The 461,373-nt window shown below is 33.7% G+C and carries 382 protein-coding genes and 1 tRNA gene (1 of these 383 running past the window's edge); 213 read left to right on the top strand and 170 right to left on the bottom strand.

From position 1 onward, the window contains the following. Positions 1 to 1,030 carry the 3' portion of a sodium/sugar symporter gene (locus QMG60_RS04995; RefSeq protein ID WP_057115558.1) on the top strand. The gene continues 656 nt to the left of window position 1, outside the view, so the window shows 1,030 of its 1,686 coding nt (coding positions 657-1,686); the start codon falls outside the window, past its left edge; its stop codon occupies positions 1,028 to 1,030. A gap of 189 nt (positions 1,031 to 1,219) precedes the next feature. Then, positions 1,220 to 1,999 carry an SDR family oxidoreductase gene (locus QMG60_RS04990; RefSeq protein WP_057115557.1) on the top strand — a complete coding sequence of 260 codons (780 nt, stop codon included), beginning with the start codon at positions 1,220 to 1,222 and terminating at the stop codon, positions 1,997 to 1,999. 139 nt (positions 2,000 to 2,138) lie between these two features. Here QMG60_RS04990 and QMG60_RS04985 read toward each other — a convergent pair whose 3' ends face one another. Further along, on the bottom strand, positions 2,139 to 3,032 hold the full coding sequence (locus QMG60_RS04985; protein WP_281867082.1) for an AraC family transcriptional regulator: 894 nt from the start codon (positions 3,030 to 3,032) through the stop codon (positions 2,139 to 2,141). Between the two features lie 170 nt (positions 3,033 to 3,202). On the opposite strand from QMG60_RS04985, the gene QMG60_RS04980 reads away from it, so the two are divergent. The 5 genes from QMG60_RS04980 (at position 3,203) to QMG60_RS04960 (ending at position 8,099) form a co-directional block, all read left to right on the top strand. Next, the gene (locus QMG60_RS04980) at positions 3,203 to 4,855 is read left to right on the top strand and encodes an altronate dehydratase family protein (protein ID WP_281867081.1); all 1,653 of its coding nucleotides are present in this window, start codon (positions 3,203 to 3,205) and stop codon (positions 4,853 to 4,855) included. A gap of 37 nt (positions 4,856 to 4,892) precedes the next feature. Further along, a complete protein-coding gene (locus tag QMG60_RS04975) occupies positions 4,893 to 5,657 on the top strand; it encodes a glucose 1-dehydrogenase (RefSeq protein WP_281867080.1) in 765 nt (254 codons plus the stop codon). Between the two features lie 102 nt (positions 5,658 to 5,759). Next, complete coding sequence (locus tag QMG60_RS04970) at positions 5,760 to 6,620, top strand: fumarylacetoacetate hydrolase family protein (protein ID WP_281867079.1); 861 nt, start codon at positions 5,760 to 5,762, stop codon at positions 6,618 to 6,620. A gap of 4 nt (positions 6,621 to 6,624) precedes the next feature. Then, entirely contained in the window at positions 6,625 to 6,960 is a 336-nt protein-coding gene (locus QMG60_RS04965; protein WP_281867078.1) for an L-rhamnose mutarotase, read from the top strand. A gap of 533 nt (positions 6,961 to 7,493) precedes the next feature. After that, complete coding sequence (locus tag QMG60_RS04960) at positions 7,494 to 8,099, top strand: hypothetical protein (protein WP_281867077.1); 606 nt, start codon at positions 7,494 to 7,496, stop codon at positions 8,097 to 8,099. Between the two features lie 227 nt (positions 8,100 to 8,326). Here the strand turns inward: QMG60_RS04960 and QMG60_RS04955 are convergent, their stop codons facing one another. Continuing rightward, positions 8,327 to 9,577 carry a tryptophan 7-halogenase gene (locus QMG60_RS04955; RefSeq protein ID WP_281867076.1) on the bottom strand — a complete coding sequence of 417 codons (1,251 nt, stop codon included), beginning with the start codon at positions 9,575 to 9,577 and terminating at the stop codon, positions 8,327 to 8,329. A 101-nt stretch (positions 9,578 to 9,678) separates the two neighbouring features. Here QMG60_RS04955 and QMG60_RS04950 point away from each other — a divergent pair, with 101 nt between their 5' ends. The 34 genes from QMG60_RS04950 (at position 9,679) to dusB (ending at position 43,164) form a co-directional block, all read left to right on the top strand. Continuing rightward, positions 9,679 to 11,199, top strand: a complete 1,521-nt coding sequence (locus QMG60_RS04950) for an aromatic amino acid ammonia-lyase (RefSeq protein WP_281867075.1) — start codon at positions 9,679 to 9,681, stop codon at positions 11,197 to 11,199. Between the two features lie 38 nt (positions 11,200 to 11,237). Next, positions 11,238 to 12,467 carry a WG repeat-containing protein gene (locus QMG60_RS04945; RefSeq protein WP_281867074.1) on the top strand — a complete coding sequence of 410 codons (1,230 nt, stop codon included), beginning with the start codon at positions 11,238 to 11,240 and terminating at the stop codon, positions 12,465 to 12,467. A gap of 9 nt (positions 12,468 to 12,476) precedes the next feature. Next, the gene (gene fabG, locus QMG60_RS04940; RefSeq protein WP_057115547.1) at positions 12,477 to 13,208 is read left to right on the top strand and encodes a 3-oxoacyl-ACP reductase FabG; all 732 of its coding nucleotides are present in this window, start codon (positions 12,477 to 12,479) and stop codon (positions 13,206 to 13,208) included. An 83-nt stretch (positions 13,209 to 13,291) separates the two neighbouring features. After that, a complete protein-coding gene (locus QMG60_RS04935; RefSeq protein WP_057115546.1) occupies positions 13,292 to 14,527 on the top strand; it encodes a beta-ketoacyl-[acyl-carrier-protein] synthase family protein in 1,236 nt (411 codons plus the stop codon). Beyond that, a complete protein-coding gene (locus QMG60_RS04930; protein WP_057115545.1) occupies positions 14,520 to 14,774 on the top strand; it encodes a phosphopantetheine-binding protein in 255 nt (84 codons plus the stop codon). The genes QMG60_RS04935 and QMG60_RS04930 overlap by 8 nt, the downstream gene beginning before the upstream one ends. Continuing rightward, the gene (locus QMG60_RS04925; RefSeq protein ID WP_281867073.1) at positions 14,774 to 15,658 is read left to right on the top strand and encodes a lipid A biosynthesis acyltransferase; all 885 of its coding nucleotides are present in this window, start codon (positions 14,774 to 14,776) and stop codon (positions 15,656 to 15,658) included. The genes QMG60_RS04930 and QMG60_RS04925 overlap by 1 nt, the downstream gene beginning before the upstream one ends. A gap of 225 nt (positions 15,659 to 15,883) precedes the next feature. Continuing rightward, a complete protein-coding gene (locus QMG60_RS04920) occupies positions 15,884 to 16,786 on the top strand; it encodes a dialkylrecorsinol condensing enzyme DarA (RefSeq protein WP_281867072.1) in 903 nt (300 codons plus the stop codon). Positions 16,787 to 16,803: 17 nt separating this feature from the next. Further along, positions 16,804 to 17,937 (top strand): beta-ketoacyl-ACP synthase III, encoded by a 1,134-nt coding sequence (locus QMG60_RS04915; protein ID WP_281867071.1) that lies wholly within the window; start codon positions 16,804 to 16,806, stop codon positions 17,935 to 17,937. Further along, positions 17,937 to 18,368, top strand: a complete 432-nt coding sequence (locus tag QMG60_RS04910; protein ID WP_281867070.1) for a hypothetical protein — start codon at positions 17,937 to 17,939, stop codon at positions 18,366 to 18,368. Before QMG60_RS04915 ends, QMG60_RS04910 begins: the two co-directional genes overlap by 1 nt. 4 nt (positions 18,369 to 18,372) lie before the next feature. Next, entirely contained in the window at positions 18,373 to 18,840 is a 468-nt protein-coding gene (locus tag QMG60_RS04905; RefSeq protein ID WP_281867069.1) for an ABC transporter permease, read from the top strand. Positions 18,841 to 19,162: 322 nt separating this feature from the next. Continuing rightward, positions 19,163 to 19,567, top strand: a complete 405-nt coding sequence (locus QMG60_RS04900) for a hypothetical protein (RefSeq protein ID WP_281867068.1) — start codon at positions 19,163 to 19,165, stop codon at positions 19,565 to 19,567. Beyond that, a complete protein-coding gene (locus QMG60_RS04895) occupies positions 19,567 to 20,565 on the top strand; it encodes a BtrH N-terminal domain-containing protein (RefSeq protein WP_281867067.1) in 999 nt (332 codons plus the stop codon). Before QMG60_RS04900 ends, QMG60_RS04895 begins: the two co-directional genes overlap by 1 nt. A 6-nt stretch (positions 20,566 to 20,571) precedes the next feature. After that, positions 20,572 to 21,324, top strand: coding sequence for an ABC transporter ATP-binding protein (locus QMG60_RS04890; protein WP_281867066.1), 753 nt, complete (start codon positions 20,572 to 20,574; stop codon positions 21,322 to 21,324). Next, positions 21,314 to 22,597: an ABC transporter permease gene (locus QMG60_RS04885; protein WP_281867065.1), complete on the top strand. Its 1,284-nt coding sequence runs from the start codon at positions 21,314 to 21,316 to the stop codon at positions 22,595 to 22,597. The genes QMG60_RS04890 and QMG60_RS04885 overlap by 11 nt, the downstream gene beginning before the upstream one ends. Further along, positions 22,572 to 23,021 (top strand): acyl-CoA thioesterase, encoded by a 450-nt coding sequence (locus tag QMG60_RS04880; protein ID WP_057115534.1) that lies wholly within the window; start codon positions 22,572 to 22,574, stop codon positions 23,019 to 23,021. The genes QMG60_RS04885 and QMG60_RS04880 overlap by 26 nt, the downstream gene beginning before the upstream one ends. A 301-nt stretch (positions 23,022 to 23,322) precedes the next feature. Then, positions 23,323 to 24,471, top strand: coding sequence for a beta-ketoacyl synthase N-terminal-like domain-containing protein (locus tag QMG60_RS04875; RefSeq protein ID WP_281867064.1), 1,149 nt, complete (start codon positions 23,323 to 23,325; stop codon positions 24,469 to 24,471). A 32-nt stretch (positions 24,472 to 24,503) separates the two neighbouring features. Then, a complete protein-coding gene (locus tag QMG60_RS04870; RefSeq protein ID WP_281867063.1) occupies positions 24,504 to 24,986 on the top strand; it encodes a hypothetical protein in 483 nt (160 codons plus the stop codon). 2 nt (positions 24,987 to 24,988) lie between these two features. Next, positions 24,989 to 25,606, top strand: coding sequence for a 3-oxoacyl-ACP synthase (locus QMG60_RS04865; RefSeq protein ID WP_281867062.1), 618 nt, complete (start codon positions 24,989 to 24,991; stop codon positions 25,604 to 25,606). Between the two features lie 2 nt (positions 25,607 to 25,608). Continuing rightward, positions 25,609 to 25,866: a phosphopantetheine-binding protein gene (locus QMG60_RS04860; protein WP_012023174.1), complete on the top strand. Its 258-nt coding sequence runs from the start codon at positions 25,609 to 25,611 to the stop codon at positions 25,864 to 25,866. A gap of 154 nt (positions 25,867 to 26,020) precedes the next feature. Next, entirely contained in the window at positions 26,021 to 27,217 is a 1,197-nt protein-coding gene (locus QMG60_RS04855) for a beta-ketoacyl-[acyl-carrier-protein] synthase family protein (protein WP_281867061.1), read from the top strand. Continuing rightward, positions 27,217 to 28,278 (top strand): beta-ketoacyl synthase N-terminal-like domain-containing protein, encoded by a 1,062-nt coding sequence (locus QMG60_RS04850; protein WP_281867060.1) that lies wholly within the window; start codon positions 27,217 to 27,219, stop codon positions 28,276 to 28,278. Before QMG60_RS04855 ends, QMG60_RS04850 begins: the two co-directional genes overlap by 1 nt. A 92-nt stretch (positions 28,279 to 28,370) precedes the next feature. Beyond that, positions 28,371 to 29,051 (top strand): polysaccharide deacetylase family protein, encoded by a 681-nt coding sequence (locus QMG60_RS04845; protein ID WP_281867059.1) that lies wholly within the window; start codon positions 28,371 to 28,373, stop codon positions 29,049 to 29,051. A gap of 123 nt (positions 29,052 to 29,174) precedes the next feature. Further along, positions 29,175 to 29,801 (top strand): outer membrane lipoprotein carrier protein LolA, encoded by a 627-nt coding sequence (locus QMG60_RS04840; protein WP_281867058.1) that lies wholly within the window; start codon positions 29,175 to 29,177, stop codon positions 29,799 to 29,801. Continuing rightward, positions 29,767 to 30,402, top strand: coding sequence for a hypothetical protein (locus tag QMG60_RS04835; RefSeq protein ID WP_281867057.1), 636 nt, complete (start codon positions 29,767 to 29,769; stop codon positions 30,400 to 30,402). The genes QMG60_RS04840 and QMG60_RS04835 overlap by 35 nt, the downstream gene beginning before the upstream one ends. A gap of 37 nt (positions 30,403 to 30,439) precedes the next feature. Beyond that, complete coding sequence (locus tag QMG60_RS04830) at positions 30,440 to 31,039, top strand: porin family protein (protein WP_281867056.1); 600 nt, start codon at positions 30,440 to 30,442, stop codon at positions 31,037 to 31,039. Positions 31,040 to 31,044: 5 nt separating this feature from the next. Next, positions 31,045 to 31,653 (top strand): porin family protein, encoded by a 609-nt coding sequence (locus QMG60_RS04825; RefSeq protein ID WP_281867054.1) that lies wholly within the window; start codon positions 31,045 to 31,047, stop codon positions 31,651 to 31,653. 5 nt (positions 31,654 to 31,658) lie between these two features. Beyond that, positions 31,659 to 32,030, top strand: a complete 372-nt coding sequence (locus tag QMG60_RS04820) for a 3-hydroxyacyl-ACP dehydratase (RefSeq protein ID WP_134138840.1) — start codon at positions 31,659 to 31,661, stop codon at positions 32,028 to 32,030. Positions 32,031 to 32,032: 2 nt separating this feature from the next. After that, positions 32,033 to 32,518, top strand: a complete 486-nt coding sequence (locus QMG60_RS04815) for a hypothetical protein (protein WP_057115522.1) — start codon at positions 32,033 to 32,035, stop codon at positions 32,516 to 32,518. A gap of 16 nt (positions 32,519 to 32,534) precedes the next feature. Further along, positions 32,535 to 33,704 carry a DUF2062 domain-containing protein gene (locus QMG60_RS04810; RefSeq protein WP_281867052.1) on the top strand — a complete coding sequence of 390 codons (1,170 nt, stop codon included), beginning with the start codon at positions 32,535 to 32,537 and terminating at the stop codon, positions 33,702 to 33,704. 95 nt (positions 33,705 to 33,799) lie between these two features. After that, positions 33,800 to 37,483 (top strand): 1-acyl-sn-glycerol-3-phosphate acyltransferase, encoded by a 3,684-nt coding sequence (locus tag QMG60_RS04805; protein WP_281867050.1) that lies wholly within the window; start codon positions 33,800 to 33,802, stop codon positions 37,481 to 37,483. Next, entirely contained in the window at positions 37,480 to 38,997 is a 1,518-nt protein-coding gene (locus QMG60_RS04800) for an NAD(P)/FAD-dependent oxidoreductase (RefSeq protein WP_281867048.1), read from the top strand. The genes QMG60_RS04805 and QMG60_RS04800 overlap by 4 nt, the downstream gene beginning before the upstream one ends. A gap of 7 nt (positions 38,998 to 39,004) precedes the next feature. Continuing rightward, entirely contained in the window at positions 39,005 to 40,669 is a 1,665-nt protein-coding gene (locus QMG60_RS04795) for a C45 family peptidase (protein ID WP_281867047.1), read from the top strand. Further along, positions 40,666 to 41,952, top strand: a complete 1,287-nt coding sequence (locus QMG60_RS04790) for an AMP-binding protein (protein WP_281867045.1) — start codon at positions 40,666 to 40,668, stop codon at positions 41,950 to 41,952. Before QMG60_RS04795 ends, QMG60_RS04790 begins: the two co-directional genes overlap by 4 nt. A 219-nt stretch (positions 41,953 to 42,171) precedes the next feature. Continuing rightward, on the top strand, positions 42,172 to 43,164 hold the full coding sequence (gene dusB, locus QMG60_RS04785; RefSeq protein WP_057115981.1) for a tRNA dihydrouridine synthase DusB: 993 nt from the start codon (positions 42,172 to 42,174) through the stop codon (positions 43,162 to 43,164). A gap of 40 nt (positions 43,165 to 43,204) precedes the next feature. On the opposite strand, the gene QMG60_RS04780 is transcribed toward dusB, so the two are convergent. The 23 genes from QMG60_RS04780 to QMG60_RS04670 all read right to left on the bottom strand — a co-directional run bounded on the left by QMG60_RS04780 (position 43,205) and on the right by QMG60_RS04670 (position 65,981). Then, positions 43,205 to 43,807, bottom strand: a complete 603-nt coding sequence (locus tag QMG60_RS04780; protein WP_281867043.1) for a hypothetical protein — start codon at positions 43,805 to 43,807, stop codon at positions 43,205 to 43,207. Positions 43,808 to 43,827: 20 nt separating this feature from the next. Further along, on the bottom strand, positions 43,828 to 45,255 hold the full coding sequence (locus QMG60_RS04775; RefSeq protein ID WP_281867042.1) for an MATE family efflux transporter: 1,428 nt from the start codon (positions 45,253 to 45,255) through the stop codon (positions 43,828 to 43,830). A gap of 172 nt (positions 45,256 to 45,427) precedes the next feature. Next, a complete protein-coding gene (locus QMG60_RS04770) occupies positions 45,428 to 46,627 on the bottom strand; it encodes an FtsX-like permease family protein (RefSeq protein WP_281867041.1) in 1,200 nt (399 codons plus the stop codon). 1 nt (position 46,628) lies between these two features. After that, positions 46,629 to 47,021, bottom strand: a complete 393-nt coding sequence (rbfA, locus tag QMG60_RS04765) for a 30S ribosome-binding factor RbfA (RefSeq protein WP_057115514.1) — start codon at positions 47,019 to 47,021, stop codon at positions 46,629 to 46,631. Positions 47,022 to 47,159: 138 nt separating this feature from the next. Further along, complete coding sequence (locus QMG60_RS04760) at positions 47,160 to 48,440, bottom strand: peptidoglycan DD-metalloendopeptidase family protein (RefSeq protein WP_134138827.1); 1,281 nt, start codon at positions 48,438 to 48,440, stop codon at positions 47,160 to 47,162. 24 nt (positions 48,441 to 48,464) lie between these two features. Continuing rightward, positions 48,465 to 49,244 (bottom strand): DUF4292 domain-containing protein, encoded by a 780-nt coding sequence (locus tag QMG60_RS04755; RefSeq protein WP_134138825.1) that lies wholly within the window; start codon positions 49,242 to 49,244, stop codon positions 48,465 to 48,467. Between the two features lie 12 nt (positions 49,245 to 49,256). Next, complete coding sequence (locus QMG60_RS04750; RefSeq protein ID WP_281867039.1) at positions 49,257 to 50,609, bottom strand: tetratricopeptide repeat protein; 1,353 nt, start codon at positions 50,607 to 50,609, stop codon at positions 49,257 to 49,259. A gap of 43 nt (positions 50,610 to 50,652) precedes the next feature. After that, positions 50,653 to 51,669, bottom strand: a complete 1,017-nt coding sequence (locus tag QMG60_RS04745; RefSeq protein WP_057115510.1) for a sugar phosphate nucleotidyltransferase — start codon at positions 51,667 to 51,669, stop codon at positions 50,653 to 50,655. Between the two features lie 84 nt (positions 51,670 to 51,753). Continuing rightward, a complete protein-coding gene (gene dut / locus QMG60_RS04740; protein WP_057115509.1) occupies positions 51,754 to 52,188 on the bottom strand; it encodes a dUTP diphosphatase in 435 nt (144 codons plus the stop codon). Positions 52,189 to 52,216: 28 nt separating this feature from the next. Then, the gene (locus QMG60_RS04735; RefSeq protein WP_057115508.1) at positions 52,217 to 53,677 is read right to left on the bottom strand and encodes an oligosaccharide flippase family protein; all 1,461 of its coding nucleotides are present in this window, start codon (positions 53,675 to 53,677) and stop codon (positions 52,217 to 52,219) included. A gap of 95 nt (positions 53,678 to 53,772) precedes the next feature. Then, the gene (locus QMG60_RS04730) at positions 53,773 to 54,219 is read right to left on the bottom strand and encodes a GNAT family N-acetyltransferase (RefSeq protein WP_281867038.1); all 447 of its coding nucleotides are present in this window, start codon (positions 54,217 to 54,219) and stop codon (positions 53,773 to 53,775) included. A 567-nt stretch (positions 54,220 to 54,786) separates the two neighbouring features. Then, complete coding sequence (atpG, locus tag QMG60_RS04725) at positions 54,787 to 55,650, bottom strand: ATP synthase F1 subunit gamma (protein ID WP_281867037.1); 864 nt, start codon at positions 55,648 to 55,650, stop codon at positions 54,787 to 54,789. Positions 55,651 to 55,729: 79 nt separating this feature from the next. Continuing rightward, the gene (atpA, locus tag QMG60_RS04720; protein ID WP_057115505.1) at positions 55,730 to 57,307 is read right to left on the bottom strand and encodes a F0F1 ATP synthase subunit alpha; all 1,578 of its coding nucleotides are present in this window, start codon (positions 57,305 to 57,307) and stop codon (positions 55,730 to 55,732) included. A 38-nt stretch (positions 57,308 to 57,345) separates the two neighbouring features. Continuing rightward, positions 57,346 to 57,879, bottom strand: coding sequence for an ATP synthase F1 subunit delta (gene atpH, locus QMG60_RS04715; protein ID WP_113677015.1), 534 nt, complete (start codon positions 57,877 to 57,879; stop codon positions 57,346 to 57,348). Between the two features lie 4 nt (positions 57,880 to 57,883). Further along, the gene (locus tag QMG60_RS04710) at positions 57,884 to 58,384 is read right to left on the bottom strand and encodes a F0F1 ATP synthase subunit B (RefSeq protein ID WP_026727280.1); all 501 of its coding nucleotides are present in this window, start codon (positions 58,382 to 58,384) and stop codon (positions 57,884 to 57,886) included. Positions 58,385 to 58,474: 90 nt separating this feature from the next. After that, positions 58,475 to 58,675 (bottom strand): ATP synthase F0 subunit C, encoded by a 201-nt coding sequence (atpE, locus tag QMG60_RS04705; RefSeq protein WP_026727281.1) that lies wholly within the window; start codon positions 58,673 to 58,675, stop codon positions 58,475 to 58,477. A gap of 33 nt (positions 58,676 to 58,708) precedes the next feature. Next, positions 58,709 to 59,884 (bottom strand): F0F1 ATP synthase subunit A, encoded by a 1,176-nt coding sequence (atpB, locus tag QMG60_RS04700; protein ID WP_281867036.1) that lies wholly within the window; start codon positions 59,882 to 59,884, stop codon positions 58,709 to 58,711. Between the two features lie 118 nt (positions 59,885 to 60,002). After that, complete coding sequence (locus QMG60_RS04695; protein WP_281867035.1) at positions 60,003 to 60,395, bottom strand: hypothetical protein; 393 nt, start codon at positions 60,393 to 60,395, stop codon at positions 60,003 to 60,005. Between the two features lie 57 nt (positions 60,396 to 60,452). Then, on the bottom strand, positions 60,453 to 60,680 hold the full coding sequence (locus QMG60_RS04690; protein WP_057115500.1) for an AtpZ/AtpI family protein: 228 nt from the start codon (positions 60,678 to 60,680) through the stop codon (positions 60,453 to 60,455). After that, the gene (locus QMG60_RS04685) at positions 60,661 to 61,056 is read right to left on the bottom strand and encodes a polymer-forming cytoskeletal protein (RefSeq protein WP_057115499.1); all 396 of its coding nucleotides are present in this window, start codon (positions 61,054 to 61,056) and stop codon (positions 60,661 to 60,663) included. The genes QMG60_RS04690 and QMG60_RS04685 overlap by 20 nt, the downstream gene beginning before the upstream one ends. Positions 61,057 to 61,058: 2 nt before the next feature. Next, positions 61,059 to 63,671, bottom strand: coding sequence for a tetratricopeptide repeat protein (locus QMG60_RS04680; RefSeq protein WP_281867034.1), 2,613 nt, complete (start codon positions 63,669 to 63,671; stop codon positions 61,059 to 61,061). A gap of 88 nt (positions 63,672 to 63,759) precedes the next feature. After that, complete coding sequence (locus tag QMG60_RS04675) at positions 63,760 to 64,455, bottom strand: ABC transporter ATP-binding protein (RefSeq protein WP_057115497.1); 696 nt, start codon at positions 64,453 to 64,455, stop codon at positions 63,760 to 63,762. A 65-nt stretch (positions 64,456 to 64,520) separates the two neighbouring features. Further along, entirely contained in the window at positions 64,521 to 65,981 is a 1,461-nt protein-coding gene (locus QMG60_RS04670; RefSeq protein WP_281867033.1) for a DUF5687 family protein, read from the bottom strand. 128 nt (positions 65,982 to 66,109) lie between these two features. Between QMG60_RS04670 and QMG60_RS04665 the strand changes: the two genes are divergently transcribed. Together QMG60_RS04665 and QMG60_RS04660 are read left to right on the top strand one after the other, a co-directional pair. Next, positions 66,110 to 67,162 (top strand): ferredoxin--NADP reductase, encoded by a 1,053-nt coding sequence (locus tag QMG60_RS04665; protein ID WP_281867032.1) that lies wholly within the window; start codon positions 66,110 to 66,112, stop codon positions 67,160 to 67,162. A gap of 264 nt (positions 67,163 to 67,426) precedes the next feature. Further along, positions 67,427 to 67,840 carry a hypothetical protein gene (locus tag QMG60_RS04660; protein WP_057115494.1) on the top strand — a complete coding sequence of 138 codons (414 nt, stop codon included), beginning with the start codon at positions 67,427 to 67,429 and terminating at the stop codon, positions 67,838 to 67,840. On the opposite strand, the gene QMG60_RS04655 is transcribed toward QMG60_RS04660, so the two are convergent. Then, positions 67,829 to 68,836, bottom strand: coding sequence for a glycosyltransferase family 9 protein (locus tag QMG60_RS04655; protein WP_281867031.1), 1,008 nt, complete (start codon positions 68,834 to 68,836; stop codon positions 67,829 to 67,831). The genes QMG60_RS04660 and QMG60_RS04655 overlap by 12 nt on opposite strands. Before the next feature lie 40 nt (positions 68,837 to 68,876). Then, on the bottom strand, positions 68,877 to 69,482 hold the full coding sequence (locus QMG60_RS04650) for a DUF4254 domain-containing protein (RefSeq protein ID WP_057115492.1): 606 nt from the start codon (positions 69,480 to 69,482) through the stop codon (positions 68,877 to 68,879). Between the two features lie 110 nt (positions 69,483 to 69,592). Between QMG60_RS04650 and upp the strand changes: the two genes are divergently transcribed. After that, positions 69,593 to 70,246: a uracil phosphoribosyltransferase gene (gene upp / locus QMG60_RS04645; RefSeq protein ID WP_281867030.1), complete on the top strand. Its 654-nt coding sequence runs from the start codon at positions 69,593 to 69,595 to the stop codon at positions 70,244 to 70,246. Here the strand turns inward: upp and QMG60_RS04640 are convergent. Continuing rightward, entirely contained in the window at positions 70,241 to 71,170 is a 930-nt protein-coding gene (locus QMG60_RS04640) for a DUF6427 family protein (RefSeq protein ID WP_281867029.1), read from the bottom strand. The two genes, upp and QMG60_RS04640, sit on opposite strands and share 6 nt — an antisense overlap. A gap of 141 nt (positions 71,171 to 71,311) precedes the next feature. Here QMG60_RS04640 and QMG60_RS04635 point away from each other — a divergent pair, with 141 nt between their 5' ends. Next, on the top strand, positions 71,312 to 71,542 hold the full coding sequence (locus QMG60_RS04635) for a hypothetical protein (protein ID WP_029271378.1): 231 nt from the start codon (positions 71,312 to 71,314) through the stop codon (positions 71,540 to 71,542). A gap of 44 nt (positions 71,543 to 71,586) precedes the next feature. Here the strand turns inward: QMG60_RS04635 and purD are convergent, their stop codons facing one another. After that, positions 71,587 to 72,861 carry a phosphoribosylamine--glycine ligase gene (purD, locus tag QMG60_RS04630; RefSeq protein ID WP_281867028.1) on the bottom strand — a complete coding sequence of 425 codons (1,275 nt, stop codon included), beginning with the start codon at positions 72,859 to 72,861 and terminating at the stop codon, positions 71,587 to 71,589. Between the two features lie 133 nt (positions 72,862 to 72,994). Here purD and QMG60_RS04625 point away from each other — a divergent pair, with 133 nt between their 5' ends. From QMG60_RS04625 to QMG60_RS04610, 4 genes are all read left to right on the top strand, one after another. Continuing rightward, complete coding sequence (locus QMG60_RS04625; protein ID WP_281867927.1) at positions 72,995 to 74,305, top strand: phenylacetate--CoA ligase family protein; 1,311 nt, start codon at positions 72,995 to 72,997, stop codon at positions 74,303 to 74,305. Between the two features lie 41 nt (positions 74,306 to 74,346). After that, positions 74,347 to 74,877: an ORF6N domain-containing protein gene (locus tag QMG60_RS04620; RefSeq protein WP_281867027.1), complete on the top strand. Its 531-nt coding sequence runs from the start codon at positions 74,347 to 74,349 to the stop codon at positions 74,875 to 74,877. 280 nt (positions 74,878 to 75,157) lie between these two features. Then, the gene (wecB, locus tag QMG60_RS04615; protein WP_281867026.1) at positions 75,158 to 76,246 is read left to right on the top strand and encodes a UDP-N-acetylglucosamine 2-epimerase (non-hydrolyzing); all 1,089 of its coding nucleotides are present in this window, start codon (positions 75,158 to 75,160) and stop codon (positions 76,244 to 76,246) included. Further along, a complete protein-coding gene (locus tag QMG60_RS04610) occupies positions 76,246 to 77,433 on the top strand; it encodes a glycosyltransferase family 4 protein (RefSeq protein ID WP_281867025.1) in 1,188 nt (395 codons plus the stop codon). Before wecB ends, QMG60_RS04610 begins: the two co-directional genes overlap by 1 nt. A 54-nt stretch (positions 77,434 to 77,487) precedes the next feature. Here QMG60_RS04610 and QMG60_RS04605 read toward each other — a convergent pair whose 3' ends face one another. The 10 genes from QMG60_RS04605 to QMG60_RS04560 all read right to left on the bottom strand — a co-directional run bounded on the left by QMG60_RS04605 (position 77,488) and on the right by QMG60_RS04560 (position 89,628). Continuing rightward, the gene (locus QMG60_RS04605) at positions 77,488 to 78,471 is read right to left on the bottom strand and encodes a UDP-glucuronic acid decarboxylase family protein (protein ID WP_057115485.1); all 984 of its coding nucleotides are present in this window, start codon (positions 78,469 to 78,471) and stop codon (positions 77,488 to 77,490) included. A 1-nt stretch (position 78,472) separates the two neighbouring features. Beyond that, entirely contained in the window at positions 78,473 to 79,597 is a 1,125-nt protein-coding gene (locus QMG60_RS04600; RefSeq protein ID WP_281867024.1) for a glycosyltransferase, read from the bottom strand. Continuing rightward, positions 79,584 to 80,777, bottom strand: coding sequence for an O-antigen ligase family protein (locus QMG60_RS04595; protein ID WP_281867023.1), 1,194 nt, complete (start codon positions 80,775 to 80,777; stop codon positions 79,584 to 79,586). Before QMG60_RS04595 ends, QMG60_RS04600 begins: the two co-directional genes overlap by 14 nt. Then, a complete protein-coding gene (locus QMG60_RS04590) occupies positions 80,774 to 81,565 on the bottom strand; it encodes a glycosyltransferase (protein ID WP_281867022.1) in 792 nt (263 codons plus the stop codon). Before QMG60_RS04590 ends, QMG60_RS04595 begins: the two co-directional genes overlap by 4 nt. Further along, positions 81,558 to 82,565 carry an O-antigen ligase family protein gene (locus tag QMG60_RS04585; protein WP_281867021.1) on the bottom strand — a complete coding sequence of 336 codons (1,008 nt, stop codon included), beginning with the start codon at positions 82,563 to 82,565 and terminating at the stop codon, positions 81,558 to 81,560. The genes QMG60_RS04590 and QMG60_RS04585 overlap by 8 nt, the downstream gene beginning before the upstream one ends. Before the next feature lie 1,677 nt (positions 82,566 to 84,242). Beyond that, on the bottom strand, positions 84,243 to 84,779 hold the full coding sequence (locus QMG60_RS04580) for a hypothetical protein (RefSeq protein ID WP_281867020.1): 537 nt from the start codon (positions 84,777 to 84,779) through the stop codon (positions 84,243 to 84,245). A 50-nt stretch (positions 84,780 to 84,829) separates the two neighbouring features. After that, positions 84,830 to 85,810, bottom strand: a complete 981-nt coding sequence (locus tag QMG60_RS04575; RefSeq protein ID WP_281867019.1) for a hypothetical protein — start codon at positions 85,808 to 85,810, stop codon at positions 84,830 to 84,832. Beyond that, positions 85,811 to 87,499, bottom strand: a complete 1,689-nt coding sequence (locus tag QMG60_RS04570) for a hypothetical protein (protein WP_113676991.1) — start codon at positions 87,497 to 87,499, stop codon at positions 85,811 to 85,813. It abuts the gene before it with no gap. A 126-nt stretch (positions 87,500 to 87,625) separates the two neighbouring features. Next, a complete protein-coding gene (locus QMG60_RS04565) occupies positions 87,626 to 89,110 on the bottom strand; it encodes a GH3 auxin-responsive promoter family protein (RefSeq protein ID WP_281867018.1) in 1,485 nt (494 codons plus the stop codon). 11 nt (positions 89,111 to 89,121) lie between these two features. Then, positions 89,122 to 89,628: a peptidase gene (locus tag QMG60_RS04560; protein ID WP_281867017.1), complete on the bottom strand. Its 507-nt coding sequence runs from the start codon at positions 89,626 to 89,628 to the stop codon at positions 89,122 to 89,124. 212 nt (positions 89,629 to 89,840) lie between these two features. Here QMG60_RS04560 and QMG60_RS04555 point away from each other — a divergent pair, with 212 nt between their 5' ends. The 9 genes from QMG60_RS04555 to QMG60_RS04515 all read left to right on the top strand — a co-directional run bounded on the left by QMG60_RS04555 (position 89,841) and on the right by QMG60_RS04515 (position 99,778). Further along, complete coding sequence (locus QMG60_RS04555; RefSeq protein ID WP_057115473.1) at positions 89,841 to 90,017, top strand: twin-arginine translocase TatA/TatE family subunit; 177 nt, start codon at positions 89,841 to 89,843, stop codon at positions 90,015 to 90,017. Positions 90,018 to 90,243: 226 nt separating this feature from the next. Then, positions 90,244 to 90,912, top strand: a complete 669-nt coding sequence (locus tag QMG60_RS04550) for a twin-arginine translocation signal domain-containing protein (protein ID WP_281867016.1) — start codon at positions 90,244 to 90,246, stop codon at positions 90,910 to 90,912. A 35-nt stretch (positions 90,913 to 90,947) separates the two neighbouring features. Next, positions 90,948 to 91,457, top strand: a complete 510-nt coding sequence (locus QMG60_RS04545; protein ID WP_134138802.1) for a tail fiber protein — start codon at positions 90,948 to 90,950, stop codon at positions 91,455 to 91,457. Positions 91,458 to 91,478: 21 nt separating this feature from the next. Continuing rightward, entirely contained in the window at positions 91,479 to 92,000 is a 522-nt protein-coding gene (locus tag QMG60_RS04540; protein WP_281867015.1) for a tail fiber protein, read from the top strand. Positions 92,001 to 92,108: 108 nt separating this feature from the next. Continuing rightward, the gene (locus QMG60_RS04535; protein WP_348773906.1) at positions 92,109 to 92,561 is read left to right on the top strand and encodes a tail fiber protein; all 453 of its coding nucleotides are present in this window, start codon (positions 92,109 to 92,111) and stop codon (positions 92,559 to 92,561) included. A 13-nt stretch (positions 92,562 to 92,574) separates the two neighbouring features. Next, a complete protein-coding gene (locus QMG60_RS04530; RefSeq protein ID WP_281867014.1) occupies positions 92,575 to 93,069 on the top strand; it encodes a GNAT family N-acetyltransferase in 495 nt (164 codons plus the stop codon). A gap of 27 nt (positions 93,070 to 93,096) precedes the next feature. Further along, positions 93,097 to 93,396, top strand: coding sequence for a hypothetical protein (locus tag QMG60_RS04525; protein WP_281867013.1), 300 nt, complete (start codon positions 93,097 to 93,099; stop codon positions 93,394 to 93,396). Positions 93,397 to 93,419: 23 nt separating this feature from the next. Further along, positions 93,420 to 98,270 carry an Ig-like domain-containing protein gene (locus QMG60_RS04520; protein ID WP_281867011.1) on the top strand — a complete coding sequence of 1,617 codons (4,851 nt, stop codon included), beginning with the start codon at positions 93,420 to 93,422 and terminating at the stop codon, positions 98,268 to 98,270. A gap of 104 nt (positions 98,271 to 98,374) precedes the next feature. Beyond that, positions 98,375 to 99,778 (top strand): glycosyl hydrolase family 8, encoded by a 1,404-nt coding sequence (locus QMG60_RS04515; RefSeq protein WP_281867010.1) that lies wholly within the window; start codon positions 98,375 to 98,377, stop codon positions 99,776 to 99,778. Positions 99,779 to 99,876: 98 nt separating this feature from the next. Here QMG60_RS04515 and QMG60_RS04510 read toward each other — a convergent pair whose 3' ends face one another. Then, complete coding sequence (locus QMG60_RS04510) at positions 99,877 to 102,000, bottom strand: Tex family protein (RefSeq protein ID WP_281867009.1); 2,124 nt, start codon at positions 101,998 to 102,000, stop codon at positions 99,877 to 99,879. Positions 102,001 to 102,115: 115 nt separating this feature from the next. Between QMG60_RS04510 and QMG60_RS04505 the strand changes: the two genes are divergently transcribed. Then, the gene (locus tag QMG60_RS04505; RefSeq protein WP_057115464.1) at positions 102,116 to 102,385 is read left to right on the top strand and encodes a DUF1294 domain-containing protein; all 270 of its coding nucleotides are present in this window, start codon (positions 102,116 to 102,118) and stop codon (positions 102,383 to 102,385) included. A 155-nt stretch (positions 102,386 to 102,540) separates the two neighbouring features. On the opposite strand, the gene rpiB is transcribed toward QMG60_RS04505, so the two are convergent. Both rpiB and QMG60_RS04495 read right to left on the bottom strand, forming a co-directional pair. Then, on the bottom strand, positions 102,541 to 102,972 hold the full coding sequence (gene rpiB / locus QMG60_RS04500) for a ribose 5-phosphate isomerase B (RefSeq protein WP_281867008.1): 432 nt from the start codon (positions 102,970 to 102,972) through the stop codon (positions 102,541 to 102,543). A gap of 776 nt (positions 102,973 to 103,748) precedes the next feature. Further along, complete coding sequence (locus QMG60_RS04495; RefSeq protein ID WP_057115462.1) at positions 103,749 to 103,982, bottom strand: DUF2007 domain-containing protein; 234 nt, start codon at positions 103,980 to 103,982, stop codon at positions 103,749 to 103,751. Between the two features lie 110 nt (positions 103,983 to 104,092). Between QMG60_RS04495 and rnr the strand changes: the two genes are divergently transcribed. The 3 genes from rnr to QMG60_RS04480 are packed head-to-tail and all read left to right on the top strand — an operon-like array spanning position 104,093 to position 107,660. After that, complete coding sequence (rnr, locus tag QMG60_RS04490; protein WP_281867007.1) at positions 104,093 to 106,273, top strand: ribonuclease R; 2,181 nt, start codon at positions 104,093 to 104,095, stop codon at positions 106,271 to 106,273. Between the two features lie 26 nt (positions 106,274 to 106,299). After that, the gene (locus QMG60_RS04485) at positions 106,300 to 106,968 is read left to right on the top strand and encodes a head GIN domain-containing protein (protein ID WP_057115460.1); all 669 of its coding nucleotides are present in this window, start codon (positions 106,300 to 106,302) and stop codon (positions 106,966 to 106,968) included. A 14-nt stretch (positions 106,969 to 106,982) separates the two neighbouring features. Further along, the gene (locus tag QMG60_RS04480; protein WP_057115459.1) at positions 106,983 to 107,660 is read left to right on the top strand and encodes a LysE family transporter; all 678 of its coding nucleotides are present in this window, start codon (positions 106,983 to 106,985) and stop codon (positions 107,658 to 107,660) included. A gap of 190 nt (positions 107,661 to 107,850) precedes the next feature. Here QMG60_RS04480 and QMG60_RS04475 read toward each other — a convergent pair. Next, positions 107,851 to 107,921, bottom strand: a tRNA-Cys gene (locus tag QMG60_RS04475). 94 nt (positions 107,922 to 108,015) lie between these two features. Continuing rightward, positions 108,016 to 108,375, bottom strand: a complete 360-nt coding sequence (gene folB / locus QMG60_RS04470) for a dihydroneopterin aldolase (RefSeq protein WP_129745791.1) — start codon at positions 108,373 to 108,375, stop codon at positions 108,016 to 108,018. A gap of 107 nt (positions 108,376 to 108,482) precedes the next feature. Here folB and QMG60_RS04465 point away from each other — a divergent pair, with 107 nt between their 5' ends. The 5 genes from QMG60_RS04465 (at position 108,483) to QMG60_RS04445 (ending at position 113,317) form a co-directional block, all read left to right on the top strand. Then, entirely contained in the window at positions 108,483 to 110,600 is a 2,118-nt protein-coding gene (locus QMG60_RS04465) for a glutamine--tRNA ligase/YqeY domain fusion protein (protein ID WP_281867006.1), read from the top strand. A gap of 1,133 nt (positions 110,601 to 111,733) precedes the next feature. Beyond that, positions 111,734 to 112,213 carry a hypothetical protein gene (locus tag QMG60_RS04460; protein ID WP_281867005.1) on the top strand — a complete coding sequence of 160 codons (480 nt, stop codon included), beginning with the start codon at positions 111,734 to 111,736 and terminating at the stop codon, positions 112,211 to 112,213. Between the two features lie 80 nt (positions 112,214 to 112,293). After that, complete coding sequence (locus QMG60_RS04455) at positions 112,294 to 112,620, top strand: YtxH domain-containing protein (protein WP_057115454.1); 327 nt, start codon at positions 112,294 to 112,296, stop codon at positions 112,618 to 112,620. A gap of 86 nt (positions 112,621 to 112,706) precedes the next feature. Further along, positions 112,707 to 113,057: a competence protein gene (locus tag QMG60_RS04450; RefSeq protein WP_134138790.1), complete on the top strand. Its 351-nt coding sequence runs from the start codon at positions 112,707 to 112,709 to the stop codon at positions 113,055 to 113,057. Between the two features lie 5 nt (positions 113,058 to 113,062). Beyond that, complete coding sequence (locus QMG60_RS04445) at positions 113,063 to 113,317, top strand: DUF6327 family protein (protein ID WP_281867003.1); 255 nt, start codon at positions 113,063 to 113,065, stop codon at positions 113,315 to 113,317. A 20-nt stretch (positions 113,318 to 113,337) separates the two neighbouring features. On the opposite strand, the gene QMG60_RS04440 is transcribed toward QMG60_RS04445, so the two are convergent. Next, the gene (locus QMG60_RS04440) at positions 113,338 to 114,321 is read right to left on the bottom strand and encodes an SPFH domain-containing protein (protein ID WP_057115451.1); all 984 of its coding nucleotides are present in this window, start codon (positions 114,319 to 114,321) and stop codon (positions 113,338 to 113,340) included. Between the two features lie 133 nt (positions 114,322 to 114,454). Next, positions 114,455 to 115,960 carry a glutamate--tRNA ligase gene (gene gltX, locus QMG60_RS04435; RefSeq protein ID WP_281867002.1) on the bottom strand — a complete coding sequence of 502 codons (1,506 nt, stop codon included), beginning with the start codon at positions 115,958 to 115,960 and terminating at the stop codon, positions 114,455 to 114,457. A gap of 163 nt (positions 115,961 to 116,123) precedes the next feature. Here gltX and QMG60_RS04430 point away from each other — a divergent pair, with 163 nt between their 5' ends. Both QMG60_RS04430 and ybeY read left to right on the top strand, forming a co-directional pair. After that, the gene (locus tag QMG60_RS04430) at positions 116,124 to 119,534 is read left to right on the top strand and encodes a hypothetical protein (protein ID WP_281867001.1); all 3,411 of its coding nucleotides are present in this window, start codon (positions 116,124 to 116,126) and stop codon (positions 119,532 to 119,534) included. Continuing rightward, the gene (gene ybeY / locus QMG60_RS04425; protein ID WP_281866999.1) at positions 119,531 to 119,950 is read left to right on the top strand and encodes an rRNA maturation RNase YbeY; all 420 of its coding nucleotides are present in this window, start codon (positions 119,531 to 119,533) and stop codon (positions 119,948 to 119,950) included. Before QMG60_RS04430 ends, ybeY begins: the two co-directional genes overlap by 4 nt. Positions 119,951 to 120,567: 617 nt before the next feature. Here ybeY and QMG60_RS04420 read toward each other — a convergent pair. Further along, positions 120,568 to 120,690, bottom strand: coding sequence for a hypothetical protein (locus tag QMG60_RS04420; protein ID WP_281866998.1), 123 nt, complete (start codon positions 120,688 to 120,690; stop codon positions 120,568 to 120,570). Between the two features lie 98 nt (positions 120,691 to 120,788). Here QMG60_RS04420 and mnmG point away from each other — a divergent pair, with 98 nt between their 5' ends. The 5 genes from mnmG to QMG60_RS04395 all read left to right on the top strand — a co-directional run bounded on the left by mnmG (position 120,789) and on the right by QMG60_RS04395 (position 127,857). Further along, complete coding sequence (gene mnmG, locus QMG60_RS04415) at positions 120,789 to 122,660, top strand: tRNA uridine-5-carboxymethylaminomethyl(34) synthesis enzyme MnmG (RefSeq protein ID WP_281866997.1); 1,872 nt, start codon at positions 120,789 to 120,791, stop codon at positions 122,658 to 122,660. Positions 122,661 to 122,984: 324 nt separating this feature from the next. Then, entirely contained in the window at positions 122,985 to 123,833 is an 849-nt protein-coding gene (locus QMG60_RS04410) for a class I SAM-dependent methyltransferase (RefSeq protein WP_281866996.1), read from the top strand. A gap of 220 nt (positions 123,834 to 124,053) precedes the next feature. After that, positions 124,054 to 124,638 (top strand): OmpH family outer membrane protein, encoded by a 585-nt coding sequence (locus tag QMG60_RS04405; RefSeq protein WP_057115446.1) that lies wholly within the window; start codon positions 124,054 to 124,056, stop codon positions 124,636 to 124,638. A gap of 101 nt (positions 124,639 to 124,739) precedes the next feature. Continuing rightward, on the top strand, positions 124,740 to 127,019 hold the full coding sequence (locus QMG60_RS04400) for a helix-turn-helix domain-containing protein (RefSeq protein ID WP_281866995.1): 2,280 nt from the start codon (positions 124,740 to 124,742) through the stop codon (positions 127,017 to 127,019). Between the two features lie 76 nt (positions 127,020 to 127,095). Further along, a complete protein-coding gene (locus QMG60_RS04395) occupies positions 127,096 to 127,857 on the top strand; it encodes a hypothetical protein (protein WP_281866994.1) in 762 nt (253 codons plus the stop codon). 41 nt (positions 127,858 to 127,898) lie between these two features. On the opposite strand, the gene QMG60_RS04390 is transcribed toward QMG60_RS04395, so the two are convergent. Together QMG60_RS04390 and QMG60_RS04385 are read right to left on the bottom strand one after the other, a co-directional pair. Further along, positions 127,899 to 128,339, bottom strand: a complete 441-nt coding sequence (locus tag QMG60_RS04390; protein WP_134138777.1) for a hypothetical protein — start codon at positions 128,337 to 128,339, stop codon at positions 127,899 to 127,901. 123 nt (positions 128,340 to 128,462) lie between these two features. After that, positions 128,463 to 129,434, bottom strand: coding sequence for an SPOR domain-containing protein (locus QMG60_RS04385; RefSeq protein WP_057115442.1), 972 nt, complete (start codon positions 129,432 to 129,434; stop codon positions 128,463 to 128,465). Between the two features lie 237 nt (positions 129,435 to 129,671). Here QMG60_RS04385 and dprA point away from each other — a divergent pair, with 237 nt between their 5' ends. Next, positions 129,672 to 130,772: a DNA-processing protein DprA gene (gene dprA / locus QMG60_RS04380; RefSeq protein WP_057115441.1), complete on the top strand. Its 1,101-nt coding sequence runs from the start codon at positions 129,672 to 129,674 to the stop codon at positions 130,770 to 130,772. A gap of 258 nt (positions 130,773 to 131,030) precedes the next feature. Here dprA and trpS read toward each other — a convergent pair whose 3' ends face one another. Next, on the bottom strand, positions 131,031 to 132,005 hold the full coding sequence (trpS, locus tag QMG60_RS04375) for a tryptophan--tRNA ligase (RefSeq protein WP_281866993.1): 975 nt from the start codon (positions 132,003 to 132,005) through the stop codon (positions 131,031 to 131,033). 264 nt (positions 132,006 to 132,269) lie between these two features. On the opposite strand from trpS, the gene QMG60_RS04370 reads away from it, so the two are divergent. Together QMG60_RS04370 and QMG60_RS04365 are read left to right on the top strand one after the other, a co-directional pair. Further along, positions 132,270 to 132,647, top strand: a complete 378-nt coding sequence (locus QMG60_RS04370) for a GxxExxY protein (RefSeq protein WP_281866992.1) — start codon at positions 132,270 to 132,272, stop codon at positions 132,645 to 132,647. A 156-nt stretch (positions 132,648 to 132,803) separates the two neighbouring features. Then, positions 132,804 to 133,550 carry a lysophospholipid acyltransferase family protein gene (locus QMG60_RS04365; RefSeq protein ID WP_281866991.1) on the top strand — a complete coding sequence of 249 codons (747 nt, stop codon included), beginning with the start codon at positions 132,804 to 132,806 and terminating at the stop codon, positions 133,548 to 133,550. Between the two features lie 548 nt (positions 133,551 to 134,098). Here QMG60_RS04365 and recA read toward each other — a convergent pair. The 4 genes from recA to QMG60_RS04345 all read right to left on the bottom strand — a co-directional run bounded on the left by recA (position 134,099) and on the right by QMG60_RS04345 (position 137,435). Continuing rightward, positions 134,099 to 135,106 (bottom strand): recombinase RecA, encoded by a 1,008-nt coding sequence (gene recA / locus QMG60_RS04360; protein ID WP_057115437.1) that lies wholly within the window; start codon positions 135,104 to 135,106, stop codon positions 134,099 to 134,101. Between the two features lie 157 nt (positions 135,107 to 135,263). Beyond that, positions 135,264 to 135,773: an acyl-CoA thioesterase gene (locus tag QMG60_RS04355; RefSeq protein ID WP_134138772.1), complete on the bottom strand. Its 510-nt coding sequence runs from the start codon at positions 135,771 to 135,773 to the stop codon at positions 135,264 to 135,266. Between the two features lie 122 nt (positions 135,774 to 135,895). Then, positions 135,896 to 136,279 (bottom strand): hypothetical protein, encoded by a 384-nt coding sequence (locus QMG60_RS04350; RefSeq protein WP_057115435.1) that lies wholly within the window; start codon positions 136,277 to 136,279, stop codon positions 135,896 to 135,898. Positions 136,280 to 136,286: 7 nt separating this feature from the next. Further along, on the bottom strand, positions 136,287 to 137,435 hold the full coding sequence (locus QMG60_RS04345; protein WP_281866990.1) for a DNA polymerase III subunit delta': 1,149 nt from the start codon (positions 137,433 to 137,435) through the stop codon (positions 136,287 to 136,289). 433 nt (positions 137,436 to 137,868) lie between these two features. Between QMG60_RS04345 and QMG60_RS04340 the strand changes: the two genes are divergently transcribed. The 12 genes from QMG60_RS04340 to QMG60_RS04285 all read left to right on the top strand — a co-directional run bounded on the left by QMG60_RS04340 (position 137,869) and on the right by QMG60_RS04285 (position 170,529). After that, positions 137,869 to 138,321 (top strand): hypothetical protein, encoded by a 453-nt coding sequence (locus QMG60_RS04340; RefSeq protein ID WP_057115433.1) that lies wholly within the window; start codon positions 137,869 to 137,871, stop codon positions 138,319 to 138,321. A 189-nt stretch (positions 138,322 to 138,510) separates the two neighbouring features. Beyond that, on the top strand, positions 138,511 to 139,803 hold the full coding sequence (locus QMG60_RS04335; protein ID WP_057115432.1) for a hypothetical protein: 1,293 nt from the start codon (positions 138,511 to 138,513) through the stop codon (positions 139,801 to 139,803). A gap of 102 nt (positions 139,804 to 139,905) precedes the next feature. After that, the gene (locus QMG60_RS04330; protein ID WP_281866989.1) at positions 139,906 to 140,313 is read left to right on the top strand and encodes a hypothetical protein; all 408 of its coding nucleotides are present in this window, start codon (positions 139,906 to 139,908) and stop codon (positions 140,311 to 140,313) included. Then, positions 140,310 to 141,743, top strand: coding sequence for a gliding motility protein SprC (gene sprC, locus QMG60_RS04325; protein ID WP_281866988.1), 1,434 nt, complete (start codon positions 140,310 to 140,312; stop codon positions 141,741 to 141,743). Before QMG60_RS04330 ends, sprC begins: the two co-directional genes overlap by 4 nt. Position 141,744: 1 nt before the next feature. Next, complete coding sequence (locus QMG60_RS04320) at positions 141,745 to 146,316, top strand: type IX secretion system membrane protein PorP/SprF (protein ID WP_281866987.1); 4,572 nt, start codon at positions 141,745 to 141,747, stop codon at positions 146,314 to 146,316. A 133-nt stretch (positions 146,317 to 146,449) separates the two neighbouring features. Next, on the top strand, positions 146,450 to 163,879 hold the full coding sequence (locus QMG60_RS04315; RefSeq protein WP_281866986.1) for a T9SS type B sorting domain-containing protein: 17,430 nt from the start codon (positions 146,450 to 146,452) through the stop codon (positions 163,877 to 163,879). 43 nt (positions 163,880 to 163,922) lie between these two features. After that, complete coding sequence (locus QMG60_RS04310) at positions 163,923 to 164,903, top strand: type IX secretion system membrane protein PorP/SprF (RefSeq protein WP_057115977.1); 981 nt, start codon at positions 163,923 to 163,925, stop codon at positions 164,901 to 164,903. A 157-nt stretch (positions 164,904 to 165,060) separates the two neighbouring features. Next, positions 165,061 to 166,248 (top strand): phosphoglycerate kinase, encoded by a 1,188-nt coding sequence (locus QMG60_RS04305; protein WP_281866985.1) that lies wholly within the window; start codon positions 165,061 to 165,063, stop codon positions 166,246 to 166,248. Positions 166,249 to 166,358: 110 nt separating this feature from the next. Further along, positions 166,359 to 168,167: a LysM peptidoglycan-binding domain-containing protein gene (locus QMG60_RS04300; RefSeq protein WP_281866984.1), complete on the top strand. Its 1,809-nt coding sequence runs from the start codon at positions 166,359 to 166,361 to the stop codon at positions 168,165 to 168,167. Between the two features lie 46 nt (positions 168,168 to 168,213). Then, entirely contained in the window at positions 168,214 to 169,182 is a 969-nt protein-coding gene (locus tag QMG60_RS04295; protein WP_057115427.1) for a DUF4837 family protein, read from the top strand. Between the two features lie 130 nt (positions 169,183 to 169,312). Beyond that, positions 169,313 to 169,954 carry a DUF1579 domain-containing protein gene (locus QMG60_RS04290; RefSeq protein WP_057115426.1) on the top strand — a complete coding sequence of 214 codons (642 nt, stop codon included), beginning with the start codon at positions 169,313 to 169,315 and terminating at the stop codon, positions 169,952 to 169,954. A 128-nt stretch (positions 169,955 to 170,082) separates the two neighbouring features. Next, positions 170,083 to 170,529, top strand: coding sequence for a GNAT family N-acetyltransferase (locus QMG60_RS04285; RefSeq protein ID WP_057115425.1), 447 nt, complete (start codon positions 170,083 to 170,085; stop codon positions 170,527 to 170,529). Positions 170,530 to 170,560: 31 nt separating this feature from the next. Here QMG60_RS04285 and QMG60_RS04280 read toward each other — a convergent pair whose 3' ends face one another. The 3 genes from QMG60_RS04280 to rnpA form a co-directional block, all read right to left on the bottom strand. After that, on the bottom strand, positions 170,561 to 172,198 hold the full coding sequence (locus QMG60_RS04280) for a S41 family peptidase (protein ID WP_057115424.1): 1,638 nt from the start codon (positions 172,196 to 172,198) through the stop codon (positions 170,561 to 170,563). A gap of 5 nt (positions 172,199 to 172,203) precedes the next feature. Continuing rightward, entirely contained in the window at positions 172,204 to 173,055 is an 852-nt protein-coding gene (locus QMG60_RS04275; RefSeq protein WP_281866983.1) for a DUF4349 domain-containing protein, read from the bottom strand. Positions 173,056 to 173,125: 70 nt separating this feature from the next. Then, positions 173,126 to 173,530 (bottom strand): ribonuclease P protein component, encoded by a 405-nt coding sequence (gene rnpA / locus QMG60_RS04270; RefSeq protein ID WP_281866982.1) that lies wholly within the window; start codon positions 173,528 to 173,530, stop codon positions 173,126 to 173,128. A gap of 125 nt (positions 173,531 to 173,655) precedes the next feature. Here rnpA and QMG60_RS04265 point away from each other — a divergent pair, with 125 nt between their 5' ends. From QMG60_RS04265 to QMG60_RS04255, 3 genes are all read left to right on the top strand, one after another. Then, positions 173,656 to 174,402: a lysophospholipid acyltransferase family protein gene (locus QMG60_RS04265; protein WP_057115421.1), complete on the top strand. Its 747-nt coding sequence runs from the start codon at positions 173,656 to 173,658 to the stop codon at positions 174,400 to 174,402. Positions 174,403 to 174,447: 45 nt separating this feature from the next. Continuing rightward, complete coding sequence (locus QMG60_RS04260) at positions 174,448 to 175,440, top strand: acyl-ACP desaturase (protein WP_057115420.1); 993 nt, start codon at positions 174,448 to 174,450, stop codon at positions 175,438 to 175,440. Positions 175,441 to 175,622: 182 nt separating this feature from the next. Beyond that, positions 175,623 to 176,276: an HD domain-containing protein gene (locus tag QMG60_RS04255; RefSeq protein ID WP_281866981.1), complete on the top strand. Its 654-nt coding sequence runs from the start codon at positions 175,623 to 175,625 to the stop codon at positions 176,274 to 176,276. A gap of 388 nt (positions 176,277 to 176,664) precedes the next feature. Here the strand turns inward: QMG60_RS04255 and QMG60_RS04250 are convergent, their stop codons facing one another. The 4 genes from QMG60_RS04250 to QMG60_RS04235 all read right to left on the bottom strand — a co-directional run bounded on the left by QMG60_RS04250 (position 176,665) and on the right by QMG60_RS04235 (position 179,901). Next, the gene (locus QMG60_RS04250; RefSeq protein ID WP_281866980.1) at positions 176,665 to 176,787 is read right to left on the bottom strand and encodes a FeoB-associated Cys-rich membrane protein; all 123 of its coding nucleotides are present in this window, start codon (positions 176,785 to 176,787) and stop codon (positions 176,665 to 176,667) included. A gap of 6 nt (positions 176,788 to 176,793) precedes the next feature. Next, a complete protein-coding gene (feoB, locus tag QMG60_RS04245) occupies positions 176,794 to 178,893 on the bottom strand; it encodes a ferrous iron transport protein B (protein ID WP_057115417.1) in 2,100 nt (699 codons plus the stop codon). Further along, positions 178,893 to 179,132, bottom strand: coding sequence for a FeoA family protein (locus QMG60_RS04240; RefSeq protein ID WP_026982352.1), 240 nt, complete (start codon positions 179,130 to 179,132; stop codon positions 178,893 to 178,895). The genes feoB and QMG60_RS04240 overlap by 1 nt, the downstream gene beginning before the upstream one ends. 103 nt (positions 179,133 to 179,235) lie before the next feature. Beyond that, positions 179,236 to 179,901 carry an SCO family protein gene (locus QMG60_RS04235; protein WP_057115416.1) on the bottom strand — a complete coding sequence of 222 codons (666 nt, stop codon included), beginning with the start codon at positions 179,899 to 179,901 and terminating at the stop codon, positions 179,236 to 179,238. Between the two features lie 225 nt (positions 179,902 to 180,126). Between QMG60_RS04235 and QMG60_RS04230 the strand changes: the two genes are divergently transcribed. Further along, on the top strand, positions 180,127 to 182,187 hold the full coding sequence (locus QMG60_RS04230; protein ID WP_057115415.1) for a M13 family metallopeptidase: 2,061 nt from the start codon (positions 180,127 to 180,129) through the stop codon (positions 182,185 to 182,187). 293 nt (positions 182,188 to 182,480) lie between these two features. Here the strand turns inward: QMG60_RS04230 and QMG60_RS04225 are convergent, their stop codons facing one another. Next, positions 182,481 to 182,879 (bottom strand): c-type cytochrome, encoded by a 399-nt coding sequence (locus QMG60_RS04225; RefSeq protein ID WP_281866979.1) that lies wholly within the window; start codon positions 182,877 to 182,879, stop codon positions 182,481 to 182,483. 2 nt (positions 182,880 to 182,881) lie between these two features. Then, a complete protein-coding gene (hemB, locus tag QMG60_RS04220) occupies positions 182,882 to 183,874 on the bottom strand; it encodes a porphobilinogen synthase (RefSeq protein ID WP_057115413.1) in 993 nt (330 codons plus the stop codon). Between the two features lie 279 nt (positions 183,875 to 184,153). Between hemB and QMG60_RS04215 the strand changes: the two genes are divergently transcribed. Together QMG60_RS04215 and QMG60_RS04210 are read left to right on the top strand one after the other, a co-directional pair. Then, positions 184,154 to 184,786, top strand: coding sequence for a hypothetical protein (locus QMG60_RS04215; protein ID WP_281866978.1), 633 nt, complete (start codon positions 184,154 to 184,156; stop codon positions 184,784 to 184,786). 2 nt (positions 184,787 to 184,788) lie between these two features. After that, positions 184,789 to 186,621, top strand: a complete 1,833-nt coding sequence (locus QMG60_RS04210; RefSeq protein ID WP_281866977.1) for a hypothetical protein — start codon at positions 184,789 to 184,791, stop codon at positions 186,619 to 186,621. A 62-nt stretch (positions 186,622 to 186,683) separates the two neighbouring features. Here QMG60_RS04210 and QMG60_RS04205 read toward each other — a convergent pair whose 3' ends face one another. From QMG60_RS04205 to hemA, 10 genes are all read right to left on the bottom strand, one after another. Beyond that, on the bottom strand, positions 186,684 to 187,571 hold the full coding sequence (locus QMG60_RS04205; RefSeq protein WP_281867926.1) for a fructose bisphosphate aldolase: 888 nt from the start codon (positions 187,569 to 187,571) through the stop codon (positions 186,684 to 186,686). Between the two features lie 93 nt (positions 187,572 to 187,664). Continuing rightward, on the bottom strand, positions 187,665 to 188,603 hold the full coding sequence (locus QMG60_RS04200; RefSeq protein WP_281866976.1) for a DUF4421 family protein: 939 nt from the start codon (positions 188,601 to 188,603) through the stop codon (positions 187,665 to 187,667). A gap of 102 nt (positions 188,604 to 188,705) precedes the next feature. Then, entirely contained in the window at positions 188,706 to 189,173 is a 468-nt protein-coding gene (gene tnpA / locus QMG60_RS04195) for an IS200/IS605 family transposase (protein ID WP_057115409.1), read from the bottom strand. A gap of 760 nt (positions 189,174 to 189,933) precedes the next feature. Continuing rightward, positions 189,934 to 190,848 (bottom strand): oxygen-dependent coproporphyrinogen oxidase, encoded by a 915-nt coding sequence (hemF, locus tag QMG60_RS04190; protein WP_281866975.1) that lies wholly within the window; start codon positions 190,846 to 190,848, stop codon positions 189,934 to 189,936. A gap of 5 nt (positions 190,849 to 190,853) precedes the next feature. Next, on the bottom strand, positions 190,854 to 191,234 hold the full coding sequence (locus QMG60_RS04185) for a hypothetical protein (protein WP_281866974.1): 381 nt from the start codon (positions 191,232 to 191,234) through the stop codon (positions 190,854 to 190,856). 12 nt (positions 191,235 to 191,246) lie between these two features. Beyond that, positions 191,247 to 191,927 (bottom strand): hypothetical protein, encoded by a 681-nt coding sequence (locus QMG60_RS04180; protein ID WP_281866973.1) that lies wholly within the window; start codon positions 191,925 to 191,927, stop codon positions 191,247 to 191,249. A gap of 73 nt (positions 191,928 to 192,000) precedes the next feature. Beyond that, positions 192,001 to 193,026, bottom strand: a complete 1,026-nt coding sequence (gene hemE / locus QMG60_RS04175; protein ID WP_281866972.1) for a uroporphyrinogen decarboxylase — start codon at positions 193,024 to 193,026, stop codon at positions 192,001 to 192,003. 137 nt (positions 193,027 to 193,163) lie between these two features. Next, entirely contained in the window at positions 193,164 to 193,829 is a 666-nt protein-coding gene (locus tag QMG60_RS04170; protein ID WP_281866971.1) for a uroporphyrinogen-III synthase, read from the bottom strand. Continuing rightward, the gene (hemC, locus tag QMG60_RS04165; protein ID WP_281867925.1) at positions 193,829 to 194,755 is read right to left on the bottom strand and encodes a hydroxymethylbilane synthase; all 927 of its coding nucleotides are present in this window, start codon (positions 194,753 to 194,755) and stop codon (positions 193,829 to 193,831) included. Before hemC ends, QMG60_RS04170 begins: the two co-directional genes overlap by 1 nt. 113 nt (positions 194,756 to 194,868) lie before the next feature. Further along, a complete protein-coding gene (gene hemA / locus QMG60_RS04160) occupies positions 194,869 to 196,119 on the bottom strand; it encodes a glutamyl-tRNA reductase (protein ID WP_057115974.1) in 1,251 nt (416 codons plus the stop codon). Between the two features lie 227 nt (positions 196,120 to 196,346). Here hemA and QMG60_RS04155 point away from each other — a divergent pair, with 227 nt between their 5' ends. The 7 genes from QMG60_RS04155 to QMG60_RS04125 all read left to right on the top strand — a co-directional run bounded on the left by QMG60_RS04155 (position 196,347) and on the right by QMG60_RS04125 (position 202,583). Further along, positions 196,347 to 197,219, top strand: coding sequence for an AraC family transcriptional regulator (locus QMG60_RS04155; RefSeq protein WP_057115402.1), 873 nt, complete (start codon positions 196,347 to 196,349; stop codon positions 197,217 to 197,219). 346 nt (positions 197,220 to 197,565) lie between these two features. Further along, the gene (gene hemH, locus QMG60_RS04150) at positions 197,566 to 198,579 is read left to right on the top strand and encodes a ferrochelatase (RefSeq protein ID WP_281866970.1); all 1,014 of its coding nucleotides are present in this window, start codon (positions 197,566 to 197,568) and stop codon (positions 198,577 to 198,579) included. 13 nt (positions 198,580 to 198,592) lie between these two features. Continuing rightward, on the top strand, positions 198,593 to 199,162 hold the full coding sequence (locus tag QMG60_RS04145; RefSeq protein WP_281866969.1) for a hypothetical protein: 570 nt from the start codon (positions 198,593 to 198,595) through the stop codon (positions 199,160 to 199,162). After that, positions 199,163 to 199,711 (top strand): CopD family protein, encoded by a 549-nt coding sequence (locus QMG60_RS04140; RefSeq protein ID WP_057115399.1) that lies wholly within the window; start codon positions 199,163 to 199,165, stop codon positions 199,709 to 199,711. It begins immediately after the preceding gene. Between the two features lie 138 nt (positions 199,712 to 199,849). Beyond that, positions 199,850 to 201,265: an ATP-binding protein gene (locus QMG60_RS04135; protein WP_134139637.1), complete on the top strand. Its 1,416-nt coding sequence runs from the start codon at positions 199,850 to 199,852 to the stop codon at positions 201,263 to 201,265. A gap of 10 nt (positions 201,266 to 201,275) precedes the next feature. Then, the gene (locus QMG60_RS04130) at positions 201,276 to 202,058 is read left to right on the top strand and encodes an enoyl-CoA hydratase-related protein (RefSeq protein ID WP_057115397.1); all 783 of its coding nucleotides are present in this window, start codon (positions 201,276 to 201,278) and stop codon (positions 202,056 to 202,058) included. A 123-nt stretch (positions 202,059 to 202,181) separates the two neighbouring features. Next, positions 202,182 to 202,583, top strand: coding sequence for a hypothetical protein (locus QMG60_RS04125; protein WP_281866968.1), 402 nt, complete (start codon positions 202,182 to 202,184; stop codon positions 202,581 to 202,583). Between the two features lie 86 nt (positions 202,584 to 202,669). On the opposite strand, the gene QMG60_RS04120 is transcribed toward QMG60_RS04125, so the two are convergent. The 4 genes from QMG60_RS04120 to QMG60_RS04105 all read right to left on the bottom strand — a co-directional run bounded on the left by QMG60_RS04120 (position 202,670) and on the right by QMG60_RS04105 (position 206,138). Beyond that, positions 202,670 to 203,011 carry a hypothetical protein gene (locus QMG60_RS04120; RefSeq protein ID WP_281866967.1) on the bottom strand — a complete coding sequence of 114 codons (342 nt, stop codon included), beginning with the start codon at positions 203,009 to 203,011 and terminating at the stop codon, positions 202,670 to 202,672. Between the two features lie 34 nt (positions 203,012 to 203,045). Continuing rightward, on the bottom strand, positions 203,046 to 203,699 hold the full coding sequence (locus QMG60_RS04115) for a metal-dependent transcriptional regulator (protein WP_057115394.1): 654 nt from the start codon (positions 203,697 to 203,699) through the stop codon (positions 203,046 to 203,048). A 103-nt stretch (positions 203,700 to 203,802) separates the two neighbouring features. Continuing rightward, positions 203,803 to 205,671, bottom strand: coding sequence for an Nramp family divalent metal transporter (locus tag QMG60_RS04110; RefSeq protein ID WP_281866966.1), 1,869 nt, complete (start codon positions 205,669 to 205,671; stop codon positions 203,803 to 203,805). A 74-nt stretch (positions 205,672 to 205,745) separates the two neighbouring features. Next, complete coding sequence (locus tag QMG60_RS04105) at positions 205,746 to 206,138, bottom strand: transcriptional repressor (RefSeq protein ID WP_134138732.1); 393 nt, start codon at positions 206,136 to 206,138, stop codon at positions 205,746 to 205,748. A gap of 93 nt (positions 206,139 to 206,231) precedes the next feature. Here QMG60_RS04105 and QMG60_RS04100 point away from each other — a divergent pair, with 93 nt between their 5' ends. The 7 genes from QMG60_RS04100 (at position 206,232) to QMG60_RS04070 (ending at position 213,062) form a co-directional block, all read left to right on the top strand. Beyond that, positions 206,232 to 206,585, top strand: coding sequence for a MerC domain-containing protein (locus QMG60_RS04100; RefSeq protein WP_281866965.1), 354 nt, complete (start codon positions 206,232 to 206,234; stop codon positions 206,583 to 206,585). Between the two features lie 10 nt (positions 206,586 to 206,595). Beyond that, a complete protein-coding gene (locus tag QMG60_RS04095; protein WP_281866964.1) occupies positions 206,596 to 207,501 on the top strand; it encodes an NAD(P)/FAD-dependent oxidoreductase in 906 nt (301 codons plus the stop codon). Positions 207,502 to 207,804: 303 nt separating this feature from the next. Continuing rightward, on the top strand, positions 207,805 to 210,057 hold the full coding sequence (locus tag QMG60_RS04090; RefSeq protein ID WP_281866963.1) for a TonB-dependent receptor: 2,253 nt from the start codon (positions 207,805 to 207,807) through the stop codon (positions 210,055 to 210,057). Positions 210,058 to 210,199: 142 nt separating this feature from the next. Beyond that, positions 210,200 to 210,664, top strand: a complete 465-nt coding sequence (locus tag QMG60_RS04085) for a thioredoxin family protein (protein ID WP_281866962.1) — start codon at positions 210,200 to 210,202, stop codon at positions 210,662 to 210,664. Positions 210,665 to 210,682: 18 nt separating this feature from the next. Then, a complete protein-coding gene (locus QMG60_RS04080; RefSeq protein ID WP_281866961.1) occupies positions 210,683 to 211,846 on the top strand; it encodes a lycopene cyclase family protein in 1,164 nt (387 codons plus the stop codon). Positions 211,847 to 212,077: 231 nt separating this feature from the next. Further along, positions 212,078 to 212,509, top strand: a complete 432-nt coding sequence (locus tag QMG60_RS04075; protein WP_281866960.1) for a metalloregulator ArsR/SmtB family transcription factor — start codon at positions 212,078 to 212,080, stop codon at positions 212,507 to 212,509. A 142-nt stretch (positions 212,510 to 212,651) separates the two neighbouring features. After that, positions 212,652 to 213,062 (top strand): BrxA/BrxB family bacilliredoxin, encoded by a 411-nt coding sequence (locus QMG60_RS04070; RefSeq protein WP_057115385.1) that lies wholly within the window; start codon positions 212,652 to 212,654, stop codon positions 213,060 to 213,062. Between the two features lie 827 nt (positions 213,063 to 213,889). Here QMG60_RS04070 and QMG60_RS04065 read toward each other — a convergent pair. The 3 genes from QMG60_RS04065 to QMG60_RS04055 are packed head-to-tail and all read right to left on the bottom strand — an operon-like array spanning position 213,890 to position 219,456. Then, positions 213,890 to 215,254, bottom strand: a complete 1,365-nt coding sequence (locus QMG60_RS04065; RefSeq protein WP_281866959.1) for an efflux transporter outer membrane subunit — start codon at positions 215,252 to 215,254, stop codon at positions 213,890 to 213,892. Beyond that, complete coding sequence (locus tag QMG60_RS04060) at positions 215,251 to 218,397, bottom strand: multidrug efflux RND transporter permease subunit (RefSeq protein WP_281866958.1); 3,147 nt, start codon at positions 218,395 to 218,397, stop codon at positions 215,251 to 215,253. Before QMG60_RS04060 ends, QMG60_RS04065 begins: the two co-directional genes overlap by 4 nt. Before the next feature lie 3 nt (positions 218,398 to 218,400). Next, a complete protein-coding gene (locus tag QMG60_RS04055) occupies positions 218,401 to 219,456 on the bottom strand; it encodes an efflux RND transporter periplasmic adaptor subunit (RefSeq protein ID WP_057115382.1) in 1,056 nt (351 codons plus the stop codon). Between the two features lie 370 nt (positions 219,457 to 219,826). Between QMG60_RS04055 and QMG60_RS04050 the strand changes: the two genes are divergently transcribed. After that, positions 219,827 to 221,185: a rhodanese-related sulfurtransferase gene (locus QMG60_RS04050; RefSeq protein WP_281866957.1), complete on the top strand. Its 1,359-nt coding sequence runs from the start codon at positions 219,827 to 219,829 to the stop codon at positions 221,183 to 221,185. Between the two features lie 101 nt (positions 221,186 to 221,286). On the opposite strand, the gene QMG60_RS04045 is transcribed toward QMG60_RS04050, so the two are convergent. The 7 genes from QMG60_RS04045 to QMG60_RS04015 form a co-directional block, all read right to left on the bottom strand. Continuing rightward, positions 221,287 to 221,829: a hypothetical protein gene (locus tag QMG60_RS04045; protein WP_134138717.1), complete on the bottom strand. Its 543-nt coding sequence runs from the start codon at positions 221,827 to 221,829 to the stop codon at positions 221,287 to 221,289. 19 nt (positions 221,830 to 221,848) lie between these two features. Continuing rightward, on the bottom strand, positions 221,849 to 223,192 hold the full coding sequence (locus tag QMG60_RS04040) for an ankyrin repeat domain-containing protein (RefSeq protein ID WP_281866956.1): 1,344 nt from the start codon (positions 223,190 to 223,192) through the stop codon (positions 221,849 to 221,851). 28 nt (positions 223,193 to 223,220) lie between these two features. Further along, entirely contained in the window at positions 223,221 to 224,402 is a 1,182-nt protein-coding gene (locus QMG60_RS04035; protein WP_281866955.1) for an ankyrin repeat domain-containing protein, read from the bottom strand. Between the two features lie 214 nt (positions 224,403 to 224,616). Further along, entirely contained in the window at positions 224,617 to 225,465 is an 849-nt protein-coding gene (locus tag QMG60_RS04030) for a DUF2262 domain-containing protein (RefSeq protein WP_281866954.1), read from the bottom strand. 373 nt (positions 225,466 to 225,838) lie between these two features. Next, positions 225,839 to 226,588 (bottom strand): hypothetical protein, encoded by a 750-nt coding sequence (locus tag QMG60_RS04025; protein ID WP_281866953.1) that lies wholly within the window; start codon positions 226,586 to 226,588, stop codon positions 225,839 to 225,841. A 98-nt stretch (positions 226,589 to 226,686) separates the two neighbouring features. After that, on the bottom strand, positions 226,687 to 227,106 hold the full coding sequence (locus QMG60_RS04020) for an Imm70 family immunity protein (RefSeq protein ID WP_281866952.1): 420 nt from the start codon (positions 227,104 to 227,106) through the stop codon (positions 226,687 to 226,689). A 3-nt stretch (positions 227,107 to 227,109) separates the two neighbouring features. After that, positions 227,110 to 227,370 (bottom strand): hypothetical protein, encoded by a 261-nt coding sequence (locus tag QMG60_RS04015; protein WP_057115375.1) that lies wholly within the window; start codon positions 227,368 to 227,370, stop codon positions 227,110 to 227,112. 270 nt (positions 227,371 to 227,640) lie between these two features. Between QMG60_RS04015 and ricT the strand changes: the two genes are divergently transcribed. The 6 genes from ricT to QMG60_RS03985 all read left to right on the top strand — a co-directional run bounded on the left by ricT (position 227,641) and on the right by QMG60_RS03985 (position 234,049). Beyond that, positions 227,641 to 229,032, top strand: coding sequence for a regulatory iron-sulfur-containing complex subunit RicT (gene ricT / locus QMG60_RS04010; protein WP_281866951.1), 1,392 nt, complete (start codon positions 227,641 to 227,643; stop codon positions 229,030 to 229,032). Beyond that, on the top strand, positions 229,016 to 229,495 hold the full coding sequence (locus QMG60_RS04005; protein WP_057115973.1) for a gliding motility lipoprotein GldH: 480 nt from the start codon (positions 229,016 to 229,018) through the stop codon (positions 229,493 to 229,495). Before ricT ends, QMG60_RS04005 begins: the two co-directional genes overlap by 17 nt. A gap of 10 nt (positions 229,496 to 229,505) precedes the next feature. After that, positions 229,506 to 231,812 carry a transglycosylase domain-containing protein gene (locus tag QMG60_RS04000; RefSeq protein WP_281866950.1) on the top strand — a complete coding sequence of 769 codons (2,307 nt, stop codon included), beginning with the start codon at positions 229,506 to 229,508 and terminating at the stop codon, positions 231,810 to 231,812. A 165-nt stretch (positions 231,813 to 231,977) separates the two neighbouring features. Continuing rightward, positions 231,978 to 232,679 carry a CoA transferase subunit A gene (locus tag QMG60_RS03995; RefSeq protein WP_057115372.1) on the top strand — a complete coding sequence of 234 codons (702 nt, stop codon included), beginning with the start codon at positions 231,978 to 231,980 and terminating at the stop codon, positions 232,677 to 232,679. Between the two features lie 111 nt (positions 232,680 to 232,790). Then, entirely contained in the window at positions 232,791 to 233,444 is a 654-nt protein-coding gene (locus QMG60_RS03990; protein WP_134138709.1) for a 3-oxoacid CoA-transferase subunit B, read from the top strand. A gap of 173 nt (positions 233,445 to 233,617) precedes the next feature. Beyond that, on the top strand, positions 233,618 to 234,049 hold the full coding sequence (locus QMG60_RS03985; protein ID WP_281866949.1) for a hypothetical protein: 432 nt from the start codon (positions 233,618 to 233,620) through the stop codon (positions 234,047 to 234,049). A 133-nt stretch (positions 234,050 to 234,182) separates the two neighbouring features. Here QMG60_RS03985 and QMG60_RS03980 read toward each other — a convergent pair whose 3' ends face one another. Next, complete coding sequence (locus QMG60_RS03980; protein WP_057115369.1) at positions 234,183 to 234,713, bottom strand: DUF6646 family protein; 531 nt, start codon at positions 234,711 to 234,713, stop codon at positions 234,183 to 234,185. A 51-nt stretch (positions 234,714 to 234,764) separates the two neighbouring features. Then, positions 234,765 to 235,499 carry a metallophosphoesterase family protein gene (locus QMG60_RS03975; RefSeq protein WP_057115368.1) on the bottom strand — a complete coding sequence of 245 codons (735 nt, stop codon included), beginning with the start codon at positions 235,497 to 235,499 and terminating at the stop codon, positions 234,765 to 234,767. A gap of 139 nt (positions 235,500 to 235,638) precedes the next feature. Between QMG60_RS03975 and dinB the strand changes: the two genes are divergently transcribed. Together dinB and QMG60_RS03965 are read left to right on the top strand one after the other, a co-directional pair. Further along, positions 235,639 to 236,721, top strand: a complete 1,083-nt coding sequence (gene dinB / locus QMG60_RS03970) for a DNA polymerase IV (RefSeq protein ID WP_281866948.1) — start codon at positions 235,639 to 235,641, stop codon at positions 236,719 to 236,721. A gap of 98 nt (positions 236,722 to 236,819) precedes the next feature. After that, positions 236,820 to 237,320 carry a PAS domain-containing protein gene (locus QMG60_RS03965; RefSeq protein WP_057115366.1) on the top strand — a complete coding sequence of 167 codons (501 nt, stop codon included), beginning with the start codon at positions 236,820 to 236,822 and terminating at the stop codon, positions 237,318 to 237,320. A 113-nt stretch (positions 237,321 to 237,433) separates the two neighbouring features. On the opposite strand, the gene QMG60_RS03960 is transcribed toward QMG60_RS03965, so the two are convergent. The 11 genes from QMG60_RS03960 to QMG60_RS03910 form a co-directional block, all read right to left on the bottom strand. After that, entirely contained in the window at positions 237,434 to 239,038 is a 1,605-nt protein-coding gene (locus QMG60_RS03960; RefSeq protein WP_134138706.1) for a fumarate hydratase, read from the bottom strand. A 73-nt stretch (positions 239,039 to 239,111) separates the two neighbouring features. Next, on the bottom strand, positions 239,112 to 239,858 hold the full coding sequence (locus QMG60_RS03955; protein WP_281866947.1) for a hypothetical protein: 747 nt from the start codon (positions 239,856 to 239,858) through the stop codon (positions 239,112 to 239,114). 18 nt (positions 239,859 to 239,876) lie between these two features. Further along, positions 239,877 to 240,554: a hypothetical protein gene (locus QMG60_RS03950; protein WP_281866946.1), complete on the bottom strand. Its 678-nt coding sequence runs from the start codon at positions 240,552 to 240,554 to the stop codon at positions 239,877 to 239,879. A 22-nt stretch (positions 240,555 to 240,576) separates the two neighbouring features. Then, positions 240,577 to 242,016, bottom strand: coding sequence for a nucleoside recognition domain-containing protein (locus tag QMG60_RS03945; protein ID WP_057115362.1), 1,440 nt, complete (start codon positions 242,014 to 242,016; stop codon positions 240,577 to 240,579). Positions 242,017 to 242,254: 238 nt separating this feature from the next. Further along, on the bottom strand, positions 242,255 to 243,328 hold the full coding sequence (locus QMG60_RS03940; RefSeq protein WP_281866945.1) for a winged helix DNA-binding domain-containing protein: 1,074 nt from the start codon (positions 243,326 to 243,328) through the stop codon (positions 242,255 to 242,257). Positions 243,329 to 243,417: 89 nt separating this feature from the next. Next, positions 243,418 to 244,131 (bottom strand): 3'-5' exonuclease, encoded by a 714-nt coding sequence (locus QMG60_RS03935; RefSeq protein ID WP_057115360.1) that lies wholly within the window; start codon positions 244,129 to 244,131, stop codon positions 243,418 to 243,420. 92 nt (positions 244,132 to 244,223) lie between these two features. Next, positions 244,224 to 244,700: a methylated-DNA--[protein]-cysteine S-methyltransferase gene (locus QMG60_RS03930; RefSeq protein WP_134138699.1), complete on the bottom strand. Its 477-nt coding sequence runs from the start codon at positions 244,698 to 244,700 to the stop codon at positions 244,224 to 244,226. A gap of 156 nt (positions 244,701 to 244,856) precedes the next feature. After that, positions 244,857 to 245,678: an SDR family oxidoreductase gene (locus tag QMG60_RS03925; RefSeq protein WP_281866944.1), complete on the bottom strand. Its 822-nt coding sequence runs from the start codon at positions 245,676 to 245,678 to the stop codon at positions 244,857 to 244,859. Between the two features lie 161 nt (positions 245,679 to 245,839). Continuing rightward, a complete protein-coding gene (locus tag QMG60_RS03920) occupies positions 245,840 to 248,230 on the bottom strand; it encodes a M28 family peptidase (RefSeq protein WP_281866943.1) in 2,391 nt (796 codons plus the stop codon). A 16-nt stretch (positions 248,231 to 248,246) separates the two neighbouring features. Continuing rightward, complete coding sequence (locus QMG60_RS03915; RefSeq protein ID WP_057115356.1) at positions 248,247 to 248,594, bottom strand: hypothetical protein; 348 nt, start codon at positions 248,592 to 248,594, stop codon at positions 248,247 to 248,249. Further along, entirely contained in the window at positions 248,591 to 250,120 is a 1,530-nt protein-coding gene (locus QMG60_RS03910; protein ID WP_057115355.1) for a bifunctional GNAT family N-acetyltransferase/carbon-nitrogen hydrolase family protein, read from the bottom strand. Before QMG60_RS03910 ends, QMG60_RS03915 begins: the two co-directional genes overlap by 4 nt. Positions 250,121 to 250,297: 177 nt before the next feature. Here QMG60_RS03910 and ssb point away from each other — a divergent pair, with 177 nt between their 5' ends. Further along, positions 250,298 to 250,630 (top strand): single-stranded DNA-binding protein, encoded by a 333-nt coding sequence (gene ssb, locus QMG60_RS03905; RefSeq protein ID WP_057115354.1) that lies wholly within the window; start codon positions 250,298 to 250,300, stop codon positions 250,628 to 250,630. A gap of 267 nt (positions 250,631 to 250,897) precedes the next feature. Here the strand turns inward: ssb and QMG60_RS03900 are convergent, their stop codons facing one another. The 10 genes from QMG60_RS03900 to metG form a co-directional block, all read right to left on the bottom strand. Further along, positions 250,898 to 251,590, bottom strand: a complete 693-nt coding sequence (locus tag QMG60_RS03900; protein ID WP_281866942.1) for a DUF2461 domain-containing protein — start codon at positions 251,588 to 251,590, stop codon at positions 250,898 to 250,900. A gap of 87 nt (positions 251,591 to 251,677) precedes the next feature. Beyond that, positions 251,678 to 251,863 carry a hypothetical protein gene (locus tag QMG60_RS03895; RefSeq protein WP_029271150.1) on the bottom strand — a complete coding sequence of 62 codons (186 nt, stop codon included), beginning with the start codon at positions 251,861 to 251,863 and terminating at the stop codon, positions 251,678 to 251,680. Positions 251,864 to 251,942: 79 nt separating this feature from the next. Then, positions 251,943 to 252,461 carry a ferritin gene (locus QMG60_RS03890; protein WP_057115352.1) on the bottom strand — a complete coding sequence of 173 codons (519 nt, stop codon included), beginning with the start codon at positions 252,459 to 252,461 and terminating at the stop codon, positions 251,943 to 251,945. A gap of 213 nt (positions 252,462 to 252,674) precedes the next feature. Then, on the bottom strand, positions 252,675 to 253,799 hold the full coding sequence (locus tag QMG60_RS03885) for an OmpA family protein (protein ID WP_281866941.1): 1,125 nt from the start codon (positions 253,797 to 253,799) through the stop codon (positions 252,675 to 252,677). Positions 253,800 to 253,978: 179 nt separating this feature from the next. Beyond that, a complete protein-coding gene (locus QMG60_RS03880) occupies positions 253,979 to 255,373 on the bottom strand; it encodes a hypothetical protein (RefSeq protein ID WP_281866940.1) in 1,395 nt (464 codons plus the stop codon). A gap of 32 nt (positions 255,374 to 255,405) precedes the next feature. Continuing rightward, positions 255,406 to 256,035, bottom strand: a complete 630-nt coding sequence (locus tag QMG60_RS03875) for a chloramphenicol acetyltransferase (RefSeq protein ID WP_281866939.1) — start codon at positions 256,033 to 256,035, stop codon at positions 255,406 to 255,408. Next, complete coding sequence (locus QMG60_RS03870) at positions 256,035 to 256,742, bottom strand: HAD family hydrolase (RefSeq protein ID WP_057115348.1); 708 nt, start codon at positions 256,740 to 256,742, stop codon at positions 256,035 to 256,037. The genes QMG60_RS03875 and QMG60_RS03870 overlap by 1 nt, the downstream gene beginning before the upstream one ends. A gap of 133 nt (positions 256,743 to 256,875) precedes the next feature. Continuing rightward, a complete protein-coding gene (locus QMG60_RS03865; RefSeq protein ID WP_281866938.1) occupies positions 256,876 to 257,763 on the bottom strand; it encodes a DMT family transporter in 888 nt (295 codons plus the stop codon). Between the two features lie 127 nt (positions 257,764 to 257,890). Continuing rightward, complete coding sequence (locus tag QMG60_RS03860) at positions 257,891 to 259,321, bottom strand: hypothetical protein (protein WP_281866937.1); 1,431 nt, start codon at positions 259,319 to 259,321, stop codon at positions 257,891 to 257,893. Between the two features lie 205 nt (positions 259,322 to 259,526). Then, positions 259,527 to 261,662, bottom strand: a complete 2,136-nt coding sequence (gene metG, locus QMG60_RS03855) for a methionine--tRNA ligase (RefSeq protein WP_281866936.1) — start codon at positions 261,660 to 261,662, stop codon at positions 259,527 to 259,529. A gap of 592 nt (positions 261,663 to 262,254) precedes the next feature. Between metG and QMG60_RS03850 the strand changes: the two genes are divergently transcribed. The 3 genes from QMG60_RS03850 to QMG60_RS03840 all read left to right on the top strand — a co-directional run bounded on the left by QMG60_RS03850 (position 262,255) and on the right by QMG60_RS03840 (position 264,473). Then, complete coding sequence (locus QMG60_RS03850; protein ID WP_057115344.1) at positions 262,255 to 262,482, top strand: CDGSH iron-sulfur domain-containing protein; 228 nt, start codon at positions 262,255 to 262,257, stop codon at positions 262,480 to 262,482. A gap of 134 nt (positions 262,483 to 262,616) precedes the next feature. Next, positions 262,617 to 263,753: a DUF664 domain-containing protein gene (locus QMG60_RS03845; protein ID WP_281866935.1), complete on the top strand. Its 1,137-nt coding sequence runs from the start codon at positions 262,617 to 262,619 to the stop codon at positions 263,751 to 263,753. Positions 263,754 to 263,906: 153 nt separating this feature from the next. Then, positions 263,907 to 264,473 carry a hypothetical protein gene (locus QMG60_RS03840; protein ID WP_281866934.1) on the top strand — a complete coding sequence of 189 codons (567 nt, stop codon included), beginning with the start codon at positions 263,907 to 263,909 and terminating at the stop codon, positions 264,471 to 264,473. Between the two features lie 44 nt (positions 264,474 to 264,517). On the opposite strand, the gene QMG60_RS03835 is transcribed toward QMG60_RS03840, so the two are convergent. Next, positions 264,518 to 264,967: a protease complex subunit PrcB family protein gene (locus tag QMG60_RS03835; RefSeq protein WP_057115341.1), complete on the bottom strand. Its 450-nt coding sequence runs from the start codon at positions 264,965 to 264,967 to the stop codon at positions 264,518 to 264,520. Positions 264,968 to 265,264: 297 nt separating this feature from the next. On the opposite strand from QMG60_RS03835, the gene QMG60_RS03830 reads away from it, so the two are divergent. The 9 genes from QMG60_RS03830 (at position 265,265) to proC (ending at position 274,671) form a co-directional block, all read left to right on the top strand. After that, on the top strand, positions 265,265 to 265,804 hold the full coding sequence (locus QMG60_RS03830) for a hypothetical protein (RefSeq protein ID WP_281866933.1): 540 nt from the start codon (positions 265,265 to 265,267) through the stop codon (positions 265,802 to 265,804). Between the two features lie 132 nt (positions 265,805 to 265,936). Continuing rightward, positions 265,937 to 266,854, top strand: a complete 918-nt coding sequence (locus QMG60_RS03825) for a hypothetical protein (RefSeq protein ID WP_281866932.1) — start codon at positions 265,937 to 265,939, stop codon at positions 266,852 to 266,854. A 158-nt stretch (positions 266,855 to 267,012) separates the two neighbouring features. Further along, positions 267,013 to 268,284, top strand: coding sequence for a serine--tRNA ligase (gene serS, locus QMG60_RS03820; RefSeq protein WP_057115337.1), 1,272 nt, complete (start codon positions 267,013 to 267,015; stop codon positions 268,282 to 268,284). 89 nt (positions 268,285 to 268,373) lie between these two features. Next, entirely contained in the window at positions 268,374 to 269,234 is an 861-nt protein-coding gene (lgt, locus tag QMG60_RS03815) for a prolipoprotein diacylglyceryl transferase (RefSeq protein ID WP_281866931.1), read from the top strand. 30 nt (positions 269,235 to 269,264) lie between these two features. Then, positions 269,265 to 271,046: a tetratricopeptide repeat protein gene (locus QMG60_RS03810; protein WP_281866930.1), complete on the top strand. Its 1,782-nt coding sequence runs from the start codon at positions 269,265 to 269,267 to the stop codon at positions 271,044 to 271,046. A 118-nt stretch (positions 271,047 to 271,164) separates the two neighbouring features. Then, positions 271,165 to 271,476, top strand: coding sequence for a DUF4286 family protein (locus tag QMG60_RS03805; protein WP_281866929.1), 312 nt, complete (start codon positions 271,165 to 271,167; stop codon positions 271,474 to 271,476). Positions 271,477 to 271,663: 187 nt separating this feature from the next. Further along, on the top strand, positions 271,664 to 272,449 hold the full coding sequence (gene rsmA, locus QMG60_RS03800) for a 16S rRNA (adenine(1518)-N(6)/adenine(1519)-N(6))-dimethyltransferase RsmA (protein ID WP_281866928.1): 786 nt from the start codon (positions 271,664 to 271,666) through the stop codon (positions 272,447 to 272,449). Further along, the gene (gene mgtE / locus QMG60_RS03795) at positions 272,433 to 273,782 is read left to right on the top strand and encodes a magnesium transporter (protein ID WP_057115332.1); all 1,350 of its coding nucleotides are present in this window, start codon (positions 272,433 to 272,435) and stop codon (positions 273,780 to 273,782) included. The genes rsmA and mgtE overlap by 17 nt, the downstream gene beginning before the upstream one ends. 112 nt (positions 273,783 to 273,894) lie before the next feature. After that, positions 273,895 to 274,671: a pyrroline-5-carboxylate reductase gene (proC, locus tag QMG60_RS03790; RefSeq protein ID WP_057115331.1), complete on the top strand. Its 777-nt coding sequence runs from the start codon at positions 273,895 to 273,897 to the stop codon at positions 274,669 to 274,671. A 79-nt stretch (positions 274,672 to 274,750) separates the two neighbouring features. Here the strand turns inward: proC and QMG60_RS03785 are convergent, their stop codons facing one another. The 3 genes from QMG60_RS03785 to nhaA are packed head-to-tail and all read right to left on the bottom strand — an operon-like array spanning position 274,751 to position 276,877. Next, positions 274,751 to 275,167, bottom strand: coding sequence for a cytochrome c (locus QMG60_RS03785; RefSeq protein WP_281866927.1), 417 nt, complete (start codon positions 275,165 to 275,167; stop codon positions 274,751 to 274,753). Positions 275,168 to 275,214: 47 nt separating this feature from the next. Continuing rightward, on the bottom strand, positions 275,215 to 275,721 hold the full coding sequence (locus QMG60_RS03780; RefSeq protein ID WP_281866926.1) for a hypothetical protein: 507 nt from the start codon (positions 275,719 to 275,721) through the stop codon (positions 275,215 to 275,217). Positions 275,722 to 275,731: 10 nt separating this feature from the next. After that, positions 275,732 to 276,877: a Na+/H+ antiporter NhaA gene (gene nhaA / locus QMG60_RS03775; protein ID WP_281866925.1), complete on the bottom strand. Its 1,146-nt coding sequence runs from the start codon at positions 276,875 to 276,877 to the stop codon at positions 275,732 to 275,734. A gap of 221 nt (positions 276,878 to 277,098) precedes the next feature. Between nhaA and QMG60_RS03770 the strand changes: the two genes are divergently transcribed. The 4 genes from QMG60_RS03770 (at position 277,099) to QMG60_RS03755 (ending at position 279,776) form a co-directional block, all read left to right on the top strand. Next, positions 277,099 to 278,049: a 2-hydroxyacid dehydrogenase gene (locus QMG60_RS03770; protein WP_281866924.1), complete on the top strand. Its 951-nt coding sequence runs from the start codon at positions 277,099 to 277,101 to the stop codon at positions 278,047 to 278,049. 170 nt (positions 278,050 to 278,219) lie between these two features. Beyond that, entirely contained in the window at positions 278,220 to 278,498 is a 279-nt protein-coding gene (locus QMG60_RS03765) for a TM2 domain-containing protein (protein WP_281866923.1), read from the top strand. 196 nt (positions 278,499 to 278,694) lie between these two features. Next, positions 278,695 to 279,066: a DUF805 domain-containing protein gene (locus QMG60_RS03760; protein WP_281866922.1), complete on the top strand. Its 372-nt coding sequence runs from the start codon at positions 278,695 to 278,697 to the stop codon at positions 279,064 to 279,066. 236 nt (positions 279,067 to 279,302) lie between these two features. Continuing rightward, positions 279,303 to 279,776: a hypothetical protein gene (locus tag QMG60_RS03755; RefSeq protein ID WP_281866921.1), complete on the top strand. Its 474-nt coding sequence runs from the start codon at positions 279,303 to 279,305 to the stop codon at positions 279,774 to 279,776. 117 nt (positions 279,777 to 279,893) lie between these two features. Here the strand turns inward: QMG60_RS03755 and QMG60_RS03750 are convergent, their stop codons facing one another. Beyond that, the gene (locus tag QMG60_RS03750) at positions 279,894 to 281,696 is read right to left on the bottom strand and encodes a lysophospholipid acyltransferase family protein (RefSeq protein WP_281866920.1); all 1,803 of its coding nucleotides are present in this window, start codon (positions 281,694 to 281,696) and stop codon (positions 279,894 to 279,896) included. 118 nt (positions 281,697 to 281,814) lie between these two features. Here QMG60_RS03750 and QMG60_RS03745 point away from each other — a divergent pair, with 118 nt between their 5' ends. The 3 genes from QMG60_RS03745 to QMG60_RS03735 all read left to right on the top strand — a co-directional run bounded on the left by QMG60_RS03745 (position 281,815) and on the right by QMG60_RS03735 (position 284,918). Continuing rightward, positions 281,815 to 282,576, top strand: coding sequence for an exodeoxyribonuclease III (locus QMG60_RS03745; protein ID WP_057115321.1), 762 nt, complete (start codon positions 281,815 to 281,817; stop codon positions 282,574 to 282,576). A 104-nt stretch (positions 282,577 to 282,680) separates the two neighbouring features. Further along, a complete protein-coding gene (locus tag QMG60_RS03740) occupies positions 282,681 to 283,625 on the top strand; it encodes an OmpA family protein (RefSeq protein WP_281866919.1) in 945 nt (314 codons plus the stop codon). A gap of 255 nt (positions 283,626 to 283,880) precedes the next feature. Next, entirely contained in the window at positions 283,881 to 284,918 is a 1,038-nt protein-coding gene (locus QMG60_RS03735; protein WP_281866918.1) for an aldo/keto reductase, read from the top strand. Positions 284,919 to 285,021: 103 nt separating this feature from the next. Here the strand turns inward: QMG60_RS03735 and QMG60_RS03730 are convergent, their stop codons facing one another. After that, positions 285,022 to 286,986: a biosynthetic peptidoglycan transglycosylase gene (locus QMG60_RS03730; protein WP_281866917.1), complete on the bottom strand. Its 1,965-nt coding sequence runs from the start codon at positions 286,984 to 286,986 to the stop codon at positions 285,022 to 285,024. A gap of 267 nt (positions 286,987 to 287,253) precedes the next feature. On the opposite strand from QMG60_RS03730, the gene QMG60_RS03725 reads away from it, so the two are divergent. Continuing rightward, complete coding sequence (locus QMG60_RS03725; protein WP_281866916.1) at positions 287,254 to 287,739, top strand: DUF6252 family protein; 486 nt, start codon at positions 287,254 to 287,256, stop codon at positions 287,737 to 287,739. Between the two features lie 81 nt (positions 287,740 to 287,820). Here the strand turns inward: QMG60_RS03725 and radA are convergent, their stop codons facing one another. The 4 genes from radA to panC all read right to left on the bottom strand — a co-directional run bounded on the left by radA (position 287,821) and on the right by panC (position 291,782). Beyond that, positions 287,821 to 289,182: a DNA repair protein RadA gene (gene radA / locus QMG60_RS03720; protein WP_281866915.1), complete on the bottom strand. Its 1,362-nt coding sequence runs from the start codon at positions 289,180 to 289,182 to the stop codon at positions 287,821 to 287,823. After that, positions 289,182 to 290,336: an alpha/beta hydrolase-fold protein gene (locus QMG60_RS03715; RefSeq protein ID WP_057115312.1), complete on the bottom strand. Its 1,155-nt coding sequence runs from the start codon at positions 290,334 to 290,336 to the stop codon at positions 289,182 to 289,184. The genes radA and QMG60_RS03715 overlap by 1 nt, the downstream gene beginning before the upstream one ends. Positions 290,337 to 290,538: 202 nt before the next feature. After that, on the bottom strand, positions 290,539 to 290,889 hold the full coding sequence (panD, locus tag QMG60_RS03710; RefSeq protein ID WP_008465481.1) for an aspartate 1-decarboxylase: 351 nt from the start codon (positions 290,887 to 290,889) through the stop codon (positions 290,539 to 290,541). 14 nt (positions 290,890 to 290,903) lie between these two features. Continuing rightward, positions 290,904 to 291,782, bottom strand: a complete 879-nt coding sequence (gene panC / locus QMG60_RS03705; RefSeq protein ID WP_134138659.1) for a pantoate--beta-alanine ligase — start codon at positions 291,780 to 291,782, stop codon at positions 290,904 to 290,906. Between the two features lie 77 nt (positions 291,783 to 291,859). Here panC and QMG60_RS03700 point away from each other — a divergent pair, with 77 nt between their 5' ends. From QMG60_RS03700 to QMG60_RS03640, 13 genes are all read left to right on the top strand, one after another. Continuing rightward, on the top strand, positions 291,860 to 292,666 hold the full coding sequence (locus tag QMG60_RS03700; protein ID WP_134138658.1) for a glycogen/starch synthase: 807 nt from the start codon (positions 291,860 to 291,862) through the stop codon (positions 292,664 to 292,666). Positions 292,667 to 292,687: 21 nt separating this feature from the next. Then, complete coding sequence (locus QMG60_RS03695; protein ID WP_281866914.1) at positions 292,688 to 294,310, top strand: DUF4270 domain-containing protein; 1,623 nt, start codon at positions 292,688 to 292,690, stop codon at positions 294,308 to 294,310. Positions 294,311 to 294,319: 9 nt separating this feature from the next. Then, positions 294,320 to 296,170, top strand: a complete 1,851-nt coding sequence (glmS, locus tag QMG60_RS03690) for a glutamine--fructose-6-phosphate transaminase (isomerizing) (protein ID WP_057115308.1) — start codon at positions 294,320 to 294,322, stop codon at positions 296,168 to 296,170. Positions 296,171 to 296,477: 307 nt separating this feature from the next. Next, positions 296,478 to 299,309, top strand: a complete 2,832-nt coding sequence (locus tag QMG60_RS03685; protein WP_281866913.1) for a TonB-dependent receptor — start codon at positions 296,478 to 296,480, stop codon at positions 299,307 to 299,309. An 85-nt stretch (positions 299,310 to 299,394) separates the two neighbouring features. After that, positions 299,395 to 300,921 (top strand): SGNH/GDSL hydrolase family protein, encoded by a 1,527-nt coding sequence (locus tag QMG60_RS03680; RefSeq protein ID WP_281866912.1) that lies wholly within the window; start codon positions 299,395 to 299,397, stop codon positions 300,919 to 300,921. 236 nt (positions 300,922 to 301,157) lie between these two features. Next, a complete protein-coding gene (gene atpD / locus QMG60_RS03675) occupies positions 301,158 to 302,669 on the top strand; it encodes a F0F1 ATP synthase subunit beta (protein WP_057115305.1) in 1,512 nt (503 codons plus the stop codon). Positions 302,670 to 302,751: 82 nt separating this feature from the next. Continuing rightward, positions 302,752 to 303,033 carry a F0F1 ATP synthase subunit epsilon gene (locus tag QMG60_RS03670; protein ID WP_057115304.1) on the top strand — a complete coding sequence of 94 codons (282 nt, stop codon included), beginning with the start codon at positions 302,752 to 302,754 and terminating at the stop codon, positions 303,031 to 303,033. A gap of 207 nt (positions 303,034 to 303,240) precedes the next feature. Then, positions 303,241 to 303,489 carry a hypothetical protein gene (locus tag QMG60_RS03665; protein WP_281866911.1) on the top strand — a complete coding sequence of 83 codons (249 nt, stop codon included), beginning with the start codon at positions 303,241 to 303,243 and terminating at the stop codon, positions 303,487 to 303,489. A 201-nt stretch (positions 303,490 to 303,690) separates the two neighbouring features. Then, positions 303,691 to 304,329 (top strand): NAD(P)H-binding protein, encoded by a 639-nt coding sequence (locus QMG60_RS03660; RefSeq protein ID WP_281866910.1) that lies wholly within the window; start codon positions 303,691 to 303,693, stop codon positions 304,327 to 304,329. 77 nt (positions 304,330 to 304,406) lie between these two features. Next, positions 304,407 to 305,543, top strand: coding sequence for a pyridoxal phosphate-dependent aminotransferase family protein (locus QMG60_RS03655; RefSeq protein WP_281866909.1), 1,137 nt, complete (start codon positions 304,407 to 304,409; stop codon positions 305,541 to 305,543). A 72-nt stretch (positions 305,544 to 305,615) separates the two neighbouring features. Further along, on the top strand, positions 305,616 to 306,479 hold the full coding sequence (locus tag QMG60_RS03650) for a TraB/GumN family protein (RefSeq protein ID WP_281866908.1): 864 nt from the start codon (positions 305,616 to 305,618) through the stop codon (positions 306,477 to 306,479). Between the two features lie 7 nt (positions 306,480 to 306,486). After that, the gene (locus tag QMG60_RS03645) at positions 306,487 to 306,990 is read left to right on the top strand and encodes an RNA polymerase sigma factor (protein ID WP_057115299.1); all 504 of its coding nucleotides are present in this window, start codon (positions 306,487 to 306,489) and stop codon (positions 306,988 to 306,990) included. Next, entirely contained in the window at positions 306,980 to 307,594 is a 615-nt protein-coding gene (locus QMG60_RS03640) for a DUF2975 domain-containing protein (protein ID WP_057115298.1), read from the top strand. The genes QMG60_RS03645 and QMG60_RS03640 overlap by 11 nt, the downstream gene beginning before the upstream one ends. 46 nt (positions 307,595 to 307,640) lie before the next feature. Here the strand turns inward: QMG60_RS03640 and QMG60_RS03635 are convergent, their stop codons facing one another. Beyond that, on the bottom strand, positions 307,641 to 312,722 hold the full coding sequence (locus QMG60_RS03635; protein WP_281866907.1) for a T9SS sorting signal type C domain-containing protein: 5,082 nt from the start codon (positions 312,720 to 312,722) through the stop codon (positions 307,641 to 307,643). A gap of 278 nt (positions 312,723 to 313,000) precedes the next feature. Between QMG60_RS03635 and QMG60_RS03630 the strand changes: the two genes are divergently transcribed. From QMG60_RS03630 to QMG60_RS03610, 5 genes are all read left to right on the top strand, one after another. Next, positions 313,001 to 313,483 carry a regulatory protein RecX gene (locus QMG60_RS03630; protein ID WP_281866906.1) on the top strand — a complete coding sequence of 161 codons (483 nt, stop codon included), beginning with the start codon at positions 313,001 to 313,003 and terminating at the stop codon, positions 313,481 to 313,483. A 405-nt stretch (positions 313,484 to 313,888) separates the two neighbouring features. Further along, positions 313,889 to 318,052 carry a T9SS sorting signal type C domain-containing protein gene (locus QMG60_RS03625; RefSeq protein WP_281866905.1) on the top strand — a complete coding sequence of 1,388 codons (4,164 nt, stop codon included), beginning with the start codon at positions 313,889 to 313,891 and terminating at the stop codon, positions 318,050 to 318,052. Between the two features lie 129 nt (positions 318,053 to 318,181). Further along, on the top strand, positions 318,182 to 321,259 hold the full coding sequence (locus tag QMG60_RS03620; protein ID WP_281866904.1) for a T9SS sorting signal type C domain-containing protein: 3,078 nt from the start codon (positions 318,182 to 318,184) through the stop codon (positions 321,257 to 321,259). 152 nt (positions 321,260 to 321,411) lie between these two features. After that, positions 321,412 to 325,266, top strand: a complete 3,855-nt coding sequence (locus QMG60_RS03615) for a T9SS sorting signal type C domain-containing protein (RefSeq protein WP_281866903.1) — start codon at positions 321,412 to 321,414, stop codon at positions 325,264 to 325,266. Positions 325,267 to 325,748: 482 nt separating this feature from the next. Beyond that, a complete protein-coding gene (locus QMG60_RS03610) occupies positions 325,749 to 330,848 on the top strand; it encodes a T9SS sorting signal type C domain-containing protein (protein WP_281866902.1) in 5,100 nt (1,699 codons plus the stop codon). A 47-nt stretch (positions 330,849 to 330,895) separates the two neighbouring features. On the opposite strand, the gene QMG60_RS03605 is transcribed toward QMG60_RS03610, so the two are convergent. From QMG60_RS03605 to QMG60_RS03590, 4 genes are all read right to left on the bottom strand, one after another. Then, positions 330,896 to 331,762, bottom strand: coding sequence for a cupin-like domain-containing protein (locus QMG60_RS03605; RefSeq protein ID WP_057115287.1), 867 nt, complete (start codon positions 331,760 to 331,762; stop codon positions 330,896 to 330,898). Between the two features lie 80 nt (positions 331,763 to 331,842). After that, entirely contained in the window at positions 331,843 to 332,931 is a 1,089-nt protein-coding gene (bioB, locus tag QMG60_RS03600; RefSeq protein ID WP_281866901.1) for a biotin synthase BioB, read from the bottom strand. A 173-nt stretch (positions 332,932 to 333,104) separates the two neighbouring features. Then, entirely contained in the window at positions 333,105 to 333,542 is a 438-nt protein-coding gene (locus tag QMG60_RS03595) for a hypothetical protein (protein WP_057115285.1), read from the bottom strand. A 117-nt stretch (positions 333,543 to 333,659) separates the two neighbouring features. Beyond that, entirely contained in the window at positions 333,660 to 334,589 is a 930-nt protein-coding gene (locus tag QMG60_RS03590; protein WP_281866900.1) for a bifunctional riboflavin kinase/FAD synthetase, read from the bottom strand. A 243-nt stretch (positions 334,590 to 334,832) separates the two neighbouring features. Here QMG60_RS03590 and QMG60_RS03585 point away from each other — a divergent pair, with 243 nt between their 5' ends. Beyond that, the gene (locus QMG60_RS03585; protein WP_281866899.1) at positions 334,833 to 337,466 is read left to right on the top strand and encodes a reprolysin-like metallopeptidase; all 2,634 of its coding nucleotides are present in this window, start codon (positions 334,833 to 334,835) and stop codon (positions 337,464 to 337,466) included. Positions 337,467 to 337,543: 77 nt separating this feature from the next. On the opposite strand, the gene QMG60_RS03580 is transcribed toward QMG60_RS03585, so the two are convergent. Next, entirely contained in the window at positions 337,544 to 338,227 is a 684-nt protein-coding gene (locus tag QMG60_RS03580) for a phosphoribosyltransferase family protein (RefSeq protein WP_281866898.1), read from the bottom strand. A gap of 98 nt (positions 338,228 to 338,325) precedes the next feature. On the opposite strand from QMG60_RS03580, the gene QMG60_RS03575 reads away from it, so the two are divergent. From QMG60_RS03575 to QMG60_RS03555, 5 genes are all read left to right on the top strand, one after another. Next, positions 338,326 to 339,867: a glycine--tRNA ligase gene (locus QMG60_RS03575; protein ID WP_281866897.1), complete on the top strand. Its 1,542-nt coding sequence runs from the start codon at positions 338,326 to 338,328 to the stop codon at positions 339,865 to 339,867. Positions 339,868 to 340,144: 277 nt separating this feature from the next. Then, complete coding sequence (locus QMG60_RS03570; protein ID WP_281866896.1) at positions 340,145 to 340,963, top strand: LytTR family transcriptional regulator DNA-binding domain-containing protein; 819 nt, start codon at positions 340,145 to 340,147, stop codon at positions 340,961 to 340,963. A 175-nt stretch (positions 340,964 to 341,138) separates the two neighbouring features. Continuing rightward, on the top strand, positions 341,139 to 341,384 hold the full coding sequence (locus QMG60_RS03565; RefSeq protein WP_134142779.1) for a hypothetical protein: 246 nt from the start codon (positions 341,139 to 341,141) through the stop codon (positions 341,382 to 341,384). Positions 341,385 to 341,734: 350 nt separating this feature from the next. Next, on the top strand, positions 341,735 to 343,537 hold the full coding sequence (locus QMG60_RS03560) for an ATP-binding protein (protein ID WP_281866895.1): 1,803 nt from the start codon (positions 341,735 to 341,737) through the stop codon (positions 343,535 to 343,537). Then, positions 343,527 to 344,225 carry a response regulator gene (locus QMG60_RS03555; protein WP_057115277.1) on the top strand — a complete coding sequence of 233 codons (699 nt, stop codon included), beginning with the start codon at positions 343,527 to 343,529 and terminating at the stop codon, positions 344,223 to 344,225. The genes QMG60_RS03560 and QMG60_RS03555 overlap by 11 nt, the downstream gene beginning before the upstream one ends. A 92-nt stretch (positions 344,226 to 344,317) precedes the next feature. Here QMG60_RS03555 and thiL read toward each other — a convergent pair whose 3' ends face one another. Both thiL and QMG60_RS03545 read right to left on the bottom strand, forming a co-directional pair. Then, positions 344,318 to 345,364: a thiamine-phosphate kinase gene (thiL, locus tag QMG60_RS03550; RefSeq protein ID WP_057115276.1), complete on the bottom strand. Its 1,047-nt coding sequence runs from the start codon at positions 345,362 to 345,364 to the stop codon at positions 344,318 to 344,320. A gap of 89 nt (positions 345,365 to 345,453) precedes the next feature. Further along, a complete protein-coding gene (locus QMG60_RS03545; protein WP_281866894.1) occupies positions 345,454 to 349,506 on the bottom strand; it encodes a choice-of-anchor L domain-containing protein in 4,053 nt (1,350 codons plus the stop codon). 279 nt (positions 349,507 to 349,785) lie between these two features. On the opposite strand from QMG60_RS03545, the gene QMG60_RS03540 reads away from it, so the two are divergent. Next, complete coding sequence (locus QMG60_RS03540) at positions 349,786 to 350,265, top strand: DinB family protein (protein WP_057115274.1); 480 nt, start codon at positions 349,786 to 349,788, stop codon at positions 350,263 to 350,265. Positions 350,266 to 350,313: 48 nt separating this feature from the next. Here the strand turns inward: QMG60_RS03540 and QMG60_RS03535 are convergent, their stop codons facing one another. The 5 genes from QMG60_RS03535 to QMG60_RS03515 all read right to left on the bottom strand — a co-directional run bounded on the left by QMG60_RS03535 (position 350,314) and on the right by QMG60_RS03515 (position 355,701). Then, positions 350,314 to 351,273: a YafY family protein gene (locus QMG60_RS03535; protein ID WP_281867924.1), complete on the bottom strand. Its 960-nt coding sequence runs from the start codon at positions 351,271 to 351,273 to the stop codon at positions 350,314 to 350,316. A 118-nt stretch (positions 351,274 to 351,391) separates the two neighbouring features. After that, positions 351,392 to 352,009 carry an outer membrane beta-barrel protein gene (locus QMG60_RS03530; protein ID WP_057115273.1) on the bottom strand — a complete coding sequence of 206 codons (618 nt, stop codon included), beginning with the start codon at positions 352,007 to 352,009 and terminating at the stop codon, positions 351,392 to 351,394. A 262-nt stretch (positions 352,010 to 352,271) separates the two neighbouring features. Beyond that, entirely contained in the window at positions 352,272 to 354,068 is a 1,797-nt protein-coding gene (lepA, locus tag QMG60_RS03525; protein ID WP_057115272.1) for a translation elongation factor 4, read from the bottom strand. Between the two features lie 161 nt (positions 354,069 to 354,229). After that, positions 354,230 to 354,931 carry an NUDIX domain-containing protein gene (locus tag QMG60_RS03520; RefSeq protein ID WP_281866893.1) on the bottom strand — a complete coding sequence of 234 codons (702 nt, stop codon included), beginning with the start codon at positions 354,929 to 354,931 and terminating at the stop codon, positions 354,230 to 354,232. Positions 354,932 to 354,984: 53 nt separating this feature from the next. Then, positions 354,985 to 355,701 carry an NUDIX domain-containing protein gene (locus QMG60_RS03515; RefSeq protein ID WP_057115270.1) on the bottom strand — a complete coding sequence of 239 codons (717 nt, stop codon included), beginning with the start codon at positions 355,699 to 355,701 and terminating at the stop codon, positions 354,985 to 354,987. A 577-nt stretch (positions 355,702 to 356,278) separates the two neighbouring features. Here QMG60_RS03515 and QMG60_RS03510 point away from each other — a divergent pair. From QMG60_RS03510 to QMG60_RS03460, 11 genes are all read left to right on the top strand, one after another. Continuing rightward, the gene (locus tag QMG60_RS03510) at positions 356,279 to 359,365 is read left to right on the top strand and encodes a TonB-dependent receptor (RefSeq protein ID WP_281866892.1); all 3,087 of its coding nucleotides are present in this window, start codon (positions 356,279 to 356,281) and stop codon (positions 359,363 to 359,365) included. A gap of 12 nt (positions 359,366 to 359,377) precedes the next feature. Next, on the top strand, positions 359,378 to 360,958 hold the full coding sequence (locus tag QMG60_RS03505; protein WP_057115268.1) for a RagB/SusD family nutrient uptake outer membrane protein: 1,581 nt from the start codon (positions 359,378 to 359,380) through the stop codon (positions 360,956 to 360,958). Between the two features lie 17 nt (positions 360,959 to 360,975). Next, positions 360,976 to 361,830: a hypothetical protein gene (locus QMG60_RS03500; RefSeq protein WP_134142772.1), complete on the top strand. Its 855-nt coding sequence runs from the start codon at positions 360,976 to 360,978 to the stop codon at positions 361,828 to 361,830. 137 nt (positions 361,831 to 361,967) lie between these two features. Then, positions 361,968 to 364,466: a glycoside hydrolase family 2 TIM barrel-domain containing protein gene (locus QMG60_RS03495; protein WP_281866891.1), complete on the top strand. Its 2,499-nt coding sequence runs from the start codon at positions 361,968 to 361,970 to the stop codon at positions 364,464 to 364,466. Positions 364,467 to 364,596: 130 nt separating this feature from the next. Then, positions 364,597 to 366,996, top strand: a complete 2,400-nt coding sequence (locus QMG60_RS03490) for an alpha-xylosidase (protein WP_281866890.1) — start codon at positions 364,597 to 364,599, stop codon at positions 366,994 to 366,996. 272 nt (positions 366,997 to 367,268) lie between these two features. Then, complete coding sequence (locus tag QMG60_RS03485) at positions 367,269 to 369,275, top strand: glycoside hydrolase family 97 protein (RefSeq protein ID WP_281866889.1); 2,007 nt, start codon at positions 367,269 to 367,271, stop codon at positions 369,273 to 369,275. A 141-nt stretch (positions 369,276 to 369,416) separates the two neighbouring features. Further along, complete coding sequence (locus tag QMG60_RS03480; RefSeq protein ID WP_281866888.1) at positions 369,417 to 370,973, top strand: glycoside hydrolase; 1,557 nt, start codon at positions 369,417 to 369,419, stop codon at positions 370,971 to 370,973. Positions 370,974 to 371,064: 91 nt separating this feature from the next. Next, positions 371,065 to 373,302, top strand: coding sequence for a glycoside hydrolase family 3 C-terminal domain-containing protein (locus QMG60_RS03475; RefSeq protein WP_281866887.1), 2,238 nt, complete (start codon positions 371,065 to 371,067; stop codon positions 373,300 to 373,302). Positions 373,303 to 373,389: 87 nt separating this feature from the next. After that, positions 373,390 to 374,883 (top strand): cellulase family glycosylhydrolase, encoded by a 1,494-nt coding sequence (locus QMG60_RS03470; protein WP_281866886.1) that lies wholly within the window; start codon positions 373,390 to 373,392, stop codon positions 374,881 to 374,883. A 112-nt stretch (positions 374,884 to 374,995) separates the two neighbouring features. Continuing rightward, positions 374,996 to 376,942 carry a sialate O-acetylesterase gene (locus QMG60_RS03465; RefSeq protein ID WP_281866885.1) on the top strand — a complete coding sequence of 649 codons (1,947 nt, stop codon included), beginning with the start codon at positions 374,996 to 374,998 and terminating at the stop codon, positions 376,940 to 376,942. A 298-nt stretch (positions 376,943 to 377,240) separates the two neighbouring features. Next, positions 377,241 to 379,637 carry a glycoside hydrolase family 95 protein gene (locus tag QMG60_RS03460; protein ID WP_281866884.1) on the top strand — a complete coding sequence of 799 codons (2,397 nt, stop codon included), beginning with the start codon at positions 377,241 to 377,243 and terminating at the stop codon, positions 379,635 to 379,637. Positions 379,638 to 380,014: 377 nt separating this feature from the next. Here QMG60_RS03460 and QMG60_RS03455 read toward each other — a convergent pair whose 3' ends face one another. Continuing rightward, a complete protein-coding gene (locus tag QMG60_RS03455; protein ID WP_281866883.1) occupies positions 380,015 to 380,566 on the bottom strand; it encodes a CvpA family protein in 552 nt (183 codons plus the stop codon). A gap of 242 nt (positions 380,567 to 380,808) precedes the next feature. On the opposite strand from QMG60_RS03455, the gene QMG60_RS03450 reads away from it, so the two are divergent. The 4 genes from QMG60_RS03450 (at position 380,809) to QMG60_RS03435 (ending at position 383,422) form a co-directional block, all read left to right on the top strand. Continuing rightward, on the top strand, positions 380,809 to 381,165 hold the full coding sequence (locus QMG60_RS03450) for a hypothetical protein (protein ID WP_057115259.1): 357 nt from the start codon (positions 380,809 to 380,811) through the stop codon (positions 381,163 to 381,165). A gap of 173 nt (positions 381,166 to 381,338) precedes the next feature. Continuing rightward, entirely contained in the window at positions 381,339 to 381,788 is a 450-nt protein-coding gene (locus QMG60_RS03445; RefSeq protein WP_281866882.1) for a hypothetical protein, read from the top strand. An 83-nt stretch (positions 381,789 to 381,871) separates the two neighbouring features. Then, positions 381,872 to 382,891 carry a phenylalanine--tRNA ligase subunit alpha gene (locus tag QMG60_RS03440; protein WP_057115257.1) on the top strand — a complete coding sequence of 340 codons (1,020 nt, stop codon included), beginning with the start codon at positions 381,872 to 381,874 and terminating at the stop codon, positions 382,889 to 382,891. 123 nt (positions 382,892 to 383,014) lie between these two features. Beyond that, the gene (locus QMG60_RS03435) at positions 383,015 to 383,422 is read left to right on the top strand and encodes a hypothetical protein (protein ID WP_057115256.1); all 408 of its coding nucleotides are present in this window, start codon (positions 383,015 to 383,017) and stop codon (positions 383,420 to 383,422) included. A 145-nt stretch (positions 383,423 to 383,567) separates the two neighbouring features. On the opposite strand, the gene QMG60_RS03430 is transcribed toward QMG60_RS03435, so the two are convergent. From QMG60_RS03430 to QMG60_RS03420, 3 genes are all read right to left on the bottom strand, one after another. Next, on the bottom strand, positions 383,568 to 384,563 hold the full coding sequence (locus QMG60_RS03430) for an NAD(P)H-dependent glycerol-3-phosphate dehydrogenase (RefSeq protein ID WP_057115255.1): 996 nt from the start codon (positions 384,561 to 384,563) through the stop codon (positions 383,568 to 383,570). Positions 384,564 to 385,071: 508 nt separating this feature from the next. Beyond that, the gene (locus tag QMG60_RS03425) at positions 385,072 to 386,229 is read right to left on the bottom strand and encodes an iron-containing alcohol dehydrogenase (RefSeq protein ID WP_281866881.1); all 1,158 of its coding nucleotides are present in this window, start codon (positions 386,227 to 386,229) and stop codon (positions 385,072 to 385,074) included. A 170-nt stretch (positions 386,230 to 386,399) separates the two neighbouring features. Beyond that, the gene (locus QMG60_RS03420; protein ID WP_166669335.1) at positions 386,400 to 387,161 is read right to left on the bottom strand and encodes a type 1 glutamine amidotransferase domain-containing protein; all 762 of its coding nucleotides are present in this window, start codon (positions 387,159 to 387,161) and stop codon (positions 386,400 to 386,402) included. A gap of 85 nt (positions 387,162 to 387,246) precedes the next feature. On the opposite strand from QMG60_RS03420, the gene QMG60_RS03415 reads away from it, so the two are divergent. From QMG60_RS03415 to QMG60_RS03360, 12 genes are all read left to right on the top strand, one after another. Continuing rightward, entirely contained in the window at positions 387,247 to 388,152 is a 906-nt protein-coding gene (locus QMG60_RS03415) for a LysR family transcriptional regulator (protein WP_281866880.1), read from the top strand. A gap of 78 nt (positions 388,153 to 388,230) precedes the next feature. After that, entirely contained in the window at positions 388,231 to 388,587 is a 357-nt protein-coding gene (locus QMG60_RS03410; protein WP_057115251.1) for a PKD domain-containing protein, read from the top strand. A 110-nt stretch (positions 388,588 to 388,697) separates the two neighbouring features. Next, on the top strand, positions 388,698 to 389,390 hold the full coding sequence (locus tag QMG60_RS03405; RefSeq protein WP_134142757.1) for an NUDIX domain-containing protein: 693 nt from the start codon (positions 388,698 to 388,700) through the stop codon (positions 389,388 to 389,390). Positions 389,391 to 389,464: 74 nt separating this feature from the next. After that, the gene (gene prs, locus QMG60_RS03400; protein WP_281866879.1) at positions 389,465 to 390,298 is read left to right on the top strand and encodes a ribose-phosphate diphosphokinase; all 834 of its coding nucleotides are present in this window, start codon (positions 389,465 to 389,467) and stop codon (positions 390,296 to 390,298) included. Positions 390,299 to 390,463: 165 nt separating this feature from the next. Next, positions 390,464 to 390,796 carry a hypothetical protein gene (locus tag QMG60_RS03395; RefSeq protein ID WP_057115248.1) on the top strand — a complete coding sequence of 111 codons (333 nt, stop codon included), beginning with the start codon at positions 390,464 to 390,466 and terminating at the stop codon, positions 390,794 to 390,796. A gap of 2 nt (positions 390,797 to 390,798) precedes the next feature. After that, a complete protein-coding gene (locus tag QMG60_RS03390; RefSeq protein WP_281866878.1) occupies positions 390,799 to 391,668 on the top strand; it encodes a hypothetical protein in 870 nt (289 codons plus the stop codon). 38 nt (positions 391,669 to 391,706) lie between these two features. Beyond that, the gene (locus QMG60_RS03385) at positions 391,707 to 392,789 is read left to right on the top strand and encodes an adenylosuccinate synthetase (RefSeq protein ID WP_281866877.1); all 1,083 of its coding nucleotides are present in this window, start codon (positions 391,707 to 391,709) and stop codon (positions 392,787 to 392,789) included. Between the two features lie 181 nt (positions 392,790 to 392,970). Beyond that, complete coding sequence (locus QMG60_RS03380; protein WP_281866876.1) at positions 392,971 to 393,519, top strand: RNA 2'-phosphotransferase; 549 nt, start codon at positions 392,971 to 392,973, stop codon at positions 393,517 to 393,519. Positions 393,520 to 393,539: 20 nt separating this feature from the next. Further along, positions 393,540 to 394,379, top strand: a complete 840-nt coding sequence (locus QMG60_RS03375; RefSeq protein WP_281866875.1) for an ADP-ribosylglycohydrolase family protein — start codon at positions 393,540 to 393,542, stop codon at positions 394,377 to 394,379. A 3-nt stretch (positions 394,380 to 394,382) separates the two neighbouring features. After that, on the top strand, positions 394,383 to 395,114 hold the full coding sequence (locus tag QMG60_RS03370) for a metallophosphoesterase family protein (RefSeq protein ID WP_281866874.1): 732 nt from the start codon (positions 394,383 to 394,385) through the stop codon (positions 395,112 to 395,114). 8 nt (positions 395,115 to 395,122) lie between these two features. After that, positions 395,123 to 395,404, top strand: a complete 282-nt coding sequence (locus QMG60_RS03365) for a hypothetical protein (RefSeq protein WP_134142748.1) — start codon at positions 395,123 to 395,125, stop codon at positions 395,402 to 395,404. A 10-nt stretch (positions 395,405 to 395,414) separates the two neighbouring features. After that, positions 395,415 to 396,884, top strand: a complete 1,470-nt coding sequence (locus tag QMG60_RS03360; RefSeq protein ID WP_281866873.1) for a nicotinate phosphoribosyltransferase — start codon at positions 395,415 to 395,417, stop codon at positions 396,882 to 396,884. Between the two features lie 175 nt (positions 396,885 to 397,059). On the opposite strand, the gene QMG60_RS03355 is transcribed toward QMG60_RS03360, so the two are convergent. The 5 genes from QMG60_RS03355 to QMG60_RS03335 form a co-directional block, all read right to left on the bottom strand. After that, entirely contained in the window at positions 397,060 to 397,764 is a 705-nt protein-coding gene (locus QMG60_RS03355) for a hypothetical protein (RefSeq protein WP_281866872.1), read from the bottom strand. Next, complete coding sequence (nadD, locus tag QMG60_RS03350) at positions 397,765 to 398,346, bottom strand: nicotinate (nicotinamide) nucleotide adenylyltransferase (protein WP_057115242.1); 582 nt, start codon at positions 398,344 to 398,346, stop codon at positions 397,765 to 397,767. 110 nt (positions 398,347 to 398,456) lie between these two features. Next, positions 398,457 to 399,029, bottom strand: coding sequence for a guanylate kinase (gene gmk, locus QMG60_RS03345; RefSeq protein WP_057115241.1), 573 nt, complete (start codon positions 399,027 to 399,029; stop codon positions 398,457 to 398,459). 86 nt (positions 399,030 to 399,115) lie between these two features. After that, positions 399,116 to 399,976, bottom strand: a complete 861-nt coding sequence (locus QMG60_RS03340) for a YicC/YloC family endoribonuclease (protein WP_057115240.1) — start codon at positions 399,974 to 399,976, stop codon at positions 399,116 to 399,118. A 93-nt stretch (positions 399,977 to 400,069) separates the two neighbouring features. After that, a complete protein-coding gene (locus tag QMG60_RS03335; RefSeq protein WP_281866871.1) occupies positions 400,070 to 400,417 on the bottom strand; it encodes an ArsC/Spx/MgsR family protein in 348 nt (115 codons plus the stop codon). A 79-nt stretch (positions 400,418 to 400,496) separates the two neighbouring features. On the opposite strand from QMG60_RS03335, the gene QMG60_RS03330 reads away from it, so the two are divergent. Further along, positions 400,497 to 400,952, top strand: a complete 456-nt coding sequence (locus QMG60_RS03330) for a DinB family protein (protein ID WP_281866870.1) — start codon at positions 400,497 to 400,499, stop codon at positions 400,950 to 400,952. 31 nt (positions 400,953 to 400,983) lie between these two features. Here the strand turns inward: QMG60_RS03330 and QMG60_RS03325 are convergent, their stop codons facing one another. The 14 genes from QMG60_RS03325 to uvrC form a co-directional block, all read right to left on the bottom strand. Beyond that, positions 400,984 to 401,475 carry a septal ring lytic transglycosylase RlpA family protein gene (locus QMG60_RS03325; RefSeq protein WP_281866869.1) on the bottom strand — a complete coding sequence of 164 codons (492 nt, stop codon included), beginning with the start codon at positions 401,473 to 401,475 and terminating at the stop codon, positions 400,984 to 400,986. Positions 401,476 to 401,565: 90 nt separating this feature from the next. Then, positions 401,566 to 401,988 (bottom strand): hypothetical protein, encoded by a 423-nt coding sequence (locus QMG60_RS03320; RefSeq protein WP_134142743.1) that lies wholly within the window; start codon positions 401,986 to 401,988, stop codon positions 401,566 to 401,568. A 104-nt stretch (positions 401,989 to 402,092) separates the two neighbouring features. Further along, entirely contained in the window at positions 402,093 to 405,374 is a 3,282-nt protein-coding gene (locus tag QMG60_RS03315) for a carboxypeptidase regulatory-like domain-containing protein (protein WP_281866868.1), read from the bottom strand. A gap of 319 nt (positions 405,375 to 405,693) precedes the next feature. Further along, complete coding sequence (gene pgi / locus QMG60_RS03310; RefSeq protein ID WP_281866867.1) at positions 405,694 to 407,337, bottom strand: glucose-6-phosphate isomerase; 1,644 nt, start codon at positions 407,335 to 407,337, stop codon at positions 405,694 to 405,696. Positions 407,338 to 407,449: 112 nt separating this feature from the next. Beyond that, the gene (locus tag QMG60_RS03305; protein WP_281866866.1) at positions 407,450 to 407,782 is read right to left on the bottom strand and encodes a hypothetical protein; all 333 of its coding nucleotides are present in this window, start codon (positions 407,780 to 407,782) and stop codon (positions 407,450 to 407,452) included. A 29-nt stretch (positions 407,783 to 407,811) separates the two neighbouring features. Then, positions 407,812 to 408,432 (bottom strand): hypothetical protein, encoded by a 621-nt coding sequence (locus QMG60_RS03300; protein WP_281866865.1) that lies wholly within the window; start codon positions 408,430 to 408,432, stop codon positions 407,812 to 407,814. A gap of 36 nt (positions 408,433 to 408,468) precedes the next feature. Then, the gene (locus QMG60_RS03295) at positions 408,469 to 409,689 is read right to left on the bottom strand and encodes a peptidoglycan DD-metalloendopeptidase family protein (protein WP_134142734.1); all 1,221 of its coding nucleotides are present in this window, start codon (positions 409,687 to 409,689) and stop codon (positions 408,469 to 408,471) included. Positions 409,690 to 409,713: 24 nt separating this feature from the next. Next, on the bottom strand, positions 409,714 to 410,655 hold the full coding sequence (locus tag QMG60_RS03290; RefSeq protein WP_281866864.1) for a tryptophan 2,3-dioxygenase family protein: 942 nt from the start codon (positions 410,653 to 410,655) through the stop codon (positions 409,714 to 409,716). Further along, on the bottom strand, positions 410,655 to 411,425 hold the full coding sequence (locus tag QMG60_RS03285) for a DUF3108 domain-containing protein (RefSeq protein ID WP_057115968.1): 771 nt from the start codon (positions 411,423 to 411,425) through the stop codon (positions 410,655 to 410,657). Before QMG60_RS03285 ends, QMG60_RS03290 begins: the two co-directional genes overlap by 1 nt. 298 nt (positions 411,426 to 411,723) lie before the next feature. After that, positions 411,724 to 412,884, bottom strand: coding sequence for a 4-hydroxyphenylpyruvate dioxygenase (hppD, locus tag QMG60_RS03280; RefSeq protein ID WP_134142731.1), 1,161 nt, complete (start codon positions 412,882 to 412,884; stop codon positions 411,724 to 411,726). Between the two features lie 218 nt (positions 412,885 to 413,102). After that, the gene (locus QMG60_RS03275; protein ID WP_281866863.1) at positions 413,103 to 414,260 is read right to left on the bottom strand and encodes a homogentisate 1,2-dioxygenase; all 1,158 of its coding nucleotides are present in this window, start codon (positions 414,258 to 414,260) and stop codon (positions 413,103 to 413,105) included. Between the two features lie 313 nt (positions 414,261 to 414,573). Continuing rightward, on the bottom strand, positions 414,574 to 416,931 hold the full coding sequence (locus tag QMG60_RS03270; protein ID WP_281866862.1) for a patatin-like phospholipase family protein: 2,358 nt from the start codon (positions 416,929 to 416,931) through the stop codon (positions 414,574 to 414,576). A gap of 60 nt (positions 416,932 to 416,991) precedes the next feature. Continuing rightward, complete coding sequence (locus QMG60_RS03265) at positions 416,992 to 417,459, bottom strand: hypothetical protein (RefSeq protein WP_281866861.1); 468 nt, start codon at positions 417,457 to 417,459, stop codon at positions 416,992 to 416,994. Between the two features lie 78 nt (positions 417,460 to 417,537). Then, on the bottom strand, positions 417,538 to 419,337 hold the full coding sequence (uvrC, locus tag QMG60_RS03260; protein WP_057115225.1) for an excinuclease ABC subunit UvrC: 1,800 nt from the start codon (positions 419,335 to 419,337) through the stop codon (positions 417,538 to 417,540). A 135-nt stretch (positions 419,338 to 419,472) separates the two neighbouring features. On the opposite strand from uvrC, the gene QMG60_RS03255 reads away from it, so the two are divergent. The 3 genes from QMG60_RS03255 to QMG60_RS03245 all read left to right on the top strand — a co-directional run bounded on the left by QMG60_RS03255 (position 419,473) and on the right by QMG60_RS03245 (position 422,964). Then, on the top strand, positions 419,473 to 420,453 hold the full coding sequence (locus tag QMG60_RS03255; protein ID WP_057115224.1) for a succinylglutamate desuccinylase/aspartoacylase family protein: 981 nt from the start codon (positions 419,473 to 419,475) through the stop codon (positions 420,451 to 420,453). Beyond that, on the top strand, positions 420,440 to 421,009 hold the full coding sequence (locus QMG60_RS03250) for a 5-formyltetrahydrofolate cyclo-ligase (protein WP_281866860.1): 570 nt from the start codon (positions 420,440 to 420,442) through the stop codon (positions 421,007 to 421,009). Before QMG60_RS03255 ends, QMG60_RS03250 begins: the two co-directional genes overlap by 14 nt. Before the next feature lie 407 nt (positions 421,010 to 421,416). Next, the gene (locus QMG60_RS03245; protein WP_348773905.1) at positions 421,417 to 422,964 is read left to right on the top strand and encodes a VWA domain-containing protein; all 1,548 of its coding nucleotides are present in this window, start codon (positions 421,417 to 421,419) and stop codon (positions 422,962 to 422,964) included. A gap of 81 nt (positions 422,965 to 423,045) precedes the next feature. Here the strand turns inward: QMG60_RS03245 and QMG60_RS03240 are convergent, their stop codons facing one another. The 8 genes from QMG60_RS03240 to QMG60_RS03205 form a co-directional block, all read right to left on the bottom strand. Continuing rightward, on the bottom strand, positions 423,046 to 423,792 hold the full coding sequence (locus QMG60_RS03240; RefSeq protein WP_281866859.1) for a tetratricopeptide repeat protein: 747 nt from the start codon (positions 423,790 to 423,792) through the stop codon (positions 423,046 to 423,048). A 105-nt stretch (positions 423,793 to 423,897) separates the two neighbouring features. Further along, complete coding sequence (locus QMG60_RS03235; protein WP_057115220.1) at positions 423,898 to 425,643, bottom strand: BatD family protein; 1,746 nt, start codon at positions 425,641 to 425,643, stop codon at positions 423,898 to 423,900. Between the two features lie 107 nt (positions 425,644 to 425,750). Further along, positions 425,751 to 426,524, bottom strand: coding sequence for a tetratricopeptide repeat protein (locus QMG60_RS03230; RefSeq protein WP_281866858.1), 774 nt, complete (start codon positions 426,522 to 426,524; stop codon positions 425,751 to 425,753). Positions 426,525 to 426,563: 39 nt separating this feature from the next. Then, on the bottom strand, positions 426,564 to 427,598 hold the full coding sequence (locus QMG60_RS03225) for a VWA domain-containing protein (protein WP_281867923.1): 1,035 nt from the start codon (positions 427,596 to 427,598) through the stop codon (positions 426,564 to 426,566). 173 nt (positions 427,599 to 427,771) lie between these two features. Continuing rightward, positions 427,772 to 428,773 (bottom strand): VWA domain-containing protein, encoded by a 1,002-nt coding sequence (locus tag QMG60_RS03220; RefSeq protein WP_281866857.1) that lies wholly within the window; start codon positions 428,771 to 428,773, stop codon positions 427,772 to 427,774. Continuing rightward, a complete protein-coding gene (locus tag QMG60_RS03215) occupies positions 428,773 to 430,410 on the bottom strand; it encodes a hypothetical protein (protein WP_281866856.1) in 1,638 nt (545 codons plus the stop codon). Before QMG60_RS03215 ends, QMG60_RS03220 begins: the two co-directional genes overlap by 1 nt. Positions 430,411 to 430,474: 64 nt before the next feature. Then, positions 430,475 to 431,338, bottom strand: a complete 864-nt coding sequence (locus tag QMG60_RS03210) for a DUF58 domain-containing protein (protein ID WP_281866855.1) — start codon at positions 431,336 to 431,338, stop codon at positions 430,475 to 430,477. 79 nt (positions 431,339 to 431,417) lie between these two features. Beyond that, positions 431,418 to 432,422, bottom strand: a complete 1,005-nt coding sequence (locus QMG60_RS03205) for a MoxR family ATPase (RefSeq protein WP_177211766.1) — start codon at positions 432,420 to 432,422, stop codon at positions 431,418 to 431,420. Positions 432,423 to 432,635: 213 nt separating this feature from the next. Here QMG60_RS03205 and QMG60_RS03200 point away from each other — a divergent pair, with 213 nt between their 5' ends. The 3 genes from QMG60_RS03200 to QMG60_RS03190 all read left to right on the top strand — a co-directional run bounded on the left by QMG60_RS03200 (position 432,636) and on the right by QMG60_RS03190 (position 435,721). Continuing rightward, positions 432,636 to 433,511 carry an aldo/keto reductase gene (locus QMG60_RS03200; protein WP_057115216.1) on the top strand — a complete coding sequence of 292 codons (876 nt, stop codon included), beginning with the start codon at positions 432,636 to 432,638 and terminating at the stop codon, positions 433,509 to 433,511. A 201-nt stretch (positions 433,512 to 433,712) separates the two neighbouring features. Further along, positions 433,713 to 434,468, top strand: a complete 756-nt coding sequence (locus QMG60_RS03195; RefSeq protein ID WP_281866854.1) for an SDR family NAD(P)-dependent oxidoreductase — start codon at positions 433,713 to 433,715, stop codon at positions 434,466 to 434,468. Between the two features lie 107 nt (positions 434,469 to 434,575). Further along, the gene (locus QMG60_RS03190) at positions 434,576 to 435,721 is read left to right on the top strand and encodes an ATP-binding protein (RefSeq protein WP_281866853.1); all 1,146 of its coding nucleotides are present in this window, start codon (positions 434,576 to 434,578) and stop codon (positions 435,719 to 435,721) included. 125 nt (positions 435,722 to 435,846) lie between these two features. Here QMG60_RS03190 and QMG60_RS03185 read toward each other — a convergent pair whose 3' ends face one another. After that, a complete protein-coding gene (locus tag QMG60_RS03185) occupies positions 435,847 to 436,590 on the bottom strand; it encodes a DUF3298 and DUF4163 domain-containing protein (RefSeq protein WP_281866852.1) in 744 nt (247 codons plus the stop codon). Between the two features lie 104 nt (positions 436,591 to 436,694). Between QMG60_RS03185 and QMG60_RS03180 the strand changes: the two genes are divergently transcribed. Next, a complete protein-coding gene (locus QMG60_RS03180) occupies positions 436,695 to 437,837 on the top strand; it encodes a cystathionine gamma-synthase (RefSeq protein WP_281866851.1) in 1,143 nt (380 codons plus the stop codon). Positions 437,838 to 437,924: 87 nt separating this feature from the next. Here the strand turns inward: QMG60_RS03180 and QMG60_RS03175 are convergent, their stop codons facing one another. Further along, the gene (locus tag QMG60_RS03175; RefSeq protein ID WP_057115211.1) at positions 437,925 to 438,719 is read right to left on the bottom strand and encodes a hypothetical protein; all 795 of its coding nucleotides are present in this window, start codon (positions 438,717 to 438,719) and stop codon (positions 437,925 to 437,927) included. Between the two features lie 322 nt (positions 438,720 to 439,041). Here QMG60_RS03175 and gdhA point away from each other — a divergent pair, with 322 nt between their 5' ends. From gdhA to QMG60_RS03150, 5 genes are all read left to right on the top strand, one after another. Next, positions 439,042 to 440,385 carry an NADP-specific glutamate dehydrogenase gene (gene gdhA, locus QMG60_RS03170; RefSeq protein ID WP_057115210.1) on the top strand — a complete coding sequence of 448 codons (1,344 nt, stop codon included), beginning with the start codon at positions 439,042 to 439,044 and terminating at the stop codon, positions 440,383 to 440,385. A 127-nt stretch (positions 440,386 to 440,512) separates the two neighbouring features. Continuing rightward, entirely contained in the window at positions 440,513 to 442,795 is a 2,283-nt protein-coding gene (locus QMG60_RS03165) for a T9SS type A sorting domain-containing protein (protein ID WP_281867922.1), read from the top strand. A gap of 136 nt (positions 442,796 to 442,931) precedes the next feature. Then, positions 442,932 to 443,645, top strand: coding sequence for a DNA repair protein RecO (gene recO / locus QMG60_RS03160; protein ID WP_281866850.1), 714 nt, complete (start codon positions 442,932 to 442,934; stop codon positions 443,643 to 443,645). 130 nt (positions 443,646 to 443,775) lie between these two features. Beyond that, positions 443,776 to 447,177, top strand: coding sequence for an isoleucine--tRNA ligase (gene ileS, locus QMG60_RS03155; RefSeq protein ID WP_281866849.1), 3,402 nt, complete (start codon positions 443,776 to 443,778; stop codon positions 447,175 to 447,177). Between the two features lie 7 nt (positions 447,178 to 447,184). Further along, positions 447,185 to 447,565, top strand: a complete 381-nt coding sequence (locus QMG60_RS03150; protein WP_057115206.1) for a TraR/DksA C4-type zinc finger protein — start codon at positions 447,185 to 447,187, stop codon at positions 447,563 to 447,565. A 240-nt stretch (positions 447,566 to 447,805) separates the two neighbouring features. Here the strand turns inward: QMG60_RS03150 and QMG60_RS03145 are convergent, their stop codons facing one another. Together QMG60_RS03145 and QMG60_RS03140 are read right to left on the bottom strand one after the other, a co-directional pair. Beyond that, positions 447,806 to 448,186, bottom strand: coding sequence for a hypothetical protein (locus QMG60_RS03145; protein ID WP_057115205.1), 381 nt, complete (start codon positions 448,184 to 448,186; stop codon positions 447,806 to 447,808). A gap of 33 nt (positions 448,187 to 448,219) precedes the next feature. Then, positions 448,220 to 448,576: a roadblock/LC7 domain-containing protein gene (locus QMG60_RS03140; RefSeq protein ID WP_057115204.1), complete on the bottom strand. Its 357-nt coding sequence runs from the start codon at positions 448,574 to 448,576 to the stop codon at positions 448,220 to 448,222. Between the two features lie 180 nt (positions 448,577 to 448,756). On the opposite strand from QMG60_RS03140, the gene QMG60_RS03135 reads away from it, so the two are divergent. From QMG60_RS03135 to QMG60_RS03105, 7 genes are all read left to right on the top strand, one after another. Further along, complete coding sequence (locus QMG60_RS03135) at positions 448,757 to 448,972, top strand: hypothetical protein (RefSeq protein ID WP_057115203.1); 216 nt, start codon at positions 448,757 to 448,759, stop codon at positions 448,970 to 448,972. A 120-nt stretch (positions 448,973 to 449,092) separates the two neighbouring features. Further along, the gene (locus tag QMG60_RS03130) at positions 449,093 to 449,689 is read left to right on the top strand and encodes a lipoprotein signal peptidase (RefSeq protein ID WP_281866848.1); all 597 of its coding nucleotides are present in this window, start codon (positions 449,093 to 449,095) and stop codon (positions 449,687 to 449,689) included. Between the two features lie 142 nt (positions 449,690 to 449,831). Beyond that, positions 449,832 to 452,990 carry a UvrD-helicase domain-containing protein gene (locus tag QMG60_RS03125; protein ID WP_281866847.1) on the top strand — a complete coding sequence of 1,053 codons (3,159 nt, stop codon included), beginning with the start codon at positions 449,832 to 449,834 and terminating at the stop codon, positions 452,988 to 452,990. Between the two features lie 82 nt (positions 452,991 to 453,072). Then, positions 453,073 to 454,266 carry a glycine C-acetyltransferase gene (kbl, locus tag QMG60_RS03120; protein WP_281866846.1) on the top strand — a complete coding sequence of 398 codons (1,194 nt, stop codon included), beginning with the start codon at positions 453,073 to 453,075 and terminating at the stop codon, positions 454,264 to 454,266. Positions 454,267 to 454,379: 113 nt separating this feature from the next. Continuing rightward, positions 454,380 to 455,843: an OmpA family protein gene (locus QMG60_RS03115; RefSeq protein WP_281866845.1), complete on the top strand. Its 1,464-nt coding sequence runs from the start codon at positions 454,380 to 454,382 to the stop codon at positions 455,841 to 455,843. Between the two features lie 63 nt (positions 455,844 to 455,906). Then, on the top strand, positions 455,907 to 458,669 hold the full coding sequence (locus tag QMG60_RS03110) for a PD-(D/E)XK nuclease family protein (protein WP_281866844.1): 2,763 nt from the start codon (positions 455,907 to 455,909) through the stop codon (positions 458,667 to 458,669). A gap of 331 nt (positions 458,670 to 459,000) precedes the next feature. Further along, a complete protein-coding gene (locus tag QMG60_RS03105) occupies positions 459,001 to 459,195 on the top strand; it encodes a hypothetical protein (protein WP_281866843.1) in 195 nt (64 codons plus the stop codon). Between the two features lie 6 nt (positions 459,196 to 459,201). Here QMG60_RS03105 and QMG60_RS03100 read toward each other — a convergent pair whose 3' ends face one another. After that, the gene (locus tag QMG60_RS03100) at positions 459,202 to 459,345 is read right to left on the bottom strand and encodes a hypothetical protein (protein WP_157848493.1); all 144 of its coding nucleotides are present in this window, start codon (positions 459,343 to 459,345) and stop codon (positions 459,202 to 459,204) included. Between the two features lie 287 nt (positions 459,346 to 459,632). Between QMG60_RS03100 and QMG60_RS03095 the strand changes: the two genes are divergently transcribed. Together QMG60_RS03095 and QMG60_RS03090 are read left to right on the top strand one after the other, a co-directional pair. Beyond that, on the top strand, positions 459,633 to 459,953 hold the full coding sequence (locus QMG60_RS03095; RefSeq protein ID WP_281866842.1) for a hypothetical protein: 321 nt from the start codon (positions 459,633 to 459,635) through the stop codon (positions 459,951 to 459,953). A gap of 19 nt (positions 459,954 to 459,972) precedes the next feature. Continuing rightward, positions 459,973 to 460,347 (top strand): hypothetical protein, encoded by a 375-nt coding sequence (locus tag QMG60_RS03090; protein ID WP_057115195.1) that lies wholly within the window; start codon positions 459,973 to 459,975, stop codon positions 460,345 to 460,347. 81 nt (positions 460,348 to 460,428) lie between these two features. Here the strand turns inward: QMG60_RS03090 and QMG60_RS03085 are convergent, their stop codons facing one another. Next, the gene (locus QMG60_RS03085; RefSeq protein ID WP_281866841.1) at positions 460,429 to 461,205 is read right to left on the bottom strand and encodes an alpha/beta hydrolase; all 777 of its coding nucleotides are present in this window, start codon (positions 461,203 to 461,205) and stop codon (positions 460,429 to 460,431) included. Between the last annotated feature and the right edge of the window lie 168 nt (positions 461,206 to 461,373).

Genomic DNA, 461,373 nt, shown 5'->3' with positions numbered 1-461,373 from the left:
CGAAGGATTCAAAGTATTAATGACTGAGGCGCCTGAGCATTTCAAAATGATTATTCCAAAACCAACTGCAGCTTCTTCTCAATTAGAAATTGATAAATATTTGACTTTCCCAGGTTTGATGTCTTACCTTGCTGGTATCTGGATTATCAACTTAAACTATTGGGGCTGTAACCAATACATCACGCAAAGAGCACTTGGAGCAGATTTACAAACAGCTCGTACAGGAATCTTATTTGCTGGTATGTTAAAATTATTAATGCCGCTTATCGTAATGCTTCCTGGTATTGCTGCTTACGTTTTATACACAAACGGACATTTACCTCAATTAGTTGGAGGAAAAGACGGAGCTTATTCTGCTGTATTAACTTTCCTTCCAACAGGATTAAAAGGTCTTTCTGTTGCGGCTTTAACGGCTGCGATCGTAGCTTCTTTGGCTGGAAAAGTAAACAGTATTTCTACAATTTATACATTAGATATTCATAAAAAATATATTCAAAAAGAAGCTGGAGAAAAGCAACAGGTAAACATTGGTAGAATTGCCGTTTTTGCTGCAATGCTTTTAGCCGTTCTATTTACTTGGAATGACGTTTTAGGAATCGGTGGTGTCGGCGGATTTACATACATCCAAAAGTACACTGGATTCATCAGCCCTGGAGTTTTTGCTATGTTCTTCCTTGGTATGTTCTGGAAAAGAACTACTGGTGCAGCAGCAATCGTGGGTGTAATTTTAGGATTCGCATTGTCAGTTTTATTCAACGAATACGCTCCTGCATTATTTGGAAACGATACACTTTTATACACAGCTTATCCTAACGGAAAAGGAGCTTTCGAAATTCCGTTCCACATTTGTATGGGATTATCATTCTTCTTTACTATGTTAGTGATGATCTTGATGAGTTTCGCTGGTCCAAAAGTAAACCCTAAAGCATTCGAAACAGAACCAGGAATGTTTAAAGTTAAACCGCAGACAACAGTCTTAATCGTAATTACATTATTGATTATTGTGGCGCTTTATGTTAAGTTCTGGTAATAAATTATCAGTTCTATTCTCTCTATTTTTACAGCTGTTGTTTGTCATGAACAACAGCTGTAAATTTTTAAAAAAAGTTCTAACACATAGAAATAAAAGCCACGAATTAATTTTCTAAATAAAAAATTCGAGTTAATTCGTGTAATTCGTGGCAAAAAAAATCGCAATAAATTATAATACATAAAAATCATGCAGTTATCATTAACCCAAAAAATCATTATCGTTACTGGAGGCGCAAAAGGAATTGGTTTAGGAATCGTTAAAGTTCTAGCCGAAGAAAATGCAATTCCGTTTATCGTTGGACGTAACGAAAATGATAACATCAAAGCCGTAGAAGAATTAAAAGCCATTGGAAAAGAAGCGCATCAAGTTGCTGCCGATCTTACCAAACCTGAAGACTGTAAAAAAGCCGTTGAAGCCGTAATCGCAAAATTCGGCAGAATTGACGGACTTGTAAATAACGCCGGCGTTAATGACGGTGTTGGATTAGAGAATGGAAATTATGAAGATTTCGCTGCTTCGCTTCATAAAAATTTAGTGCATTATTATTTAATGGCACAGCATGCGCTTCCATATTTGAAAGAATCAAAAGGAGCAATTGTAAATATTGGTTCTAAAACTGCCGAAACAGGACAAGGCGGAACCTCAGCGTACGCTGCTTCAAACGGAGGAAGAAATGCTTTAACCAGAGAATGGGCCGTTGAATTATTAAAATACAGCATTCGTGTAAACGCTGTAATTGTAGCAGAATGTTACACACCGCTTTACGAAACGTGGATTAATACTTTTGAAAATAAAGAAGAAAAATTAGCCGCAATAACTAAAAATATTCCGCTAGAAAACAGAATGACAACGGCAGAAGAAATTGCTAATATGGTGGTTTTCTTATTGTCTGAAAAATCAAGTCATACTACTGGACAGATTATTTATGTAGATGGCGGTTATACCCATTTAGATCGATCTATTTAAAATATTTTTTTTGCCACGAATTACACGAATTAACTAGAATTTTTTATTTAGAAATTAATTCGTGGAAATTGGTGTAATTCGTGGCTATATTTTTTATTTCACGCATATCTAGCAGATTGGGCAGATTTAAAAAATCCCTTTAATCTTTATAATCTGTGGCAAAACTCATCTTCGCATTATTTTTAAAATCAGATGGCGTTATTCCTTTAACTTTTTTGAAAAGTTTATTAAAATTTGAAGCTGTTTTATAACCGCATTCGTATGCAATTTCAGACATACTTTTATCGGTTTCCAGCAACAATTTACAGGCATTTGAGATTCTGATTTCGTGCAGATAATCCACAAAATTTTTCTTTGTTTTAACTCTGAACATTCTGCAGAAAGAAGTCCGAGTCATATTCGCGACAGCGGCAATTTCTTCTAAAGAAATATTCTTCTTGTAATTTTTATTCACATATTGAAAAACTTCTGAAAGACGATCTACTTTTGAATCTTTCTGCATCAAAGAATAAATTTCGTCATTGATATAGATCGTATCCTGACTTTCTGAAAGAATAGACAAAATCTCAAAAAGTCCGACAATTACCTCAAAGTCTTTTTTTGAAACTAACTTCTCCAGTTTTTTAGCAATCTGCTTATTGGTTTTTCCGATAATCGAAATCCCTTTTCCAGCCTGAAAAAAGAGTTCGTTGATTTTTTGGGTTTCTTTTAATTCGTAAAAAGTCGGTCCGAAAATATCTTTATGAAAATATACGACAATCGAATTGGCTTTTAAATCTTCAATTCCCTGATAATATTTCTCGTCATTTAGCCAAACGTGCGGAATATCAGAACCTAAAAAAACCATATCGCCGGGTTCAAATGGCATTACCGAATTTCCGATAATTCGCTTGCCATAACTCTCTTTTACATACACCAATTCTAATTCGGGATGAGAATGAAAGGGCGCTTGAAAAAAAGGCTCAACACGATTTAATACCGAAACTTTTGTATTGAGATAAGACGCTATTTTGGTTTGTTCCAATTTCATCATGCAAAGATAATTAAAGATTATACACGGATAATATTAGACTAATAATAAAAGGCTAAAAAAACTAATTTTATTTTTCGTTTACTGCCCAAATTTTAGGGAAATCAAAGTGCTTAACTTCTTCCCTAACTACAGAAAACGACAACACAAAAAAGAAAAAAAACAACAAGACAATGCTTGATACAACTAAAAAATTAGTGGTAAAACTGCATCCAGACGATAATGTTCTGGTAGCTTTAACCGACTTGCCAAAAGGAGAATCTATTCTTTTTGAAAACGAAACTTACGTTTTACAAGACCTCATCAAAGCCAAACATAAATTCTACATGCAGGACATGAAGCAGGGAGAAGAAGTAAACATGTACGGTGTTTTGGTCGGAAAAGTACAATGCGATGCGGCAAAAGGGAGTTTAATGACGACCGAAAACTTAAAACACGCCGCAGATCCCTACGCTTACAGAAACGCTTCTTACGAATGGAATGCCCCTGATGTTTCTAAATTTGAAAACAGAACTTTTAAAGGTTACAAAAGAAAAGACGGACGTGTTGGAACAGCCAATTACTGGCTTTTTGTTCCGACGGTTTTTTGTGAAAACAGAAATCTTGATGTTATTAAAGAAGCATTACACAAGCAATTGGGTTATGCTGTAACAGACAAATACAATCAATTTACGCACGAATTACTGGAAGGTTATTTGAACGGAAATGACATTAATGATATTAATATTGAATTAAATCCGACTCCAAAAAACAAACGTGTTTTTGAAAATGTAGACGGAATTAAATTCTTAAATCACCAAGGCGGCTGCGGTGGAACGCGTCAGGATGCTTCTACTTTGAGTGCTTTACTAGCTTCTTATGCCAATCATCCAAACGTTGGTGGAATCACGCTTTTGAGTCTAGGATGCCAGCATTTACAAGTTCAGGATTTTGTAAATGATGTAAAAAGACAAAACCCAGAATTTGACAAACCGTTGTTTATTTTTGAACAGCAGCAGACAGAAAGCGAAGAAGTTTTGATTACCAATGCCATCAAAAAGACTTTTGAAGGTTTAATTGAAATCAACCAATATGAAAGAACTGATGCGCCTTTGAGCGATTTATGCATTGGTGTAAAATGCGGCGGAAGCGATGGTTTCAGCGGTGTTTCTGCAAATCCTGCTGTGGGTTACACATCTGATTTAGTAGTGGCTTTAGGCGGAAAAATTCTTTTGGCCGAATTCCCAGAATTATGCGGCGCTGAACAGAATTTAATTGACAGATGTATTACGGAAGATAAAGCCAAAAAATTCATAGATTTAATGGAATCTTATGATGAACTGGCGCATAAAGTGGGTTCTGGTTTTCATATGAATCCGTCACCAGGAAACATCAAAGACGGATTAATTACAGATGCTATCAAAAGCGCTGGAGCAGCCAAAAAAGGCGGCACTTCTCCTGTTGTTGATGTTTTAGATTACACCGAATTGGTTACAAAACCAGGATTGAGTTTAGTTTGCACACCAGGAAATGATGTGGAAGCAACAACTGGAAAAGCGGCTTCTGGAGCAACTTTAATTTTATTTACTACTGGATTAGGAACTCCGACAGGAAACCCAGTTTGTCCTGTAATTAAGGTGGCGACAAACTCTGTTCTAGCAACAAGAATGAAAGATATTATCGATATTGACTGCGGACCAATTATCAGCGGTGAAAAATCTATTGAAGAAATGGGCGAAGAAATTTTAGAATATTGCATCAAAGCAGCAAGCGGCGAAATTATTCCGAAAGCAGTTCAATTAAACCAAGACGATTTTATTCCGTGGAAACGCGGCGTATCTTTGTAAAAGACTATTAAAAACAACTCATAAAAATTTATATCAAATGTTTTCATTACAAAATAAAAAAGCAATTATCACTGGCGGAGGAAGCGGAATTGGAAGAGCGATTTCAGTTTTATTTGCTAAACAGGGAGCTGAAGTTCACATTTTAGAATTGACTGAAGAAAGTGCAAAAGAAACGGTTGCAGAAATAAAATCAAACGGCGGAAATGTTTTCGCACATGCCTGCGACGTTTCGAACCACGAACAAGTGAAATCAACTTTCGAGAAAATCGGAAATATTCATATTCTGGTAAACAACGCCGGAATTGCTCACGTTGGAAAAGTAGACACGACTCCAGAATCTGATTTTGACCGTATTATGAATGTAAACGTAAAAGGAGTTTACAACTGTCTTCACGCATCGATTCCTGCACTTAGAAGCTCTGGCGGAGGTGTAATTTTAAACTTGGCTTCTATTGCCTGCTGGGTTGGAATTCCTGACCGTTTTGCTTATTCTACTGCAAAAGGAGCGGTTATGGCCATGACTTTATCAGTTGCAAAAGATTATTTGAATGATAAAATCAGATGTAATTCTATTTCTCCTGCAAGGGTTCATACGCCTTTCGTAGACGGATTTATTGCTAAAAATTATCCAGGAAAAGAAGAAGAAATCTTCGAAAAATTATCTCAATCACAACCAATCGGACGTATGGGAAAACCAGAAGAAATCGCAACTTTAGCATTATTCTTGTGCAGCGACGAATCGTCTTTCATCACAGGTTCAGACTACCCAATTGATGGCGGATTCATCAAATTGAACAACTAAAATATTAAAAAAAAAAAACATAGCCACGAATTACACAAATTTCCACAAATTTTAATTCGAGAAAATTCGTGTAATTCGTGGCAAGAAACTAAAAATTAAAATATGAAACTTATAAGATTTGGAGAAGAAGGAAAGGAAAAACCAGGTGTTTTACTAAATGATAAAAGATATGATGTTTCGTCTATCGTAACAACAGATTACAACGAAGCTTTTTTTGAAAATGACGGATTAGCAAAATTAGAAGAAGCTTTAAAAAACAATCCATCTTTACCAGAAGTTAGTGATTCAGTACGTTTGGGTTCGCCGGTTGCGCGTCCTTCAAAAATTATCTGCATCGGATTAAATTATGTAGATCACTGTGAAGAAACTGGCGCTGCAATTCCAGAAGAACCAATTATTTTCTTCAAATCTACAACTTCTTTATGCGGGCCAAATGATAATTTGATCATCCCAAAAAACAGCGAAAAAACAGACTGGGAAGTAGAATTGGCTTTTGTTGTAGGTAAAAAAGCGAGCTATGTTTCTGAAGAAGATGCACCAAATTATATCGCAGGATACTGTCTTTTAAACGATTACAGCGAGAGAGCTTTCCAGATCGAGCGTGGCGGACAATGGGCAAAAGGAAAAGGTTCTGATACCTTTGCTCCTCTTGGACCAATTATGGCAACTCCAGACGAAGTGGGTGACGTAAATAACCTAAAAATGTGGCTTACTGTAAACGGAAAAACATTCCAAAACAGTAACACTTCAAACTTGATTTTTAAAATTCCATTCTTGGTTCATTATTTAAGTCAGTTTATGACCTTGCTTCCTGGCGATGTTATTAGTACAGGAACGCCTCCGGGAGTTGGTTTAGGAATTAAACCAGATCCAATTTACATTAAAGCAGGCGACATAATCGAATTAGGAATCGAAGGTTTAGGCACAAGTAAGCAGACTGCTGTAGCTTATCAACAAAAATAAAATTATGGCAGCTCAAAAATTTTGTCTTGCACTAGACTTAAAAGACGACGCAGATTTAATTGCAGAATACAAACACTTGCATGAAAATGTGTGGCCAGAAATAAAAAAAAGCATTCAAGATGCTGGAATTTTAGTTTTGGATATTTATTGCACAGGAAATAGACTTTTCATGATCATTGAAGGCGACGAAAATTTCTCTTTTGAGAAAAAAGACAAAGCCGACGCTGCAAACGAAAAAGTTCAGGAATGGGAAACTTTAATGTGGAAATTTCAGCAAGCACTTCCTTGGGCAAAACCAGGACAAAAATGGATTTTGATGGATAAGATATTTGAATTGTAATTGATTAAAAATATTCCGTTAGGAATATCTCATCGGTAGAAAAAAATATTATCGTTTTGCATTAATGTCCTGTAGGGACATCTGATTTATAAAAATATATGTACCCGTCAATTAATCAAACGTTCCTACGGAACGTTCAACCGTAACTCAAATTTAATTTCTACCGACGAGACATTCCTACGGAATGAATCTAGAAACGTTTTTTTTTGATAAACAAAGCCCTGATTATTCAGGGCTTTTTTCTTTTTGAATATTTAGTAATACTCTATGTTGGCTATCAAATGATCGTGTATTTTGACAAACGGATATTTTTCATTCCAGACATACACTGCCGAACAAAACCAATTTTTCTTTTTAAATCTGCATTTCCCCAGCTGATAGAAAAACAAATTTTAAAAATAAAGCGGATTTCCAATTGGAATCCGTTTTTTGTTTTTGAAAAAAATAACAATAATATTTTAACATGAAATAAATTATTATTCATCCTTTTGATTACTTTTAGCAGCTAAAAATAAACCTCAATTAACCAAAAAATGAAAAAATTAATTATTGCATGCTTACTTATTTCTGGAGCCGCATTTGCTCAAGATATGAATGTAGTGAAAGGAAACTTTGACTTTTTAAAAGATCAAAAAGAAATCAACACAGAATTTGATTATAGTAATTTTACTATGATGAAAGAAAACAAACCGGAATCACAATATGTTGAAGAGCATATAGCCGATTTAGACAAAAAAGCAAAAGGAAATGGAAATCTTTGGCACAAAAGATGGGTTGTGGCAAAAGATCAGATCTGGACTCCTAAATTTTTAGAAATCGGAAATATTGTAATGACAAAAGCTGGTAAAGAGGTGAATTTTCAGGAAGGACTAAACACACCTTACACTTTAATTGTACAAACCGTTTGGATTTATCCAGGATGGGATGCAGGAATTATGAAACAGCCGGCAAAAGTTACTACCAATTTAAAGTTTGTTGAAACAGCAAATAAATCAAATGTCTTATTAGAAATTTCAAGTGTAGATGCACCTGGAGATCAATATGGTAGTAATTTCAATAACGAAAGCAGAATTGGAGAAGGATACGCAAAAACAGCAAAATCATTATCCAAACTTTTATTAAAAAAAGCTTTTAAATAAAAATCTCAAATATTCCGCAGGAATATCTCATCGGTATAAAAAAATATTGTCGTTTTGCATTAATGTCCTGTAGGGACATCTGATTTACGGAAATAATATACCTGAATCGATTAATCAAACGTTCCTACGGAACGTATTATCGCAATTCAAATTTCATATTCTACCGACGAGACATTCCTACGGAATAAATCTAGAAAATGAATTATCTTTCTATAAAAAAGCCCTGATTATTCAGGGCTTTGTTCTTTTTGCATATTTAGTAAATACGCCATATTGGCTATGACATGATCATGTTTTTTCACAAACGGATTTTCTTCATTCCATACATAACCCGCCAGAACAGAACAAATTTTTTCTTTCACATCTGGATTTTCTGGCTGATGGAAGAATAAAGTCTGAAGATTTCCAGTATACCATTCTTTCACGTAAGTGGTAAAAACTGCAATTCCGTTTTTCATGTATTGGGTAAATTCAACTTCCCAGTCAACAGGAATTCCCTGCGATTCTTTCAAATATAATTTTGCCGCCAGCATTCCAGATTCGGTTGCAAAGGCAACTCCAGAAGAAAAAACTGGATCTAAAAATTCAGAACTATTTCCAGTCAACGCAAAACCATCGCCGTACATTCTTTTTACCGCTCTTGAGTAGTTTTCTAATTTAACAGGTTCGAACAAAAATTCAGTTCCTTTAAATCTTTTAATATAATAATCAGACTTCTGAATAGCATTTTTCAAAGCCTCAGCATTATCTTTATTTTCAGAAAGCGAATTGATAAAATCTGTCGGACCAACAACTCCCAAACTTGTATTTCCATTCGAAAACGGGATTACCCAAAGCCATACTTCTGTTTCCAAAATATCAAAAGAAATCTGAGTCCCTTCCTCTCCTTCTGGTCTGTTAATATCTTTTACATGCGTAAAAATAGAAGAATGCGGATCTAATTTCGAAGGCGTATCCAAATCTAAAAGCCTTGGAAGAACACGACCATATCCGCTAGAATCAATTATGAATTTAGCGTGAATCTCTTTTAAGTTCCCGGCTGCATCTTTTACAATGGTTTTTGAATTCTTTCCTTCAAAAGAAACTTCTAAAACCTCTGTTTCAAACTCCAAATCAATTCCTTTACGCACAATTTCCTGTGCCATTGTATTATCAAAATCAGCACGAGGAACCTGCCAGGTCCAATCCCACCCTTCACCAAATTTTTTACTAAAATCAAAAACACAAATTTCTTCTCCTCTAATAAAACGAGCTCCTAGTTTTTTCTCGAAGTTCATCGCATCCAGTGCCTCAAACAATTCTGCCTCAGCAAAATGGTCCATAACACGAGGAATAAGACTTTCGCCTACTACCAGTCTCGGAAACTTCGTTTTTTCTACAACTTTAACCTTAACATTGTTTTTAAAAAGATAGGATGCCGAAACACAACCAGATGGTCCTGCACCAATCACTAAAACATCAACAAACTCCTTTGTCATATTAGAATTATTATCATTAATTAACCTACATTTGCCTACATCAAAATAACTACATTTATTTTGATAAATAAAATTAAATTAGCACAACCAAAATCGATTTAATGAATACAATTAATGAATATTTAAGTTTAACGGAATTTGAAGCCATAATATTTGGAAATCAAAAAGTTAAAATTAGTGATGTCGTTCTAAACCGCGTAAACGAGAGTTTTAACTTCTTAAAAGAATTCTCAGGAAACAAAGTTATATACGGAGTAAATACTGGCTTTGGTCCAATGGCTCAATATAGAATTAAAGAGTCTGATCAAATTCAATTACAATATAATTTAATTAGAAGCCACTCTTCTGGAACAGGAAAACCATTAAGTCCTGAGTGTGCAAAAGCTGCAATTTTAGCAAGATTAAATACTTTGTCTTTAGGAAATTCAGGAGTTCATTCTTCTGTAATTCATTTAATGGCAGAATTAATCAATAGAGATATTACGCCCTTAATTTTTGAACACGGCGGCGTGGGTGCCAGCGGTGACTTGGTACAATTATCACATTTAGCTTTAGTGTTAATTGGTGAAGGCGAGGTTTTTTATAAAGGAGAAAGAAGACCAACACCAGAAGTTTTCGAAATTGAAGGTTTGAAACCAATTCAAGTAGAAATTAGAGAAGGTCTGGCATTAATCAACGGAACTTCTGTAATGACAGGAATTGGAGTTGTAAATGTTCATTATGCTCAAAAATTATTAGATTGGTCGTTAAAAGCTTCTTGTGCAATTAACGAATTGGTTCAAGCTTATGATGATCATTTCTCAGCAGAATTAAACCAAACCAAACGTCATAAAGGACAACAGGAAGTGGCAGAAAGAATGAGAAAAAATCTTTCTGACAGTACTTTGATCCGCAAAAGAGAAGACCATTTATATTCTGGTGAAAATACCGAAGAAATCTTCAAAGAAAAAGTTCAAGAATATTATTCACTAAGATGTGTGCCTCAAATTTTGGGACCTGTTTTAGAAACTATAAATAATGTAGCTTCTATTTTAGAAGACGAATTTAACTCGGCAAATGACAATCCAATTATAGACGTAAAAAACAAACACGTTTATCACGGAGGAAATTTCCACGGAGATTACATTTCGCTTGAAATGGATAAACTGAAAATCGTTATTACCAAATTAACGATGCTGGCAGAACGTCAATTGAATTATTTATTGAATTCAAAAATCAACGAAATCCTTCCTCCATTTGTAAACTTAGGAACATTAGGATTTAATTTCGGAATGCAGGGAGTACAATTCGTTGCAACTTCAACAACTGCCGAAAACCAAATGCTGTCAAACCCAATGTACGTTCATAGTATTCCAAATAACAATGACAATCAAGACATTGTAAGTATGGGAACAAATGCTGCAGTAATCACATCAAAAGTTATTGAGAATTCTTTTGAGGTTTTGGCTATCGAATTAATTACAATCGTTCAGGCAATTGATTATTTAGGACAAAAAGATAAAATTTCGTCTGTTACTAAAAAATGGTACGACGATGTTCGCAATATAATTCCAGAGTTTAAAGAAGATCAGGTAATGTATCCTTTTGTGCAAAAAGTAAAAGATTATTTGATAAACAGTTAATTCTGTACTTCACATTATTAATATTGAATCTTAAAATCATGAAAAAAACATTTATTTTTTTGTTGCTGTGCTGCATTCAATTTGTTAATAGTCAAGAATTGGCATTAGTTAAAAAGAATTCAAAAATTGGATATATTACCAAAGACGGTTCTTTTAAAATTGAGCCTCAATACAAATCTGCCAGAAGCTTTTCTGAAGGATTGGCTGCTGTTGAAAATGGCGGAAAATGGGGTTTTATTGACACGAAAGGAAGCTGGATAATTCCTGCCTCTTTTGATGATGCAAAAGATTTTAACAGCGGAATTGCCATTGTAAAAACAGGAAAAGAATGGGTTTATATTGATAAAAAAGGAGAAATTCAAAAAGCTCCTGCTTCTGAAAAATTATTTGATTTTAGTAATGGAGTTGCTTTCATCAGACAAAACAATAAAGTTGGTTTGATTAACAATAAAATGACGGTTGTATTAGAACCAAAATACGATCAGATTAAACCTTTTGAAAATGGTTTTGCAAGAGTTGAACTCAACAAAAACTGGGGAATCATAAATACCGATGGAAAGGAAGTAGTTGAACCTGCTTACGCTGAAATCGGAAATTATTTCAAGAACACAACTTGGGCGAGAAAAGATAAAACTTTCGGATTAGTAAGTTCTGGAAAATTTATTCCAGTTGATGGAGCTGAAAAAATCTGGGATTTTGAAACCCAAGATTTGACGTATGCCAAAAAGAACGGAAAAATTGGATATATCGATTTAAAAGGAAATTGGGCAATTCTTTCAATTTATGATAAAGGAAAAGCTTTCTCTAAAAATCTAGCGCCAGTTTTGGTTGGAAAAAAATGGGGATTCATTAATCCGAAAGGAGAATTTGTTATTGAACCAACTTACAGTGATGCAGAAGTTTTTAGTATAAACGGCTTGGCTCCAGTAAAAGAAAGCAATTGGGGATTTATCAACGAATCTGGAAAACTGGTAATTCCAACACAATACGGCATCACTACAAATGCTATTATTGCGATGTTTGTACAGCAGGATAAAGGATTTATTGATGGTGTTGCGAGAGTAAAAAACGAAGGAAAATGGGGATTCCTTAAACCAGACGGAACTGTATTAAGCAACCAATGGTTTGAAAATGCTGAATTATTTTCAAAATCAGCAGAAAAACCTCAGTCAGCATCTGCTCCAGCTGAAGCCCCAAAACAAGAAACAAAAACAACGAAATCTGCTGCTAAATCGACTACGAAAGCAGCAGCTAAGAAAAAGAAATAAATTTCACTTATGAAGTGTGTATTAGTAACAGGCGGTTCGCGAGGAATCGGAAGTGCTATTTGTAAAAAACTAGCCGTAGAATCTGATTATCATATTCTGATTAACTATCATTCGAATCAAACAGCTGCCGAAGAAACATTACAAGAAATACAAAAATTAGGCGCAACAGGAGAAATTTTAGGTTTCGATGTTTCTAATTTTGAACAAGTACAAAACGTTTTAACGCAATGGCAGGAAGCAAATCCTGAAAAATTAGTTGAAGCAATTGTAAACAATGCCGGAATTACAAAAGACGGGCTTTTTATGTGGATGACTCCCGAAGACTGGAACGGCGTTTTGAATACAAGTGTAAACGGTTTCTTTAATGTGACACAATTTTTTATTCAAAAAATGCTACGCAATAAATATGGCCGAATTGTAAATATGGTTTCGGTTTCTGGAGTAAAAGGAACTGCGGGACAAACCAATTATTCGGCAGCAAAAGGCGCAATTGTAGCAGCAACAAAAGCTTTGGCTCAAGAAGTGGCAAAAAGAAATATTACAGTAAATGCTGTTGCCCCTGGTTTTATCAGAACTGATATGACAAGTGAGCTGGATGAAAAAGAATTATTAAAGCTGATTCCGGTAAATCGTTTTGGAGAAGCCGAAGAAGTTGCAGATTTGGTAAGCTTTTTGATTTCTAAAAAAGCAAGCTATATTACTGGAGAAATTATCAATATAAACGGCGGAATATATTCTTAAAGAATAGTATGTTTGCGAGATTATTTTAAGATTTTAAACATAGAAAATTACACTTTAAGGATAAAAAATTACTTTGAAAGACGATGAATAGAAGAGTTGTAATTACTGGAATGGGAATTTATTCTTGTATCGGAACTTCTTTAGACGAAGTAAAAGATTCACTATACCAAGGAAAATCTGGTATTCAGTTTGATTCTGAACGTAAAGAATTTGGTTTCCAATCAGCTTTAACAGGAATGGTTCCGAAAGCCGATTTAAAAAATTTACTGACTCGCAGACAGCGTATGAGCATTGGTGAAGAGACCGAGTATGCTTATATGGCAACTATAGAAGCATTGAAAAATGCAAATATTGATGATGCTTTTTTTGATGAGCATGAAGTGGGTATTATGTACGGAAACGACAGCGTTTCTAAAGCAATCATTGATGCAACAGATATTGTACGAGAAAAAAAAGACACAGCCTTAATTGGTTCTGGAGCAATTTTTAAATCGATGAATTCTACCGTAACAATGAATCTTTCGACGATTTTCAAACTTCGCGGTATCAATCTTACTGTGAGTGCAGCCTGCGCAAGCGGTTCGCATTCCATCGGATTAGCCTATTTTTTAATAAAAAGCGGATTTCAAGATATTATAATTACCGGCGGTGCACAGGAAATTAATAAATATGCCATGAGCAGTTTTGACGGACTTGGCGTTTTTTCTAACCGAGAAAGCGATCCTGAAAAAGCCTCAAGACCTTTTGATAAAGATCGTGACGGATTAATTCCGAGTGGCGGCGGCGCAACTTTGATTCTTGAAAGTTATGAGTCTGCAATCGCAAGAGGTGCCAATATTATTGCAGAAATCGGCGGTTACGGATTTTCTTCAAACGGCGGGCATATTTCAACTCCAAACGTTGAAGGGCCTGCAACAGCAATGAAACGTGCACTTGATGATGCAAAATTAAATGCTTCGGACATTGAATACATAAACGCTCATGCAACCTCAACACCTGTTGGAGATGCAAACGAAGCAAAAGCTATCTTTGAAGTTTTTGGAGAAAAAAATCCTCCTGTAAGTTCTACAAAATCAATGACAGGCCACGAATGCTGGATGGCAGGAGCCAGCGAAATAATCTATTCTACCTTAATGATGCAGCATGATTTTATTGCTCCAAACATCAATTTGGAAAATCCAGATGAAGATGCTTCAAAATTAAATTTAGTTAAAACTACGTTAAACAAAAAATTTGACATATTTTTGTCCAATTCTTTCGGTTTCGGAGGAACCAACTCTGCGTTGGTGGTTAAAAAGTTTAAATTGAACGATGAATAAAGAAGAGATTATAGCAAGAATTAATGGTTTTTTGGTTGATGAATTTGAAGTAGACAATGACGATATTGAACCAGATGCTAATTTAAAAGACACACTTGGATTAGACAGTTTAGATTATGTTGATCTAGTCGTTTCTATCGAATCTAATTTTGGTGTAAAACTGGTTGAAGCTGATTTTGTCGGAATTGCTACTTTTCAGAATTTCTATGACCTAATCGAAACTAAACTAAAAGCCAAAGCTGTTTAATGAGTCAATGGGATGGCAAATCAAAAGGAACAGTTTTAGGTTATAAAATATTCGTTTTTTTGATTCAAAAAGCGGGTGTCAAAGCCGCTTATGTCTTACTTTATTTTGTCGCTTCCTATTATTTTTTATTTCTAAGAAAAAGCAACAAAGCCATTTTTTATTATTTTAAAGAAAGGCTGCAATATTCCAGTTTCAAATCCAAGAAAATGGTTTTCAAAAGTTACTACACTTTTGGACAGACTATTATTGATAAAATTTCGATTTCTGCTGGTCTCAGAAATAAATTCACTTACGAATTTGACGGAATCGAAACGCTTAAAAAGCTCCTTGCCGAGAAAAAAGGCGGCGTTTTGATTAGCGCGCATGTCGGAAATTTCGAAATTGCAGAACATTTTTTTGGAGAAATAGATCTTGATTTCCAAATCAATCTAGTCACTACAGATTTAGAACATTCTGCGATTAAGAATTATTTAGAAACCGTTACCCAAAAACCAACCGTTAAATTTATCATCATTAAAGAAGATTTGTCTCATATTTTTGAGATCAATGCTGCTTTGGCCAATAACGAATTGGTTTGTTTTACTGGTGATCGTTATTTTGAAGGCACCAAATCTTTATCTGAAAACTTTCTTGGAAAAGAAGCAAATTTCCCAGCTGGTCCTTTTCTAATTGCTTCAAGACTTAAAGTTCCTGTAGTTTTTGTTTATGTAATGAAAGAGCCCAATCTGCATTATCATTTATATTCAAGAGAAGCAGAAGTAAAACACCGCGATGAAAAAACACTTTTAAAAGAATATGTAAAAAGCGTTGAAAGTATTCTAAAAAAATATCCCCTTCAATGGTTTAATTATTTCGATTTTTGGAATGCTTTTAAAGGTTCATAGCTGCAAAGGCTAAAAGTTGCAAAGGTTTTTTTGAAAAAATAATTTTTACAAATCTTTTAATCTGTGGTAAAAACTAAAAATCATTTTTTGGAAGTTAAACCCAATTAACTACAAATGGTAAAAAATTCAGGAATTAGCGACAAACAAAACTTTGCGCATCAAATAAGAAAATTCGTTTAAATAAATTTACCTATTTTTGCTAACCACCAAAGCGAAAAAACCCAAATGAAAAATGTTCTCATAATTTATTATTCTCAGTCGGGGCAACTGGAATCTATTGCAAGAAACATTGCAAAACCATTTCTAAACTCAGAGAATATAAATCTCACTTTTCACGAAATACAATTAGAAAAACCATTTCCTTTTCCGTGGAATAAAGATTCTTTTTTTGATGCTTTTCCAGAGTCGTTTTTACAGATTCCGACAGCATTAAAACCTGTACCAGAAGAAATTTTAAATACAAAATTTGATTTGGTACTTTTTCATTATCAGGTTTGGTATTTATCGCCATCAATTCCGATTAATTCATTTTTAAAAAGTGATGATGCAAAGAAAATTTTAAATAATACGCCTGTTGTTACAATCAGCGGTTCTAGAAACATGTGGATCATGGCGCAGGAAAAAATTAAAGTTCTGCTGAAACAAGCAAATGCAGATTTAGTTGGAAACGCCGCTTTGGTAGACCGCGTTGGAAATTTAATCAGCGTGATAACAATTGTAGAATGGATGTTTTCTGGTGTTAAGAAAAAGTATCTCGGTATTTTTCCGCTGCCAGGAGTCTCAGAAAAAGACATACAAGAGTGCAGTCAGTTTGGAGAAATCATATTAGATTCCTTAAACAATAACAATTTTGCTAATTTACAACCAAAATTAGTCGAAGCTGGAGCTGTAAAAATAAGTTCATATTTAGTGACTGTCGACAAAACAGCCAATAAAATTTTCAATAAATGGTCAAATATCATTTATAAAAATCAAAAAAACCGAAAACAGCTTCTTAAAGTATTTAATGTTTATTTATTCCTTGCGATATGGTTAATTTCACCAATAGTGTATATATTGCACCTTATTACCTATCCGCTTAAGTTAAAAACTATAAAAAAGGAAACTCAATATTATCAAGGAGTTTAGAAGACGAAATTTAGATTATGTTTGAAGTATATATTACAAAAGCTGCAAAATATTTGCCAAATGACGCTGTTTCTAACGATGAAATGGAAGCTTATTTAGGACTTATCAACGATACTGCCTCAAAAGCAAGACGTATTATTTTGCGCAATAATAAAATTACAAGCCGATATTATGCTGTTGATAAAGATGGAAAAAGCACTCACAGCAATGCCGAATTAACAAAAAATGCAATTTTGCCGTTATTCGATGAAGATTTTACGCCTCAGGATTTAGAAGTACTTTCATGCGGAACCTCAACTCCGGATATTTTCCTGCCTTCGCACGCTGCGATGGTTCATGGTTTATTAAAAAACAAATCGGTAGAATTAAACTCTTCAACAGGAGTTTGCTGCGCTGGAATGAACTCTCTTAAATTTGGTTTTCTTTCCATACGCTCTGGAAATTCAAAAAATGCAATCTGCACAGGATCAGAAAAAGTTTCAACCTGGCTGAATGCCCAAAAATACAATCACGAAGCAGACAATTTAAAAAGTCTGGAAGAACAGCCAATTATTGCTTTCAAAAAAGATTTTTTACGCTGGATGTTATCTGACGGAGCTGGTGCTTTTCTTTTAGAAAATAAACCAAGAGGCCCAATTTCACTAAAAATAGAATGGATGGAAGCTTTTTCGTATGCTTACGAATTAGAAACCTGCATGTACGCCGGAGGTGATAAATTAGAAAACGGAGAAATCAAATCATGGAGCGATTACGCACCAGAACAATGGTTGAACGAATCTGTTTTTTCTATCAAACAAGACGTTAAATTATTAGACGAATTTATCTTGTCAAAAGGTGCCGAAAGCATGAAAGATGCGATGGACAAAAACAATATCAAGGCTGACGACGTTACTTATTTTATTCCTCACGTTTCTTCTAACTTTTTTGTGGAAGGATTGAAAAAAGGATTAACAGAGAAAGGAATTGGAATGAGTGATGATAAATGGTTTATGAATCTTTCGAGAGTTGGTAATGTGGGTTCTGCCTCTATTTATTTGGCTTTAGAAGAATTAATGAATTCAGGAAATTTGAAAAAAGGAGATCACATTCTTTTATCAGTTCCAGAAAGCGGAAGATTTTCTTTTGCATATGCATATTTAACAGTTTGCTAATGGAAACAATGGCGCTTCTAGAAAAAGAAATGGTAGAAAATTTATTGCCGCAAAAGTTCCCTTTTGTGATGGTTGATGCTATGCATTCTTATACTGAAACTTCTTTGGTTTCGGGTTTGAAAATTCAGCAGGACAATATTTTCGTCAACAACAATACTTTTCTAGAGGCTGGTTTAATAGAACATATGGCACAATCTGTGGCACTGCATACTGGTTATCAGTTCTTTTTAAGAAATGAAACTGCACCAACTGGCTATATTGGTTCTATTAAAGAAATTGAAATTAAAAAACTTCCAGCGTTAAACGAAACCATTCAATCTGAAGTAACGATTTTGCAGGAATTTGCAGGAATTACTTTGGTAAATATCGTGACAACTTTAAATAATGAAGAAATTGCAAACGGACAGATGAAAACTGTTTTAGCAAAATAATATTATGATCGTGAATACTGGAGTTGACATACAAAATTATTTACCGCACCGAGCACCAATGCTTATGGTAGATTTGATTTTGGATATTGATGCCAACTTTGTAGAAACCATTTTTTTGATAAAAGAAGACAATATTTTTGTTGAAAATAATGTTTTTATCGAAGCCGGTTTAATCGAAAATACGGCGCAGACCTGCTCGGCCATTGTTGGAAAAAAATACTTTTTTGACGAAGACGGAACAGAAAATGAGAACGTAAATGTAATTGGATTTATCAGTGCCTTAAAAAATGTAAAAATTCATTCGCTGCCAAAAGTCGGCGATACCATAATTACCAAAGCAGATTTAGTTTCAAAATTCGCTGGCGACGATTACACTTTATGCACAATGAACTGTAAAAGTTCTGTCGAAGACCAGTTACTTTTAGAATGCGAAATTAACTTGTTTATTCAAAAAACAGTTTCGGTTGGATAATTCAAAGAAAATTATTTTGCATCTAGTAATTCGAATCGGAATTTTGATTCTTTTACTTGGTTTGGTTTTCTTATTTTGGCATTTTACTTACGACCCTCATAAACTTTGCGACGAAAACGGACATAAACATGTAGATGGCGGTTTAGGATTTTTTATCATGCTTTTTTTAATCACTCAAATGTTTTATTTGGGATTACTAATAGAAATGATTTATTTATTTGTGAAGAAACAGCGAATTTTAGCATTCGCAAATCTCGGATTTTTAATAATTAGTTTATGTATAGTTTCTATCTGTATGTTTCTAATAAATTAAATTAGCACTATGGAAAAAGATAAAGTACCTCAAGATAAAAGTAACTTAACAAAAAATAACGTCAAAGAGCTTTTGTACGCAACTGATGAAAATGGCAATTACACCACAACCTTAAGTACTGGCTGGGAGCCAAAAACAATTGCATTATCGAATTCTATCGATGAAATAAACGAGCGTATTTCTGAAGCTAAACAACAAGTTTTAAGTGGTGAAGCAAGTCCGATTGTTTATTTTATGGAAGTCAACAAAATGGATCTTACAATTTTAGCCAGTTATGTCGGAATGTGGAAATGGCGCGTAAAAAGACATTTTAAACCTGAAGTTTTTGCCAAACTAAACGACAAAATCTTGAAAAAATATGCGGATACTTTTGAAGTATCAATTGAAGAATTAAAAAACAGTATCACCAAATAATGGAATTATCTTTCACACATCATCAGTCTGCTCATTGTGAGAATGGAGTAGCGTCGAATCTGCTAAAAAACAGCGGACTAAACATCAGCGAACCGATGGTTTTTGGTATAGGATCCGGATTATTTTTTGTATATCTGCCTTTTATAAAAGTCAATTATGCACCTGCGATAAGTTATAGAACTTTGCCGGGACAGATTTTCAATAAAGTTGCGAATCGATTAAATCTAAAAATAAAAAGACAAAAATTTTCTTCTGTTGCAAATGCAAATAAAGCTTTAGACGAAAATTTAAAAAATAATATTCCAACCGGTTTACAAGTTGGCGTTTACAATTTAAGTTATTTTCCTGACGAATATCGTTTTCATTTCAACGCACACAACTTAGTCGTTTACGGAAAAACCGAAACTGATTATTTAGTGAGCGATCCTGTTATGGAAACCGTAACCACTTTAACGCACGAAGAATTAGATAAAGTTCGTTTTGCAAAAGGAGCCTTTGCACCTCGCGGTCAAATGTATTATCCAATTCAGGTTCCAAGCAACGTTGATTTGAAAAGTGCCATCATTAAAGGAATCAAAAATACCTGTCGCGATATGCTTGCGCCAATGCCAATTGTTGGTGTTCGAGGCATCAAATTTGTTTCAAAGCAAATTAGAAAATGGCCAATCAAACATGGAACCAAAAAAGCCAATCATTATCTGGCACAAATGGTTCGTATGCAGGAAGAAATTGGAACTGGAGGCGGTGGTTTCCGTTTTATTTATGCGGCATTTTTACAGGAAGCTTCGGTTATTTTAAATAATGAAGAATTAAAAGATCTGTCTAAAGAAATGACAAAAATTGGCGATTCATGGAGAGATTTTGCGGTTGAAGCATCCAGAATTTACAAAAACAGAAGTGCCAAAGAAGACGCTTACAACACCATTGCCGATGAACTTTTGGACATTGCCAACAGAGAAGAAATCTTTTTCAAAAAACTAAAAAAAGCCATCAGCTAAGATATTTTGCAATCCATAATTAAAATAGAATCACTTTCGAAAAAGTACAAAGATGCAGACCAGTATTCTTTGAACAATGTTTCGCTAAATATAAATGAAGGAGAAATTTTTGGACTTCTGGGTCCAAACGGCGCCGGAAAAACAACCTTAATTTCGATGCTCTGCGGATTGGTTAAACCGACTTCGGGTCATTTTACTATTGATGGTTTAGATTATCAGCATCATTCTTCAAAAATTAAAAAAATCATAGGTGTTGTTCCTCAGGAATATGCCTTATACCCTACTCTTACAGCAAGAGAAAACCTGCATTATTTTGGAAGTATGTACGGTTTAAAAGGTTCAGATTTAAAAGATAAAGTAATCGAAACTTTAGATCTTTTGGGTTTACTAAAATTTGCTGATAAAAGGGTAGAAACCTTTTCGGGCGGAATGAAACGCCGTGTCAATTTAATTGCTGGAATTCTGCACAAACCAAAAGTTTTATTTTTAGATGAACCAACCGTTGGTGTTGATGTTCAGTCTAAAAATGCTATTATCGATTATCTAAAAGTGTTGAACGAAAACGGAACCACTATTATTTATACTTCGCATCATTTGGCTGAAGCCGAAGATTTCTGCACCAATCTTGCCATTTTAGACCGAGGACAAATTTACGCCAAAGGAACACCTTCAATTTTAATCAATTCTGTTGAAGAAGCCCGAAATCTCGAAGACGTTTTTATTTCATTAACCGGTAAAGACCTGAGAGATGATATATAAAATTTGGATGTCTATTGTAAAAGAATTTTTACTGCTTAAACGCGATTTAGGCGGTTTGATTATTCTGTTTATCATGCCTTTGGTTCTGGTCATTACCGTTACATTGATTCAGGACAGCACTTTTAAAAAAGTCAGCGATTCTAAAATCCCGATTTTATTGGTTGACAACGACAAGGGTTCTGTTTCTAAAACTGTTTTTGATAATTTAGAAAAAAGCGATTTGTTTAGCGTTGTTACAAAACTCGACGATAAAACGATTACGGAAGATGTTGCCAGAGAAAATGTTTACAAAGGCAAATTTCAATTGGCAATTGTAATCCCAGAAAATTTAAGTTCTGATTTACAGGCAAAAGTGGATCAAAATGTCGAAAAAATTGTAAGCAGTTTAGGCATGACCGATAGTACTGCTGCCAGCGAACCTCAACGAATTATAAAAGAAAAAGAAGTAAAACTGTATTTTGATCCGGCGGTTCAAATGAGTTTTAAAAATGCGGTCATGAGTTCAATCGACAAAATGATTTCGCAAATTGAAACTAAATCTATTTACACGACTTTTCAAAATCAGCTTGGAGAAGGAAATGCGCAATTTGAACAAAAAAGTTTCATTTCATTTAAAGAGATCATTCCGAAAATAAACAACAAAGAAGTTCGTCCAAACTCAGTGCAGCATAATGTTCCGGCGTGGACACTTTTTGCGATATTTTTTATCGTGATTCCGTTATCTATTAATATTGTAAAAGAAAAATCGCAGGGAACATTTGTTCGACTAAGAACCAATCCGGTTTCGAATTTAGTCGTGATTATCGGAAAAACCATTACCTACTCTATCATTTGTATGATTCAGTTTTATATGATGGTTGCCGTTGCAGTGTTTTTATTTCCATCAATCGGACTTCCATCTTTAAATATTGAGGGCCATTTAGCTTTAATGAGCGTTGTGGCGCTATTTTCAGGATTTGCCGCAATTGGATTCGGAATTTTATTGGGAACCGTTGCGAGCACTCAGGAACAATCAGCTCCGTTTGGTGCAACGAGTGTAATCATTCTGGCCGCAATTGGCGGAGTTTGGGTTCCGGTTTTTGCCATGCCGAAAATCATGCAGATTATTGCCAAATCATCTCCGATGAACTGGGGATTAGACGCTTTTTATGACGTTTTACTTCGTAACGTTTCTTTCCTCGAAATCATTCCAAAAATAAGTTTGTTATTTTTGTTTTTCATTCTTACAACATCCATCGCATTATTTTATGACAAAAAGAAAAGAACAGTATAACGAAGCCACAGACTTAACCGTTTCGCACGAAATCAGAATTCGTTTTAACGAAACTGATCCGTTGGGAATTGTTTGGCACGGCAATTATATTACCTATTTTGAAGATGGACGAGAAGCGTTTGGACGTAAACACGGACTTACTTATCTGGATATTGGAAATACAGGTTACACAACACCAATAGTAAAATCAAAATGCGAACATAAATTGTCTTTGCGCTACGGCGATGTCGTAACAATTGAAACAACAGTTGTTGACACGCCCGCAGCCAAAATGATTTATCGTTTTAAAATTATTGACGAAAAAGGTGAAGTAGCGTGTACGGGAGAAACCGTTCAGGTTTTTTTAGATAAAGAAGGAAATTTAATGCTTACGAATCCGCCTTTTTATGAGGAATGGAAACGAAAAGTGGGGTTATTGAAGTAGAACACGGATTTCACGAATTAGCACTAATTTATTTTAGTTTTCCGTTTCCTGCAAGGTTTTAAAAACCTTGTAGGTATAAATTGAAAATCATAAAAATCTGCAAAATCTTCGTGTAAGCTTTTTTAGATAACGCTTTAAATAAAAATACCTACAAGGTTTTGAAAACCTTGCAGGAATAAAAACAACATAAAATCTGCTTAATCTGCAAAATCTGCGTGAAACCTTTTTTTTAAGATGAGGCTTTAAAATAAAATATCTACAAAGTTTTAAAAAACCTTGCAGGAGAAATCGAGATCATAAAATGTTAAGAGAAATATACATCACAGAAACAAATTGTATCACGCCGTTAGGTTTTGATGTTGAGTCCAATATTGAAGCGATTCTTCGTGGTGATTCAGGAATTCAGCTTCACAATGACATTTCTTTGATGCCGAATTCATTTTATGCTTCAATCATTTCTGATGAAAAAATAAACAGTGCCTTTGCAAAAATCAGTACTGAAACCCAATATTCCCGTTTAGAGAAAATGATGATTTTGGCTTTAGAGCCGATTATCAAAAATGCTGGAGTTGAATTAAATTCAAAAACGGCTTTTATACTTTCTACTACGAAAGGAAATGTTACGGCTTTAAAAGACAATTCTGAAGCAAGTTTTAATAACGCACATTTAGATGTTTTAGCAAAAAACATTGCCGATTTCTTCCATTTTCAAACACAGCCAATTGTAGTTTCAAATGCCTGCGTTTCTGGAATTTTAGCCGTTTCAATTGCTAAAAGAATGATTCAGTCTGAACTTTATGACAATGTTTTTGTGGTTGCCGGCGACGAAGTTTCAGAATTTGTTTTGTCTGGATTTAATGCTTTTCAGGCGATGAGCGATCTGCCATGTAAACCGTATTCTAAAAACAGAACCGGAGTAAGTTTAGGCGAAGCAACCGCTGCGATTTTAATTTCGGCGGAAGCCAAAAATGCCAAAATAAAAATAATTGGAGACAGTTCGATAAACGATGCGAACCATATTTCAGGTCCGTCAAGAACGGGCGAAGGTTTGTTCAGAAGTATCCAGAATGCTTTGAAAGAAGCCCAGATCGAAGCTAATAAATTAGATTATATTTCAGCACACGGAACCGCAACGCCATTTAACGATGAAATGGAAGCGATTGCATTCAGCCGTTTGGGTTTACAAAATGTTCCTGTAAATAGTTTAAAAGGATTTTACGGTCATACACTTGGCGCTTCGGGACTATTGGAAACAGTAATCGCGATTGAATCTGCGAATCAAAATACACTTTTTGAATCGAAAGGTTTTGATGAAATTGGCGTTAGTGAACCTATCAATGTGATTGAGAAAAATGAAGAGGCGACTATTAAATATTTTTTGAAGACAGCTTCTGGATTTGGAGGTTGTAATACGGCTGTGGTTTTTGAAAAGATAAAATCCAACTTGTAAATTTTCCTTACAAGTTCAAAATTTAAATATTTATGAATTTAGATCAATCCCTTTTTAAAAAAGCTTTAAAAATTCAAGGTTTTGATTTTAAAAATGATGTAGTAAAAGTAACGGATAAAATTATTGAATTTCTTGAAAACTTAAATTTATCTAAAGACTTAATAACTTTTTTTAAAACATTTTCCTTTAGAGAAGAAATCAATTTTGGAAGCATATATTTTAATTGTGTAAACAGAATTAGAATAGAAAATCTTGAAGAGGAGAACAAAGAAATTTATAAAAAAGATTTGTTAATAATTGGTTCAGGTGCAAATGGTGATCCAATTGTGGTAAATACTAAAACATTGAATGTTGGATATATTTTTCATGACATTCTTTGGGAAGAAGAAAATATTGAAGATTTAAATAAAGTTTATATTGATCTCAAAATGAGTATTGGAACTTTTTTTTATAAATCAGTAACAGAAAAAGTTTTTCCTATTGATGCTTATGAAGCGGAAGATTACATAAAATAACAATGGCTCAAAACAAAACCTACATACAATCCTATATCACCATCCAAAACAACGAAATTGTTTTGAACGGAACTTCTGTATTCAAAATTGAACCTACAGATTTTGCTGATTTCTCTAAACAAGCGTACCGTAATTTTGAAATGCAATATCCAAAGTTTTTCAAAATGGATGCTTTGAGCAAACTTGCTTATTTAGGATCAGAATTGCTTTTGAGTCCGATCACTTCAAATGAAGAGGAAAATAATATTGCTTTGGTTTTGGCCAATAAATCGTCAAGTTTAGATACCGATATAAAATATCAGGAATCAATTTCAGACAAAGAAAACTATTTTCCGAGTCCGGCGGTTTTTGTTTATACACTGCCAAATATTTGTTTGGGCGAAATAAGTATACGCCATCAGCTTAAAAGTGAAAATTCTTTCTTTATATTTGATGCTTTCAATTCTGAGTTTTTGTGGAACTATTCAGGGATTTTGTTAAACACAAATAAAGCTGATACCGTTCTTTGTGGCTGGGTTGAATTTTTTAACGACAATTATAAAGCTTTTCTTTGCACGATCAGCAAAGAAGAAAACGAAAAATATACAAACGAAACTATCAATACATTATACAATAAATAATCATGGAAGCATTAAAAGAAGAATTAAAAAATAAAATCATTACGACTTTAAACCTTGAAGATATCACAATCGAAGACATTGCTGATAACGATCCTTTGTTTGGAGACGGTTTAGGTTTAGACTCGATTGATGCGCTTGAATTGATCGTGATTTTAGATAAAGACTACGGAATTAAATTAGTAGATCCGAAAGAAGGAAAAACAATTTTCCAGTCTATCGAAACTATGGCGGCTTACATTAGCGCGAATAGAACAAAGTAAGACTTACTTAGACTTGCTTAGACTTACTTAGATTTTTAGACTTCTTAGACAGAAGTTAAAAGTCCAAAAATCTAAGAAGTCTGGAATCTAAAAATCTAAGCAAGTCCAAAAAAATCTAAGAAGTCTAATAATCTAACAATCTAAGCAAGTCTAAATGAAAGGTGTTGCAATAACGGGAATGGGAATTATTTCTTCGATCGGAAATTCGGTTGAAGAGAATTATCATTCGTTAATCGAAAATAAAATCGGGATTTCCCGTATCTCCAATATTTCGACAGTTCATGCAGATGTTATTAAAGTTGGTGAAATCAAAAAAACCAACGATGATCTCATCGCCGAATTGAACTTAAACAGCGATAATAATTTTTCAAGAACCGCTATGATTGGTACTTTGGCAGCCAAACAAGCTGTTGAAAATGCCGGCATAACCTCAATCAACGAATTTAGAACGGGACTTATTTCGGCTACAAGTGTGGGCGGAATGGACATGACGGAGAAACATTATTACGATTATTTCGAAAAACCGGAACTCGTAAAATATATTACGTGTCACGACGGCGGCGATGTTGCAGATAAAATTGCCGAAGAACTGGGTTTAAAAGGAATGGTAACGACAATCAGCACGGCTTGTTCTTCTGCAGCAAATGCGATTATGCTGGGCGCGCGATTGATTAAAACCGGAAAATTAGACCGCGTTATTGTGGGCGGAGCCGATGGTTTGGCAAAATTCACGATCAACGGATTTAAGACTTTGATGATTTTATCTGACGATTACAATAAACCTTTCGACAATAACAGAAAAGGATTAAACCTTGGAGAAGCTGCTGCTTTTTTGGTTTTAGAATCGGATGAGATTGTGGAAAAACAAAATAAAAAAGTGCTGGCAAGAGTTTCTGGTTACGGAAATGCAAACGACGCTTTTCACCAAACTGCTTCTTCAGAAAATGGAGACGGTGCATATTTGGCGATGAAAAAAGCGTTTGAAGTTTCGGGATTAAAACCTTCTGAAATTGATTACATCAACGTTCACGGGACAGCAACGCCAAATAACGATTTGTCTGAAGGAAGAGCTTTACGCCGCATTTACGAAAATGAGACAGTTCCAGATTTCAGTTCTACAAAACCATTTACGGGACATACTTTAGCGGCTGCAGCTGCGATCGAAGCGGTTTATAGTGTTTTGGCAATCCAAAATAATGTCGTTTATCCGAATTTGAATTTTGAAACGCAGATGGAAGAATTCGATTTGACACCGCAGACTTCCTTAAAAAATAAAAATATCGAACACGTTTTATCTAACTCTTTTGGATTTGGAGGAAATTGTTCAACCCTTATATTTTCAAAAAGCTAATGAAAAAAACATATATAAATGGAGTAGGCTGTATTTCGACTCAAAAAACATTTGATACTGTTTTTTTAGAAGAAGCCGTTGTCAATCATGATGAAAATGTACTGGCGATTGTTCCGCCGGCATACAAAGAATATATTTCGCCTGCTGCAAGCCGACGCATGGCAAAAGGCGTAAAAAACGGAATTGTAGCTTCGGCCTTAGCTATTAAAGATGCGAATGTTGAAAACGTTGACGCTATTATTACCGGCACAGGTTTAGGATGTATTGAAGATTCTGAAAAATTCCTGAAAAGCATTCTGGATAATAAGGAAGAGTTTTTAACACCAACTTCTTTTATTCAATCAACCCATAATACTGTTGGTGCGCAAATCGCTCTTTTACAGCAATGTAAAGGTTATAATTTTACGTACGTAAACGGAGCAGTTTCTTTTGAATCGGCTCTTCTAGATGCTAAAATGCAGATTGAAGAAGACGAAGCCAATTCGATTTTAGTGGGCGGTGTTGATGAAAATGGTGAATATACAACTGCTCTTTTCAAATTAAACGGCCGTATTAAAGCAGACAATACCGCTCCGTATGATGTTTTAACTTCGACAACAAGTGGTGCAGTTTATGGAGAAGGCGCTAGTTTTTTTGTGTTGGAAAACGAAAGAAAAGAAAGTACATACGCTGAACTTTTGGATATTGCGATTGTAAATACGCTGGCAGAAAATGAAATTGAAGCGGAAATTACATCTTTCTTAAAGTCAAATAATCTGGAAATTTCAGATGTTGATGCTTTGGTTTTAGGATTTGACGGAAATGCAACTTTCGAAAATTATTATAAAAACTTGGCTGAAAATGCTTTTGCCCAAACACCTGTTTTGTATTACAAACATTTGAGCGGCGAATACGATACTGCTTCGGCTTTTGCTTTTTGGATGGCTGCTAAAATTTTGAAAACACAGGAAATTCCGGAAATTATAAAAGTAAATTCGGCTGCAAAACCGGCTTATAAAACCATTTTATTGTACAATCAATTAAACGGGAAAAATCATAGTTTTACGTTACTGTCAAAATGATAACGCATAAAAACATCTCGATATTTTTTATCCTTTTACTGCTTTTCATGTTTCTTGTGAACTTTTTGATGGCAATAAATATATGGTGTTATTTGGCAGTAATTTTTCTTTGGATTGTGATTAACGCTGTTGGTTCTTCGAGAATTTCTTCTAATTATCATGTTAAGGCTTTTTGTCATAATCCGTCCGAAACCCAAAAGAAAATTGCTTTAACTTTTGATGACGGTCCTAGTGAATTTACTTTGGAAGTTTTAGCGCTTCTTAAAAAATATAACGTTAAAGCCACTTTTTTCTGTATTGGGAAAAATATAGAAAAGCATCCTGAAATTTTAAAACAAATTATTGCCGATGGCCATTTAGTTAGCAATCATTCTTACAGTCATTCTAAGTTTTTTGATTTTTATAATGCGAAACAAATTGCAGCTGAAATTAAAAAAACAGATGCGCTTCTGGAAAAATATACTTCAAAAAAAATCAATTTTTTTCGTCCGCCTTATGGAGTTACGACGCCATCGATTCGAAGGGCTTTAAACATAACCGGACACAAAGTTATTGGCTGGAATATTCGTTCGCTTGACGGAGGAACAAAAAATAAGGAATTGATTTTCAACCGAATTATAAAACGGGTTTCTCCCGGCGGAATCGTACTTTTGCACGACACGGCTTCACACTCGGTTTTGGTATTGGAACAGTTTTTGCAATTTTTAGAGCAAAACAGTTATGAAGTGATTTCGATTGAAGAACTTTTGAATCTTAAAGCTTATGGAAATTGAACACGGATGAAACAGATTCGCAATCGCGAAAACGCGGATAAAAACGGATTTTTATTCAATAAAATAATCTGTGTGAATCTTTTTAATCAGTGGCAAACAAATTAAAGCACATTTTTGAAAAATATGAAAACTAAAATAGCACTACTAATTCTTTTTATATCAGGCAGTTTATTTGCACAGGAGCAAAAAATGACAGCTGCAGAAATAGCACAGTTTAAAGAAGATGTAAATGTAGTTTCTAAAAAAATAAAGACCTTAACAACTGATTTTGTTCAATATAAACATTTGGATTTTTTATCTAAAGACATTGAAACTTCGGGAAAAATGGTTTTTAAAGAACCTGCACTTCTGCAATGGCAATATAAAAAACCATACAACTACAGCATTACTTTCAAAAACGGAAAGATCCTGATTAACGATGAAGGAAAGAAAAGCGCAGTTGATATTGGAAACAGCAAAATCTTCGCAAGAATCAATAAATTAATTGTGGGAAGTGTGAGCGGGAATATGTTTGACGACAAAGAATTTACAATTTCGTATTTTAAGTTGAAAGGTCAGAATCTGGCGAAATTCATTCCGAAAGATGCTACGCTGAAAAAATACATCAAACAAATTGAACTGACTTTTGATAAAGAAGAAGCAACAGTGGTTCAGGTAAAATTATTAGAATCATCTGAAGATTATACCCGAATTGTATTTAAAAATAAAGTGATCAATGCAAAAATCGACGATTCAGTTTTTACTAATTAATTGCTTTCTGGCAATTGTTCTGGTTTCTTGCGGTTCGGTGACAAAAAATTACACTCCAAAGAAATTAGACAAAACGGCTGTAGAGGTTCCTTATTTTTCAGACTCAAAAACCGATTATGTTTATAAAACCAATATTAGTGTTTACGGAAATGAATTGTCTGGAATTTTTATTGCCAAGAAAATAAACGACACTACACACCGAATTGTTTTTACGACAGAATTCGGAAACAAATTAATGGATTTCGAAATTTCAGAAACCGATTTTAAAGTCAATTCAATTGTATCAGAATTAGATCGAAAAATCTTGATTAATACTTTAAAAGAAGATTTTCGATTACTTTTAAAGAAGGAATATTTGATTCAGGAACAATTTGAAAATGAATCAGCTGACATTTATAAATCGGCAGATGGAAAACGCGATAATTATATTTTCATTTCCAAAAAAGATCAAAAACTAGAAAAGATCGTTCATTCTTCCAAAACAAAAGAAAAATTTACACTGCTTTTCAATTCAGAAAACAATATTTTTGCTGAGAAGATTCAAATTATTCATCAAAATATTAAGCTTAAAATTGAGCTGAATTACTTTAAATCAGAATAGAAAATTAAACTAACCATAAAACTAAACTAATCCAAAGATGAAAAAAATAGCCTTAATTGCATTCGTATTATTTATCGGGGTTCAATCATCTCAAGCACAGGTAAAAGTTAATCCAGGGCTTAGAGGCGGTTTAAATATATCGACATTAACTAATATTGATGATAATAATTCTAAAACAGATTTTTATGTTGGTGGATTGGTAGATATTAAATTTAATAAATTTTTCACTTTACAACCTGAGATAACTTACTCAAGACAAGGTGATGAAGGAAGAGAATATTTTGACAACGGCAGTTATCGTAATGTAAATTATGAACTAAATTATATAACGTTTGGAGCTGTTGCAAAGTTTAATTTTAATGGAGGAGGTTTTCATGTATTGGCAGGTCCGTCTTTAGATGTAAAAGTTGGTGATAATTACATTAATACTACTCCAGAAGATTTTGACCTTGCAATAGTTGGAGGTGTTGGTTATACATTGCCAAACGGTTTGACTTTTGAAGCTAGAATCAAACAAGGATTAGTTGATATTTACGGTTATGATGGTATTGATTATGACGATGATTACTATTATAATGATGTGATTTTGAATCAGGTTTTTCAAATTGGAATCAGCTATACGTTTAAGACAAAATAAAAAACATGAATAAAAGAATATTTTTTGTTGCTGTTTTTTTTGCAGTTTTAAGCATCCAAGCCCAGGTAAGTGTTAAGCCAGGTTTAAGAGCTGGATTTAATTTTTCAACAATTTCTGAAATGCATGCCAATTATAAAACTGATTTTTATGCTGGTGGTTTTACAGAGATTAACATAACGAAACATTATGCGCTTCAACCTGAGATCAATTACAGCAGACAAGGTTCTAATGATGTTGAACGAAAATATTTTGATGAAAATACGCAGACAAACAAAACTGAATATTTAGATCTGGAAATAAATTATTTGTCGCTTTCTGTAATAAATAAATTTACTTTAGCACAAGGAATACAATTTCAGGCGGGGCCAGCTCTAGATATTTTGTTGAATGATAATCTTGCGGTTAGAAAAGCGCAAAATGATCTAGGTGTGGTTTTAGGTGTTGCTTATGCCCTGCCGTCTGGTTTGACTTTTGAAGCTCGATTTAAAAAAGGTCTTCTAGATGTTTTGAGCAGTGATTATTATCAAAATGACTCCAATAATTATTATTTATTTGGGGATTATAATACAAATATTAATTTTCAATTAGGAGTTTCCTATTCGTTTGGAAAATAGAAATTATGGTTTTAAAAGATTTTTATAAAGTACTATCAGAAGAAAAAGCTTCTGATTCAAAATATAATATTACGATTTTAATCAATGAAAAACATGAGGTTTTTAAAGGACATTTCCCTGGAAATCCTATTATGCCTGGTGTTTGCATGATTCAGATTATCAAGGAACTGACAGAATCTATTACAAAAAGTTCATTGATGATTCAGTCTTTGGCAAATGTAAAATTCATGGCGCTGATTAATCCTGAGGTAACTCCGGAATTGCGTTTAGAGCTTGATGTTACCATTACTGAAGACGATTTGGTAAAAGTGAAAAACACGACTTACTTTAACGACACTACTGCTCTTAAACTGAGTACGGTGTACAAAAAAATATAATTATGAAACTATTATTGACATTACTTTTATGGGTAAATTTTGCTGGAACGCCAGATTTGGCTTCTATTCGCAAAATGTATACTGATGTTGCAAAATCTGAAAATAATGCTAAAGATTTTGTAGAAAAACTTTCTGGAGTTTCAAATAATGATGATAAAATTTTGGTGGCTTACAAAGCAGCTTCAATTTTATTAGATTCTAAGTTTGAAAATATTTTGGGAAATAAAATTTCTCGTTTTAAAGAAGGTGCAAAACTTCTTGAATCTGTTATTGCCAGCGATCCTAATAACATCGAAATCCGAATGATTCGTCTTAGTATTCAGGAAAATGTTCCAGGAATAACAGGTTATAAGAAAAACATTAAAGAGGATAAAAAATACATTGCTGCACACTATGCAGAACAAAATGCTTCTTTGAAAGAATACTTAAAAGATTTTGTTTTGCAATCTAAAAGTTTTTCTGCTAAAGAGAAACAATTCGTGAAGTAAGCTCAATAAAAACCTCATGAAATCAACGCACGAATTGCTGAATTCGACTAGCTTTTGTGTTATTGTACCAACTTACAATAACCAAAAAACACTAAAAAAAGTACTGGATTCTATTTTAGATTTCACCTCAAATGTTATTATAGTCAATGACGGCTCAACCGATTCGACAAGCGAAATACTAAAACAATATTCGCAGCTGACGCAAATTCATCATCCTAAAAATTTAGGAAAAGGACGTGCGCTTCGAAATGGTTTTAGAAAAGCGTTCGAATTAAATTTTGAATATGCCATCACGATAGATTCTGACGGACAGCATTTTGCTGCAGACATTCCGATTTTTATTGAAGCCATTCAAAACGAACCAAATGCACTTTTGATTGGAAGCCGTAACATGACGCAGGAGAATGTTCCAAAGAAAAGCAGTTTTGGAAATAAATTTTCTAATTTCTGGTTTAAGTTTGAAACTGGAATCAAGCTCGAAGATACACAATCTGGATTTCGATTATATCCTTTGCGATTGCTTCCGAAACGTTTTTACACCAATAAATTTGAGTTTGAAATCGAAGTAATTGTGCGCGCTGCTTGGAAAGGAATTGTGGTAAAAAATATTCCGATTCAAGTTTTGTACGATCCAGCCGAAAGAGTTTCTCACTTTCGTCCGTTTCGAGATTTTACCCGAATCAGTATTTTGAATACGGTTTTGGTAACCAATGCTTTGTTATATATTAAGCCTCGAGATTTCTTTAGAAGAGCAAAAAAAAAAGGTTTTAAAAAATTCTTTCTAGAAGATATTTTAGAAAGCAGCGATTCTAATTTTAAAAAATCGGCCGCCATTGCTTTGGGAATTTTTATTGGACTTTCTCCCTTTTGGGGATTCCAGACTATTTTGCTTTTTACTTTTGCCGCAATTTTTCGACTGAACAAAGTAATCGCATATTTAACTTCTAATGTGAGTTTTCCCCCTTTTATCCCCTTTATTATTTACGGTTCTTTGAAAGTAGGAAGCTTTTTCGTTTCCAGCGATGCACCGCTAATTTTAGATAGTTCTATGACATTTGATGATATTCAAAAAAATGCTGCACAATATATCGTCGGAAGTCTTATTTTAGCAACCGTTTCGGCACTATCAGTTGGTCTTATTAGTTATTTACTTTTAACGGCTTTTAGTAAAAAACGCATCAAATAAAATTTATTTATTTTCGCCACGAATTTCACGAATTAGCACAAATTAATTCGGGGAAATTAGTGAAATTCGTTGCAAAAAAATTTTAAACCTAAACCATGCATCAATACTTTTATGCCATTCATTTATTTGTAAATCGAAGAAAGTCTCTTTCGGTTTTTTTGGCTGTTTTGATGCTTTTAGTTTTCGGATTTTTTGCTTCACGATTAAAGTTTGAAGAAGATATTACCAAACTTATTCCAACAAACGACAAAACAGATGTTACGGCAAAAGTGCTCAAACAATTAAACTTTGCCGACAAAACTACCGTAATTTTCAAACTCGAAAAAAACGGTTCGGCAGATGATTTAAAAGAAATGGCTACTGCTTTTTCAGACAGCGTTTCTAAATCCTGCAAACCTTTTATAACTGGAATTCAAGGAAAAATCGACGAAGAAAATATTCAGGAAACCATTGATTTTGTTTACAACAATCTGCCTCTTTTTCTAGATGATAAAGATTATCAAAACATTCAGCAGAAGTTAGAAAAAGACAGCATTGCAGCAACTGTTCAGGGAAATTATAAATCTATTATTTCTCCTTCAGGATTTGTTACCAAAGACTTTATTTTGCAGGATCCGCTTGGGATTTCTTTTATTGCTTTAAAAAAGTTACAGCAATTAAATATTGGTGATGATTTTACTTTGGAAAATGGTTTTGTAATGACGATAGACAAAAGGAAATTATTGCTTTTCATCACTTCGAATATTCCTTCGAGCGAAACGGAAAAAAACACCATTTTTGCCGAAAAGCTCAAATCGATTCAGGAAAATCTAAATCAGAAATTTAAAGGGAAAACTTCAATCAGTTATTTTGGTTCTGCTTTAATTGCCGTTGCAAACGCCAATCAAATTAAGAGCGACATTATTTTAACAACATCTATTGCGATGTTTACTTTAATGTTGATTCTGATTTTATTTTATCGTAAGATTTTAATTCCGCTTATTATTTTTCTTCCAACTCTTTTTGGAGGTTTGTTTGCAGTTGCTTTTTTATATTTCGTCAGAGAACAAATTTCTGCAATTTCATTAGGAATTGGTTCTATTTTATTGGGAATTACTATTGATTATTCTATTCATATTCTCACACATTACAAACACAACAGCGATGTAAAAACTTTGTACAAAGACATTACAATGCCTGTTATCATGAGCAGTTCTACAACTGCTGTTGCATTTTTATGTCTGCTTTTTGTAAAATCTGATGCGCTAAATGACCTCGGAATTTTCGCTGCTGTTATTGTTATGGCAAGTGGAATTTTTTCACTTTTAATTGTTCCTCATTTATACAAACCAAAAGAAAATCCCGCAGAGCACAATAAAAATGTGATCGATAAAATAGCTCATTTTTCTTTTCACAATAATAAAATCTTAATCGGATTGTGCGTGATTATAACTATTATCTGTTGCTTTACTTATAACGACGTTGGTTTTAATAACGATTTATCACAGCTGAATTTTATTCCGAAAGACATTAAAGCCGCCGAAAAAGAATTGGAACAAAGTACCAGTTTAACTTCCAAAACCATTTATGTCGCTTCGTACGGAAAAAGTATGGAAGAAGCTCTGGAGCATAATACTAAACTATTTGGAGATTTATCAAAAGAAAAACAGCAGGATAAAATTTTAAATTTCAGTTCAGTTGGCGGTATTGTACTTTCACAACAAGCTCAAATTGAAAAAATTAATAAATGGAATTCATTTTGGACTTCTCAGAAAAAGCAATTCATAAAATCAGAATTAATTGCTGAAGGCGCTAAACTTGGATTTAAACCTACAACTTATAATTTATTTTTTGATCATTTAGATTTTGATTTCAAACCTGTTTCTGCTGCTGAGTTTTTAAAAATCAAAGCACTTCAATTACAAGAATTTATAACTGAAAAAAATGGTTTTTATACCATTTCAACTTTAGTAAAGGTCGCGCCTGAGCAGCGAGATGCTTTTGTAAAATCAGCTTCAGCAAAAGAAAACATAATTGCAATCGATCGCCAGCAGATGAACGAAACGTTTTTCAGCACTTTAAAAACCGATTTTAATTCACTTGTCAATTATTCTTTCGTTGCCGTAATTCTAATTCTATTTTTCTTTTTCAGAAGAATCGAATTGGTTATCATCAGCTGTATTCCAATTGCTTTAACTGGAATTGTAACCGCAGGAATTATGGGCATTTTCGGCATTCAAATGAACATTTTCAGTATGATTGTCTGTACTTTGATTTTCGGTCACGGAGTCGATTTCAGTATTTTTATGACGAGCGCATTACAAAAAGAATATTCCACCGGCGTTAACGAAATTGCAGTTTATAGAACGTCAATTATCTTGGCGGTTATTACAACGATTTTAGGAATTGGTGCGATGATATTTGCCAAACATCCTGCATTGACTTCAATTTCAGCAGTTTCTTTAATTGGAGTTTTTGCCGCATTGATTATTACGTTTATTTTCTATCCGATTTTATTCAAGCTGTTTTTATCAAATCGCCCTAAAAAAGGAAATCCACCTTTTCAATTGAGAACTTTTGTCCATGGCGTAATTTCGTTTGCTTATTATGGTTTGGGCGGAATCGTAATGTCGATTTTTAGCTTTACCATTATGCCAATTTTGCCTTTCAGCAAAAAATCAAAAATGAAAGCGTTCCGATACGTGATTTCAAAATTCATGAAATCGGTATTGTATTCCAATCCGTTTATACGCAAAAAAGTCATTAATAATTTTAATGAAACTTTCGAAAAACCAGCTGTAATTATTGCCAATCATTCGTCGTTTATAGACATTTTGACAATTGGAATGCTGAGCCCTAAAATTATTTTCTTGGTTAGCGACTGGGTTTACAACTCCCCTATTTTTGGCGGTGTCGTTAGAAAAGCAGGATTTTATCCCGTTTCTGAAGGTCTGGAAGGAGGTGTTGAACACTTACGAAAAAAAATAAACGAAGGATATTCATTAATGGTTTTTCCAGAAGGAACACGATCCGAAAATAATGTGATTAAACGCTTTCACAAAGGTGCTTTTTTCCTTGCAGAAGAATTTAATTTAGATATAATTCCGATTGTCATTCACGGTGCTTCAGAACTGATTCCGAAAGGTGATTTTGTCATTCATCATGGAAATTTGACAGTTAATATCTTGAAGAGAATTAGTCCTGATGATTCCTCATTTGGAAAAAATTATACCGAAAGAACCAAACAAATTAGTTTATTCTTTAAAGCAGAATATCGTAAAATTCGCCAAGAACTTGAAGGTCCAGATTATTTCAAAAAAATGCTGATCGCCAGTTATGATTATAAAGAAATTGAAATTGGCAACAGCGTAAAAGAAGATTTAAAGCAAAATCTGGAAACCTATTATAACTTAAATAAGCACATTCAGCCAAAAGCAAAAATCCTGCATTTAGGAAATGATTACGGACAACTGGATGTTTTACTAGCTTTGCAGGAACCGCAGCGAAAAATATTTTCTTTTATTAATGAGGAAGAAAAATTGCTTGTCGCAAAAACGAATTATATCGTTACAAAAAGAAAAATATCATATTTGGATCAATTGGAACCTGCATTTGAAAATCAATATGATGTGCTTTTAATTTCTGACGAAAGTTACAAAAACGACCTTGAAAAAGGATTTCGAAACGTTTCTTTTATAATTTTAGTAAATTGTCCGAATTTAAAAAATCAGATTACAAATTCAAATTTTGAAATAGTTTCAGAAGAAAAGGGTTTACTTGTTTTAAAGAAAAAAGAATGAAAAAGCAGTACGATGTAGTAATCGTTGGCAGCGGTTTAGGCGGATTGGTTTCTGCTGTTATTCTGGCAAAAGAAGGCTACAGCGTTTGTGTGCTCGAAAAAAACAATCAGTACGGGGGAAATCTTCAGACTTTCGTAAGAGATAAAACCATTTTTGATACGGGAATTCATTATATCGGAGGTTTAGGCGAAGGCCAAAATCTTCATCAATATTTCAAATATATTGGAATAATGGATCATTTGAATCTGAAAAAATTAGACGAAAATGGTTTTGATATTATTTCTTTTGAAGATGATAAAACCGAATATCCGCATGCGCAGGGTTTCGAAAATTTCATTCAACAATTAACAAATTACTTTCCCGAAGAAAAAGAAAATCTCTTCAATTACTGCCAAAATATAAAGGAAGTCTGCAGGGCATTTCCACTTTACAATTTAGAATCGGAAGGAAAATATGATGATGAAATTTTAGCGCTTAATGCGAAAGAAACCATCGATTCTTTTACTCAAAACGAAAAATTGAAAGCCGTTTTGGCTGGATCCAATTTTCTTTACGCTGGAATTGCCGATAAATCTCCATTTTATGTTCATGCGCTTGTTGTCAATTCGTATATAGAAAGTTCATGGCGCTGTGTAAATGGAGGAAGCCAAATCACGAAACAATTGCTCAAACAACTCAAAAAGTACGGCGGCGAATTTTTTAAACATAAAGAAGTAATCCAATTTGAAGTTGAAAACCAAAAGGTAAATTCGGTTAAAATGAAAGACGGAACCGAAGTTTCTGGAACGTATTTCATTTCTAACATCGAACCTAAGACGACTTTGAAAATGGCGGGTCAGGAAAATTTCAGAAAACCGTTTTTCAATAGAATTCAAAATCTGGAAAATGTCTTTTCAGCTTTTAGTCTTTATATTGTTTTTAAACCCAAAACTTTCAAATACATCAATCATAATTATTATCATTTTAAAAGTCAAAATGACGTTTGGACCGCGCATGATTACGATGAAAATTCATGGCCAAAAACCTTTATGGCTTCTATGAATCCTTCTAAAAAAGACGAAGAATGGGCAGACGGAATGACCTTTTTAACTTATATGAAATATGAGGACGTTAAAACTTGGGAAAACACTTTTAATACCACTTTTGAAGAAAATGAACGAGGCGAAAATTACGAGGAATTCAAAGCTAAAAAAGCGGCAAAATTTTTAGAAGAAGTTGAAAAGAAATTTCCTGGAATTAAAGACTGTATTAAATCGGTTCATACTTCGACCCCGCTTTCGTACCGCGATTATATTGGCGGCGACGGCGGTAATATGTACGGTTATATTAAAGATTCTAATAATCCGATGAAAACTTTAATTCCCACAAAAACTAAACTAGAAAATCTGTATCTTACGGGCCAAAGTATCAACATGCACGGTGTCTTGGGCGTTACGGTTGGAGCTGTTTTAACCTGCTCTGAGATTGTAGGTAAAGATTATCTGCTGGAAAAAATTAAAAAAGCATCTGAATAATTGAATCATGAAAAGCCGAATTATATATTTCTTCTTTCTCGGTTTTTTAAGCTTGCTGACTTCTTGCGGTACATCAAAATCAAAACATCATAAACCAGATATTACGGCTTACAATTCGGCAAAACCCGTTGTTGAAAAAGTAACAGACAGCACATTTATTTCTGGAACAAATTCCTTTTTAAAAAATAAACAAGGTCTTTGGGAATTGTATGTAGAAGGCGATCCGCTGGAAATTGGTTTGACAACCGGCGCTTTAACCGACTCGCTTTTGCAAAAGCAGCAGCGTATTTTTTTCTCTAAAATCACCGATTTTATCCCGTCCAAATTGCAGCAGAAAATGCTTCGCCAGTTTTTAAAATGGTACAATCGCAAATTGTATTTGAATGTTCCAAATGAATATCAAACTGAAATTTACGGCGTTTCGCAATATACTTCGAATGAGTTTGATAATATCGCACCGCAATATCAGCGCAGTTTATATTTACACGCGGCGCACGATATTGGGCACGCGCTTCAAGATCTGGCTTTAGTTGGCTGTTCTTCTTTTGCGGCTTGGAACGAAAAATCGGAAGACGGCAATTTAATTCTGGCGCGTAATTTTGATTTTTATGTGAATGACGCTTTCGCGGAAAATAAAATCGCAGCCTTTATCAAACCAAAAGAAGGATTTCCGTTTATGATGGTTACCTGGCCGGGAATGATTGGAGCCGTTTCTGGAATGAATTACGAAGGATTAGCAGTAACGATAAATGCTTCTAAATCTAAAATTCCGCTGAGCGCGAAAACTCCAATTTCGATTTTGACACGTGAAATTTTACAGCACGCCAAAAATTTAGACGAAGCTATCGCCATTGCAAAAAAGAGAAAAGTCTTTGTTTCTGAATCGATTATGGTTGGAAGTGCCAATGATAGTAAAGCGATTTTAATTGAAGTTTCGCCCAATAAAATGGATGTTTACGATGTTCCTAACAGTGATCAATTAATTTGTTCGAATCATTTTCAAGGCGATGCTTTTGCAGCTGATAAAAGAAATCTGGAACAAATTGCAAACAGCCATTCTGAATATCGTTACGAAAGAATGCAGGAATTACTGTCTGCAAATCCGAAAGTAAATCCAAAAATTGCTTCAGAAATTCTTCGAAATAAAGACGGTTTACAAAACATTTCTTTAGGATATGGAAATGAAAAAGCACTAAATCAGCTCTTAGCACATCACGGAATTATTTTTAAACCGAAAGAAAAATTAGTATGGGTTTCGGCAAATCCGTATCAATTGGGGGAATTTGTCTGTTATGATTTGAAAACTGTCTTTGGTGAAAATAGAAATAAGACAGAATCTTTTCAAAGTAAAAATCTGAATATTGCCAAAGATTCTTTTTTAGAAACAACTGCTTATCAGAATTTTAAAAAATTTAAAGTTGAAGATCATAAAATAGATTCGCTTCTTGAAAAGAAAGAAGTGATTTCTCCAGAGTTCATTCAAAATTATCAATCGTTAAACCCCGATTATTGGGTTGTATATTATAAGGCAGGATTGTACTTTTACCAAAAAAAGGAATATCTGCAGGCTAAGCTTAATTTTGAAAAAGCTTTAACCCTTGAAATTACTACAGTTCCTGATAAAGAAAAGATTGAAAAATATTTAAAAAAAGTCAAAAGAAAATTACAATGATTCCAGCAATAGAAAAAGATTCTTTAGAAGAGATTAAAATTTTTCAAGAAAAAAAATTAGCCGAACTTCTAGCTTACATCAGTCAAAATTCTCCTTTTTACAAAAGACTTTTTGCTGGAAAAAATATTGATATTTCTAAAGTAAAAACATTAGAAGATTTACAATTTCTTCCGGTTACAACGAAAGAAGATTTACAGCAATACAACGATGATTTTTTGTGTGTGCCGCAGCAAAAAATTATCGATTATGCCTCAACTTCTGGAACTTTAGGCGATCCTGTAACTTTTGGTTTAACGGATTCCGACTTAGATCGACTGGCGTATAACGAAGCGATTTCGTTCGCCTGCGCTGGAATTGCAGAAGGAGATGTTGTACAGTTAATGACCACAATTGACCGAAAATTTATGGCTGGTTTGGCTTATTTTTTAGGTCTGAGAAAGTTGAAAGTCGGCGTAATTCGTGTTGGTGCTGGAATTCCAGAAATGCAGTGGGATTCTATTTTAAAATACAATCCAAGTTATTTAATTACAGTTCCATCTTTCCTTTTAAAATTAATTGAATACGCTGAAGCCCACGGAATTGATTATAATAATTCGAGCATAAAAGGCGCAGTTTGTATTGGAGAATCGTTAAGAGAACAAGATTTTTCGATGAATATTCTATCCAAAAAAATTACTGATAAGTGGAATATTAAGTTATTTTCGACTTATGCTTCTACCGAAATGAGTACTGCTTTTACAGAATGTGAACACGGAAAAGGCGGACATCATCATCCTGAATTGATTATTGTTGAAGTTTTGGATGAACATAATCAGCCTGTAAAAAATGGAGAAACCGGCGAACTTACTTTTACTACTTTAGGAATTGAAGCCATGCCATTGCTACGTTTTAAAACTGGCGATATTGTACAGCTTCATGACGAGCCTTGTGCCTGCGGTAGAAATACTTTGCGGGTTGGTCCAGTTGTCGGCCGTAAAAAACAGATGATAAAATACAAAGGAACAACGCTTTATCCACCAGCAATGAACGATGTTTTGAGCAGTTTTGATAATATCGAAAATCATCTTATCGAAATTTCAACCAACGATTTAGGCACAGACGAAATCCTGATTAAAATTGCTGCAAAAAATCAAACTCCCGAGTTTCTTCAGGAAATAAAAGACCATTTTAGAGCCAAACTAAGAGTAACTCCAAAAATAGAATTTGCTTCAAAAGAAGTTTTAAACCCGCTAGTTTTCAATCCGATGAGTCGAAAACCTATTCGATTTTTTGATTATAGATAATTTTTTAGGTTCAAAGTTGCAAAGGGACAAAGGGACAAAGGTTTCTTAATAGCTTGATAAAAAAGCCTTTGAAACTCTGAAACTCAATTAGAGACAAAGTTGCAAAGGTTTCTTAAAAAACTGATAAAAAAACCTTTGTCCCTTTGCAACTCTGAACCTTTGAACCTCAATTTGGTTCAAATTAAACGAAATGTTGTAATTTTGCAAAAAATTACGAAGATGGTCAAGATTGGCAACATAGAATTACCTGAATTTCCTTTATTACTCGCTCCGATGGAAGACGTCAGCGATCCGCCGTTTCGCAGATTATGCAAAGCGCACGGGGCAGACATGATGTATTCTGAATTTATTTCGTCGGAAGGATTAATTCGTGATGCTATAAAAAGCCGCATGAAGCTGGATATTTTTGATTACGAACGTCCTGTCGGAATTCAGATTTTTGGCGGCGATGAAGAAGCGATGGAAATGTCATCTAAAATTGTTTCGACAGTAAAACCAGATTTAGTGGATATCAATTTTGGATGTCCAGTAAAAAAAGTAGTTTGCAAAGGTGCTGGAGCGGGAGTTTTAAAAGATGTTGATTTGATGGTACGTTTAACACAAGCGGTTATTAAAGGAACTGATTTGCCTGTTACCGTAAAAACTCGTTTAGGCTGGGATGAAAACTCAATTAATATCGATGAAGTTGCCGAAAGACTTCAGGATATTGGCGTTCAAGCTTTAACGATTCACGCCAGAACCCGCGCGCAAATGTATAAAGGTCATTCTGACTGGTCACATATTGCACGTGTAAAAAACAACCCAAGAATTACAATGCCTATTTTTGGAAATGGCGATATTGACAGCCCAGAAAAAGCATTACAATATAAAAATGAATACGGAATCGACGGAATCATGATTGGCCGTGCGGCGATTGGATATCCGTGGATTTTTAACGAAATCAAGCATTTCTTTAAAACTGGCGAGCACTTGCCTGCTCCAACGGTTATTGATCGTGTTGAAGCTGCTAGAAATCATTTAATGTGGTCAATGGAATGGAAAGGTGAACGTTTGGGAATTGTAGAAATGCGTCGTCACTATACGAACTATTTCAAAGGAATTCATTCCTTCAAAGAATTCAAACAAAAATTAGTTACAACTGATGCTCCTGAAGATTTATTTGCTGTTATGAAAGAAATTGAACAGGTTTATGCGGGATATGAATTTGTTTAAATATAAAAAAAGACCTTCAATTGAAGGTCTTTTTTTATACTTATATCAATTCAACTTTTGTGAAAATTAAAAAATCTACTGCATTATTTAAGGAAAGAAATTTAAGCCTCAACTTATCATTAACTATATTTAGAAAACGATGTTTATTCCATTCTTCACCTGAATGCCATCCTGAAAGAAAAAAACCATCAATATTCTTAGGTATTTCATTCTTTTTTAAAACTGGTACACTGTGAATATACTTCTCGTATTTTGATTGAGAGAAATCTATACAATTTATAATAGTTGAAAAATTTAGCAAGCTATAGCTGACATCAAAATCTCCCTGTAATTCAATAGGAACAAACTCAATCCCATTAATGTTTTCGCAGAAATTTTTCGTTAGTAAATCATTTTTGAATAGTATTTTATGATAAGATACTTCGCTGAAGTCAGGAAGTTTTTTCTTGAATAAATCTTTTGGACTTAAGATAACATTCCCATCATTATTTAACAATTTAATTTTTAAATCTCCTTTATGAATAGGGAATTTAATTTCGTTAAACTGCACATCTTTGTCTAAATATAAAAGACTTTCAGAAAATATTCCAAATTTTTTCCAAAAATTACTCTCTCCTTTTATTCGAACTTCAAAATAATCCATTAAACAAAAATATCATTAATTTAAACTTGAGTTCTCTTCCACTTCCCTCTCTTATAGAAAAAGATTCCGGCTAAAGTAATCGCAGTTTCAGCAACAGGAATTGCAATAAAAACTCCCGTTGGTCCCATATTAAAATGTTTTGCCAACACATACGCCAGTGGAATTTGGAACAGCCAAAACCCAAAGAAATTAATTCCAGTTGGTGTCCAGGTATCTCCCGCTCCATTGAATGTGTTTATTAAAACCATTCCTATTCCGTAGAAGATAAAACCGATGCTCATAATTTGAAGTGCTTCGACAGCAATCGTTTTTACCATTTCATCATTGGTGAAAAAGGATATTATATATCTCCCAAAAGCAAGCGTAATAACCATAATTGTCGCCATGAAAATCACATTATAACGCGCAGTTGTATAAACCGATTTTTCGGCACGTTCAATTTGTTTGGCGCCTAAATTCTGTCCAACCAAAGTCGCTGCAGCATTACTTAATCCCCAAGCTGGGAGAATAAAAAACATCATAATTCTCAGTGCCGTTTGATAACCTGCAGAACCATGATCGCCACCAGTTGTTGCGACTAATTGTGCTAAGAAAATCCAGCTGCAAGAAGCAATTACAAATTGCAGAATTCCAGGAGCCGCGATTTTTACTAATGCCTGAATTTGTTTAAAATCTGGAACAAAATATGGAATCTTAATTTTTAAAATTCCATTTCCAAAAAACAAATGATAAACCTGATATAAAACGCCGATGCTTCTTCCGAAAGTTGTTGCCAAAGCAGCGCCAACCAATCCGAAAGCAGGAATTGGCCCTAAACCGTTAATTAAAATTGGACATAAAATAATATTGCAGATATTGGCAATCCAAAGACTTTTCATGGCGATTGCCGCATTTCCTGCACCGCGAAAAATTCCGTTAATCAGGAACAAAAGCATAATGCATAAACTAGATCCAATCATAATCTGTGTGAAGTGGAAACCATGTTCAGCTGCTTCAGGAGATGCTCCCATTAATAGCAGAATATCTTTGGCATAAATAATTCCCAAGATACTCATAACGCTGTTTACAGCAATTGCGACAATGATCGCCTGCATTCCTGCTTTTGCAGCCGCGACTGGATCTTTTTCTCCAATTCGTCGTGCTACAACTGCGGTTGCCGCCATACTCATCCCGATTGCAAGAGAATATATAACTGTTAGTACAGACTCGGTTAATCCAACGGTTTGAATAGCAAAACTGCTATGCTCTAAATGTCCGACAAAATATAAATCGACCAGAGCAAAAACCGATTCCATCATCATTTCTAAAACCATCGGAATGGCCAATAGAATAACGGCTTTTTTTATACTTCCAGAAGTATAGTCAAATGATTCGTCGCCATTTAAGGCTTGTTTTAATGTGGTAAAAATTTTAGAAAATAAACTTTTCTTTATAGATGTTTCTGTCATGATATTTTAGGATAAATGATAAAATTCGTCCAGATGCTCTATGATCTGAACTAAAAAAATAAAAACGTAAGTATCCTAATTATTCTAAAAAATAAAGTAGGATTAGGCAGAAACAATCATATGCTGTAGATTTTCAAGGCGGTAAATATAAGTAATATTTTTAAAGAAGAAATTAATCCAGCAATTTTTTGCTTACTCGGCTGCTTGCAATTAATGAGGCTACAAATCCAAGTATCACAATAGTTGTCATTACAATTAGAACATTTTCTAGTGAAAAAACAACTGGATAAGCTAATGTTGGCGTAATCATTATCAGTTCATATTGCTGCTGTAATATCACTAGGATTATACCCAAAATAAGTCCGATTAAGCCACCAAAAAAGCTTAACAAAGTTCCTTGAAGCAGAAATATTTTTCTAAGATTATTGATTTCTGTTCCGAGATTAAAAAGTGTTTTAAGATTTCCTTTCTTCTCTAAAATCATCATAATCAATGCTCCTACTAAATTAAAAAGAGCCACGATTATCACCAAAGTAAAAATCAAATACACTACTATATTTTCGGTATTCAGCATTTTATATAAAGATTCGTTTAATTGCGCTCTGTTTTTTAACGTAATTTTATTTTTAAAAATAGCATTGAGCTGAGTCTTTACTGCATTTTCATCTGCATTTTCTTTGAGTTTAAATTCAATTCCAGAAATTTGATTGGTTTTATACATTAATAATTCTTGTACTAAACCTAAATCTGCAAACACATACTTTGAATCTAAATCTTCGCTTATAGAATAAATCCCAACAGGCAGGACATCGGTTTTATTGAAAGCTTCTTCCGGATTTTCGATTGCACCTTTTCCAGGTTTTGGGGCAAAAATCTGCAACGGATTCTCAAAATCGAGAATTCCCATAGAAAAATTCTGAGCTAAACCGTATCCAATCACAACTTGATAGCTGTCTGGTTTGAGCCATTGACCGTTGTACAATTTTTTCTTAATATCATTGACAACTGCATAATTGCTATCAACTCCTTTTAGATAAGTAACTTGCTGTTTATCTTTAAACAAAAATAAAACACGCTCTTCTATAATTTTGGTGTAAGAAGCAACGCCGTTAATTTTCTTAATCTGACTTTCCTGATCTGGTGTGATTAAAAATGATTTTCCGTAAGTGCTCACCAGTTTTAAATCGGGATCAATTTCGTTTGTAAACGAAAGGCTAAAAACTTTTAATCCGCTGAAAACAGATAAAACCACAAACAAAGCCATCGTGCCAACAATGATTCCCATGCTGGCAATGCGGTTAATAATATTGATAGCATTGTTTTTGCTGCTGCTAAAAATATAACGTTTGGCTATGTAAAGGGGGAAATTCAATTTATGATTTTCTTCTTTTTTCTAAAAGATCACGATTCTCTATTGGGTTTTCTTTTCCAGCTAAAGCATTGTCGATTTTTTCGATATAATCTAAAGAGTCATCGATAAAGAATACCAAGTTTGGTACACGACGTAATTGCAAACGTACACGTTGTGATAAATCGTGTTTAATCAATGTTGTATTTGATTTGATCCCTTCTAAAGTTTCTTGTGCTTTTTCTTGAGGAAAGATGCTTAAATATACTGTTGCCACAGATAAGTCTGAAGTTACACTAACTTTGGATACCGAAATTACCAGATTAGTAATTCCGTTTTTTCGCACTTCACCTTGCAAAATGTCAACCAGATCTTTCTGAATAACACCGCCTATTTTTTTCTGTCTATTTGTTTCCATACTGCAAAAATACTATTTTTAAATTCAATCGTATAATTTCAGCTTAACGAAAGCAGTAATTTCTATTTAGGATAAGTTCAATTTCAGATTAATTTTTCTATTTCATAAAAAAAGGAGCAAAAAAGCTCCTTTTAAATTTTATCTGTTTTGTAACCATCCTTCTGGATTATTATTTGATGTATTTTGAAGAATTAAGAATTTAATAATTGTTTTTCCAGTGTCTCCACTTGTTCTTACTTTTCCAATACTTTGTTTCACTTTTACTTTATCACCTTGCTCAACAGACACCGAACTTAGGTTTTGGTATACCGTAAAATAATCTCCATGTTGAATAAAAACGGCTCTGTTTACAGGAGACAATGCAATAACTTTTGATACCACTCCCTCAAATACTGCTCGAGCTGTTGCTCCTTGTTCTGTAGTAATCTCTACTCCTGAATTATGAACAGTTAAAGAAGGATAAAGTGGATGCGGCTGATCTCCATAACCAAGCGATATAAATCCTTTTTCCACTGGCCAAGGCAGTTTCCCTCGGTTTGCTTTAAAATCTGCTGCTAAAATTTTACCCTCTGGCGTTAATGTAATTTTATCTGATGAATAACTTTTAGTTGTTGACGCCTCTGCTTTTTCTGCTTCGGTAGCTTTTCCCTCGGCTATTTTTCTACGTCTTTCTTCTTCAGCTCTTTGATTCGCTAATCTAATTTGTTCACGAATAAGATCTTTGATTTTTGCATCAATTCTTCTAGATTCCTGCTGTTTGGCTTTTGTATCAGCAATAATTTTATTTTTGTCTTTTTTAATCGTGTTAACAAGCTTTTGCTGTTCTTTCTTTTCTTCTTCTAAGCTTTTCTTTTCTTTTTCATTCTCAGCAATAATTTTTTTCTTAACTTGTCTTTGTCCGTCAAGTTTTGAATTGTAATCTACTAATTCAGCGGTTTTAGACTGAATTTCTAAACCTTGATTTTTTCTGTAATTCGTATATTGTTTTAAGTATTGCGCTCTCTTGTAAGCCTGCAAAAAACTTTCTGAAGATAAAATAAACATTGCTCTACTCTGTTCAGAACGGCTTTTGTAGGATTTCAAAATCATTTTTGCATAATCCTCTTTTAATACTGCCAATTCTTTTTTGAGCTTATTTACCTTAACCTGATTAATATACATATCGTTACTCAGGATTTTTTCCTGTTTAGCGGTTGTATTAATTAATTTCTCTTTTAATTTGATTTTGTTTGCCTGAATTAAATATTCATTCACAGCAGATTTCTCTTTTTTTCGAACAGACTGAAGCATCTTTTCATTGTCTCGGATTTCCTGTTGAATTTGAGCTTTACGCTGCTCCAGTTTTTCTTGCTGTGAATCCTGTGCCCATATAAATGTAGTGGCACAAATTAAAACTAGGCTTAGGAGAAATTTTGGCATGTTTCTATTTTTATTTTTGCAAATTTATTTAATTGTAACTTTTTTATACCCACTTGGAACACTATATGGGAAAGAAAGTTCTTCGTTAAATGAAATATTATTGTAATTCAAATTAATACTTGTTTTTCCTTTTGGCTGTACCGCATTTATTTCGATACTTGTTGGAAGCGTTCCTTGATCAAAAGTTTTACTATCTGAATACGCTATCTGTAAATTTCTATTTTCAGATGGTTGTGAAATCTCTTCTTTCTGAATTAAATATTTTTCGCCATCTAAGAAGAATGTTTTTTTCAAATTAGCGTCTTTTTCTTCATCCAGTCTAAAAAGGTTTTCTACAATTGTCTGCGTATATTTTCCTTTTCTTAAATCGTCAAAAGCTTCTCCAACCAATAAGTTTTGAACTTTACTGTAATCTAGATCTGTTCCAAGCCATTTACTTAAGCTTGTAAAATCTCCTTCATAATAAGTGCTGTTTATTTTTTCATAATAACTTACTGCAGAAGGTGTTATTAATGCTTTCGCCATTGTAATTCCTAAAAAGCGAACACTTATTAAAATCTGTTTGTCTTTTTCGATTCTAATTTCGGCAGTTACATTTTGACTTTGCTTTTCATCAACATATTTTGCGCTTGCCTTAATATATAAAGTAGAAAAATCTAGTTTATTATCGTAATGTTTTTCGATTATTTTCTTGTCTTCTTTTGGCGCAATTGTCTGGCTTGTATTACCTTGTACTGCAACGGCTTTCGATTTACACGAAATTACAGCAGTAGAAAGTATTAATAGTATTATATATCTTTTCATCTCAATTCTCTTTTACTTTTTTTTCTTTAATAATTCATTTGCCTTCAAAAAGTATTCCTCTTTTTTCTTTGCATCTCCCAATCCATTATATGCCTCTCCTAATTGAATATTAAAATTTGCTTCTAGTTTTACATCATCAACAACATAATCCAAACCCATTTCTAAAACGGTTTTTGCATTTTTAAATTGCTTTTGCTGATTGCTTCCTAAACCTGCATAGTAATAAAACTGTGCCTGACTCGGATACACTTCAATCAACATCATCGCTCTTTTTGTCATTGGATCAAACTGTTTGGTCTGCGAATAAGCTTCCAGCAATAACATATTGGTTTCAAGATCTGTATCTGAATGCGCGCTTAAATCTTTTTCATAATATTTAATCGCATTTTCAAATTGACCTTTGCTATGGTAAAACTTTCCTATTTCTTTTGCAACATCAACTTCTTTATCGTTGTCAAAATAAGCAATTGCTTTTTCTAAATCTGGAGCATACTGCGGATTTTTGTTTACATAAATCAAAAATTCGTTCAAAGTTCTATGTTTGATTTTTGAATCAATTTTTGAACTTGCTAAAATCACATTCATTGATTTTATGGCTTTATCCGCTTGATTGGCATCCAAATATGTTTTGAATAAACTCACTTGAGCCCATTCTGAATTCGGAATTTCTTTTGCTAATTGTTTCGCAACCTCGAGTGATTTCTCGTTTTCATTATTTTTTGAATATAAGAAAATAAGATTCACATAATTGGATTCTTCTTTTGGATCTTTTTTAATCTGCTGAACCAAATTGTCAATTTCAGCATTTTGATATTTCCCCTGCGATAAAATTTGAGCTTTGTAAATTTCACGATCGGCAGACTTTCCGAACTTATCATTCATTTCGTTAATCGCAGTCAAAGCTTTGTCGTACTGATTTGTTATCATATATAATGAAATCAAATCGTCTTTGTACTCTTCGTCAAAAACTATTATTTTTTGAATGGTTTCAATTGCCAGCGGATAATTTTTTGTCTCGTAACTTACATCATAAATCCCAAGCCAAAACCATTTATTTTTAGGATCCAGCTGCGTAGCTTTTTCAAAAGCATCTTGTGCGTTTCGATATTCTTTGAGTGCCAGATAATTTTTTCCTAATTCAAAATAAGCCACTGCGTCATTGGGTTTTAGTTTGATACATTTCTCCAATGACACAATAGCTTTATCATAATTTTCAATTCCTTTTTGTTTTAATGATTCATAAAATGAGTCTTGATATTCATCTGTTGCCATAGCAATATCTTCGGGTTCTGTCTGTGCAAAAACCGAAACCGATGTGCTGAATAAAGCAAAAAACAAAACTGTAAAAACTCTTTTTTTGATCATTATAAAAATTACATTTTAAACAAAAACGAAATTTTATCCCTATTTATTCTAAAACTGAATAATCTCCAATACTTACACTAGTAAATTTACCATCATAACTTACATGATTACCAATCATTGCGTTATCTAAGTTAGCATTTTTAATTTGAGAATACGTTTGAATTAAGCTATTTTTAATAGTACTGTCAATTATGTGGCAACCTTTTCCAACTGAAACATTTGGACCAATTGTTGAATTTTTCAAGACAACATTTTCTCCAATATAACACGGCGGAATAATTGTAGCGTTTTCTAGTTTCACGTCATAATCAACTAAATGTTCACCGTCGTTATGTAAAAAACCTAACATTCTAGTATTGGTTTCGACAGTAACATCTTTGTTTCCACAGTCCATCCATTCGTCAACACTTCCAGTTTTAAAAACTTTACCGTTGGCCATCATGGCTTTGATTCCATCATTAATCTGATATTCTCCTCCATTTTGAATATTATTATCCAAAACATTTTGAAGTTCATTTCTTAAAACTCCAACCTCTTTAAAATAATAAATCCCGATAACTGCTAAATCACTTACAAACTCTTTTGGCTTTTCAACCAATTCTATAATTTCATTATTTTGGTTTAGTTTCACCACACCAAAAGCTTCCGGCTGTTCTACTTGTTTTACCCAGATTACAGCATCTGCTTCAGGATCTAATTCAAAATCAGCTCTAATCAAAGTATCTGCATAAGCAATTACAGCTGGACCAGACAGAGAATCTTTTGCACACATAATTGCATGACCTGTTCCAAGCGGTTGATCTTGACGATAAATTGAAGCTTTTGCTCCTAAACCTTTGGCTAAATCTTCTAAACTTTTTACGACATCATCTCCAAAAAAAGCTTCGTCGCCTAAAATAAATGCAACTTCTTCAATAGGGTCTTTTAATATTTTAGCAATATCTTCAACTAAACGATGTACAATAGATTTTCCAGCAACAGGAATTAATGGTTTCGGAACCGTTAGTGTATGAGGCCTCAATCTCGATCCGCGGCCTGCCATTGGCACAATTATTTTCATTCTTTATTTGATTTTTATGGGAAGATTAAAAAATCTTCATTGGGTTTGGTCTTTCTTTTTTTAATTTTTCCGAATTACAGAAAACTATTTAACTCCAGTACTTCCAAAGCCTCCTTCACCTCTTGATGTTTCAGAAAGTGTTTCAACTTCAATCCATTCTGCTCTTTCGTGTTTTGCGATAATCAACTGCGCAATTCTTTCGCCATTTTCAATTACAAAATCATCATTAGATAAATTTACTAAAATTACTCCTATTTCTCCTCTGTAATCTGCATCAACAGTTCCTGGCGAATTTAAAACTGTTACTCCTTTTTTAGCAGCTAAACCGCTTCTTGGTCTAACCTGGGCTTCATAACCAATTGGTAATTCAATAAAAAGTCCTGTTTTTACAATAGCTCTTTCTAAAGGTTTTAACGTAATTGGTTCTAAAATATTGGCACGTAAATCCATTCCTGCAGAAGCAATGGTTTCGTAATTTGGTAAATCATGCTGCGATTTATTGATAATTTGTATTTTCATTTTTAAATATAAAATTTTTAATCCCGGCTTACTTTCTCTTCAATATTCCTTTTATAGTATCTTTTTCAAAGTGGTAAACTAAATACATAAAAGCTAAAAGAAGTGGAATTCCAACATAATATTTTTCTCTAAATCCATAAAATGAAATTATCGAAAATAATATCGAAACGCCTAAATAAGCGCCAATCTTGTTCATGTCGTAAGGAATAGGATAATACTTATTTCCTAATATATAAGAAATAAGCATCATGCTGCCATAAGCCGAAATAGTCGCAATTGCTGAACCATAATAGCTGTATTTTGGAATTAAAAAATAATTTAAAACCAAAGTAACAATAGCACCTACAATAGAAATGTAGGCACCAATTTTTGTTTTATCTGTAAGTTTGTACCAAACCGATAAGTTGTTATAGATACCCAAAAAGAAATTCGCCAAAATAATAAGCGGTACAACTTTCATTGCTTCCCAATAGGATTTATTATCTAGTAATAAGTATTTTAAAACATCTGCAAAAACTATAACTCCTAATAGAATCAGCGAACCCAATATCACAAAATATTTGGTAATTACGGCGTAAGTCTGTGGAGCATTTGCATTTTTTGCGTGGCTGAAAAAGAATGGTTCGATTCCTAATCTAAATGCTGTTGCAAAAAGAACCATAAATAAACCTAACTTGTAACAAGCAGAATAAGCTCCAACTTCAGATTTTGCCAAATTTTCTGGAAGCAAATACCCTAATAAGATTTTATCAAAATGTTCGTTGACAGCAAAAGCCAATCCTGCAACCAAAATAGGAAGTCCGTATTTCATCATTCTTCTCCAAAGTTCCGGATCAAATTTTCGTCCAAGCGAAAGATAATTAGGAGAAAGAACTATAAAAGTTGCTAAACTCGCCAAAAGATTTGCAATAAAAATATAAGCGATCTGGAAATTTTCGACATATAAATTATCCCAAACTGAATTAGGGTTTGAGGCTGCTAATTTTGGCAGGTACATTAAAAAGAAAATATTCAGTAATAAATTGATTACCACATTTCCAATTTTAATTGCTGCATAAACCATTGGCCTTTGGTTCGCTCGTAATTTAGAAAATGGAATTAAAACCAATGCATCCAAAACCAAAATCCAAACCGTATAGGTAACATACTGAACATCTACTTCTGCTAAACTTGCTAAAGTGTTTCTAAAGATTAAAGCAACAAATAGAAAAATAATTGATGTCCAAAAAATCGAAATTGTAGAAGTCGCTATTACATTTTTCTTATCTTCTTCAGCACTATAAAATCTAAAAAAAGCGGTTTCCATTCCGTAAGAAAGAACTACGTTAAAGAAAACCATCCAAGACAATACTATCGACACCTCGCCATATTCGGCAGTAGGTAAAATTCCTGTATATAATCTCACTAATAAAAAACTCAGCATTCTCGGTAAAACTGTTGCCAGTCCGTAAATTGCTGTTTGCTTGAATAGATTTTTATATAATCCCAAAATATAATTGTAATAATGTTTGTAAGACAAAAATAACCATTTCTTTTGTTTAATGGTGCTTTTGTTTGATGCAATAAAGAAAAGTTCTAACTCTTTTACACCGTCATTTTCTTTTCATCCAAAATTTTCACGAAATGAAATCCTCTTGGGGCGTAACCTTGATTGTAATAAAATCTGTGTGCTCCAAAATTTCCAGTAAATGCATCTAATACAATACTGCTGCAATTTAATTCTATTGCTTTTTTCTCGATATAATCAGTGAGTAGTTTTCCAATTCCTTGAGATCGATATTCTGGATTAACAACAAAATTATCAATTTCGAGATATTTGCCTGTCCACAATTTTGTTGCCGACCAGCATCCTGTAATTCCTAAACATTTATTATTTTCAAAAACGCCAATTTGAGTATAATTATGCGGAATCATCTCCAAAAGAAAAGATTTATATTTTTCTAAAGTGATATTGGGATATAGAAATCTGATGGTTTCAATTTGAGCCAGCATTTCTTCAATCGTAGTAATTTCAAGTATTTGTAAAGCCATTTTAATAGAATAGAATTCAAAATTAATTATTTTTTCTGAGCCATTTATATAATAACCAGAACACTAACATGTGAAATATATAAATTTAAGTTAAAAATTATGTAACTTTTTTTAAACAGTGTTTTCTTAAATTTGCTTCATAGGGATTGAGAAAGCTAAATACAACCCTTATAAAAAAGGAAGCACTGGGACTAATAAAGCTTGTTTGTTCCCATAAAAGACAAAGCACAAGGGATTGATTCTGCTGTATTGTAACCCTTTAAAAAACAGAGCACTGGGACTAATAAAGCTAGTTTGTTCCCATAAAAGACAAAGCACAGGGATTGATTCTGCTGAAATGTAACCCTTAAAAAAACAGAGCACTGGGACTAATAAAGCTAGTTTGTTCCCATAAAAGACAAAGCACAGCAGAGTTATCTGTCAATTTTTTATAAAATGGTAGTGATTCTCAAATTTTGAATAATCTGAGAATCACCATTTTATAAAATTATTATTAAAAAAGAAAAAACTTCCATAAAAGAAAAAGCCAGCTTTCGCTGGCTTTTTCTTTATATAATATGAATTGATTTATCCATTTAAAGCTTCTGCTCCACCAACAATTTCTAAAATCTCACTAGTAATAGCAGCCTGACGCGCTTTATTGTAAGTTAATTTCAATTGGTTTCTCAACTCAGTTGCATTATCTGTAGCTTTATGCATAGCAGTCATACGTGCTCCATGCTCAGAAGCAAACGAATCACGAATACCTTTATACAATTGCGTTTTTAAAGACTTAGGAATTAAAGTCAATACGATTTCTTCTTTACCTGGTTCAAAAATATAATCTCCAGAAGAAGCTGCTGTACCAGTAGTATTAATAGGAGCTAACGGTAAAAACTGTTCTACTTGAACGATTTGAGTTGCTGCATTTTTAAACTGATTGTAAACTAATTCAATTCTATCGTATTCTCCAGATAAAAATTTCTCAGTCAAATTATCTGCAATTCCTGCAACATTTTCAAAAGTTAAATGATCAAAAATTGCATTATGATGACCGTGAACTTTATGAGTTTTGTTTAAAGCATCATTTCCTTTTTTACCAATAGCAAAAACATCAACTTGCTTTCCAGCGTAAAACTCTGTACGGTTTTTAATCTCTTTAATAATATTTGAATTGAATGCACCACATAAACCTCTGTTAGAAGTTATAGCTACAAGCAATACTTTTTTTACTTCACGTTGTGTTGTGTAATCTCCTCCAACTTCACCTTCAAGTGTAGCAGAAAGATCTTGCAATAACTCCGTTAATTTCTCGGCATAAGGACGCATTGCAGTGATTGCATCTTGTGCTTTCTTAAGCTTTGCAGCAGAAACCATTTTCATAGCCGATGTAATCTGCATCGTCGATGAAACGGAAGTAATTCTATTACGGATTTCCTTTAAATTTGCCATCTATTAATTAGAAAATGTGACAATTTGAAAATTAGATAATTAGAACTAAGTCTTATTATCTAATTTACTTATTATCTTATTAGTTATATTTTGCTGAGATTTCTTTTGCTGCTTTTTCGATAACATCTGTAATGCTGTCATCTAATTTACCAGCTTTCAACGCGTTAAGCGTATCTTTATGTTTACTGTTTAAGTAAGCTAAGAAATCAGCTTCAAATTCTTTTACTTTTTCTACAGGAACGTTTCTTAACAAGTTTTTAGAACCAGCGTAGATAATAGCTACTTGGTTTTCAACTGTATAAGGATCATTTAAACCTTGTTTCAAGATCTCAACGTTTCTTTTTCCTTTTTCAATTACATTTAAAGTAACAGAATCTAAGTCAGAACCAAATTTAGCGAAAGCTTCTAATTCACGGAATTGAGCTTGGTCTAATTTTAAAGTTCCAGAAACTTTCTTCATAGATTTAATTTGAGCATTACCTCCAACACGAGATACAGAGATACCTACGTTAATTGCAGGACGAACCCCAGAGTTGAACAAATCTCCATCAAGGAAAATCTGACCATCTGTAATCGAAATTACGTTTGTTGGGATATATGCAGAAACGTCACCAGCTTGAGTTTCGATAATTGGTAAAGCAGTTAATGAACCACCACCTTTTACGATAGATTTGATAGAATCTGGTAAATCGTTCATGTTTTTAGCGATACCATCATCAGCAATTACTTTACAAGCACGCTCTAATAAACGAGAGTGTAAGTAGAAAACGTCTCCAGGATAAGCCTCACGTCCCGGTGGTCTTCTTAATAAAAGAGAAACCTCACGGTAAGCAACAGCTTGTTTAGATAAATCATCATACACGATAAGTGCTGGACGACCAGAATCTCTAAAGTACTCTCCAATTGCAGCACCAGCGAATGGAGCATAAACTTGCATTGGAGCTGGGTCAGAAGCATTTGCAGCAACGATAACTGTATAAGCCATTGCTCCTTTTTCTTCTAACATTTTAGCGATTCCTGCTACAGTTGAAGCTTTTTGCCCAATTGCAACATATATACAGAATACAGGTTTTCCTGCATCGTAGAATTCTTTTTGATTTAAGATTGTATCGATACAAACAGTTGATTTACCTGTTTGACGGTCACCAATAACAAGCTCACGTTGTCCACGACCAACTGGGATCATAGCATCAACAGCTTTTACACCTGTTTGTAATGGCTCAGTTACTGGCTGACGGAAGATAACACCAGGTGCTTTTCTTTCTAAAGGCATTTCGTATAAGTCACCACCGATTGGTCCTTTTCCATCAATTGGAAAACCAAGAGTGTTAACAACACGTCCTACCATTTGCTCACCTACTTTAAGAGAAGCAATACGTTGAGTTCTTTTTGCAGTAGATCCTTCTTTAAGTCCTGTTGATGGTCCTAATAATACAACCCCAACATTATCCTCTTCAAGATTCAATACGATACCTTCCATACCGTTATCAAATTCTACTAACTCTCCATATTGTACATTAGACAGCCCGTAAACACGAGCAATACCGTCTCCAACTTGAAGTACTGTTCCTACTTCCTCTAGCGTAGCACCAGATTCAAAACCTTCTACTTGCTTTCTTAATATTGCTGAAATTTCAGCAGGTTTGATTTCCGCCATCTTAATTTATAATTTAGACACTTTTTGTGTTATAAAAACTAATTACTTAACTCTCTTTTTAATACTTGTAATCTGTTTGCAACAGAAGCGTTGTATTGATTATCGCCTATTCTTAAAATAAATCCACCAATAATTGAAGGATCTACTATATTTTCAATTGTAATTTTTTTGTCTGATAAAGTTGCAACTTTTGCTAAAACCTTAGCTTCTAAAGCAGCATCCATTGGAATGGCAGTTGTAACTTTCGCTACTTCAACACCATTACTTTCATCAAACAATTTATTGTATTCTAATGCGATTGCATTAAGAATTTCAAATCTTTTGTTTTCAAATAATAAATGAAATAATCCTTTTGTTACTCCATTTACATCTGCGAAAACTTCTAGAAGAGCACTTTCTTTAACTTCAACTTTTGTTGTTGGGTTTTGGATAAAGGTACTCAATTCTGTATTAGTATCGATTGCTGCTGCAATTGATTTCATATCGTTATTGACAGCTTCGGCAACACCTTTAGAGTTTGCTAAGTCTAGAATTGCTTTTGCATAACGAATTGCTGCTCTTGTACTTGCCATAATCTTAGTTTAACTTTACGTCACCTAACATTTTCTCAACTAATTTAGTTTGAGATTCTTTGTTAGATAATTCTTCTTTCAATAATTTCTCAGCAATACTTAATGATAAAGTTGAAACTTGAGATTTCAATTCTGCCATTGCAGCATTCTTTTCGCTTTCGATAGCAGCTTTAGCTTGTTCGATCATTTTTTGACCAGCCTCTTGTGCTTCGTTTTTAGAATCAGCAATCATTTTCTCTTTCATTTCACGAGCTTCTTTTAGCATCGCGTCACGTTCTGCACGAGCTTCATTCAAAATTCTTTGATTGTCAGCTTGTAAATTTTCCATTTCTCTCTTTGCGTTTTCAGCAGAAAGCAATGCATTTTTAATACCTTCTTCTCTTGCAGTAATAGACTCCATAATTGGTTTCCATGCAAATTTCACCAAAAGTAAAATTAATACTAACAAGATTAAAGCTTGCCAAAAGAATAAACCGAATGAAAAATCGTTAATTAACTTATCCATTTTATACTATATTAAAATATTTAATTTCTTTTTTTAAAAGGTAACAACACCTTTAACCAACCGTTAAAGATGTTGTTAGTTTTTTCTTTATTAGTTTTTTCCTAAGATCAAAGCAGCAAATGCTAAACCTTCTAATAAAGCCGCGATAATAATCATCGCAGTTTGAATTTTACCAGCAGCTTCTGGCTGACGAGCAATAGCGTCCATAGCAGATCCACCGATTTTACCTAAACCTAAACCTGCACCGATTACTACTAAACCAGCACCTACTAAAGTTGGAATTGTTCCCATAACTATTTATATATATAAAATTAAACTTCTAAATTAAATAATTGCTGTTTCATCTTCGTGGTGGTGAGCATGATCATGATCCTGAACAGCCATACCAATAAATAGTGATGATAACATCGTGAAGATAAACGCTTGTAAAAATGCAACTAAAACTTCAATAACAGAGATAAACAATGTTAAACCTAATGAGATTGGCAAATCTGCTGCTAAATTTTTACCTACGAAAATCATAGCGATCAAACTCATAATTACTACGTGACCTGCAGTAATGTTTGCATACAAACGAATTAATAATGCAAATGGTTTTGTTAATGTTCCTAAAACTTCAATTGGTGCTAAAATAATTTTCATTGGAACTGGTACTCCTGGCATCCAGAAAATGTGTCCCCAATAATCTTTGTTTGCACTAAATTGTGTAATGATGAAAGTAAATGCTGCTAAACAAACTGTAATAGCGATGTTACCTGTAACGTTAATTCCTAGTGGAGTCATTCCTAATAAGTTTAACAACCAAACAAAGAAAAATACAGTTAATAGGTAACCCATATATTTACGGTATTTTTTCTCACCAATATTAGGAACAGCGATTTCGTCTCTAATAAAAATAATAAGTGGTTCTAAAACTCTACCAAATCCAGTTGGGATTGGTCCTTTTTTATATGATCTTGCTAAAGCAGTAAACATTAAAAATAATAGTACTGCAACGAAAAGCATTGACACTACATTTTTTGTAATAGAAAAATCTAATGGTTTTTCATTTTCTGGATGTCCGTGCTCATTAAAATTAATTGTGCCGGCAGCATCTGTTTTGTAAATTTTACCGTGAACTAATTTGTAAAAGTTTCCGTCAACTTCTGCAACTGCTTCACCGTGGTGTAATTTTGAAGAAGAGAAAATTTTCAATCCTCCATCAATAAGTATAACTGGTAATGAAAAACCATAATGTTTGTTTTCTTTCTCATCTGAGAAGAAAACAAAATCGTGAGAATCTTGTAAGTGATGATCAATAAAAGCGTCCACTTTTGCTTTTGGATCAAGAGCAGCATGCTCTCCTTCCTCAGGGGCATTGTGTGAAACTACTTTCTCTTCATGAGCTGTTTCAGTTTGAACATGCGTTGAGTCATTCTCTGGATTTGCAAAACCCATAATTGGTAGAGAAGCTACAAAAGCGGCAAGAATAAAGCTGAGCGGTTTGTTTGAAATCACCATATCGTGGAAAATCTTATTTTTTTACGTTTCTAAAATTTGGTGCAAAGGTACATTTTTTATTAATATTCAAAAGGATATGAAAAATTATTTTTAAACCTTGTTTTAAAGAATTGTTATTTTAACGCTTTTCATTTAATAATCGGACAGTTAAAAGCGTCTGAAATAACAAAAACAGCACAAATGTTATAAAAAAACTAATCTTTTCAACATCGGTTTCTCCAGTTTTGATTTTTAAAATTGGCTGCAGAATTAAATATCCCAATAACATTTGTGCAAAAGTTCCAAATAAGAACGTCATCCCGACGATTTCAAAATTCTTCTTTTTTACTATTAATAATATAAGGTATAATAAAGCCGAAATTCCGAAGAAGAATAAATACTGTAATTCTAAACTGTAATGAAAGTTTTGAATATTAATTTCACAAAAAAAGAAAATTGCTTTGTGTAGAATATAAGCTGTTAAAGCAAAACAAAATAAATAAAATACCGGTTTGTAATTTTTTAAAAGCATTTGAGATAATTTTTGCGCAAAGATGCAACTTTTATCTTAAGCTGTTTTTACTAAAAACTACTTTGTCTTATTAATATCGTTTACCTGGCGAATTACATTATATAATGCGACTCCAACTCCAAGCATAACAAAAATGGTATTGTAATATACTTTGGGACTTGGATGCTTTTCGTCAAGCCAAGTTCCAAAGTAAGAGAATACAAAAATAATAACTCCCATTTGAAAAGGAATATTAATAAATGCAAGCCATTTATTTCTTCTATTATTATTCGGTTCCTTTTCCATCTTTTAGGGTTACTTCTTTATTATGAGTAAGCATGGTACAGGTTGCTGTAAAATCGGCTCCTGGTTCTATAGAAAGTTTTCCTACTGCTACTTCTCCATGTATTTGAGCAGTCGATTTAATATTAAGGATTTCAAGAACTTTTATTTTTCCATGAAATTCTCCTTCAATATCCGCATTATTACAAATAATTTCTCCTTTGACAGCTCCTTTTGCGCCTATTACAATTTTTCCTTGTGAAGTAAAATTTCCAATCAATTCGCCGTCTAATCTAAAATCGGCTTTTGACACTATGTCTCCTACTATCGATGTTCCTTCTACAATACGATTTGTTTTTCCTAATTGCTCTGTTCCGCTTTTTTTTACTTTTTCAAACATTATTATGGGGTTTTTGGGGTCAAATAGGCTTCGAGGTTCTTTTTAATTTGAACCACTTTGTAATTATCTGTTGATATAATAACAGCAGGATGTGCAATTTTATATTTTTTGTCATCTCTCAAAACTCCCGCAACATCTTTAGCATAAGCTTCAGATTTTAAACCATGAATAATTACAAAACTTTCAGATTGATTGTATTTATCAAAAGAAGTTGTTAAGCGTTCAAAATTTTCAACTAATAAAAATACTCTAATCGCTTCTTCAATTTGTTTAAGCGTTTTAGTATCACTATTAGGAACTGCATATAAAATTTTCCAGCTTTTGTTGTCTACTGTTGTAAAATTTAATCTTTCTAAAGCCGGCACTTGTTTCTCTAGAATTTCTCTTGCATTTTTACCCTCTTCACTATTCGGATAATTATCGGCTACATTTTCAAGTCCTTTTTTATAAGCTTCTAAACCATTTACTTTTCCTAAAGTATTGGCTTTTAATAATTCATATTTCGAAACGATATCATCTCCAGAATATTGATTGATCAAATTATCAATATTGGCTAAGACTTCATCAAATTTTTCTTCTTCAAAAAGTTTATACCATTTTTGGTATTCTTTGTCTGGACTTGAGTTAGGATCTTCTGCTCTATTATTTAAAATTTGAGCATATCTTGAAGTTGGATATTTAGATGAAATTTCTGCTTTTATCTCTTCTGCTCTTTGTGGATTTGTAATTTGGTAAATTTTATACAAATTATACATCGTCGGCAATACCAGTTTTTCTTCTGGATTGTTGCGCAGTAATTGTTCTAGTTTATCACTAGCCAAATTATATTCTTTAAACTTCTCCTTATATATAAGTCCTAATTGGTAGTATGCAAAATTACGTTCTATACCAATACTGTCCATTGCTGGCTGTGACGTAGGAAGTTGTTTTACATAATAGGCTACAGTATATTTTTCTGCAACCACTGTATCTTGTAAAGCATTTGCAACATCTTTAGTATTGATGGTATCGTTCATTGCATCGTTGTTAGCAGATTTTATTCCTGCCAATCTCCAGTTGCCGCCCAATGTTCTATTACCCCACATTTTTTTAAATTGCAATTTTCCATAAGCAACCGTTGTTGGATTATAGAAATAAAATGTGCTTCCGTTTTCATTTGCTCCAGGAGGCATTCCTACTCCCTCTGGTTCTACAGGTTTTCCTAAAGACTGTGGATTTACAGCTCCATTTCCTGAAATCTGTGCCTGGGAGTTTAAGTCGATATTTGCTAAACGCTCTTTTTCTTTTTCTTCTAAAAGTCGTTTGGCTTCATCTTTCTTTTTTAACTCTGCAATATAATTTTCGAAATAAATCTTTTTCTCAGTTGCCGGCAGATTGTATACCTTAATTATACTATCATTGCGTTTTGCAATAGCTTCGTACTTAATTACATTATCAAGGTTTTTTCTGTTTTTTTCTATAAAGGCGTATTCTCTGGTTTTAGGATCTAATTTCACCAATGTACTGTCATAATATTTAGCAGCCATTGTATAATTTGTATTTTTAAAATACATGTTCCCAATGTTTCTGTATGCAGAAGCCACCAAATATGGATCTTTTGATTTTCTTCCTAAAGACTTGTTATAAAACTTTAAGGCATTTTCTTGATCTTTCTTTTTATCATAAAAAACTCCCATTTCGTAAAACAGCACATCATAATAAGGGCGATTCTCTCGGTCAGTAACAAGTTTATTAAACATTTTTAAAAAGATGGTATCATTATCTTTTTCATAATCATACAACTGTGCTTTTTTAGCGTACGCGTGCATCATATATTTACGATCTGCTTTTCGATTCAAATCGATTACACCATCATAAAAATAAATTGCACTGTCCCGTTTTCCTTGTTCCTGATACATTTGGCCAAGAATAAAACGGTATCTAGCTCGCTCTTCATTCTTTCTTGTAAATTCCTCAGCAATTCTTAGTTTGGCAACAGCACTATCTTTTTCTTCTAAATTTATAAAAGCTTCAGCCAGAAGAGCATTAGCATCAGCGTAAGTCTGTTTGTCTAAATCTATATTTTTGAGCAGCAGCTTAATGTTTTTTAACGCAATGGCATCGTTACCTAAACGCATATTGGTTTTTTCGCGCCAGATTTTAGCAGTATAAATATTATTGCTGTTCGGATATTTGTATAAAATATAATTGAATGCTTCAACTGCAGGAATAAAACGCTGATCGTAATATCTTGCTTTTCCGAGCATTAAATACGCTTCGTCAATTTGTGAATTTCTTTCCCTGCCTCCAATATTCATGGAGTGTTTTTGAATGGCTTTGGTCGCTTTTGTTTCTGCGCGCTCAAAATCTGGATTTTTAGCTTTTTCTCCTTCAGAAAAATTTTCGTCAAACTGCATTTTTTCAATTGGCAGTAATTTCCAAAAATTATCTTGATCATTGGCTTGAATAGATTTTAAGCCTTTATCTAGACCAATTCCTCCATTGTACAAAATATTATATTTCGTGCCAACAGAATGCGAAGTTCTAGACAAAAAGGTATTTTTTTTGGTAGAACAAGCTATCAAAAAGAATAAAAAAACGAAAGTAAAACTATATTTAAGAGTATTCTTTTTCAATAGAAAAGAGTTTAAAACAGATAACTACTAAAAATCGATTTTAGTATATAGACTTGTAAAAATACGCTTCTTTTTGTAATCTAAAAACTTATACCGCAAAAAACGATTCTAGTTCCTGCAAGGTCTCTTTTGAAGTTTTGATATCCTTTACAATTTCTCCTTTATTAAGGGCTACAATTCGGTCGCAAACCTCTACTGTATGCTGTAAATCGTGGCTTGAAACTAAAACCGTAACATTTGGATTATCTGCTAGATCTTTGATGATTTTTTTTAACCTGCTGACAGTAGTTGGATCTAAATTGGCAAAAGGCTCATCTAAAATAATAACTTCTGGATTACCTATAAGTGTAGCAATTATACCTACTTTTTTCTGATTTCCTTTAGACAAGTCTCTTAGATACTTTTTATTTTTTAAAATTTCTCCATTAAAAAATTCTTCATGCTGAGCTAATAAAGCATCAACATCAGCTTTATTTTGATTGCGAAGATCTCCAATAAAATAGAAATATTCTTCTGGTGTTAAATAGCCGATTAAGAAACTTTCGTCAAGAAATGAGCCGGTAAAAGATTTCCAATTTTCACTTGTATTTACCTGAATATTATTGTTATGAATACTTCCTTTTGAGGGTTGAATTAAATCTAAAAGAAGGCTGAAAAATGTGGTTTTTCCTGCGCCGTTGTTTCCTACTAATCCGAAACTTTGTCCTTTTGGAATTTCAAGATTTTCTATGTTTAAAACTGTTGTTCCGTTATAATTTTTTATAAGTTGATTTACTTGTATCATTTTAATTTTAGATTTTAGATTGTTGATTTTAGATTTCTAATTGATGATTATCAAATTGGCACATTTTAACTTTTTTGTTTATAAGCATTTATTGTACTGTACTTTTCGATTTTGTATCTTTTTTCGATTAAAGAAAAAACCTTATCTCTAAAAATAAATCCTAAAACACCTGCACCAGCCACTAACCCTAATCCAAGATTTTTGTTGTTTAGATAAAGTCCGATTGAGTACAGCGCTAAAGGCAGTAAAATTTTTGGCAGCGAAAGAAGCATAGCATTAACATTGAACGCTTTTTTATCTCCAAAAGCTCCGCCGGCGTTGCTTAAATCGATTGGCGTTTTGGTAAATGCACCGCCTAAAAGAACTAAATGCGAGTTGACTCCTATATTATAAATTGCTCCAACGACAATAGTTAAATACACTTCCCAGCCGTAAAAAAGATAAAACGAAGCCAGAATTGTAGAAATGAAAGTTGCAATAACAATCAGCCACCACTTAGAGGTAATGTAACCACGATACGGAACATTTTGTGTCATCAATAATTGATAATAAGAACTATCCCAGCTTGGCACAAACTGACCAAATACAAACAAGAATCCGCCTGAAACAAATATGCCCGCAAAAATGTGCATTACTGCTGGTTGATGCGAGTTTGCAAAAAATATTAATCCATAAAATAAAAAGAGAAAACTCATAAAAATAGTAGTTTTCGATCTCTTATTTCTTTTGATGAGTTTAATATCATTTTTAAGAAATGTCCCCAAGGTTCCAAATTGATTCAGCCAAGTAAGATTTTCTGTCGAAGCAATGTCTTGTTTTACAGATAATCCAGCATCTAGATATAAATTTTTCTTGAAGTATTTAAAAGTAAAAGCATGCAGCACGATTAATACTAAAATCGGAATTAAAAACACTCCTTCTATGTCGTAAAAATTTTGAAAAAACGGAGTTGTAAAAGTCGTAATATCAAACAATTTATAATATTGTGCTCCTGCTAAAGCCAGAATCAATACTACAAAAACAGCAAATAATTTATCGATATTACTTAATATAATATTCAAAAAGTTATTGATGTAAATTATGGCCATAATTCCCAAATGCCAGAAAACAATTCCAACAACATCATATCCGTTCAAAATTAATACAACCGAAAACGGAATAAAAAATAAGGCATGCACCCAATTAAAAAAAGACAAAACTGTTTTGCCTAAAGAAAAATGCACAATCGTTGGTTTTTTAAAGGGTAAAACTAATAATGGTTTGATATTTAAAACTGGGATTGACTGCAGTAACAACCTAATTATCAAATCGAATAGAAAATAATAAATCAGAAATTTGTTAATGGTTACTAATGGTTCTAATTTCATGTCCTTTAAAACATAAAATGCTCCAACTCCCATTCCGATAAAAATTAATGAAAAATAGATCATTAAAAATCCAATTATAATTTTCATTGTTAGGTTTTTACCAAAAGATGCCGATCTAATAAAGGCCTTCCATTCTAGGTAAATAAACTTCTTAATCATGGTTTATAGTTTTAGTTTCTGTGTAGTAAGAGATCAAATGTAGGAAAACGTTACAAAAAAAGTTAAAAAAAATAATTTCGTGCTAATCATTTAACACTGGTTTGCTACTTTTGCAGAAAAATTCTAACATGCCTTCATTCTTAAAACTTATAATTAAAGAGGTAAAACGCGAAACTGCAGATGCTGTTTCTATACTTTTTAATGTTCCCGAAGAACTAAAACCAGATTATAAATTTATAGCTGGTCAATATATAAACTTAAAATTAACTCTTGATAACCAAGAAATTAGACGTGCTTATTCTATTTGTTCTGCACCAGACAGCGGCGAATTAAGAATTGCTGTCAAAGCTGTAAAAAATGGTCTTTTTTCTCAGTTTGCCAATACAAAATTAAAATCAGGAGATGTTCTTGAAGTGGGTCAGCCAGAAGGAAAATTTACTTTTGAGCCTGATGCTGAAAGACAAAAAAATTACGCCGCATTTGTTGCAGGAAGTGGTATTACTCCGGTTCTTTCTATCATAAAAACGGTTTTAAAAAATGAGCCAAAAAGTTCATTTGTATTGGTTTATGGAAATAGAACTCCAGAAAACACTATGTTTCATCAAGAACTTCATGATTTACAATTACAATATGTAGGCAGATTTTTTGTGCATTACGTATTTAGTCAGGCAAAAGCTGAAAATGCTTTGTTTGGAAGAATTGAAAAATCTGCTGTGAATTTTGTTTTAAATAACAAACATAAAGAACTTGAGTTTGATAAATTCTTCTTGTGCGGACCAGAAGAAATGATCAATACTGTTTCTGATGTTTTGAAAGAGAAAAACGTAAAAGAATCTGCTATTAAATTTGAGCTTTTTACTTCTTCTTCTGAAGAACACATAATTCAAGGTTCTCAAGAAGGGCATACAAAAATTACGGTTTTGGTAGACGATGAGGAAACTACTTTTGAAATGTCTAAAAAACAGACTATTCTAGATGCTGCTCTAAAACAAGGAGTTGATGCTCCGTATTCTTGCCAAGGCGGAATTTGCAGCAGCTGCTTAGGACGTGTTACTGCAGGATCTGCCGAAATGACTAAAAATTCTATTTTAACAGACAGCGAAATTGCCGAAGGATTAATTTTAACTTGTCAAGCGCATCCAACTTCTGAAACTATTTATGTTGACTACGACGATGTTTAGTATTTAGAAATTTCAATATTAAAAAATCCAAATTCCAAATAAAACTGGAATTTGGATTTTTTTTGACTTATTATAAATGTTATAATTTTTTACAAAATGAGAATGAAAGATTGGGTATTAATCTCCATTTATTATAAAACCAATTTTTAATTGAAAAATTGCTGAATTTTTATTATATTAGGGGTGAAATTATGGTAATCGCAATCTATGCATATTGCTCTATTACTAAATAAAATTTGTCAACACATTTAAATATTAAATATTATGGCAACGCATCACTACCTTCGTTTATCTTTTATCGCGCTTTTTGTAATCACATCCCTTATTTGCGTTTACTTCATAATTAAAAAACAACGAAATAAAAAAGGACCAAAATTACTGTCTAAAGAAAAATATGACTCAACAATGAGTGGAAAAATGACAGAAGTAAAAGTTTCTGATCATAATTTTTTTAATATCTGGCCTTATGTAAGTAAGTTAAAAGCGGCTAACATACTATCCCGAAAAATTAAAGAATCTCAATTGGTACATAAAGTCTATAGAAATTCAACAGAAGATTTTGAACATATTTTGCTGTCTACAGAAAAAGAAAATCATTTTGTTGTAATTGTTGCTAATAGAAACAAAAAGAAAACAATTGGATATTTCCTCTATGATTTTAATGGATTATATGCTTAACTGAATTTTCTCTACTATATCTTTTGGAGAAATACTTCTCATTGCATCTTCGTAACCTTCAACAACTTTATTTCCGTAAACAGAAGTTGGCAGTTGAGGATATTGATTTCTGTCTGAAGTTAAAGCATTTTCTAAACTTTGATTAAAGGGTAAAAATCCTGCGTACGGATGCGTAGCCCCCCAGAGTGTAATAACTTTAACGCCGAGCATTGCCGCAATATGTGCATTTCCAGAATCCATAGAAAGCATAACATCTAGATTGCTTATCAATTGTAATTCCTGCTGAAATTTAATTTTCCCAGCCATATTAATTACATTTTCATACTGCTGCGAAAGTGAATCTAAAATCTCGATTTCTTTTTTTCCGCCGCCAAAAAGTAAAATTTTATAAGCTGAATTTTCAGCTAATTTTGCTACAACTTCTTTCATTAAATCTATTGGATAAACCTTAGAATCATATTGTGCAAAAGGTGCAATTCCAATTAATTTTTGATTTTTTCCGCCGATGATTTCTAAAATTTCGGCACTTAAAACTGCTTTTTCAGGAAAACTCGGATTGGATAAATCTAACGGAAAACCAAGTTCTTCAAACACTTTTGAATGTCTTTGGAACATCGTTGGCAATTGTTTAAAAATCTTATTCTCGGCTCTTGTTAATTCTTTTTTTCCTTCTCGGCCTTTGTCTACAGTTGCTCTTTTTTTTCCGCTTAAAGCGAAAAGTAAGCTCACAACTTTAGATCTCAATACATTATGAAGATCTGCAAAAGCATCAATTTTTAGTTTTTTTACGTCGTTATATAAACGTACAAGTCCAAGAAATCCTTTGTGTCTTTTTTTTTCATCAAACGCAAAAAATTCCAAATTTGGGATTCCATCAAAAAAAGGTTTGAAAAAAGGACGGGAAATAACTGTCAATTTCACCGTTGGATATTGTTTTACGAAAGCGCGTAAAACAGGAACCGTCATGGCGACATCTCCCATTGCGGATAGTCTCATGACGGCTATATGCTTAATTTTGCTAGACAAGTCTGCCAAATTATTTTTTATTTTGATATAAAACTGGATTCAATTCATCATCATTGTACATTTTCATTTGTTTGTACACTTTCATGAATTTATCACCATTTTCAATATCTGTCAATAATTCTTCAATTGCTGTAGATAAATCTGTTCTTTGTTCTAAAAGAATATTTAATTTTTCCTGGCATTTATCTCTATGTTCTTGTGAAGCTTCTGCACGAGTTGCTTCTTCATTCATGTGATAAATTTTTAAAGCTAAAATAGACAATCTATCAAATGCCCAAGCAGGACTTTCAGAGTTGATTTTTGCTCCGTCTTTTACTTTTACATCACTGTATTTTTGTAAAAAATAGCTGTCGATATATTCCACCATATCAGTACGTTCCTGATTTGAGGCATCAATTCTTCTTTTTAAAGTCAAGGCTGCAACAGGATCAATTTGCGGATCACGAATAATATCTTCAAAATGCCATTGAACAGTATCAATCCAATTTTTCAAATATAATAAATGTTCAAACTTATCTTTTGGATAAGGATTATTAATCGGCTGATCAACATTATCAAATTGATGATAATCTTTGATACTTTGCTCGAAAACAGAATATGCTAATTTTGAAAACATGTTTTTATTTTTTTATAAAACAAAGATACTTTTTATACTTTTATAGTTTGAAAAAAACTACTAATTTTTCAATTCTTCTTAAAAAACTATTGATCTACTAAAAAAATATTATGAAAATTCATTATATCTCTGAGAATAACAGTGTATTAAATCATTTTCTAGGACAAATTAGAAATGTAAATGTGCAGAACGACAGTATGCGTTTTCGTAGAAATATTGAACGCATTGGAGAAATCATGGCCTATGAATTGAGTAAAATTTTGCCATACAAAAATGTTGATATTCAAACGCCTCTCGGCATTAAAAAAACAACAGAAATTGAAACAGATTTAGTTTTATGCCCAATCCTAAGAGCTGGATTACCACTTCATAACGGTTTTCTAAATTATTTTGACCACGCAGAAAACAGCTTTGTTTCGGCCTGCAGATATCATCCTAATAATGATGATGAGTTCGAAATTTTGGTTGAATATCAGGCTATTTCAAACTTAAACAATAAAACGGTTTTACTTCTTGATCCAATGCTCGCAACGGGTCAGTCTATTGTAGCGGTTCACAAAAAATTAGTCGAAAATGCAGCTCCTACAGAAATTCATATTGTAGTGGTTATTGCCGCACCAGAAGGCGTCGCTTATCTAGAAAAAAATCTTCCGGATAATTGTCACTTATGGGTTGCTTCTTTAGACGAAAAACTAAATGAGAAAAATTACATTGTTCCTGGTCTTGGCGATGCTGGAGATCTGGCTTACGGAAGTAAATTATAATTGAGAAAAGAATGTAAATAAACTGCAGACAATCAACACATAATATACAATTTCGTTGTTCAATTTTTGCTGCATATATTCAACATGACTTGTTGCCATAATTGCTAATGGTGCGATACTGAACAATAATAAATCATTGCTCTTATTTGGTGAAATGATATACACAAAAGCCGCAATAAAAAAGCAGGCTACAATTTTCTTATAAGAAGAATGAACAATCTGCGGTCTGTTTGATAATGTCATTAACATCGAAGTAACAAAAAATAAGGCAACGGCGGTATATATTGAAAGTGCTCCGTTTTCGTAATTATTTTTAAAATAATCGATTCTAAAATCAATTACAGCTCTTTCTTGAAAAAATGCGATGGCATCGATATGGAATATTAAAGATGTCATATAAAACAATACTGCTACTGCTAAAAATGCAATAAAAGGCAAAACCCAGTTTCTATAATCTCTCGAAACATGAAAAACAATTGATATAAAAACCAATATTAAAAAAAGTACGCTCCAAAATTGAAATAAAGAAGCTACAAAAATCCAAAATGATGCATCAAATATTTTTTCTTTTGATGCTTTGAGAGATTGAAGTGAAATCAGCCTTCGAAGTGCCAATAAAATAAAAAAGTTCGCATAAATAACATTTGGATTGTTAAATATGGTTGGAAAAAACAAAAGAAATAATAAATAGAAAAGTATCGCGTAACCATTGTCTTTACTGAGTCCGTTCTTTTTTACAATAAAATTTATCATAAAAAAAGAAGCCAAAATAAAGCATAACAAACTCACTTTTTGGAAAGCCAAAAAATAAGAAGTAACCCAAGATGGGTCTTTAATTTGGAACATAAAAAAGAAAACCAGTATTAAAATTACGACCAATGAATAATTTAATGGTGTAGATTTTTTAAAAACACTTGTTATCATAAGGATATTTTATACTTTTGTGATTGTAAAGATAATACTTGTTTAAAATGAAAACCGAACAAGTTGAAAAAAGATTCTATCATTTGAATTTTATCTTCAAAGCGTTACACAACAATAAATAACATATAATTTTAAAAAATTATGACAGCTTTTTTTGAAGGAATACAATACTTATTCGTTAACATTTTGTTTGCTCCTCTTGACTTTTTACGTCGTTTGGAATTAATTACATGGTTTGGTGCAAACACAATTAACTGGATTTTCATGATCATCTGTGCATGCGCAATCGTTTATTGGATTAAACAATTACGTATTTTTGATGACGCTGGAACAGAAAACCAAGATACAACGGCTCATTCATTTTTAAAATAAAAAAACCAAACCCTTTAATTAAAAAGGGCTTGTGAATTTATTTTTTAGATTAAATCAAAACCGATATCTTTTCTAAAATACATCTTATCAAAGCTTAGTTTATCTATGTTTTGGTAAGATTTTTTTATGGCCTCCTGGAAATTATCTCCGTAAGAGGTTACAGCAATTACACGTCCTCCATTAGTAACGACATTTTCGTTATCTAATTTTGTTCCTGCATGAAAAACTATAGAATCTGTAACATTTTCTAATCCAGAAATTACTTTTCCTTTTTCGAAATCTTCAGGATATCCGCCAGAAACTACCATAACTGTTGTAGCACTTCTTGGATCAATTTCTAAATTAAAATCACCCAATTTTTGATCTGCAACAGATAAGAACAATTCTACTAAATCTGATTTTAATCTCGGTACAACTACTTCTGTTTCTGGATCTCCCATTCTTACATTGTACTCAATAACAATTGGTTCGTTTTTCACATTGATCAAACCAATAAATACAAAACCTTTATATTCGATTCCGTCTTTCTGGAAACCTTCTATTGTTGGTTTTACGATTCGAGTTTCGATTTTTTCCATCAAAACAGCATCTACATAAGGAACTGGAGAAACCGCTCCCATTCCACCTGTGTTTAAACCTGTATCTCCTTCTCCAATTCGTTTGTAATCTTTTGCCGTTGGAAGAATTTTGTAATTTTTTCCGTCTGTTAAAACGAAACAGCTTAATTCGATTCCGTCCAAAAATTCTTCGATTACCACTTTTGAACTTGCTGTACCAAATTTTGCATGAACAAGCATGTTGCGTAATTCTGTTTTTGCTTCTTCAAGATCTTGAATAATCAAAACTCCTTTTCCTGCTGCTAATCCGTCTGCTTTTAAAACGTATGGAGGTTGTAAAGTTTCTAAAAATTCACATCCTTTTTCAACTGTTTCGGCAGTAAAACTATCATAAGCTGCAGTTGGAATATTATGTTTCATCAAGAATTCTTTTGCAAATTCTTTACTTCCTTCTAATTGTGCCCCTAATTTAGATGGCCCAATAACCGGAATATGTTTTAAACTTTCGTCGTTTTTGAAAAAATCGTAAATACCTTTTACCAATGGATCTTCAGGTCCTACGACTACTAAACTTATATTTTCTTTAAGTACTAAAGCTTTTACAGCTTCAAAATCTGTCGCAGATATTGCCACATTTTCAGCAATGGCAGCAGTTCCTGCATTTCCAGGTACTACAAAAAGTTTTTCGCAAAGCGGACTCTGAGTCATTTTCCATGCAAATGCATGCTCCCTTCCGCCCGATCCCAATAGTAAAATTGTCATGGTGTTGTTGTATTTAGTTGTGGTGCAAAAATAATTGCTTTTGAACGTAAAAAATAATTAAATCTTAAAAAGTTCGTGATTCTTCTCTGTTAGTAATTGGTAAATATTATTTTTGATGAAAATTATCCTTAAAATGATTCGTCTTTTTGATTTTTCCCTTCGATTGAACGGCTTTCCGATAAAGAAAGCGAAAGTAGAATTGGATCGAATCGTGAATTTATCCGAAGAAGAATATGCTTTGTTCCTTGAAAATAAAAAAAAGGAAATTGTTGATTTTCATTTAAAAAATAATTCTTTTTACCAGAAATTAGTCGGAAATACAGATATTCAAAACTGGGAAGATCTGCCAATTTTAAATAAACAAAATCTACAAAAACCGCTTGAAGAAAGACTTTCAAACGGTTATTCAAAGAAAAACATTTACCTCAACAAAACTTCCGGATCAAGCGGAACGCCTTTTGTTTTTGCCAAAGATAAATATTCGCACGCTTTAACCTGGTCTTCAATCATGATGCGTTTTGGATGGTTTGGAATTGATTTTAACCATTCTTATCAGGCACGCTTTTATGGCATTCCGATGGATTTTATTGGATATCAAAAAGAGCGTATTAAGGACTTCATGACACATCGTTTCCGATTTCCCGTTTTTGATTTATCTGATGAGATTCTCGAAAAATTTCTAGAAAAATTCAAATCGAAAAAATTCGATTATATTAATGGTTATACAAGTTCTATTGTTTTATTTGCGAAATATCTGGAAAAGAAAGATATCATTTTAAACAAAGTCTGCCCAACTTTAAAAGCTTGTTTTCTCACTTCGGAAATGCTTTTTGAAACAGATAAAAAACTGTTAGAAAAACAATTCGGAATTCCGATTATCAGCGAATATGGAGCGTCCGAATTGGATTTAATTGCTTTTGAAAATCCTGAGGGAGAATGGCAGATAAATTCTGAAACACTTTTTGTCGAAATTTTAGATGAAAATGATAAAGTTCTCCCTTACGGGGAAGAAGGCCGACTTGTCATTACTTCACTATTCAACAAAGCAAATCCTTTTATCAGATATGAAATTGGCGACATCGGAATTCTTGATGAAAAAAGTACTGCTAAAAAACCAATTTTAAAAAAATTAATTGGACGAACCAATGACGTTGCGATTTTACCAAGCGGTAAAAAATCTCCAGGCTTAACCTTTTATTACGTTACCAAAAGCATTATTGAAGATGATGGAAACGTAAAGGAATTTATTATCAAACAAACTCATTTAGATACTTTTGAAATTGAATATGTTGCTGAAAAAGAATTGGATTCGGCACAAATTCAAAAAATAAAAGACGCGATTGATTTATATTTAGAACCCAATTTAAACTTCACTTTTACCCGAAAAACGGTTTTAGAAAGAACCAATCGCGGGAAGCTAAAACAATTTAAATCGCATTTATAATATAAATAAAATCTTACATTTGTTTTTTTATTTAAAAACTCATGAACGATCAATCTTTATTTTCTGAAGAAACAATTTCTAATAAAATATATTTTATCCGCGGACAAAAAGTGATGCTGGATCGTGATTTGGCTTTGCTTTATGGAATAGAAACTAAAGTTTTAAAACAATCCGTTAAAAGGAACTTATCGAGATTTCCAGAAGATTTCATGTTTGAACTTATTAAAACAGAATATGATTCTCTAAGGTCACAATTTGTGACCTTAGAGAAAGGAAGAGGTAAATATCAAAAATATCTTCCTTTTGCTTTCACTGAACATGGCGTTTTAATGCTATCTAGCGTTCTAAAAAGTGACAAAGCAATTCAAACCAATATTCAAATCATGCGTATATTCACGAAAGTGAGACAAATGCTTTTAGATACAACTGAAATTAAAGTTGATATTCTTCAGATTCAGAAGAAGTTAGAAAATCATGATAAAAATATTGAATTGGTTTTTTCTTATTTAGATGAATTAACGGAGAAAAAAGAAAATGAAAATAAAAGAGTCAAAATAGGATACAAAAAATAAGTTTTTAAATCTTGAAGTCGCAAATTGCGACTTCAAGATTTAAAAACTTAACTTTAAACTTACTGAAAATGAACAGCATTCTTTAAGATTACAAATTGTGATTTTAAAGAGTCCAAAAATTAAATAATTGGAAGTCACAAATTGTGACCTCCAATTCTGATTAGATTAATTTACGAGATTCTCCAAAAAATCACATCTACACTTAGAAGAAAATCTTTCAAACTATCTAGAATCCAATTTAAACTTTACTTTTGCCAAAGAAAGTTTTTAGAAAGAATCTATGAAAATTACCATTATTGCAGGTGCACGGCCAAACTTCATAAAAATAGCCCCGATTATTAATGCTGTGAAAAGTAAGCAGAATGAGGGTTTTGATGTTTCATTTCGTTTGGTTCACACTGGTCAGCATTATGATAAAAACTTAAGTGATACTTTTTTTGAGGAATTAAATATTCCTCAGCCAGATGTTAATTTAGAAGTAAAAAGCGGTTCTCAGGCCGAACAGACTGCAGCAATTATGATTGCTTTCGAAAAAGAATTACTTCAAAATCCTTGTGATTTGGTTTTAGTTGTAGGCGATGTAAACTCAACAATGGCCTGCTCTATCGTGGCAAAAAAATGTAATACAAAAGTTGCACATGTCGAAGCCGGAATTCGTTCTGGAGATTTAACAATGCCCGAAGAAATCAATAGAATGCTGACGGACAGTATTACTGATTACTTTTTTACAACCTCAACATCAGCTTCAGAAAATTTATTAAAGTTAGGTTCAGATCCAGAAAATGTGCATTTTGTGGGGAATGTGATGATCGATACTTTATATCAAAATATCAACAGAATTACAGCGCCAGATTTTTGGAAGGAACATCAATTACAAGAGAAAAACTATATCATTTTAACGTTGCATCGTCCTGCAAACGTTGACGAAGTTTCATCACTTATTGATTTACTTTACGGAATTGATTTATTAGTGAATGACAAAAAAATAATTTTCCCAATTCACCCAAGAACGCAGGCAATTTTGAGTGAAAGCAAAATCGAGTTTAAAAACATCATTTTTGTTTCGCCTCAAGGTTATTTAAATTTCATGTATTTAATCAAAAACAGTTTTGCCGTTATTACAGACAGCGGTGGAATTTCTGAAGAAACAACTGTTCTTGGAATTCCATGTTTTACTATGCGTGATAATACTGAAAGACCTGAAACAGAAACTATTGGTTCTAATACCATTGTGGGAACATCTTTAAAAAATCTGCAAAAGGTTTTTGGTTCATTTTTACAAAACGGTGCCAGAAAAAGCGGTATTCCAGAATTATGGGATGGAAAAGCTTCTGAGAGAATTGTTTCAATTTTATTGGAAAAGAAATAATGAACGACATTTTAATTATATCCAATTATTATCCTCCTGAAAAAGGTGCAGCTGCTAATCGAATTGAACAATTGGCTTTGAAATTAAACCAAAACGGATATGAAGTTTCGGTGATTTCTCCTCTTCCAAATTACCCAAAAGGCGAACTTTTTCCAGAATATAAAGGCAAATTTTCGGTTACAGAAAAAATTCAGAATATTACTTTAAAACGTCTTTGGATTTATCCAAGCAACAGCTCTAACATTTTTAAAAGAATTGTTTCGACATTATCGTTTTCAAGTGTTTTGTTTTTTTATTTATTATTTGCTAAAACACCTAAAAAAGTAATTGTACAATCGCCGCCGTTGCTGTTGTCTTTTGTTTCTGTTTTTGCTCTATGGATCAAAAGGAAAAAAATAATTTTGAATGTTTCAGATCTTTGGCCAACTGCTGCCATTGAACTTCAGGTTTTGAAGAAAAACAGTATTTCGCATAAAATGCTTCTTTTTATAGAACGTTTTATTTACAAAAAAGCAACGCATATTTTTGGTCAGTCTAATGAAATTATTGATCATATTCATTCTATTTTTCCAAAAAAGAAATGCTTTTTATATCGCAATTATCCAGATCATTTTATAGAAAATGTTATTCCTGAAAACGATAATTCTAACGAACCAATAAAATTGTTTTATGCCGGATTGTTAGGAGTTGCTCAGGGCGTTTTTGAGCTCATTCAACAATTGAATTTAGAAAATCTGAATATCGAATTGCATATTTTTGGAGATGGTGCCGAGAAAGCCCAAATCGTAAATTATATGAATGAGAATCCGATGCAGAAAATTATCTTTCACGGAATGTTAGACCGAAATGTCCTGCACGAAAAACTGATGAGTTTAGACATTGCTCTTGTTCCTCTAAAAACAAGAATTTACGGTTCTGTTCCTTCAAAAATATTTGAATACAGCGCTTTAGGATTTCCTATTCTTTATTTTGGTGGTGGCGAAGGAGAATCAATTGTCGAGGAAAATAATTTAGGCTGGGTTGTTCCTGTGGAGGATTTTGAAGGTTTAAACGTCGCTTTGCAAAAGATTTCAGCAACTGGAAAAGATAAAATTCAAAGCATGAAAAAGACAATTTTTCTGCATGCAAAAAGCAATTTTAATCTGGATCAGCAAATGAAAAATCTAATTGAGAATGATGCTTTTTAAGCAAAATATTATAAATGAAAAAGGGGAAATATTATTAGAATATTTCCCCTTTTTTTATTTTATATAACTCGAAAAATCTTTGTGTTCTTCTTTTGAAAGTTCTTCTTTCGAAAGTGACCTGAAATAATCGTAAGTGATTTTCATTCCTTCAGAACGACTTACTTTTGCTTCCCAGCCTAACAATTCTTTTGCTTTTGTCGTGTCTGGCTGACGTTGTAATGGATCATTTATTGGTAATGGATGATATACTACTTTCTGGTTTGTTCCGGTCAGTTTTATAATTTCTTCTGCAAAATCTTTAATCGTAATTTCATCTGGATTTCCAATATTTACTGGATATACATAATCTGAATGTAATAATCTAAAAATACCTTCAACTTGATCGTCTACATAACAGAAAGAACGCGTTTGTGAACCATCGCCAAAAATCGTTAAATCTTCACCACGTAAAGCCTGACCGATGAATGCCGGAATTACACGACCATCGTTTAATCGCATTCTTGGTCCATAAGTATTAAAAATACGCACGATTCTGGTTTCTACTCCGTGAAAAGTATGATATGCCATTGTTATAGATTCTTGGAAACGTTTTGCTTCATCATAAACACCTCGAGGTCCAATTGTATTTACGTTTCCGTAATATTCTTCGGTCTGCGGATGCACTAACGGATCTCCATAAACTTCAGATGTTGACGCAATTAAAATTCGTGCTTTTTTTACTCTCGCCAATCCTAATAAATTATGCGTTCCAAGAGATCCTACTTTTAAAGTCTGAATTGGAATTTTTAAATAATCGATCGGACTTGCCGGCGAAGCAAAATGCAAAATATAATCTAAATCACCTGGAACATGAACAAATTTTGTAATATCATGATGATAAAACTCAAAGTTTTCTAACTTGAATAAGTGTTCGATATTTTTAAGATCTCCAGTAATTAAATTATCCATTCCAATAACAAAATATCCTTCTTTGATAAATCTGTCACATAAATGCGATCCTAGAAATCCTGCAGCTCCGGTGATAAGTATTCTTTTCATATTATTTTAATTGCTCTCTGTAAATAGATTCCAGATCCTTTATTTTTTTATAAATGTTGTGGTGTTTTTCAAATGTGTCTTTTGCATTTTTTGAAAACTCATTATACAATTTTTCGTCTTGAAGTAAAATTCTAATTTTTTGACTAAACTCTATTGTATTATTTTCTTTAATGCAATAACCGTTATAATCATTTATAATTAAATCCCTATTTCCATCACAATCAGATACCACACTCGGAATTGACAAAGCTAAACTTTCAATAATAGAATAAGGAAGTCCTTCATATCTAGCAGTAGAAAGATAAATTTTGGATTTACTAATAATATTTAAAACATCTTCTCTAGTTGTCCAGTTCAACAATGTGACGTTGTTTTTTAAATTTAGTTTTGCAATTAAATTTTCCACTTGTTTAAGATGATCGGCATGATGTCCTACTCCTAAAATTACCAAATGTACATCTTCTATTTTATTAACTTCATGTAGAACATTTATTAATTCTTCAATATTTTTTTGATAACATGGTCTTCCTACGGTACAAAGATATTGGTCCGGCCATGTTTTTGGTATCGATAATTCTAAAATTTTATCGATTGGTTCTATCGCATTGTTAAAAAGATTTGTTTTTGATTTTGGAAAACCAACTTCATTTATCGCTCTGTTCAATTCGGATTGTGAAGAAGCCAATAATACTGTATTTCCTTTTGAAAGCAATTTTTCGATTTTTAAAAAAAATGCTTTTTTAGTTTTACCCTCTGCACTTAAAAAAGAAAAAGCCTGCGGCGTATGCAAAACTTTTATGCCTGTTAAAAAACCAACAACTCTGCCTATTACACCTCCTTTAGTACTATGTGAGTGTATTAAATCTGGTTTTTCTTTACGAATAATTTTCCAAGCTTTTAAAATTGCTTTTAGATCATCAATAAAAGAAATCTCTCTGTAAATTGGCAGCTGATAATCAACAACTGGTTTAGAATCTTTATCTACAAAATTATCCTTAATGTCAGAATCACTATGAATTACAATATTTTCAAAATTTATAGTATCTAGATTGTGAAGTATCTGTCTCAACGAAACGTCAACTCCTCCTACTGAATGTAGAACATGTGCTATTTTAATTTTCTTCATTTGGTTTTGTCTGCAGCAAAATTAGTATAAATATACCAAACAAATAGCACCCAAATTGTCGGTAAAATATGTTCTCTACTATAAAAAAAAGCAAAAAAGAAATAGCTGTCGCAATTTTAAAAAAATCCAATTTTACTTCTAAAAACAATTTAATAAAAAAAGCAATAAATAAAAGAAATGCTATAATGCCGCCTATTAAATAAAAGTCAATGAATTGATTATGCGAATTGAACTTTTCTGATAAAAAATATTCTTTTTTGGATTGATTTTCAATGCTTGATGCATAACAATCAAGAAAATGATTTTTAATTGTTTCATATCCATCAAAACCTGTTAGAGCGTTAAAATCGTCTAGCTTTGTCATTTTATAGGCACAATTCCAAATTACAATTCTTGGCTCATAATCTGAAGCTTGCTGTAAAGATTCTTCAAAATTATTTTTTATAAAAAACCGTTCGCGAATGTTTTTATTGGATATAATTATACTTGCAAACAAAATTATTAATGCTAAAGCGTAGAGAATCTTATTGTACCATTTTACTTTAAAATAAAATAAAAAATAAATTCCAGCAATCACAAAAATGGTGATAATAGAAATTCTGGCTGATATCAATAAAATAAATGCTAATAAAGCGATTGAATTAAATATATAAAGAATACGCCATTTCGATATGCTGATAGCTTTTTCTAATGCTAACAAAAAACCAAGCACAGCAATAAAGCCAATATACGGACGCTCTAAAAGAAGTAACTTATTAACCTCAGCTGTATTAGAAAAAGGCAGAATTCCTGTTTGAAAAAAGAATATCGATATTAAAAATACAGAGACTAAAACACACGCATTAATCCCTATCAGAATAACTGCTTTTAAAGTTTTTATATCTTCAATTTTGTTTAACAGAATATAAATCCAAAACAGTAATAATAATCCTTTATAAACCCTAAAGTCCAAAGATAAATTATTATAAAATGTCGATTTTATTATAAGATAAAGCAACAAGAACAACAGAATACTTTTTGCAGAAAAATTGGGTTTAAATACCTTAAAATCAAAGTCTATAAAAAATAAAATTGTTAATACAATAAGACCAATGTTAGGTAGTGCTTTCGAAAAGAAAAGCACTAAGATCATAAAGTAAACTGTATAATTATATAGATCCTTCTTGATTAGGCTTTTCATTTTTTTACTTTTTTTAGAAACAAAATAAAACGATAAGGAAGAATCAATAATATGTAATTTCTAATTAATCCGTAGATCGGATAAAAACCAAAATAAAAATTCTGCTTTATTATAGTAATTCTGCTTAAAACTTGTTGTTTCCTCTTTTGTAATGATATACCTTTTTCGTTAATCTCTATTTGAGTGAGATATTCGGCAATATTTGCCATTTTATAATACTTCGAAATAGTGAAGAAAAAAGCATAATCTTCTGCAGATTTATATTGAGTAGGATAATAACCAATTGTGTCTAATATTGAACTAGAAAACATTATAGCGGGATGTATAAGCATTGAATTGAAATACATTTTCTTTTCTATATCTTCATGATTTAAAGGAAGATTAATTGCATATAAGAATTTATCGTTACAATCTACAGCCAATACGTTGGAGCCGACAATTTTAATTTCAGGGTTTTTCTCTAAAAATTGAGACTGAATTTGGAATCTTTTGCCCAAACAAACATCGCCGCAATCTAATCTCGCAATATATTGGTATTGTTGACTCTGAGCTATTTTTAATCCATGATTCAGTGCTGATTCTATTCCTTCATTCTTCTCTGAAATTTTATAAAGGATTTTTCCATTGGCTTTAAAACTTCCATCAATCAGCTCTTTTTCCAATTTTATTGTACTTCCATCATCCACAATTAATACATCCAAATTTTCATCTGCATCTATTGATTTTAGAGATTTTAACAAACCTTCGATATTATTATAATATGGAATTAAAACCAGAATTTTATTCATCTCTTAAGTTTAATGGTTTGTATCTCAATCGAATCAAAACAGCCAAATTCAGCCATACGCCATACATTCTAAAAGTATCGATTTGAAGCCAATTTATATATAGTCCGATAAGAGAAATCAAAATAATTATTAATAAAATCTTTTCATCACCTTTTGCTTTTTTCAGCAGTAAGCTGGCTTCTCGCAAAGAAAAATAAAGCAGCATTAAGAATAAAATAATTCCAATTAAACCTGTTTCGGCAAGCAATCTTGTGTAAATATTATATCCCGGCGGAAAAGATCTCTCGTTTTTGTTTTTATAGAGAAGTTCAAACTCATAGTTATTTCTTGTTGCCCAGGTCGGATAATGGGTACGAATATGATATGCCTGTTGTCCAAAACCTACACCAATAATAGGATTTTCCAGAAAAACCTGAAATGCCGCATACTGCATACCAAATCTTGACTGATTGGATACATTTTTGGTCAGGTTCTTTTTAAAATCTAAAGAATTGGCTTTTTCACTTATTGATTTTACTATTTTCTCTCCATTAAAAAGAAGTAAAAAACAAAAAACCAATCCAAATCCCAAGAGAGATTTTACGATATAAGATTTAAAACGCGGGTCTTTATACAAAAAAGTACAAAATACAAACAGCTGAATAACAACTACAACAAGTCCTGTTCTGGAGCCTGAAAAATAGGTTAAAAATAAAACTGCAAATGCTGGCAGAAACTTAAATGGGCTTTTATGAGTTAGAATATAACTAAACATCCAGCCCGAAATGGTTATAAGATAAATAGCCAAAAATGGAGGCTCGTAAGCAATAGATGAGATTCTTCCGGCAGAATGAAGGGAAACTTCTAAAAAAGGCAAATAACTAAATAATTTTAAAGCAGGATAAAAAGTTCCGAAGCCAAAAATTACAACCAGAGTTTCTAAAAATCCGTAAGCAAATGCAACAATTAATGAAAGTAAAAAAACCTTTCTAATCTTAAAAAGAATATCAGAAACTTTCATTTTATAAATCACATTCCAGTAAAGTAAAAAGAAAACAATACAAGAAAGAAGCAAAGAAAAATACTGTCTTAAAAACCGATTGAAACCAGTAGTGTGCTTAAAATAATTGGAAAAAACAGTATTTCCATTTAACAAAGTCGTTGTAAAACACCAAAGCAAAAAGAATACTAATAATTGAAAAAGGGTGCTTTTATAAGGGATGGATATTTTTTTTTGTGCTATACTTTCAACAATTAATACCAAAAAACCTAAAAGAAAAAAAAGAGCACCAGATTCTGTTTTAAATTCACCCAAAAAAGAAATGCCTTTATATTCATTAAATGAAAAAAAGAAAAGCCCTATATAAAAGAGAAATGTATATATTTTTGATAACGGCGTTTTCATTACTTCTCGTTTTTAATTTGATTATAAAGTAACTGTTTACAAATAAGACTTCGTAAAAACCAGACAATAATTATGTTTACAGTTATCATCTCTATCGAATCAACAAAAATAAAAGTAAATAATAAAATCAGGACTGTAATAATAACAATTAATAAGTTCGATTTTCTCAGTGTTTCAATAGATGTTTTTGCTTCAAATGCCGCGCTTATAGACGAGGCATATAATCTTACTATTCCTGTAATTAATAACAAGATAATAATGCTTATATAGTGTTCGAAAGGAAAATTAATTATTTTAAAATAACGAATTAAAAATGTAATTGAGCATAAACCAACTGCCATTATAACGCCAAATAAAATCACTTTTTTTAAAAACCGTTGAAAATCGCTTTTTTTAAAATTGGTCTTAAAATGAATTAATTGTTTGAATCCGATATAGCTTTGAATAATAGAAAATGGCGCCAGAAAGAAAGTGCTCAGATAAAAGAAATCTCCAAATTTCTCAAATGTGTATTTATGTTCTACAATAAAACGATCTGCAAAAATTATTAAGGAGAAAGAAGATATGGAGATAAAAAAATGAAACGAAGATTGAAATAACTGTCTGTTTGTTCTCTCTATACTAAAATTAAATTGAATCTTTTTGATGATATAAAAGAGATAAAAAATAAAAGAAAGTATCATAATCAACGAAATTATATTTAGGAATAAATAGAAGTCCGAATAACTATAAATTAAATATACTGCTGAAAGAAAAAACATTCCTATTTTCCAGCTATTTGACAAAAGCTGAGATAATACAAAGTTTGAGTTTAATCGTAATACGGAGAATAAAAACGTTGATCCGATAATACTTAAACTCGAAAAAAATAAAAAAACAGGATTAATAGTAATTTCTTTATACCAATGCTTGAAAAGTAATGTTCCTGTTAAAGCGGAAAAAAGAGTAAAAAATAGACTTAAATAAAGTAATGTTCTTTGAGTACTTATCTTATTTTTTGTTTCGGGAATAGAAAAACGTAGAAAAACCTGCTCCGTACCAAAGTTTCCAAACACATATATAAAAGAAAAATAGGTAATAAAAACAGATAAGTATCCGTAAAGTTCTGGGCTTAGAATCTCTTTCATAAAAATATTCGAAGCAAAAAAACTTAATGCTCCAAACATCAGTACAATCAACGATGCATGCTGAAAAAAATATTTACGAAATAAAATTATCAATATACTTTATATTAAAAAGGTTAACTCATAAATAATGAATTAACCTCTATGTTTATCTTATAACTATTTCTGGCTATAATTTGGTGTTTTCTATTTTTTCAAGCTCAACATATATTGCCGGTTTTGTATTAAAAATTGGGTCATAATTACCCTCTTTTTCTGTAAAAGAAGCTGTGCCTGTTGCTTCATCAAAATTTATAAACTCATTTGGAGTAAAATATTTTAATAAATCTCTTTGTTCAATTTTAAAAGTTCTGCCGCTGTAGCTCAATGCTATCGAATTGATTTTTATTGGCTGCTGGTCTTTTTTAGAACTTATATCAAAACGAATATCGTTTGGTAAAATTCCTTCAGGAATACTAAAAGTAACCGTTTGTGCTTCTGATTTTCCTTTTACGCCATTATAAACCGTGTTCTTCTCATCAAAATACGCTATTGATGCATCCTTGTAAAAAAGAATTAATTCATCATCTTTTTGTATGTTTAAATCAACAATTACATCAAAAGTATTTGCTTTAACCTCTTCTACGGGTTCTTGTACTTCTTTATTTTTACAAGAAATGAAACATACAAGAGCAATTAAATTTATTAAGATAGATTTATTATTCATTATTTTAATTTTTGACAAATGTAATTTTTTTGATTAATAATCTGAAAATTTTAAACAGTCAAAATACGTGATTGGTTTCTATAAAAACTAATAAAGATTCGAAGCAAAATAAATCCTAAAATAAAAGCTAAGGGTAAGATAATTTTTAAACGTCCTTGAAATACTTCAGACTCTTTGTTTAGCACGACACTGTTTTCTTTTATAATCTTATCATAACTTATCAGTTCAATTTTATGATTTCCCTGTTCGTTAATCAATGTCTCTTTTGTTTTAATAATATCATTTAACTGCGTATTTTCATTATAGTACACCAGTTTATCGCTTTTAGCACTATTATTTGTAGATTTAGAAAAATTATTTAAAACACCATCTATCTGTTTGATTATAGTATCATTTTGTTTCATTTTTAACTCTACATTCTTGTAAATCTGCTTTTGTATTTTATTAAAGTGATCGGAATCATTAAAATACGTCAAAAGTGGTTTAATGAGTTTATCTTCAGATGTTTTGCTGTTTGTAACTAAAATTATCGTTTGATAAGTATAATTTTTACTTGTAATATTTTCTTGAAGAACCTTATTGATATCACCATCTTCTGCCATCAATTTGATCAATTCAAAATTTTCAGGCTTATTTTGAATAAAATTATAAACATCTGCAATAGGTTTAATTTCTATAGATTTTACATCATTAGGTTTTTCAATTCCTAAAGTATTCTTCAAGAATAATGTATCTTTTTCTTTAATTTTAGAATCAATCAGATCAATTTTAGAATACAAATAATCAGTACTTCCAAAATTTGGCGATACTATAAGTTGATGCTGATATTTTTTCTGCGTTTTATCTAAAATCATTCCAACAACAAAACCAGCCACAACTAATACTAAAACAATAATCCAGTTTTGCACAAAAAACTGAATTCCATTAAAAATAGAAATTTTAAGAGATTCCAAAAAATTGCTTATCTTTTGTGAAATCTGGGATAAATCAATCTCTTGATCTTCTGAATTGTGGGGTACTTTTGTACTCATTTACACTGGTTCTTTTATATTGAAAATCTGTTCAAGAATTTTTATTGTAATCAAATAAGTTGGTTTTACTCCTGTTGTTCCTAATCCGCCTGATGCTAATGTACTTCCTGTTTCTAATGGATTGTCTGAAGCGTAATAAGCATAACGAACTTTAATATCATGCGGCACACTTTTTCTAATTTTAGATGCCGACTGAATTGCTTTTTGATAATAAGATCCTTCCATTTCAAGGCCGATTACACCCCAAGTTGATTCATGGAAAAATTTTAATAAATCTCTATTTTGTAAAGATGTTCCAAGAACGGTAACCATCGCACCTTCATAAATGTCAATATCATTTCCTTCAAACATAGCGCCTGTAAGTTCATTTTCGAAGAAATAATTATCTGCTGTACCCTCGTTTATATGTGCCGTCGGGATCATGATATCTCCTTTTCCACCTTCTAGAATTCCTGCTTTACCCATAATAGAAACCGATTTTACATTTAGTAAAGTCTCCTTTTTAAATGGTTTCAAAAGTTCATCGATAGTTTCATAAGCTTGTTCTCCAAAAGCATAATCCATAACAATGATAACTGGTTTTTCTTCGTCGATATTAGCATAAGAAAATGCCGTTTTCGACCAGTCAATTTTGGCCGTATCAAAAATCTGAACGTCGATATTGGTCCCAGAAGTATCTGGAAGCGAAATCATTCCGTTTTTAAGAGCCAATTCTTCAACTTGCCCTCTAATTTCTTTTGATCCTGAACTGCTTAATTCTTCGTAAATAAAGAAATCTGTTTTTCCTTTAAATTTTGTTTTTAATAAAGGCGTTGCAAAAATCGAATTCATTACACTGTGCATATTCGCACTAATGACGTGAATTGGTCTTTTCAGCAAATCGTTTGCTTTAAGAACTTCTTTGATATTTGTTGCCCAGATTTCTCCATGAATATGGTGTCCTAAACGCTCGCGTAAAACCGGACTAAATGTAATTGTACGCTTATTATTCTCAACAATTTCTTCGATTGCTAATTTTCCTAACCAATAAATAACGTGCAGGAAACGATCTGGTGCATTTTCAGAACCAAAAGCATCGTAAATATCCAAAACTTCTTCGAAAGTTCTTGCTAAAATATTAGCGACGTGCGAAATAGCTTTTTCTTTTTCAACTTGAGAAAGCTTTTTGGTCTGCATAACAGCTTGCTCCAATTTTTGCCAGTCGCGAGAAACTTCTCCTCCGTCATCAATTAAAACTCTGTTTTTAATTTTATGAGATTCAATAAAAATGAAAGTCAAATGCGTTAGAATATCATAAATATCAGAACGTCCGCGCGTAATTTCTACGTTCATTTGTTCTTCGTCGATTCTGTAGCAGTTTCTTCTTCTTTTTGGAGGAACAATTGCCTGAAAATGCGATTTAGAATATCCTTCATCTGACGTTAAATTGATAAAACGGCATTGTTCAATTCCGATTGGAAGACGCTCAATCACGTATAAAAGTCCGTTAAGTTCTACTTTTTCTTCGGCTATATTTCCGTAGATTTCAGGACGTAATGCTAATAATGATTCGCGTAAGCTGTCGCCAGAAACTCCCATTGGTTTATAAAAACCACGGTTGAATAAATGGCGCATTGTAATGTACATTTTTTCTATCGCTGCAGATGATTCCTGCGCTCTAGATCTTGATATATGTTTGGTTTCTTTCATGCTTTTTTATTTTAAAATCTTCTTTCATGAAGAAGATTTAAGTATTTTAATTAAACGAAAGTAGGAATTTAATATATAATTTCGGTCAACCTTTATTTAACAAATTGTTAGAGAGATAAATAAATTTTATTTCAAATTATCCGCAATCTCCCTATTATTAGACAATCTCGGAATTTTATTCTGTCCTCCTAATTTTCCCTGCGATTTCATATAATCCTGAAATCCATTTTTAGAAACTTTAGTAACCACGACTTTTCTTAAAACATTTCCGGTAATCAAATCATCGTAATAAATGTTTTGCTTTCGCATTGAATTGTCAATAGTTTCGGCAAAAACTTCCATGTTTTCTGGTTCGTTTTCGAATTCTATAAGCCATTCATGATACGGAAGTCCGTTTGAAGGATTAATCTGGGGTGCAACCGTGAATTCGTTAATTACAATATTAGTCGATGCAACGGCTTCTTTCATTGCATTTTCTACTTCATTGGCAATCACGTGTTCTCCAAAAGCAGAAATATAATGCTTGATACGGCCAGAGACTATAACACGGTATGGAGATAAAGATGTAAACTGAACTGTATCACCAATATTATAACGCCAAAGCCCAGCATTTGTAGAAATAATCAAAACATAATTTACTCCTATTTCTACTTCTCCAATTGTCAGCACTTTTGGGTTTTCTTCAAAAAACTCATCTGCTTTTATGAACTCGTAGAAAATTCCTGAATTCAACAATAAAAGCATTCCTTTTTCTTTCTGAGAATCCTGATAGGCAAAAAATCCTTCAGAGGCCGGAAATAATTCTATACTATCTACCTTTCTGCCAATCATGTTTTCGAACTTGGCACGATATGGTTCGTAATTAACGCCTCCGTAAATAAACAGATTAAAATTTTTAAAAATATCGCCTATTTTCTTCCCGTCGCTTTTTTGCTGCAAACGTTCAAAATACATCTGAACCCAAGACGGAATTCCAGAAATAACCGACATATCCTCTTTAATGGTTTCGTCTACAATTGCATCTACTTTGGTTTCCCAATCTTCAATGCAATTGGTTTCCCAAGATGGCATTCTATTTTTCTGGAGATATTTAGGAACAAAATGCGCTACAATTCCAGAAAGCCTCCCAAATTTGATTCCATATTTTTCAGTCAGAATAGGGCTTCCCTGCAAAAAGATCATTTTTCCGTCAACAAAATCGGCATTTCCGGTTTCATGAACATAATGTAAGATGGCATTTCGAGCAGCTTCAATGTGATAGGGCATGGATTCTTTCGTCAGCGGAATAAATTTTGCGCCCGAAGTTGTTCCCGAAGTTTTAGCAAAATATAAGGGCTTTCCTTTCCATAAAATATCTCCTTCTCCTTTTACAACTTTTTCTATATAAGGTTTTAAATCTTCATAATCTCGTACCGGAACATTTTTCTGAAAATCTTCAATTGTATTTATTTCATCAAAACGATGGTCTTTACCAAAACTTGTTCCTTTTGCCTCTTTTATTAATTTCTTAAAGATTTTCTGTTGGGTTTCGACTGGTTTTTGTGCCCAAGTTTGTGTTTGATGGTATATTTTACTAGCAAATAATTTTGCCGCGATTCCTTTAATTGACATTTGATGTGGTATTATTTTTTGTCACTTTTCTTTTTGTCCTTCGATTTGGTGTTTTGTTCCTTTTCAGTTGCTGCGACTTCTTCTCTTAATTTAATTTCAGCACCAGAAGCTTTCATGTTTAAATCTGATGGATCTACAACTGTTTCTGCTAAAATAGAATCTTTGTTAAATTTTGAATATTCTAATTCTCCTTTTAATACTTTTTGAACTCCTTTAATATAAGCTTCATTTTGTTTTAAAGCTGTTTCTAGTGAATCTGATTTAATTGCCAATTTCGTAGCATTTCTTTTTAATTCGGTAGAAGAATATCCTGGAATAAACTCGCGAAGCGGTGTAAAGGCTATTATGAAAGTTGTAATTAGAATTAAAAAAATACCTCCTAAAGTAAATGTCACAAAAACATTCATTAAAGTAAGTCTAAAGGAAAATATTTCTTCAAAAGTATCTTCATTCAAAACTACCAGCCGATTTTTGATGAACAATTTTTTCCTTAGATTTTTCTTTTTTTTCTTAGCCATTATACTTCTTTATTCAAGCAAATATAGTAATTAATCATATTGATAATGCCCCGTTAATTTCTCCAAATTTGCTTAATATAGCATTTTATAAAATATTTAACGTGGTATAAGACAAATATTTTAAACCAAAAATACTTTTAGTTCGTATATTTCTATATACCTTTGCGGTGAAAACTTAATAATCAATTTGCTTCGGCATTAAATATACAGTCATGGGAAGATTAGGTCTTACAGAAATCCTTGTTATAGTAGGTATTGTGATATTACTTTTTGGAGGTAAAAAAATTCCAGAATTAATGAAAGGTTTAGGAAGTGGAATTAAGGAATTTAAAAACGCTGCTAAAGACGATCAACCTGCTGCTAAAAAACAAGAGGAAGAAACAAAATAGTAACCTTCAACTTATTAATGAATCCCAGACTATAATTATAGTCTGGGATTTTTTTGTGCTAAAAATCCAAGTAAATACAAAATTTTAGCTTATAAGTGTTTTCTTTAAAAAATAAAAAAAACAACGTAGTTATACGGTTTTTATTGTTCTTTTAACATAATTTTATCATTTGCATTTTTCTTTTACTTATTTTTATCAAGAATTTGTAACTGATAAGCAGATAATTATGATTAATTCAACACGTAGGAGTTTTATAAAAAACGTTGGCATTGCAGGAGCTGCAACATTATTCAGCAGTTCTCTTATTGCCCAAAATACATTTACAGACTTTTGGGATTTAAAGCATTCAAATGAGGAAAATATTCTATCAAAGTTTTTAAAATTATCCGCTTCAAGTACTTTTCAACTTGACCATTCTTTGCAGGAATGCTATACTAAAGGTATTATAACTTGGCAAAAAAATGGATATGAAGCAGTTTCAGATGTTTGTTACAGTTCTCAGGATGGTTTTTTAAAAATGTTTCCAATGCATCTTCATACCGAAACAACTGGAAAAATAGATGATGTTTTATTGTGTTTTGGAAAAAATGAAAACGGCGAATGGAAAGCTGTAAAATCTTTATCAGGTTTTGATTTGGAAGCGATTTCTCATGCAATGACAGAATTAAAGAAAAATAATCCTAATGTTGATTTATCAAAATATTTATTTCCTGCTCCAACGCAGCAATTAAATCCGTATTCTTTTGATACACAAAAAGGAAGCGTTTCTTTGCAAACTATTTTAGCTTCAGATCAAACTTCAACAAAAATTATCATAAAAGAAGGTAGTTCTATTGTATATCAAAAAGAAGTTATTTCTCAGCATAAGCTTACTGTTAATTCTTTTTTGATTTAAAAAAAATCTTCTTTAACCTATAAATAGTCAAAATTATGGCACAACCTTTTTTAGGAGAAATACGCATCATGTCATTTAACTTTGCTCCAAAAAACTGGGCGATGTGTAATGGACAGCTTTTACCGATAAATCAAAACCAAGCTTTGTTTTCATTATTGGGAACGATGTATGGTGGAGATGGAAGAGTTAATTTTGCTTTACCTAATTTACGCGGCAGGACCCCTATTCATTTTGGAAATGGACATATTATTGGTGAACAAGCTGGCGAATATGCACATACCTTAAATATTTCTGAGCTGCCACAGCATACTCATGCCTTGAAGGTGAAAACAGATGCAGTAAATACAAATATTCCTGCTTCTGCAAATTATTTAGGAAATACAGCTCCAAATTTAGTTTATAGCGGCCAAAGTCAAAATTTTACTGCTATGAACTCTGGATCAATTACAAATGTGGGTGGAAGTCAGGCACATTTAAATATGCAGCCTTTCTTAACGTTGAATTTTTGTATTTCGTTAGTAGGTATTTTTCCAAGTCAAAATTAAAATAATTAGAAAAAATTAGATATGTCACAACCTTACATTGGTGAAATCAGAATGTTTGCGGGAAATTTTGCTCCTAACGGATGGCAATTTTGTGAAGGACAAATTCTCCCTATTTCGGAAAATGAAACGCTATTTCAATTAATTGGTACTACGTATGGAGGTGACGGCCAAAGTACATTTGCACTACCCGATTTAAGAGGCAGAGTTCCTATACATACCGGTAATGCTAATTATGGTACAAACTTTACATTAGCAGAAACAGGTGGTGCTGAAGAAGTGACTCTTACTGTTAATCAAATTCCTGCGCATAGTCATTCATTATTGGCGGCAACAGATTTAGCAGATACTGCAAGCGCTGCAAGCGCTCAATTAAGTACAACTCCGCCGGGAAGTAAAATGTATTCAAGTGCTACTCCTACAACAGCTCTAAATTCAGCTGTAATTACTCCGGTTGGAGGTAGTCAGCCACATACTAATTTTCAGCCGTATTTATGTATCAATTTTATTATCTCGTTGTTTGGAATATTTCCCATCCAAAATTAGAACTTAAAATTTAATTCTTTTTAGTAAAATATAACAATATAAACTATGGATCAATTTGTTGCCGAGATACGCCTGTTTCCATTTAACTTTGCACCCACAGGTTGGGCTATGTGTAATGGCCAATTATTACCCATATCTCAAAATACAGCACTTTTCTCTTTACTGGGGACAACTTATGGAGGTGATGGAAAAAGTAATTTTGCATTACCCGATTTACAAGGGAGTGTACCAATGCACCCCGGACAAGGTCCGGGTTTATCATTACATAATTTGGGAGAAATTGGTGGATCTGAAACGGTTACTTTACTAGAATCTGAAATTCCATTGCATACTCATTCATTAATGGCGGCTACTTTAAATTCTCAATCAACTTCTCCCGCTAATAATAGTTTAGGTCGAGGTAATCCTATAAGAGTTTATACTAATGCTGGTACAGATGCTCTTATGGGAGAAAAGACAATTGCTACCAGTGGATCGAGCATCCCTCACAATAATATGATGCCTTATTTGACAATGAATTTTTGTATCGCTCTTCAAGGAATTTTTCCTCAAAGACCCTAATTTTATTAATGATTTGGAATTAGAAATAAAAGATATTGATTTTCGCAGCATTGAGGAAATGGACATGCCACTTCTTCGTGAAATATATGGCAGTACACGTCAAGAAGAATTAGATAAAGGAACGAATTGGAATGATGAACAAAAAAAGCTTTTTATTGACCAGCAGTTTTATTCTCAACATCAATATTATCAGAAAACTTTTTTAAAAACTAAATACTATATAATTGAAAAAGAGAATATACCAATCGGAAGATTATATATTGATTTTTCTTTTGAAAACGAAGGGATTAAAATTATAGACATTACAATATTACCAGAGTGGCGAAATAAAAGTATTGGCAGCTCTATTTTAAAAGAAATTTTGAAAAAAGCGGCTGATCATAATCGAAGTGTAGAGATACATGTAGAAGTTTTTAACCCTGCGATGGAATTATACAAAAGATTAGGATTTAAAAAAATAAGCGAAACAAATGGAGTTTATCATTTAATGGAATGGACCTCTAAATAATTGAAATATAACGACTAACTATACTCTATGGATATAACTTTACTCTCTGTAAATAACTTTAATTCATTACTTAATACAATTTTTGTCATTAAAATTTCGGAAGAAGTTCAGCTTGACGCGGAATTAATTTCGGCAACAGAATTCAACAGTTATTCTCCCTTAGAAAGAACTCCATTTTCTTTAGTTTTTCGTACTCAACAAAAAGATGAATATTACGAGCAGGGTATTTTTAATGTAATCCACCCTCAAGAAGGCAATTTAGAATTATTTCTGACTCCACTTGGTTTTGATGAAGTGGGAATGAAATATGAAGCAGTATTTTCTTAATCAGGCAATTTAAAGCAAAAAAAATGAAAAATAACAAACTCTTAGTTGTAATAATATTATTAGGATTTCTAAGCTTCGGTATGAAATACAATAGTATTATCAAGAAAAATGTTGTTGCCCCTATAGTTGAAAGTTTAGCAAAAGCTGAAATAACTTTTATTAATCAAAAAGAAGAAAAAAATAAAAGTAAAAAGCCCGAGATTAAGAAAATCCAGAAAACTACCTCTGCAGTTGCTGCAACTGTTACTGTAACAAATGCTGTAGCTGTAAATGGTGGTGGAAATGCACAACCTGGTTCTCAGCTTGATTATACTATTACAATTGCAAACACGGGCGCAGATGATGCATTAGGAACCACTTTTCAGGATATATTAGATTCAAATTTAACCTTAGTGCCTAATTCTTTTAAAGCCACTCCAATTGGTAATAATGATTCTTATTCTTGTATAGGAAATGTTGGTATTACTGTAAATGCTGCACAAGGAGTTTTAGTAAATGATATAAGTCCAGACGGAACAACTTTAACCGCTAGTGTTTTAACTAATCCGACAAACGGAACTGTTAATCTGGCATCAAATGGCTCTTTTACTTATAATTCTAATGCAGGATATTCTGGAGCGGATAGTTTTACTTACACTGTAACAACTGGAAGCGGAAAAACCTCAACAGCCACAGTAAACATTACTGTTACTACACCTATCATATTTGTTAACGGAGCCGCTGCAACAGCAGGAAACGGTACTTTGGCTACACCTTATAAAGCTTTAAGCAGTATTACAGGTACAAGCGCAAATCCCATTTTTATATATAGTGGAACAGCTCTTGGAACTTTGAATTTAAATAATGATCAAAAAGTAATTGGCCAAGGTGCGGCGCTAAGTTTAGTTTCTATATTAAGCCTTACAGTGCCAAGTTATAGTAACACACTCCCTTCAACAGCAGGAACAAATCCTATTATTGCAGGGATCAATTTAAAAGCAAATAATGATATTCAGGCTGTAGCAATGACTGGAACCTTGTCTGGGTCTGCTGTTGGTAATTTAAAAATCAAAAATGCTACGATTAGTGTAACAAATGGTCAAGCTGTAAGTATTGGTAATGCAAGTACAGCAAGTACCATAGATTGCGTTTTTCAAAGTATTTCTTGTAATAATACTGTAAAAGGAATCTCGGTTACAAATGCTGCAGGAAATTTTCAAATAACAGGAACTGGAACTACAGCAGGATCTGGAGGTACTATTTTAAATATTCAAGATAGAGGTGTTGAATTTATTTCATGTGCCAATATCTCACTTAAAAACATGAATTTTACGAATGCAAATAGTTCAACTTCAATCGCAAGTAATCCAGAAGATGATAACAGCAGTTCTTTTGGAGCGATGTTTTTTAAATCTATTTCTGGTGGTGTTACTTTAGATAACATTGCTATTACAGGAACAACTAATTCTATGGGTATTAACCTTAATAATGTTACTAATTTTGCTTTAAGTAATAGTACATTAACTGGTTGCGGAAGTTATAATGGCGGAAATGTAAATGTCGGCGGAATATTTGCTCTTAACTTAAAAGGAACTTGCTCCATAACCAACACAAATGTAAATGACTCTTGGGGACGAGGCTTTTTTGGATTTAATGGACTTCTTTCTCAGAATCCAAATCTTTCATTGGCCGTTACAGGATGTCAATTTAAAAATTCTTTCAATAAATCAAACGGAGATAGTAACTTTATTTTTCAGGCTAAAGGGAGCACCATTAACAATTTAGTTTTTAAGAAAAATGATTTTTCGAATTCTAAAAGTACTGGTTTAGCACTAAACTTTTATGGAACATCTTCAAATACTGTACAAATAGGTGGTAATAATGCTGCTACAGATGCAAATACTATAAATGCAGCAACCTCTAGTCCAGGAAGCAGTGGTTTATCATTACAAGTAAATGAATCTGCAACTGTAAATTATAATATTATAAACAATACTATAAAATCAAGTTATAATGCCCTTTATACATGCAATGTTGGAAATCAAGGATCTGGAACTGTTAAAGGACGAATAAATAATAATATCATTGATGCAGGTGGTATATCATCTTCTACTACTGCAATTACTGTTTCTGCATACGGAAGTGCCAAACATATTACTGAAATAATTGGTAACACCATTACCAATGCTGGTACTTATGGTATTTCTTCTGAGGCAAATGATAATAATATAGTAAGTACTGCTAGAATCGATGCTACAATTAAAAATAATAACATATCGCTTATTAACGGTGGCTATGCTCATATAGCAATAGTATCTTATGCTGATAATAATGCAAGTAACATGATAAGTGCTGCCAATATAACAGGAAACATAACAAACGCTCCTACTGGATTAATAGCAGGAACATTTGATGTTGTCTCTCAAGGTACAAATTCTCAAGTAATATTGCAGGGTACAGCTGCCTTTGTTCCTGGAACAAATTTTACCAATAATTCTGTGCAGCTAAAAACATTCTGGGACGCAAATAATAGTACTGGGACAGCATTACATGAGCCTCCATATACTGGAAAAATAGTTTCAGGTACAGTTACTGCTCCTGACAATGCTTCAGCTTCAAAAATGGCTCCTACTCAAACCGTTCCTACAGAAGAAACAGATCCAACAGTAGAAACTGTTGCTGCAAATCTTCAAAACAATAATTCAGTTACTGCAAAAAGTGCATCTGCTGCTGCAACTGCAACAACACTTTCTGCTGGACCATTTACTTTACCAGCAGGAAAATCTACAGTAATTACATTTAGTGCAACAATTAATGCTGCTGCGACATTACCACAAAACACTTGTTCTGTTACAAATCAAGCGACGGTAAGTGGTTCAAATTTTGCAACGGTAAATTCAAATATCACTACCACATCGATCAAACCAGCAAATGCTACAGTTACTACTGATACACAAAATATTACTTGTTTAGGAAGTACTGCAGTTACTTTGAATGCTGTTTGCCCGCTTAATACAACTGCTACTTGGTATACTGCAATGACTGGAGGAACAAGTTTTGCAACTGGAGCTTCCGTTTCAGCAACTCCAACGGCAAATAATACAACTTACTGCGTAGCGTGTGAAACTGCATATTGTGCTAGTGACAGAGTTTTGGTAAAAACGGTTACTGGTACACCTTCCACTGCTTCTCCACCAGAAAATGTAGTCGCGTGTGATACTTACAAATGGAGTGTAAATGGAACAACTTATACTAGTTCAGGTACATATACATCGACTGTAGGCTGCGATACTAAAACGTTGAATTTAACCATAACACCTTCTACAACTTCTGCACCAGAAAATGTAGTTGCATGTGATACTTATAAATGGAGTGTTAATGGAGTAACTTATAATAGTTCTGGTACATATACAGCAACTGTTGGCTGTGATACTAAAACATTGAATTTAACCATAACACCTTCTACATCATCTCCTGTGGAAACAATTTCTAGATGTGATTCATATACTTGGCCTGTAAATGGACAAACATACACAGCTTCTGGTACTTATACAGATAAGATAGGTTGCGATACAAAAACTTTAGCATTAACAATAACTAATACAACGAATTCTACACAGACAGAATCTGTTTGTGACAGTTACACTTGGCCAGTAAATGGAGAAACATACACAACTTCTGGAACATACACAAAAACTGTAGGATGCGATACTAAAACTTTAGTATTAACAATAACTAATACTACAAGCTCTACCCAGACAGAATCCGTTTGTGATAGTTATACTTGGCCTGTAAATGGGGTAACATACACAACTTCTGGAACATACACAAAAACTATTGGTTGTGATACTAAAACTTTAGTATTAACAGTAACTAATGCAACAAATTCTACGCAGACAGAATCCGTTTGTGACAGTTACACTTGGCCTGTGAATGGAGAAACTTATACAACTTCTGGAACATACACAAAAACTGTAGGATGCGATACTAAGACTTTAGTATTAACAGTAACTAATACTACAAGTTCTACGCAGACAGAATCTGTTTGTGACAGTTACACCTGGCCTGTGAATGGGCTAACATACATAACTTCTGGAACATACACAAATACTGTGGGATGTGATACTAAAACTTTAGTATTAACAATAACTAATGCAACAAATTCTACGCAGACAGAATTAGCTTGTGACAGTTACACTTGGCCTGTAAATGGGGTAACATACACAACTTCTGGAATATACACAAATACTGTGGGATGTGATACTAAAACTTTAGTATTAACAATAACTAATGCAACAAATTCTACGCAGACAGAATTAGCTTGTGACAGTTACACTTGGCCTGTGAATGGGGTAACATACACAAATTCTGGAACTTACACTTATAGTGCTGGCTGTGATACTAAAACGTTACAATTAACTATCAACAATGCATCTGCCATTTTAAAATCTGTAAGTTTAAATTCAGGAATATTAACATCTGATCATGCAGGAGCCGTATACCAATGGTATAAATGTCCAAATACATTATTAGCTAACGAAAACAATCAATCCTTTACACCATCTGTTGTTGGAGAATATAAGGTTGAAATTACAGTGGCAGGCTGTACAATTGTTTCAGATTGTATAAATGTATCAACATTAGGTGTTGATGATTTTAAATCAGCCGAATTTAGAATGTATCCTATTCCAAGTAAAGGAATATTAAATATTGTAACTAAATATAATGGAAATTATATCATTATTGATGCTTCTGGTAAAATTGTAAAATCAGTAAATCTAGATTCAGATATTCTAAATACAATTCACATAGAAAATCTTTCTGATGGTGTTTATTTAATTAAAAACAGCAATCATAATACATTTAAAGCTCAAAAATTTATTCTAAAAAAATAATATATTTTAATATTTAAAGCAGCCCCGAATTAAAATTTAATTCGGGGTTTTTTATATCTAAAAAATCTTACTTTTAGAGTCCCTAAATCTATTAAACAATAATTATGAAAAACCTACTTCTAATTACTGTTGCTTTTTTGTGCCTCAAAAGTAATGCACAAAAGCAGCCGTTTCCTGCCAATGTTGTTTTTGCAAATGGCTTAATGCCTTCGCCCAAAAACAGCCAAGATGTCAAAAACAATTATGATCTTTGGAAAACCAATTTTGTTGAGCCTTGTTCTAACGGAAGATACAGAGTAAAATTTGATGATCCATCTCAAACCGTTTCTGAAGGAATTGGTTATGGAATGTTATTATCTGTTTATAAGGCAGACAAGGACCTTTTTGACGGACTTTGGTTGTATTACAAAGACAATTTAAACGGCAACAAAGTAATGAACTGGAAAATTAATGGCTGTTCTGGAGCTATTGGTCAAAACGGAGCTACAGATGCCGAGCTTGATGTTGCATTTGCCCTTATCGTTGCCGATTATCAATGGGGAAGCAGTGGAATCATTAACTACAAAACCGATGCGACTGCTTTAATTTCTGCTATTAAAAATTATGAAGTGGAAGCCAATACTTATGTTTTAAAACCTGGAGATCAATTCGGCGGTAGCCAAATCACAAATCCTTCTTACTTCTCACCTGCTTATTACAGAGCATTTGGAGTTTTTACAAATGATGTCGTTTTTTGGAATCAGGTTGCAGCGAAATCTTATACAGTTATTAACAATAATCTTACTGTAAACAATGCTGTTGGAGGATTAGTTTCGGACTGGTGCGAAGCTTTTGGCGCTTATTCTGCTATAGCTGCAGCAAACGGATATAACAATGCCGGAAAAAGTTATACGTATGATGCTGCCAGAACGCCTTGGCGTATTGCGGTTGATTATTTATGGTATGGAAATGCCGATGCCAAAACGTATGCTAAGAAATCATCTGATTTTGTTCGCGTTAATCTTGGAGGTTCCACAAATATTAAAGATGGTTACAATCAAAACGGAACAGTAAGCGGCCAATGGCACAATGCTACTTTTGTGGGTGCATTTGCCTGTGCTGCAATGGCTGGAGAAAATCAAGCGCATTTAGATGCTTCTTACACCGATTTAAAAAACCTCAACGAACCAAACAGCTACTTCAATCACACCCTAAAAACATTATATTCTTTTTTACTAACTGGTAATTTTTATCTACCTCCAACTGCTACTTTGTACAATGAAAATTTTGATATTGAAAAATCTACTGTTACGCTTTTTCCAAATCCGAGCGCTGATCGAATCACAGTTAGTGCACCTGGGAAATCTACTATCTCGATAATATCTCCTTCAGGGAGTGTTATTCATCAACAAAAAACAACTTCAGAATTGACAGAAATAAATCTAACTAACCAAGCGCGAGGAGTTTATTTGGTAAAAATATCCAATGATGATTTTAAAAACATTACCAAAAAAGTGATTTTGAAATAGTCTCAAAATAAAAACTCCCAAATTACAATTTGTAATTTGGGAGTTTTTATTTAAAGATTCCAAACGGTTTGGAATTTGGAATTTCAAAAATTGGAATTTTATAAAATCATCGTCAGCTGAATCCTTTTTCTATCTTCATCAACCTCAGTAACCTTTACATCAACATGCTGATGTAATTTTACAACCTCGTTTACATCGCTTACAAATCCAGCTTTTAACTGTGAAATATGTACTAAACCGCTTTCTTTAATTCCGATATCTACGAAACAACCAAAGTTGGTAATGTTATTCACAATTCCAGGTAAAATCATTCCTGTTTTCAAATCTTTGATTGATTTTACATTGGCGTCAAATTCAAAAACCTTAGCCGACTTTCTTGGGTCTAAGCCAGGCTTTTCCAGCTCTTTTATGATGTCTTTTAGCGTAAGCAAACCAATTTCAGGTGTAATATAGTTTTCGGCCTTAATAAGCGCTGTTTTCTCTTTATTAGCAATTAATTCGTTTACAGAAATTTTCAAATCTTTTGCCATTTTCTCCACAACTGGATAAGCCTCTGGATGCACCGCCGAATTATCCAGCGGATTTTTAGCATTTGTAATTCTAATGAACGCTGCTCCTTGTTGATAAGCCTTATCTCCCAAACGAGGCACTTTTTTCAACTGTTTTCTGTCTTCAAAAGGTCCGTTTTCAGAGCGGTATTGTACGATGTTTTCTGCCAGCTTCTCTCCTATTCCACTCACATAACTCAGTAAATGTTTACTTGCGGTGTTGATGTTAATTCCAACCGAGTTTACGCAGCGAATTACGGTGTTATCCAATTCTTCTTTTAATTTCGTTTGGTCAACATCGTGCTGATACTGACCTACTCCAATGGCTTTTGGGTCAATTTTTACCAATTCGGCTAAAGGATCTGAAAGCCTTCTTCCGATAGAAACCGAACCACGAACCGTTACATCATAATTTGGAAATTCTTCCCTCGCAATTTTGGAAGCTGAATAAACTGAAGCTCCAGCCTCAGAAACTATAAAAACCTGCACTGGTTTGTCGAACGCGATTTTTTTGATGAAAAATTCGGTTTCGCGCGAAGCAGTTCCATTTCCAATAGAAATCGCATCAATTTGATAGGCATTTACCATCGAACGGATTTTTTTAATCGCCATAGTTTCCTCATGTTGAGGCGCGTGCGGGTAAATCGTTTCGTTATATAACAAATCGCCTTTTTCGTCCAGACAAACTACTTTACAACCGCTTCTAAATCCTGGATCGATTGCCAGAATACGTTTTTCTCCCAAAGGCGGCGCCAATAATAACTGTCCTAAATTGTTAGCAAAAACCTGAATGGAATTCGCATCGGCTTTTGCTTTTGCTTCCTGCAGTGTTTCGTTTCCAATTGCTGGGTTTAGTAAACGTTTGTAACTATCCTCAATTGCTAACTGTAAATGAGCAGTTGTGCTATTTTGTTTTTTAATAATGATTTCGTCAATAACATCGTAAGCATCGTCGATATCAACATCTATTTTCATTTTAATAAAACCTTCATTTTCAGCGCGAAGCATGGCCAATAAACGATGCGCCGGCGCTTTTGTCAAAGGCTCTTCCCAATCAAAATACTGACTGAATTTTTGTGCTCCTTCTTCTTCCGCTTTCTTTTTTACGACTTTGGTTGCAATTGTAGCTTTTCGCTGATATAATCTACGAAGCTGTTTACGAACATAAATATTTTCGTTAATCCATTCTGCCACAATATCTCGTGCGCCTTGCATTGCCGCTTCTTCATTAATCACATTTTCATTAATGTATTGTGTTGAAACAAAATCGACATCTACATCACTTTCAGACATTATGATTTTTGCCAAAGGCTCTAAACCAAACTCGCGGGCAACATCTGCTTTTGTTTTTTTCTTCTTTTTATACGGAAGATAGAAATCTTCAATTTCCTGCAGATCAAAACTATCTACAATCTTTTTCTTCAAATCCGGCGTGAGCGCTTTTTGTTCTTCTATAGATTTTAGGACAGCCTCTTTACGTTTTACAAGTGTATCATAATCTTTCTGCAATTTTGCAATCTGCTCAATTACAATTTCATCAAGATTACCAGTCGCGTCTTTTCGGTATCTCGAAATAAACGGAATTGTACAATCTTCCTCTAATAATTTTACGGTGTTTTGAATGCTGACTGCAGGTGCCTGAACAGATTTGGCAATGAATTGAATATTAGTCATATATTTAATGAAATAATTTCTTAATTACAACATGATATAATTTACTTGTTAAAACGATTTGTAAATTCATCAATGATTCGGCTAAAATAATATCTTTGTTTTTAATTTTACACCAATGGAAATTTTTTTACTCTATTTTTTATTTATAAATATTGTCCTTTTTATTCTTGCTGGATACGATAAATATCTGGCTCGAAAAAATAAACGAAGAATTCCTGAAAATACTTTGTTTTTTCTTCAAACAATTGGCGGAACAATAGGTTTATTAACAGCTATGTTTTTCTTTAAACATAAAACGAGTAAAACTTCATTTATTGTCAAATTCTTATTGATTCTTTTACTACAAGTTGTTTTAATTTACTTCATGCTAACTCAAAAAATATAGATATTAACATTGTTAATAACCTTAAAAAGTATAATTTAAAATAAATTCAATATATTGAATGTAAGTACTTTAAATAAAAAAACCGGATGAATTTTAAAAATCCGCCCGGCTTGTTTATTTACATTGGTGCGAAGCACCCGATTTTTTTTGACTTTTTACGAACAAGCAATCTTATTAACTCTGTTTTGATGTCTTCCGCCCTCAAAAGCTGTTGTCAGGAAAGTTTCAACGATTTCAACTGCTTGATGAATAGAAGTAAAGCGCGCCGGAATACTTACAATATTAGCATCGTTATGCAAACGTGTCAAATAAGCAATTTCCTTAGTCCAGCATAAACCAGCTCTCACTTTCGGATGTTTATTAACAGTCATTGCAATTCCGTTACCGCTTCCGCAGATCACAATTCCAAAATCAGCTTTTCCTTCAGATACATCATTTGCAACAGGATGCCCAAAATCTGGATAATCTACAGAAGCATCAGTATCAGTTCCGTAGTTCGTTACTTCATATCCTTTTGATTTAAGCATTTCAACAATTGCTTTTTTATATTCTGGTCCAGCGTGGTCGTTTCCTATCGATATTTTCATTTTCTATACTATTAAGTTGTGTAGTACAAATTTACTCAATTAATAAATGGTTGCCACGAATTACACCAATTTTCACAAATTATTTTCTTTTTGAATACTATATAAACATTCCAATAGAAATCGTGTACATTCGTGAAATTCAAAGCAAAAAGCTTAGAACATAACTTACGTAATATCAAATATTTACCACTTATTAACAATTTTGATAACTTCATAAGTATCTCATAATCAATAAAGAATAACCAGAATATTTGTTAAAATTTTAGGGTGTTAATAGGAGTTTGTAATTCGTTGATATTCAGTTAACTTTAAATTAACAGAAACTGTTAATAAGTTCGAAAAGAAAATTAGAAGTTTTTTTTGGTTGTGTCAAAAAAAAACCTAATCCAAAACTGGAATCAAAAATCCTAATAAAGTTTCGGGAATTTTTAGAAAAGTTATCAATATCAAAAATGCCATTTTCAACAAATATCAACATATGAACTTATCTACAAAATCAATTCATTTTTGGTTGTCAACCGTTGTTAATTAAAATACAAAAAGTCTTATAAATTAATCTTTTAGCTAAAAATAACTATGTTGATAACTCAAAATAACTAAGAGAAACTTCATTTCAATACTTTTAAAAATAAATTTATTCGACATATTAACACACTATAATAACCAACAATTTTTTTTAAATTTTTAAAAATCTTTTTTGTTGTATTTAATATATGTTGAAAACTAAAAAAGTTTAAAAAGAAAAAAATTGAATTTAGTTTGAAAAAAGAATCTCTTTAAACGATTTTGAGAGGATTGTTTAAGTTGTCAAGGATTTCCTGAACTTGTTCGAAATCGTTGGGATGAACTTTGAGTTTGATTCCACCCAGCGCCGAAGTGTACATTGGAACGACTGAAAGTGTCATTTCGTTTTCGAAAAAATAAGGGATTTGTTCTTGTTCTAGTAAGTGTTTGAGAACCACTGTTTCGTGCTGATAATTGAATATGGCGATGGTCTTAAAGCTTTCCATATGAGGTGTTTTTGTAAATGTACGAAAAGTTATATTTTTAATAATTCTATTTGTTAAAAAGTATTATCTGATTTCTTATTTGTAATTTTAAACCTTATAAGAAAAGATATATGAGTAAGAAAATTAGAAAGCCGATAAAAAAAGAGAAAGATTTCTCTGGAAAAATAATAAAGATTTTATCGCAAAATGCTAATAAACCATTCAATTATAAACAAATAGGAGCAAAGCTTGAACTTGATGATACTAATAGCAGGAATCAAATTATAAAAGAATTAAAAATTCTAGCTTCGCAAAAGAAAATTATAGAAACAGAACCTGGAAAGTATCTAGTAAAAGCCGAAAGTCAGGATTATTACGAAGGAACAATAGATATGACGAGCAGAAAAACGGCATATTTTATTTGTCCAGATTTTGCAGAAGATGTTTTTATTCCGACCAATAATTTGAATCGTGCATTAGATAAAGACAAAGTAAAAGTCTATGTTTATAATAGAAGAAAAGGTAAAAGACCTGAAGGTGAAGTAATTGAAGTTGTAGAAAGGGATAAAACAGAATTTGTTGGTGTAATTGATATGCAGCCAAATTTTGCATTTGTTTCTACTGCAAATCCTAAAATGTATACCGATATTTTTATTCCGAAGGATAAAATTGGTGAAGCAGAAAACGGTGATGTTGTTTTAGTTAAGATCGAAGATTGGCCAAAAAGAGCTGACAGTCCGTTTGGATCTGTAATTAAAGTTTTAGGAAAACCTGGAGAACACAATACTGAGATTCACGCTATTTTAGCGGAATATGGACTTCCATCAGATTTTCCGGTAGAAGTAGAGGTTTATGCACAAAAAATAGATACTTCGATCCAGGAATCTGAAATTGCGAAACGTCGTGATATGCGTGATACGCTTACGTTTACGATAGATCCAAAAGATGCAAAAGATTTTGATGATGCCTTGTCTTTCAAAAAGTTAGAGAATGGAAACTTCGAAATTGGAATTCACATTGCCGATGTTTCTTATTATTTGGAAGAAGGTACAATCTTGGATGATGAAGCTTATCAAAGAGCTACTTCTGTTTACTTAGTAGATAGGGTAGTGCCAATGCTTCCTGAAGTTTTATCTAATTTTGCCTGTTCACTTCGTCCGAATGAAGAGAAATATACATTCTCTGCGATATTCGAAGTTTCTCCAACTGCACAAGTTATCAACCAATGGTTTGGAAGAACAGTAATTTATTCAGATCAGCGTTTTGCTTACGAAGAAGCACAGTATATTATTGAAACAAAAGATAATACAATTCCAGTTGATGTTTCAATTACTGGAGAATCTTATGTTGTTTCAGATGAAATTACAGAAGCAACTTTAAAATTAGATGAATTAGCGAAGATTTTAAGAAAGAAAAGAATGCAGAATGGTGCAATTTCTTTTGATAAAGTTGAAGTGAAATTTAATTTGGATGCAGAAGGTGAACCAGAAGGAGTTTACTTTAAAGTATCTAAAGATGCCAATCATTTGATTGAAGAATTTATGCTTTTAGCCAACAGAAAAGTGGCTGAATACATTGGAAAACAAAAGAAAACATTTGTTTACAGGATTCACGACGAACCAAACGAAGACAAATTAATTGCGATGCAAACCGTAATTGCTAAATTTGGTTATAAAATAGATTTCCGTAACAAAGGCGATATTTCAAAGTCTTTGAATGCATTGATGGAAGAAGTAAATGGTAAAAAAGAACAGAACTTAATTGACACTCTTGCGATTAGAAGTATGAGTAAAGCCAAATATTCTACAGATAATATTGGTCATTACGGTTTAGCTTTTGATTATTACAGCCATTTTACATCGCCAATTCGTCGTTATCCAGACGTTATGGTACACCGTTTGCTACAGTATTATCTGGATGGTGGAGCTTCTGTAGACGAAGAAGTGTACGAAACAAAATGTCTGCATTGTTCCAATATGGAAAGTTTAGCGACAAATGCTGAGCGTGACAGTATTAAATACATGCAGGTTAAATACATGCAGGATCATCAGGACGAAGAATTTTTGGGAGTTATTTCAGGAGTTACAGAATGGGGAATTTATGTTGAAATTGTTTCTAACAAATGCGAAGGAATGGTAAGAATCAGAGAAATAAAAGATGATTACTATACTTTTGATGAAAAGCAGTATGCTTTAGTTGGAGCAACTTCAAACAGTATTTTACAATTAGGAGATGAAATTTATGTTAAAGTAAAAAATGCTGATTTAGTTAAAAAACAATTGGATTTTCATTTTTTAAGAAGAGCAGAATAAAGTTTAATTTTAAAAAAAATAAAAGTATGAAAAAGTTAATTATAGGAGCTGCAATTTTATTTGTTCAAATGTCTTTTGGTCAGGTTACCAAAGAGTTAGGTGAATTCGATACCGTAAAAGTTTACGATAAGTTAAGTGTAAAATTAGTTCAATCTTCAGAGAATAAAGTTGTTATAAAAGGAGCAAGAGAAGCAGAGGTTGAAGCTGTCAATAAAAATGGAATATTAAAATTAAGAATGCCTTTTCCTAAACTATTATCAGGAAATGATTTAGATATTACTTTGTATTACAAAAGAATAGAATTGATTGATGTTAATGAAGGAGCAGAAGTTACAAGTAAAGAAACACTAAAAGCAACTTCGTTTAAAGTAAGTGCGCAGGAAGGTGGAAAAATTAATGTAGATTTGAATGTTGATAAGTTAAAAGTAAGTTCAGTTTCTGGTGGAGAAATCACTGCAACTGGTAAAGCAGATAACCTTGATGCCAGTTTAGGAGCCGGTGGTTATTTCCTTGGAAGTAAATTAGCGACTTCTCAGACTAATGTAAGCGTTTCTGCGGGAGGAAAAGCTGATGTTAATGCTTCGACCTTAGTTGATGCAAAAGTAAGCGCAGGAGGCTCTATTTACATTTATGGAAAACCAAAGCAAATAAATCAAAAAACAGTTTTTGGAGGTAAAATCGAAGAAGTAAAATAACAAGTTGTATTTTGATGGTAAATGATATTTTGGCTGGACTGCCATGGGGACTTTTTCTAAGTTTTATGGTAGGTCCAGTATTTTTTATACTACTAGAAACCAGTATTACAAAAGGATTCAGAGCAGCAATTGTCTTTGACTTCGGTGTAGTTCTAGGTGATATTTTTTTTATAGCTATCGCGTATTTAGGAAGTTACAGATTAATTCAGAGTTTAAAAGATAAACCAGCTTTGTTTATTTTTGGAGGAATAATAATGCTGGCTTATGGTATAATTTCTTTCGTTCGTTTAAAAAATGAAGAAAAAATAGACGATGAAGAAATTGATCGTGATATCATCAAAAGAAACTACGGAAGTCTATTTATAAAAGGCTTTTTACTCAACGTTATAAACATTGGAGTATTAGGTTTTTGGCTGGCTGTTATCATTTCTGTAGGACCAAAATTAGAAATGCAAAACTCAAGAATGATTACTTTTTTTACATCAGTTATCATTACTTATTTGCTGGTTGATTGTCTTAAAATAGTATTAGCCAAACAATTAAAATCTAAAATGACACCAACTAATATCGTTAAAATCAAAAAAGGAATTAGTATTGTTTTAATGGTCTTTGGAGTTGCTTTAATCACACAAGGATGGTTTCCAAAAGAAAAAGAAATGGTTAAAAATGCTTTCGAAAAAATAGAAAAGTAGTTGTTAATAACTCAAAAATATAAAATTAAGCCTCTGAATTTCAGAGGCTTTTTTGTGTTTATAAGTCCTTGCGAGGAACGAAGCAATCTCACTACTATAGATTATAAATGTTGATATACTTAGTGAGATTGCTTCGTTCCTCGCAAGGACAAGACATAAAAAAACCTTCAAATTGCTTTGAAGGTTTTAGAGGCATCGTCCGGATTCGAACCGGAGTAGGAGCTTTTGCAGAGCCCAGCCTAGCCGCTCGGCCACGACGCCATTGCTTGAACGGATGGCAAAAGTAACTAAAATCTTTAAATTTCAAAAGTTTCATATGAACTATTTTGAAAAAATACGATTTTAAATAAAATAATTACTTTCTAATTTCTGTCATTTTTATAGTAACTGACTCAACATCACCACCAATAGGAGGATTAATTTTAGAAACCCAAACTGTTGTTTTTTCTACAGTTTCTATCTCTGCCAGCACACGAATATTGATTCTTTTGGCTACATGTTCTAGTAAATGCGAACGAATTGCCATTTCTTCGGTAACAATTTTGTTCAAATGAACGTAATCAACAGTGTCTAAAAGATGATCTGTTTCAGCCGATTTCTGAAGATTTGTTTTTATTTTTAGATCTACAGTATAGTCAGATCCTATTTTTCCTTCTTCAATTAAACATCCGTGGTATGAAAAAGTGCGAATGTTTTTAAGTTTAATGATTCCCATTTTTATCTTGTTTCAAGTTTAAAGTTTCAGGTTTTGCGCTAGTTAAATGACTTTAAACCTGAAACCTGAAACCTTTTTTTTATCTTTGCTAAAATTACTATAAAATAATGGCATCAGAAGAGAAATCACTCAATTTTATTGAACAAATCATAGAGGAAGATTTAAAATCAGGTCTTTCGCAAACTAAACTTCATTTTCGTTTTCCACCAGAACCAAACGGTTATTTACACATTGGGCACGCTAGTTCTATTGCTTTAAATTTTGGTTTAGGTATTGATTATCAGTCACCTGTAAATTTACGTTTTGACGATACAAATCCAGAAAAAGAAGAGCAGGAATTTGTTGACGCCATTAAAAAAGACGTTGAATGGCTGGGTTATACCTGGGCAGAAGAACGTTATGCTTCTGATTACTTTCAACAATTATACGATTGGGCTGTTTTATTAATTAAAAAAGATAAAGCCTATGTTGATAGCCAGTCTTCTGAAGATATGGCCATTCAAAAAGGAACGCCATCAACAGTTGGGACAGATAGTCCATACAGAAATCGTTCTGTTGAAGAAAATTTAGATTTATTCGAAAGAATGAAAAACGGTGAATTTGAGGCTGGTACACATATTCTTCGTGCAAAAATAGACATGAAATCAACTAATATGTTGATGCGTGATCCTATCATGTACAGAATTTTACATAAGCATCATCATAGAACTGGAGATGCCTGGAAAATTTATCCAATGTACGATTGGGCACACGGACAAAGTGATTATTTAGAAGAAATCTCACATTCATTTTGTACACTTGAATTCTTGCCTCACCGTGAATTATACGATTGGTTTTTAGACCAGATTTTAGATGAAAATAAACTGCGTCCGAAGCAAAGAGAATTCGCTAGACGTAACTTATCACATACCGTTGTTAGTAAGAGAAAATTACAGCAACTAGTTAAGGAAAAGCATGTTAACGGTTGGGATGATCCTAGAATGTCAACAATTTCTGGGTTAAGAAGACGTGGTTATACAGCAGCATCTTTACGTAATTTTGCCAACACAATTGGAATTGCAAAACGTGATAATTTAATTAATGTATCGGTTTTAGAATTTTGTATTCGTGAAGATTTGAACAAAATTGCACCTCGTGTAATGGCTGTTTTAGATCCGGTAAAATTGGTAATTACCAATTATCCAGAAGGTAAAGAAGAGTGGTTAGAAGCTGAAAATAACCAGGAAGATAAAAATGCAGGTTTCAGAAAAGTGCCTTTTTCACGTGAATTATACATCGAAAGAGAAGACTTTTTAGAAGAAGCTCCAGCTAAATTTTTCCGTTTGACTTTAGGAAAAGAAGTTCGTCTTAAAAATGCTTATATCATTAAAGGTGAATCTGTTATAAAAGATGCAGAAGGAAATATTACTGAAATTCATGTTACTTATGATACCGATTCTTTAAGCGGAAGCGGGACAGAAGCAAGCCAAAGAAAAGTATCTGGAACATTACATTGGGTTTCTATTCAACATGCGCTTGAAGCAGAAGTTCGTTTATACGATCGTTTGTTTACAGATGAAGCTCCAGACAGTTATAAAGAGAAAAATTTCTTAGATTTTGTGAATCCAAATTCATTAGAAATTGTAACTGGATATGTTGAACCAAGTTTAGCTACAGCTCAAAATGAAGATAAATTCCAGTTTCAACGTTTGGGTTATTTTACTGTTGATAAAGACTCAACTGCTTCAAAATTAGTGTTTAACAAAACTGTTGGACTAAAAGATGCTTGGGAAGAAAAAGGTAAAAAAGAAGAAAACAGCATTAATAATTCGTTAAAAGAAATCAACAAATATTTTAAAGTTGAAAGTAAACCAGAACGTATTGCAATTGAAAGTGCAATAGGGGAGAACATTAAAAATGTTACTAGTTTTTCACTTTTACAGAATTCTTTAAAGAAGAATATCAATAATAATAAGGCTTCGTTGTTATTTGCTCAATTTATTTTGAAATATGGAAGTTGGAAATCAACAGATTTTGAAGAAGAAGATATCAAAAAATTATATTCAATGTCTTTAAAAAGTGAATCAACTTATGTTCGATCTAAAGCATTATTAAATTTGAGAGATATCGAAGAAGTAAGTTTCAAAAATCAATTTGATGATGAAATTTTAAAATTATATTCAAATCCTCCCAAAAATGCATCGGAGAGAGAAATTGAAATTCTTGCCGAGATGGTAAAAAAATAAAATAATTAGAATCTATGGAGAAGCGCTTTTTAAAAGCGCTTTTTTTATTATATATGAAACTTATTAAAATATTAAAACCTATAATTTTTATAAATTAAAAACAGCTTTCATAAATTAATTTTAAAGCATTTTTTTTAATCTTCCACCTCATTAATCTTATTTTAAAAGATCTTTTATTACAAGTCTTTATTTTAAATTTTACTTTTTTTACCACCTATTTTACATTTTTTGAGCCAGATTTTTTTCTTTAAAAATTTTTAAATGAAATTCTGGTATAATTTTTAATGTATTTTAAATTATAAAATAGTGTTATCGCTATTTTATATATGATAATTTATTTTTATTATTATTAAAATTGATGTGTATAATAAAAAATATAGATTTTATAAATTAAAATTGACTTTCATAAATTTATTATAAGAGGCTTTTTAAATTTATCCATCTCTAGAATCCTATTTTTTAAATTGATTGAAATTCGCTGCTTATTTTAAGTTTTGATTTTTTTGACCCAATTTTTACCTTCTACTAACTTTTTTATTTTTTCATAATGTAAAACCGATTTTTATTATATAAATTAATTTGATTAAAACTTTAAAATGATAGTTTAATTTAATAATTAATATAATTGATTAAAATTATATTAATTATAGTTTTTATATATTAGAAATAGCTTAAATAAATTAATTTTAACGCATTTTTTTATTCAAGTTGATATGTAACTCGTTTTTTGATTTATTGTTTATTTATGAGCTTTATTTTAGTTTTAGCTGTTATTTTTGTCAGTTTAACGGGTTGTTAACATACAATTGTTTATAAAGTTGCTACTTTTAACTCAATACCAAAAGTCAGAGATGATTTTTATAAAAATTAAAATTTGCCGTTAAAGAAACTAAACTGAAATTTATTGTTTTTAAAAACTCGTAATTTTTACAACAGTAAATCTTCAAAATTGATTTCTTGAAAAGACAATTTTATGTTCTCATTTTTATTATGATGTAATCCTGATAATATTTCGCGTAAAAGGTATTTTTCAAATTGTATCATAATGTACAAAATTCCATAATGTTGAATTTGTGTTAAGCTTTAGTTTTTAAATTTCAAATCTGATCATTTTTAATTTAAATCTAATTATCATGAAAATTTTATATTTTACGCTAGCAATGTTATTTGCAAATGTTGCAATTTCACAAACACATCAAATTACAAAACATAATGGTGAACAACTTGATGTTAATTTCATAAAAAACGAAAATGGTTTAATTTATTATTCACTAAACGGAAGTTCAGAAGAAATTAAAATTAGCAAACATGCTGTTTCATCAATTACGAATAAGCAAACCAAACAAACTCAAAAAATTTCTGATAAAATAATAGTAGATTCAAAAGACGATTACAAAATGGTAACTGTTCTGCCTCAGGAAAAGACAATAGGACTGAAGCAAGCTGCTAGTTTTACTGGTGTCTCGACAAGGACAAAAGGTGAACCGCCAATTGCAAACCAGAAACAAACTGCTATGAGAATAAAATCTAAGTCGGCTTCAAATGGTTCTCCTTTTGTGAGTATTGTTGAAAAAGGTGATGGAAAATATGAAGCAGTTACTTATGTGTATTAATTCTATTGTTAAATTTTGAATTTTACTGTTTAGCATTTTAAAAAAGAACTATCTTTATTAATCACTTAAAAAGAAATATTATGTCTAATAATTCAAATACAATTGCAGCAATTTTAGCTGGTGCTGCAGTAGGAGCGGCAATCGGGATTTTATTTGCTCCAGAAAAAGGATCAAAAACCCGAGCTAAAATTAAAGAAGGAATTGATGATGCAAAACATAATTTGCAGGATTCATTTGAAGCAAGTTCTGAAGTACTACGTGAAAAATTCACAGGTGCAACAAAAAATCTTGATGGAACTTTGAATGATTTACTTTCAAATGTAAGTCATAAGACAGAAGAAGTGATCACTTTTTTAGAATCTAAATTGGCTGATTTAAAAGCACAAAACGCTAAACTTCAAAAATAAAAATCTATTAAATTGTACAAGAAGCACTTAACTTGCTTATTTTTATAAGACAGTTTTGTGCTTTTTTTATTTTAAAAAATCTAGTTATGGCTTTTGAAGAGTTAAAAGAAAACACCGAAAAAATTCAGGATCAGACTAAAGTTTACATCGACAGTCATTTGGCCTATTATAAACTTTGGGGTTTTAAAGTTGCAATGAAATCAACAACGCTAATTTTTAAATTCACGTTGATATTATTGTGTTTTAGTATGGTTTTGATTTTTGGATCTTTTGCAGCAGCCTATGCTTTTGGAGATTTGTTAGGCAGTAATGCTCTAGGATTTTTAGCAGTAGGAGGGATCTATCTATTATTTACTATTTTACTTTTCTTTATAAAAGATAAAATGGTTGAAGGACCAATTTTAGAAAAGTTTTCAGAAATATTTTTTAACGATTGAGAATTATGGAAAAGAAAAAATACTCATCTTATGCTGAAATTGACAGAGATTTAGAAATCTTAAAATTGGAAAAAGATATCAATTATCAGAAATTGGTTTTAAGTTTTCAGAGAACAAAAGAAAGCATAACTCCGCAAAATATTGTAAACGGATTTGTTTCATCGTATACAGATTATTTTAAAAATTCGTATCCGCAAATACTTCAATCTATAATACCATTTGTTATCAATTGGTTTACCAATAAAAAAAGAGGCCGTTAAGCCTCTTTTTTATTTTACAATTATTGTTGAACATCTGGTTGAATATCATCTTCATAACCAGATTGAGGTTTTATTTGTTTTGGTTTTTCTACTTTTTTATTATTTTTCTTCATCATTTCGCCAACTTGGTTAGAAGCTGAAAAAGAAGCAACCATATTATTCAACATGTCACTTCCGGCTTGTGGTGAGTTTGGTAAAAGAATCAAGTTAGAGTTTGTATCAGATCCGATAGATTGTAGAGTATCATAATGTTGTGTAACCACAATTAAGGCAGATGCTTCTTGAGAATTAATTCCAACATTGTTCAAAACTTCAACACTTTCTACAAGACCTCTAGCAATTTCACGACGTTGATCTGCAATACCTTGACCTTGTAAACGTTTACTTTCTGCTTCTGCTTTTGCTTTTGCAACGATTCTAATTCTTGAACTTTCTGCTTCAAATTCTGCTGCAGTTTTTTCTCTATCAGCAGCATTAATTCTGTTCATTGCATTTTTTACCTGGATATCTGGATCAATATCAGTGACCAAAGTATTGATAATATCATAACCGTAAGTAGTCATTGCTTCATTCAATTCTCTTTTTACCGCAATTGCAATATCATCTTTTCTTTCAAAAACATCGTCCAGTTTTAGTTTCGGAACTTCGGCACGGACAACGTCAAAAACGTAAGCCGTAATCTGATCGTGTGGATATTCTAGTTTGTAAAATGCATCATACACTTTATCCTGAATTACTTTAAACTGAACTGAAACTTTCATTTTAATAAAAACGTTGTCTTTAGTTTTAGTTTCGATGATAACATCTAATTGCTGGATTTTAAGATTTACACGTCCGGCCAATCTATCTACCAACGGAATTTTAAGTTGTAATCCTGAATTTCTAACACTCTGAAATTTTCCGAATCTTTCTATTATGACAGAACTCTGCTGTTTTACTGTAAAGAAAGAAGACATGAAAATGAAGAATGCCAATACTAAAAAGATAATTAATCCTGTACCCATGGTTATAAAATTTATGTTTATGATTTTGGTAAATTACGAAAATTCTTCTAAAATAAAATTTTTAGACATTAAAAAAACGCTAAGAACATTTGTGATATGTTTCTTAGCGTTTCAATTTTAATTCGAATTCTAATTATAAAGTCGCTATCGCTTTCTGAATTCTAGAAATAGTTTCTTCTTTTCCAATGATTTCAACAATGTCAAATAGGTGAGGACCTTTAAGTGCTCCAACCAAACTTAAGCGGAAAGGCTGCATAACTTTACCCATTCCGATTTCGTTTTTAGTTAACCAATCTTTTACAATTGCTTCGATATTTGCAGAATCAAAACCATCAATATATTCTAGAGTAGAAATCAATTCTTGCATTAAAGCTGGAGTTTCTTCTTTCCAGTTCTTGCTTGCTTTTTCATCATAAGATGTTGGAGCTTGGAAAAAGAAATCTGTTAGATCCCAAAATTCAGAAACAAAATGCGCTCTTTCTTTTATTAATGAAACAATTCTTGTGATGTCATATTTAGAAATGTCAATTCCTTTTTCCTGTAAAATAGGAGTGAAGGCTTTAGCTAAATCTTCGTCATTTTGTTTTACTAAATATTGGTGATTGAACCATTTGTTTTTCTCTGGATCAAATTTAGCTCCTGCTTTATGCACTCTGTTCAAGTCAAAAGATTGAGCTAATTCTTCTAAAGAAAATAATTCTTTATCAGTTCCATCATTCCATCCTAATAAAGCGAGGAAGTTGACAACTGCTTCTGGGAAAAATCCTTTTTCTCTGTAACCAGAAGAAACTCCTTCTTCAGTTTTCCATTCTAGAGGAAATACTGGGAATCCCATTTTGTCACCATCTCTTTTAGACAATTTACCATTTCCAATTGGTTTCAAAATCAAAGGCAAATGAGCAAATTCTGGAGCTTCCCAACCAAATGCTTTGTATAATAAAACGTGAAGCGGCATAGATGGCAGCCATTCTTCGCCACGAATAACGTGTGAAGTTTCCATCAAATGATCATCTACAATATTAGCTAAATGATAAGTTGGCATTCCATCACTTTTAAACAAAACTTTATCATCCAAAAGATTAGTTTCAAACTTCACATCTCCACGAATAATATCTTTCAAATGTAAAGTTTCATCAACCGGAGTTTTAAAACGGATTACATAATGCTCTCCATTTGCAATTCTTTTAGCAGTTTCTTCTGCAGAAATTACTAAAGAAGTATCTAATTTTTCACGATTGTGATGATTGTAAATAAATGTTTTTCCTTCAGCTTCGTGTTGTTTTCTATGTGCATCTAAAGCTTCAGGAGTATCAAAAGCATAATAAGCCCAGCCAGAATTTATTAATTGATCGGCATATTGCTGGTACAAATCTTTACGTTCGCTTTGTCTGTATGGACCAAATTTTTCATTTTTCCCTACAGTTTCTTCAGGAGCAATTCCTAACCATTCAAGTGCTTCCATAATGTAAGCCTCTGCACCAGGAACAAAACGAGTCTGATCTGTATCTTCAATTCGAAGATAAAAAACACCGTTATGTTTTTTTGCAAATAAATAATTAAATAGGGCAGTACGAACTCCGCCAATATGTAATGGTCCAGTCGGACTTGGTGCAAAACGCACGCGAACTTGCTTTGACATTTGTTTAAAATTTTGTTGCAAAGATACAACTTTAGATAAATCCCAATTTTTTAAAATTCCAAATTCCAAACACAGTGAATAGTTGGAATTTGGCATTTAATTTTTTGGAATTTGAATCTTTATAATTACTACTTTTATAGGTTATAATTAAAACAGATTTATTTTGAAAACAACATCTGCTATATACCAGAAGCTCGAGGCTTTCATTAAGAAATATTATACCAACGAACTGATAAAAGGAATGCTTCTTTTTACTGGTTTTGGATTATTGTATTTTTTATTTACGCTTTTCGTAGAGTACTTTCTATGGTTAAAACCTTTAGGAAGAACTTTTCTATTCTGGTTATTTATTGCCGTTGAAGTTTTCCTTCTGGTTCGATTAATTATTTTCCCTTTGTTTAAATTATTTAAACTTCAAAAAGGAATAGATTATACTCAGGCCTCTAAAATTATTGGAAATCATTTCACAGAAGTAAGTGATAAACTAACTAACTTTTTACAATTATCAGCTGATAATAATGCTGAAAGTTCTGAATTGGTTTTGGCTTCGATAGAACAAAAAGCAAATTCTTTACAGCCAATTCCTTTTGGAAATGCCATTAATTTTAAAGCCAATAAAAAATATCTGCCATTGGCTTTGGTTCCAGTTTTGCTTTTTGCAGTGTTTTATATTTCTGGAAATAGCAATATTATTTCTCAAAGTTTGAATAGAGTAGTGCATTTCAATTCTGCATTTTTACCGCCAGCTCCTTTTAAGTTTGTGGTTTTAAATTCTAATTTGCAAGCAGAACAAAACAAAGATTTTGTGATCAAAATGGAATCAGTTGGGAATGTTGTTCCAGAAAATGTAATGATCCATATTGGTGATGAAAGTTATTTTATGGAATCTTCACAGCCAGGAAAGTTTGAATTTAAAGTAGAAAAACCAGCAGAAAATATTAGCTTTTCTTTTGAAGGAAATAATGTTACTTCTCAAGAATATGAATTGAAAGTTATCACTGTTCCATCAATTGCAAACTTCGAAATGATTTTGAATTTTCCTTCTTATCTAAAGAAAAAATCAGAGACCATTCAAGGAACTGGAAACGCAATTGTACCTGAAGGAACAACGGTAACTTGGAAAATGAATACCAAATCGACTCAGGAAATTATATGGAAAAGAGATAATGAAGTTTTTAGATTTAATAAGATAGAAAATGACTTTAAATTGGCTAGGAATATTAGTCAAAATACAGAATATCAAATTCTTACGTCAAATGATAAGGTTAAAAACTACGAAAAACTAGATTATCAGCTGTCTGTTATTAAAGATCAGTTTCCAACCATCAATGTTGGTCCAGCACCAGACAGTTTAAAGCTGGATAAGAACTATATTTTAGGAAGATTAGGTGATGATTACGGACTTTCAAAACTACAAATTGTATACTACGAACGTAACAAACCTCAGTCTGCTAAGCGTGGAAACATTCCGGTAAAGGCTGGTGTATTTGATCAGTTTGTTTTTAATTTTCCAAGTAACCTTCCGGTAGAAGAAGGAGTTTCATATGAATACTATTTTGAAGTTTTTGATAACGATGCACCGCATGGTTTTAAGAGTACAAAGTCTTCAACATTTTCAGATCGTGTAGCTACAACAGATGAAATTCAAGATCAAGAATTGCAACAGCAAAATCAAAATATTAATAGTTTATCTAAATCTTTAAAGAACCAAAACAAGCAGATTTCAGAAATGGATAAGCTTCATAATACTGGAAAAGAAAAGGATAATTTAGAGTTTAAAGATCAGCAGAAGATCAATGATTTTATCAAACGTCAGAAACAACAAGACGAAATGATGAAACAGTTTTCTGAAAAAATGAATCAGAACTTAGATAAATTTAAGGATGATAAGAAAGATAAAACAGCTGAAGATTTACAAAAACGTTTAGATAATGCACAAAAAGATTTAGAAAAGAATCAGAAATTATTGGACGAATTGAAGAACTTAAACGATAAATTAAACAGTGAAGAACTGTTTGATAAGATGGAAAAGTTCAAGCAAATCAGCAAAAACCAATCTCGTAATTTAGAACAATTGGTTGAGTTGACCAAGCGTTTTTATGTTTGTAAGAAAGCAGAACAAGTTGCTGAGAAACTAAATAAACTGTCAGAACAACAGGAACAGTTATCTAATAAAGAGAAAGAAAATACGAAAGAGAAGCAAGATGAAATCAATAAATCTTTTGATAAGATTCAAGAAGATTTAAAAGATTTGAAAGAAGAAAACAAGACTTTAAAGAAACCTTTGGATATTCCATCTGATGCTTCAAAAGAGAAAGATGTAGATAATGATCTTCAAAAAGCTTCAGAAGAATTAAGTAAAAAGAATACTTCTTCGGCTAAGCCAAAACAGAAAAGTGCTTCAAAGAAAATGAAAAGCATGGCTCAGGAAATGCAGAGCGAAATGGAAGGCGGCGAGCAAGAACAGATGGAAGAAGATGTAGCAATGCTTCGTCAGATTCTAGACAACCTTTTGGCATATTCTTTATCACAAGAAGATGTAATGAAACAGTTTAAATCTATGAAATTAGGTTCATCTGCATTTACAAAAAACATTAAAATTCAGCAGAATTTAAAACAACAATTCAGACATGTTGATGATAGTTTGTTTGCACTTTCACTACGTAATCCAAAAGTAGCTGAAGACGTAACCAAAGAAATTGGCAACGTACAATACAACATGGATAAAGCTATAGAAACTTTAACTGACGTTCAAATTCCAAGAGGAGTTTCACACCAGCAATATGCAGTTTCATCTGCCAATAAGTTAGCCGATTTTCTAAGTGATTTATTGAATAATATGCAGATGTCTATGTCTAAACCGGGTGCTGGAAAACCTAAACCTGGAGACGGACAAGGAATGCAACTACCAGATATTATTCAGAAACAAAAAGGACTTGCTGATAAAATGAAAGAAGGAATGAAACCAGGTCAAAAGCCTGGTGATAAACCTGGGGAAGGTCAAGAAGGAAAGTCTGGTCAAGGACAAAGTGGAAAAGGAAAAGAAGGTCAGGGTAAAGAAGGGCAAGGTAACAAAAGCGGTGATAAAGGTTCTTCTGGTAAAGATGGAAAAAGCGGTAAAGGAGAAAAGGGAGATAAGAATGGAAATGAAGGTGAAGATGGAGAAGGAGATGCAGAAGCTATAATGGAGATATACAAAGAACAGGTTAAACTTCGTGAAGCTTTACAAAAAGAATTAGCGAGGAAAGGTTTAGATTCTCAAGGCAAATCTGTAATCGATCAAATGAAGCAATCAGAAAAGCAAATTTTAAATAAAGGATTTAAGAATGAAAACCTGCAGCGTATCTTAAATATTCAACAAGAATTATGGAAACTAAACAACGCAGTTCAGCAACAAGGACAAGATACACAAAGGCAATCTGAAACCAATAAAGCTGAATTTAGTAATCGTTCGAATGTTTTACCAAGTTCATTATTGGAATATTTAAACAGTGTAGAGATATTAAACAGACAATCACTACCTTTGCGCTCGAATTTTAATCAAAAAGTTCAAGAATACTTTAATACAAAATGATAAATTTTAATTACGAAACTGATTTTACTTTAGGAGACGAGCAGGCTTTTAGTGACTGGCTTAGTGCTGTGATTGTTTCTGAAAAGAAAAAAGAAGGAGAGATCAATTATATATTTTGTGATGATGAATATCTACATAAGATCAATGTTGAATATCTAGATCACGATACACTTACAGATATTATTAGTTTTGATTATACTGTTGGCAACGAGTTAAATGGAGATATTTTTGTATCTGTGGAACGTGTTGCAGATAATGCTAAAGACTTCAATGTTTCGTTTGCTGAAGAATTGAAAAGAGTACTTTCCCATGGGATACTTCATTACTGCGGTTACAAAGATAAAACGGATGAAGATGCTCAATTAATGAGAGCAAAGGAAGAAGAAAAAATGAAGATGTTTCACGTGGAACAGTAATTAAATCTCTTTTTTATTTTTCAATGTTCCACGTGAAACGTTTTAGTTTTTAATTTTTAATTTTTAAGAACGTTCCACATGAAACATGTTTATAGGAAATGAAAGTTTTTTATAACGTTCCACGTGGAACGTTGAAGTAATGAATTCAATAAAAGATTAAATCGTTCCACGTGGAACATGATTCTTGATAGGTTTTTAGAAGTAGAGAATGGAAGTTTAGGAAATGTTTCACGTGAAACATTTCGTTTTAAAGATTGTGTTTTCAAAGTCTGTTTTGAAGTTCTATTTTGAAGTTCTATTTTGAAGATTCTATTTTGAAGATTCTATTTTGAAGATTCTATTTTGAAGATTCTATTTTGAAGATTCTATTTTGAAGATTCTATTTTGAAGATTCTATTTTGAAGATTCTATTTTGAAGATTCTATTTTGAAGATTCTATTTTGAAGATTCTATTTTGAAGATTCTATTTTGAAGATTCTATTTTGAAGATTCTATTTTGAAGATTCTATTTTGAAGATTCTATTTTGAAGATTCTATTTTGAAGATTCTATTTTGAAGATTCTATTTTGAAGATTCTATTTTGAAGATTCTATTTTGAAGATTCTATTTTGAAGATTCTATTTTGAAGATTCTATTTTGAAGATTCTATTTTGAAGATTCCAGTTTGAAGATTCCAGTTTGAAGATTCCAGTTTGAAGACTCCAGTTTGAAGACTCCAGTTTTGGAATTTGGAATTTCATAGATTGAAAATTAAATATGCGTTCCACGTGGAACAAGGAAAAATATAAATGTAATTCTAAAAACCGCGTTAGCGGTTTTTGGAGAATAATAAAACAAAATGTTTTTAGAAGAATACGATGTTATTGTGGTGGGTGCAGGCCATGCTGGTTCTGAAGCTGCGGCTGCGGCGGCAAATTTGGGATCGAAAACTTTATTGGTTACAATGAGTTTGCAAAACATTGCACAAATGTCTTGTAATCCTGCGATGGGTGGAATTGCAAAAGGACAGATCGTTCGAGAAATTGATGCGCTTGGTGGATATTCAGGAATCGTTTCAGATAAGACAGCGATTCAGTTCAAGATGCTGAACAAATCAAAAGGACCTGCAATGTGGTCGCCAAGAGTTCAAAGTGATAGAATGCGTTTTGCTGAGGAATGGAGAATGATGTTGGAGGGAACTCCAAATCTTGATTTCTACCAAGAAATGGTAAAAGGACTGATTATTGAGAATGGAAAGATAAAAGGAATTAGGACTTCACTTGGTGTGGAGATTCGTTCCAAATCTGTTGTTTTGACAAATGGTACCTTTTTGAATGGTTTGATTCATATTGGAGAAAAACAATTCGGTGGAGGAAGAGCAGGCGAAAGTGCTGCAACTGGAATTACCGAGGATTTGATTAAAGCAGGTTTTGAAGCTGGAAGAATGAAAACAGGAACGCCGCCTCGAGTAGATGGACGTTCTTTGGATTATTCTAAAATGAATGAAGAAAAAGGAGATGCGAAGCCATCGAAATTTTCGTATTCAGATATGACAGCTCCATTAACACATCAGCGTTCTTGTTACATGACGTATACGTCATTGGATGTTCATGATATTTTGAGAGAAGGTTTTGATCGTTCCCCAATGTTCAACGGAAGAATCAAAAGTTTAGGTCCAAGATATTGTCCATCGATTGAGGATAAGATAAATCGTTTTGCAGATAAAGAGCGTCATCAATTATTTGTGGAGCCAGAAGGATGGAATACTTGTGAAGTTTATGTAAACGGATTTTCAACTTCGCTTCCTGAGGATATTCAATTTAAAGCGCTTCGTTCTGTTGCAGGTTTTGAAAATGTAAAATTCTTTAGACCTGGTTATGCTATAGAATATGATTTCTTTCCGCCGACGCAATTGAAACATACTTTGGAGACAAAGTTGGTAGAGGGATTATATTTTGCTGGACAAATAAATGGAACAACTGGATATGAAGAAGCAGCTTCTCAAGGTTTGATGGCTGGAATAAATGCACATTTAAAAGTGCACGAAAAGGATCCGTTGATTTTAAAACGTGATGAAGCGTATATTGGAGTTCTAATTGATGACTTAATTACCAAAGGAACTGAAGAACCATATCGTATGTTTACATCTAGAGCAGAATATAGAACATTGTTGCGTCAAGATAATGCCGATTTCAGATTGACTCCAATGTCGTACGAAATTGGTTTAGCTTCTGAAGATCGTTTACGCAGAATGGAACAGAAATTAAATGAATCTGAAAAGATGGTTTCGTTCTTCAAAGAAACGAGTGTTAGTGTTGCAGAAACAAATCCAATTTTGGAGGCGAAAGAATCTGCTCCAATTACACAAGGAGATAAAATGTTTAAAATTTTCTCTCGCCCACAAGTTGAATTAGAGGACATGGTGAAATTTGAAAAAGTGGCATCATATATTCAAGAAAATGATTTGGATGAAGAAATTGTTGAGCAAGCAGTTATTCAAGTGAAATATTCTGGTTATATCGAGAAAGAAAGAAATAATGCTGATAAACTAAATCGTTTAGAGGAAGTAAAGATTCCAGAGAATTTTGACTATAACAAAATTAAATCAATGTCTATTGAAGCAAAACAAAAATTAAGCAAGATTCGTCCTGTAACTATTTCTCAAGCTTCAAGAATTAGCGGAGTATCACCCAGTGATATTTCCGTGCTTTTGATTTATATGGGAAGGTAGTCTAATTTTAGATTGCAGATTGTTGATTTTAGATTTTTTTTTAATTTGTATTATAAATCTAAAATATGAAATGTTCCACGTGAAACCTTTTACAAAATAAATAATCTAATTTATCATTTCACAATCTGAAAAAGACATATTTTCGAGTGTAATATTTTCTAAAACTTGTGCAAAATAAGATTAGCAATTATGTTGAATATTAAATCTCGTGAGAACGAAAAGAATTTAAAAGAATAAAATAAAAAAACTAAAAATCCTAAAAGCGATAAAATTTCGTTTTTAGGATTTGCTATAAATTAAACCCAATATCTATAAAATTTAAAAATGGACGTTTTAAACAAAAAACACTTTCTAACTGTAAAAGACCATTCTGTTTCAAAAGAAATTTTTGATTTGTATTACGATGAAGAATTAGATATGCTAATTACTTCGCCACAGCCCGAACTTCAAAATTTAGGTAAGTATTACGAAAGTGAAGATTATATTTCGCATACCGACAACAAACGTTCTTTATTTGAAAAAGCTTATCATTTTATAAAAAATATTGCACTTCAAAACAAATTGAATTTAATTAATAGCGAACAACCTAAAAAAGGTAAACTTCTGGATATTGGAGCTGGAACCGGAGATTTTCTTTTAACAGCAAAAAATTATGGCTGGGAAACAATTGGAGTAGAACCAAGCGAAAGAGCAAAGAATATTGCCAAACAAAAAGGAATTTCATTTGTTGAAGAAATCGACAGTTTAGAAAATAACTCTTTAGACGTGATAACAATGTGGCATGTTTTAGAACATGTGCCAAATTTAGAATTTCAGATTCAAGAATTGAAGCGTTTATTAAAACCAACTGGAACATTAATTGTTGCGGTTCCAAACTACAAATCGTTTGACGCAAATCATTATCAAACTTTTTGGGCAGCTTATGATGTGCCCATTCACTTTTGGCATTTTTCAAAAAAATCAATTCAGCTGCTTTTTGAAAGAGTAGATATAAAATTAGAAAAAATACTTCCAATGAAGTTTGATTCATTTTACGTGAGTCTTTTATCAGAAAAATACAAAACAGGAAAGATGAATTACATCAAAGCATTTTTCATTGGTTTGAAATCAAATTGGAAAGCTAAAAAAACAAACGAATTTTCATCACACATTTACGTGTTGAAAAATAAATAAGATTTTATAAAGCTATTTTGCCCTCGATGGGTGATGGCTTTTTTAGGTTAAAAAAATCGTAAAAAATGCGATTTTATTCTAATAGTATCAGATTATTGTAAATATTTTTTCAATAAATAAAAACAATATCATAAAATTTGCGCATTTTTTAAACTTTATGCTGATGCTATTGATTTTTTTATATTTTTGTCTTCAATACTTAAAAATAGAATTAAAAAAAATGAAAAAAGCATTAGTTATTATCGCACTTTCAGTTTTCGCAGTTTCTTGTAATAAAACAGCAGAGGTAAAGGAAGTAAAAACAGCTTACGTGGATACTTCGGTTTTGATGAAAGAGTACACTGAGGCAAAAGATTTAGAGGCAAAATACAAAGCTCAAGCGGAAGAAAAAGGAAGACAATTACAAGCTGAAATTTCACGTTTTAAACAAGACGCTGCTAATTTTCAAAGTCAAGCGCAGGCTAATGGTCAAGCATGGGCACAGCAAAGAGGTGCTGAATTGCAAAAAAGAGAGCAGCAATTAGGATATGCTCAACAAGCACTAGCACAACAATTACAACAAGAAAGTGGTGTAGAAATGGATTCTCTTGTTAGTGGAGTTAAAAAATTCATCAAAGATTACGGAAAGAAAAACGGTTATTCTTACATCTACGGAACTGGAGATGCTGCAAGTATTTTGTATGCTGAAGATAAATATGATATTACAAAAGATATTATTAAAGCATTAAATGATAAATATAAAGCAGAGCCAAAAACAGATGCAAAACCAGCAGCTGAAGCTAAAGAAGGCGAAGCAAAAAAATAAAACTACCAAACTAACTAAATTACTGAAAACCTAAATCCACTAAGATTTAGGTTTTTTCTTTTTATAAAAATGCGGTAATTTTATTTTTTAATACAAGCCCAATGCAAAACGTTTCAGAAGCGGCAGCTTACACTTTACAATTCATCAATCAGACGCAAAAATCTATTTTCCTTACTGGTAAAGCAGGAACAGGAAAAACTACGCTTTTACGCGAAATTATTGCCACAACCCACAAAAATACGGTAGTAGTTGCCCCAACAGGAATCGCTGCCTTGAATGCAGGTGGAGTAACAATTCACTCGATGTTTCAACTTCCTTTTTCAGCCTTTATTCCGTCTTACGAGGGGAATGCGCAATTTACAGACACGGTTAAGTTTGAAAATAAAGAATCGCTTCGCCGTCATTTTAAGATGAATAACGTCAAAAGAAATGTAATTCGAAATATGGAGCTTCTGATAATTGATGAAGTCAGTATGCTTCGCGCAGATTTATTGGATGCAGTTGATTTTATGATGCAGTCTGTGCGACGAAACAGCCAAGCTTTTGGAGGTGTTCAAGTTTTATTTATTGGAGATTTATTACAGTTACCGCCGGTTATTCGCGATGAAGAGTGGAGAACTTTGAAAAATTACTATCGAGGAAAATTCTTTTTTCATTCGCATGTGCTGCAGCTCAATCCGCCGATTTATATCGAGTTGTCTAAAATTTATCGCCAGACAGACGATATTTTTATTTCGGTTTTGAATAATCTGCGAAATAACCAGATTACACCAGAAGACGTTGCGGTTCTAAATCAATATGTTAAGCCCGATTTTGATTTCAAGGAAAACAAAGGCTACATAACGCTTACAACGCATAACGCTAAGGCAGATTCTATTAACTCACAGTCAATCAATGATTTACATGGTAAAGAGTATATATACACGCCATTTGTTGTGGGCGATTTTCCAGAAAAGATTTTCCCAGTCGAAGAAGAATTAAAATTGAAAGTCGGAGCACAAATCATGTTCGTTAAGAATGATTTGTCTTTCGAAAAAAGATATTTCAACGGAAAAATGGGTGTAATCAAATCACTTTCAGACGAGGAAATCTTTGTTCATTTTCCAGAAGAGAATATGACACTTGAAGTGGAAAAGTACGAATGGAAAAATATTCGGTACAAAGTCAACGAACAGACAAAAGAAATCGAAGAAGAAGTTTTAGGCACATTTGCGCATTATCCCATCAAACTTGCTTGGGCGATTACGGTTCACAAAAGTCAAGGTTTAACTTTCGACAAAGCTGCGCTCGATGTATCGCAAGTTTTTCTGCCGGGACAAGCCTATGTTGCACTTTCGCGTTTGCGTTCGTTAAACGGGCTTATTTTGCTTTCTCCGATGCAGATGAATGGCATTTCGAACGATCAAGATGTGATGGATTATGCTTTGAACAAAGCAACAGAAGAAATTTTGAAAAACTCACTGCATTTTGAAACCAAGAATTTTATTCATAACTATTTGATAAACAGTTTTAATTGGACAGAACTCGCGCAGGAGTGGCGCAATCATCGTTTTAGTTATAACGAAAATGCGACAGGTTCAGAAAAATCAAAGCATACCGTTTGGGCACATAAGCGTTTAGACACAATCGAACAGCTTTTAGAGCCTTCCCAGAAATTCATCATTCAGCTGAATAAAATTTTCAACAAAGAAACGGTTGATTTATTTTTTGTGAAAGAAAGGGTAGAAGCCGCCTATGATTATTTTTTCAAACCAATGGACAAATTGGTCGATGATTTGATTTATAAAATTGCAGAAATCCAAAAATTTAAAAAAGTAAAAGAATTTTATGAAGAGCTGCATTTTTTAGAAGATCTCCAGACAAAAGCAGTTTTGAGATTGTTGAAAGCAAAATTGTTGATCGAAGTTATGGTTTCTGGCGAAGCAATCTCCAAAGAAAAGCTTTCATCTCCATTTATTAGAAATTATAAAAGCAATAAAGCCGAAAGGATTCGTGATGAGCTTAAAATAACAAATACAGACATTTTTAGAACCGAAGAACCCGTTGTTCGATACAAACCAGCTAAAGCAGATAAAAATGAGCTTAAAACGGCTAAAAAAACAACAGTCGAAGAAACGTATGATTTGTGGCTGGAGAAAAATTCTGTTGAAGATATCGCAAGAATGCGTAAATTGAATGTTCAAACTATAGAAGGACATTTGATAAGACTTATCCAAGCGAAGAAAATTGAAATAACGGATGTTTTACCTTATGATAAAATTTTGGCTTTGAGAGAAGCGTTTGAGTTTTATCAAGAAGAATCTCTAAGCGGTTTGAAAGAAAAACATGGAGATGAATTTACCTGGGATGAACTAAAAATGTTCAAAGCCAGCATTAATTGATTTTCGAGACGTCCCACGTGAAACATCATTTTCGTTTTTCAAAATACTTATTTATAACGCATTAAATTATTTTGATATGAAAATAGTCAGATTGTTTTTAATTTATTTTATGTTTTGTGCTTTGAGCATGAGCGCACAGGATTTGAAACCTGAATACCAAAAAATTATTTCGAAATTTATTTCAGAGGTAAAGAGCGGTAATAAAACAGCTGTTTCCAATCGGATAAAATTTCCATTAAAAAGAGATTCTCCAATTCCAGCGATAAAAAATAAAACGGACTTTGTTAAAAAATACAATCAAATTTTCGACCCGATTTTAGTTGAAAAAATTAGCAAATCAGATCCTGCAAAAGATTGGTCGGAAATGGGTTGGAGAGGAATTATGCTGAATCAAGGAGATTTGTGGATTGATACTGATGGAAAAATCATCAGCATAAATTACCAGTCAGAAGCAGAGAAAAAATTAAAAAATTCGCTGATTGCTTCTCAGAAAAAAAATGTAAACAGTTCGATTTCAGATTTCAAACAACCTGTTGCGGTTTTAGAAACGTCAAAATTTCGAATCAGAATCGATGATTTAGGAAATGGCAAATATCGCTACGCTTCTTGGTCAATCAAACAAAAAATGACAGACAAGCCAGATTTAGTAATTGAAAATGGAGTTTTCTTTGCCGATGGAACAGGAGGGAATCATCATTACGAATTTAAAAAAGGTGATTTTAGATATGAATGTCATTTTATCGTTTTGGGCGAAAAAAATTCGGCGCCTGCGGCGTTAATTGTATATCAAGCCGAGAAAAAAATTCTATCACAAGATGCAAAAATTGTTTCACGATAAACATTAAAAAAGCCTAATTCGTTATGAATTAGGCTTTTTAATTAGATTGCTGAAATCACTTTTTCAAGTTCTTTTTCCTGAGTAATTTGAGTCAGTTTAAGCTTCTGAATGTTGACCTCATTTTCTTTAGTTTTGATTCTCTGCTTTTGAATTTCTTCATCAGAAATTGAAGATGTTGTAATCTTGTTTTCAATTTTCTGATTAGCAAGTTCAAGTTTGCTGATTTTTTCCTTCGTCGATTTCAAATTGTTTTCAGATTTCGAAAGGTTTTTCTTTTTGCTTTCCAGTTCTTTCTGCTCCTTCTTCAGCTGTTCAATTTTGTCATCCAATCTTTTATAATTTTCTTTTAAGATTTTTTGCGTTTCAGCTTCTGTTTTTTTTAGCTCTAAATTTTGAGCATTGTTACTTTGAATTTGCTGTGCAAAAAATGACTGCGAATTAAGCAATAATAAGAATACTAGGGTTTTGAAGATTTTATTCATTTTGTTTTAAATTTTTACGGGACGAATTTATTCGAAGGAATCTTCAAAAAGTGCCAGTCAAATTTTTTAAAACAACAGAATAGGACAAAAAAAATCCCGTTCAAAAGAACAGGATTTTTAAAATTATAAGTTTTCGACCAAGATCCAGGCTTGTGGATTTTCGCCTTTTTGTATTTCTTTCTGAGCTACTTCAGCTTCTTTCATTGTAGCATAACTTCCGTATAAAACCGGAAACAAACCGTGCTTATTTTCTTTTAGCATTCTAGCTTTAAAACCATCTTTAATTAATTGATTATAAGCTTTTCTAGCATTTTGTTCGCTTCTAAAAGCACCGGCCATAATGTGGTATGGCATTGTTGGCTCAACAGTTTCAACTTTAGCAGAATCTACAGAAAGCGTAACAGCTGGAAGCGGACTTTTGATAAAAAATGTTGCTTCTTGAATTTTGTCTTGTACTTTTTTCTGAACCGATTTTTCTACCAAAAGGGTTTGGTTATCAATTTGGTTTTGGTACAATGGATAACCGATGCTTCCTGTAATTCCAAGTCCTAAAACTAGAATAGCAGCATATCTTAAGAATGAATTTGAAGATTTAGTCTGTTCTTCGTTTTCATATAACAAAACAGCGTCTTTTTCTTTTGCCGCAATCTTTTCGATTTTTTTCTCGAAAATTTCTTTTTTCACAACTGGAGAAACAAAAGGACTTAATCCGAAAGAAGTAGCCAAATAGTTAGTTTGATCGTTTGGTCTGAAAACAATATTCCCTTCAGAATTTAAACGAAGCTCTCCAATGTTTTTTAAAAGAATAACACCATTTTCATCTAAAGTTTTTTTCCAATTTAAAACCTCAAAAGCAATTGCGCTAACTGCAAAACCATAAGATGTTTTTTCAGCTTGAGCAATGTGATTTGCCAGCAATCCGTCATTATTTTTGATACGGCTGTTGAAAGAAATGGTTTTTTTTGGAGGAAAAAACGAATTAGTGCTCTCATTCAGCTGAGCCGAATGAATTTCGGTTAAAAATGCACCAAATCCTGGAACCGTTACACACTGATAACGATACAATAACTGCGAGATATATACTTCGATTTTCATAGTAACAAAGTTATGCATCGCTTATAGTTATCAAAATTTTATTCACAATTTTTATTAACAATTCACAATTATTTTTAGACAATTCGTTTTCAAATATTTAGCTCAATGTTTTGGCTTAGTACAAAAAGTAAATAGATTTTAATTCTAAAATTTATTAAGAAATTACTTTGTTTTAATGATATTTGCGCCTCCTAAAAAGTAAAATTATTTTTTCTATTTTACATAATGTTTTAAAAGATGACCGATCAAGAATTGTTTTATTTATTAGCCCTGCTAAAGGTTGATGGAGTGGGTGATATAATGGGTAAAAAGCTGCTCCATTCATTTGGCAGTGCTCAAGCTATTTTTAATGCAAAAAACAATCAACTAGCAGCAGTTGACGGAATTGGAACGGTTTTATTGAAGAACTTAAAAGATAAAAGTGTTTTTGAAAAGGCTCAAAAAGAATTAGAATTCATACAAAAGAACAATATTCAGATTTCTTGTTTTAAAGATGAAAGCTATCCCGAAAGATTAAAGCATTGTATTGATGCGCCAATTTTAATTTTTACAGCTGGGAATATTGATCTTAAAAACAAGAAAATAATCAGCATTGTCGGTACTCGGCAGATTACTTCGTATGGAACTGAATTTTGTAAAAAACTGATCGAAGATTTGGCGCCCTTAGACCCTATAATCGTCAGCGGATTTGCTTATGGTGTTGATATTGTTGCACATCAAGCCGCGATGGATTATAATTTGCAGACCATTGGAGTTTTGGCTCATGGTTTAAATCAAATCTATCCCAGAACGCATAAAAAGTACATGGCAAAAATGGAGGAGAACGGCGGCTTTATAACTGAATTTTGGAGCGATTCTAATCCTGATAAAGAAAAATTTGTACGCCGAAATCGAATTGTAGCAGGAATGACCGAAGCAACAATTGTAATCGAATCTGCAGACAAGGGAGGTTCGTTAATAACGGCAAATATGGCCAATGAATATAATCGTGATGTATTTGCTGTGCCTGGAAGAGTTACAGACAAATACAGTCAAGGCTGTAATAATTTGATTAAAACTCAGAAAGCTAATCTATTAACAGATGCAGCCGATTTGATTTATATGTTGAATTGGGATATTAAAGAAAAATCAAAAAGTATTCAGAAACAGCTTTTTATAGAACTAGAACCTGACGAACAGAAGATCTATGATTTTCTTCAAAAAAACGGAAAAGAATTGCTAGACATTATTGCTGTTAAATGTGATTTTCCAATTTATAGAATGTCGGGAATTTTAATTAATATGGAACTTAAAGGCTTAATACGACCACTTCCTGGAAAACTTTTTGAGTCAATTTAACGCAGAAAATCTTATTTTTTATTTTTGAAGTGTTTGTACAATTTGTAAAGTATAAAAATCAGTAATAACCCAAATAGGATATTTAAGATTTGAAATAAATAGGGCGGCACATCATAATCTTCAATATATTTATTCATCTTTTTATTATTTAAAAGATTAATATAGATGAAGTTACAAAAAAATATTCAGATATTTAACAAAAAAAACGTTGACCAGTTTTGAAACTTGATCAACGTTTTAATTTATGAAATTTAAATTTTATTTTGCGAAACCAAGTACTTCGCGAACTTTTGCTAAAACACCATCGGCAACAACAGAAGCTTTTGCTGCACCTTTTTTCAATAGAGCATCTACCTCTTCAAGGTTATTGATGTAGTAATTGTATGTTTCTCTTTCAGTTTTAAATTTCTCAGTAATCAGTTCAAACAAAGCTTGTTTGGCGTGACCGTAACCATAATTTCCGCCTAAATAATTGGCTCTCATTTGTGCAATCTGTTCCTCATTTGCTAATAAAGAATAAATAGCAAATGCATTACAAGTATCTGGATTTTTTGGATCTTCAAGCGGCGTACTGTCAGTTTCAATACTCATTACTTGTTTGCGTAATGTCTTGTCATCCAAGAAAATATTAATAATATTATTAGCAGATTTACTCATTTTTCCTCCATTTGTTCCAGGAATCAGCATTATGTCTTCTTGAATTTTTGCTTCAGGAATTACAAAAGTTTCGCCCATTTGATGATTAAAACGAGAAGCGACATCGCGAGTGATCTCTAAATGCTGCAGTTGATCTTTTCCAACGGGAACAAATTCAGCATCATACAATAAAATATCTGCAGCCATTAACATCGGATACGTAAATAGTCCAGCATTAACATCGTCTAAACGATCCGCTTTATCTTTGAAAGAATGTGCTAAAGTCAATCTTTGGAAAGGGAAAAAACAGCTTAAATACCAAGTCAATTCAGTAGTCTGCACCACATCAGATTGTCTGTAGAAAGTCACTTTTTCAGGATTTAAACCACATGCAAGCCAAGCCGCAGCCGTGCTGTAGGTGTTTTCTCTTAAAGTTTTTCCGTCTTTAATCTGAGTAATCGAATGTAAATCAGCAATAAACAAAAAAGATTCGTTATCCGGATTGTTTGACAATTCGATTGCTGGAATAATTGCTCCTAATAAATTTCCTAAATGCGGTGTTCCTGTACTTTGAACACCCGTAAGTATTTTTGCCATTCTAGATTTTTTCTGAAATGCAAATGTCGTGATGTTTTTTTTAACCGCAAAGTGTGCAAAGGTTTATCGCATTGTTTTGTTTTTTTGTGAGTCATTTTAACGCAGAGCGCGCAAAGGGTTTTCGCAAAGGAAAGAGGTTTTATTTCTTTGAGAGATTGCTTTGCAATAAGTTCACTAAGCTTTATCTTCTGTAAAGTAGTCTGAATTAAAACCATTCAATTAAATTATAAGAAAATATTTATAATTTTGATTTTTTTTTAGATTATGACAGAAAACGAAATATCAAATATTGTAATTGGGTTAGCTATTGAAATTCATAAAAAACTTGGACCAGGTTTATTAGAAAATGTGTATAAAGAATGTTTGTTTTATAAGATTAAACAAAAAGGTCTTCTTGTCGAAAAAGAGAAAGCTTTGCCATTAGTTTTTGAAGAAGTAAAGCTGGATTGTGGCTATCGTATTGATTTGCTTGTTGAAAACAAATTTCTAATCGAGGTAAAAAGCGTAGAATCACTTACCGTTAACCATTTGGCACAAACATTAACCTACTTGAAGTTAGGAAATTTTAAACTTGGTTTATTGGTAAATTTCAATGAAAGTCTTTTAAAAAATGGTATTAGAAGAGTTGTAAATAATTTATAAATAAAGCTTTGCGAACTTGTTGCAAAGCAATCTCTCAAAGAAATAAAACTTCTTTCCTTTGCGAAGCCCTTTGTGCGCTCTGCGTTAAAAAAGCAACGAGCTTAGGAAAATAAAAAACTTTATTAAATTCATTTCTGTTTTCTTACTTTTGAAACTATGAAAATATTTAAAATTGCTTTTTGGGTTTTATGGCGCATTTGGTTTTACATTTTAATGGCCATTCCGATTTTGATTATGCTGCCGTTTTTACTGACTTCTATTATCTCAGAGAAAGGTTATCCCTATTTTTTTAAAATGGCTCGGATTTGGGCTAAATTCATTCTTTTCGGAATGGGTTTTTACTATACCGTAAAACGCGAACAGAAGCTCATTAAAGGCAAAAGTTATATGATTGTGGCCAATCATACCTCAATGACAGATATAATGCTTATGCTGGCCATAATTAAAAATCCGTTTGTTTTTGTTGGGAAAAAAGAGCTTGTGAAGATTCCGCTTTTCGGATTTTTCTATAAAAGGACCTGCATTTTGGTTGACAGAAGTTCTTCAAGAAGTAAAAATGAAGTTTTTAAAAGAGCTCAAAGCCGTTTAAATCAAGGTTTAAGTATTTGTATATTTCCAGAAGGCGGCGTCCCAGACGATGAAAGTATTTTGCTCGATGAATTTAAAGACGGGGCTTTCAGACTAGCAATAGATCATCAAATTCCGATTGTTCCAATAGTTTTTGCCGATAATAAAGAACGTTTTTCGTATACTTTTTTAAGCGGAAGTCCTGGCAGAATGAGAGTTAAAGTTCTTCCTTTTATAGAAACAAAAAATTTGACCATTGATCATAGGAAAGAACTTAAAGATCAGGTTCGAAATATAATTTACGATGGTTTGGTTGATTTCCAGAAGACCAAATAAATATAAAAGCCGATAGATTTAAGAAATCTATCGGCTTTTGTTTTTGAATTAAAAACCCCCCATTTTTATTCAAAAGTTATCTATGAATTATTTTTTCAGAAATAAAACGCAATACTTTTTTAAATTTCAATTTGGTTTTTCTTCGGTTTTTATTGTACAACAATTCTATTTTTTCTTTCATGGCTAAAAATATTAATGGTTGATAATAAAGAGTTTAAATTAATAACTCAAGTTAATGTCACATTATTATAGATAGAGAAAAATAAAAATGGTTGCGTCAAAATTGGAAAAAAAAGTAAAAAAAATTTGATAAAACCCGTCAGTATGAATTACTAACGGGTTTTAATTCAAATAACCAACCAATTTAAATTCTAAAAAAGCCTCAAATTGATATATGGCTTACCAATTTGGAAACCCTGCTTTTTTTAATAGATGCACTTTTGTCGAAAAGGTTGCGTCAAGTTTTTATTTTTATTTGAATAAAAAAATCCTGACAGATTTTATAGTCTATCAGGATTTAGATTAGTCATTTTTTGACTTATATGAGATTAAGCGTTTGCTAATTCTTTAATATGTTCTTTAATTTTAACTTCAAGTTCGTCAGCAAGTTCTGGATTATCTTTAATTAAAGTTTTAACAGCATCACGACCTTGTCCTAATTTTGTATCGCCATAACTGAACCAAGATCCTGCCTTTTTAACGATGTCAAATTCTACAGCTAAATCTAAAATTTCTCCTGTTTTAGAAACTCCTTCTCCATACATAATGTCAAATTCGGCAGTTTTAAAAGGCGGGGCAACTTTATTTTTAACAATTTTAACTTTAGTTCTGTTTCCAATTACATTTTCACCGTCTTTGATTTGTGCAGAACGACGAATGTCTAGACGCACAGAAGCGTAAAATTTAAGTGCATTACCCCCAGTTGTAGTTTCTGGATTTCCGAACATTACACCAATTTTTTCACGAAGCTGGTTGATAAAGAAAACAGTACAGTTTGTTTTGCTGATAGTTCCAGTAAGTTTTCTCAAAGCCTGAGACATTAGACGAGCATGAAGACCCATTTTTGAATCTCCCATTTCACCTTCGATTTCGCTTTTTGGAGTCAACGCTGCAACCGAGTCAATTACGACAATATCAATTGCTCCAGAACGAATTAAGTTCTCTGCAATTTCTAAAGCCTGTTCACCATTGTCCGGCTGAGAAATAATTAAATTCTCGATATCAACATTTAGTTTTTCTGCATAGTTTCTATCAAAAGCATGTTCCGCATCGATAAAAGCAGCAATACCTCCAGCTTTTTGAGCTTCTGCAATAGCATGAAGCGTCAAAGTAGTTTTACCAGAAGATTCTGGTCCGTATATTTCAATAATTCTTCCTTTAGGATAACCATTCACTCCAAGAGCTAAATCAACGCCAAGTGAACCAGAAGAAATCGTTTCTACCTCCACAATGGCTCTGTCGCCCATTTTCATTACGGTTCCTTTTCCGTAGGTTTTGTCAAGTTTGTCAAGCGTTAATTGTAACGCTTTTAATTTGGCTTCTTTGTCTGAACTCATCTTTTTATTAAGTGTCTAAATTGTTATTTTCTTTCAAACAAAAATCAAAAAGAGCAAATAACTTCCTGGTTTTTATTTGTGACTTGTAATTTGGTAAAATTAGTTCTTTTTTTTGAAGTTAATTGTCCCAAATTGTATCAAATTTGCACAAATTGTACTATAAAAATAAAGCCTTTAATTCTGTTGCATCAGATGGTTTTATCTTTCCGGCAAGTAATAAACTCAGCTGTTTACGACGAAGCGCCGCGTCAAAACGTTGTATTTCTAGATCGGTTTCAGGTACAATCGCAGGTACTTCAACTGGTCGTCCAGTGTCGTCTACAGCAACAAAAGTATAAATTGCTTCATTTGCTTTGGTTCTGTTTCCAGATTCGCGGTCTTCTACCCACACATCAATAAAAACTTCCATAGAACTTTTGAATGATCTTGAAACTTTTGCTTCTACCGTTACAACGCTTCCAAGCGAAATAGCTCTGTTAAAAGCAACGTGATTTACAGAAGCCGTAACTACAATTCTACGTGAATGTCTGCGGGCAGCAATACTTGCAGCGCGATCCATTCGGGCTAATAATTCGCCGCCAAAAAGATTGTTTAAAGGATTAGTTTCGCTCGGTAAAACTAAATCAGTTAAAATAGTTAGAGATTCTGAAGGATGTTTTGGATTCATTTTCTTAATAATAAAATTTTGTTTGGATGCCCAATAATTGGACTTTTTTGCCACAGATTAAACAGATTAAAATCTGTTAGAATTTGTGAAATCTATTGCTAACTTTAAAATATTTACGGTTGTTAATTCAACCAATAAACTGCCATTACAGCCGGTATAAAATATATGACAATGGTTCTCGCGCCATCGTAATCTTTTGCTAGTCTTTGTCCGAAAAGCATCATTAAGAGACAAATACATGAAAATATAGCTCCATAAAAACCAAATTCTCTTCCGTTATTTGTTAGCAATTGAATACCGCCGACAACACATAAGATTCCCGAAATTAATTCTAATATCAGTAAGTGTAAAAGAGCGAGCGGTACTTGATTTTTTAGTGGTGTTTTGGCAAAATGTTCTTTAAGCCAAGTTACATTATCATTCCAATAAAAAATTTTTTCGTAGCCCGATTGTAAAAAAGTTAAGGCTAAAAATGCCAAAAGTAAGATTGAAGCAACATTGTTCATTTGAAATCTATTTTTTATGAATTAAACGAGTTAGTTTGATAGATAAATCGGTTAGAATTATTTTTGCATTTCCGTTTCTTTCAATATGGTACATGGCATCTGAAAGTTCTTTAAAAATTTCGTGAATGTTGTTTCCATTTACAAAAGGCGCAAAATTTTCGAGTTTAAATTTATCAACTTTTGGTTCTATGTAAACTAAACTCGGCGCTTGATAATTTAACATCAGAGCTTGTCGGAACATTTCGATACAATACTGTATGAATTTTTTCTGGCTTTCGCGTCCAAGCGCAGCGATTTGCTCGCTCCAGGAAATTAAATCCTGAATGGCTGCTGCATTTCCTTTTGCTCTAAAAGCTGCTCGAACCCAATTTACAAACCATTGTTCAAACGGAAATTCGTCATCATCTTCTTTTAATAAATGCAGTGCTTTGCTAAAATTACCCTGCGCTTGATGCGCAATTTTTTTAGCTAAGTTCGGATCTATATTTTCTCGTGCAACCAAAGCTTCGGCTATAACTTTTTCAGGAAGTCCGTTAAAGTGAATTACTTGGCAGCGCGAACGAATGGTTTGAATAATATCTTCTTCATTTTCAGAAATCAGAATAAACATGGTTTTATCTGACGGTTCTTCTAAAAGTTTCAAAAGTTTATTAGAAGCGGCGATATTCATTTTATCGGCCATCCAGATAATCATGATTTTATAACCGCCTTCATAAGATTTCAAAGCAAGTGATTTTAACACTTCCTGCGCATCTTCAACACGAATCTCTCCCTGTTTGTTTTGTACACCAAGAATTTTATACCAATCGAACAAACCACCGTAGGGCATTTCTTGAATGAAACTGCGCCAGTCTTGTATAAAATCTAAACTTTTGGGTTTGGTTTTTACATCTTCGGTAGTAACGGTTGGATAAATAAAATGCAGATCTGGATGTGAAATGTTTTCAAACTTAAGATTACAAGAATCGTTTCCGTTTGAATTTTCGTCGCCTGTATTACTGCATAAAATGTACTGGGCATAAGCAATGGCAGTGATTAATGTGCCACTTCCTTCTGGACCAACGAATAATTGTGCATGCGGGATTCTACCAGAAGCAGCACTTTTTATCAAGTGGCTTTTGATGTAATCTTGACCTAAAATTTGAGAAAATTGCATGGAGCAAAGATAGAAGAAAATGATGTAGTCAAAAATTTTACAGATAAGATTATTTCGTAGTTATAATTTTGAAATTACAAACTCATTTTTCGATTTTTTTCGGATGACTTTCGACATAATTTTGTTAATAAATGTCTCAACCTGAGCAGATATCAAGATTTTTTTGTTAATATTTTTTTTCAAAAAACGCGAAACGTAAGTATTTTTTTATTATTTAAAAGAAAGGATTCGTTTTTTTTATAGCGATTATCTTACGGTTTAGATTTTAACAAATTTAACAAAAAGCACGTTAAAACGCACATTTTCTCGACATAACACTGGTTTTTAAGGTTTTTTTAAGGTTTTTTTTTGAAAAAAAAAATCATTAGAGTTGTAATTTAAGTTAATTTATATATTTTTGTTTTTATCAACAACCAATTATAAATAAGAATCTATGAAAGGGAAAATTACTCTGTTAAGTGCACTTTTTATCTTAACTACTGCAGCCGTTTCGGCACAGGCAAAAAACGCACCAAGAAGTATTATTAGTACAACAGCTCTTATTCGTAAATACCATGATCAAAAAGAATTGAGCGGTATGCAAAAAGGAGAACTTTTGGAATTATACATTGAGCGTATCAAGGTTCTTGTAAAAACCCTTCCTTACATTGCTTTGGTTACAAAACCTGGAGTTACTATGGCCGATCTTGGTATTCCAGACGATAACGAACACAAAAAAGTTTTAGATGCTCAGGCAGTTGGTACATCAACATTTTTGGATACTACAGTAGAATTCCAAAGAAAAATGATGCCTTACTCTGATAAAGGAAATCTAATCGCTGCAATCTTGTTCTACGAAAGTACATTGAAATCATTACACGAGTTCAACGATTTGAACGAAATGTAATAAAGATATTTTTTTTAAAACCTTTTTCGAAATGTTTACGTAGATGGATGAAATCTATTTGAACATTCTTGAGAAACAAAATAAAAAAAAACTCATTCTCGAGGGTTCTGATAATTTCGGAAAACTCGAGAGGAGTTTTTTCATTTACGCATACCCAAATTTATTATTAACCGTAATACCCCCCTTATCATGAAAAAAATTACTCAATTAATCTGCGTTCTTTTGACAGTTACGAGTATGAGTGCTCAACAAGAGAAAGGAATTATGGGCTACAACAATTGGTTAAACAATTGGACTGAGTTTAAGCCTAACAAAGTGGACTATGGAGAAGCAAACCAAATTTTAGCAGGAAATATTTCTGTTAATACTAAATTGCTGAAAAGAAATATCTACGTTTTGCAAGGAAACGTATATGTTACAAACAATGCTGTTTTAACTATTGAACCAGGAACTTTAATTATTGGTGATTTCGAAACAAAAGGAACATTGGTAGTTACAAAAGGTGCACAAATTGTTGCAGACGGTTTAGAAACAGATCCAATTGTATTTACTTCAAACCGCAGCATGAAAAAAGCTGGAGACTGGGGTGGACTTGTAATTCTTGGTGATGCTCCAATTAATAAATTTGGAAATGTAGGTTCTTACAACCTTGATCTTGACCCAACTCTTACTACTTACGGTGGAGACAACGTAGCTTCAAACTCTGGAATTTTAAGATTTGTTAGAATCGAGTTTGCTGGTAAAAAAGTAAAAGGTTTAGATACATTTAACGGTTTAACTATTGCAGGTGTTGGTAATAAAACGATTATTGACAATGTAATGGTAAGCTACTCTGGAGGAGATTCATTTGCTTTCTTCGGTGGAGATGTTAATGCTTCTAAATTAGTTTCTTATAAATCTATCAACGACGACTTTAAATTTACACAAGGTGTACAATGTCGTTTATTCAACTCTTTAGCAGTTAGATCTTCTTACTTATCAAGTAACAAAGACGGATCTCGTTGTATGGAGGTGAAATCTTATGAGAAAAAGAACGAAACAGACTTTACAAAAAAACAAACTCTCGTAGCTGCTACAAATATTACTATGCTTAATGACAGTGAAAATATCAAAGCTGATATTCAAGCAGGGTTAGTAAAAGAATGTGTATATGTTGCAGAAGCTGCTTCTCTTGAATTAAAGCGTAGTGTAATCTCTGGTTTCAATCCTGCTGTTTTATTAGACAGTAAAATTGAAATCAACGATGCTAATCTTAAAAAAATCAAATTTGAAGAAATGTACTTCAACTTATGTAACGGAAACATCTTTACAGAGTACAATTCTAATAATGAAGATTTAGAGAGCTGGTATGGAAATAGCGTGTTTTTTAACGTTTATTCTCAAAGCAGTAACAATGAAACATTCATTGATATCGCAAACCCTAAAAAACCAGATTTCAGATTACAACTAGGAAAAATCACGGCTTCAAGCGGCAATAGATAAATAGATTTCGATTTTTATTTCCACGCGTAAATTTTATTAATAAAGTCCCCAGACACAATTTATGTATCGTCTCTAACGGACCCAAATAAAGATCAAAACATAATGGTATCTACGAAAAAATATTTTTTATATATAATATTTTTGGTTTCGCCTATTTCGTTAACTCTATATGCACAGAATACAGCAGAAAAACCTACAAAGGCTGCTGGTTCTGAGTGCACATTAACTTTAGGTAATGTTAACCAAAATAATACTAATGCTGTAATTGAAAACAGCAATTCAGATAAATTTAATCAGTTTATAGTAGGGATGTCCAACCCCAAGGACAGCCTTACTATAGTAGCTGAACCAAATACTGTATCTGACGAATGTCAGGAAAATTCATCGCTTACAGCAACTTCAATTCTTGCAAAAGATATAATTGAAAACTACAAGTATGATTTTTCTGAAACATTCATTGATATTTTGTTTTTTGAGCGTATAGACTTAGCAAGAACACGCACTATATGATTCAAAAAATTACTTTATCTTTTACTAAATTTTTACTTTTATTTAGCATTTTGTTCTTTGCTAAATCGAATTCTTATGCGCAAACTATAGTGCCTCAAACATTTGATGGTTTAGAAAAGCTTTGTGCTGGAAATTCGTTTAATGAATTTTATGCTAGTTTCAGTTATATAGATTTTCCCGCAGGTACTACTTTTGTAGTTGAGCTTTCAGACGCTGCGGGAAATTTTACTTCTCCTATTGCTACGACACTGCTACAGACAATCGATGTTTCTGCTACTCAAAAAACAATTAAATACGCAGTGCCAACAGATTTAGTTGGTTCTGACATCTACAGTTTAAGAGTGAAAAGTTCAACTGGAGTTACTAGTACGAGATTTAAAAATTCTTTGGGAAATACTTCTTTTCCTGCTTATTTTAAACAATTCGAAGGTCCTTTCTTTATTAATAACAAAAGTGATGTCGCTATGATTTGTTCTGGCGGTAATTTAACACTTTCTATTAGTTCAGAATCACCTTCTCCTGCCAGTATCGCTAATATCAAATACAAATGGTATAAAGACGATGTTCTAATAGCAGGACAAAGTTCTAAAGAGATAGTTGTAAACAGTACAGGAAAATATTATGCAGAGATTGATTACGGACAATGTTCTGATGTAAACTTTAGTTCTAATCGTGTCAATGTCACTTCTTCTAGCAGCGGTTCTGCTGTTACAATCGATTCAAGCTTAGGTAACCCATTTTGTGCCAGCGGTACAGGAACGGTTTTAACAGCAACTTCAGGAAATAGTTATGTTTGGAAAAAAGACGGAGTAGTTATAGCAGGTGCAACAAATCGTACGTATTCAACAAATGAATCTGGAGTTTATACTGTCGAAGTAGATTTTGGAGGATGTAAAGCTACAGGAAGTATTAATCTTCAAAGCAACGGATTTGAAGCAAGCATAGATGCTCAAGATGGATATAAACTAAGTGAAGGTGAAACATTAACGGTTAATGTTACAACAGATGCTACAAATGCTACTTTCGAATGGTACTTAAACAACAATTTAATTGCTGGAGAAACAGGAAGTTCATATGTGATATCCGTAAAAGGTAATTACAAAGTAAAAATTTCTCAAGCCTCTGGTTGTATTGCAAACAGAGAGTTTTCATTTAAAATTAATGGTGATTCCGGACCGTCAACAGTTATTCCAAATATCATAAAGTTGAGCGGGATGAATCCGTATTGGAATATTCCAGATGAATATAAGAATGCTTCTACCAGTGTAATTATTATTAGTTCAAACGGAGATAAGGTTCTCGATGTAGTGAATTATCAAGGCGATTGGCCTCAAAACAATATAGATTTTAAAAATGTAAATCCCGTTTATTACTATGTCATTAAAGGCGACACAGGTGAAAAAAAAGGATCAATAACTGTGATAAAATAATATGAAGAAAATTTTACTATTCATCACTTTATTTTACGGTTTTTCAAATGTACTCTATTCTCAAAATGCTTCTGAGGATGGAGTTGTTTCGTTTTCATTACCTATCAGAAATTCTTTAAAGTTTAATAGATATTTAATTAACCCAACATTCAGTTTTGTTCGAGAAACAAATCCATATATAAGCTTTTATAATAAGAGACAATGGGTTCAGTTTGATGATGCTCCACAGACTTATATTGCCAATTATTCTGGACGTATCAAAGAAAATGATGCTTTTGCAGTTGCATTATTTCAACAAAATTATGGATTAATGACTGTTTTTGGAGGTGTTGTCAATTTTGCGCACAACATTGTTCTTCAAGAAGACAGTAATTTGACTTTTGGTTTAAATGTTGGTGCTTACCAAAGCGGTTTAAATACAGGAAAAATTATCTCAGACGATTCAGATATTCTAACTGGAGAATTTCCTAAAAGTACACTTCTTACCGTAAATCCAGGTATTAACTATGGTACAACTTTTCTAGATTTCGGATTGTCGATCAACAATTTAGTGCTTTACAATTTTGGGTCCGGAATGGTTAAAGATGATCCAGAAAGAGCAATTGAACTTCATGCAATGTACACTGGGTACATTGACAGCTATGGATTTTTTGACAGAAGTAAATTTTCAGGTATTTTAAAAACAGAGATTAAAAAAGACAAAACAGTTATTTCCGGACTTGGTATGTTGACTCTTCAACAAGGAGTTTGGGCACAAGCAGGTTACAACACTTTATATGGAGTTTCAGCGGGACTTGGGGTTAATATTTCTCCAAGCATTGCTATTGAATATAACTACGAAAGAGGAATGGGCAATTTCTCAAACCTAGGCGGATCACACGAATTTGCCATTGCCTATAAATTCAAAAACAGAAATTATTATTACGGAGATGATGATGAAGGATCATTGATTGATCCATCTAAACCAAAGCCAGTACCTGCAAAACCAAAATCAGAAGCAACTCAAGTTAACAGAACTGAGATTGCTGAAAAGAATAGACTGGCAGCCGAAGCAAAAGCAAAAGCCGATGCTGAAGCAAAACAAGCCAGACTTGCCGCTGCAGAGAAAGTTAAGGCAGATGCCGAAGCTGCTGCAAAAGCAAAATTAGAAGCTGACAACAAAGCTAAAGCAGATGCTGAAGCTATTAAGATAAAATTAGCGGCAGATGCAAAAGCAAAAGCCGATGCTGCTGCTGCTGCGAGAGCACAAACAGCCACAGCAAATAGAGCAGTTGCTGCAACACAAAAAACTGCTGCACAATTGGCTGCTGATAAAGCAAGAGCAGATGCAGAAGAACGTAGAATAAAATTAGCTGCAGATAATAAAGCTAGAGTGGATGCTGCTGCCGCTGCAAGAGCACAAGCCGCTGCAAACAAGCCAGGAGCAACTGCAGCACAAAAAACACAAGCACAACTTGCAGCTGACAAAGCGAAGGCTGATGCAGAAGCAATGAAATTAAAATTAGCTGCAGACGCAAAAGCAAAAGCTGATGCTGAAGCTGCCGCAAAAGCGAAAGCTGCTGTTGCAACTCCGCAAAAAACACAGGCACAACTTGCAGCTGACAAAGCTAAGGCAGACGCGGAAGCAATGAAATTAAAATTAGCTGCAGATGCAAAAGCAAAAGCCGATGCTGAAGCTGCTGAGAAAGCAAAAGCTGCCGCTGCAAAACCAGTAGCCGCTCCGCAAAAAACAGCTGCACAATTAGCTGCAGATAAAGCAAAAGCAGATGCAGAAGCTGCTGCTAAAGCAAGGTTAGCCGCTGCTGAAAAAGTAAAAGCTGATGCCGAAGCTGCAAGACAAGCTAGACTGGCAGCAGCAGAAAAAGCTAAGGCAGATGCTGAGGCTGCAAGATTAAAATTAATTGAAGATAATAAAGCGAAAGCAGAAGCTGCTGAAGCAAAACGTAAAGCCGATGCAAAAGCGAAAGCAGAAGCTGCAGATATGCAGTCAATTCTTGCTGCCGATGCAAAAGCGAAAGCAGACTCAGATGCATTACAAGCTAGATTAGCTGCAGAAGCAAAAGCAAAAGCCGCAGCTGAAGCAAAAACTAAAGCATCTATTGATGCTGCTAATAAGGCAAAAGCTGCTGCAGATGCAAAAGCAAAAGCTGCAGAGGAAGCTGCTCTTAAAGAAAAATTAGCTGCTGATGCAAAAGCAAAAGCAGATGAAGAGGCTAGACAAGCTCTAATTGCTGCCGAAGCAAAAGCAAAAGCCGATGCGGAAGCATTAAAATTGAAACAAGCAAAAGATGCTCGTCAAGCACAATTAGCTGCAGAAGCAAAAGCGAAAGCAGATGCTGAAGCACTTCAAGCGAAACTTGTTGCAGATGCAAAAGCGAAAGCCGATGCCGAAGCTGCAGCAAAAGCAAAATTAGAAGCAGATAATAAAGCAAAAGCGGAAGCCGAAGCACAACAAGCAAGACTAGCGGCAGAAGCTGCGGCAAAAGCCGATGCTGAAGCTGAAAAAGCTAGATTGGCTGCAGATGCAAAAGCAAAAGCAGATATGGAAGCTCTACAAGCAAAACTAATTGCTGACGCCAGAGTTAAAGCCGATGCTGAAGCAACTGCAAAAGCAAAAGCAGAAGCAGAAGCGAAAAAATTACAAGAAGCGGAAGAGGCACGTCAAGCTAAATTAGCTGCAGATGCGAAAGCAAAAGCTGACGCCGAAGCGTTACAAGCTAAACTTGCTGCCGACGCAAAAGCGAAAGCAGATGCAGAAGCATTAAAAGCACAACAAGCTGCTGAAGCTAAAGCAAAAGTTGAAGAAGAAGCACGTCAAGCTAAATTAGCTGCCGACGCAAAAGCAAAAGCTGACGCAGAAGCATTACAAGCTAAACTTGCTGCGGATGCCAAAGCAAAAGCAGATGCAGAAGCATTAAAGGCACAACAAGCCGCAGAAGCTAAAGCAAAAGTTGAAGAAGAAGCACGTCAAGCTAAATTAGCTGCAGATGCCAAAGCAAAAGCGGATGCGGAAGCATTAGAAGCTAAACTTGCCGCTGATGCTAAAGCAAAAGCAGATATGGCTGCTCTTCAAGCAAAATTATTGGCTGATGCAAAAGTTAAAGCAGACGCAGAAGCTACAGCAAAAGCGAAAGCAGATGCAGAAGCGAAAAAATTACAAGAAGAGGAAGAAGCGCGTCAGGCTAAATTAGCGGCCGATGCAAAAGCAAAAGCGGATGCTGAAGCAGTAAAAGCACAACAAGCTGCTGAAACTAAAGCAAAAGTTGAAGAAGAAGCACGTCAGGCTAAATTAGCTGCCGACGCAAAAGCAAAAGCTGACGCAGAAGCATTACAAGCTAAACTTGCTGCGGATGCCAAAGCAAAAGCAGATGCAGAAGCATTAAAGGCACAACAAGCCGCAGAAGCTAAAGCGAAACTTGATGAAGAAGCGCGTCAAGCTAAATTAGCAGCCGATGCCAAAGCAAAAGCAGATGCTGAAGCATTAGAAGCTAAACTTGCCGCTGATGCAAAAGCGAAAGCAGATATGGCTGCTCTTCAAGCAAAACTTCTTGCCGATGCAAAAGCGAAAGCTGATGCAGAAGCTACAGAGAAATTAAAAGCGGAAGAAGAAACAAGAAGACTTAGAGAAGAAGAAGATCGTCAGGCAAAATTAGCAGCAGAAAAAGCGAAAGCCGATGCAGAAGCAGCTGCTCTTGCAGCTTCAGCTAAAGATGCTACTGCTAAAGCAATTGATGATTTGACGAAATCTATTGATGATACAAGTAAAACACAAAATGATTTATTAGCACAATTCACAGCAACTGTTGCTAATAAACAAAAAGACTTAAGTGATTTAAAAGAAGAGAATGATTTAAGTGAAAAAGGAATTTATAGAGAGCCAAAACCTTTCAAAAGTGTTGCGGCAGAAAACAGTCAGATTGAAGCTTTAAAATTACAGATTGCTGAAGCAAATAACAGCATGAAAAATGAAATCAATAAGCTGACTAATCTTTATAACGAGAGACTTAAAAAATTCCCTAAAAACGATCCGTTAAACAAAGCGTATCTGGATAAGATAAACGAACTGAAAGCGGCTCAATTAAGAATGGAAAAAGAAGGCGCTGCATTATTAGCCGACTTAGAGCGTATTAAAACAGAGACAGAAATTGAGCGTAAACGTAGAATTAAACGTGCAGCTTACGAGAATGATCAAGGAAGATACGCGCAGGACATTGCTGCTCTTAAACGTATTAAAGAAACGACTAAATTAAGCAGTACCCCATTGACGGCAAATGATTTTGATTTTGGTGAAGAGCAGTCAAATATGCAGATTATTAAGAATATTAAAAATTCTGATAGTGGTTATTATTTAATTATTGCGGTGCATAACAGTGTAGAGAAACGTGATGAGTTCTTGACTAAAGCGGTTGCTTCAGGACGTTCAGATGTAAATTTCTTTTACAATGTAGCCACAAGTAAATACTATATCTATTACGAAAAGTATGATGGTTTACAAGAGGCAACCAAAGCATTAGAAGCGAAAGGAACTAAACCATATAACGGCAAAATGGCTATAGTAAAAGTTGAGAATTAGAAGAAGAATTAATTATATAGATGCGGCTTCTTTGAAAAAAGAAGAGGAACATAAAGTAAATTTTAATAAAGAGTATATGCTGTTTTTTAAATGCCCCTTTAAAAAACAGCCGTTAAACTGAAACCATAGAAAAATGAAGAAACCTACTACTTTAAAATTAGTTTTAGCTGTATTACTTTGTATTCAAAGTTTTGTTATTTACTCTCAAAAGAATTTCACCCCTCGTTTTGATACGAGTTTAAAAGGAGATATGCTTTTGATTGGTAACAATATTTTGAATAGAGATGTTAAGGATAATGAGCGTGCGAACGATGCCTTTAATGCAACAAACCAAAACAACAACGACCTTAACATGCAATATATTGACATCGATGGTGATGCCAGTACATTTAGTTCAAGTTCGGCAAAATTAACAATTCCAACAGCAAGCAGGGAATGTTATAAAGTTGTTTACGCTGGACTTTATTGGGCTGGTATTTACAGCAAAGGATCAGTTGATGATAAAACGGTTAACAGAAGTAACCTGGGTTCTATTAAAATTAAACTACCCAATCAAACCGCTTATACTGATATTACGGGTCAGTTGATTTATGACTATTACCCTTCTACTTCAAATGGTGATCAGATGCCTTACGCATATTATTACGATTTGACATCATTAGTACAAGGACTAACAGATCCAGAAGGAACTTATACAGTTGCAAATATTATTTCGGCAAGAGGAAAAATCAATGGAGGTTTTTCTGCTGGTTGGAATTTATTTGTTGTTTATGAGGATCCTAAATCTTCAGCAAAATACATTACTACGTTTGATGGTTTCAGATGGATTCAGGCTAGTAGTGGACCAGTAACTTATAACATTTCAGGTTTTAAAACGATCCCAACAGGTACTGTAAAAGCAAAATTAGCTTTTGCGGCTTTAGAGGGAGACGTTAACTTAACAGGTGATAGATATTCTATTAATAACACTGATATTTCAACCGCACAACGTCCGATTGACAACTTTTTTAATAGTACAATTAATGATACTAATGGACCTTTCACTGACAGAACTCCTGCCAGTGGAAATACTTTAGGTTTCGAAGCAGGTATTCTGAATGTTCCCAATCCCGCAACCTCGGCAAACCCAGGAGGAAGTGTCATTAAAAATAACGATACTTCGGCACAGTTAAAACTTACGACAAGTGGAGATGGTTATGGGCTATTCTTTAATGCATTCAATGTTGAAATTATTGAGCCAAAAATTGTTTTAACCAAAATTGTAAAGAATGCCAAGGGAGATAATATTGGTGGTCAAAATGTTACGTTAGGACAACAATTAAATTATGAAATTGGTTTTAAAAATACAGGAAATGATAATGCAACATCATTTACTATTAGAGATCAATTGCCTATAAATATTATTTTTAATTACCCGGCAGATATTGTTTCATTGCCAACCGGAGTAACTGTTCAAAGTTATAACGCAGCTACAAGAAACATTGTTTTCAAGGTTGATAATAGTGTGGTTAAAATTGGTGACCCTGAAAAGGTAATCAGCTTTAAAGTTCAGGTTGTTCCAGATTGTCATATGTTAAGTGAGGCTTGTTCTAATAGTATTGACAACTCTGCATATGCAACTTACAAAGGAACACAGAATACAGCTTTCACAATTTCTGATGACCCGAGTGTTAATACCAATACAGGATGTATCTTAGTTCCAAAAGCAACTAACTTTTTAGTAGGGGTTGACGGATGTAAGTATACAGACAACGTTACGCTTTGTGGTGATAGTATTAATCTAACTGCAGCAAATGGTTATAGTGATTATACTTGGTATAGCGATGAAGCACGTACAAAAGAGATAGGAAAAGGACAAGTATTGAATGTAAAAAATCCTGGTACTTATTATGTGTACAATTTGGCTGCTGCTCCTTGTAGATCAATTTATCAGTCATTTGTTGTAACGAGATTTGGTAATACTGTAGAAAATCCGGTAATACCTTTTGCAGATCAGGTGGTAACTTGTTCAAATGATGGAAAAAAATTGCCAAACATTTTCTTATGTGGTGGAAACGCTTCGAAAGTAATTACATTAAATATTTCGGATGCGACAAGTATTGTTTGGGAAAAATTAAATGAAGCAAGCTGTACAGCAGTAACAAATCAAAATTGTGCTAATGAAAGTGCTTCATGTAAATGGACTACTGTAAAAAGTGGACCAAGTTATACTGCGAATCAGGCAGGACAATTTCGTTTAACATTAAACTATGCTGGAGGATGCTTTAACCGTTTTTATTTTAATGTATACAGCAATTCTTTAACACCAACAGAAACTCATAAGGATATTATTTGTGGTGCTCCTGGAAGTATTACAATTGGCAGCGTTCCTGCAGGATACGAATATGCTATTAGTACGGATCCTAACGGAACTCCTGGTGCTTATCAGACTAGCAACGTATTCCCAATAACTTCTCCAAATTCATATACTGTTCATATCAGACAGATTGGCGTAACTACTAATCCTTGTATTTTTACTGTTCCAGGTATTTTGATCAGAAGCAGAGATTTAAGCATTAGTACAGCGATAACTCAGCCAACATGTAAAACAGATAAAGGAAGTATTAAAGTTGGTGCACAAAATATCGACCCACAATACTATTATTATATCTACACTAGTGGAGGTACTTTGGTAAATAGCTTTGGGCCAACATCAAATTCAGATTATACCTTTGCAAATTTATCATCAGGAGATTATGATATTAGAGTTACTAACGGACCAGTAGGTGCTACACCAGCGCCGTTTTGTGATAAAACGGTAAGAGTTACTGTAAATCCGGTTCCAGCAGGATTAACTCCAACGGCAGCTCTAACCGTTCCGTTGACAGCTTGTGCTAATGGAAAAATAGTAGTAACAACGACAGGTGGAACTGCACCGTATTATCATTTTATAAACGGATCAAGTTCATTCCAATTATCAAATGAAATCGCTGTTACAGGACCTGGCAAATATGATATTAGAGTTGTTGATGCTAATAATTGCAGCGGAACAACATCTATTACAGTTACTGCAAATCCGAAACCAACATATACTGTAACTGCAGCTGAGATTAACTGTAGTGGCGGAACTTCTCAAATTAACGTAAATGTTACTAATGCTAATGGATATACTTTAGAATATAGTATAGATAATGGCGCAACCTTTAGTAACAATCCTGTATTCCCTAATGTTGCTGCAGGTGGTTATAATGTTGTAGTACGTTATACAATGTCAGGAGTAACTTGTACTGATCCTGCGACACCAATTACGATCACAGCTCCAGCAAATGCTTTATCAGCATCAGCGGGTGTTTCTGAATTGGCAGGCTGTGATCCTTCTGGTAACGGATTTGGTAAAGTAAGAATTACAAACCCTCAAGGAGGAACAGCTCCTTATACTTATAGTTTTGATGGAGGTACAAGCTATGGAGCTTCAAACGAAGCTTATGTTGCTCCAGGAACATATACACTTTACATTAAAGATTCTAAAGGCTGTATATACAGTATGCCAGGAGTGATTTTAGATCCAAAACCTGCTGACCCAACAATATCTGTTGCTCCACCAGTTTTTAACTGTAACGGAACAGCAACAAGTACGGTTACGGTAACAAGCGGCGGAGGAAATAATTATGCTTATGAGTACTATATAGATAACGTACTAAATACAAATACACCTTCGAATGTATTTGTTAATGTTCCATCTGGTGCGCATACTATTTCAGTAAAATATAATTTAACTTCAGTACCTACTTATAGTAATTTATTATTAGAAGATTTTGGTTCTGGTGGAACCACTACAACTCCAGGTATTGCATCAGCATATTGTTTCAATGACCAAAGAGTTAATCCTCCTTATACTTGTTCATTAAACGGAACACCAACTCGTTCTGTAGAAGACAACCAATATTCTGTTACAAGTTTCTTCTGGAGAAACGATAACGCTTGGTATCACTTTAAAGATCACACTACAAATGGAGCCGATGCAAACGGAAGATATTTATTAGTAAATATTGGAGGGGCTGCAGGTCCTTACGGAGTTCTTTATAGTAAACCAATTATTGATGTTATCCCAAATCAACCTGTAATGGTTTCCTTGTATGTAGGAAATTTATTAAACACAGGTACGAATGGTGCAGCTCCAATTGTTAGGTTTGAATTAGTAGATTCAGCAGGACAAGTTGTAGCTACTGAGGATACGGGTAAAATCGCTGAAGCAGCAAACGATCCGAACAGAACAAAGTGGGTTCCTATTAATATTTCATTGAATCCAAAAAACAATACCAATCTAACATTCAGGATTCGTTCTGGAAGTATTGAATACGGCGGAAATGATATTGTTATTGATGATATTTGGGTACGTCAGATTCCTAAAACATGTATCACTCAAAAAGATTTCCCAATTGTTATCGACACTAATAAAGCATTTACTGCTTCAGTAACTGGATTTAAAGATGTTACATGTAATGGAAAAAATGATGGAGAAATTACTATTTCTGCTCAAAACTTTAATCTTCCTTACGGATTCGATTATTCATTAGATAATGGAGCAACTTGGGTAAACTCTAAAGTTTCTCCTGTTACTGCCAGCGGTTTGAATAGTGGAAATTATAATATTAGAGTACGTTTTGATGCTTCTCCTTCAACATGCGTATTTCCATTAACCCAAGAAGTAAAATCACCTACGGCTTTAACAGTTACAGCACAGGTTACAACTCAGCCTACTTGTACAAACGGAGCTTCGATTACCGCAACAGGTAATGGAGGTACACCAAGTTATCAATATGAATTAAGAGATTCTACGGGTACAACAGTTATAGTTCCGTTTCAAAGTTTAAATATATTTACAAATGTGGCCACAGGTTCTTATACGGTAGTTGCACGTGATTCAAATTCATGTACTTCTCCTGCATCAGTTCGTGTAGACATTAATGCACCAACACCTCCTACTGCAACATTGGCGGCTAGTTCAGATTTATGCTACGATACAGTTAATCGTTCAACGCTTGTGGTAAATGTTACAGGAGGAAAAACACCTTATTCTTATAGTTTAGATGGTGCACCGGGTCAGACTTCAAATACATTTACAAATGTTGGTCCTGGAGCACATTCAATTATTGTAACAGATGCTAACGGTTGTATTGCTCCTGCAATTTCGAATATCGTTATTGCAAACGAATTAAAAGCAGAAGGAAATATTACTAAACCATTAGATTGTATTACTAATAATGCAGAAATAACACTTACAGTCACAGGCGGTGTAGGTCCTTTCACATACGAAGTAGCAGTAAACGGAAGTGCTACTTATACAGCTATTCCATCTAATATTTACACAGCATCTTCAGCTGGAAGTTATGTGTTTAGAGTAACAGATTCAAAAGGATGTATTGTTGTTAGTGTTCCGGTTGTAGTAGATCCTATTACAAATCCTACTGCGACAGCAAACAAAGTAGATCCTGCTTGTAATAATGGTACTGATGGTCAGTTTACTGTTATTCCAGCAGGTGGAGGTGGAGCACCTTACACTTACAGCTTTAACGGAAGTACAACTTTTGGTACAAGTCCTACACTTACAGGTCTAAATGCATTTGTAGGTTCAGTTAACACGAGAAATTACACATATCAAGTAAAAGATAATAAAGGCTGTGTATCTCCAGTTTATACTATAACATTAAACAATCCTTCTCCGGTTGTAGCAAGTGCTTCAGCGGCGGCAAACACAACTTGTAGCCCAACGACTGTAATTACAGTTTCTGGTGCGGGTGGCTCAGGAACTTATACTTATAGTTTTAACGGAAGTGCAACTTATACAAGTACTAACACACTTTCTGTTACCAATACAAGCAGTGCACAAACTATTACATATTCTGTAAAAGATTCAAAAGGATGTATTAATACAAAAACAATTAATATTCCGGCATTTAATCCGCCTACATCTCTTACGTTCTCTACACCAGCAGGTATTACATGTAACACTACAACAACTAGTATTACATTAACAGCTGTTGGAGGTGTTGCACCATTTACTTATGCCGTAACAGCTGGTCCAACTTCACCTGCTGCAAATAACACAGGTACATTTACAGGATTAGTTCCTGGAAATTATTCTTTTAGAGTAACTGATGCTAACGGATGTACTGCAACAGGTTCTAGAACAATTGATGCAGCTCCTGCAATTACGGTTTCTGGATCAAAAACAGATGAATTATGTTTCAATGCAAACAACGGTACTGCAACATTCAACATTGGAAACCCAAGTAGCTCAGGAAACTTTACATACACATTGACTCCAAATTCGGGAACTGCTACTAAATCAGGTAATACTGTAACAGTAACAGGTTTAGCTGCGGGTACATATACTTTAGTAGCCAGAGATATTACTACAGGATGTACTTCTAATACAGCTTCTGTAACAATTAGTGCTGCAACTGCAATTACTTATAATGTAACAGCTACGAAGATCAATTGTAAAACAACAAAAGCTACTTTAACATTTACAGGTTTAACAGGCGGAACTCCTGGATACACATATGCTTATGCCGCTAGTCCTTCAACTGTACCAAGTACAGCTTATGGAACAGGTGTTGAAGTGGATACTGCAGTTCTTACTACATCAATTGATGTTTATGTTAAGGATAATAACAATTGTACAGTAAAAAGAACGATTACAATTCAATCTGAAAATGTTCCGACAATTGATACCCCTGCATCACAATGTTATACAGGAACTCCAATTAATATTACGATTACGGGTACTTATGTAGGAACTCCAACTTATAGTAAAGATGGTATTTTCTATCAGCCGTCACCTAATTTCAGTTTAACTCCGGGTACTTACACATTAAGCATCAGAGATGGTTTTGGTTGTGATGTTTCAACTACTTATGTTGTAGCACCTCAATTAACAATTACTCCGACAATTGTACCGGATGTTACTTGTACTCCAAACACCACAATTAGTTTAGCTTCTTCTGGTGGTACGGGAACTCGTACGTATGCAGTTTCATTTAATGGAGGAACTTACACTACAACGACAAGTCCTTATGTGGCAACTGCAACAGGAACTTATAAATTTAGAGTTACAGATTCTTCAAACCCTGTTTGTCAGGCAGAAACTGCTGATATTCCGGTCACATTAAAACCAACTACATTAACAATTACAACTAGTAAAGTTGATGTATCATGTAATGGTGGAAATACTGGAGCAATTACTATTACAGCAACTTCAGGAAAAGCACCGTTTACATATAGTGTGAGAAGAGGGGGAACTCTGATTTCTACAACTCCGACAACTACTGGTTTAATTGCAGGTACTTACGATATTTTAGTAACTGACGCTTTAGGTTGTACTTCAGCTGCGACATCTGTTGTAATTTCAGAGCCAACAGCATTAAATACAAACGCTACTGCAACAACTTTCAGTTGTGATACTAATAATGCAAAACAATCTGCTGTTGTAACAATTGTTGTTCCAACAACGGGAACTGCGCCATATACATATAGTTTCAACAATGGATCATTTACTTCTGTGAACACATTAACAGTAGTTGATAATGGTACAAATCAAACTATTTACTATGCTGTTAAAGATGCAAATGGATGTATAATGGCGACAAAATCTATTGTTATTGATAGATTAAATCCGCCAGCAATTGCTTCTGTTGGTACAACTCCAATTTATTGTGCACCTGCAGCAAGTACTACTAGTACAGCAACTGTAAATGTTACTGCAGGAACAGGAATTGCACCATTTATATACGAAATTGTTTCTGGCCCAACTACGGCACCATCAAATGCTACAGGATCATTTGCTGGATTAGCATCTGGAAATTATATATTCAAAGTAACAGACGCAAGGGGATGTTATGATACATTCCCAATAAACATTGCTCCGGCAGTTCCTATGATTGCTTTAGCAACTAAACTGAATGATGTTTATTGTAATGGAGGTTCAACAGGAACTATTCGTTACAATGTAAGCGGATTTGCTTCTACATATAGTTACGTAGTTAATAGCGGAACACCTGTAACAGGTCAGTCTGCTGCTGTATTTACACTTCCTAATTTACCACAAGGAACTTACAGCGTTGTGTTTACAGACGAAACTACAGGATGTACTGTTCCAACATCAATTACTATTAGTCAGCCTGCAACTGCACTTTCGGCAACTGCAGCTTATGTTAATGCAAACTGTAATATTCCAACAGCAAAAGTTACTATTACTGCAGCTGGAGGAACACCTGGATATCAGTATTCATTCAGTAACAGTAATACTGTAGCTGGAACATATGATACAGCAAATTCTGCTAATTTAAATCCGGCACTTACATGGTTTGCATGGGTGAAAGATTCTAACGAATGTACAGTAGTTTTACCATTAACTTTAACAACAGATACAGCTCCAAGCGTAACAGCTTCAGTAACCAATCAGTGTATAGCTTCAGGAAATACTTTCCAAATTGTAGCTACAGGTTCAAACGGAGTTGCTCCTTACACATATTCAATTAATACTGGCGCAGCGCCAAGTCCGGCAAATACATTTACAGTAACTGCAGGTACTTATACAATTACTATAAAAGATGCCAATAACTGTACAAGTACAACAACTGTAACAGTTAACGATGCCATGATTGGTACATCGATTTTAACAAAAGATCTTACTTGTGCTACACCAACAGATGCTAGTATTACAGTTTCTGTAACAGGTGGTGCAGCGCCGTTTGGATACAGAGTTAAAGTTGGCGCAGGAACCTATACAGGTTCACCAATTGCTTTTACGGGAACATCATTCCCATATACAACGTCAACAGCAGGAGTATATCAATTTGAAATTACTGATGCTAATGGTTGTACAAAAGAAACAAGTACTGCTACGGTATCAGATTATGTACCAGTGGCTGTAACAGTTGCTAAGGTTGATCCTACATGTAATGGTTATTCTGATGGTACAATACGTTTTACAAACCCTATTGGTGAAGCACCTTTCCAATATAGTATTGATAATGGAGTTACTTTCGGAAATTTAGCTACTTATGGTGGTTTAGCTTCAGGAACTTACAATTATGTGGTTAGAGACAATAAAGGATGTGAATACCGTAATAGTATTACATTAAATAACCCTCCTCCAATAGTAATGAATATTGTTGTTCATGGCATTACTTGTAACTCTACTACACCAGGAAGTTTTGATGTAAATGTTGTGTCTGGAGGAACAGCTCCTTACATATATCATTTATACAATAATTCTATGACGGAAATTGGTACTTATACTGCAAATACTGCAAATGCAGCTATTGCACATAATTTCCCTGGATTAACTTTTGGAGATTATTATATCAATGTTGTAGATGCAAATGGTTGCGAATTCAAAAGCAGTAAATTAAGAATTCAGCCTCCACCATACTTACAGTTAAACGGAACAGTAGTTGGCGCCACTTGTGCTGATGGTATTTCTGTTGAAGTTGGAGTATTTGGAGGAACGGGTGTTGCACCATTCACATACACAATTTATGGAGTTGGTACAACTTCTGGTTTAACTCCAGCAACTTCTTATACATTTACAGGCTTAGATCAAAATACAAATTATGTTTTTGAAGTTGTGGATGCTAACGGATGTCCATCTTACTATGAGATGAAAACTCCAAAAATTTCTAACCTTGAAATTAATCCTTTAACAACTACGAATGTTACATGTAATGGTGCTGCGAATGGAATTATTAATTTCACAGTATCTAACTACAATGCAACAAGATTAGATTTTGAAGTTAGAGACAACTTGACAAATTTACCAATTGTACCACCTGTTAATGGATCAGCTACTGGTCTAACAGGTTCAGCATATAATGGAACACTTACAGGATTAAGACCAGGAAATTATGCTCTTTATGTAAAAGAGTTTGATGGAACATTGTGTTCTACTACTGAAGTTTTTCAAATAACAGAGCCAGTTCAACCGCTTGATGCAATTATAACAAATACTGTTAATGCAAACTGTGATGATCCAGCTCAAGTGACTATTAAGGTTACTGGTGGTACAGGACCTTACACATTTGCTTCAGCAGTAGCTCCAGCTACTCCATCAGTTTTTGCTGCTGGAAATGTATTAAGTTTAGATCCAGGGCCAACAGGTGCAAATGTAAACTGGAATATTATTGTTAAAGATGCTCAAGGTTGTGAGTTCCCATTAAACACAACAATCATTAAAGATCCAAGTCCAGTAATTAGTTTAAGTGTAGCTAATAATTGTGCGGCTGAAGGTGCTTTTGGAGTTGTTGTTAGCGAAACTGCTGCGGGAGTAGGAGCTTATTCAATTAAAGTGGATACTGGAGTATTTGTAAGCATTCCAGGATTGCCATATACAGTTACCAATTTAAGTTCAGGATCTCATACAATTACCATTAAAGATGGAAATGATTGTACAGATACTAAGACTATCAATATTAATGCGCCATTAAAATTAATCCCTGAAAAGACAGCATTGCCAAGTTGTGTGGTTAATAATGGTGTAATTACATTAACTCCATCTGGAGGAACAAACTCTTATAGTTATAGTATTACGCCAATGCATCCAAGTATTGTAATTTCAGGAAATACAATTTCTGGACTTAGAGCAGATACTTATACTATTACAATGACCGACAACGGAAATCTTTGTACTACAACAGCAGAGGTAACTTTACCAGCAGGTACTCCTGTAACATTTGATGCTGTTGTAACTGATGTTTCTTGTTTCAACGGAACTAACGGAAAAATTGAAGTTAATTTATTGCCTTCAAATGACAATCCAACTTATACTTATGCGATTTCACCAGCTCCAGTTGGATATGTACAAACGGGTAATGTATTCTCTAGTTTACCACAAGGAGTTTATGATATCACGGTTACATCTGGCAGAGGTTGTACTTTAACAAAACAATATACTGTAGGTCAGCCAGCAATTTTAGATGCTACGCCTGCAATTACAGCTTATGCATGTAATGCAAGCAATGCTGCTCAGCCTGCGGTTATAACAATTACAGCTACTGGAGGAACATCACCATACAGATTTAATTTTGATGGAGGTGCAACATATTATACTGATAATACGACTCAGGTACCAGTTAGTACATCTGCTCAAACAGTTAACTATTATGTAATAGATGCTAATGGATGTAAAACTAACGGAACTACTATAGTTGCTCCATATCAGCCATTAACAAATATAAGTTTCGCTTTAACTACAGCTCCTATTTGTCCAACAAATGTGGCTGATGTTACCTTGACTGTAACAGGAGGATATACTCCATATGCGAAATATGAAATTATTTCACCGATAACATTAGATAATGGAAACAACGCAACTTTTGTTGGCTTAGCTCCAAATACTTACTTATTTAAAGTTACAGATGCTAATGGTTGTTCTATTGAAAGACCTTACAAAGTAGAACCGGTTATTCCGATTGACATTGTTCGTACATCTGCAAATAATGTGAGTTGTAACACTGCAAACGGAACAGATAATAATGGTTCAGCTACTTTCACAGTTTCAGATTTCAGCGCAAGCGGTAACTATAATATCGTAGTAACTACTAATCCGGCTGCATTGTCTTATAATGCTCCAACTGTTGCAGCAGATGTAATTACATTAACAGGTCTTGAAGGAGGTACTTACACAGTAACTGTTAACGATATTACAACAACTTGTTCTAAATCTGCAGATGTTACTATTACAATGCCGGCTCCAATCACATTTACTGCAACGGCTAGCAAAGTATTCTGTTCTGATGATGAGTCTGAAATAACAGTTACAAATGTTACTGGCGGAACTGCTGGTTACACTTATGCTGTAGTTAAAGCAGGTGATCCTGCACCAACAACATTTGGAGGAAGTTCAGTTCTTACTGTAGATACTAATTTAACAGATCTTTCTTGGGATGTGTATGTACAAGATGCAAATCTTTGTATTGCAGGGCCAATAAATGTACCTGTAACTTATAATGTTGCTCCACGTCTTAATTTACCAGCACAGCAATGTTTTGTTGGTTCTAATTTAACAGTTGATTTAGATGCATTATCTACAACTTATAATGGAGTAAAATCATTTACTGTAAACGGAACAATTTTAACAGGAACAACAGCAACGTTTAGTGCTCCTGGAACATACAAAATTATCTTAACTGATGATAATGGATGTCCTGATGAAGTAGATTATATCATTCAAGAACAATTAATTGCAAGTGCTTCAGTAACAAAAGATCTATACTGTGCAGCTCCTGTTAACGCAACAATCGATGTTACGATTGCTGGTGGTGTAGGACCATATACATATCAAATGTATCATAACTCAGTGGCGACAGGACCAGTAACAGGTGTTACAGGAAACTTTACGGCTTCTGTGGCAGCAGATGGAGATTATTATTTTGTAATTACAGATAGTAATGCACCAACATGTTCTGTAACAACTACTACTGTAACAGTAAATCCAACAGTAACTCCAACACTTGCTGATTCACATATTAATGTAAGCTGTTTTGGATTTAATAACGGAAGTTTGACAGTTGTTCCAACAGGTGGCCGTCTTCCTTATACATTTGCATTGACAGGACCAGTTGTTAACACGACAGGTGATGCAACAGGAAATTACACAGGATTGATTGCAGGAACATATACTGTAGTTGCAACTGATTCTAAGAACTGTGTTTCGGCACCAGCAACTATTGTAATTACTGAGCCAACTGAATTAACAGCTATCCATGCAATTACTCCAAATACAACATGTAGTACAACTACTTCCATAGTTGTAACTGCAACAGGCGGTACTATTGACTATAGATATAATTTCAATGGTCAAGGTTATGACACAGCTAATACTTTCTCAGTAGTTAATGATGGATCAATTCCTTCTGTAACTTACACTGTGAAAGATGCTAATGGTTGTGAAACTGCTCCAGTAACAGTACCAATTGTACCACTAAACAAACCAACAGATTTAACATTCAATGCATCTGTAGTAACTTGTTTGGCTACAACTAGTACAGTTGATGTTACAGCTACAAATGGAGTTGGCTCATTAACTTTCGAAATCATTGAGTTTAACGGAACAGCTACAACAGCTTATGCTCCGGTTAATACAGCAGATAATACTGTTCCAGCAAACTTTACAGGATTAGTACCTGGAGATTACATGTTCAGAGTTACAGATTCTAACGGATGTACTTACGAAGAATTATTACCAATCGCACCAGTTACAAATATTGTTGTAAATGGTCAAGTGATTGCTGATATGACTTGTAATACAACAAATGACGGTCAAGTAACTTTCACAGTTTCGGATTTTGCGGGAAGTTATACTTATACAATTGACAAAGACGGTGTTGGATTTCTTCCTTCAACTTCAACAAGTGCAAACACAATTCCATTAACTGGTCTTTCTTTTGGTCAGTATACTATTAATATAACAGACAACGCAACAGGTTGTACAGCAACTGCTATGGCAGAAGTAAAACAACCAACAGTAGTTATAGTTTCTCTAGTAGACAATGTTAATGCAAATTGTAAAACTGGTGCTGTAGTAACAGTAGCAGGTAGTGGTGGAAACCCTGGATACACCTATTCATTTGTTCACGCAGGTGATCCGGCAGGAACATATGATGCAGCTGACACAAGAGAATTAGATGCAACTGTACCTGCATGGGATGTTTATGCACAAGATGCTAATGGATGTATTTCTGCTCCATATAGAGTGAATATCATTATTGACCCACTTCCATCAGGATTTACAGCAGCAGCTGTATCTCAATGTCCAAATGCTACTACAGGAACTTATGATATTGTAGTTACACCAGGAACAGGTATGGGACCATTTGAATATAGCATTGGTTCAGGATTCCAATCTGGACTTACATTTACAGTAAGTGTTCCTAAAACTTATGATCTAACAGTGAGAGATAGATTCGGATGTGAATTTGTATTCAACGCAGCCGTAACTATTTTAGAGCCATTAGACATTCAAAATACGGTTGTAGATTTAACAACTTGTGCTAACGGTGACGGAAGCGTAAGTGCTTCGGCTACAGGTGGTACTGGTAACTACAGTTATACAATTGACGGAACTACAACTGTAACAACTACTCCGGCTACATTCGGTGGTTTATCAGCTGGTTCACATACAATTGTGGTTACTGATTTGACAACAGGTTGTACAGAAGATGTAACTTTTAAATTAGACCCAGCAACTCTAGTAACAGGATTTGATGCTGTAGCTACGCCGGTAACTTGTTTTGGAGGAAATGACGGAACAATCATAGCTTCACTAGACGCTCCAAGTGCAGGTATAAACGATAACCCTGTTTATATGTACAGCTTAAACGGAGGTACTCCTCAGACTAGTCCAGTATTTACAGGATTAACTCAAGGAAGTTATACTGTAACAGTTACTTCTGGAAGAGGATGTTCTGACAGTAAAACTGTTCAGGTTATCGAACCAGCATTGATAGTTGTTCCTAACCCTGCCGTTGCTCAATACGGTTGTACTACAGATAATACAAGCAATTTTGCAACTATTACTGTAACAGGTGTAACAGGAGGATCAGGAACTTATGCTAATTATGAATTCATCAGAAATGGTGTCGTAGTTTACAAAGGTTCTAACAATGTTTACACAGAAACAGATTATCAAGGCGGATCATATACTGTTAATGTTTACGATAGTAATGGATGTATAGGGTCGAATGCCGGAACATATGTAATTAATCCGTTTATTAGTTTAGACGATATTACTGTTAATGTTACAAATGCAATTACTTGTAATAACGGAGAAAACATTACAGTTACAGTTGCAACAACTGGAGGAACAGCAAACTTAGAATATGCTATTACTGATGGTTCAGGAAATGCAGTTGCTGGAAATCCAAATAATGCATCTGGTATCTTTACTAATTTACCTATCGGAAATTACATTGTAAGTGTTACTAATCTTGATACAAACTGTATAATAAAAGCAGTACACTATGTTAACGACCCAAATACTTTCCAAATTAATGCAGTTGCTGCAAGTGCACATATTTGCTACGGAACAGCTGATGGACAGGTTACTTTAACTTTCGTTGACAGACAGCCAACTCCAACAGACGAGGCAGGTGCATTTAACTATGTTATCACAGGTCCTGTTTCAAGCACAGGAACAACAACAGGTGCAGTAACTACAATTTCTAATTTAACAGCTGGTCAGTATACAGTTAGTGCAACATTAGTTGGAAGTCCTTATTGTACAGTAGCAACATTATTTACAATTGAACAGCCTGCAGCACAATTGGCAGTGACGACAACTCAATCAGAAATTACTTGTAACCCAGGTAATAATGACGGTGAAATCTACGCTTCTGCAGCAGGTGGATGGGATACTAACTATCAATATCAATTAGTTCTGAACGGAGCTGTTGTAGTTGATTACTCTGCTCAATATGCCTTTACAGGATTATCAGCAGGAACGTATACTATCAATGCTAAAGACGGAGAAGGATGTATCGCAACAACAACAGCGACATTAATAATTCCGACTCCAATTTCATTCACTGCTACGCCAAGTGCTACAATGTTATCATGTTTTGGTGATAGAAATGCTACCATAACAGTTTCTTTACCAACAGGTGGTCAGGGAAGTAATTATATGTACACTCTAAACAGTACGATCGGAACAGATATCGTATCTTCAGGACCACAGGCATCAAATGTTTTTGACGGTCTTGGTGCTGGAACATATACAATAAAAGTTACGGACGGATTTAATTGTGAAGCAACTTCTGCAACGATTGTTATTACAGAACCAACAGAAGTTATTCCAAGTTTAGTTTTAGCTTCAACTCAAACATGTAATGTTCAGTCAACACTTACATTAAGTGCAACTGGAGGATTAGCACCATATAGCTATAGCTCAGATCCTAATTTTGCCACTACTACTGGTACATTTGCTTCATCGGTTACTTTCTCAGTGCCAGTTGGAACATATCAGTATTATGTAAAAGATGCGAATAACTGTATTAGTTTTATTTCTAATGAAATTAAGATTGATCCTTTAGTTCCTCTAACAGTGGATTTAGATATTACAAACGCTGTTGTAAAATGTACAGGTGAAGCTACTGGAGTTATCGTTGCTGACGCAAAAGGTGGTTTAGGAAACTACGTTTATACATTAGAAAATACAGCCGGAGCAATAGTTCAGGGGCCACAAAATAATGGTAGATTCGAGAATCTTGTAATTGGAACTTACAGAGTAAAAGTAGATAGTGGAGATTGTAACCAAACTTCAGTAAATGCTACAATTACAGAACCAGCCGCTGCTTTAACTGCAGTATTTACACCAACAAACGTTTCTTGTTTCGGTGAAAACAACGGTAAAATTGTTGTAACAGCTGCAGGTGGTACAGGGACTATTAAATATGCGATCTCACCAGACTTAAATCAGTTTGATTTGATCAGTACATTTGATAGACTTGCGCCAGGTACTTATACAATTATTGCACAAGATGAAAACGGATGTTATGTAAGAGCTGATATCGAAATTACTCAACCAAATCCGGTTGTAGTAACAGAAGTACCAAACTCTATGATTCCTGAAGTTTGTGATGGTGATAAAGACGGTGCATTCAGTATTGAAGTAAGAGGAGGAACAGCTCCTTACAGTATCAGTTTAGATAATGAAAAAGGACCATTTACTCAAGGAACTGCTACACAAACAATATTTGATTTTACAGGTTTGAATGGTGGTAAGCATACAGTTTATGTTAAAGATGTACAAGGCTGTATAGTTGAGTTCGTTGAAAACATGCCAGATGCTGTAATTCTTAACCCAACTGCTGAGGTAACATATGACTGTGTGAACAATACACAAGCCAATATGGTTGTGGTGACAATTGATGCTTCAATTACAAACCCTGCAGATGTTGATTATTCATTAGATAACAATGGTACTTACCAGCCAAGCAACATCTTTACAAATGTTCCTGCTGGTGATCACTTCATCGTTGCAAGACACACTAATGGTTGCGAAGTGCCAACTCCAATCTTTACTGTCAATGCAGTTGATCCTTTAGCTTTAATTGACGTAACAAACCAAAGCAAAGATATCAACACATTAGAAGTAAAAGCTTCTGGAGGTGTTGCTCCTTACGAGTATAGTTTCAACGGAGAGTCATTTACATCATCTAACACTTATAGAATCTATAAAACAGGTGATTACCAAGTGATCGTAAGAGACAAAAACGGTTGTGAGGCAACAATAACTGTTCACGGTATATTCTATGATTTCTGTATGCCAAACTATTTCACACCAAACGGTGACGGACAAAATGATACTATTGGTCCAGATTGTGGTGCATTAGCATACAAAGAATTGACATTTGATATTTATGACAGATATGGTAGAGTAGTAGCGAAATACCACGTTGGTCAAAAATGGGATGGTAGATACCATGGCAGTGAATTACCAACAGGAGATTACTGGTATGTTCTTAAACTAAATGATCCAAAAGATAATAGAGAATTTGTTGGACATTTCACTTTATACAGATAACAAAATTATAGCCCCAATGATGTTATCTAAAAAATTTATTACAATGAAAAAGTTTATTTTATCCTTAGTACTCATGGCTGTAACAACAAGTTACAGCCAAGAGTTAAACCTACCAGTATTTACCCAGTATTTGGCTGATAACCCTTTTATTCTTTCGCCTGCTTATGCTGGTATTGGAGATAATCTCCGTATTAGAGCCAATGGTTTAACACAGTGGGTCGGAATCAAAGATGCACCAGATAACCAATCATTGTATGCAGATTTTCGAATTTTAGATCGTTCCGGAGTAGGGTTGTCTTTATACAATGACAGCAATGGTAATACAAGACAAACAGGAGCAAAAGTTTCCTTTGCACACCACCTTATCTTAGATTATTACTCAGAGCAATATCTTTCTTTCGGTATTTCATATAACTTTAATAGTTTCCGTATTGAAACAGGCAATTTTACAGGAGATGTAAATGGTGTTCCAGTAGCATTAGATCCTTCGATAACAGACAATCGTTACAATTCAAACAACAACTTTGATATTAGTGCTTTGTATCGTAACAAAGGATTCTACTTCAGTTTTAATGCCAATAACGTTTTAAAGAAAAACGTTGATAAGTATAGAGGAGTTGAGCCGGATTTACTTTCAAACTTTCAAGTATATTCTGGATTTACATTTAGAGATGGGGAAAACAGAAGAATTGAATACGAACCATCAGTTTTCTTGCAGTATTTTGCGAGTGACCAGCGTTCGACAACCGACCTTAACTTCAAATACAGACGTTACAATCGTTACGAAGATTACTATTGGATTGGAGTTTCTTACCGTTTCTTAAATGACCAGTTTCCTAAGCCTTTGGCAGCAGGACCAATGGCAGGTTTTATGAAATCTAAATTCTATTTTGCGTATTCGTACCAATTTATGTTTAACGGACTTGGGACTTACAATTCTGGAACCCACTCGATAACAATTGGATTTGATTTCTTACAATCTATCAGTAACTGTCCTTGTACACAGAGTCCAGTTCACGATTAAACAAGTATTTTTATCATTTTTAATAATTAATTTGTTTATTTTCATAATTTACAACGTTTTCGTTTTTATTGATCGATTATTTTTGCTTTTTTGAAATTTATAGTACTGTAAAAGTTCTATATTTGTTATTCTTTCAAAAAATTAAAAAAATTAGCAGATGAAAACTTTAAACGATTTCGATTTTAAAAATAAAAAAGCAATTATCCGTGTAGACTTCAACGTGCCGTTGGATGAGAATTTTAATGTTACAGATACAACACGTATTGAGGCTGCAAAACCAACTATTGACACAATCTTAGGGCAAGGCGGAAGCGTGATCTTAATGTCTCATTTAGGCAGACCAAAAGGAGCAGAAGAGAAATATTCTCTTAAACATATTTTAAAAACAGCTTCTGATATTTTAGGAGTTGAGGTAAAATTTGCTGAAAACTGCGTTGGAGAACCAGCTCAGACTGCAGCAAAAGATTTAAAACCAGGTGAAGTTCTATTATTAGAAAATTTACGTTTTCACGCAGAAGAAGAAGCTGGAGATGTAGCTTTTGCTAAAGAATTAGCTTCTCTTGGAGATATTTATGTAAACGATGCATTTGGTACAGCTCACAGAGCGCATGCATCAACTACAATTATTGCACAATTTTTTCCAAACGATAAATGTTTCGGAACTTTATTGGCCAAAGAAATTGAGAGTTTAAACAAAGTACTTAATAACAGTGAAAAACCTGTTACTGCTGTTCTTGGAGGTTCTAAAGTTTCATCTAAAATCACAGTAATCGAAAATATCTTAGATAAAGTTGATCACATGATTATTGGAGGTGGAATGACATTTACTTTCATTAAAGCCCAAGGCGGAAAAATTGGTGAATCTATCTGTGAAGACGATAAATTAGATTTAGCTCTTGAAATTTTAAGATTAGCAAAAGAAAAAAACGTTCAAGTTCATATTCCAGTTGATGTTATTGTTGCAGATGATTTCTCAAACAATGCTAATACTCAGGTTGTAGATGTAACTGCAATTCCTGACGGATGGCAAGGTTTAGATGCAGGTCCAAAATCTTTAGAGAACTTCAAAAAAGTAATTTTAGAGTCAAAAACAATTCTTTGGAATGGTCCATTAGGAGTTTTTGAAATGGAAACTTTCTCTAAAGGAACTATCGCATTAGGAGATTATATTGCCGAAGCTACAGAAAATGGTGCATTTTCTTTAGTAGGAGGTGGTGATTCTGTTGCAGCAGTAAAACAATTCGGATTTGAAGATAAAATGAGCTATGTTTCTACTGGTGGCGGGGCTATGCTTGAGATGTTAGAAGGAAGAGTTTTACCTGGAATTGCTGCAATTTTAGACTAAAATATCACAATTAACATTTTTTTACATAGTTTTCTTCAATAAAGGGCTTAGATTTGCAAAAATACAGTTCCTATAATTCTTTGAGTTACAGAATTTTAAAAAAATGTTATATGATTGTAAAGAAAATATCCTTAGTGGTTACAGCTTTGTTCTCTATGTCGATGTTCGCGCAGGAATCTGCAGAATTTTCTAGAGAGATAAAGCAAGACATTAAGTTGTCGTATTTAGATTCTATCAAAAGCACATTCAAAAGAGACCAGTTAGCTACAAAAGTTGATAGTTTATGGATGAATGAATTAGTTAGTCTTGACATTTATGACGATTTAACAAAAGACATTCAAACAATTAATAAAGATGTCACTGTCGATGAAGAACTGCCAACAGAATTGCTCAAACAGCGTTTAGCGGCAATGAATCAGAAATCACCTTTTGAGATAGAATACAATCAAGGTTTAGAAAATATAATAAAGTCATTTCTTAAGAACCGTAAAAAATCGTTTTCTCGATTAATGGCTTTATCAGAATATTATTTCCCAATCTTCGAGGATGCTTTTGCCAAACAAAATGTTCCTTTGGAAATAAAATATTTAGCCGTTGTAGAATCTGCTTTAAATCCTAAAGCAGTTTCTAAAATGGGCGCCACGGGACTTTGGCAGTTTATGTACGGAACCGGAAAACAATACGCTTTAAAAATCGATTCTTACATCGATGAAAGAAGTGATCCTCTTAAAGCTACAGCCGCATGTTCTGAATACATGACCAAAATGTTCAATATTTTTGGTGACTGGGAACTGGTTTTAGCATCTTACAATTCAGGTCCTGGAAATGTTACCAAAGCAATTCGTCGTTCTGGCGGAAAAACTAAATATTGGGACATTCGCAATTACCTTCCAAAAGAAACTCAAGGTTATGTTCCCGCTTTCTTAGCAACAATGTATCTTTTTGAATATCATAAAGAACACGGAATTAACCCAGAAAGAGCTGTTGTTAAAAACTTTGAAACAGATACAATAGCAATTAAAAATCAAATGTCTTTTAAACAACTTGCTGATTTATTAGACATGCCGCAATCTCAGATTCAGCTTTTAAATCCATCTTATAAAATGAATGTCATTCCTTTCTATCAAGGAGAACAACATTTTATTCGTCTTCCAAAAGATAAAATAGCAACATTTGTTTCCAACGAAAATCAAATTTATGCTTACGTTAAGCACGATACAGAATTTAGATCAACATCATCAAGACTTGCAGTAAAATACGCTCCAAAAGCTAAGCCGGCAGCTAAACCTGCAGCAATTGACAATAGCGATTACGAATTTTACAAAGTTAGAAAAGGAGATAATTTAGGAGCAATTGCATCAAAATATAATGTGAGTATTAGTGAGTTAAAAAAATGGAATAACATTAAAACTAATGCAGTTGCAGTTGGAAGAAGTCTTAAAATTAAATCTGAAGAAACTGCTCCAGTTAAAACAAATCCAGTTATAGACAAAGAAGAAGCAATTGCATCTGCAGATGATAAAGAAAAATCAACTACAGTACCACAAGACTATGTTGTAGCTGCTGGAGATAATTTAGGAAGTATTGCCAAAAAATTCGGTATGACTATTGCGGAGTTAAAAGAACTTAATAATTTAACTTCAAATAATATTGGTTTAGGAAAAACGCTTATTATTTCAAAAGCGTCTCCAATAATAGAAGAGCCGGCTTCAACAGCAATTGCATCAACTTCAGTTGATTCATTCAAGAAAAAAGCAGTTTCTAAAAATATGGGTGAAGATTATTACGTTAAAAAAGGAGACTCTTTATACAGTATTTCTAAAAAATATCCTGGAGTAACAATTTCAGATATTAAAAAATGGAATGGTATTAAAGATGAAGATATTAAACCGGGAATGAAACTTAAAATAAACGGATAATAGAATAATCTTATTAAATTTGGGTTTTATTTCATAAATTAAGAAAATGAATAAAACCCATTTTTTATTTCTATTACTTTCATTTTTCCTGATTTCATGCTTCAAAGGCGAAAAGCAAAACGATTCAGTTTCAGGAAAAACCAATACCATTTCGATCATTATTGACGATCAGCTGTGGTATGGAGAAGTTGGTGATAGCATTCGAAATAAATTTGCCTCGCCAGTTCTTGGACTTACCCAAGAAGAACCTCTTTTTACCATCAATCAATATCCTGCTCGATTACTTGAAGGTTTTGTAACCGACAGCCGAAGCATTATTGTAGTTAAAAAAACGGCATCAGATAAATTCGAAATCATTCGAAGCAAAGCTTTACCTCACAATACATTCCGTATCTACGGAAAATCAGTAGATGATATTATCTGTAGTATCGAATTAAACTCTCCAGAGATCATCAAACAAATTCGTGATGCCGAAATTCAAAAGGTTCAGGAAGACAATAGTAAATCACTATTGAATCCAGCGATCATTAAAAATAAATTCCATATCGATCTACAAATCCCTACTGGATATGAATATGTACTGCATAAAAAGAATTTCATCTGGCTTAAAAAAGAAATTATCAGCGGTAATACAAGTCTTCTAGTATACCAAATACCTTTGCACAAATTCGACAAGAAAAAAGATGTTGTAAATTCAATTGTGCGTATGCGAGATTCAGTTGGAAGTTACATTAAAGGTCGTGAGCCTAACACAAGAATGATTACCAGCGAAGCTTACGCACCTTATTTTTCAAAAGTTACATTAGACAATAAAGATGCTTTTGAAACAAAAGGAACCTGGGAATTAAAAAACGATTTTATGGCAGGACCATTTATTAATTATGCCATTGTTGACAAAACGTATAATCGTCTTTTGGTTATAGAGGGATTTTGTTACTCGCCATCTAATCAAGAACGAGATTTAATGTTAGAGTTAGAAGCAATTATCAAATCAGTGAAAATTGATAAGAGATAAAGTTTTGTTTTGAGCTTATAGCAGGCAATTATTCTAACTCGTACCAAAAAACCTGAAACTTGTAGCTTGAAGCAATTTACGCTAATATTTTCCTTACTTTTGTTTGTAACAAACATAAAAACAAATAGTTATGAAAAAATTAACCGCAACACTAGTATTGTTTGTGCTGTGTTTGATCTCTTGTAAAAAGGAAGTAAAAACAGAAACCGAAACCACAAAAGTTTCAGACAGCATTAAAACTGAAGAACCAATTGCAGAAGAACCAGTAGATTCTGCTACGCAAGCAAAAGCCTGGCAGGCATATGCAACACCCGGAGCTCCGCATAAATTAATGACAGACGAAGTAGGAACATGGAATTGCGATATGACTTTTTGGTATGAGCCGAATGCAAAACCAGAAAAAACAACCTCAGTAGCCAATATCAAAATGATTTTAGGAGGGCGTTATCAAGAATCAGATTACCAAGGAAAAATTATGGGAGCGCCATTTGTCGGCAAAAGTACATTGGCCTACAACAACGCCAGTAAAGAATATACAACCACTTTTATCGATAATATGGGAACCGGTATGATGGTCGCTTTTGGTAAATATGATGAAAAAACAAAAACAATTGAATTTAAAGGAGATGTCGTAAATCCAGTAACTGGAAAAAAAGCGCCGTACAGAGAAGTATATACAATTGTTGATCCAACAACACGAAAAATGGAAATGTACGACACGAAAAATGGAACAGAATATAAAAGCATGGAAATAGTGATGAAGAAAAAGTAATTTCCAGCACAGCGTAAAATAGAAATCCCGATTACAATTTGTAGTCGGGATTTCTATTTGATAATATTTGATGTAATTTTGCTTGTTCTATAATAAACAACAACGAAAAGCAGCAAACAATATACAGAATGGAGTTAAAATGGAAAATAAAGCCTTTTGAGGCATTAAATGTAAACGAGCTATATGATTTGCTCCGACTAAGAAGTGAGATCTTTGTAGTGGAGCAAAACTGCGTTTATTTGGATTTAGACGGCAAAGACAAGAAAGCACTACATTTAATTGGCGAATATGACGGCAAAATTGTAGCTTATTCTCGTTTATTCGATGCCGGAATTTCATTTGATAACGCTTCAATAGGAAGAGTGGTAGTTGATGCCAATTACAGAGATAAAAAATTTGGACATGATTTAATGCGTGAAGCTATCTCCCAAATACAATCAAACTTTGGAAAAGATAAAATTACTATCGGAGCACAGTTGTATTTAAAGAAATTTTACGAAAGCCACGGTTTTGTACAAACCAGCGAAATGTATTTAGAAGATGATATTCCGCATATTGAAATGATTCGACAGTAATTAAATACTCCACAAGATTTGACTTCATTCACTACATCTTTAAAATCGTTTTATATTCTGTTTGGTTATTTAATACACTAACTGCTCTTTTAATTTCAGAATTGTTTTTGATATAAAACTGATACAAACCTTCTTGATATTGATATCTCTTAATCAATTCTTCTTGGATCATGTTTTTAATTTCTTTCTGATTTTTATCCAGCAAAGTGGTTTCACTTTTTTCTAAAGCGGCCAATAACTGCTGATATTCAGGAGCAATTGTTTCGTCTATTTTTTCATTTTTAGCAGCCGCTAAAGTGTTTTTCAAAGCCACTTCAGTTTCGGTATCAAATGTGATTTTATTTGCTTTCAAAAATTGTTTAAAAGAACTATAATCTGCGTCTGTTATGGTTGGGATTTTATCTCCCAAATTCGGATTTTTGTAGTAGTAAGTTGTTGCATAATCAAAAACGCCATCATTTTTAATTAAAGCTGTTGCAATTGCGCTGGTTTTAGTTTCTTCTAATTCAATATCTGGTAAAACTCCACCGCCGTCATAAACTGTTCTGCCTTTTCTGGTTTTAAAAGCATTAAAATTTTTAGCATCAGTTTTTAGTGCCACGCCGTTTTTGTCTTTATGAGCATAATCCAATGCCTGAATACATCTTCCAGACGGAGTATAATATCTCGAAATAGTAACTTTTAACTGCGTTCCGTAAGTAAGGTCAACCGAACGCTGTACCAAACCTTTTCCGAAACTTCTGCTTCCTAAAATAACCGCTCGGTCTAAATCCTGTAAAGCACCAGAAACAATTTCAGACGCAGAAGCACTTCTTCCGTTTACTAAAATTGCCAATGGAATCTCTGTATCTACAGGTTCTTTCTGAGTTTTATAAGTATTATTGTGTTTTTCTATTCGTGATTTAGTAGTTACAATTACTTCATTCTTAGGTACAAATAAATTACAGATATCAATCGCTTCGTTCAATAAACCTCCAGGGTTTCCTCTTAAATCTAAAACAATTTGTTTCGCTCCGTCGGCTTTTAACTTTTCAAGAGCATCTTTAACCTCGTTAGAAGCTTTTCTGCTAAAGTGCGCCAAAACAATATAACCTGTTTTATCATCAATTTTTCCGTAAAAAGGAACCGATTTAATGTCTACTTCATCCAAAACCAAAACAGTAGTATAAGGTTTGCCCTGACGTAGATATTTAATATTGATTTTAGTATTTTTCGTTCCCTTCAAAAGTTGAGAAGCATCATCTTTAAAATCCGCAATCAAAACATCTCCAATTTGAATAATTTCGTCGCCCGCTTTTAGTCCGGCTTTATCGGCAGGATAATTTTTATAAGGTTCGCGAACAATTAAGCGATCTTTTTTCCTTGAGATTAAAGCACCAATGCCAGTATATTCTCCAGTATTGTTGATTTTAAAGTTCACTACATCTTGTTCGTTAAAGTAAACCGTATACGGGTCTAAACTTCCCAACATGCTTTTGATCGCTTTATCCATCAAATCGCCAGGATTCGTTTCGTCTACATAATTGGTGTTTACTGCTTTAAACAAAGTCGTAAAAATCTCGATCTGTTTGGCAATTTCAAAAAAATCTTCTTTAAAACTGGTTCCAACAAACAACATTCCCGCAGCAGCGACAGGTATAATAAATTTCTTTTTGAAATACGGATACATGATTATTATTTTTTTCTTCTTTTTAATCTTTTTCTAATAAAATAGGCAAATACAAAAAACAGAATGACAAATGGCCAAACGCTTAATAATGAAATTAATAAATCGGATAAACTAAAAAATCCTGATTTAATTGCGGTTCCAAGTTTTGAACCGTATGATATTTTAACACCTTCTTTTTCAGGTATTGTTTTATAAAATTCAATAGTAACAGTACTTTCAGAAACTCGGCTTTCCAGATATTTCAGCTGACCTTCTTTAGATTCGATTTCCTCGCGAATAGCAGAAATTTGTTCTTCAATCTCTAAAATTTCACTGACTTTGTTCGCTTTTTTTAGAATTTCAAGATAACGTTCTTCTAGTTTTTTCTTGGTTTTTAATCGAGAAGTCAGATCGATATATTGTTCTGTAACATCTTCAGCAGAAATAGTTTTAACTTCAAAATAAGAAACACCTTTAGAAATATCACTTATAAAACGATCGAAATTCTGACTTGGTACTTTTATCGTTAGATTTCTAAAAACAGTTGCAAAATCCTTTCCTTCAGAATCGTTTATGATTCTGGCTTTACTAGTCAACGCAGCTTTTTGAATTTGACTGAAAGAATTTTCTAAATTATCAGTTTCAAATTTTAAAGTTGCTTCTTTTATGATTTTTTGTTCGATTTTTTCATCTACTTTAGGCGGCGGTGGAGGCGGCGGAGCATCGTTCGGACTTGGCTTTTTGTCATAAGCAACATTTTCTGCTTTTGCAGGCATTTGTACACTTTGAATTGCATAAGCTTCGTCATTTACAGCGTTTGCTTTTTTACATCCAAAAAGAATTAAAAACAAAAAAGATAAAAAGAAAATGTGACGCATAAAATTTCAATTTAGAGCTAAAACTACGATTTTTTTGTCTAATTTGATTATTAATCTTACGTTTTGAAATTTACGATTCACTTTTCTGTTCAAAATCTTGAGATTTGTTTATTTGAGCTGTAAATTTCTCAAACAATTGAATCATTTTGGTGTTAATTTCTGCATAGGATAATTTGTCTTTGGTTTGATAAAAAAGCATTATTGAATAAGGCTGATCCAAATTATCTAAAAGCAGATTTTTGTTCAAACGGTACGTTTCTCTTAAAACTCTTTTGAAGTAATTTCTATCAACGGCTTTTTTGAAATATTTCTTAGAAACCGAAACACCAATTTTTGTTTGTTCTTCTGAATTTTCTTCCGCTTGACGGTAAACCAAACGAAGCGGATATTTAGATACCGATTTACCATCAGAAAATAATAATCCAATAATGGTTTTGCTTTTTAAACGCTCGTTTTTAGGGTAAGTGAAGTTCATTTAATTCAGAAAAAATTTGCAAATTTTACTGCAAAGGTACAATTAAACCAGAAAAACGGTTATTGTTTTCAATTTTAATAAGTCTAAAAATATATTTATTACTTTTGCGCATTAATTTTTGAAGCATGGAAAAAATTATTTCTTATCCAATATCGGTAATTTATTATTTATTATTTGGTTTATGTTTGGCTGTTTTTCATCCCATTCAATGGATTTGCTTAAATTTATTTGGTTACCAGGCTCATAAAAAAAGTGTAGATTATTTAAATTTCTGCCTTTTAAAATGTACAAATCTTGTGGGAACAAGATATACAATCGAAAATAGAGAGACAATTCCGACAGGAGTGCCGATCATTTTTGTAGCCAATCATCAAAGTATGTACGATATAGTCGCAATGATTTGGTACTTTAGACGTTTTCATTGTAAATTTGTAAGTAAGAAGGAATTAGGAAGCGGAATTCCAAGTGTTTCTTTTAATTTGAAATACGGAGGATCTGTCTTAATTGACCGTAAAGACCCTAAACAAGCGATACCAGTTATCAAAGGCTTGTCTGAATATATCGAAAAAAATACAAGATCTGCCGTTATCTTCCCAGAAGGAACAAGAAGCAAAACAGGAAAACCAAAAGAATTCGCGCAAAGCGGTCTGAAAATTTTATGCAAATATGCGCCGTCTGCATATGTTGTACCGGTTAGTATTAATAATTCTTGGAAAATGGTAAAATTTGGTTTCTTTCCTGTTGGTTTAGGAAATCACCTGAAATTTACGGCTCATAAAGCTTTAGCTGTCAAAGATTACAAATTTGAAGAGCTTATGGAGATTACGGAAAGAGCGGTTAAAGAAGGAATAAATGAGTATAAACAGGTTTAAGTTTTAGTCCGAGCTAAAACGTACAACCCAAATCTATAATAAGTAATGTCTATAAAAAACATTAGATTAGAAGTAATGCAGTTTTTGGAAAAAAACGTGGATAGCTTCGTTGAACAGTATTTAATTCCAGTGGAAAAAATTTGGCAGCCATCTGATTTTTTACCAAATTCTGAAGGAGAAAATTTCTTCGAAGAGGTAAGAGAACTACGCGAGATTGCTAAAGAATTACCATACGATTTCTGGGTTACGCTTGTAGGTGATACCATCACCGAAGAAGCTTTGCCTACATATGAGTCTTGGTTAATGGATGTCGAAGGAGTAGATCAAGTAGAAAATGGTGGTAACGGTTGGTCTAAATGGATCCGTCAATGGACCGGAGAAGAAAACCGCCACGGAGATCTTTTAAATAAATACCTGTATTTGTCTGGTCGTGTGAACATGCGTGAAATCGAAATGACTACGCAGCATTTAATCAACGACGGTTTTGATATTGGAACTGGAACTGACCCGTACAAAAACTTTGTATACACGAGTTTCCAGGAATTAGCAACTTATGTTTCTCACAATAGAGTAGCGCAGATCGCAAAGAAATTTGGCGATAACAAGTTGTCTAAAATGTGTAAAATGATTGCAGGTGACGAAATGCGCCACCATCATGCATACAGCGAATTTGTAACTAGAATTTTCCAAGTTGATCCAAGTGAAATGATGCTTGCTTTTCAATACATGATGAAGCAGAAAATCGTTATGCCGGCTCATTTCTTGAGAGAATCTGGACAAAAAATTAGTTCAGCATTTGAGCAGTTTTCAGATTCTGCACAGCGTATCGGGGTTTATACTGCAAATGATTATGTTGATATTATGCAGAAATTAATGAACAAATGGGAAATTGATAAAATTACCAATTTGACTGATGAGGCTGAGAAAGCACGCGATTACTTAATGAAATTACCAGCTCGTATGGCAAGAATATCAGAAAGAATTGTTATTCCGCAAGAATCACACATCTTTAAATGGGTTGAACCAGCGAGATTGTAAATTTTAGATTGCAGATTTTATATTTTATATTTAAAATTGAGTTTTGCAATTGATTTTGATATTGAAAAATGTTGATGGTTAGATTTTCAAAACTCTAACAATCAGCATTTTTTATTTAATACAAACCTTTCGTAAATCTGCTTAATCTGCATGATCTGCGAGAAATTCAAATAATATAATTCATGAATACTTCTGAACTAATAAATAAAACCATTGCTTTCGTAAAAGAAAAACTGAACGATGCCGAAGGCGGACACGATTGGTTTCATATCGAACGCGTGTATAAAAATGCACTTTTAATAGCAAAAGATACCGTTTGTGAGCTAACAGTTGTCCAGCTGGGAGCTTTGCTTCATGATATTGCTGACAGTAAATTTCATAATGGGGATGAAACTATCGGTCCAAAAACAGCGAGAGCATTTTTAGAGACAGAAAATGTTTCAGAAGATATAATTACGCATGTTGTCAATATCATCGAAAATATCTCTTATAAAGGCGGAAATTTCGAAAAGAAATTCTCTTCTGTCGAATTGGATATCGTTCAGGATGCAGATCGATTAGATGCAATCGGTGCAATTGGTGTTGCAAGGGCATTCAATTATGGCGGATTTAAAAACAGAGCTTTGTACAATCCTGAAATTGCTCCAGTAACCAATATGACAAAAGAAGAGTACAAGAAAAACAATGCTCCAACAATAAATCATTTCTACGAAAAGCTTCTACTTTTAAAAGATAAAATGAATACCGAAAAAGGAAAACAAATCGCTGCCGAAAGACATCAGTTTATGGAAACATTTCTTGCGCAGTTTTATGCTGAGTGGGAAGGGGTGAAGTAAGTTCTCAGTTTTCAGTCTCAGTTTTCAATTTTATATTCTATAGAAATACCCAGAACACTTCTACTTTAAATGCCAAGTTATAAGTAATGCAGCAAAAAAGCCTAGTGTGAACCATAATAAGCGAGCAACTCTATTATCTCTGATTATTTCTTTCTTATCTTCTGGTGACATTTTAATGAATTTTGAATTTCAAAAATAATATCAAAAAATATACAAATAAGCTATTTATGGATTTTAAAATATCATAATAAGACATTTTTTGAAAATTAAAAAGCTTCACAAGATTGATAAATCTCTGTGAAGCTTTTCATTAAGTTATATTTGTAAACTAAAGGTATAAGCAGGAAAACCTTTGTCCCTTTGAATCTTTGCATCTTTGTCCCAAAAACTAAGAACACCCACAATCTCCATCGCCGCAGTCTTTTTTCTTTTTAGATTTAAAAAAGAATTTTTTGATCAGAAAAGCTACTGCAAATCCTAATATGGCAAAAGCTATAATTTGCTGAATCATAATTTTTTATTTTAAAAGTTGATACGCAATTAATGCGGTAAAATAAGCCAGTCCGCTCATTAAGACCAGCTGCATTGCCGGCCATTTCCAAGAATTGGTTTCCTTTTTAGTAATAGCCAAAGTACTGGCACACTGCATAGCAAAAGCATAAAACAACAGTAAAGATATTCCAGTGGCGAAATCAAATACTTTTTTACCAGTATCTGGACGTATTTCTGCTTGCATTTTGCTTTTTATGGTCGATTCGTTATCTGTATCTCCAACACTGTAAATAGTCGCAAGAGTTCCTACGAAAACTTCACGGGCTGCAAAAGAGCTGATTAATGCAATTCCGATTTTCCAATCGTAACCCAAAGGCGCAATTGCTGGTTCGATCGCTCTTCCCATTAATCCGATATAAGAGTTTTCTAGTTTTTGAGAAGCAACTTCGTTTTCAAACTGAGTTTCATCTAAAGTTTTAGTGGCAAATCTTTCTTTTACGATAGACTCAGCTTCGTTAAAATCTTTTCCAGGTCCGTATGAAGCTAAAAACCATAAAATAACCGATATCGCCAAGATGATTTTACCTGCGCCAACAATAAATGCTTTTGTTTTCTCCACAACATTAATTCCGACATTTTTTAAAAGCGGCATTTTGTAACTCGGCATTTCGACAACAAAATACGTTTTAGAGTTTAGTTTTAAAACTTTATTCAAAATATAAGCCGATAAAATCGCCGCAACAAAACCTAAAACGTAAAGTGACATTAAGGTTAATCCTTGAAGATTTAAAATCCCGAAAACGCGTTTACTCGGAATAACCAAAGAAATAATAATAGCATAAACAGGTAATCTTGCAGAGCAAGTCGTGAATGGCGTTACTAAGATCGTAATAAGGCGTTCTTTCCAATTCTCTATATTTCGAGTAGCCATAATTGCCGGAATCGCACAAGCTGTTCCTGAAATTAAAGGCACGACGCTTTTTCCTGAAAGTCCGAACCTGCGCATTATTTTATCCATTAGAAAAACAACTCGGCTCATATAACCACTTTCTTCCAGAATCGAAATAAAGAGGAATAAAAAGGCAATCTGCGGAATGAAAATAATAACACCGCCAATTCCTGGAATAATTCCCTGCGACAATAAATCAGTCAAAATACCGCTTGGAAGTTCTGCTGCAACCCAGCTGCTTAAAGAAGCAAAAGTGCTGTCAATGAAATCCATTGGAATAGTTGACCAGCTGAAAATTGATTGAAAAATCAAAAATAAAATAGCAAAGAAAATCACGTAACCCCAAACTTTGTGTGTTAAAACGCGGTCCAATTTGGCGCGAATATCTTTAGCCATCGAAGCATCAACTTTTAAACCTTCTTTTAAAACATCATTTATAAATTGGTATCTTTTGATGGTTTCTTTTTGCTGTAAACGCTTTAATTCTGAATGTGATTTCGTTAAAGTACTTCGAACTTCGTTTCGATCTAAATTAGAAAAGTTAACATCCTGCGTAATTACCAGCCACAATTTGTACATTAATTGATTGGGAAAGGCATGCTGTAATTTTTCAAAATACTCAGGATCAATTACTGAAGCATTTAAACAGGGTTCGCTTGGAAGGGTTTTATAGGAAACAATTAATTCTTTTAATTCATCAATTCCTAAACCTTTGCGAGAACTTACTAGGGCGATTTTAGTTTTTAGTTTTTCCTCTAAATACGGAATATCCAAACTAATTCCCTTTCTTTCCATACGATCAGACATGTTAATCACCAATATCGTCGGAATTTCAAGGTCTTTGATTTGTGTATAAATCAGTAAATTTCGTTTCAGGTTTTCAACATCTGTTACTACAACGGCAACATCTGGAAATAATTTGTCGTTTTTATTTAGCAAAAGTTCAATAACCACACTTTCATCCATCGAACTTGCATTCAAGCTGTACGTTCCTGGTAAATCAAGAATATTAGCTTTTATATTATGAGGTAGTTTGCAAAAACCTATTTTTTTCTCAACAGTAATTCCAGGATAATTCCCAACTTGCTGGTTAAGACCAGTTAACTGATTAAAAACAGAGGTTTTTCCAGTATTCGGATTTCCGATAAGGGCAACATTGATATTTTGAACACTCATTACAAATTGGTTTTGATAAGTTCAACTTCAATTTCGCGAGCCGTTTCGATACGAATCGCTACATGCGAACCGTTAATATCCAAATATAGAGGATCTCCAAAAGGAGCAATCTGCAGTAATTCAACTAAGCTGCCAGGAAGACAACCCATTTCTAATAATTTCAGTGGAATAAGATCGATATCAAAATCTTTGATAATGGCTTTTTCGCCTTTTTTCAGAGTGTGTATTGTATTTTGCAAGCTTATTTAGATTGAATTTAGATTGCAAAAGTAGGCAATTATTCTTTATTCCAAGGCATTTAACACCTTCGCAAATGCTAAATGTTTCTAAAAATAAGGCTTTTTACTCTTGAGAAAGGAAATCGATGTCTTCTAAAAGACGTTTTATGTCTTCTTTGTTTGTTCCGTCATAAAAACCTCTAACGCGGCGTTTTTGATCTACCAAAACAAAATTCTCTGTATGAACCATATCATACAACTGGTCTGGTCTTCCGAGTTTAACTGCCAAGTACGATTTTCTGGCCATTTTGTAGATTTCTTTTTTATCGCCCGTAACCAAATTCCATTTGCTGTCGACAACGCCATATTTTATAGCGTAGGCTTTTAAAACAGAAACACTGTCAACTTCTGGAAAAACAGTATGCGAAAGCAGCATTACTTTCGGATTGTTTAAAACAGCCTTTTGAACATCAACAAGATTGGTTGACATTTTTGGACAGATAGATCCGCAGGTTGTAAAGAAGAAGTCTGCAACATAAATTTTTCCTTCGTAATTTTTCTGTGTAATGGTATCGCCGTTTTGGTTTACAAATGAAAAATCGGCAATTGTATGGTATTTGCTTTTATATTGAATGGTACTGTCAACCAATTCAGGATTTACATCGGCTGGATTATAAATTGGCAGCGTCTTTTTAGGTTTTAAGGCAGAGTAAAACAAAGATATCGTAACAACCGAAAACACTATTAAAACAATAAAGAATTTGCGGTATTTGTATAAAAGCGATTTCATAAAAATAATTTGGCGCAAAAATACAAAAAGCAGATTTTAAAAACTTTACTCGAATATTTTTTTAACAGCCTTTTGTAACTTTTACGATCAATATGCAACTAATTGATTAGTTAAAAATTCATGTTTGTGAAATTTATGTGTCTTTATATTTTCCAGTTAGAATTTTAACACAATTTTAGAAATAATAACAATATGTTTGTATTTTCCCTTAAACCATAAACTTTTATGAAAAAACAATTTGCTAAACCTGTGTTTGGTGTCATATCTGCAATGTTTTCTTTAACAGCAGTTCAAGCCCAAGACGCAGCCTCAAAGGAACCAGGTATCAATGTATCTTATATGGATACTAAAGTTAGCCCAAGTCAGGATTTTTTTAAATATGTAAACGGAACTTGGCTTCAAAAAACAGAAATTCCAAGTGATCGTACAACATGGGGAAGTTTTAATGAGCTGATTAAAAGAACTGACAAAGATGTAATGACAGTTTTAAAAGATGCTTCTAAAAATCCAAAATACAAGTCAAACACTGATCAGGGAAAAGCAGTTAACTTATTCAATACCGTTTTAGATTCTGTTGGAAGAAATAAAAGAGGTATTGAACCACTTAAACCGTATTTGAAAAAAATTGACGCTATTAAAAATGTTGCTGATGTTCAGAAATATTTAGTGGAAATGGAAAAAGAAGGCGGTTCTGGATTTTTCGGAATTTACATTGGAGCTGATGATAAAAACAGTTCTAAAAATTCTGTAAATCTTTCTCCAAGCCAATTGGGTCTTCCAGACAAAGATTACTATACTTCTGATGATAAAGATTCTAAAGAAAAACGTGCTAAATATGAATTACACGTGGCTAGAATGCTTCAGTTTATTGGAGAATCTCCAGAAAAAGCAAAACAAAGCGCTGCTGAAATCTTAGCTTTAGAAACAGAATTATCTCAGCCAAGATTAAACAGAGTTGAAAGACGCGACAGCCGTTTGCAATACAATCCGATGACAATTGCTGATATTCAAAAATTGACGCCGGCAATCAAATGGAACGAATACTTTACTGGTTTGGGCATTACTAAATTGGATACCGTAATTGTAAGCGAGCCTAAATACATGACTGCTTTGCAAACTGTTTTTAAAGAAAACAAAGTAGGGCAGTGGAAAGAATATTTGAAATGGGATTTATTAAACAGCGCTGCAAGCCAGCTTTCATCAGATATTGATAATGCTAATTTTGATTTTTACAGCAAAACATTAAGAGGTGCAATAAAACAACTTCCAGCTGAAGAAAGAGCACTTGCAGTAGTAAATCGTAGTGTTGGAGAAGCTCTTGGAAAACTTTATGTAGAAAAATTATTTCCTGCTGAAGCAAAAGAGAAAGCTCAAAAAATGATTCAGAATGTGATTTTGGCTTACAAAAACAGAATCAATTCTTTGACTTGGATGTCTCCGGAAACAAAGGTAAAAGCTGTTGAGAAATTAAATAAAATCACCATCAAAATTGGATATCCTGATAAATGGAAAGATTATTCTGCTTTAACAATTAAAAGCACTGCAGAAGGCGGAACTTATTTTGATAATTCAAAAAATTTATCAAAATGGGCTTTCAAAAAAAGCATCGATAAATTAAGCAAACCAGTTGATAAAACAGAATGGGGAATGTCTCCTCAAACGGTAAATGCATATTACAATCCGTCTTATAACGAAATTGTATTCCCTGCAGCAATCTTACAACCTCCTTTTTACAATTACCAAGCTGACGAAGCTGTTAATTATGGTGGAATCGGTGCTGTAATTGGACACGAAATTTCTCATGGATTTGATGATTCTGGTGCACGTTACAATGCTGAAGGAAATCTAGTAGATTGGTGGACAGATGAAGATTTGAAACAATTTACAGCTCTAGGAACAGATTTAGCAAATCAATACAGCGCGCTTGAGCCATTGCCAGGAGTGCATGTTGATGGTCATTTTACATTAGGTGAAAACATTGGAGATTTAGGCGGAATCAATGCTGCTTATGATGGTTTACAATTGTACCTAAAAGAAAATGGTAATCCAGGTTTAATCGACGGATTTACGCCAGAACAACGTTTCTTTATTTCTTGGGCTACCGTTTGGAGAACAAAAACTAGAGACGAAGCGATCAAAAACCAAGTAAAAACAGATCCGCACTCACCAGGAATGTACAGAGCTTATGTGCCAATTCAGAACGTTGATGCTTTCTACAAAGCTTTCGATATTAAGAAAGGTGATAAAATGTATGTTGAACCAGAAAAACGAGTTAAAATCTGGTAATCGATTTTAATAATAAAAAAAGGGCGGTTTCGAATTTCGGAACCGCCCTTTTGCTTTACTATTTTATTCGTTTTTAAACTTGAGATATGAGTTATTATTCCCAGTTATCATTCCGTAAGAATGTTTCGTCGGTAGAAAAATATTGACGAACCCATTTATTTACATTCCGTAGGAACGTTTGATATGTTAGACCGTCAAAATTTATATCAAAATCAAACGTTCCTATGGAACGTAAATGGATTATAATATAATTTTTTACCGATCAAATGTTCCTAAGGAACATCATTGTGCTGTTATTTCAAATTACTATAAATGTAAGCTTCAATAGCTTTCAATTCTTCATCAGACATTGCTTGTGTAATGGCAAAGTTTGTTTTCATAACCTCAAACTGGCTCGGGTCGACAATTGGTTCTCCTTTTCCTTTTAAGAAAGTCACAATATCGCCATTTTTATCTTTGTAGATTTTGGCAATTTCTTTAATACTTGGTCCAATCACTTTTTGATCAGGCTGATGGCATGCAACGCAGTTCCCAGTTCCTTCAAAAATTTGTTTTCCAAGTTCTTCTGGAGTTTTGGCTTTCGCCGATTCTCCTTCAGAATACGATTCTGTTGTTGAGGTATTGCTCTCAGAACCTTCTTTTTTACAAGAGGCAAACGCTAAAACGGCAGCTAAAAATAAAACCTTTCTCATCTTTATTTATTTAATAAAACTGCGGCTTCTTTTGCGAAATAAGTCGAGATAATACTAGCGCCCGCACGCTTAATGCAATATAGTTGCTCTATCATAATTTTGTCATGATCCAGCCATCCTCTTTCTGCTGCGGCCTTTACCATTGCGTATTCGCCAGAAACTTGGTAAACCGCTACAGGAACATGAACAGCATTTTTTACTTCGCGGACGATATCCAAATACGCAATTCCAGGTTTTACCATTACGATATCTGCACCTTCTTCAACGTCTAATAATGCTTCGCGAATTCCTTCAATTCGGTTAGCATAATCCATTTGGTATGTTTTTTTATCTTTTGGAATATCTTGTGTGTCAACTGGAGCAGAATCTAAAGCATCGCGGAAAGGTCCGTAAAATGCCGAAGCATATTTTGCACTGTAGCTCATAATTCCCACATTATGATGTCCGTTTTCTTCCAACGCTTTTCTGATCGCCAAAACGCGTCCATCCATCATGTCGCTTGGCGCTACAAAATCGGCACCAGCTTCTGCGTGGCTTAAACTCATACGGGTTAAAGCGTCAACAGTAGCGTCGTTTATTAACTGGCCTTTTTCGATAATTCCGTCATGACCATAAATAGAATACGGATCAAGCGCCACATCTGGCATAACGATCATTTCTGGAACAGCATCTTTTATCGCGCGGATAGTTTGCTGCATTAGACCGTCTTTGTTCCAAGCCTCAGTTCCTTTATTGTCTTTTAAATTGTCGCTTACTTTTACATAGATGTTTACCGCTTTAATACCTAAATCCCAAGCTTCTTTAACTTCTTTGATCGTGTTGTCCAGCGAATGACGGTAAATTCCCGGCATTGACGGAATAGCAGATTTAATGTCTTTTCCTTCTGCAACAAACATAGGAAGCATAAAATCCTGCGGACTTAAACTGGTTTCACGAACTAGAGAACGAATAGATTCATTGGTTCTTAAACGACGGTTTCTTTGTAATGGAAACATATAAATTTAGATTTAGATTTTAGATTTCAGATTACGACCTGATTTTGAAAGCAGATTGATTAATCTTTATTTCTAAAATTGATGTTGTTCTTTTTTTGTTTTTGTAGATTTTTACTTTTTTTGAAAGTGCTGCAAAGTTAAAGAAAAAGGAACAGAATAAGGAGTTTAGCATGATCTAGAATCCGTTAATATTATCTAAAAATTTGATTTAAGTTTCGGTTTCCATTTAGAATTTAACTTAAATAAGGTTTTTAAAATATTTCCGTCTAAATTTGTCTAATGAAGAAATTTCTCGCTTTATTTTGCTGTTTGCTCTTAACAAGTTGTTTTGAGATAACAGAAAGAATCAAACACCACGACGATCAAAGTGGCGAATATACTCTTATGATCGACTTTTCACGATCTTGGTTTAAGACCAAATCTGCAATCTGGCTGGAAGAAGTCGATGGCGTTAAAATCCCAAACGAACAGGAAATCAGCCAAAAACTGGAAGACTTTAAATCTAAAGCTTCGAAAATTGACGGAATCTCAAATGTAACCACAAAAACAGATTTTGACAATTACGTTTTCATTATCAAACTCAATTATGCCAATCTAAAAGCATTAAATGCTGTTGTTAATACAATCAACAATCAGCGTGATCAAATTCACTTTAGCGGAAGCGGCAAAAATTTTGAAAGAATCGCCTCTTATCCAATTCCAGAAAAAGTCGTAAACGACCCGAAGAAAAAGAAAGACCTTGAAGAAGCCAGCATTATCGCTATTTATAGTTTTGACAAAGACATTCTTTCTGTGAACAATTCAAACAGTAAAATTTCTGCAAACAAAAAGACCGTTTTTTTAAAACAAAGTATGTACAGTGTTCTTAAAAAATCGACCCTCATGAATAATACCATTCAATTAAAGCCTTAATTATGAAGCATTTTTACACTCTATTTTTATTATTCGCTACATATTTGACTTTTGGTCAGATCAATACATCCAAATACGATTATTTTGTACAATTTAACGGAAACCAGCTTTCTAAAAAAGTAAGTATTTCAGAAGTTTTAAATCATCCGTTGGTAAGCAAATACAGCAGTAAAAAGCCAGACTTTGATTTCAGTAAATATACTTCGCTGATACATTTAGATCAGAAAATAACAATTCACGGAAGTTTCATGGATAGTATTCCGTATTACCAAGTTACTATTCCCATAAAAAGTAAAGAGGCCCTTAAACAATTTTTAATCAAAGAATTTAAGATCGACAACAGCAATGATTCGATTGCGGAAATTGAAGATTTCGGAAATTATTCTGTTTTTACGCCAAAAGGTAAAAAGAGATCCATGATTTGGAATGATAATTATCTGGTTGTATTAGAATTAACGAAACGATTTTCTAAAAATGTTTATGATTTACAGCCGCCAGTTGTAACCGATTCTATTTATTCTGACGAAAGTTATGCAGATCCTGCAGCTGTTCCAGAAAATGAAGTACAAATTGTTGAGGCACCAATAGTAATTGATGTACCTGCAGCGATGGAAAACTCGGCTCAAGAAGAATATTTATACGACGGAAATCCTTATGAAGAATATACTTTGCAGCAGGCAGAATTTGATCGAAATCTTGCCGAAAAACAAAGTGAAATTATAAAAACATTATTTGAAAATGGTTTTACGGCACCAAGTTCATCCAAAATAAACGAGTCTGCAGATATTTCGTCTTGGGTAGATTATGGCGGAGCAATTTCGAGTTTGTACTCGGCATACAGTTATCCGACGGCTATATTTGGCGGTTATGACAAATTCCTGCCGATGCAGAAAAATTTCGGAAATTTTATAAAAGGAATTAATGTTGATTTCTATTTTGATAATGACAATGCCCGAATCGAAGAAGTTATTGAATATTCTAAAGAGATTGCAGCGGTTGTGAATAAAATAAGCGACAGAAAAATCAATAAAAATATTTTTAATTATTTCCCGTCCGAAAAGCCATTGGCTTTCGCATCTTATCATATTAATACAAAAGCAGCTTTAGAAAGTTTTCCGTCTTTAACTTCCGAAATACTCCAGAATCCAAAATTTGGAAAAGAGGATATTACAATAATTACAGATTTGATTACTACAATTGTTGATGAAGAAGCCACTGCGAAACTTTTTGACGGTGATTTAAGCGCGTTTTTGTACGGCATGAAAGATGTTGAGGTAATGACCAAAAAGTACGGTTACGACGAAAATTATGAAGAAACGGTTACGGAAGAAAAAGTAAAAAAATCAATTCCGTTATTTTCTGTAATTTTTACTTCGACGCATCCAACATTTGGAGATAAACTTTTGCAACTGGGCGTACGCAAAAAAGTATTAATTCAAAACGGGAATCATTATCAGATTGTTGGAACAAAAGAGTTTGGTGATATTTTTATCCTGAAAGACAAAGAGGTTGTCATTGTTGCCAACACAATGGATTATTTTAATACTGGAAAAGGCTCTTTTATAAAAGAAACAAAGAAAGACTTGAGCAAAAATTACATATTCGGAAAACTGAATATTTCACAAACCGTAAATGCATTTGGTAAAAATGCAAAAGAATCAGATTTGATTCGATTCAATAAAATTTCGGCTCAGTTTTCAGACATTACAACAGAATCGCCTAAGAAACTAATCGATAATAAATTGAAATTCATATTCAAATTAAACGCTCTAAAATCTGATAAAAACATCATTTTACAAACATTAGATTTGGCAGACGAAATGACTTCGAAATAATCTCGGTTATTATAAAAATTCAAAAGCCCGAAAATTAGATTTTCGGGCTAAAATGATTTTTTTTATGTGATCGAAGCCTCATAGATTTCTTTGATTGTTTTGCCCAGTACGGCATTAAAATCATCATCAGACTGTCCGGCAGAAAGTCCTTCGGATAATGCTCTTGAAAAACTGGCAATCAATCCGTGGTTTTGAGCGAGTTTTTCATTGGCCTCTTCTCTCGAATATCCGCCAGACAAAGCCACAACACGCACCACATGCGGATTCGATATCAGCTCTTTATAAAAATCATTTACTGTTGGGATAGAAAGTTTCAGCATTACTTTTACCTCTTTGTCTAAAGAATTTAGCTGTTTTAGGATTTCTTGTTTTAGAATTGCTTCAGATTTTTCTTTGTCAGCACTGTAAATATCAATTTCAGGTTCAATAATCGGAATAAGCCCTTTATTAAATATTTGCAAACCCACTCTAAATTGCTGTTCTACAATATCGCGTATCCCATCAGGATTTGCTTCTTTAATTACCGAGCGCATTTTGGTTCCAAAAATATTGCGTTCTACAGCTCTTGTCAGTAAGTCATCTAAATTTGGAATTGGTTTCATCAATTGTACGCCGCTGGCAAGATCAGTAAGTCCTTTATCTACTTTTAAAAACGGAACTATATTTTTTTTCTCCCACAAATAATCAGCAGTCCATTGACCGTCGATTTTACGGTCCATAGTATTTTCAAATAAAATCGCACCGAGAATATAGTCACTTTTAAACGCAGGACTTTTAATAATCCTGGTTCTCATTTCATGTACAAGTGTGTACATTTCTTCATCATTTGAGTAGCTGCTTTCCTGAACGCCATATTGCGATAAAGCTTTTGGTGTACTGCCGCCGCTTTGATCTAATGCCGCGATAAATCCTTTTCCGGAATGCATGCGATTTAATTGGTCTTCATTCACATTTTCCATAATAATGAAATTTTAATTTGTAATAAATACCTGTTAAATTAAGCAATTTTTATCGTATTTCTTGCTTTTGAGGTTTTAGATTTCTCAAAGCCCGATTTTATCATTGACTTTATCGTAAACTTCTTTTACTTTTTTTGGAGGATCAAATCGGTAGCCTACAGAAAATCTTAAAGTAGCAATATTATCATTTAACCGTGGATCGACTTTTTCGTCTTGAGCAAAACCTACGGTATTAAGACTTGCGAAAGCAAAGAAACGATCGTTATTATAAGCCAGCTTTAAATTAAAATCTGCTTGATATAAGGCAGAAGTATCTCCGTCGACATCATTAAGTCCAGCTCCCAAAGCAATTCCAGCACCAATTAAAACGCGGTCGCTGATGACAAAATTATAGAAATAAGAAGGTGCTAAAGTAAACACATAGAAATCGCCAGGAGAAGAATCCGGAGTGTTTAAGTCTAAATTGGTGTAGTAAAAGGAGAAAGTCGGAATAAAACTTCCAGAACTCTTAGTCTGCCATTCGTTTTGACTGACCAACGTTTTAAAAGAGAATTTATCATTGAAAATATAAGATGTCGATCCGCCAATTTTAGTTGTACGCATATTGGGAAGCTGGGCATTTATATTATTGTCGCTGATATAAAATCCTTTTTGATTAATAAAAGTAAACGACTGCATCCATTTTTTATAATAAAAACGGGTGTTGAAATTAAAATTCTTGGAATGAGAATCGCCTTTGTTGCCACCCAAAAATTTAGGAGCGAAACCGAGGCTAACATCAATAATTTTATAATTTAAATTAAAACCAATCTGCTCTCTCCTGTTCGGAATTAGATTGACATATATTTTCGGTTCCTGGCCGTCGGAAGCAATCTGGAAACTATTCGAAGTATCTAAATAATAAATACTGACAGTAATTTTATCATCATAAGATTTAAAATACGGATTATGCAACGAATCGTTTTGAGCAAAACAACCCAAAATGCTGGCAAAAAACGCTATGTAAATCAGTTTTAATTTCATATTTATAATAACAATTACTCGATATATAAAGAGCTCAAGCGGAGCAAAATATTTATAGCTAAAAATAAGTAGTTAAGATAAAAACTCCAGCGGAGCGATATATTATTTTAAATTGACATCATCAAAAAGATATTCATTTTTGAAATCAATATTAAACAATTTTAAAAACGCAATATATTCTTCTCTGAATGTTTTTGTTTTGTGATGCTCTTCTTGATTTTCAATGTATTTAATAACATTGGTCAATTGCGAATGTCCATAAGAAAAAGCACCAAAACCTGTCTGCCATTCAAATTTTCCATTTATCCATCTTTGTTCATTTATGAATTTGGATGAATTTGTTTTTATAACCCTCACTAAATCCGATAATGATACATCTGGTTTTATTCCAACTAAGATATGAATATGATCTGGCATTCCGTTAATTGCAATCAGTTTTTGTTTTTGATTGGCAATAATTCCTGAAATATATTTATAAATTTCATCTTTTTTATTGGAGGAAATTAAATTTTGCCTTCCTTTTACAGCAAATACAATTTGAATATACAGTTGAGAATAGGTGTTTGCCATAATTATAATTATTAATTGGTAAAGCTAATTAATAATTTTATTTTGTAGGATAAATATTTCTTATTGTCAAGATAAAATATGTCGTGTTGCTATATGTTTCGATCTGATGAAGCTTTTTTCGAGGAGGATAAATTATTGCTATAAATATGTCGCTCCGCTGGAGCTTTGTCTGAAAGAGGGTGAATTATTCCTATAAATATGTCGTGCCTTGCTATAAATATGTCGCTCCGCTGGAGCTTTGTCTGAAAGAAGGTGAATTATTCCTATAAATATGTCGTGCCTTGCTGTAAATATTTCGCTCCGCTGGAGCTTTATCGAGGGTGTATGAATTTGTTGCTATAAATATTTCGCTCCTCCAGAGCTTTTCAACCAATATAAATTATCAAACCCTAGTTCCAAAGGAACGAAATATTTATTATAGTTTAATATTTCCCCTTCATTGGATTCTTTTATATCCAAATATAAGTTTAGCAAAAGTCCAGTCCCAGAGGGACGAGATATTTATAGAGAAATTAGAAGGGATATGGTTCAAAAGCTCCAGCGGAGCGAAATAAATTTATTAACAATAAGGTCGCTTTACCATGATACAGATTAATTATTTTTAAAATATTTCCGCTATGTTAGATCTTTTATATCCAAATATAAATTTAGCAAAAGTCCAGTCCCAGAGGGACGAGATATTTATAGAGAGATTACGAGATATTGCTCAAGAGCTCCAGCGGAGCGAAACAAAATTAGGGGTATGAATTTATCTAAAACATTAAACCCAATCAATAGGATTTTCCAATACATTAAGCAATTTTTCTTCCTTGCTTCCTGCTTCTGGATGATGATCATAAACCCACTGCACATGTGGAGGCAAACTCATCAAAATACTTTCAATTCTTCCGTTGGTTTTTAATCCGAATAAAGTTCCTTTATCGTGCACTAGATTAAACTCCACATAACGGCCACGTCGAATTTCCTGCCATGTCCTATTTTCTGGAGTATATTCTAAATTTTTTCTTCTTTCCACAATCGGAACATAAGCTTCAAGGAAACTATTGCCGACTTCGGTTACGAAATTGTACCAATCTTCCATCGACATTTGCTCATTTGCTTTGCAATAATCAAAAAACAAACCGCCAAGTCCGCGGGCTTCATTTCTGTGAGCGTTCCAAAAATAAGAATCGCATTGTTTTTTATATTTTGGATAAAACTCTGGATTGTGTTTGTCGCAGGCTGTTTTACACGTTTGATGAAAGTGTTTTGCATCTTCCTCAAACAAATAATACGGTGTTAAATCCTGTCCGCCACCAAACCATTGTTGAATTACTTTTCCAGACTCATCGTACATTTCGAAATATCTCCAATTGGCGTGGACAGTAGGAACCATAGGGTTTTTCGGGTGAATAACCAAACTTAATCCACAGGCAAAGAAATCTGCTTCGCCAACACCAAACATTTTCTGCATTGTTTCTGGAAGTTTTCCGTGAACGGCTGAAATGTTTACACCGCCTTTTTCGAAAACTCCCGAGCCTTCGGGACCATTTTCAATAACGCGAGTTCTTCCACCGCCGCCTTCTGGACGTTTCCAAAGATCTTCACGGAATTTTGCAGTTCCGTCCACAGCTTCTAATCCAGCGCAGATCTGGTCTTGTAATTGTTGTATGTATGCGTAAAATTTATCTTTCATTGTAATTATTTTTTGGCTTTCGCCGAAGCAATTTTGGTATTTATTCCAAAAGAAAAATCCTTGCTTTCCTGCTGAATATATTGGTAAATGGCTAAAGCCTTATCTTCAAAATTACAATTTTCGACTTTTGAAAAATCAATTAAAAAATCAGCAAATTGTTCCAATTGATTAAAATCTAAATGACAGCGAACGAGTAATGTTATCAATTCTTCATTTTGATAATCAACCAGCGTTTGAATATTTAAGCCAAATTCTTTTAACTGATTTTCAATATCCAATTTTGCGTCATTTGTCAAAGGCTGAGGTACAAAGTCCAGAGCGCGCAATGTTTTCAGGACATTGTCAATTCTTATACTTTCTTCGTCTCTTAAACCTTTGTTTAGCATATTTTTCTAAAATTATCTTTTGCTGATTGTTGTTTTTTGGAAAGTCATAATAGGTTTTCTTTGAAAATTGGAGTTTTCTTTTTGTCCTATTTTTTTAATAGTTCGATAAATAAAATATAAGACCGGAAGAGAATAATATATAAACCCCATACAAATTGGCACATAAGGCTTTTCTATAAATAATCCGCTAGATTTAACGGTTTGAAAATAATGAGACTTTTCTAAAAACTCTCCTGTCAAACCAAACGGTGGAATTATGGCATTTCCTATGCAAACAGCCAAAATTAAGAAAAAATAGAAAACTGCTTTTAGAGCAGATTTTCCCATTTGTAATGCTCTTACTTCTGGAGAAACATTTGAAAAGGCAAATCGCATCCTGTTTAAAACCGTCAACAAATAAATATACAAAATATTGGTATTTACTACAGATTCATTAAAACCAAAAGCAAACAATCCATACAATGGAAAAAATACAAAGAGAGACCATTTTTTGGGCATTACTGCCATGAAAACTCCCGAATGCACCATTATAAACTCAAAAGCCATTAAAATTGCCAAATCATTGATCAGACTCACAGGATGTTGTTCAGGATGCGTCCAAACCATGAAAAACACATAAGCATAATAGGCTTGAAATCCATATTCTACAAATGAAAACGGCGAATTTCTATTAAAGTTTATATTGGCAAACATAGATTTAGGTTTAAGTTCTCAGTCACAGTTTTCAGTCGCAGTCAAGCTGAATACTTCGACTGAAAACCGAACACTAATTTCCGTATTCCTTCACCGCGTCTATAAACGCTTTTGCGTGGTCTACAGGGATATTTGGTAAAATTCCGTGACCTAAATTTACAATATATTTGTCTTTTCCAAACTCGTCGATCATTTCGTGAACCATTTTTTTGATGGTTGGAATTGGAGAAAGTAATCTTGACGGATCAAAATTTCCTTGTAAAGTAATGTTTCCGCCAGACAAATAACGAGCGTTTCTAGCCGAACAAGTCCAGTCTACTCCAAGTGCAGAAGCCTTACTTTTACCCATTTCGCCAAGCGCAAACCAGCATCCTTTTCCGAAAACAATAACCGGTGTAATTTCAGCTAAAGCATCAACGATCTGGTTGATATATTTCCATGAAAACTCTTGATAATCAACAGGAGAAAGCATTCCTCCCCAAGAATCAAAAATCTGAACAGCATTAACTCCCGATTTTACTTTTTCTTTTAAGTATAAAATTGTTGTGTCTGTAATTTTTTGCAATAATGTATGCGCTGCAACTGGATTTGAAAAACAAAAACCTTTTGCAGTATCAAAGCTTTTAGAGCCTTTTCCTTCAACAGCATAACAGAAAATTGTCCAAGGCGAACCAGCGAAACCAATTAAAGGCACTTCGTCGTTCAGCATTTCTTTGGTCAATTTAACAGCATCAAAAACGTAACCCAAAGTTTCATTTACATCAGGAACAATAACTTGATTTACCTGTTCCATTGTACGGATTGGATTTGGAATAATTGGTCCTAAATTGTCTTTTAATTCTACGTGAATTCCCATTGCACGAGGAACAACTAAAATATCCGAAAACAAAATCGCTGCGTCTGGAGCAATTCTGCGAATTGGCTGTACTGTAATTTCGGCCGCAAGTTCTGGAGTTTCACATCTTGTGAAAAAATCATATTTATCACGTAAAGCTCTAAATTCAGGTAAATATCTTCCTGCCTGGCGCATCATCCATACTGGCGGACGTTGAACTGTTTCTCCTTTTAATGCTTTTAAAAATAGGTCGTTTTTTAACATTTTTTTTCTTGCTTTAGGCTTTAAGCTTTAGGCTTTAAGCGGTGTTTGTCTATCTTTTTGCTTAAAGCATAAAGCTTAAAGCGTATTGCCAAATTATTTTTGCTTAAGGCTTACTGCCTAAAGCTTATAGCTTTAATTTATTTAAATTCGTGAATTACGTCTTCGATTACATCTTCAATTGTTGACTGATCTGCAACGATGATATTCTTTGTTGTTTTTGACAAAGCTTCTGCCGTTGTATCGCCAATGCAGAAACAGATTTCTTTTTTAATTGTATTCTCTTTCAAATAACTTTCAACGCCAGACGGACTAAAAAATAAGATTGCATCAACAGCTGTCTTTATTTTTTGTGGCTGTAAAGAGGTGTCGTAAACCTGAATTTCGTTGAGTTGTATGCCAGCTTCTTTTAAGGCATTTGGCAAAGTATCTCTTCTAAGGTTACCGCTGAAAAAAGTATAACTTTCATTTCTGTAAATTAAAGTGATAATTTCGGCCAAATCAGATGCGTAACCTGTGTAAGCCACAACATTAAAACCATTATCGCTTAAAAGCGATTTGGTTTTAAGGCCAACGCAATACACATTTTTTTTCTTTAACTGCTCTGAGTCGGGATGAGATAAAACGCTGTGAACAGCATTCTGACTCGTGAAAATAAGACTTTCGTTGAGGTTTTTAAATTCGAAAGGCTTGTTTTCAGTTTTAATGAAATCGGCTTCGATTAGATCAAAGCCGCCTTTTTTCAACTCTTCTTTTTGAAGAGGAGATAATATTTTAGTAGATAATATCTGAATTGATTTCGCCATTACTTTTTCAGGGATTCTTTAATCTTTTGCATTAATTCCGTTCCGCCATTATTCAAAATCTCCTGTGCCGAATGAAAACCTAATTTTTTCCATTCTGAAATATCGACTGTTTTATTGATTTCTAATTTTTGTTTTCCGTCAATAGAAAGTAAAACACCTTGAAAATGCAAAGTATCTTCATCTTCATTGTAAGTTACCAAAGCTCCAATTGGAGCAGTACAACCGCCTTCGAGTGTTCTTAAAAACTGACGTTCGATATAAGTGCAGATTTCAGTTTCGATATGATTTAACTGCGAAAGTGCATCAAGGGTATAATTGTCGTTTTCCATTGCTACAACAAGCATTGCTCCTTGTGCCGGCGCGGGAATCATCCAATCTAAATTTATGTAATTTTCAGGTTTTAAGTTAATGCGCTCCAAACCTGCAGCGGCAAAAACAGCTCCATCCCAATCATTATCCTGAAGTTTCTGCATACGGGTATTCACGTTTCCGCGTAAATCAACTACATTATGGTTCGGGTATTTATTAAACCATTGTGCCTGGCGTCGTAAACTTCCTGTTGCAATCGTGCTTGGTTTATCTCCAAAATCAGCATTTCCTTTATGAACCAAAATGTCTAAAACATTAGCTCTTTCTAAAACAGCCGCTTGAACAATTCCTTTTGGTAAAGCCGTTGGAACATCTTTCATAGAATGCACCGCAATATCTATATTGCCATTAATCATGGCAATGTCCAGCGTTTTTGTAAAAATTCCAGTTATACCCAGTTCATAAAGCGGTTTGTCCAGAATAATATCGCCTTGAGATTTTACAGCAACAATTGAGGTTTTATAACCCAAATCGTTTAATTTCTTTTCGACAGTATGTGCCTGCCAAAGTGCTAATTCGCTGTCACGAGTTCCAATTCTGATTGTTTTTTCAGCCATTTTGTTGAATTTCACCATATAAGTTATTTAAGAAATTTAAGCAGTTATGGTTGAAAAAATTAACCGTTTGCTATTATATGAACTTATATAACTTATCTGGTTTAAAATTTTATTTAAGATGCTTTTATTTTGAAGACTTTTTCGATCCATTCGATGCTTTCATCAACCATAGTATCGTCGTCTTTTAAATGATTTGCGAAATGAGTAGTGATTTTTTGAATGATTCTGTTGCTGATAATTTCAGCTTGCGCTTCATTAAAATCAGCGATTTTTTTACTTTGGAAATCCAATTCAGAAGCTTTGATCGCGTTCAATTTGTCTTTTAAAGCATTGATGGTCGGCGCAAATTTTCGGCCTTTCATCCAAACCACAAATTCTTCTTTGATTTCTTCAATAATCGCTTCAGCAGCAGGAATGTGTAATTTTCTGTTTTCCAATGTTTCATCTGTCAATTGCGACAAATAATCCATGTGAATTAAAGTTACGCCTTCTAATTCTTCCACGTTTTCGTTAACGTTTTTCGGAATAGACAAATCTAGAATTAATAGCGGTTTTTTAAGATTTAAAATCGCTTTGTCAACTGTTGGGTTTTGAGCACCAGTTGCTACAACAACAACGTCTGCCTTTTGAAGTTCTAAATGTAATTCAGAATAATCTTTAACAATCAAATTAAGTTTTCCAGCCAATTTCTCAGCTTTGTCTTTAGTTCGGTTGATTAAAGTGATATGCTCGTTTTTAGTGTGTTTTACTAAATTCTCGCAAGTATTTCTTCCAATTTTTCCTGTTCCGAAAAGTAAAATATTTTTGTTGCTGATGTCTTCAACATTTTTAAGAATGTATTGAACAGATGCAAAAGAAACAGAAGTTGCGCCAGAGCTAATTTCGGTTTCAGTTTTAATTCTTTTACTTGCCTGAATCACCGCGTTAACCAATCTTTCCATAAAAGCATTGGCTAAGCCCATTGATTTTGAATGGATAAAAGAAGTTTTGATTTGAGATATAATTTCAAAATCACCTAAGATCTGACTGTCTAAACCAGTTCCTACGCGAAATAAATGATTGATTGCTTCTTGATTTTTATAAACGAAACCAACTTTTTGAAAAGCGTCAACAGAACCATTGCTGTTGTCGCAGATCAATTTGATTAATTGAAATGGATGTTCTGCAAAACCATAAATTTCGGTTCTGTTGCAGGTTGAAGTGACAATTAAACTTTCTATTCCTTCAGTTTTAGCTTGTTCCAGCAAACGCGTTTTCGCCACTGCGTCCAAACTAAATTGACCTCTGACCTCAGCATCAGCTTTTTTATAACTCAGACCAACTGAGTAAAAATAAAGGTGTTTCGGTACGTTATTGTTTTCCATAAATTCACTTTCATAAAAGTGCAACAAAATTATTACTATACTATTGATAAAAGTAACGCTGAAAGTACTTTTTGTATCGCTGCATGTTTTTTTGATTCTAAACATCTGTTTTTATGCAAAAAGCAGTACTTTTGTAGCAAAATCAAGTCGTTTGAAACGATTTGTTTAGAGTCATTCTAAATAACATTTTGACGGAGGTTTGATTTTAGTCCAAAAAAAATATCGCTATGAGTTCTCAAGAAGTTATAAAAATTGAAGACGACTTTACGCTGATTCGTTTTCAAAACGATGGTTCTGAGCCTTTTTATGCACAGCACGAAATAGGTACCGGCCTGATACAGTTTCACTTCGGGATAAAAGGCAATGCCAAATTTTTATTCAATCAAGGCAATTATGCTTTAGAATTGAAAGAAGAAAAATCGCTGCTTTTGTATAATCCGCAGAAAGAATTACCGCTTAATTTAGAATTGGCACCAAACTCTTGGGTGATTTCTGTAATTGTTTCCATCAAAAAATTTCACGCGTTGTTTTCTGCAGAAGCCGATTATATTACTTTTTTAAGTCCTGATAATAAAGACAAAAAGTATTATAACGAAGGAAATATTAGTCCGTCGATGGCAATTGTTTTGAGTCAGTTGTTTCATTACAATCTTCATCCATCCATAAAAAACCTTTATTATAAAGGAAAAGGATATGAATTATTGAGTTTGTATTTTAACAGAACCGAAGATCCAAACGCAGAACAATGTCCGTTTTTAATTGATGAAGATAACGTTCTGAAAATTCGAAGAGCCAAAGAAATCATCATTGCGAATATGGCCGAACCGCCAGGATTGCAAGAATTGGCAGATGAAATTGGTTTGAATTTGAAGAAACTCAAAATGGGTTTCAAACAAATTTACGGCGACACGGTTTACGGTTTCCTTTTCGATTACAAAATGGACTTCGCTCGAAAACTTTTAGACAGCGGTTCTTATAATGTAAACGAAGTGGGGTTGAAAATTGGCTACAGCACCGGAAGTCACTTTATAGCAGCATTCAAGAAAAAGTTTGCCACAACTCCAAAAAAATATTTGATGTCGATTAATGCGAATGTTTAAGCATGCTGTAAGGGCAGAGATCTAAAATCAAACGTTCCTACGGAACGTTATACTGTTTGGACATTTAAAAGTTACCAACGAAATGTTCCAACGGAACATAAAAATGATAAATCTTTGGTGAAAATGTTCCGATAGGAACATCTCATTGGTAGAAAAAAAATTAAATGTTTTTTGCGTTCCATAGGAACGATTGATTTAAGAGAATCAATTTTATAAATAAGAACATAATTAAAAAGTAATAATTATCATATTTCTAAAAAGCAGCAAGTTCTACTTTTGACGAAATTTTAAAAACAAATAAAATGCTTAAAGCCTAAAGCTTAAAGCCTAAAGCAAAAAAACAATAATGAAAGGCGTATTATTAGTAAACTTAGGATCTCCAGAAAGTCCAACACCAAAAGATGTAAAACCATATTTAGACGAATTTTTAATGGATAAATACGTGATCGACGTTCCGTATTTATTAAGAGCATTATTGGTTCGCGGAATTATTTTAAGAAAAAGACCGGAAGAATCAGCACACGCTTACGCGAAAATTTGGTGGGATGAAGGTTCTCCATTAGTAGTTCTTTCTGAAAGAATGCAGAAAAAAGTACAGCCTTTGGTAAATGTTCCAGTTGCGCTAGCAATGCGTTATGGAAGCATGACAATTGAAAAAGGACTTCAGGAATTGCATGATAAAGGTGTAGCTGAAGTAATGCTTTTTCCTTTATATCCGCAATATGCAATGGCTTCGACTTTGACTATTTTAGTAAAAGCAGAAGAAATCCGTAAAAAGAAATTTCCAAACATGAAATTTACGGATGTTCCAGCATTTTACAACAAACCAGATTACATCAAGAATTTGGCAGATTCAATTCAGAAACATTTAGTTGGTTTTGATTACGATCATTTATTGTTCTCTTACCATGGAATTCCAGAACGCCATATTCGCAAAACTGATGTAACCAAATCGCATTGTAAAATCGACGGTTCTTGTTGTAACACACCTTCCGCTGCGCATGATTTTTGCTACCGCCACCAATGTTATGAAACAACAAAACAAGTTGTAAAATTATTAGGACTTCCAGAAGATAAATACAGTTTAACTTTTCAATCGCGTTTGGCGGGCGACAAATGGTTAGAGCCTTACACGGATGTTGAAATCGATAATATGCCTGCAAAAGGAATCAAGAAATTGGCGGTTGTCACACCAGCTTTCGTTTCAGACTGTTTAGAAACTCTTGAGGAAATCGCGATGCGTGCCAAAGAAGATTTTGAAGCCAAAGGAGGAGAAGAATTCTTGGCAATTCCATGTTTGAATGATGATGATGAATGGTGCCAGACAGTTTCTAATTGGATTAATGATTGGGCTAAATAAGAATTAAAGACATATGAATAAATTAAAATATTTTTCGATTTTATTTTTCTCTCTAGCAATTCTTGTTGGATGCAAAAAAAGAGACACTTTTGAAAACAATACTTTTTCTGATAAAACATTCAACTGGCAGATTACTATTCCAGACGATTATGAAAAAGTAAATCAAAAAGAAAATGGAGAAATTAAAGGAGATACAACTTTAATCAATAAAGAATATTCTATTGTTGCTTTTAAAAGAAACAAGGCCAATTATTTTGCAGCAAACTACGAAAATTATTCAGGCGATGTTCGCTCAACTGATCTAAAGATGAGATTAAAAGATTTTCTTTTTTTGAAAAATATTGGTCAAGTTTATCCGCAAGGTCAAATGGGAGATTACAAAGTAACTTCTGAGAACATTTCGGGTTTAGAATTTAGAAAAGCTAAGATTTCAATAACTGAAAAAGGAAAAACTCTTGCAACAGCAGTTATTTTTTCAAGGACTTTTAATGGCAAAATCTTTATCGCTTCAATAGTATATGAAGATGAAGATTACGGTAAAGAAATGATTGATCTTTTTAAAAAATCTACATTTAAGGAATAAATGGAATATTATAACTATTTAAAATCACTGCATCTTATATTTGTAATCACTTGGTTTGCAGGTTTGTTTTATATCGTTCGTTTGTTTGTTTATCAAATTGAAGCAAATGAAAAGCCATCTCCAGAAAAAGAAATTTTACAGGCGCAATACAAAATTATGGCCTACCGTTTGTGGTACATTATTACATGGCCGTCGGCGGTTTTGGCGAGTATTTTTGCTTTTTGGATGCTGTTTTTTACAGATGCAGGTCATGTATGGATGAAAATGCCATGGATGCACGTAAAATTATGCTTCGTTTTCCTTTTATATTTATATCACGGAAAATGCCATCAAATTTTTAAACAATTACAAAACGATGAGGTAAAATATACCAACAACTTCATGCGTTTGTGGAATGAAGGCGCAACCATTATTTTATTTGCCGTTGTTTTTTTAGTAGTTTTAAAAAGTGCCATCAATTGGATTTTCGGCGTAATCGGAATTATTTTATTCTCGGTCTTAATAATGCTGGGATTTCGATTTTATAAACGAATTAGAGAAAAGAAATAATGGTAAATTGTGAATTGTTAATGGTAAATTAAATGCAGACCGAATAATTCATAATTTACAATTCACAATTTATAATTAAAAAACATGCAGAACTTCAAAATGTCAATGCTTTCCCTTCGTACCAGGATTTTCCTGTCGATGATTGTATTGATTGTTGTAGCATCTTTTTTATTGGCTTCGATTTCGATTATTCAGTTTAAAACTGAAGCTAAAGAATATCATCAGGAACGTTTAGAACGAAAAGAAAATGCTGTAAAAGAACATATCAATTATGTTCTGTCTACTACAACTTATCCGCTTAAAACCCAAAATCTCGATTTAATTTTCAAAGATAAAATCCACGAATTAGCGCAGATTCATAAAATCGAAATCAACATTTACAGTCTTGACGGGAAACTTCTAAAATCTTCAAAAGAATCTTTTGCTGTTGATAAAATTGCACCGCCAATTCCCGAATATATTCTGAAATTAGTTCGTTCTTCTATTGAAAAGCGTTTTGTGGATATTAAAACCATTGACGGAGTTAAAAACAGATCATCCTACAGTTTAATAAAAGACGAAAAATTTAAACCACTCGGAATTTTAAACCTTCCCTATTTAGAAGACGACGGCTATTACGATAATGAGCTGAATACCTTTTTAATCCGCTTAAGCCAGGTTTATTCTTTTATGCTGATTGTGGCTTTTGCATTGGCGTATTTCCTTTCGACCTACATCACAAAATCGCTAAAAACCATTTCCGACAGATTGGAAGAAACCAATTTAGATCAGAAAAATGAAAAAATTGTATTAGAAGCGAATAGTAAAGAGGTCAACTTCTTGATTAAAGCGTATAACGGAATGGTCGACAAACTCGAAACAAGTGCGATCAAACTTGCCCAAAGTGAACGTGAAGAAGCTTGGCGTGAAATGGCAAAACAAGTCGCGCATGAAATCAAGAATCCGCTTACGCCGATGCGTTTAACGGTTCAGAGTTTTCAAAGAAAATTTGATCCAAATGATCCTGATGTGAAGCAGAAGATGAACGATTACTCAGAAACCTTAATTCAGCAGATTGATACGATGACGGCGGTGGCTTCGGCATTTTCGAACTTTGCTTCGATGCCGGCGCAGCAAAACGAAACGTTGAATGTTGTTGAGGTTGTCGAATTAGCTCTCGATATTTTTAATGAAGATTATATTGTTTTTGAAAAAGACGAAGAAGAAATTATTTCAAAAATGGACCGTACGCAGTTGATCCGTGTGATTACCAATTTGGTTAAAAACGCAACGCAGGCCATTCCCGAAAGTCAGTTTCAAAAATCGATTGTAGTTACAGTAAAAAGGCGAAATAATAATGTTGAGATTGCTGTAAAAGACAACGGAATCGGAATCCAGAAACAAGATATCGGCCGAATCTTCGAGCCAAAATTTACGACCAAAACCAGTGGTATGGGACTTGGACTCGGAATTATCAAAAACATTATCGAAAATTACAAAGGAACAATTACCTTTGAGTCAACTTACGGAAAAGGAACCACATTTAGGGTTTCTTTGCCCATTACTAACTCTTAAACTTACCGTCATGGACTACGAAAATATCTTAATTTCTATCGAAGAAAAAATAGCAACGATCACAATTAACAGACCAACAAAACTGAATGCTTTAAACAAAGCGACCATTAGTGATTTGAGCAAGGCAGTTAAATTATTAAGTAAAAATGACGATGTTCGTGTAATTGTCTTAACTGGAAGCGGTGAAAAAGCCTTTGTAGCCGGAGCCGATATTTCTGAATTTGCTAATTATACCATTGTCGAAGGCGCGCAATTAGCAGCTGAAGGTCAGGAATCTTTATTTGATTTTATTGAAAATCTAAAGAAACCAGTTATTGCAGCCGTTAACGGTTTTGCTTTAGGCGGTGGATTAGAACTGGCAATGGCTTGTCATTTTAGAGTGGCTTCAGACAATGCAAAAATGGGATTACCAGAAGTAACTTTAGGATTAATTCCAGGTTATGGAGGAACGCAGCGTTTACCTCAATTAGTGGGTAAAGGACGTGCAATGGAAATGATCATGACTGCTGCTATGATTTCTGCAGAAGAAGCCAAACAATACGGTTTAGTAAATCATGTTGTGCCTCAGGCAGAACTATTATCATTTACAAATGTAATTGCTCATAAAATCATTAAAAATGCTCCGTTTGCAATTAGTAAAGCGATAAAAGCCATCAATGCCAACTTTGAAGACGGTAAAAACGGATTTGATACTGAAATTAAATCGTTCGGAAAATGTTTCGGAACTCAGGATTTTAAAGAAGGAACAACAGCTTTCTTAGAAAAACGTAAAGCTGAATTTACAGGAAAATAGTTTTTTACCGCAAAGTTCGCTAAGATTTACGCAAAGGTTCGCAAAGCTTTGTTTAAATTTTTTTCTTTGTGCTCTTTGCGTAAATCTTAGCGAACTTTGCGGTTAAATTTTAAACACATTACAATGTCGTATGAACCTATATTCGCTCTATTCTGTGAGCGTGTTAAAGAAAGTATTCAAGCTGGAACTTTCGCAAAATTGACTTTGGCCAAAACAATAGGCGATACCGAACTTAAAAATATCTATTTTCGTTTGGTTTTAAATGAAGATAATACCTTTTCAATTTCATTGACTTCTCGTTATAAAACTGAAGAAGTTGAGAGCATTCATACTTTAGAGGAAGCTTTATTGGTTTTAAGCTCTTATATCAAAAAACCGTTTCTAACTGCACTTTTGTTTACAACTGACAACGACGTTACTTTCAAAGTAAACAAAAAGAATGCAGGAAGTATTATTGAACAGCCGCCAACATTTAAAAATGCATCGCCGGTGATGCTCGAAATGATTGAAAAGGGGATTGTTTAAATACTATTTTCTTTAAGAGTTAATACTGATATTAAAGAAGAACATGTTTTTTGTGGAATCATAAAAGAGTTTTAGTTTCTAGAGTTTTATTCTACAATTTCACTCTCAATTTTTTGCTTATTCTGTTGTTTTAAATTTTCAAGTTGACATTCAATATCAAATATATCATTATTGATTTTTTGAAAATGCATATAACAACCTGCGGGGATTGCGATCAAAAAAATTACAAAAAACATCAAAACAGAATCCTGGTAATCCATTCTGTCAACTAGCATGCCTTTTCTCATAGGGATATATGGACCAACAAAAGGTGTAATAATTCCAACGATGATTAATCGCCAAATTTTCCATTTTTCTTTAGGAAGCTTTTTTAATTGATCTTCAAGCTCTTTTTCTTTGTTCTCTGAATTTATCTTAAATTCATTCATATTTTATGTGTGATTTTTTTATTTCTTCACCCAATTAAACCAGCTTCACAAACAAATTAGAAGCAATTTTATTTGAAATAGATAATTCTCTGCCGTCAACATTAATTTTTACCGATAAATCGAATGATTCTTTAGACAGAAATTCAATTTTAGAGCCCAAAGCAATTTCTTGTTTATCCAGATATTTCAGGAATTCGGAAGAAGTATCTTTTACACCCACACAAACACCGATCTGATTTTCTGATAATTCAGAAAGTAAATGTTTCTCAATTTTAATAATTCGGCCGTTTGCGTCTGGAATTGGATCTCCATGTGGATCTTCTGTAGGATTTCCCAAAAAGTCATCTAAACGGTTAATTAACTGCTCAGATTTGATGTGTTCTAACTGTTCCGCAATGTCGTGAACCTCATCCCAGCTGAAGTTTAGTTTTTCAACTAAAAATACTTCCCATAAACGATGTTTTCTCACAATCATCTTAGCGGCAAGTTTCCCGTTTTCAGTTAGAGAAACACCTTGGTATTTTTTATAATTGACTAAATCTTTATCAGCCAGTTTTTTAAGCATATCCGTAACCGACGAAGCTTTGGTTTCCATTATTTCTGCAATGGCATTTGTGCTCACTTCAGTTTCCAAAGCAGCGGTTAGGTGATAGATAGATTTAAGGTAATTTTCTTCTGAAAAGGTCATTCTTCTTTAGGTTCTAAGGTCCTAAGATGCTGAGATTCTAAGTTTTCTTTTGAGGCTTTAGTAAAAAACCTTAGTATCTTAGAACCTTAGCATCTTAGCCACTTCATTTAACAATCAACAAAGGTATTGAAATTTTATGTCTCAATTTATCTACCGTTGTGCCAAAAAGAATATCTTTTAATCCAGTGTGGCCGTGGGTTCCCATAACTAAGATATCAAAGTTTCCTTCGTTTATAATTTTCGGAATTACTTTGTTTGGTTTTCCAAAACCAAGTTCAGTTTTAATCTTGAAACCTTTCTGCGAAAGCATTTCTTGATATTCTAGTAATAATTTCTCATCAATTGTTGTCTCATGATCGTGAACGTGAACGCCGTACATTAATGCGCCAACTGTTTCTACAATGTGAATGAGGGTATATTCGGTGTCAATGCCGCCCAATTCGAAGGCTTTGTTTAATGCGGCTTCATCTGCATGAGAAAAATCTACAGAAACAGCTATGTGTTTAATATTTTGACTTTCTCTTGGAGAAAAATGCAGTTTGAGATTATGAGGAGAATGATTTACTGTTTTGTTTTTTGCTTTGGCAATAAAAGGCTTGAAAATGATATATAATAATAAAGCTGAAAACGCGAATGCTAATGGAACGACAGTAAGCCAAAGAATAATTGGATGATTTGAACTTGCAAGCCACGACGTGATTTCGTCATAAACCAATTTTGCGTTTAAAGACACAATTATAGCTGCAATAATCCAAGAAACCACCTGAGTAAGTTTGGATATATGAAAACCATTCATTTTTGATTTGTCACTCACAAAATGGATTAACGGAATAATTGCAAATCCTAATTGCAGACTTAGAATAACCTGACTTAAAATTAATAGTTTTCCAGTTACGCTTTCGCCATAAATTAGAATCACGATTACAGCAGGAATAATAGCAATTAAACGGGTAATAATACGACGAACCCACGGTTGAATTCTGAAATGCAGATAACCTTCCATTACAATTTGCCCGGCAAGAGTTCCTGTTACTGTAGAACTTTGTCCTGCAGCAATAAGTGCAACTGCAAATAAAATTGGGGCCCATTTGGTTCCAAGCAAAGGTTCAAGAAATTGATGCGCATCTTGAATTTCGGCAACTTCAAACATTCCGTTTCTATGAAAAGTTGCGGCAGCTAGAATCAAGATTGCGGCATTTACAAAAAAGGCAAGGTTTAAAGCGATCGTAGAATCTATTAAATTGTATTTCAAAGCCTGTTTGATTCCTGCAGGAGTTCGATCAAACTTTCTGGTTTGTACCAAAGAAGAGTGCAGATACAGATTGTGCGGCATTACAGTAGCTCCAATTATCCCGATGGCAATATATAAAGCAGCCGAATTTGGAATTGAAGGAATAAGACCCTGCAATACTTTACCCATTTCTGGTTCTGCAAAAATCATTTCGAAAATAAAAGAAAATCCAATTATCGCTACCAAAGCTATAATAAAGGCTTCCATTTTGCGAATTCCTTTATTGATCAGGAAAAGTAGTAAAAAGGTGTCTAGAACGGTAATTAAAACTGCTTCTAGTAACGGAATTCCGAAAAGAAGATTAATTCCGATTGCCATTCCGAGAACCTCTGCCAAATCGCAGGCAGCAATAGCAATTTCGGCCAGAAAATATAAAATGTAGTTGATGTATTTGGAATAAGTTTCTCTCGAAGCCTGAGCCAAATCGCGTTGCGTTACAATGCCCAGACGCGCACTTAAACTTTGCAAAAGCAAAGCCATTAAGTTACTCATTAATAAAACCCATACCAAAGTATAACCAAACTGGCTTCCGCCGGCAATGTCTGTAGCCCAGTTTCCCGGATCCATATAACCAACGCTCACTAAATAGGCTGGGCCCAAAAAAGCTAATATTTTCCTGAAACCAGTTTTTTTATGTTGTGTAGCAACCGATTCGTTTACTTCTTCTAAAGATTTAGTCATTGTAAAAGTATTGTTTTCACAAATATATAGAAAAATTACATTCGCGAAACAATATTTTTAGACGAGTCTAAATGTTAAATGTTAGAATTTAAACATTTTGGACATAATCCTGATAAGGTGAAATTGATCTCGTTGACTTTATAATTATGCGGCATTATATAACTCGGCTTCACATTCTCCAAACAAGTTATTTCGTGACAATTCTCACAGCTAAAATGAGCATGATTATGAATGTGTACACGCTGGTGTGAATGATTGCATTTCGCATATTTTACAGTTCCGTCGAGATTCGAAATTTTATGAACAATATCATCGTTTACCAAGCGGTCTAAAATCCTATAAATAGTAACTCGATCACACACATCATTCAATTGTTTTTGAATTTCAGCATGCGATAATGCCGTTTTTGATTTCTCAAAAACCTCTAATACAGCTGATTTTGCTGTGGTATTACGTGTAGTTTTCATTTTGTAATGAATTAAAAATTAAACGCAACAATGTTGCAATTGAATTAAAATTGTATATTTGCAACAAAATTGCATTAAGCAAAATTACAAGAAATGAAGAAAACTACCTCACCCTTTTACGATATTTTAGGAATTTCAAGTGCGACTATCTGCCTGGTTCATTGTTTGATTTTTCCTCTTCTAACAATTTTGCCATTAGGCTTAAGTCATAATCCTTTTATCGATTTATTATTTGCTTCGATCGGTTTATTTGCAATTCTCAAAATTACGAAAAAATCAAGTCTTTTAGTTTCGTCAATTTTGATTGTTTCTATGAGCTTAATTTGGATTAGTATTTTGATTGAACTCTTTTTAGAAATTCATCTGGATCTCATTTATTTTGGAGGAATCGGTATGATTATCGGGCATTTGATTAATTATAAATTACACAGAAAACAAAATCATTAAAATTATAATTATGGAACAGAAGACTTTTGACGTGATTATCATTGGCGGAAGCTACAGCGGCTTATCTGCTGCCATGAGCTTAGGACGTTCCCTTCGCCAGGTTTTAGTAATTGACAGCGGTCTGCCTTGTAACAGACAAACGCCTCATTCGCATAATTTTATTACACAAGACGGGGAGAAGCCCGCAGTTATTTCGGCGAAAGCCAAATTACAAGTTGAACTTTATAAAACAGTTCATTTTTATAATGGCCTTGCGACAAAAGCAATCAAAAATGAAGCTGGTTTTGAAATCTCAACAGAATCAGGTGAAATTTTCACATCCAGAAAAGTTTTATTCGCAACTGGTGTTAAAGATTTAATTCCAAAGATTAATGATTTTGCAGAGTGCTGGGGAATTTCCGTTTTGCATTGTCCATATTGTCATGGCTACGAAGTGAAGAATGAAAAAACAGCCATAATTGCAAACGGTGAAATAGCATTTGATTTTGCAAAATTGATTTCGAATTGGACCAAAGATTTGAGATTATGTACCAATGGAAAATCGACTCTGACTTTCGAACAAACTCAAATATTACAGCAGCACAATGTTCAGATTTTCGAGCAAGATATAGATTCCTTCGAACATAGAAATGGATATATCCAGAACATCATCTTCAAAAATCAGGGAAAAGTTGCCGTAAAAGCCATTTATGCAAGACCGCCTTTTGAACAGCATTGTCATTTGCCTAAAGATTTAGGTTGTGAGATAAACGAACAAGGATTATTAAAAGTTGATGGTATGCAAAAAACAAATATTCCAGGCGTTTATGCGAGCGGTGATTGCACTACTCAAATGCGCTCTGTTGCAATTGCAGTTTCTACAGGATCTTTTGCAGGAGCAGTGATTAATAAGGATCTTATTGATGAGGATTTTTAATTAAACCCGACAGGTTTTCAAAACCTGTCGGGTTTGCTTGACTTTTTGAATAGCCCTAGCTTCAGCTAGGGGAAGAAGATTGGATTGAAAGGGCTTTAGCCGAATTTAGGTTTGGCTAAGCCCTTTTATTTCGCTCATGCTTTCATCCATCTAAAGCTGGACGCTATTCAATCTTTAAATTCATATTTCTATGTGTTTAAATAAATCTAACATATTGAATTAAATCAGTTTAAAAATTTATTCATTAGAATAATTATTTGTCAAATTTAATTTTTAGTTTTGTCTAAATTTAATTTTATAACCATGAAATATTTATTTTTGGCAATATTAATAATTTCAACTAAAAACCTTTATTCACAAAATATATCGGGAAAAGTAACTACAGATGTTCCTACGATTCAGGAAATTAATGTTATGCTTTTACATACAAATTTTAAAACGCAGACAGATTCACTGGGCTTTTACAAATTAGAGAATGTTCCGAATGGTTCTTATAAAATTGCAGTAACCTCGAGTGGATTTAAAACTATAACTCAAAAGATTTCTATAATTGAAAATCAAAACTTAAATCTTGATTTCGAATTAAATGAAGACCAAAACGAATTAAATGAAGTTGTTGTTTCGGGAACTTTAAAAGCTGTAAAACGATTAGAAAGTGCCGTTCCCGTTGAGGTTTATTCCCCTACTTTCTTCAAAAAAAATCCAACGGCGAGTATTTACGATGCGCTTCAAAATATAAATGGCGTTCGGCCACAGCTGAATTGCGGGGTTTGTAATACAGGCGACATTCATATCAATGGCCTTGAAGGTCCGTATACTTTGGTTCTGATTGACGGAATGCCAATTGTGAGCAGTCTCTCGACGGTTTACGGTTTATCTGGAATTCCGAATTCTTTGGTAGAAAGAATCGAAATCGTAAAAGGTCCCGCTTCTTCTCTTTACGGAAGTGAAGCGGTTGGAGGTTTGATCAACATTATCACTAAAAACCCAACAAATGCACCTGTATTTTCTGCGGATTATTTTACAACTTCTTATTTTGAAAGCAATCTTGATTTGGGAATGAAATTTAATCCGACGAAAAAATCAACAACACTTTTGGGAATCAATTACTTTAATTACGATCAGGTTATTGATAAAGACAACGACAATTTTACCGATGTGACACTTTCTGAAAGAATTTCGATTTTTAATAAATGGAGTTTTCAGCGAAATCATAATCGCCTTTTTACGATTGCTGCCCGAGGAATGTACGAAGACCGCTGGGGAGGAGATGTGCGTTGGGAGAAAAAATACCGCGGTGGCGATGAAATTTACGGAGAAAGTATTTATACCAAAAGAGCCGAATTAATTGGAACGTATCAATTACCATTTGAAGAAAAATTGATGCTTTCGTTCTCTGGAAATGTTCATTACCAAGACAGCCGTTACGGAACGACATCTTATATAGCCAATCAAAAAATCGGATTTCTGCAATTAACTTGGGATAAAAAAATCGGTCGAAATGATTTCCTTGTCGGAATTGCGAATCGATATTCTTATTATGACGACAATACAACCGCAACAAAAGAAGCTGAAAGTACTTGGCTTCCAGGGATTTTTGTTCAGGACGAAATTACATTTTCGCCTAAAAGTCAGGTTTTGCTTGGCGCGCGTTACGATTATAACTCGATTCACGGTTCGATTTTTACGCCGAGAGTGGCTTATCGTTTCAAAGCAAATGAAAATACGATTTTCAGGTTAAACGCTGGAACTGGATTTCGGGTTGTGAATTTATTTACTGAAGATCACGCTGCGCTGACAGGTTCGCGAGATGTTGTGATACAAAATGATTTAAAGCCAGAGAAATCGGTAAACGTAAATCTGAATTATATTCAGAAAATCAATTTCGGAAATGGAACTTTTATGGGAATTGAAACGACAGCTTTTTATACAAGATTCAGCAATAAAATTATTTCAGATTACGAAACAGATCCGAATAAAATTATTTATGACAATATTGATGGTTATGCGATAAGTCAGGGAATCAGCACGAATATCGACTTAAATTTTACAAACGGATTAAAGTTTATTCTTGGAGCAACAGTTTTAGATAATAAAAATGTTCAAGATGGAATTTCAGAACGACCTTTTCTAACCGAAAAATTTACGGGAACCTGGAGTGTTTCATACAAAATACAGCCTTGGAATTTACTGTTGGATTATACTGGAAATGTTTACAGTCCAATGAAATTGCCATTGTTGAACGAATACGATCCAAGAAATCCGAATTCACCTTGGTACAGCATTCAAAATATTCAATTTACGTATACAGGATGGAAAGATTTTGAAGTTTATGGCGGAATCAAAAATTTGCTGAACTTTACTCCAAAACAGAATAATCCGTTTTTGATTTCGAGAACAAATGATCCTTTTGATAAAAATGTACAATACGATTCAGCTGGAAAAGTAATGGTTACGCCAGATAATCCATTTGGATTGACGTTTGATACGACTTATGTTTATGGACAAAACCAGACTATTCGTGGGTTTATTGGATTACGATATAATTTGAGGTAAATTTATGAGGCCAAAGATTAAAATGATTATAAGGATTTTTCTTTTGCCACGAATTTCACGAATTTCCGCTAATTTTTAGATGAAGATTTACTATTCAATTCGTGCTAATTCGTGAAATTCGTGGCAAAAACTGAAAACACAAATGAAAAAGCTATTTCTCTTAATTTTCTGCATCGGAATAACTTCAACAGGATTCTGCCAACTAAAGAGCAGGACTTTTGAAGAAGTAGATAGTTTGCAGCAAATTCAAAAAAGAAAAATCATCGTTTTCATTCATACCGATTGGTGCCAGTTTTGCCAGAGAATGAAAGCAACGACTTTCAAAAATCAAGAAATCATTCAAAAACTAAACTCAGATTTTTATTTTATTGATTTGAATGCTGCCGAAAAACGAGATATTACTTTTAATAATCACACTTTTAAATACAAACCTTCCGGAAATAATGTTGGCGTTCATGAACTGGCTTTACAACTCGGAACAATGAACAATCAAATTGTATATCCGGTTTTGTGTGTTTTGAATGAAAAAAATGAAATCATTGCGCAGTACAACAACTATTTAAGTCCAAAAGATTTTAAAATTCTTTTAGAAAAACTGAAAGAATAAAATTTCTTATTTTTGAGAATGAATTCTTCGCAAATCAAACACTTCGATTATATTTTTACTGGGACTGGACTTGCATCTTTGATGACGGTTTACAAAATGGTTGTGTCTGGAAAATTATCAGACAAATCGATTTTGCTTTTAGATCACGATTCAAAGAAAAGCAACGACAGAACTTGGTGTTTTTGGGATAAAAACGAAAATGTTTGGAATTCTGTTATTTCTAAAAAATGGGATTTAGCATTATTTGCCAATGAAAATTTTAAACGCGATTTGGCGTTGAAGCCTTATCAATACAATCAAATTCGGGGAATTGACTTTTATAATTTTGTTTTTGAATCCATTTCAAAACATTCCAATATTACTTTTTTAAATGAAAAAGTAACCGATATCAACGAACTTGAAACTCATGTTTATGTTGGTACAGAAGAAAATCGATATACAACCAATTACTTATTTAATAGCATTTATACAAAGGCTTTCGCCGAAAGTCAAACCAAATATCCGGTTTTACAGCAGCATTTTGTTGGTTGGTTTGTAAAAACAGAAAGAGAAATCTTTAATCCTGAAGAAGTAACTTTTATGGATTTTTCGGTTGAACAGAAAGGCAACACAAGATTTATGTATGTTTTGCCTACTTCTAAAACAGAAGCTTTAGTTGAATATACCTTGTTTTCTGAAAATCTTCTTTCGAAAGAAGAATACGAAAATGAAATCCAAAGTTACTTAAAGAATTTAGGTGCTGATCAATATAAAGTTCTCGAAAAGGAGCAGGGAAGTATTCCGATGACGTGTTATCCGTTTTGGAAAAAAAACACCAAACGCGTTTTAAATATTGGTACTGCTGGCGGATGGACAAAAGCAAGTACGGGTTATACGTTTAAAAATTCAGATAAAAAATCTTCAGAATTAGTGAGTTTTCTTCAAGCTGATTCTTCACCCAAAATGAATTATTTTCACAAAAAAAACCGATTTTGGTTTTATGATTTGTTGCTTTTAGATATTCTGCATCGTCATAATGAATTGGGGAGTTCCATTTTTTCTTCTTTATTCAAAAATGGAAATCCTGTTTTGATCTTTAAATTTCTAGATGAAGAAACAAGTCTGCTGGAAGATTTTCAAGTGATTTTAAAATGTCCAAAACTGCCATTTATTAAAGCGTTGTTTCGAGTAATATTCCGCTAGTTTTTGTTTCATGCAGATTCATTGTATTATCTCAAAGCTTAAATAAATCTGCAATTATCTGCAAAATCTGCGTGCATCTTAACCCCATAGTTCATTTTACTAATCTGATTTAACAGCCAAAAAAATGTCTTATTCTTTCATTTTAATAATTTTTTGAGGCGGTAACGAAAATCTGCAACATTTAGATTTGCCTAATATAATCGGTTATTTACGATAATGAATTAATGGCAAATGGGAATTACAAAACGCTTAAAATTTGATATAGAGACAGAAGAGGTAGGAAGAATTTGCAAAGCACTTGGACATCCAACGAGAATTCAGATTATGACACTTTTATGGAAAAGAAACTATAGAACTTGTGGTGAGATTGTTGAATTAATTCCGTTAGCACAATCAACAATTTCTAAGCATTTGTTAGAATTAAAAAAGGCAAACTTGGTTGATATAAAGAATGTTGGTAAAAAAACAATTTACTCCATAGAAGTCGAAAATATACAACTGCTTAAAAAGTATTTAACAAGTTATCTTTCTACCATTGAAATTTCGGAAGAAAAAAAGTCAACTGTATTAACAACAACGAATAAGGTAAGAAGAGGAAATAGTCATTTAAAACAGTATAATTATCAATTCCCTGCTAAAAAGATAAAAGAAACGGTGTTGTAAGCCTATAGCAACTTGTGGTCGGTTCGGATTATACCTAAAAAATTAATATCGAACTATAACAAAACTTTATACTTCAAATTAAGTAGTTGCGAGTAAACTTTGTAACTTTGCAACTCAAAAGTAAAATTTAAAAGACAAGAATATGTATCCACAAGAAATGGTAAAACCTATGGAAGCTGAATTAACAGCTGCTGGTTTTCAAGATTTACATAGTGCTGAAGCTGTAGATAACGCTATCAAAGCTGAGGGTACCACTTTAGTTGTTGTAAACTCTGTTTGCGGGTGCGCTGCAAGAAATGCACGTCCGGGAGCAAAAATGAGTTTAGAAGGAGCTAAAAAACCAGATCACCTTATTACAGTTTTTGCTGGTGTTGATAAAGAAGCTGTTGATGCTGCAAGACAACATATGTTTCCTTTTCCTCCATCATCGCCATCTATGGCTTTGTTCAAAAACGGAGAATTAGTTCACATGTTAGAGCGTCACCACATCGAAGGTCGTCCAGCAGAACTAATCGCTGAGAATTTGCAGGATGCTTTTAATGAGTTTTGCTAATTAAGGAACTAAGGTTCTGAGTTGCTGAGGATCTAAGATTTTAGGTTCAAAGCAGCAAAGGTACAGAGGTACAAAGATTTAAAAGAGGGCTGTTTCAATTTGAAACAGCCCTCTTTTTGTTATATAATATTTTCCCCTGTTCCGTTGGAACATCTCATTGGCAGCAAAATTGTATTGTTATCATTATTTTACGTTCCAGCGGAACATTTGATCGATGTTATTTTTATAATCCAACTATACCAGACGTTCCTCCGGAACGCAAACTCGGGCGATCGTTATTTTTTTTCTACCAATGAAACATTCCTACGGAATGATAACTGGTTTCAAAATTTAAACTGCTCTTTTTTTATTATATATGGCTTTTCTTGTTCCGTAGGAACATTTCATCGGTAGCAAAAAATTATATTGTTATCATTTTTACGTTCCGTAGGAACGTTTGATTTATCCTCATTTTTGATAATCTAATAACACCAAACGTTCCTACGGAACGTAAATACGTGCGTTCGTTATTTTTCTACCAATGAAACATTCCTACGGAATGATAACTCATTTCAAAATTTAAACTCATTTTTTTTATTATCTATGTTTGATTGTTCCGTAGGAACATTTCATTGGTAGCAAAATATATATTGTTATCATTTTTACGCTCCGTAGGAACGTTTGATTTTGATTTTTTACAATCCAATAACACAAACCTTCCTATCGAACGTACATACGGGCGATCGTTATTGTTTTTTCTACAAACGAAATATTCCTACGGAATGATAACCTGATATAAAAAAAACTTAGAACCTCAGCATCTCAGAACCTTAGCAACTTAAAAAAAACTAATTCCACCCTCCGCCCAATGCCTTATACAATTGAACCATAGAGCTTAATTGTTTTTGGGTTAATTGAGAGAGACTTAATTGTGCTTCAAACAGCGATCGTTGTGCATCTAGAACTTCTAAATACGAAACATAGCCATTATAATATCTGGCGTTTGAAAGATCATAGTTTTTTTGTGCTGCTACGACCTGTCTATTTCTTGCTGTCCATTCTTCTTTGTACATTTCCACATTTTGAAGTGAATTTTCTACTTCCGAGATAGCGGTTAAATAGGTTTTTTGGAAATTGAATTTTACTTCTTCCGCAATTTGTCGGTTTACATCAACCCGGCGTTTGTTTTTTCCGAAGTTGAAAATTGGACCAGTAACTCCTGCACCGGCATTTTGGAAATAAGAACTATCATTAAATAAATCTCCAACCGCAATACTCGTAAAACCTGCAACTGCGGCAATGTTGAATGACGGGTAGCGCATTGCCTGCGCAACGCCGATTCTTTCATAAGCGGCTTTATATAAATATTCCTGACGTTTCACATCTGGTCGATTTTCTAACAAAGCTGATGGAACAGAAGTTGGAAAATTATTCAAAATCAATAGTTCGCTATTCGTTTTTCCGCGCGGAATAGGCTGCGGAACTTGCCCGACCAAAATCGAAATTGAATTTTCCAAAGCTGTAATTTGTCGTTTGATTGCGGGAATATTGGCTTCGGCAATGGCAACCTGCTGTTCAATTTGTACTTTGTCTAATTCTGCAACGTAACCGCTTATAAAACGTTCGTTGATAATGTCATATGCTTTTTGTCTCGTTTCTAAAGTATGAATGGTGATTTCCAACTGATTGTCATAATCACGGAGTTCAAAATAAGAAATGGCAATGTTGCTCACAATATCAGAGAGAATTACTTTTCGGGCTTCATCAGTGGCTAAAAGTTCATTTTGCAAAGCTTTATTCTGATGACGGTATTTTCCCCAAAAATCCAATTCCCAAGACATATTGGCCAATGCAGATGATGGCTGCATAATAGTTTCGGCACTATTCACTTGACCAGAATATTGAAAAGAAGGATATAAATCTGCTTTAGCGATTCCGAGATTGGCTCTTGCTTGTTCTATACGTGCCAACGCAATTTTCAGATCATAATTATTTTGAATTCCTTTTTCGATTAGGCCAATTAAGACATCATCGTTAAATATCGATGACCATTTTATAGTTTTTACAGAGTTTGTCGTATCTCTGTTTTGATCGCCATAACGGAAAGAATCTGCCTGAGGCTGTTCGGGTTTGACATATTTTGGTCCAACCATACATCCATAAGGAAAAACAGCCATCAAAAATAACGCTAAAAGTATTTTTAGATTTTTCATTTTTCTTCCTCTTTAGGTTCATCGATTTCCTCAGATTTTTTCTTTCCGAATGTTTCAATAAATACAAATAACACTGGAATCAGACATACGCCTAAAATAGTAGCAACAAGCATTCCGCTAAAAACCGTCATTCCCATTACTTTTCTGGCTTGTGCTCCAGCGCCGCTCGCCGTTAACAACGGAACAACGCCTAAAATGAAAGCAAAAGCCGTCATTAAAATTGGTCGGAAACGTAATTTAGCGGCATAGAGGGCAGCTTCTTTAGCGGGCATTCCTTTTTCATATTCTTCTTTGGCAAACTCTACGATTAGAATGGCATTTTTCGCCGCGAGCCCAATCAGCATTACCAGCCCAATTTGTGCAAAAACATTATTCACATAATCTGGACTTAATAATCGGCAGAGATATAAGCCAAGAAAAGCACCGAAAACCGCAAAAGGTGTTCCGAGTAAAACGCTGAAAGGCAGTTTCCAGCTTTCATATTGTGCAGCGAGAATCAAAAACACGAAAAACAGCGCCATGATAAAAACAGTGTTCCCCTTTCCCTCGGCTTGTTTTTCCTGATAACTCATATTCGCCCATTCATAACCCATTCCTGCTGGGAGGACTTTTGCAGCGGTTTCCTGTAAAGCAGTCATGGCTTCCGCCGAAGTAAATCCTGGTGCGGGTGTTCCGCCAATTTCGGCAGCACGGTATAAATTAAAACGTGTTGTAAATTCGGGACCGCTTTCTTTTCTAATAGTCGCAATACTCGAAATCGGAATCATTTTATTATCACGGCTTCGAACAAAAATCTTATTAATGTCCTCAGGATTAACGGTAAAACTTGGATCTGCCTGAAGCAAAACAATATACTGTCGTCCGAATTTATTGAATTCGTTGATGTATTGTCCTCCCAAGCTGGCACCAATTGCCAAGTTGACATCGGATAAAGAAAGATTTAGTTCTGATACTTTCTCTCTGTCGATATCGAGACTAATCTGCGGCACATTCGGATTAAAGGTCGTTCGGATCGTTCCAATTTCGGGTCGTTTTTTAGCTTCGGCCATAAATTGCTGTGCATTCTGGAAAAGATACTGGGGCGTATTCCCTTCTTTGTCCTGAAGCATCATCGAGAATCCAGCTGCATTTCCAATTCCAGTAATCGGCGGAGGCCCAAAAGCAAAAACAGTAGCTTCGGGAATTCCAAAAACAACTTTTCCGTTTACTTCTTTTAAAATCTGGAAAACATCTTGTTCCCGTTTTTTCCATTCTTTCAAAGCCACAAAGAAAAATCCGTTATTTGTTGCTACTGAGTTTTTGATTAAACTAAAACCAGCAACAGAAGTGTAATATTCAACACCTTGATTTTTAGATAAAATATGTTCTACTTTTTCGATGACTTTGCTGGTTCTTTCTAGCGAAGAAGCGCCGGGAAGTTCAATATTGACAAACATGTAACCTTGATCTTCTTCAGGAACAAAGCCGCCTGGAATTTTTGCTCCCAATAGAATAATAACTCCAACGACAATTCCGATAAAAATTAAACTTCGGGCTGTTTTTTTAATTAAAAAACCTGAGAAGCCAGTGTATCTATTGGTAAAAGCGCCAAACTTTACATTAAACCATTTAAAGAATTTCCCGAGCAAGCCTTTTGCTTCCTGATTGGGTTTTAATAAAAGTGAACATAAAGCCGGACTTAAGGTTAATGCACTTAAAGCAGAGAAAATAACAGAAATAGCAATCGTAATGGCAAACTGCTGATACAATCTTCCCGTAATTCCTGGTGTCAAAGCAACTGGAATAAATACTGCAGTTAAAACAATAGCAATGGCAATTACAGGACCTGAAACTTCGCGCATGGCTTGATTTGTAGCTTCTCTGGGTGACATTCCTTGTTCGATGTGATGCATTACAGCTTCTACAACCACAATAGCATCATCGACTACAATTCCGATGGCAAGTACTAATCCTAAAAGGGAAAGTACATTTATCGAAAATCCGAGCAATGGGAAAAGCATAAAAACTCCGACTAATGAAACAGGAACAGTTAAAAGCGGAATTAAAGTCGCGCGCCAGTTTTGGAGAAAGATAAAAACCACAATGATTACCAGAATAATGGCTTCAACTAAAGTGTGCATGATTTCGTTAATTCCTTCAGAAATGGCCAAAGTCGTGTCTAATGAAACAGCATATTTTAAATCTTGAGGAAATCTTTTGCTTAATTGTTCGATAGTGTTTTTTACATTTTCGGCAACTTCAAGAGCGTTTGAACCCGGCATTTGTTTTATTCCGATAGTTCCTGCGGGATTTCCATTTAATTTTGCGACTGAGGCATAACTTTCTGTTCCTAAAGTTACAGTTCCAATATCTTTAAGTCGGACTTGTTGATTGCTAATGTTTGATTTTAAAATGATGTTTTCGAAATCTTCTGGATTCACCAGACGATCTTTAAGCATGACATTGTAGGTGAATTCGTTATTATCTGTTGCTGGCGGAGCGCCAAATTTTCCTCCTGGGGCAATGGCGTTTTGTTCCTGAATTGATTTTATAATATCTGGAACTGTTAAGTTGTACTTTGCCATTATATCGGGCTTGACCCAAATTCGCATTGCATAATTACTTCCTCCGTAAAGGGTAACTTCCCCAACACCTTTGATACGGGCGAGTGCATCTACAAGATTGATACTCGCGTAATTTGTCAAAAAGTTATTGTCGAAAGTTTTGTTGGGAGAATACAAAGATAAAATCAACATGGGCATTGATAACGATTTTTTGGTCGTAACTCCAGTTGTCTTTACATCGTTTGGGAGTTTATTGGTGGCTTCGGCAACTCTGTTTTGGGTTAACATCGTCGCGTTGTCCAGATCTGTACCCATATCAAAAGTGATAGATAGTGTCATACTTCCGTCACCAGTATTAGTCGACTGCATGTAAAGCATATTTTCGACTCCATTTACTTTTTGTTCTATGGGCGTTGCAACGGCTTGTTCAACATTCAAGGCATTTGCACCTCGATAACTGGTAGAAACCTGTACTAATGGCGGCGCGATTTCGGGATATTGCGCAATTGGCGTTGACAAGATCGAAAGTCCTCCGATAAGAACAATAAATATCGAAAGTACGATGGCAACGATTGGTCGTCTTACAAAGAAATTATCCATAGCCTAGTCGTTTAGAGATGATGCAATCTGCTTTTTATCTTTATCTGCGACATAGGGAACTGGAACAACTGTCGATCCAGGCTGAATAAACTGATTGCCAATAATGGCGACTTTTTCGTTGGCTTTTAAACCTTTGGTAATAATCCAATCGACACCAATTTTCTGACCCACTTCGACCATTCGGGTTTGAATGGTGTTTTTGTTATCAATAATGGAAACCTGAAAAAGCCCCTGAATTTCGGTAACCGCTTTTTGTGGCACGACAATGGCATCTTTTTGTGTTCTGAGTAAGACACGAACTTTTGCAAATTGACCAGAACGTAAAGTACCGTCTGGATTTGGAAATTGTGCTTCAATAGTTACGGTTCCTGTAGTGGGATCGATTTTAGTGTCTGAGAAGTTCAAGCTTCCTTTGTACGGATGGGTGCTTCCGTCAGAAAGTATGAGTTGTAAATCTGTGATACGTTCTCCAGCTTTGACCTGCTTTTGATATCTTAAATAATCAGATTCACTCACAGTGAATTGTACTCTTACTTTTTCTAATTTTGAAACAGTATTGAGTTTTGAGGCATTACCGACTTTGGTAATATAATCACCTAATCTAGCGTTCGAAAGCCCGATCACACCGTCAATGGGAGATTTTATATTAGCGTAGCTTCGCTCAATCTGCTGGTTTTTTAAACTTGCCAGCATGCTCGAATAATTAGAACGTGCCGCTTTTTCTTTGGCTACAGCCGCATCCAATTCGCGTTTACTCACGGCATTCATTTCAGCGAGCGGTCGAATTCGTTTTAATTCTTCGTCAGCATTGGCTAGTGCACTTTGTGATGCCGCAACTTGTCCGCGGACTTGTTCTACTTTTGTGTCATATTCCAGCGGATCTATGGTGTAGAGGAGTTGCCCTTTTTTAACCCGTTGTCCTTCTTTAAAGTGAATTCCAGTTAGAATTCCGTCAACTCTTGCGATTAATTCAATGTCTAAATCTCCAAAAGTCTGCCCGGCAAAATCTTTATAAATGGGCACATCTTCACTCTTGACCGTTACAAACGGAGCCTGCATGGGAGGCGGAGCTTTCGGTTGTTCTTTTTTGCAAGAGCAAAAGATTGTTAAAAATAAAAAAATGGGGAAGAGCGGTTTGGGTAGTTTTAAAGCATTCATAAGCATAAATGTTAAAATTGACTATATAAATGTAGTGAATTAAATGTAATGCACTGATAAACAGTGTTTGTTTTTTATTAATGCAATTTTGTTGCTAATTAAAAATGCTGACGTTTTCAACTAAATTAAATTATCTTGTACGGCTTATATTGTTTATATTCCATGATTTTTATCATTTTTAAAATTGAAAAGAAAAACCTACCTTTGCGCCCGAATTCACTCAGAAAAATAGAATTCAACTATATATTCTTAACTTAAAACTGTTTATAGCATGCAACTGTACAACACTTTGAGCGCAGAAGAAAGAGCCATCATGATCGATGATGCGGGTAAACAACGACTAACGTTGTCTTTCTATGCGTATGCCAAAATTGAAGATCCCAAAAAATTTCGCGATGATTTATTTTTAGCCTGGAATAAGCTTGATGCTTTAGGCCGAATTTATGTTGCACATGAAGGAATAAATGCTCAAATGAGTATTCCTGAAGAAAATTTGGAAGCTTTTAGAGCAACTCTTGAAGTTTATGATTTCATGAAAGGCATTCGTTTGAATGAAGCCGTAGAACACGATGATCATTCCTTTTTGAAATTAACTATTAAAGTGCGTCATAAAATCGTTGCTGACGGTTTGAACGATGAAACTTTTGATGTAACCAATATTGGCGTTCACCTGAAAGCCAAAGAATTCAACGAAATCCTTGATGATCCGAATACAATTGTAGTTGATTTTAGAAATCATTACGAAAGTGAAGTAGGACATTTTAAAAACGCTATTACTCCAGATGTTGAAACATTTAGAGAAAGTTTGCCTATAATCAACGAACAGCTTCAAGACCATAAAGAAGATAAAAATCTGGTAATGTACTGCACTGGAGGAATTCGCTGCGAAAAAGCAAGTGCTTATTTCAAACACCAAGGTTTTAAAAATGTATTTCAATTAGAAGGGGGAATTATTAATTACGCTAAACAATTGAAAGAAGAAGGTTTAGAAAGTAAATTCATTGGGAAAAACTTCGTATTTGATAATCGTCTTGGCGAAAGAATTACAGATGATATTATCTCACAATGTCACCAATGCGGAAAACCTTGCGACAATCACACGAATTGTGAAAACGACGGATGTCATTTGTTGTTTATTCAATGTGATGAATGTAAAGCGGCAATGGAAAACTGCTGTTCTACAGAATGTTTAGAAATCATTCATATGCCTTTGGTGGACCAAGTTCGTTTGAGAACTGGAAAACAAGTTGGAAACAAAGTGTTTAGAAAAGGAAAATCAGAGAATCTAAAATTTAAACATTCAGGCGAATTGCCAGAAACTGCTTTGGCAACTGCCCAAAAACAAGCGGATATTCGTCAGAAAGTAAAAGTAAAAAAAGTACTTCTTGGAAAAGCAGAACATTATTATGTAAAAGCTCAAGTGGCTCAATTTGCTATCGAAAATCAAGAATTAAATGCTGGCGATAAAATCTTAATTTCTGGTCCAACAACTGGAAATCAGGAAATGACTTTAGAAAAACTAATTGTAAACGGTGCAGAAACTCAAACTGCTAAAATTGGGGATAAAGTTACTTTTGAAGTTCCATTCCGTATTCGTTTATCAGATAAATTATATAAGATTTTAAATTAGCGATTTACAAAGCATTTTTAAAAATAAAAATAAACCCTACTTTGTTCATACAAAATAGGGTTTTACTTTTTTATTGAGAGTTAAAAATCAAGGTGTAATATTTAAACACCAATTTTAGCATCGATATTATGTTTTTCAGCATAGGCTTTGGCAGCATTCATCAATCTTGTAAACTTAGCGTCAATTTCATTTAGAGTTGAGGCGTCAAAATCTGCTATTGCTTTTTCGATCTGTTCTGGCGAAGCTTTTTCATCTTTCATTTTAGCAATTGGCAAATAACCTTCTTTTTCTTTAGCAATCGCATAGGTAAACAAGTCTTTTGATGCCTGAAGAAGTTCTCTATTGTCATCATCTTCATTTATCTCCTTAATTTTTTTAAATTGAGTTTCTAAATTAGCGATGTCAAATTTAAAATAATCGTAATAAGAAGAAGGAATCATTTTCTTTTGAGTTTCATCATAAATCTGAGGCTCAGATTCTAGTTTATAGTTGATGTCCTTACTGCCAAATCGAGAAAGCAAATTTGTATTTAAAGCTGCTATTTCAAAAGTTTTTTCTGGCGAAGGGTTTGTACAAGAAGTGGAAACTATACTTGCAGCGATTAATACGAATGCTATAATTGAATTGTTTAAGATCTTTTTCATTTTTAATTTTGTTTGTTATTTATCCTTTTAAAATTTTAGTTTTCTCTGTTTCAAATTCTTCCAAAGTTAAAATTCCGGCATCCAAAAGCTCTTTCAAGTCTAATAATGCCTTTTTCTTGCCTTCCATTGAATTTCCTGAATCTGATTTTTGCGGTTCTTCTTTGTGAATTGGTGTTACTACAGTTCCCGAAGGAGCATATTTTAAAATCAATTCTGTAATTTCATTAAAGCCTTTTACATTCGAGTAATCGATCGCTTTTTGCTCTTTTACATTGACGATTGAAGCATCGGCTTTATTATCCAATAAATATTTTACGACATCTTTCTTTCCGTTTGCTGCGCTGTAATGTAAAGGCGTGTTTCCAGATTCGTCCTGAATATTGATATTGGCTCCAGCTTCAATAAGCAGTTTTACCATGCTTAGATTGCCTTTTTTGGTTGCAACGTGCAAAAGACTTTCTCCGCCATAGGTATAAGAATTGTTAAGCGTAAAACTAGATTCGTTAGAAATATTGGTTGCGCTTACAATCCAATCCAAATAATCATTCATTGAAGAAGTATCGCTTGCCAAAGGTTTGCTGTAATTCACATCAACACCATTTTCTAAAAATAAAGACACAATTTCCTTTTGATTATTCGCGCAAGCATACCAAATAGGAGAATAGCCATTATTGTTGGATGTGAAAACATCGGCGCCTCTTTCTACTAATAATTTGGCGAGCATTCTATTGGTTTCATAACACGCAATTAAAAGCGCATTTTCGCCCGAATGATTTACGTGATTGATGCCTGCGCCATTGTCAAGAAGTAAAGTCACCATCGGGATTGATTTGGTGTAACAAGCATAAATCAAAGGCGTATTTCCTTGTTTATCGGTTACATTTATATCGGCTCCTTTGTCTAAAAGCAGCTGAATAATTTCTCTGTTTAGTTTTGCAGAAGCTAATAATAGCGGAGTTTCTCCATTGTTATTCAGTAAATTAACATCTGCTCCGGCTTCAAGCAACTTTGTTGCAATTTCGATTTGAGCGGTCTGAGCAACTAAGTGTAACAGACTATTTCCGTATTTATCATTTTTGGTAATTTCCGCACCATTTTCCAACAGATACAAAGCCGTCTGTTTCTGTTTTTGAAGGCAGGCAAAAAATAAAGGCGTTTCTCCCTGATGATCTTCGTAATTAATATCGGCTCCGTCTTCGGCCAAGATTTTCACAATATCCAGATAACCTCTGTGTGCGGCATAATGAAGAGCAGTTCTGCCTTTTTCGTCTGTATATTTTACATCTACTTCTTTATTCTGAAGCAGTAATTCGGCTATTTTTCTATTGCCGTTTTCACAGGCAATTATAAATGACATTGACATATATGTGGTATTTTATATAATTCAGTTATTATGATTTCATTAAAAGCTCGACCGTTTTAATTTTCAAATTATCTCCAGAAGCCAGCATTAAAGCGGTTTCATCTTTGTCATTGGTAATAGAAATATCGGCGCCTTGCTCTAATAATAATTTTACTTTTCGATAGGTTTCTTTAGCCATTTCGGCATCATAGTTCACATTGTAGGCGCAGACTTTATGCAAAATGGTGTTTCCCTGATTGTCCTGTTCATTTATATCCAATGAAACATTTTCTAAAACCGATTTTAAAATATCCGATTTCTTTTCGACAATAAAATCAATTCCCGATTTTGGCTGACCGTAATATTGCGCGCAGAAATTGACATCGGCACCATCAGCTAACAATCTTTCCAAAAATTTAATATCGCTTGGAGATCCTGAAACAGAACTTATAAAATTAGTGAATAAGGTTCGCCCGTCTTTGTTGACAATATTAAAATCAGGTGAAGAAACTGCTGCTAGTGCATCGTACATATCATACGAAAACTGTTCGGCAACCGCGTAATAAAAGGCAGTATTGTTGATGTTATCGGTTTCGTTGGCATCGGCTCCATTTTCTAGTAAGAAAGGAACAAAATCCTTTTTGCTTCTTTTAACCGCGCACATTAAAGGCGTTTTTCCCACAATGTTTTTTTCGTTGATATCGACACCATTTTCCAAAAGGACGGCAATATATTCTTTAGTCTTCTCTGTATCTGTGCTGTAGGTATTCAGAACGATGTAAATGAAATTTTCTCCGGCATTATTTTTATATTGCGTATTCGCTCCAAAGTCATCAATAAGTATTTTTATGACTTTTGGCGTAGCACCTTTTTCAAAGAGATATCCAAGTAAAGTTTTATCGCTGATTTCATCATTGATATTATCCATTTTTGACATCAATTCTTTGAAAAAAGCCAGTGATTCTTCATCGTCTTTGAGATAAAGTGCCAAAGGAGCAAAAATCGATTTGTCGAAACTGTCCAATTCGTAAATATCCGTTTCAATAAAACCGGCTTTGATAAGTTTTTCAATAAAATCAATTTCTTTGGCGTCAATAATCTTTGCTGCTATTTGCGAAAAATTGTTTTTAAGATATTGTTCATTAAAGGTTTCGCCGTTATTTAAGGATTCTCTGGCCTCGTCAAATTTTCCCTGAAAAAGGAAATTTTCAATCTGGTTTTGTGTCTGCATTTGAAGTGGTATTTATAAATGAAAGATTATGTTTGATGAGTCAGCATCGATAAATGCTGGCTTCATGAACTATGTTGTAAGATAAAACATAAAATTGAGAAATATATTTTAGGATAAAAAGTAAAAAGTCTTAAAATATTCCATATAAAAGCAAAACCCTATTCTAGATGCATAGAATAGGGTTTTGCCTTTATGAGATTTTGTTAACAGGTTTTTACCCTGCTATTTTTGCTGAACTTAATCCTGTCTTAATGTTTCCTGATAATTCTATTATATGTCCATAAAATATATTATCGTCGTCATAATAGGCGATATAATCTCCTTCAAAAGTTATAACAAGTTCTGAAAGACTTATTCTGTTCATAAAATCATTTTCTGTTATTTCTTCGTTTTCTTCTTCCAGCCAATCGTTTGCTAAATCAGTAAGCTGTTTTCCTGCAAATGTTCGAAATTCAAAATCCCGTTTTTCTTGTTCATTGAAAAATTGATTTAGCAACTCTAACGTTTTGATCCAGCTATCTTCGTCTTCAATATCAACATCCAAAGAAACCGAAATGCACTCATTGAGCCATTTAATTTCTCCAGAGAAACATCCATAATCTTTATTGAGTTCAAATTCTCCTAATTTTTCATCAACGATTTTTACAGGATTTCTATATTCTGCTAGTATTGAAAGCAGTTCATCATTTTCAACATTTTCTTTTAAAACTTCAACAACCATAAAACTATTATATGCACAAGGAAGCATTCCCTCTGGAACTATTTTATCAATAAGTTCTCGCACTTTAAGATGATATATCGTTCCACTTTTAAAGTGGTAAGGAAAAGAAATGCCATTTTCATTTTCATCTTTATCTGATATTAGCCAATTAATAAGTCCGTCTTTATTTTTTAGCTCATTTGTATCTAAATCAATATAAGCTAAAAAATATTGGCTAGCGTTCCAAGAGTTGTAGAATTTAGCTGCTCCTCCCGATTTGTCACTTGTTAGTACAAGTATTTCTTGTTCATTATTTTGGTATTTGCTTGAGAAAGAATCGTAATCTTTATTTTCTGTAAACATGTTCTTGATTTATGTTTTGGTTTACTTTTTTATATGGTTTATTCAATGTTTAAATTCCGCTCGCGAAGTAGATTTTTTAATTTACAAAAAGATTGTTAGCAGAAAATATCTAAAGTTTCAAATTCACTAATTTCTTTTATTGTTTGTTGGGATTCTTGAAGAATTAATTTCATGATTTTTTACTACTCTAACTTTTTAGTTCAAAATAGACGCAAAATTAGTTTTGAAAAGAATTTAAAACTATCTCTATAAGTCATAAAACAAACACAATAAGACTTTTTAGAGTAGGATAATAAAATATTTCCATACAAAAACAAAACCCTATTCTGGATGCATAGAATAGGGTTTTTAAAATTTTAAGCGAGCGCTTTTATTATTCTGAAACTTCAAGTTCATCAAAATCTTTAATTTCAGATAACTTAATGAGTTTGCTTTTGCTGATTTTGGTTTCGGTTTTCTCGAAAACTTCATCTCCGCCTTCATCCTCTTTGTTTGTGTTTTCGTTTGTTATTTTCTTTCGTGTTAAAAAGTTTATACTGACTTCCGTTTCCACGACAGGACCTCGATTACTGCTAGAATCATAACCAATAAGTTCGAAATCTGAATTTTGAAATCTAAATGTGTATTCCCAATATCCATATCTTCCGTGGCCGTAATGAATATGTAATTTGTTGTTTTTTATTTCAACAGATAATTCGGGAGCAAAATAAACGCCGCCATCTTCATTTTCAGAAGAAAAACAATCGTAGTTTTTAACTGCAAGTTCATAACTGTTATTTTTATTGATGAGAACAATAATTCCTCTTCTGTTTCGGTCTAATTGGCCTCGATAATCGTCTTTTATAACTTTGCTTTTATCGGTGCCTTTTATAACAATTGCGCAGTCTTCTGCGCCGTCTTTATTCAAATCGCCATAAATGGTGTCAAAAATTACATAACCTTTTGGAACAAAATCTGCAGGATTTTTTTTGGTTTGAACTGTAGAAGCTGAGGTTTCAGCAACTTCTTCGGGGTTGGTTAAAGTTTCTACGGTTGTAGTTGTTTCTTTTTTGTTTTTCTCCGTGCAGCTAAAAATTCCTAGTTGCATTAAAAAAGCTCCAGCAATAATCAAGTATTTGTTCATAATGGCTTATTATTTTTCTAAGTCTAAACTTAGTAAAATAAGTTTATTGTTTTAATTACTATTTAAGACATAATTTCGGTCGATTTAACTCATTTGAATTACTGAAAGAGAATTTCAAGATTAGATTTAATTGCATTTTTACATAAAGTTGCTAAACCGTCAATTAAGTTTTCCCCATCAACATCTACAAAGCAATCATAAAGATTACTTGGGTTTATCCCATAAATGGTAAGTATATTTTTTTTAAGTTCAATTACTTTTTGATTTGGTTGTTCATTTTGAAATAACAACTTTATTTTTTCAAGTTCAATAATTATTTCTGCACATTCATTGGGAGTCCATTTTCCATCACAATCTGAATGTAACATGATTTTGGGACAAATGCTTCCCCATTCAGAAGACTTTTCTACTGCTTCATTTACACATTCTCTAAAAATGTCAAAATATTCATAAGATCCTACTTCTAAACCATCTATTTCTTTTTCCTCAGTATCGAAAGTGCATAAATACAAACCCATATATTATAATGTTTTTTCTAATTTCACAAAAGGCTTATTTTCTTTAATTAACTTTTTCAAATTATCGCTTAATAAGCATTCTTTTCGTACTCTGATGATTAAACGGCCTTTCTTGCTTATTACCAAAAACAATAACATTCGAATTTGATATGTAGATTTTAATTCAGTACAATATTTTATTAGATACCAATTTTTATCTGATATCGTATCTGCAATAGAAGTTCTTGCGACTTGATGCTTAGTATATTTATACTCAATATCCATTTTAAATTTTTATCGCGCAAAAGTACTTTCAATTGTTAGATGACTTTACTCTTAAAAAGCATATTAGTAATAAAATAAGGTATTTAAAAGACTTGGGAGATTCGATGATTTGATTGTTTATGTCATTCTTTTTGTATTAAATAAATCAGTTTTTTTATTTAACAAACCATTAGTTTTAATCCTTAAATAGCCAAATAAAAAAAATACTATCTTTACCGATCAAACGTTTATGAACTTAAGCTGCGTTTTAGCAGCACTACATATATAATTATGGCATGTACAAGTTGTTCAACCTCAGATGGCGGCGCGCCAAAAGGTTGTAAAAATAATGGGACTTGCGGCACCGATAGCTGCAATAAATTGACAGTTTTTGACTGGCTCGCAAACATGAGTCCGTCTAATGGAGAGGCGATTTTTGATTGTGTTGAGGTACGTTTTAAAAACGGACGTAAGGAATTTTTTAGAAATTCAGAGAAATTAACTTTAAGTATTGGTGATATTGTTGCAACTGTGGCTTCACCAGGACATGATATTGGAATTGTAACTCTTACAGGCGAATTGGTAAAAATTCAAATGAAGAAAAAAGGGGTGAATTACGAAAGTAATGATGTACCTAAAATCTATAGAAAAGCATCTCAAAAAGATATTGATATTTGGTCTGTAGCGCGTGATCGTGAAGAACCAATGAAAGTTCGTGCCCGTGAATTGGCGATTCAGCATAAATTAGAAATGAAAATTTCGGATATCGAATTTCAAGGAGACGGATCTAAAGCGACTTTTTACTACACAGCCAATGATCGTGTCGATTTTAGAATGCTGATTAAAGATTTTGCTAAAGAATTTAGCACAAGAGTAGAGATGAAACAAGTTGGTTTCCGTCAGGAAGCAGCTCGTTTAGGCGGAGTTGGTTCTTGCGGACGTGAACTTTGCTGCTCGACTTGGCTTACGGATTTTAGAAGTGTGAATACTTCGGCAGCTCGTTATCAGCAGTTATCATTGAATCCACAAAAATTAGCGGGACAATGCGGAAAATTAAAATGCTGCCTAAACTATGAGTTAGATACTTACATGGACGCATTAAAGGATTTTCCAGATTACGATACCAAACTGGTTACAGAAAAAGGAGATGCTGTCTGCCAAAAACAAGATATTTTTAAAGGATTAATGTGGTTTGCTTACACCAACAATTTTGCAAACTGGCATGTTTTAAAAATTGATCAGGTAAAAGAAATTATTGCTGAAAACAAACAAAAAAACAAAGTTTCTTCTCTTGAAGATTTTGCTGTTGAGGTAGTTTCAGAGCCGGAAAAAGACTTTAATAATGCGATGGGACAAGAGAGTTTAACTCGTTTTGACCAGCCAAAAAGAAAGAAAAAACCAAACCGCAAACGTAAACAAAATACAGAAGCGGCTGGTGTTGCAGCTCCGCCAAAACCGCAACAGGAAAAAAACAACAATATTATTAAGCCTGCTGGTAACAATAATCAAAATCCGAATAATCAAAACAAGCAGAACAAGCCTAATAACCCAAATAAGCAAAATCATAAGAACAAGCCAAATCCGAATAAACAAAACAATTCGAATAAGCAGCAGTCAAATGATAACAAATCTGCTGAACCTAGAAAACCAATAATTAATGCTAAAAATGAGAATAAAAAATAGCGGAATTCTTCTTTTGGCAGCGATACTTCTTTTTTCGTGTGATAAAAAAAGAGTATTCGACGAGTATAAATCTGTTGGGAGTGCTTGGCACAAAGACAGTATTGTAAGCTTTGATCTGCCAGTTTTAGATTCTACAAAAAAGTACAATTTATTTGTAAATATAAGAGACAACAACAATTATCCGTTTAATAATTTGTTTTTGATTGTCGCTATCGAAACGCCGAGTGGTTTTACAAAAGTAGATACTTTAGAATATCAAATGGCAGCGCCGGATGGAACTTTATTAGGAAATGGATTTACTGATATTAAAGAAAGTAAACTGTATTACAAAGAAGACGTAAAGTTTAAAGGAACATACAAAGTTCATATCAAGCAGGCTGTTAGACAATCGGGTAAAATTCCTGGAGTTGAGGCTTTAGAAGGTATTACAGACGTTGGTTTTAGAATAGAACAAAAAGATTAGAAAAATAGTTATGGCTGCTAAAAAAAACAATCAATCAAATAGCGTTAAGGATATTAATTATTATAAAAAGAAATTTTGGAGGGTTTTTGCCTACTCAATGCTTGGCGTTTTAGCTTTCTTTTTATTTGCGTCTTGGGGATTATTTGGATCTATGCCTTCATTTGAAGATTTAGAAAATCCAGATTCTAACCTTGCAACAGAAATTATCTCTTCTGATGGAGTTGTAATTGGTAAATATTTCAAAACCAACAGATCTCAGCTTAAATATTCAGATCTGCCTAAAAATTTAGTGGAAGCACTTGTCGCAACCGAAGATGCACGTTTCTACGAACATTCGGGAATTGACGGGCGCGGAACTTTAAGGGCTGTTTTTAGTTTAGGAACAAATGGAGGAGCGAGTACGTTGACACAACAGTTGGCGAAACAATTATTCCACGGAGAAGGTTCTAAGTTTTTGCCTTTTAGAATTGTACAAAAAATAAAAGAATGGATTATCGCCATTCGTCTGGAAAGACAATATACCAAGAATGAAATCCTGGCGATGTATTGCAACGTTTACGATTTCGGAAATTATTCTGTTGGAGTAAGTTCTGCCGCACAGACTTATTTTTCTAAAGAACCAAAAGATCTGACAGTAGACGAATCGGCTATTTTGGTCGGAATGTTCAAAAACTCAGGATTATACAATCCAGTAAGAAATCCAGAAGGAGTAAAAAATCGTCGTAATGTGGTTTTATCACAAATGGCAAAAGCAAAAATGATTTCCGAATCAGAAAAAGAAAGACTTCAAGCTCTGCCTATTACTTTGAAATTTAAACTTGAAAGCCACCGTGAGGGTATGGCAACTTATTTTAGAGAATATCTTCGTGATTACATGAAGAAATGGGTTACAGAAAACAAAAAGCCTGATGGTTCTGAGTACGATATTTACAAAGACGGACTTAAAATCTATACGACTATAGATTCTAGAATGCAGATGTACGCAGAAGAAGCTGTTTCTGAACACATGAAAAACTTACAGCAGCAGTTTTTTATTGAAATGAAAACCAATAAAAATGCTCCGTTCGTAAATATTACGCAGGCTGAAACAGAGCGAATCATGATGCAGGCAATGAAGAATTCTGATCGCTGGGCACAAATGAAAGATATGGATAAAAGTGAAGATGATATTATCGCTTCATTTAAAGTAAAAACCAAAATGCGTGTATTTACTTGGAAAGGAGAGCGTGACACCATCATGACACCGCTGGATTCTATTCGTTATTACAAACACTTTTTACAGTCTGGTTTAATGGCTATGGAGCCTCAAACCGGAGCAATTAAAGCTTGGGTTGGAGGAATCAATTACAAATACTTCCAATACGATCACGTAGGGCAGGGAGCAAGACAAGTAGGTTCTACTTTTAAACCGTTTGTTTATGCAACTGCAATCGAAGAATTAAATATGTCTCCTTGTGATTCTATTCTTGATGGTCCGTTTATGATTCACAAAGGACGTCACCACGTAACTGAGGATTGGGAACCAAGAAATTCAGATAACAGATACCGTGGAATGGTAACTTTAAAACAAGGTCTTGCGAATTCGATTAATACAGTTTCGGCTAAATTAATTGACAGAACAGGTCCAGAAGCAGTTGTAGAATTGACTAAAAAATTAGGAGTAAAAACAGAAATTCCAGTTCAGCCATCAATTGCATTAGGTGCGGTAGATATTACGGTGGAAGATATGGTTGCGGCTTACAGCACATTTGCCAATCAAGGAGTTTATGTTAAACCTCAGTTTTTAAGCAGAATTGAGAACAAAAGTGGAGAGGTAATTTATGAGCCAATTCCAGAATCTCATGATGTTTTAAATAAAGATATTGCCTTTGCAGTAATTAAATTGCTTCAAGGGGTTACAGAAACTGGTTCTGGAGCACGTTTACGTACGCAGGGCGGTGGAAGCGGAGACAATCGTTGGACTGGTTATCCGTACATGTTTAAAAACCCAATTGCTGGTAAAACAGGAACAACACAAAATCAATCAGACGGTTGGTTTATGGGAATGGTTCCAAACCTGGTAACAGGAGTTTGGGTTGGATGTGAAGATCGTTCGGCACGTTTTAAAAGTTTAACTTACGGACAAGGTGCGACTGCAGCTCTTCCGGTTTGGGCTTATTTTATGAAAAAATGCTACGCAGATCCAGAACTTCAAGTTTCAAAATCTGAATTTGAGCGCCCAGCCAATCTTTCTATAAAAGTAGATTGTTATACTAGGCCGGCTATTGTAAAAGATACTACTCAGACAGAACAAAATACTGATGAATTCGAATTGTAACAATGTTGCATTAAATCCATCTAATTAAAAATCATCCCTTTATCATTCTTTTTTAAAAGAGTTTTAAAGGGATTTTTATTTCGGTTTTATTTTTACGAAATCGTTATAATTTAATCTAAAAATCTTATTTTTATCAAAATTATTCGGTAATAAAGACAGTTTGTTATGATAACAAAAAAAGTAAATAGTGTTCAGGATGCTATCAAAGGAATAGAAAGCGGTATGACCATTATGTTTGGCGGTTTCGGTTTATGCGGTATACCTGAAAATACAATTGCAGCTTTGGTAAATACATCCATTTCAGATTTAACTTGTATTTCTAACAATGCAGGTGTCGACGATTTTGGTTTGGGATTATTGCTTCAGAAAAAGCAGATCAAAAAGATGATTTCTTCTTATGTGGGTGAAAATGCCGAGTTTGAACGTCAAATGCTTTCAGGAGAATTAGAAGTAGAACTTACGCCTCAGGGAACTTTGGCAGAACGCTGTCGTGCGGCTCAGGCAGGAATTCCAGCTTTCTTTACGCCAGCGGGTTACGGAACTGAAGTTGCGGAAGGAAAAGAAGCGCGCGAATTCAACGGTAAAATGCACATTATGGAAGAAGCTTTCAAAGCCGATTTTGCGATTGTAAAAGCTTGGAAAGGTGATGAAGCTGGAAATCTGATTTTTAAAGGAACAGCTCGAAACTTTAATGCGTGTATGGCGGGTGCAGGAAAAATAACAATTGCAGAAGTCGAAGAATTAGTTCCAGTTGGTTCATTAGATCCAAATCAAATTCATATTCCTGGAATTATGGTGCAGCGAATCTTTCAAGGAGAAAAATTTGAGAAGAGAATCGAGCAGCGCACAGTTAGACAGAGAGCTTAATTAGATAATTAGAAAATGTGTCAATTAGATAATTACTCAGATGCACAAAGTAGGATTATCAAATTATCTCATTGACTAATTGACACATTAACAAATTGACCCATTGAATTTATGTTAACAAAAGAAGATATAGCAAAGCGAATTGCGAAAGAAGTAAAAGACCGTTATTTCGTAAATCTTGGAATTGGGATTCCAACTTTGGTTGCAAATTACGTTCGAGAAGATATTGCGGTAGAATTTCAAAGTGAAAATGGAGTTCTCGGAATGGGGCCTTTTCCATTTGCCGGCGAAGAAGATGCCGATATTATTAATGCGGGAAAACAAACCATTACAACACTTCCGGGAGCGAGTTTTTTCGATTCGGCTTTTAGTTTTGGAATGATTCGCAGCCAAAAAGTAGATTTAACAATTCTAGGAGCAATGGAAGTTTCTGAAAACGGAGATATTGCCAACTGGAAAATTCCAGGGAAAATGGTAAAAGGAATGGGAGGCGCTATGGACTTGGTGGCTTCCGCCGAAAATATCATCGTTGCCATGATGCACGTAAACAAAGCAGGAGAGTCGAAAATCTTAAAAAGATGTACTTTGCCATTAACAGGCGTAGGCTGCGTTAAAAAGGTTGTAACTGAGCTTGCAGTACTCGAAGTAACCGAAAAAGGTTTTAAGCTCTTAGAACGCGCACCAGGTGTCTCAGTCGAACACATCATTGCATCAACAGAAGCCGATTTGATTATTGAAGGTGAAATTCCTGAGATGATTGTTTAATTTTAGGTTCAAAGGGACAAAGGAGCAAAGGTTCAAAGTTTAAGTGCTAAAAATAAATTTATATTAAGAGAACTTTCTTAAAAGAAGGTTCTCTTTTTATTTTCTGCTAGGGTTTGATAATTGAAACGTAATCTTTTTCTTTATATTTGCTGTGATTTTAAATAAAAACACATTTGGAAAAGTTTGAAATAGATATGAAATGGGGAAGTTATTTCTTCATTGTAAATACGTTAAGTTCTATTTTTATAGTTTTAATAATGTATTTAATTAATAGTTACAGCTTAATATATTTAAGTGATATTCTAATACCTGTTTTTATAATTCAATTATTATATTTTGTTATTAAAGCCGTTGCAGAAAATAAAAAACATGATTTAAGCAGAGGTTATCGAAAGTTCTTTGTTTTTATTAGGCTTTTAGTGTTCTATTTCATGTTAGTTTCATTTTCAAATGAAAGCACAAATATTTGGTGTTTTTCCCTATTGCTTCCCTATAGAAGAAAAGACATTTCAGAATTAGTAATAGAAGAGGACTCAAATGAAGATAACGGCATTACATTGAATGAGTTTATTGTTATCTTAAAAAGAAAGTTCAGCAGATTATAAATCAGTAATTATATAAAAAGAAAAAACCGCTATAAGCGGTTTTTTTTATGCTAGTAAATCTCTGAACCTTTGTCTCTCTGAACCTTTGTCTCTTTGAACCTTTGTCTCTTTGAACCTTTGCTCCTAGAAAAAGCTATTGCAAATTAAAAGAAGCTCCTAAACTAAAAGTCGCTTGATTATTTAAATGGTAAAAAGGATCATCGTTTGTGCCATATTTTGCAATTGGGAATCCGATTTCTGTGAAAACACCAAATCCGTCAGTAAAGAAATAACGACCACCAACATGAGCTCCGAAATTATGTAAACCTAAACTTAATCCAGGGTAAATGTCTAATTGTTCAACACCAATTACACTTGATAGATTAGCATTAATTCTTGCTTTTGCATCAAAACGATCACCGAAATCTGGTTTTTCATCATTATAAGCGGTAGTGCTTCCGTGGTAGAAACCGTTAAAATTATCAACTCCTAACAAGTAGTTTGCAACAAAACCAAAAGAGAAATTTTCTCCTAAACCAAAATCAATTGATCCCTGAATTCCAGAACCACCATCTTGAAGATTAGCGCCAACGTTTACTCTAGTGTCACCTTTACCAGTGAAGGCTTGCTGTGCATTAATAAATCCGAATGATACTAAAAATAAGAGTGTAATAACCTTTTTCATAAAATTTTAAATATTAATTATTTTGAGCGGCAAAAATAAATTTTAAATAAATTAATTCCTACCTTTTTCGTTAAAATAGAGTTCGTTTAATGGTTCGCTTTGCCAGTATTCTTTGGTGTCGACATTCATAATTGTAAGCGGACCTCGAAAGGCTGCCCCAGTGTCGACATTCCAAACACAGGCTTTGTTTACAGGAACTGTTTTTCCTATTCGTGTAACAGGAGTATGCCCTATGTAAACTTCTTTATAAACGCTAAATCTTTTAGGATAGTTTAAATCGTCTTCTTTTAATTTTGGGTCTAATGAAAGAGCTGTTTCCCAAAGTGTTCTGTCCCAATAAAATAGTTTCGAAAAATATTCCCATTTTACGCCATTTAAATTGGTGAAACCAGCGTGGACAAATAAACGATTTTGATCGTCAAGATAATAATCCTGAAGGTTTTCTAAAAATTCGATATGTTTTCTCTTCTTATCCGAGGAAATTTTGGAATAGCCTTCAACCGTTGCTTTTCCGCCATGTTTGTACCACATTTCTTCATCAAAATCATCATGCCTGTTTTCCAGCCAGTCCAATGCCAGCTGATCGTGATTTCCTCGTATGCAGATGCAGTTTTGTTTACTTTTTAAATCAATCAAATAGTCGATTACTTCAACAGACTGACTCCAGCCGTCAACATAATCGCCCAAAAAAATTAGAGTATCTTCTGTAGTAACTTCGGCTCTCTTCATCACTTGTTCAAGTGCAAGTAACCCGCCGTGAATGTCACCTATAACAAATGTTCGCATTATTTAATTTTTCGAGTAGAAGAACAAAAATAGAAAGAATAATTGGTTTGAACTCATCGAATCTCTATTCTTTAAAGATTGATATTATTTATAACTATTTGAAGCACTTTTTTATTGCTTTACTTTTTAAATTTGTAGCATGTCTGAAACACCAACATATCGCAAAATTATTCATATCGATATGGATGCATTTTACGCATCGGTCGAGCAGATGGATAATCCAGAATTGCGCGGCAAACCTGTTGCGGTTGGCGGATCAGAAAATAGGGGAGTCGTTTCGGCGGCAAGTTATGAAGCGCGAAAATTTGGTGTGCGAAGTGCCATAAGCGGCGTTTTGGCTAAGCGATATTGTCCAGAAATTATTTTTGTGCGTCCGCGATTTGACCGTTACAAAGAGATTTCGTCAAAAATTCATAAAATTTTCCACGATTACACCGATTTGGTTGAACCTCTTTCGCTAGACGAAGCTTATTTGGATGTTACCCAAAATAAAAAAGGAAATCCCAGCGCGAGTTTATTGGCGCAGGAAATTCGAACAAGAATTTTTAATGAAGTTGGTTTAACAGCTTCTGCGGGTATTTCTGTCAATAAATTTGTGGCTAAAATTGCAAGTGATTACAATAAACCAAACGGGCAAAAGACGGTAAATCCAGATGAAGTTGAAGCTTTTTTAGAAGACCTGCCAATTCGTAAGTTTTACGGAGTTGGAAAAGTGACTACAGAAAAAATGTACCAGCTTGGCATTTTTACAGGAACTGATTTGAAAAGTAAATCGTTAGAATTTTTGGAGAAACACTTCGGAAAATCTGGAGCGTTTTATTACAATGTAGTTCGAGGTATTCATAACAGCGAAGTAAAATCCTCTCGAATCACTAAATCTGTTGCCGCAGAACACACTTTTGATGTAAATCTTTCTTCTGAAATCTTTATGATGGAGCAATTGGAACGAATTGCAGTTTCACTAGAAAGGCGTTTGAAAAGGCACGATATTTCGGGTAAAACCATAACACTTAAAATTAAATATAGTGATTTTTCGCAGCAGACGAGAAGTAAAACCCTGCCGTATTTTATTTCTGATAAAAGTTTGATTATGGAAAACATAGAAGAATTATTGTATCAGGAAAAAATGAAAGATTCTGTACGCCTCCTCGGAATTTCTCTAAGTAATTTAAATACTGAAATTAAAAAAGCAGTTGCTGTTCAGTTAAAATTTACTTTTTAATAAAAAGTTTAAGTGTATATTAATATAGTACTATAATCCCATACAGGAGTTTTTATCTATCTTTGATAAAGATTTGTCCATACTCTAAATCATTTAATATGAAAAATACAGGCTCTGATGATTTTTTACAACGAAATTCAGTTCCAATTTTAGCTTGGGATTTTCACTATGAATATCTAAATGAACTAAAAGGATTGGCTACAGATTTGGAGAAAGTAAATCAAATTTCAAATCAATATACTTGGGACGAAGAAAAACTCAATATACAAGAAAGGATCAAAGAAGAGGTAGTTGTAGTTACGGATCTAGATTTTAAAATAGTTTTCGCTTCAAGCGGTATCAAAAAAATGACAGGCTATAAACAGGAAGAAATTTTGGGTCAAACGCCAAAAATGTTTCAGGGACCTGCAACCTCTAAAAAAGATTTAAAAGAAATTAGAGAAGCCTTAAAAAAGAAGATTCCTTTTGAAAAAACACTGGAAAATTATAGAAAAAATGGACAGACTTATAAATGTAAAATAGATGCTTTTCCTGTTTTTAATCTAAATGGCGAAGTATCGCATTTTATAGCTTTCGAAAAGCAGGATTTAAGTGCTTGATTTGCCAGTAAGACGAAAAGTTTATAATAAAAAAAAACCGCTGAATTAGCGGTTTTTTTATTACTTAATATAATCTAGAACTTAGTGTCTTAGCGCCTTAGCGGCAAAAAAAGTTATAAGTTCGCAAAAAAATCATTTCCTTTATCGTCGGTGATAATGAATGCAGGGAAATCTTTTACGGTGATTTTACGAACCGCTTCCATTCCTAATTCTTCAAAATCAACTACTTCAACTTTTAAGATATTATCCTGAGCCAAAATCGCAGCTGGACCTCCAATAGAACCTAAATAGAATCCGCCGTATTTGTTGCAGGCATCTGTAACTTGTTTCGTACGGTTTCCTTTGGCCAGCATAATCATGCTTCCTCCATTTTTTTGGAATTCATCAACATAAACGTCCATACGGCCGGCAGTTGTTGGTCCGAAACTTCCAGAAGCCATTCCGTCTGGCGTTTTTGCAGGACCTGCATAATAAACAGGGTGATTTTTGAAATATTCGGGCATTGGTTTTCCAGCGTCCAATAATTCTTTGATTTTTGCGTGTGCAATATCTCGGGCAACAATAACAGTTCCGTTTAATTTTAAACGTGTTTTAACTGGATATTGAGATAATTTTGCCAAAATATCTGCCATTGGCTGATCTAAATCAATTTCTACAGGTGCTTCTAAATGCGGAGCTGTTTCTGGTAAAAATTGTTTTGGATTTGTTTCTAACTGTTCAACAAAAATTCCGTCTTTTGTAATTTTTCCTTTAATATTTCTATCGGCAGAACAAGAAACTCCCAATCCAACTGGGCAAGAAGCTGCGTGACGCGGCAAACGAATTACGCGAACGTCATGCGTGAAATATTTTCCTCCAAATTGAGCACCAATTGCACTTTCCTGGCAGATTTTCTGAACACGTTCTTCCCACTCAAAATCACGGAAAGCCTGACCAGCCATATTTCCTGATGTTGGAAGATTATCATAATATCCTGCAGATGCTTTTTTAACAGCGCTTAAGTTAGCTTCTGCAGAAGTTCCGCCAATAACCAAAGCTAAGTGGTATGGTGGACAAGCAGACGTTCCTAAATCTTTTATTTTTGTGCGGATGAATTCATCTAACGATTTTTCATTCAACAAAGATTTTGTCTGCTGGTATAAATAAGTTTTGTTTGCAGATCCTCCTCCTTTTGCCATAAACAAGAATTCGTAAGAAGTTCCTTTTTTAGCATAGATATCAATTTGAGCAGGAAGATTAGAACCTGAATTCTTCTCTTCGAACATCGAAATCGGGACAATCTGCGAATAACGTAAATTTCTTTTTTGGTACGTATTAAAAATTCCTCGGCTTAACCATTCTGCATCATCAACACCAGTAAAAATACTTTCGCCTTTTTTGGCCATTACAATTGCAGTTCCAGTGTCTTGACAGCTTGGTAACTGACCTTCGGCAGCAACAGATGCATTTTGAAGTAAATTGTACGCTACAAAACGATCGTTATCTGTAGCTTCTGGGTCATCAAGAATTTTTCTTAGTTTTTTCAAATGACTCGTTCGCAGCATAAACGAAACATCTGTCAAAGCTTCTTCAGCCAATAATTCTAAACCTTTTGGATCAACCGTTAAAACTTCACGTTCTCCAAATTGTTCCACTTTCACAAAATCTGAGGTGATTTTGCGGTACTGCGTATCATCCTTTAAGATCGGATAAGGATCTTGGTATATAAAATCAATCATTGTTTTGTTTTTTGACAAATTTAGAAATTATTTACCTAAGAAAGAATTTGAATAAGACTTCTGAGCACTTTTGTTATTGACTGTTAAATTGATCGAAAGTCATCTTTTTTTCGAAGTATGCTTTATCTTTTGCAGATAATAATCTTTTGCTCCATTGGTTTCCTTTTAATTCAAAAGAGATTGAATCTGAGTGTGTAAGGATTCCCATGTCAAGGTTTTCATCTTCATCAGCAGGGACAAATGCAACAGTTTTGCAATAAAAAGATTTAGGGTCAGAATTTTTAGAAGGATTAGCAATTTCTACCCAGCTTCCCCAGCCGCTGTCGGTCATTGTATTCCATTGATGAACCAACTGCAGAGTATTGTTTTTTAGGTAATACAAGTAATTATCGTGCGTATAACCACAAGCAGGATAACCCACTGAGATTTGTACAAATGGTGAATTTTTTGAAGTTTCTGAAGTTAATCCGTAAGAAGCAACCCATTCTGATCCTTTTTCAAAACCTTTGATTGTGATTTTAGATGAGGCAGTTTTATTTTTATTTTGATAAAAATCTAATCGATATTTTACCGTAACAATGCTGTCTTGATCTGCCTGCTGCTCTACAAGATTGGCTAAAATGTAGTCTTTAGAAGATTGTTCTTCATTTACGTAAATCGCAATAGTATCTGTTTTGATAACTTTATCGTTTGCTGAATCATCAGTTTCAACTGAAATTTCTTGAGCTGCAGGTAATTCTGCTACTATTTCTGTTTCTGTAGATTTTGTTTTTTGACATCCGATTAAAAGGATTGAAAAAAGAAGAAGTGGTATTTTCATGGGGATAGATTAATATTATTATTCTACTGATAAAACTAAAAGTTTCTTTTTTTGATATAGTTCGGCTAATGATATTTTTTCTCCGTTGAGATAGAAAAGCTGATCTTCGTACTTTACTTCTTTAGGATCGATTAAAAAGCAGTAATTATCGCGGTCATTTAAAACGCTGAGATTATCATAATTCAACTCTACAACTTTGACATATTTGATGATATTGAGTTTATGAACTTCTTCTAAGGTTACCGGAGTGCTTTCATCATATCTAAAAAAGAATTTTTCGCCGCCGCCCGGCATTCCAAACCAAGGCATGGCTTTTCCAGAAACGAGATCGATATAATCCGGAGCTTCATTGATAACGAATAATTTTTGATCCATAGTTTCAAAAAACTCGGGAAGAGATTTGTTTTCAAAAGCTTCATTCTCTTTCCAGAAATATATTCCTTGATTTTGCCAAGAAGGATTTTGAAGATCTTTCGCAGTAGCAGCATCAGAATAATGCATATACAACTCGCGTGGCATAAAAGTCAAAATAGAATCGTTTATGAGCCAGTCGATCTTATTGGGTTCAAATTTATTTTCATCAGCTTTAGGCTCTTCAACAGCCGTTTCGTCTTCATTAAAATGAATTTGTTCTTCAGATTCTTTTATACTTTCAACCTTCTGTTCTTTATTAAAAAGCTTCTTAAATAAATTCATATTTTTTTTTGATTAAAATGAATTAAAAGAACCAAGTCGCAACAAAAATCGCAGTAATTACACAAATCAAATCAACTAAAAGCATTGTTCCTAATGCATAGCGTGTGTTTTTGATGTTTACAGATCCGAAATAAACTGCAATAACATAGAATGTACTTTCGGCACTACACTGAAAAATACTGCTTAATCTTGCTGTCAACGAATCTGCTCCAAAAGTATTCATAGAATCAATCAAAAATCCTCTTGATCCAGCCGAACTAAACGGGCGAAGCATTGCCACAGGAAGCGCATTTGTAATTTCTTTGCTTACACCTAAATTTGAAAATACAAATCCAATTCCGTCACTAATAATTTCGAATAAACCGCTGTTTCTGAATAATGAGATTGCGACTAACATTCCTAATACATAAGGGAAAATCGTTACTCCAGTTTTAACTCCATTATTTGCTCCAACTACAAAAGTGTCAAAAACAGTAGTGTTGGCATCTTTAAATTTTTGCTCGTGTCTGAATGAAAAAATCAGCGTAAAAGCAATAATTGCCAAAAGTATTAATCCTGAAAGGTTAGAAGTGAAATAATTTTTTCCGATTAAATCCAAATGATTCACGTACATCAATAAACCAACAATTGCAGCGATTAAACCCATCAACCCAATTAAAAGCGAAGCACTTTTAAAGTTGATTTTTTGTTTGATTCCGACAATTAAGAAAGCGGCAATAGTACCAATGAATGAAGTAATGATACAAGGCAGCATTACATCGGCTGGATTCGTTGCATTTGCAGCCGCGCGGTAACCAATGATTGAAGTTGCAATTAAAGTTAAACCAGACGCGTGAAGGCACATAAACATGATCTGTGCATCGCTCGCCTTGTCTTTATCGGGGTTTATTTCCTGTAAACTTTCCATGGCTTTAAGTCCAAACGGAGTTGCAGCCGAATCTAATCCTAAGAAATTCGCAGCAAAGTTTAAGGTCATATAGGAAATCGAAGGGTGGTTTTTAGGAATAGTCGGGAATACTTTTACAAATACCGGACTCAAAGCTTTAGCTAATTTTCCTGAAGCTCCAGAAATAATCAAAAGTTCCATTAATCCGCAGAAAAAAGCCAAGTAAGCAATAAGTGGTAAGATTAAATCGACCAAAGTGCTTTTACAAGTAGGCAGTAAACCATCTGATTTCTGAAGTCCGCTAAAAATTTTTACAGTTTTGTTTTTATAAACGTAAGTTGTGTCGGCATTCAGCGTATCACGATTGATAATCATGGTTTGATCTGGTGCTTTTTGTATGCTGTCTTTGATAAAAGCAGGAAGTTCTTCAACGTATTTTTCAGATACTAAAACAGGATCATCTTTCTTTCCATTCAAAACAGAATCAATAGTATAAGTATTAGCAGTAAACAAACTGACTACAATAAAAACTATCGAAGAAATAAAAATCGTTAACCAAAATCTACTTAATACCATAATTACATTTTTTTGTAAATGTAATTATTTAGCGATAAAATGCATAAATATTTTATTCAGATGTCGCCCCGATAGGGCGAAAGATTTGGTACGTTTATCGTATTAGAGTAAATTGATGTTGATTAAGATGTTCTTAATAGAGCTTAAAGAAGTCTCAGCGAGGCGAAATATTTATAGAAAAAGAATGGAAAACAAATTGAAAAAGCTCCAGCGGAGCGAAATATAAAACGTTTTAAATTTATTCAATAACAACTTTTGTTTCCAGATAATTTTCAAAAGCTTTAATTCCTTCAAATAAAATGGCTTTTTTAGAACTCTCGGTTTCATTAAAAAACTGTGTTTCTATTTTGGCGTGATCTTTTTTAATAGTTCGTTTCCAAGTTCCAATTACTTTTCCGTTCTCAAGAATAATAGGTTTAAAAATGCCATTATTGGTAAAAGCTAAACTTTGATGTTCTTGCAGGATAGAAGCTTCACGGGTTTTGTATGAAATAAGAATCTCATCAAATGCTGGGAGAAAATGCACGCTTTCGCGAAAGGTATCCAGATCTGAATGATCTTTTTTGAACCAATAAGTCTGATTATCAATAGGTATTGAGCTTAATTGCAACTCAATTGCATTTATTGCTTTGTTGCAAATTGTAGGCGAAAAGCCCGACCACCAGGAAAAATCTAATGCTGTTGCTGGACCGTGACTTTCAAAATAACGCTGAGCTAATTTCGCCAAACCTTCTTCTTTTGTCAATTTGGTTTTAGATTTTGGAACTCTTTCTTCAAGCAAAGCATATGTAATTTGTTTACCCTTCATTTCTCCATTACACACTAAACTGTCAAGTTCTGCATTCATCATAATGGCCGCGCTGAGGAAATCTTCTTTCGAACTTTTTTTGATATCAAGTTCCTGCATAATTTCGTCGCGCGTTAAATGATTCTTTCCTGCCAATAACTTCTCGATAGAATTGTTAATCTGATCTAGTTTTTTAGCATCGAAACCATATTTTTTAGCCGCCGCCGCAGTAAAACGTTTCACCTGTGGAGCCGAAAGTTCTAACATCCAATAAATATCCTCAGCAGAAACAAAATGCCAGGTCGGACGAAGAATATGTGTTCTAATGATTTTTGCAGAATTTACCGCTTCTTCGATTTCTTTTTCAGTTGCATTGCATCGAGAACCAACGGCCCATTTTGCCATAGCATAATCCTGAGCCTGCATAGCACCCAAATGCTGTACAATTTCTTGTGGCGAAAGATTACTTGTTTTATACAGTTTTTGTGAAACAAGACGATGATGTGAAATCTCAGAATAAGTCATTTTTGGAATTATTTTAAACCATAAAAGTTATATCAGTTCATGAAAAAACTCAGCATCTTAGAACCTCAGTACCTAAGCACCTTGAAAAACTACACATGAATAATCTCATCATCAATCAATAAATCTTCGCGTCGCAAACGAAGGAAAATCTGTGCTACAGCAATTGTATCTTTTTCGCAATAAGTTACAATTCGATCAATATCTTTTTCGACATAATAGACATGGGCAACTTGACTTCCATCAATATCGCCTTTTGGCGATGGGACACCGAGAATCTTGGTTAATAGCTTTAAGGAAGTAAAATGTTTATAATCGCCAAACTTCCATAATTCTAAAGTATCTAAATGTGGAATTTCCCAAGGTTTTTTTCCAAATAAATTCAGTTTATCCGGAATTGGCATTTGGTTAATAATCATTCTTCTTGCAATAAACGGAATATCAAATTCTTTTGAATTGTGACCGCACAAAAGATGCTGCGGCTGATTGAAATGATTATTAATGAGATTCGAAAAATCTTTCAAAATCTTCTTTTCTTCACCAAAAAAGGAAGTAACCCTAAAATTTCGAATATCACCTTTAATGGTAAAAAAGCCAACCGAGATACAAATGATTTTTCCAAATTCGGCCCAAATTCCAGCACGTTCGTAAAATTCTTCTGCAGAGAAATCGTCTTTTCGCTGATATTGCGTTTTCAAATCCCATAATGACTGCATTTCTGCGTCAAGCGAATTGAAATTTTCTTCTTCTGGAACGGTTTCTATATCAAGAAATAAAATGTTGTTAAGGTTTATTTTTTCAATCATTTTCAGACTTCTTAGATATTTAGAGGGTTAGACTTTTAGATTTTAGTATTGAAACTTGTACAAAGTTGCACAAAATTCTTACGATATGAAAGTTAGAATAAACTTTGTTGTGCAGATGGGTTTTCGTGTTCCAAAAGCCATTTCTTGCGGGACAATCCGCCGGCGTAGCCTGTTAGCGATCCATTTGTTCCAATAACGCGGTGACAGGGAACAACAATCCATAACGGATTTTTACCATTTGCCGAAGCTACAGCGCGAATCGCCTTTACATCTCCCAATTTTTTGGTTTGGTCCATATAACTTACTGTTTTCCCAAATGGAATTTCTAATAAAGATTTCCAGACTTTCTGCTGAAACTCGGTTCCTTTTGGATTTAGTTTGAGATCAAAATCGGTTCTTTTGCCTTCAAAATATTCATTCAACTGAGAAACGGCCTTTTGTAAAACTTCTGGAATTTCTTTTGAAACTTCATTTGACCCTACATCAGAAACTGAAATTACAGCAATACCATTTTCATCTCCAATAATTTTGGTGATTCCTAAAGGCGAATTGATGTAGACTGTTTCCATTTTTTAACCGCAGAGGTGCTAAGATTTATCGCAAAGTTCGCAAAGTTTTTTTAAACCATATAAGTTATTGAAGTAATTTAATAATGATTGTCATCCCGAGCGAAGTCGAAGGCTTCTGAAGATGGCTTCGAATTCGCTCAGCCTGACATTCGAGGTTTAATATTCTTTTAAATCAAACTTATAGTTTAAAATAGTTTCGATTTTTTCACTCGAAATGACCTTTTTAATATTTGACATTTCAAAGCTGAATTTCGGCAAAACTAAGTTTTGTTCTTTTGCTTTTTGTGTATAATATTCCTCTCTTGTTGGATGGAAAGGTGCAGCAGCATTAAAAACCTCATTCCACTTAGACTGTTTTATGATTTCTTCTATGATTGAAATGCAATCATTTTGATGAATTAAATTTACAGGCGCATCTGGATTTTCAAGGTTTTCTTTTCCAGCTAAAAACTTAACTGGATGACGGTCTTCGCCAATCAATCCGCCGAAACGTAGAATTGTAGTTTCGAAGTTTGGATTGTTTAGAAGAATTTTTTCTGCTAAAAGCAGTTGTCTGCCGCTTTCTGTTTCGGGATTTGCTATGGTTTCATCTGTAACCAATTCGTTATCATCTCCATAAACAGAAGTTGAACTCACAAAAAGTACTTTTGAAACGCTCGATTTTTCTATAAACGGAATTAGATTTTGTATTTTTCTCACGAATGTCATTTTGAGCGTAGTAGAGAAATCTTGATTTCCTCTCAATTTTGGCGGAATATCAATAATTAAGATTTCGCTTTCCGCTAAAAAAGTATCAATGTTTTCAGAAACTTCATCGGCTTCAATGGTAACCAAAAACGGAGTGATTCCAGCATTTTCCAGAATTGAAAGCTTATTTTTTGAAGTTGTTGACCCTTTGACTGAATTTCCATTTTCAATTAACTTTTTTGCTAAGGGAAATCCGAGCCATCCGCAGCCTAGAATACTAATTTTTGTCATTTTTTCGAGGTTCAAAGGTTCAAAGGTACAGAGGTTTTTGTAACAGATTGAAAGATTAAAAAAAGATTTTTTAATACCATCTGAAGATCTTTGCCTAATAAAGATTAGAAATATTAAAAAATTGATAAAGAAAAAGGCAGATTTAAAATCTGCCTTAAATTTTATTGTGGTACTGCGACTGGTTTTATGCTGTCTTTTGGAATAGCTAGACTGTCTTTAACAATAACAGGTTCAATAGGTTTTATTGGTGCTACGTATCTTTTTATTTTCTGCTGTATTAAAACGGCATCATTTAAAACAAAAGGAGTCGGCATCATCCAGTTTTCCCTGGGTTTAATATTAAATAATGGATTGCTCATTAAATCAAATGAGCTTTCTATTAAATCCATATCAAAAATAGACGATTTGTTGATGTAAAAATCCATTACAAGCGGTTCATTTCCGACAACATAATAACGTAGAATTTTACTGTCTTCTCGTTGTAAACGATTGCCTTTCTCTCCTAAAGTTGAAACGCCGTTGGCTTTAAAGTTGTAAAAGGTCATTTTAGGGTTAGCATAAATATCGTATCGATTTACTTTTCGGTTAGGAGTAATTTTGATTTTCAAATATCTATTATTTCCAATAACGCTGTCTCTTAAGAATTGAATTGTTGGTTTCGGAATATCGACAACCGGAGCAATTGCGCTATGAGTGAAAGTTGTATTGTATTTGCTCGCAAGAGGAAGCTTATTTAAACCAACGGCATTTTTATTCTTTTCGCCCAAATAAGATTTGGTCCATTCGTCTAAATTTGTGTCATAAGTTGTCCATACTGCAGAATTATTATCAGCATTGTAAACGTATAATAAGCTGTTAGATTTGGCTTTTCCGTATTCATAATCAGAATGATATCCTGCGTAAATGAAAAATGAAATCGAAACTAAAAAGAAAACAACTGTCCAAACACCTTTTCTTGCGAAATCTCCAAATATTGGCAGTAGCAATCCAAATAATAAAACAGTTAAAACAGCACTTCCAAATAGAATTTTAAGTCCTAACCCAATTGGGAACATTACTATAAATGGAGCAACGATTGCTAAAGCAGGAATACTAAAAAGCAGATTGACGCCTAAACTATAATGTTGTGTAAAAACAAATATTCCGAATAAAAGTACTCCGAAATAAACTGGAATAATTAAGAAACCAGCACCTGTCAAGCTGTTTGCTAAAAATGCATTGATGATAATCCAAAGCAGTAAAGGTGCCACAAAATGATTCATTGTGATTTTGGCCTCAGAGAAATGATGATAGAAAGCAAAACAAATTGCAATGCTCAAAGTTACAAATGCTCCAATGTAAGCGTGTCCATTATAGGTAAAACCATTTAAAAGATCAGAATATTGAGGGTAAATTTCCAATATCAATTTCCATCCTAAAAATGTCACCAAACCAGCGATTATAATTGAACCTAAAAGCGGTACAAATCCTCTAAAAATTTCTCTAAAAGTGATTATTCTTTTTACTTTTCCAATAAAGATAAATAAAACTAATAATCCGAAAGCAATTAATGTCATTGGCATTACCCAAGCAAATGGGTAACTGATAAATGAAAATGGAGCACTGAAATAAACATCGTCTTGAGTAGATTCTGTCTGATTTAAATCAATATTGGTTAAGTATTTCAGCAAAGGCATTATGTAAGTACCTTGATGTGCTAAAGTAGTTTTGTTTAGATGCTGTACATCGTCTTGCTGTGTGTGATAGTTGAAATGCCCATCGATAAAAGCAAAATTGAAACCTTGAATATTGCCTTGTTCTCTAAAAACAGTTAAGTCAGTATCATTAGGAAGCATTTTGTAAATACTGTACATCAACGAATTGGAAACGGGATGTGAAGTTTTTGCTTTAGAAAATTCTCTAACCAGCGCTTCGTTTCCTTTATTGGTTTCCATTAACATATAACTAGGGCCAGAAGATCCTCGAGCTTCAAAGTTTAATGCCAAACCAACATCTTTTGCCCAAGGATGCTGATTGACGAATAATGCAGCTCCATTTAAACCTAATTCTTCGGCATCAGAAAATAATATTATAATATCATTTTTTTGAGGATGTTTCGAATATAAAAAAGCACGAACTCCTTCTAAAATTGTGGCAACACCAGAAGCATCGTCACTTGCACCTTTTGAGAAAGAATGCGGTGCACTGTCATAATGTGAAAGCAATAAAAGGGCTTTTGTATTGTTAGTTCCTTTAATTCTGGCCAAAATGTTTTTGGACTTTACTAAAATACCTTTATCATTTAGAGTAAAACCTTCCTGAACGCTAGTTTCTAAGCCTATCCTGTTTAGTTCGAGTTTAAGGTAATTGGCAACTAATTCGTGATTGGTTGACCCGACATAATGAGGTTTCTGTGCAATAATTTCTACTTGGTTAAGCGCTCTCTCGGTTGAGAATTCCGCAAGCGCTTCATCGTCTTTAGAAATTCCTTGAGGCATCATGGTAATGTATATAATGCCTAATAAAGCTAAGACACAGGCTATGGCTAGAATTGAGGTTTGGTTTTTTCTCATGGTTAACAGATACTAACTATATTTCTTTTTTAACAAGCATAAAATAATCATTGTCCAAGGAACGATAACCTTGGTCGTACAAGAAATAATATGTATTTCCTGTTTTGGTTTGCAAAATATTGGTAAAAAACTCAAAATCAAAGCCTTTTGTTAACAATTTGTCTCTAGAAGCCTTTGATTTTCCATCTACATTTAGCTCTGCCAAAATACGGTAATTTTTGCGTAACTTGTTGTTTATATTTCGCATGAAATTAGTACTATCTTTATTTATTTTATTATTGTACGCATTACGGCAGCTGTCTGAGCAGAATTTTTTGTCTTCGCGGCCGACAATTTTAGCTGAGCATTCCAGGCAAGTTTTCATGTATTCAATTTTTTAATTTCATAAAGATCTGTTCTACGGTCTTTTAATGTTTTTACGCTTCCATGTTCGTGAAGTTCTTTTAATAAATTCAGATCAACATCTACAATTAAAGTCATTTCTGTGTTTGGAGTTGCTTCTGCTTTAATTCCGTTACTTGGAAAAGCAAAATCAGAAGGAGTAAAAACAGAAGACTGCGCATATTGAATGTCCATATTATTCACTTTCGGAAGATTTCCTACGCAACCTGCTATGGCTACATAACATTCATTTTCAATCGCGCGTGCCTGCGAACAATGTTTTACACGTGTATAACCATTTTGTGTATCCGTCAAAAATGGAACAAATAAAATATTCATTCCTTCATCTGCTAACAGCCTGGAAACTTCTGGGAATTCGACATCGTAACAGATTAAAATTCCAATTTTTCCACAATCGGTATCAAAAGTTTTAAATTGAGAACCACCTTTCATTCCCCAATGAATCACTTCGTTTGGTGTGATATGAATTTTAGTATACATTTCTGAAGTTCCGTCTCTTTTACATAAAAAACCAACATTGTAAAGATTTCCGTTCTCTAGATACGGCATACTTCCTGTAATAATATTGATGTTGTATGAAATGGCAAATTCTTGAAAACGCTTTCTAATGGGATCAGAGTGGCGTGCCAGTTCACGAATCGCTTCTGCTTCAGATAAATGATTGTAGTCGGCCATTAAAGGCGCAATGAATAATTCTGGAAACAGTGCAAAGTCAGATCCATATCCCGAAACGGCATCAATAAAAAATTCAGCCTGCTCAAACAATGCCTCAACATTGTTTAAAGGACGCATCTGCCATTGAATTAATCCCAAACGTATAATATTCTTCTTCAGATTAATCAGTCTTGGACTTTCATCGTAGTAAATATTATTCCACTCCAGTAAAACAGCAAATTCTTTTGATTCTTCATCGCCTTCCAAGTAATTTTTGATGATTCGTATCACGTGAAAATCATTGCTTAACTGGAAAGAAAGCACTGGATCATATAATTCTTTGGTGCGTACTTTTTCGATATAAGTTTTAGGAGACATTTTTTTGGCGTGTTCCCTGTAACTTGGAATTCTACCAGCAAAAACAATTGCTTTTAAGTTTAGTTGCTCGCAAAGTTCTTTTCTCGCATCATACAATCGGCGTCCCAAACGCAGACCTCTGTAGTTTGGGTGGATAAAAACATCTATTCCGTATAAGATTTCAGCATTTTTATTATGTGTAGAAAATTTATAATCACCGCTAATCTGCTGGTAATTGTGTTTTTTGTCTACTAATTTTTCATCGACAATAAGCGATAATGCAGAGCCCACAACCTTCCCGTCAACTAAAATTACCAATTGCCCTTCTGGAAAAATAGAAAGCAGTCTTTCAATATCATCAGATCCCCAATACGAATCGGCCATTTCTGGATACGATTCAATCATCGATTTTTTTAGTTGTTTATAGTCTTCAATTTCTAAATTTCGTAACTCGACTTTATTAATTTTTGCCTGCATATAGTAAGATTTATCTCAAATATACAAAAAAGAATTTCCATTTACAAACGCTTACAAATAGTTACAGTCGATAGTAAATAGTTACTAACCGACTGTAATTGTTGAGTTGTATCATCTTTGCACTGTTGAAGTTGACGAACAATTTCAATTTATAATAACAATAAAATAATATACGCCATGAATGCAATGAAAAACAGAGTACAATTAATTGGGAATGTAGGGAATAATCCAGAAATTAAAACATTAGAAAGCGGTAAAAAGCTAGCCCATTTAACAATTGCTACAAACGATGTTTACAGAAATGAGAAAGGGGATAAGGTAGAACAAACCGAATGGCATCGCGTAACTGCGTGGGGAAAAACAGCCGAAATTATCGAAAAGTTTGTTGTAAAAGGAAAAGAAGTTGCCATTGACGGGAAGTTAACGCATAGAAGTTACGACGACAAAAACGGAGAAAAAAGATATATCACAGAAGTTGTAGTAAATGAAATTTTACTGCTAAGTAAATAAGTTTTAGATTGATAATTAATTGAAATTAAACCCGACAGGTTTTTAAAATCTGTCGGGTTTAAAGTATTATTTCATTCCTTAGGAATGTCTCATCGGTAGAAAATAAATTTCATTCCGGATTATATACGTTCCATAGGAACGTTTGATTAACGGTGCTATTTTCGTAAAAAACAGATGTCCCTACAGGACACAATGCACAACAAAATATATTTTTTCTACCGATGAGATATTCCTACGGAATATTAAATGTAGAAGTAATTCCCGATTTTATAAGATCGAAACGCCATTAGCATCCGTTGTAAGCACTTCGCTCATATAATCAAAAAAAGGTCTCATGTTTTTAAAAGCGTCCAAAGCCTGTTCTAAAAAATTTGGACTCAAGACTTCTTCATCTGTAAATCGTTTGATGACCAAAAATTGTTTGAAACGCAGCAAATCGATAGCAGGATGATCTATATCAAAACCTTTTGGTGCTGTTTTCAATTGTTCGCCCTGTAAAGTTCCAAAATTGCTAATAAAAGATTTTGAGTGGAGTATGTTCTGAAAAGTTTCAGGATCGTGGGCAAATTCTGTTCGTATTCGTTTTAAATCTGCAGCGTTTGGTCCCCAGAAACCTCCAGCAAAAAAGCTGTTGCCTTTTTCTAGATGAAAATAATAACCGCCGCGTCTTGCCGCTGTGGCACGTGTATAACTGCCGCCCCAAAAAGTTTTAAAGGGAGTTTTATCTTTAGAAAAACGAATGTCGCGGTAAATTCTGTAAACACTTTTTTTGCCTGAAGCATTTTCTAAAACATCGCTTTTAGAGAGTTCTTTGAGTAAAGCGCCTGCAAAATTTTCAATATGATTTAGTTCTATTAAGTATTGTGGCTTATTGATTTCAAACCAAGGTTTGTTATTATTTTCTTTGAGCTGAACCAGAAAATCAAGACTCGATTTGGGTATTGTAACGTGGTTTTCCATAATTGAATTAAAAAAATCTGAAGAATTGACTGCAATTTAAAACTAAAAAACCCACCAGAGAAATCTAGTGGGTTTTTCTATATTTTGTTAAGCGGTTTTTTTGAATAAATCAAACATAGGACAGCGTGAGCAGCGTTTCTTTTCGCTCTTTTTATATTTCTCACAGCAAGAAGATTTGCAATTTTCAATCTTCTTAATTTTATCAAGGATATCTTTGTTTTTCTTTTTCTTTTTATCCTTTTTCTTGTCCTTGTCTTTTTCTTTCTTGCTCAATTTTCCTCGGTATTAAAAACAGAGGCAAATATAAAATAAAAAAGTTATTTTTAAATATTCTAAATAAACTTTAACTTTTTTATTTAGGATTAATAGCGATCGAGCTAGTAACTGTTAACTGCTGAATATCACGGTCGAATAAATACAATCCGCCTTTATCTTCACCAATCAAGTTGATTTTATCTAAGATAGATTTAGCTGTAGCTTCTTCTTCAATTTGTTCAGAAACATACCACTGTAAGAAATTATGTGTTGCATAATCTTTTTCTTCAAAAGTTATGTGTACTAATTCGTTGATAGATTGCGAAACAAAAATCTCATGATTGTAAAGCTCCTCAAACATTTCCTTAAATGTAGAATATGTTATTCTAGGTGCTTTTAGGTCTGTAACCTGAGCATGTCCTCCGCGTTCGTTTACATACTTAACCAATTTAAGCATATGAGCGCGCTCTTCATCTGACTGTGTGTACATAAATTGAGCGATTCCCTCTAATCCGTGTACTTCAGCCCAACAAGCCATAGAAAGATAAGTTTGCGAAGATTCTGCTTCTATGCGGATTTGCTTGTTTAAAGCCGATTCAATATTTTTTGATAGCATAATACGTGTCTTTTTTGTAAAATTAAGAAAAAAAGAGCAACAAAGAAATTGTTTAAATGCTTTCGGATCTATTCAGATTCAGACTAAATATAGAACAGTAATGCTTTTTACTTTTTTTAGTATTATATAATGGTTTGAAAATAAGATTGTTGAAATTTTATAAAAATAAAAAGCCCGAATTAGAATTCGGGCTTTATTACTATTCAAAGTTGTTTATTTCACAATAAAAGTAACTCTTCTTGCTAATCTTCTAGCTTCATCAGAATCTTTTTGGATTGATGTATCAGCTCCGTTAGCAATAACATTCAAACGAGATGAAGCAATTCCTGCTTTCTCAAAAATTGTTTTTATATTATTTGCTCTAGCGTTTGATAATCTTTCGTTGTATTCTGCTTTTCCAACTTGATCCGCATAACCTACAAGGTCAAGTGATGCAGATGGATTTTTTCTCAAGTAATTTAAAACAACGTCGATGGCTGCAGTTGAGTTTTCGATTGGAGTTGTTTTGTTGAAATCAAAGTACACACTGTAGTACTTATCATTGATCATTCTTTTGATCAAATCATTATCAACTGGCTGTGTTTGTTTTTCGATAACTACTTCTTTTTGTGCAGGAATCTTTTTGATTTGTGACTCAAGATCTGCTATTTTGTTTTCTAATGCTGAAAGATCAGTATTATCTGTAGTCATTACAGTCCAATCTGCATGCTTAGCATTTTTACCCAAGTAAACATTCAAACCAATAGTACCATTGAAAATTAATCCAGAAAAACCTCTGTTTTGACCAACGTAAGCGCCGTCAAAAGTATGATCTTGTGTTGAATTTAAAATTGTAGAGAAATCTCCCGTTAATGCAACTCTGTTTGATAATCTAACCTGACCTGTAACACCAGCAATAAAGTTTCCAACGATATCTCTTTCAGTAAAATTATCTGATTTTAATTGACCTACACCAAAACCTGCGTGTCCTAATAAACCAAATGTATTAGTCCATGTTTCAAAATTCATGATACGTCCTAAGTTTGCAACTGCTTGTAAATCTATTCTATAGTATTTTGAATCAAAATCTATAGAATTACTTTTCGCAGTAAAACTATTGTATCCAAAATCAGCTTTCAAACCAAATTTGTTATTAAACATATAACGAACTCCTAAATCACCAACCCAAGGGCTTGGCGTATCTGTAGAGTAACCCGCTGAGAATGGTCTCTGAGGTTTTGTCAAACCACCGTTTAACTCTATAGACCACTTATTAAATCTAGTAGCGTTGTTTTCAGTTTGAGCATGTAATCCTGTTAATCCAAGAGCAAATGCGAGGGTCATTACAACTTTTTTCATTGTTATTGATATTTTAAATTTGGGGTCAAAACAACGATAAATTGTAAGTAAATACTTCCTCTAAAAGTCAAAAAGATATTAGAATAAGGTATATAATGGTGCTTTTAATCAATTTAAAAAGCTTTTATAAAGCGCAGAAAAAAAAGCCTTTTTGTAGTAAGTAATTGAGATTGATTTGTTTAGTCAAATCCATCTGTGAATTTTCTTAAAACGTATTCTTTTGAAGTAATGTTATAATAACCCAAAATGCTGTAATTGTTTAATTTCAGAATGTTTGGGAGAGAGACTTCTTTATGAGTGTCCATAAAATAATAAATTTTATCTGAGGCGAGAGGTTCATGTTTTTCTGTTGTTAGTTCCAGTTTTTTAGTCCAGACACTTTCAAAAAAAACAGAATAATTACTTTCTATATAATAGTTACGAGGAGGAAAGTCTCCAAAAAAATCATCGAACATATTAAAACCATTCATGGATACGGCTTTTGAATCGCTGCCGGTTCCGCCCAACGTAATAAAGAGATTCTTTTTGTTTTTAAACACAGAAAGACCAGCATCAACAGAAGCTAATTCTTTTAAAAATTTACTTGTTTTCTTAATTTCTTTAGGCTGTCTATTTTCTATTTGCATTAATAAAGGAGAATTATTAAAGCGGATAGTGTCATTTTTTGAAACAGTAAATGTCTTTATTAATTCGCCAGAATCGTAATCTTTGATATCAAATAGAAGCTCATCAGAATTGACATTAAACTGATAAAGCTTGTTTTCGTGATAAAAAGAATTTGAGGTTCTTGCATTTTTATGACCGAGCGGCTGCATGAATGTCTTCTCTTTGATTTCCAGATTGTCCAAATTGATATCAAACAACTGCGTTTTCCTGAGACTTTGATCTAAAGTCAGAATTAAACGATTTGGAAGCGTATATAATTTAGTTTTTGCAACCACTTTAAACAGCAGATTGTATTCCCCAGAATCCATTTTCTCAATCGGATTTTCATTCAAAATTTGATTGAATGTCTTTTGCTGCGTTTTTCGATCGCGAAAAATGAAAGGAGAGAAGTCGAGAAACCTTTCTTCGGCCATTCCATTTTTAAAGATATAAGCAGTTAATGCCTGCTTATCTTTATATTTCATCAATAAATAAAAATTATTGTCTTTTTGATATTGAGTAACAATAGATTGATTGTCAACAGGCAGAGCAAATTTCAAAGCTCTGGTTGTTTTGTTTTCAAAATAGTATTTGATAACTATAATATCTTTTTGCTCAGGCGATAACCAATATACTGTTGGGTTGCCATCTTCGCTAAAACTGTATCCCAATAAAGATCTGTTTTCGACATATTGACGACTAGTGACAAACTGATCTTTTAAAAAGAAAGCACTATTGTATTTTAGAATCGTAAAATTATTGGGAGATGCTATAAAAGCAAATACATCATGTGTAGTAGTGTTTTCTGCGTTTAAGAGCTCACATTGATCTTGTACATTTTTTAAATCTATAGGATAAGAAGTTAACACTGTTTGACTTATCGAAACAGTGCTAAAAATTATAGACAGAAAAAGAAAGATTTGTTTCATGTGTTTCTAGCGACAAAAATCATTCCATTAATTTATTGATTCATAAGCTCTTGAAAAAGATCTACAAATTGACCTACATGCATTCCGTCCATCAAACCATGATGTACATAAACCGCCATCGAAATGGTTCTTTTACCCGTTTCAGATACCATCATTTTTCCAAATGAAATTTTCGGACAGCTGTCAGGATATGTAAAACTTCGCGCATGCGTAAGCGATGTAAAATTCAACCACGGAATTGCAGAAAAATGAATCAGATTATCATCATCAAATGATCTGGTAAAAAGTCCTGTTGTATTTTGAATGCGTTCGATTTCTTTTAAAGCTATTTGCTCGAAAGTTTTAAAATCGGGATGATATTCGATTAATGAAAATCCGAAAGTACCGTCTTCGCGCCCAATTGTTGCCGATGCATCTACGCGATCGTTAATGTATATCTCTTCTCCTGAAATTCGATATTTAAAATTTTCAACTGCATTAACAGCGGCTAAAGTTTTGTGTAAATAGAAAATGAAAAAAGAAGCGTTCATACTTTTTGCGGTCTCATACGCTTTTGTACAATCGATTTCGACAGTTGCACCAAAAAACGGTTCTTCCATCTGTTTAAAATGAGCAAAATGCTCCTTTCTATTCCAGTTTTCTAAGTCTAAAAGTGTTTTCATTATAGTAAATTAGGAACAACTTCTGCAATAGTATCAAAAGAACTAAAATGCTGGTGTTCTACTTTGTGATTTATTTTTTCGTGTTCCCAAGTGGTGTGAAACGGAATGTGAACGGCATAACCGCCAATTCCCAAAACTGGAAGAACATCTGATTTTAATGAATTTCCGATCATCAAAAATTCATGTGCCTGAATGTCTAAACGGCCCAATAGTTTTTCATAATCAACTTCTTGTTTGTCTGACATTACTTCAATATGGTGAAAATAATGCCCTAAACCAGAACGATGCAATTTGCTGTGCTGATCTTTTAAGTCGCCTTTTGTAGCAACAACTAATTTGTATTTTCCGTGTAAAGCCTGTAATGTTTCTTCGATTCCGTCCAAAAGTTCAATTGGTTTTTCAAGTAATTCTTTTCCGTATTGAATGATTTTTTCGATTACTTCAACTGGAATTGTATTATTTGAAATATTCATTGCAGCTTCAATCATCGAAAGAATGTATCCTTTAATTCCGTATCCGTATAACGGTAAATTGGCAATTTCGATTTTGAATAATTCCTGAGAAATGCCTTGATGCGAAAGATAATCTTCCATCAAAGCACAGAATTTATGTTCGGTTTCCTGAAAGTAAGGTTCGTTTACAAATAAAGTATCATCGGCATCAAATGCGATTACTTTTAAATTTGGTATTTTGCTTTTATGTAACATAGTTTTTTTGTTTCAAGTTTGAGGTTTCTTTTCAAGTTTTTGCCACGAATTCCACTAATTTTCTCGAATTTTTGCCACAGATTATTAAAATGATTCTTTTTAAATCTGCTGAATCTGCGTGAAAACTTTAAATCTAATTCTTAGAAAACAGTCTTTTTAAAGAAATAGTTTTATCGTAAAAAGTAATTCGGATTCCGAAAAGTAAAACGATTCCGCCGAAAACCATTTGTAAAGTTATTTTTTCTTCTAAAAACAACCAAGCTAAAATGGAGGTAATTACAGCCTGACTCAATAAACTTAAAGAAACGCGTGTTGCGCGCATATGTTGTGTTGCATAACTAATCGAAAGCCATGCGCACAATTGACAAATTACCGCCTGAAGTATTAATACAAACCAGCCTGCATTGGTAAAACCTGTAAAAGGCTCGTTTAGCGAATAACACAAAATTCCCAAATAAATACTCGAAGCCATCAAACTAATCGTCATAAATGATAAAACATCAACTGTTGAAAGCACATTTTTGCTGACTAAAAGATAAATAGAATATAGAATTCCAGATAAGACGGCAAACAAAAACGCCTGATTGAAATTCAATTCAATAAAAAACTCAAAACCAACTAAAGTGGTCATTCCGAATAGAGCGACTAATGTTCCGATCCAGAAATTTGTGGCAGGTTTTGCTTTCAGAAAAAAGAAAGAGCCAACACCAACCCAAACTGGAGATAAATTGGTCAACAAAGAAGCCTGAGTCGCGCTTGATTCCTGAATGGCGATATTCCAAACCGCAACATCCGAAGAAAACAAAATCCCGCAAAGTGCTGCTAGAAGTGTAAATTTAAGAGTCGGAAGTTTGAAGTTTTTACTTAAAAGTACGTAAGGCAATAACAGAATCACAGCAAAAAACATTCGGTAAAAAGCCGAAATTAATCCTGGAGTTAAACGTAATTTTACCAATATAGGGAAAATAGATATGCAGAGTATACCGCAGATTAAGGCTAATCTTGGTTTGGTGAGTTTCATTATGTATATTTAATCGTGTGTTAGTATTCAAAGATACTTTACAATATGAATACTTTGAAAGCAAAAAGCGCGAATCAATTAAAAATAGTAATCAGTTCGCGCTTTTTATGATAGAATTTAATTGTTTTTAATCCAAAAACTTTCTAATCGTATATTCTTTAGTTTTATTGTCGTAATAACCCAAATAATAAACATTCTGCATTTTGAATAAGGTTTGAGAAGATACATCTTTGTTATCATCAAAAAAAGTACGAATTTTATCAAAGGCTAATGGTTTTAAATCTCCCTGCATGTGATTATCTTCATGATCAAACAAACCTTCAATTTTTACCACTTTTTTGCCAGCATAAGAATTGAAATTGTCCATTGTTGGACTGAAAAATGCAGCGCCTACGAGCGCGCCAATAAAACCAAATTGATTAGCAGTTGCTTGTCCAACAGATTGTTGTTGTGCTGAAACCCCTCCGATGGTAATTAAAGTGTTTTGATTAACTGCGTAACAAGAAAGACCCACAAATAAATTATTTACTTTATAAATAAACTGTGAACTGCTTGCTAAATTTCTTTTACCCCCAAAATCACTTCCTTCCAGTGACATTTCTGAATTTTTAAAATTGATCTCTTTCTTCGTATTGGCATCGTATTCTTTTAATAACTTGTTATCTAGATCTTTTATTGATAAATATAGTAGATCATTTGAAGTTTTTACTTGATATAATTTGTTTTCTAAATAAAAAGAGTTCGAATTTTGGTAAGTACGTTCACCGGTTATTAAATGTTGTTTAAATTTTTTTTCTGTCACATTAAAGTTCTCTAGGTCAATTGTTAAAACTTGTGTATAGTCTATATTGGTATCTATTGTTATTGTGATTTGTTTCTTGTCAAAATAACACTTTCTTTTTTTTGAACTATAAATTAATGAAGTAGGATTGTTGGTGTTAATTTTTTGCATTGAAAACGAGGGGTCAAACAAATTATCTTTTAAAACACCGTAGAAATCTGTTTTCGTATTGTCTGATTTTAAAAAATTAAAGCTGTTAAAATCTATTATTTTTTCTGTATGAATTCCTTCATTGTCAAAAATGTGAAGTTTTAAACTATTTCCTTTTTTGAGAATCGATAAGATGTAAAAATTATCTTTTCCATTAAATTTTTGAAGAACTTTTTCCTCTTTTAAAGCGAGAGAATATTGTTGTGTGACAACTCTATGGTTTGGAATATCATATAGTTGGGTAAAAATTTCCTGATAATCATTAGAAGACCAAAATAGGCGGGTATTATTATTACTAATGTTATAACCAATCAACATGTCATAAGTTTTAGTATTTGGTCTTTCGGTAGAAATACTATCAACGATTTTCATGTTTTTATCAAGTTGAATTGCCTGTGTTTTGATTTTATCGCTAATAAATAAAGTTGCTTCTTTTCTGTCTTCGTTTACTGTTTGGAAAACATCATGATTCTTTTTAAGAGAAATACGAGTAGAATTTACAACTTCTTGAGAAAAAGAAATGAAACTATTTAAAAGCAAAGATGTGAGGAGTAGTTTTTTTACCATTAGTTATGTTATTCTTTTGTTTTGCGCGAATATCTAAAATTTTTCTGATATATTTTTTAAATTTTTTGTAAAGCAAAAAAGCACGAATCAATTAAAATAGTAATCGGTTCGCGCTTTTTATGTTAGAATTTAATTTATTATTCTTCTTTTTCTACTACTTCAATTGTTGGAGGAACTTCTGGCGTATCTTCACCTGTTATGAACTTTAGTTTACGGTTGATCCATTCGGCGCATCAGCATCTGGGTTAACAAAAACTAATTTTCCTTCAGCATTTGTTGTCATCAAGATCATTCCTTGGCTTTCAACGCCGCGTAAAGCTCTTGGCGCTAAGTTTGCTAATACAGAAACACGTTTCCCGATAATTTCTTCTGGAGAAAAACTTTCAGCAATTCCTGAAACAATCGTACGGACATCGATTCCTGTATCTACTTTTAATACTAAAAGTTTGTTTGCTTTTGGCATTTTTTCAGCTTCCAAAATTGTTCCAATACGAATATCCATTTTCGCAAAATCCTCAAACTGAATTAAATCTTTTTGTGGTTCAGCTTGTTTGTTTTCAGCAATATTTGCGGTTTTTGTCGCTTCCAATTTATCTACTTGTTTTTGTATTTCTTCGTCTTCAATTTTAGCGAAAAGCAATTCTGCTTCACCAATTTTATGTCCAGCCGGAATTAAATCTGAGTTTTCAGAAATATCATTCCAACCTAAAGTTTTCTCAATAAAAATATCTTTTGCATCGCGGTCTTTCTCTTTCAAAAACTTACTGAATCCAGCAAAATGTTCTTTAAGATCACCTAAATTCAAGATTTTAGAAAGTTTAGAAGCTGTAAAAGGTAAAAACGGCTCAGCTAAAACGCTCAAAGCAGCAGCAATTTGCAATGCCACATACATTTGAGTTTTTACACGCTCTGGGTTATCTTTCATTACTTTCCAAGGCTCTTCGTCTGCAAGGTATTTATTTCCTAAACGCGCAACATTCATCAATTCACCTAAAGCTTCACGGAATCTGTAACGCTCAACAGAACTTGAAATTACTGCTGGATACGCTTTTAATTCGGCTAAAGTTTGTTCGTCAACTTCTGTAAATTCATTTGGCGTTGGAATAACTCCATCGTAATATTTGTTGGTTAAAACCACAACACGATTAATGAAATTTCCGAAAATAGCAACTAATTCGTTGTTATTTCTCGCTTGAAAATCTTTCCACGTAAAATCGTTATCTTTTGTTTCAGGAGCGTTTGACGTTAATGCATAACGCAAAACATCCTGCTTATCTGGAAATTCTTCTAAATATTCGTGTAACCAAACTGCCCAGTTTTTAGAAGTCGAAAGTTTGTTTCCTTCCAAATTCAAAAACTCATTCGCCGGAACATTGTCTGGTAAAATATAACTTCCTTCAGCTTTTAGCATTGCTGGGAAAATGATACAGTGAAAAACAATATTGTCTTTCCCAATAAAGTGAACCAGTTTGGTGTCTTCATCTTTCCAATACGGTTCCCAGTCTTTTCCTTCGCGCGCTGCCCATTCTTTCGTAGACGAAATATATCCGATTGGCGCATCAAACCAAACATATAATTTTTTTCCTTCGGCACCTTCAACAGGAACATCAATTCCCCAATCTAAGTCACGCGTTACGGCACGAGGTTCCAATCCGCCGTCAATCCAAGATTTTACTTGTCCGTAAACGTTCGGTTTCCAGTCGTTTTTATGACCTTCTAAAATCCATTTGGTTAAGAAATCAGAATAACGGTCTAAAGGTAAAAACCAGTGTTTTGTTTCTTTAAGAATAGGAGTTTCTCCAGTAATTGTCGATTTCGGGTTAATCAAATCAGTCGCATTCAAAGTAGATCCGCAATTTTCGCATTGATCACCGTAAGCTCCTTCATTACCGCATCTAGGACAAGTTCCAACCACAAAACGGTCAGCTAAAAACTGATCTGCTTTTGCATCGTACAATTGCTCTGTTACTTCTTCAATAAAATCACCATTATCATACAGTTTTCTAAAAAATTCCTGAGCCGTATCATGATGAATTTTCGCCGAAGTTCTAGAATAATTGTTGAATGAAATTCCGAAATCTGCAAACGATTTACGGATAATTCCGTCATATTTATCAATAACTTCTTGTGGTGTAATTCCTTCTTTTTTGGCTTTCATCGAAATTGCAACGCCGTGTTCATCGCTTCCGCAAATAAATGCTACATCTTTTCCCTGCAATCTTAAGTATCTCGAATATATATCTGCAGGCACGTAAACACCAGCCAAATGCCCAATATGAATAGGTCCATTGGTGTAAGGTAATGCCGCTGTGATAGTATATCTCTTTGGATTCTGTGTCATAACTCAATTTTATTGAGTGCAAAAATAAGCAATAGATTTGAGATTTTAATATTACATGAAGATTCGCACGTAATTTCGCAGAGTCACGGGAAGAAAAATACAGAGATTCGCTAAGTTTTTTAAAGTAAATCGAATTAATCTCGCAAAGGCGAAGAGTTTTTTTATGCCACAGATTAAAAGGATAATAAAGGATTTTAATTTTAAGTATTAATTGCCTCTAGCTTTAGCTAGAGGTTGTAATGTCTATTAATTTATATGGCTTTAGCCAAATGCTTGTTTTGGGCTAAAGCCAATTTAGTGCGTTCTTATTATAATTACATCCAGCTAAAGCTGGACGTAATTCAAAAAAACTTTGCGGGACTTCTCCCGAAGTCTCAGTATAGCTCAGTCTGACAAAATGAATAAAACCTTTGCGTCTCTGCGCCTTTGCTAGATTATTTCGCCCTAACAATAAAAAACTTTGTGAATCTCTGTGAAAACCTCTGCGCATCTCTGTGGTAAAACCAATTAAAATAGAACCAGTTTAAACTACGTTTACCGCTTATAAATAAAGATATATTTCGCAATCTTTGCACTCGAAAAAAACAAGTTTATGAGCAAGACAAAATTAATCATCAATAAAAACGGATCTATTAAAATCGAAGGGGATTTTGAAATCATGGATCCAGAAGGAGTTCTTTACGGTTTACAAGGAAGATCTGCACTTGGACTTTGCCGCTGCGGACTTTCTGCCAACAAACCATTTTGCGATGGAGGACACAGAAATAATTTCGAACACGATTCTGTTGCGTTTGATTTACCGCCAATGAAAACCAACTAAAATTCATTTAGGTTAAAATATCTTAAAACCGCATTCTATTAGAGTGCGGTTTTTTTGTGCATTATTTTTTACAAAAGTAAGTTATTACTTAAAGAAACAAATATTACATTTACTGCAACTTTAATTTTCCAAAAATGAAAAAACTAATAATACCACTGTTGTTTTTGTTTTTCAGCGCCAGTTATGCTCAAACACAAAAAACGATATCCAGCGATTGGACGTCTTTCAATCAGACCATTGATATTCAGACTGCTGTTACGAAAAAATTTAAGGTAATTGCTTCAGTTAAAGCCGAAACTACAGAGCCAACGGCTTGGGCTGGAGTCTGGGCGAGAGTTGATACTAAAAATGATGAAGAAGGTTTTTTTGATAATATGCAGGACAGACCTGTAAAATCTAAAGAATGGAATTCTTATACTGTTGAAGGAACTTTAGATAAAAACAGTAAATCATTGAGTTTTGGAGGACTCTGTATCAATAACGGAAAATTCTATTTTGACAAATTCGAATTATGGATTGAAAATGATAAAGGTGTTTTTGAACCTTTAACGGTTTTAAATTCAAGTTTTGAAACTGCTGTAAAGAATGGAGATATTCCGAAATGGAGTTTAGGAACTTCAAAAGAGGCTATTGTTAAAGTAAAGGAATATAAAATTACCTCTGATAAATCAAGCGTCGACGGAAAAAGCAGTTTATTATTAGAAGGAAGCGGCATTAAACCAAGACCCGAAGCCAGAATAGGAAATGTTGAAGGAGCTTCACCAAAGATTGCCGACATGATTTCGATGCTGGAAGATCTTAAATCTCGTGTCGAAAGAACGGTTAAAAATATGAGTCAATATGAAATTGATTATCTTCATGATGAAGAGGCCAATCGAATTGGAGCTTTGGTTATGCATTTGGCTGCAGCCGAAAAATACTATCAGGTTTTTACTTTTGAAAACAGGGATTTTAATGAAGAAGAAAAGAAAATTTGGAACAACGCTTTAAATTTAGATCAAGGCGGACGTGACGAATTTAAAGGTCATGATATTCAATATTATTTGGACATTTATAATCAAGTGCGTGCCAAAACTATTGAAGAATTAAAGAAAAGAGACGATGCATGGTTTGCCCAAGTTCAGTTAAAATATGATATGACCAATCAATATTGCTGGTTTCACGTAATGGAACATCAATCGAGTCATTTAGGTCAAATTTTATTTTTGAAGAAACGAATTCCGCCAGAGAAACCGCAACAAAAAACTCTTCCACAAGAAATTAAGAAGTAAATAGATGAAAGGCTGCATTTTTTTAAATGCGGCTTTTTTTATCAAAAGAAGTTGGATGAACTGGATAGCTCGTTTAGAATAATTTTATTTCTAAACGCCTGTTTTTAAATTAATTGATTTAATTTTAGTTCGGTATAAATAATACTGTTATTTATGGAAGAACTAACTCATGTCAAATCAATTATCGGAATTATTCTGGGTTTGAGTTTAACGCATCTCATAAAAGGATCCGTAATTTTTATTCAGCATCCGGGACGGAAGAAATTTTACTTTGTACATGCATTATGGGTGTTTTATGTTTTCTTGATGCTGATTCATTTTTGGTGGTGGGAGTTTAATCTGAAATTAATTCACGAATGGTATTTTGCAGATTATTTCTTCATCATCTGCTATATTTTGATTTACTATCTTCTTTGTGCAATTCTTTATCCTGATGATTTGGTTGATTACACAGGTTACGAAGATTATTTTTATTCAAGGAAGAAGTGGTTTTTTTCGATTCTGGCGATAAGTTTTGGAGCCGATATAATCGATACAGCAATTAAAGGTGGAGATTATTTTTTATACAATCAAACCGAATATTTTGTTCGGGTTATAAGTCATATTATTTTATGTTTTGCGGCAATAAAAGTCGATAATAAAAGATTTCATAGTATTCTAGTAGTACTTTTTATTGCTTACGAACTCTCTTATATTTTGAGATTGTTTAATGTTGAATGACGAACGTTGATGAGCGTCAATTATTAAAGAAATTACTATTTTGATTATTGCTCAAAAACAACTTTTTTGGTTGTTTTGGCCATTTTTACAATGTCATAAGGTCTAGATAATCTAGAACTAAGATCACCGTTTTTTAGTTTTTCGACCTTTACAATTATAGTGTTACGATTCTCAGACATTTCGACAACATCTATAGAATGTCCGCCGCCTTTTTGGGTTTTGTCAATAATTGCAATGATTTGATATTTATTGAAATCAATATTAATTTCTTTCAAATCTTGGGTTAAATTATTAGCCGCATCCATTTCGTTTATTAAACTATTCCAAGTTTTAGCATCTTTAATAACTAAATGTCTTTGAGCGACGCTTTTGTCATTCGGAAAAGAATCTCCTTTACCCACCAATGAGTATTGCACATCAGACTGCGGTAAATCGTCATTTTCGCAGCTTGTGAGAGCAAATAGAATCATTAAAATAAGTAAAATCTGTTTCATGGTTTTGGCTTTGGCAATAGAGTTTTGCTGTAAAGCTCTATTTATTAAACAGATGATTTTTTTCTAAAATGGTTGCGTTAAATATGGTTTCTTTTTAAACCTATCACCTTATTTAATATAAATAACGTGAATTTTTGTGAAAGATTGTGCCTCAAATGAAATAATCTTGAAAAAAGTATTTCCCCTAAATTAAAAAAACGGCGCATATCGCGTTGAAAAGTAAACACCCAAAAAAATATAATTTATCTCAATTTTTTGCCGCAACTTTGCAAAACAATCTTTTAAATACAAACTCAAATGGAATTCGGTAAAATCATCATTTCACAAACTGCGGCAAACAGTGAAAATCCTCAAGACGTTGTTAATTCGAATATCTCGGTAATCAATTTAATGCGTGAAGAAAAAATAGACGATGATTTGATTCACGAAGATGCATTGATGAGCTATTATTTAGACTTTTATGCTTCAAAATACGCCGAAGGAAATTTTTCTAAATTCGTGCACGATTCAGGCTGGAATAAAGAATTGAACGAATTGATAGAAGATGGTTTGGCATTAATTGGCGCCGAAAAACATTTGGAATTATTTAAAGAACAATGCCGAAAACTGCGTTTACAAAGCAATATCAAACTGGGTAAATTCTTGCAGGCAAAATTCGATGTCGCAAGTCCGTTTCGTGATTTATTAAACAATAATGCTTATTTTGAGTTGGATGAAAATCTAGTCGAATTAAATGCTGCATTTTTAAAATCGCATCCTGATACAGAAGTCCTTTCGGTGGAAGAAATGTTTAAAGTTTTAGAAGAATTTGTAGGGCATGAAATCAAAAGGGATTAGATATTAAAATCCTGTTTAGTTTTTAATATTTTACGGTTTTAGCATTTTGGTTTTGAAATTTTAATTTTCTTATCATCAATTGTAAGAAAATTATATATTTGAAGTGCCCGAAATTTTCTAAATAATTAACCTATGAAAAAAACTATTCTTCCGATTGTAGTTTTGATGTTTTTGCTTTCCTGCGGAAAAAGCGAAAAAAGTTCTAAAGAAGCAGAAATTCAGAATCAGGAGTTGCTTTCTCAAAATGAAACGAACAATGATTTAAACCAAAAGCAGTTTAAAAAACTCGTTTTTAAGAATCTGGATGATATCAAAGATTCAGAAGAATTAAATCTAAATCTGCTTTCTAAAGTCGCTTCTAACTTAAAAATCAAATATTCTAATATTAAAATAGACAAAACAAGTTCTATTAACTACGACGATAAAACTGCATTTTTTGTTCTTACGACTGTTGAACATAAAAAGAATAAGAAATCTGATGAGTTTGAAGATTTAGGAAATTATTTGCAGCGTAAATATTTATTCGTAAATAGAGAAGACGGAAGTATAATCGCAGAAGAATTTGATGATAATTTAGGTTATTATGATAATGAAGCAATTCGGTTTTCGAAATCACATATCTTAAAAGATTTGGTTTATTTAAATGAAAGTACGCCGGCAATTGCCTTTTATACAGAAGCCAATGCAAGCAGCAGAATCGTACTATATTCTGAACAGAAATTTACATTGGTGACTTTAGCCGACAAAGAAATTAAAAAAGTGCTGTACGAATATCCAATTCGAATGACAAATGGAGATTCTAACGGAGGTGGAACTTATCAAATCGAAACTTTAGAAACAGGAATGAGTTTTGGAGATCATAAAACAAATGGCTTTTATGACTTAATTGTGACCAAGAATTTTTCATATGAAGAAGCTGTAGAAGCTGATTCAGAAAAAGCTTTGGCAGAAGAAATAAATCTGAAAACTAAAAAAGAATCTGAAAAATTAAAGTTTAACGGCAGGGAATATGCTTTTCATAGAGACGAAAGACATCGCTTTCTGGAGTAAAATTTAGAGATTTGAAATAATAACAAGAGCACTTTTATAGTGCTTTTGGTGTTTATAGGCGATTTCAGTTTTCCTTATAAACTTTGTCCTATTGTTAACAAACATTTCCTTAAATTTGCTTCCGTTATAAAAAATACAATAGTTATAAAAATCAAGCTATGTTACAAATTGCATTTATTAGAGAAAATCAAGAGAAAGTAATCAAAGCTTTAGCAAAGCGAAATATCGATGCTAAAAGCGTTGTTGAAGAGGTGGTTCAATTAGACGAAAATCGTCGTGCTGCACAGGTGGAATTAGACAATACTTTATCAGAATCTAATAAATTGTCCAAAGATATTGGTGAATTGATGAAAGCTGGTGAGAAAGCTAAAGCAGCAATCTTAAAAGAAAAAACAGTTTCACTAAAAGAAAAAAGTAAAGAACTGAGCGAAAAAGCAGAAGCTTTGGCTGTTGAGTTAACCAATAAATTATACACATTACCAAATCTTCCGGCAGATATCGTTCCTGAAGGAAAAACGCCGGACGACAATTTGAATGTTTTTCAAGAAGGAGATATTCCTGTTTTGCACGAAGGCGCACAGCCTCACTGGGAATTGGTAAAGAAATACGATATTATCGATTTTGAATTGGGTGTAAAAATTACTGGAGCAGGATTTCCTGTTTATAAAGGTAAAGGAGCTCGTTTACAGCGTGCTTTAATCAACTACTTTTTAGATAAAAATACAGCTGCAGGATACAATGAAGTGCAGGTGCCGCATTTGGTAAACGAAGCTTCTGGTTACGGAACTGGACAATTACCAGATAAAGAAGGGCAGATGTATCATTCTACAATTGACGATTTATATTTGATCCCAACGGCTGAGGTTCCGGTTACTAATTTATTTCGAGATGTTCTTTTGACAGAAACAGAATTACCGGTTTTATATACAGCTTACACACCATGTTTTCGTCGTGAAGCGGGTTCATACGGAGCTCACGTTCGCGGATTAAACCGTTTACACCAATTTGATAAAGTAGAAATCGTTCGTGTTGAACACCCTGAAAAGTCTTATGAAGCGCTTGACGGAATGGTAGAACATGTAAAAGATATTTTAAAAGAATTAAAATTGCCTTACAGAGTTTTACGTCTTTGCGGAGGCGATATGGGCTTTACATCTGCTTTAACGTATGATTTTGAAGTGTTTTCTACAGCACAAGACCGCTGGTTAGAAATTAGTTCTGTCTCTAACTTTGAAACTTTCCAGGCAAACCGCTTGAAATTGCGTTTTAAAGACAAAGACGGCAAAAATCAATTGGCGCATACGCTTAACGGAAGTTCATTAGCACTTCCTAGAGTTTTGGCCGGAATTATTGAAAATTACCAAACTCCAGAAGGAATCGTAATTCCAGAAGTTTTACGCCCATACTGCGGATTTGATATTATAAACTAGTTTTTTAGTTTTCAGTCGCAGTTTTCAGTCACAGTTAGATATTGTCACTGAAAACTGCGACTGTAACTGAAAACTAAAAACTACTACTTATGAAGAACGGAATATTAAACTGGAACGTTGATCCCGTTATTTTCTGGATTACAGATAGTTTCCCATTAAAATATTACGGAGCTCTCTTTGCCACCGGACTTCTTTTAGGTTTCTACATTGTTAGAAATATTTATAAGAAAGAGAATCTTTTGCTAGATAACCTAGATACTTTATTGATTTATGTAATTGTCGGAACCGTTTTGGGTGCCAGATTAGGACATTGTTTCTTTTACGAACCAGAATATTTTTTCAAACATCCGATAGAAATCCTTTTGCCAATTCAGAAAATAAAAGGGGTTTATCAATTTGTGGGTTACCAAGGTTTGGCAAGTCACGGAGGATCTATTGGAGTTATTACTGCGATGATTTTATATTGCCGCAGATACAAAGTACAATTCTTAGGACTTTTAGATAAAATGGCAGTTGCAGTTCCTGTAACGGGTACATTTATCAGATTAGGGAATTTTATGAATTCTGAAATCTACGGAAAACCTACCAATGGAAATTGGGGAGTTGTCTTTCAAAGAGATGATTTAATTCCGAGACATCCAACGCAATTGTACGAAGCTTTTGCTTATTTATTGATCTTCGGGATTCTGTTTTACATGTACAAATCGGAAAAAATTAGAAATGCACAGGGATTAATCTTTGGAACTTTCTTAACTTTATTATTCTCAGCTAGATTCATAATTGAATTTTTTAAAGAAAATCAAGAAGCTTTTGAGAATAGTATGCTTATTAATATGGGACAGATTTTAAGTATTCCGTTTATATTAATTGGTTTAGCTCTGATTTTTTGGAAAACTCGAAAAGTCACAGTTGACAATGACAGTTTACAATTTAATGAGACTGAAAACTGAAAACTAATACAGGCTGAAAATTAAAAAAACATGAAAAACATCTTCATTTATATTGTTTTACTATGGTCTACTTTTTCATTCGCACAAAATGAACAATTAGCCCAATATTATTACGACAAAGGTGATTTCGATAAAGCCAAAATTAGTTACGAAGAGCTTTTAAAAAGTTCGCCTTCCAATACTCAGTATTTTTTAAGAGTGGTCGATTGTTACCAGCAATTACAGCAGTTTGCCAATGCCGAAAAAGCAATTCAAGAGCGTTACAATCGCTATAAACAAGGTGTTTTTTTAGTTGAATTAGGCTATAATTTTCAATTGCAGAAAAACGATTCGAAAGCCAAAAATTATTACGAACAGGCAATTGAAAAAATAAAAGTAAATCCAAATGATGTTTACGGAGTTGCCAATTCATTTGAGAAGAAAGTATTGTTAGAATATGCTTTAAAAGCCTATCAAACCGCAATGCAGATTCAGCCCAATTTCAATTTCAATTTTCAAATTGGAATGTTGTACGGACAGTTAGGAAAAACCGATCAAATGATCGATTTATTATTGACAGAATCTTTTACAAATCCGCAGAATACCAATTTGATCCAGACGCAATTGTCCCGATTTATGAATGGTGAAACGGATAATACGGCTTTTAAAGATGCCATGCGAAAAGCTTTAATCTTGAAAACCCAAAAAGATCAAGACGTTTTCTGGAACCATTACTTAAGCTGGTTTTATGTACAGCAGAAAGAATTCGGAAAAGCATTTATTCAAGAAAAAGCAATTTACAAACGTGAGCCAGAATCATTGATGAGTATTGTCAATTTGAGTCAGTTTGCGATGAATGAAGACGATGATGAAACGGCTGTAGAAATTCTGAATTTCATTCTTCAAAACACCAAAGATTTAGATTTATTGATTCAATCGAATGCTTATTTGATGCAGATTAAGATTGATAACGCTCAGGAAAAAGATTATCCAGCCATCAATCAGGAATTGCAGCAATTGTTGGCAACTTACGAAATCAATCCTTTTAGTTTATCTTTGCAGCTTATTCAGGCACATTTTCTAGCTTTTAATTTAAAAAAACCTGAAGAAGGAAAGGCAGTTGTCAAAAAGGCTTTAGAATTAAATTTAAACGAATATCAAAAAGCCGATGCCAAAATGGAGCTGGCAGATATTCTGCTTTTGGAAGAAAAATACAATCAGGCGCTTATCTATTATTCACAGATTCAATTGGATTTAAAGAATGATGTAATGGCGCACGAAGCCAGTTTAAAAGCAGCCAAAACAAGTTATTACAAAGGTGATTTTGAATGGGCAAATAAACAATTTAAAGAACTAAAGGCAGCCAATACGCAGTTAATTGCCAATGACGCTTTAGAATATTTTCTTTTAATTAATGATAATACCGCTGCAGATTCGACTCAAGTAGCATTGAAACAATTTGCAAAAGGAGATTTTCTAATTTATCAGAATAAAAAACAAGAAGCGATAACGCAGTTTCAGAATATCTTGAAAACTTATAAAGGGCAAGAGATAGAAGCCGTAACATTATTGCGTTTAGGAAAAGTTTACGAAAGCCAGAAAGATTTTGCTTTGGCTTTAAGCCAATACCAGCAGATTATTGACAATCACAGCGACGGAATTTACGTTGATGAAGCGCTATTTTTCTCAGCTGAAATTTATAACGACGAACTAAAAGATACAGAAAAGGCCAAGCCTTTATATGAAAAGGTAATTTTTAACCATCAAGACAGTATTTACTTTGTTGATGCGAGAAAAAAGTACCGCGAGTTAAGAGGGGATAAGAATTTATAAATTCTAATATTTTAAATTCCAAATTCCAAACTGAAAAGAATTAATAATGAGATCATTTTAAGTTTAGAGAAAAAACTCAGAACCTTAGAATCTTAGCATCTCAGAACCTTAGAAAAAAATGATTATTTACAACGTTACCACAAACATACACGAAAGCGTTCACGACCAATGGCTAAAATGGATGCAGGAAAAACACATACCAGAAATTCTGGCTACTAATAAATTTTCATCGGCTAGAATTGTAAAAGTTTTGGTTGAAGAAGAAATGGGCGGAATTACGTATTCTGTTCAATATGTAACAGACAGCAAAGAAACTTTGGATAAGTTTTATATCGAAGATGAACCAGAATTTCACAGAGAAGCTTTGGGGTTATTTGCGGATAAAGTGCTTTCTTTCAGAACAGAGTTAGAAGTTATTTCGGAACACTAGGTTTTAGTATTCAGTCACATTCGCAGTTTTTAGTATTATAATTGAGAAGAAAAAACTAAATATTTGTGTCTTTGTCCCGATAGCTATCGGGATTGTGGCAAAAAAAGCAAAAAAATAAAGCTTTGTTTCTTAGTGCCTTTACAGCAAAAAGAATACTTTTGCGCCCTCGCGGCAAACAAGATATAAAATGGAAAAAGTAAAAGCCAAAAAACATTTAGGACAGCACTTTCTTAAAGACGAAAGCGTGGCAAAAGCTATTGCAGACACTTTAAGTCTGAAAGGGTACGATGAGGTTTTAGAAATAGGACCAGGGATGGGTGTGCTTACTAAGTATTTGCTTGAAAAGCCAATTACGACACATGTTATAGAAATCGATACAGAATCTGTAGCGTATTTGGACGCACATTATCCAAAATTAAAAGACAAAATTATCTCTCAGGATTTCCTGAAGTATAACATAAATGAAGTTTACCAAGACAAACAGTTTGCTATAATTGGAAACTTTCCGTACAATATTTCTTCACAGATCGTTTTTAGGACATTAGATCTTAAACATCAGATTCCAGAGTTTTCTGGAATGTTTCAGAAAGAAGTTGCTGAGCGTATCTGCGAAAAGAAAGGCTCAAAAACGTACGGAATATTATCAGTTTTAGCTCAGGCTTTCTATACTACAGAGTATCTGTTTACGGTTGATGAAAACGTTTTTATTCCTCCGCCCAAGGTCAAGTCGGGTGTGATGAGAATGACCCGAAAGGAAGATTACAGTCTTCCTTGCAGCGAAAGACTATTTTTTACAGTTGTAAAAACCGCCTTTCAGCAGAGACGAAAAACATTACGTAACAGTTTGAAAACATTAAATTTATCAGACAAATTGCGAGAAGACACTATCTTTGATAAACGTCCGGAGCAGCTAAGCGTCGATGAATTTATTGAACTAACTCTAAAAATAGAAACCGATGGAGTTCAAAGTTAGTAGAGAATTTATACATCAGTTAGAAGAACTAATCAATAAGAAAAACGACAACGAACTTGAAGTTTTACTTAATGATATGCACCACGCTGATATTGCCGAAATCTTAGACGAATTAGATTTCGACGAGGCCACTTATATCTTTAAGGTTTTAGATAGTGATAAAACAGCCGAAATTCTTCTAGAATTAGAAGAAGATCTGCGTGAGAATATCTTAAGCCGACTTTCACCAAAAGAAATTGCAGAAGAGCTTGATGAGCTTGAAACCAACGATGCTGCCGATATTATCGCTGAACTTTCGCAAGAAATAAAAGCAGAGGTAATCTCAGAGCTGAATGACGTTGAACACGCCAAAGACATTGTTGATCTTTTGCGTTACGACGAAAACACGGCTGGTGGTTTAATGGGAAAAGAGCTTGTAAAAGTAAATGAAAACTGGAACGTCTTGACCTGCGTTAAAGAAATGAGAATTCAGGCAGAGAATGTTTCGAGAGTTCATTCTATTTATGTAGTGGATGATGAAAACCGACTGAAAGGAAGACTTTCTCTTAAAGATCTGCTGACTTCTTCTACCAAAACTCAGATTGGAGAAGTTTACATCCGAAAATTAAATTTTGTAAATGTTGATACAGAAGACGTTGAGGTTGCTCGTATCATGCAGAAATATGACTTAGAGGCGATTCCGGTTGTGGACGAATTAGGTCGTTTGGTAGGAAGAATTACTATTGACGATATCGTAGACGTAATCAAGGAAGAAGCTGATAAAGATTACCAGTTAGCAGCGGGTATTACGCAGGACGTTGAATCGAATGACAGCGTTTATGAATTAACAAAAGCACGTTTACCTTGGCTTTTAATTGGAATGGTGATTGAAATTGTAGCTTCTTTTGTTTTAAAAGGAAACGAAGCAACGTTTCAAAAATATTCTACTTTAATCATTTTTGTGCCTTTGCTTTCAGCAACCGCAGGAAATATCGGAGTTCAGGCTTCGGCAATCGTTGTGCAAGGTTTGGCAAATGGAACTTTAAAAGATTTCAGCCGTGCTTACTTTACTAAAGAAATTACCGTTTCTATGATTTCGGGAAGTATAATCTCATTATTGCTTTTAGGCTATCATTCTGTCATGTATCAGCAGTATTTAGTGGGATTTGCAATTTCGATTTCAATGATTGTAGTGATTTTGTTTGCGGCCACTTTAGGAACTTTAGTACCGCTTTTCTTGAATAAAAATAAAATTGACCCCGCAATTGCGACTGGTCCATTTATCACAACCACAAACGACGTATTCGGAATTATGCTTTACTTCGGCGTGGCCAATTTGATTCTTGGATTTTAGATTTTTGCCACAAATTAGCCGTTTACAGTGATTTAAGATCTCTAAAAACTGCGTAATTTACAGGCGGAAAATATACTGTTAATCAGTTCATCATAAATTCAAACCAAGAAGAATGAAAGTACACATTATTGGAGGAGGAAACCTTGGGGTTTCTATTGCCTTGGGAATCGCTAAATTTTCAAAAAACAACCAAGTTACCGTTACAAGAAGAAACACAGCAAGTATTCAATATTTAACAGAATACGGAATTGCAGTTTCTAACGATAACAAACACAATATTCAAGAAGCTGATGTAGTGATTTTAACCATAAAACCGTATCAAGTCGATACTGTTTTGGCTGAAATTCTGCCAGTTATTCAAAATAAGACAATTGCTTCGGCTGTCAGCGGATTATCGCTTGATGTTTTACAGTCTAAAACAAATAACGAATATCCAGTTGTTCGAATTATGCCCAATATTGCTGCGCAGTTTGGAGAATCGGCAACTTGTATTTCTTTTCCTGAAAAATACGCAGCAAATGCTTCGCCAATTGTTGACTTATTCCAAGATTTAGGAACAGCTCCTGTAATCGACGAAAAATTAATGGATGCAGCGACTGTTTTAGGCGCGTGCGGTACTGCGTATGCATTACGTTATATTCGTGCTTCTATGCAGGCAGGAATCGAGATAGGATTTGATTCTAATACCGCTCTTGCAATTGCGGCTCAAACGGTAAAAGGTGCCGCGAAAATGCTTTTAGAAGAGAAAGTGCATCCAGAACAATTAATCGATCGTGTAACAACGCCGCAAGGCTGTACAATCGTAGGTTTAAACGAAATGGAACACAATGGTTTCAGTTCGTCCTTAATCAAAGGAATTAAGACTTCTTTGAAGCAAATCAAAGGGTAGGTTTTAAAGAAATTCCAAATATTTTTAAATTCCAAATTCCAATTTTATCATTGGGTTTGGGATTTTTTTGTTTTAGATATTAATAGTCTTTTTTCGTTGAACAATATTCTATTATTAAGGCGATTTCTTTTTCTTTTACGTATTCTGTGAATTTTGTTCTGTGATAATCTAATCCCAAATTTTCAATTTTTGCACTATCGATTTTATGATTTTTATTGATTATCCATTTCATAAAAACAATCGAATCTACATTACGTAGTGCTGGTCCAGTACTCCTGGCATCAAGTTTATGACAAGCAGCACAATTTGAATTGAATATTTCTTTTCCTTTTTCTTGATTTTCAGATAAGTTTGCAGTGCCACAAAAAGTGGGAATAGGTGTTTGACAATACCAGTTTTCAGATGCTTTATATGTCTTTATTTCATAGAAGATTGTTCCAACCAATACAATTATAGAAGAAATTGAAATAAATAATATTTGTCGAATTCTATTCACTCGCCTACATTTAAAATTGGAATTTGGAATTTAAAATTTGGAATTATTTACTTCTTAATAAGCTGAATATACTTCAAACCGCATTCAGAAATCTTGGTATACGAATTCATCGCATTCCCGTAATTTTGAATCGTTAAAGTGTCTTTCACATATAAAGCATCAATTCCAACTGGGATTTCTAATTCTTTCGGTGGAATCGAATCATTTTCGTTTTCATTACTAATGTCGCCTTCATATTCATCCCACTGAATTCCTTCTAGAGTTAAATAGTTTTCACCAGAACTACTATGTGAGTAAGTCGCTTTTCCTTTTAAAGTTCGAACACTTGTTTTAAAAACATATTGATAATCATTTTTAATTTTTGAAATGATCAACGATATATTACAATCGCCAGAATCTGTGTAAGTTCCTTCAATTTCATCTTTAGAATTTACTTTTGATACATTTATTTCTTCTTTCAAATTTTTCTCAGAAGAAATCTTTTCTGTTTTCTGATTGCAGGACAGCAGTCCAAAATAGAAAATCAGCAGGAAAAAAAAGCGAATTTTACTCATAACGATTAGATTAGATTGCTGTGTTTTTATTTAAAATATATTTTAAGTAAACAAAACCCAAAAGTCCAGCTAGAAAAGAGGCAATAAGAATCGCTATTTTAGAAAAAACAATTATTTCAGGATTTTTAAAAGCCAAAACAGTTATAAAGATCGACATAGTAAAACCAATACCGCCGAGCATTCCGGCACCTAAAATATGAGTCCATTTTAAGTTTTTGGGCAAAACACATAACCCCGCCGTTACACCAACAGAAGAGAAAAGTAAAATTCCCAGCGGTTTACCAATTACAAGTCCAAGAATAATTCCGTAAGTATTCGCATGGTTCAATCCTGCATGCCAATTTTCGGTAATTGTGAGCGCAGTATTGGCTACAGCAAATAAAGGCAAAATAAAAAAGGCTACCGGCTTGTGCAGAAAATGCTGTAGTTTGTATGAAGATGTTTTCTCGCTTCCATCTCCAAACGGAATTACAAATGCTAAAATGACGCCCGTTATCGTTGCGTGAACTCCGGAGTTGAGCATAAAGTACCACATTACAATTCCTCCAATGATATACGGAATCAAATTGTGAATTTTCATTCGATTTAAAACAAAAAGAAAACCCCAGATTGCCAGAGCGATTCCAAGATTTAGAAATGAGATGGAGGTTGTGTAAAAAATGGCAATTACTATAATAGCGCCCAAGTCATCAATAACAGCAAGCGCCGTTAAAAATACTTTTAAGGAAGCAGGAACTTTATTTCCTAGAAGCGATAAAATCCCAATTGCAAAAGCAATATCTGTTGCCATCGGAATTCCAGCTCCATTTTGGGTTGTAGTTCCGTAATTTAAAACGAGGAAAATTGCAGCCGGAACAAGCATTCCGCCAAAAGCAGCCATTATAGGTAACGAAGCATTCTTTATGTTCGATAATTCACCGTGATAAATTTCGCGTTCCAATTCCAATCCGATTAACAGAAAGAAAATCGTCATTAAGCCGTCGTTAATCCAATCTGTTATAGAATGTCCGGCAATTTCTCTTTCCCAAAATTCTGTATAGTGTATTTGAAAAGAAGAATTGGCCAGATAAAGAGATAAAATCGTGACAAAGAGCAAGATAATTCCTCCTGATTTTTCATTTTCAAAAAAAGCTGTAAAGGTTTTGGTTAATTTCATTTCGGAGAATTCTGAAGATTTATAGATGGATTTATGCAATCCTTGTATTTTCAAAGTTAGAAAAAATCTGACCAATAAAAAAGTTTAGTCGCCAAGTCACAAAAGACTCCAAGTTTATATTCCTTGTTCCAGAAAGAAATCAGTATAAAAAACTTTGCGCCTTTGGACGTTTGCGATATTAAATTAACCGTATTTTTGTTTAGTATAAAATTTGAAAAATAATGAGCATAAAAATTCTTCATATCGACAGCAATAATCCAATACTTTGGAATCAATTAGAAGATGCAGGTTTCGAAAATCACGCTGATTTCAAATCTTCAAAAGAAGAAATAGAAGCAAAAATACAAGATTATAACGGCATCGTAATTCGCAGTCGTTTTAAGATTGATAAGACATTTTTAGACCGTGCAACAAAGTTGCAATTTATTGCAAGAGTCGGTGCAGGTCTGGAAAGTATTGATTGTGAGTATGCTTCTTTGAAAGGAATTCATCTTATTGCTGCTCCAGAAGGTAATCGCAACGCTGTTGCAGAACATTCGCTGGGCGTTATTTTATCTTTATTCAACAACTTAAACCAAGCCGATGCAGAAGTTAAAGCGGGTCAATGGAACAGAGAAAGCAACCGAGGTCATGAACTAGATTTAAAAACTGTCGGTATTATTGGTTATGGAAATATGGGAAAAGCTTTTGCTAAAAAACTGCGAGGTTTTGATACTGAGGTTTTATGTTATGATATTTTGGATAATGTTGGAGACGAAAATGCTAAACAAGTTTCATTAGCAGAATTACAAGAAAAAACAGATGTTTTAAGTCTTCATCTTCCATGGACACCAGAAACGGATAAAATGGTCAATACAAATTTTATAAACGCATTTAAAAAGCCATTTTGGATCATTAATACTTCTCGCGGTAAAAATATAGTTACGGCCGATTTAGTTGAAGCTATGCAAGCAAAAAAGGTATTAGGAGCAGGATTGGATGTTTTGGAGTATGAGAAACTTTCTTTCGAAACACTTTTTCAAGATAAAAATACTCCAGAGGCGTTTCAATATCTTCTGGAAGCAAAAAATGTTCTACTGACTCCTCATATTGCAGGATGGACTTTTGAAAGCCACGAACGTTTAGCGCAGGTTATTGTCGATAAAATTAAAGCAGTTTATAAAGTTAAATAATTTGGTTGTTAAGATTAAATAACGAGTCTTTTCCTGTAAATTTTACTTTTGTTATTAGTTTTATTTGCTGATTTTTAATAATATTGTTTCAAACTTTAAAGAATGGATCTAAATTAATTCTTTGAATTTGTAAAAAGTTGGAATTAATAATTAATTAAATACTGTAAACAATGGAAACTACAAAACCAGAAAGTTGGAATACCCCGTCACAACCAAGACAAGAGAATAAAAAAGTATTAGCTGGAATTATGGGAATTATTTTTGGATATCTAGGTATTCACAAATTTATTTTGGGATATACTCAAGAAGGTATTATACAAATAGTAATTAGTGTAGTTACGTGTGGTGTTGGTGGAATAATCGGATTTATCGAAGGAATTATTTACTTAACAAAATCAGATGAAGATTTTTACCAAACTTACCAAGTTGGTAAAAAAGGCTGGTTTTAAGCTAAACATACATATTAAAAAATCCCATTCAGAAATGAGTGGGATTTTTTTATGTCAAAAAATGTCTTTTTCTATCATAAAAAAAACTTTTAGGTCCTGTACATAGATTCTTAAGTAGGTAATCTTGCACTTTGTTAAAATGATTAATGGAGTAACTGAAAATCCTTAAGAGTAGGGGAATTATAAAGATTTTATTATGTTAGAAATGTACAAAAAAGTAGTTCTGCAGAATTACGCAAATTTTAAAGGAAGAGCTAGAAGAAAAGAATATTGGATGTTCTTTTTGGTAAATATTATAATTGCTTCTATTCTTGGTTTTGTAACGGGATTAATCTCTGAAAATTTAAAAATTATTGGTAATATTTATAGTTTGGCAGTTTTAGTTCCTGGAATTGCTGTGGCGGTTAGAAGAGTCCAAGATGTTGATAAAGAATGGTGGAATATTCTTATTCCATTTTATAATATTTATCTACTTTGTCAAGATGGTACTGTAGGACCGAACCAATATGGAGCAGATCCTAAAAACCGATTAGAAGATATTAGAGAGATTGGTAAAGATCTTAACTAGTTTTTATAAAAAATTGTAATTAAAAAAATCCCATTTGCTTCGGTTAATGGGATTTTTATTTATAAATCCCTCCGCTATAGCGAGCATCTCGCTCTTGTTAGCGGAGGATAATCTTTGCGGGCACGGATTGCAAATCCACGCTCGTGGAGGAGTAAAATATTCAGAACTTAATTTAAATTGTTGGCTCAAGCATCACGTTAGCGCTAGCAGAGGCAAAGAGCAACAAAGAAATATTAATGAGAAGATTTGAAATATCGATTAGTTATAAAATGAAAGGTGTTGATTGGGATACTTTTATGATTAATGAAGAAGATTATTTTTATGAACCTGATGAAAATGGTTATTATAGTATAGAGTCAATTCCAAAATTTGACTCAGCGGTTAATTATATCGAATCTAATAAAAGAAATTCTATAATAAATACTAGGACAGAAATTAAGGATTGCATAACTTTTAAAACTATGGTTTTTAAAGAAATATTTTGGAATAAACAGAATAACAAAATCTGTGGGCAGGAAGATTTTGATGGTAAAAAAGAAATAATAATTACAATGACAATTAAAAAATTTCCCGAAAGATATCAAATAATACGAATGGAAAAAGTAAAAGACTTTTTTGAAGTAGTATATTATACAATAACAGAAGAAGATCAGAATGGATTTGAAATTGAGAATAGAAATGTATTAACAGGTGATATCATCAAATATTAATTTTTATCCACTAGTGCTATCATACCACTCGTGCCCACAACTTAGTATATAATTAAAAATCCCATTTGCTTTTTAAAAACAAATAGGATTTTTTAATTTTTACATCAAAAGATAATCTTAATCTTCCTTCTCAGATAATTTACGCTCTAATTCAATTTGAAACTCTTCAATAACAGGTTTCATAGTGCTTTCTGGAATATCTGCGATTCTAATGTACATTAAACCGTCTACAGCATTATTAAACAAAGGATCGACGTTAAAAGCTACAACTCTTGCATTTTGCTTGATATATTTTTTAATTAAAACCGGCAAACGTAAATTTCCTGGTTCCAGTTCGTCTATTATTTTGTCGAATTTATTTAAGTCAGATTCAGCTTCATCGAAGATAAAGTCTTTATCGGCATCTTTCAGTTTAACTTTATAGGCTTTTTTCGGGTGAATATACTGCGCAATATACGGATCGTAATAATTCGATTTCATAAACTCAATCATCAACGATTTTGAAAAATCAGAAAATTGGTTGCTGATACTTACACCTCCCAATAAATATTTATGTTCCGGATAACGTAAAGTGGTGTGAATAATACCTTTCCATAACAAGAATAACGGCATTGGTTTCTGCTGGTATTCTTTTACGATAAATGCACGGCCCATTTCGATCGATTTGTGCATCATATCGTGCAATTCTGGTTCAAATCTAAAAAGATCTGTCAAGTAGAAACCTTCGATTCCGTATTTCGGATAAATTTCAGCCCCTAATCCCATACGATAAGCACCAGCGATTCGCTTTGTCTCATCATCCCATAAAAACATATGGTGGTAATATTGGTCGTATTCGTCTAAATCTATAGATTCGTTTGTTCCTTCTCCAACTTCACGGAAAGTAATTTCGCGTAAACGTCCTATTTCATGCAAAATATTCGGAATTGATTTCGCTCTAGCGAAAAACACTTCGTAATTTTTACTTTGAAGCAAACGGCAGTCACTGTTTCGAAGAGCCAGAACTTCATCAATCATTTTTGATTCGTTGGCCGGCGTAACAATTTTTTTAGGCGCTTTGGTAATTTTCAAACTAGCAGTGTCGATCAATTTCGTGTCCTTTTCAAAAGGATTTGCCAGCATATAGGTTTTCTTTCTTAAGAATTCTGAGTATTCTTCAAAAGATTCGATTTCGTTTTGCTCGTTTACTGAGATTGGTTTTCCAATACGAACTTTAATAACACGGTCTTTTTGAGTCAAAAGCTCAGATGGCAGTTTTGCAGTACGTAAAGTATCATCGATTTTAGAAAGCCAGTAGAATAATTTACTGTTTTTGGCATGAAAATAAATCGGCACAACCGGAACTTTGGCTTTTCTGATTAATTTCAGCGCGCCTTCTTCCCAAGGTTTGTCAACCACTAATTTTCCATCTTTATAAGTCGAAACTTCTCCGGCAGGAAAAATCCCTAACGGTTTTCCGTCACTTAAATGACGTAAAGTTTCTTTAATACCAATTACACTAGATTTAGCATCCTTGTGATTTTCAAAAGGATTAACCGGCATAATGTATTTTTTCATTGGAACAATTCTGTGTAACAAGAAATTGGCAATGATTTTGAAATTTGGCTCTCTTTCAAGCATCAATTTCAATAATAAAATCCCATCAATCCCACCCAGCGGATGGTTTGAAATAGTAATGTAAGCACCATCTTTTGGCAGACGTTTTAAATCTTCTTCTGGGATTTCGAACTTAATTTCCATTTCGTCCAAAATTCCATTTAAAAACGCAAGGTCTTCCAAATGTTTATTACGGTCATAAATTTTATTAAGGGTAGAGATCTTAAGAACCTTCATAAGAATCCAGCCAGAAAAGGTACCGAAAACTCCGTACTTTTCAACATTTATTGCCTTTGCAACTTCTTTCGCGGTAACTAAACCCATGTACTATTTTTAATTTATTCGAACAGCGAACAAAGATAACAAAAAAGTCTACTTTTCATTGTTTCCAAGATAAACTTTGCACATTTTTATTACATTTGAAATCCTAAAAAAAACACTGATGAAAATTATTTCTTATAATGTAAACGGAATTCGTGCTGCGATAAACAAAGGTTTTATCGAGTGGCTTCAACAAGCAAATCCTGATGTGATCTGTCTTCAGGAAATAAAAGCTACGCAGGATCAAATTCCAGTTGATGATATAACTGCCGCCGGCTATCCTTTTCAATATTACTATCCTGCGACCAAAAAAGGGTACAGCGGAGTAGCTATTTTATCTAAAACAAAACCGAACAATATTGTTTTCGGAACAGGAATTCATCATATGGATTTTGAAGGACGAAACCTTCGTGCCGATTTTGATGATGTTTCAGTAATGAGTTTATATCTTCCGTCTGGAACAAATATTGAAAGACTGGATCATAAATTTATGTTTATGGATGATTTTCAGACGTATGTTAATGAGCTAAAATTGACGATTCCGAATTTGATTATCTGCGGTGATTATAATATCTGTCACGAGGCAATTGACATTCACGATCCAGTTCGTAATAAGACAGTTTCTGGATTTCTTCCTGCAGAACGAGCTTGGTTAGATGGTTTTATGAAATCTGGTTTTATTGATAGTTTCCGTCATTTTAATAAAGATCCGCATCATTATTCTTGGTGGAGTTACCGCGCTGGGGCTAGAGGAAATAATAAAGGCTGGCGTATCGATTATAATCTGGTAAGCGAATCTTTAGAAAACCGATTAAAAAGAGCGGTTATACTTCCAGATGCCATGCATTCAGATCATTGTCCGGTTTTAGTCGAAATTGATTAAAGTTTGGTATTGTTCTTGCGGAAAGGATAGTTGTTTTAAAATTGACATTGAATTTTGAATTCAAAAAGTATTAAACGCCCAAAAATAAAACCAATTAAAGTAAGATGATTAAAAAAGCCTCCATCGGATTGCTAGTATTAGCCTTGTCCACAACATCATGCGTTTCGAAGAAAATTTACAATGATCTAGAAACAAAGTATTCAGATTTAAAAAAAGAAAACCGTTCAATTGCTGATGAAAATGAAAATTTGAAGGCAGCAAAAAATCAGTTAGAACTGGATCGCGATAAATTGACTAAAGACCTTGCCAGTACAAAAGACGACTTGGCAAAGCAAAAAGCTGATCTTGCCGCTGAGCAGAAAAAATATAAAGTATTGCAAGATTCATACAATGCATTAGAGAAAAACAGCAATGATGCATTGGAAAGCAATATGGCTAAAAACCGTGACTTGCTGGCTCAACTTGAGGCAAAATCTAAAAAATTAGCCGACGAACAAGCACGTTTAGACAAAACAGCAAATCGTTTGAAAGAACTTGAAGATATGATTGCAGCTAAAGAAGAAGCAATGCGTAAACTAAAAGAAACTTTATCGAAAGCCTTAAACGGATTTGAAGGTAAAGGTTTGACAGTTGAACAGAAAAATGGAAAAGTTTATGTTTCTATGGAAAACAAATTGCTTTTCAACTCAGGAAGCTGGGCTGTTGGAATAGAAGGACGCAAAGCGGTTGTAGAACTTGGTAAAGTTTTGGGCGATAATCCAGATCTTTCGGTTCTTATTGAAGGCCATACAGACGATGATCCGTATGCTGGTTCTGGACCAATTGCAAACAACTGGGATTTATCGACTAAAAGAGCAACTGCAATTGTGAATATTTTGAGCGAAAATGCCAAAATCAACAAACAAAAATTAACGGCAGCGGGAAGAAGCGAATTTTCTCCTTTGGCAAGCAACGCCACTCCAGAAGGAAAAGCTAAGAACCGTAGAATCGAGATCATCTTAACTCCTAGATTAGATGAGATTGCTGAAATGCTTAATAGTATTAACTAAGGTTCTGAGGGACTGAGGTTCTAAGTTGCAAAGGCTCAAAGTTTTATGCTTTGAGCTTTTTTGTTTCCTGCAAGGTTTGCAAAACCTTGTACATTTTAATCTTGATACGAAATGTTGATACCTACAAGGTTTTGGAAACCTTGCAGGAGAAGAAAGAAAAAGAAAATCTTGTGGTTTTTTTAACCTTTAACAAATTTCAATTTGAAAAATGCCTTTGTACCTTTGCCTCTTTGCAACTTTGAACCTTAGAAAAGAATGAAATACACAACATTACCCAACACCGACATAAAAGTTAGTAAAATCTGCCTTGGAACAATGACTTTTGGGCAGCAGAATACAGAAGCTGAAGGACACGAACAAATGGATTATGCTCTTGAAAGAGGCGTTAACTTTTTTGACACAGCCGAAATGTATTCTGTTCCTGCAAGCGAAGCAACTTACGGAAGCACAGAAAAAATTATAGGAACTTGGTTCAAGAAATCAGGAAATCGCGATAAAGTCGTTTTAGCATCAAAAATTGCGGGTCCAAATCCGAATTTTGGATACATGCGTGAGAAATTGGACTTTTCTCCAGCGAGTATTAAATATGCGGTTGAAAACAGCTTAAAAAGACTGCAGACAGATTATATCGATTTGTACCAAATGCACTGGCCGGAAAGAAAAACCAATAATTTTGGACAGCGCGCGTTTCACGGACATGATGATGTTTGGGAAGATAATTTTAGAGAAATCCTAGAAACTTTCGACGGATTAATTAAAGAAGGGAAAATCAAACACATTGGAGTTTCAAATGAAAATTCGTGGGGAATGATGCGCCTTTTAGAAGAAAGCAAATATCAAAATCTGCCAAGAATTAAAACCGTTCAAAATCCGTATTCTTTATTGAATCGTTTGTTTGAAGTGAACTCTGCAGAAGTTTCAAAATATGAAAATGTGGGATTGCTAGGATATTCGCCTTTAGCTTTTGGAGTTTTGACTGGGAAATTCTTAACGGGTGAAAGTCATCCAAAAGCGAGAATTAATCTTTTCCCGCAATATAAACGGTACAATAGCGACCAATGTACCGAAGCAACTAAATTGTATCAGGAAATCGCTAAAAAGCATGGCTTAACGTTAACCGAGTTAGCAATGGGGTTTGTATTGCAACAGCCGTTTTTGACAAGTGCCATTATCGGAGCTACAACTTTAGAACAATTAAAAGAAAATATCGATACGATTGATGTGGTACTTTCTAAACAAATCTTAGCGGAAATCGATGCTGTTCAGGCAATAATTCCTGATCCGGCTCCTTAAAAATATTTATAGTTAAACCTAACAGGTTTTTAAAATCTGTTAGGTTTCTAGATATTACAAAAAAATCCTGAGAGTACTTCTCAGGATTTTTTATTTCTAGTTATTATAAATCAAATTCATCATCAGTTGCGAGAGAATCCAATTTCACAGCTGTCGAATCTGGAACTTTGATTTTTATAAATGAGCGAGCATTACCAGATATATAAACTGGCAATTGTCCTAATGTATCTTCTGGAACTAAAAGACCACGACGGAACATTAGATTCTTCAAGAATTTTTGGTTTTTAATGGCATAATCTTTCAAATTGCCTTGATCGTTAAATTGATACATGAATTTTCTTGGCTTAGGAATAATCGTTGCCAAATACAAACATTCATCGACATTTAAAGCCGAAGGACTTTTTTGGAAATAAAAATGACTCGCTTCGCCAATTCCGTATACGTTTGGTCCCCATTCGATAATGTTGAAATAAACTTCCAGCATTCTTTCTTTGCTTACAATTCGGTTGTTTTCTAAAATGTAAACTAGAAGGATTTCTTCAAGCTTTCGCGAAAGCGTTTTTTCACGAGTCAAAAACACATTCTTTATCAACTGCATGCTGATTGTGCTGGCACCACGCGAGAATTTTTTGGTTCTGATGTTTTTTAGAATAGATTGTTTGAAGGCTTCATTAATGAATCCGCGATGCGAGAAGAATGACGGATCTTCTGTTGTTAAAACACATTTTCTTAAATAAGGAGAAATTTGGTCCAAAGGCGTATAATTCGGATTTGCATTTCCAACCAAAATTGGTCGCTGTAATACATTTTGAATAATCGCGCGGTACACAAATTCGCCGTTTAATTTATTTAAATCGGCTTCACCATATTTGGTAATTCTTAAATCTTCTTTATTCAGTTTGCTGTCAAAAACAAGTGTATTGGGTTTGTTTTGATTGAATTTGAAATCCAATTTATAATCGAAATTCCCCGTTGCCTGCATGCCTTGAAAATGCGTAAATAAACCATCGGGAAGCGAAACGATAAAATCCTGCGCTTTCATTTTCGGAATATCAACTTTTAAAGTGTAAACCGTATCTTTTTCGGTGTCGTAAGAAATGTACGGACGTATTTTTATTTTATTCAACTGCATAGTCGAAGAGCTGTCAATAGAAATAAAACTGTCTCCCAATAAAAAGCGGTAATCAAAACGGGCATTTTTTATAACTACATCTTTACTTGCAATTTTCGGGTGATTGATTTTAAGATTGGCAATAGAAGTGTAGCCGTCTATATGGAGTTCGCTGCCGCTTTTGTCTATGTTTTGAACATTAAGGCGGATAGAATCGAAACTTGCTTTTAAGTTATAGCGCTGATCGAGATATGGAACACGAATAGCTCCAGTGTCTAAATTGAAAAAACGAATATCAGCTTTTTTGTTTCTCGGATCAGCAAAACCTTTAATATTCCAGCGTTGATCAAAGTCTTTCGCTTGAACATGAAGATTAGTTTCTAATTGTTTATTGTTTAAGATTAGTTTGTTTACCGCAATAGAAGTTTGTTTTCCGTTGTCATCGATTTTAAAATTAAAATTTTTCAAATCCATGTCGGTCGGAACCAAATTCAAGAGTTTGGAAATGATTCTGTAAGCAAAAGAACCATATTTGCGCTTTTCGTTTGATTCTTTTTCTTCACGGTCTCTTTTTAAAAAAGCATCAAAATTTCGTTTTTTGCCTTTTTTGACCAATTGAATATAACCGTTATCAACTTTTAAAGTGCCAATTTGAACATCTCCGATTAATAAACTGCTTAAGCTAATGCTGGTTTCAACATTTTTAATTTTGCATAAAGTGTCGGCATTTATAGGTGCCAAAACTACATCGGTCAGTTTTATGGTAGACAATCCATCAAACGAAGCCGATTTTACAGAAAAATTACTATTATACTCAACAGCCATTTTATGGGTAACTTTTGCAATTGCCTGCTTTAAAAGTGAATTTCGGAAATAATACAAGCCGATGCAAAGCAAAATCACTACGACGGCTAGTACTTTTAATGCCTTGTATATTTTTTGTTTTGGAAAATTCATAAAATTAGTTTGCTTCGAAATTATTCAGTTTTCAAATTTAAATTTAAAATTACCAGCTTGGAGAGTTTTTCTTTTAAATTTTAAACAATGTGTCTAAAATGTTGATCTAATTCTGTTTGTACTTTAATACGCAATGCTTTTTTGTAAAGACATCATATGGATTAAGCTTGTTGAAGCTGTTTTCTTTTCTTAATTGTGGAAAACCGTATTTTTTTATAGTATTTATCCTATATATTTGTGCTGTTAAATAATAAAAAAACCAGTCAAATGAAAATTTTAAAAAAAATTATGTTTTTGTCTTTTGCAATTTGTGCATTAGTGTTGTCTTCATGTAGTAGTGATAATTCGTCAGATGATACAGATACTCCAAGCAGTCAAGAAGGATTTATGAAATTTAAGTATAATGAAACTGTTTATACTTTTTCTGAACCTGCCTTGATAAGTTCAGGAAGTATCAATATAATGGGAAGTACAGGAATTGATAATACCTATAAAAAAATCTCTTTATGGACGCCTTTGAATATTACAACAGGAAGTCATCCCATAGTTTTTGATTTATCAAATCTTACTACTACGTACCACGCGTCCTTTAGTTTTATGCCAGAAATAGAGAATGCCGATGCTACATCTGGAACGATAAATATTACTGTTAATGATGATAAAAAAATTGAAGGTACTTTCAGTTTTTCAGGAACTTCAAAAGGAAAAACATTTACTGTTACTGAGGGAAGCTTTAGAATTATAAAATGGTAAGAACTTAAAAAGTTTAAAAAATCCTGCTCATAAGTATTATACTCGAGAGCAGGATTTTTTTATAGTAGATATTCTAAAAAATCAACCAAAAAGAATGCTTGCAACATCTTCAATTTTAGCAACCAGTTCGATTTTAATTCCAGTGTTTTTTAAAGCAATTTTATTGTATTTAGAAACAAAAATAGTATCAAATCCTAGTTTTTCTGCTTCCTGAATGCGCTGGTCCACACGGTTTACAGGACGAATTTCGCCCGAGAGCCCAACTTCTCCAGCAAAACAAAAACCTTTACCAACCGGAATATCTTCGTTGGAAGATAAAATGGCAGCGACAACCGCTAGATCAATTGCAGGATCATCAACAGAAATTCCGCCTGTAACATTTAAGAAAACGTCTTTTGCGCCTAAACGAAATCCAGCTCTTTTTTCTAAAACTGCCAAAATCATATTTAGCCTTTTGGCGTTGTAACCAGTTGTACTTCGCTGTGGAGTTCCGTAAACTGCGGTACTAACCAAAGATTGTATTTCGATCATTAACGGGCGCATACCTTCAAGAGTTGTGGCAATTGCAGTTCCAGATAATTCTTCGTCTTTGTGCGAAATTAAAATTTCAGAAGGATTGCTTACTTCTCTAAGTCCGCTTCCAAGCATTTCGTAAATTCCCAGCTCGGCAGTAGATCCAAAACGGTTTTTTAAGGAACGTAAAATTCGGTACACATGATTCCGGTCGCCTTCAAATTGCAAAACGGTATCAACCATGTGTTCTAAGATTTTCGGACCAGCAATATTTCCGTCTTTTGTAATATGTCCGATTAAAATTACGGGAATATTACTTTCTTTAGCAAACTTGATTAGTTCGGCGGTAGTTTCTCGAATCTGAGAAATGCTTCCTGCAGTCGATTCGATATAATCAGTATGCAAAGTCTGAATAGAGTCAATTATGACAACTTCAGGTTGAATAGTTTCAATTTGTTTGAAAATATTCTGCGTCTTAGTTTCCGTTAAAATATAGCAGTTATCGCTATTTGGCGTTATTCTTTCGGCACGCATTTTTATTTGTTTCTGGCTTTCTTCTCCGGAAACGTATAATGTTTTATAAGGTAATTTTAGCGAAACCTGAAGCAAAAGTGTACTTTTTCCAATGCCAGGTTCTCCACCCAAAAGCGTTAATGAGCCAGGAACAAGTCCACCGCCTAAAACACGATTTAATTCGCTGTCGGTTGTGTCCATTCGGACTTCCTGGGCAGAATCAATTTCGTTTATTTTTAAAGGTCTTGGTGCTTTACCAACTGGAGTTGGTTCACTCTTCCAGGCTACTTTTTCCTGTTTTTGAATAATTTCTTCGGCAATCGTATTCCATTCTTTGCAGGCATTACATTGTCCCTGCCATTTGGAATATTGCGTTCCGCAGTTTTGACAAAAAAAGGAAGTTTTAACTTTTGACATTATTTACTTTTTTTCGCGAGCGTATTCATTTCGTCGATTTTCTCATACATCAAATCTTTGTTCAAATCACCAATCGGCTCCATTTGCGAAGCGTTTTGATATTTTTTCGATGCATGTTTAGGATCGCCTTGTTTTTCATACATTAATCCTAATTCATATTCTCCTAACATGGCTTTAGGATAATTTACATTTCCTATTTCAGCCATTTTTCCTAGCTCGCTATAAGCGTTATTTTTTAAAATTAAGTTTTCAATAACTTTAAAATCACTCATACGAACCGGAATTTGAACGCCTAAAACTTTAGACATTTCGTTGTATTTGTTCTCTAAATATTCGGCATAACCAGATTGAAGAACGGCAATTTTATTATTGTACTCGGCAGAATTTATAGGTCGGTAAACCTCAAAAATCTGATACAGCGCACTCGGAATAGAATGCAATACTTCTGTGTAATGTGTCGTGCCTTTAAATAATTCGTATTTGTAATTTACTAACGGATTATTTGCAATTTTGATATTACTGTCTAATTTTTCTATTGGTTCTTTTATTTTTTTAATATCGCCGTCGGCAGCAGATAAATAATAGAATATAGGTTCTTTAATTTTAGCAAATTTTTCTGGAATACGAACTTCCATTTTTGGTGCTAATTCCGGACTAAAACAGATATAAGCATTAAAAATTGGACTTTCTTTATACAAATAAAAATTGGCAAAACTTGCTGTTAAATCATGTCCCGCAATTATTCTAAATGGAGAAGTGCGGTATTTTTTTTCGATATACGGAATCAATTCTGCTCCTATAAATTCGAAAAATTGTGCTCCTTTTTCAAAAGGAAGTCCGTTGTTTTGATCGATTGTTGTGTCGTCAAAACGTTCTCCGTCTTTGTTTTGGTGAATTCCGATAATAATCATTTCTGGAATATCATCCCAATAAGAACCATAACTTACTGCTCCAGAAAAAGGATCAAATAAGTAATCCCCATCCAATAAATAAAGAACAGGATATTTTTTGTCTTTGTTTGCTTCGTAAGAAGCAGGAAGTCCAATCGTAATTCTGCGTTCTTCTCCCAGTTTTTCTGATTTAATATTATCGAACGTTTTTTGGGCAAACGACGAAAATGAAATCAAAAGTGTTAGTAGGTAAACTTTTTTCATGATTTGTGGCATTTCAGTGAATTAAAAAAGTATTGAAAATAGTGTAGCAATATACTATTTTATTTGCTTCTTTGTTAAGCAGGTTTGAAATTGAAGCACAGCAGTTTAGGCTCAAAATCATTTTTGACTGAGGCAAAAGAAGCTTGTTTTGTACAAAATTTGGATTTTGACAAAGAAGGGGAATTCTTAGAAAAAGAAAAGATTAGGTTAATGAATTGTCATTTTCATTTGGGAAAATAATCCATGGTTTGAAGGTTTTTGCTTCTTCAAAATCTAAAGTTGCATAAGAAATGATAATAATGATATCGTCTTTCTGAACTTTTCTTGCTGCAGGACCATTCAAAGTGATTTCACCTGAATTTTTTTCACCTTTAATAGCGTAGGTTTCAAAACGTTCGCCATTATTAATGTTTACAATTGATACTTTTTCGCCTTCAATAATGTTTGAAGCCTCTAGTAAAGTTTCATCAATAGTAATGCTGCCAATATAATTTAAATCGGCACCCGTTACTTTAACGCGATGAATTTTTGATTTTATAACTTGAATTTGCATGCTGCAAAGTTAGATTAATTTAATGAAATGGTATCAATCAGTCTTATAGAATTAACAAATACCGCTATAAATGCACGATATTTTTTGTCTTTATCTTTCTGATCGATAGGTAAAAGTGTAGATTCGTCAGCAATAACAAAATATTCAAGTTCAAACTCTTTGTTGTCTTTGAAAGAATTTTCTACAAATTCAACAGTTTCTTGTGGAGTATGAGTTTGAAAAATATCTTTTGCCTCAGTCAATGTTTTGTAGATTATAGAAGCATCTTTGCGTTCTTGTGCTGTTAAACGTTCGTTACGAGAACTCATTGCAAGCTGGTTTTCTTCTCTAAAAATTGGACAGCCAACAATATTTACAGGTAAATTTGTTTTCTCGACCATTTTTTTAACAATTTGAAGCTGCTGAAAATCTTTTTCTCCAAAATAAGCATTTGTCGGAGTTACAATTTCGAAAAGTCTTTTTACAATTGTTCCAACTCCATTAAAATGTCCTGGTCTGAATTTTCCTTCCATCTGATTTTCTAATCCGTCAAAATCAAAAGTTTGAGAAATGGTATTTCCTTCATAAATATCCTCAACAGAAGGTGCGTATAAAATGATTTTATCACTTAATGTACGCATTTTCTTAATATCCTCTTCTAAAGTTCGCGGGTATTTTGCTAAATCTTCAGGATTGTTAAATTGTGTTGGATTGACAAAAATGCTCACAACTGTGTCGTCGTTTTCTTTTAACGAACGCTGCATTAAGGCCAAATGTCCTTGGTGTAAAGCGCCCATTGTTGGTACAAATCCGATGGTTGAATTTGCGGTTTTGATAGTTTTAATATAAGCTATCAAAGCTGCTTTACTGTAGAAAATATGCATCGAGGTATTATTAAAATTTAGTGCAAACATAATATATTAGTTATAAACTGCATAAATTTTTGTAATTTTGCGACGTTTTTATTACCAAAATTAAGTAAAATACTATTATGAAAGATAAGAGGATATTATATGTATCATCTGAAGTCGTGCCTTATTTGGCTGAAAATGAGGTTTCTTTAATGTCTTATGACGTTCCGAAAATGATTAATGATCAAGGCGGTCAGATAAGAATTTTCATGCCAAGATACGGGAATATCAACGAGAGAAGACATCAACTGCATGAAGTAATTAGACTTTCTGGGATGAATTTGGTAGTGAATGACTTAGATATGCCATTGATTATCAAAGTAGCATCAATTCCAAAAGAAAGAATTCAGGTTTACTTTATTGATAACGATGAATATTTTAAACGTAAAGCAACCTTCGCAGATGAGGAAGGAGTTTTATACCCTGATAATGATGAGAGAGCAATCTTTTTTGCTAAAGGTGTTGTTGAGACAGTTAAAAAATTAAACTGGGTTCCAGATATTATTCACGTTCATGGCTGGCTGGCGGCAATGCTTCCAATCTACATGAAACATTATTACAAACACGAAGCATTGTTTTCTGAAACTAAAATTATAACTTCTGTATACGGACAGTCTTTTGATGAAAATTTAGATTTGGAGATGATAAATAAAGTTAAATTTGACGGTGTTCCTCATGAGGCTGTATCAGATTTAGAAGTTCCAAATTACGAGAATGTTTTAAAAGCTAGTATATTACATTCTGATGGAGTAATAATAGCATCAGAAAATGTTTCTCCAAGTTTAACAAAATTTATAGAATCTTCAGGAAAACCTTTTTTACCTTTCGCCACGAAAGATGCATTTGCTGACGCTTATACAAATTTCTACAGAACGTTTGGACTTTAAATTTTAACTTTATTATAAAACATGTATAATACTTCTTTTATTAAGAAAATTCTTTTAGCTTTAATTGTTGTTTTTTTATATTCTTGCGATAAAGATTTTAATGCAATTGGTGATGGTTTAATTGGAGATGATCATTTTGGTCTTGAACCAGAGAAATATAATGTTTTAGCATTTAATCAAGAAGTAACTCCTATTCAGTCCAATAACTTGGCGATTAATGCTTTAGGAATTTATGATAATCCAGTATTTGGTACTACAACAGCAAACTTTGTTACGCAATTGGCGCTTTCTGCTTATGCTCCTACAATTGGTGAAGCCCCAGTTATTGATAGTGTTAAGCTTGCGATTCCTTATTTTAGTCATGTAAAATCAACAGATACAAACGGAAATAATACGTATGTTCTAGATTCTATTTATGGAGATCAAAATGGAAAAATTAAGCTGAGTGTATATGAGTCAAAAATGCAGATGAGAAGCAGCTATTTTAGTGGTGGGTCTCAATTGCCGCAGTTTTATTATACAGATCAAAACACTGATTTTTTTAATCAAAAAGGAGATGTGCTTTTAAATGATGCACAAATTAAAGATAAATCTGGTAATTTGTTAGAAAACGATCAATTCTATTTTGATCCAGCCGAAATTAAAACTAAAACGATTGATCCAGATACTAAAAAAGAAACTGTTACTAGATCAGTTCCACAGATGACTTTGCATCTTAATAAAGATTTTTTCCAAACAAAAATCTTAAATGCTGCAGCTTCAAAACTTTCTACTGAAGATCTTTTTCAAGAATATTTTAGAGGATTGTATTTTAATGTAGAAAAATCAGGATCTTTTCCTAGTAATATGGCCTTGATGGATTTTTCTAAAGGTGTAATTACTATTTATTATAAAGCTAAAACGGCTTCAACAACAGATGGTGATGCTACAGAAAGCAAACAAATTCTTTTGAATCTTAAAAGCAGTATAACTGGAGGTATAGTAAATACAGCCAGCTTCCTTCAGGATGTTAGAAAACCTGATTATGAAAGTGCCATAACTACAAATGTTAATAAAACAGATGGAGATGAAAGGCTTTATTTAAAAGGAGGTCAAGGTGCTCTGGCGGTCATTAGTCTTAATGATTTTGGGGCGCAGCTTGAAACAATTAGAGCTAACAAATGGATGGTAAATGAGGCAAATCTAGTTTTCTATATCGATTCTGATAAGATGACTGGAGCAGATGAGCCGAAAAGAGTTTATTTATACGATTTAGATAATAATACAATTATTACGGATTATTCGGATGGGACTTCTGGAGCATTAAACCCGTCAGATCCTAAAACAACTCGATATATTTATGATGGTATGATAAATGTTGATGCTACCACTAAAAGAGGTAAAACATATAAAATCAGATTAACCAATCATATACGTAATATTATTAAAGACGCAACTGTGAAAAATGTACGATTAGGTTTAGTAGTAACAGAAGATGTAAGCATTATAGCTTCAAATGTACTAAAACTAAAAAACGAAACAATATCACAAGCACCGAGAGCATCGGTTATGAATCCTCTAGGTACAATCTTATATGGCGGAAAAACTTCTATTCCAGATGATAAAAGATTGAGACTCGAGGTTTACTACACGAAACCAAATTAATAAATATATATGTGTGGAATTGTTGGATATATCGGTCATAGAGACGCTTATCCTATTGTAATCAAGGGGCTGAAGCGGCTTGAGTACAGAGGGTATGATAGTGCCGGTGTTATGTTATATGACGATGAGTCAGGCATAAAAGTGTGTAAAACAAAAGGTAAAGTGTCAGACCTTGAAGCTAAAGCTAATGAAGGTTTTACAACAAACGGAAATATTGGAATTGGACATACACGCTGGGCAACCCACGGTGTTCCAAATGATGTAAACTCTCATCCGCATCTTTCAAATTCTGGAGATCTTGTAATTATCCATAATGGAATTATAGAAAATTACGCGCCTCTAAAAGAAGAATTGATAAAAAGAGGATATACTTTTAAATCTGATACAGATACTGAGGTTTTAGTTAATTTAATTGAAGAAGTTCAAAAGAAAGAAAACATTAAGTTAGGTAAAGCTGTTCAAATTGCATTGAATCAAGTTGTTGGTGCTTATGCAATTGCTGTTTTTGATAAAAAGAATCCAAACGAGATTGTTGCGGCAAGATTAGGAAGTCCGTTGGCAATTGGAGTTGGAGAAGGCGAATATTTTATTGCTTCAGATGCATCACCATTTATTGAATATACTTCTAATGCAGTGTATTTGGAAGATGGAGAAATGGCAAATATCAGACTGCACAAGCCAATCAAAATTAGAAAAATTAAAGATGACTCTTTGGTAGACCCTTATATTCAAGAGCTTCAAATGAATTTGGAGCAAATTGAAAAAGGAGGTTATGACCATTTCATGCTAAAAGAGATTTACGAACAGCCAAGTGTTATTAAAGATACTTATAGAGGTAGACTTAATGCGAATCAAGGAATTGTTCAAATGGCAGGTGTTGAAGATAATATTGAAAAATTCTTAAACGCTAAGCGAATTCTAATTGTAGCTTGTGGAACTTCTTGGCATGCAGGTTTAGTTGCAGAATATATTTTTGAAGAGTTTACTCGTATTCCTGTTGAAGTAGAATATGCTTCTGAGTTTAGATACAGAAATCCGATTATCAATAAAGATGATGTTGTTATTGCTATCTCGCAATCTGGTGAGACTGCAGATACTATGGCAGCTATCAAATTGGCTAAAGAAAACGGAGCGTTTGTATTTGGTGTTTGTAACGTTGTTGGATCTTCTATTTCAAGAGAAAGTCATGCAGGTGCTTATACACACGCAGGACCAGAGATCGGAGTTGCTTCAACAAAGGCATTTACTACTCAGATCACAGTTTTAACGATGATCGCTTTAAGATTAGGAAAAGCTAAAGGAACTTTATCAAATACAGATTTCCATACTTATCTTCAAGAATTAGAAATTATTCCTGAAAAAGTAGCTGAAGCATTAGAAACCAATGATAAAGCAAAAGAAATTGCTGCTGCCTTTAAAGATTCGCCAAACTGTCTTTATTTAGGTAGAGGATATAATTTCCCAGTTGCTTTAGAGGGTGCTTTAAAGTTAAAAGAAATTTCATATATCCACGCTGAAGGTTATCCAGCTGCCGAAATGAAACACGGTCCAATTGCTTTAATTGATGAATTTATGCCAGTAATTGTTATTGCGCCTAAACAAGGACATTACGACAAGATTGTAAGTAACATTCAGGAAATTAAATCAAGAAGCGGGAAAATCATTGCGGTTGTTACCAAAGGTGATACTCAAGTTCGTGAATTAGCAGATTATGTAATCGAAATTCCAGAAACTTCAGACGCATTGTCTCCATTAGTTACTACAATTCCATTGCAATTGCTTTCTTATTACATTGCTGTAATGAGAGGTTGTAATGTGGATCAGCCTCGTAACCTAGCGAAGTCAGTTACAGTAGAATAACTTCTATTTAAAATATAAATATGTTAAAAAAGCGAGATTTATGTCTCGCTTTTTTTTATTGTCGAATTTTTTTTTCAACACCTGTATTTTTATGAATTTTTCATTTTTTTAATCAAAAATTGTATGTATGCATAGTAAGTAAGATTTTCTTGTGGTCTTCTTTGATTTTATTTTAATAAAACTCATTGATAAATAGTTAAAATATTGATTAAAATAGTGCTAAATATTAATTTTATTTAACGTTTTTTTATACATATGAAAATATTTATGTATTTTGGCTATATATACTAACGAAAAAACTAACCCAATGAGAGTCTACTTGCTAATTATGTTGTTATTCAGCGGAATATCCTTTGCGCAGAATACAATAACAGGTTCGGTTACCGATGGTAACAAACAATCTATTCCAGGTGCTAATGTTATTGTTGTCGGTGAAAATAGTGGTGCGTCTACTGATTTCGACGGATCATTTAAATTGACAACCAATTCTAAACTTCCTTTTTCTGTAAAAGTTTCTGCAGTAGGATTTGCGTCAAAAACGATTAATGTAACCACGGCTAATCAAAAGTTGAATGTAATTCTAATTGATGAAGAAACTAAATTAGATGAAATTGTAGTTTCAGCATCCAGAACACCAGAAAGAGTTTTGGAATCTCCTGTGACAATTGAAAGAATGGGAATTCAGGAAATAAAAAGGACGGCTTCTCCAACTTTTTATGATGGTCTAGAAAATATGAAAGAGGTACAGATGAATACCAGTAGTATGTCTTTCAAGTCAATCAATACAAGGGGATTTGCGACTGTTGCAAATACTCGTTTTATGCAGTTGGTAGATGGTATGGATAACTCTTCTCCATTGCTGAATTTTGTTTTAGGAAACATGATTGGGGTTTCGGAAATCGATGTTCAGAGTGTGGAACTTCTGCCAGGTGCTTCATCTGCATTATATGGAGCAAATGCTTTTAATGGAATTTTATTCATGACCAGTAAAAGTCCATTTACAAATCAAGGTGTTTCAGCTTATTTTAAATATGGAGTAACTTCTCAAGAAGCTGCGGGCACAAATAGTTATTATGATTTTGGTATTCGATTTGCTCGCGCTTTTAATAAATACTTTGCTGCTAAAGCGAATTTCACCTATATGGAAGCTACAGATTGGTATGCTACAAATTATAATGACAAGACAAGGACGGGCATTGATAGAACGAATCCTAGTTATGATGGAATCAATGTTTATGGTGATGAGGCAGCGACGAATATTAAAGGCGTTGGTCAGAAGTTAGAAGCAATGGGGTTAATTCCGGCTGGTGCATCTAATCTTTTACCGAATTCTATGGTTAGTAGAACAGGTTATAATGAAATTGATTTAACGGATAATAAGGCGTCGAATATTAAGATTGATTTTTCTTTGCATGCACGACCTTTTGGAGATGAAAAGTTGGAAATTATCTGGCAGAGTAAAATTGGTACAGGGAATGCTGTTTATCAAGGAGCTAACAGGTATTATCTGAATGATTTTTTTATGTACCAGAATAAATTAGAATTTAAAGGGAAAAACTTTTTTGTAAGAGGGTACATGACTGGCGAAGATGGAGGTCATTCTTATGATATGGTTTTTACGGGTATCAATGTTAATAGAAAATGGAAAGATGATAATACTTGGTTTGGTCAATATGCAGGCGCATATATACAAGGTACATTGGCAGGTATGACGCCTGAGCAGGCACATGCGGCAGGAAGAACTACTGCAGATACTGGTCGTTTCTTGCCAGGAACAGCAGAATTCAAAAATGCTTTTAATCAAGTTACAAATGAGGAAGATGTTCTTTCTGGTTCAAAATTGGTTGATAACTCAAAAATTTACCATTCGGATGTAAACTATAATTTTAGAGATCTAATAAAATTTGCGGAGATTCAAGTTGGAGGTTCTTTTAGGGCTTATGAGCTGAATTCTCATGGAAGAATTTATACGGACGCAAATGGTCCGATTAATTACAATGAGTATGGAGCTTATGCTCAATTGATGAAAAAATTCATGGATGACAGATTGAAGTTTACAGGATCTCTTCGTTATGATAAATCTAAAAACTTTGATGGAAACTTTTCACCGCGTTTATCTTTAGTGTATTCAGGAGGAGAGAAGAGAAATCATAATTTTAGAGGATCTTTCCAAACAGGTTTTAGAAACCCTTCTACTCAAGATCAATATATCGGATTTAATATTGGAAGTGCTGTGTTGATTGGTTCTGCTCCAGATAACTTGACAAGATTTAGTGAAACATTTCCGTTAAGTGCTGAAGGTCAATCTTACAGCAATGGAAGTGCTACTAAAAATATGACTGGTGTTGATGCTTATAATAATTCTTATTTAGCAAGTTCTGTAAATGCGTTTTCAGCTATGGCAGGAAGTAATCCAATTGCTGCAGCAGCTTTATTGAAGAAATCGAGAGCGAACTTAGTAAAACCTGAGGAAGTAAAAGCTTTTGAAATTGGATATCGTTCTATTTTTGAAGGTATGTCTATAGATATCAACGGTTACTATAATATTTATAATAATTTCATTGGTACTTTAAATGTAATTTCTCCTTACTACGGAACAGCACAGGATAATCCAAATCTTGCGGCAGGAACTACAGATGCAGGAGTGCAGTCTGTAAGAGCTATTCAAAATGGAGAATATAGAGTGTATCAATTGTATACCAATTCAGATGTGGAAATACATTCATTAGGATTTGGGGTTGGACTTTCTAGAAAAATAATTTCTGATTTCGAATTAGGAGTAAATTATAACTATGCTCAATTCGATTTTGATCAAGAAAAAGATCCAAGTTTTGAAGCTGGATTTAATACTCCAAAACATAGAGTTAAAATGTCACTTGGAAATGATAAACTGTTCAAGAATTTTGGCTTCAGTGTTAGTGGAAGATGGAACAGTGAATATCTGTGGCAGGCAGGTTTTGCTGATGGTGTGATCAAATCTGCAACGGTAATTGATGCGCAGATAAATTATGGAATTCCAAAATTGAAATCAGTTGTAAAATTAGGAGCGGCTAACATTGGTGGTAAAGAATATTATCAAGTTATTGGAGCGGGATTAATTGGACAGCAGTATTTTGCTTCTTGGACTATCAATCCATAATTGATTTATTAACTCAGTGTAAAATTCATTATATATGTTTCTGAATTTATGATTTGGAAATGAATAAATTTAAAATATAGAAATTATGATAAAAAATTTCAAATGGCTTTTATTGGTTTCGCTAACCTTTATGGCTTGTAATAGTGATGACGATGTGGTTGTTCCTGTGGAATCGTCTGATGGGAAGCCTTTGACAGCTGGAAGTGCAGATTTTTCTAAATATGTGGCATTAGGAGATTCTTTTGCGGCAGGTTTTAGTGATAATGCCTTATTTATTAAGGGACAAGAAGGTGCTTATCCAAACATTTTGGCACAGCAATTTGCTTTAGTTGGAGGAGGAGAGTTTAAAACGCCTTTTTCAAATGATAATATTGGGGGGTTGTTATTAGGAGGGAATGTTATTTTTGGGCCTCGTTTATATTTTAAGAGTGCACCAGTTCCAGTTGAGGGAACACCAACGACAGAAGTTACAGCGCATTTGTCTGGGACTTTTGGTAATTTAGGAGTTCCTGGAGCTAAAAGTTTCCATTTGTTAGCGCCTGGTTATGGTAATCCAGCGGGAGTTGTTGCAGGAACAGCAAATCCTTATTTTGCTCGTTTTGCTTCAAGTACAACAACTACAGTTCTGGCCGATGCTTTAAGTCAAAATCCTACTTTCTTCTCTTTGTGGATAGGAGGTAATGATGAGTTGGGCTACGCAACTGCTGGCGGAGATCCGACAGTAAATCCGTTAACGCCGCCGGCTACTTTTGCGGCAGCATATAACGCCTTGGTTACACAGCTTGTTTCTGGTGGAAGAAAAGGAGTTGTGGCTAATTTACCTGTAATTACTACTCTTCCTCATTTTCATGTAATTACCTACAATCAGTTAACTCAAGCGAATTTAAGTGCTGGAGGAGTGAGTTTGGTTGGTACTTTAAATGCTCAATTATATGGTCCGTTGCATAATGCATTAGCATTTTTAGGTCAGGGAAGCAGAATTAATCTTTTGTCTGCAACAGGAAATAATCCATTATTAATTGTAGACGAGACCCTGCCTGATCTTTCAGCAAATTTAAAAGCAGTATTAATGGGAGGTGGATTAGATGCTACAACTGCTACAGTAATGGGACAGATTTTTGGAAGAGCTAGACAAGCACTGCCTACTGATTTAATTGTTTTGGGCGCTTCATCTAGAATAGGTAAAGTTCCAACAGTTGCCGCTGATGGAATTGCTTCGCCTTCGCCTTCTTTGTCACAATTAGGAGTGACCTTTCCGTTGCCAGACAGATATGTTTTACTGCCTTCTGAAGTTGCTGAAATTGAAACGGCTACGAATGCTTATAATTTAACGATTAAAGCTGCAGCAGATGCGAATGGATTGGCAATTGTTGATGCTAAATCAATTATGGATGATCTAAATAAACCAAACGGAATTACAATGAATAACTTTACACTAAAAGCTACATTTGTTACTGGTGGAATGTTCTCTCTAGATGGAGTTCATCCTTCTCCAAGAGGATATGCTTTTATTGCAAATAAATTTATTGAGGTAATAAATACTAAATATGGTTCAAATCTAAAAGGGGTGGATATTGGTAACTATCAAGTTTTATTTCCAGCTACATTATAATTGAAACTATTTTTAACTTCAAAAAGCCGCTCATTTTTAGGATGCAGCGGTTTTTTTTCTTTTATTAAAAAAATGTCGATTTTGTGATTTTATAGGTGAGTTTTATGAATCAAACAAAATCATGCTATTTTTTATGAAAAAAAAATTGATTTTATATTTTAAAAAATTATCTTTGCGCTCTGAAAAAAGAGGTATTTTCGATAAACCTAAATAGCTATTTAATAAATACATAAGTAATGTCAAAAGTAATAGGAAAAGTTGCTCAAATCATTGGACCAGTAGTAGACGTAGTTTTCAACGGTAAAGATGTTGAACTTCCAAAAATTTATGATTCACTAGAAATCACTAAAAAAGATGGAACTATTTTAGTTCTAGAAGTACAATCTCATATTGGTGAAAACACTGTTCGTACCATTTCTATGGATTCAACAGATGGTTTAAGCAGAGGATATGAAGTAGTTGGAACTGGAAATCCAATCCAAATGCCAATCGGTCCAGACGTATATGGAAGATTATTTAATGTTGTTGGAGATGCCATTGACGGTTTAGGTGATTTGCCAAAAACTGGAGAAAATGGTCTGCCAATTCACAGACAAGCTCCTAAATTCGAAGATTTATCAACTTCATCTGAAGTTTTATTCACAGGTATCAAAGTAATCGATTTGATCGAGCCTTACGCAAAAGGAGGTAAAATTGGATTGTTTGGTGGTGCTGGTGTTGGTAAAACAGTATTAATTCAGGAGTTGATCAACAATATTGCAAAAGGTCACGGTGGACTTTCAGTATTCGCTGGAGTAGGTGAAAGAACACGTGAAGGGAATGACTTACTTCGTGAGATGTTAGAGTCAGGAATTATTAAATACGGTGATGATTTCATGCACTCTATGGAAAATGGAGGATGGGATTTATCTAAAGTAGATATGCCAGGAATGAGAGAGTCTAAAGCTACTTTCGTTTTCGGACAAATGAATGAGCCACCTGGAGCTCGTGCACGTGTGGCACTTTCAGGATTATCTATCGCTGAGTATTTCCGTGATGGAGCAGGATCTGATCAAGGTAAAGACGTATTATTCTTCGTTGATAATATCTTCCGTTTTACACAAGCAGGTTCTGAGGTATCAGCACTTTTAGGTCGTATGCCATCTGCGGTAGGTTACCAACCAACTTTAGCAACAGAGATGGGTGCTATGCAAGAGCGTATTACATCTACAAACAAAGGATCTATTACATCTGTACAAGCGGTTTACGTTCCTGCGGATGACTTAACTGACCCGGCGCCGGCTACAACGTTTGCTCACTTAGATGCTACAACTGTATTGTCTCGTAAAATTGCTGAGTTAGGTATTTATCCTGCGGTTGACCCGTTAGATTCTACTTCAAGAATTTTAACTCCACATATCTTAGGAGATGAGCACTACAACTGTGCACAAAGAGTAAAAGAGATTCTTCAAAAATACAAACAATTACAAGATATCATCGCGATTCTTGGTATGGAGGAGTTATCTGAAGAAGATAAACTTTCAGTATCAAGAGCACGTCGTGTACAACGTTTCTTGTCTCAACCTTTCCACGTTGCGGAGCAATTTACAGGTATCCCAGGTGTATTAGTTGATATTAAAGATACTATCAAAGGTTTCAACATGATTATCGATGGTGAGTTAGATCACCTTCCAGAAGCTGCTTTCAACTTGAAAGGTTCTATTCAAGATGCAATCGAAGCTGGAGAAAAAATGTTAGCTGAAGCATAAAAATAAAGTTAAAAGTTAGAAGTTAGAGGTTATACGTTTCGTAACTTTTAACTTTTAACAAATAACTTCTAACTTAAAAAATATGATTTTAGAAATAGTATCACCAGAAGCTAAATTATTTTCAGGAGAGGTAACTTCGGTTACTTTGCCAGGAGTTGATGGAAGCTTTCAGATTTTAAATCATCACGCACCAATTGTTTCTATTTTAGAAGAAGGAACAATTAAAATTGCAGCTCCTAGCTTTAATTTTTCTAAGGAAGCGGTTGATAAATTCAAGAGAGTAAATGACCAAACTTATACTTTAGAGATTAAGTCAGGAACAATCGAGATGAAAAATAATAAAATTATTGTTTTAGTTGACTAAAACAAATTTTAAAATAAGTAGAAAAACCAGACAGTATTTGTCTGGTTTTTTTATTTGTAGATAAACGTAATTAAAGTAGCTGTTTGTTTTATTTGTAATAAAAATAATATATTTTAAAAAATAAGTAAGAAAATTACTTAATACAATATATATTTGTAGCTCTATTAACAAATTAAACCACTTATTATGAAAAGATTTTCTGTAGTAATGCTAGTACTAGCATTAGGATTTGGGACAATGTCCATAACTTCGAGTTCTAATTGTATTGATGAGATTTCAGCTGAAGCAGCAAATGTTGTAGTTGGTCCAACATATACAGCCCCTTGGCTAGGTGTCTGTTGCGAATCGCCACTTACTGCGGTTGAACGTGATATTGCAAAACGTGGCTATCCTGCTACTACTCAATACTTAATTAACAGCACAACAAGTAATACGGTAACTTACACAATTAATTAAATTCTTTAAAAAATTATAGTTTTCGTAAATGTATTTTATGGCCAGATTTAATATCTGGCTTTTTTTATTTTCGTACTTTTGAAATATTAAAATCTCTTTATAAAATATTTGATCATTTGTAAAAGCTCAGTAAGCTTTTATGTTTTGTTTCATCAACGATGAAGCACAATCTTTTATTATCAAATTTTATAAAGAATACTTATGAAAAATATATCAAAAGTTGCCGTTCTTGGAGGCGGAGGAAGAACTGGAAATTATCTTGTGAACCAGTTATTAAAAAAGGAATTCAGCGTAAAACTTTTGCTGAGAAATCCTGAAAGTTTTGAAATTGTAAATCCCGATATTGAAATTGTCAAAGGTGACTCATTAGATCTTGAAGCGATTAAATCAGTAATGCATGATTGTCAGGCAGTACTTAATACAATTAGTCAGAGAAAAGATGAACCTCTTGTGGCATATGGAACCACCAAGAATGTCTTAAATGCCATGAAAGAATATAATATAGATCGTTATGTTCTTTTAGCTGGTCTTAATATCGATACACCATTCGATAAAAAAAGTCCAAAAACTATTATGGCAACCGACTGGATGAAAACTAATTTTCCGTCAATTCAGATCGATAGGCAAAATACCTATAATCTTTTGACTGAAAGTGATGTAAACTGGACGCAAGTTCGAGTTCCTTTTATTGAATTTAAAAATGAAACTAATGCAATAGATGTAAATCTCGAAGATTGTTTAGGAGATAAAATTACTGCATTAGATATTTCGGATTTTATGATTAATGAAATGGTTGAATCACAATATAGCAGGAAGTCACTTTTCATTAGTGCTAAATAATTAGTAAATTTAAAACAACGGACTTAATACAAGTCCGTTGTTTGTTTACTGTAATTTCAATTTTATACTTTTGTTTTATGAAACTACCTGAAAATCTTGGCGAGAAAATAGAAAATTGTAGGCAGGATAATTCCCTTAAAAAATTGCCTGTATTTAATAACGTAGTTGATTTTTCTTCCAATGATTATATTGGTTTTTCAAAATCTGAAGTAATTTTTAGAAATGTCCACGCTTATTTGGTAGAAAATGAAATTTTTCAAAATGGGGCAACTGGCTCTAGATTGGTTTCTGGGAATCATTCACTTTATCACATTGCAGAAAACTTTATAGCGCAGTTTCATGATGCAGAAGCTGCTTTAATTTTTAATTCGGGTTACGGTGCCAATATTGCTTTTTTTAGCGCTGTACCCCAAGAAAATGATGTTGTTTTGTATGATGAGCTATGTCATACTTCAATAAAAGACGGAATTTCGATTTCTAGTGCCAAATCTTTTAAATTTAATCACAATGACTTTGAAGATTTAGAACGTTTAATTCTAGAATTTCCAAATCAATTGGTTTATATCGTCAAAGAAAGTGTTTTTTCAATAGACGGCGACAGCCCAAATCTAGAAGAATTAATTGCGCTTTCAGAAAAACACAATTGCTATGTAATTTTTGATGAATCCAACACATTAGGGGTTTTTGGCGAAAGAGGAGAAGGTCTTAGTCAGTATCTTCAATTGCATGATAAAATTTTTGCACGAATCATGACTTTTGGAAAAGGTTTAGGATGTTATGGTGCGGGGATTCTTGGTTCTGTTGAACTGAAAGAGTATCTCATAAATTTTGCAAAAAACTTTATTTACTCAACGGGTTTGTCTCCTCATTCAGTTGCAACTATTTTGATAGCTTATCAACATTTGGAAATTGAAAAAGAGGCTATTGAAAAACTTCGCCAAAACATCATATATTTTAATCAGTATAAAAATTTATTAGGCTTAAAGCCAATGTTTGTTCGTAGTAAATCTGCTATACATTGTGCGATTGTTCCTGGAAATGAAAATGCCAAAAAGCTGGAGCAGGAACTTCAAGATAAAGGATTTGATGTGCAGTCAATTCTGTCGCCAATTGTACCACAAGGGCAGGAACGTCTTCGTTTTTGTATTCATAATTACAATTCACAAGAACAAATTAATCAAGCTTTAGAGTTACTAAGAGATTTTATTTTCTGAAAATTTTAAAATTTCTTGTAACGTTTTAATGATTCGATTACTTACCAGTCGTAATCAAATAAACCAATAAACATGAAAACAATATTTAGATTTGCAGGAATACTATTTATATTCTTTTTTTCTTCAACCATTTCAGCACAGGAAAAATCGCCTAAACTAGAAAATTCACTTTTGTGGGAAGTTTCAGGAAAAGGACTTGAAAAGCCATCTTATTTGTACGGAACGATTCATATGATTTGTTCAAAGGATTATTTTTTATCTGAAAAAACAAAAAAAGCATTTGACGTTTCAGACAAATTATATTTAGAAATTAATTTCACAGATCCGAATGAAATGAGCCAAATGCAGCAATTGGCAATGGGAAAAGAACCGCTAAGTAAAAAATTAAGTCCAGAACAATTAGCAAAATTAGATTCAATTTTAAAAAAGAGCACAGGAATGGGTGTACAGCAAGTAGATAGTTTCAGTCTTTTAACAGTCTTAAGTTTGATTAGTATGAAAAGTTTTGGCTGCACAGATCTTAAGTTTTATGAAATGGAGTTTTCTGATGCTGCTAAAAAAAGAAATGTCTCAATTTCTGGTCTTGAAACCGTAAAAGCTCAATTTGAAATTTTGGAAAACGCTTATTCAAATGATGAAATTTTAAAGCTTTTAGAAGAATCAAATTCAGAGGAATCAGAGCAATTAGTTACTGCATACCAAAATGAAAACATTGATAGCATGTATGCTTTAACAACTGATGAAAAATTTACAAGTGAAAAAACAAAGAAACAGATTCTTGACAATAGAAATTTGAACTGGGTAAAAGCAATGCCAGAGTTAATGAAACAAAATATAGTTTTCTTCGCTGTTGGCGCTGGGCATTTGGGAGGTGAGTTTGGAGTTATTAATTTATTGAGAAAAGAAGGGTATACTGTAAAACCGATAATGAACTAAATCTGTTTTGAAAGAGAAAGAACAAGAATTTTTGAATCGGATACAAAGCCATAAAGGAATTTTATATAAAGTTTCTAAAATGTATATGGATAATTCTGATGATCAGCAGGATTTGTTTCAGGAAATCGTCTGCCAGCTTTGGAAATCATATGATTCTTTTAGAAATGAAAGTCAGTTTTCGACTTGGATGTATAGAGTAGCAGTAAATACAGCAATTGTATTTTTAAAGAAAGAAAAGAGAAAGATAGATAAATATGAAATCGATTCGGATAATATTAAAGAAGACGAAAATGATTCTCATATAAAAGAAAGTCAGCTGGATCATTTTTATAAAGCGGTACAAAAGCTGGATAAAATTGATAAAGCCATAATCTTCTATCAATTAGAAGGCTTCTCTCATAAGGAAATTGGTCAGAATCTCGGAATTTCTGAAGGAAATGCCAGAGTAAAATTGAACAGAGCCAAAGAAAAATTAAAAGAAATTATTAAAAATCAGGGATATGGATTTTAACGATATACAAAATGCATGGAATAATGAAAAACCCGAAAATATTATTCTGCCGGAAAATTTAGAGAAGATTCAATCTGCGAATACTCCATTAGATAAAATTAAAAAAAATCTAAAAAACGAATTCATTTATCAAATTTTGTCTATTGTTTTGATAGGTACAGTTCCTTTTATATGTGATTTTCCACCCAAGATGACTTTTCTGTATTATTTGCTGTACAGTCTTTTTGTAGCAGTCTGTGTTTATTATTTGACGAAGCTTTACTTTTTTTATAAGCGGTTGAATAATATAACTCTGAGAACAAAAGACAGTTTGTATGAAACCTATTTTGATATTAGGCTAAATATGGAATTGTATAAAACTTTTGGATTTGCTTTGACGCCGTTTTTAGTTTTATATTTTTTAGGCTTTTATTATTATGCGTTTACCAAGATACCAGGGTTTGTTGATCATGAATTTTCTAGCGGCCAACTCATCGGATTCTTTCTAGTGGTTGTTTTTACGATGCTCTTTATGGGAATTTCTCTAGAATGGTGGGTTCATAAATTTTATGGAAAGTTTGCCAAAGAAATAAAGAAGGTGATTGACGAATTGAAGGAGGAATAAAAAACAAGAAACCCATCAAATTATGATGGGTTTCTTGTTTTAGGAATTAATCCATTATTATTTTTTTTGATGTGCTATGACCATTCTGTAGATTAATCTTTAGCAGTAAAACTTGATTTCCTGTCTGCAAATTCGAAATTTGAAATTCTGTACTATTAATTTTTTTCTTATTGAATATTTCCTGACCCAGTACATTATAAATAATAACATCATTGATAGTTTCTTTTGAAGAAGTAATTCTAACTATTTTATTTTTAACTGAGACTAAAATTCCATCTGAAATATTTTCAAAGTCATCTGTTCCTAAAGTTTTAGAAGTATAACGAAGGACAAAACGGTCTGTAAATGTTCCAATTGCAGTTTTAAAAGTATAATTTTCTTTGCGAAGATCTGTTATTTTTCCTGTTGTTTTATCTTCTAAATAAACAGCCTGCGTGTCGAAGAATCCGTCTGCATGGTCAATTGCAATGGTAAAATCACCTTCAATTAAAGCTTTATATCCTAAAGGTACCAGATCGCCGGTGTCAAAAGGCAGTGCACGTCCCTGAATGGTTAGTTTTTTAGATTCGCTGATGCTGTAAAAATCGATATATGCGTTGGCACCCATTGTTACGGCATCGTAGTTTACATCGATTGTATTTGTTGCTCCCTGGACATAACCGACAAGTGCTTGTTTAAGAATGCCGTCTGCGTGGGTCATATTCAGCCATAAACGATTTTTCTCAACAGTTGATTCTGATGTTTTGTAAAACTGGGTATTATTGCCGGGTCTGCGGATATGGTTGTTAAAGATTATTGTCCCCGCAGCAGGTTTTGCAAAAAATCCCTGCGCTGCGGCAATATAGCCGTCAAAAGGAAGTCCGTCTCCCCCAGCAGTTCCTGTTGCGTTATAAGCTGTAAAATCAGTGCTGTAATAAAATTTATTGTCACCAGGAACAGACTGTGTTGGAAGTGCATTATGCCCCCAGAAATACAGCGACCCTAAATTTGGATTCTCAGCCATTAACTGGTCAGCATCTATGGCAGAAGGGAAAGGATTTCCAATTAAATTCCACTTTCCCGATACTGTATTCACAGATATATCCCCATTATTGGGAACTCCTGTAAATACTGCAGTAAAGATCGACGGTGTATTAATATCAAAATACTGGGGAGCTCTTACGTTATAACTTTTACCGATTTCCATCACCATAGTCCCGTTATAATTGATCATCCATGCAGCCGCATTAGAGTCATAATAAGAAAACTTATCTCCCAAAGTATCCGGCGAAAGATTATAAAGTGTAAAACCAGGCTTTGTAACCGGAGTTGACCAATACGTTAAATCATAACGGCGTACAGAAGTTGCTCTTTTGTATACAATATCTCCTGTGTTTACTGCATTTGTAGTCTGTACTAAACTTGAGTTATTCTCAAAAATTAACTGGCCGTTTGTGGTAACCGAATTAGTAATGGTCAGAGTCACTCCGCTTGGAATTGTAACAACCGCACCAGAATTAACTATTAATGAACATCCTGATACATTTGGAGTACTTATTGTAAATGGTTGACTAGCCGTTGAAGCAATAATAATAGTTTTTGTTCCGTCTGGGTTACCATTTGACCAACCTGAACCATTCCAAGTTGTTGTTGAAGTTTGGTTTACTATATTAACTGATACTACTGGACTTGAAGTACAGCTTGCGGCATTTGTAACCGTAAAATCATAATTTCCTGCTACTAATCCTGTAATATTGCGAGAACTTCCAGTGTCAGTAATTGTTTGTGATGCTGTTCCCGTTTGCTTAATTGTCCAAGTTCCAGATGGAAGATTTGTTAATGTAACGCTTCCTGAACTAGTACAAGTAAAATCACTATTTTTTGTTAGTGTTGGAGTAGTTGGAAGTGAATTTACAGTAACCGTCCATGTTCCAGTTGATAAGGTTGGCGTAGTATTACATGTCCCGTCATTTGCAAATCTTCTGTAAACTGTAGTAGCTGTTAATCCTATTGGTGGTGTATATGTTGCAGAATTTGAACTTGCAATATCAACTCCGTTTGCCTGCCATTTGTATGTTATCATATTATCTCCTCCACTTGCTGCAGTAGTACTTCCAATTTGAGAAGGAGTTCCTCCAGAACAAATTGTTTCCCCTGTGGTATTAATTGCTCCAGATGTAAATTGAGGGCGAATGACAAGACTAAAAGTATTACCCATAGACACACAACCATTTGCATTTTTTACAGTTATTGTTCCTGTGTACGTGCCATCTGTAGCTGTAGATGGAATTACAATAGAAATAGGGGTTGCTGTAAGTGAAGCATCTGTAACTGGAGAAAAACTATTTAATGGCGTAGAATTCCACGTTATACTATATGTTGTTGGCACTCCAGTTGTTCCTGTATATACTAATGAAGTACTTGTTGCGCCAAAACAAATTGTTGAAGCTGTTGCTGCTGAAGCTATTGTTGGCAAAGGGTTAACTTTTATCAACACAGCGGCAGAAGTATTTGGACAAGTACCTCCAGAAGTTACTACTCTTCTAAACCAAGTATTTACAGTTACAGAATTAATTGGAGTATAATTTTGTAAATTATTTGTTCCAGGTGCAGCAGTAAAACCAGCAGTAGCACTTGTGGTACTGATCTGCCATAAATAAGTATAAGTTCCACTTCCTGTTGGGGTTGTACCTGTAATAGTTCCTGGCACTGTACCAGAGCATACCGGAGAAGAATAAGCCGCTGAACCATAATAATTTTTGACAGTTCCAACACATGGATCATCAAAATTTGCATTATTAGCTAAAAATGTTATTGTCCCTGTGTTACCTAAAAGTTGCCCTTCTACAAAAGATTGACTTTTTGTTGCAGAATGACAGGTATAATTAATTGCAAAATTGCCACAAGAACCTGTTGGTGATCCATAACTTGAGAAACTTACTGTATTGAAATATGTTCCTGTAGGAGCGGTAAAACTAGATGTACCATTTTCAGGAGTAGTTACACAAACTGTTCCGGAAGTACCATTTGTAAAATTTATGACGTTGTTTCCAATTCCAACAGTTATAGTTCCACTCGTTGTAGCTGCTGTACATGAATTTCCTGTCGTAGTTATATTATAAGGGAACACACCACTAACGGTTGGTGTTCCGCTTATTGTTAAAGTATTTCCTGAAACTGAACTAGTAACTCCAGCCGGCAAACCAGTAACGTTTGCTCCTGTTGCTCCACCGCCCAATGTCATTGTGATATCCGTCATCGCACTGTTTTGGCAAACACTTCTATTTCCGCCTGCAGTTAATGTATGGACTGGATTAACTGTTACTGTTGCGGAACCCAAAAGTAAATTTGAGCAAGTTGGAGAAGATTGATAAGCTACATTTACCAAATTATAAGCAAATACCCCAGAGCTTGTTGTCGGAACAGCAATATTTACTGTGGAACTTGCCGCTAAATTTACAGTAGCATTTGATCCTCCATTAATGTTATAAGTGATAGTAACAGGTAAAGGTTGTGGATTTGTTAAAGTGATGTTTGGAGAACTTGCATTTTGACAAATTGTTGCATTCCCACTAATTGTTGCTACTGGCGATACTGTTGAAGTTGAAACAACTCCAGAAGAAGCACTTGTGCTATTTCTACATTTATTATAAGCTCTTAATCTATAATAGTAAAGTGTATTGTTGCTTAATCCAGTAACATTGTATGATGTCACTAATCCAACATCTAAATTATTATAACCTGGAACCATTGCTGTAAAGCTATTATTTGTAGAAACATCCAAATAATAACCTGAAGCTGAGCCTACCACAGTCCAATTAGCAGTAAACTGTGAGCAAAATATATTAGTCGCTGTTGAAAGAACTGGAATAGTGGGATTTACATTTTGACTTGTTATAACAGCAATTGATTCTGTACTGTAAATACATGACGACGCATTTGCTGCTGTTCCCGTAATATTTCTCCTATAATAAACTATTGATGTTGCAGTTGGGCTTGTTGATGGTACTGTATAATTCTCTCCATTTGCACTACTAATATCTGTCCAATTCAGATTATCTGGAGATGATTGCCATTGAAACTTAATTGATGGATTGATATTCGATCCTTGATAAGTAATGGCTGAACCATCTAGCACTGAATTACTGCCGGCACAACGATAAACAGGACCTGAAGTATTTATAATATTAACAGAATTCATCGTGCTTTCGGCTGGATAAATGCTAAAATCTGTCACATTTGCTTCATCTTTATCATAGTAATCCAGTACTAACTGACTATTACCATTTAAATAAACCAATATATTTGTATAATCTGTTGCACCTTGTTGGATCCATGCATCAAAAACCTTAACACCGTCTACAGAAAGTTTTACTCCGTCATCTCCCCTTACTTGAACAAAATAGCAACCTTGTGGCAAAGTCGATCGCATTTTATAGCGTACAGCAAATGTCTCAGCATAAAATGTTTGATTAGTACCTCCTGCAACAAAAGCAAAAGATGGCGTATTTCCTCCACCGTAATTTTGAGAAAATGAAGTTGTACTTCCAACAATGTTATTTGCTTGTGTGAAAGCCCCTAAGTAACTAGAATTAGTAAAGGCATTTGTCTCTGATAGAGGTGTTACGCTAACAGTATCAGAGAAATCATAAACATGAGCAATCCATGAATTATTTCCTTCCCTATCCTGAAGCTCTACATTACTACCTCCTGTATAAGTTACAGTAATGGTAGAGTTATTCCCTGTTGTCGATATACAGTTAGAATTATTATTAATTTTAATAAATAATGTTCCCGTAAATCCAGCTAGCCAATTGGTAGAAGTCGCATTTCCATTATTTGAACCTGCCAAAGCACTGCCCACATTTACAGCTGTATTAGTTTGGTTAAAAAATGTAATTCGCTTTATAAAAGATTGGTTTGATGAAGCGGTAATTGTATAAGTTAATCCTTGAATTACATTAACTGCTACATATCTACCCATTGGCACATTTGTAAAAGTAACAGTACCAACGTTTGTACCTGCAACAGCTTCTCTATTGTAAATTATAGATTGAGTAGTTCCAAATTGCGTACTTCCGAAAGGACATTGTGCATAACTAATAAAAGAAATAAGAAATAAAAACGAGTAAAGTAGTTTTCTCATCATATAACAGTAGGTATTTGTTTTAAATTTGTTTTTGGTTTGCTTAAAGCAAAAAGGGCATTCTTTCAAAAAAAAGTAAATGTCTTTTGGTATTTTACTGAAATCTAAAATGTTAAAATCCTGACTTTTATCAGAAATCAAAATGTTAAAATTTCCGTACAAAAATATTTAAATTAGCCTAATCTACAAGGTTATAATTTATTTCTTTTCAGAATATATTAACAAATTTTAGAATTATTTTATAACTAATTGACAATTATTACATTTAAACGTTAAAAAGAATGAAAAACCCGACGAAGTGTACTTTTACTATCAAAGAAGCTTTACAAAAACTAGAGCATTTTTGTGCTTATCAAGAACGTTGTCATGATGAAGTTGTTGCTAAATTGTACAGCTTAAAAATGACTTCTGATGAAGTTAACAGTATTGTCGTACAATTAATTGAAGGAAACTTTCTTAATGAAACTCGTTTTGCCTGCAGCTTTGCTCGTGGTAAGCATCGTATTAAACATTGGGGAAAGATTAGGATTACAAACGAATTGAAAGCAAGACATATTTCGGCAACAAATATCACATTGGCTTTGAAGGAAATTTCTCCAGAAGAATATTTTGAAACTTTTGAAAATCTAGCCGAAAGATCTTGGAATAATATATCAGAAGGTAATCTTTTAAAAAAACGCAAAAAATTTTGTGATTATATGCTTCGAAGAGGATATGAAAGTAATTTGGTTTACGAAAAAGTAAAAGAATTGGAAGAAAATTAGAATGGTCTTTCCCTCTAACAAATGATTTTTTCAACTATTTCAAAATCACTTCTCTTGCACAAAAATTGTATTAAATTCCTTATTTAACACAAAATAACTTTTGGTTGTAAAATATTCCGTTTTTGCGGATTTTATGCCAAACCTGACGTTTTTCAGTCTAAAATCTCAAAAAACGATCTCAAAAAACGTTAAATTTTACGATTATTCTTATATTTTTTTTTCCTGTTTTATAAGAAATCCCGCCAGTTGTTATTTTTTAATATGTATTTCGTCGACTTTTTTAACAATTCATCGAATATATATAAGTTATCAAAACCCTCCTAATTTGCAGCACGTAGATGTATATATCTTTGCGACGCATAAAAGTCCTATGCCAGCATAACAAACTGATAGAAAACATTTAACATGAAAAAAACTTTACTTTTATTTTTATTGTTGCCTTTTTTAGGATTTACCCAACTAAATGGTGATTATGTAATTAGTTCTACCAATTCAGATCCGAACTTTAAAACTCTTTTAGCAGCAGTTACTAGATTGAATAATGTGGGGATTAATGGACCTGTGCGATTTTTATTAGATGAAAATCAAACCTTATCATCTCAACTTACAATAGCTTCATTTGCAAATATTAGCGCAAATACAGTTACTATAAAACCAAACAATGGGAAAGATATTGTAATATCAGCAAATATCGCAAATGGAGCAGTAATTGCTTTCAACAATGGAGACAATGTAATCATTGATGGAAACAATACAGTTTCTGACAATAAATTAAAAATCTATAATACTTTTAGCGATGCCTCAAACAGCTACACCAACCGAGCGGGCATTTGGTTTTATAATGGATCCGATAATAACAAAATCCAAAATTTAAAAATAGAATTAAACATTGTAGGAATTGAAGTAGGCGTTTTGTCAACTGGAATTATAGCTGGTGGAAGTTCATTAAACAGTGACGGAAATAATCTAAATAATACGATTCAAAATGTAACTTTTACTAAAGTTAAACAGGCTATAATTGTAAGAGGACAAAATGTATCTAATACTGGATGGAAGTTTTTAAACAATCAAATTTCATCAACAGATAACAATACTAAAGCATTTTTAGGTATATATATTTTAAATGCTTCCAACTATACTGTTAGCGGAAACACTATTAATGGAATTAGATTACCATCAAATTTAGGAGGTAATTCAAATCATTCTGGACTTTATATTGAAAATGCAAACTCTGGAGTAGTTACACAAAACATTTTGTCAAATATTGAAAGCAATATTGGTAATGGCTCAGGTTATGGAATTTATGTTAAAGGGAATAATACATCTATTGGTCAAAATATAGTTTCAAGTTTATATACCAACTCAACTAATACAGGAGCGTTTGGAATAAAAGTAGAAGGAAATGACGCGACAATCTTTGGTAATAAAATTAACTCTGTAACTTGCAATCAAGGTAAGACGACTGCTGGAATTTATACCTCTGGAAATAATCAGCTATTATACAATAATTTTGTATTAGATATTAACTGCGCTGGAGGTGGTGACCCAAGTTCTCAAGATGGCTTTGGAATTTACATAAATAGTGGTTCAAATATCAAAATATATAATAATAGTGTTAAACTAACTACTAATCAATCTTCAGGATCTTCTGCTGCTTTGTATGTACGAGATGGATCAGGTTTTGACATTAGAAATAACATTTTCGTAAATTCACAGACCTCTGGTAGCACACGTTTTGCAATTTATTTTGAAACATCTGATATATCTAAATTCCCAACTTTGGATTATAATGATTACTACAGCACACAATATTTAGGCTCATTTGGAAACTACTACAACGGAGGGAATCAAAAAAGCACTCTTGCAGCTTGGAGAACTACAACCACTAAAGATACCAATTCTAAAAATGAGAATCCTGTATTTATAAGCAGTCTATATTTAGATCCAAATAATGCAATAAACAAAACTTTAATAGGAACTACAATTGCATCTGTAACTACTGACATTGACAATAATGCGAGGTTAAAACCTTATATGGGAGCAAATGAACTAGTAACTTGTGTAACACCTGGTGATCAAACAACTTTTGGCAATGAGTCTTGGATTGGATATGTTTACAAATGGACAGGAAATACTGCTCCAAATCCAGCAACTCCAACTACTACACCAGACACCAGCATAGCAACTTATATTGGAACAGTAACAGAAAATAAAAATTTTGATAGAAATGTTGCAGAAGGGGCCGTTAGTGGCGTTACAACTAATATCCCTTGTGAAACAGCACCAACTGACAGGTTTTTTGTTCGATACAAAATGACTGCAAATATAACTGAAGCTGGTAGTTATAACTTCATGCTTGGAAGTGATGACGGTATTAGACTTTATATAGATGGAACAAAAGTTTTGGAACGATGGAATCAGCATAGTTACACTGTAGATTCTGTTTTACAAAATTTGACTGCTGGTACACATCAATTTGTTCTTGAATATTTTGAATTTGATGGTTCATCTAGAGTTGCTATATCATTTGGTTTAATAAAAGGAGACCCAACAGTTTATGGAGATAAAGTTTGGAATGTTTACGGTTACGTTAAAAATGATCTAAACCTTGCAAATACAGTGTATGCAGGAAATTATGTAGATCCAAACTTAAACGTTGACTCAAAAACTTACTGGGGTGTTACCAAATCGCCTTCTGCAGCAACAATTTGGCAGGGAGCACCAATGCCAGATGATAATTTTACAGTTTCATTTAAACGCCGCGGTTTTCCTTGTGGTCAATATCAAATACAACTTGTAAATTCTGATGATGCAACTCAAATATATATTGATGGTAATTTAGTATTTACTCAGTCTGGATATACCAATACTGCTACTATAATTAATAATCCAACTACTTATGCATTAAATAGTAATTCTCGTGTAGAAATTCGTTTAAGAGAAGATGGTGGAAATGCTAATGTTGCTGTAAATTTCCTAAGAGTAACTACACCCTACAACGGAACAGGTACTCCTGCAACGAACAGTTCAATAGTTATCAATTCAAACACAACATTAAGTTCAGATGTTACAGTTTGTTCTTGTACTGTCAACCCAAATTATACTTTAACAGTCCCAAAAGACATTACGTTAACAGTTGATGAAGATATAACCGTAGGAACGGGAGGAAAAATACTTGTACAAGATGGTGGGTCATTGCTTCAAACCAGCACAAGTAAAACTATGTTTACAGGAAATACTACCGCTTTTGAAATGCAGAGAAAAATTAATGCTCGTCGTTACGACTTAACTTATTGGTCAACACCTGTAAATAATCCAAGCTTTACCTTACATGATTTATCACCAGACACATTAGGAGATAAGTATTCTTATTATGACCCTATCGCCGGGTGGACTATTAATTATAATGGAACAATGGTTATGGAGCCTGGAAAAGGATATAATGTAAGAGCACCGCAGTATTATGACATTGACACACCCTCAGATTTTACAGCAAAATTCTTCGGAACACCTAACAATGGGGACGTTTCAGTTACTGTTACAAGTGGAAAATGGAATCTTATAGGAAATCCATATCCATCAGCTGTAGATGCAAAACAATTTATTTCAAACAATAATACAGGAGCCTTATATTTCTGGACTCATCAGACACCACCTGCTAAAATAAACGGAAGTAACTCTTATTCATATGGTAGTGCCGATTTTGCAGCATTTACTATGCTGGGAGGAACGAGAGCAGCTTCAGGAGGTGTTGAGCCATCTGGATATATAGCCGCTGGGCAGTCATTTTTTGCAAAACCAAGTGTGAGCTCAGTTACATTTAAAAACAATTATAGAATTAACGCAAAGAATACACAATTTTTTAAAACAAATGCTAAATCAAGCTCAAATGAGCAAAATCGTCTATGGTTAAATTTGAGCAATACTGCAGATGCATTTAAACAATTATTAATTGGATACGCAGAAGGAGCTACAAATAGCATAGATACTAACTTTGATGCTGTAACTATTGCTGGAAATACATTTGTAGATTTTTACAGTATTAATGAATCTAAAAAACTAACAGTTCAAGGTAGAGCATTACCGTTTGATAATTCAGATATAGTTCCTCTTGGTTATAAAACCACAGTTGCAACAAATTTCACAATTTCAATTGATCATGCAGATGGATTATTTGACGATCAGGCAGTTTACTTAGAAGATAAAACTACCGGAACTATAACAGACTTGCGTAAATCGAATTATTCTTTTGATTCTGCTATAGGAACTTTTACAGACCGTTTTGTGCTTCGTTATACTTCTAAAACTTTAGGAACAGATGATTTTGAAAATTCAGAAAGCGGGGTTTTAGTTTCTGTACAATCAAAAGTTATAAAAGTAAATTCTACTACTGAAAATATAAAAGAAGTACAGATTTATAATATTGGAGGTCAATTAATTTATACTAAAAACAAAATTGATTTGAATGAATTCCAGATATCAAATTTACAGTCTGGCAATCAAGTTTTATTAGCTAAAGTTATTTTAGATAATGACCATACAGTCACGAAAAAGATAATTTTTAATTAATGAGATTATACTCATAACAAAATCCGACACCTAATCAATGTCGGATTTTTGCGTGTTAGAAAATTTATATAAAATATTTAAAAGAATACCCAAAAAGCCCATTATCAACCAATCTTAACCACAAATTTCATGAGCACAAAAAAGCTATTGAATTTCCGTTCTTTATCATTAAAAAAAACAATTATTTTCTTTTTTCTGATATCATTAAAAATTACAGGCCAAAGTAATACAATAACCAGAATTCATACTGACTGGAATAAAACAGGAACTGGTTACTGGACATCAAATGCAGCCACAGGCGTAGGAAATCGTCCTGACAATGTCAATAATTTATTAGCATTTGAATGGAGAGGCCAAACTTTCTCGACAGGTGTAGAGGATAATAAATTAAACACAAATTCTGTTTCTTATAATGCGCAAAACTTTAGAGCTTTAAAAATTCAAACTTTAGGAGCAAACACAAGCACCTATTTTTTACAAGGATCGATGATAGATGGCTCAGCAACGGGAACCACCTTAATTCCACCATTAGCAGGAGCTGTATCAACTGGAAGCGAAAGGGCTTCAAGACTTACAGATGGCAAGAATGGATTAAGCTTAGGAACTGGAATCGCCAACATTCCAAATGGTACTGCGGAATTTAAAATCGGAACAAACAATTTAAATTTAGTAGGTATAAATGACAATATTCCAGATTTACTCGTTACCCAAGTTGCCGAACCAGGAGGAACAGGAACTGAAGATATATTTAAATTTGTTGATGCAGCAGGAAACACTGTAGGTAATCAAATATCCGTTAGTTTTAATTCTGTTTCGGTTATTGGAACTTACAGTTTAGATTTATTTAGAGCGACAGATGGCGTAACGGCTTTTACACCAGCAGCTACAAGAGACATTAGAATGCTGGGAATCGAGACTAGTTCTTTTGGCATCACTTCTGCAAATGCGGCTCAGGTTGATCGTTTTGTAGTAGTTTTTTCAGGAAGCTCAGATTGTGCTTTTATAGCTTTCAATACAAAATCTTTAAAAATTGCAGATTTGAGTATGATTAAAAAAGCAACATTATCATCATGTGGTAAAGCAGGCGACGTCATCACTTACAATTTTGATATAAAAAACACAGGACAAGTTCCAATTACAAATATCAGTGTTTCTGACCCGATGCCTGGAATGGTGTTTTCAAGTAATCTAATTTCTTCTTTAGCTGTCGATCAAACAGCAACAATAACAGCAACTTACACAGTTACACCAGCAGATGTTGCTGCAGGAAGAATTGTTAATTCTGCTACAGTTACAGGAACTGATCCATCTTTAAATACTGTCACAGATATTTCTGGAGATGATTACAACAATAATAATGCAACAATTACCATCCTGCTTGCACCTCCAACAATTAGTGCGGTACATCCTGTTACCTGTGCAAGCTTAGGAAGTATTGATTTAACAAATTTACCTGCTTCAGGAACTTGGCAGATTACACAGACAGGAACTGCTTCTGCTACTTATAGTGGCACTGGATCTACGTTTACTGTACCAAATTTAGCAGTGGGCTCATATTCTTTTAGAGTAAATACTGGAAGCTGTAATTCCCCAGCGACATCTAATATAAATGTCGGAGAAGATTCTTCAACAACATGGAATGGGTCGAGCTGGTCAACAGGACTTCCAGGTCTAAATAGGAGAGCCATAATTGCTTCAACAACTCCAAATCAGCCATTTACAACCAACACCACTATTTGTTCCTTAATTGTCAATTCAGGAGCTTTTGTAACTATTCCAAGCGGAGTGACTCTGACCATTACTAATTCGGTTACCACAAACGGCCAGTTAATTTTTGAGAATAACTCAAGTTTAGTACAGACTACAAATGCAGTAAATACAGGAGATATTGTATACAAAAGAGCAACTTCTGTACGCCGATATGATTTAACGTATTGGTCAACTCCGGTTACAAAGCCTGGTTTTACACTTTATAATCTTTCGCCGGATACTTTGGGAGATAAGTTTTCTTATTATGATCCCAATGCAGCTGCATGGATGATCAATTATAACGGGACTATGGTGATGGAAATCGGTAAAAGTTATAACGTAAGAGCTCCCCAGTATTTTGATATTAATACACCGTCGATCTTTACTGCAGTATTTACAGGAGTTCCCAATAATGGGGATATATCTGTGAATACAGTATCGGGAAAGTGGAATTTAATTGGAAATCCTTTCCCTTCTGCCATAGATGCTGACCAGTTAATGGCTGAGAATCCAAATTTAGGGTCGCTGTATTTCTGGGGGCATAATGCACTTCCAACACAGTCTGTTCCTGGTGACAATAAATTTTATTACAGTAATGATTTTACAGCTTATAACGCAACAGGAACTGCTGGGGGAGACGGACTTCCTTTTGACGGCTATATTGCCGCAGCGCAGGGATTTTTTGCAAAACCTGCTGCGGGGACAATAATCTTTAACAACCATATCCGCAGACCCGGCAATAATACCCAGTTTTACAAAACATCAGAATCAACTGTTGAGAAAAATCGTTTATGGCTGAATATGACCCACGCAGACGGCATTCTTAAACAAGCACTTGTCGGTTATGTCCAGGGAGCAACAAATACAATAGATGTAAACTACGATGCCGTAACAATGGGTGCCAACGCATATATCGATTTTTACAGCATCAGCGAATCTAAAAAACTAACCATTCAGGGACGTGCACTGCCTTTTGACACCAGCGATCTGGTGCCTTTAGGATATAAAGCTTTAATTGAAGGTGATTTTACCATTGCAATTGACCATGCAGACGGATTCTTTGATACCCAGGCTGTTTATTTAGAAGATAAAACAACAGGAAAAATAACAGATCTTCGCAAAGAAAATTATACTTTTAAAACTGCAATTGGAACATTTACAGACCGTTTTGTCCTTCGTTATACTTCTAAAACATTAGGAACGGATGACTTTGAAAATATTTCAGATGGAATTTTAGTCTCAGTTAAAAATAAAGTAGTTAGAATTTCTTCAAAAGAAGCACTAAAAGAAGTAAAGATTTTCGATATTGGAGCGCAACTATTATATAGCAAAAACAGAGTAAATTCATCAGAATTACAAATTTCAAACTTAAATTCAAGTGATCAAGCTTTATTAGTCAAAATAACTTTAGAAAACGGGCATACTTTTACTAAGAAAATTATTTATAGTAATTTATAGTAAACACAACCTAGATTTTAAAAAAGTCCATTCCATAAAAAGAATGGACTTTTTTTATGTCAAAATATCCCTAAATCTTGGTATTGCGTCCCTTATTAATACTTTATAATTTTAGCTGAATTCTTACATATGTTAACTTTAATTATTTTGTTTTGATTAAAAATTTATTTTTAGTACCAATTCTCATTCTTTCATTGTTTACAGCTGGGAAAATTTTTGCACAGCAAGGTAAAGTAGACAACACCTTTAATATACTAGATGATGGACAAAATGGAGATGGATTTGATGGAGCGGTAAGAACGCTTGCCTTGCAAAAAGATGGAAATTTAATTGTTGGAGGTGATTATTTAAGCCTAAATGGATTTCCTGTTTCCTATATCACTAGATTAAATCCCGACGGATCTATTGACGAAAGTTTCAACACAGGAACTGGTTTTAATGGCAAAATATATGCATCCTATCTGCAAGCCGATGGTAAAATAATTCTAGGAGGCAGTTTTACTAATTATAATGGAATTAGTGCAGGGAGGATTATTCGCTTAAATTCAGATGGATCTTATGATCCTAGTTTTAATACCACTGTTGGAGTAACAACAGGAATTGTTTACGACATTGCAGTCCAGTCAGACGAAAAAATAATTATTGTTGGAAGTTTTACCAAATATACAAGTACTACAGTAAATAGAATTGCACGTTTATTTCCAAATGGCACACTCGATTCTTCATTTTTGACGGGTTCTGGATCGTCATTAAATATCTCACATGTTAAAGTTACTAATAATGAAAAAATAATTCTTACTGGAAATTTTATCACATTCAACGGTACTCCAGCAAATCGAATTATTCGGTTAAACATAAACGGAAGTTTCGATTCTAGTTTTAGCACTGGAGCTGCTTTTGACGATGATGTAAATGCTATTGTTTTACAATCAGATGGGAAAATTATTTTAGGTGGTAATTTTACAAATTACAATGGAAATACAGCTAATCGGATTATTCGGTTGAATGATGATGGAACAAAAGATGAAAGTTTTTTAACTGGCTCAGGTTTTAACAAAGAAGGTGTGCAAGTTCTCAAATTGAATGCAACAGGAGACATTATGGTTGGAACATCCTTTAAGGGTTTTTATAATGGTGTTGAAGTAAATAGATTGGTTTTTCTGAATGCAGATGGAACTTTAAAGCAAAATTTTGATATCGGTTCAGGACCTGGTACATCATCTGTTTTAAGTTTGGAATTTGATGATGAAGGATCATGGTTTATAGGTGGATCTTTTTCTGTTTTTGATGAACAAAATCAAGGTAAGTTAGCAAAAATAAATCAAGAAGGAGAACATGATATATCATATTTATCTTCGGGAATTGGATTTGATAATTCTGTTTTAAGTATTCTGCCTATTTCTGATAAGAAAACAATTGTTGCAGGAAATTTTAAAAAATTTAACGGAATAATGGTTGCTAAAATTACCTGTCTTTTAGAAAACGGAACAATTGATCCCTCTTTTAATCCTGAAAATTCAGGAGCAAATAATTTGATAAAAACAACTGCATTACAAACCGATGGAAAGATTATATTAGGAGGAAACTTTACTAAATACAATGATGTTTTAAATAATCGAATCGTTAGAATTTTTTCGAACGGACAAATCGATAATTCCTTTAATATTGGTGATGGATTTAACGGACAAGTGTATGCATTAGCAATTCAGCCTGATCAAAAAGTTATTGTCGCAGGAGCATTTGGAAAGTATAATGGTGTAAATACGGGTAAAATTGTTAGACTACTCCCAGATGGATCAAAAGATCTGGATTTCAATATCGGTTCAGGAGCAGATGGAACGATTGAGGTTTTAGTTATACAATCAGACGGAAAAATTCTAGTAGGAGGTCACTTCAAAACATTTAATAATGTACCCTTTGCAGGCCTAGTGCGCTTGAATGCTGATGGAAGTGTTGATTTAAGTTTTAATATCCGAAATGGTTTCGATAAATATGTGTACGCAATTGCATTGCAATCTGATCAGAAAATTATTGTTGGAGGATCCTTTTTAACTTTTGATGGAATTTCGCAAAAGAAAATCGTTAGATTAAATAGTGATGGAAGTCTTGATAATACATTTGAGTCAGGAACTGGTTTTAGCAAAGGAGATGTTCGTGCTATTTTAGTCCAGCCGGATGATAGGATTTTAGTTGGAGGAAGCTTTTCAGGAACATATAAAAATGTTTCATCTTTGAGACTGATTCGATTATTACCATCTGGCTCTTATGATAATTCCTTTACATCAAAATTAAATAATACGCTTTTTTCAATGAACTTTACTGAAGATTATAAATTGTTGATTGGTGGAAATTTTAATTCGGTATCTAGTATTTCAAAACATAGAATTGCACGTTTAAAACTATGTGTAAATACAACAAGTTGGAACGGAATTTCATGGTCAAATGGTTTTCCTTCGGCTGGTAAAGATGTTTATTTTAAAGATAACTATCCTAATTTGACCACAACGAATGTTTGCGGATGCAATATTGATCAAGATAAAACTGTTACTCTATTAGAAAAAAACACTTTAGGAATTGAATTTGCATACACAGGTGCTGGAACTTTAGTTTTGGAAGACTCTGCCAGCTTATATCAGACCGATGATGATATGCTGAATACTGGAATTATTCATTTAAAAAGAAAGACAAATCCCGTAATTCGATATGATCTTACTTATTGGTCTTCACCTGTAAATAATCAGCTATTATTTGATTTTTCACCAGATACCCTGGGAGATAAATTCTTTTGGTATGATCCAATTTCTGGCTGGACAATTAATTATAATGGAACAATGACTATGATTCCAGGACAGGGTTATAATATTAGGGCTCCTCAATATTATTCGCTTACAGAGCGTACGATATTTGAAGGGACTTTTAAAGGTGTTCCAAATAACGGTAAAATACAATCTTACTTTGCAGTTGCGAATAAATATTATTTAATTGGAAATCCATACCCATCAGCCATCAGCGCAGATGCTTTTTTAAAAAGCAACGCAACAAAAACAAAAGGAGCACTTTACTTTTGGACTCATAATACTCCGCCTTTAAATAATAAATATGGGAAAGATGATTTTGCAGTTTATAACCTCCTAGGTGGGGTTGGAACAAGATCTTCTTCGAATTCTGGTGTCAGTAATTCAGCTCCAGATGGGACAATAGCTTCAGGGCAGGCATTTTTTATAAAAAGTAATACGGAAGGTACTGTAGAGTTTAATAATAGTATGCGGATTTCAGGAAATAATAGTAGTTTTTTTAAACCTTCTAAAGATTCAGCTATTAAAAAAGAAGAAGAAAAACATCGATTTTGGTTGAATCTTAAAGATAATGATGGAGCCTTTAAACAGATTCTCCTTGGTTACGCAGATGGAGCTTCTAATGCTCTGGACTTGAATTATGATGCAGATTTTTTAAGTTCTGAACAGACAGTTGAATTTTATAGTATCGTAGAAAATAAAAAATTAGCAATTCAAGGCAGGTCAATGCCTTTTATTTCAACTGATTCTATTCCTTTGGGCTATAGAACGACTGTTAAAGATATGCTGACTTTAGAGATTGATCACAAGGATAAATTCTTTGATGATATAAGTATTTTTTTAGTAGATAAAACTTCAAATAAAATTCATAATCTTAGTGAAGTTTCGTATCAGTTTGATTCAGATATTGGAACTTTTAATAATCGTTTTTTAATAATTTATACTACTAAAAACTTAGGGAATAAAAAGTATGAAGAGGAACTGAAGGAAATTTTAATATTTATAAAAAATCGAATTATTAATATTGAATCTTTGAAAGAAGATATTAAAGAAGTTATCGTTTATGATGTTTCAGGAAACCAATTACAAAAAATAGATAATCTAGAAACAAAAAAGTTATCTGTCCAAAATTTGTTTACTACTCATCAAGTTTTATTGGTCAAAGTGTTTTTTCACAATGGCAGTTCAACTTCAAAAAAAGTTATTTTCTAAACTAATATTCTTCATTATAAAAGCCTTTTGCAAAATTTTGTAAAAGGCTTTTTTTTATTTAAAAATATATTTTTAAAACATTGATAATCAGTATTTTGATCTTTTCTAGAGTTTTATTAACAGTTTTTTCCTATTTTTTTTAATTTTGATTTTAAGGTGTTAAAATTATATGTTTAATACTACATTGTGAATTTCATTGTAAATAAAATCGTACCTTGTTATAATAATTAATCGATTAAGCGCTATAAAATTCGATTAAAAGCAATTTGTTTACTAGCCTAAACGTAATTTTTCTTTAAGCACTGTTCAAAATTTTTATCTGCCTTAAGAGTAATTCTAAAATTGATAGGATTTTTATCTCAATAGGATGTATATAAATGCAAATACCATTTATACACTTTTGTTAAGTTTATTATCTTCTAGAAATTTGGGATTGATCTTGTTTGAATTTGAATTTATTTTTCAATTATTAAATGCACAAGATGAAAAGAAATTTACTTCCACAACTGAGATTCTTCAGTCATTTTACTCGACTTATTTATACTGATAAAATACTAAAATTGAATGCTATTTTTAAATTAAGATATAGTTTCATTTTAATTTTATTGTTTTTTTATTCTGCTTCAAAAGCACAAACACTAGCACATCCATTCCCTGCAACTGGGTCTTTGGTCCTTCCTGCAGGAATAGATCAGGTTACAGTAGAAGGCTGGGGAGCAGGAGGAGCAGGAGGAGCTGCAGTAGCTACATTAACGGTTGGAAGAAGTGGCGGCGGCGGCGGCGGCGGCGCATATGCAAGAGGTATTATTGCAACATCAACTCCCCAAACTTTAGCCATTAACGTAGGGACAGCGACTGCAGGAGGGAGTAGTAATGGTGCTTCTGGGGGTGCTTCTTTTGTAACAGGATACAATGCCTCTTTTTATGCTCCAGGTGGATCAGGAGGTACTGCAAATACAGGTGGAACTCCTAGTGGTGGAAATGGAGGTTCAGGTGCTGTTGGTAGTCAAGCGACAGAAGCAGGTGCAAATGGTACGGCGGGATCTAGCGCGCTTTTAGGTGCAATTTTTTGGTCAGGAGCCGGCGGAGCAGGTGGGAATACTATTGGCGGCGGCGGAGCAGGAGGTGCAGCAATATCTAGTTTAGTTTTAGGAAACAGTGCTGGAAATTCTGGAAGTAATTATGGCGGCGGTGGCGGTGGCGGAATAAGTTCATTATTGTCAACTCAAAACGGTGGCGGTGGTGCAAGAGGACACATGATTTTAACCTACACCTGCAAAACTTATAGTTTAACAGGAACTTCGGCAGCAAATGTTTGTACAGCCACTGGAACTACCTCATTAGTACAATTAACAGGAAGCACAACTAGTTTGCCAAAAGGAACTTATACAGTAACTTACAGTCGAAGCAGTCCATCAGCTACAGGTTTAACAGCCACTATGACTGTTGGAACAGCAGGAACAGGACAGTTTACAGCAACGGGGCTGAATGTTATTGGAAATAGTACAATTACTGTTACTTCTTTGGCGTCAATGGATTGTACTTCAACCATTAGTTCAAATAATGCAACAACGATTCTAGTTGGAGCACAACCTAGCATTACATTAGGTACAACTACAGCTGTGTGTACAAATGGGGTTGCACAAAATACAACATTAACTTATAGCGCTACAACCAATTCGCCAAACACTTATAGTATTACCTGGAATGCATCTCCAGCCAATAGTTTCGCAACAGTTACTAATGCGACTTTGAGTGCAGGGTCGATTAATATAGCTATTCCAGCAAACACACAGCCAGGAACTTATACGGGATCTCTCACTGTACGTAATGTAGCTGGTTGTACATCTGCTGCTAACAATTTTACGATTACTGTAAATCCTCTGCCAACAATAACTTTAGGAACAGCAGGAGCAGTGTGTTTCAACACTTTAAGTCAAGTGACAAATTTAAGTTATAGTGCAACCACAAATTCACCTACTACTTACAGCATTGTATGGAACTCAAGTCCGACAAATACTTTTGCTCCAGTTATAAATACATCATTACCTGCAAATTCAATTCCTATTACCGTTCCAGCAGGAACATCACCTGGCACTTATACAGGAACCATAACTGTAAGAAATGCAAATGGATGTTCATCAACTGGAAGTAATTTTACAATAACAGTAAATCCTCTACCTACTATAACCTTAGGAAGTGTTGGAATAGTTTGTTTTAATACTTCAGCTCAAACAGCTAATTTAAGTTATTCTGCAACAACCAATTTGCCAACAACTTACAGTATTACTTGGAGCGGAAGTCCCACAAATAGTTTTGCAACTGTTACAGATGCATCTTTGCCTGCAAATTCAATTGGTATTGCCGTTCCAGCAGGAACATCTCCTGGCACTTATACAGGAACATTAACTGTGAAAAATGTCACAAGCTGTGTATCGGCGGCTAATAATTTTACAGTTACAGTTAGCAATAATCCAACAATTGTAACAACGGGAACTTTAACAGCAGTTTGCCAAAAAGCTTCCGCGCAGCTTGCTTCTCTCACATATACCGCAACCACTAATTCACCAATAAGTTATTCAATCGATTGGGCGACATTGACAGATCAGGGAACAACTGCTTTTGCTTTTGCTGCTGGAGGAGGAACTATTAATACAATCAATGTTCCTGCAAATACAGCACCTGGAACTTATACAGGATTAATGACGATTCTCACATCCAATGGATGTTCAGCAACTCAGTCTGTGTCCTTAACAGTTAATGCAGTTCCAACAATTACGACTTCAGGAACTTTAACAGCAGTCTGCCAAAGTGCTAGTGTGCAATCCTCTTCTCTAACATATAACGTGACCACTAATTCACCAATAAGTTATTCAATCGATTGGGCGACATTAACAGATCAGGGAACAACTGCTTTTGCTTTTGCTGCTGGAGGAGGAAGTATTAATACCATCAATGTTCCTGCAAATACAGCACCTGGAACTTATACAGGTACAATGACGATTCTAACATCTAATGGATGTTCAGCAACTCAGTCTGTGTCCTTAACAGTAAATGCGGTGCCAACGATCACGACTTCAGGTGTTTTAACGGCAGTCTGTCAAAGAGCTTCCGCACAGCTTGCTTCTTTGACATATACAGCAACCACTAATTCACCAATAAGTTATTCCATTGACTGGGCAACATTGGCAGATCAGGGAACAACTGCTTTCGCTTTTGCTGCTGGAGGAGGAAGTATTAATACAATTAATGTTCCTGCCAATACAGCATCTGGAACTTATACAGGTGTAATGACGATTTTGACATCTAATGGATGTTCAGCAACTCAACCAGTTTCTTTAACAGTGAATGGTAGTCCAACCATAAGTACATCGGGAATATTTGTTGCTGTTTGCCAAAGTGGATCTGCACAAACAACGACTTTAAATTACAATTCTACAACGGGATCCCCAATTAATTATGCTATAGATTGGGTTGCATTAACAGATCAGGGAACAACGCCATTTCCTTTCAGTTCTGGATCCGGAACCGTTATTAATGTTAATGTTCCGGCCAATACAGCAGCAGGGACATATAATGGTGTGATGACAATTTCTACGGCAAATGGATGTCCAGTAAATCAGGGAGTTTCCTTAACTGTAAATGCAGTTTCTGCACCAACTGCCTCTGCGACACAACAGCCAAGCTGCGAAAATAATACAGGTATAATAACGGTCACTTCGCCTGCACCGGGAACAGGATATTCATATAGCATAAATGGAGTTGATTATAGTAATACTTCTGGTATATTTACAGGTTTGGCTCCTGGGCCTTATAATGTAAAAGTTAAAAATAATACCTCAGGTTGTGAATCTCCATCAACGCCTATTACAATAAATGTGTTAATTACTAAGACTTGGAATGGAAGTGTGAATGCTAATTGGACAAATGCATCAAACTGGACTCCATCTGGGGTTCCTTTGGCTTCTGATTGTGTTAATATTCCTGCCTTGGCAACAAGTCCAATTATTTCGGGAACTAATGGCAGTTTTTTCGCAAATAGATTAACAATAGAGAATAATGGATCGCTAGTTGTACAAAGTTCTAATACAATTACAGTGACAAATGAGGTAAACGTAGTAGGCAATGGAGTTTTCATTTTTGAAAATAATTCCAGTTTAGTGCAAGTTTCAAATGCTGTTAATACTGGAAATATAACTTATAGAAGAAATACCTCACCAATAAGACGTTACGACCTTACCTACTGGTCTTCGCCAGTAACAAGAGTACCAGCATTTACACTTTACAATTTATCACCAAATACATTGGGAGATAAATTTTATAAATATGTAATTGGACCTCGATGGGTTATAATTTATAACGGAACTGAAGAAATGGTAAAAGGTACGGGTTATAGTATTCGCGCACCTCAAAATTATGATATTGATACGCCTCAAGTTTATCAGGCAGAATTTATTGGAGTTCCGAATAATGGACTGGTTTTAGGACCAGAAGCAGTTCCTGAAAAATTTAATTTAATTGGAAACCCTTATCCATCTGCAATTTACGCGGATCAATTTATTTATGATAATGCAGCTAATTTTTATGGGACATTATATTTTTGGACGCATAATACATTACCAACTCAAAGTGTTCCTGGAGATAATAATTTTCATTATGGAGATAATGATTATGCAATTTATAATTTATCTGGTAATGTAACAGTTGGAGGAATGACAGGAATTGGAGCGCCAACACCAGGTAATCAGGATCCTCCTTTAGGATATATTGCTGCAGGACAATCTTTTTTCGCAAAATCAATAACTGATCAAAAAGCTGTTTTTACAAATTCAATGAGAGTTCCTAATCGTAATAGCCAATTTTACAAGTCCGTAGCTACAACTGAAATTGAAAAATACCGTGTTTGGTTAAATTTAACAAATACACAAGGAGCTTTTAAACAACTTTTAATAGGATATATAACTGGTGCAACAAATTTATGGGATAACAATTATGACGCAGTGAGTATGGATGCAAATCCGTATATCGATTTTTATAGTATTAATGAAAACAAAAAGTTAGTAATTCAAGGGCGCGCAATTCCTTTCGTTGCATCTGATACAATTCCGTTAGGATATCGATCTGCTTTAGAAGGAGAATTTACAATTGCTATAGATCATACAGATGGGAATTTGGATAATCAGGTAATTTACTTGCAAGATAATGTAACTAAAACGATACACAATCTTAAAACGGGAGGTTATAAATTTACTACAACAATTGGAGTTTTTCCTGATCGCTTTGTGCTTCGATATACAAATCCTAACGATGCTGTTTTAGGTAACGAAAATTTTGAAAACCTTAATGGAAATATTTCTGTCTCAGTTAGAGAAAAAAATATTAAACTGCAGTCTTTCTCAGATAAAGAAAATATCCAAGAAGCAGCTGTTTATGATGTTGGAGGAAAACTACTATATTATAAAAATGAAATTGATGATAAAGAATGGCTCATTACAAATCTGCATTCTGGACCTCAAGTGCTACTGGTAAAAATTACATTGGATAACGGAAAAACTGTAACGAAAAAAATAGTCTATAACTAAAGTAAAAAATCGGTTGAGAATTAAAACTCAACCGATTTTTTTTATCATTAAGCGCTGCGGCGTAAATTTTCGTTTGTATTTGTAATCGCCTTTTCGTTTTTATAATCAATCCATTTCTGGCCTTTAATTTTTCGCATCATAATATCAAAGTGACGCATAATAAAAACATTATAGGCGGCTTTAGATAGATTGGCAATATTTTTAGGAAAAGCACGAAGACTCATAGAAAAACCAGGTGTCAAATACTTCATATAATGCCAATATCCTTCTGGCATATATAACATTTCTCCATGTTTTAGATTCGTAATATATCCTTCAGCATTTTTTAGAGCAGGAAATTTTTCATAATCAGGATTATCAAAATCAATATCTTCTCTCGAAATTAAAGCATGAGGTACTTTATACATATATTTTGACTGGTCTGGTGCGAAAATCATACATTGCTTTTCTCCATGAAAATGAAAATGAAGAATATTAGAATAATCAATATCATAATGCATAAAAACCCTTGCGTTTTCTCCGCCAAAAAAAAGCATTGGTAATTGTTTGACTAATTTGAGACCAATATCCGGCCATAAAAAATCATTTTTTAGCGTCGGCACATCCTTCATTAAATTATAAAGAAAAATGCGGTAATTGGTGGGTTTTGATTCTAAAAGGTTAATATAGTCGCTCATTTTCATTTTCATATGAGCTTCATTAAATCCTTCTTCATGGTTTACAGGCCTATCATCGTACAAAGGAACGGTGATATCACCTGCGATATCATTAATATAGGATAATTTCCATTTTTGATAAGCCGGCCAGTCTTCGGTCAGTTCTTCAACAACAACTGGAATTTGTTTTTTTACATATTGGGAAATAAAATCTTCTTTAGAGATTTTCTTAACCCTTTCTATTTCTTTTAATTTCATTTTTATAAATAAAAAAATTGCTTATAACTCTGTGCATAAGCAATTTAATAATATTTATTGAAATTTATTAACTCTTTTAATTATTTTTTTGATCTGATCGAAGCATCAATATTTCTTTCTATTTTATGATTTGGTCGTGACCATTTAGGTTTTTCTCCCAAAGAATTAAATTGAGAATCGGAAGCTTCAACTGTTTTGGGCTGCATTATTTTAATAAAAGGTTTTTGCGCCATCATTCCCAAAGTTTCGAACATTTTCATATCCTCATTTACATCAGGATTTGGAGTAGTAAGTAATTTATCTCCTGCAAATATCGAATTTGCTCCTGCAAAAAAGCACATTGCCTGACCTTCACGTGACATATTTGTTCTTCCTGCAGACAAACGAACTTGTGTTTCTGGCATTACAATTCGTGTAGTGGCAACCATTCGAATCATTTCCCAGATTTCTACTGGTTTTTCATCCTCCATTGGAGTTCCTTCAACAGCGACTAATGCATTAATTGGAACAGATTCTGGCTGTGGATTTAAAGTAGAAAGAGCTACAAGCATTCCAGCTCTGTCTTCAATACTTTCTCCCATTCCGATAATTCCTCCGCTGCAAACTGTAACATTTGTTTTGCGAACATTTTCAATAGTTTGTAAACGGTCCTCAAAACCACGAGTTGAAATTACATCTTTATAATATTCTTCAGATGTATCTAAGTTGTGATTATAAGCATATAAACCTGCTTCTGCCAAACGATGCGCCTGATTTTCTGTAAGCATTCCTAAAGTGCAGCAAACTTCCATATCAAGTTTGTTAATCGTACGGACCATTTCTAAAACCTGATCAAATTCTTCACCATCTTTTACATTTCTCCAAGCTGCTCCCATGCAGACACGAGAAGATCCATTAGATTTAGCTCTCAAAGCTTGAGCTTTTACCTGACTTACAGTCATTAGATCATTTCCTTCAACTCCCGTATTGTATCTAGCAGCCTGCGGACAATAGCCACAATCTTCTGGACATCCGCCTGTTTTTATAGAAAGTAAAGTGGAGACTTGAACTACGTTTGGGTCGTGTTGCTGTCTGTGAATTGTAGCTGCTTCATAAAGCAGATCCATCAATGGTTTATTGTAGATGGCAATTATTTCGTCTTTTGTCCAGTTATGTTTTGTAATGCTCATGGATAAATTGTTTTTTGGAGCATTAAAAGTAAGTAAATTATGATAACAGATTTATTAGCTTATTAAAAATGAAGATTTTCAACTTTTTTTCAAAAAAGAAACACTCTAAAATCATAGAATTAAGAATTTCTATGATTTTTAGAGTGTCAAAGTGTGTTTTTATTTTTGAGTATTTAATCAGCAGCATATTTATTATTCCAGTACAGCATCATCATTAAAGTGACGATTACAGATGAAGCAATTCCTTCAAACAATAAACAAATACAATAAGTTGGTACTGATGGATTTCCTCCGAACAGAAATGTTTCAGATAGAGTTCTTACATATGCGTCTCCGCCTCGAGCATAACTGTAAACCAATAAACCAAATACACTCATCGATACGCCGACTACAGACGTAGCCATTGCAGAAACAGCATTAGATACAAAATTGGTTTCTCCTTCACGAAGGTTCATCTGCATTGTTCTGTTTACACCATAGAATATAAAGAATACGTTAAGTGTTCTTAGATAAAACAAATTTGCTAACCCTAGTACATTCATCAATAAAAAATAAATGCCGATTCCGAGAAAAATCAAAAAACCGTTGGTAATTTCTTTAGGTAGTTTCATAGTGTTTATTTTTAAAGAAGTTAATAGTAAATATTTGAAAAACAGTCTTCTATCAAATTTACTAAAAAAACAACTACGATGATTTAAAAACAGCAAAAACTATAAGATGCGATTTTTTTAAAGAAGATTTATGAAAGCCAAGGCCTCAATTTGATCTTGATGAAGCTGCGCTTTTAACGCATCTACAGAACCAAATTTTTGTTCTTCGCGGATATAATGCAGCAACGAAACTTTAATATTTTGATCGTAAATATCTTTGTCGAAATTAAAAAGATGAACTTCTATAGTCTGTTTGTCACCATTAACCGTAGGGTTAAAGCCAATATTCATCATTCCATAAACAATTTCTTCGTTTATAAAAGCTTCTACAACATAAACACCAATTTTTGGAATTAGTTTATAATCTTCTTCAATGTAAATATTTGCAGTAGGAAAACCAATAGTTCTTCCCAGCTGTTTTCCTTTTACCACCGTTCCGTTTAAGAAGTAATTGTATCCTAGATATTCGTTGGCCAAAGCCATATTTCCTTCTTTTAAAGCATTTCTGATTTTAGTGGAACTTACCGAAACATCTTGAATTTCTTCGGCAGATATTTGTTCTACTTCAAAATCATACTCTTTTCCAAAAGCAATTAAATCATCAATGTTAGCAGTTCGATTGCGTCCAAAACGATGATCATGTCCAATAATAATTTTCTGAATCTGGAATTTATCCACCAAAATAGTATGAACAAACTCTTCTGCAGTCAATCTTGAAAAACTTTCGTTGAACGGATGAACAATTAAGTTTTCTATACCAGTTGCCTCAAGGAGTTCTGTTTTTTCGCTAATAGTATTCAGCAATTTGATCTCTGATTTTTCTTGCAGAACCATTCGCGGATGCGGAAAAAAAGTAAGTACAAGACTTTCGTATTTTCCGTTTTCAGTATTTTGTGTAATTCGTTCCAGAATTTTTTTATGACCAATATGCACGCCGTCAAAGGTACCAAGAGTTAAAATTGTTTTCTTGGTTGACTGAAAATCGTTTATAGAATGAAAGAGCTTCAAAACAAATTATTTAAGATGCTGCAAATTTATACTATTCTGTTTTAAATTTAATACTCTGATAAATTGAATTTTCGTTGAGTTATGCTTTTCTTTTTGTGAAAATAAGCTGACTCGTCGATTAAATAACATTAATTGTCTTATATATTGTACAATTTAAATTAATTGAAGTAATTTTGATATTATATCTTACAGAGTATGAAAAAACTATTACTTTATATATTTCTTATTTTTTGCTGCGTAAACATGAAAGCTCAAAACAATGTTTTATGGCAAAAAGTAACTTCTTCATCATCGCTTTCGCGAAAAGCAAACGTTTTAGATTCGGGAAAACTGTATTATAAATTAAATGCAGATCTGCTTAGTGCCAAACTTGCCTCTACTACAAGTAAATCAGCTTTAAGCAATACAACCGAAATAACGATTCCTAATACAGAAGGAACTTTAGAACGTTTTTCGGTTTGGGAATCCTCTAATTTTGATCCTGAATTGCAAGCCAAATATCCAGAAATTAGAGCTTATGAAGGACGAGGAATAGATGATAAAAATGCTAAAATACATTTTAGTGTTGCTCCAATCGGATTTCAGACCATGGTTTTTCGTGTAGCAAAACCAACAGAATATATTGAACAAAATCCAGATGATAAATCAGAATATGTTGTGTTTAAATCTGCAGATAATGCAGATTCGAAAATGCGACTGGATTGTAAAACAGCCAATTTAGTTTCAGAAAATAAAGCATCAAATACAGCAAAAACAACTTCTAATGCCAAACAATTTAAAACATTTCGTTTAGCATTATCGTGTACGGGAGAATATACAGCCTTTTTTGGCGGAACAAAAGCCGGAGCATTAGCAGGTATGAATGCAACCTTAACTAGAGTGAATGGTGTTTTTGATAGAGATCTTTCTGTAAAAGTTGTTTTAATTGCTAATAATGATGCAGTTATTTATACAGATGCTTCTACAGATCCTTATTCTGTTCCATCAGTTGGGGCAGCAGATCCTGGAGGAACTTGGGGGCAAGAAGTTCAGACTACTTTGACGAATGTAATTGGTAATGCCAATTATGATATTGGACATTTGTTCGGAGGTTCGGGCGGAGGCGGTAATGCAAATTGTATTGGCTGTGTGTGCGTAAACCCAACTTCTAGTGTTCCTTTAGGAAAAGGGAGTGCCTATACTTCACCATCTGATGCAAAACCTCAAGGAGATACTTTTGATATCGATTTTGTTGCTCACGAAATGGGGCATCAATTGGGAGGATCGCACACTTTTTCTCATGCCGGAGAAGGAACAGGAACACAATATGAACCAGGAAGCGGTTCTACAATTATGGCCTATGCTGGAGTAACAAGAAATTATGATGTTCAAAGTAATTCTGATGATTATTTTTCTTACGGAAGTATCAATCAAATACAGAATAATTTAGCGGGGAAAACTTGTCCGGTAACTACTGCTATAACTAATAATCCGCCAATAATAAACGCAGGAGCAGATTACACAATTCCTATAAGTACACCTTTTGTTTTAACAGGAACGGGCTCAGATTCCGAAGGTAATTCTATAACCTACACTTGGGAGCAGTTTGACAGTGCAATTACCACTTTTGGATCTAATAGTATTGCTTATCCAACAAAACCAGACGGACCAATGTTTAGATCACTCCCGCCCACAACTTCACCAGTTCGTTATATGCCAGCTTTAAATTCTGTGCTCAATAATCAGTTGACGACAACTTGGGAATCTGTTTCGTCTATAGCAAAAACAATGAATTTTACTTTAACAGGAAGAGATAACGCGCCAGATGGAACAGCTCAAACCAATACAGATGCAATGGTTGTTACAGTAAGTGCTTCTGTAGGACCGTTTGCGCTAACTTCTCAGAATGTTGATAATGTTGGCTGGGAAAAAGGATCAACACAAACGGTTACTTGGAGTGTCAATAATACCAATACACTTCCAGGCTCTACAAATGTCAATATAAAATTATCTCTAGATGGAGGTTTAACGTTTCCAATTACACTAGTTGCAAATACTTTAAATGACGGTTCTGAAACTATATTGATTCCATCCAATATTGAAGCGTCTACCAATTGCAGAGTTTTGATAGAACCTGTAAATAATATTTATTATGCTGTAAATAGTAATCCATTTGCAGTTGGCTATACAGTTTCTACAAGTTGTTCTACATATAACTTTGAAGGCGGATATTCGACTGGTAACGGAAGCACCTTTATTAGCAAAACTGTTGCAGTGCCAGCGTCAACAGGAACTATCTCAGATGTAAATGTATCTGTGAATGTTACGCATGCAAGATTTTCAGATCTTGAAATTCAGATTGTAAGTCCAAGTGGAACAGTTGTAAGTTTATTTAATAAAAGCTGCGGCAGTACAAATTCAACTCTAGCACTTCAGTTTGATGACAGCGGAACTGCTTTAAATTGTAATGCGACTACAAGTCAAATTGTAATTCCAGCTAGTTTATTAAGTGCTTTTAATGGAGAAAATCAACAAGGAAATTGGACTTTTAGAGTGCGAGATGCAGTTCTTGGAGCTTTAGGAACAATAAATTCTGCTTCAGTAAACATCTGCAATAGAACGTATACACTTGGAAATTCAGATTTTGAAAATATAGATTTTGCCTTGTATCCAAATCCAAACAAAGGAAATTTTACCATTCAATTTAACCGAGATTCAGTAAAAGAGATAAAAATTTATGTTCATGATATTTTGGGAAAATACGTTTACAGTAATACTTTTCAAGGTTCAGGATATTTTATTCAAGATATTCAATTACCAAATGTACCAAATGGATTATATCTAGTTACGGTTATTGATGGAGATAAAAGAACAATCAGGAAAATTTTGGTGAATTAAAATTTTAAAAACCAAAGATTTAAAATCCAAATTCCAACTATTATTGGAATTTGGATTTTTTTTATTGAAATTTTACGCTAAGAGTTCGCCATCGCCATGCAGACAATACTAATTTTTGTTCCTGGAATTTTTAGTAATGCTCTAGAACAAGCTTCGAGTGTTGCGCCAGTTGTCAGGACATCATCAACAATTAAAAAATGTTTATTGCGATTTTCTTCTGTCAAAACTGCATCAAAAATATTTTCGATGTTTTCAGATCTTCCCAAAAGATTCTTTTTAGATTGTGTTTTAGAATATTTCTTTCGGTATAAAACCGAATCGTTATAAGGAATTTTTAAACCTTCGGCTAAAGCCTTTCCAAAAGTTGTAACCTGATTATAACCACGTTCCTTAAATTTTTTTGGATGTAAAGGAACTGGAATTACAGCATCAAAAGGAATTGTCAATTGAATTTCTTTTAAATCTTCGGCATACCAGTTTCCTAAAACAGTTCCAATTTCTTCATGACCTTTATATTTTAGGTTGTGAATTAATTCCTGAACCATTCCTTTTTTATTAAAATATAAAAATGTCGAAGCAAATTGAATATCAATCTTGCCGTAAAACTTTTTTACAGCTTGATTTTTTGGGTCTAAATGATATTGAGTAAGAGGTATTTCGTGACGGCAGGAAGTACAGAAAACAATTTCATTTTGCAGTAAAATAGCTCGGCATCCATCACAGACTTTAGGGAAAAATAGATTTATTAGGTAATTAATCACAAAAAGAGAGATTTTATTTACAAAAGTAACAAAATCAATACTTCAATCTTTATTATTTTTCTTTTTTTTAAAGGTACTTTTTATATTTTTGCATCACTATGGCAAAACAAGAAGATATATTTAAGAATGTGGTTTCGCACGCAAAAGAGTACGGATTTATTTTTCCGTCAAGCGAAGTTTACGACGGACTGAGTGCTGTTTATGATTATGCACAAAATGGTGTCGAATTAAAAAAGAATATCCGTGAATATTGGTGGAAATCAATGGTTCAGATGAATGAGAATATTGTCGGCCTTGATGCTGCGATATTAATGCATCCAACAACTTGGAAAGCTTCTGGACACGTTGATGCATTCAATGATCCATTAATTGATAATAAAGATTCTAAAAAAAGATATAGAGCTGACGTTTTGGTTGAAGATCATGCTGAAAAAATTCACCAAAAAGCACAAAAAGAAATTGACAAAGCAAAAGCTCGTTTTGGCGATGCATTCAACGAACAAGAATTTGTAACTACAAATGCTCGTGTAATTGAATATTTAGCTAAAGAAAAAGAAATCAGAGAGCGTTTAGGTCGTTCTTTAGGAAACGGAGATTTAGCTGATGTTAAAGCTTTGATCGAAGAATTAGAAATTGCTGATCCTGAGACTGGTTCTAAAAACTGGACAGAGGTAAAACAATTTAACTTAATGTTCGGAACAAAACTTGGAGCTTCTGCAGAAAACGCAATGGATTTATACTTACGTCCAGAAACGGCGCAGGGTATTTTCGTTAACTTTTTAAATGTTCAGAAATCTGGTCGTATGAAAGTTCCTTTCGGAATTGCTCAAACGGGTAAAGCTTTCAGAAATGAAATTGTGGCAAGACAATTTATTTTCCGTATGCGTGAATTCGAACAAATGGAAATGCAGTTTTTTGTACGTCCAGGAGAAGAAATGAAATCATACGAATACTGGAAAGAAACTCGTTTGAAATGGCATTTATCTTTAGGATTAGGAAAAGAAAATTACCGTTTTCACGATCACGAAAAATTAGCGCACTACGCAAATGCAGCAGCGGATATCGAATTTAATTTCCCATTCGGATTTAAAGAATTGGAAGGAATTCACTCTCGTACAGATTTCGATTTAAAAGCTCACGAAGAATATTCTGGACGAAAATTACAATATTTCGATCCTGAACTAAACGAAAACTATGTTCCTTATGTAGTAGAAACATCTGTTGGTTTAGATCGTATGTTCTTGGCTGTTTTTGCAACTTCACTAAAAGAAGAAACATTAGAAGACGGTTCTACAAGAACAGTTTTAAAATTGCCGTCAGTTTTAGCGCCAACTAAAGCAGCGGTATTACCATTGGTTAAAAAAGATGGTCTGCCAGAAGTTTCGAGAAAAATTATCGAAGATTTGAAATGGGATTTTAATGTGGCATATGATGAGAAAGATGCTGTAGGACGTCGTTACAGAAGACAAGATGCTTTAGGAACGCCATTCTGTATTACAGTAGATCACCAGACGCTTGAAGACGAAACAGTAACAATTCGTCATAGAGATACTATGAAACAAGATCGTGTAAAAATTACTGAATTAAGAGCTATTATTGAAAATGAAGTTTCGATGAAAAACTGGTTAATGAAAATGTAATCTTTACATGTTATACTCTAGATCCCAAATTCCGTCCCGAAACCTCGGGAGAATTTGGGATTTTTGATTTTAAAAAACAGGTATTTTATCGATCTTTTTTGCATTTCAACTTTATGTATCAACATTTTGGTGTAATGTGTTAACAATGAAATGATTAAAATATTTAAATCCGTAATTTTAAATGCGGATAAATGCCAAAACCAAACTTTTCTTCATTACATCAAATCGAATTTTTTTGAGTATGACTGCGAAGTAAGAAAATCAACAAAACCAAAAATTGAAGAAGTATTCGTATATCATAATTGACGATGATGCTGAAAGTGTTTTGAAAACCAAAACAACCGCTGCAGGTTTTTCAGAATTATCTTTTACCGCATCGGCGTCAAATTTTCAAGATGGTTTAAATTTGATTTTAGAACATAAACCTGCTTTGGTTTTCCTAGAAATTGAACCTAAAGATTTATCAAGCCAATTATCTCTTGCTTTTATCAGCGAGCTGCATCGATTTTTTCAAGAAATTCCCAAAATTATCGTTACCACTAATCAAAAAGACAAGGCTTTTGAAGCCATTCAATATAATGTATTTGATTATCTTTTAAAACCTGTTGCCCACCTAGACCTCCTAAAGACAGCTTTGAAGCTTAAAAAAGCAAATTTAGAGTCAAAAACTCCGCCTTTTATAGAAGAACCAACTTCTATTGTAATTGACAATGTAAATAATGTAACGATTCCTCAAAACGTCGAAAAGCCACTAACAATTTGTATCAAATCGTATGGAGATTATCGATATTTAAACGCTGCTGACATCTGTTACTTTCAGGCAGATAATAATTCGACCGATATTTATTTGAATACTGGCGAAATGATTACAGCATTTAAAACGTTAAAGCATTTTGAAAGTGTTTTAACGTATCCTTTTATTCGTATTCATAATAGTTATGTAATTAATAGAAATTACATTTCGAGAATTCATAGCGGAAACTCAATCTGTTACATAAAAAACTCCTCCAAAAAGATTCCTTTTTCTAAAACATACAAAGCAAATGTCGACTTGATAATTGCTGATTTTGCTGCAGGAAATTACTTAGAAATCTAAAAACCAGATGTTTACACAGATTTGCTATCCGTTGACTATCAATTGGGTATGATCTACCACAAACTCAATTTTTTATACAAATTTTTTTCGATTCTGGTGTTAGTTTTACACTCTGATTCACAGCAATTGTGATTCATTCTCCAAAAATTAGACAAACATTAAAAAACCTCAGGTCATGAAAAAAACAGCTTTGACATTCGGATTATTCTCATTAGCAATAGTTGCAACTTCTTTTGTATTACCAACTTCGACAACTTTTTCTAATGAAAAGTTAGGCGTAGTTTCTCCTGTAGATGGTTCTACTGGAGGAGGAAGAAAACAAGATCCACGTATTGCTAATAATAAGATAGTAGTTAAAAACAACGAATTAGGTTTTGCTAAAATCAACCAATCTTTTGGTGATTCTAAGAAAATAGACTAATTAAAAAAATATTTGCAAAGTCTTTTAGGCTGTCAATTTTTGGCAGCCTTTTTTTATGTTTATAGTTTTAGTATTTTTGGTAAAATTAAAAATTTGCATTGAAAAGATATTTTCCAATATTATTGTTTTTATTGTTGATTTTTTCAGGTTGTACCCAAAAGAAAAAATCAAAGGAACTAACTTCAGTGCAGGATAGCCTTCCCGTTTATTTGTCATTGTCAAATGATATTCAGATAAATTATGACCTTAAACAAAAATATGCTCAGAAGGCATTTTCTATAGTAGTTAAACAAAAAAACGACTCCATTAACAGGGTTAATTTGTTTAAGATTGCCAATAGGTATTATAATATGAATGATTTTAAATCATATCATGCAATTTCACAACTGGTTTTAGATAGGTCCATAAGCAGTAAAGATTCGGCAAGTATTGCCAAAGCATATATCTACCTAGGGGATTATTATGGTTCAAAAGTGATTTCTGATAGTGCTTTCAGAAATTATTTTCTAGCGCAGAAGATTTATTTGCAGATTAACGATCAATATAATTTGGCAAAAACCTTATTAAGCAAAGCGAGTCTGCAATATAACGAATCAGATTTTTTTGAAAGTGAAATATCTGTATTCAAAGCTTTAAGCATATTGAAAAACCAAAAAAATGTAAATGACCAGCTTTATGAATGTTATAATTTGTTGGGTATTTTATATAATGAAAGGGAAGAATATGAAAAAGCATTGGAGTATCAGAATAAAGCTTTAAACACTTTAAATGATAAATCGATTCCAGCTGATCTTCAACTAAAAGCGACTTCTTTAAACAATATCGGGTTTGTTTACATGCGCATGAAAAACTACAAACAAGCGATTATTTATTTTGAAAAAGGACTTAAAGAAAAAAATCTTTTCGAAGAAAAAACTATTTTGTACGCCATGCTGCTTGATAATCTGGCTTATTCAAAATTGAAATCAAAACGATTAGACGGGCTTCCCGATCAGTTTTACAGGTCTCTAAAAATCAGAGATAGTCTTGGGTTAAAAATGGCTAAAATATCCAATCAAATTCATTTGTCAGAGTATTATGCATTTAAAAGAGATACTTTTAAAGCTATACAGTTTTCGAAAAAAGCTTTGCTTCTGTCGCGTTCTTCAGATAAATTGGCGAATACTTTACTTGCTCTAAAACAAATTGCTGTTGTAGATCCTCAAAATGCATCTAAGTATTCAAAAGAATATATTCGATTAAATGATAAAATGCTCAAAGCAGAGAGAAATATGGGAGAAAAATTCTCTCGTATCGAATACGAAACCAACGAGATAAAAGACCAAAACTCCAATCTTCAAGAAAAAAATAAAACCTTGGTTTATGTCTTTAGTATTTGTACATTGCTCGGATTGTTTTTTTACGTTTATAAAACACAGCAGGCTAAAAACCGTGAATTAATTTTTAAACAACAGCAGCAGATTGCGAATGAAGACATTTATAATATGATGATCTCACAGCAAAATGAAATTGAGCTGACTAGAATTAAGGAAAAGAAAAAAGTTGCGCAGGAATTACATGATGGGGTTTTAGGCCGTATGTTTGGAATTAGAATTAGTTTGGACAGTTTGGATAAGGTTGATGAAGTTGAAGCGGCGTCTAAAAGAAAAAAGTATTTAGCAGAACTTAAAAATATTGAACAGGATATTCGAGAAATTTCTCATGATTTGAATAGGGAAAAATCAGAATTAATTAATAATTTTGTTGCTATCCTAAATAAACTATTTGAAGATCAGAGAAATACGTATAGCTCAAAATTGATTACTTCTTTTGATCCTAATATCAAATGGGAATTAATAAGCAATATTGTCAAAATCAATTTATACCGAATTATTCAAGAAGGACTTCAAAATTGTAATAAATATGCAAAGGCAGATATTATTAAAGTAGAGTTTGAAATTGAAAATAATAATTTGATTTTAACTATCGCAGATGATGGAGTCGGATTTAATACTAAAAAAACCAAAAATGGAATTGGTTTGCATAATATAGAATATAGAGCAACAGAATGTAAGGGGACAGTTAACATAAAATCTGCCAAATCGGAAGGAACCGTCCTTATTGTAAAAATCCCAATAGATCCAAATAATAACCTGCAATATAATGACATTTGATTTAACAGCTCCAGTTCCGGAATTGGTTCAAAAAAATATTCTAATAGTAGATGATCATCCATTTATTATTGAAGGATACAAAAATGCAATAACGCGTTACAAACCAAAACAATATGAATTTTTAATTTCACAAGCACATGATTGTCGATCAGCTTATGATATAATTGAAAGTAATGACACGCCTGCATTTGATATTGCTTTTTTAGATATCAGCATGCCTGCTTATGAAGAAAAAGAAATTTTTTCGGGCGAGGATCTGGCGAAACTGATTTTAAACAAAATGCCTTCTTGCAAGATTGTTCTGCTTACGATGTATACTGAACTTCTAAAAATTAAAACAATTATTAGAACAATTCAGCCCAATGGTCTAATAATTAAAAACGACCTTACTTTTGAAGAATTGCTTTTGGCATTTGATAAAGTAATGAAGAGCGAAAAATATTACAGTCAATCGGTCGTTAAAATGCTGAATCAATCGACTCATAATGCTATCGAAATTGATCAGTATGATAAACAGATATTAGTTCATTTATCAAAAGGAGCGAGTATTAATGAGATGCTTCAAAACATTCCAATCTCTTTAAATGCAATTGAAAAAAGAAAAAAACATCTGAAAGAACTGCTCAAAATTAGAAGCGGATCTGACGAAGATTTGATTAAAGAAGCTAGAAGCAAAGGGCTTTTCTAAAAAAATGAAATTCCAAAAATAAAAAATTCCAAATCCCATTATGTTGATCGGTAGTGGAATTTGGAATTTTTTATTTGGAATTTTTCAAAAATTTATTCGGTCAAAGCATCCCATCCGCGCGCTTTTAAAGGGATTTTGGTATTGGCACGAGTTACAAGATGTATTCCTTCATTTTCCTCCGTCATATGTCCGATAACAGAGAAATTCGGGTTTCCTTTTATTTTGTCAAAATCATTAATGTCAATTGTAAATAAAAGTTCATAATCTTCACCGCCATTTATGGCAACAGTTGTGCTGTCGATATTAAACTCTTCGCAGGTAGAAATAAACTGAGGATCCAATGGCAGTTTATCTTCATATAAATTACATCCTACTTTTGATTGTTTACAAATATGAATAATCTCAGACGAAAGCCCATCCGAAATATCGATCATAGCAGTTGGTTTAATATCTAAAGCATGAAGCAGTGTTCGAACATCTTTTCGGGCTTCTGGTTTTAACTGACGCTCCACTAAATAAGTGTACGGATCTAAATCTGGCTGATTGTTTGGATTAACCTGGAAAACCTGTTTTTCACGTTCCAAAACCTGCAGTCCCATATAAGCGGCACCAAGATCTCCCGTCACAACCAGTAAATCAGTTTGTTTAGCTCCATTTCTGTAAACCAATTCGTTTTCATCAGCTTCGCCAATTGCAGTGATACTGATAATTAAACCTTTTTGAGATGAGGTTGTATCACCGCCAATAACATCTACTTTATATTCTTTTGCAGCATGTGTAATTCCTGCAAACAACTCTTCAAGAGCTTCAAGTGGAAAACGATTTGAAACCGCCACAGAAACAGTAATTTGGGTCGGTTTTGCATTCATGGCGCAAATGTCTGAAACATTTACCACAACAGATTTGTAACCTAAATGTTTTAAAGGCATGTAAGCCAAATCAAAGTGAACGCCTTCTATCAATAAATCGGTCGAAACTACAACTTTTTTGTCTTTAAAATCAAGAACAGCTGCATCATCGCCTATACTCTTTAATGTTGATTCCTGAGTAACATCAAAATTTTTGGTTAAATGTTCAATTAAGCCAAATTCGCCCAATTGAGCTATACTAGTTCTTTGTTGATTTTTATCTTCAATCATTTTTTTAAGGTACAAAGGTTTTTAAGTTGCAAAGGTACAAAGTTGAGGGCTTAATAACTATAAACGAAGTTTTTTTCTCTTTCCAGTAATTATCGTTTCATGCTAAAATGAGCTTTGAATTCTTGAATCATACCATTTTGTGTATAAGTAACCCGAAACCAATAATCAGAAGAAGGAAGCGGACTGCCGTCAAAATTACCATCCCAGCCAGCACCAGACGGCTTAATCATTTTTAGTAATTTGCCATAACGGTCGTAAATCGTGATGACCGCCTCTGGCTGATAAGCTAGATCTGGGATATTCCAAGTGTCATTGTACCCATCGTTGTTTGGGGTAAAAAATTTAGGATATTTAAGCACTTTGGCAAATAAAATAAGGTTGTCACAATTGGCTTTTATGTCTCTTATTGTAATAGCGTGCTCTCCCGAGTCAACATTCTGAAATATATTACTGGTTTGAAAATCACCATCGTCCAGCTGATATTCATAAGTTCCGAAACCGTTAGTGAGGTTTACAATGATATCAATATTATCTTCAAATTCATCCGACACGGTTACGGTTGCAATTGCCGGACTGGATTTTTCGACAATTACAGTAGCTGGATTATAACCGCAGTCGTTACCAACATCGGGTATGTTTTTAAAGGGTACAACGGTATACGTTCCGTCCTGAATAGCGGTATAAGTTGGTCCTGTGCCTACTTTATTTCCGTTAAAATACCACTCTACAGTATAATCGGTTGAAGTGATTCCTGAATTCAATTGTGCTGAATGCTGTAATGTTCCCGTTTGATAATCAACACAAATGACTCCGTTCTGTACAGAGAAATTTTTTAACGGATAAATGGTAATATAAAAATCATCCTGTGCAAAACAGCTGGAATTTGTGGCTGAGGCTGCGTAGATATACATTTTTTGACTCGTACTTATTTTCTGCCCAGCTGCATATTGATTTCCCGCCGCGTTGGGTTCACTGTAATAATTTCCAAAAGTTAAAGGAGGCAAAGTATAACTTTCACAAATAGCCACATCAGGAGTATTGGCCAATACAGGAGTTTGGGAAATCGTAACTGAAAAATTTTTCTCACTAACGCAGGTCAGACGTGTACCGCTAACAGCATATACATAAACAGTCTGCGAGGTTGTTAAAATAGTTCCAGCCGGAATAACAGCGCCTTTTCCTCCTGGCTGTGCATAATAATTACCCAATTTTAGCGGAGGCAGAGTATAACTGTCACAAACATTTATATTGCTGAAACTGCCCACATCAATTCCGTTGTAATTAACTTTAAAAAACGTTTCATTGCTGCAGGAAGTAAAATTGGACCATTCATTATAAATATAAATGGTCTGTGTGGTGTTGATAACTGTTCCCTCTGCAAGTTGCATTCCCGAACCATTTGGTCCTCCCGTGGCTGTATAGTATTTTCCATTTTTTAGTTTCGGAAGTTTGAAATCGGTGCAGGTAACCACATCAGTAAAACTGTCAACAGGAGGAAGAGGTCTGATTTCAACTGTAAAACTATGCTCATTTGTACATTCAGGCCCTACCGAAAAAACATAGATAGTTTGTGTTGAGGTAATAATATCGCCTGCTTTTAGTTGTGTTCCTCCACCGTTTGTTTTTGTAAAATAGTTGCCATTTGTCAATGGAGGCAAAATATATCGTGCACACTCGAGTCTGTTTGCAGGAGTGTCTACCAATGGGAGCGGTTTTATCGTAATGACATATTTAAGATTTTCGGTACAGTTGGGCGAAGTTGTAGTTGCGGCATAATAATATACGGTTTGCGAACTGGTAATAACAGTTCCAGCCGGAATGTTTTTTCCTTGGCCCCCAGGGCTTTCGTAATAACCTCCAATGGCAACTGGAGGCAGCGTAAAACTTCCGCATCGTGAAATCGGAACAAAAATTGGAGAATTGACAATATCGATTTTAAAAGAATGTTCATCGGTACATCTCCCGTCATTTGCAAAAACAAATATTATTTGACTCGAAGTGATTTGGTCTCCCGCCTTTAGGGCTCTTCCTAAACCTCCTGATAACGTAAAATAATTTCCGTTTGACAAAACAGGCAATGTATATGAATCGCAAGTTACTACATTGGCAGGTTTATCTATTGCGGGTAAAGGATAGACTGTAAAAGGTACCGCTATGTCGCGACACACAGCTCCATTAATTACCGCATAATAATAAATAGTCTGACTGCTTGTAAATACAGTGCCTTCTGGAATAGAATCTCCTTGTCCTCCTGGCTGAGTGAAAAAACCACCCGCAGGTAACTGTGGAACAACATATTGGCCGCAAGCTTCTTTTTTGAAATTAATTTCATAAATCAGAGTTACATTAAAGCTTGTTTCATTGGTACAATTGTTTGTAGTGGGACCTTGATAAATATAGTAACGGCCTCCTTTCGTAATAACATCTCCAGCATTTAATTTAGTTCCCGTTCCATTTGGAGCTGTATTATATGTACCGTTTGAAATTGGAGGTAAAGTATAGCTGTTACAGGCGATAACATTTGGAATAGTATCTACTGGCGGCAGCGGGTTAATAACGATATTGAAATTAACTGTTGTGTAACAAACCGAATTCGCAATATTCTCAATCCGTACCCAGATAGTTGTCGAAGATTGCGTAGACGTAGTAAATGTTTTCGGTTCAGCAATATTATTTCTGGCATTGTTAGCGTCTATTTCGCTGTTATAATACCTAATTCTATATTCGGAAACATTTAATCCGTTTAGAATGATTGGTTCCTGAGTAGTTAAATCAACAGTTATATTTTTAGAAATATTATCGCAGACCTTTAAGTCGGGTGGTTTTACAACATTGATTGGAGCGGTTGTCAATAAATTAAATGAAATTATATTTTCGCAAAAAAGGGTTTTGTCATAAACAGGCACCACTTTTATGTATATGGTTTGGTTACCAGAACTTATAAAAGATTTTAGTTGATTTTCTGGTATCATTGGTCCATTCGCATTGGCAGAAGCTAAGGAATCAAAATAATAAATAGTGTGTTTAGCTGGATCAATACCTAATGAAGTTAGATTATTCTGGGTTAAATCATATTGATAAGAACCAGTTGCACTGTAACAGGCCGTTAAGTTTTGGGGAGTTTTAATAATTAACTCGTTAACTACAACTTCGTCTTTAACCACACAACCAGAAAGTGTTGCCGTAACTCCGTAAGTTCCTGCTTTATCGACTGTCAAAGAATTGGTAGTTTCAGTAGGAATTACTGTTCCATTTAATGTCCATGTATAAGCAAAATTGCCTGCAAGATCAGATTTGAGTGTAATTTTTTCACCTTGACAAAGTGTTCTGTCGGGGCCTAAATCCATTGTTGTCATAAAACTGCCGCCTTTTATAAAAACTGCCGAATCATAATTACTGTCGTTGTAATCGCCAATAGCAAGTTTTATGCGATAAGTTCTGTTTGGAATCACCGTTGAAGAAGCTGTTAAAACTTTCGTCTCGCCTCTCATATTGATGGACGACTGCGAAGGATTTGTGACATTATAACGATCAAATAAATTAGCATTGGCAGATAAACACGACGAATTATACTGCTGGTCTCTAATATTTTTAACTGAAACTGGAGTATTTGTTCCCGGCAGAACGGCAAGATTTGTTGAAATTCCTGTTGTTAAATCAGTCAGTATGAAGGCAAATACATCACTGAATCCGCATTGAAATTCACCATATTCATTGGACGCAAAAAGAAAATCAAAACTAAAATTACTTGACAGCGGTGTAAAATCAAATTGAAGAAAACTGACATCTGTTACAGGTACAACTTGTCCGTTATTATCGCTGATAATCTGTAGATCACTATCAGTAGCATTGTTCAGCTGGCTGCTTTCATTAGTACCGCTGTATGATCCTTCTGTATATTTGGCGATTCCGTTTCTTATAATGATTCCGCTTGAAATAGGAAAGTTTGGATTTGTGCTTGTGAATTTACCGATACCTTGATGTGACGAGAATTTAAAATTACTTTCGTTTGAACAGCCATTTTGCATTAATTCTGCTCTTACCAGTTCAGGTATGCCCAAAGTTGTAGTGTCGACTACGATTCCTTGTGATGAAGATAGGGTCGAATACAATAATAAAAGTAGAAGTAGAGCAGATCTCATAATTCATATTCTATTTGTTCGGTTATTAAAGTTATGAAATTATTTCTTTATAAATTTTTGATTGTCAGTATTTTATGGTTATTTGTGAGTGATTGAACAAAAATGTGTGATAATTTTAATTTTTGTTAAATTCGAAAAAAATAAACAATTGATGAATCTCATTGTATGGTTAAAGAATGAATAATAGAATATTTTTAAAAATATTTTTTCCTGCTGACAAACTGTTGTCACCAACCCATTTTACTTTTGAAGTATTAAAAATATTTAAACTTTAAAACCATGAAAACACTAGAAGCACAAGTTATTACATCAGAAGATTTATTGAAACACTGGCAAGGACACCGCGCTCTTACACGTCGATTAATTGAACTTTTTCCTGAGAAAGATTTCTTTGAATTTTCAATTGGAGGTATGCGCCCTTTTGCCAAATTAGTGGATGAACTTTTGGCTATAGCAGTTCCAGGACTTAAAGGAATTGTAACGAAACAAACCGAAGCATTTTCGGAAGGATCAGAAAAATTAATTTTTAAAGCACAATATCTTCAAAAATGGGACGAAGCGACAGAAGAAATAAATAAATATTGGGAACAATTAGCAGTCGAAGATTTCAGCGAAACTTTTAATTTGTTTGGGCAGTATGAATTTCCAGTCATTCAGAATATTTTGTATTTCATTGATAATGAAGTGCACCACCGTGGACAAGCTTATGTATATTTAAGAGCTTTAAACATTGAACCGCCATTTTTCTGGGAAAGATAAATATTCAAATTAAAAAAACTCCTGATGATAATTCTTTCAGGAGTTTTTTTATAAAAGTCTTTTTTTGTTGATTTCCAAAAGTTCTAGAACTTTAGTTTTTAATATTTGAGGTTCCAGGATTTCTGCATAATCTCCAAACATAAGAAACCATCGTGGAAAACCATTTTCGATATCACGGCACATAAAATGCATTTCGATTTTATCACCTATTTCTTTTTCTGAAACAAAGCCATGATATTTTCTTTCATGGGTCAAATATCTTGCGATTTTTTTTTCAATTAAGATTCTCACTTTTGTCGTAGGACAAGTTTCCGTTTTAGTCAAATAAGTTTCCAATGCATCGTGTTCAATAGTAAAATCAAATTCGGTTTTTTTGATTTCCTGAATGCGATCGGTTCTAAACTGGCGATAATCTTTTCGCAAATGGCAATAACCTAGAAAATACCAATTATTATTATCATGAAAAACCCCAACGGGTTCTAGATTTCGCTGTGTTGTTTCGTCTTTATCAAAAGTTTTGTAGGTTAAAAGAATTTGTTTTTTCTCTGCAATTCCTTCAAAAAGAACAGCCAGTGTATTCGGAGAATTGTCATTAAACATTGGCTCCGCAGTCTGCATAACTACTCTTGATTCAATGTTGGACAGCCAGTCTTTGTCTGCACTTCTTAAAACCGATTTGAGTTTGTACATCGCCGATGCGTGATGTGTTCCCAAAGAAGGATCTGTAAATTTCTGCATTAGTTTTTCGGCAGCAATAAAGCTGCTTATTTCTTCTCGCGTAAACATTACGGGCGGAAGTCTGTAACCTTCCATTAATGCATAGCCAACTCCTGCTTCACTATAAATAGGAACCCCAGAAGCTTCAAGCGTTCTAATATCCCTGTAAATAGTTCGTAAACTACAGTCAAAACGGTCTGCCAGTTCTTGTGCCTTTACAATCTTTTTTGACTGTAATTGAATAAGAATCGCAACAATTCGGTCAAATCGTTTTGGAGTTTCGTCGAGCATTTTTTCTTTTAAGTTCAAAAGTTCAGATGCTCAAAGTTACAAAGGTTTAGGGTTTAAAGAAATAAAAAAGCTGTCCCAAATTGAGACAGCTTTTTTATAAGTAAATAGCAGGAAAGAATTAAAATCTATATAAAAGACCAAATTGAGGTTGGTCAAAAATATTTTCAAATAAATTAATATTTAATTGGAAAGTATCAGATGAAGGACCATTTTCTGGAGAAACACTGTTGTAAGACAGCATATTTGCTAATACAAAAGTTACAGCAATATTTTTGGTTACAAAATAATTTAATCCCACAGTGATATCAGCAGTTAAACTGTTGTCAGTATCGCTTCCAACATTTGGTATATCTGTTTTGTTTCTTCCAAATCCTAAACCAGCTTCAGCATAAGTTTTTAAACGTTTTTTATCCAATTCCAAGAAATAGTAACGTGCAAAAGCTCCAACCCCAAATACATTAGTTTCTACTTGAGTTGTTTCTACCTTGTTGCTAGAGTAGTTTAATTTTGCTCCTACAGCAAATTTATCATTTAATAAGTACCCAAATTTTGGACTAAAACCATAATAATCTGCATCACCGCCTGTGCTAATTTTGATAGAACCTTCTAAGAACATATCACCGCTTTGAAAGGTTACTCCCTTTGCTGAGTTCATTTCCGAATCAACTTCTTCTTGTTGTGCATTAGCAAATGAGAAAGTTAACATCGATAAAAGAATAAAAAATTTAGTTTTCATAATAATAATTTTAAGTTGTAGGATTAAAGTTATATTTTAAAATCTAGAATTTTTAAAATCTAAATCGAATGCATCAATAATGAATCAATAGAGTTAAAAAAGATATAATTTTATAAGTATTTACTTGTTTAATTATGACCTAAAATTTAAGTTTTCAGGTGTCAATCTGAGTGTTTACTGAGAATTAATTCTTAAAAAATAAAAAACCCGATAACTTTTGTTATCGGGTTAATCTATATTCTCTATTCTATTTTCTAAAAAACTAGTCGTTCAGTTTCAAAACAGCCATAAATGCTTCTTGCGGAATCTCAACGTTTCCTACCTGACGCATACGTTTTTTACCTTTTTTCTGTTTTTCCAGTAATTTACGCTTACGCGAAATATCTCCACCGTAACATTTTGCGGTAACGTCTTTACGAAGTGCCTTAATCGTTTCACGAGCAATAATTTTCGCTCCAATTGCAGCTTGAATCGGAATATCAAATTGTTGTCTCGGGATTAACTCACGTAGTTTCTCGGTCATTTTTTTACCGATATTGTAGGCGTTGTCTTCGTGGATTAATGCAGAAAGTGCATCAACGGTTTGTGCATTTAAAAGAACGTCCAGTTTAACTAATTTCGAAGTACGCATCCCGATAGGAGAGTAATCGAAAGAAGCATACCCTTTAGAAACTGTCTTTAAACGATCGTAAAAATCGAATACAATTTCAGCCAAAGGCATGTCAAAGTTTAACTCAACACGCTCTGTTGTTAGGTAAGTTTGATTCGTAATTAAACCACGTTTTTCAATACATAAACTCATTACGTTTCCTACGAAATCAGCTTTTGTAATAATAGTAGCTTTTATATAGGGTTCTTCAACTCTGTCCAGTTTTGAAGGTTCTGGTAAATCTGATGGGTTGTTTACAATTAAAGGAGTTTCTGGATCTTTTTTGGTGTAAGCCAAATACGAAACGTTAGGAACTGTTGTAATTACAGTCATATCAAACTCACGCTCTAAACGCTCTTGGATAATTTCCATGTGAAGCATTCCTAAGAATCCGCATCGGAAACCAAATCCTAAAGCCGCAGAACTTTCAGGCGTAAAAACAAGCGAAGCATCATTCAATTGCAATTTTTCCATAGAAGAACGCAAATCTTCATAATCTTCTGTATCAACAGGATAAATTCCAGCAAATACCATTGGTTTTACATCTTCAAAACCAGTAATCATATTAGTTGTAGGCAGTTTGGCATCAGTCAGCGTGTCACCAACTTTTACTTCTTTTGCTTCTTTAATTCCAGAAATCAAATAACCAACGTCTCCGGTAGAAATTACATTTTTAGGAACTTGATTTAATTTTAAAGTTCCAATTTCATCAGCAAAATATTCATTATCAGTTGCCATGAATTTAATTTTCTGACCTTTTCTGATTTCACCATTTACAACTCTAAAGATTACTTCGATACCACGAAACGGATTGTAAACCGAGTCAAAAATCAAAGCCTGTAAAGGTTCGTCTGGATTTCCTTTAGGTGCAGGAATTTTTTCGATGATAGCAGCAAGAATGTTCTCAACACCAAAACCAGTTTTTCCAGAAGCATGAATAATATCTTCTAATTTACATCCTAATAAATCGATAATATCATCACTAACTTCTTCTGGATTGGCACTTGGCAAATCGACTTTGTTTAAAACCGGAATAATTTCCAAGTCATTTTCAAGTGCTAAATATAAATTTGAAATCGTTTGTGCCTGAATACTTTGTGCAGCATCAACAATTAATAAAGCTCCTTCGCAGGCTGCGATAGATCTCGAAACTTCATACGAAAAATCTACGTGACCAGGAGTATCAATTAAATTCAAGATGTATTCTTCCCCTTTATAAGTATATTCCATCTGAATGGCATGACTCTTAATGGTAATTCCACGCTCACGCTCCAGGTCCATGTTGTCAAGCAATTGTGCTTTTTCCTCACGAGCTGTAACGGTTTGTGTTGCGCTTAATAATCTGTCCGCCAATGTACTTTTACCGTGGTCAATGTGTGCAATAATGCAAAAGTTACGTATCTTCTTCATTTTTATATATCAGTTCTCTTAACGAGTTTAAGTATTTTTGGGTATAAATAACACTAAAGCAATAGCTTTAAAGCATGTTATTAAGGCGCAAAGATAGCGCAAAGTTTTGGATTCTGGAATGTTGATCTGCGATAGTTGATAGTTGTGAATTAAAAAGAAGCCTAAAATTCAAAATTGAATCCTTTTTCTGTTAATTTCTTGTACATTTCAGCATCAAATTTGTAAAGTTTAGCTGCTCTGTGCGAAACGTCTTTTTGTTTTTCGTCGAGTTCTGTCAGCAGTTTCATGTGAAGAATTTTTCGTCTGAAATTCGATTTATCCAATTCAATTCCTAAAATTTCTTCGTACAAATGCATCAACTGCAATAACGTAAATTTTTCTGGAAGTAAATTGAAACCAATCGGAGCCTGACGAACGCGATTTCGCAGCTGCAGTAAGCTAAAATCTAGAATTTCGTTATGGTCAAAAATCAAATCTGGAATTTCATTTATTTTATACCATTTGGCTTCGATAACTCTTAAACTGGCTTTAATATTATAATCTTCTCGATTGACTAAAGTATAGTAACCAATGGTAACAACACGTCTTTCTAAAACACGTTTCGGATTTGTAAAAGCTTTTAACTGCTCCAAATAAATATTTTCGAGACCAGTAAGTTCTTGTAGAATACGCTGGGCAGCATCATCTGCACTTTCGTCTATTTGAAGCCATCCGCCAAGAAGTCCCCATTTTCCTTTACTTTCACCTTGGGCATGCTGCACCAAGAGAACTTCGAGACTCTCTTTATTAAATCCGAAGAAAACACAGTCAATTGTGATTCCGTCTACGGCTGGTTTGTGATGATTAGTAGTTGTTTCTGTCAATTTTATTGTTGTGTTTCGAAGTGCAAAAAGTATTTTTATATCTCAATTGAAAATCAGAATTCAAAATTGAAACCTTTCTCCGTTAATTTCGTGTAAATTTCTGGATCAAACTTGTATAATTGAGCCGCTCGGTGAGAAACGTCTTGTTGTTTTTCGTCTAAAGCTGCCAAAAGTTTCATGTGAAGAATTTTTCTCCTAAAGTTCGGTTTGTCCATCTCGATTCCTAAAATTTCCTCATAGAGCTGCATTAACTGTAATAAAGTAAATTTTTCAGGTAATAAATTAAATCCAATTGGAGTCTGGCGAACTTTATTTCGAAGGTGTTTCAAGCTATACGCCAAAATCTCATTATGATCATAAATCAAATCTGGAATACTGTTTATTTTGTACCATTTAGCATCCGAAGCTGTAAAACCTGCTTTAATATTGTAATCTTCTCTTTTGACCAAAGCATAATAACCAATCGTAATTACTCGTCTTAGCGGAAAACGATCTGGATCGCCAAATGCTTTCAGCTGTTCCAAATAGATATTATCAAGCCCTGTAAGTTCGTTCAATAAACGGTGTGCAGCATCATCTGTGCTTTCTTTTTTATAAATCCATCCCCCAGGAAGACCCCATTTTCCCTTGCTGATTCCTTCTCCATGCTGTACCAAAAGCACCTCGAGACTGCCTTTGTCAAAACCAAAGATGACACAGTCAATCGTGATCGCATTCATGGCACTTTGTTCGTTTTTTGGAACAGTTCTGTCATCTACATTTTCAACCATATTCGAGATAAATTTTGACAAATTAAATAAATAAAATGATTATTAGCCTTCTTAAAAGCTTTATATTTTTTTTAACGAAACAAGATTTTGATAATCAGTGAATTAAAAATGTGCTAAAAAATGTATTAAAATACTCTAATTCTTAAATGACTGATTGTCAATTTTATAAAACGTTGATTTTTCTATATTTTTTATTTCAATTTTATTTCTCTTTTTACAGCATTGATAAAAATGAAATCGTATTTATTAGAATAGAAAAAAAATAACCCTAATATTTTGTTAATATAGAAAATTTGTTTTACACTTGTAGTCAAATTTACCATAAGATAAATTCAAATTGACTATAAGTAAAAAAGGCAAAGCTACAACTTAACTTAAACTTACCACAAATGTTTTTTTAGAAATTGATTTTTAATCGATTTTGATGTTTAAAAACCTCTGCCTATAGTCTGCAAGTACTAAATGTTGGAGATGAGATTCAGGCCCTCATTTTTGGCATGACCTGCTTGGGAAGTTTTCCAGATTTCTCTTAGGGTAAAAATTACTAACTATAACTTAAACTTAATCAATTCTTACTATGAAAAGCAAAAATTGTATTACAACAAAGCTTCCATATTTTATGGCGGTGCTGCTTAGCGTATTTATGATGCAGTTTGGATTTGCACAAGAATCCAAAACTGTAAGTGGAACAATCACTTCTGCCGAAGACGGATTTGGAGTTCCCGGAGCAACTGTACAAGTACAGGGAACAAAATCGAGTACTGTTACCGATTTTGATGGAAAATATAAAGTAGAAGCTAAAACAGGAGATGTTTTAGTGATCACTTTCGTGGGATTTAAAACACAAAAAATTACTGTTGGCGCTCAGAAAGTTGTCAATTTAGTGCTGCAGCCAGAAACTGCAGAACTTAAAGAAATTGTAGTAATTGGTTATGGTACTCAAAAGAAGAAAGTTAATACAGCTGCAACTTCTTTGGTATCTGGAAAAGACATTCAGCAAGTAGCGAGTCTTGATGTTGTAAATGCTTTGCAAGGTCAGGCTTCTGGAGTTTCTGTAACTTCTTCTTCTGGTCAGCCTGGTGCGAATATGGTGGTAAATATTCGTGGTGCAGGTACAGCAGGAAACAGTGATCCGCTTTATGTGGTTGATGGTGTTGTGGTAGATAACGGAATTGGATACTTAGATCCTTCTGTTATTGAAAGGGTTGACGTTTTAAAAGATGCTTCTGCGGCTTCTATCTACGGAGCAAGAGCAGCAAACGGAGTTATTTTGGTTACAACTAAAAAAGGAAAAGATGGTAAAATGAATGTGTCTTTCAGTTCTTACACAGGTTTTCAGCAGATTGCTAAAAAACTGGATTTGATGAATACACAAGAATATACAACAATTATGAACGAAGCTCGTGTAAATTCTGGATATGCTCCATTATACACGAAAGAGCAAATTGCTGCATTTCCTGATCATGACTGGCAGAAAGATTTGTTTAATGAAGGTGCAATGAAACAAAACCACTCCCTTTTGATCACAGGTGGTGATGAAAAATCTACAATTGCAACTGGTTTATCGTACTACGGACAAGAAGGTATGATTGGTGGAGCAAATAATCAGTCTCAATACGATCGTGTTACTTTTACAGTAAACTCTACTTCAGAAGTTATTAAAGGATATTTGAAAATTGGTGAAAACTTCACTTTATCAAACATTAAATCAAGCGGTGTTGCAGATGATGGAATTTACAGCAACGCAATTAGAAGCTTCTTAAACGCAGCTCCAATTGATGCAGCGTATGATGCAAATGGAGATTTTGCAAGCTCAATTATCTCTGCAGATATCAGTAATCCAGTTGGATCTTTATACTATAACAACTTCAATCAAACAAAAACAAACCGTTATGTAGGTAATATTTTTGCTGAATTGAAATTTGCAAAAAACTTTACTTTCAGAACCAGTTATGGTGTTGATATGACAGATAGTAACTATCGTTCTTTCAGACCTGTTTATTCTCTTTCTTCAAATGATAATAATACAGTTTCTAGTGTTACTCAAAGCTCAACAAAATCGATGGGATGGATTTTTGAGAATACACTTCAATACAAATTCAACATTGCTTCTGCTCATAATTTTGATGTGTTAGTGGGTACTTCTGCTAAAAAGAACACTGCAGATTACATGGAAGGACAAGGAAGAAACTTAATTTTTGATGATTTCGAACATGCTTATTTGGATAATGCAAAAGATCCAACATCAAATGTGGTAAAAGGAAACCGTAGAGATTACGCTATTCAATCGTACTTCGGACGTTTATTGTACGATTATGATAATAAATATTTATTCTCAGCTACAGTGCGTCGTGACGGATCTTCAGAATTTGGTCCAGACAACAAATATGCTATTTTCCCATCGTTCTCTGCTGGTTGGAATTTAGACAAAGAAGCTTTCTTTAAAGAAAATAAAGTATTAAATACTTTCAAATTAAGAGCAAGCTGGGGGCAAAATGGTAACGATCAATTTGCAAGAAGATTTGCTTATATGTCGGTTGTAAACTCAACAGATAAAACGTATCATTTTGGAACAGGTGACGAAACTTTATTAGTAGGTTCAAGCCCAGATCAGTTAGCAAATAGAAACTTAAAATGGGAAACTTCTGAGCAGTTGGATTTAGGTTTTGATGCTACTTTGTTTACCAACTTTACTTTAACTTTCGATTACTATGATAAGAAAACGAAAGACTGGTTAGTTCTTGCTTCTATCCCGGCTTATGCTGGAGCTACCGCACCTTATATTAATGGTGGAGATGTGAGTAATAAAGGTTTTGAAATTGGATTGGCTTATCGTACACGTTTTGGAAAAGATTGGAATTTTGGAATCAATGCCAACCTTTCTCGCAACCAAAATGAAGTATTACGAATTGCAAACAACGAAGGAATCATTCACGGAGAATCAAATGTTTTATTCCAAGGTTTAGACGAAATGAACCGTGTTGAGGTGGGTAAACCAATGGGTTATTTCTACGGATTAAAAACAGCTGGAATTTTCCAAAATGCTGCAGAAGTTGCTGCGGGAGTTCAGCCAAATGCACAACCTGGAGATGTTCGTTTTGTAGATTTGAACACTGACGGAAAAATTGATGCAAATGATAAAACACAAATCGGAGATCCAAACCCAGATATTAACTACGGTGTTAATTTAGAATTATCATATAAAGCTTTTGATTTATCTATTAATACTTATGGTACTGCTGGAGGACAAAACGTTTTTGGAATTCACGATTATACTCGTGCCTACACAAACAACACTACAGATGTTTTAAACAGATGGACAAGCGAAGGAACTTCAAACACAGTTCCAAGAGTAACATACGGAACAGATGATAATGGTAACTATACTAAATTCTCTGATTTGTATATTCAGGATTCAGATTTCTTCAGAATTAAAAATGCTACAATTGGATGTGATTTAACAAAGTTAACAGACAAGTTGAAATTCTTCTCTAAATTCAGATTGTACGTTGCAGGAAATAACATTTACACATTCACGAAGTACAAAGGAATGGATCCAGAAATTGGTTTCGGAAACGTAAATCAATCTTGGGCTAAAGGAATCGATGTTGGATATTATCCGCAGCCAAGAACCTACATGATGGGGCTAAATGTTAACTTTTAAATTTTGAACACGATGAAAACATATATAAAATTATTTGCACTTTCAAGCTTACTAACCTTAGGCGCTTGTTCGGAAGATTTTTTGGAGAACGAACCATATACAGATAAAGTAACGGAGAATTTTTATAAAACTCCTTCTGATGCTTTTGAAGGTTTGGTAGCCGTTTATGATGTATTGCAAAGAGAAGCTTACGGTACTCAATTGATCGTAAGTGAGCAGGCATCTGACAACTGTTTTGGAGGATTTGGTATTGCAGATCCAACAGTAGATTTGCAGTGGGACCGCTTTCAATATACTACAGATAAAGATATGAATGCCCTGACTTGGACAAACTCTTATCTTGGAATTTACAGAGCAAACATTTTATTAGAAAACCTAGACAAAGTAAACTGGGGATCTGATACAGCTTTGAAAACGCGTTACGAAGCTGAAGCACGTTTCTTAAGAGCACATTTTCATTTCCAAGCGGCAAAAATGTTTGGAGATATTATTCCGTTAGATCATACGGTAACGACAAGTGAATTTGAATTACCAAGACAAGCACCAGAAGTTACTTATGCTTTAATTGCAAACGATTTAAAATTTGCCGCAGATAACTTAGGACCAGAAAATTACTCTCAAGCAGGAAATGCAAATTACGGACGTATTACAAAATGGGCTGCAGAAGCTTATTTAGCTAGAACATTCTTGTTTTACACAGGAGCTTACAACAAAACAGATTTAGCAGGTGTAGTTACAAAAGCACAGGCTGTAAATTACATTAACGATGCTGTAAATAATAGCGGACATGGTTTAGTAGCAGATTTTGCGAATCTTTGGTTAGCAGCTTCTTTTGAAAATTTTGCTGGAGAAGATAATACAGAAATGGTTTGGGCTGTTCGTTTCAACGGTTCAGGGAAAGGAAACTGGGATCTTCACGAAGGAAACCGTTTTCAGGTAAACATTGCACCGCGTGGAGGTTCAATAGGAAAATATGCAACAGGATGGGGAGGAGCAACAGTAAACCCAAAATTGGTTGAAGCTTATGAAGCAACAGATACTAGAAAAGCAGCTTCATTTATTGATTATGCAGGTGAGAATTTAAATTTTGATGCTCAAGCTAGAGAACAGCGTCAATACACTGGATATTCTTGGAAAAAATATTGTCCAATTACGAATGCAGCGGGAACAGCAGTTGTAGAAGCAAATGGAGGAAATTTCCAAATTGATAACTATCAGGATTATGCAATTATTCGTTTTGCAGATGTTTTACTAATGGCTGCCGAATTGAATTTAGGAACAAATACAGCATTGGCACAAGCAGATCTAGACAGAGTTCGTGATCGTGCTTTTAAAAGTACAACACATAGAATTCCTGCAACTCAAGCCAATATTATGCAAGAGCGCCGTTTAGAATTGGCATTGGAAGGATTACGTTATTTTGATTTAATCAGACAAGGAATGCCTGCAATGAAAGCAGCTATTGACAACAATACTGGAGATTCTCAGTTTGCCGTAACATTTAGACCAGAAACGCTAGGATGGTTTCCTTTACCACAATCACAGATAGTACTTTCAAATGGTACTATTCAACAAAATCCAGGTTGGAATTAACTTTAAACAAATTGATTATGAAACGTATATTATATATAGTATTAACGGCTGTAACAATCAGTTCGTTTTTATTCTCTTGTGAGCCTGTTGAAGATCGCGAAAGTTTGCCAGCAATCACAGTAACACCAGAAACACTTAAATATTCTATCACTCAGGATGCAGTAAACAAAAATGTTTTAATCCTTAAAAGTGAAGATCCAACTGTAATTCCATATTGGAAATTTGTAGATGCATCAGGAAATGAATTAGGGCATTCAAACAAAAGCGATGATCGTGTAACATTACCTTTCGCAGGAAAATACAATGTTTATTTTACAGCCTATACAAGAGGAGGTTCAGTAGACGCGGTTCCAACTGTAGTTGATGTTCCTGAAAACGATGACACTTATTTCAGCGATCCAAGATGGGAGATGCTTACCAATGGTGTTGCAGGAAAAACATGGGTATTAGATTTTGTTGATCCTGTTGGATGGGCTGGTTTAGATTATCCGTCAACATCTGGAGATAACTGGAGCTGGCTTCCAGATTATGCAAGCAATTCATGGGTTATGCCAAATAAAAATTGGGGCGAAATGTATTTTGATTTAAATGGAAATTACAATACAACTGTTACTCAAACCGCTATTGCAAATAACAATCAGACTACTAAGAAAAACACATACAAATTTGATATTGCAAACAATAGAATAATTTTTAATGGAGGAGTAGAAATGCTTTACGGTGGTGATTACTATCTAGATTGCAGCAATTGGTACAATGTAAAAGTGGTTGAGCTTACTGCAACCTCTTTACGACTGGCTGTTATAAGAGATAAAAGTAGAACCGGCGAAGGTGTTTGTTTAATTGTTTTCCATTACAAACCAAAATCATAAGTTAGTTAGTTTTGAAGTCTCAGTTTTAAACATGTTTCTAACGTGCTTTAAGACTGAGACTTAAATTATTTAAAGAAGAAATATTCGAAATCGATTTTTATTTCTATCTTCCAATTCCAAAAACACAAAAAGTAGCTATGCATATTAGAAAAAACATAAAAAGCATATGTTTGTTGGCAGTAGCAGCAGGAGTAATTTTACTCAATTCCTGCGCTAAAAAAGAGGATGCATTTATAAATAGAAAAGTTTCTTTTAATACAGATTGGAGTTTCCATCTAAACGATAGTATAATTGATAAAGATACCATTGGAAGTACCACTAAATGGAGAAAACTAGACGTTCCTCACGATTGGAGCATCGAAGGAAATTTTGATGAAAAAAGTCCGGCTGGTTATGGCGGAGGAGCATTAAACGGAGGTTTAGGCTGGTACAAAAAAACATTCAAAGTGGCTGCAGAAGACAGCACAAAAGTTACTTCAATTACTTTTGACGGCGTTTACAAAAACAGCGAAGTCTGGGTAAACGGCCATTATTTAGGAAAACGTCCAAACGGATATATTGGTTTTCAATATGAAATCTCCAAATATTTAAATTACGGAGATAAAAACAACGAAATTATTGTTAAGGTTGACAATTCAAAACAGCCTAATTCACGCTGGTATTCAGGTTCTGGAATTTTTAGAAATGTCTGGATCGAAACCACAGATAAACTGCATGTTGCACAGTGGGGAACTTACGTGACAACGCCAAAAGTTACTGCTGACACAGCTTCGGTAAATATTGAAACTACAATTCAGAATCAATATTCGAATTCAAAGAAAGCAACAGTAACAACAACTATTTTTTATGGTATAGGAAATGATCTTAGAAGAATAAAATCGACTAGTCAAAATATTACAATTGGTGCAAATACCAATCAAACAAGTAAACAACAAATACAAGTGTCAAATCCTGTTTTATGGTCTGTTGAAAAACCAGAATTGTATACAGCAGTTACGGAAATTTCGCTTGACGATAAAATCATTGATCAATATAAAACCAATTTCGGAATCAGAGATTTTAAATTCGATTTGAACAAAGGTTTTATTTTGAATGGAAAACAGGTTAAAATAAAAGGAGTTTGTTTACATCACGATTTAGGCCCATTAGGTTCTGCAATTAACACGCGAGCCATTGCACGACAGTTAGAAATCATGAAAGAAATGGGCGTAAACGGAATCAGAACTTCTCATAATCCTCCCGCTCCGGAACTTTTAGACCTTTGCGACAAAATGGGTTTCATTGTCATGGACGAAGCTTTTGACATGTGGAAGCAAACCAAAACCAAATATGATTACGGAAATGATTGGGACAAATGGCATAAAAAAGATCTAATGGATCAATTACTGCGCGACCGAAATCATCCAAGTATTTTTGTTTGGAGCATCGGAAATGAAATCCCAGAACAATGGAATGAAAAAGGTGTTGAAATTGCCAAAGAATTAGCAGCAATCACACGCCAATACGATAAAACACGTCCGTTGACTGCAGCGATGAATCCGCCGGTAAATATGAATATTGATGCCGTGACTTTACAATTTGAGAAAAAAGATGTTTCGATTAATCCGCTTGCTGGATCAGGTGTTTTAGATTTAATTGGATATAATTATGCGCATCAAACATATGAACATCATCTGAAGAATTTCCCTAATACACCTTTCATCGCAACCGAAACAACTTCAGGTTTGCAGACAAGAGGTTATTACGATGCCGTTTCAGATACCATCAAAAAATGGCCGGTAAGATGGGATCTTAAATTTACAGAAGGAAATCCTGGAAATACCGTTTCAGCTTACGATCAGGTGCAGACGCCTTGGGGTTCAACGCACGAAGCAACTTGGAAAGTCATTAAAAAACACGATTTCCTTTCTGGAATGTACATTTGGACAGGTTTCGATTATATCGGAGAACCAACACCGTACGAATGGCCGTCTATCAGTTCGTATTTCGGAATCGTTGATTTAGCCGGTTTCCCGAAAGATGTCTATTATATGTACCAAAGCGAATGGACAGACAAAACAGTTCTTCATATTTTCCCGCATTGGAACTGGAAAGCCGGACAAACTGTTGACGTTTGGGCATACTACAATAAAGCCGATGAAGTGGAACTTTTTTTAAACGGAAAGTCGGTTGGAAAAAGAAGCAAAAAAGGAGACGATCTTCACGTAATGTGGAGAATTCCTTTTGAAGCTGGAACCTTAAAAGCAGTTTCTCGAAAAGACGGAAAAGTGGTTTTAGAAAAAGAAATTAAAACTGCTGGAAATCCATCTCAATTAAAATTGACTGCGGACAGAAGCACGATAAAAGCAGACAAAAATGATTTGTCGTTTATTACAGTTGATATTTTAGACAATAAAGGGACTTTAGCTCCAAATGCCAACAACGAAATCAATTTCTCTTTAAAAGGAAACGGAAAAATTGTTGGAGTTTGCAGCGGAGATCCAGTAAGCCACGAACCGTATAAAGGAACTAAACATACCGCTTTGGCTGGAAAATGTTTGGTAATTGTACAATCAGGAGATCAATCTGGAAGATTGGAATTAACCGCAAAAGCAAACGGATTGAAACAATCTACAATTGTAATTACAGCAGAATAATAAGTTACGTTCCTAACAGGTTTCTAAAACCTGTTAGGTATCAATAGATTTTTATCAAGATATAACATAAAATACCTAACAGGTTTTTTAAAACCTGTTAGGATAAACTAACATCTAGAATTATTAACCAATGAAAAACTCAAAACTAACCGCATTATTTTCTGCCTTAATATTTGGATTTATTGCAGTGCCAAAAGCATCAGCACAAATCCAAAATGCAGAAGTATTAAATGCACCAATTGATATCAGTAAAGATTTTCAGAACTATCTGAACACCTTTTATTTCGCAGATGAATTGGCATCTTTTGATCCTGCAACAGGAAAAGGAACTATAAAATATTTGAGATACAATTACAAAACACGTCAGGCATTCAACAATATGATGATGAAACCTGATGTAGAAAAAGCAAACGAATTTCCAACAACAGAATATGCAGAATCTCCTGTTTTGCCGTTTGAAATTCAGTTTGTTTCTGATCGAACAGTTAGAATCAAAACTACTTCTGGACCGCAATTTCATCCGCAAAAGGAATCATTGATGCTGGTTGACGGCGTTGCGCCAAATCACCCGGAATTATGGAAATATTCTAAAATTGAAGGCGGTCACAGTTATACAAGCAAACACGGAAGAGTTGAAATTTTGACAAAACCTTGGCACGTAAAAATTTACGATGAAAAAGGAAAAATGCTGACAAGCACGCTTCACGATACCGATTTTAAAAATACGTATACACCAACACTTCCGTTTTCTTATGTTCGCAGAAATAGCGATTACTCCAGAAGTATGGGCGCGGCGTTCAGCTTAGAACCGGACGAAAAAATATTTGGCTGTGGAGAATCATTCACACAATTCAATAAACGCGGTCAAAAAGTAGTTTTATGGACAGATGACGCAAACGGAATCCAAAATGAAACGATGTACAAACCGATTCCGTTTTACATGAGCAGCCGCGGTTACGGCGTTTTCATGCACCATTCTACACCAATTACAGTTGACTTTGGAAAGTATTTTTCTAGTGCCAACGAAATGTACATTGGCGATGACGAAGCCGATTTATTTTTCTTCATCGGAGAACCAAAAGACGTTTTAGATCAATATACCAATTTGACTGGAAAAGCTGCGATGCCGCCACTTTGGTCTTTCGGTTTCTGGATGAGCCGTATCACGTATTTTTCTGAAAAAGAAGGAAGAGATGTAGCAAGAGATTTGCGTAAATACAAAATCCCAACCGATGTTATTCACTTTGATACAGGATGGTTTGATGTAGATTGGAGAAACAACTACGAGTTTGCAAAATCTCGTTTCCCAGACGCAACCAAAATGATGTCTGATTTAAAGAAAGACGGTTTCCAGGTTTGTTTATGGCAATTGCCGTACTTCACTCCAAAGAATACTTTGTTTCCAGAAATCATGGAGAAAAACTTAGCGGTTAGAGACAGAAAAGGAAATCTTCCTTATGAAGATGCGGTTTTAGATTTCTCAAATCCAGAAACGATTTCTTGGTACCAAGGAAAATTGAAAAAATTATTTGATGAAGGTGTTGCGGTTTTCAAAGTAGATTTTGGAGAAGCTGCGCCGCCAGACGGAATATACCATTCGGGAAGAACTGGTTTTTACGAGCATAATTTATATCCGTTACGTTATAACAAAGCCGTTGCAGAAATTACTCAGAAAGAAAAAGGTTATACTTTAATCTGGGCGAGAAGCACTTGGGCAGGATCGCAGCGTTACCCGTTACATTGGGGAGGAGATTCTGAAACTTCAAACGGAGCCATGTCGGCAGAATTACGCGGCGGACTTTCATTGGGTCTTTCTGGTTTCAGTTTTTGGAGTCATGATGTTGGAGGTTTTGCAACAAAATCTCCAGAGAATATTTACAGAAGATGGACACCTTTCGGAATGTTTACATCGCACGTAAGAAGCCACGGAGAGCCTCCGCGCGAACCTTGGCTGTACAGCAAAGAATTCTTAGAAGGATTTAGAAAAGCAGATAATATGCGTTATGAATTAATGCCATATATCTATGCTCAGGCAAAAGAAAGTTCTCAAAAAGGTTTACCGATGATGCGTGCTTTATTTGTAGAATATCCAAACGATCCCGGTGCTTGGTTAGTTGACAATCAATATTTATTTGGTTCAAGTATTTTAGTTGCACCGCTTTTTGAAGAGATAGAAGAAAGAGACGTTTATCTTCCAGAAGGAACTTGGATCGATTACCAAACTAAGAAAGTATACCAATCGGGATGGCATAAAATTAAAGCTGGCGAAGTGCCAATTGTAGTTTTAATTAAAGACGGAACTGCGATTCCACACATCGGTTTAGCGCAATCTACAAAAGATATGGATTGGAGCAAACTGACATTAAAAGTTTACGCCAGCGACAAAACAACTTCGGCAACAGCTAAAGTATTTTTACCAGAAGGCGATGCGGTACAAGAAATAAAAGTTACCAAAAACGGAAACAATTTTGATGTAACTGCAAATCCATTAAACGGAAAAACCACTTTCAAAACGGAGTGGATTAAATAAAAAGTTATAGCCACGAATTCACGAATTTAATCTGTATAATTCGTGAATTCGTGGCGAAAAAAGTAAACACATAGAAACATAGACTTTTTGTTTCTGAAAAGAGAATAAAAAGAAACTAGTTTCCAACACATAGCTATGTGAATTTAAACAAGTGAAACGCCTTTTTTTAGTTTCAAATAAACTATGATTCTATGTGTTTAAAATAATCTAGCCAAAGATTTAATTAATAAAATTCGTGAATTCGTGGCTAAAAAAATATAATACCAAAAAACATGAAAAACTATCTAATTCTCCCAGCCGTTTTGTTTTCAGTAGCAATTGGCTACAGTCAGAAAAACAAAAACGCTTACGAACTGGCATCGCCAAACGGAAAGAATACAATCAAATTTGAGTTAGTAAAAAACGCTCCGAAATATGCTGTTTCACACGGAAAAACCGAAGTGATCACACCATCAGAAATGGGATTTTTACTAAAAGGAAATGAAGATTTAAGTTCAAATTTTGAAATTAAGGGAGCAAAAACTTCTTCGTTTGATGAAACTTGGGAACAAGTTTGGGGAGAAAAGAAAAACATCAGAAACAATTACAATCAGTTGGTTGTCGATTTACAGCAAAAAACTGGAAACAAAAGAAAATTACAAATCCAGTTTCGTGCTTTCGACGATGGAGTGGCATTTCGATATGTTTATCCAAAACAAAATGTAAAAGACAGTATTTTCATCATGGATGAAAAAACAACTTTTAACTTAAAAGAAGACGGAAAAGCATGGTGGATTCCGGCAAATAGAGAAAACCGCGACGAATATCTTTTCAAAGATGCGCCAGTAAGCACACTTGACACCGTTTTAACTCCACTTACAATAGAAAGTAAAAGCGGATTGGCTCTAAGTTTTCACGAAGCAAACTTGATCGATTTTGCAAGTATGACTTTGGTAAACAATAAAGGAACAGAATTAAAATCGGATTTGGTGCCATGGCCAGATGGTGTAAAAGTTCGTGTAAAAGATTCGTTTACTTCTTCTTGGAGAACGATTCAAATTGGAGAAAATCCAGGGGAGTTAATTACTTCTTATCTGGTTTTAAACCTAAACGAGCCTAACAAATTAAAGAATACAAACAGCTATTTCAAACCATACAAATATTTAGGAATTTGGTGGGGAATGCACATCGGAAAATACACGTTCTGGGAAAGCGATAAGCAAGGTGCAACAACTAAAAACGCCGAAACGTATATTGATTTTACAGCAAAAGAAGGTTTCCATCATTTATTGATCGAAGGATGGAATAAAGGATGGACGCCAGGATGGTACGAAAACCGTATGCACATGTTCAGCTTCACGAAAAGCGCGGACAATTTCGACCTTGAAAAAGTAGTTGAATACGGAAAGAAAAAGAATATCGAATTAATCGGATATCACGAAACAGGTTCAAACTTAATTAACTACTTAAAAGAAGTTGACGAAGGTTTTGCTTTATACAAAAAACTAGGAATTCATACCGTAAAAATTGGTCACGTTGGTTCAAAATTGAATATGAAACAAATGCACTTCGGACAATTTGGAGTGAATTATTTCAGATACATTTTAGAAAAAGCGGCACAGTACGATTTAGCAGTTTTATACCACGAATCAATTAAAGATACGGGAGAAAGAAGAACTTTCCCAAACATGGTTTCCAGAGAAGCAGCACGCGGACAAGAATATAACGCTTGGAGCGAAGGAAATCCGCCAAACCATTTGAGCATTATTCCGTTTACAAGATTACTTTCAGGACCAATGGATTTTACACCTGGAATTTTCGATGTTGAGGTAAAACAAGGTTACCCAGGAAAAAGAATCCAAGGAACAGTGGGACAGCAGCTAGCATTGTATGTAGTGCTTTATTCTCCAATTCAAATGCTGGCAGATCTTCCAGAAAACTACGAAGGAAAACCAGCTTTACAATTTTTAAAAGATGTTCCAACAGATTGGGAAGATACCAAAATTGTAGAAGGAAAAATTGGTGAATACATCACAACAGCAAGAAAAGACAGAAACAGTGCCGATTGGTATTTAGGGACTTTGACCAATGAAAAACCAAGAAATGTAGAAGTTTCATTATCATTCTTAGATCCAAATGCAACTTACGAAGCACAGATTTATGTAGATGCTGAAGGAACAGATCAAACGCACAATCCAGAAGCAGTAGCAATTTCGAAGAAAACAGTAAAAGCTTCAGATAAATTACAATTGAAATTAGGCGGTGCCGGAGGTGGTGCAGTAAGATTCAAAAAATTATAATCATTATGCTATCCTAACAGGTTTTCAAAACCTGTTAGGTATCAATGTCACATCACATAACTAAAAAGCTTTTTAGATTGGTTGAAATATACCTAACAGGTTTTAAAAACCTGTTAGGATAATAACAAAAACAGTTTCCAAATGAAAAAACTTTTAATAGCAGCAGTTTTAATTACTTCAGTCCATTTGATGGCACAAAACCGAACGATAAAAGTAGATTACAACAAATCGGCTGGAAAATTAAACACCATGTTTAAAGAATGCATTGGTGCCGGAAGAGCAAACGAAGGTTTGAGAGCCGACTGGCAGCAGCAATTGGCTTTGGTAAAAAAAGAATGCGATTTTAAATACATTCGTTTTCATGGTTTATTGTCTGATGATATGGCGGTTTACCGTGAAGACTCAAAAGGAAATCCAGAATATAATTATCAATACGTAGATGTTTTGTTCGATTATATTGTGAGTTTGAAAATGAAACCTTTTGTTGAATTAGGCTTTATGCCGAATGCATTGGCAAGTGGAAAAGAAACTATTTTTTGGTGGAAAGGAAATGTCACGCCTCCAAAAGATTATAAAAAATGGGAAGATTTAATCAAAAATCTAACCCAGCATTTTACAGAACGTTACGGAGTTGAAGAAGTAAAAACATGGTATTTTGAAGTTTGGAACGAACCAAATTTAACACCAGGTTTCTGGACAGGAACTCAGGCAGAATATTTCAAATTGTACGATTATGCAGCCCGCGGTGTAAAAGCAGTAAATAAAGATTACAAAGTCGGCGGACCAGCAACAGCAGGTGCAGGATGGGTTCCTGAAACAATCGATTTTTGTGCTAAAAACAACGTGCCTTTAGATTTTATCTCGACCCATACTTATGGTGTAAACCAAGGTTATTTGGATGAATTCGGAACTTCTGGAACCGTTTTAAGTCCAGACGAAAACAGTATTAGCGGAGACGTTATTAATTCGCGTAAGCAGATTACCAATTCGGCTAAACCCAATTTAGAACTGCATTACACAGAGTGGAGCTCTTCTTACACGCCGGCAGATCCCATTCACGACAGTTATCATTCGGCAGCTTATATTCTGCAGAAATTAAAACAAGTCGGCAATGCAGCAAACTCCATGTCGTACTGGGTTTTTACAGATATTTTTGAAGAACCAGGCCCGAGATTTACGCCTTTTCATGGCGGTTTCGGATTGTTGAATACGCAGGGAATTAAAAAGCCAGCTTATTTTTCGTACCAGTTTTTGAACAAATTGGGAGAAACAGAACTTCAAAATTCGGATAAAGCTTCGTGGACTTCTAAAAATGCAAAAGGCGATGTACAAGTTTTACTTTGGGATTTTACCAATACACATCCGGGCGAGAAAGTTTGGAATCAAACCTATTACGTTCAGGATCTTCCATCAAAAGAAAAGGGAAAAGTAAAGGTTGAAATTGGCGGAATGCAGAAAGGAAAATATACTTTAGAAATCTATAAAGTAGGTTACAAAGTAAATGACGTTTATGCAGATTATCTGGCTTTAAACAAACCAAGTCAGTTGACGCGTGAGCAGGTAAATGCTATGAAAAAGAAAAATAACGGCGATCCAATTGCAACAGAAAAAATAACAATTGATGCAAAAGGAACGTTCAGCAAAGAATTCAAAATCAATGAAAACGACGTTGTTTTTCTAAATTTGATAAAACAATAGACAAAAAACCACAAACATATAATATTAACGGTATTTAAAGATCATGTGTGAGGTATCAGAAATCTTTAAATCTAAAAACATCTAACTATCTATGAAAAACAAAATGATATTCCTTTCGGCAGCTCTTGTTTTTGCATTGTTTACTTCATGTAAAAATGATGCACAAACGTTAGCTTCAAATACAGCAGAGACAGAAGAATACGTAGGAAAAGAAATAAGCACAGATCATGATGCGGAAATCGACAAACTGATTTCGCAGATGACATTAGAAGAAAAAATCGGAATGCTTCACGGAAACAGTATGTTTGCTAATGCGGGCGTAAAACGTTTAGGAATTCCAGAATTAAAAATGGCCGATGGTCCGTTAGGAGTTCGTGAAGAAATTTCACGCGACAATTGGGCTCCAGCGGGATGGACAAACGACTTTGCAACTTATTATCCTGCAGGAGGAGCTTTGGCAGCAACTTGGAACGCAGAAATGGCGCATACTTTTGGAACCAGTTTAGGAGAAGAATTACGTGCCAGAGACAAAGACATGTTACTTTCGCCAGCCATCAATATGGTGAGAACACCGCTTGGAGGAAGAACATACGAATACATGTCTGAAGATCCGTTTTTGAATAAAAAAATCGCCGTGCCTTTGATCGTTGGTTTACAAGAAAAAGACGTAATGGCTTGCGTAAAACATTATGCAGCAAACAATCAGGAAACGAATCGTGATTTTGTCGATGTACAAATTGACGAGCGTACACTTCGTGAAATTTACCTTCCAGCTTTTGAAGCTTCAGTAAAAGAAGCAAAAGCATACAGTATAATGGGAGCTTACAATAAATTTAGAGGCGAATATTTATGTGAAAATGATTATATGCTGAATAAAATCCTTCGTGATGAATGGGGATTTAAAGGAATTGTAGTTTCAGACTGGGCAGCGGTGCATTCTACAGCAAAAGCCTTGAAAAATGGTTTGGATATTGAAATGGGAACACCAAAACCTTTCAATGAATTTTTCTTAGCCGATAAATTAATTGCAGCCGTTAAATCGGGAGAAGTTTCTGAAAAAGAAATTGATCTTCACGTAAAACGTATTTTAAGAACGCTGTTTCAAGTAAAAGCAATGGGCGGCGGAACTCGTGCAAAAGGAAGCATCGCAACAGAAGCGCATTACCAAGATGCTTACAAAATTGCTGCAGAAGCAATCGTATTGTTGAAAAACGATAATAATGCATTGCCATTAAAACTAGACGGAGTAAAATCTATTGCTGTTATTGGAAACAATGCAACAAAGAAAAATGCTCTAGGCGGATTTGGTGCTGGAGTTAAAACAAAAAGAGAAGTTACGCCTTTGGAAGGTCTTAAAAACAGACTTCCTTCATCAGTTAAAATCAATTATGCTGAAGGATATTTAGAGCGTTATGATGAAAGAAACAAAGGCAACTTAGGAAATATTACAGCTAACGGCCCAGTAACCATCGATAAATTAGACGATGCAAAAGTACAAGAAGCAGTAGAAGCAGCTAAAAACTCTGATGTGGCAATCATTTTTGCAGGTTCAAACCGTGATTATGAAACAGAAGCTTCAGATAGAAGAGATTTGCATTTGCCTTTCGGACAAGAAGAATTAATTAGAAAAGTTACGGCAGCTAATCCTAAAACTATTGTGGTTATGATTGCCGGCGCTCCTTTTGATATTAATGAAGTAAGTCAGAAATCTTCTGCTTTGGTTTGGAGCTGGTTCAATGGTTCTGAAGGAGGAAATGCTTTGGCAGATGTAATTTTAGGAAAAGTAAATCCGTCAGGAAAATTGCCTTGGACAATGCCTAAACAGTTGAAAGATTCTCCTGCACATGCAACAAACAGTTTCCCTGGAGATAAAACGGTAAATTATGCTGAAGGAATCTTAATTGGGTATCGTTGGTTTGATACTAAAAATGTGGCTCCTTTATATCCTTTTGGTTACGGATTATCATACACAACTTTTGCGCTTGATAATGCAAAAGCAAATAAAGAATCTTACGCTCAAAATGAGGTAATTGAAGTTACTGTTGATGTTAAAAATACTGGAAAAGTAGACGGAAAAGAAGTAGTGCAATTATATACTTCAAAATCTGATTCTAAAATTACTCGTGCAGCACAGGAACTAAAAGGATTCAAAAAAGCTTCTGTGAAAGCAGGAGGTTCTGAAAAAGTAACTATTAAAGTACCAGTAAAAGAATTGGCTTATTACGATGTTGCATCTAAAAAATGGACAGTTGAGCCAGGAAAATACACTATTAAATTGGGAACTTCTTCAAGAGATATTAAAAAAGAACTTCAAGTAACAGTAAAATAACCGCTGTTTCTTTTTGATAAAATCTAACTATAATTAACGCCAGCCCTTTTAAAGCTGGCGTTGATGTTAACCACCAAACCAAATAAGATGAAAAATACAATTAAAGATTACCTGTTAAGCTTCGCCCTGTGTTTTGCTTTTATAGGAGTTTTAGCCTGTAGTTCTGAGAAAGAAGATGCGCCTCCTGTATCCATAAAGACAGTTGTTTCGAGCATTAATAAAATTGATTTTGAAAGTAAAGAAACTACAGTTGAGATTACTATTAATTCTAATGCAACAAATTGGACTTTAAGTAATCCCGCAAGTTGGATAAAATTAAGTCAAGCAGTTGGGACTTCAGGAAGCACGATTGTAAAAATTACGGCTTCAGAAAATGTAGATACAGCAGTACGAAATACAGTATTGAAATTAACTTCTACAGAAGGGAATGCTTCAGAAATTTCAATTTCTCAGGCAGCAGGAAGTTTGTACCCAAGTTATAATACGAATCCAATTGCAGCAGATGCTTCTGGAATGGGAAGTTCAGCAGTTGAATTGGCAGCTAAGATTAAACTCGGATGGAATATCGGAAATACTTTGGAAGCAACTGGAGGTGAAACCGCTTGGGGAAATCCAAAAGTTACCAAAGAGCTGATTGATGCTGTAAAAGCAAAAGGTTTCAATGCCATCAGAATTCCGTGTTCTTGGAATCAAAATTTGGAAAATGCTTCAACAGCAAAAATCAAAACAGAATGGCTGAACAGAGTAAAAGAAGTAGTGCAGTATTGCGTCGATAATGATATGTATGTTTTGGTTAATATTCATTGGGACGGCGGATGGCTGGAAAACAATATTACCGAAGCCAAAAAAGTAGAAAACAACGCCAAACAAAAAGCTTTTTGGGAACAAATCGCAACACATTTAAGAGGTTTCGATGAGCATTTGCTTTTTGCAAGCGCCAACGAACCAGCGGTTGAAGATGCTGCTCAAATGGCGGTTTTAACTTCTTACCACCAAACTTTTATTGATGCAGTTCGTTCAACTGGAGGAAAAAACGCTTCTCGTGTTTTAGTCGTTCAAGGGCCGACAACAGATATCGAAAAAACAAACAAATTAATGACTACATTGCCAGTAGATAAAGTAACTGGCAGAATGATGGTCGAAGTGCATTATTATTCGCCTTGGAACTTTGCTGGTTTAACCAAAGATGAGACTTGGGGTAAAATGTTTTATTATTGGGGAACTGGTTTTCACTCTACAACCGATACAGAACGAAATGCCACTTGGGGAGAGGAAGCAGATTTGGAGAAAAACTTCAAATTAATGAAAACACAATTTGTAGATAAAGGAATTCCAGTTTTATTGGGAGAATTTGGAGCAATCCGAAGAACAACTTTAACGGGAGATGCTCTGACTTTACATTTAAATTCAAGAGCTTATTATTTAAAAACAGTGGTAAAAACAGCAAAAGCAAACGGATTATTACCATTTTATTGGGATGAAGGAAGCATAGGAAACAACGGTTTCGGAATTTTCAATAGAAGCAATAATACTGTTTTTGATACACAGGCTTTAAACGCCTTAATAGAAGGATTACAGTAAAAAAAATTAGTTAAACCCTAAAAGTGATATAAGTAAATTTAAGTACAATATTAAATTAAAACTTAAATAACTTATATCTCTTATAGAGCTAAAAATATTCAAAATAGAAAAAATGAAAAAGAGTTTACTATTTATTTTTCTGATAATTAGTGTTTTGTCAAATGCTAATGTGAGAATGCCTTTAATATTCTCTGACGGAATGGTGCTTCAAAGAGACAAGCAAATCCCGATTTGGGGTTTTGCAGATCCAAATGAAAGTGTAGAAATTCACTTCAACAAACAAATTAAGAAAACACAAGCCGATAAAAACGGAAAATGGATAGTGAATTTAAATGCTGAAAAAGCCGGCGGACCATTTGAATTAATCATTATTGGAAAAAATAAAATCACCATCAAGAATGTTTTGGTTGGTGAAGTTTGGATTTGCAGCGGACAATCTAATATGGAATTTCAGGTTTACAAAACCATGAATGCCGAAAAAGAAATTGCAGATTCTAATTATCCTATGATTCGTCATTTTGGTGTCGCTCAAGATTTAAGCGGCACTCCAAAAGACGATTTGAAACAAGGAAAATGGGAAGCAGCAAATAAAGAAACGGTTGGCAATTTTACGGCAGTTGGTTATTATTTCGCCAGAAAATTATATGCAGAATTAAAAATTCCAATCGGTATCATCAATACTTCTTGGGGCGGAACAAACGTAGAAACCTGGACAAGCCGTGAAGCTTTTCAAAACAGCCCGGAATTCAAAGCGATGATTGCAGATGTTCCAGTGGTAGATATTGATTCGGTTTTTGAAATTTATAAGAAATCAGTTTTAGATAATCTCAAAAAAGTACAAGGTTTTGATGTTTCTCTGGAAAATGAAAATCAATTTAAAGATCCTAACTTTCAGGATAAAAACTGGCCGGAAATAAAAGTGCCTTCGCTTTGGGAAAATCAGCAGATTGGCAATATCGATGGAATTGTCTGGATGCGAAAAACAATTGTTTTAACAGCAGAACAAGCCAAAAAAGAAGCTGTTTTGCATTTGGCAAAAGTTGACGACGAAGACAAAACTTATGTCAATGGAGTTGAAGTTGGAACGAATAATCTTTGGGACAAACTACGAGTTTATAAAATTCCTGCAAATGTCTTGAAAGAGGGTACCAATGTAATCGCGGTTAGAATTACAGATTACAGCGGCGGCGGCGGAATCTATGGCGATCCAACTGATTTAAAAATCGATTTTAAAGACACAAATCTTCCGCTTGACGGACTTTGGAAGTTTAATGTTGTACAGGTAAAAATTGCGATTTCGCCAAACAGTTATCCTTCATTATTGTACAATGCCATGGTAAATCCGTTGGTTCCTTACGCGATGCAGGGCGTTTTGTGGTATCAGGGCGAAGCCAATGTTTGGAGAGCAGCAGAATACAAAAAGTCATTTCCGTTAATGATCAACGATTGGAGAACTAAATTCAAACAAGGAGACTTTCCTTTTTACTTTGTTCAATTGTCAACTTTCGACGAATTTGGTGGTAACAGTCAGAAAGGAAGCCGTTGGGCAGAACTTCGCGAAGCACAATCTGAAACTTTAAAATTGAAAAATACCGGAATGGTGGTTACAACCGATATTGGTAACGCAAAAGACATTCATCCAACCAACAAACAAGACGTCGGTTTACGATTAGCGGCAGTTGCGATGAACAATATTTACGGTAAAAAACAAGTTCACAGCGGACCAGCTTATAAGTCTCAAGAAATAAAAGGAAATCAAATCATTTTGACTTTTGATAACATTGGCAGTGGAATATCAACGCCAAATAACGATGAATTAAAAGGATTCGAAATTGCAGGTTCAGACAAAGTTTTTCATGCCGCGAAAGCGATAATCAAAGACAACAAAATCATTGTTTCAAGCGATAAAGTTCAAAATCCAGTTGCAGTGCATTATGGATGGGCAGATGATGATACAGCAATTAATCTTTTCAATAAAGAAAAATTCCCTGCATCGCCTTTCAGAACCGATAATTGGGAAATGATTACGGCGAATGAAAAGTATTCGGTTAGTAAGTAGTTCTTAGTGATTAGTCCTTATTAATTAGTGAGAAGTAAAAGGTAATTTGAACGGTTTTCGAAACTTGTTTGAATGAAAAATAAATTAAAAATGTTCCGTTAGGAACAATTCATCGGTAGCAACGGATGAAATCCGTTGTAAAAAATTAACAATGCAATATTGTTCCGTAGGAACATCTGATTTCTATCCTAACAGGTTTCCAAAACCTGTTAGGTATGACATAGATTTTTATTAGTTTTAGATATTCAATAAATACCTAACAGGTTTTAAAAACCTGTTAGGATAAGATAATACAGATATGATAAAAAAAACATTTCTCATCTTACTTCTCACATCTTACTTTACAAACGTTTCTGCGCAATCTAAAAATGTTTTATGGTACAAGCAGCCTGCAGAATTCTTTGAGGAAAGCTTAGTTTTAGGAAATGGAAAAATGGGAGCAACCGTTTTTGGAGGCGCCAATTCGGATAAAATTTATTTGAATGATATTACGCTTTGGTCGGGCGAACCTGTAAATGCTAATATGAGTCCAGATGCGTATAAAAACATTCCAGCAATTCGGGAAGCTTTAAAAAACGAGAACTATAAACTGGCTGAAGAATTAAATAAAAAAGTTCAGGGAAAAAACTCCGAATCGTATGCGCCTTTAGGAACATTAGAAATCAATAATTCCGAAAAAGGAAAAGCAGTAAATTATCATCGGGAACTGGATCTTTCGAACGCGATTTCAAAAGTAAGTTACGAAATGGCCGGCATAAAATATACGCGTGAATATTTTGTTTCGGCTCCAGATCAAATAATGATCATCAAATTGACAGCCGATCAAAAAGGCGCTTTGAATTTTGATGTCAATTTAAAAAGTCTCTTAAAGTCAAATGTTGAAGTAAGAAACAATATTTTGGTTCTAACAGGTTCTGCACCAATTCATGAAAATGCTGGATATACCGTTTTACCCAAATATTTAGACATAAAAGAAAGAGGAACAAGATTTACGACTTTAATCCAAATCAAAAAAACTGATGGAAAAATTACAAGTTCGAGAGAATCTTTAAGTTTAAAAGATGCAACTGAAGCTATTATTTATGTTTCTGTTGCCACAAGTTTTAATGGTTTTGATAAAAATCCCGCAACAGAAGGTTTAGATGAAGTGTCAATTGCATTACAAAATTTAAACAAAGCTTATGCAAAATCATTCGATAAAGTAAAAGAATCCCATATTGCCGATTATCAAAAATTCTTTAATCGTGTAAATTTAGATTTAGGAAAAACAACCGCTCCAGATTTACCAACAGACGAACGTTTATTGCGCTACGCTGACGGAAAAGAAGATAAAAACTTAGAAATTTTGTATTTCAATTTCGGACGTTATCTGCTAATCAGTTCATCAAGGACTTTGGGCGTTCCGGCCAATTTGCAAGGACTTTGGAATCCGCATTTGAGTCCGCCTTGGAGCAGTAATTATACCATGAATATCAATCTGGAAGAAAATTACTGGCTGGCGGAAAACACCAATCTTTCAGAAATGCATTCGTCACTTTTGAGTTTTATTAAAAATCTTTCTGTAACAGGAAAAGTTACGGCTAAGACTTTTTATGGAGTAAATAAAGGATGGGCAGCGGCACATAACTCAGATATTTGGGCAATGACCAATCCAGTTGGGCAATTTGGAAAAGAAGACCCAATGTGGGCTTGCTGGCCAATGGCGGGCGCGTGGCTGAGCACACACATTTGGGAACATTATATTTTTACTAAAGATGTTGCTTATTTGAAAAAAGAAGGATATCCTTTAATGAAAGGCGCAGCCGAATTTTGTTTGGGCTGGCTTGTAACAGATAAAAACGGAAATCTCATTACGTCGCCATCAACTTCGCCAGAAAATCAATATAAATTGGCAGATGGTTTTGTCGGAGCTACTTTATACGGCGGAACAGCCGATTTGGCTATGATTCGTGAATGTTTTGATAAAACGATAAAAGCTTCAAAAGTTCTGAATACAGATGCTGATTTTAGAGCAAAATTAGAAACAGCGCTTGCAAAGCTTTATCCATATCAAATTGGTAAAAAAGGAAATCTTCAAGAGTGGTATTTTGATTGGGATGATAATGATCCAAAACACCGCCATCAATCGCAGTTATTTGGACTTTTTCCGGGCGATCATATCACGCCTTTAAAAACACCCGATTTGGCTGAAGCTTCTAGAAAAACTTTAGAAATAAAAGGCGATGAAACTACAGGCTGGTCAAAAGGCTGGAGAATTAATCTTTGGGCGAGACTTTGGGACGGAAACCGCGCTTATAAAATGTTCCGTGAATTATTGCGTTACGTTGATCCAGATGGTAAAAAAACAGAAAAACCAAGAAGAGGAGGAGGAACATATCCAAATTTATTCGATGCACATCCGCCATTTCAAATTGATGGTAATTTTGGAGGCGCAGCAGCTGTGGCGGAAATGTTAGTTCAGTCAGACGAAAACGAAATTCGATTATTGCCTGCTTTGCCAGACGCTTGGGACGAAGGTTCTGTAAGTGGTATCTGCGCAAGAGGCGGATTTGAAATTGAAATGACTTGGAGCAATAAAAAACCAGAAAAAGTAATTGTTTCTTCTAAAAATGGAGGAAAAACAACTTTGATCTTTGGTGATAAAAAACAAGAGATTGTTTTGAAAAAAGGAGAAAGCCTAGAAATCAAATTCTAAATAGTATTTTAGAAAAGTTTCTGAGAAGCGAAATATTTATAGAAAAAATAAACATTTACAATATAATGCTCCAGCGGAGCGAAATATATGTCGCTCCGCTGGAGCTTTTTTTACATTCGCACGATTTAATTTCTATAAATATTTTGCCTCTCTGAGGCTTTATAAAATAAAAGATATGTATAAAAACAAACTCGATAGGTTTGTAAACCTTTTAGGGTTATTTAAAAAAAGCTTCGGAGAAGCGAAATATTTGTAGCAAAATAAATAAGCGTAAATACTAAAGCTCCAGCGGAGCGATATATAATTTTGTTGTCGTTAATAAGAAACCCGACAGTCCCGAAGCCTCGGGATAAAACCTGTCGGGTTTGATATATGAATTATTCTTTTTCAGATTCAGAAGTTTCTTTTTCTTGTGGTTTTTCAGAATGTTCCTTTTTAAAAGTCTCATACCATTTTTCAATCGACGGATATACAAAAGCAGCAACTTTTTTTACGGGATTATAAAAAATATAATTGTCTAAAGTTTCTTTTTTAGCGAAAGTATTATTGAAGTTTATTTTTTCAAACAAAGCGATAAAAATACTTAGAATAAGAATGGTCTTTAAAACCCTGAAAAGACCTCCTCCTAATTTGTTCATCCATCCCAGCATGGCAAAATCGGCAATTCCGGTTAATATTTTAGCTAGAAAATAAACACCAATTACAACTAGAATAAACGTTAATACAAAAGCCGTAAGTTGAATATTTGTCGGATTCCAGGAGACATGTTTTGAAATCATTCCAGTCATTAAAGAAGAAAATTTAATGGCAAGATAAATTCCTAATAACAGCGAAATAAAAGAAGCAACTTCTACAAAAAGTCCATTTTTAATTCCTTTGTATAAACTAAAAGCCAGAAGTGCGGCAACAATAATATCAAAAAAACTCATGTTTTCTGTGTGTTTAATAAAGCCGCAAATATATGTTTTTTTAAGGTTCACAGGTGCAGAGAGACAAAGGTTCATGACTTTAATGGCAAATGTAACTTTATGTGTTTAATTTTTTTAGGCACATTGAATTTGAACTATGTATCTTTGCAAATCAAATTTAGAATACAGATTGTAATTCTGCCCCCCTTCAGAATTGAATTTTTGAGCAATCTTATCTAAAATCAACAATCTAAAATCATACAATGTCTAGAGATACACAATTAAAAGAGCGATGGGAAAAGCTCGTTGAAATACTATCTAATCAGTTTTCGCAAGGCGAAGATTTAGATTTAGATGCCATTATTTACCTAATAGGAGTTCAGGAGCTCGGAAAATTGCACCGCGAATTCAAAAAAGATGAAAAACTCAACCTAATGCACATCGCCATCTGCAGATTGCTTGAGCCTTACGGATTTTATGAATTCGATTTTTTTGATGCTGAAGGCTGGCCGCATTACAAAGTAAAAGAAGAATTACCGCCATTAAAAGCAGGAGAACAGTCGGTTTTAATGAAAGAAGCAATTGTAAATTATTTTTTAGAAAGAAAACTTATTGAGTAGTCCCGACACTTCGGGATAAGTTTACAGTTGCAGTCTCAGTTTTCATTGTTTGAGACTGTAAACTGTCACTGAACACTGAGAATAAAATTAAAAAAATGTGCAGATACGCTATGACATCTTATAAACCTCATTATGCTTGTTTTAATTGTCGAAAAACATTTAAAAGAAGATTGATGAGTGATATTAAAAAAGGAGAAAAATCCGCTTTTGAAGCCAAATGTCCAGAGTGTGCAGAATTAATGGCGAGTATGGGACTAGATTTTGAATCGCCTAAAAAAGACGATGTCAAAAAATGGGAACATCTTAAAAGCTTATATTCAGTTGGAATTACATTTCATTCCTGTGGCTGCAGCGGCCCAGGTTATATTCCGAATTCAAAAGAAAAAATAATTGAATATTTTGAAGAGATTAAAAAAAGATATCTTGAAAATATGGATTTTTGGCGCACTAGAATCGAACCCACAACAAAACAAGAAAAAGAACGGGATTTAAATAAAAACGGGCATAAATTAAGCAGTATTTCTCCTAATTACAAAAAGGAAATAGTAACCAATCAAGAAGGTTTAGATTATTGGCATGTAAAGATTAAACAAGTTGAAGAAAAGTTAAATCTCATAAAATAATTTACGGAAAACCTAAAACTGCGACTGTGACTGCACACTTTAAACTAAAAACACTAAATTTGTATCTCAATTATTGAAGGAAAATGATAGATAAGATAAAACAACATATAGAGGAAGCCAAAGCCTTTAATGATAAAAATAAAGAATCTTTAGAACAATTCCGTATTAAATATTTAGGCAGTAAAGGTTTATTGAAAGAACTTTTTACTGAATTTAAAAATATTCCAAACGATCAGAAAAAGGATTTTGGACAGGTTATAAATACTTTAAAAGCGGTTGCCGAAGAAAAAGTAAGAGTTATTCAGGAAGAACTTGAAAGCAAAGAGGAATCAAAAGGTATTTTTGGTGATTTGACTCGTGCTGCAGAACCAGTAATTATTGGTTCACGCCACCCGATTTCTATCGTTAAAAATCAGATTATAGATATTTTTGCGAATATCGGATTCAATGTTTCTGAAGGACCAGAAATTGAAGACGACTGGCATAACTTTACGGCATTAAATTTACCAGAATACCATCCGGCGCGTGATATGCAGGATACATTTTTCATTCAGACTAATCCTGATGTGTTATTGCGTACGCATACGTCATCAGTTCAGGTGCGTTATATGGAAAATCATAAACCGCCAATTCGTACAATTTCACCGGGACGTGTTTTCCGTAACGAAGCAATTTCATCTCGTTCTCATTGTATTTTCCATCAAGTGGAAGGATTGTACATTGATAAAGATGTATCTTTTGCCGACTTGAAACAGACATTACTTTATTTCACAAAAGAAATGTTCGGAAAATCTAAGATTCGTCTTCGTCCGTCTTATTTCCCATTTACAGAGCCAAGTGCTGAAATTGATATCTATTGGGGTTTAAAAACCGAAACAGATTACAGAATCACAAAAGGAACTGGATGGCTGGAAATTGGAGGATGCGGAATGGTAGATCCAAACGTTTTGAAAAACTGTGATATTAATCCAGATGAATTCAACGGTTTTGCTTTCGGAATGGGAGTAGAGCGTATTGCAATGCTTTTATACCAAATTGGCGATATCCGTATGTTTTATGAAAACGATGTTCGTTTCTTAGAGCAGTTTAAATCAAATATATAATTTGCAATTTTAGATTTTAGAATGTAGATTTTAGATTATTTTGTTGTCTAATGTAATGTCATAATATAATAAACCTTTGTTGAAGTTTAGGCTTTGACAAAGGTTTTAAAGCTTTTAATAAAAATGAAAAAAGATATAATAATTCCAGAAGTTGAAAACGTATTTCTTGCCGCAGTACAGGAATGGAGCGACGATTTTATGGAAAAAGTTTGGTACGCCTACTTGGTCAACGACAGTGACTTTAACTTAGACAGCGTTATGGTGGTTTCAAAAGCATTTGGAACTATCGATGGCGAAATGAAAAAAACTTCAATTCTGCGTCATGCTTTTGTTGAAGTTCCCGCTGTTTCTGTGGTGAAAATCGAAATGATAGAAAAAAGTCTTTTGGTTTTGAACAACGAATTTATGGTGACATTCTTCATTGGAAACACTTTATACGATAAGAAATTCATTTTCAAATCGAACTTAATCAACGAAAACAATACGGAAGAAGTGCCGATTCTTTTTGTTGAAGGTGTGATGGTGAAGTAGAGTGCTAAAGAAGCAAGAAGCAAGAGGATAGAATTAAGAGAATAGAATAAAGAAGAAAGAGCCAAGACTGAAATTCAGTTTGGCTCTTTTTTATTTCAGTATTTTTTTCTTTTGCCTCTTTATTCTTGCTTCTATTTTCTAAAATTTAATCTAAAGATTCCGTTAATTTCTTGAAAACCGTTTTTGCATCTTTCCCTTCGTACAGAACAGCGTAAACAGCGTCGATAATTGGTGTTTTTGCTCCGTAGCCTTGATTTAGTTTATACGCACTTTTTGTTGCATAATAACCTTCTGCAACCATGCTCATTTCCATCATGGCACTTTTTACAGTATATCCTTTTCCAATCATATTTCCGAACATTCTGTTTCTAGAGAAAACAGAATAACCTGTAACTAATAAATCGCCTAAATAGGCAGAGTCATTAATGTTACGTTTCATTTTATGTACTTTACGGATGAATTTTTTCATTTCACGGATTCCGTTACTCATCATTACCGATTGGAAATTGTCTCCATATCCTAAACCGTGAGCGATTCCGGCAGCAATTGCGTAAATATTTTTTAGCATTGCCGCATATTCAGTACCAATAATATCATCTGAAATTTTGGCTTTAATATAATTTCCTGAAAGTGATTTTGCAACAATGCAAGCTTTTTCTGGATCTCCGCAGGCAATTGTTAAGTACGAAAGTCTTTCTAAAGCAACTTCTTCTGCGTGGCAAGGACCAGTGATAACTCCAATATTATAATAAGGAATATCATATTGAATATGGAAATGCTCGCCCACTATTAAACTCGTTTCTGGAACAATTCCTTTAATAGCTGAAAAAATAATTTTATCTGCTAAAGAAACAGTCATATTTTTTAATTCCGCATCTAAAAAAGCAGATGGAATGGCAAAAATGATATAATCTGCGTATTCAATTGCTTCATTTATATTATTGGTCAATTTAAGCTTGTTAGTGTCAAATTCAACAGAACTTAAATAATTTGGATTGTGTTTGTATTTCTGAATATGTTCGATCGCAGAATCATTACGCATGTACCACGCAATTTCTGAAAGATTAACGCATAACATTTTTGCAATTGCCGTTGCCCAGCTTCCTCCTCCAATTACTGCAAATTTTAATTTTTCGCTCATTATTTTAATAATTTAAAACAAAAGTACTTAATAATGTGCTAATAAAGCAAAGACTGATTTAAGAAATTTATCAAATGATTCTTCTGTACATTTTGAGATAACATTAAAAGAGTTGAATTTCAGGATATATTTCGTCTCTTAAAATTAAAATTCCTCTAAAAATATTTTTTTAAAGTAAATTCTTTCAATTTAAATGTATGGTTAAAGAAAATAAAAAAGGTAAATAATCGAAAAGCATGAATATAAAGGGAATTAGTATTGTGAATCTAATTTAAATGAAAAAATATTTTGATCCTACACAATAAAACATGAAAAGGCACGTTGTAAGTTTTTATAAATTAGAATTTTAATGAATTTAAAAAGAATTGAGTTAGTTAGTTTTGTTTTAGTATTTTAAAAAGGCGTTCCTAAACTTGTTAAGAACGCCTTTTTTAATGAAATTCCAATAAAAAAATCCAAATTCCAAAAGTAGATTGGAATTTGGATTTTTTTAAATTTGGATTTATCTTTAGTAAGAAAGCTCCACAATCGATTTTACTTTATCTAAAGTTACCAATTGGTTTTCGCCTAAGCCTTTCCAGCCTCTTTCGTCAAAACGATTTACGATAAAATCTGCAGTATTGGAATAATCTTGTGTGTATTGAGAAAGTTTGGTATCCATTCCCATTGTATGGAAAAACTCAACTGTTTTGTTAATTGCTTCTTTTGCCACTTCTTCATCAGAACCAGAAAGATTAAAAATACGTCTTCCGTATTGGGCTAATTTTCCTTTTTTAGTTTCAAACATTACATTGTACAAACTTGGACCAATAATTGCCAAAGTTCTTGCGTGATCAATTCCATAAAGTGCTGTTAATTCGTGGCCAATCATGTGAGTTGCCCAATCGCTTGGAACGCCTTTTTGAATCAACCCGTTTAGAGCCATAGTACAGCTCCACATAAAGTTAGAAGCCAAAGTATAATCTGTTGGATTTTCGACAACTCCTGGGCCAACTTCAATTAAAGTCTGTAGAATTCCCTCTGCAATTCTGTCTTGTAGAAAACCTTCGTGTGGATAAGTTAAATATTGCTCCATTACGTGGGTATAAGCGTCTACAACTCCGTTCTGAATTTGTCTTTTTGGTAAAGATGCAATTACATTTGGATCGCAAATTGAGAATACTGGAAATAAAGCACTTCCTCCAGAAGCTAGTTTTTCTTGAGTAGCTTCGATTGTTACCACGTATCCAGAATTCATTTCGCTTCCTGTTGCTGGGAGAGTCAAAACAGTCCCAAAAGGCATAGCATTTTCTTTAATTAGAATACGTTTTTGCAGAATATCAATCGGGTTTCCTTCAAAATTAACTGCTGCTGAAATAAACTTTACACCGTCAATAACAGATCCTCCACCTACGGCCAGGATAAAGTCAATTTTTTTAGCTTTGATAACATCAACCGCTTTCATCAAAGTTTCAAAATGCGGATTTGGCTCAATGCCGCCAAATTCAACAATTTCAAAACCTTTTAAGTTAGCGATTACTTGATCGTAAATTCCGTTTTTAAAAATACTTCCGCCGCCGTATGCCAAAAGAATTTTAGCATCTTTTGGAACTAATGTCGAAAGTTTCGCAATTTGTCCTTTTCCGAAGATTAAATTCGTCGGATTATATAATTCAAAGTTGAGCATTTTTTTAAGGTTCTAAGTTGCTAAGATTCTGAGGTTATAAGGTTTTCCTTTTTAGGCTTAGCAGCATGTTATTTAATTTTTTTAACATTCTGGGTTGCAAAGATTCTGAGCTGCTAAGCCCCAAAGTTTGTAAAACCTTAGCATCTTAGCACCTCAGAATCTCAGAACCTTTATTTCAATTCTTGTAATAATTTTCCAGCTACTAGTTTAGACGATGCAGGATTTTGACCTGTAATCAAAAGTCCGTCTGCAACTGCATAAGGCTGCCAGTTTTCACCTTTAGAAAATTTAGCACCATTTTGTGTTAAAGCATCCTCCAATAAAAACGGAACCACTTTTGTCAAACCAACCGCTTCTTCTTCTGTATTGGTAAAACCAGTTACTTTTTTACCTTTTACCAAGTATTCACCTTTTACTTTTACGTTTTTCAAAACCGCAGGAGCATGACAAACAAAAGCTACTGGTTTATTATTCGTATAAAAAGCTTCGATTAAAGCGATAGAGTTTTTGTCTTCAACTAAATCCCAAAGCGGACCGTGTCCTCCAGGGTAGAAAACAGCATCGTAATCTTTTTGGTTAACGGTTGAAAGTTTTAAAGTATTTTTTAATTTTTCCTGTAAAGTTTTATCAGCGTCAAAACGTTTCGTGTCTTCAGTTGCTGATGCAGGATCTGCACTTTTCGGGTCAATTGGCGGCTGTCCTCCAAGCGGAGAAGCAATTGTAATTTCAACTCCTTGATCTAACAATTCATAGTAAGGCGCAGCAAATTCTTCTGACCAAAATCCTGTTTTTTCTCCTGTATTGCCCAGTTTATCGTTACTGGTTACAACAAATAATACTTTTTTCATACTTTTTTTATTTGATTTTTGCGCCACAGCAGAAATGCCTGTCGCTGTAAATGCAATTATTGCGAGTAAAGCTATTTTTTTCATAATATTAAATTTTAAACAAATTTACGGCTTAAGTGATATCAGTAAAAATAAAATAAACTATGTTTGTTATAAATAAATTTATGTCATGGTAAATCTAGAATGGTACAGAACATTTAAAGCAGTTTATAAAAACGGTAATTTTTCGGTAGCGGCAAAGGAGTTATTTATGAGCCAGCCTGCCGTAAGTCAGCAGATTTCGATGCTCGAAGCGCATGTTGGTAATAAATTGTTTAATAGAAAATCAAAAGGCGTTGAACCAACCGAATACGCTAAGTTACTGAATAATTTGATTATAGATGCGCTAGATCGCCTCGAAAGTGTCGAAGCAGGTTTCAGGGCAAAAGCCGAAGATGCGAATAGATTGATTTCGGTTGGAATTTCAAAACATCTTTTTAGTTGTGTTGGAGATCTTTTGATCTCAAAGTTTGATTTGATCGATTTTACTTTTGCAGAGAACGATGAACTTTTTGCTTTAGTAGACGCCAAAAAACTTGATTTTGCCATTACCACAAAAAGGTTCGATACATTTGATACGACTTATGAAATTGTCGGAAAAATTAAATTGATAATGGTTGCTCCGACAAATTTGGACATAACAGATTTCCGCCAGAAATTAAAAGCAGACAATTTTACCGAAATAGAACAATGGCTGAACGGACAGAAATGGTACAGTCATGATGCTAGAATTCCTCATATAAAATTATTTTGGCTTCATGCTTTTAATAAAAAAAGACCGTCTATGGTGCCTAATTATATTATTCCATCAGAATCTGAGATGTTGAAACTTCTCTCTAAACATGATGGAGTAGCTGTAACATGGAATTGTAATGCTCGAAAATTAATAAAAGAAAATAAATTGCAATTGTTATGGAACAGTTTTCACGTTCCAGAGGAGTTTGTGTATTTATTAGCGCCCAAGAACAATAATTTGAAATCTTTTTTTGATATTATTGAGAAAGAACTGAAAATGTTCTTCGGCAATAGAATGTAGATTTTTTGTTTGCGATTTCGAAGTATTCAATAAAGCAATAACTTTGAGTAAATTAAACTCCTATAAATAAGATTGATTATGAGAAAAATAGCATCCATTTTAGTACTTGTTACAGTTTTGTTTATTAGTAATTCATGCAGTAAACATGACGATGAAGTAATTATTGATTGTCTAGCAGAATCTATTTACATTAAAATACATAATTCTACAGATACTAGTAACCCGAAATTAATGAATTATTCCGTTGAATATACTGGAACAGGAACGCTAAGTTCTGTAAAATGGAGCTTTGGAGATGGAACTGTTGGAACAGGAACTGCGGTTACGCATACTTATACTGCTGCTGGCGAATATACAGCAACGGCTGCGGTAACAATTAAAAAAGACGGTTCAGAATGTACTTCCAGTCCAAAACGAACGGTTACAATAAATTAGAATAAGAGATAAAAGATACTACTTATGAGCCAATTTTATAATTTAAGCTTTTGCATTAGATTATAAAATTGGCTCTCATTCGTTATATTTGTTCGATATGATTTTATAATATGAAAGAATTACAAAATATTAGAATTGCTGTAGATGCTATTGTTTTTGGTTACAAAAGCAATGGGTTGTATGTGCTTTTAATCCAGCAGCAATTTGGTTCTTCAGAAAAATATTGGGCTTTGCCAGGCGGTTTAGTTCAAGATAATGAATCTTTGAGTGATGCAGTTATTCGGGAATTGCATGAAGAAACAAATGTACAGCTAACTTTTATGGAGCAATTGTACACTTTTGGAGATGATATTAATCGAGATTCTAGAAATCGTGTTATTTCTGTTGCTTATTATGCATTGGTTGACGCTTCAAACTTAGAAATTAAAGCTAATACTGACGCCGAAAAAGTACAGTGGTTTAAAATTAATGAAATTCCGCCTTTGGCATTCGATCATAATTTAATCTTAGAAAAAGGAATTCAGAGACTAAAAGCAAAGCTGACTTACGAGCCAATTGGTTTCGATTTACTTCCTGAAGAATTCTTGTTTTCTGATCTCGAAAATCTGTATTGTACCATTTTAGAAAAAGAAATTGACCGTAGAAATTTCAGGAAAAAAATATTGAGTTACGGTATTTTAGAACAAACAGAAAATTTTTCGCCCATAAAAACAGGTCGTCCTGCTAAACTTTTTAGGTTTAATAAGTTGAAATATAACGAATTAACTAAAGAAGGTTTTCACTTCGAAATAAAGTTTGCGTAATTTTTACACAAAATAAATTGTTTATTTAAAATTTAATTCTACATTTGCGTATTATTAACGCAAACCAAAAAACTATGATACTAAATCTCGACCCCAAATTCGCTCCTTTTCAAAATCAGGAAGAAATCAAATTTCAAAGTTTTACTTTCTCTGGAGGAGAACCACATATTAAAATCAATCCGGATTTCGACAGAAATCAGAAAATAACAATCACGCACAGATTAAATTCATTCAATGATTTAGGTTTATTGTGCATTACGGTTGATGCATTGCGAAGAATGGACGTAAAAATTATCGATCTCTTTATTCCGTATTTTCCAGCTGCGAGACAAGATCGTGTTATGATTCCGGGCGAACCTTTATCTGTAAAAGTGTATGCTGATATCATAAATGCTTTACAATTAAATAAAGTATTTGTTTTTGATGCACACTCTGAAGTGACTCCGGCTTTATTGAATAATTCTACTGTAATTCCAAACTATACTTTTATTAGAGAAGTATTAAATAGAATTGGCGAAAACGTAAAACTAATTTCTCCAGACGGTGGCGCACTTAAAAAAATCTACAAAGTCTCTGAATTTTTAGGAGGAGCTGAAGTTGTAGAATGCAGTAAAAGCCGCGACGTAAAAACTGGAAGATTATCTGGTTTCAAAGTATACGAAGATGATTTACAAGGAATAGATTGTTTAATTGTAGATGATATCTGCGACGGCGGCGGGACTTTTGTTGGTTTGGCTGAAGAATTAAAAAACAAAAATGCGGGCAAATTATACTTAGCCGTAAGCCACGGAATTTTTAATAAAGGTTTTGAAGTTTTAAACTGCTTTGATGCCATTTTTACAACCAATTCAGTAAAAGACTTTGAAGGCGAAAGCGTTCAAGTGATAAAGTTAGATCAACTAATTTGAGAAGTTTCAAGTTTCAGGTTTCAAGTTCTTGACGTAACCTGAAACCTGAAACAAAAAAACTAAAAAAATGCTATTAACCGTTTCAGATTTAATTTCAAAATTTCAAGTCCAGGATGCAACTTGAAACATGAAACAAAGAAAACCTGAAACAAAAACCACAAAACAATGAGCGATTTAAAACCAAGATTTATTGAATCTTTAAAAAGAAACAATGATCAGATAAGAGAAGACAGAGCCAAAACCATTGGTGAAGATTCTGAATTAATATACAGACGTCGAGTTGAAGACATTGAATTAAAAATAAAACGTTTAGAAAGAGAACAAGAAGGATTGATAGATATTAGTCCGCTGGATAAAAACAGTTTAACCTTTGCCGATTTTCAGCCAGAAGCTTTTGTACAGAAAGATATGGAACTTTCGCTGACCATCAGAAATTTGAATATCCAGTTTGAAGTAACAAAAAAGAGATTTGAGTATTTATTTGGTAAAACATTTTAGTTATGGGAGGTACAAGATATGATTTCGGTGCTCGTGAAGACAGAGCAAAAAAAGTAGGTTATGCCAGCAAATCAGCTAGTGAGATATTTACACAGAATGCGTTACGAATGGCGCATGAGTCTATGAATCCGAATGGCGTGATTTTTAGAGAAGCAAGAGATTCTGATGTGCATCCAAACACAGTTCCAATTATTTTAGGATTGGATGTTACAGGAAGTATGGGACATATTCCGCACGAACTGATCAAAGAAGGACTTCCAAAATTAATGGGAGGAATTATTCAGGGCGGCGTTCCTGATCCGGCACTTTTATTTTTAGGAATCGGTGATCACGAATGCGACAGATATCCGCTTCAGGTTGGACAATTTGAATCTGGAGATGAAGAACTCGATATGTGGCTTACGAGAACTTACATTGAAGGTGGAGGCGGAGGAAACGCTGGAGAAAGTTATCTTTTAGCGTGGTATTTTGCCGCTTTTCATACTAAAATAGACGCTTTCGAAAAAAGAGGCCAAAAAGGATTGTTGTTTACTGTTGGCGATGAACCAGGTTTGAAAACACTTCCAGCGTCAGCAATAAAAGAAATTATGGGTCAGGGACAACAGACTTATACACATCTTGAATTATTAGCAGAAGCCCAAAAAAGATACGATGTATACCATATAAGTGTACTGCATTCTGGACAAGCGATTAATGCCGATGTAGAATGGAAAGAATTATTAGGTCAAAACTGTTTATCTATCGAAGATCACAGAGAAATTCCAAATGTAATTAAAAAGATTATCTGTGATAAACACAAAAGTTCTGGTTTAGGAACCATACCAGTTTCTGATGCAAATGATACAGGTTTAGATAATATCGAAATGCTTTAAAAACTTTGCGTCTTTGCGAGATTAAAAAATAAATAAAAATGAAAACAGCGCAAATAGTTATAGGTTTAGGATTTGGTGATGAAGGAAAAGGAATAACAACAGATTTTCTGGCAAAACAAAATCCTGAATCTATAGTTATTCGGTTTTCTGGTGGACAACAGGCCGCACACACGGTTATGATTGGCGATAAAAAACACGTTCATTCGAGTTTTGCGAGCGGAGCACTTCGCGGTCTTCCATCTTATTACAGCGAACACTGTACGATTCATCCGCTTTTTTTATACAACGAAAAAGAAGAATTAAAAGAAAAAAATGCTAATCTGGATTTGTACATTCATCCTTTAGCAAAAGTCACAACTCCTTTTGATGTTTGGCACAACCGTGGAAACGTAAGAAACATAGATCACGGAACCTGCGGAAAAGGCATTGGTTCAACCATGAAAAGAAACGAAGGACCGTACAAATTATTTGCGATTGATTTGATTGCGCCGCGAGAAATGCTTTTAGAAAAATTAAATCAAATTGCCTATTACTACGGTTTTTTAAATGAACCCGACATCGATCAGGAAGTTCAGGCATATCTCGAAGCAATTGATAAAATAAAATGGAATATTGTTGATTACAGTTTCCTTTCAAAATATAATAATTTAATTTTTGAAGGAAGCCAGGGAATCCTTCTCGACATGGATCACGGTGTTTTTCCGAATGTTACGTATGCGAATACGACTTCAAAAAATGCTATTGAAATCTGTAATAAACTAAATATTGATGAAGTAAACATTTTTTACGTAACCAGAAGTTATACCACAAGACACGGTCACGGGTGGATGCCAAATGAAGGAGAAATACAATTAAAAAACAATGAAGAAGAAACTTGTGTTTTCAACGAATATCAAAAACATCTCAGATTTGGGAACCTTGATTATAATTTGCTGAATTACGCTTTAAAATTAGATGCTGCTTATAGTCCAATGGCAAAAAGAAATTTGGTTGTAACGTGCATGGACCAGTTAGAAAAGAATTATGAATTTGAAAATCTGACAACAGATTTCGAGACCATTTACGGTTCATTTTCACCTGATTCAAAAGATTTTAAAGAGATCACTTCTTTGTTTCAATAACAGAAAAATGAAATATAAAAATGAAAGTCTAAATTTTTGTAGGATCGAAGTTAGGGATGAATTGATATAAAATTAAAGAAGAACCAATGTTTCGTAGGAACATTTCATTGGTAGAAAAAATATCGCTCCCTAGCAGTTACGTTCATTCGAACGTTTAAGGGTCGGAATAAAAAAAATGAAAATGAATGAAAAAGAAACAAAAAGCATAAGCAAATTTTTAAGTCTGGTGCTTAGACATTCTCCAGAAAAAATCGGATTAAAATTAGATGAAAAAGGTTGGGCAGATGTCAACGAATTAATAGAAAAATGTACTAAAAAAGGAAACCGTCTCGACGCTGAACTTTTAGATTACGTAGTAGAAAATAACGATAAAAAGCGTTTTGCGTTTAATGAAGACAAAACGAAAATCAGAGCAAGTCAGGGACATTCTATTTCAGTTGACTTGAATTTAACAGAAACAGAACCTTCAGAGTATTTATACCACGGAACGGTTGGGAAGTTTATAGAAAGTATTCAGAAAGAAGGTTTAAAGAAAATGAGCCGTCAGCATGTACACCTTTCAAAAGACAAAGAAACAGCTATAAAAGTAGGAAGCAGAAGAGGAGCGGCTCAAATCTTAACCGTTAAAAGTGGCGCTATGCATCGCGACGGATTTAAATTTTATTTGTCTGAAAATAATGTCTGGCTGACTGATGTAGTTCCAGCAAAGTATATTGAATTTAAATCTTAATATAATCAAATAAAAAAATTATGATTTTAGAAGCAGCAATAGGCGATGCATACGGTGCGGGTTTTGAATTTCGCGATTTAGATTTTATTTCTCAAAACAATAATCTGACTCAATATCATAAACACGGACTTTACACAGAGATTTATAAAAGATATACAGACGATACTCAAATGGCAATTGCAATTACAGAATTGCTATTAGAAGACGATAACTGGAACGAGATTAAAGTGGCAGATAAATTTGTTGAGGTTTTTCACAGAGATAAAAGGCGAGGATATTCAGACCGGGTTTATAATGCTTTAGATGTCAGTACAAACGGAGCTGATTTTATCAAAATAATCAACAACGGAAGTAACGGAAACGGTTCTGCAATGAGAGCATATTCTATCGGGTATTTAAAAGATATTAAGCAGATACTGGAATTCTGTGAGATTCAGGCGAAAACTTCTCATAATACAGTTGAAGGAATAAGTTGTGCCAAACGCATTGCTTTGGCAGTTCACTATTTTAAATATAATTTGGGTGATGGATCTACTTTGATAGCATTTCTAAACGAGACTTTAAAAGAGAATGAGAATTATAGAATTACTTCTCCAATTGATATGCACGGTTATCCTACAACACAAGCGGTTATTAAAATGGTCTCAGAAGCTGTTTCAATGAAAGACTGTCTAAAAACAGGGATAAGTTACGGAGGCGATGCCGATACAGTTGCAGCCTTGTCTATGGCAATTTTAAGTCAGAAACAAAATTGTGAGAAAACATTGCCTCTATTTCTTTACGAAGAATTAGAGAATGATAAATTCGGAAAAGATTTTCTAATAAAATTAGATACAGCTCTTGATAATAAATTTAATTAAGTCATGAAAAGGACTTTAGTTTTTGGAGATATTCACGGTGGATTGAAAGCATTGCTTCAGTTACTTGAAAGAATTGATTATGCGGAGAATGACCGATTTATTTTTCTAGGAGATTATGTCGATGGCTGGAGCGAATCTAAACAATTAATTGATTTTCTTATTGATTTATCCCAAAAGCGGGAATGTATTTTTATAAAAGGAAATCATGATGCCTGGTGTCAAGAATGGTTAGAAAAAGATATCATAAATGATGTTTGGTTTTTGCACGGAGGGAAATCGACTATAGAAAGTTATGCAGACATTGAGCTTTCAGAAAAAGAGAAGCATTATCAATTCTTTAATAGTATGAAAGATTATTATGTAGACGAAAATAACAATTTGTTCATTCATGCCGGTTTTTCATCCATGCACGGACCAGAGAAAGAACATTACCAAACTAATTTTTCTTGGGACAGAACACTTTGGGAAATGGCTTTGACAATGGATAAAAGAATTAAAAAAGATTCACTTTTATATCCAAAAAGATTATTGCTTTATAATCAAATCTATATTGGTCACACACCAACGCTTCATTATGATGTCGAAATTCCTATGAAAGGCTGTAATGTCTGGAATATTGATACTGGAGCTGGTTTTTACGGAAAATTAAGCTGTATGGATGTTCAAACGAAAGAATTTTGGCAGAGTGATGTCATGCAGACATTGTATCCTAACGAGAAAGGAAGAAATAAATAAGCTTTGAAATGAGTGAAGTACTAAAACTAATTGAACTAATTAAATCTAAAATTACAGCTGATACCGATTTAATGTGGACATCTTATAATTCTATAGAAGAATTAATTGCCGAAATAGATTTAAATTCTAAATTGGTTGAAAATAATAATGAACAAGGTCTGGAATTTTTTCGGCACTTATTTGCGCCAACCGGAACTTTACAAGAAATCTCTATGCAAAATGACTGGATTCAGGAATATTTGAATTTGTCTTTAGAATTTGATACACTATATGAACATTTAAAACTATAATAAAAAATATATGAACCCACTATTATTAACAGATGGTTACAAAGTTGACCACAGAAGACAGTACCCAGATGGAACAACATTAGTATATTCTAACTGGACACCACGAAAATCAAGAATTGAAGGTCTTGATGAGGTTGTGTTTTTCGGATTGCAGTATTTCATCAAAAAATATATTATTCATGACTTTGAAGAGTATTTCTTCAAAAAATCAAAAGAAGAAGTAGTTCAAAAATACGCACGCAGAATCAATAATTATTTAGGCGAAAACCAAGTTGGTACAAAACATATTGAAGATTTACACGATTTAGGATATATTCCGATGGTTTTTAAAGCTTTACCAGAAGGAGCAAGTGTTCCTTTGAGAGTGCCAATGTTTACGATGTACAATACAATTCCAGAGTTTTTCTGGTTGACCAATTATTTCGAAACATTACTTTCTGCAGTGGTTTGGCTTCCTTGTAATTCAGCGACAATTGCAAAAGAATACAGAAAGGTTCTAGATAAATATGCAGCAGAAACTTCTTCTGTGCCAGAATTTGTAGATTGGCAGGCACACGATTTCTCAATGCGAGGAATGGGCGGAATAGAAGCGGCAATAACATCAGCAGCTGGACATTTATTAAATTTCACAGGTTCTGATACGATTCCAGTAATCGATTTTCTCGAAGAATATTATAATGCCAATTCAGATTTAGAACTTGTAGCAGGTTCAGTTGCCGCAACAGAACATTCTGTAATGTGCATGGGAACTACAGAAGGCGAGTATGAAACATTTAAAAGATTAATTACAGAAGTATATCCAAAAGGAATCGTTTCTATCGTTTCTGATACTTGGGATTTATGGAAAGTTTTAACCGATTATCTTCCAAGATTAAAAGAAGAAATTGTTTCAAGAGAAGGTAAAGTCGTAATTCGTCCTGACAGCGGTGATCCAGTGGATATTATTTGCGGAAATCCGAATGGAAGAACAGAACAAGAGAAAAAAGGCGTTATCGAATTGCTTTGGGATGTTTTTGGAGGAACTACAAATGACAAAGGCTTTAAAGAATTAGTTCCGCAAATTGGAGCAATTTATGGTGATAGCATTACAGTGGCAAGAGCGACTCAAATCTGCGAAAGATTAAAAGCAAAAGGTTTTGCTTCTACCAATGTAGTTTTAGGAATTGGATCTTTTACCTACCAGTATAATACTAGAGATACTTTCGGATTTGCCATGAAAGCAACTTACGGAGAAGTAAACGGAGAGGGAAGAGCCATCTTCAAAGATCCAATTACTGATGACGGAACTAAAAAATCTGCCAAAGGATTAATGAAAATTGATTTAATCGATGGCAAGTATCATCTAACAGATAATGTTTCTTGGGAAGAAGAAAAACAAGGTGAATTGAAAGAGGTTTTCAGAGACGGAAAACTTTTAATCGATCAATCGCTAAGTGAAATTAGAACAAGAGTAAAAAATGAAGTAAGTGTTGAAGCTTAATTATAGCAAAAAGCCTGAATTTTAAATTCAGGCTTTTTTTAGGATTTTTTTATATGGCTCTGTTTGTCATTTCGACGAAGGAGAAATCTCCATAAGTAGCTCCGCAACGAAAAACCAATCTTTGTAAAGTTTCTCGCGAAGATTTTTCCTTCGTCGGAATGAAAAGATTGAAAATTTAGTTACAATATTTTGCTTTAAATTCCTGAACATCTTTATTTGAATTAAATTTTACAAAACTGAGACCTTCTCTATAGTTAATTTTTTTCTTTTCAATCAATTTTCCAATTAAAAATTCGAAAAGAATATACGACCTATGTTCTTCATTTATAAAATCTAAATGTTCTTTTTTGAAAGGAATTTTTTCCTGAGTAATGATATGAATCAAAGTATTTTGCAATTCATCAAGATGTCGTTCTGAGTTTAACTGAAAATGTTTTTCAATTTTATATTCGTTATACGTAAAGGAAATTAAATTTTTGACACCATTTCCATACATTGGCCCATACCTGTAATTCTCCGTTTTCTCTCCAGAGAAAGAGTTTCCATAAATCATTAAATTTTCTAATTCTGAATATTTATAATCGACCTCATTAACAGTTAGAAATTCTTCATTAAATGAAATTGTTCCTTCAAAATAGCCATTGAGGTTTTCAAATTCCGTTGATCGAATAAAATAACTGCTGAAATTTATCAGAAAAGCAAGTAATGTTGGGTAATAAACCCATTGAGGGAATCTATAAGCATAATAATTTTCAAGTAGTAAAAATGGAAATCCATATATCAAAAGTCCTGCTAAAGAATACCAACAAATTTTTTCTGATCGAGTTAAATTAAATCCATTTGGCTTTACAGGGATAAAAATAGAAGCAGAAAAAAGCATTTATTTTTTATAAAAATTATTATGATCGATATATTCCCAAACTTTTGGAGGAAGTAAAGGCTGAATATTTTTACCTTCTTTAATGCTGTTTCGAATAAAAGTCGAAGAAATCTCTACAATTGGCGCATCGATTACATGAATTTTTGGATGTGATTTTAATTCGGTGTTCTCAGGTTCATCTGAAATACGCGGATAAACATAAATGTCATGATTTTCGAGAATCACTTCATAGTTTTTCCACTTATGAAGCGTTTTCAAATTATCTTCGCCCATTATCAAAGAAAATTCATGATTGGGATATTTCTCTTGTAAATGAGCTAAAGTAATTACCGTATAATTGGGCTGAGGTAACTTGAACTCAATATCTGATGGTTTAATTTTCGGATAATCTTCCGTTGCCAGATAAACCATTTGCAAACGATGATGATCATCTAGAAGAGTCGCTTTCTTTTTTAACGGATTATGAGGTGTAACCACCATCCAAATCTGATCTAAATCTGCAAACTCGGCCATGTGATTGGCAATGATCAAATGACCAACATGAATTGGATTATACGTTCCGAAGTAAAGGCCTATTTTCATTTTATAGAGTTTCACAAAGATTCGCTAAGATAGCACAAAGATTCGCAAAGTTTAAAATAATACTTTTGCGAATCTCTGTGTTTTTCTTTTTGTATCTCTGCGGAATAAAATTATTTATTTACAAAATCTTTTACCAATTGATACGCTTCTTCCTTCGCTGTATCTAAATCGTAGTTTTTGATAATAGTATCAAATTGAGGAGCTGTAGCTAATTCTACCGAAGCTTTTGCAATTCGCATATTGATTTTGTCTTCACTCTCAGTAGAACGTTCTTTTAATCGGCGTTTAAGTTCGTCAACACTTGGAGGTTTTACAAAAACGGCTAAAGTCTGGTCTGGAAATTTATGTTTAATGCGAAGACCGCCTGCAACATCAATATCAAAAATTACATTTTTTCCCATTGCCCAGATTCTTTCGATTTCAGCTTTTAAAGTTCCGTAGAAATTATCACGGTATACTTCTTCCCATTCTAGGAACTCTTCGGCTTTGATGTGTTTTTTGAATTGTTCTAACGAAATAAAATAATAATCTTTTCCGTGTTCTTCTTCTCCGCGTGGGTCGCGTGAAGCCGCTGAGATCGAAAATTCTAAGTTTAAATCTTCTTTCCCTAGTAAATGTTTTACTATAGTTGTTTTTCCTGATCCAGACGGTGCTGAAAAAACAATTAATTTTCCTTTGTTCATTAGTTTATGCTTTAGGCTTTAAGCAATATGCTTTAAGCTTTAATGTTGTGCGGTATTCTGTGCCTATAGCTTATTGCTTAAAGCTTTTATAAAACGTTTAAAACCTGTTCTTTAATTTTTTCCAGCTCATCTTTCATCATCACAACCAATTTCTGCATTTGAGCATGATTTGATTTAGAACCCATTGTATTGATCTCGCGTCCCATTTCTTGAGTGATAAAACCAAGTTTACGGCCGTTAGCTTCAGTCCCTTTTATAGTTTCTAAGAAATAATCTAAGTGATTGGTTAATCGCACTTTTTCTTCTGTAATATCTAATTTCTCCAGATAATAGATTAATTCCTGCTCAAAACGGTTTTCATCAACATTAACCTGTAATTCAGAAATTGCAGTTTGTAAACGATCTTTAATCGCTTGTACACGTTCTGGATCTAATGCCAAAGCATCGTTCATGTACTGACGAATATTTCCAATTCGTAAATTGAATTCTTTTTCAAGAGATTCTCCTTCGTCTTTACGGAAATTTAGAATATTTTGAAGTGCTTCATCAATAATTACCTGAATCTGCTCCCAGTCGTTTTCATCGATTTCTTCGCGTTCTGTTTTTAATGTGTCTGGCATACGAACAGCCATTTTCATTAATTCAGTTTCATCAGCATCAGGATTAACTTCTTTTAACTGTGCAATATAATTTTTTACGACAGGAACATTTACTTTAGTCGAAGTTTGTTCTGCAGTACTTTCAATGTAAATCGCAAAATCAATTTTTCCCCTTTCAAGTTTTGTTGAGATTTGAGTTCGTAAGCCTAATTCCATTTCACGGTAAAGCGATGGCATTCTTACATTTAAATCTAAACCTTTGCTATTTAAGGATTTTACTTCAACGGTAATTTTTTTTGTAGGCAATTGCAAAGAAGCTTTGCCAAACCCTGTCATAGATTGTATCATATAATTGAGTATAAAGGCGCAAAGATAAATAAAAGTTTGCTGGTTTGTGTTGTAAATTGTTAATCAGTTTCGTACATCAAACTTTTAGTATTCTTATGATAATGCTTTTATAACCTCTGCAATATTTTTCTGGCTGTTGCCAATGTAAATTTTGCCGTCAATTATAAAAACCGGACGACTTAAGAAAGTATAGTGTTCTAAAATATATTTTTTAAAATCAGCTTCAGACAAAGATTTGTTCTTTAAGTCCATCGATTTATACAATTGCGCTTTTTTGCTGAATAAGGCCTCATAACTTCCAGAAAGTTTATACATTTCTTCAAGTTCAGCTTCAGTAATCGGATTTTGTCTGATATCTTGAAAAACCAAATTGTTTTCTGGTAAACTTTTAATGATTTTTCTGCACGTGTCGCAAGATGCCAAATAGTATATTTTTTTCATGACCTTTGAATTTTATTAGAATACAAAGAAAATTCATTTGAAACTTAAAATTGTCTAATTTTAGAAAAAAAATAATAATATGAGTTCCGTTTTTGAAACACAGAAAACTATAAGAGAAATTCTTTTAAAAATTTTAGAAAGCCATTCTTTAGAGCAATTAAACAAAATTCCGCAAAGTTTTAGTAATAATATAATCTGGAATGTGGCACATTGCGTAGCGGCACAACAGACATTGGTTTATAAACTATCAGGACTTCCAGCGATGGTTTCGGAAGATTTTATTTTAAAATATCGTAAAGGGACAAAACCCGAAGGAGATGTTTCTCAAGAGGAAGTTGATGAAATTAAATCAGTTCTTTTGAGCACATTTGAAAAAACAAAAAATGATTTTGAAAGTGGACTTTTTGTTGATTATAATGAATATACAACCAGCATGGGATTTAATCTTAGAAATGTTCAAGATGCATTAGATTTCAATAATTATCACGAAGGAATTCATACTGGAATTGTAATGAGTATTCGAAAATTTGTATAAATAAAAATCCCGCTTCAAAAGCGGGATTTTTTTATTCTACTATAATTTCAATGGTAACCTTCATAGCGCCGGCACCCTTACTTTTTGTGATGTCCATAAAAGCCCTTTTGGACAAATCGATTTCACGTGTTTTTACAAAAGGACCGCGATCAGTAATTTTTACAATTACAAATTTTCCGTTTGCCTCATTTGTTACTTTTACCCTAGTTCCAAAAGGAAGTTTTTTGTGAGCGGCAGTATAACTGTTGTTGTTAAATCGGCTTCCGTTGGCAGTTCTTTTTCCATTAAAACGATCAGCGTAATAAGAGGCATGAGCATTTTTTTTGTATGGTCTTAATTTTAAACCTTTGTCTGTAAATACTGAATCTATAGGTAATGCAATAATATTTGGTTTTGCATTTTTTACGGTATCTTGAATGATTTTAGGTTCTGTTGTAGGTTTGGTTTGGCTTATAACATAACTAAAGCCGCTAATTAAAGTCAAAGCAATCGTGGCGAATAAAATGTTCTTTTTATTTCTCATGGGTTATTTTTTTTCAGACTTGGGGGAGTTTGTACAAATAATATGCCGAGATAAAAAAAGCCCTGGTTAAGGGCTTTTAATTGGTATTTTTTAGAACCAAAGGTTCCAAGGAATTCTACTTAAAATAAGTAATAATCCTAATCCGTAAAATATAGCAAAGGTTTTAAACTTAGCTTCGCTATTGATTAATTTTTTATGTTTAGACCATCCGATAGTGATTAGGATGATAGCGATAATATTAATTAGTGGGTGTTCTAATGATGTTAATCTAAGTTCTGCATTTGACATTTGGCCAAAAGCTGCTTTTCCAAGTGGAGAAACAAAATATAGTATTAAACCGATCAATAATTGAGTATGGGTTCCAATTAAAGCAAATAAAGCGATTTTACGGTCTTTGCCTGTAAACTCTTTTTTTGATGTTACTCCGATGATTGCATTAACAACTGCAACAAGTAAAAGAAGCAATGCTAAGTAAGCCCAGCCAGAGTGAAATTTTTGTAGAAAATTATACATAAACTGTGTTTTTTGTTTGAAACAAATATAACAAAAATGAGTAAAAAAAAACGGCATTAAACTTAAAAGTCTATGCCGTTTTAATTATTTAGGATGGTTCTTTATTAGTTGAAAGAGTATCTAGCTCCAACTTGCATCTGCCATCTTGCTGACTGTAAACCTACGTCATCAATTTGGTTAACACTGTTTGCAACATTCGGGTTGAAGTTGAATGTTGGAGTAGTTCCGTTAGCTAAGAAACCAACTTGTTGAAGTAATAATACTTGGTCATTTGTAGCAAAGTATCTTCTTCCCCAGTTTTTGTTTAACAAGTTTGTGAAGTTGAAAACATCAGCTGTAAACTCTAATTTGTGGCTTTTGTTACCTACGTTTATTTTGAATTCTTGAGCTAATTTTAAGTCAATAACGTGGCTCCAGTCTAAACGGTCTCCGTTACGTTCTGCATATTTACCTCTTCTGCTGTTTAAATATTTGTTGCTAGAGATGTAAGCATCTAGAGCTTGCCATTGCTGATCAGGAGTCAAAGCATTACCTGTAGCTGTAACTAAAGTAATTTCACTTCTGTTAGCTGGAATATAAACTAAAGCTGAGTTTTGGTTGGTATCTTTCATGATTCTTCCAAGGTCATTATAAATATAACTGATTGGAGTTCCTTGAGCACCTTCGTAGAATAGACCAATAGTAGTTTTCATATTATTGTTCCATTTGAATTTGATAGATGAGTTAGCCATAACTCTTGATCCTTGATCAAAATCTGATCTAGATACACCAGAAATTGCATTTGAACCGTTAACAGTTTCGATGTATTGCCATTGAGAACTGTTTTGAGAGCTTGTAGCATCCATCCAAACATTAGATTCTCCATAAGAATATGTTGCAGAGATGTTTGCATCAATAAAGTCAGATGTGAAATATTTAGTCAAAGTCAAGTTCGTGTTCCAAGCGCTACCAGCTTTTTTATTTGAACCTAAGTAAATACCAGAATATGTTTTATCAACAAGTACGTTATTGTACATTGGTCTAACATCAGCACCAGTAGTGTAATTCTGAGGACCTGCTAAGTTTAAGTTTTGATATTGAATTGAATTCAAGTTTTCGTTAAAGATAGCTTCTGCAGATAAAACTAATCCACCTGGAAGTTTACGATCAAAACCAATACTTGTTTTTAAAACTTGAGGTAATTTGAAATCTTTAGCAAATAAGTCAATGTTTCCACCTACTTTTCCACTTCCAGGAACTGGTCCTAGCGCTACACCATTGTAATAAAGCTGGCTGTTAACATCTGTATTAGGATTGAAAAGAGGTTTTGTACCACCTAAATTTGTATCAATAAGGTTTTGTCCCATACCATAGTTGTTATAAGCTCCACCTGGCCATACTAAAGGTACTCTTGATGTAAATACACCAATACCCCCACGTACTTGAGTTTCTTTGTCTCCGTTTACATCGTAGTTGAATCCAATTCTTGGAGAGAAATGTACAGTGTTTTTAATTGGCTGACCAACTTTTGCACCTTTAAGATCTTTTCCAGCAGCTTCTAATAATGGTATAGTTCTGTCATTGAAATCATTATTTACAGTTCCAGTTTCCCATACTGGCATATCAGCACGTACACCTACAGAAAATCTAAAGTTATCTGAAACTCTGATGTTATCTTGAACATATAATCCAAATTGGTTCATGTTGAACTCAGCAGCTCCTTGTGACTCGTCACCTGAACCTCCAATTAGAGAATATCCTAAACGGTATCTGTTTGGCACAGCATTATTTAAGAAATCATTAAGGTTGTTGTATACATAAGAACCGAAGTTTCTTTGAATAAATACGTTTTTAGCGTAAGTTAACTCATTATGAGTACCAATTAAGATATTGTGTTTACCTGCGTTAATTTCGAAATTATCAGTAATTGTTAAAGTTCTTTGTTTTAATAAGTTTGCTGTTGAGCTAGCTTCTGCACCAAAGTAAATTGTTCCTGAACCATCTCTAATTTCAACTGTAGGGAATGGATTTCCTGATGCATCTCTGTCATCATTTACAGTTGTAAAACCTACTACAAGGTTGTTTGAGAATTTATTGTTAAATCTAGTATTTAACTCTAAAGCCGCAGAGTTTGTGATAGATTCGAAGTCTTGAGCACCATTAACAAAGTTCAAAGAAGTTGCTGTTGAGCGGTAAGGTGAGAAGTTTGTTGCTTTAACGTAACTGTTTTTAACAGAAAGTTTGTTGTTATCGTTGATGTTCCAGTCTACTTTAGCGATTAATTTATCAGATACTAAAGTTTGAGTATTGTTGTTGTAAACTCCTGGATTGTAACCGTAAGCTGTTTGCAAAAAGTTAGTCAAAGTATTGATTCTATCTTGTGCTACTGCTCCACTGTATGGGTTAGTACCGCTGATTCCAATGTTACCAGTATAGTTGTTAATATCAAACGGAGCTGGTGTCTCGTTATCTTGTCTTTCGTAGTTGATGAAGTAGAATAATTTATCTTTTAAGATTGCTCCTCCAGCTCTTACACCGTAAGTTTGAGCTGTAAAATCAGATAATTTTTTTCTCTCAGCAGTGCTGCTTGATCTTTGTGGAGTTTTTCCAGCTAAAGATTGATCTCTGTATAAGAAATAAGCAGAACCATCAAAGTTATTTGTTCCAGAACGTGTAATAGCACTAATTGCTCCTCCAGCGAATCCTGATAATTTAACATCATAAGGAGAAACACTCACTTGGAATTGCTCAATTGCATCTAATGAAATTGGAGAAACTCCTGTTTGTCCACCATTTGTACCGTTTGCAGCTAATCCAAAAACGTCATTGTTTACAGCTCCGTCAATGTAAATTGCGTTAAATCTGTTATTTTGTCCGCCAATTGAGATTACATCATCTCCACGTAATTGTGCTTGTGGTGTAAGTCTTGCAAAATCAGCAATGTTTCTTGATAAAGATGGTAATTCATTGATCTTGTCGTGATCAATAATTGTTTGAGCCCCAGTCTTTTTTGAATTAAAAGTTGGATCTTTTTTACCTACAACTACAACTTCGCTAAGTTGGTTAGTTTCGTCTTTTAAAACTACTTTTAAGCTTTTAGAATCACCAAGTTGTAAATAAACTCCTGATTCTGTGTAGGTTGTGTAACCAATAAAAGTCACTTCAATTTTGTAAGGACCACCAACACGCATGTTAGAAATTCTAAAGTGACCATCAAAATCCGTTGTTGTTGAGTAACGGCTACCTGAAGCCTCATGAACTGCAAGAATTGTTGCTCCTGGAAGGGACTTGTTTTGCGAATCGTAAACAACTCCATTGATAGAAGAAGTTGTGTTACCTTGTGCATAAATATCTCCTGCATAAATAAACGCTAAAAGCAGTAAGAGAAACTTTGACAATTTTTTCATCTGTTTTGTTATTTGTTTTTGGCAAAATTATAACAATTAACTCAGATAATGTTATCGAAATGTTAAGAAAAGTAAGTTTTGTCTTTTGTGTTGCGCATTAAAATGAATTTTTCTCTTTTCTTTAAAAAAAAGTTTGTTTTATTGAATTTATACCAGCTTTTTTTGTTAAAAATATAATTTTTCAAGCTGTCTTGTAAGTGTAAACGTGCAAATTGACTGTTATTTTATGCTTTTTGTCGGTTTTTTACATCTAAAAAACGCCTTAATCTTGATTAAATTAAGGCGTTTCAAATTGTTATGAAATTTTTAAATAAAAAGTTTATTTGCTTTTCAAAAAGTGATTTAACAGAAATGAAGTTGAACTATCATGACTTTTTACATTCTTCGAATTGATTTCATCTAATATAGAATTAGCCAATTGTTTTCCTAATTCTACACCCCATTGATCAAAGCTGAAAATGTTCCAAATAATTCCTTGAGTAAAAATTTTATGCTCGTATAAAGCAATTAAAGATCCTAAAGTTTTTGGTGTAAGCTTCTGAATTAAAATTGTGTTAGTCGGTTTATTTCCAGTGAAAACTTTAAATGGTAATAAGTAAGAGGCTTTTTCTGCAGAAAGTCCTTGTTTGTCAAATTCTGCTTGAACCTGCGCTTCTGTTTTTCCATTCATTAATGCTTCAGTCTGTGCGAAAAAGTTAGACATCAATTTATCATGGTGATCTTCGTTTCCGTAAAGCGGTTTTACGAATCCGATAAAATCAGTTGGGATTCTTTTTGTTCCTTGGTGAATCAATTGGAAGAAAGCATGTTGCGAATTTGTTCCAGGTTCTCCCCAAATAATTGTTCCCGTTTGGTAGTTAACTGGTTTTCCGTCGCGGCCAACACTTTTACCGTTACTTTCCATAGTTGCCTGCTGCAAATAAGGAGCTAATTTTGATAAATATTGTGTGTACGGAATCAGAGCTTCGCTTTCTGCACCATAAAAATTATTGTACCAAACGCTTAATAAAGCTAAAATAACTGGAATGTTTTCGTCAAATTCTGCCGATTTAAAATGCTCGTCCATTTCATTTGCTCCAACTAATAATTGGTTGTAATTATCAAAACCAATTGCCAAAGCGATGCTTAGACCAACCGCGCTCCAAAGAGAAAATCTTCCTCCAACCCAGTCCCACATTGGGAAAACATTGTCTGGATTAATTCCGAATTCTGTTACTTTTTGAATATTAGTAGAAACTGCCGCAAAGTGTTTCGCGATATCTTCCTGCGTAGCCGATTTCAAAAACCATTCTTTGATAGTTTCTGAATTTGAAAGTGTTTCTTGAGTCGTAAAAGTTTTAGAAACAATTACAAATAAAGTAGTTTCAGGATTTAATTTTTTGATGACTTCATTAACATGATCACCGTCAACGTTTGAAACGAAATGAAGATTTAAATGATTTTTGTAAAATTGTAAAGCTTCAACCGCCATAACTGGGCCAAGGTCAGAACCGCCGATTCCGATATTTACAACATCAGTAAAAGCTCTTCCTGTATAACCTTTTCTTTGCCCAGAAATTACTTCTTCTGTAAAGTTTTTGATTTTATTTTTTACTTCGTAAACTTCTGGAATTACATTTTCTCCATCAACTTTAATAACTGCCGATTCTGGAGCACGCAAAGCTGTATGAAGAACTGCACGATTTTCTGTTTTATTGATTAATTCTCCTCCAAAATAATCAGCAATTGCATTCTTTAATCCGATTGAATTTGCCAATTCTAATAAAAGCGAAATAGTTTCCTGACTGATATTGTTTTTAGAATAATCTACTAAAAAGTCATTCCATTGCAGGTTGAATTTTTCAACGCGGGCACTATCTTGTTGAAACAATTCTTGTATAGTGGTTTCGTGAATTGCGTTATAGTGGTTTTGCAGATTTTTCCACGCTTCAGTCCCAGTTGGGTTTGTTGTGTTTAAAGCCATTTTTATCTATAATTGAGTTTGTTCTTTGAAACACAAAAATACTGAAATAACTTTTAAAAGAATAAAGGTTCGAGATTATATAACAATTAGTTACGAAAACGTTTTTTGGATTTTAGTTTTGAACTTTTGAAGTTATGATGATAGCGCCATCATTTTCTTTTTCATTGTAAATTATGCGGCTGCTATTCTGGTTTAAAAAATCCAAATCAACAATCTCAGATTTTTTTAAAGGTAATAATATTGTGTCTTGTTCTTTATTGTATTTAAAAGGAATTCCATTTATAACAATCAATGGTGACTTTCCAATTAAATCTTTTTCAAAAGCAGTGTTGACTAATTCTTGAACAAAATATTTGCCTTCTTTACTATCATTTAATATGAAAACTTTTGGACTGGAACATCCAATTACTATTAATGATGAAAAAAGTAGAAAAATTTGTTTCATTATTTAGTGAGATTATGAAATGATAATTTTTACCAAAACTTCCACCAAGGTTTTTTATTAATCTCTATAACTTTCTTCGTAATATCAACATCAATTCTTTTCGGAGATTCTGTTTTAATTTTAGAATCATCAAAAAATAATTCGCCGATGTCGCTCATTCCAAGTGGAGATTTTGTTCTTTCTCTCCAGTTTTCAGTTTGTAGTTCCGGTATGAAGTCAGTATTGATTTTTTCGCGAAAGCGTTTTTGAGCTTTTTCTATAATTTCTTCTTCCAGATTTGAAGAGGAATTTTTAAAAAGTGAAATTGAATTATCTGGAATGTTCAAAAGGAAAATTTGTGTTTTACCTTCAATTCTCTGAATATCCAAGACTTTAAAATAAGCAATTGAATCTAAAAGGAAATGACCGTTTTTTGCCGAATCAGGATTAAATTTTGACAAATCTTTGGGGTGAGAACTTGCAATTAAATATCTCAAATTTCCAAAAATACCACCGCCAATAGAACTCATATCGGTAAAGCCTTTTTCTTGGATGATTTGACCAATTTTATATTTTGAAATTAAATCTTCTGAAAGATTAGTATCTCTGTAAAATAATTTTAAACCAGAAAAAGTTTCATGGTAAATGCTTTTAAGACGTTCATTTTTCATGACTTTCGATTTAAAGAAAATATAAAAGTGGATGAATTATAGATTCCCAATACTATCCAATTCTCTTTTCAATGGTTCAATCTGTTTCATGAAACGAGTTCTGTCGTTTCCTGTCAAAGATTCTCCAGTTGGAAGATTCAATCGAAGTGCATCTACTTGAACGCCATTTTTCCAGAAACGGTAACAAACGTGAGGTCCAGAAGCTAAACCTGTACTGCCGACCAAACCAATTGTCTGTCCTTGAGTAACACGCTGTCCGCGGCGAACCAAGATTTTAGACATGTGTAAATATTGAGTCGAGTAGGTGCCGTTGTGTTTTACTTTTACAAAGTTTCCGTTTCCTGCAGTATATCCAGTTGCTTCAACAACTCCTGAAGCAGTTGTCGAAATTGGTGTTCCAGTCGGAGCAGCGTAATCGGTTCCTTTGTGCGCTTTCCAAGTGTGCTGCACTGGGTGAAATCTATTCATTGTGAACCTAGAAGTGATTCGGCTGAATTTGATTGGAGTTTTTAAGAAGAAGTTTTTAAGTGTTTTTCCTTCGTCATCATAATATTCTACCTTTCCCGAAGTTGTGTCTCTTTCAAAAGGGAAAGCATAAATAATTTTACCTTTATATTCAAAAAATGCAGCTTCTAGTTCTTCAACTCCGTCGTAAGTTTTTCCATTGATAAAGCGTTCCGTAAAGATTAATCCGTAACGATCTCCTTTTTTAAGTTTAAAGAAGTCAATAGACCATGAGAATACTTTTGTGATTCTGCTGGCTAATGCCGTTTCTACACTTTCGTTTCCTAAAGTTTCAGATAATGAACTTTTTAAAACACCACCAATTATTTTTCTTTTTAAAGTAACTGGTTTTACTTTTTTATAAGCTTTAGCAATACTATCTCTTAAATCAATAACATAGTAGCTTAAAGCATCGGGCTGATAAATAAAAACTTCCAGATTATTAGTTTTGTTTTTGGCGCGAAGCAAAGTAAAAGGTTTGCCATAACGAATACTTCTAACGTTGAAAGAATCTTTTACTTGTTCGACAATATCGTGTACTTTTTTGTCTCCGATATTTTGACTTTGAATGATTGAGCCGAAAGAGTCTCCTTTTGAAATTGTATCATTTACAACATTGAAATCTGCGTAATTAAAACCGAATTCTATTTTTTTGGTTGTTGGTTTAGTAATTTTGGTTTCAACTTTTTCTTCTGCTTTTTTGCATGAAAAAATAGAAAACAAGACAATTAAAATTACGACTGCTTTTTTCAAACTTTTTGCTTTTTTGTGGTGAAATTATTCTGCGGTTTCATTTCCCCAATTGGACAATTCTTCTTCGGTCCACAATTTAGGAAAAAAGATGCGTCTTTGGTATTTTGGATGCATATATTTTTGCCAGTCGCTTCCGCCAGTCGCTTCTCCATTACCTTTTCCACTTTCTAGTATATATTTTCTTGCAGTATTTAGGTGCTGCATAACCCAAGTGATATTCACTGTTTTGTCGTAATGACGCATCGCTTGAACTAAGTCTTCATTCTGCTGGTCTTCAGCTGGTAATTGCGTGAATTTCTGCCAGATATTTTTAGTCTTAAAAGTAGACATTTGTCTCAAAAACTGATCTTTATATTTGGTTTCGAATTCTTGAAGTAAATAAGATTTTGCACCAGTATGATAATCTTTTCCGGCAGCCTGCCAGTACAAATGTTCGAAACTAGTTTCTAAATCTGTGTTTTCGTCAAAGTTTGCTTTGTACCTGCGATCTGTTAAATTGATTACATCCGTAGAAGCAAATTCAATCATTCTATATTGCGCGCTCTGAAAACCGCTTGCAGGAGTAAGCGTGTTTCTAAATTTCATATATTGATCTACTTCCATACCGTTTTCCATGATACTGAAAGAGTTGGTGAGCATGTCAAAATATCTAGTAATTCTTGATAATCTTTCGCTGAAAAAATCAACCTGAATATTTTCTTTTTCGGCAATTTGATCAATTTCCCACAAAATCATTTTAAAGATTAATTCATTTACCTGATGGTACATAATAAAAACCATTTCGTCAGGAAGAGTGGTGCGTTGTATTTGTAAATTCAACAATGCATCGGTTTGAATATAATCCCAATAAGTAATTGGTTTAGCCCAAAGCAATCCTTCCAATTGAACATCAGTTTTTTGATTTATGGCTTGAAATTTAAGATCAATTTCTTTTAAGATTGCTTCAGAATTATCTGTAGGGTTCATTATTTTTTTGCTTTAAGTGGATATTTTAATCCTTTATATTCATCAAGATCTGCTTTAAGCGATCCTACTGCAAGATCTGCTTTAATTCTTAATGGAACTTTGTTGTTGTCGTCTGATATCCAGAGTGTAACACTTTCTTTTTCTTTAAAAACGCGACCTGTTTGTACCAATGGTTTAAACATCATGGTAGAAACGGTTCCAAATTTAGTTGTAATATCCTGACGACCTACATATTTTAACTTAAATTTTGTGATTTCTTCGTCAAAAAACATGTCGATAGAAATAGATTCGCCAGATTTTAATTTGTCAATGTTTGGATGATTTCTCAAATAATAAAAAGAAGAAATTATATCTTGCACATTGTCTGTTACTATAATTGTCTTTTCTGTTTTGCGCTTATAGTCTTTAACCAAAACCCTGTCTTCATTTTGATTAAAAAAGCCTTCCTGATTTTTGGTATAACCGCCTTCGTCAATTTTTCGGACATAGCGGTAAGGTCTTCCTGTTTCCTTGTCAAAATAGCTTTCATATAAATCTTCAACTTTAAAGAAAAATTTTGACATACCTGTCGTGTAACCTTTACCAATAGCATGGTATACTTTTTTGTTGCTTATAGTGGCATCTTTAACTTCTAAAGTTGCATATCCCGCATTTACAATTCCGTAGTGAATTCTAAATTTGAAATATTCTCCAGTATCGAATGCGTCCTCTTTTTGAGTATCAAACGCCAGTGTTGTTAGTGCTAATATGATGAGGATGAATTTTTTCATAGTACAATTTTTACATTTCATTATAAAGATAAATAAATGCAAATTCTATTCCAAATGTACCAAAACAAAAAAACTCAGTCAAAGATGACTGAGTTTTTATGCTATTAACTAACCAAAAAACTATAAATTATGAAATTTATATCAATTCGGAAGGAAACCACCCCTTCCTGATTTGCGAGTGCAAAGATAGATAGAAAGTTCAAAAAACAAATAGCCAAAGTCAAGTTTAACATAACATTTGCAAAAAAAGCATCGTTTTTTAGAGAATTGTGCTGTTTTGTATATAAAATTTAACGTTTTATAGCGTTCCTCTCAATTCTTGCTCTCTTTCGATTGATTCAAAAAGTGCTTTAAAGTTACCTGCACCAAACCCTTTTGCTCCCATTCTTTGAATAATTTCGAAGAAAAGAGTAGGTCTGTCTTGAACTGGCTTCGTAAAAATCTGCAATAAATAACCATCTTCATCAGCATCTACCATGATGGCTAGTTTTTCAATTTCGTTGATATCTTCTTTCATCATGTCCATATGAACACCTAATCTTTCAGGGATTGCTTGGTAGTAAGTATGCGGAGGAGCTGATAGAAATTCAACGCCGCGTGCTCTTAGTTGAGATACTGTTTTAATAATATCATCGGTAGCAATTGCGATGTGCTGAATTCCAGGTCCGCCGTAAAAATCTAAATATTCTTCAATCTGAGATTTTTTCTTTCCTTCTGCCGGTTCGTTGATTGGGAATTTAATTCTTCCGTTTCCATTAGACATTACTTTGCTCATCAAAGCAGAATATTCTGTGGTAATTTGTTTGTCATCAAATGATAAGAAATTTACAAATCCCATTACATCTTCGTAGAATTTTACCCACGTATTCATTTCGTTCCAACCCACATTTCCAACCATGTGATCAATATATTTTAATCCTGTTGGTTCTGGATTGTAATCAGATTTCCACTCTTTGTAACCTGGAAGGAAAACACCATTATAGTTTTTTCTTTCTACAAAAATATGAACCGTTTCTCCATAAGTATAAATTCCAGAACGAATCACTTGTCCAAACTCATCTTCTTCAACAGTTGGTTCCATAAAAGAACGCGCACCGCGTTTCATAGTTTCTTCGTAAGATTTTGTAGCATCTTCAACCCAAAGTGCAGCAACTTTTACACCGTCACCATGTTTTTTTAAATGATCGTTTATTGGAGAATCAGCTGTTAAAGGTGTAGTCAAAACAATTCTGATTTTATCCTGCTTCAAAACATAAGATGCTTTGTCTTTTACTCCAGTTTCTAATCCGGCATAAGCCAATGACTGATATCCGAAAGCAGTTTTGTAATAATGTGCAGACTGTTTTGCGTTCCCCACATAAAATTCTACATAATCTGTTCCTAATAATGGAAGGAAATCTTGTGCTCCTTCAAATATTTTTTCTAATCCGTATTCTACTGATTTAACTTCTTTACTCATGATGTTTATTTGTTTAATCGGTAAATCGTTTAATTGATTTTCCGAAATGTTGTGTTTAAGTTTTTTTTTAACGCAGAATACACAAAGTTTTTTATCAATAAGAGTTTGTAAAAAACACAAAGGTCACAAAGCTTTGCGAACTTGGTTTAATAAAATTTCCTCAGAAACTCTGTGAACTTTGCGAATCCTTTGCGGGCTTTGCGGTTAAATTCGATTAGCTATTCCGTCCAGGATTTGTAATACTGACCATCGTCCAATCCCATTGCTTCTTCCGTAACCATAAGCGGACGGAAAGTATCAACCATAACAGCTAATTCTTGGGTTTCTTTGTGGCCAATACTACGTTCCATCGCGCCTGGCGCTGGTCCGTGCGGAATTCCTTTTGGGTGTAAAGTGATATGACCCTGCTCAATATTATTACGGCTCATAAAATCGCCATCTACATAATATAGTACTTCATCAGAATCTATATTGCTGTGATTGTATGGCGCCGGAATTGCTTTCGGATGATAATCATAAAGTCTTGGGCAGAATGAGCAAACGACAAAAGCAGCCGTTTCAAAAGTTTGGTGTACTGGAGGCGGTTGGTGAACACGCCCAGTTATAGGTTCGAAATTGTGAATGGAAAATCCGTATGGAAAATTATATCCGTCCCATCCGACAACATCAAAAGGATGTGTTGCATAAACCACTTCGTGGATCATGCCTTCTTTTTTGATTTTAATTAAAAAATCACCTTTTTCGTCGTGGGTTTCCAATTCATTTGGCAAAATAAAATCACGCTCGCAAAACGGAGAATGTTCTAAATGCTGACCCGATTGGTTTTTATATCGTTTTGGAGTATAAAATGGAGAATACGATTCTACATAAAATAGTCGGTTTTCTTCGGTTTCGAATTCAATTTGATAAATGATACCTCTCGGAATTATTAAATAATCGCCATATTCAAACGGAATGTTTCCTAACATGGTTCTTAATTTTCCTTTTCCTTTATGGATGAAAAGCATTTCATCGGCATCGGCATTTTTGTAGAAATAATTACGAAGCGATTCTTTCGGCGCAGCCAAACCAATAATGCAATCTTTATTGACTAACATGGCTTTTCGGCTGTCTAAAAAGTCATTTTCTGGTTTTAATTCAAAACCTTTAAAAAGTAATGATTTTATGTTTTTTCCGATTGCAATTTTTGGTTCAACCGAATAAGAGTTTAAAATTTCTTTAACCTGCGTAGGTCTGTGTACGTGATACGACAGCGACGAATGTCCGTGAAAACCTTCGGTTCCAAACAATTGTTCGTAGTAAAAACCTCCGTTAGGTTTTTCAAATTGGGTGTGTCGCTTTTGTGGAAAGTTTCCGAGTTTGTGATATAATGGCATGGCTTTTCAATTAGATAATTTGTAAATTAGATAATTCGAAAATTGAATTGTGTGAACAGATAATCCAATCATCTTGTGAATGATTTAAATTATCTCAATTCTATAGCTTACTCAGGATTTCTCTTGATGAGGAATTGAAGATACTCTAATAAACCTGTCCATTTTGTTTTCATTATAACAAATGTCGTAATTTTTTCCGAGTAAAATTAAAAATTATATTAATTATAACTATAAGATATTTTAATTTTTTTGATATAATTTTTGCATAGCAAAAAAATACCGCGATTTTATTGAATTATTCTTTGATAAAAGGCTAAAATAAAAATCCAATACTAAACCAAGTAAAGCTTTTTGACATTTCTGGAGACCATGATTGTTTGATCTCAATTGGGCCAATTATAGTTTCCAATCCGTAACCCAAAGCATAACCTGTATATTTTGGCATTGAGATCCAGTCGACTGTGCTGAAAATGTCGTTTCCTAAATTGGCGAAATTGGCAGAAAAATTAATATGGTTTTTTCTGATGATTTCGTAATCTAGCGTAATTCCTGTCTTGATATAACTGTTTCCGGCAATACTTAAAAAGTCGTAACCGTAGAAATAATTAAAATTATTGATTTTACTGTAGCCGTAACCTCCTAAAATGTAATCAAAAAACGGAACGCTGCTGCTTCCAAAAGTAAAACCTGCATCGGCATCAATCTTAAAAGTTGCTTTCGGGAATAATGTGTTTACAAAAGACAATTCGGCTTTTGCCATCGAAAAAGGTTTGAATGTATTCGTATAATCTGACGATGCCAAGTATGTTTGTAAATCTGTAGAAAAATACAATCCAGAACTTGGATAATATTTGTCGTCAAAAGAGTCATATTTTAAGTATGCAAATGCACTGAAGTAATTGCTTTTGTCAATTATGTTGTCTTCATTTGAAAGTGTCGGCGAATTTATCTTAAGATATTTGTATTCTAAACCACCGCCCATTAAAAACTTCTGTACAAAAATCGTTTGAAAATATGCTTGGTTATTAATATCCATAAAATCAACATTGATTAAATTGACACCAGGATTATCATAAACCAGATTGCTCAGACTTGTCGTTACATTTCGATTAAATTGATTGAGCCTTGAACGGAAACCAAAGCTGATATTAAAACCATTTTCGACGTAATAATTAAAATCATACCTAAAATTATCCCCAAGAATAATATCTACGGAAGTAACGTCATTTTTTAGAAATGTTTTTTTGTGCGTAAGGTTTAATAAAATACCACTTTTATAAAGTCCGTCATAATGAAGACCAAGTTTTAAATAAGTCTGCGTTGGATTTTCACGAAGAACTAAATCTAAATCATCTTTATCTCCATCTGGCTGCAAACAATAAGAAATTGTGCTAAAGTTCTGCGTTGCATTTAAATTGTTTATCCCCGTTTTTAAATCATTATATGTAATCGTACTTCCTGGTTTAAAACGAAGTTTACCACGAATATATTCTTTAGTATAATTGTCTAATTTATCAGTGTTTATTTTCTGAATTTGAATGGTGTCTGTCGCAACTTTTAGTTTTGGTTTTTTGTAAAAAGTAGTTTCATCAGACAAAGCTTTAATCTTTTCATAAACTGCAAAAGCCGCTTCTTCTCCTTTTCTAATAATTTCTTCTCCTTTATCAAATGAAATTACGCCATAATCACGAATGTCTGGTTTTATATAAACATCCGTATCTTTTATTTTGTTTTTCATTTTGTCGATAGACTGGAGATTGGTGATCTGAACCAAAATACGCGTAGCATTTTTTAGGTTTTTTCTCTTCATCAAATCGTCCTGAACATCAACACCAATAATAATATCTGCTCCAAGATTACGAACTTCTTGAATTGGGTAATTGTTTACAACGCCGCCGTCGACCAATAAATTTCCGTCGATTTCTACTGGAGTAAATAGGGAAGGGAAAGCAGCACTCGCCATCATGGCTTGAACTAGATTTCCTTTATTAAGTAAAACTTCTTCGCCTGTTTCAATATTGGTTCCGATACATAAAAAAGGTGTTGGCAGTTTATTGAAGTCACGAATATGACGAACATTTCTGGTCAAACTGCTGAGTAAATTGTAATTGTACATTCCTTTTGAAAGTGCTTCTGGAATGCCGACTCTGAAATTACTGAATGGTAAAACGATAGCATACAATTCGTCATTCTTTTTCCCGTAAAAATTCTTAGACGAACGCGGAATATAATCATTTATTAATTCGTCGAAATTGGTCTTTTTGAAAATCGAATCAATTTGAGAAGCATTGTAACCAGAAGCGTAAAGTCCGCCGATTACAGATCCCATGCTGGTTCCGCCAATAAAATCAATTTTGATTCCGGCTTCTTCTAAAACTTTAAGAACTCCAATATGTGCAAAACCTTTAGCACCGCCGCCACTTAAAACCAAACCAATTTTAGGTCTTTTTACACTGTCTTTTTTGATTTCTTGTGAAAATGATTTTTCTGGGAAAAGTAAAAAAAGTGTAAAAAGCACCGATGCCACGCCCCAGATGGAAATGGAAAACTGCGAGAAACAAAAGGTTATTTTTTTCTGCCAAAAAAGAGCGACCCAAGAAGATCCTTTTTTGGGATTGGAAAAAAATCCTTTTGACCGAGTATTTGAAATGGACAGCTGGCTTAGGCGCATAAAAATTAACTAATTGGTTTTGTAAAAGTCGGCAATTTTTTTTGCTTTTAATAGATTATCTTAGTAGGATTCTGTTTTTGCAAGTATTAATTTTTTGTTTCGATCATATTTCCAAATATCATTGTGGGTTCTCGCGCCGCCTCTGCAGCTTGAACTTAGTGTTTTTTTAGTTTTATCGACTTTTATATCGCAAAACATATCACATTTCGGATTGAAATTGGTTGGAAATTTTAAAGGGTCAAAATTTTTAGTTTTTGGATTAAAAATAAAAATTTGGTAAATCGTATAAACTCCCATTCCGTCATCGGTATGAAAAACGGCGAAGTCTGTGAAACCATCAAAATTATAATCGTTTACTTCCAAATGAGTTGGTTTTCCCGTAATAGAAGTTTCGATATTTTTAATGATTTGGGTTATTCCATTTTGAGAATTTTTGACTTCTATTGTCTGTTCGATTTCTTCGTTATCCGTGGAACCAAAATTGGTTTTCAAACTTATCTTGAATTTGCTTTTGTCTTTTTGTACCAAAGAAATATCATTTTGACTATACAAAATAGAGCAAAATAAACTTAAACAGATATGTAAAAAGTATTTTTTCAAAGTGAATTAGTTTTCTTTTGGATGATAAAAATCTACAATTTTTTTAGCCCTTGATGCCCCAACAACGGCCGAAATTTCTTTTTCTGTTGCTAGTTTTAATCTTTTAACACTTTTGAAATGTTGTATTAACGCGAGCATAGTTTTTTCGCCAATTCCAGGAATGCTTTCTACAGAAGAATTAAGCGCAGCTTTACTTCGTTTATCGCGGTGAAAAGTAATACCAAAACGGTGCGCCTCATTTCGTAATTGCTGAATGACTTTTAAGGTTTCAGATTTTTTATCCAGATATAACGGAATAGAATCGCCTGGATAAAAAAGTTCTTCCAAACGTTTTGCAATTCCGATAATGGCAATTTTACCGCGTAGACCCAATTCATCAATACTTTTTAAGGCAGATGACAATTGTCCTTTTCCACCGTCAATAATGATCAATTGCGGTAAAGGCTGATTTTCATCTAATAATCTTTTGTAACGGCGGTATACAATTTCGGTCATCGAAGCAAAATCGTCAGGACCTTCAACGGTTTTTACATTAAAATGGCGATAATCTTTTTTGCTTGGTTTTCCATCTTTAAAAACCACGCAGGCAGCAACAGGATTTGTTCCTTGTATGTTAGAGTTATCAAAACATTCTATATGTCGAGGCTCAACAGGAAGACGTAAATCTTTCTGCATCTGTGCCATAATTCTATTTACGTGACGATCTGGATCAACAATTTGTAATTGTTTCAATTGTTCGATGCGGTAGAATTTGGCATTTCTTATTGATAAATCTAAAATCTGTTTTTTGTCTCCGAGCTGCGGAACGGTTGTTTTAATATTTTCGCCCAAATCCATTTCAAAAGGAACAATGATTTCTTTTGATAATAAATTAAAACGTTCACGAAGCTCTACAATGGCCAATTCTAATAGTTCTTCATCGCTTTCGTCGAGTTTTTTCTTGATTTCTAAAGTATGAGAACGAATGATGGAACCGTGAGAAATCTGCAGGAAGTTGACATAAGCGGCACTTTCGTCAGACACAATCGAGAAAACATCAACATTGGTAATTTTCGGATTTACAATCGTTGATCTGGATTGATAGTTTTCAAGAATTTCGATTTTTTCTTTGATTTTCTGCGCTTCTTCAAATTGTAAATTTTGCGCATAATTATTCATTAATTTCTTAAAATCCTTTAAGCTTTCTTTGAAATTTCCTTTTAGGATTTCGCGAATTGCGTTGACTTGTCTCTGGTATTCCTCTAAAGGTTCCAAACCTTCACACGGACCTTTGCAGTTTCCGATATGATATTCCAGACAAACCTTAAATTTTCCAGACTCAATATTCGATTTGCTCAAATCGTAATTGCAGGTTCTTAACGGATACAATTCTTTGATTAGATCCAAAATCGTATAAACCATCTTAAAATTGGTATAAGGACCGAAATATTCAGAGCCGTCTTTTACCATTCTTCGAGTTAAAAATATTCTCGAAAAAGGTTCTTTTTTAATACAAATCCAAGGATAACTTTTGTCATCGCGGAGCAAAACATTATATCGTGGCTGTAAAGTTTTAATTAAATTGTTTTCTAATAAAAGCGCATCAGTCTCTGTAGGAACAACAATATGTTTTATGGTCACAATTTTTCTAACCAGAACATTTGTTTTCCTTGTGTCGTGAATTTTATTGAAATATGAGGAAACCCTTTTTTTTAAATTTTTGGCTTTGCCAACATACAAGATTTTCCCGTCTTTATCATAATATTGATAAACACCTGGATTGTCTGGCAAGGTTAAAATTTGAAGATCTAAGGATGGTTTTTGCATTCTATATTGTTTCTGAAGATGTTCTAAAAGCTTTTCAAAAACCATTCCGATTTCTAAATGAAGCTTAACATTGATTTAGTTTCAAATTTACAAAATCAAAAGAATAATTTCTATATTTAGATTTTATAATTCTACATGAAAAATAGTACTCCATTGGTTATTTTTGGCGAATCGATTTTGCCGGGAGAACACAGAACGATAAACGTCGAAATTGCTCGATTACACACTACGACCAAACTGAACATCCCGGTTATTGTACGCCGTTCCAAGGTTGAAGGCCCAACGGTTTTGTTTTCTGCAGGAATTCACGGCGACGAAATAAATGGTGTCGAAATTGTCCGTCAGATCATCAGTAAAAAAATTAACAGACCTACTCGCGGAACAATAATCTGTATTCCGGTGATCAATATGTATGGTTTTGTGAATAAATCTCGCGAATTTCCAGACGGCCGTGACTTAAACCGCGTTTTTCCCGGAAGTAAAAAAGGTTCGCTTGCCAGTAGATTTGCGTATCATATTGTCGAAGAAATTCTGCCAATTCTAGATTATGCAGTCGATTTTCACGCAGGAGGAGCAAGTCGTTTCAATGCGCCTCAGATTAGAATCACCGAAAATAATCCCGAATTGAAAATTTTGGCAGACGTTTTTAATGCGCCTTTTACTTTATACTCTAAAAATATAAACGGTTCTTTTAGAAATACGTCTGAAAAAGCCAATGTCAAAATGCTTCTTTTTGAGGGCGGAAAATCATTGGATATCAATAACGAAATTGCCAATCAAGGTGTACTTGGAACCAAACGTTTATTGCATTATCTAAATATGCTCGATCCGAAACAAATAGTTGAGCCATCTCATGAGCCATCTATTTATATTAAACAATCGGTTTGGCTTCGGGCAAAATGTTCGGGGTTGCTGCACGATTTTAATTTGATCGGAAAATTTGTAACCAAAGGCACTATCTTAGCTATTATTACAGATCCGTTTGGTAAATTTGAGCAAAAAGTAAAAGCACCGCATGATGGTTTTGTAATTAATGCGAACCATTCGCCAATTGTTTACGAGGGCGATGCTATTTATCATTTATCTAAAAGTAATCCTGAAAATGTCTACGACTAAAAAAGAACTTCGAGTTGAATATAAAAATTTCCGTAAAGCGCTTTCTTTTGACGAAGTAGAAGAAAAAAGTCTGGCAATTGCCAACCAATTGATTCAAATGCCAATTTGGGATAAAATTTATTATCATGTTTTTCTTCCTATTGAAGAACATAAAGAAGTCAATACCGAATTTATCCTGCATTTACTTTCTGGAAAAGACAAAGAAATCCTGATTTCTAAAAGTGACTTTGAAACTAGAAAAATGACTCACTTTTTATTGACTGATAATACCAAAATTAAAAAGAACGAATACAATATTCCAGAACCTGTAGATGGAATAGAAGTGCCTTCTTCTAAAATAGAAGTTGTTTTTGTACCGCTTTTGGCTTTTGATATTTTTGGAAACCGAATTGGCTACGGAAAAGGTTTCTACGATAAATTTCTTGCCGAATGCAAACCCGAAACCATCAAAATCGGTCTTTCTTTTTTTGAAGCTGTAAATCAAATTGATGATGTCTTCGAATCTGATATTAAATTGGATTATTGCGTTACGCCTGAGAGAATATATCAGTTTTAATTTTACATTTTAATATTCTGTAGAGACGCACCGCAGTGCGTCTACACACAGAAATATAAAGTAATGCCACACATTAAAAGATTAAAAAGGATTAGTCATTTCAAATCCATTAATCTGTGTCAAAAAAAATATCTCCAGTGCATCTAATATAATCTTTGTCGATCTACTTGACTTAGATGCACTGGGGTGCGTCTCTACAATTTACACGGAAAAGAAAAAAATATTTCACAGTAAATTCCTTTAAAAATCAAGGTTTTTAATTTTATTTCCACGTAAGAAAAACATTTGTAAATTTTTGGCACGATTTTGCATACTCGAAAATTGCAAATAATTACTTCTAGTACATCCGGAATGCTAGTCCTTATTTGAAGCCTATAACCTTTTATTAATTTTTAAAAATTTACTTTATGAGAAATCTTAATTTCTTTATGATGGCATTCCTCGTACTTACTATTTTCAGCTGTAAGAAAGCTGATTCATCAGACCAAAGTTATGAGACCGTTGATTCTGCTGCAGCTGTATCAGATGAAATTCCAGAGGAAATGTACATTGAACCGAACACAGAAAGCTACGCAGGATTAGAAGAAAATCCGTTTGAATCTCCGCTTAAAGAACCGCTATCTACTTTTTCTATAGATGTTGATAATGCATCATACACCAATATTCGACGTTTTATTAATGAAGGGCAGAAAGTCCCAAAAGATGCCGTGCGTGTTGAAGAAATGATTAATTTCTTCAAATACAAATATCCACAGCCAGATGGGCAGCATCCTTTTGCTATTAATACTGAATACAGCGACTGTCCGTGGAATACAAACAGCAGACTGCTAAAAATTGGTTTGCAGGGAAAGAACATTCCCATGGCAAATTTGCCCGCTACTAATCTCGTTTTTTTAGTAGATGTTTCTGGTTCTATGGATGAATCGAACAAACTGCCCTTGCTAAAAGAATCGATGAAGATTTTGGTGAAAGAACTTCGCAGTATTGATAAAGTTTCTATTGTTGTTTATGCAGGTTCGGCTGGTGTTGTTTTAGAGCCAACTTCTGGTAACAATAAAGATGAAATTATGGATGCTTTTGATGACTTGCATGCAGGAGGAAGCACAGCAGGAGGCGAAGGAATTGAATTAGCTTACAAACTAGCACAGGAAAATTTCATAAAAGAGGGAAATAATAGAGTAGTGATAGCTACTGATGGTGACTTTAATGTTGGCGCTTCCAGTGATGATGATATGCTGAAATTGATTGAAGAAAAAAGAAACTCTGGTGTATTTTTAACTGTTTTAGGTTTCGGAATGGGGAATTACAAAGATTCTAAAATGGAAATCTTAGCCGATAAAGGCAACGGAAATTACGCTTATATCGATAATATTCAAGAAGCGAATCGTTTTCTAGGAAAAGAATTTAAAGGTTCGATGTTTGCTATTGCGAAAGATGTAAAAATTCAAATTGAATTTAATCCTAAACACGTTCAAGCATATCGATTGATTGGTTATGAAAACCGAAAACTAAATGCAGAAGATTTTAAAAATGATAAAATTGATGCGGGCGAATTAGGAAGCGGGCACTCCGTTACGGCTTTGTATGAAATTATTCCAGTTGGAGTAGAAAGTAATTACGTTCCATCTGATTTGAAATATACTAAAACACAAAAAGGAGATGGAAATTACAGTGATGAATTGGCAACCGTAAAATTCAGATATAAAAAACCTGATGGCGATAAAAGTATTGAAATAGTAAATGTAATAGCAGATAGGAAAACAGACCTTCAAAACAGTTCTCCTGATTTTAAATTTACAACCGCAGTTTCTTGGTTCGGATTAAAATTACGCGATTCAAAATATATTACCAGCAGTTCTGCTTCAGACATTAAAAAATTAGCAAAGTCTGGTTTGTATAATGATGAAGATGGTTACAGAGCAGAATTTATAAGATTGGTTGATGCTGTAAACTAATTAGAAATTCCAAAAAACAAAAATTCCAAACTCCAACTTAAAATTGGAATTTGGAATTTTTTATTTGAATGTTTTTAAATTTTACTTTACTTCTTTAATAGTTGAAGAATCAATCCAGCCTTGAGTTCCGTCTGTTAATTCTACTTTTTTCCATCCTGCAACGCTTTCTATTACATAAACTTTTGCTCCTTCGTGTAATAGAATAATACCATTTGCTGATTTTTGTGGTTCCTTTCGAACTTGGCTTAATTCAGAAAAAACAATGGCAACACGATCATTGTCAAAATGACTTTTTTCAGACATGCCAGCTGAAATACTTAAACCTAAAGCAATCAAAACAACAAACATTCCAACAAAATAGATTCTTTTTGCAAGTGTAGCATTCGAAAAATAATACCCAATAAAACTCAGTAAAAATACAAAACCAAGCGCAACAGAAATTTTTGCCCAAGTATTATAATCAAAAATCGATGTAAAGTTTTGAATCAGTTTTGCAAAACCAACTTTAGGAACTTCTTTAATTTCATCGATTGTCAGCTTTTTGGCAAACTTTAAATTGTTTAAAGTCTCAGGATCGTTTGGTTTTAAAACCAAAGCTTTTTCATAATTATAAATAGAAGGTGCAACTTGATTTAGTTTATAGTAACAATTTCCAAGATTAAAATACAATTCGGCCGAATGTAATTTATCCTCTTTAATGATGTTTTCATAAACCTGTGCAGCTTCTTTATATTGCCCCTTTTCGTATAAAGCATTTCCTGCTTCAAAGCGCCCCTGCGCAAAGAAAACCTGTGAGATTAACAAAAAGAAATATAATATGTTTTTCATTTTCAAAATATGTAATAAGATTTTCAACTTTGCGAACTTAAATTCATCGAAATCTAAATCAATTTTCTTAGCTCCCGATAGCTATCGGGATTGCGGTAAAAAAAATTAAACAATCTGTTTTTCTAACTCAGAAATAATCAACACCGCTTTATCATAATCCTGCTGGATTGAAGCGCTCGATGCTGGTGCATAGCGTGCAAACTCACAGTTTTCTGTCAAAGCAATAAAGTTTTGTACGGTTTCTGGGTTTGCATTTCTAGACAATAACAATTCTCTAATATTGTCTTTACTCATTTCTGAGGTTTCAATATGCAGTTTAGCTTTCAAGAAATTATGCATTGCTTTTTCCAGTGCAATATAGAAAGGCTCTTTATTGTTAAGATGTTTCTTCGCCTGCGATAAATATTTCTTCGCCAGTTTATTGTTCATTCTAATTCTATTTCCAGTGACGTCACTGTCAATAGCTTCTTTTTTCTTCTTAGCTAAAATAATCAGCGGAATGATGATGAACGGAGCAAATAATAATCCTAAATATAAATCGGAACCATAAAAATCATTTTTAGCGATACCAACTAATATTGTTTTAGGTTTGATGTTTTTAAATTGTTCTGTTTTGACAGCTATATTTTTAGCAGTACTTCCAGTATTTGCTTCTGCAGGTGTTGGACCATCTAAAACATCCACCATAATCTCTTTTGAAGTGATGGTTTTATAAGTGCCCGAACTCAAATCAAAGTATGAAAACTGCATTGGCTTAATAGCATACTTTCCTTTGTACTGCGGAATGATGGTATATTTATCTGTGATTCTTCCAGACATTCCAGCTAATGATGTTGTTACTTTTTCATCATGAACAGGATCATACATTTCTAATGCATTTGGAACAACTGGTTTAGGAAGTGTAAATAACTTCATGTTTCCAGTTCCCTGTGCACTCACAATTAAGTCGAGACTTTCGCCATTTTTAAGTGTTGTTTTAGAAGGCGTAACTGTAAAGTTCAATCTTCCAACAGCACCAGTAAATCCTTCTGGTTTTGTGCTTTCAGGAAGCGGTCTTACATTTATTGTTTTAGCTCCTGCTGAAACTACTTTATTATCCTCCGTAATAATCATTTGTCCAAACATATCGCGGCGATTTGTTGGTAATTGCACGCCAATATCAAGTGAAAGAGGTTCAATTGTTAGTTTTCCAGCTTTTTGAGGATACAAAATCGCTTTTTTCAGGATTACATAATAACATCTCTGTCCTTGGTAATTTCCTTCTTCAATAGACAATTGTTTTATGTCAATATTTTGATTCCAGAAATCATTGTATTTTGGTTTTGCCAGTTCTTTAAATCCAGTAACACCAATGTTGTTGAAATACAGTTTGTAAACAACTGTAATTGGTTCATTTAGATATGGATTTGTTTTTGAAATTTCAGCAACCAAATTCAACAATTCGTTTCCAGATCCTGGAGGCCTGTCGCTTGGATCTCTTTCCTGAGCTACAGCATTGGTAACCGTAACCTTAATCGGATTTGTTTTGTAGATCTGCCCGTTGTATTCTATTGCGGCTTGTTTGATCGTTACAGCGCCTTTTCTCTCAGGCTGTAAAATATAAGAGTAAATTTTCTGAAAAGAGCTTCGACCATTGATCCAAGATTGGCTAATCTGCTGGCTTGGTCCCGCAACAAGTTTAAAACCGTCAAAAGAAGGCTGTTCGAAATTATCTCCGTCAACATTCATAATGAAGTCTATACGAAGTCTTTCGTTCAGTCCAAGCGTATTTTTGCTGACTCTGGCTTCAAATTGTACTTGAGCCATAAGTCCTTGAAAAGCGAGTAGAAATAGAATTAAATATCTTTTCATTTAATTGTTTAATCGTTTTTTTTATGTTAAATCGTTTAATCGTTATTTGTTTAATCCGTTTTACTTGATCAAATAAACAAATTAACGGTTAAACGATTAAACTTATTTTACCAGTCTTTTTCTGTTTTCTTAGGATTGCCTTTTACTTTCTGCGCGTTTACTTTATCCTGAATTTTCTTTTCTTCATTGTTAACGGCATCTAATAAATTTTGGACACGTTCTTTTGATATTCCTCCAGGCTGCGGTTTTGGCTGTCCTTGATTGTCAGACTTGTCGTCTTTCTTCGGATCGTTTTTACCGTCTTTTTTGTCTTTATCTTTGTCGCCTTTATCGTCTTTTTTATCCTTGTCTTTGTCCTTATTATCTTTATTCTTGTCCTTGTCTTTATCTTTGTTTTTGTCCTTGTCTTTGTCCTTATCTTTATTCTTGTCTTTGTTTTTATCGTTTTTCGGCGGATTCTCTTTTAGCTTTTGTTTTGCGTAAGCATAATTGTAACGCGTTTCATCATCTGTCGGATCATTACGTAACGCTTGTTTGTAAGCTTCAACTGCCTGCGTATAATCTTTCTCTTTCATGAAAACGTTTCCAAGATTATGATAAGCTTTGTGTTTTTCAGGTCTGGTTTTAGCATTTTTTATTGCTTTCGCGTAAGCAAACTTAGCCTCTGAAACTTGATTTTGTCTATAAATAGTATTTCCTAAATTATATGGCGCTGTTGATCTTTTAGGAAATTTTGATTCCGAAATTCTATAGTTTGCCTCAGCATCAGTAAATTTATTCTGTTTATATTCTTCATTACCAGCAGGCAATGATTTGTCTTTCTCTTGGGCAGAAACTGCCAAAGAAACCGTTAGTAAAATATAAAGAAGTAAATTTTTCATTCTTGTTTTGTTTTCTGTTCTGAATTTTATTCCGAACATTTATTTCTTTTCGTTAAATAAATCCAATTCTTTGATCCAGCTTGTTTTTCGTTCTAATAAGAAGATATCTAGGAACAGCAATAAAAATGCAAATCCGATAAACCACTGAAACTGCGATTGAAATTCGGCCATTTGCGTTGCTTCAAATTCTGTTTTCTGAATGTTGTTCAAAGCATTCTTTACGTATTCTAAAACTTCTTTAGTGCTTCCGCCGTAAACATAACCGCCTTTAGTTGCTTTTGCAATTGTTTTTAAACCTTCTTGATTTAGTTTTGTGGTTACAGTTTGTCCGTTTTGATCTTTTTGGTAACCTCTGACAACACCATTTTCTTTTAGCGGAATTGTTCCTCCTCTTTCTGTTCCAACACCAATCGTAATGATTTTCATTCCTAATTTATTGGCTTCTTCTGCAGCAGCGGCAGCACCTTCAGAATGATCTTCTCCATCAGAAATTAGAATTAATAATTTGCTGGTCTTACTTTTTTCATCAAAATAAGTTGAAGATAATCGGATTGCTTCATCTAAAGATGTTCCTTGTGACGAAACCATATCTGGACTCATACTCTGCAAGAACATTTTGGCAACACTGTAATCTGATGTTATCGGTAAAACAGGAAAAGCGCTTCCTGCGTATGCCACAATCCCGATTCTATCACTTCCTAAGTTATTAATGATCTGAGAAACCAATTGTTTACTCTTATCCAAACGACTTGGTGCAACGTCTTCAGCAAGCATACTTTTAGAAACATCGACTGCAAAAACGATATCAATACCTTCTCTTTTTACAGTTTCCATTTTAGTTCCAATCTTTGGATTTACCAAGCCAATAATTAGGCAGGTAAGCGCCAGAAGGATCACCACTATTTTTAAAACAGGTTTAAAAACTGATTTCTCTGGACTCAATCTTTTTACCATTTCCAAATCACCAAATTCGCGTTGTTTTCTTCTTTTCCAATACATATTGAAAAGGAAAATACACACCACAATTGGGAGTAGTAATAAGAGATATAAATATTTTTTTTCGTCTAATTCCATAAATTTTCTTAAATTCCAATATTGAAAATCCAAATTCCAAACTTTGGAGTTATTAAATTTCAATCTTTCAAATTTTAACTTTTGCTTTTATTATTTAAGTATCCAATTTTAGATTCTCAATTTCAACTTGGAATTTGGAATTTTAAAATTTGGAATTTTTTGATTTTAAAAAATCAAATAAAGCTTCTGTAAACTGTATTTCTTAAACCAACTTCAAGCAATAATAAAAAGGCTGCAAATAAAACAAAACCTCTGTATTTTTCATCATAATCATAGAACTTCAATTCCTGAATTTCCGTTGTTTCCAGTTTGTTGATAGACTTATAGATCTCAGCTAATCTATCGTTGCTTGTTGCTCTAAAATAGGTTCCGTCTGTTTTGCGGGCAATATTTTTCATCAGTCTTTCGTCGATTTCAACTTTTTGCATTTTGAATAAGAAACCTCCGTTTGGTGCGTATGCGTATGGAGATTCAGCCATACCGTTTGTACCAAGACCAATTGTATATACTTTTATTCCATATTGTTTGGCAATGTCGGCAGCAGTTTCCGGCTCGATAAATCCAGCATTATTAACACCATCGGTAAGTAAAATAATTACACGGCTTTTGGCTTTACTATCTTTTAAACGATTTACCGCAGTTGCCAATCCCATTCCAATTCCAGTTCCGTCTTGGAGAACTGTATCGTATTTAATACCTTTTATGGCTTCAAGAATAATTGCTTTATCGCTTGTAACTGGAGTTTTAGTATAAGCTTCAGAAGCATATAAAACCAATCCGATTCTGTCATTTGGTCTTTCTTCAACGAAATCGGCAGCAACTCTTTTCAAAGCTTCCATACGATTTGGTTTTAAATCTTTTGCCAGCATAGATCCAGAAACGTCAATTGCCATTACAATATCAATTCCTTTTGTTGTTTTAGTCTGATTACTGATGTCTACTGTTCTTGGTCGAGCCAATGCTACAATCAATGAACATAAAGCAAGAATTCTGAAAACGTATAGAGCAGGTTTGAATTTTGTCAAAAACGATTCGCTGTTTTGAAAACCTGCTGTAGAGCTCATTTTTAAGGTAGCCGACTGCTGATTGCGTTTCCAGAAAAACCAAATTATCGTAATCGGAATCAATAGGAACAACCAAAGAAATTCTGGATTTAAAAAAGTGATCTTGCTCATTAGTTGTTTGCTCTTTGAAGTTCAACAGAATTTAATATTCGGGTCGTGATTTCATTTGCATAGGTATCGCCTTCTTCGTGTAAAATAAGGATTTGCTGTAAACCTTGATCTTGTTTGAAAAGTAACAATTCATAATATGCTTTTGTACTCGTTTTGGTTGCTGGATTCAAAACAGTCATTGTTCCGTAACCTTTTACTCCCTGAATACCTTCATTAGTTTGAAAATCTTCTTGTTTTACGATAATATTTTGTCCGCCTTGAGCCTCAATAATTTTTAAAGTACCTTCAAGAGTTTTACTTAAATCAATATCTGTTGGCTGTTTGAATTTAGATGTTGAAACCGTTACGTAAAAATTATCAACCATACTTCCATATGCAAAAAGTTGCATTTCTTTGATAAGTGCCATCGCTTCTTTTGGAAGTGCTTTTTGTGCGTCCATTCTTTTTAAAACCTTTGGCGTTTCAATAAGAACAGCTGGACTTCCATAAGCACTTTTTACCCATTCGCCCTCTAATAATTCTTTAGAAGGATGACCAATTATATTGTCTTTCACATAATTGAATCCTTTGGTTACAATAAAGAAAGTCGTTGTGGCAAACAATAATAGTATGATAGTTGCAACAGCGTAACCAATTCTGGCATTACGTTTTTTGCGAAGTTGTTCCTTAATTTGTTTTTGTCTTTGCGCTTCGTTTAATAGCTGATCTTCAATTTCTTCTGGAACTTCAGTTGGAATTGCATTATCAAGGGTTAAAATTACTTTTTGTATCTTATTTCTATCATCAGTAATTTCAAAATCAAGCGGTTTAGATTTGGCAAATTTTACCAAATCGGCCTGACGTAAAACGCGCTCTAAATTTTCAACCGTTTCTGGCGTAAGGGTCATTTTCTTTTTGGTTGAAGCTTCTCTAATCGCAGCAATTAACTCAGAAGTTGTGCTTTCCATTGCTGGAATATGAATCGCTTCTTCGATATAGTTTCTAGCAATATCTGTTAGTTCGCTATAGTATTCTTTAATTTCTCCTTTTTGAACCAGTTCTTTTTGTTCTAGGTTGTTTAATAAACTAGTCGCTTTTTCGATAGGAGTTTTATAAACTTCTTCTTCTATTTTTTTCAACTGGCGTTTTTTAACATACCAGTAAACGAAAGCGCCAATTCCTAAAATGGCTAGAACTATTAAAGTGTAAATCCACCAATTTCCGATTCCTTCATCAACAGAAGAAATATCTTTAATATCATACATTTTCTGCTGTAAAGTATCAACTTTTACAGCAGCAACTTCAACTTTAATAGAATCAGAGTAAAAAGGTTTTTTATCAATTAAAATTTTGATGCTCGGAATCGTGTAACGGCCAGAATCAAACTGCGTTAAACCATATTTTTTTATAAGTTCGTAATTAGTGGCATCTTTCTTAACCGTATCAATCGGATAAGACTGGATAACTTCTAACGGACCGATATTTTTAAGTTTAGGAAATTCAACTTTTGATGTTGAAGTCACAACCGTTTTAAGCGTCAGTTTGAACTCAGCACCAATCTTATTTTTGGTGGTATCAATACTCGTTTCTATTGGTTTCTGCTGTGCAAAAATCATAGTAGAAAAAAGCAATAAAAATATATAAAGTTTAAATTTCATTTGATTAACGATTGTTGATTTTAGATTAACGATTTTTGATTTGTTAATCAAAATTGCCAGATTTTTATCGTGATTTGAAATAGCCTAATAGTTTAGTAACGTAATTTTCGTCTACTCTGGTATTTACAATTCCTGCTCCAGATTTACGGAAAGTATCTTTAAAGTAATTTAGTTTCTCGTGATAGTGCTTCTCGTAATTCAAACGAACTGCTTTCGAACTTGTATCAACCAATTGTATCTTTCCCGTTTCGGCATCCAGCATGTTTACCATTCCTAAATTTGGAATTCTTTCTTCACGAATATCGTAAACTCGAACACCTGTAATGTCGTGTTTCTTTGAAGCAATTTTTAAAGTATGTTCATACGAATCAGACATAAAATCGGAGATCATAAAAATGATGGCTTTCTTTTTCTGGGTTCCAGATAAGAATTTTAATGCCTGAGCAATGTCTGTTTTATGGCTTTTTGGTTCAAATTCGATTAATTCCCGAATGATGCGAAGTACGTGCGAACGTCCTTTTTTTGGCGGAATATATAATTCTACAGTATCAGAAAATAAGATTAAACCAATTTTGTCATTATTCTGTGTAGCCGAAAAAGCCATCGTTGCCGCAATTTCGGTTACGATGTCTTTTTTGAATTGATTTTTAGAACCAAAAGATTCCGAACCCGAAATGTCAACCATTAAAACCATGGTCAATTCTCGTTCTTCCTCAAATACTTTAACGTGAGCTTCATTGTAGCGTGCGGTCACATTCCAATCGATGTTACGAATATCATCTCCGTATTGGTATTGACGCACCTCGCTAAACGTCATTCCTCGTCCTTTAAATGAAGAGTGGTATTCTCCCGAAAAGATATGATTGCTCAGTCTTTTCGTTTTGATTTCTATTTTCCGTACTTTTTTTAAAAGCTCTTTTGTATCCATTTTTGATTTGGTTTATGGTTTATGGTTGTTGGTTGATGGCGCATAAACCATCAACAAAAAACTATCAACCATCAACTTTTTAAGGTACCTCAATCTCGTTAACGATTTTGTTGATAATGTCTACAGAAGTGATGTTTTCTGCTTCTGCTTCGTAAGTAATTCCAACTCTGTGACGTAATACATCGTGAACAACTGCACGAACGTCTTCTGGAATTACATAACCACGACGTTTGATGAAAGCATAGCATTTTGCAGCATTAGCCAAGTTGATACTTCCACGAGGAGAAGCTCCAAAACTGATAAGCGGTTTTAAGTCGGCTAATTTGTATTTTTCTGGGTAACGTGTAGCGAAAATAATATCAAGAATATATTTTTCGATTTTTTCGTCCATATAAACTTCACGAACAGCTTCCTGAGCACGTAGAATCTGATCTACAGAAACTACTGGATTTACTTTTTCGTAAGATCCTTTTAAGTTTTGACGAATTACAAAACGCTCTTCATCAATTTTTGGATAATCAATAACAGTTTTCAACATAAAACGGTCAACTTGTGCTTCAGGAAGTGCATAAGTTCCTTCTTGCTCAACTGGGTTTTGTGTTGCTAATACTAAAAACGGACGATCTAATTTAAATGTAGTGTCACCAATAGTAACTTGTTTCTCCTGCATTGCCTCTAATAATGCTGACTGAACCTTTGCTGGTGCACGGTTAATCTCATCGGCAAGTACGAAATTGGCAAAAATTGGTCCTTTTTTAATAGAGAATTCATTTGCTTTAATATTGTAAATCATGGTTCCGATAACATCGGCAGGTAATAAATCCGGCGTAAACTGGATACGGCTGAAAGAACCTTGAACCGCTTGTGATAATGTATTTATAGCTAAAGTTTTTGCAAGACCCGGAACTCCTTCCAGTAAAATATGTCCTTGGCCAAGCAATCCGATTAATAAACGCTCGACCATATGTTTCTGGCCCACAATAACTTTGTTCATTTCCATTGTAAGAAGGTCTATAAAAGCACTTTCTCTTTCAATTTTTTCATTTATCGCTCTAATGTCTAAAGTCGTTGTATTTTCTTCCATATAAATATTTTTAAAAACCTTGATTTGTACGCCTGTTTTTTGAGAGTGCAAATTGAATATTTTTTAAGAAGTAAGATGTTAAAGAATGGTTAAAACTTCTACCAATGACCTAATTTTAAGGACTAATTGTGAATCTATTTTTATATTTTTAAGAACTTTGATGATTATGTTTTATTAAAGCATAATTATTACCAAAAATAACGCATAACTATTATGAGCAAAACGGTCTTATCGCCTATAATTTCGGGCACTATGAATTGGGGAGTTTGGGATAAAAACCTTACAACCAAAGAAATGGAAAACATGATACAAGTGAGTATCGAAAACAAAATTACGACTTTTGATCACGCGGATATTTACGGATCTTATACGACCGAAGCCGATTTTGGAAAAGCCTTTCACGCTAGTAAAATTGATCGTGAAAAATTACAATTAATTACCAAGTGCGGTATTCAGATGATTGCTGAAAAACGCCCTGAAAACAAAATCAAACATTACGATTATTCGAAAGACTATATTATTAAGTCGGTTGAAGGATCTTTGAAAAAACTGAAAACAGATTATGTAGATGTTTTTTTACTGCACAGACCAAGTCCGTTAATGCAGGCAGACGAAATCGCAGAAGCGGTTGAAAAATTAAAAGGTGAAGGAAAAATAATTGATTTTGGACTTTCGAATTTTACCAGTTCACAAACCGAATTAATTCGTCAGAAAACAGAAGTAAGTTATAATCAAGTACAATTTTCTGCAACACATTATGACGCAATGTTAGATGGAAGTTTAGATTATATGCAGACACACGGAATTCGTCCGTTGTCATGGAATCCGCTTGGAACTGTTTTTAGAGAAGATACTAAACAAACCCGCCGTTTGAAAAAATTATTTTCAACGTTAGTAGAAAAATACCATTTAGGTTCTGATACGCTTTTATTGGCTTGGATTTTAAAACATCCTGCAAAAGTAATTCCTATTGCTGGAACGGTAAATATCGCTAGAATTCAATCTTTAATGAAAGCTGTTGAACTAGAAATGGATACAGAAGACTGGTTTGCAATCTGGACAGAAAGCATGGGCGACGATGTACCTTAATTTTTAGTTTTTCAGTCGCAGTGACAGTATTCAGTTTTATCTGAATAGAAAAAAATAAACACATAGACATAGATCATATTATTGCTTTTGGAAAAGAGAATTTAGCGTTTCACTTACACATAGTTATATGTATTATGCAAATGAAATGCCTTTCAAAGCAAGGAAACTATGCCTCTATGTGTTAAAAACAAAATATTTAAAATGAAAAAAACAGTTTTAATTACTGGTGCTACAAGCGGAATTGGAAAGGCAACCGCTCAAATTCTAGCAAAAAACAATTATAAAGTTATTCTTTGCGGAAGACGTAAAGACCGTTTGGAAGAACTTCAAAAAGAACTTTCGGCTTTTACAGAAGTGCATTCTTTAGAATTTGATGTTCGTAACAAAGAGGAGGTTTTAGAAAAAATAGGTGCTTTGCCAAACGATTTTTCTACGATTGACGTTTTAATTAATAACGCTGGTAATGCCCACGGTTTAGATCCGATTCAAAATGGAGATTTAGACGATTGGGATGCTATGATTGACATTAATGTAAAAGGTCTTTTGTATGTTTCAAAAGCGATAATTCCGCAAATGGTTGAAAGACAATCTGGACATATTATTAATATTGGTTCTACTGCTGCGAAAGAAGTTTACCCAAACGGAAACGTATATTGCGGTTCGAAACATGCCGTTGATGCTATAACTGCTGGAATGCGAATTGATTTAAATCCTTTCGGAATCAGAGTTGGAGGAATTCATCCGGGAATGGTTGCAACAGAATTCAGTGAAGTTCGTTTTAAAGGAGATGTCGAAAGAGCCGCAAACGTGTACAAAGGATTTGATCCGCTGCAGGCCGAAGATATTGCTGATATTATTCATTTTGTAGTTTCAAGGCCTTATCATGTTAATATCGCAGACTTGGTAGTTATGAGTACGGCGCAGGCATCTTCTACGATTGTGAAGAAAAATATTTAAATTAGATTGATAGACTTCTTAGAAAGTTAGATCTTTAGATTAATTTAGAAATCTGAAAACCAATATCTAAGAAGTCTAAAGATCTAACTTTCTAAGGAGTCTAAATAATGATTAATAAACGCCTTTTGATAAAGAATTTGCTTGCTCACAATGATGAGAGCAGTTTTTATGATAAAAAAAGGCAGCTGAATCTTCATTCTCGAGAAGGAAAAGGCAAGTTTCTCAAACACATTTGCGCATTATCAAACTCAAATCCAAATAATAATTCTTATATCGTTGTTGGAGTTGAAGATCAGGATAATGAAATTGTCGGCGATGATTTTTTTGATGACAGCCGAATTCAGAATCTTGTAAATGCTTTTTTAGAAAATCCGCCTAAAATTCAATACGAAAATGTCCCTTTTCCAAATCTTCCAAAAGATAAAGTGATTGGTCTGGTTACTATAAAACCAAAAAGTAAAGTTTCTTATTTTAAAAAAGGAATTCATACCATTCTTGCTAATAGTGTTTTTATAAGGCGAGGCAGTAATTCGATTCCGCTGGAAAGTGGGGAAGAGGTTGAAAAAAACTATCAGAATACAGAAACTGTAATCGGAATTGAAAATAGTTCTCGAAACAGCATTCAATATACTTTAGACGGTGTTATTGATTTTATGAATTTCAGGCATAAAGATATGTCGCCGAAATATCATGTTTTTAAAGAATTATTTGTGATTTGCTGGGCTGGTGTTCCCAAAAAAATACGGGATAAAACGTATTTGTCACGAGTTGATATCGAACTAATTAATGAGCAGATTAAACTTTTCTATTCTGCGCAGGATGTTGTCACCATTTTTTATGATGATGATAGTTTTACGATTACAGAATATGTGCCGCTTGGCTTAAATGATAAAACGAGTTATTATCCGCTGGAAGAACAAACTATTCATTTTTTTGACAATGGTTACTATAAAATAGACCGTCAAATGCTTTTTCAGCCGCCAGAATTCAACAGAAAAATGTTGTACCATATATACAATGCGAATATGGCTTTGTTGGCTAAACTTCAAAAAAATATCATATTGTCTGAACGTGAAATGAAGGATTTAGAAAACCTGCCTTCTACGTTTATGATTTGTCATTTAAATGGTTTTGAAGAGGCAAGACAAAAGCTGATAGATGCCAAATTGCTTTTAAAACCTTATAAAAATGTTTATTCTTCTTTTAAAGAAGCACTTCGTGTTTTACGTAAAATGAAGTATGATGTTCAATAAAGAGGTGCAGAGGTTCAGAGAAACAAAGTGACAAAGGTTTTTCTGTAGAGACGCACCGCAGTGAGTCTACATCCAGCATATCTACAAAAATTGTGTAGATGCTGAATTTATTTAATCTAAAATATTTAATGAAAATTCAAGTACTTATTGACTTCATCATAAGGGAACAAAATTTCTTTTGGACCATCTGCATATGAAGCGGCTTCATATGAGTTGTAATATAAGAGCAGACCTTCTGAAGTATAAAATATGTTTTGCGGCAGCTGAAATTTATCATTTTCAAACATTAAACCTGTTGCATTAATATTCGCTTCTGCTGGTATTTTGTATTTTGCCCGAAATGCTTTTTCGGCGAAGGCCTTAAAATCTTTTTCGTTTTTAAATAATTGATTGTTGAATATTGTTTTTCCAGTTTTCGCATTAAATAATAGGGAACGATAACCTTGATAACCATGTGCACCGCCGGTAAAGGTGTAATGATCAATTTTAAGATTTAAAATCGAATCAGATTGAAATTCAACATTGCCAATTATTTTCGCCTCCCATCCAAAAGTGTCATTTGGGAATTTTTGACGCATTTCTTCATACGAAGCAATAAAAGATTTAGACAATGATTTGTAGTCATTGACTTGTGTTGAATCTTCACCAAAAAAAACAATCTCCTTTATTACAGAGAAAACTTTCTTATTAATGCTGTCTGATATTACTTTAATATTTTTGGCAACTGGAACTTCTATAGTGATTTCCGGACAATCAGTTTTGCACGAAATATTAGATTTTTCTTCAAACCTTTCATTCTCAAATGAAAGCTCTTTTTTGCAACTTGTAAAAATCAAACACAAAAAGATTATAAATATGTAATTTTTCATATCAAAAAGTGTTAATTATAAACAAAGGTAAGAAGTTGTGTCGCGATAAAATAAATTAAGCGGTAAATTTGTACAACAATTATAGATTTAAAACTTATAACTATATGAAATTTAATACAAAAGTTATACATGGAGGACAGCACCATGATCCATCTACAGGAGCAGTTATGCCGCCAGTATACCAAACGTCAACTTTTATTCAGACAAGCCCAGGGAAACCTTTGGCAGATTACGAATACAGCAGAGCATCAAACCCTACGCGTACAGCATTGGAAGAAGCTTTGGCAAGCATCGAAAACGGAACTCGCGGATTAGCATTTTCGTCTGGTCTTGCAGCAACAGACTGTGTTTTAAGATCTTTTAAAGCGGGTGACGAAATTATTGCAATGGATGATTTATACGGTGGAACTTATAGAATGTTCTCTCGAATTTATAAAGATTCAGGAATTAAATTTCATTTTGTTGATATGACTGATATTGAAAAATTCAAAAGTTTAATCAACGAAAACACAAAATTAATCTGGGTAGAAACGCCGACAAATCCATTGATGAAATTGGCCGATATTCAAGAAATTGCAAAAATTACTCAAGAAAAGAAAATTCTTCTTGCGGTAGACAATACTTTTGCAACACCTTATTTGCAAAAACCATTAGATTTAGGAGCAGATATTGTTATGCATTCAGCAACGAAATATTTAGGAGGACATTCTGATGTGATTGCAGGAGCTTTAATTGTAAAAGATCCGGCACTTGGAGAACAACTGCATTTTCAGCAATTTGCAACTGGCGCGACACTTGGACCAATGGACAGCTTTTTAGTTTTAAGAGGAATCAAAACTTTGGCTTTAAGGGTGCAAAGACACTGCGAAAATGGCGAAAAAGTAGTTGAATATTTAAGTAATCACCCAAAAATAAAAACGGTTTATTATCCAGGTTTAAAAAATCATCCGTTTCACGAAATTGCTAAAAAGCAAATGAAAGCTTTTGGAGGAATGGTTTCGTTTGATTTTAAATCAGGGAAAAAAGAAGATTCAATAGCATTTTTAGAAAAGCTAAAAGTATTTACTTTGGCAGAATCGCTTGGTGGAGTAGAATCATTAGCCAATCATCCAGCTTTAATGACACACGCATCAATTCCTGCCGATAAAAGAGCAGAAGTTGGTATTACCGATGATTTAGTTCGACTAAGTGTTGGTATTGAAGATGCTGATGATTTAATTGCTGATTTAGAACAGGCTTTATCTTAGAGAGAAATTCCAAATAAAAAAATCCCAAATTCCAATTGTAATATTTTGGAATTTGGGATTTTTTATATTTTGAGATTTAAAATTCTGTTAGAATTCTAAGTAATAAATATATCCAAAGTTAAACCAAACCTGCCAGTCATTTGATTTGTTTTCTTTGTAAATGTCTTTGTTTGGGTTTAATCCATCAATCCAATCTGAGTTATACATTTGAAAACGAGTTTCAAACATTAAATCACTCATTGTGGTTAATTTATAATGTACTCCAATTGCTGCTGTTGCAGATAATACTACTCCGCTCTCACTAGAAAAACCATGTGCACGACCATCAGATGGGGTCAGGTATTTTCCTGGAGTTACATTTGGAAGAGTGATGTCTCCTAAATGTGAACCGATTTTTGTAGAATAATAGCTTACTTGAAAACCTACACTACCATACGGGCTGAAACTACCAATTGTGTTTTCGAAGTCATGAATTTTCATAAAAGGAGAAAATTCTAATTGAGCTCCAAGACCTAAAGTAGTAGAACTTGCGTGCATGTTTTTAAGCTGCTGGGCAAATAGTCCGTCAGGCTTTCTTTCCACCCACTGGCCATAATGTTTCAAATTAGTTCTGCTGAAAGCAAGTTCAGAGCGCACTTTAAAATGTTCTGTAAAGAAACTTTCTCTGTTATTTGCAGCAGAAAAATTGATAAAGTGCATAATTCCGATACCAAAACCTGAGTTTCCAACGTTGGTGTCGAAGTTGCTTCTTTCGCCAAAATCGGACTGTAAAGTAACAGGTCCTGCATAGACTCCTATCTCTTGGGCTAGGTTTGATTGCGCTGATGCCGCGGTTGATATACCAAAGAAGGCAAATAATGTGATAAATAGGTGTTTAGACATTTCGTAGGGGCTTACAAATCTCGGCAAATATATAAAAAACCTAATCGATTCAAAATATTAAATCGGTCTATTGAAAAATAACTAGCAAAATACTTAATTTACTAACTTTTAAAAGGCGATTTGCATGTAAACACCTACATGTAAAATGAGTTTTTTTGTAATGCTTGAAAAAAACACAAATCGATTCAAAAAAGTGAAAAATATAACTTCGAATCAGAATTTGATATATCTTTGTGTGTTAAAACGAAAACGTTTTCTTAAACTAAGATTTAGGTTGGAAAACTGAAAATTAAATCAAATTATCTGAAAATTTATTTCAAATATGGAACAAAAAATAAATGAATTTATGGCTCTAGTTGAGTCAAAAAATCCAAATGAGCCAGAATTTCTTCAAGCAGTTAGAGAATTTGCAGAAACAGTAATTCCCTTCATATCTGAGCGCAAAAAATATGATGGTAAAAATATACTTCTAAGAATTGCAGAACCAGAACGTTCTATAATTTTTAGAGTTCCTTGGGTAGATGACAAAGGCGAGATCATTGTAAACAGAGGTTTTAGAATTCAAATGAACTCTGCAATCGGACCTTATAAAGGTGGAATTAGATTTCATCACTCTGTAAATTTATCAGTTTTGAAATTCTTGGCTTTCGAACAAGTATTCAAAAACAGTCTTACTACACTTCCGATGGGAGGTGGAAAAGGTGGTTCTGATTTTGATCCAGAAGGAAAATCTGATGCAGAAATTATGCGTTTCTGTCAATCATTTATGACAGAATTATGTCGTCATATTGGTCCAGATCTTGATGTTCCTGCTGGAGATATTGGTGTTGGAGCAAGAGAAATTGGATATTTATTTGGACAATATAAAAGAATCAGAAATGAATTTACAGGAGTTTTAACTGGAAAAGGTTTAGCTTACGGAGGTTCATTAATTAGACCAGAAGCTACAGGATACGGAGTAGTTTATTTTACAGATCAAATGTTACGCACAATTGGTCACGAAGTAAAAGGTAAAAGAGTAGCAATTTCTGGATTCGGAAATGTGGCTTGGGGAGTTGCCTTAAAAGTTAACGAACTTGGAGGAAAAGTTCTTACGATTTCTGGTCCTGATGGATATATTTATGATGAAGAGGGAATCTCTGGCGAAAAAATTGACCATATGCTTGAAATGAGAGCGACTGGAGACAATAGAGCTGAGAGATATTTGGAGAAATATCCAAATGCTGTATTCCATAAAGGGAAAAGCCCTTGGGAAGTAAAAGTAGATATCGCAATTCCATGTGCTACACAAAATGAGTTAAACGGAGATGATGCTCAAAAATTAATCGATAATGGTGTTTTATGTGTTACTGAAGCTGCAAATATGCCTTCTACATTAGATGCTATTAAACTTTTCTTAGATAATAAAGTATTATTTGCTCCAGGAAAAGCGGCAAATGCTGGTGGTGTTGCTGCTTCTGGATTAGAAATGACTCAAAATTCTATCCGTTTAAACTGGACTAGTGAAGAGGTTGATTTGCGTTTGAAAGATATCATGGTTGGAATTCACAACCAATGTAAAAAATACGGTGCAGAAGAAGACGGATATGTAAACTACGTAAAAGGAGCGAACATTGCCGGATTTGTTAAAGTTGCCGATGCTATGCTTGCACAAGGTGTAGTTTAAAAATTTAATTGCAATGTTAAAATGCCTTCGATTATCTTTTAGAAGATATTCGGAGGCATTTTTTATTCCACCAAAAATTAAATAATCTCGTTTGTAGTATATTTGTCTATCCGAATACATTATAATGATGAAGAAAATAGCTTTCTGCGTTTTATTTTTAGTACTAATACAATTTTGTCAGGCGCAGAATAAATCGTCTTGGCTGGGATATTTTTCTTTTAATGAAATAAAAGATGTTGCAGAATCTTCAACAACTGTTTTTGCAGCTTCAGAAAATGCATTGTTTTCAAAAAACACCACAACAAATGTTTTAAAAACCACAACTACAGTTGACGGATTATCGGGGCAGACTATTGCTGCAGTTTATTATAGTGAAACATTCAAGAAAACAATAGTCGGCTATGAAAATGGTTTAATGATTTTAATTAACGAAACCGACGGAAGTATATTAAAAATTGTAGATATAATTAATAAGCAGTTGCCGGCAAATTTGAAAAAAATCAATCATTTTATGGAACATAATGGTTTGGTTTATGTTTCGTGCGATTTCGGAATTGTTCAGTTTAATTTAAATACTTCTCAGTTTGGTGATACCTATTTTATTGGTGATAACGGAGCCGAAATTAGTGTCAAACAAACCGCTTTTTTTAATGGATTTATTTTTGCCGCAACTTCCAGCGGTATTAGAAGAGCCGATAGTACAAATGCAAATCTTATAGATTACAATCAATGGACAGTTGTGAATACAGGAAATTGGTCTGGTGTAGAAGCTCTGGATGCAGAACTTATTGCTGTAAACGATTCTGGATATATTCATCGATTTAATTCCAATACTTTTATAGGTTTCTCCCAGTTGCCTCAAGCTGCAATTGATGTGAGGGCAAAAAATCATAATTTGTTTGTTACAACTGCAAATACAGTGTATGTGTATAATAATCAAATGGTTTTAAATCGACAGATTACAAATACCCAAGTTTTAGATAATACCTTAAATTTTAGCTGTGCGACAGCAGTTGGAGATCAGATTTTCATTGGAACAAAAGAAAAAGGATTGTTTGTTTCTGCACTCAGTAATACAGCAAGTTTTGAAAACAATACACCAGCAGGGCCAGTAAAAAATAATATTTTTTCAATAGATGTAAGTCCAAATACTTTGTGGGCTGTATATGGGGATTATGACACATCATATGATCCGTATCCTTTAGATAGTTACGGAATTAGCCGATACAATGTTTCAGGATGGCTGAATATTCCATATTCTGAAGTTTATGATGCGAAATCAATTACGAGAGTGATAATAAATCCAAATAATGAAAAGCAAGTTTATGCTAGTTCCTTCTTTTCTGGATTACTAAAGATTGAAAACGAAGTGCCGAATTTTTTATATGATGAAAAAAACAGCGGCTTAGAATCAATTACAAATGCTGGCGCAGATTATATAGATGTTCGTATAAATGCAAATGCTTTTGATAAATCTGGCAATCTTTGGATTACGAACAGCCGAATTAAAAATGGACTGAAGGTTTTAAAAACAAATGGTCAATGGGGAAGCTACCCAATGACTTCAATTTTTGGTAATGCCGAAAATATTAGTTATTCAAGCATAGCTGTGGATCGAAATAATGTAAAATGGATCGGAACAAATAGAGATGGTGTTGTAGGTTTTAATGAAACTACAAACACATTTAAAAAAATGACTTTCGGCACCGACGTCGGTAATCTGCCAATTGCAGACGTTAGAAGTATAGCGATAGATACAAAAAACCAGCTTTGGATAGGAACTACAAAAGGTTTACGAGTTTTATCTAATGTTGGAAACTTTCAGTCGGAAAGTCAGTTAAAAGCAAATCCGATAATTATTGAAGAAGATGATTTGGCGCAAGAATTACTTTATGAGCAATTTATTACTTCTATAGCAGTTGATGGAGCCAATAATAAATGGATAGGAACAGCAGATTCGGGAGTTTTTATGGTTTCTCCAAATGGTCAGGAAACCAAATATCATTTTACGATAAATAATTCTCCCTTGCCGAGTAATTATGTAAACGACATTAAAATAAATAGCAAAACGGGAGAAGTCTTTATTGCGACCAATAAAGGAATGGTTTCGTTTAATGGAATAGCAACAGGAGCAAATGATAATTTGAATAATGTTTACGTTTATCCAAATCCAGTTCGTCCTGCTTACTCAGGAACAGTGAAAGTTGCTGGTTTAATTGATAAAGCCAATGTCAAAATCACAGATATTGAAGGGAATTTAGTTTTTGAAATAACATCTTCTGGGGGAACAATAGAGTGGGATACAGCCGCTTTTGGTAAATATAAAGTAGCTTCTGGCGTTTATATGGTTTTTATATCAGCACAAGACGGCAGTGAAACTAAGGTTAAGAAAGTTATGATTATTCGTTAGTCTGAAAGTCAAAAGTCAAAAGTCAAAAGTCAAAAGTCAAAAATGAAAAGTGAAAAGTCAAAAATCTAAGAAGTCTAATATCTAAGAAGTCTAATATCTAAGAAGTCTAATATCTAAGAAGTCAAAAAATCTAAAATTGCTCGTCAAAACCAAAGCCATAGTAATTTCGTCTTTAAAATTTCAGGAAAAAAGCTTGATAGTGAAATGCTTTACACTTTCCAGCGGACTGAAATCTTATTTTGTGCGCGATGCTTTTTCAAGCAGAAAAGCAAGTCAGAAGATTGCTTACTTTCAACCGTTTTCTATCTTAGAAATTGAGGCTGTTCATAAGAATAAAGGAACTTTAGAAAATTTCAAAGAAATAAAAAGTGCAGTTCCTTTTCAGAGCATTCACACAGATATTGTGAAAAGTACGATGGTAATGTTTCTTTCAGAAATGCTTCATTATTCTATTCAGGAAGAAGAAAAAAACGAACCTCTTTTTGTTTTTTTAGAAACGGCGCTGACATGGCTGGATCATCATGATGAAATTTCTAACTTTCATTTAATAATGCTTTTAGAAATTACAAAATACCTTGGTTTTTATCCTGAACTTTCAGAAGTTGATCTGCCATTTTTTGAAATGAATGAAGGTGTTTTTACGCTTTTTCAAAAAGGAAATGTGCTGTCTGAACACGAAACCAATTTGTTTAAAAAACTACTCGATTTAAAATTCGATAATGATCTCAAGATCTTTCATGTTGCAGAGAGACAAATACTGTTGAAAATTTTAATTGATTATTATAGCCTGCATTTAGAAGGATTCAAAAAACCTAAATCTTTAGAGATTTTAAAAGAAGTTTTCTCTTAAATCAATAAAAAGGCTGTTTCTTGTTGCGGAATCTACTCGAAATTTCTTTAAACCAGTCTTTTTTCCGTTATCTTTTATCTATTTTCCTCAAAATTCCTTACTTTCGCACCTCGTTTAAGAAAAGGATAAAATGAGTACAAAATTTACTGAATACAAAGGACTTGACTTGCCAGCTGCAGCGTCAGAAGTTCTTGATTTTTGGAAGAAAGAAAATATATTTGAAAAGAGTGTTACAACTCGCGAAGGTGCTGAGCCTTTCGTATTTTTTGAAGGTCCACCTTCAGCAAACGGATTACCAGGAATTCACCACGTAATGGCGCGTGCGATTAAAGATATTTTTTGCAGATATAAAACTCAAAAAGGTTTTCAGGTAAAAAGAAAAGCCGGCTGGGATACTCACGGTTTACCTGTAGAATTGGGTACCGAAAAAGAACTTGGAATTACAAAAGAAGATATTGGTAAAACGATTTCTATCGAAGAATATAACGAAGCGTGTAAAAAAACCGTTATGCGTTATACTGACGTGTGGAATGACTTGACCGAAAAAATGGGTTATTGGGTTGATATGGAAGATCCATATGTAACTTATAAGCCAAAATACATGGAATCTGTTTGGTGGCTTTTGAAACAAATCTATGATAAAGGTTTGTTGTACAAAGGATACACAATTCAGCCGTATTCTCCAAAAGCGGGAACAGGATTATCTTCTCACGAAGTAAATCAGCCTGGAGCTTATAGAGATGTTACCGATACTACGATTGTTGCACAATTCAAAACTTTACCAGAAACACTGCCAAGCTTTTTACAAGGTTTTGGAGATATTCACATTTTAGCTTGGACGACAACTCCTTGGACATTGCCATCAAATACAGCTTTAACCGTTGGGCCAAAAATTGATTATGTTTTAGTAAAAACTTTCAATCAATATACTTTTGAGCCGATCAATGTTGTTTTGGCTAAAAACTTAGTTGGAAAACAATTCGGTAAAGGGTTTTTCTTAAGTGAAGACGATGCTGATTTTGATAACGTTAAAAACGGCGACAAAAAACTTCCATACAAAATCTTGACCGAAGCAAAAGGGGCAGATTTAGTAGAAATCCGTTACGAGCAACTATTGCCTTATGTATTGCCATATCAAAATGCTGAAAATGCATTTAGAGTAATCGCTGGAGACTTCGTAACAACAGAAGACGGAACAGGAATTGTACACACAGCGCCAACTTTTGGTGCAGATGATGCCAAAGTAGCAAAAGAAGCAAAGCCAGAAGTACCGCCAATGTTGGTTTTGGATGAAGAAGGAAATGCAGTTCCGTTAGTAGATTTACAAGGAAAATTTACTTCTCATTTAGGAGATTTAGCTGGTAAATACGTTAAAAACGAATATTACGATGCTGGACAAGCTCCGGAGAAATCTGTAGATGTTGAAATTGCTATTCGATTAAAAGAAGAAAATAAAGCCTTTAAGGTTGAAAAATACGTACATAGTTATCCACACAGCTGGAGAACTGATGAGCCGTTATTATATTATCCGCTAGATTCTTGGTTCATTAAAGTAACCGATGTAAAAGATAGAATGTTCGACCTGAACGAAACTATCAACTGGAAACCTAAGTCTACCGGTGAGGGGCGTTTTGGAAATTGGTTGAAAAATGCCAACGACTGGAACCTATCTCGTTCTAGATATTGGGGAATTCCGTTGCCAATCTGGAGAACAGAAGATAAAAAAGAAGAAATTATTATCGGCTCTGTTGAAGAATTGTACAATGCGATTGAGAAATCTATCGAAGCTGGTTTTCAAAAAGAAAACCCATTTAAAGGTTTCGAAATTGGAAACATGTCTGAATCAAATTATGATTTAATCGATTTACACAAAAATGTAGTCGATCAAATTACTTTGGTTTCGGCTTCTGGCCAGCCAATGAAACGCGAAAGCGATTTAATTGACGTTTGGTTCGATTCTGGAGCAATGCCTTATGCACAATGGCATTATCCTTTTGAGAACAAAGACAAAATAGACGAGAACAAAGATTTTCCAGCGAATTTTATCGCAGAAGGAGTAGATCAGACTCGTGGATGGTTTTATACGTTACATGCTATCGGAACTTTGGTTTTTGATAAAGTAGCTTATAAAAATGTCGTTTCAAACGGTTTGGTTTTAGATAAAAACGGAATAAAAATGTCTAAGAGTAAAGGAAATACTATAGACCCGTTTAAAACCATTGAAGAATACGGTCCTGATGCCACACGCTGGTACATGATCATGAATGCCAATCCTTGGGATAACTTAAAGTTTGACCTTGAAGGAATTGCTGAGGTTCGTCGTAAATTCTTTGGAACATTATACAACACCTATTCATTCTTTTCGTTATATGCAAATATCGATGGATTTAAATACGCTGAAGCGGAAATTCCGTTAAACGAAAGACCAGAAATCGATCAATGGATTATTTCTGAACTTCATACTTTAATCAAATTTGTTGATGAATGTTATGAAGATTACGAGCCGACAAAAGCTACAAGAGCAATTTCTGACTTCGTTCAGGAAAACTTAAGTAACTGGTACGTTCGTTTATGCCGTCGTCGTTTCTGGAAAGGTGAATATGCTAAAGATAAAATTGCAGCTTACCAAACGCTTTATACTTGCTTGTTAACAATCAGCAAATTAAGCGCTCCAGTCGCTCCTTTTTTCATGGATAAATTGTACAGAGATTTAACAGCTTCGACGGGAACCGAGGATTTTGCTAGTGTTCACTTGGCTGAATTCCCAAAATTTGTCGAAAACTTTGTTAATAAAACGTTGGAAAGCAAAATGCAGAAGGCGCAAACCATCTCATCTTTGGTTTTATCACTTCGTAAAAAAGAGATGATCAAAGTACGCCAGCCTCTGCAAAAGGTAATGATTCCAGTACTTGACGAGAATCAGAGAGTTGAAATTGAAGCAATTTCTGACTTAGTAAAAGCTGAGGTAAACGTGAAAGAAATTGAACTTTTAGACGATGCTTCTGGTATTTTAGTAAAGCAAATTAAACCTAATTTTAAGGCACTTGGGCCACGTTTTGGAAAAGATATGGGCTTGATTTCTAAGGAAATACAAGGTTTTTCTGCCGATCAGATTAACCAATTAGACAAGCAGGGAACGCTGGATATTGTTATTTCTGGAAATAATGTAACTTTATCATTAGAAGACGTCGAAATAACATCGCAGGATATTGAAGGATGGCTGGTTGCTAATTCAAACGGAATTACAGTTGCGCTTGACATAACAATATCTGAAGAATTAAAAAATGAAGGCATTGCAAGAGAATTAGTAAATAGAATTCAGAATATCCGTAAAGATTCAGGATTTGAGGTTACTGATAAGATTAAAGTACAAATAAAAAGAGATGGTAATTTAGAAGAAGCCGTTTCAAAAAATGAAGACTATATTAAGTCTGAAACATTAACAGACGACTTAGTTTTTGTAGACGCTTTAGAAAACGGCACAGAAATTGAGTTTGATGATATTAAAACAATGATATTAATTTCAAAATAGTTATAAAATGATAGATGAAATTACAAGATACTCTGATGCAGATTTAGCAGAGTTCAAAGAGATAATCCAAGCAAAAATACAAAAAGCGCAAGCAGATCTTGATTTAATTAAGAGTGCTTATATGAACGACTTAAATAACGGTACAGACGATACTTCTCCAACTTTCAAAGCTTTTGAGGAAGGAAGTGAAACTATGTCTAAAGAAGCAAACTCTCAGTTGGCTATTAGACAAGAAAAGTTTATCCGTGATTTAAAAAACGCGCTTTTCCGTGTAGAAAACAAAACTTACGGTATTTGCAAAGTAACAGGTAAATTGATTAGCAAAGAAAGGCTTAAAATAGTTCCTCATGCAACAATGAGTATCGAAGCTAAAAACTTGCAAAGATAAAATTCACTGAAATAAAAAAATAAGCGCTCCTTTTAGGGGCGTTTTTTTGTTTAATCTTTTAGAAACAATCCAAGTAAGTAGTAGTTTGTGATTTGAAAGAAATGTATTATTTTTAAGATGTCTGCTTTAAAAAGGGTAGGTTTGAATTTTGTAAGAATAAAATAGGCAGACGATTTGGGGCTGTGAAAAAGAAAATTAGAACTATCTCGATTAGAGATAGTTCTAAAATAGAGTAATAATTTATGCTAGATTTTTTTCAACTTCAGCCTTGTGTTTTCTTAAAATAGCTCTAGTCATACCTAGATTTGCTTTTGAAGCATCTGCAGCAAGGTAGATCATAAATTTTTTGTTTGGAGAAATATCGATAATGTGAATTTGATTCGATAAAGTAATCAAAATATCTTCGATGTCTTGGTTTAAGTTTAAGGCTTTTACAGCGCTTAATTTAGCTTTTACAACTTCTAAGTTATAAGCAGCAGCAAGTTCTGGGTCAAAACTTGGGTCGATTGTTAAGTTTCCAAAACTTAATCCAGATTCAATTTCTGTTACAGCGACAGCGATAAAGCCGTTTACGTTGGTTTTCATTTCATTTAAAAACACGTTTAAAAAATCATTACTCATAATTTAGTGGGTTTGTTTGTTAATAGATTTATGTTATTTCAATAGGGAATTTTTACTTAATTCAGCAGATACTTCTTCTGTTGAGCGCATCAACAATGCAAGGTTGCTTCCTTCTTTAGAAAAAGCAACAATAAAATTGGAGCCGCTTATTTTGTTTCCGACGATAACGCCTTCTGAGCTTTTTAGATATAATTGTTTTAAAGAACCTTTTTCTAAATCAATTAAAAATTTTTCGCTCATTGATAAAATTGCGGCACTCATCGCTGCAATACTGTCTCCGTAGTCTAAATTTAAGGAAGTGATTAATTTTCCCTTTCCGTTTAAAATTAATGCTGCGGTCGATTTTGTGCTGACAAGAAAGTCATTTAGAATAGTGGTGATTTCATTCATGATTTGTAGGATTTTGGGAGGAATGTTAAATTCAGTTCATTTTGGTATTTGTTTTTTAAATTAATAGCTAATTTTCCTAAACAACTGTTAATTTTATTTAACAAATATAAATTAATTTATGTATCATTGTAATACCAAATCATTAATAATTTAAATTATTTACTGTAAAAAACTTACATTATGGCTAAAGTGTTGAAATTCAAAGATGTAAATTCTGATGTAGAGCGCAGAATGAAAGATTTTGAAAAACTGCGTATCAAGTTTAAAGCAGATGTAAAAAAAGGGGAAGCTAAAAAGCTTGCTGCCGGAAAAGAGAGCAAAGGAATATTTAAATCTATTTCTGATTTTTTCTCCGACAGTCCAAAAACTCCAGCGAAAGCTCCTGTAAAAAAGTAAACTTTATTAGGTTTAGATTAGCAGATAAACTTTGTTTAGTTTCTTAGAAAAGAATTAACGCTCCATTAGGAGCGTTTTTTTTGATTTAATTGTTATTTTTGCCCATCAAAAATTCATAAAATGTCATTACGAAAAGCGTATTTCCTTATATTTTTAGTTTTAATCGTTGATCAGCTTTCTAAAATCTATGTCAAAACAAATTTCATTCTTGGAGAAGAAGTAGTTATTTTTGATTGGTTTAGAATTCATTTTATTGAAAATGAAGGTATGGCTTGGGGAACAAAAATACCTGGAGAATACGGAAAATTAATTTTAACTGTTTTCAGGATTTTTGCAGTTTTCGGAATTGGCTGGTGGCTTTCTGATGCCATAAAAAAACGTCATTCGACTTATTTGATAGTTGCTATTGCATTAATCTTTGCAGGTGCGGCAGGAAATATTATCGATTCTGTTTTTTACGGAGTTATTTTTGATGACAGCACTCATAAATTAGCAACCATTTTTTCTCCAGCTCCATACGGAACTTGGTTTCATGGTTTGGTAGTAGATATGTTTTATTTCCCTATTTGGGAAGGAAATCTACCAACTTGGCTTCCAATTTTCGGCGGGAAACACTTTGCTTTTTTTAATGCTATTTTTAATGTTGCCGATATGGCAATTTCTACAGGAGTAGGTATACTTTTGGTTTTTAATAAGAGAGCTTTTCCAAAACATTAATTATTTTTAAAAATACAATATAAAAAATTCCAAATTCCAATATTTGTTTGCAATTAGCGCTTCAAAAATTGGAATTTGGAATTTTTCATTATTGGGATTTAATATTTAATTATGCTATTTTTACAATACTAAAACCAAACTTATGCAAAGTCCGTCTTTCTCCATTTATGATGCTTCTGCGGGATCAGGAAAGACATATACATTGGTTAAAGAATATCTCAAAATTATTCTTTCCTCTCCAAAAAACGATGCATATCGAAATATTCTAGCGATAACATTCACCAATAAAGCGGTTCATGAAATGAAAAGCCGTATTGTTGGAAGTTTGTCTGAATTTGCAAAAGACGATCCGTCTCCAAAGGCAGCTGATTTAATGGAAGATCTTTCGCGTGAAACTGGACTTTCAATTATTAAAATTAAAACCAAATCGCAGCAAATCATAAAGCACTTAATTCATAATTATGCAGCTTTTGATATTTCTACCATTGATAAATTTACGCATAAAGTTATCCGTGCTTTTGCGCATGACTTAAATCTTCCTATGGCTTTTGAAGTGACGCTGGATACCGAAAATTTATTGGTAGAAGCGGTTGATGCAATTATTGCTCAAGCTGGGGAAGATGAAACGTTGACCAAGTTACTCATCGATTTTACAATGGAAAAAACCGATGATGATAAAAGCTGGGATGTATCGCGTGAAATTTTGGATACAGGGAGATTGGTTTTAAATGAAAATAACCGAAATGAGATTCTGTATTTTCAAGACAAAACAATCGAAGAGTTCGTTGAGATTAAACAAAAAATGCAGGCACTTTGCAAAGAATTAGAATCTAAGAATGCAGAACTAGCTTCTAAAGCAATTGAGTTAATTGATAAAAACGGAATTGATCCAAAATCATTTTCTCGAGGAACTTTTCCTAATCATCTAGAAAGTATTCGAGACGGAAAATTCAATCCTAAAAATAAAACTTTTCATGAGTTTGATGATATTGCGATTAATAAAACTGCAAAAGACAGAGCGTTAATAGAAAATATTATTCCAGAGCTGCTTCAAATTTTGAAGGAGGTATATAAAAACTTTGAGAAAAGGGATTTTTACAAAGCCTTTTTGAAAAATATCACACCGCTTTCGCTTCTTAACACTGTAAGTAATGAATTGGCTAAAATTCAATCTGAGCAAAATATCTTGTCTATTTCAGAATTCAATGCCATTATTCACCGCGAAATTCAGAATCAGCCCGCGCCATTCATTTACGAACGTTTAGGAGAACGCTATCGTCATTTTTTTATTGATGAATTTCAAGATACTTCTGAAATGCAGTGGCAGAATTTAATTCCGTTAATTGATAATTCGCTTTCTGGTCTAGATGATTTGGGAAATAAAGGAACATTGATGATTGTTGGCGATCCTAAACAGTCGATTTATCGCTGGCGCGGCGGTAAAGCAGAGCAGTTTATTGAATTGAGTAAAGATGTAAATCCGTTCAATAACCCAGATAAGGCAATTAAGCATTTAAATACCAATTATCGAAGCTACAGCGAAGTTATTGAATTTAATAATGCGTTTTTTAAATTGATCTCGGCTGAATTTTCAAACGAAGATTATAAAGATTTATACGAAAATCATAGTTTTCAGAATGTAAATTCAAAAAACGGAGGTTACGTCAATATTTCATTTCTACCGGTCGTTGATAAAAATGATTTTGCTGATGATGAAGAAGCTGTAGAGAAATCTGATTTGTATGTCTTAGCGACTTTAAATACCATTCAAGAAGTGGTAAAACAAGGTTTTGAATATAAAGATATTGTAATTCTGACCCGAAAAAGAGATCAGGGAATTGCAGTTGCTAATTATTTAACCGAACAAGGAATTCCGCTTTTGTCTTCAGAAACTTTGATGATACAAAATGCGGCAGAAGTTCGCTTGATAGTTCATTTACTTCGATATTTGAATAATAGTGCAAATTTAGAATCAAAAGCTAATTTTCTTCATTTCTTGGCTTCAACTAAAGATTTGGCAATGCCAGTTCATGATTTTATAGCTAAAGGAATGAGTTATAGATTTGAGAAAGAATTTGAAGAATGGCTTTTAACTTTTGATGTTTCTTTTTCTTTTGAAGATGTGCGAAAAAAATCTCTTTACGAGGCGGTTGAAATTATCATTTCTAAATTTATTCTTCCTTCAGAAGGAAATGCTTATGTTCAGTTTTTTCTGGATATTGTTTTAGAGCGTGATATTCGAAATCAATCCGGAGTCGCAGATTTTTTAGTTTTCTGGGATAAGAATGCAGAGAAATTTAGTATTCCGTCGCCGGAAGGAAATAATGCGGTTCGTATTATGACAATTCATAAATCGAAAGGTTTGGAATTTCCAGTGGTAATTATGCCTTTTGCTGATGAAGATTATAATCGTAAACCAAAAGATAAATTATGGCTCGATACAGAAGAGATTGATCTTGGTGTCCCAAAAGCACTAGTTGACAACAGTAGTGTTGTGGAGAGTTTTGGTGAAAGTGCTTCTGCAGTTTTCAACTTGAAAAAGCAAGAAGAATTATTGGACAATATCAATGTTTTGTACGTTGCGTTAACTCGTGCTGAAGAACAATTGTATGTGATTTCTCAATCGCTGAAAGCAAAAAATGACGGTGAATATCCAAATAATATGGCTTCATTCTTTATTAAGTATTTAATTAATGAAGGGATTTATGATGAAGAGAAACTGAATTATGAATTTGGGAATAAATTAAGACTTTCAAAAAACACAAAAACGGTTGATTTAGTAAAATCGATTCCAGTTGTAAAAGAAGTTTTAAATCCTAAAAATATTAAAATTGCCCAGCGTGAAGCTTTAATGTGGGGAACGCATCAACAAGAGGCGATTTCGTATGGAAATATTGTCCATGAGATTTTGGCTTTTGTTAAAGATAAATCAGACATTGATCTGGCGGTAACAAAATCACTCGAAAATGGGTTAATTACTTTTGATCAAGTCGAGCAAGTATTACAGACTTTAAGAGAAATTGTAAATCATCCTGAATTATCCATTTGTTTTAATGGAAATGATACTGTTTTGAATGAGCAGACCATTGTTCAAAAAGAAGGAAGAATTTTAAAACCAGATCGTATTGTATTTTTAGAGAATAAAGAAGCTTATCTTTTGGATTATAAAACGGGCGCAGTTAATGCGAAATATCAAAATCAAATTCAAGAATATCAGGATGCAATTGAAGATTTAGGATACAAAGTGTTAAAAAAAGCATTGGTATATATTGGTTCGGAAATTGAAGTGGTAAATTTGTGAAAAAATTAATCAGATGTTAAAGAAATAACGAAGCTTTAATTTTGTTAAGTTGTTAATTTTTAACGTTTTAAATATATAAAAAATGTACGGTAAAATTAAAGAGCATCTGCAAAGCGAGCTGCAGACAATCGAAGAAAATGGAATTTTTAAAAAGGAGAGAATCATTACATCTCCTCAAGGTGCTGAAATTAAAATTTCAACAGGAGAAACAGTTTTAAATTTTTGTGCCAATAACTATTTGGGACTTTCGTCTCATCCAGAAGTTGTGCAGGCTGCGAAAGATGCGATGGATACTCATGGTTTCGGAATGTCATCTGTTCGTTTTATCTGTGGGACGCAAGATATTCATAAGACTTTAGAAAAAAAGATTGCTGATTTTTATGGTACAGAAGATACTATTTTATATGCAGCTGCATTCGATGCAAATGGAGGTGTTTTCGAGCCTTTACTTGGTGAAAATGATGCAATTATTTCTGACAGCTTGAATCACGCTTCTATTATTGATGGTGTTCGTCTTTGTAAAGCAGCACGTTACCGTTATGAAAATAACAATATGGAAGATTTAGAGCAACAGCTAATTAAAGCTAACCAAGCTGGTGCTCGTTTTAAACTTATTGTGACAGATGGTGTGTTCTCTATGGACGGTTTAGTTGCGCCTTTAGATAAAATTTGTGATTTAGCAGATAAATATGATGCGATGGTTATGGTTGATGAATGCCATGCAGCCGGATTTATTGGTGCTACAGGAAAAGGGACGCTTGAAGCAAAAGGAGTGATGGGTAGAGTTGATATTATCACAGGAACACTTGGAAAAGCCTTAGGTGGTGCAATGGGCGGATATACAACGGCTAAGAAAGAAATCATTGAATTACTGCGCCAAAGATCGAGACCTTATTTGTTTTCAAATTCTTTAGCACCAGCAATTGTTGGAGCTTCAATAAAAGTTTTTGAATTATTAGAAAAAGATACAACGCTTCGCGATAAACTAGAATGGAATACTAACTATTTTAAAGAAGGTATGAAAAAAGCGGGTTTTGATATTATCGATGGAGATTCTGCTATTGTTCCAGTAATGTTATACGATGCAAAATTGTCACAAACGATGGCAAATGAACTTTTAAAGCAAGGAATTTATGTTATTGGTTTTTTCTTTCCTGTTGTTCCTAAAGAAAAGGCTAGAATACGCGTACAACTGTCTGCAGCGCATGAAAAAGAACACTTGGATAAGGCTATAAATGCGTTCACAGTTGTCGGTAAAATGTTAAAAGTTATATAATTACCACTTTGGTCAAATTTTTGTAGGTTTTTTTTAACATTTCATTTTGTATTTAAAAAATTTGGTGTTACTTTTGCTTGTAATTAACTAAATTGTAATTAAAAAAATTAAGTATGAAACATCTTAACAAACTTTTAGTTGCTGTATTGATGGCGATGGGTTTAAGTTCTCACGCACAAGACAGTAACAATCCATGGGCGATCTCTTTCGGGGTTAATGCTGTGGATACAAGGACTAGTTCTGGAGCTGGTAGTGGGTTTTTTGATCAACACTTCTCTCAGCCATTCGCAGTAAAAGACAACTGGAATATTCTTCCTTCTCTATCTTACATTGGTGTAAATAGATATGTAGGTAGTGGATTTTCTGTTGGCTTACAAGGATCTGTAAACAAAATTGATAAATTCGTTACTTTTGCTCCAACTGCTCCAGGGCATGATAGTAGAGGTAATGTTGTATCTAATCCAGGTGATTTGATGTACTACGGAATTGATGCTACTATCAAATACAGCTTCCAAGAATTAATCAAATCTAAAGTAATTGATCCTTCGTTATCTGTTGGTGGAGGTTACACTTTCTTCGGAGATAGCAGCTTTGGAACAGTTAATCCAGGTGCTGGTTTAACTTTCTGGTTTACAGATGCTATTGGTCTTGAACTTGCTACAAGATACAAATGGGCTGTTAGTGGAGATAGAGTTGATGCTTCTGGAACTCCAGATGCGGTATCTCACTTCCAACACACTGCAGGTTTAGTTTTCAAATTTGGAGGTAAAGATACTGACGGAGACGGAATCTATGACAAAGACGATGCTTGTCCAGATGTTGCTGGTTTAAAACAATTCAACGGATGTCCTGATACTGACGGAGACGGAATCGTTGATGCTTCTGACGCTTGTCCAGATGTATTTGGTTTAGCTGCATTAAACGGATGTCCTGATACTGACGGAGATGGAATTGCTGATAAAGATGATGCTTGTCCAGATGTTGCTGGTTTAGCTGCTTTAAAAGGTTGTCCTGATACTGACGGAGACGGAATCGCTGATAAAGATGACAAATGTCCTACAGTTGCTGGTCCTAAAGAAAACGGTGGTTGCCCATTCTTAGATGCTGACAAAGATGGTGTTGCTGATAAAGATGATGACTGTCCAACAGTTTATGGTCCTGCTAGTAACAGAGGATGTCCAGAAGTAACTTCTGAAGCATTAGAAGATCTTAAAGTTCAAGCTAGAGCAATCTACTTCAACTCAGGAAAAGCTACTTTCAAAACTGGTGACAAAGAAACTCCAGCTAGATTAGATGCTATTAAAGAAATCCTTAAAAACTATCCAAACGCGAAATTCTCTATTGAAGGACACACAGATAGTACAGGTTCTGCAAAAATCAACCAAAAATTATCTGAAGACAGAGCTGCTGCTGTATTAAACGCTTTAATCCAAAGAGGTGTTAATCCAGAGAACTTAGAGTCTAAAGGATTTGGTTCTAGCCAACCAGTTGCAAGTAACAAAACTGCTGCAGGTAAAGCTCAAAACAGAAGAACAGAAATTAGACACATTGGTTCTAAATACCAAGGTAAAATCTAATTTACTTTCTAAATAAAAAGGAAAAGCCATTCTTAATTGAATGGCTTTTTTTATTTTTATACTATGATAAATACTTCTTTTCTTCAAAAAATAGCTGGTGTTGTAATTCAAGATTACGCACTGAAACTTTCAGAAATAACTATAATTCTTCCAAATAAAAGAGCTAAAGTTTTTTTGATTGATGCTCTTAAAAAAGAAACTGATAAAACTATAATTGCACCTGAAATTACAAGTATTGAAGATTTTGTACAAGATGTCGCTTCAATTCGCTCTGTTGATTCAATTGAACTTTTATTTGAATTTTATGAGGTTTATTTATCGGTTACAGAAAAAAAGAATCAGCAGTCATTTGAGTTGTTTGCAAATTGGGCGAAAACGCTCCTTCAAGACTTTAATGAAATTGATCGATATCTCTTAGATCCTTCACATGTTTTGTCTTACTTAAAAGATATTGAGGACATAAAAAAATGGGGATTAGAAGTGGATCAAAAAACAAAACTTCTAGAAAATTACATTGATTTCTGGAAGCTTCTTCCTTTGTATTATGATTCGCTTTATAATCATTTGTTGTTTAAATCTATTGGGTACCAGGGACTAGTTTATAGAGAAGCGGTCAATAATTTGAATCATTTTTCAAATACTATCGGTAATCGAATTTTTATTTTCGCAGGATTTAATGCTCTCAATGCTGCTGAAGAAAAAATTGTACAGCATTTATTAGCTTTAGGTCAGGCTAAAATTTATTGGGATGCCGATCAAACTTTTCTCAATGATCCATATCATGATGCGGGACTTTTTTTAAGACGTTTTAAAGAAAGTTGGAAACATTACAAATCAAATATTTTTGAATGGATTGTGGATGATTTTTCGCAATCAAAAAATATCCAGATTATTGGAACTCCTAAAACTATAGGGCAGGCAAAATTAACAGGAAGTATAATTGAAGATTTAATAAACAACGATCCTGCGGCGTCTTTGGACAAAGTAGCGGTTGTGCTAGGCGAGGAAAATTTATTGATTCCAGTTTTATATTCACTCCCTTCTTCTGTTGGATTTTTAAACATTACCATGGGATATTCGGGTAAAAATAATCCATCTCAAATTTTAGTTGCCAAGTTGTTTAAAATGCATACTAATGCACTTTCGCGTAAAGGAGGCAATTATGTTTTTTATTATAAAGATGTATTGGATGTTTTAACACATCCATTAGTAGAGCCTTATGCAAATGCTCAAATGTTGGTAAAAATTATCAAAGAGAATAATTATACTTTTATTACGCATCATAAAATTTTAGAACTTCATCCAAGTCCTTCTCATTTTTTTAATTTGTTGTTTGAAAAATGGGAAAAAGGTTCTGTTACAGTTTTAAAGAATATTTCGGCATTGTTAATCGTTATAAAAGAACATTTTAGTAATGATAATGAACAGGAGAAAATTGCAAAAGCATTTGTTTACGGAGTTTTTAAAGTCATAAATAAACTAATAAATTACTACTCCAAACATCATCATATCGATAATATAGATACGCTTCACGCCATTTACAAACAGATTATAGATTTAGCAGAAGTATCTTTTGAAGGTGAGCCTTTAAGAGGTTTGCAGATTATGGGAGTTTTAGAAAGCCGTGTTTTAGATTTTGAAACAGTTATTATAACATCAATGAATGAAGGAAAATTTCCAGCAGGAAAATCTCAGAATTCATTTATTCCGTATGATGTAAAACGAGAATTAGGGCTGCCGACTTTTAAGGAGAAAGATGCGATCTACACCTACCATTTTTATCATTTATTACAGAGAGCTAAGAACATATATCTCATTTATAATACTGAAAATGATGGTTTAGATGCTGGTGAAAGAAGTCGTTTCATTACACAGTTAGAAGTTGAAAAACAGAGAAATCATAATCTTACGTTTGATATCTATAATCCGGTACTTCCTAATACGGCTTACGAACCTATTTCGGTTGCTAAATCGGAATCAGTAATGGAGCGTTTAAAGGAAATAGCGATAACAGGTTTTTCACCATCGGCATTAACAAGTTACATCCGAAATCCGATTGAGTTTTATTTTCAGAAAGTCTTGAGGATTAGAGAAGTGGAGGAAGTGGAAGAAAATATCGCTTTGAATACTTTAGGAACTATCATTCATGAAACTTTAAAGGCACTTTATGAACCTTTTATTGGTAAATTTATTTCAGAGAATGATATTTTAAACTGCTTTAAATTATTGGATGATGAAGTTCTTAAGCAGTTTAAATTGGTTTATAAAGAAGGAGAGATCAAAAAAGGACGAAATTTGCTGGCTTTTGAGGTTGCTAAACGAAATGTTTCTAATTTTTTAAGAATGGAATTAGAATCTGTTAAAAATGATGAAGCGATTCAGATTATTGCTCTAGAGCAGACTTTTGAGCGTGAATTTGTTCATCCGAAACTTCCATTTCCTATTTTGATAAAAGGAAATGTTGACCGTATCGAACGACGTGACGGGAAAATTAGAATTATCGATTATAAGACAGGAAAAGTTGAGAAGTCGAATGTTGTGCTGAAAACATGGAATGGATTGACACAAGAGCTTAAAAATGATAAAATTATTCAAGTATTAGCATACGCTTTCATGTTTGAGAAAGAAGCGGGAGGGCTTCCGATCGAAGTCGGGATTATTTCTTTTAAAAATCTCAAATCTGGTTTTTTACCTTTCGGATTTAAAGAAGATAAAGATTTAAAAGCTATTGTGACATCAGAAATACTCAATTCTTATTTAGATGAAATTGCGAATTTGTTAAGTGAGATTTTTGATATAGCTATTCCATTCGAAGAAAAAATTTAAATTTCTTTACTAAAAAGTTCTGTAACATATTTAGGTTTAAAGACTAATAAGAAAACAACTTTTTTCTTCAGATCTGTTAAATCAAATTAGTTATATGTGTCAAGATCAATTTATTCCAAACCATTTGTCCGTATTAAGGACAATTGAATTATCAGTCGCTAAACAAAAATTGAATCTTTTTTATGAAGATGACTTCCTAAAACCTTTTTTAAGACAAAAAATCAAAAACCTATCATTTGGAGAATTGCGATATCTTCAAGTAAAATTAGTCCTTTTTAATTCGTCGAAATTTATTCTTTTAGATGAACCGTTCAGTGGATTGTCACCAAAAATGATTGAAATTATAGTTCAGTTAATTAAAGAAAATTCTCGAGAAAAAGGAATTCTCATAACCGATCATCAATACGAAAATGTGATGAAAATTTCAACAATATTGTTATTGTTGAAAGGCGGTAAGTTGCATAAAATCAATGAAAAAGCCGAACTAGTAAAAAATGGTTATCTAACACGTCCGGCTGATTTTTAAAAGCTATTAGCTAAATATTTTTTTAAAGAAACCTTTTTTAGTATTTTCTTCTGCATTTGTAGTATTGATGTTTCCGTTTTCAATACGAAATCTTCTAAACTTCATCAATTTTACATTTAGGTCAAAGCGTAATTCGTCAACAGTTTTCATTTGTATAAATTTTTTGCAAATCTATATAAAAACTTTTGGGTAATGCAACAATCTCTATATGTTAATTTTAGAATTGAGTTTTATCAAATGAAATGTTACGATTTTAGTATAATATGTTTTTTCTGTTAATTTTTTTTAAATATTTTATCCGAAAAAAGACGATTAATTATGCTATAAATAAAAGTGGCTCAGGATGTTATATCGGCTGTTTTTTTAACAAGTGTTTAGGTGACAATTGTTAATATTGAAATATCTTTGACGCTTCCAAAACATGACAAATAAAGAATATGATTGATTTACAAACACTAGTAGAAGAGACTGGAGCAGAATCTGGATTGAGTTTTAATATTGATGGAATCTTAAACGAGTCGGTTAATTTAGAATACGACGGGAATGTTGCTGCGATGATCGGAATGATCTTGAAAATGTGCCTCGAAATGTCTGAAGACATTAACAACGGAGATCTTAAACAAGTAATGATTAAGAATAATGACGGAATTGTAGTGGCAAGCAAAAATCAAGAAGATAATTGTATCGCGTTGCTTTCTAAAGATTTGAGTAAAATGGGACTATTACTTCGAAAAATGGACTCTATTTTTAATAATTAATTTAAAACCAATATTATACATGTCAGATTTTTTACAAAATTTTCAAAACGATTTAAAAGAGAATGTTAACGGATTTATCGCTGTTTCAGTAACTGAAGTTGAAACAGGGATGTCTTACTGCTCACTTACTGTAAATCCTAATTTTGATCCAGAATTAGCATCTGCTTACAATTTAGAAGTAGTTAAAGCAAAACTAAACGCTATTAAAGCTTTAGGATTAAACCAAAAAATCAATGATATTTTAATTACACTTACAGATCAAATACATATAATTGACGTGTCTGAAGACGGAAGGTATTTTATCTATTTAGCTGTAGACTCAACTAAAGCAAATCTTGGATTAACAAGAGCTACTTTATCTAAATACAAAAAAGATATTACTTCAAAGTTATAATAACATTTTGCCCCCAGAATGATAAAAAGGCTATTCCAACCTCGGTTAGAAATGGCCTTTTTTGATTTTGTAAAGTTCAAATTATTCGAAGAAATCGAACAAAATAGTTTTCAAAGCTTCCTTGTTTTCAATATGGCTCATGTGTCCATCTTCAAAAGAAACTAATTCTGCTGTGGTGTCATCAATCTGAGCAAGATTTTCTTCGTAATTTAAAACAGGATCCTTCTTTCCTAGAATTAATAGAACAGGAAAACGGTTTTCTTTTAAAAGCCATTCTCTGTCTTTACGCATTTTCATTCCTTCGAGAGAAGCTACGATTCCCTGTAATGGTGTTTTTAAAGCTTCAGCTTTGACTTTTTCAATTTCTTCAGACAATCGAGTTCTATTGTTTTCACTAAATAAATTAGCGATTGCTAAACTAACAAAACTTACATAATTCTGTTTTACGGCTTTTATGGCGCGGGTTCTATTTAGTTTTTTCTCAGAGTTATCTTCTTTAGAAGTTGAATTCTGTAAAACTAATTTCTGAATTTTCTGCGGATATAATTCGGCGAAAGCCAAAGCGACATAACCGCCCATAGAATGTCCGACAATTGTAGCTTTTTCAATTTTTAAATGTTCTAAAACTTCGTTAACTGCTTGGGCATTTTCTTCCATTTCGTGAACATAGCCTAAAGAATCAGATTCGCCGTGACCTAATAAATCGATCGTTACAACACGATATTTTTCTGAAAAAAAAGCAGCATATTCTGTCCACATTTTTTTGTTTTCCAGAAAGCCGTGAAGAAAAACTACTGTATTTCCTTTTCCTGAATCTGTAAAAGAGATTTTAGTGTTTTTATAAAGAATATTTTCCAAAATAATGTTTTTTAAGTGTAAAGTACAAAGATAAAAAAGGTAAAACCATATAAGAAATTATAAGTTCATTTGAGTTAAAAATAATGTTTAATAGGTTTAGTTTTGGATCAACTAAACTTCTTAGTAAATAAAACGGCCTTCATTTCTGAAAGCCGTCTATCTTTATTC

The sequence above is a fragment of the Flavobacterium sp. GSB-24 genome, from assembly GCF_027924665.1.
In the GTDB taxonomy this organism is placed as follows: Bacteria; Bacteroidota; Bacteroidia; order Flavobacteriales; family Flavobacteriaceae; genus Flavobacterium.
The sequence above is the reverse complement of the archived record's forward strand: the minus strand, read 5'-3'. Positions and strand labels throughout refer to the sequence as shown.

What these genes read in the sequence shown, in the direction of transcription:
- QMG60_RS04990 (WP_057115557.1), top strand. Translation starts at nt 1,220, where the DNA reads ATGCAGTTATCATTAACCCAAAAAATCATTATCGTTACTGGAGGCGCA.
- QMG60_RS04985 (WP_281867082.1), bottom strand. Translation starts at nt 3,032, where the DNA reads ATGATGAAATTGGAACAAACCAAAATAGCGTCTTATCTCAATACAAAA.
- QMG60_RS04980 (WP_281867081.1), top strand. Translation starts at nt 3,203, where the DNA reads ATGCTTGATACAACTAAAAAATTAGTGGTAAAACTGCATCCAGACGAT.
- QMG60_RS04975 (WP_281867080.1), top strand. Translation starts at nt 4,893, where the DNA reads ATGTTTTCATTACAAAATAAAAAAGCAATTATCACTGGCGGAGGAAGC.
- QMG60_RS04970 (WP_281867079.1), top strand. Translation starts at nt 5,760, where the DNA reads ATGAAACTTATAAGATTTGGAGAAGAAGGAAAGGAAAAACCAGGTGTT.
- QMG60_RS04965 (WP_281867078.1), top strand. Translation starts at nt 6,625, where the DNA reads ATGGCAGCTCAAAAATTTTGTCTTGCACTAGACTTAAAAGACGACGCA.
- QMG60_RS04960 (WP_281867077.1), top strand. Translation starts at nt 7,494, where the DNA reads ATGAAAAAATTAATTATTGCATGCTTACTTATTTCTGGAGCCGCATTT.
- QMG60_RS04955 (WP_281867076.1), bottom strand. Translation starts at nt 9,577, where the DNA reads ATGACAAAGGAGTTTGTTGATGTTTTAGTGATTGGTGCAGGACCATCT.
- QMG60_RS04950 (WP_281867075.1), top strand. Translation starts at nt 9,679, where the DNA reads ATGAATACAATTAATGAATATTTAAGTTTAACGGAATTTGAAGCCATA.
- QMG60_RS04945 (WP_281867074.1), top strand. Translation starts at nt 11,238, where the DNA reads ATGAAAAAAACATTTATTTTTTTGTTGCTGTGCTGCATTCAATTTGTT.
- fabG (WP_057115547.1), top strand. Translation starts at nt 12,477, where the DNA reads ATGAAGTGTGTATTAGTAACAGGCGGTTCGCGAGGAATCGGAAGTGCT.
- QMG60_RS04935 (WP_057115546.1), top strand. Translation starts at nt 13,292, where the DNA reads ATGAATAGAAGAGTTGTAATTACTGGAATGGGAATTTATTCTTGTATC.
- QMG60_RS04930 (WP_057115545.1), top strand. Translation starts at nt 14,520, where the DNA reads ATGAATAAAGAAGAGATTATAGCAAGAATTAATGGTTTTTTGGTTGAT.
- QMG60_RS04925 (WP_281867073.1), top strand. Translation starts at nt 14,774, where the DNA reads ATGAGTCAATGGGATGGCAAATCAAAAGGAACAGTTTTAGGTTATAAA.
- QMG60_RS04920 (WP_281867072.1), top strand. Translation starts at nt 15,884, where the DNA reads ATGAAAAATGTTCTCATAATTTATTATTCTCAGTCGGGGCAACTGGAA.
- QMG60_RS04915 (WP_281867071.1), top strand. Translation starts at nt 16,804, where the DNA reads ATGTTTGAAGTATATATTACAAAAGCTGCAAAATATTTGCCAAATGAC.
- QMG60_RS04910 (WP_281867070.1), top strand. Translation starts at nt 17,937, where the DNA reads ATGGAAACAATGGCGCTTCTAGAAAAAGAAATGGTAGAAAATTTATTG.
- QMG60_RS04905 (WP_281867069.1), top strand. Translation starts at nt 18,373, where the DNA reads ATGATCGTGAATACTGGAGTTGACATACAAAATTATTTACCGCACCGA.
- QMG60_RS04900 (WP_281867068.1), top strand. Translation starts at nt 19,163, where the DNA reads ATGGAAAAAGATAAAGTACCTCAAGATAAAAGTAACTTAACAAAAAAT.
- QMG60_RS04895 (WP_281867067.1), top strand. Translation starts at nt 19,567, where the DNA reads ATGGAATTATCTTTCACACATCATCAGTCTGCTCATTGTGAGAATGGA.
- QMG60_RS04885 (WP_281867065.1), top strand. Translation starts at nt 21,314, where the DNA reads ATGATATATAAAATTTGGATGTCTATTGTAAAAGAATTTTTACTGCTT.
- QMG60_RS04880 (WP_057115534.1), top strand. Translation starts at nt 22,572, where the DNA reads ATGACAAAAAGAAAAGAACAGTATAACGAAGCCACAGACTTAACCGTT.
- QMG60_RS04875 (WP_281867064.1), top strand. Translation starts at nt 23,323, where the DNA reads ATGTTAAGAGAAATATACATCACAGAAACAAATTGTATCACGCCGTTA.
- QMG60_RS04870 (WP_281867063.1), top strand. Translation starts at nt 24,504, where the DNA reads ATGAATTTAGATCAATCCCTTTTTAAAAAAGCTTTAAAAATTCAAGGT.
- QMG60_RS04865 (WP_281867062.1), top strand. Translation starts at nt 24,989, where the DNA reads ATGGCTCAAAACAAAACCTACATACAATCCTATATCACCATCCAAAAC.
- QMG60_RS04860 (WP_012023174.1), top strand. Translation starts at nt 25,609, where the DNA reads ATGGAAGCATTAAAAGAAGAATTAAAAAATAAAATCATTACGACTTTA.
- QMG60_RS04855 (WP_281867061.1), top strand. Translation starts at nt 26,021, where the DNA reads ATGAAAGGTGTTGCAATAACGGGAATGGGAATTATTTCTTCGATCGGA.
- QMG60_RS04850 (WP_281867060.1), top strand. Translation starts at nt 27,217, where the DNA reads ATGAAAAAAACATATATAAATGGAGTAGGCTGTATTTCGACTCAAAAA.
- QMG60_RS04840 (WP_281867058.1), top strand. Translation starts at nt 29,175, where the DNA reads ATGAAAACTAAAATAGCACTACTAATTCTTTTTATATCAGGCAGTTTA.
- QMG60_RS04835 (WP_281867057.1), top strand. Translation starts at nt 29,767, where the DNA reads ATGCAAAAATCGACGATTCAGTTTTTACTAATTAATTGCTTTCTGGCA.
- QMG60_RS04830 (WP_281867056.1), top strand. Translation starts at nt 30,440, where the DNA reads ATGAAAAAAATAGCCTTAATTGCATTCGTATTATTTATCGGGGTTCAA.
- QMG60_RS04825 (WP_281867054.1), top strand. Translation starts at nt 31,045, where the DNA reads ATGAATAAAAGAATATTTTTTGTTGCTGTTTTTTTTGCAGTTTTAAGC.
- QMG60_RS04820 (WP_134138840.1), top strand. Translation starts at nt 31,659, where the DNA reads ATGGTTTTAAAAGATTTTTATAAAGTACTATCAGAAGAAAAAGCTTCT.
- QMG60_RS04815 (WP_057115522.1), top strand. Translation starts at nt 32,033, where the DNA reads ATGAAACTATTATTGACATTACTTTTATGGGTAAATTTTGCTGGAACG.
- QMG60_RS04810 (WP_281867052.1), top strand. Translation starts at nt 32,535, where the DNA reads ATGAAATCAACGCACGAATTGCTGAATTCGACTAGCTTTTGTGTTATT.
- QMG60_RS04805 (WP_281867050.1), top strand. Translation starts at nt 33,800, where the DNA reads ATGCATCAATACTTTTATGCCATTCATTTATTTGTAAATCGAAGAAAG.
- QMG60_RS04800 (WP_281867048.1), top strand. Translation starts at nt 37,480, where the DNA reads ATGAAAAAGCAGTACGATGTAGTAATCGTTGGCAGCGGTTTAGGCGGA.
- QMG60_RS04795 (WP_281867047.1), top strand. Translation starts at nt 39,005, where the DNA reads ATGAAAAGCCGAATTATATATTTCTTCTTTCTCGGTTTTTTAAGCTTG.
- QMG60_RS04790 (WP_281867045.1), top strand. Translation starts at nt 40,666, where the DNA reads ATGATTCCAGCAATAGAAAAAGATTCTTTAGAAGAGATTAAAATTTTT.
- dusB (WP_057115981.1), top strand. Translation starts at nt 42,172, where the DNA reads ATGGTCAAGATTGGCAACATAGAATTACCTGAATTTCCTTTATTACTC.
- QMG60_RS04780 (WP_281867043.1), bottom strand. Translation starts at nt 43,807, where the DNA reads ATGGATTATTTTGAAGTTCGAATAAAAGGAGAGAGTAATTTTTGGAAA.
- QMG60_RS04775 (WP_281867042.1), bottom strand. Translation starts at nt 45,255, where the DNA reads ATGACAGAAACATCTATAAAGAAAAGTTTATTTTCTAAAATTTTTACC.
- rbfA (WP_057115514.1), bottom strand. Translation starts at nt 47,021, where the DNA reads ATGGAAACAAATAGACAGAAAAAAATAGGCGGTGTTATTCAGAAAGAT.
- QMG60_RS04760 (WP_134138827.1), bottom strand. Translation starts at nt 48,440, where the DNA reads ATGCCAAAATTTCTCCTAAGCCTAGTTTTAATTTGTGCCACTACATTT.
- QMG60_RS04755 (WP_134138825.1), bottom strand. Translation starts at nt 49,244, where the DNA reads ATGAAAAGATATATAATACTATTAATACTTTCTACTGCTGTAATTTCG.
- QMG60_RS04750 (WP_281867039.1), bottom strand. Translation starts at nt 50,609, where the DNA reads ATGATCAAAAAAAGAGTTTTTACAGTTTTGTTTTTTGCTTTATTCAGC.
- QMG60_RS04745 (WP_057115510.1), bottom strand. Translation starts at nt 51,669, where the DNA reads ATGAAAATAATTGTGCCAATGGCAGGCCGCGGATCGAGATTGAGGCCT.
- dut (WP_057115509.1), bottom strand. Translation starts at nt 52,188, where the DNA reads ATGAAAATACAAATTATCAATAAATCGCAGCATGATTTACCAAATTAC.
- QMG60_RS04730 (WP_281867038.1), bottom strand. Translation starts at nt 54,219, where the DNA reads ATGGCTTTACAAATACTTGAAATTACTACGATTGAAGAAATGCTGGCT.
- atpG (WP_281867037.1), bottom strand. Translation starts at nt 55,650, where the DNA reads ATGGCAAATTTAAAGGAAATCCGTAATAGAATTACTTCCGTTTCATCG.
- atpA (WP_057115505.1), bottom strand. Translation starts at nt 57,307, where the DNA reads ATGGCGGAAATCAAACCTGCTGAAATTTCAGCAATATTAAGAAAGCAA.
- atpH (WP_113677015.1), bottom strand. Translation starts at nt 57,879, where the DNA reads ATGGCAAGTACAAGAGCAGCAATTCGTTATGCAAAAGCAATTCTAGAC.
- QMG60_RS04710 (WP_026727280.1), bottom strand. Translation starts at nt 58,384, where the DNA reads ATGGATAAGTTAATTAACGATTTTTCATTCGGTTTATTCTTTTGGCAA.
- atpE (WP_026727281.1), bottom strand. Translation starts at nt 58,675, where the DNA reads ATGGGAACAATTCCAACTTTAGTAGGTGCTGGTTTAGTAGTAATCGGT.
- atpB (WP_281867036.1), bottom strand. Translation starts at nt 59,884, where the DNA reads ATGGTGATTTCAAACAAACCGCTCAGCTTTATTCTTGCCGCTTTTGTA.
- QMG60_RS04695 (WP_281867035.1), bottom strand. Translation starts at nt 60,395, where the DNA reads ATGCTTTTAAAAAATTACAAACCGGTATTTTATTTATTTTGTTTTGCT.
- QMG60_RS04690 (WP_057115500.1), bottom strand. Translation starts at nt 60,680, where the DNA reads ATGGAAAAGGAACCGAATAATAATAGAAGAAATAAATGGCTTGCATTT.
- QMG60_RS04685 (WP_057115499.1), bottom strand. Translation starts at nt 61,056, where the DNA reads ATGTTTGAAAAAGTAAAAAAAAGCGGAACAGAGCAATTAGGAAAAACA.
- QMG60_RS04675 (WP_057115497.1), bottom strand. Translation starts at nt 64,455, where the DNA reads ATGATACAAGTAAATCAACTTATAAAAAATTATAACGGAACAACAGTT.
- QMG60_RS04670 (WP_281867033.1), bottom strand. Translation starts at nt 65,981, where the DNA reads ATGATTAAGAAGTTTATTTACCTAGAATGGAAGGCCTTTATTAGATCG.
- QMG60_RS04665 (WP_281867032.1), top strand. Translation starts at nt 66,110, where the DNA reads ATGCCTTCATTCTTAAAACTTATAATTAAAGAGGTAAAACGCGAAACT.
- QMG60_RS04660 (WP_057115494.1), top strand. Translation starts at nt 67,427, where the DNA reads ATGGCAACGCATCACTACCTTCGTTTATCTTTTATCGCGCTTTTTGTA.
- QMG60_RS04655 (WP_281867031.1), bottom strand. Translation starts at nt 68,836, where the DNA reads ATGAGACTATCCGCAATGGGAGATGTCGCCATGACGGTTCCTGTTTTA.
- QMG60_RS04650 (WP_057115492.1), bottom strand. Translation starts at nt 69,482, where the DNA reads ATGTTTTCAAAATTAGCATATTCTGTTTTCGAGCAAAGTATCAAAGAT.
- upp (WP_281867030.1), top strand. Translation starts at nt 69,593, where the DNA reads ATGAAAATTCATTATATCTCTGAGAATAACAGTGTATTAAATCATTTT.
- QMG60_RS04640 (WP_281867029.1), bottom strand. Translation starts at nt 71,170, where the DNA reads ATGATAACAAGTGTTTTTAAAAAATCTACACCATTAAATTATTCATTG.
- QMG60_RS04635 (WP_029271378.1), top strand. Translation starts at nt 71,312, where the DNA reads ATGACAGCTTTTTTTGAAGGAATACAATACTTATTCGTTAACATTTTG.
- purD (WP_281867028.1), bottom strand. Translation starts at nt 72,861, where the DNA reads ATGACAATTTTACTATTGGGATCGGGCGGAAGGGAGCATGCATTTGCA.
- QMG60_RS04625 (WP_281867927.1), top strand. Translation starts at nt 72,995, where the DNA reads ATGATTCGTCTTTTTGATTTTTCCCTTCGATTGAACGGCTTTCCGATA.
- QMG60_RS04620 (WP_281867027.1), top strand. Translation starts at nt 74,347, where the DNA reads ATGAACGATCAATCTTTATTTTCTGAAGAAACAATTTCTAATAAAATA.
- wecB (WP_281867026.1), top strand. Translation starts at nt 75,158, where the DNA reads ATGAAAATTACCATTATTGCAGGTGCACGGCCAAACTTCATAAAAATA.
- QMG60_RS04610 (WP_281867025.1), top strand. Translation starts at nt 76,246, where the DNA reads ATGAACGACATTTTAATTATATCCAATTATTATCCTCCTGAAAAAGGT.
- QMG60_RS04605 (WP_057115485.1), bottom strand. Translation starts at nt 78,471, where the DNA reads ATGAAAAGAATACTTATCACCGGAGCTGCAGGATTTCTAGGATCGCAT.
- QMG60_RS04600 (WP_281867024.1), bottom strand. Translation starts at nt 79,597, where the DNA reads ATGAAGAAAATTAAAATAGCACATGTTCTACATTCAGTAGGAGGAGTT.
- QMG60_RS04595 (WP_281867023.1), bottom strand. Translation starts at nt 80,777, where the DNA reads ATGAAAAGCCTAATCAAGAAGGATCTATATAATTATACAGTTTACTTT.
- QMG60_RS04590 (WP_281867022.1), bottom strand. Translation starts at nt 81,565, where the DNA reads ATGAATAAAATTCTGGTTTTAATTCCATATTATAATAATATCGAAGGT.
- QMG60_RS04585 (WP_281867021.1), bottom strand. Translation starts at nt 82,565, where the DNA reads ATGAAAGTTTCTGATATTCTTTTTAAGATTAGAAAGGTTTTTTTACTT.
- QMG60_RS04580 (WP_281867020.1), bottom strand. Translation starts at nt 84,779, where the DNA reads ATGAATAATAAATCTATCTTAATAAATTTAATTGCTCTTGTATGTTTC.
- QMG60_RS04575 (WP_281867019.1), bottom strand. Translation starts at nt 85,810, where the DNA reads ATGAGTACAAAAGTACCCCACAATTCAGAAGATCAAGAGATTGATTTA.
- QMG60_RS04570 (WP_113676991.1), bottom strand. Translation starts at nt 87,499, where the DNA reads ATGAAAGAAACCAAACATATATCAAGATCTAGAGCGCAGGAATCATCT.
- QMG60_RS04565 (WP_281867018.1), bottom strand. Translation starts at nt 89,110, where the DNA reads ATGTCAATTAAAGGAATCGCGGCAAAATTATTTGCTAGTAAAATATAC.
- QMG60_RS04560 (WP_281867017.1), bottom strand. Translation starts at nt 89,628, where the DNA reads ATGGCTAAGAAAAAAAAGAAAAATCTAAGGAAAAAATTGTTCATCAAA.
- QMG60_RS04555 (WP_057115473.1), top strand. Translation starts at nt 89,841, where the DNA reads ATGGGAAGATTAGGTCTTACAGAAATCCTTGTTATAGTAGGTATTGTG.
- QMG60_RS04550 (WP_281867016.1), top strand. Translation starts at nt 90,244, where the DNA reads ATGATTAATTCAACACGTAGGAGTTTTATAAAAAACGTTGGCATTGCA.
- QMG60_RS04545 (WP_134138802.1), top strand. Translation starts at nt 90,948, where the DNA reads ATGGCACAACCTTTTTTAGGAGAAATACGCATCATGTCATTTAACTTT.
- QMG60_RS04540 (WP_281867015.1), top strand. Translation starts at nt 91,479, where the DNA reads ATGTCACAACCTTACATTGGTGAAATCAGAATGTTTGCGGGAAATTTT.
- QMG60_RS04535 (WP_348773906.1), top strand. Translation starts at nt 92,109, where the DNA reads ATGTGTAATGGCCAATTATTACCCATATCTCAAAATACAGCACTTTTC.
- QMG60_RS04525 (WP_281867013.1), top strand. Translation starts at nt 93,097, where the DNA reads ATGGATATAACTTTACTCTCTGTAAATAACTTTAATTCATTACTTAAT.
- QMG60_RS04520 (WP_281867011.1), top strand. Translation starts at nt 93,420, where the DNA reads ATGAAAAATAACAAACTCTTAGTTGTAATAATATTATTAGGATTTCTA.
- QMG60_RS04515 (WP_281867010.1), top strand. Translation starts at nt 98,375, where the DNA reads ATGAAAAACCTACTTCTAATTACTGTTGCTTTTTTGTGCCTCAAAAGT.
- QMG60_RS04510 (WP_281867009.1), bottom strand. Translation starts at nt 102,000, where the DNA reads ATGACTAATATTCAATTCATTGCCAAATCTGTTCAGGCACCTGCAGTC.
- QMG60_RS04505 (WP_057115464.1), top strand. Translation starts at nt 102,116, where the DNA reads ATGGAAATTTTTTTACTCTATTTTTTATTTATAAATATTGTCCTTTTT.
- rpiB (WP_281867008.1), bottom strand. Translation starts at nt 102,972, where the DNA reads ATGAAAATATCGATAGGAAACGACCACGCTGGACCAGAATATAAAAAA.
- QMG60_RS04495 (WP_057115462.1), bottom strand. Translation starts at nt 103,982, where the DNA reads ATGGAAAGCTTTAAGACCATCGCCATATTCAATTATCAGCACGAAACA.
- rnr (WP_281867007.1), top strand. Translation starts at nt 104,093, where the DNA reads ATGAGTAAGAAAATTAGAAAGCCGATAAAAAAAGAGAAAGATTTCTCT.
- QMG60_RS04485 (WP_057115460.1), top strand. Translation starts at nt 106,300, where the DNA reads ATGAAAAAGTTAATTATAGGAGCTGCAATTTTATTTGTTCAAATGTCT.
- QMG60_RS04480 (WP_057115459.1), top strand. Translation starts at nt 106,983, where the DNA reads ATGGTAAATGATATTTTGGCTGGACTGCCATGGGGACTTTTTCTAAGT.
- folB (WP_129745791.1), bottom strand. Translation starts at nt 108,375, where the DNA reads ATGGGAATCATTAAACTTAAAAACATTCGCACTTTTTCATACCACGGA.
- QMG60_RS04465 (WP_281867006.1), top strand. Translation starts at nt 108,483, where the DNA reads ATGGCATCAGAAGAGAAATCACTCAATTTTATTGAACAAATCATAGAG.
- QMG60_RS04460 (WP_281867005.1), top strand. Translation starts at nt 111,734, where the DNA reads ATGAAAATTTTATATTTTACGCTAGCAATGTTATTTGCAAATGTTGCA.
- QMG60_RS04455 (WP_057115454.1), top strand. Translation starts at nt 112,294, where the DNA reads ATGTCTAATAATTCAAATACAATTGCAGCAATTTTAGCTGGTGCTGCA.
- QMG60_RS04450 (WP_134138790.1), top strand. Translation starts at nt 112,707, where the DNA reads ATGGCTTTTGAAGAGTTAAAAGAAAACACCGAAAAAATTCAGGATCAG.
- QMG60_RS04445 (WP_281867003.1), top strand. Translation starts at nt 113,063, where the DNA reads ATGGAAAAGAAAAAATACTCATCTTATGCTGAAATTGACAGAGATTTA.
- QMG60_RS04440 (WP_057115451.1), bottom strand. Translation starts at nt 114,321, where the DNA reads ATGGGTACAGGATTAATTATCTTTTTAGTATTGGCATTCTTCATTTTC.
- gltX (WP_281867002.1), bottom strand. Translation starts at nt 115,960, where the DNA reads ATGTCAAAGCAAGTTCGCGTGCGTTTTGCACCAAGTCCGACTGGACCA.
- ybeY (WP_281866999.1), top strand. Translation starts at nt 119,531, where the DNA reads ATGATAAATTTTAATTACGAAACTGATTTTACTTTAGGAGACGAGCAG.
- QMG60_RS04420 (WP_281866998.1), bottom strand. Translation starts at nt 120,690, where the DNA reads ATGAAATTCCAAATTCCAAAACTGGAGTCTTCAAACTGGAGTCTTCAA.
- mnmG (WP_281866997.1), top strand. Translation starts at nt 120,789, where the DNA reads ATGTTTTTAGAAGAATACGATGTTATTGTGGTGGGTGCAGGCCATGCT.
- QMG60_RS04410 (WP_281866996.1), top strand. Translation starts at nt 122,985, where the DNA reads ATGGACGTTTTAAACAAAAAACACTTTCTAACTGTAAAAGACCATTCT.
- QMG60_RS04405 (WP_057115446.1), top strand. Translation starts at nt 124,054, where the DNA reads ATGAAAAAAGCATTAGTTATTATCGCACTTTCAGTTTTCGCAGTTTCT.
- QMG60_RS04400 (WP_281866995.1), top strand. Translation starts at nt 124,740, where the DNA reads ATGCAAAACGTTTCAGAAGCGGCAGCTTACACTTTACAATTCATCAAT.
- QMG60_RS04395 (WP_281866994.1), top strand. Translation starts at nt 127,096, where the DNA reads ATGAAAATAGTCAGATTGTTTTTAATTTATTTTATGTTTTGTGCTTTG.
- QMG60_RS04390 (WP_134138777.1), bottom strand. Translation starts at nt 128,339, where the DNA reads ATGAATAAAATCTTCAAAACCCTAGTATTCTTATTATTGCTTAATTCG.
- QMG60_RS04385 (WP_057115442.1), bottom strand. Translation starts at nt 129,434, where the DNA reads ATGAAAATCGAAGTATATATCTCGCAGTTATTGTATCGTTATCAGTGT.
- dprA (WP_057115441.1), top strand. Translation starts at nt 129,672, where the DNA reads ATGACCGATCAAGAATTGTTTTATTTATTAGCCCTGCTAAAGGTTGAT.
- trpS (WP_281866993.1), bottom strand. Translation starts at nt 132,005, where the DNA reads ATGGCAAAAATACTTACGGGTGTTCAAAGTACAGGAACACCGCATTTA.
- QMG60_RS04370 (WP_281866992.1), top strand. Translation starts at nt 132,270, where the DNA reads ATGACAGAAAACGAAATATCAAATATTGTAATTGGGTTAGCTATTGAA.
- QMG60_RS04365 (WP_281866991.1), top strand. Translation starts at nt 132,804, where the DNA reads ATGAAAATATTTAAAATTGCTTTTTGGGTTTTATGGCGCATTTGGTTT.
- recA (WP_057115437.1), bottom strand. Translation starts at nt 135,106, where the DNA reads ATGAGTTCAGACAAAGAAGCCAAATTAAAAGCGTTACAATTAACGCTT.
- QMG60_RS04355 (WP_134138772.1), bottom strand. Translation starts at nt 135,773, where the DNA reads ATGAATCCAAAACATCCTTCAGAATCTCTAACTATTTTAACTGATTTA.
- QMG60_RS04350 (WP_057115435.1), bottom strand. Translation starts at nt 136,279, where the DNA reads ATGAACAATGTTGCTTCAATCTTACTTTTGGCATTTTTAGCCTTAACT.
- QMG60_RS04345 (WP_281866990.1), bottom strand. Translation starts at nt 137,435, where the DNA reads ATGCAATTTTCTCAAATTTTAGGTCAAGATTACATCAAAAGCCACTTG.
- QMG60_RS04340 (WP_057115433.1), top strand. Translation starts at nt 137,869, where the DNA reads ATGAAAGGGAAAATTACTCTGTTAAGTGCACTTTTTATCTTAACTACT.
- QMG60_RS04335 (WP_057115432.1), top strand. Translation starts at nt 138,511, where the DNA reads ATGAAAAAAATTACTCAATTAATCTGCGTTCTTTTGACAGTTACGAGT.
- QMG60_RS04330 (WP_281866989.1), top strand. Translation starts at nt 139,906, where the DNA reads ATGGTATCTACGAAAAAATATTTTTTATATATAATATTTTTGGTTTCG.
- sprC (WP_281866988.1), top strand. Translation starts at nt 140,310, where the DNA reads ATGATTCAAAAAATTACTTTATCTTTTACTAAATTTTTACTTTTATTT.
- QMG60_RS04320 (WP_281866987.1), top strand. Translation starts at nt 141,745, where the DNA reads ATGAAGAAAATTTTACTATTCATCACTTTATTTTACGGTTTTTCAAAT.
- QMG60_RS04315 (WP_281866986.1), top strand. Translation starts at nt 146,450, where the DNA reads ATGAAGAAACCTACTACTTTAAAATTAGTTTTAGCTGTATTACTTTGT.
- QMG60_RS04310 (WP_057115977.1), top strand. Translation starts at nt 163,923, where the DNA reads ATGAAAAAGTTTATTTTATCCTTAGTACTCATGGCTGTAACAACAAGT.
- QMG60_RS04305 (WP_281866985.1), top strand. Translation starts at nt 165,061, where the DNA reads ATGAAAACTTTAAACGATTTCGATTTTAAAAATAAAAAAGCAATTATC.
- QMG60_RS04300 (WP_281866984.1), top strand. Translation starts at nt 166,359, where the DNA reads ATGATTGTAAAGAAAATATCCTTAGTGGTTACAGCTTTGTTCTCTATG.
- QMG60_RS04295 (WP_057115427.1), top strand. Translation starts at nt 168,214, where the DNA reads ATGAATAAAACCCATTTTTTATTTCTATTACTTTCATTTTTCCTGATT.
- QMG60_RS04290 (WP_057115426.1), top strand. Translation starts at nt 169,313, where the DNA reads ATGAAAAAATTAACCGCAACACTAGTATTGTTTGTGCTGTGTTTGATC.
- QMG60_RS04285 (WP_057115425.1), top strand. Translation starts at nt 170,083, where the DNA reads ATGGAGTTAAAATGGAAAATAAAGCCTTTTGAGGCATTAAATGTAAAC.
- QMG60_RS04280 (WP_057115424.1), bottom strand. Translation starts at nt 172,198, where the DNA reads ATGTATCCGTATTTCAAAAAGAAATTTATTATACCTGTCGCTGCTGCG.
- QMG60_RS04275 (WP_281866983.1), bottom strand. Translation starts at nt 173,055, where the DNA reads ATGCGTCACATTTTCTTTTTATCTTTTTTGTTTTTAATTCTTTTTGGA.
- rnpA (WP_281866982.1), bottom strand. Translation starts at nt 173,530, where the DNA reads ATGAACTTCACTTACCCTAAAAACGAGCGTTTAAAAAGCAAAACCATT.
- QMG60_RS04265 (WP_057115421.1), top strand. Translation starts at nt 173,656, where the DNA reads ATGGAAAAAATTATTTCTTATCCAATATCGGTAATTTATTATTTATTA.
- QMG60_RS04260 (WP_057115420.1), top strand. Translation starts at nt 174,448, where the DNA reads ATGTCTATAAAAAACATTAGATTAGAAGTAATGCAGTTTTTGGAAAAA.
- QMG60_RS04255 (WP_281866981.1), top strand. Translation starts at nt 175,623, where the DNA reads ATGAATACTTCTGAACTAATAAATAAAACCATTGCTTTCGTAAAAGAA.
- QMG60_RS04250 (WP_281866980.1), bottom strand. Translation starts at nt 176,787, where the DNA reads ATGATTCAGCAAATTATAGCTTTTGCCATATTAGGATTTGCAGTAGCT.
- feoB (WP_057115417.1), bottom strand. Translation starts at nt 178,893, where the DNA reads ATGAGTGTTCAAAATATCAATGTTGCCCTTATCGGAAATCCGAATACT.
- QMG60_RS04235 (WP_057115416.1), bottom strand. Translation starts at nt 179,901, where the DNA reads ATGAAATCGCTTTTATACAAATACCGCAAATTCTTTATTGTTTTAATA.
- QMG60_RS04230 (WP_057115415.1), top strand. Translation starts at nt 180,127, where the DNA reads ATGAAAAAACAATTTGCTAAACCTGTGTTTGGTGTCATATCTGCAATG.
- QMG60_RS04225 (WP_281866979.1), bottom strand. Translation starts at nt 182,879, where the DNA reads ATGAGAAAGGTTTTATTTTTAGCTGCCGTTTTAGCGTTTGCCTCTTGT.
- hemB (WP_057115413.1), bottom strand. Translation starts at nt 183,874, where the DNA reads ATGTTTCCATTACAAAGAAACCGTCGTTTAAGAACCAATGAATCTATT.
- QMG60_RS04215 (WP_281866978.1), top strand. Translation starts at nt 184,154, where the DNA reads ATGAAGAAATTTCTCGCTTTATTTTGCTGTTTGCTCTTAACAAGTTGT.
- QMG60_RS04210 (WP_281866977.1), top strand. Translation starts at nt 184,789, where the DNA reads ATGAAGCATTTTTACACTCTATTTTTATTATTCGCTACATATTTGACT.
- QMG60_RS04200 (WP_281866976.1), bottom strand. Translation starts at nt 188,603, where the DNA reads ATGAAATTAAAACTGATTTACATAGCGTTTTTTGCCAGCATTTTGGGT.
- tnpA (WP_057115409.1), bottom strand. Translation starts at nt 189,173, where the DNA reads ATGGCAAACACCTATTCTCAACTGTATATTCAAATTGTATTTGCTGTA.
- hemF (WP_281866975.1), bottom strand. Translation starts at nt 190,848, where the DNA reads ATGAAAGATAAATTTTACGCATACATACAACAATTACAAGACCAGATC.
- QMG60_RS04185 (WP_281866974.1), bottom strand. Translation starts at nt 191,234, where the DNA reads ATGCTAAACAAAGGTTTAAGAGACGAAGAAAGTATAAGAATTGACAAT.
- QMG60_RS04180 (WP_281866973.1), bottom strand. Translation starts at nt 191,927, where the DNA reads ATGTTTGCCAATATAAACTTTAATAGAAATTCGCCGTTTTCATTTGTA.
- hemE (WP_281866972.1), bottom strand. Translation starts at nt 193,026, where the DNA reads ATGTTAAAAAACGACCTATTTTTAAAAGCATTAAAAGGAGAAACAGTT.
- QMG60_RS04170 (WP_281866971.1), bottom strand. Translation starts at nt 193,829, where the DNA reads ATGGCGAAATCAATTCAGATATTATCTACTAAAATATTATCTCCTCTT.
- hemC (WP_281867925.1), bottom strand. Translation starts at nt 194,755, where the DNA reads ATGGCTGAAAAAACAATCAGAATTGGAACTCGTGACAGCGAATTAGCA.
- hemA (WP_057115974.1), bottom strand. Translation starts at nt 196,119, where the DNA reads ATGGAAAACAATAACGTACCGAAACACCTTTATTTTTACTCAGTTGGT.
- QMG60_RS04155 (WP_057115402.1), top strand. Translation starts at nt 196,347, where the DNA reads ATGAGTTCTCAAGAAGTTATAAAAATTGAAGACGACTTTACGCTGATT.
- hemH (WP_281866970.1), top strand. Translation starts at nt 197,566, where the DNA reads ATGAAAGGCGTATTATTAGTAAACTTAGGATCTCCAGAAAGTCCAACA.
- QMG60_RS04145 (WP_281866969.1), top strand. Translation starts at nt 198,593, where the DNA reads ATGAATAAATTAAAATATTTTTCGATTTTATTTTTCTCTCTAGCAATT.
- QMG60_RS04140 (WP_057115399.1), top strand. Translation starts at nt 199,163, where the DNA reads ATGGAATATTATAACTATTTAAAATCACTGCATCTTATATTTGTAATC.
- QMG60_RS04135 (WP_134139637.1), top strand. Translation starts at nt 199,850, where the DNA reads ATGATTGTATTGATTGTTGTAGCATCTTTTTTATTGGCTTCGATTTCG.
- QMG60_RS04130 (WP_057115397.1), top strand. Translation starts at nt 201,276, where the DNA reads ATGGACTACGAAAATATCTTAATTTCTATCGAAGAAAAAATAGCAACG.
- QMG60_RS04125 (WP_281866968.1), top strand. Translation starts at nt 202,182, where the DNA reads ATGTCGTATGAACCTATATTCGCTCTATTCTGTGAGCGTGTTAAAGAA.
- QMG60_RS04120 (WP_281866967.1), bottom strand. Translation starts at nt 203,011, where the DNA reads ATGAATGAATTTAAGATAAATTCAGAGAACAAAGAAAAAGAGCTTGAA.
- QMG60_RS04115 (WP_057115394.1), bottom strand. Translation starts at nt 203,699, where the DNA reads ATGACCTTTTCAGAAGAAAATTACCTTAAATCTATCTATCACCTAACC.
- QMG60_RS04110 (WP_281866966.1), bottom strand. Translation starts at nt 205,671, where the DNA reads ATGACTAAATCTTTAGAAGAAGTAAACGAATCGGTTGCTACACAACAT.
- QMG60_RS04105 (WP_134138732.1), bottom strand. Translation starts at nt 206,138, where the DNA reads ATGAAAACTACACGTAATACCACAGCAAAATCAGCTGTATTAGAGGTT.
- QMG60_RS04100 (WP_281866965.1), top strand. Translation starts at nt 206,232, where the DNA reads ATGAAGAAAACTACCTCACCCTTTTACGATATTTTAGGAATTTCAAGT.
- QMG60_RS04095 (WP_281866964.1), top strand. Translation starts at nt 206,596, where the DNA reads ATGGAACAGAAGACTTTTGACGTGATTATCATTGGCGGAAGCTACAGC.
- QMG60_RS04090 (WP_281866963.1), top strand. Translation starts at nt 207,805, where the DNA reads ATGAAATATTTATTTTTGGCAATATTAATAATTTCAACTAAAAACCTT.
- QMG60_RS04085 (WP_281866962.1), top strand. Translation starts at nt 210,200, where the DNA reads ATGAAAAAGCTATTTCTCTTAATTTTCTGCATCGGAATAACTTCAACA.
- QMG60_RS04080 (WP_281866961.1), top strand. Translation starts at nt 210,683, where the DNA reads ATGAATTCTTCGCAAATCAAACACTTCGATTATATTTTTACTGGGACT.
- QMG60_RS04075 (WP_281866960.1), top strand. Translation starts at nt 212,078, where the DNA reads ATGGGAATTACAAAACGCTTAAAATTTGATATAGAGACAGAAGAGGTA.
- QMG60_RS04070 (WP_057115385.1), top strand. Translation starts at nt 212,652, where the DNA reads ATGTATCCACAAGAAATGGTAAAACCTATGGAAGCTGAATTAACAGCT.
- QMG60_RS04065 (WP_281866959.1), bottom strand. Translation starts at nt 215,254, where the DNA reads ATGAAAAATCTAAAAATACTTTTAGCGTTATTTTTGATGGCTGTTTTT.
- QMG60_RS04060 (WP_281866958.1), bottom strand. Translation starts at nt 218,397, where the DNA reads ATGGATAATTTCTTTGTAAGACGACCAATCGTTGCCATCGTACTTTCG.
- QMG60_RS04055 (WP_057115382.1), bottom strand. Translation starts at nt 219,456, where the DNA reads ATGCAGGCTCCGTTTGTAACGGTCAAGAGTGAAGATGTGCCCATTTAT.
- QMG60_RS04050 (WP_281866957.1), top strand. Translation starts at nt 219,827, where the DNA reads ATGCAACTGTACAACACTTTGAGCGCAGAAGAAAGAGCCATCATGATC.
- QMG60_RS04045 (WP_134138717.1), bottom strand. Translation starts at nt 221,829, where the DNA reads ATGAAAAAGATCTTAAACAATTCAATTATAGCATTCGTATTAATCGCT.
- QMG60_RS04040 (WP_281866956.1), bottom strand. Translation starts at nt 223,192, where the DNA reads ATGTCAATGTCATTTATAATTGCCTGTGAAAACGGCAATAGAAAAATA.
- QMG60_RS04035 (WP_281866955.1), bottom strand. Translation starts at nt 224,402, where the DNA reads ATGCAGACACAAAACCAGATTGAAAATTTCCTTTTTCAGGGAAAATTT.
- QMG60_RS04030 (WP_281866954.1), bottom strand. Translation starts at nt 225,465, where the DNA reads ATGTTTACAGAAAATAAAGATTACGATTCTTTCTCAAGCAAATACCAA.
- QMG60_RS04025 (WP_281866953.1), bottom strand. Translation starts at nt 226,588, where the DNA reads ATGAACAAATACTTGATTATTGCTGGAGCTTTTTTAATGCAACTAGGA.
- QMG60_RS04020 (WP_281866952.1), bottom strand. Translation starts at nt 227,106, where the DNA reads ATGGGTTTGTATTTATGCACTTTCGATACTGAGGAAAAAGAAATAGAT.
- QMG60_RS04015 (WP_057115375.1), bottom strand. Translation starts at nt 227,370, where the DNA reads ATGGATATTGAGTATAAATATACTAAGCATCAAGTCGCAAGAACTTCT.
- ricT (WP_281866951.1), top strand. Translation starts at nt 227,641, where the DNA reads ATGGCATGTACAAGTTGTTCAACCTCAGATGGCGGCGCGCCAAAAGGT.
- QMG60_RS04005 (WP_057115973.1), top strand. Translation starts at nt 229,016, where the DNA reads ATGAGAATAAAAAATAGCGGAATTCTTCTTTTGGCAGCGATACTTCTT.
- QMG60_RS04000 (WP_281866950.1), top strand. Translation starts at nt 229,506, where the DNA reads ATGGCTGCTAAAAAAAACAATCAATCAAATAGCGTTAAGGATATTAAT.
- QMG60_RS03995 (WP_057115372.1), top strand. Translation starts at nt 231,978, where the DNA reads ATGATAACAAAAAAAGTAAATAGTGTTCAGGATGCTATCAAAGGAATA.
- QMG60_RS03990 (WP_134138709.1), top strand. Translation starts at nt 232,791, where the DNA reads ATGTTAACAAAAGAAGATATAGCAAAGCGAATTGCGAAAGAAGTAAAA.
- QMG60_RS03980 (WP_057115369.1), bottom strand. Translation starts at nt 234,713, where the DNA reads ATGAAAAAGGTTATTACACTCTTATTTTTAGTATCATTCGGATTTATT.
- QMG60_RS03975 (WP_057115368.1), bottom strand. Translation starts at nt 235,499, where the DNA reads ATGCGAACATTTGTTATAGGTGACATTCACGGCGGGTTACTTGCACTT.
- dinB (WP_281866948.1), top strand. Translation starts at nt 235,639, where the DNA reads ATGTCTGAAACACCAACATATCGCAAAATTATTCATATCGATATGGAT.
- QMG60_RS03965 (WP_057115366.1), top strand. Translation starts at nt 236,820, where the DNA reads ATGAAAAATACAGGCTCTGATGATTTTTTACAACGAAATTCAGTTCCA.
- QMG60_RS03960 (WP_134138706.1), bottom strand. Translation starts at nt 239,038, where the DNA reads ATGATTGATTTTATATACCAAGATCCTTATCCGATCTTAAAGGATGAT.
- QMG60_RS03955 (WP_281866947.1), bottom strand. Translation starts at nt 239,858, where the DNA reads ATGAAAATACCACTTCTTCTTTTTTCAATCCTTTTAATCGGATGTCAA.
- QMG60_RS03950 (WP_281866946.1), bottom strand. Translation starts at nt 240,554, where the DNA reads ATGAATTTATTTAAGAAGCTTTTTAATAAAGAACAGAAGGTTGAAAGT.
- QMG60_RS03945 (WP_057115362.1), bottom strand. Translation starts at nt 242,016, where the DNA reads ATGGTATTAAGTAGATTTTGGTTAACGATTTTTATTTCTTCGATAGTT.
- QMG60_RS03940 (WP_281866945.1), bottom strand. Translation starts at nt 243,328, where the DNA reads ATGACTTATTCTGAGATTTCACATCATCGTCTTGTTTCACAAAAACTG.
- QMG60_RS03935 (WP_057115360.1), bottom strand. Translation starts at nt 244,131, where the DNA reads ATGATTGAAAAAATAAACCTTAACAACATTTTATTTCTTGATATAGAA.
- QMG60_RS03930 (WP_134138699.1), bottom strand. Translation starts at nt 244,700, where the DNA reads ATGGAAACAGTCTACATCAATTCGCCTTTAGGAATCACCAAAATTATT.
- QMG60_RS03925 (WP_281866944.1), bottom strand. Translation starts at nt 245,678, where the DNA reads ATGACAAAAATTAGTATTCTAGGCTGCGGATGGCTCGGATTTCCCTTA.
- QMG60_RS03920 (WP_281866943.1), bottom strand. Translation starts at nt 248,230, where the DNA reads ATGAGAAAAAACCAAACCTCAATTCTAGCCATAGCCTGTGTCTTAGCT.
- QMG60_RS03915 (WP_057115356.1), bottom strand. Translation starts at nt 248,594, where the DNA reads ATGAAAACTTGCCTGGAATGCTCAGCTAAAATTGTCGGCCGCGAAGAC.
- QMG60_RS03910 (WP_057115355.1), bottom strand. Translation starts at nt 250,120, where the DNA reads ATGCAGGCAAAAATTAATAAAGTCGAGTTACGAAATTTAGAAATTGAA.
- ssb (WP_057115354.1), top strand. Translation starts at nt 250,298, where the DNA reads ATGAATGCAATGAAAAACAGAGTACAATTAATTGGGAATGTAGGGAAT.
- QMG60_RS03900 (WP_281866942.1), bottom strand. Translation starts at nt 251,590, where the DNA reads ATGGAAAACCACGTTACAATACCCAAATCGAGTCTTGATTTTCTGGTT.
- QMG60_RS03890 (WP_057115352.1), bottom strand. Translation starts at nt 252,461, where the DNA reads ATGCTATCAAAAAATATTGAATCGGCTTTAAACAAGCAAATCCGCATA.
- QMG60_RS03885 (WP_281866941.1), bottom strand. Translation starts at nt 253,799, where the DNA reads ATGAAAAAAGTTGTAATGACCCTCGCATTTGCTCTTGGATTAACAGGA.
- QMG60_RS03880 (WP_281866940.1), bottom strand. Translation starts at nt 255,373, where the DNA reads ATGAAACAAATCTTTCTTTTTCTGTCTATAATTTTTAGCACTGTTTCG.
- QMG60_RS03875 (WP_281866939.1), bottom strand. Translation starts at nt 256,035, where the DNA reads ATGAAAACACTTTTAGACTTAGAAAACTGGAATAGAAAGGAGCATTTT.
- QMG60_RS03870 (WP_057115348.1), bottom strand. Translation starts at nt 256,742, where the DNA reads ATGTTACATAAAAGCAAAATACCAAATTTAAAAGTAATCGCATTTGAT.
- QMG60_RS03865 (WP_281866938.1), bottom strand. Translation starts at nt 257,763, where the DNA reads ATGAAACTCACCAAACCAAGATTAGCCTTAATCTGCGGTATACTCTGC.
- QMG60_RS03860 (WP_281866937.1), bottom strand. Translation starts at nt 259,321, where the DNA reads ATGGTAAAAAAACTACTCCTCACATCTTTGCTTTTAAATAGTTTCATT.
- metG (WP_281866936.1), bottom strand. Translation starts at nt 261,662, where the DNA reads ATGACACAGAATCCAAAGAGATATACTATCACAGCGGCATTACCTTAC.
- QMG60_RS03850 (WP_057115344.1), top strand. Translation starts at nt 262,255, where the DNA reads ATGAGCAAGACAAAATTAATCATCAATAAAAACGGATCTATTAAAATC.
- QMG60_RS03845 (WP_281866935.1), top strand. Translation starts at nt 262,617, where the DNA reads ATGAAAAAACTAATAATACCACTGTTGTTTTTGTTTTTCAGCGCCAGT.
- QMG60_RS03840 (WP_281866934.1), top strand. Translation starts at nt 263,907, where the DNA reads ATGGAAGAACTAACTCATGTCAAATCAATTATCGGAATTATTCTGGGT.
- QMG60_RS03835 (WP_057115341.1), bottom strand. Translation starts at nt 264,967, where the DNA reads ATGAAACAGATTTTACTTATTTTAATGATTCTATTTGCTCTCACAAGC.
- QMG60_RS03830 (WP_281866933.1), top strand. Translation starts at nt 265,265, where the DNA reads ATGGAATTCGGTAAAATCATCATTTCACAAACTGCGGCAAACAGTGAA.
- QMG60_RS03825 (WP_281866932.1), top strand. Translation starts at nt 265,937, where the DNA reads ATGAAAAAAACTATTCTTCCGATTGTAGTTTTGATGTTTTTGCTTTCC.
- serS (WP_057115337.1), top strand. Translation starts at nt 267,013, where the DNA reads ATGTTACAAATTGCATTTATTAGAGAAAATCAAGAGAAAGTAATCAAA.
- lgt (WP_281866931.1), top strand. Translation starts at nt 268,374, where the DNA reads ATGAAGAACGGAATATTAAACTGGAACGTTGATCCCGTTATTTTCTGG.
- QMG60_RS03810 (WP_281866930.1), top strand. Translation starts at nt 269,265, where the DNA reads ATGAAAAACATCTTCATTTATATTGTTTTACTATGGTCTACTTTTTCA.
- QMG60_RS03805 (WP_281866929.1), top strand. Translation starts at nt 271,165, where the DNA reads ATGATTATTTACAACGTTACCACAAACATACACGAAAGCGTTCACGAC.
- rsmA (WP_281866928.1), top strand. Translation starts at nt 271,664, where the DNA reads ATGGAAAAAGTAAAAGCCAAAAAACATTTAGGACAGCACTTTCTTAAA.
- mgtE (WP_057115332.1), top strand. Translation starts at nt 272,433, where the DNA reads ATGGAGTTCAAAGTTAGTAGAGAATTTATACATCAGTTAGAAGAACTA.
- proC (WP_057115331.1), top strand. Translation starts at nt 273,895, where the DNA reads ATGAAAGTACACATTATTGGAGGAGGAAACCTTGGGGTTTCTATTGCC.
- QMG60_RS03780 (WP_281866926.1), bottom strand. Translation starts at nt 275,721, where the DNA reads ATGAGTAAAATTCGCTTTTTTTTCCTGCTGATTTTCTATTTTGGACTG.
- nhaA (WP_281866925.1), bottom strand. Translation starts at nt 276,877, where the DNA reads ATGAAATTAACCAAAACCTTTACAGCTTTTTTTGAAAATGAAAAATCA.
- QMG60_RS03770 (WP_281866924.1), top strand. Translation starts at nt 277,099, where the DNA reads ATGAGCATAAAAATTCTTCATATCGACAGCAATAATCCAATACTTTGG.
- QMG60_RS03765 (WP_281866923.1), top strand. Translation starts at nt 278,220, where the DNA reads ATGGAAACTACAAAACCAGAAAGTTGGAATACCCCGTCACAACCAAGA.
- QMG60_RS03760 (WP_281866922.1), top strand. Translation starts at nt 278,695, where the DNA reads ATGTTAGAAATGTACAAAAAAGTAGTTCTGCAGAATTACGCAAATTTT.
- QMG60_RS03755 (WP_281866921.1), top strand. Translation starts at nt 279,303, where the DNA reads ATGAGAAGATTTGAAATATCGATTAGTTATAAAATGAAAGGTGTTGAT.
- QMG60_RS03750 (WP_281866920.1), bottom strand. Translation starts at nt 281,696, where the DNA reads ATGGGTTTAGTTACCGCGAAAGAAGTTGCAAAGGCAATAAATGTTGAA.
- QMG60_RS03745 (WP_057115321.1), top strand. Translation starts at nt 281,815, where the DNA reads ATGAAAATTATTTCTTATAATGTAAACGGAATTCGTGCTGCGATAAAC.
- QMG60_RS03740 (WP_281866919.1), top strand. Translation starts at nt 282,681, where the DNA reads ATGATTAAAAAAGCCTCCATCGGATTGCTAGTATTAGCCTTGTCCACA.
- QMG60_RS03735 (WP_281866918.1), top strand. Translation starts at nt 283,881, where the DNA reads ATGAAATACACAACATTACCCAACACCGACATAAAAGTTAGTAAAATC.
- QMG60_RS03730 (WP_281866917.1), bottom strand. Translation starts at nt 286,986, where the DNA reads ATGAATTTTCCAAAACAAAAAATATACAAGGCATTAAAAGTACTAGCC.
- QMG60_RS03725 (WP_281866916.1), top strand. Translation starts at nt 287,254, where the DNA reads ATGAAAATTTTAAAAAAAATTATGTTTTTGTCTTTTGCAATTTGTGCA.
- radA (WP_281866915.1), bottom strand. Translation starts at nt 289,182, where the DNA reads ATGTCAAAAGTTAAAACTTCCTTTTTTTGTCAAAACTGCGGAACGCAA.
- QMG60_RS03715 (WP_057115312.1), bottom strand. Translation starts at nt 290,336, where the DNA reads ATGAAAAAAGTTTACCTACTAACACTTTTGATTTCATTTTCGTCGTTT.
- panD (WP_008465481.1), bottom strand. Translation starts at nt 290,889, where the DNA reads ATGCAAATTCAAGTTATAAAATCAAAAATTCATCGCGTTAAAGTAACG.
- panC (WP_134138659.1), bottom strand. Translation starts at nt 291,782, where the DNA reads ATGTTTGCACTAAATTTTAATAATACCTCGATGCATATTTTCTACAGT.
- QMG60_RS03700 (WP_134138658.1), top strand. Translation starts at nt 291,860, where the DNA reads ATGAAAGATAAGAGGATATTATATGTATCATCTGAAGTCGTGCCTTAT.
- QMG60_RS03695 (WP_281866914.1), top strand. Translation starts at nt 292,688, where the DNA reads ATGTATAATACTTCTTTTATTAAGAAAATTCTTTTAGCTTTAATTGTT.
- glmS (WP_057115308.1), top strand. Translation starts at nt 294,320, where the DNA reads ATGTGTGGAATTGTTGGATATATCGGTCATAGAGACGCTTATCCTATT.
- QMG60_RS03685 (WP_281866913.1), top strand. Translation starts at nt 296,478, where the DNA reads ATGAGAGTCTACTTGCTAATTATGTTGTTATTCAGCGGAATATCCTTT.
- QMG60_RS03680 (WP_281866912.1), top strand. Translation starts at nt 299,395, where the DNA reads ATGATAAAAAATTTCAAATGGCTTTTATTGGTTTCGCTAACCTTTATG.
- atpD (WP_057115305.1), top strand. Translation starts at nt 301,158, where the DNA reads ATGTCAAAAGTAATAGGAAAAGTTGCTCAAATCATTGGACCAGTAGTA.
- QMG60_RS03670 (WP_057115304.1), top strand. Translation starts at nt 302,752, where the DNA reads ATGATTTTAGAAATAGTATCACCAGAAGCTAAATTATTTTCAGGAGAG.
- QMG60_RS03665 (WP_281866911.1), top strand. Translation starts at nt 303,241, where the DNA reads ATGCTAGTACTAGCATTAGGATTTGGGACAATGTCCATAACTTCGAGT.
- QMG60_RS03660 (WP_281866910.1), top strand. Translation starts at nt 303,691, where the DNA reads ATGAAAAATATATCAAAAGTTGCCGTTCTTGGAGGCGGAGGAAGAACT.
- QMG60_RS03655 (WP_281866909.1), top strand. Translation starts at nt 304,407, where the DNA reads ATGAAACTACCTGAAAATCTTGGCGAGAAAATAGAAAATTGTAGGCAG.
- QMG60_RS03650 (WP_281866908.1), top strand. Translation starts at nt 305,616, where the DNA reads ATGAAAACAATATTTAGATTTGCAGGAATACTATTTATATTCTTTTTT.
- QMG60_RS03640 (WP_057115298.1), top strand. Translation starts at nt 306,980, where the DNA reads ATGGATTTTAACGATATACAAAATGCATGGAATAATGAAAAACCCGAA.
- QMG60_RS03635 (WP_281866907.1), bottom strand. Translation starts at nt 312,722, where the DNA reads ATGATGAGAAAACTACTTTACTCGTTTTTATTTCTTATTTCTTTTATT.
- QMG60_RS03630 (WP_281866906.1), top strand. Translation starts at nt 313,001, where the DNA reads ATGAAAAACCCGACGAAGTGTACTTTTACTATCAAAGAAGCTTTACAA.
- QMG60_RS03625 (WP_281866905.1), top strand. Translation starts at nt 313,889, where the DNA reads ATGAAAAAAACTTTACTTTTATTTTTATTGTTGCCTTTTTTAGGATTT.
- QMG60_RS03620 (WP_281866904.1), top strand. Translation starts at nt 318,182, where the DNA reads ATGAGCACAAAAAAGCTATTGAATTTCCGTTCTTTATCATTAAAAAAA.
- QMG60_RS03610 (WP_281866902.1), top strand. Translation starts at nt 325,749, where the DNA reads ATGAAAAGAAATTTACTTCCACAACTGAGATTCTTCAGTCATTTTACT.
- QMG60_RS03605 (WP_057115287.1), bottom strand. Translation starts at nt 331,762, where the DNA reads ATGAAATTAAAAGAAATAGAAAGGGTTAAGAAAATCTCTAAAGAAGAT.
- bioB (WP_281866901.1), bottom strand. Translation starts at nt 332,931, where the DNA reads ATGAGCATTACAAAACATAACTGGACAAAAGACGAAATAATTGCCATC.
- QMG60_RS03595 (WP_057115285.1), bottom strand. Translation starts at nt 333,542, where the DNA reads ATGAAACTACCTAAAGAAATTACCAACGGTTTTTTGATTTTTCTCGGA.
- QMG60_RS03585 (WP_281866899.1), top strand. Translation starts at nt 334,833, where the DNA reads ATGAAAGCTCAAAACAATGTTTTATGGCAAAAAGTAACTTCTTCATCA.
- QMG60_RS03575 (WP_281866897.1), top strand. Translation starts at nt 338,326, where the DNA reads ATGGCAAAACAAGAAGATATATTTAAGAATGTGGTTTCGCACGCAAAA.
- QMG60_RS03565 (WP_134142779.1), top strand. Translation starts at nt 341,139, where the DNA reads ATGAAAAAAACAGCTTTGACATTCGGATTATTCTCATTAGCAATAGTT.
- QMG60_RS03560 (WP_281866895.1), top strand. Translation starts at nt 341,735, where the DNA reads ATGAATGATTTTAAATCATATCATGCAATTTCACAACTGGTTTTAGAT.
- QMG60_RS03555 (WP_057115277.1), top strand. Translation starts at nt 343,527, where the DNA reads ATGACATTTGATTTAACAGCTCCAGTTCCGGAATTGGTTCAAAAAAAT.
- thiL (WP_057115276.1), bottom strand. Translation starts at nt 345,364, where the DNA reads ATGATTGAAGATAAAAATCAACAAAGAACTAGTATAGCTCAATTGGGC.
- QMG60_RS03545 (WP_281866894.1), bottom strand. Translation starts at nt 349,506, where the DNA reads ATGAGATCTGCTCTACTTCTACTTTTATTATTGTATTCGACCCTATCT.
- QMG60_RS03540 (WP_057115274.1), top strand. Translation starts at nt 349,786, where the DNA reads ATGAAAACACTAGAAGCACAAGTTATTACATCAGAAGATTTATTGAAA.
- QMG60_RS03535 (WP_281867924.1), bottom strand. Translation starts at nt 351,273, where the DNA reads ATGCTCGACGAAACTCCAAAACGATTTGACCGAATTGTTGCGATTCTT.
- QMG60_RS03530 (WP_057115273.1), bottom strand. Translation starts at nt 352,009, where the DNA reads ATGAAAACTAAATTTTTTATTCTTTTATCGATGTTAACTTTCTCATTT.
- lepA (WP_057115272.1), bottom strand. Translation starts at nt 354,068, where the DNA reads ATGAAGAAGATACGTAACTTTTGCATTATTGCACACATTGACCACGGT.
- QMG60_RS03515 (WP_057115270.1), bottom strand. Translation starts at nt 355,701, where the DNA reads ATGGTTGAAAATGTAGATGACAGAACTGTTCCAAAAAACGAACAAAGT.
- QMG60_RS03510 (WP_281866892.1), top strand. Translation starts at nt 356,279, where the DNA reads ATGAAAAGCAAAAATTGTATTACAACAAAGCTTCCATATTTTATGGCG.
- QMG60_RS03505 (WP_057115268.1), top strand. Translation starts at nt 359,378, where the DNA reads ATGAAAACATATATAAAATTATTTGCACTTTCAAGCTTACTAACCTTA.
- QMG60_RS03500 (WP_134142772.1), top strand. Translation starts at nt 360,976, where the DNA reads ATGAAACGTATATTATATATAGTATTAACGGCTGTAACAATCAGTTCG.
- QMG60_RS03495 (WP_281866891.1), top strand. Translation starts at nt 361,968, where the DNA reads ATGCATATTAGAAAAAACATAAAAAGCATATGTTTGTTGGCAGTAGCA.
- QMG60_RS03490 (WP_281866890.1), top strand. Translation starts at nt 364,597, where the DNA reads ATGAAAAACTCAAAACTAACCGCATTATTTTCTGCCTTAATATTTGGA.
- QMG60_RS03485 (WP_281866889.1), top strand. Translation starts at nt 367,269, where the DNA reads ATGAAAAACTATCTAATTCTCCCAGCCGTTTTGTTTTCAGTAGCAATT.
- QMG60_RS03480 (WP_281866888.1), top strand. Translation starts at nt 369,417, where the DNA reads ATGAAAAAACTTTTAATAGCAGCAGTTTTAATTACTTCAGTCCATTTG.
- QMG60_RS03475 (WP_281866887.1), top strand. Translation starts at nt 371,065, where the DNA reads ATGAAAAACAAAATGATATTCCTTTCGGCAGCTCTTGTTTTTGCATTG.
- QMG60_RS03470 (WP_281866886.1), top strand. Translation starts at nt 373,390, where the DNA reads ATGAAAAATACAATTAAAGATTACCTGTTAAGCTTCGCCCTGTGTTTT.
- QMG60_RS03465 (WP_281866885.1), top strand. Translation starts at nt 374,996, where the DNA reads ATGAAAAAGAGTTTACTATTTATTTTTCTGATAATTAGTGTTTTGTCA.
- QMG60_RS03460 (WP_281866884.1), top strand. Translation starts at nt 377,241, where the DNA reads ATGATAAAAAAAACATTTCTCATCTTACTTCTCACATCTTACTTTACA.
- QMG60_RS03455 (WP_281866883.1), bottom strand. Translation starts at nt 380,566, where the DNA reads ATGAGTTTTTTTGATATTATTGTTGCCGCACTTCTGGCTTTTAGTTTA.
- QMG60_RS03450 (WP_057115259.1), top strand. Translation starts at nt 380,809, where the DNA reads ATGTCTAGAGATACACAATTAAAAGAGCGATGGGAAAAGCTCGTTGAA.
- QMG60_RS03445 (WP_281866882.1), top strand. Translation starts at nt 381,339, where the DNA reads ATGAGTGATATTAAAAAAGGAGAAAAATCCGCTTTTGAAGCCAAATGT.
- QMG60_RS03440 (WP_057115257.1), top strand. Translation starts at nt 381,872, where the DNA reads ATGATAGATAAGATAAAACAACATATAGAGGAAGCCAAAGCCTTTAAT.
- QMG60_RS03435 (WP_057115256.1), top strand. Translation starts at nt 383,015, where the DNA reads ATGAAAAAAGATATAATAATTCCAGAAGTTGAAAACGTATTTCTTGCC.
- QMG60_RS03430 (WP_057115255.1), bottom strand. Translation starts at nt 384,563, where the DNA reads ATGAGCGAAAAATTAAAATTTGCAGTAATTGGAGGAGGAAGCTGGGCA.
- QMG60_RS03425 (WP_281866881.1), bottom strand. Translation starts at nt 386,229, where the DNA reads ATGCTCAACTTTGAATTATATAATCCGACGAATTTAATCTTCGGAAAA.
- QMG60_RS03420 (WP_166669335.1), bottom strand. Translation starts at nt 387,161, where the DNA reads ATGAAAAAAATAGCTTTACTCGCAATAATTGCATTTACAGCGACAGGC.
- QMG60_RS03415 (WP_281866880.1), top strand. Translation starts at nt 387,247, where the DNA reads ATGGTAAATCTAGAATGGTACAGAACATTTAAAGCAGTTTATAAAAAC.
- QMG60_RS03410 (WP_057115251.1), top strand. Translation starts at nt 388,231, where the DNA reads ATGAGAAAAATAGCATCCATTTTAGTACTTGTTACAGTTTTGTTTATT.
- QMG60_RS03405 (WP_134142757.1), top strand. Translation starts at nt 388,698, where the DNA reads ATGAAAGAATTACAAAATATTAGAATTGCTGTAGATGCTATTGTTTTT.
- prs (WP_281866879.1), top strand. Translation starts at nt 389,465, where the DNA reads ATGATACTAAATCTCGACCCCAAATTCGCTCCTTTTCAAAATCAGGAA.
- QMG60_RS03395 (WP_057115248.1), top strand. Translation starts at nt 390,464, where the DNA reads ATGAGCGATTTAAAACCAAGATTTATTGAATCTTTAAAAAGAAACAAT.
- QMG60_RS03390 (WP_281866878.1), top strand. Translation starts at nt 390,799, where the DNA reads ATGGGAGGTACAAGATATGATTTCGGTGCTCGTGAAGACAGAGCAAAA.
- QMG60_RS03385 (WP_281866877.1), top strand. Translation starts at nt 391,707, where the DNA reads ATGAAAACAGCGCAAATAGTTATAGGTTTAGGATTTGGTGATGAAGGA.
- QMG60_RS03380 (WP_281866876.1), top strand. Translation starts at nt 392,971, where the DNA reads ATGAATGAAAAAGAAACAAAAAGCATAAGCAAATTTTTAAGTCTGGTG.
- QMG60_RS03375 (WP_281866875.1), top strand. Translation starts at nt 393,540, where the DNA reads ATGATTTTAGAAGCAGCAATAGGCGATGCATACGGTGCGGGTTTTGAA.
- QMG60_RS03370 (WP_281866874.1), top strand. Translation starts at nt 394,383, where the DNA reads ATGAAAAGGACTTTAGTTTTTGGAGATATTCACGGTGGATTGAAAGCA.
- QMG60_RS03365 (WP_134142748.1), top strand. Translation starts at nt 395,123, where the DNA reads ATGAGTGAAGTACTAAAACTAATTGAACTAATTAAATCTAAAATTACA.
- QMG60_RS03360 (WP_281866873.1), top strand. Translation starts at nt 395,415, where the DNA reads ATGAACCCACTATTATTAACAGATGGTTACAAAGTTGACCACAGAAGA.
- QMG60_RS03355 (WP_281866872.1), bottom strand. Translation starts at nt 397,764, where the DNA reads ATGCTTTTTTCTGCTTCTATTTTTATCCCTGTAAAGCCAAATGGATTT.
- nadD (WP_057115242.1), bottom strand. Translation starts at nt 398,346, where the DNA reads ATGAAAATAGGCCTTTACTTCGGAACGTATAATCCAATTCATGTTGGT.
- gmk (WP_057115241.1), bottom strand. Translation starts at nt 399,029, where the DNA reads ATGAACAAAGGAAAATTAATTGTTTTTTCAGCACCGTCTGGATCAGGA.
- QMG60_RS03340 (WP_057115240.1), bottom strand. Translation starts at nt 399,976, where the DNA reads ATGATACAATCTATGACAGGGTTTGGCAAAGCTTCTTTGCAATTGCCT.
- QMG60_RS03335 (WP_281866871.1), bottom strand. Translation starts at nt 400,417, where the DNA reads ATGAAAAAAATATACTATTTGGCATCTTGCGACACGTGCAGAAAAATC.
- QMG60_RS03330 (WP_281866870.1), top strand. Translation starts at nt 400,497, where the DNA reads ATGAGTTCCGTTTTTGAAACACAGAAAACTATAAGAGAAATTCTTTTA.
- QMG60_RS03325 (WP_281866869.1), bottom strand. Translation starts at nt 401,475, where the DNA reads ATGAGAAATAAAAAGAACATTTTATTCGCCACGATTGCTTTGACTTTA.
- QMG60_RS03320 (WP_134142743.1), bottom strand. Translation starts at nt 401,988, where the DNA reads ATGTATAATTTTCTACAAAAATTTCACTCTGGCTGGGCTTACTTAGCA.
- QMG60_RS03315 (WP_281866868.1), bottom strand. Translation starts at nt 405,374, where the DNA reads ATGAAAAAATTGTCAAAGTTTCTCTTACTGCTTTTAGCGTTTATTTAT.
- pgi (WP_281866867.1), bottom strand. Translation starts at nt 407,337, where the DNA reads ATGGCTTTAAACACAACAAACCCAACTGGGACTGAAGCGTGGAAAAAT.
- QMG60_RS03305 (WP_281866866.1), bottom strand. Translation starts at nt 407,782, where the DNA reads ATGAAACAAATTTTTCTACTTTTTTCATCATTAATAGTAATTGGATGT.
- QMG60_RS03300 (WP_281866865.1), bottom strand. Translation starts at nt 408,432, where the DNA reads ATGAAAAATGAACGTCTTAAAAGCATTTACCATGAAACTTTTTCTGGT.
- QMG60_RS03290 (WP_281866864.1), bottom strand. Translation starts at nt 410,655, where the DNA reads ATGAACCCTACAGATAATTCTGAAGCAATCTTAAAAGAAATTGATCTT.
- QMG60_RS03285 (WP_057115968.1), bottom strand. Translation starts at nt 411,425, where the DNA reads ATGAAAAAATTCATCCTCATCATATTAGCACTAACAACACTGGCGTTT.
- hppD (WP_134142731.1), bottom strand. Translation starts at nt 412,884, where the DNA reads ATGAGTAAAGAAGTTAAATCAGTAGAATACGGATTAGAAAAAATATTT.
- QMG60_RS03275 (WP_281866863.1), bottom strand. Translation starts at nt 414,260, where the DNA reads ATGCCATTATATCACAAACTCGGAAACTTTCCACAAAAGCGACACACC.
- QMG60_RS03270 (WP_281866862.1), bottom strand. Translation starts at nt 416,931, where the DNA reads ATGCGCCTAAGCCAGCTGTCCATTTCAAATACTCGGTCAAAAGGATTT.
- uvrC (WP_057115225.1), bottom strand. Translation starts at nt 419,337, where the DNA reads ATGCAAAAACCATCCTTAGATCTTCAAATTTTAACCTTGCCAGACAAT.
- QMG60_RS03255 (WP_057115224.1), top strand. Translation starts at nt 419,473, where the DNA reads ATGAAAAATAGTACTCCATTGGTTATTTTTGGCGAATCGATTTTGCCG.
- QMG60_RS03250 (WP_281866860.1), top strand. Translation starts at nt 420,440, where the DNA reads ATGTCTACGACTAAAAAAGAACTTCGAGTTGAATATAAAAATTTCCGT.
- QMG60_RS03245 (WP_348773905.1), top strand. Translation starts at nt 421,417, where the DNA reads ATGAGAAATCTTAATTTCTTTATGATGGCATTCCTCGTACTTACTATT.
- QMG60_RS03240 (WP_281866859.1), bottom strand. Translation starts at nt 423,792, where the DNA reads ATGAAAAACATATTATATTTCTTTTTGTTAATCTCACAGGTTTTCTTT.
- QMG60_RS03235 (WP_057115220.1), bottom strand. Translation starts at nt 425,643, where the DNA reads ATGAAAAGATATTTAATTCTATTTCTACTCGCTTTTCAAGGACTTATG.
- QMG60_RS03230 (WP_281866858.1), bottom strand. Translation starts at nt 426,524, where the DNA reads ATGAAAAATTTACTTCTTTATATTTTACTAACGGTTTCTTTGGCAGTT.
- QMG60_RS03225 (WP_281867923.1), bottom strand. Translation starts at nt 427,598, where the DNA reads ATGGAATTAGACGAAAAAAAATATTTATATCTCTTATTACTACTCCCA.
- QMG60_RS03220 (WP_281866857.1), bottom strand. Translation starts at nt 428,773, where the DNA reads ATGAGCAAGATCACTTTTTTAAATCCAGAATTTCTTTGGTTGTTCCTA.
- QMG60_RS03215 (WP_281866856.1), bottom strand. Translation starts at nt 430,410, where the DNA reads ATGAAATTTAAACTTTATATATTTTTATTGCTTTTTTCTACTATGATT.
- QMG60_RS03210 (WP_281866855.1), bottom strand. Translation starts at nt 431,338, where the DNA reads ATGGATACAAAAGAGCTTTTAAAAAAAGTACGGAAAATAGAAATCAAA.
- QMG60_RS03205 (WP_177211766.1), bottom strand. Translation starts at nt 432,422, where the DNA reads ATGGAAGAAAATACAACGACTTTAGACATTAGAGCGATAAATGAAAAA.
- QMG60_RS03200 (WP_057115216.1), top strand. Translation starts at nt 432,636, where the DNA reads ATGAGCAAAACGGTCTTATCGCCTATAATTTCGGGCACTATGAATTGG.
- QMG60_RS03195 (WP_281866854.1), top strand. Translation starts at nt 433,713, where the DNA reads ATGAAAAAAACAGTTTTAATTACTGGTGCTACAAGCGGAATTGGAAAG.
- QMG60_RS03190 (WP_281866853.1), top strand. Translation starts at nt 434,576, where the DNA reads ATGATTAATAAACGCCTTTTGATAAAGAATTTGCTTGCTCACAATGAT.
- QMG60_RS03185 (WP_281866852.1), bottom strand. Translation starts at nt 436,590, where the DNA reads ATGAAAAATTACATATTTATAATCTTTTTGTGTTTGATTTTTACAAGT.
- QMG60_RS03180 (WP_281866851.1), top strand. Translation starts at nt 436,695, where the DNA reads ATGAAATTTAATACAAAAGTTATACATGGAGGACAGCACCATGATCCA.
- QMG60_RS03175 (WP_057115211.1), bottom strand. Translation starts at nt 438,719, where the DNA reads ATGTCTAAACACCTATTTATCACATTATTTGCCTTCTTTGGTATATCA.
- gdhA (WP_057115210.1), top strand. Translation starts at nt 439,042, where the DNA reads ATGGAACAAAAAATAAATGAATTTATGGCTCTAGTTGAGTCAAAAAAT.
- QMG60_RS03165 (WP_281867922.1), top strand. Translation starts at nt 440,513, where the DNA reads ATGAAGAAAATAGCTTTCTGCGTTTTATTTTTAGTACTAATACAATTT.
- ileS (WP_281866849.1), top strand. Translation starts at nt 443,776, where the DNA reads ATGAGTACAAAATTTACTGAATACAAAGGACTTGACTTGCCAGCTGCA.
- QMG60_RS03150 (WP_057115206.1), top strand. Translation starts at nt 447,185, where the DNA reads ATGATAGATGAAATTACAAGATACTCTGATGCAGATTTAGCAGAGTTC.
- QMG60_RS03145 (WP_057115205.1), bottom strand. Translation starts at nt 448,186, where the DNA reads ATGAGTAATGATTTTTTAAACGTGTTTTTAAATGAAATGAAAACCAAC.
- QMG60_RS03140 (WP_057115204.1), bottom strand. Translation starts at nt 448,576, where the DNA reads ATGAATGAAATCACCACTATTCTAAATGACTTTCTTGTCAGCACAAAA.
- QMG60_RS03135 (WP_057115203.1), top strand. Translation starts at nt 448,757, where the DNA reads ATGGCTAAAGTGTTGAAATTCAAAGATGTAAATTCTGATGTAGAGCGC.
- QMG60_RS03130 (WP_281866848.1), top strand. Translation starts at nt 449,093, where the DNA reads ATGTCATTACGAAAAGCGTATTTCCTTATATTTTTAGTTTTAATCGTT.
- QMG60_RS03125 (WP_281866847.1), top strand. Translation starts at nt 449,832, where the DNA reads ATGCAAAGTCCGTCTTTCTCCATTTATGATGCTTCTGCGGGATCAGGA.
- kbl (WP_281866846.1), top strand. Translation starts at nt 453,073, where the DNA reads ATGTACGGTAAAATTAAAGAGCATCTGCAAAGCGAGCTGCAGACAATC.
- QMG60_RS03115 (WP_281866845.1), top strand. Translation starts at nt 454,380, where the DNA reads ATGAAACATCTTAACAAACTTTTAGTTGCTGTATTGATGGCGATGGGT.
- QMG60_RS03110 (WP_281866844.1), top strand. Translation starts at nt 455,907, where the DNA reads ATGATAAATACTTCTTTTCTTCAAAAAATAGCTGGTGTTGTAATTCAA.
- QMG60_RS03105 (WP_281866843.1), top strand. Translation starts at nt 459,001, where the DNA reads ATGATTGAAATTATAGTTCAGTTAATTAAAGAAAATTCTCGAGAAAAA.
- QMG60_RS03100 (WP_157848493.1), bottom strand. Translation starts at nt 459,345, where the DNA reads ATGAAAACTGTTGACGAATTACGCTTTGACCTAAATGTAAAATTGATG.
- QMG60_RS03095 (WP_281866842.1), top strand. Translation starts at nt 459,633, where the DNA reads ATGATTGATTTACAAACACTAGTAGAAGAGACTGGAGCAGAATCTGGA.
- QMG60_RS03090 (WP_057115195.1), top strand. Translation starts at nt 459,973, where the DNA reads ATGTCAGATTTTTTACAAAATTTTCAAAACGATTTAAAAGAGAATGTT.